The sequence below is a fragment of the Pseudomonas sp. Marseille-Q5299 genome, assembly GCF_943737035.1.
Lineage (GTDB): Bacteria > Pseudomonadota > Gammaproteobacteria > Pseudomonadales > Pseudomonadaceae > Aquipseudomonas > Aquipseudomonas putida_E.
Genome location: NZ_CALSFR010000001.1, coordinates 342931 through 792272, shown reverse-complemented (window position 1 = coordinate 792272; position 449342 = coordinate 342931). Strand labels below are relative to the sequence as shown.

General features: G+C 61.0%; 442 protein-coding genes, 9 tRNA genes and 5 pseudogenes (2 of these 456 only partly in view). 238 read left to right on the top strand and 218 right to left on the bottom strand.

Going from position 1 to position 449342, the window contains the following annotated elements; genetic code table 11:
* From tsaA to rimO, 5 genes are all read right to left on the bottom strand, one after another.
* Nucleotides 1-495 carry the 5' portion of a tRNA (N6-threonylcarbamoyladenosine(37)-N6)-methyltransferase TrmO gene (tsaA, locus tag NGJ21_RS03675; protein WP_046787962.1) on the bottom strand. The gene continues 201 nt to the left of window position 1, outside the view, so only the first 495 of its 696 coding nucleotides appear in the window; the start codon lies at nt 493-495; its stop codon lies off the left edge, out of view.
* A 6-nt stretch (nt 496-501) separates the two neighbouring features.
* Nucleotides 502-963: a YehS family protein gene (locus tag NGJ21_RS03670; RefSeq protein ID WP_115274053.1), complete on the bottom strand. Its 462-nt coding sequence runs from the start codon at nt 961-963 to the stop codon at nt 502-504.
* A gap of 47 nt (nt 964-1010) precedes the next feature.
* Nucleotides 1011-1721 (bottom strand): rRNA pseudouridine synthase, encoded by a 711-nt coding sequence (locus NGJ21_RS03665; RefSeq protein ID WP_046787964.1) that lies wholly within the window; start codon nt 1719-1721, stop codon nt 1011-1013.
* Between the two features lie 121 nt (nt 1722-1842).
* A complete protein-coding gene (locus tag NGJ21_RS03660; RefSeq protein ID WP_115274054.1) occupies nt 1843-2298 on the bottom strand; it encodes a GNAT family N-acetyltransferase in 456 nt (151 codons plus the stop codon).
* 84 nt (nt 2299-2382) lie between these two features.
* Nucleotides 2383-3714 carry a 30S ribosomal protein S12 methylthiotransferase RimO gene (rimO, locus tag NGJ21_RS03655; protein WP_046787966.1) on the bottom strand — a complete coding sequence of 444 codons (1332 nt, stop codon included), beginning with the start codon at nt 3712-3714 and terminating at the stop codon, nt 2383-2385.
* Nucleotides 3715-3950: 236 nt separating this feature from the next.
* On the opposite strand from rimO, the gene NGJ21_RS03650 reads away from it, so the two are divergent.
* Entirely contained in the window at nt 3951-5849 is a 1899-nt protein-coding gene (locus tag NGJ21_RS03650; protein WP_251961858.1) for a potassium transporter Kup, read from the top strand.
* Nucleotides 5850-5887: 38 nt separating this feature from the next.
* Here NGJ21_RS03650 and NGJ21_RS03645 read toward each other — a convergent pair whose 3' ends face one another.
* The 4 genes from NGJ21_RS03645 to NGJ21_RS03630 form a co-directional block, all read right to left on the bottom strand.
* On the bottom strand, nt 5888-7180 hold the full coding sequence (locus NGJ21_RS03645; protein WP_251961857.1) for a virulence factor family protein: 1293 nt from the start codon (nt 7178-7180) through the stop codon (nt 5888-5890).
* The gene (gene mprF, locus NGJ21_RS03640) at nt 7180-9822 is read right to left on the bottom strand and encodes a bifunctional lysylphosphatidylglycerol flippase/synthetase MprF (RefSeq protein ID WP_251961856.1); all 2643 of its coding nucleotides are present in this window, start codon (nt 9820-9822) and stop codon (nt 7180-7182) included. Before mprF ends, NGJ21_RS03645 begins: the two co-directional genes overlap by 1 nt.
* A gap of 246 nt (nt 9823-10068) precedes the next feature.
* Nucleotides 10069-10145, bottom strand: a tRNA-Met gene (locus NGJ21_RS03635).
* A 135-nt stretch (nt 10146-10280) separates the two neighbouring features.
* Nucleotides 10281-10357: transfer RNA gene (locus NGJ21_RS03630), tRNA-Met, on the bottom strand.
* A gap of 219 nt (nt 10358-10576) precedes the next feature.
* Between NGJ21_RS03630 and dinB the strand changes: the two genes are divergently transcribed.
* Nucleotides 10577-11635, top strand: coding sequence for a DNA polymerase IV (gene dinB / locus NGJ21_RS03625; protein ID WP_174142345.1), 1059 nt, complete (start codon nt 10577-10579; stop codon nt 11633-11635).
* Between the two features lie 30 nt (nt 11636-11665).
* Here dinB and NGJ21_RS03620 read toward each other — a convergent pair whose 3' ends face one another.
* The 3 genes from NGJ21_RS03620 to NGJ21_RS03610 form a co-directional block, all read right to left on the bottom strand.
* The gene (locus NGJ21_RS03620) at nt 11666-12619 is read right to left on the bottom strand and encodes a YceB family lipoprotein (protein ID WP_115274059.1); all 954 of its coding nucleotides are present in this window, start codon (nt 12617-12619) and stop codon (nt 11666-11668) included.
* 20 nt (nt 12620-12639) lie between these two features.
* Entirely contained in the window at nt 12640-14355 is a 1716-nt protein-coding gene (locus NGJ21_RS03615; protein WP_237860882.1) for a proline--tRNA ligase, read from the bottom strand.
* A 160-nt stretch (nt 14356-14515) separates the two neighbouring features.
* Nucleotides 14516-15799, bottom strand: coding sequence for an OprD family porin (locus tag NGJ21_RS03610; RefSeq protein ID WP_174142332.1), 1284 nt, complete (start codon nt 15797-15799; stop codon nt 14516-14518).
* 758 nt (nt 15800-16557) lie between these two features.
* Here NGJ21_RS03610 and NGJ21_RS03605 point away from each other — a divergent pair.
* Complete coding sequence (locus NGJ21_RS03605; RefSeq protein WP_046787973.1) at nt 16558-16977, top strand: HIT family protein; 420 nt, start codon at nt 16558-16560, stop codon at nt 16975-16977.
* A 1-nt stretch (nt 16978) separates the two neighbouring features.
* Nucleotides 16979-17185, top strand: a complete 207-nt coding sequence (locus tag NGJ21_RS03600; RefSeq protein ID WP_039602955.1) for a SlyX family protein — start codon at nt 16979-16981, stop codon at nt 17183-17185.
* Nucleotides 17186-17224: 39 nt separating this feature from the next.
* Here NGJ21_RS03600 and NGJ21_RS25865 read toward each other — a convergent pair whose 3' ends face one another.
* Nucleotides 17225-17818: a cold-shock protein gene (locus NGJ21_RS25865; protein WP_286010427.1), complete on the bottom strand. Its 594-nt coding sequence runs from the start codon at nt 17816-17818 to the stop codon at nt 17225-17227.
* 282 nt (nt 17819-18100) lie between these two features.
* On the opposite strand from NGJ21_RS25865, the gene NGJ21_RS03590 reads away from it, so the two are divergent.
* From NGJ21_RS03590 to NGJ21_RS03505, 18 genes are all read left to right on the top strand, one after another.
* Nucleotides 18101-18574 carry a Dps family protein gene (locus NGJ21_RS03590; RefSeq protein WP_012315825.1) on the top strand — a complete coding sequence of 158 codons (474 nt, stop codon included), beginning with the start codon at nt 18101-18103 and terminating at the stop codon, nt 18572-18574.
* A gap of 189 nt (nt 18575-18763) precedes the next feature.
* The gene (locus NGJ21_RS03585) at nt 18764-19093 is read left to right on the top strand and encodes a ribbon-helix-helix domain-containing protein (protein ID WP_251961855.1); all 330 of its coding nucleotides are present in this window, start codon (nt 18764-18766) and stop codon (nt 19091-19093) included.
* Between the two features lie 93 nt (nt 19094-19186).
* Nucleotides 19187-19408, top strand: a complete 222-nt coding sequence (locus NGJ21_RS03580) for an FmdB family zinc ribbon protein (protein WP_046787975.1) — start codon at nt 19187-19189, stop codon at nt 19406-19408.
* A 95-nt stretch (nt 19409-19503) separates the two neighbouring features.
* Nucleotides 19504-21279 carry an aspartate--tRNA ligase gene (aspS, locus tag NGJ21_RS03575; protein ID WP_012315822.1) on the top strand — a complete coding sequence of 592 codons (1776 nt, stop codon included), beginning with the start codon at nt 19504-19506 and terminating at the stop codon, nt 21277-21279.
* 111 nt (nt 21280-21390) lie between these two features.
* Nucleotides 21391-22137, top strand: coding sequence for a YebC/PmpR family DNA-binding transcriptional regulator (locus NGJ21_RS03570; protein WP_012315821.1), 747 nt, complete (start codon nt 21391-21393; stop codon nt 22135-22137).
* A gap of 196 nt (nt 22138-22333) precedes the next feature.
* Nucleotides 22334-22858, top strand: coding sequence for a crossover junction endodeoxyribonuclease RuvC (ruvC, locus tag NGJ21_RS03565; protein WP_012315820.1), 525 nt, complete (start codon nt 22334-22336; stop codon nt 22856-22858).
* Nucleotides 22859-22967: 109 nt separating this feature from the next.
* Nucleotides 22968-23585: a Holliday junction branch migration protein RuvA gene (gene ruvA, locus NGJ21_RS03560; RefSeq protein ID WP_161872650.1), complete on the top strand. Its 618-nt coding sequence runs from the start codon at nt 22968-22970 to the stop codon at nt 23583-23585.
* Nucleotides 23582-24628, top strand: a complete 1047-nt coding sequence (gene ruvB / locus NGJ21_RS03555) for a Holliday junction branch migration DNA helicase RuvB (protein ID WP_012315818.1) — start codon at nt 23582-23584, stop codon at nt 24626-24628. The genes ruvA and ruvB overlap by 4 nt, the downstream gene beginning before the upstream one ends.
* A 125-nt stretch (nt 24629-24753) precedes the next feature.
* The gene (gene ybgC, locus NGJ21_RS03550; RefSeq protein ID WP_012315817.1) at nt 24754-25206 is read left to right on the top strand and encodes a tol-pal system-associated acyl-CoA thioesterase; all 453 of its coding nucleotides are present in this window, start codon (nt 24754-24756) and stop codon (nt 25204-25206) included.
* Nucleotides 25207-25208: 2 nt separating this feature from the next.
* Nucleotides 25209-25904 (top strand): protein TolQ, encoded by a 696-nt coding sequence (gene tolQ / locus NGJ21_RS03545; protein ID WP_010952367.1) that lies wholly within the window; start codon nt 25209-25211, stop codon nt 25902-25904.
* A 14-nt stretch (nt 25905-25918) separates the two neighbouring features.
* Nucleotides 25919-26371 (top strand): protein TolR, encoded by a 453-nt coding sequence (gene tolR / locus NGJ21_RS03540; RefSeq protein WP_039603824.1) that lies wholly within the window; start codon nt 25919-25921, stop codon nt 26369-26371.
* Nucleotides 26371-27447: a cell envelope integrity protein TolA gene (tolA, locus tag NGJ21_RS03535; RefSeq protein ID WP_012315815.1), complete on the top strand. Its 1077-nt coding sequence runs from the start codon at nt 26371-26373 to the stop codon at nt 27445-27447. The genes tolR and tolA overlap by 1 nt, the downstream gene beginning before the upstream one ends.
* A gap of 26 nt (nt 27448-27473) precedes the next feature.
* Nucleotides 27474-28745: a Tol-Pal system beta propeller repeat protein TolB gene (gene tolB / locus NGJ21_RS03530; RefSeq protein ID WP_046787978.1), complete on the top strand. Its 1272-nt coding sequence runs from the start codon at nt 27474-27476 to the stop codon at nt 28743-28745.
* Nucleotides 28746-28799: 54 nt separating this feature from the next.
* Nucleotides 28800-29297 carry a peptidoglycan-associated lipoprotein Pal gene (gene pal / locus NGJ21_RS03525; RefSeq protein ID WP_115274062.1) on the top strand — a complete coding sequence of 166 codons (498 nt, stop codon included), beginning with the start codon at nt 28800-28802 and terminating at the stop codon, nt 29295-29297.
* A 6-nt stretch (nt 29298-29303) separates the two neighbouring features.
* The gene (gene ybgF / locus NGJ21_RS03520; protein ID WP_046787979.1) at nt 29304-30119 is read left to right on the top strand and encodes a tol-pal system protein YbgF; all 816 of its coding nucleotides are present in this window, start codon (nt 29304-29306) and stop codon (nt 30117-30119) included.
* Nucleotides 30120-30278: 159 nt separating this feature from the next.
* Entirely contained in the window at nt 30279-30926 is a 648-nt protein-coding gene (gene queE, locus NGJ21_RS03515; RefSeq protein ID WP_046788079.1) for a 7-carboxy-7-deazaguanine synthase QueE, read from the top strand.
* 16 nt (nt 30927-30942) lie between these two features.
* Complete coding sequence (gene queC / locus NGJ21_RS03510) at nt 30943-31617, top strand: 7-cyano-7-deazaguanine synthase QueC (protein ID WP_251961854.1); 675 nt, start codon at nt 30943-30945, stop codon at nt 31615-31617.
* A gap of 61 nt (nt 31618-31678) precedes the next feature.
* Nucleotides 31679-31754: transfer RNA gene (locus tag NGJ21_RS03505), tRNA-Lys, on the top strand.
* A gap of 322 nt (nt 31755-32076) precedes the next feature.
* On the opposite strand, the gene NGJ21_RS03500 is transcribed toward NGJ21_RS03505, so the two are convergent.
* From NGJ21_RS03500 to NGJ21_RS03480, 5 genes are all read right to left on the bottom strand, one after another.
* On the bottom strand, nt 32077-33420 hold the full coding sequence (locus tag NGJ21_RS03500; protein WP_251961853.1) for a site-specific integrase: 1344 nt from the start codon (nt 33418-33420) through the stop codon (nt 32077-32079).
* Nucleotides 33417-35300: a MobH family relaxase gene (gene mobH / locus NGJ21_RS03495; protein ID WP_251961852.1), complete on the bottom strand. Its 1884-nt coding sequence runs from the start codon at nt 35298-35300 to the stop codon at nt 33417-33419. The genes NGJ21_RS03500 and mobH overlap by 4 nt, the downstream gene beginning before the upstream one ends.
* A gap of 109 nt (nt 35301-35409) precedes the next feature.
* Complete coding sequence (locus tag NGJ21_RS03490) at nt 35410-36030, bottom strand: hypothetical protein (RefSeq protein WP_251961851.1); 621 nt, start codon at nt 36028-36030, stop codon at nt 35410-35412.
* 118 nt (nt 36031-36148) lie between these two features.
* Nucleotides 36149-36502: a type II toxin-antitoxin system RelE/ParE family toxin gene (locus NGJ21_RS03485; RefSeq protein WP_251961850.1), complete on the bottom strand. Its 354-nt coding sequence runs from the start codon at nt 36500-36502 to the stop codon at nt 36149-36151.
* A gap of 8 nt (nt 36503-36510) precedes the next feature.
* The gene (locus NGJ21_RS03480) at nt 36511-36789 is read right to left on the bottom strand and encodes a type II toxin-antitoxin system ParD family antitoxin (RefSeq protein WP_251961849.1); all 279 of its coding nucleotides are present in this window, start codon (nt 36787-36789) and stop codon (nt 36511-36513) included.
* 111 nt (nt 36790-36900) lie between these two features.
* Here NGJ21_RS03480 and NGJ21_RS03475 point away from each other — a divergent pair, with 111 nt between their 5' ends.
* On the top strand, nt 36901-37236 hold the full coding sequence (locus tag NGJ21_RS03475; protein WP_251961848.1) for a hypothetical protein: 336 nt from the start codon (nt 36901-36903) through the stop codon (nt 37234-37236).
* 42 nt (nt 37237-37278) lie between these two features.
* On the opposite strand, the gene NGJ21_RS03470 is transcribed toward NGJ21_RS03475, so the two are convergent.
* The 6 genes from NGJ21_RS03470 to NGJ21_RS03445 all read right to left on the bottom strand — a co-directional run bounded on the left by NGJ21_RS03470 (nt 37279) and on the right by NGJ21_RS03445 (nt 43015).
* Entirely contained in the window at nt 37279-38811 is a 1533-nt protein-coding gene (locus NGJ21_RS03470; protein ID WP_251961847.1) for a conjugal transfer protein TraG N-terminal domain-containing protein, read from the bottom strand.
* Nucleotides 38808-39164 (bottom strand): hypothetical protein, encoded by a 357-nt coding sequence (locus tag NGJ21_RS03465; protein ID WP_251961846.1) that lies wholly within the window; start codon nt 39162-39164, stop codon nt 38808-38810. Before NGJ21_RS03465 ends, NGJ21_RS03470 begins: the two co-directional genes overlap by 4 nt.
* A 2-nt stretch (nt 39165-39166) precedes the next feature.
* Nucleotides 39167-40528, bottom strand: coding sequence for an integrating conjugative element protein (locus NGJ21_RS03460; RefSeq protein ID WP_251961845.1), 1362 nt, complete (start codon nt 40526-40528; stop codon nt 39167-39169).
* Nucleotides 40529-40548: 20 nt separating this feature from the next.
* On the bottom strand, nt 40549-41484 hold the full coding sequence (locus NGJ21_RS03455; protein ID WP_502943487.1) for a TIGR03756 family integrating conjugative element protein: 936 nt from the start codon (nt 41482-41484) through the stop codon (nt 40549-40551).
* Nucleotides 41485-41486: 2 nt separating this feature from the next.
* A complete protein-coding gene (locus NGJ21_RS03450; protein WP_251961844.1) occupies nt 41487-41900 on the bottom strand; it encodes a TIGR03757 family integrating conjugative element protein in 414 nt (137 codons plus the stop codon).
* 623 nt (nt 41901-42523) lie between these two features.
* A complete protein-coding gene (locus tag NGJ21_RS03445; protein WP_251961843.1) occupies nt 42524-43015 on the bottom strand; it encodes a hypothetical protein in 492 nt (163 codons plus the stop codon).
* Nucleotides 43016-43265: 250 nt separating this feature from the next.
* Here NGJ21_RS03445 and NGJ21_RS03440 point away from each other — a divergent pair, with 250 nt between their 5' ends.
* Nucleotides 43266-43445, top strand: coding sequence for a glutathione synthetase (locus NGJ21_RS03440; RefSeq protein WP_251961842.1), 180 nt, complete (start codon nt 43266-43268; stop codon nt 43443-43445).
* A gap of 21 nt (nt 43446-43466) precedes the next feature.
* On the opposite strand, the pseudogene NGJ21_RS03435 reads toward NGJ21_RS03440, so the two are convergent.
* The 13 genes and pseudogenes from NGJ21_RS03435 to NGJ21_RS03375 form a co-directional block, all read right to left on the bottom strand.
* A pseudogene (locus tag NGJ21_RS03435) lies at nt 43467-43666 on the bottom strand (tyrosine-type recombinase/integrase); the annotation flags it as partial.
* A 16-nt stretch (nt 43667-43682) separates the two neighbouring features.
* Entirely contained in the window at nt 43683-44087 is a 405-nt protein-coding gene (locus tag NGJ21_RS03430; protein WP_251961841.1) for a hypothetical protein, read from the bottom strand.
* A gap of 338 nt (nt 44088-44425) precedes the next feature.
* Entirely contained in the window at nt 44426-45082 is a 657-nt protein-coding gene (locus tag NGJ21_RS03425; protein ID WP_251961840.1) for a DsbA family protein, read from the bottom strand.
* Entirely contained in the window at nt 45075-45368 is a 294-nt protein-coding gene (locus NGJ21_RS03420; RefSeq protein WP_251961839.1) for a death domain-containing protein, read from the bottom strand. The genes NGJ21_RS03425 and NGJ21_RS03420 overlap by 8 nt, the downstream gene beginning before the upstream one ends.
* Nucleotides 45365-48355, bottom strand: coding sequence for a conjugative transfer ATPase (locus NGJ21_RS03415; RefSeq protein ID WP_251961838.1), 2991 nt, complete (start codon nt 48353-48355; stop codon nt 45365-45367). The genes NGJ21_RS03420 and NGJ21_RS03415 overlap by 4 nt, the downstream gene beginning before the upstream one ends.
* Nucleotides 48355-48804, bottom strand: a complete 450-nt coding sequence (locus tag NGJ21_RS03410) for a TIGR03751 family conjugal transfer lipoprotein (protein ID WP_251961837.1) — start codon at nt 48802-48804, stop codon at nt 48355-48357. The genes NGJ21_RS03415 and NGJ21_RS03410 overlap by 1 nt, the downstream gene beginning before the upstream one ends.
* Nucleotides 48782-50272 carry a TIGR03752 family integrating conjugative element protein gene (locus tag NGJ21_RS03405; RefSeq protein ID WP_251961836.1) on the bottom strand — a complete coding sequence of 497 codons (1491 nt, stop codon included), beginning with the start codon at nt 50270-50272 and terminating at the stop codon, nt 48782-48784. The genes NGJ21_RS03410 and NGJ21_RS03405 overlap by 23 nt, the downstream gene beginning before the upstream one ends.
* Nucleotides 50253-51143, bottom strand: a complete 891-nt coding sequence (locus NGJ21_RS03400) for a TIGR03749 family integrating conjugative element protein (protein ID WP_251961835.1) — start codon at nt 51141-51143, stop codon at nt 50253-50255. Before NGJ21_RS03400 ends, NGJ21_RS03405 begins: the two co-directional genes overlap by 20 nt.
* On the bottom strand, nt 51140-51790 hold the full coding sequence (locus NGJ21_RS03395) for a PFL_4703 family integrating conjugative element protein (protein ID WP_251961834.1): 651 nt from the start codon (nt 51788-51790) through the stop codon (nt 51140-51142). Before NGJ21_RS03395 ends, NGJ21_RS03400 begins: the two co-directional genes overlap by 4 nt.
* Before the next feature lie 8 nt (nt 51791-51798).
* Nucleotides 51799-52182 (bottom strand): TIGR03750 family conjugal transfer protein, encoded by a 384-nt coding sequence (locus NGJ21_RS03390; protein WP_251961833.1) that lies wholly within the window; start codon nt 52180-52182, stop codon nt 51799-51801.
* Between the two features lie 13 nt (nt 52183-52195).
* Nucleotides 52196-52546 carry a TIGR03745 family integrating conjugative element membrane protein gene (locus NGJ21_RS03385; RefSeq protein WP_251961832.1) on the bottom strand — a complete coding sequence of 117 codons (351 nt, stop codon included), beginning with the start codon at nt 52544-52546 and terminating at the stop codon, nt 52196-52198.
* Nucleotides 52547-52564: 18 nt separating this feature from the next.
* Nucleotides 52565-52804: a TIGR03758 family integrating conjugative element protein gene (locus NGJ21_RS03380; RefSeq protein ID WP_251961831.1), complete on the bottom strand. Its 240-nt coding sequence runs from the start codon at nt 52802-52804 to the stop codon at nt 52565-52567.
* Nucleotides 52801-53118: an integrative conjugative element protein, RAQPRD family gene (locus tag NGJ21_RS03375; RefSeq protein ID WP_251961883.1), complete on the bottom strand. Its 318-nt coding sequence runs from the start codon at nt 53116-53118 to the stop codon at nt 52801-52803. Before NGJ21_RS03375 ends, NGJ21_RS03380 begins: the two co-directional genes overlap by 4 nt.
* Before the next feature lie 277 nt (nt 53119-53395).
* On the opposite strand from NGJ21_RS03375, the gene NGJ21_RS03370 reads away from it, so the two are divergent.
* Both NGJ21_RS03370 and NGJ21_RS03365 read left to right on the top strand, forming a co-directional pair.
* On the top strand, nt 53396-53989 hold the full coding sequence (locus tag NGJ21_RS03370; RefSeq protein WP_251961830.1) for a hypothetical protein: 594 nt from the start codon (nt 53396-53398) through the stop codon (nt 53987-53989).
* A gap of 98 nt (nt 53990-54087) precedes the next feature.
* Nucleotides 54088-54876, top strand: a complete 789-nt coding sequence (locus NGJ21_RS03365; protein WP_251961829.1) for a hypothetical protein — start codon at nt 54088-54090, stop codon at nt 54874-54876.
* Between the two features lie 92 nt (nt 54877-54968).
* On the opposite strand, the gene NGJ21_RS03360 is transcribed toward NGJ21_RS03365, so the two are convergent.
* The 12 genes from NGJ21_RS03360 to NGJ21_RS03305 all read right to left on the bottom strand — a co-directional run bounded on the left by NGJ21_RS03360 (nt 54969) and on the right by NGJ21_RS03305 (nt 65831).
* Complete coding sequence (locus tag NGJ21_RS03360) at nt 54969-55280, bottom strand: DUF4177 domain-containing protein (RefSeq protein ID WP_251961828.1); 312 nt, start codon at nt 55278-55280, stop codon at nt 54969-54971.
* 18 nt (nt 55281-55298) lie between these two features.
* Nucleotides 55299-56768, bottom strand: a complete 1470-nt coding sequence (locus NGJ21_RS03355) for a UvrD-helicase domain-containing protein (protein ID WP_251961827.1) — start codon at nt 56766-56768, stop codon at nt 55299-55301.
* 11 nt (nt 56769-56779) lie between these two features.
* Nucleotides 56780-57529, bottom strand: coding sequence for a TIGR03747 family integrating conjugative element membrane protein (locus NGJ21_RS03350; protein WP_251961826.1), 750 nt, complete (start codon nt 57527-57529; stop codon nt 56780-56782).
* 11 nt (nt 57530-57540) lie between these two features.
* Nucleotides 57541-59757: a type IV conjugative transfer system coupling protein TraD gene (gene traD / locus NGJ21_RS03345; protein ID WP_251961825.1), complete on the bottom strand. Its 2217-nt coding sequence runs from the start codon at nt 59755-59757 to the stop codon at nt 57541-57543.
* A 1-nt stretch (nt 59758) separates the two neighbouring features.
* Nucleotides 59759-60007 (bottom strand): hypothetical protein, encoded by a 249-nt coding sequence (locus tag NGJ21_RS03340; RefSeq protein WP_251961824.1) that lies wholly within the window; start codon nt 60005-60007, stop codon nt 59759-59761.
* An 8-nt stretch (nt 60008-60015) separates the two neighbouring features.
* Entirely contained in the window at nt 60016-60546 is a 531-nt protein-coding gene (locus tag NGJ21_RS03335; protein ID WP_251961823.1) for an integrating conjugative element protein, read from the bottom strand.
* A complete protein-coding gene (locus tag NGJ21_RS03330) occupies nt 60543-61100 on the bottom strand; it encodes a lysozyme family protein (protein ID WP_251961822.1) in 558 nt (185 codons plus the stop codon). Before NGJ21_RS03330 ends, NGJ21_RS03335 begins: the two co-directional genes overlap by 4 nt.
* Nucleotides 61085-61846, bottom strand: a complete 762-nt coding sequence (locus NGJ21_RS03325; RefSeq protein WP_251961821.1) for a TIGR03759 family integrating conjugative element protein — start codon at nt 61844-61846, stop codon at nt 61085-61087. Before NGJ21_RS03325 ends, NGJ21_RS03330 begins: the two co-directional genes overlap by 16 nt.
* 10 nt (nt 61847-61856) lie before the next feature.
* Nucleotides 61857-62555, bottom strand: a complete 699-nt coding sequence (locus NGJ21_RS03320; protein ID WP_251961820.1) for a methyl-accepting chemotaxis protein — start codon at nt 62553-62555, stop codon at nt 61857-61859.
* 1356 nt (nt 62556-63911) lie between these two features.
* Nucleotides 63912-64145, bottom strand: coding sequence for a hypothetical protein (locus tag NGJ21_RS03315; protein WP_251961819.1), 234 nt, complete (start codon nt 64143-64145; stop codon nt 63912-63914).
* Nucleotides 64139-65413 (bottom strand): Y-family DNA polymerase, encoded by a 1275-nt coding sequence (locus tag NGJ21_RS03310; protein ID WP_251961818.1) that lies wholly within the window; start codon nt 65411-65413, stop codon nt 64139-64141. The genes NGJ21_RS03315 and NGJ21_RS03310 overlap by 7 nt, the downstream gene beginning before the upstream one ends.
* Nucleotides 65403-65831 (bottom strand): LexA family protein, encoded by a 429-nt coding sequence (locus tag NGJ21_RS03305; RefSeq protein WP_251961817.1) that lies wholly within the window; start codon nt 65829-65831, stop codon nt 65403-65405. The genes NGJ21_RS03310 and NGJ21_RS03305 overlap by 11 nt, the downstream gene beginning before the upstream one ends.
* A gap of 102 nt (nt 65832-65933) precedes the next feature.
* On the opposite strand from NGJ21_RS03305, the gene NGJ21_RS03300 reads away from it, so the two are divergent.
* Nucleotides 65934-66647: an SOS response-associated peptidase gene (locus tag NGJ21_RS03300; RefSeq protein WP_251961816.1), complete on the top strand. Its 714-nt coding sequence runs from the start codon at nt 65934-65936 to the stop codon at nt 66645-66647.
* A gap of 226 nt (nt 66648-66873) precedes the next feature.
* Entirely contained in the window at nt 66874-68013 is a 1140-nt protein-coding gene (locus tag NGJ21_RS03295; RefSeq protein WP_251961815.1) for an HNH endonuclease, read from the top strand.
* A 149-nt stretch (nt 68014-68162) separates the two neighbouring features.
* On the opposite strand, the gene NGJ21_RS03290 is transcribed toward NGJ21_RS03295, so the two are convergent.
* From NGJ21_RS03290 to pilM, 12 genes are all read right to left on the bottom strand, one after another.
* Nucleotides 68163-70412 (bottom strand): SNF2-related protein, encoded by a 2250-nt coding sequence (locus NGJ21_RS03290; RefSeq protein ID WP_502943486.1) that lies wholly within the window; start codon nt 70410-70412, stop codon nt 68163-68165.
* A 99-nt stretch (nt 70413-70511) separates the two neighbouring features.
* Nucleotides 70512-71948 (bottom strand): DUF6094 domain-containing protein, encoded by a 1437-nt coding sequence (locus NGJ21_RS03285; protein WP_251961814.1) that lies wholly within the window; start codon nt 71946-71948, stop codon nt 70512-70514.
* Between the two features lie 33 nt (nt 71949-71981).
* On the bottom strand, nt 71982-72578 hold the full coding sequence (locus NGJ21_RS03280; RefSeq protein ID WP_251961813.1) for a hypothetical protein: 597 nt from the start codon (nt 72576-72578) through the stop codon (nt 71982-71984).
* 65 nt (nt 72579-72643) lie between these two features.
* Entirely contained in the window at nt 72644-72898 is a 255-nt protein-coding gene (locus NGJ21_RS03275) for a hypothetical protein (RefSeq protein ID WP_251961812.1), read from the bottom strand.
* Nucleotides 72899-72988: 90 nt separating this feature from the next.
* Nucleotides 72989-73591: a DUF3275 family protein gene (locus NGJ21_RS03270; protein WP_251961811.1), complete on the bottom strand. Its 603-nt coding sequence runs from the start codon at nt 73589-73591 to the stop codon at nt 72989-72991.
* Between the two features lie 61 nt (nt 73592-73652).
* Nucleotides 73653-74063 (bottom strand): DUF5983 family protein, encoded by a 411-nt coding sequence (locus NGJ21_RS03265; protein ID WP_251961810.1) that lies wholly within the window; start codon nt 74061-74063, stop codon nt 73653-73655.
* A gap of 69 nt (nt 74064-74132) precedes the next feature.
* Nucleotides 74133-74453 carry a hypothetical protein gene (locus NGJ21_RS03260; RefSeq protein ID WP_182336824.1) on the bottom strand — a complete coding sequence of 107 codons (321 nt, stop codon included), beginning with the start codon at nt 74451-74453 and terminating at the stop codon, nt 74133-74135.
* A gap of 299 nt (nt 74454-74752) precedes the next feature.
* On the bottom strand, nt 74753-75103 hold the full coding sequence (locus NGJ21_RS03255; protein ID WP_251961809.1) for a hypothetical protein: 351 nt from the start codon (nt 75101-75103) through the stop codon (nt 74753-74755).
* Nucleotides 75104-75269: 166 nt separating this feature from the next.
* Nucleotides 75270-75818, bottom strand: a complete 549-nt coding sequence (locus NGJ21_RS03250) for an STY4534 family ICE replication protein (RefSeq protein WP_182336821.1) — start codon at nt 75816-75818, stop codon at nt 75270-75272.
* A gap of 451 nt (nt 75819-76269) precedes the next feature.
* Nucleotides 76270-76446, bottom strand: coding sequence for a hypothetical protein (locus NGJ21_RS03245; RefSeq protein WP_251961808.1), 177 nt, complete (start codon nt 76444-76446; stop codon nt 76270-76272).
* A 72-nt stretch (nt 76447-76518) separates the two neighbouring features.
* Nucleotides 76519-76872, bottom strand: coding sequence for a hypothetical protein (locus NGJ21_RS03240; protein WP_251961807.1), 354 nt, complete (start codon nt 76870-76872; stop codon nt 76519-76521).
* Between the two features lie 883 nt (nt 76873-77755).
* Nucleotides 77756-78196, bottom strand: coding sequence for a type IV pilus biogenesis protein PilM (pilM, locus tag NGJ21_RS03235; RefSeq protein WP_251961806.1), 441 nt, complete (start codon nt 78194-78196; stop codon nt 77756-77758).
* A gap of 170 nt (nt 78197-78366) precedes the next feature.
* On the opposite strand from pilM, the gene NGJ21_RS03230 reads away from it, so the two are divergent.
* A complete protein-coding gene (locus tag NGJ21_RS03230) occupies nt 78367-78639 on the top strand; it encodes a hypothetical protein (RefSeq protein WP_251961805.1) in 273 nt (90 codons plus the stop codon).
* Between the two features lie 54 nt (nt 78640-78693).
* Here NGJ21_RS03230 and pilV read toward each other — a convergent pair whose 3' ends face one another.
* From pilV to pilL2, 9 genes are all read right to left on the bottom strand, one after another.
* A complete protein-coding gene (gene pilV, locus NGJ21_RS03225; RefSeq protein ID WP_237861096.1) occupies nt 78694-80013 on the bottom strand; it encodes a shufflon system plasmid conjugative transfer pilus tip adhesin PilV in 1320 nt (439 codons plus the stop codon).
* Nucleotides 80003-80944 carry an ATPase, T2SS/T4P/T4SS family gene (locus NGJ21_RS03220; RefSeq protein WP_237861098.1) on the bottom strand — a complete coding sequence of 314 codons (942 nt, stop codon included), beginning with the start codon at nt 80942-80944 and terminating at the stop codon, nt 80003-80005. The genes pilV and NGJ21_RS03220 overlap by 11 nt, the downstream gene beginning before the upstream one ends.
* Before the next feature lie 11 nt (nt 80945-80955).
* Entirely contained in the window at nt 80956-81471 is a 516-nt protein-coding gene (locus NGJ21_RS03215) for a type 4 pilus major pilin (protein WP_177010862.1), read from the bottom strand.
* A gap of 23 nt (nt 81472-81494) precedes the next feature.
* Complete coding sequence (locus tag NGJ21_RS03210; protein ID WP_251961804.1) at nt 81495-82661, bottom strand: type II secretion system F family protein; 1167 nt, start codon at nt 82659-82661, stop codon at nt 81495-81497.
* Nucleotides 82654-83997 (bottom strand): GspE/PulE family protein, encoded by a 1344-nt coding sequence (locus tag NGJ21_RS03205; protein ID WP_251961803.1) that lies wholly within the window; start codon nt 83995-83997, stop codon nt 82654-82656. Before NGJ21_RS03205 ends, NGJ21_RS03210 begins: the two co-directional genes overlap by 8 nt.
* A gap of 221 nt (nt 83998-84218) precedes the next feature.
* Nucleotides 84219-84776 carry a type IV pilus biogenesis protein PilP gene (gene pilP / locus NGJ21_RS03200; protein ID WP_251961802.1) on the bottom strand — a complete coding sequence of 186 codons (558 nt, stop codon included), beginning with the start codon at nt 84774-84776 and terminating at the stop codon, nt 84219-84221.
* The gene (gene pilO2, locus NGJ21_RS03195; RefSeq protein WP_251961801.1) at nt 84766-86094 is read right to left on the bottom strand and encodes a type 4b pilus protein PilO2; all 1329 of its coding nucleotides are present in this window, start codon (nt 86092-86094) and stop codon (nt 84766-84768) included. The genes pilP and pilO2 overlap by 11 nt, the downstream gene beginning before the upstream one ends.
* Nucleotides 86095-86104: 10 nt before the next feature.
* Nucleotides 86105-87925: a PilN family type IVB pilus formation outer membrane protein gene (gene pilN / locus NGJ21_RS03190; protein ID WP_251961800.1), complete on the bottom strand. Its 1821-nt coding sequence runs from the start codon at nt 87923-87925 to the stop codon at nt 86105-86107.
* Nucleotides 87922-89055: a PFGI-1 class ICE element type IV pilus protein PilL2 gene (gene pilL2, locus NGJ21_RS03185; protein ID WP_251961799.1), complete on the bottom strand. Its 1134-nt coding sequence runs from the start codon at nt 89053-89055 to the stop codon at nt 87922-87924. The genes pilN and pilL2 overlap by 4 nt, the downstream gene beginning before the upstream one ends.
* Before the next feature lie 223 nt (nt 89056-89278).
* Here pilL2 and NGJ21_RS03180 point away from each other — a divergent pair, with 223 nt between their 5' ends.
* The gene (locus tag NGJ21_RS03180) at nt 89279-89770 is read left to right on the top strand and encodes a DUF6710 family protein (RefSeq protein ID WP_251961798.1); all 492 of its coding nucleotides are present in this window, start codon (nt 89279-89281) and stop codon (nt 89768-89770) included.
* Here NGJ21_RS03180 and NGJ21_RS03175 read toward each other — a convergent pair.
* The 8 genes and pseudogenes from NGJ21_RS03175 to NGJ21_RS03140 all read right to left on the bottom strand — a co-directional run bounded on the left by NGJ21_RS03175 (nt 89760) and on the right by NGJ21_RS03140 (nt 97183).
* Nucleotides 89760-91727: a DEAD/DEAH box helicase gene (locus tag NGJ21_RS03175; RefSeq protein ID WP_251961797.1), complete on the bottom strand. Its 1968-nt coding sequence runs from the start codon at nt 91725-91727 to the stop codon at nt 89760-89762. The two genes, NGJ21_RS03180 and NGJ21_RS03175, sit on opposite strands and share 11 nt — an antisense overlap.
* Nucleotides 91724-92026: a hypothetical protein gene (locus tag NGJ21_RS03170; protein WP_251961796.1), complete on the bottom strand. Its 303-nt coding sequence runs from the start codon at nt 92024-92026 to the stop codon at nt 91724-91726. Before NGJ21_RS03170 ends, NGJ21_RS03175 begins: the two co-directional genes overlap by 4 nt.
* A 137-nt stretch (nt 92027-92163) precedes the next feature.
* Nucleotides 92164-94074 (bottom strand): DNA topoisomerase, encoded by a 1911-nt coding sequence (locus NGJ21_RS03165; protein WP_251961795.1) that lies wholly within the window; start codon nt 94072-94074, stop codon nt 92164-92166.
* Nucleotides 94075-94194: 120 nt separating this feature from the next.
* Nucleotides 94195-94392, bottom strand: a pseudogene (locus NGJ21_RS03160) (CrpP family ICE-associated protein).
* A gap of 418 nt (nt 94393-94810) precedes the next feature.
* Nucleotides 94811-95197: a hypothetical protein gene (locus tag NGJ21_RS03155; RefSeq protein WP_251961794.1), complete on the bottom strand. Its 387-nt coding sequence runs from the start codon at nt 95195-95197 to the stop codon at nt 94811-94813.
* Nucleotides 95198-95394: 197 nt separating this feature from the next.
* Entirely contained in the window at nt 95395-95901 is a 507-nt protein-coding gene (locus NGJ21_RS03150) for a single-stranded DNA-binding protein (protein WP_237860687.1), read from the bottom strand.
* A 14-nt stretch (nt 95902-95915) separates the two neighbouring features.
* Nucleotides 95916-96461, bottom strand: coding sequence for a DUF3158 family protein (locus NGJ21_RS03145; RefSeq protein ID WP_251961793.1), 546 nt, complete (start codon nt 96459-96461; stop codon nt 95916-95918).
* Nucleotides 96458-97183 carry a PFL_4669 family integrating conjugative element protein gene (locus tag NGJ21_RS03140; protein ID WP_251961792.1) on the bottom strand — a complete coding sequence of 242 codons (726 nt, stop codon included), beginning with the start codon at nt 97181-97183 and terminating at the stop codon, nt 96458-96460. Before NGJ21_RS03140 ends, NGJ21_RS03145 begins: the two co-directional genes overlap by 4 nt.
* Nucleotides 97184-97860: 677 nt before the next feature.
* On the opposite strand from NGJ21_RS03140, the gene NGJ21_RS03135 reads away from it, so the two are divergent.
* A complete protein-coding gene (locus NGJ21_RS03135; RefSeq protein WP_150783112.1) occupies nt 97861-98766 on the top strand; it encodes a LysR family transcriptional regulator in 906 nt (301 codons plus the stop codon).
* 7 nt (nt 98767-98773) lie between these two features.
* Here the strand turns inward: NGJ21_RS03135 and NGJ21_RS03130 are convergent, their stop codons facing one another.
* The 7 genes from NGJ21_RS03130 to NGJ21_RS03100 all read right to left on the bottom strand — a co-directional run bounded on the left by NGJ21_RS03130 (nt 98774) and on the right by NGJ21_RS03100 (nt 104860).
* Complete coding sequence (locus NGJ21_RS03130) at nt 98774-99196, bottom strand: VOC family protein (RefSeq protein ID WP_251961791.1); 423 nt, start codon at nt 99194-99196, stop codon at nt 98774-98776.
* Between the two features lie 67 nt (nt 99197-99263).
* Nucleotides 99264-99983 (bottom strand): hypothetical protein, encoded by a 720-nt coding sequence (locus NGJ21_RS03125; RefSeq protein WP_191948562.1) that lies wholly within the window; start codon nt 99981-99983, stop codon nt 99264-99266.
* A 188-nt stretch (nt 99984-100171) separates the two neighbouring features.
* The gene (locus NGJ21_RS03120) at nt 100172-100702 is read right to left on the bottom strand and encodes a DMT family transporter (protein WP_502943488.1); all 531 of its coding nucleotides are present in this window, start codon (nt 100700-100702) and stop codon (nt 100172-100174) included.
* A 170-nt stretch (nt 100703-100872) separates the two neighbouring features.
* Entirely contained in the window at nt 100873-102408 is a 1536-nt protein-coding gene (tnpC, locus tag NGJ21_RS03115) for an IS66 family transposase (protein WP_251961789.1), read from the bottom strand.
* A gap of 61 nt (nt 102409-102469) precedes the next feature.
* On the bottom strand, nt 102470-102805 hold the full coding sequence (gene tnpB / locus NGJ21_RS03110) for an IS66 family insertion sequence element accessory protein TnpB (protein ID WP_251961788.1): 336 nt from the start codon (nt 102803-102805) through the stop codon (nt 102470-102472).
* The gene (gene tnpA, locus NGJ21_RS03105) at nt 102802-103119 is read right to left on the bottom strand and encodes an IS66-like element accessory protein TnpA (RefSeq protein WP_251961787.1); all 318 of its coding nucleotides are present in this window, start codon (nt 103117-103119) and stop codon (nt 102802-102804) included. Before tnpA ends, tnpB begins: the two co-directional genes overlap by 4 nt.
* Before the next feature lie 217 nt (nt 103120-103336).
* A complete protein-coding gene (locus NGJ21_RS03100; RefSeq protein ID WP_251961786.1) occupies nt 103337-104860 on the bottom strand; it encodes an IclR family transcriptional regulator domain-containing protein in 1524 nt (507 codons plus the stop codon).
* A gap of 169 nt (nt 104861-105029) precedes the next feature.
* Between NGJ21_RS03100 and NGJ21_RS03095 the strand changes: the two genes are divergently transcribed.
* From NGJ21_RS03095 to NGJ21_RS03085, 3 genes are read left to right on the top strand one after another with little or no spacing between them, the layout of a single operon-like run.
* Nucleotides 105030-106370: an MFS transporter gene (locus tag NGJ21_RS03095; protein WP_251961785.1), complete on the top strand. Its 1341-nt coding sequence runs from the start codon at nt 105030-105032 to the stop codon at nt 106368-106370.
* Between the two features lie 10 nt (nt 106371-106380).
* Complete coding sequence (locus tag NGJ21_RS03090; protein WP_251961784.1) at nt 106381-107355, top strand: hydroxyacid dehydrogenase; 975 nt, start codon at nt 106381-106383, stop codon at nt 107353-107355.
* 26 nt (nt 107356-107381) lie between these two features.
* The gene (locus tag NGJ21_RS03085; RefSeq protein ID WP_251961783.1) at nt 107382-108020 is read left to right on the top strand and encodes an RraA family protein; all 639 of its coding nucleotides are present in this window, start codon (nt 107382-107384) and stop codon (nt 108018-108020) included.
* Between the two features lie 288 nt (nt 108021-108308).
* Here the strand turns inward: NGJ21_RS03085 and NGJ21_RS03080 are convergent, their stop codons facing one another.
* The gene (locus NGJ21_RS03080) at nt 108309-109292 is read right to left on the bottom strand and encodes a GlxA family transcriptional regulator (RefSeq protein WP_251961782.1); all 984 of its coding nucleotides are present in this window, start codon (nt 109290-109292) and stop codon (nt 108309-108311) included.
* Between the two features lie 219 nt (nt 109293-109511).
* Here NGJ21_RS03080 and NGJ21_RS03075 point away from each other — a divergent pair, with 219 nt between their 5' ends.
* Both NGJ21_RS03075 and NGJ21_RS03070 read left to right on the top strand, forming a co-directional pair.
* Entirely contained in the window at nt 109512-110402 is an 891-nt protein-coding gene (locus tag NGJ21_RS03075; protein WP_251961781.1) for an MBL fold metallo-hydrolase, read from the top strand.
* A gap of 95 nt (nt 110403-110497) precedes the next feature.
* Nucleotides 110498-111040: a cysteine hydrolase family protein gene (locus NGJ21_RS03070; RefSeq protein WP_251961780.1), complete on the top strand. Its 543-nt coding sequence runs from the start codon at nt 110498-110500 to the stop codon at nt 111038-111040.
* A 147-nt stretch (nt 111041-111187) separates the two neighbouring features.
* Here the strand turns inward: NGJ21_RS03070 and NGJ21_RS03065 are convergent, their stop codons facing one another.
* On the bottom strand, nt 111188-112120 hold the full coding sequence (locus NGJ21_RS03065; protein WP_251961779.1) for an IclR family transcriptional regulator: 933 nt from the start codon (nt 112118-112120) through the stop codon (nt 111188-111190).
* Here NGJ21_RS03065 and NGJ21_RS25905 point away from each other — a divergent pair.
* From NGJ21_RS25905 to NGJ21_RS03050, 4 genes are read left to right on the top strand one after another with little or no spacing between them, the layout of a single operon-like run.
* Entirely contained in the window at nt 112059-112268 is a 210-nt protein-coding gene (locus NGJ21_RS25905) for a DUF1656 domain-containing protein (protein ID WP_353506379.1), read from the top strand. The genes NGJ21_RS03065 and NGJ21_RS25905 overlap by 62 nt on opposite strands.
* On the top strand, nt 112265-113146 hold the full coding sequence (locus NGJ21_RS03060) for an efflux RND transporter periplasmic adaptor subunit (RefSeq protein WP_251961778.1): 882 nt from the start codon (nt 112265-112267) through the stop codon (nt 113144-113146). Before NGJ21_RS25905 ends, NGJ21_RS03060 begins: the two co-directional genes overlap by 4 nt.
* 11 nt (nt 113147-113157) lie before the next feature.
* Nucleotides 113158-114921 (top strand): FUSC family protein, encoded by a 1764-nt coding sequence (locus NGJ21_RS03055; protein WP_251961777.1) that lies wholly within the window; start codon nt 113158-113160, stop codon nt 114919-114921.
* Between the two features lie 49 nt (nt 114922-114970).
* Complete coding sequence (locus NGJ21_RS03050) at nt 114971-115300, top strand: carboxymuconolactone decarboxylase family protein (RefSeq protein ID WP_251961776.1); 330 nt, start codon at nt 114971-114973, stop codon at nt 115298-115300.
* Nucleotides 115301-115730: 430 nt separating this feature from the next.
* Here the strand turns inward: NGJ21_RS03050 and NGJ21_RS03045 are convergent, their stop codons facing one another.
* The 17 genes and pseudogenes from NGJ21_RS03045 to NGJ21_RS02970 form a co-directional block, all read right to left on the bottom strand.
* Nucleotides 115731-116321: a prepilin peptidase gene (locus NGJ21_RS03045; protein WP_251961775.1), complete on the bottom strand. Its 591-nt coding sequence runs from the start codon at nt 116319-116321 to the stop codon at nt 115731-115733.
* Nucleotides 116314-117615 carry an STY4528 family pathogenicity island replication protein gene (locus NGJ21_RS03040; RefSeq protein ID WP_251961774.1) on the bottom strand — a complete coding sequence of 434 codons (1302 nt, stop codon included), beginning with the start codon at nt 117613-117615 and terminating at the stop codon, nt 116314-116316. Before NGJ21_RS03040 ends, NGJ21_RS03045 begins: the two co-directional genes overlap by 8 nt.
* On the bottom strand, nt 117612-118307 hold the full coding sequence (locus NGJ21_RS03035; protein ID WP_251961773.1) for a DUF2857 domain-containing protein: 696 nt from the start codon (nt 118305-118307) through the stop codon (nt 117612-117614). The genes NGJ21_RS03040 and NGJ21_RS03035 overlap by 4 nt, the downstream gene beginning before the upstream one ends.
* Nucleotides 118308-118339: 32 nt before the next feature.
* Entirely contained in the window at nt 118340-120046 is a 1707-nt protein-coding gene (locus tag NGJ21_RS03030; RefSeq protein WP_251961772.1) for a ParB family protein, read from the bottom strand.
* Between the two features lies 1 nt (nt 120047).
* A complete protein-coding gene (locus NGJ21_RS03025) occupies nt 120048-120392 on the bottom strand; it encodes an Arc family DNA-binding protein (RefSeq protein WP_225790862.1) in 345 nt (114 codons plus the stop codon).
* A gap of 10 nt (nt 120393-120402) precedes the next feature.
* Complete coding sequence (gene yejK, locus NGJ21_RS03020; RefSeq protein WP_251961771.1) at nt 120403-121407, bottom strand: nucleoid-associated protein YejK; 1005 nt, start codon at nt 121405-121407, stop codon at nt 120403-120405.
* Complete coding sequence (locus tag NGJ21_RS03015; protein ID WP_225790864.1) at nt 121407-121640, bottom strand: hypothetical protein; 234 nt, start codon at nt 121638-121640, stop codon at nt 121407-121409. The genes yejK and NGJ21_RS03015 overlap by 1 nt, the downstream gene beginning before the upstream one ends.
* On the bottom strand, nt 121633-122160 hold the full coding sequence (locus NGJ21_RS03010) for a hypothetical protein (protein WP_251961770.1): 528 nt from the start codon (nt 122158-122160) through the stop codon (nt 121633-121635). The genes NGJ21_RS03015 and NGJ21_RS03010 overlap by 8 nt, the downstream gene beginning before the upstream one ends.
* Complete coding sequence (locus NGJ21_RS03005) at nt 122150-122338, bottom strand: hypothetical protein (protein ID WP_251961769.1); 189 nt, start codon at nt 122336-122338, stop codon at nt 122150-122152. Before NGJ21_RS03005 ends, NGJ21_RS03010 begins: the two co-directional genes overlap by 11 nt.
* Nucleotides 122335-123681, bottom strand: a complete 1347-nt coding sequence (gene dnaB / locus NGJ21_RS03000; protein WP_251961768.1) for a replicative DNA helicase — start codon at nt 123679-123681, stop codon at nt 122335-122337. Before dnaB ends, NGJ21_RS03005 begins: the two co-directional genes overlap by 4 nt.
* Nucleotides 123678-124376, bottom strand: a complete 699-nt coding sequence (locus NGJ21_RS02995; RefSeq protein WP_251961881.1) for a DUF2786 domain-containing protein — start codon at nt 124374-124376, stop codon at nt 123678-123680. Before NGJ21_RS02995 ends, dnaB begins: the two co-directional genes overlap by 4 nt.
* 5 nt (nt 124377-124381) lie before the next feature.
* Nucleotides 124382-125137: a hypothetical protein gene (locus NGJ21_RS02990; RefSeq protein ID WP_251961767.1), complete on the bottom strand. Its 756-nt coding sequence runs from the start codon at nt 125135-125137 to the stop codon at nt 124382-124384.
* Nucleotides 125130-126014: a ParA family protein gene (locus tag NGJ21_RS02985; protein ID WP_251961766.1), complete on the bottom strand. Its 885-nt coding sequence runs from the start codon at nt 126012-126014 to the stop codon at nt 125130-125132. The genes NGJ21_RS02990 and NGJ21_RS02985 overlap by 8 nt, the downstream gene beginning before the upstream one ends.
* A gap of 212 nt (nt 126015-126226) precedes the next feature.
* Complete coding sequence (locus NGJ21_RS02980) at nt 126227-127186, bottom strand: cation diffusion facilitator family transporter (RefSeq protein ID WP_046787981.1); 960 nt, start codon at nt 127184-127186, stop codon at nt 126227-126229.
* 74 nt (nt 127187-127260) lie between these two features.
* A complete protein-coding gene (locus tag NGJ21_RS26005; protein ID WP_371928101.1) occupies nt 127261-128016 on the bottom strand; it encodes a methyl-accepting chemotaxis protein in 756 nt (251 codons plus the stop codon).
* 102 nt (nt 128017-128118) lie between these two features.
* Nucleotides 128119-129108: pseudogene (locus NGJ21_RS26000) on the bottom strand (cache domain-containing protein); the annotation flags it as partial.
* Between the two features lie 285 nt (nt 129109-129393).
* Nucleotides 129394-130746, bottom strand: coding sequence for an APC family permease (locus NGJ21_RS02970; protein ID WP_237860644.1), 1353 nt, complete (start codon nt 130744-130746; stop codon nt 129394-129396).
* Nucleotides 130747-131295: 549 nt separating this feature from the next.
* Between NGJ21_RS02970 and NGJ21_RS02965 the strand changes: the two genes are divergently transcribed.
* Together NGJ21_RS02965 and nadA are read left to right on the top strand one after the other, a co-directional pair.
* The gene (locus NGJ21_RS02965) at nt 131296-132804 is read left to right on the top strand and encodes a YdgA family protein (protein ID WP_115274067.1); all 1509 of its coding nucleotides are present in this window, start codon (nt 131296-131298) and stop codon (nt 132802-132804) included.
* A gap of 298 nt (nt 132805-133102) precedes the next feature.
* Complete coding sequence (gene nadA, locus NGJ21_RS02960; RefSeq protein WP_119687636.1) at nt 133103-134161, top strand: quinolinate synthase NadA; 1059 nt, start codon at nt 133103-133105, stop codon at nt 134159-134161.
* Nucleotides 134162-134257: 96 nt separating this feature from the next.
* On the opposite strand, the gene NGJ21_RS02955 is transcribed toward nadA, so the two are convergent.
* A complete protein-coding gene (locus NGJ21_RS02955) occupies nt 134258-135694 on the bottom strand; it encodes a M48 family metalloprotease (RefSeq protein ID WP_012315802.1) in 1437 nt (478 codons plus the stop codon).
* A 119-nt stretch (nt 135695-135813) separates the two neighbouring features.
* Between NGJ21_RS02955 and NGJ21_RS02950 the strand changes: the two genes are divergently transcribed.
* Nucleotides 135814-136053, top strand: coding sequence for a sulfurtransferase TusA family protein (locus NGJ21_RS02950; protein ID WP_012315801.1), 240 nt, complete (start codon nt 135814-135816; stop codon nt 136051-136053).
* Nucleotides 136054-136073: 20 nt separating this feature from the next.
* Nucleotides 136074-137144 carry an AI-2E family transporter gene (locus NGJ21_RS02945; RefSeq protein WP_046787985.1) on the top strand — a complete coding sequence of 357 codons (1071 nt, stop codon included), beginning with the start codon at nt 136074-136076 and terminating at the stop codon, nt 137142-137144.
* Nucleotides 137145-137258: 114 nt separating this feature from the next.
* On the opposite strand, the gene NGJ21_RS02940 is transcribed toward NGJ21_RS02945, so the two are convergent.
* Nucleotides 137259-137732 (bottom strand): peroxiredoxin, encoded by a 474-nt coding sequence (locus tag NGJ21_RS02940; protein ID WP_039605383.1) that lies wholly within the window; start codon nt 137730-137732, stop codon nt 137259-137261.
* A gap of 11 nt (nt 137733-137743) precedes the next feature.
* Entirely contained in the window at nt 137744-138304 is a 561-nt protein-coding gene (locus NGJ21_RS02935; protein WP_008097509.1) for a glycine cleavage system transcriptional repressor, read from the bottom strand.
* Between the two features lie 260 nt (nt 138305-138564).
* Between NGJ21_RS02935 and dapA the strand changes: the two genes are divergently transcribed.
* The 6 genes from dapA to NGJ21_RS02905 all read left to right on the top strand — a co-directional run bounded on the left by dapA (nt 138565) and on the right by NGJ21_RS02905 (nt 143412).
* Entirely contained in the window at nt 138565-139443 is an 879-nt protein-coding gene (dapA, locus tag NGJ21_RS02930) for a 4-hydroxy-tetrahydrodipicolinate synthase (protein ID WP_012315797.1), read from the top strand.
* 17 nt (nt 139444-139460) lie between these two features.
* On the top strand, nt 139461-140579 hold the full coding sequence (bamC, locus tag NGJ21_RS02925; RefSeq protein WP_046787987.1) for an NlpB/DapX family lipoprotein: 1119 nt from the start codon (nt 139461-139463) through the stop codon (nt 140577-140579).
* Nucleotides 140580-141338: an MBL fold metallo-hydrolase gene (locus NGJ21_RS02920; protein WP_161872647.1), complete on the top strand. Its 759-nt coding sequence runs from the start codon at nt 140580-140582 to the stop codon at nt 141336-141338.
* A gap of 30 nt (nt 141339-141368) precedes the next feature.
* Complete coding sequence (purC, locus tag NGJ21_RS02915) at nt 141369-142079, top strand: phosphoribosylaminoimidazolesuccinocarboxamide synthase (protein WP_012315794.1); 711 nt, start codon at nt 141369-141371, stop codon at nt 142077-142079.
* Nucleotides 142080-142171: 92 nt separating this feature from the next.
* Nucleotides 142172-142261 (top strand) — tRNA-Ser (locus tag NGJ21_RS02910).
* Nucleotides 142262-142515: 254 nt separating this feature from the next.
* On the top strand, nt 142516-143412 hold the full coding sequence (locus NGJ21_RS02905) for an abortive infection family protein (protein WP_251961764.1): 897 nt from the start codon (nt 142516-142518) through the stop codon (nt 143410-143412).
* Between the two features lie 60 nt (nt 143413-143472).
* On the opposite strand, the gene NGJ21_RS02900 is transcribed toward NGJ21_RS02905, so the two are convergent.
* The 8 genes from NGJ21_RS02900 to NGJ21_RS02865 all read right to left on the bottom strand — a co-directional run bounded on the left by NGJ21_RS02900 (nt 143473) and on the right by NGJ21_RS02865 (nt 150982).
* The gene (locus tag NGJ21_RS02900; protein ID WP_251961763.1) at nt 143473-143676 is read right to left on the bottom strand and encodes a hypothetical protein; all 204 of its coding nucleotides are present in this window, start codon (nt 143674-143676) and stop codon (nt 143473-143475) included.
* A gap of 328 nt (nt 143677-144004) precedes the next feature.
* The gene (locus tag NGJ21_RS02895) at nt 144005-144631 is read right to left on the bottom strand and encodes a recombinase family protein (RefSeq protein WP_251961762.1); all 627 of its coding nucleotides are present in this window, start codon (nt 144629-144631) and stop codon (nt 144005-144007) included.
* 747 nt (nt 144632-145378) lie between these two features.
* A complete protein-coding gene (locus NGJ21_RS02890; RefSeq protein ID WP_251961761.1) occupies nt 145379-146809 on the bottom strand; it encodes a DEAD/DEAH box helicase family protein in 1431 nt (476 codons plus the stop codon).
* Nucleotides 146810-147374: 565 nt separating this feature from the next.
* Complete coding sequence (locus NGJ21_RS02885; RefSeq protein WP_251961760.1) at nt 147375-147743, bottom strand: hypothetical protein; 369 nt, start codon at nt 147741-147743, stop codon at nt 147375-147377.
* Nucleotides 147744-147853: 110 nt separating this feature from the next.
* Nucleotides 147854-148141: a hypothetical protein gene (locus NGJ21_RS02880; RefSeq protein ID WP_251961759.1), complete on the bottom strand. Its 288-nt coding sequence runs from the start codon at nt 148139-148141 to the stop codon at nt 147854-147856.
* Entirely contained in the window at nt 148131-148286 is a 156-nt protein-coding gene (locus tag NGJ21_RS02875; RefSeq protein ID WP_251961758.1) for a hypothetical protein, read from the bottom strand. The genes NGJ21_RS02880 and NGJ21_RS02875 overlap by 11 nt, the downstream gene beginning before the upstream one ends.
* A gap of 618 nt (nt 148287-148904) precedes the next feature.
* Nucleotides 148905-150413, bottom strand: coding sequence for a DUF6538 domain-containing protein (locus tag NGJ21_RS02870; RefSeq protein WP_251961757.1), 1509 nt, complete (start codon nt 150411-150413; stop codon nt 148905-148907).
* A gap of 305 nt (nt 150414-150718) precedes the next feature.
* Nucleotides 150719-150982 carry a hypothetical protein gene (locus NGJ21_RS02865; protein WP_115274073.1) on the bottom strand — a complete coding sequence of 88 codons (264 nt, stop codon included), beginning with the start codon at nt 150980-150982 and terminating at the stop codon, nt 150719-150721.
* A 554-nt stretch (nt 150983-151536) separates the two neighbouring features.
* Here NGJ21_RS02865 and NGJ21_RS02860 point away from each other — a divergent pair.
* On the top strand, nt 151537-151743 hold the full coding sequence (locus NGJ21_RS02860) for a hypothetical protein (RefSeq protein ID WP_119687634.1): 207 nt from the start codon (nt 151537-151539) through the stop codon (nt 151741-151743).
* Between the two features lie 467 nt (nt 151744-152210).
* Here NGJ21_RS02860 and NGJ21_RS02855 read toward each other — a convergent pair whose 3' ends face one another.
* The 4 genes from NGJ21_RS02855 to NGJ21_RS02840 all read right to left on the bottom strand — a co-directional run bounded on the left by NGJ21_RS02855 (nt 152211) and on the right by NGJ21_RS02840 (nt 156932).
* The gene (locus tag NGJ21_RS02855; protein ID WP_016391483.1) at nt 152211-153407 is read right to left on the bottom strand and encodes an IS256 family transposase; all 1197 of its coding nucleotides are present in this window, start codon (nt 153405-153407) and stop codon (nt 152211-152213) included.
* A gap of 270 nt (nt 153408-153677) precedes the next feature.
* Nucleotides 153678-153941 carry a hypothetical protein gene (locus tag NGJ21_RS02850; protein ID WP_119687632.1) on the bottom strand — a complete coding sequence of 88 codons (264 nt, stop codon included), beginning with the start codon at nt 153939-153941 and terminating at the stop codon, nt 153678-153680.
* Between the two features lie 423 nt (nt 153942-154364).
* Nucleotides 154365-155324, bottom strand: a complete 960-nt coding sequence (tal, locus tag NGJ21_RS02845) for a transaldolase (RefSeq protein WP_251961756.1) — start codon at nt 155322-155324, stop codon at nt 154365-154367.
* Nucleotides 155325-155348: 24 nt separating this feature from the next.
* Entirely contained in the window at nt 155349-156932 is a 1584-nt protein-coding gene (locus NGJ21_RS02840) for an FGGY-family carbohydrate kinase (protein WP_251961755.1), read from the bottom strand.
* A 235-nt stretch (nt 156933-157167) separates the two neighbouring features.
* On the opposite strand from NGJ21_RS02840, the gene NGJ21_RS02835 reads away from it, so the two are divergent.
* The 4 genes from NGJ21_RS02835 (at nt 157168) to mqo (ending at nt 161438) form a co-directional block, all read left to right on the top strand.
* The gene (locus NGJ21_RS02835; RefSeq protein WP_046787999.1) at nt 157168-158166 is read left to right on the top strand and encodes a LacI family DNA-binding transcriptional regulator; all 999 of its coding nucleotides are present in this window, start codon (nt 157168-157170) and stop codon (nt 158164-158166) included.
* Nucleotides 158167-158332: 166 nt separating this feature from the next.
* Nucleotides 158333-159061: an SDR family oxidoreductase gene (locus NGJ21_RS02830; protein WP_046788000.1), complete on the top strand. Its 729-nt coding sequence runs from the start codon at nt 158333-158335 to the stop codon at nt 159059-159061.
* 219 nt (nt 159062-159280) lie between these two features.
* A complete protein-coding gene (locus tag NGJ21_RS02825) occupies nt 159281-159472 on the top strand; it encodes a DUF4223 family protein (protein WP_008097338.1) in 192 nt (63 codons plus the stop codon).
* A 328-nt stretch (nt 159473-159800) separates the two neighbouring features.
* Nucleotides 159801-161438, top strand: coding sequence for a malate dehydrogenase (quinone) (gene mqo / locus NGJ21_RS02820; protein WP_046788001.1), 1638 nt, complete (start codon nt 159801-159803; stop codon nt 161436-161438).
* Between the two features lie 82 nt (nt 161439-161520).
* Here mqo and NGJ21_RS02815 read toward each other — a convergent pair whose 3' ends face one another.
* Complete coding sequence (locus NGJ21_RS02815; protein WP_012315737.1) at nt 161521-161856, bottom strand: ArsR/SmtB family transcription factor; 336 nt, start codon at nt 161854-161856, stop codon at nt 161521-161523.
* A 49-nt stretch (nt 161857-161905) separates the two neighbouring features.
* Here NGJ21_RS02815 and xenA point away from each other — a divergent pair, with 49 nt between their 5' ends.
* Complete coding sequence (gene xenA / locus NGJ21_RS02810; protein WP_046788002.1) at nt 161906-162997, top strand: xenobiotic reductase XenA; 1092 nt, start codon at nt 161906-161908, stop codon at nt 162995-162997.
* Nucleotides 162998-163027: 30 nt separating this feature from the next.
* On the opposite strand, the gene NGJ21_RS02805 is transcribed toward xenA, so the two are convergent.
* The 5 genes from NGJ21_RS02805 to NGJ21_RS02785 form a co-directional block, all read right to left on the bottom strand.
* Nucleotides 163028-164278: an NAD(P)/FAD-dependent oxidoreductase gene (locus tag NGJ21_RS02805; protein WP_115274076.1), complete on the bottom strand. Its 1251-nt coding sequence runs from the start codon at nt 164276-164278 to the stop codon at nt 163028-163030.
* 3 nt (nt 164279-164281) lie between these two features.
* Entirely contained in the window at nt 164282-165859 is a 1578-nt protein-coding gene (locus NGJ21_RS02800; RefSeq protein WP_251961754.1) for an aldehyde dehydrogenase (NADP(+)), read from the bottom strand.
* Nucleotides 165860-165913: 54 nt separating this feature from the next.
* Nucleotides 165914-166861 carry a dihydrodipicolinate synthase family protein gene (locus NGJ21_RS02795; RefSeq protein ID WP_119687627.1) on the bottom strand — a complete coding sequence of 316 codons (948 nt, stop codon included), beginning with the start codon at nt 166859-166861 and terminating at the stop codon, nt 165914-165916.
* A gap of 55 nt (nt 166862-166916) precedes the next feature.
* Nucleotides 166917-167843, bottom strand: coding sequence for a 4-hydroxyproline epimerase (locus tag NGJ21_RS02790; RefSeq protein ID WP_046788006.1), 927 nt, complete (start codon nt 167841-167843; stop codon nt 166917-166919).
* 66 nt (nt 167844-167909) lie between these two features.
* Nucleotides 167910-169526 (bottom strand): APC family permease, encoded by a 1617-nt coding sequence (locus tag NGJ21_RS02785; protein ID WP_115274079.1) that lies wholly within the window; start codon nt 169524-169526, stop codon nt 167910-167912.
* Between the two features lie 285 nt (nt 169527-169811).
* Here NGJ21_RS02785 and NGJ21_RS02780 point away from each other — a divergent pair, with 285 nt between their 5' ends.
* On the top strand, nt 169812-170594 hold the full coding sequence (locus tag NGJ21_RS02780; RefSeq protein WP_046788008.1) for an AraC family transcriptional regulator: 783 nt from the start codon (nt 169812-169814) through the stop codon (nt 170592-170594).
* On the opposite strand, the gene NGJ21_RS02775 is transcribed toward NGJ21_RS02780, so the two are convergent.
* Nucleotides 170582-171469, bottom strand: a complete 888-nt coding sequence (locus NGJ21_RS02775) for a LysR family transcriptional regulator (protein WP_115274081.1) — start codon at nt 171467-171469, stop codon at nt 170582-170584. The two genes, NGJ21_RS02780 and NGJ21_RS02775, sit on opposite strands and share 13 nt — an antisense overlap.
* Nucleotides 171470-171608: 139 nt before the next feature.
* Between NGJ21_RS02775 and moaB the strand changes: the two genes are divergently transcribed.
* Entirely contained in the window at nt 171609-172148 is a 540-nt protein-coding gene (gene moaB, locus NGJ21_RS02770; protein ID WP_046788010.1) for a molybdenum cofactor biosynthesis protein B, read from the top strand.
* Nucleotides 172149-172190: 42 nt separating this feature from the next.
* Here the strand turns inward: moaB and NGJ21_RS02765 are convergent, their stop codons facing one another.
* Complete coding sequence (locus NGJ21_RS02765) at nt 172191-173090, bottom strand: bestrophin family protein (protein WP_115274083.1); 900 nt, start codon at nt 173088-173090, stop codon at nt 172191-172193.
* Nucleotides 173091-173110: 20 nt separating this feature from the next.
* Nucleotides 173111-174115: a GTP 3',8-cyclase MoaA gene (gene moaA, locus NGJ21_RS02760; RefSeq protein WP_080952203.1), complete on the bottom strand. Its 1005-nt coding sequence runs from the start codon at nt 174113-174115 to the stop codon at nt 173111-173113.
* A 320-nt stretch (nt 174116-174435) separates the two neighbouring features.
* Between moaA and NGJ21_RS02755 the strand changes: the two genes are divergently transcribed.
* The gene (locus NGJ21_RS02755) at nt 174436-176763 is read left to right on the top strand and encodes an FdhF/YdeP family oxidoreductase (protein ID WP_119687625.1); all 2328 of its coding nucleotides are present in this window, start codon (nt 174436-174438) and stop codon (nt 176761-176763) included.
* 23 nt (nt 176764-176786) lie between these two features.
* Here NGJ21_RS02755 and NGJ21_RS02750 read toward each other — a convergent pair whose 3' ends face one another.
* Nucleotides 176787-177248: an Lrp/AsnC family transcriptional regulator gene (locus NGJ21_RS02750; RefSeq protein WP_012315727.1), complete on the bottom strand. Its 462-nt coding sequence runs from the start codon at nt 177246-177248 to the stop codon at nt 176787-176789.
* Nucleotides 177249-177370: 122 nt separating this feature from the next.
* On the opposite strand from NGJ21_RS02750, the gene NGJ21_RS02745 reads away from it, so the two are divergent.
* Nucleotides 177371-178555 carry a trans-sulfuration enzyme family protein gene (locus NGJ21_RS02745; RefSeq protein ID WP_115274086.1) on the top strand — a complete coding sequence of 395 codons (1185 nt, stop codon included), beginning with the start codon at nt 177371-177373 and terminating at the stop codon, nt 178553-178555.
* Between the two features lie 68 nt (nt 178556-178623).
* On the opposite strand, the gene NGJ21_RS02740 is transcribed toward NGJ21_RS02745, so the two are convergent.
* Nucleotides 178624-178860, bottom strand: a complete 237-nt coding sequence (locus tag NGJ21_RS02740; protein ID WP_012315725.1) for an HP1242/YdcH family protein — start codon at nt 178858-178860, stop codon at nt 178624-178626.
* A 115-nt stretch (nt 178861-178975) separates the two neighbouring features.
* Between NGJ21_RS02740 and NGJ21_RS02735 the strand changes: the two genes are divergently transcribed.
* The 6 genes from NGJ21_RS02735 (at nt 178976) to NGJ21_RS02710 (ending at nt 183766) form a co-directional block, all read left to right on the top strand.
* On the top strand, nt 178976-179341 hold the full coding sequence (locus tag NGJ21_RS02735; protein ID WP_046788014.1) for a 5-carboxymethyl-2-hydroxymuconate Delta-isomerase: 366 nt from the start codon (nt 178976-178978) through the stop codon (nt 179339-179341).
* 103 nt (nt 179342-179444) lie between these two features.
* The gene (rnd, locus tag NGJ21_RS02730) at nt 179445-180578 is read left to right on the top strand and encodes a ribonuclease D (RefSeq protein ID WP_115274087.1); all 1134 of its coding nucleotides are present in this window, start codon (nt 179445-179447) and stop codon (nt 180576-180578) included.
* Nucleotides 180575-180868 (top strand): YcgL domain-containing protein, encoded by a 294-nt coding sequence (locus tag NGJ21_RS02725; RefSeq protein WP_012315722.1) that lies wholly within the window; start codon nt 180575-180577, stop codon nt 180866-180868. Before rnd ends, NGJ21_RS02725 begins: the two co-directional genes overlap by 4 nt.
* 78 nt (nt 180869-180946) lie before the next feature.
* Nucleotides 180947-181879 (top strand): D-2-hydroxyacid dehydrogenase, encoded by a 933-nt coding sequence (locus NGJ21_RS02720; RefSeq protein WP_046788016.1) that lies wholly within the window; start codon nt 180947-180949, stop codon nt 181877-181879.
* A 187-nt stretch (nt 181880-182066) separates the two neighbouring features.
* On the top strand, nt 182067-182516 hold the full coding sequence (locus NGJ21_RS02715; RefSeq protein ID WP_042112095.1) for a YcgN family cysteine cluster protein: 450 nt from the start codon (nt 182067-182069) through the stop codon (nt 182514-182516).
* A gap of 41 nt (nt 182517-182557) precedes the next feature.
* Nucleotides 182558-183766: a hypothetical protein gene (locus tag NGJ21_RS02710; protein WP_119687622.1), complete on the top strand. Its 1209-nt coding sequence runs from the start codon at nt 182558-182560 to the stop codon at nt 183764-183766.
* Between the two features lie 46 nt (nt 183767-183812).
* On the opposite strand, the gene NGJ21_RS02705 is transcribed toward NGJ21_RS02710, so the two are convergent.
* From NGJ21_RS02705 to NGJ21_RS02695, 3 genes are all read right to left on the bottom strand, one after another.
* A complete protein-coding gene (locus NGJ21_RS02705) occupies nt 183813-184154 on the bottom strand; it encodes a DUF2892 domain-containing protein (protein ID WP_115274090.1) in 342 nt (113 codons plus the stop codon).
* Nucleotides 184155-184269: 115 nt separating this feature from the next.
* Entirely contained in the window at nt 184270-184740 is a 471-nt protein-coding gene (locus tag NGJ21_RS02700; RefSeq protein ID WP_033699757.1) for an RNA methyltransferase, read from the bottom strand.
* A 72-nt stretch (nt 184741-184812) separates the two neighbouring features.
* On the bottom strand, nt 184813-185184 hold the full coding sequence (locus NGJ21_RS02695; protein ID WP_012315716.1) for a YajD family HNH nuclease: 372 nt from the start codon (nt 185182-185184) through the stop codon (nt 184813-184815).
* A 131-nt stretch (nt 185185-185315) separates the two neighbouring features.
* On the opposite strand from NGJ21_RS02695, the gene NGJ21_RS02690 reads away from it, so the two are divergent.
* Nucleotides 185316-185594, top strand: a complete 279-nt coding sequence (locus tag NGJ21_RS02690) for a hypothetical protein (protein WP_251961753.1) — start codon at nt 185316-185318, stop codon at nt 185592-185594.
* Here NGJ21_RS02690 and NGJ21_RS02685 read toward each other — a convergent pair.
* Both NGJ21_RS02685 and NGJ21_RS02680 read right to left on the bottom strand, forming a co-directional pair.
* Nucleotides 185591-186058, bottom strand: coding sequence for a Crp/Fnr family transcriptional regulator (locus NGJ21_RS02685; protein ID WP_115275498.1), 468 nt, complete (start codon nt 186056-186058; stop codon nt 185591-185593). The genes NGJ21_RS02690 and NGJ21_RS02685 overlap by 4 nt on opposite strands.
* 113 nt (nt 186059-186171) lie before the next feature.
* On the bottom strand, nt 186172-188214 hold the full coding sequence (locus NGJ21_RS02680; RefSeq protein WP_174142313.1) for a S9 family peptidase: 2043 nt from the start codon (nt 188212-188214) through the stop codon (nt 186172-186174).
* A gap of 82 nt (nt 188215-188296) precedes the next feature.
* Between NGJ21_RS02680 and NGJ21_RS02675 the strand changes: the two genes are divergently transcribed.
* Genes NGJ21_RS02675 through NGJ21_RS02665 form a run of 3 tightly spaced genes read left to right on the top strand, consistent with a single transcriptional unit; the run spans nt 188297 to nt 190110 of the window.
* Nucleotides 188297-188791: a hypothetical protein gene (locus tag NGJ21_RS02675; protein ID WP_012315712.1), complete on the top strand. Its 495-nt coding sequence runs from the start codon at nt 188297-188299 to the stop codon at nt 188789-188791.
* A gap of 14 nt (nt 188792-188805) precedes the next feature.
* The gene (locus tag NGJ21_RS02670; protein ID WP_012315711.1) at nt 188806-189579 is read left to right on the top strand and encodes a class II glutamine amidotransferase; all 774 of its coding nucleotides are present in this window, start codon (nt 188806-188808) and stop codon (nt 189577-189579) included.
* A 9-nt stretch (nt 189580-189588) separates the two neighbouring features.
* Entirely contained in the window at nt 189589-190110 is a 522-nt protein-coding gene (locus NGJ21_RS02665; protein WP_196996880.1) for a DUF2937 family protein, read from the top strand.
* Between the two features lie 102 nt (nt 190111-190212).
* On the opposite strand, the gene NGJ21_RS02660 is transcribed toward NGJ21_RS02665, so the two are convergent.
* Entirely contained in the window at nt 190213-191124 is a 912-nt protein-coding gene (locus NGJ21_RS02660) for a LysR family transcriptional regulator (protein WP_046788027.1), read from the bottom strand.
* 129 nt (nt 191125-191253) lie between these two features.
* Between NGJ21_RS02660 and NGJ21_RS02655 the strand changes: the two genes are divergently transcribed.
* The 4 genes from NGJ21_RS02655 to NGJ21_RS02640 are packed head-to-tail and all read left to right on the top strand — an operon-like array spanning nt 191254 to nt 194935.
* Nucleotides 191254-192540 carry an MFS transporter gene (locus NGJ21_RS02655; protein WP_039603254.1) on the top strand — a complete coding sequence of 429 codons (1287 nt, stop codon included), beginning with the start codon at nt 191254-191256 and terminating at the stop codon, nt 192538-192540.
* Nucleotides 192541-192549: 9 nt separating this feature from the next.
* Nucleotides 192550-193329 carry a 5-oxoprolinase subunit PxpA gene (locus NGJ21_RS02650; protein WP_251961752.1) on the top strand — a complete coding sequence of 260 codons (780 nt, stop codon included), beginning with the start codon at nt 192550-192552 and terminating at the stop codon, nt 193327-193329.
* Entirely contained in the window at nt 193326-194021 is a 696-nt protein-coding gene (gene pxpB / locus NGJ21_RS02645; RefSeq protein ID WP_115274095.1) for a 5-oxoprolinase subunit PxpB, read from the top strand. Before NGJ21_RS02650 ends, pxpB begins: the two co-directional genes overlap by 4 nt.
* Nucleotides 194018-194935 (top strand): 5-oxoprolinase subunit C family protein, encoded by a 918-nt coding sequence (locus NGJ21_RS02640; protein WP_119687616.1) that lies wholly within the window; start codon nt 194018-194020, stop codon nt 194933-194935. Before pxpB ends, NGJ21_RS02640 begins: the two co-directional genes overlap by 4 nt.
* A gap of 109 nt (nt 194936-195044) precedes the next feature.
* Here the strand turns inward: NGJ21_RS02640 and NGJ21_RS02635 are convergent, their stop codons facing one another.
* The 3 genes from NGJ21_RS02635 to NGJ21_RS02625 all read right to left on the bottom strand — a co-directional run bounded on the left by NGJ21_RS02635 (nt 195045) and on the right by NGJ21_RS02625 (nt 198286).
* A complete protein-coding gene (locus NGJ21_RS02635; protein WP_012315698.1) occupies nt 195045-196223 on the bottom strand; it encodes a vWA domain-containing protein in 1179 nt (392 codons plus the stop codon).
* A gap of 12 nt (nt 196224-196235) precedes the next feature.
* Nucleotides 196236-197081 carry an AAA family ATPase gene (locus NGJ21_RS02630; protein WP_012315697.1) on the bottom strand — a complete coding sequence of 282 codons (846 nt, stop codon included), beginning with the start codon at nt 197079-197081 and terminating at the stop codon, nt 196236-196238.
* Between the two features lie 131 nt (nt 197082-197212).
* A complete protein-coding gene (locus NGJ21_RS02625; protein WP_115274098.1) occupies nt 197213-198286 on the bottom strand; it encodes a DUF748 domain-containing protein in 1074 nt (357 codons plus the stop codon).
* A gap of 132 nt (nt 198287-198418) precedes the next feature.
* Here NGJ21_RS02625 and cysK point away from each other — a divergent pair, with 132 nt between their 5' ends.
* The 4 genes from cysK to NGJ21_RS02605 all read left to right on the top strand — a co-directional run bounded on the left by cysK (nt 198419) and on the right by NGJ21_RS02605 (nt 201770).
* Entirely contained in the window at nt 198419-199393 is a 975-nt protein-coding gene (gene cysK / locus NGJ21_RS02620) for a cysteine synthase A (RefSeq protein WP_115274099.1), read from the top strand.
* A gap of 157 nt (nt 199394-199550) precedes the next feature.
* On the top strand, nt 199551-200486 hold the full coding sequence (locus tag NGJ21_RS02615) for an aspartyl/asparaginyl beta-hydroxylase domain-containing protein (protein WP_161872381.1): 936 nt from the start codon (nt 199551-199553) through the stop codon (nt 200484-200486).
* Between the two features lie 126 nt (nt 200487-200612).
* A complete protein-coding gene (locus NGJ21_RS02610) occupies nt 200613-200774 on the top strand; it encodes a hypothetical protein (RefSeq protein WP_174142309.1) in 162 nt (53 codons plus the stop codon).
* Nucleotides 200775-200888: 114 nt separating this feature from the next.
* Entirely contained in the window at nt 200889-201770 is an 882-nt protein-coding gene (locus tag NGJ21_RS02605; protein ID WP_115274100.1) for a DMT family transporter, read from the top strand.
* A 4-nt stretch (nt 201771-201774) separates the two neighbouring features.
* On the opposite strand, the gene NGJ21_RS02600 is transcribed toward NGJ21_RS02605, so the two are convergent.
* The 18 genes from NGJ21_RS02600 to NGJ21_RS02515 all read right to left on the bottom strand — a co-directional run bounded on the left by NGJ21_RS02600 (nt 201775) and on the right by NGJ21_RS02515 (nt 218929).
* Nucleotides 201775-202245: a DUF4265 domain-containing protein gene (locus tag NGJ21_RS02600; protein WP_046788035.1), complete on the bottom strand. Its 471-nt coding sequence runs from the start codon at nt 202243-202245 to the stop codon at nt 201775-201777.
* A 162-nt stretch (nt 202246-202407) separates the two neighbouring features.
* Nucleotides 202408-203634 (bottom strand): putative porin, encoded by a 1227-nt coding sequence (locus NGJ21_RS02595; RefSeq protein WP_251961751.1) that lies wholly within the window; start codon nt 203632-203634, stop codon nt 202408-202410.
* Nucleotides 203635-204024: 390 nt separating this feature from the next.
* Nucleotides 204025-204984, bottom strand: a complete 960-nt coding sequence (locus tag NGJ21_RS02590) for a PDR/VanB family oxidoreductase (protein WP_119687613.1) — start codon at nt 204982-204984, stop codon at nt 204025-204027.
* Between the two features lie 8 nt (nt 204985-204992).
* Nucleotides 204993-206027 (bottom strand): Rieske 2Fe-2S domain-containing protein, encoded by a 1035-nt coding sequence (locus tag NGJ21_RS02585; RefSeq protein WP_251961750.1) that lies wholly within the window; start codon nt 206025-206027, stop codon nt 204993-204995.
* A 19-nt stretch (nt 206028-206046) separates the two neighbouring features.
* Nucleotides 206047-206274: a recombinase-like helix-turn-helix domain-containing protein gene (locus NGJ21_RS02580; protein ID WP_115274105.1), complete on the bottom strand. Its 228-nt coding sequence runs from the start codon at nt 206272-206274 to the stop codon at nt 206047-206049.
* A gap of 10 nt (nt 206275-206284) precedes the next feature.
* On the bottom strand, nt 206285-207253 hold the full coding sequence (locus tag NGJ21_RS02575; RefSeq protein WP_115274106.1) for a VOC family protein: 969 nt from the start codon (nt 207251-207253) through the stop codon (nt 206285-206287).
* Nucleotides 207250-208740 carry an aldehyde dehydrogenase gene (locus NGJ21_RS02570; protein ID WP_115274107.1) on the bottom strand — a complete coding sequence of 497 codons (1491 nt, stop codon included), beginning with the start codon at nt 208738-208740 and terminating at the stop codon, nt 207250-207252. Before NGJ21_RS02570 ends, NGJ21_RS02575 begins: the two co-directional genes overlap by 4 nt.
* A 10-nt stretch (nt 208741-208750) precedes the next feature.
* Complete coding sequence (locus NGJ21_RS02565; RefSeq protein WP_115274108.1) at nt 208751-209554, bottom strand: aspartate dehydrogenase; 804 nt, start codon at nt 209552-209554, stop codon at nt 208751-208753.
* A 10-nt stretch (nt 209555-209564) separates the two neighbouring features.
* The gene (locus tag NGJ21_RS02560; RefSeq protein ID WP_115274109.1) at nt 209565-211247 is read right to left on the bottom strand and encodes a thiamine pyrophosphate-binding protein; all 1683 of its coding nucleotides are present in this window, start codon (nt 211245-211247) and stop codon (nt 209565-209567) included.
* On the bottom strand, nt 211240-212037 hold the full coding sequence (locus NGJ21_RS02555) for an SDR family oxidoreductase (protein ID WP_251961749.1): 798 nt from the start codon (nt 212035-212037) through the stop codon (nt 211240-211242). Before NGJ21_RS02555 ends, NGJ21_RS02560 begins: the two co-directional genes overlap by 8 nt.
* A 1-nt stretch (nt 212038) precedes the next feature.
* Nucleotides 212039-212857: an IclR family transcriptional regulator gene (locus tag NGJ21_RS02550; RefSeq protein WP_115275499.1), complete on the bottom strand. Its 819-nt coding sequence runs from the start codon at nt 212855-212857 to the stop codon at nt 212039-212041.
* Nucleotides 212858-212862: 5 nt separating this feature from the next.
* Entirely contained in the window at nt 212863-213720 is an 858-nt protein-coding gene (locus NGJ21_RS02545) for an alpha/beta fold hydrolase (protein ID WP_251961748.1), read from the bottom strand.
* Nucleotides 213721-213724: 4 nt separating this feature from the next.
* A complete protein-coding gene (locus NGJ21_RS02540; RefSeq protein ID WP_174142406.1) occupies nt 213725-214264 on the bottom strand; it encodes a cupin domain-containing protein in 540 nt (179 codons plus the stop codon).
* Between the two features lie 15 nt (nt 214265-214279).
* The gene (locus tag NGJ21_RS02535; RefSeq protein WP_448197161.1) at nt 214280-215044 is read right to left on the bottom strand and encodes an SDR family oxidoreductase; all 765 of its coding nucleotides are present in this window, start codon (nt 215042-215044) and stop codon (nt 214280-214282) included.
* Complete coding sequence (locus tag NGJ21_RS02530; RefSeq protein WP_115274114.1) at nt 215044-215820, bottom strand: ABC transporter permease; 777 nt, start codon at nt 215818-215820, stop codon at nt 215044-215046. Before NGJ21_RS02530 ends, NGJ21_RS02535 begins: the two co-directional genes overlap by 1 nt.
* A 29-nt stretch (nt 215821-215849) precedes the next feature.
* Entirely contained in the window at nt 215850-216827 is a 978-nt protein-coding gene (locus NGJ21_RS02525) for an ABC transporter substrate-binding protein (RefSeq protein ID WP_251961880.1), read from the bottom strand.
* 55 nt (nt 216828-216882) lie between these two features.
* On the bottom strand, nt 216883-217719 hold the full coding sequence (locus tag NGJ21_RS02520; RefSeq protein ID WP_237860781.1) for an ABC transporter ATP-binding protein: 837 nt from the start codon (nt 217717-217719) through the stop codon (nt 216883-216885).
* A gap of 325 nt (nt 217720-218044) precedes the next feature.
* On the bottom strand, nt 218045-218929 hold the full coding sequence (locus tag NGJ21_RS02515; protein WP_046788086.1) for a DMT family transporter: 885 nt from the start codon (nt 218927-218929) through the stop codon (nt 218045-218047).
* 149 nt (nt 218930-219078) lie between these two features.
* Here NGJ21_RS02515 and aceK point away from each other — a divergent pair, with 149 nt between their 5' ends.
* The gene (aceK, locus tag NGJ21_RS02510) at nt 219079-220788 is read left to right on the top strand and encodes a bifunctional isocitrate dehydrogenase kinase/phosphatase (RefSeq protein WP_251961746.1); all 1710 of its coding nucleotides are present in this window, start codon (nt 219079-219081) and stop codon (nt 220786-220788) included.
* Nucleotides 220789-220821: 33 nt separating this feature from the next.
* Here aceK and NGJ21_RS02505 read toward each other — a convergent pair whose 3' ends face one another.
* On the bottom strand, nt 220822-221682 hold the full coding sequence (locus NGJ21_RS02505; protein WP_115274118.1) for a DUF6279 family lipoprotein: 861 nt from the start codon (nt 221680-221682) through the stop codon (nt 220822-220824).
* Between the two features lie 132 nt (nt 221683-221814).
* On the opposite strand from NGJ21_RS02505, the gene NGJ21_RS02500 reads away from it, so the two are divergent.
* Complete coding sequence (locus tag NGJ21_RS02500; RefSeq protein ID WP_012315688.1) at nt 221815-222651, top strand: CvfB family protein; 837 nt, start codon at nt 221815-221817, stop codon at nt 222649-222651.
* Nucleotides 222652-222653: 2 nt separating this feature from the next.
* Here NGJ21_RS02500 and NGJ21_RS02495 read toward each other — a convergent pair whose 3' ends face one another.
* Both NGJ21_RS02495 and NGJ21_RS02490 read right to left on the bottom strand, forming a co-directional pair.
* Nucleotides 222654-223034, bottom strand: coding sequence for a hypothetical protein (locus tag NGJ21_RS02495; RefSeq protein ID WP_012315687.1), 381 nt, complete (start codon nt 223032-223034; stop codon nt 222654-222656).
* Between the two features lie 111 nt (nt 223035-223145).
* The gene (locus NGJ21_RS02490; protein WP_251961745.1) at nt 223146-224615 is read right to left on the bottom strand and encodes a right-handed parallel beta-helix repeat-containing protein; all 1470 of its coding nucleotides are present in this window, start codon (nt 224613-224615) and stop codon (nt 223146-223148) included.
* 244 nt (nt 224616-224859) lie between these two features.
* Here NGJ21_RS02490 and NGJ21_RS02485 point away from each other — a divergent pair, with 244 nt between their 5' ends.
* The 3 genes from NGJ21_RS02485 (at nt 224860) to def (ending at nt 226681) form a co-directional block, all read left to right on the top strand.
* Nucleotides 224860-225039 carry a CsbD family protein gene (locus tag NGJ21_RS02485; RefSeq protein ID WP_046788039.1) on the top strand — a complete coding sequence of 60 codons (180 nt, stop codon included), beginning with the start codon at nt 224860-224862 and terminating at the stop codon, nt 225037-225039.
* A 155-nt stretch (nt 225040-225194) separates the two neighbouring features.
* Nucleotides 225195-226148 (top strand): YihY/virulence factor BrkB family protein, encoded by a 954-nt coding sequence (locus NGJ21_RS02480; RefSeq protein ID WP_046788040.1) that lies wholly within the window; start codon nt 225195-225197, stop codon nt 226146-226148.
* Nucleotides 226145-226681 carry a peptide deformylase gene (def, locus tag NGJ21_RS02475; protein WP_012315683.1) on the top strand — a complete coding sequence of 179 codons (537 nt, stop codon included), beginning with the start codon at nt 226145-226147 and terminating at the stop codon, nt 226679-226681. The genes NGJ21_RS02480 and def overlap by 4 nt, the downstream gene beginning before the upstream one ends.
* Here def and NGJ21_RS02470 read toward each other — a convergent pair.
* Entirely contained in the window at nt 226636-227085 is a 450-nt protein-coding gene (locus tag NGJ21_RS02470) for a GNAT family N-acetyltransferase (protein WP_251961744.1), read from the bottom strand. The two genes, def and NGJ21_RS02470, sit on opposite strands and share 46 nt — an antisense overlap.
* Nucleotides 227086-227361: 276 nt before the next feature.
* Here NGJ21_RS02470 and NGJ21_RS02465 point away from each other — a divergent pair, with 276 nt between their 5' ends.
* The gene (locus NGJ21_RS02465) at nt 227362-227619 is read left to right on the top strand and encodes a DUF2790 domain-containing protein (RefSeq protein WP_003254632.1); all 258 of its coding nucleotides are present in this window, start codon (nt 227362-227364) and stop codon (nt 227617-227619) included.
* A 66-nt stretch (nt 227620-227685) separates the two neighbouring features.
* Here NGJ21_RS02465 and NGJ21_RS02460 read toward each other — a convergent pair whose 3' ends face one another.
* Nucleotides 227686-229047, bottom strand: coding sequence for an aminotransferase-like domain-containing protein (locus NGJ21_RS02460; protein ID WP_251961743.1), 1362 nt, complete (start codon nt 229045-229047; stop codon nt 227686-227688).
* Nucleotides 229048-229123: 76 nt separating this feature from the next.
* Between NGJ21_RS02460 and NGJ21_RS02455 the strand changes: the two genes are divergently transcribed.
* The 8 genes from NGJ21_RS02455 (at nt 229124) to NGJ21_RS02420 (ending at nt 234128) form a co-directional block, all read left to right on the top strand.
* Nucleotides 229124-230089, top strand: coding sequence for a threonine dehydratase (locus NGJ21_RS02455; protein ID WP_251961742.1), 966 nt, complete (start codon nt 229124-229126; stop codon nt 230087-230089).
* A gap of 47 nt (nt 230090-230136) precedes the next feature.
* Nucleotides 230137-230388 carry a type II toxin-antitoxin system HicA family toxin gene (locus NGJ21_RS02450; RefSeq protein WP_251961741.1) on the top strand — a complete coding sequence of 84 codons (252 nt, stop codon included), beginning with the start codon at nt 230137-230139 and terminating at the stop codon, nt 230386-230388.
* Nucleotides 230388-230720, top strand: coding sequence for a type II toxin-antitoxin system HicB family antitoxin (locus NGJ21_RS02445; protein WP_039603657.1), 333 nt, complete (start codon nt 230388-230390; stop codon nt 230718-230720). Before NGJ21_RS02450 ends, NGJ21_RS02445 begins: the two co-directional genes overlap by 1 nt.
* Before the next feature lie 78 nt (nt 230721-230798).
* On the top strand, nt 230799-231443 hold the full coding sequence (locus tag NGJ21_RS02440) for a LysE family translocator (RefSeq protein WP_046788043.1): 645 nt from the start codon (nt 230799-230801) through the stop codon (nt 231441-231443).
* A gap of 125 nt (nt 231444-231568) precedes the next feature.
* Entirely contained in the window at nt 231569-231994 is a 426-nt protein-coding gene (locus tag NGJ21_RS02435) for a YybH family protein (protein ID WP_039603658.1), read from the top strand.
* A gap of 44 nt (nt 231995-232038) precedes the next feature.
* A complete protein-coding gene (locus NGJ21_RS02430) occupies nt 232039-232383 on the top strand; it encodes a YciI family protein (protein ID WP_039603659.1) in 345 nt (114 codons plus the stop codon).
* A gap of 21 nt (nt 232384-232404) precedes the next feature.
* Complete coding sequence (locus NGJ21_RS02425) at nt 232405-232890, top strand: SRPBCC family protein (protein ID WP_115274123.1); 486 nt, start codon at nt 232405-232407, stop codon at nt 232888-232890.
* Entirely contained in the window at nt 232890-234128 is a 1239-nt protein-coding gene (locus NGJ21_RS02420) for an RNA polymerase sigma factor (RefSeq protein WP_119687599.1), read from the top strand. Before NGJ21_RS02425 ends, NGJ21_RS02420 begins: the two co-directional genes overlap by 1 nt.
* A 41-nt stretch (nt 234129-234169) precedes the next feature.
* On the opposite strand, the gene NGJ21_RS02415 is transcribed toward NGJ21_RS02420, so the two are convergent.
* Complete coding sequence (locus NGJ21_RS02415) at nt 234170-234640, bottom strand: MaoC family dehydratase (protein WP_012315672.1); 471 nt, start codon at nt 234638-234640, stop codon at nt 234170-234172.
* Between the two features lie 33 nt (nt 234641-234673).
* A complete protein-coding gene (locus NGJ21_RS02410; RefSeq protein ID WP_115274125.1) occupies nt 234674-235618 on the bottom strand; it encodes an alpha/beta hydrolase in 945 nt (314 codons plus the stop codon).
* 209 nt (nt 235619-235827) lie between these two features.
* On the opposite strand from NGJ21_RS02410, the gene fadD2 reads away from it, so the two are divergent.
* Together fadD2 and fadD1 are read left to right on the top strand one after the other, a co-directional pair.
* On the top strand, nt 235828-237516 hold the full coding sequence (gene fadD2 / locus NGJ21_RS02405) for a long-chain-fatty-acid--CoA ligase FadD2 (RefSeq protein ID WP_046788048.1): 1689 nt from the start codon (nt 235828-235830) through the stop codon (nt 237514-237516).
* A gap of 302 nt (nt 237517-237818) precedes the next feature.
* Nucleotides 237819-239516, top strand: coding sequence for a long-chain-fatty-acid--CoA ligase FadD1 (fadD1, locus tag NGJ21_RS02400; RefSeq protein WP_046788049.1), 1698 nt, complete (start codon nt 237819-237821; stop codon nt 239514-239516).
* A gap of 100 nt (nt 239517-239616) precedes the next feature.
* Here the strand turns inward: fadD1 and NGJ21_RS02395 are convergent, their stop codons facing one another.
* Together NGJ21_RS02395 and NGJ21_RS02390 are read right to left on the bottom strand one after the other, a co-directional pair.
* On the bottom strand, nt 239617-240924 hold the full coding sequence (locus NGJ21_RS02395) for an NAD(P)/FAD-dependent oxidoreductase (protein ID WP_196996866.1): 1308 nt from the start codon (nt 240922-240924) through the stop codon (nt 239617-239619).
* A 30-nt stretch (nt 240925-240954) separates the two neighbouring features.
* Nucleotides 240955-242319: a glutamine synthetase family protein gene (locus tag NGJ21_RS02390; RefSeq protein ID WP_046788051.1), complete on the bottom strand. Its 1365-nt coding sequence runs from the start codon at nt 242317-242319 to the stop codon at nt 240955-240957.
* 432 nt (nt 242320-242751) lie between these two features.
* Here NGJ21_RS02390 and hrpA point away from each other — a divergent pair, with 432 nt between their 5' ends.
* Complete coding sequence (hrpA, locus tag NGJ21_RS02380; RefSeq protein WP_125924534.1) at nt 242752-246657, top strand: ATP-dependent RNA helicase HrpA; 3906 nt, start codon at nt 242752-242754, stop codon at nt 246655-246657.
* A 145-nt stretch (nt 246658-246802) separates the two neighbouring features.
* Entirely contained in the window at nt 246803-247924 is a 1122-nt protein-coding gene (locus NGJ21_RS02375; protein WP_046788054.1) for a beta-ketoacyl-ACP synthase III, read from the top strand.
* Between the two features lie 122 nt (nt 247925-248046).
* Here the strand turns inward: NGJ21_RS02375 and NGJ21_RS02370 are convergent, their stop codons facing one another.
* The gene (locus NGJ21_RS02370) at nt 248047-249291 is read right to left on the bottom strand and encodes a putative porin (protein ID WP_125924532.1); all 1245 of its coding nucleotides are present in this window, start codon (nt 249289-249291) and stop codon (nt 248047-248049) included.
* Nucleotides 249292-249552: 261 nt separating this feature from the next.
* On the opposite strand from NGJ21_RS02370, the gene NGJ21_RS02365 reads away from it, so the two are divergent.
* The gene (locus NGJ21_RS02365; protein WP_046788090.1) at nt 249553-250680 is read left to right on the top strand and encodes a GNAT family N-acetyltransferase; all 1128 of its coding nucleotides are present in this window, start codon (nt 249553-249555) and stop codon (nt 250678-250680) included.
* Between the two features lie 13 nt (nt 250681-250693).
* On the opposite strand, the gene NGJ21_RS02360 is transcribed toward NGJ21_RS02365, so the two are convergent.
* The 4 genes from NGJ21_RS02360 to NGJ21_RS02345 form a co-directional block, all read right to left on the bottom strand.
* Nucleotides 250694-252526, bottom strand: coding sequence for an ABC transporter ATP-binding protein (locus NGJ21_RS02360; protein ID WP_119687596.1), 1833 nt, complete (start codon nt 252524-252526; stop codon nt 250694-250696).
* Between the two features lie 63 nt (nt 252527-252589).
* Nucleotides 252590-253147, bottom strand: coding sequence for a peptidylprolyl isomerase (locus tag NGJ21_RS02355; protein WP_046788057.1), 558 nt, complete (start codon nt 253145-253147; stop codon nt 252590-252592).
* Complete coding sequence (locus NGJ21_RS02350) at nt 253141-253953, bottom strand: alpha/beta fold hydrolase (RefSeq protein ID WP_251961740.1); 813 nt, start codon at nt 253951-253953, stop codon at nt 253141-253143. Before NGJ21_RS02350 ends, NGJ21_RS02355 begins: the two co-directional genes overlap by 7 nt.
* A gap of 13 nt (nt 253954-253966) precedes the next feature.
* Complete coding sequence (locus NGJ21_RS02345; protein WP_012315658.1) at nt 253967-254890, bottom strand: LysR family transcriptional regulator; 924 nt, start codon at nt 254888-254890, stop codon at nt 253967-253969.
* Nucleotides 254891-254938: 48 nt separating this feature from the next.
* Here NGJ21_RS02345 and NGJ21_RS02340 point away from each other — a divergent pair, with 48 nt between their 5' ends.
* From NGJ21_RS02340 to NGJ21_RS02325, 4 genes are all read left to right on the top strand, one after another.
* Nucleotides 254939-255253 (top strand): hypothetical protein, encoded by a 315-nt coding sequence (locus tag NGJ21_RS02340; protein WP_012315657.1) that lies wholly within the window; start codon nt 254939-254941, stop codon nt 255251-255253.
* Nucleotides 255254-255362: 109 nt separating this feature from the next.
* Nucleotides 255363-255962: an FMN-dependent NADH-azoreductase gene (locus NGJ21_RS02335; protein ID WP_046788059.1), complete on the top strand. Its 600-nt coding sequence runs from the start codon at nt 255363-255365 to the stop codon at nt 255960-255962.
* Between the two features lie 190 nt (nt 255963-256152).
* Nucleotides 256153-257028, top strand: a complete 876-nt coding sequence (locus NGJ21_RS02330) for a carboxylate/amino acid/amine transporter (RefSeq protein ID WP_039603958.1) — start codon at nt 256153-256155, stop codon at nt 257026-257028.
* A gap of 1 nt (nt 257029) precedes the next feature.
* Entirely contained in the window at nt 257030-257965 is a 936-nt protein-coding gene (locus tag NGJ21_RS02325; RefSeq protein WP_046788061.1) for an AEC family transporter, read from the top strand.
* A gap of 114 nt (nt 257966-258079) precedes the next feature.
* On the opposite strand, the gene NGJ21_RS02320 is transcribed toward NGJ21_RS02325, so the two are convergent.
* Nucleotides 258080-259381: a mechanosensitive ion channel family protein gene (locus NGJ21_RS02320; protein WP_251961739.1), complete on the bottom strand. Its 1302-nt coding sequence runs from the start codon at nt 259379-259381 to the stop codon at nt 258080-258082.
* A gap of 105 nt (nt 259382-259486) precedes the next feature.
* Between NGJ21_RS02320 and NGJ21_RS02315 the strand changes: the two genes are divergently transcribed.
* A complete protein-coding gene (locus NGJ21_RS02315) occupies nt 259487-260845 on the top strand; it encodes a DEAD/DEAH box helicase (protein ID WP_012315652.1) in 1359 nt (452 codons plus the stop codon).
* 119 nt (nt 260846-260964) lie between these two features.
* On the opposite strand, the gene NGJ21_RS02310 is transcribed toward NGJ21_RS02315, so the two are convergent.
* Complete coding sequence (locus tag NGJ21_RS02310; protein ID WP_046788065.1) at nt 260965-261237, bottom strand: hypothetical protein; 273 nt, start codon at nt 261235-261237, stop codon at nt 260965-260967.
* A gap of 175 nt (nt 261238-261412) precedes the next feature.
* Here NGJ21_RS02310 and NGJ21_RS02305 point away from each other — a divergent pair.
* The 6 genes and pseudogenes from NGJ21_RS02305 to NGJ21_RS02280 all read left to right on the top strand — a co-directional run.
* Nucleotides 261413-261923 (top strand): annotated as a pseudogene (locus NGJ21_RS02305) (SDR family NAD(P)-dependent oxidoreductase); the annotation flags it as partial.
* A 5-nt stretch (nt 261924-261928) separates the two neighbouring features.
* Nucleotides 261929-262732, top strand: a complete 804-nt coding sequence (locus tag NGJ21_RS02300; RefSeq protein ID WP_251961879.1) for a LuxR family transcriptional regulator — start codon at nt 261929-261931, stop codon at nt 262730-262732.
* Nucleotides 262733-262903: 171 nt separating this feature from the next.
* The gene (locus NGJ21_RS02295; protein ID WP_046788068.1) at nt 262904-263182 is read left to right on the top strand and encodes a BrnT family toxin; all 279 of its coding nucleotides are present in this window, start codon (nt 262904-262906) and stop codon (nt 263180-263182) included.
* Nucleotides 263160-263414, top strand: coding sequence for a BrnA antitoxin family protein (locus NGJ21_RS02290; RefSeq protein WP_012315648.1), 255 nt, complete (start codon nt 263160-263162; stop codon nt 263412-263414). The genes NGJ21_RS02295 and NGJ21_RS02290 overlap by 23 nt, the downstream gene beginning before the upstream one ends.
* Before the next feature lie 77 nt (nt 263415-263491).
* Complete coding sequence (locus tag NGJ21_RS02285; protein WP_115274130.1) at nt 263492-263887, top strand: transcriptional regulator; 396 nt, start codon at nt 263492-263494, stop codon at nt 263885-263887.
* 105 nt (nt 263888-263992) lie between these two features.
* Nucleotides 263993-264919, top strand: a complete 927-nt coding sequence (locus tag NGJ21_RS02280; RefSeq protein WP_125924526.1) for a DMT family transporter — start codon at nt 263993-263995, stop codon at nt 264917-264919.
* Nucleotides 264920-265047: 128 nt separating this feature from the next.
* Here NGJ21_RS02280 and NGJ21_RS02275 read toward each other — a convergent pair whose 3' ends face one another.
* On the bottom strand, nt 265048-266217 hold the full coding sequence (locus NGJ21_RS02275) for an MFS transporter (RefSeq protein ID WP_251961738.1): 1170 nt from the start codon (nt 266215-266217) through the stop codon (nt 265048-265050).
* Nucleotides 266218-266323: 106 nt separating this feature from the next.
* Here NGJ21_RS02275 and ptrR point away from each other — a divergent pair, with 106 nt between their 5' ends.
* On the top strand, nt 266324-267217 hold the full coding sequence (gene ptrR, locus NGJ21_RS02270; RefSeq protein ID WP_115274133.1) for a putrescine utilization regulator PtrR: 894 nt from the start codon (nt 266324-266326) through the stop codon (nt 267215-267217).
* A 124-nt stretch (nt 267218-267341) separates the two neighbouring features.
* Nucleotides 267342-267470 (top strand): PA1414 family protein, encoded by a 129-nt coding sequence (locus NGJ21_RS25860; RefSeq protein WP_008090807.1) that lies wholly within the window; start codon nt 267342-267344, stop codon nt 267468-267470.
* 147 nt (nt 267471-267617) lie between these two features.
* Here the strand turns inward: NGJ21_RS25860 and NGJ21_RS02265 are convergent, their stop codons facing one another.
* Together NGJ21_RS02265 and speB are read right to left on the bottom strand one after the other, a co-directional pair.
* Nucleotides 267618-268997, bottom strand: coding sequence for a sodium:solute symporter family protein (locus NGJ21_RS02265; RefSeq protein WP_251961737.1), 1380 nt, complete (start codon nt 268995-268997; stop codon nt 267618-267620).
* Between the two features lie 133 nt (nt 268998-269130).
* Nucleotides 269131-270081 (bottom strand): agmatinase, encoded by a 951-nt coding sequence (gene speB, locus NGJ21_RS02260; RefSeq protein ID WP_012315641.1) that lies wholly within the window; start codon nt 270079-270081, stop codon nt 269131-269133.
* A gap of 224 nt (nt 270082-270305) precedes the next feature.
* On the opposite strand from speB, the gene NGJ21_RS02255 reads away from it, so the two are divergent.
* From NGJ21_RS02255 to NGJ21_RS02245, 3 genes are all read left to right on the top strand, one after another.
* Nucleotides 270306-271199, top strand: coding sequence for a LysR family transcriptional regulator (locus tag NGJ21_RS02255; RefSeq protein ID WP_115274135.1), 894 nt, complete (start codon nt 270306-270308; stop codon nt 271197-271199).
* Nucleotides 271200-271336: 137 nt separating this feature from the next.
* The gene (locus tag NGJ21_RS02250) at nt 271337-272902 is read left to right on the top strand and encodes a methyl-accepting chemotaxis protein (RefSeq protein ID WP_251961736.1); all 1566 of its coding nucleotides are present in this window, start codon (nt 271337-271339) and stop codon (nt 272900-272902) included.
* Nucleotides 272903-272977: 75 nt separating this feature from the next.
* A complete protein-coding gene (locus NGJ21_RS02245; RefSeq protein WP_115274137.1) occupies nt 272978-273577 on the top strand; it encodes a tRNA-uridine aminocarboxypropyltransferase in 600 nt (199 codons plus the stop codon).
* Between the two features lie 255 nt (nt 273578-273832).
* Here NGJ21_RS02245 and NGJ21_RS02240 read toward each other — a convergent pair whose 3' ends face one another.
* Nucleotides 273833-274126, bottom strand: coding sequence for a hypothetical protein (locus tag NGJ21_RS02240; protein ID WP_115274139.1), 294 nt, complete (start codon nt 274124-274126; stop codon nt 273833-273835).
* A 363-nt stretch (nt 274127-274489) separates the two neighbouring features.
* Between NGJ21_RS02240 and NGJ21_RS02235 the strand changes: the two genes are divergently transcribed.
* On the top strand, nt 274490-275401 hold the full coding sequence (locus tag NGJ21_RS02235) for an RHS repeat-associated core domain-containing protein (RefSeq protein WP_115274140.1): 912 nt from the start codon (nt 274490-274492) through the stop codon (nt 275399-275401).
* A 94-nt stretch (nt 275402-275495) separates the two neighbouring features.
* Here the strand turns inward: NGJ21_RS02235 and NGJ21_RS02230 are convergent, their stop codons facing one another.
* The 3 genes from NGJ21_RS02230 to NGJ21_RS02220 all read right to left on the bottom strand — a co-directional run bounded on the left by NGJ21_RS02230 (nt 275496) and on the right by NGJ21_RS02220 (nt 280449).
* Nucleotides 275496-276851, bottom strand: coding sequence for an HlyD family type I secretion periplasmic adaptor subunit (locus tag NGJ21_RS02230; RefSeq protein WP_174142435.1), 1356 nt, complete (start codon nt 276849-276851; stop codon nt 275496-275498).
* A gap of 9 nt (nt 276852-276860) precedes the next feature.
* Nucleotides 276861-278996, bottom strand: coding sequence for a type I secretion system permease/ATPase (locus tag NGJ21_RS02225; protein WP_115274142.1), 2136 nt, complete (start codon nt 278994-278996; stop codon nt 276861-276863).
* Nucleotides 278997-279075: 79 nt separating this feature from the next.
* Complete coding sequence (locus NGJ21_RS02220; protein WP_046788077.1) at nt 279076-280449, bottom strand: TolC family outer membrane protein; 1374 nt, start codon at nt 280447-280449, stop codon at nt 279076-279078.
* A 469-nt stretch (nt 280450-280918) separates the two neighbouring features.
* Here NGJ21_RS02220 and NGJ21_RS02215 point away from each other — a divergent pair, with 469 nt between their 5' ends.
* A complete protein-coding gene (locus NGJ21_RS02215; RefSeq protein ID WP_251961735.1) occupies nt 280919-289252 on the top strand; it encodes a retention module-containing protein in 8334 nt (2777 codons plus the stop codon).
* A gap of 82 nt (nt 289253-289334) precedes the next feature.
* Here NGJ21_RS02215 and NGJ21_RS02210 read toward each other — a convergent pair whose 3' ends face one another.
* Both NGJ21_RS02210 and NGJ21_RS02205 read right to left on the bottom strand, forming a co-directional pair.
* Nucleotides 289335-289700, bottom strand: coding sequence for a YbaN family protein (locus NGJ21_RS02210; protein ID WP_012315633.1), 366 nt, complete (start codon nt 289698-289700; stop codon nt 289335-289337).
* 7 nt (nt 289701-289707) lie between these two features.
* A complete protein-coding gene (locus NGJ21_RS02205; protein WP_039602166.1) occupies nt 289708-290295 on the bottom strand; it encodes a YecA/YgfB family protein in 588 nt (195 codons plus the stop codon).
* 245 nt (nt 290296-290540) lie between these two features.
* On the opposite strand from NGJ21_RS02205, the gene recQ reads away from it, so the two are divergent.
* Nucleotides 290541-292685: a DNA helicase RecQ gene (recQ, locus tag NGJ21_RS02200; protein ID WP_251961734.1), complete on the top strand. Its 2145-nt coding sequence runs from the start codon at nt 290541-290543 to the stop codon at nt 292683-292685.
* Between the two features lie 141 nt (nt 292686-292826).
* Nucleotides 292827-293264 carry a MarR family transcriptional regulator gene (locus tag NGJ21_RS02195; RefSeq protein ID WP_046785416.1) on the top strand — a complete coding sequence of 146 codons (438 nt, stop codon included), beginning with the start codon at nt 292827-292829 and terminating at the stop codon, nt 293262-293264.
* Nucleotides 293265-293285: 21 nt separating this feature from the next.
* Here the strand turns inward: NGJ21_RS02195 and NGJ21_RS02190 are convergent, their stop codons facing one another.
* Nucleotides 293286-295469 carry a patatin-like phospholipase family protein gene (locus NGJ21_RS02190; protein WP_046785415.1) on the bottom strand — a complete coding sequence of 728 codons (2184 nt, stop codon included), beginning with the start codon at nt 295467-295469 and terminating at the stop codon, nt 293286-293288.
* Nucleotides 295470-295535: 66 nt separating this feature from the next.
* Between NGJ21_RS02190 and NGJ21_RS02185 the strand changes: the two genes are divergently transcribed.
* Nucleotides 295536-295817: an Rdx family protein gene (locus NGJ21_RS02185; protein ID WP_125924520.1), complete on the top strand. Its 282-nt coding sequence runs from the start codon at nt 295536-295538 to the stop codon at nt 295815-295817.
* Here the strand turns inward: NGJ21_RS02185 and NGJ21_RS02180 are convergent, their stop codons facing one another.
* Nucleotides 295818-296708, bottom strand: coding sequence for a DMT family transporter (locus NGJ21_RS02180; RefSeq protein ID WP_115274145.1), 891 nt, complete (start codon nt 296706-296708; stop codon nt 295818-295820). It abuts the gene before it with no gap.
* A 56-nt stretch (nt 296709-296764) separates the two neighbouring features.
* A pseudogene (locus tag NGJ21_RS02175) lies at nt 296765-297157 on the bottom strand (cupin domain-containing protein); the annotation flags it as partial.
* Nucleotides 297158-297283: 126 nt separating this feature from the next.
* On the opposite strand from NGJ21_RS02175, the gene NGJ21_RS02170 reads away from it, so the two are divergent.
* Nucleotides 297284-298096 carry a UDP-2,3-diacylglucosamine diphosphatase gene (locus NGJ21_RS02170; protein WP_046785412.1) on the top strand — a complete coding sequence of 271 codons (813 nt, stop codon included), beginning with the start codon at nt 297284-297286 and terminating at the stop codon, nt 298094-298096.
* Nucleotides 298097-298111: 15 nt separating this feature from the next.
* Here NGJ21_RS02170 and NGJ21_RS02165 read toward each other — a convergent pair whose 3' ends face one another.
* Nucleotides 298112-298423, bottom strand: a complete 312-nt coding sequence (locus NGJ21_RS02165; protein ID WP_008091834.1) for an Mpo1-like protein — start codon at nt 298421-298423, stop codon at nt 298112-298114.
* Between the two features lie 155 nt (nt 298424-298578).
* On the opposite strand from NGJ21_RS02165, the gene NGJ21_RS02160 reads away from it, so the two are divergent.
* Entirely contained in the window at nt 298579-299640 is a 1062-nt protein-coding gene (locus NGJ21_RS02160) for an AraC family transcriptional regulator (protein ID WP_012315624.1), read from the top strand.
* Here the strand turns inward: NGJ21_RS02160 and NGJ21_RS02155 are convergent.
* Nucleotides 299597-301051 carry a TrkH family potassium uptake protein gene (locus NGJ21_RS02155; RefSeq protein WP_115274146.1) on the bottom strand — a complete coding sequence of 485 codons (1455 nt, stop codon included), beginning with the start codon at nt 301049-301051 and terminating at the stop codon, nt 299597-299599. The two genes, NGJ21_RS02160 and NGJ21_RS02155, sit on opposite strands and share 44 nt — an antisense overlap.
* 181 nt (nt 301052-301232) lie before the next feature.
* Here NGJ21_RS02155 and NGJ21_RS02150 point away from each other — a divergent pair, with 181 nt between their 5' ends.
* Nucleotides 301233-301790 (top strand): NAD(P)H nitroreductase, encoded by a 558-nt coding sequence (locus tag NGJ21_RS02150; RefSeq protein WP_046785411.1) that lies wholly within the window; start codon nt 301233-301235, stop codon nt 301788-301790.
* A 130-nt stretch (nt 301791-301920) separates the two neighbouring features.
* Here the strand turns inward: NGJ21_RS02150 and NGJ21_RS02145 are convergent, their stop codons facing one another.
* From NGJ21_RS02145 to NGJ21_RS02125, 5 genes are all read right to left on the bottom strand, one after another.
* Nucleotides 301921-303261 carry a sensor histidine kinase gene (locus NGJ21_RS02145; RefSeq protein ID WP_115274147.1) on the bottom strand — a complete coding sequence of 447 codons (1341 nt, stop codon included), beginning with the start codon at nt 303259-303261 and terminating at the stop codon, nt 301921-301923.
* Nucleotides 303262-303319: 58 nt separating this feature from the next.
* The gene (locus tag NGJ21_RS02140) at nt 303320-303736 is read right to left on the bottom strand and encodes a Spy/CpxP family protein refolding chaperone (protein ID WP_115274148.1); all 417 of its coding nucleotides are present in this window, start codon (nt 303734-303736) and stop codon (nt 303320-303322) included.
* Nucleotides 303737-303877: 141 nt separating this feature from the next.
* Nucleotides 303878-304555 (bottom strand): response regulator transcription factor, encoded by a 678-nt coding sequence (locus NGJ21_RS02135; protein WP_046785408.1) that lies wholly within the window; start codon nt 304553-304555, stop codon nt 303878-303880.
* A 78-nt stretch (nt 304556-304633) separates the two neighbouring features.
* Nucleotides 304634-304933 carry a YciI family protein gene (locus NGJ21_RS02130; protein WP_039604111.1) on the bottom strand — a complete coding sequence of 100 codons (300 nt, stop codon included), beginning with the start codon at nt 304931-304933 and terminating at the stop codon, nt 304634-304636.
* A gap of 1 nt (nt 304934) precedes the next feature.
* A complete protein-coding gene (locus NGJ21_RS02125) occupies nt 304935-305528 on the bottom strand; it encodes a septation protein A (RefSeq protein WP_046785407.1) in 594 nt (197 codons plus the stop codon).
* A 67-nt stretch (nt 305529-305595) separates the two neighbouring features.
* Between NGJ21_RS02125 and NGJ21_RS02120 the strand changes: the two genes are divergently transcribed.
* The 6 genes from NGJ21_RS02120 (at nt 305596) to NGJ21_RS02095 (ending at nt 312233) form a co-directional block, all read left to right on the top strand.
* A complete protein-coding gene (locus NGJ21_RS02120) occupies nt 305596-306456 on the top strand; it encodes a PHP domain-containing protein (RefSeq protein WP_115274149.1) in 861 nt (286 codons plus the stop codon).
* 13 nt (nt 306457-306469) lie between these two features.
* The gene (locus NGJ21_RS02115) at nt 306470-307099 is read left to right on the top strand and encodes an L-threonylcarbamoyladenylate synthase (RefSeq protein WP_039604644.1); all 630 of its coding nucleotides are present in this window, start codon (nt 306470-306472) and stop codon (nt 307097-307099) included.
* Entirely contained in the window at nt 307096-307950 is an 855-nt protein-coding gene (locus NGJ21_RS02110) for a segregation and condensation protein A (protein WP_487763492.1), read from the top strand. The genes NGJ21_RS02115 and NGJ21_RS02110 overlap by 4 nt, the downstream gene beginning before the upstream one ends.
* A complete protein-coding gene (scpB, locus tag NGJ21_RS02105; RefSeq protein ID WP_119687585.1) occupies nt 307937-308716 on the top strand; it encodes an SMC-Scp complex subunit ScpB in 780 nt (259 codons plus the stop codon). The genes NGJ21_RS02110 and scpB overlap by 14 nt, the downstream gene beginning before the upstream one ends.
* A gap of 227 nt (nt 308717-308943) precedes the next feature.
* Nucleotides 308944-310008 carry a 23S rRNA pseudouridine(2605) synthase RluB gene (gene rluB / locus NGJ21_RS02100; RefSeq protein WP_046785403.1) on the top strand — a complete coding sequence of 355 codons (1065 nt, stop codon included), beginning with the start codon at nt 308944-308946 and terminating at the stop codon, nt 310006-310008.
* Between the two features lie 803 nt (nt 310009-310811).
* Nucleotides 310812-312233 carry an amino acid permease gene (locus NGJ21_RS02095; RefSeq protein ID WP_161871241.1) on the top strand — a complete coding sequence of 474 codons (1422 nt, stop codon included), beginning with the start codon at nt 310812-310814 and terminating at the stop codon, nt 312231-312233.
* A 100-nt stretch (nt 312234-312333) separates the two neighbouring features.
* On the opposite strand, the gene NGJ21_RS02090 is transcribed toward NGJ21_RS02095, so the two are convergent.
* Nucleotides 312334-313218, bottom strand: a complete 885-nt coding sequence (locus NGJ21_RS02090; protein WP_046785402.1) for a LysR substrate-binding domain-containing protein — start codon at nt 313216-313218, stop codon at nt 312334-312336.
* Nucleotides 313219-313370: 152 nt separating this feature from the next.
* Between NGJ21_RS02090 and ydiJ the strand changes: the two genes are divergently transcribed.
* On the top strand, nt 313371-316388 hold the full coding sequence (gene ydiJ, locus NGJ21_RS02085; RefSeq protein WP_115274153.1) for a D-2-hydroxyglutarate dehydrogenase YdiJ: 3018 nt from the start codon (nt 313371-313373) through the stop codon (nt 316386-316388).
* An 89-nt stretch (nt 316389-316477) separates the two neighbouring features.
* Here ydiJ and NGJ21_RS02080 read toward each other — a convergent pair whose 3' ends face one another.
* From NGJ21_RS02080 to phhA, 4 genes are all read right to left on the bottom strand, one after another.
* Nucleotides 316478-317665: an MFS transporter gene (locus NGJ21_RS02080; protein ID WP_251961733.1), complete on the bottom strand. Its 1188-nt coding sequence runs from the start codon at nt 317663-317665 to the stop codon at nt 316478-316480.
* Between the two features lie 97 nt (nt 317666-317762).
* On the bottom strand, nt 317763-317888 hold the full coding sequence (locus NGJ21_RS25855; RefSeq protein ID WP_256345817.1) for a hypothetical protein: 126 nt from the start codon (nt 317886-317888) through the stop codon (nt 317763-317765).
* Between the two features lie 211 nt (nt 317889-318099).
* Entirely contained in the window at nt 318100-318456 is a 357-nt protein-coding gene (locus NGJ21_RS02075) for a 4a-hydroxytetrahydrobiopterin dehydratase (protein WP_039604830.1), read from the bottom strand.
* A 39-nt stretch (nt 318457-318495) separates the two neighbouring features.
* The gene (gene phhA / locus NGJ21_RS02070; RefSeq protein ID WP_012315607.1) at nt 318496-319284 is read right to left on the bottom strand and encodes a phenylalanine 4-monooxygenase; all 789 of its coding nucleotides are present in this window, start codon (nt 319282-319284) and stop codon (nt 318496-318498) included.
* A gap of 256 nt (nt 319285-319540) precedes the next feature.
* Between phhA and NGJ21_RS02065 the strand changes: the two genes are divergently transcribed.
* Nucleotides 319541-321100 carry a sigma-54-dependent phenylalanine hydroxylase transcriptional regulator PhhR gene (locus NGJ21_RS02065; RefSeq protein WP_046785398.1) on the top strand — a complete coding sequence of 520 codons (1560 nt, stop codon included), beginning with the start codon at nt 319541-319543 and terminating at the stop codon, nt 321098-321100.
* 81 nt (nt 321101-321181) lie between these two features.
* Here NGJ21_RS02065 and NGJ21_RS02060 read toward each other — a convergent pair whose 3' ends face one another.
* Nucleotides 321182-321436, bottom strand: a complete 255-nt coding sequence (locus NGJ21_RS02060) for a DUF2790 domain-containing protein (RefSeq protein WP_012315605.1) — start codon at nt 321434-321436, stop codon at nt 321182-321184.
* 428 nt (nt 321437-321864) lie between these two features.
* Here NGJ21_RS02060 and acs point away from each other — a divergent pair, with 428 nt between their 5' ends.
* From acs to NGJ21_RS01960, 20 genes are all read left to right on the top strand, one after another.
* Entirely contained in the window at nt 321865-323826 is a 1962-nt protein-coding gene (gene acs, locus NGJ21_RS02055) for an acetate--CoA ligase (RefSeq protein WP_174142111.1), read from the top strand.
* Nucleotides 323827-324332: 506 nt separating this feature from the next.
* Nucleotides 324333-325118 (top strand): L-arginine-binding protein AotJ, encoded by a 786-nt coding sequence (gene aotJ, locus NGJ21_RS02050; protein WP_115274155.1) that lies wholly within the window; start codon nt 324333-324335, stop codon nt 325116-325118.
* Nucleotides 325119-325206: 88 nt separating this feature from the next.
* Nucleotides 325207-325896 carry an ABC transporter permease gene (locus tag NGJ21_RS02045; protein ID WP_012315602.1) on the top strand — a complete coding sequence of 230 codons (690 nt, stop codon included), beginning with the start codon at nt 325207-325209 and terminating at the stop codon, nt 325894-325896.
* Complete coding sequence (locus NGJ21_RS02040) at nt 325893-326591, top strand: ABC transporter permease (RefSeq protein WP_046785396.1); 699 nt, start codon at nt 325893-325895, stop codon at nt 326589-326591. The genes NGJ21_RS02045 and NGJ21_RS02040 overlap by 4 nt, the downstream gene beginning before the upstream one ends.
* A gap of 22 nt (nt 326592-326613) precedes the next feature.
* Nucleotides 326614-327378: an ABC transporter ATP-binding protein gene (locus tag NGJ21_RS02035; protein ID WP_046785395.1), complete on the top strand. Its 765-nt coding sequence runs from the start codon at nt 326614-326616 to the stop codon at nt 327376-327378.
* A 100-nt stretch (nt 327379-327478) separates the two neighbouring features.
* Nucleotides 327479-328459 (top strand): transcriptional regulator ArgR, encoded by a 981-nt coding sequence (gene argR, locus NGJ21_RS02030; RefSeq protein WP_251961732.1) that lies wholly within the window; start codon nt 327479-327481, stop codon nt 328457-328459.
* 294 nt (nt 328460-328753) lie between these two features.
* Nucleotides 328754-329974: an aspartate aminotransferase family protein gene (locus NGJ21_RS02025; RefSeq protein ID WP_119687581.1), complete on the top strand. Its 1221-nt coding sequence runs from the start codon at nt 328754-328756 to the stop codon at nt 329972-329974.
* Between the two features lie 140 nt (nt 329975-330114).
* The gene (gene aruF / locus NGJ21_RS02020; protein WP_046785392.1) at nt 330115-331134 is read left to right on the top strand and encodes an arginine/ornithine succinyltransferase subunit alpha; all 1020 of its coding nucleotides are present in this window, start codon (nt 330115-330117) and stop codon (nt 331132-331134) included.
* Nucleotides 331135-331188: 54 nt separating this feature from the next.
* Nucleotides 331189-332217: an arginine N-succinyltransferase gene (gene astA, locus NGJ21_RS02015; protein WP_012315596.1), complete on the top strand. Its 1029-nt coding sequence runs from the start codon at nt 331189-331191 to the stop codon at nt 332215-332217.
* Complete coding sequence (astD, locus tag NGJ21_RS02010; RefSeq protein WP_115274159.1) at nt 332218-333681, top strand: succinylglutamate-semialdehyde dehydrogenase; 1464 nt, start codon at nt 332218-332220, stop codon at nt 333679-333681. It abuts the gene before it with no gap.
* A gap of 23 nt (nt 333682-333704) precedes the next feature.
* Nucleotides 333705-335054: an N-succinylarginine dihydrolase gene (gene astB, locus NGJ21_RS02005; RefSeq protein ID WP_251961731.1), complete on the top strand. Its 1350-nt coding sequence runs from the start codon at nt 333705-333707 to the stop codon at nt 335052-335054.
* 14 nt (nt 335055-335068) lie between these two features.
* Complete coding sequence (locus NGJ21_RS02000) at nt 335069-335359, top strand: hypothetical protein (protein ID WP_039602667.1); 291 nt, start codon at nt 335069-335071, stop codon at nt 335357-335359.
* A gap of 10 nt (nt 335360-335369) precedes the next feature.
* Nucleotides 335370-336377, top strand: a complete 1008-nt coding sequence (gene astE, locus NGJ21_RS01995) for a succinylglutamate desuccinylase (RefSeq protein ID WP_046785389.1) — start codon at nt 335370-335372, stop codon at nt 336375-336377.
* 337 nt (nt 336378-336714) lie between these two features.
* Nucleotides 336715-339339: an alanine--tRNA ligase gene (gene alaS / locus NGJ21_RS01990; protein ID WP_147405221.1), complete on the top strand. Its 2625-nt coding sequence runs from the start codon at nt 336715-336717 to the stop codon at nt 339337-339339.
* 85 nt (nt 339340-339424) lie between these two features.
* Nucleotides 339425-340660, top strand: a complete 1236-nt coding sequence (locus NGJ21_RS01985) for an aspartate kinase (RefSeq protein WP_119687577.1) — start codon at nt 339425-339427, stop codon at nt 340658-340660.
* A gap of 167 nt (nt 340661-340827) precedes the next feature.
* Nucleotides 340828-341016: a carbon storage regulator CsrA gene (gene csrA, locus NGJ21_RS01980; RefSeq protein ID WP_003254503.1), complete on the top strand. Its 189-nt coding sequence runs from the start codon at nt 340828-340830 to the stop codon at nt 341014-341016.
* Nucleotides 341017-341088: 72 nt separating this feature from the next.
* Nucleotides 341089-341179 (top strand) — tRNA-Ser (locus NGJ21_RS01975).
* Between the two features lie 106 nt (nt 341180-341285).
* Nucleotides 341286-341362 (top strand) — tRNA-Arg (locus tag NGJ21_RS01970).
* 72 nt (nt 341363-341434) lie between these two features.
* Nucleotides 341435-341511: transfer RNA gene (locus NGJ21_RS01965), tRNA-Arg, on the top strand.
* Nucleotides 341512-341583: 72 nt separating this feature from the next.
* Nucleotides 341584-341659 (top strand) — tRNA-Arg (locus NGJ21_RS01960).
* A 4-nt stretch (nt 341660-341663) separates the two neighbouring features.
* On the opposite strand, the gene NGJ21_RS01955 is transcribed toward NGJ21_RS01960, so the two are convergent.
* Nucleotides 341664-341828: a hypothetical protein gene (locus NGJ21_RS01955; RefSeq protein WP_161871676.1), complete on the bottom strand. Its 165-nt coding sequence runs from the start codon at nt 341826-341828 to the stop codon at nt 341664-341666.
* A gap of 208 nt (nt 341829-342036) precedes the next feature.
* Here NGJ21_RS01955 and mgtE point away from each other — a divergent pair, with 208 nt between their 5' ends.
* Complete coding sequence (gene mgtE, locus NGJ21_RS01950) at nt 342037-343479, top strand: magnesium transporter (RefSeq protein ID WP_012315589.1); 1443 nt, start codon at nt 342037-342039, stop codon at nt 343477-343479.
* A gap of 118 nt (nt 343480-343597) precedes the next feature.
* Here mgtE and NGJ21_RS01945 read toward each other — a convergent pair whose 3' ends face one another.
* Nucleotides 343598-343924 (bottom strand): Arc family DNA-binding protein, encoded by a 327-nt coding sequence (locus NGJ21_RS01945; RefSeq protein ID WP_003254499.1) that lies wholly within the window; start codon nt 343922-343924, stop codon nt 343598-343600.
* A 344-nt stretch (nt 343925-344268) separates the two neighbouring features.
* On the opposite strand from NGJ21_RS01945, the gene phnN reads away from it, so the two are divergent.
* Entirely contained in the window at nt 344269-344856 is a 588-nt protein-coding gene (gene phnN / locus NGJ21_RS01935) for a phosphonate metabolism protein/1,5-bisphosphokinase (PRPP-forming) PhnN (protein WP_174142109.1), read from the top strand.
* 115 nt (nt 344857-344971) lie between these two features.
* Nucleotides 344972-345048, top strand: a tRNA-Arg gene (locus tag NGJ21_RS01930).
* 22 nt (nt 345049-345070) lie between these two features.
* On the opposite strand, the gene NGJ21_RS01925 is transcribed toward NGJ21_RS01930, so the two are convergent.
* Nucleotides 345071-346042, bottom strand: coding sequence for an endonuclease (locus tag NGJ21_RS01925; RefSeq protein ID WP_174142108.1), 972 nt, complete (start codon nt 346040-346042; stop codon nt 345071-345073).
* Nucleotides 346043-346467: 425 nt separating this feature from the next.
* Here NGJ21_RS01925 and NGJ21_RS01920 point away from each other — a divergent pair, with 425 nt between their 5' ends.
* The 3 genes from NGJ21_RS01920 to NGJ21_RS01910 all read left to right on the top strand — a co-directional run bounded on the left by NGJ21_RS01920 (nt 346468) and on the right by NGJ21_RS01910 (nt 349479).
* Nucleotides 346468-347589 (top strand): glycosyltransferase, encoded by a 1122-nt coding sequence (locus tag NGJ21_RS01920; RefSeq protein ID WP_251961730.1) that lies wholly within the window; start codon nt 346468-346470, stop codon nt 347587-347589.
* 70 nt (nt 347590-347659) lie between these two features.
* Nucleotides 347660-348781, top strand: a complete 1122-nt coding sequence (locus NGJ21_RS01915) for a DegT/DnrJ/EryC1/StrS family aminotransferase (protein WP_119687575.1) — start codon at nt 347660-347662, stop codon at nt 348779-348781.
* 14 nt (nt 348782-348795) lie between these two features.
* The gene (locus tag NGJ21_RS01910) at nt 348796-349479 is read left to right on the top strand and encodes a WbqC family protein (RefSeq protein WP_231386169.1); all 684 of its coding nucleotides are present in this window, start codon (nt 348796-348798) and stop codon (nt 349477-349479) included.
* Between the two features lie 3 nt (nt 349480-349482).
* Here NGJ21_RS01910 and NGJ21_RS01905 read toward each other — a convergent pair whose 3' ends face one another.
* From NGJ21_RS01905 to NGJ21_RS01885, 5 genes are read right to left on the bottom strand one after another with little or no spacing between them, the layout of a single operon-like run.
* Complete coding sequence (locus NGJ21_RS01905; protein ID WP_119687573.1) at nt 349483-350211, bottom strand: class I SAM-dependent methyltransferase; 729 nt, start codon at nt 350209-350211, stop codon at nt 349483-349485.
* A gap of 2 nt (nt 350212-350213) precedes the next feature.
* On the bottom strand, nt 350214-350993 hold the full coding sequence (locus NGJ21_RS01900) for a phytanoyl-CoA dioxygenase family protein (protein WP_125924507.1): 780 nt from the start codon (nt 350991-350993) through the stop codon (nt 350214-350216).
* A gap of 7 nt (nt 350994-351000) precedes the next feature.
* Nucleotides 351001-351780 carry a class I SAM-dependent methyltransferase gene (locus tag NGJ21_RS01895; RefSeq protein ID WP_119687571.1) on the bottom strand — a complete coding sequence of 260 codons (780 nt, stop codon included), beginning with the start codon at nt 351778-351780 and terminating at the stop codon, nt 351001-351003.
* Nucleotides 351773-352696: a glycoside hydrolase family protein gene (locus NGJ21_RS01890; protein ID WP_251961729.1), complete on the bottom strand. Its 924-nt coding sequence runs from the start codon at nt 352694-352696 to the stop codon at nt 351773-351775. Before NGJ21_RS01890 ends, NGJ21_RS01895 begins: the two co-directional genes overlap by 8 nt.
* A gap of 7 nt (nt 352697-352703) precedes the next feature.
* Nucleotides 352704-353360 carry an acetyltransferase gene (locus NGJ21_RS01885; protein ID WP_251961728.1) on the bottom strand — a complete coding sequence of 219 codons (657 nt, stop codon included), beginning with the start codon at nt 353358-353360 and terminating at the stop codon, nt 352704-352706.
* Between the two features lie 116 nt (nt 353361-353476).
* Between NGJ21_RS01885 and NGJ21_RS01880 the strand changes: the two genes are divergently transcribed.
* From NGJ21_RS01880 to NGJ21_RS01870, 3 genes are all read left to right on the top strand, one after another.
* Nucleotides 353477-354325 carry a phytanoyl-CoA dioxygenase family protein gene (locus NGJ21_RS01880; RefSeq protein ID WP_119687568.1) on the top strand — a complete coding sequence of 283 codons (849 nt, stop codon included), beginning with the start codon at nt 353477-353479 and terminating at the stop codon, nt 354323-354325.
* A gap of 224 nt (nt 354326-354549) precedes the next feature.
* The gene (locus NGJ21_RS01875; protein WP_039602838.1) at nt 354550-355416 is read left to right on the top strand and encodes a 2OG-Fe(II) oxygenase family protein; all 867 of its coding nucleotides are present in this window, start codon (nt 354550-354552) and stop codon (nt 355414-355416) included.
* Nucleotides 355413-356135: a TylF/MycF/NovP-related O-methyltransferase gene (locus NGJ21_RS01870; protein ID WP_012315576.1), complete on the top strand. Its 723-nt coding sequence runs from the start codon at nt 355413-355415 to the stop codon at nt 356133-356135. Before NGJ21_RS01875 ends, NGJ21_RS01870 begins: the two co-directional genes overlap by 4 nt.
* 104 nt (nt 356136-356239) lie before the next feature.
* On the opposite strand, the gene lpdA is transcribed toward NGJ21_RS01870, so the two are convergent.
* From lpdA to NGJ21_RS01850, 4 genes are read right to left on the bottom strand one after another with little or no spacing between them, the layout of a single operon-like run.
* Nucleotides 356240-357619, bottom strand: a complete 1380-nt coding sequence (gene lpdA, locus NGJ21_RS01865) for a dihydrolipoyl dehydrogenase (protein WP_251961727.1) — start codon at nt 357617-357619, stop codon at nt 356240-356242.
* 2 nt (nt 357620-357621) lie between these two features.
* Nucleotides 357622-358893, bottom strand: coding sequence for a dihydrolipoamide acetyltransferase family protein (locus NGJ21_RS01860; protein ID WP_251961726.1), 1272 nt, complete (start codon nt 358891-358893; stop codon nt 357622-357624).
* A complete protein-coding gene (locus NGJ21_RS01855; RefSeq protein ID WP_012315573.1) occupies nt 358894-359952 on the bottom strand; it encodes an alpha-ketoacid dehydrogenase subunit beta in 1059 nt (352 codons plus the stop codon).
* Between the two features lies 1 nt (nt 359953).
* Entirely contained in the window at nt 359954-361186 is a 1233-nt protein-coding gene (locus NGJ21_RS01850) for a 3-methyl-2-oxobutanoate dehydrogenase (2-methylpropanoyl-transferring) subunit alpha (RefSeq protein WP_012315572.1), read from the bottom strand.
* Between the two features lie 197 nt (nt 361187-361383).
* Between NGJ21_RS01850 and bkdR the strand changes: the two genes are divergently transcribed.
* From bkdR to NGJ21_RS01835, 3 genes are all read left to right on the top strand, one after another.
* Entirely contained in the window at nt 361384-361869 is a 486-nt protein-coding gene (gene bkdR / locus NGJ21_RS01845) for a Bkd operon transcriptional regulator BkdR (protein WP_012315571.1), read from the top strand.
* A 199-nt stretch (nt 361870-362068) separates the two neighbouring features.
* Nucleotides 362069-363310, top strand: a complete 1242-nt coding sequence (locus NGJ21_RS01840; protein ID WP_251961878.1) for a glutamine synthetase family protein — start codon at nt 362069-362071, stop codon at nt 363308-363310.
* A 130-nt stretch (nt 363311-363440) separates the two neighbouring features.
* Nucleotides 363441-364772 (top strand): MFS transporter, encoded by a 1332-nt coding sequence (locus NGJ21_RS01835; protein ID WP_046785382.1) that lies wholly within the window; start codon nt 363441-363443, stop codon nt 364770-364772.
* 214 nt (nt 364773-364986) lie between these two features.
* Here NGJ21_RS01835 and NGJ21_RS01830 read toward each other — a convergent pair whose 3' ends face one another.
* The 4 genes from NGJ21_RS01830 to flgA all read right to left on the bottom strand — a co-directional run bounded on the left by NGJ21_RS01830 (nt 364987) and on the right by flgA (nt 367542).
* A complete protein-coding gene (locus tag NGJ21_RS01830; RefSeq protein ID WP_125925158.1) occupies nt 364987-365730 on the bottom strand; it encodes a flagellar brake protein in 744 nt (247 codons plus the stop codon).
* 80 nt (nt 365731-365810) lie between these two features.
* A complete protein-coding gene (locus NGJ21_RS01825) occupies nt 365811-366278 on the bottom strand; it encodes a flagella synthesis protein FlgN (RefSeq protein WP_125925159.1) in 468 nt (155 codons plus the stop codon).
* Nucleotides 366279-366327: 49 nt separating this feature from the next.
* Complete coding sequence (flgM, locus tag NGJ21_RS01820) at nt 366328-366639, bottom strand: flagellar biosynthesis anti-sigma factor FlgM (protein ID WP_046785380.1); 312 nt, start codon at nt 366637-366639, stop codon at nt 366328-366330.
* A 150-nt stretch (nt 366640-366789) separates the two neighbouring features.
* Nucleotides 366790-367542: a flagellar basal body P-ring formation chaperone FlgA gene (gene flgA / locus NGJ21_RS01815; RefSeq protein WP_046785379.1), complete on the bottom strand. Its 753-nt coding sequence runs from the start codon at nt 367540-367542 to the stop codon at nt 366790-366792.
* A 78-nt stretch (nt 367543-367620) separates the two neighbouring features.
* On the opposite strand from flgA, the gene NGJ21_RS01810 reads away from it, so the two are divergent.
* Both NGJ21_RS01810 and cheR read left to right on the top strand, forming a co-directional pair.
* The gene (locus NGJ21_RS01810) at nt 367621-368550 is read left to right on the top strand and encodes a chemotaxis protein CheV (protein WP_039601392.1); all 930 of its coding nucleotides are present in this window, start codon (nt 367621-367623) and stop codon (nt 368548-368550) included.
* Between the two features lie 51 nt (nt 368551-368601).
* Nucleotides 368602-369429, top strand: coding sequence for a protein-glutamate O-methyltransferase CheR (gene cheR / locus NGJ21_RS01805; RefSeq protein WP_115274170.1), 828 nt, complete (start codon nt 368602-368604; stop codon nt 369427-369429).
* Here cheR and NGJ21_RS01800 read toward each other — a convergent pair.
* The gene (locus tag NGJ21_RS01800; protein WP_147405220.1) at nt 369410-369652 is read right to left on the bottom strand and encodes a hypothetical protein; all 243 of its coding nucleotides are present in this window, start codon (nt 369650-369652) and stop codon (nt 369410-369412) included. The two genes, cheR and NGJ21_RS01800, sit on opposite strands and share 20 nt — an antisense overlap.
* 102 nt (nt 369653-369754) lie before the next feature.
* Here NGJ21_RS01800 and flgB point away from each other — a divergent pair, with 102 nt between their 5' ends.
* The 69 genes from flgB to NGJ21_RS01455 all read left to right on the top strand — a co-directional run bounded on the left by flgB (nt 369755) and on the right by NGJ21_RS01455 (nt 441046).
* Complete coding sequence (gene flgB / locus NGJ21_RS01795) at nt 369755-370165, top strand: flagellar basal body rod protein FlgB (protein ID WP_012315562.1); 411 nt, start codon at nt 369755-369757, stop codon at nt 370163-370165.
* A 2-nt stretch (nt 370166-370167) separates the two neighbouring features.
* Nucleotides 370168-370611: a flagellar basal body rod protein FlgC gene (flgC, locus tag NGJ21_RS01790; protein ID WP_012315561.1), complete on the top strand. Its 444-nt coding sequence runs from the start codon at nt 370168-370170 to the stop codon at nt 370609-370611.
* A gap of 15 nt (nt 370612-370626) precedes the next feature.
* Nucleotides 370627-371334, top strand: coding sequence for a flagellar hook assembly protein FlgD (gene flgD, locus NGJ21_RS01785; RefSeq protein ID WP_174142103.1), 708 nt, complete (start codon nt 370627-370629; stop codon nt 371332-371334).
* 30 nt (nt 371335-371364) lie between these two features.
* Nucleotides 371365-372720, top strand: coding sequence for a flagellar hook protein FlgE (gene flgE, locus NGJ21_RS01780; RefSeq protein WP_204918584.1), 1356 nt, complete (start codon nt 371365-371367; stop codon nt 372718-372720).
* Nucleotides 372721-372793: 73 nt separating this feature from the next.
* Nucleotides 372794-372979, top strand: a complete 186-nt coding sequence (locus NGJ21_RS01775; protein ID WP_012315558.1) for a hypothetical protein — start codon at nt 372794-372796, stop codon at nt 372977-372979.
* 283 nt (nt 372980-373262) lie between these two features.
* Entirely contained in the window at nt 373263-374003 is a 741-nt protein-coding gene (gene flgF, locus NGJ21_RS01770) for a flagellar basal-body rod protein FlgF (protein ID WP_046785376.1), read from the top strand.
* A gap of 47 nt (nt 374004-374050) precedes the next feature.
* Complete coding sequence (gene flgG / locus NGJ21_RS01765; protein ID WP_012315556.1) at nt 374051-374836, top strand: flagellar basal-body rod protein FlgG; 786 nt, start codon at nt 374051-374053, stop codon at nt 374834-374836.
* A 34-nt stretch (nt 374837-374870) separates the two neighbouring features.
* Complete coding sequence (gene flgH, locus NGJ21_RS01760; protein WP_115274174.1) at nt 374871-375566, top strand: flagellar basal body L-ring protein FlgH; 696 nt, start codon at nt 374871-374873, stop codon at nt 375564-375566.
* A gap of 12 nt (nt 375567-375578) precedes the next feature.
* A complete protein-coding gene (locus NGJ21_RS01755; RefSeq protein ID WP_046785428.1) occupies nt 375579-376688 on the top strand; it encodes a flagellar basal body P-ring protein FlgI in 1110 nt (369 codons plus the stop codon).
* Nucleotides 376689-376699: 11 nt separating this feature from the next.
* Complete coding sequence (gene flgJ, locus NGJ21_RS01750) at nt 376700-377866, top strand: flagellar assembly peptidoglycan hydrolase FlgJ (protein WP_119687562.1); 1167 nt, start codon at nt 376700-376702, stop codon at nt 377864-377866.
* A gap of 12 nt (nt 377867-377878) precedes the next feature.
* Entirely contained in the window at nt 377879-379927 is a 2049-nt protein-coding gene (gene flgK / locus NGJ21_RS01745; protein ID WP_125924749.1) for a flagellar hook-associated protein FlgK, read from the top strand.
* 13 nt (nt 379928-379940) lie between these two features.
* The gene (locus NGJ21_RS01740) at nt 379941-381515 is read left to right on the top strand and encodes a flagellar hook-associated protein 3 (protein WP_119687560.1); all 1575 of its coding nucleotides are present in this window, start codon (nt 379941-379943) and stop codon (nt 381513-381515) included.
* 118 nt (nt 381516-381633) lie between these two features.
* Nucleotides 381634-385215 (top strand): glycosyltransferase, encoded by a 3582-nt coding sequence (locus tag NGJ21_RS01735; protein WP_119687559.1) that lies wholly within the window; start codon nt 381634-381636, stop codon nt 385213-385215.
* Nucleotides 385216-385340: 125 nt separating this feature from the next.
* Nucleotides 385341-386114: a glucose-1-phosphate cytidylyltransferase gene (rfbF, locus tag NGJ21_RS01730; RefSeq protein ID WP_119687558.1), complete on the top strand. Its 774-nt coding sequence runs from the start codon at nt 385341-385343 to the stop codon at nt 386112-386114.
* A complete protein-coding gene (rfbG, locus tag NGJ21_RS01725; protein ID WP_174142101.1) occupies nt 386096-387178 on the top strand; it encodes a CDP-glucose 4,6-dehydratase in 1083 nt (360 codons plus the stop codon). The genes rfbF and rfbG overlap by 19 nt, the downstream gene beginning before the upstream one ends.
* The gene (locus tag NGJ21_RS01720; protein ID WP_119687556.1) at nt 387175-387735 is read left to right on the top strand and encodes a dTDP-4-dehydrorhamnose 3,5-epimerase family protein; all 561 of its coding nucleotides are present in this window, start codon (nt 387175-387177) and stop codon (nt 387733-387735) included. The genes rfbG and NGJ21_RS01720 overlap by 4 nt, the downstream gene beginning before the upstream one ends.
* Nucleotides 387732-388955: a class I SAM-dependent methyltransferase gene (locus tag NGJ21_RS01715; protein ID WP_119687555.1), complete on the top strand. Its 1224-nt coding sequence runs from the start codon at nt 387732-387734 to the stop codon at nt 388953-388955. The genes NGJ21_RS01720 and NGJ21_RS01715 overlap by 4 nt, the downstream gene beginning before the upstream one ends.
* A gap of 5 nt (nt 388956-388960) precedes the next feature.
* Complete coding sequence (locus tag NGJ21_RS01710; RefSeq protein ID WP_119687554.1) at nt 388961-389818, top strand: NAD-dependent epimerase/dehydratase family protein; 858 nt, start codon at nt 388961-388963, stop codon at nt 389816-389818.
* Entirely contained in the window at nt 389808-390893 is a 1086-nt protein-coding gene (locus tag NGJ21_RS01705; RefSeq protein WP_251961725.1) for a class I SAM-dependent methyltransferase, read from the top strand. The genes NGJ21_RS01710 and NGJ21_RS01705 overlap by 11 nt, the downstream gene beginning before the upstream one ends.
* Before the next feature lie 6 nt (nt 390894-390899).
* The gene (locus NGJ21_RS01700) at nt 390900-391634 is read left to right on the top strand and encodes a cephalosporin hydroxylase family protein (RefSeq protein ID WP_119687552.1); all 735 of its coding nucleotides are present in this window, start codon (nt 390900-390902) and stop codon (nt 391632-391634) included.
* 54 nt (nt 391635-391688) lie between these two features.
* A complete protein-coding gene (locus tag NGJ21_RS01695) occupies nt 391689-394586 on the top strand; it encodes a TIGR00180 family glycosyltransferase (RefSeq protein WP_251961724.1) in 2898 nt (965 codons plus the stop codon).
* A gap of 135 nt (nt 394587-394721) precedes the next feature.
* Nucleotides 394722-395723, top strand: coding sequence for a UDP-N-acetylglucosamine 4,6-dehydratase (inverting) (gene pseB, locus NGJ21_RS01690; RefSeq protein ID WP_119687550.1), 1002 nt, complete (start codon nt 394722-394724; stop codon nt 395721-395723).
* The gene (gene pseC / locus NGJ21_RS01685) at nt 395720-396901 is read left to right on the top strand and encodes a UDP-4-amino-4,6-dideoxy-N-acetyl-beta-L-altrosamine transaminase (RefSeq protein WP_251961723.1); all 1182 of its coding nucleotides are present in this window, start codon (nt 395720-395722) and stop codon (nt 396899-396901) included. Before pseB ends, pseC begins: the two co-directional genes overlap by 4 nt.
* Nucleotides 396894-397619, top strand: a complete 726-nt coding sequence (gene pseF, locus NGJ21_RS01680) for a pseudaminic acid cytidylyltransferase (protein ID WP_119687548.1) — start codon at nt 396894-396896, stop codon at nt 397617-397619. Before pseC ends, pseF begins: the two co-directional genes overlap by 8 nt.
* Nucleotides 397616-399091 carry a UDP-2,4-diacetamido-2,4,6-trideoxy-beta-L-altropyranose hydrolase gene (pseG, locus tag NGJ21_RS01675; protein ID WP_251961722.1) on the top strand — a complete coding sequence of 492 codons (1476 nt, stop codon included), beginning with the start codon at nt 397616-397618 and terminating at the stop codon, nt 399089-399091. Before pseF ends, pseG begins: the two co-directional genes overlap by 4 nt.
* Before the next feature lie 3 nt (nt 399092-399094).
* Entirely contained in the window at nt 399095-400147 is a 1053-nt protein-coding gene (gene pseI, locus NGJ21_RS01670) for a pseudaminic acid synthase (protein ID WP_251961721.1), read from the top strand.
* Nucleotides 400148-400427: 280 nt separating this feature from the next.
* Entirely contained in the window at nt 400428-401372 is a 945-nt protein-coding gene (locus NGJ21_RS01665; RefSeq protein WP_119689077.1) for a ketoacyl-ACP synthase III, read from the top strand.
* Between the two features lie 53 nt (nt 401373-401425).
* The gene (locus NGJ21_RS01660) at nt 401426-402718 is read left to right on the top strand and encodes a motility associated factor glycosyltransferase family protein (RefSeq protein ID WP_251961720.1); all 1293 of its coding nucleotides are present in this window, start codon (nt 401426-401428) and stop codon (nt 402716-402718) included.
* The gene (locus NGJ21_RS01655; protein WP_125924739.1) at nt 402715-402963 is read left to right on the top strand and encodes a hypothetical protein; all 249 of its coding nucleotides are present in this window, start codon (nt 402715-402717) and stop codon (nt 402961-402963) included. The genes NGJ21_RS01660 and NGJ21_RS01655 overlap by 4 nt, the downstream gene beginning before the upstream one ends.
* Nucleotides 402964-403181: 218 nt before the next feature.
* Nucleotides 403182-404036, top strand: coding sequence for a flagellin domain-containing protein (locus NGJ21_RS01650; protein WP_012315533.1), 855 nt, complete (start codon nt 403182-403184; stop codon nt 404034-404036).
* A 71-nt stretch (nt 404037-404107) separates the two neighbouring features.
* Nucleotides 404108-404461 carry a flagellar protein FlaG gene (locus NGJ21_RS01645; RefSeq protein ID WP_119687544.1) on the top strand — a complete coding sequence of 118 codons (354 nt, stop codon included), beginning with the start codon at nt 404108-404110 and terminating at the stop codon, nt 404459-404461.
* 82 nt (nt 404462-404543) lie between these two features.
* Entirely contained in the window at nt 404544-405959 is a 1416-nt protein-coding gene (gene fliD, locus NGJ21_RS01640) for a flagellar filament capping protein FliD (protein WP_119687543.1), read from the top strand.
* A 201-nt stretch (nt 405960-406160) separates the two neighbouring features.
* A complete protein-coding gene (gene fliS / locus NGJ21_RS01635) occupies nt 406161-406556 on the top strand; it encodes a flagellar export chaperone FliS (RefSeq protein ID WP_039603508.1) in 396 nt (131 codons plus the stop codon).
* Nucleotides 406557-406569: 13 nt separating this feature from the next.
* On the top strand, nt 406570-406866 hold the full coding sequence (gene fliT, locus NGJ21_RS01630; RefSeq protein ID WP_119687542.1) for a flagellar protein FliT: 297 nt from the start codon (nt 406570-406572) through the stop codon (nt 406864-406866).
* 165 nt (nt 406867-407031) lie between these two features.
* Complete coding sequence (gene fleQ, locus NGJ21_RS01625; RefSeq protein WP_115274180.1) at nt 407032-408507, top strand: transcriptional regulator FleQ; 1476 nt, start codon at nt 407032-407034, stop codon at nt 408505-408507.
* Between the two features lie 234 nt (nt 408508-408741).
* Nucleotides 408742-409959, top strand: a complete 1218-nt coding sequence (locus NGJ21_RS01620) for a sensor histidine kinase (RefSeq protein WP_115274181.1) — start codon at nt 408742-408744, stop codon at nt 409957-409959.
* Nucleotides 409959-411335, top strand: a complete 1377-nt coding sequence (locus NGJ21_RS01615; protein WP_196998245.1) for a sigma-54-dependent transcriptional regulator — start codon at nt 409959-409961, stop codon at nt 411333-411335. Before NGJ21_RS01620 ends, NGJ21_RS01615 begins: the two co-directional genes overlap by 1 nt.
* 140 nt (nt 411336-411475) lie before the next feature.
* Entirely contained in the window at nt 411476-411808 is a 333-nt protein-coding gene (fliE, locus tag NGJ21_RS01610) for a flagellar hook-basal body complex protein FliE (RefSeq protein ID WP_012315525.1), read from the top strand.
* A gap of 15 nt (nt 411809-411823) precedes the next feature.
* Complete coding sequence (gene fliF, locus NGJ21_RS01605) at nt 411824-413602, top strand: flagellar basal-body MS-ring/collar protein FliF (protein ID WP_115274182.1); 1779 nt, start codon at nt 411824-411826, stop codon at nt 413600-413602.
* Nucleotides 413595-414614 (top strand): flagellar motor switch protein FliG, encoded by a 1020-nt coding sequence (gene fliG, locus NGJ21_RS01600; protein ID WP_012315523.1) that lies wholly within the window; start codon nt 413595-413597, stop codon nt 414612-414614. The genes fliF and fliG overlap by 8 nt, the downstream gene beginning before the upstream one ends.
* Before the next feature lie 118 nt (nt 414615-414732).
* Nucleotides 414733-415497 carry a flagellar assembly protein FliH gene (fliH, locus tag NGJ21_RS01595; RefSeq protein WP_251961719.1) on the top strand — a complete coding sequence of 255 codons (765 nt, stop codon included), beginning with the start codon at nt 414733-414735 and terminating at the stop codon, nt 415495-415497.
* On the top strand, nt 415487-416845 hold the full coding sequence (gene fliI, locus NGJ21_RS01590) for a flagellar protein export ATPase FliI (protein WP_046785353.1): 1359 nt from the start codon (nt 415487-415489) through the stop codon (nt 416843-416845). Before fliH ends, fliI begins: the two co-directional genes overlap by 11 nt.
* Before the next feature lie 6 nt (nt 416846-416851).
* On the top strand, nt 416852-417304 hold the full coding sequence (fliJ, locus tag NGJ21_RS01585) for a flagellar export protein FliJ (RefSeq protein ID WP_119687540.1): 453 nt from the start codon (nt 416852-416854) through the stop codon (nt 417302-417304).
* A gap of 77 nt (nt 417305-417381) precedes the next feature.
* Nucleotides 417382-417687 carry an STAS domain-containing protein gene (locus NGJ21_RS01580; RefSeq protein ID WP_012315519.1) on the top strand — a complete coding sequence of 102 codons (306 nt, stop codon included), beginning with the start codon at nt 417382-417384 and terminating at the stop codon, nt 417685-417687.
* Between the two features lie 5 nt (nt 417688-417692).
* The gene (locus tag NGJ21_RS01575; RefSeq protein ID WP_196996820.1) at nt 417693-419387 is read left to right on the top strand and encodes a fused response regulator/phosphatase; all 1695 of its coding nucleotides are present in this window, start codon (nt 417693-417695) and stop codon (nt 419385-419387) included.
* 48 nt (nt 419388-419435) lie between these two features.
* Nucleotides 419436-419783 carry an Hpt domain-containing protein gene (locus NGJ21_RS01570; RefSeq protein WP_177010789.1) on the top strand — a complete coding sequence of 116 codons (348 nt, stop codon included), beginning with the start codon at nt 419436-419438 and terminating at the stop codon, nt 419781-419783.
* Between the two features lie 72 nt (nt 419784-419855).
* Complete coding sequence (locus tag NGJ21_RS01565) at nt 419856-421163, top strand: flagellar hook-length control protein FliK (RefSeq protein WP_115274186.1); 1308 nt, start codon at nt 419856-419858, stop codon at nt 421161-421163.
* A gap of 122 nt (nt 421164-421285) precedes the next feature.
* Nucleotides 421286-421783 (top strand): flagellar basal body-associated protein FliL, encoded by a 498-nt coding sequence (gene fliL, locus NGJ21_RS01560; RefSeq protein ID WP_204918561.1) that lies wholly within the window; start codon nt 421286-421288, stop codon nt 421781-421783.
* 9 nt (nt 421784-421792) lie between these two features.
* Nucleotides 421793-422761: a flagellar motor switch protein FliM gene (fliM, locus tag NGJ21_RS01555; RefSeq protein WP_012315514.1), complete on the top strand. Its 969-nt coding sequence runs from the start codon at nt 421793-421795 to the stop codon at nt 422759-422761.
* Between the two features lie 47 nt (nt 422762-422808).
* On the top strand, nt 422809-423273 hold the full coding sequence (gene fliN / locus NGJ21_RS01550; protein WP_012315513.1) for a flagellar motor switch protein FliN: 465 nt from the start codon (nt 422809-422811) through the stop codon (nt 423271-423273).
* Complete coding sequence (fliO, locus tag NGJ21_RS01545; RefSeq protein WP_046785348.1) at nt 423274-423729, top strand: flagellar biosynthetic protein FliO; 456 nt, start codon at nt 423274-423276, stop codon at nt 423727-423729.
* Nucleotides 423729-424496, top strand: a complete 768-nt coding sequence (fliP, locus tag NGJ21_RS01540; protein ID WP_012315511.1) for a flagellar type III secretion system pore protein FliP — start codon at nt 423729-423731, stop codon at nt 424494-424496. Before fliO ends, fliP begins: the two co-directional genes overlap by 1 nt.
* Nucleotides 424497-424517: 21 nt before the next feature.
* Nucleotides 424518-424787: a flagellar biosynthesis protein FliQ gene (gene fliQ / locus NGJ21_RS01535; RefSeq protein ID WP_012315510.1), complete on the top strand. Its 270-nt coding sequence runs from the start codon at nt 424518-424520 to the stop codon at nt 424785-424787.
* A 7-nt stretch (nt 424788-424794) separates the two neighbouring features.
* The gene (gene fliR / locus NGJ21_RS01530) at nt 424795-425571 is read left to right on the top strand and encodes a flagellar biosynthetic protein FliR (RefSeq protein WP_012315509.1); all 777 of its coding nucleotides are present in this window, start codon (nt 424795-424797) and stop codon (nt 425569-425571) included.
* A 2-nt stretch (nt 425572-425573) separates the two neighbouring features.
* Nucleotides 425574-426716, top strand: a complete 1143-nt coding sequence (gene flhB / locus NGJ21_RS01525; protein WP_046785347.1) for a flagellar biosynthesis protein FlhB — start codon at nt 425574-425576, stop codon at nt 426714-426716.
* A gap of 241 nt (nt 426717-426957) precedes the next feature.
* A complete protein-coding gene (gene flhA, locus NGJ21_RS01520; protein WP_046785346.1) occupies nt 426958-429087 on the top strand; it encodes a flagellar biosynthesis protein FlhA in 2130 nt (709 codons plus the stop codon).
* Between the two features lie 11 nt (nt 429088-429098).
* Nucleotides 429099-430406: a flagellar biosynthesis GTPase FlhF gene (flhF, locus tag NGJ21_RS01515; RefSeq protein WP_046785345.1), complete on the top strand. Its 1308-nt coding sequence runs from the start codon at nt 429099-429101 to the stop codon at nt 430404-430406.
* A gap of 93 nt (nt 430407-430499) precedes the next feature.
* A complete protein-coding gene (fleN, locus tag NGJ21_RS01510) occupies nt 430500-431333 on the top strand; it encodes a flagellar synthesis regulator FleN (protein WP_011534890.1) in 834 nt (277 codons plus the stop codon).
* On the top strand, nt 431330-432070 hold the full coding sequence (gene fliA, locus NGJ21_RS01505) for an RNA polymerase sigma factor FliA (RefSeq protein ID WP_012315498.1): 741 nt from the start codon (nt 431330-431332) through the stop codon (nt 432068-432070). The genes fleN and fliA overlap by 4 nt, the downstream gene beginning before the upstream one ends.
* Before the next feature lie 104 nt (nt 432071-432174).
* Nucleotides 432175-432549, top strand: a complete 375-nt coding sequence (locus NGJ21_RS01500; RefSeq protein ID WP_115274187.1) for a chemotaxis response regulator CheY — start codon at nt 432175-432177, stop codon at nt 432547-432549.
* 18 nt (nt 432550-432567) lie between these two features.
* Nucleotides 432568-433356, top strand: coding sequence for a protein phosphatase CheZ (locus NGJ21_RS01495; RefSeq protein ID WP_039601990.1), 789 nt, complete (start codon nt 432568-432570; stop codon nt 433354-433356).
* A 12-nt stretch (nt 433357-433368) separates the two neighbouring features.
* On the top strand, nt 433369-435594 hold the full coding sequence (locus NGJ21_RS01490) for a chemotaxis protein CheA (RefSeq protein WP_196996817.1): 2226 nt from the start codon (nt 433369-433371) through the stop codon (nt 435592-435594).
* A 46-nt stretch (nt 435595-435640) separates the two neighbouring features.
* Entirely contained in the window at nt 435641-436771 is a 1131-nt protein-coding gene (locus NGJ21_RS01485) for a protein-glutamate methylesterase/protein-glutamine glutaminase (protein WP_046785342.1), read from the top strand.
* Nucleotides 436771-437511 carry a flagellar motor protein gene (locus tag NGJ21_RS01480; protein WP_012315493.1) on the top strand — a complete coding sequence of 247 codons (741 nt, stop codon included), beginning with the start codon at nt 436771-436773 and terminating at the stop codon, nt 437509-437511. The genes NGJ21_RS01485 and NGJ21_RS01480 overlap by 1 nt, the downstream gene beginning before the upstream one ends.
* Before the next feature lie 3 nt (nt 437512-437514).
* The gene (gene motD / locus NGJ21_RS01475) at nt 437515-438372 is read left to right on the top strand and encodes a flagellar motor protein MotD (protein ID WP_046785341.1); all 858 of its coding nucleotides are present in this window, start codon (nt 437515-437517) and stop codon (nt 438370-438372) included.
* A gap of 91 nt (nt 438373-438463) precedes the next feature.
* Nucleotides 438464-439255: a ParA family protein gene (locus NGJ21_RS01470; protein WP_046785340.1), complete on the top strand. Its 792-nt coding sequence runs from the start codon at nt 438464-438466 to the stop codon at nt 439253-439255.
* The gene (locus tag NGJ21_RS01465) at nt 439252-440127 is read left to right on the top strand and encodes a CheW domain-containing protein (protein ID WP_115274189.1); all 876 of its coding nucleotides are present in this window, start codon (nt 439252-439254) and stop codon (nt 440125-440127) included. Before NGJ21_RS01470 ends, NGJ21_RS01465 begins: the two co-directional genes overlap by 4 nt.
* Nucleotides 440128-440169: 42 nt before the next feature.
* Nucleotides 440170-440649: a chemotaxis protein CheW gene (locus NGJ21_RS01460; RefSeq protein WP_003254393.1), complete on the top strand. Its 480-nt coding sequence runs from the start codon at nt 440170-440172 to the stop codon at nt 440647-440649.
* 1 nt (nt 440650) lies between these two features.
* Nucleotides 440651-441046, top strand: a complete 396-nt coding sequence (locus NGJ21_RS01455; RefSeq protein WP_119687533.1) for a DUF2802 domain-containing protein — start codon at nt 440651-440653, stop codon at nt 441044-441046.
* A 107-nt stretch (nt 441047-441153) separates the two neighbouring features.
* Here the strand turns inward: NGJ21_RS01455 and NGJ21_RS01450 are convergent, their stop codons facing one another.
* The 3 genes from NGJ21_RS01450 to fliK all read right to left on the bottom strand — a co-directional run bounded on the left by NGJ21_RS01450 (nt 441154) and on the right by fliK (nt 445957).
* On the bottom strand, nt 441154-443949 hold the full coding sequence (locus tag NGJ21_RS01450; RefSeq protein WP_251961718.1) for a dermonecrotic toxin domain-containing protein: 2796 nt from the start codon (nt 443947-443949) through the stop codon (nt 441154-441156).
* 122 nt (nt 443950-444071) lie between these two features.
* Complete coding sequence (locus tag NGJ21_RS01445) at nt 444072-444404, bottom strand: EscU/YscU/HrcU family type III secretion system export apparatus switch protein (RefSeq protein WP_046785336.1); 333 nt, start codon at nt 444402-444404, stop codon at nt 444072-444074.
* Nucleotides 444401-445957, bottom strand: a complete 1557-nt coding sequence (fliK, locus tag NGJ21_RS01440) for a flagellar hook-length control protein FliK (protein ID WP_251961717.1) — start codon at nt 445955-445957, stop codon at nt 444401-444403. Before fliK ends, NGJ21_RS01445 begins: the two co-directional genes overlap by 4 nt.
* 133 nt (nt 445958-446090) lie before the next feature.
* Here fliK and ccmA point away from each other — a divergent pair, with 133 nt between their 5' ends.
* The 6 genes in view from ccmA to NGJ21_RS01410 are tightly spaced (at most 46 nt apart) and all read left to right on the top strand, a layout consistent with a single transcriptional unit that may run on beyond the window.
* Nucleotides 446091-446723, top strand: coding sequence for a cytochrome c biogenesis heme-transporting ATPase CcmA (gene ccmA / locus NGJ21_RS01435; RefSeq protein WP_046785334.1), 633 nt, complete (start codon nt 446091-446093; stop codon nt 446721-446723).
* Nucleotides 446711-447388, top strand: coding sequence for a heme exporter protein CcmB (gene ccmB, locus NGJ21_RS01430; RefSeq protein ID WP_371316859.1), 678 nt, complete (start codon nt 446711-446713; stop codon nt 447386-447388). Before ccmA ends, ccmB begins: the two co-directional genes overlap by 13 nt.
* Before the next feature lie 46 nt (nt 447389-447434).
* Nucleotides 447435-448199, top strand: coding sequence for a heme ABC transporter permease (locus NGJ21_RS01425; protein ID WP_251961716.1), 765 nt, complete (start codon nt 447435-447437; stop codon nt 448197-448199).
* Entirely contained in the window at nt 448199-448375 is a 177-nt protein-coding gene (gene ccmD, locus NGJ21_RS01420; RefSeq protein ID WP_039601249.1) for a heme exporter protein CcmD, read from the top strand. Before NGJ21_RS01425 ends, ccmD begins: the two co-directional genes overlap by 1 nt.
* Complete coding sequence (gene ccmE, locus NGJ21_RS01415; protein WP_251961715.1) at nt 448372-448827, top strand: cytochrome c maturation protein CcmE; 456 nt, start codon at nt 448372-448374, stop codon at nt 448825-448827. Before ccmD ends, ccmE begins: the two co-directional genes overlap by 4 nt.
* Before the next feature lie 11 nt (nt 448828-448838).
* A protein-coding gene (locus NGJ21_RS01410) for a heme lyase CcmF/NrfE family subunit (RefSeq protein WP_174142120.1) crosses the window boundary here: on the top strand, nt 448839-449342 show its 5' portion. 1470 nt of this gene lie beyond the right edge of the window; only the first 504 of its 1974 coding nucleotides appear in the window; the start codon lies at nt 448839-448841; its stop codon lies beyond the right edge, outside the window.

Here is a 449342-nt window from a genome sequence, read left to right as displayed (position 1 = left end):
GGGCAGGGCGCTATCGCCCCAGTGCACGGCAATCGCGGCAGGCGCATCGCTGGCCATCAGGTTGCTCGCCCCGGCGATGCTGTCGGCATAGGGAACATACGGCTTGATATCCAGCACCGGCGTGCCATCGAGCAGATCGATGCCGGACAGCAGCAGCCGACCCGGCTCCACAGCCTCCAGGCGTACCACCGACTGGCCGATGCCATTGGGCCGATGGGTCGCTCGCGTAGCGAACACGCCCATGCTTTTGTTGCCGCCCAAGCGTGGTGGGCGCACTTTAAGGCGTGGCTTGTCTTCCAGGGCCTGATGGAACAGGAACAACAGCCACACATGGCTGACCTGCTCCAGGCCCGCCACGGCCTCGCCTTGGTCGAACGGCGGCAGCAACTCAAGTACCCCGCGTGCAGCCGGCGCCAGCTGTGGCTGCCGCGGGATTGCGAACTTCTCCTTGAAACAGGAGCGCACGATGCCGACAGGCGAAACCGTATGTTGCATGGCGAGTCAGCCGCGCACGCGCAGGGTCAGGCCCTTGAGGAAGTTGCGCAGCAACTGGTCGCCGCAAGGCCGATAGTTCTCATGGCCCACCTTGCGGAACAGCGCGCTGAGTTCGGGCTTGGAAACCGGGAAATTGACCGACTTGAGGATCACATGCAGGTCGTCTTCCTTGAGCTCAAAGGCTACGCGCAGCTTCTTGAGGATGGTGTTGTTGGTCACCGGCAGCTCTACAGGCTGTGGCGGACGGCTATCGTCCTTGCCGCGGCGGTGGAAGACCAGGCCGTCGAGAAAGTGCGCCATGACCCGCTCGGGGCAGCGCACAAAACCGGGCTCGTCCTCTTTCTTCAGGTAGGTGGCGAGCACCACCGGATTAACCTCCAGGCCCGAGAGCGCGATGATCTCGGCCATCTTGGCGTCGTTCACCTTGAGCATGTAGCGCAGGCTGCGCAGTACATCGTTGTGGTTCATTGCTGCAAAATCCTGTTCAGATGCCACGCCTGGGCGTGGCGCATCGCTTAGAAACGTTCAGTGCCGGCCAGGTAACGCCAGTTGCCCACAGGCAGCTTGCCCATGGATACACCGCCCAGGCGAATACGGCGCATGCTGAGTATTTCCAGGCGCAGGTAGGCGCAGATCTCGGAGATCTGCCCGGGTTGTGGGTTCTTCAGGGCCAGGCGCAGGTGGGTCTCGTTTTGCCAGCTGGCCTTGGCCTTGGGCAGTTCCCGATCATTGCGCGTCGCGCCGCGCGCCAGGCGCTCCAGCGCCTGTGGCGTGGTCTCGCCGCGCACTTCAATGATGTATTCCTGTTCCAGGCGACGCAGGTCGGCCTCGATCTTGCGGGTAACCTTCCAATCCTGGGTGAACACCTGCAGGCCACTGGCACCGCGCTCCAGGGGCGCCGAACAGGTCAGCCGGGTGAAGTGCCCGTGCAGCGGCCGCACGCCTTCGCGATGTGCTTCGCTGAGGCTGGCCATGTTCATGCTGGCGCGGGCCGTATCGATATCGACACCCGCAGGCTGGTTGAGCAGCAGGGTAACCGGGTCAAGCGCCTCGGCATTGGCGCCCGGCAACAGCTCGACAGCCTGGTGTTCGACCTTGAACTGAGGCTGCTCGACTACAACGCCATCGACCGTGACCCAGCCTCCTTCGATATACAGCTCTGCCTCTCGGCGTGAGCAGCCGAGCTGCTCGATGAGGCGTTTGGACAGGCGGACGGGTTCGGACATGGCAGGCAATTCGCAAGGCAGGGAAAGTCTTACATTGTACCTGCCCATTTGCGGTTGATGACGGGAATCTGTGCCGAATGCACCATTTCGGAAGTATTGCACGGCATCCTGCGACAAAGTCCTAGGACGCTGTACGAATCAGCTTCATATGAAGCAATGGATAGGGCTGCCCCAGGCCATCTGTTTCGGAGCGCCCGATCACTTCGAAGCCCTCGTGCAGGTAGAAGCCCAAGGCTTGGGGGTTCTGTTCGTTGACATCCAGGCATTGCGCGTTCAGTTCGCTGATGGCATAGCGCAGCAAGCGCCTGCCCACGCCTCGGCCACGGTATTGGGGTGCGACGAACAGCATGTCCACACGCCCATTGGCGACACCGGCAAAGCCGCAGATGCGCTGACGGTCCTTGCAGCAGACCAGCATGACGGCGTCCAGGTACTTGCGTAGCACATGGTCGCGCAGTAGCAGGATATAAGCGTCAGGCAGAAAGTCGTGGGTTGCGCGCACCGAGTTCTCCCAGACCTGAACCAGTTCCGGGTAATCACACAGGTGGGGTGTTTGCAACGTCAATGCCGAATGCATGCCGGTGTTCCTCGGTGGTCATTGAGGAAACCATAGATGCAAAAAGCCCCGCCAGTGGGCGGGGCTCCTTCTACGTGCGCAGCCTCAAACAGGCTCGGCCCACATGTCGTACTCGTCGGCATCGACCACCCGGCAACGGACCTTGTCGCCCGGCTTGAAGCCATGGTCGCCATCGATGAACACGCTGCCATCGATCTCAGGTGCATCGAAGAAGCTGCGGCCGACCGAGCCTTGCTCTTCGACTTCGTCGATCAGCACTTCGATTTCCTTGCCGATGCGCAATTGCAGGCGTGCGCTGCTGATGGCCTGCTGGTGGGCCATGAAGCGATCCCAGCGCTCCTGCTTGACGTCATCCGGCACTTCTTCCAGGCCCAGGTCGTTGGCAGGCGCACCTTCGACCGGCGAGTACTGGAAGCAGCCGACGCGGTCGAGCTGGGCTTCGGTCAGCCAGTCCAGCAGGTACTGGAAGTCTTCTTCGGTCTCACCCGGGAAACCGACGATGAAGGTCGAGCGGATCACCAGTTCCGGGCACTGTTCGCGCCAGTTCTTGATGCGCGCCAGGGTGCGGTCTTCGAAGGCGGGGCGCTTCATCGACTTGAGCACTTTCGGGCTGGCGTGCTGGAACGGGATGTCCAGGTACGGCAGGATCTTGCCGGCGGCCATCAGCGGGATCACGTCGTCGACGTTCGGGTACGGGTAGACGTAGTGCAGCCGCACCCAGGCGCCCAGGCTGCTCAGCGCTTCGCACAGCTCGAGCATGCGGGTCTTGACCGGGCGGCCGTTCCAGAAATCGGTCTTGTACTTGACGTCCACGCCGTAGGCGCTGGTGTCCTGGGAAATCACCAGGATCTCCTTGACGCCGGCCTTGACCAGGCGTTCGGCTTCGCTCAGCACTTCGCCGACCGGGCGGCTGACCAGCTTGCCGCGCATCGACGGGATGATGCAGAAGCTGCAGCTATGGTTGCAGCCTTCGGAGATCTTCAGGTAAGCGTAGTGGCGCGGGGTCAGCTTGACGCCCTGCGGCGGTACCAGGTCGATCAGCGGGTTGTGGTCCTGGCGTGGCGGTACCACTTCGTGCACGGCATTGACTACCTGCTCGTACTGCTGCGGGCCAGTGACCGACAGCACGCTGGGGTGCACGTCACGGATGCTGCCTTCCTCGACACCCATGCAGCCGGTGACGATGACCTTGCCGTTTTCCTTGATCGCTTCGCCGATCACTTCCAGCGACTCGGCCTTGGCGCTGTCGATGAAGCCGCAGGTGTTGACCACCACTACGTCGGCATCCTCGTAGGTGGGCACGACTTCATAACCTTCCATACGCAACTGGGTCAGAATGCGCTCGGAATCTACCAGGGCTTTTGGGCAACCCAGGCTGACGAACCCTACCTTGGGGGTGGCGGGAGTGGTGGACATGACTAACCTCGGTATTGAATACAGGTCGCCCGGCCGGAAACGGCGGCGATCCTGACGGGCGCTTCTGGGCGCCTCTGATCAAAAAGTGCGCAATTCTAGCGAGCGCAAGGTCGCTTGACCAGCACAAATGCGACGAACGCTGCGCTATGCTTCGCGCCGTTGTGTCGGGGCATGTGCGATCCCCTGGCGCGAGGCAGAATTCTACCGGTCTAGATGGCCGTTTGCGGGAGTGGTCGATGGTTCAGGCAAGCAGTCACGCCGAGGGCGGGCAGGGGGCGACGCGGTCGCTGAGCCTGTTGGTGGCAGCTGTTGGGGTGGTCTACGGCGATATCGGTACCAGCCCGTTGTATACCCTCAAGGAAGTCTTCACCGGCGGTTACGGGGTGCCGGTCAATCATGATGGTGTGCTGGGGATCCTGTCGCTGATCCTCTGGTCGCTGCTGTGGGTGGTGTCGTTCAAGTACGTGATGTTCATCCTGCGCGCCGACAACCAGGGTGAGGGCGGTACCATGGCCCTGACCGCGCTGGCGCGGCGGGCTACGGCGGCCTACCCGCGCCTGCGCACGCTGATGGTCATCTGTGGCCTGATCGGCGCCTCGCTGTTCTACGGCGACAGCATGATCACCCCGGCGGTGTCGGTGCTGTCGGCAGTAGAGGGCATGGGCCTGGCATTCGACGGTATCGACCATTGGGTGGTGCCGATTTCGCTGGTGGTGCTGGTGGCGCTGTTCCTGGTGCAAAAGCATGGTACCGAGAAGATCGGCAAGCTGTTCGGCCCGATCATGGTCACCTGGTTCGTGGTGCTGGCGGCGCTGGGGGTGCATGGCATCTCGCAGAGCCCCGAGGTGCTCAAGGCGTTCAACCCGGGCTGGGCGGTGAACTTCTTCATCGTGCACCCGGGCATGGGTGTGGCCATTCTCGGTGCTGTGGTGCTGGCCCTGACCGGTGCCGAGGCGCTGTACGCCGACATGGGCCATTTCGGTCGCAAGCCGATTGCCCGTGCCTGGTTCGCCCTGGTGCTGCCAGCATTGGTGCTCAACTATTTCGGCCAGGGCGCGATGCTGCTGCAAAACCCTGACGCTGCGCGCAACCCGTTCTACCTGCTGGCGCCGGCGTGGGCGTTGCTGCCGCTGGTGGGGCTGGCGACCATGGCCACGGTAATTGCTTCGCAGGCGGTGATCTCGGGTGCTTTCTCCCTGACCCGCCAGGCTATCCAGCTGGGTTATATCCCGCGTATGCATATCCAGCACACCTCCAGCGACGAGCAGGGGCAGATCTACATCGCAGTGGTGAACTGGACGCTGATGGCAGGCGTTGTGCTGCTGGTGATCGGCTTCGAATCATCCGGTGCGCTGGCGGCCGCTTACGGCGTGGCGGTGACCGGCACGATGCTGATGACCACCATCCTGGTGTCGGCGGTGATGCTGTTGTTGTGGAAGTGGCCGCCGGTGCTGGCGGTACCGATTCTGATTGGTTTCCTGCTGGTCGACGGGCTGTTCTTCGCCGCCAACGTGCCGAAGATTGTCCAGGGCGGCGCCTTCCCGTTACTGGCCGGGGGTGTGCTGTTCCTGCTGATGAGCACCTGGAAGCGCGGCAAGCAGATTCTGGTCGAGCGAATTGATGAGGGTGGGCTGCCGTTGCCGGTATTCATCAGCAGCATTCGCGTACAGCCACCGCACCGCGTCGAAGGTACTGCCGTGTTCCTCACTGCGCGGCCCGATGCCGTCCCGCATGCGCTGTTGCACAACATGTTGCATAACCAGGTGCTGCACAGCCAGGTGGTACTGCTGACGGTTGTGAGTGAAGACCGGCCACGGGTGCCCGAGCAGGAGCGCTTTGAAGTGGAGGCCTATGGTGATGGCTTCTACCGGGTGCTGTTGCACTTCGGTTTCATGGATGAGCCGGATGTGCCGGCGGCACTGAAGCTATGCCACCTGGACGGCCTGGACTTCAGCCCCATGCGTACGACTTATTTCCTAAGCCGCGAAACGGTGATCGCGTCGCGTCTTGAGGGGATGTCGCGCTGGCGGGGCAACCTGTTTGCGTTTCTGCTCAAGAACGCCAACGGTAACCTGCGTTTCTTCAACCTGCCGCTCAACCGGGTGATCGAGTTGGGTACACAGGTCGAGATCTGATCAAGGCGAGGGGCCGCAACGCGGCCCCTCGCTACGCCTCAGTTCTGTTCTGCCACTCTGGACTTGCCCTGGCGTATTTCAATTTCATCGATCAAGCGCTTGGCCAGTGCCGGATAGTTCTCGTCGAAGTGATGCCCACCGGGCAGCTTAATGCGCTCGCCCACTGCAGTCTTGTCGGTGCAACCGCTTTCATCGGCCTCTTCCACACCGTATATGCATACCACTTTGGGCGCCGGCAGTTTGGCCATCTCCGGTCCGGTAGGTGCCTCCTGGCCATCCTTGCCCAACCAGCCCTCGACCTCGATCTCAAAGCTGCCACTGCGGGCGAAGGCCAGCAGCATCACCGCATCGATACGTTGCTGGTCCTCGGCAGGCAGGCGGTTGTAGATCGCCGGCAGCACGTCGGCACCGAACGAATAGCCGGTCAGCACAAAACGCTTGGTACCCCATTTCTGACGATAGTGCTGCATCAGTTCCGACAGGTCGGCAGCGCTTTGCTCGGGTGTCTTGTGCTGCCAGTAGTAACGCAGGGTGTCTATGCCGACCACCGGGTAACCAAGCTTGGCCATTTCACCGGCCACATCGCGGTCCAGGTCGCGCCAGCCACCATCGCCTGAGAGGAACAGGGTAACGGTGTCGGTGGTTTGCCCGGCAGGCACTTCCACGACCGGGATTGCCAGCGCGTTGCCATCGTGGCCGACCAAGGCCTGGGTCAGTTGCGCCTTGAGTAGTTGTGGCAGGTGGATGTCGTAGTCGCTGATGCTGGTGTCGGCATTGCGCTGGTCGCGCACGAAAGCGGCGCTGGCGTCATCCGGGTTGTCGTTCCAGGCGACGCTCCAGTGACCATGAGGGGCGGACTTGGGCAAGGCTGCAGCGCAGCTAGGCTGCTCCATGTTGAAATTCACGGAGATGGCGCGGGCCTTGTCGTCATTCTGTGTGGCCAGCCAACGCCAGGCCTGGCTTGCACCAGGGCCGATACCGGCTACCAGGGTCGGTTTTTCGGCCAGTAGGGTCATGGCCTTATCCATCGATTGCTGCTGGTTACTGCAGGCCCCTGGCGGCAGGATGACTTGCACCAGCTGAGCCTCACCGGCCTGGCTCAAGTCAAGCAACTGTTTATCGGTCAGCGCCTGGTCCTGGGGCACGCCGATGGCCACCCAGGCTTTGGCATGCACGCCCGGGATGACGCGGGTGATGCGGGTGTCATTGACGGTCAGTTGCTCAAGGCGTGCTTCTGGGGCCGGTCGGGCCCCCAACCAGAAGGCAGTGGCCCCAGCCAATGCGGCCAAGAGCAGGGGTATCAGTAGGTACAGCCAGTAGCGTCGGATCATCAACGTTTCACCAATCCAGTCAGGCCGCCCGCAATCAGGGCGGCAGTGTCGGCCAGTGCCACCAGCGGGTCGAGCCCGGCCGGCACGGCCATGTAGCGGGGTTCCCAGTCCGGTTGGAACTTGTCCTTGAAGCGGCGTAGCCCCTGGAAGTTGTAAAGCTGTTCGCCGCGACGGAACACCATCGAGCCCAGGCGCTGGGCCAACGGGGCGCCGCGCCGTGGCTGCAAGCCGGAAAGCGGTACCATGCCCAGGCTGAAACGGCCGTAACCATGGCTTTTGTAGTGCAGGATCAGGCCGATCATCATGAATTCCATGGTCAGCTTCGGCGCCTGGGGGTGGGCACGCATCAGATCGAGGCTGGCCAGTTCGTTGCTGTGAGTTTCAAGCAGGTTGGCAAACGCCACTGGCCGGCCCTGGTAGCGAATCAGGGCGATGCGAAAATGCTGCAGGTACTCAGGGCTGAAGCGCCCGAGCGAGAAGCCTTTTTCGCGCACGTTCTTGCCGCCGAGCCAGGCATCCGAGATCTCTTTGAGTTCAACCATGGGGGCCTGGCCCGGTTCATGGATCTCCAGGCTCAGGCCATCGCGGCCGCCGCGGTTCCAGGTGTAGCGCAGGTCTTTCATTTCCTTGCCTTTGGCTTCGATGTCGAAGCGGCGCAAGTCGACTCGGGCTTCTTCGCCGAGCTTGAGCGCGGTCAGGCCGATGTCCATGTAGAACGGCAGATTCTCGGCACGCACCTGGTAGAACACCGGGCGGGCGTGGTGCAGGTCGCATAGATCGCGGAATTGCCAGATCATCTCGGCACGTTCCTGGGCCGGGCCGATCGGGTCGTACAGGGCCACCAGGCTGCGGCCCCGGCGCGCGTACATCAAGAAAGCGTTGCCATTGGGGTGGAACAGCAGGGCTTTGTCACCGGTCAGCGCCAGGCCGCCGTCAGGTTGGTCGGAAACCTGCAGGATACGGTTGGCGCGCTGTATCTCCTCGTCGTCTGGCAGGTGGATGACTGGCCGGGCAGTGCGCAGCAGCCAGGTCAGGGCCACGACCAGCAACAGTACTGCGCTGCCCATGGCGGCGCGCAGGCCGCGTGGGGCATCGGCGTCAAGGGTGAATTGCCACCACAGCTGATGGCTGTAGGGCACGTCCTGGTAGGCAAACAGCAGTAACCACACTGAAGCACCGACCACGCAGGCACTCGCTGCCAGGTACACCGGGGAAAACGGCAGCTCCAGCAGCCTGCTTGGGCGGTAGAACGAACGGCGGAACAACGCGAGCAGGGCAGCGGTGAAGGTCAGCAGGCAGGCCTCTTCCCAGTCGAAGCCTTTGAGCAGCGACAGCAGCGCGCCAACCAGGAGCAGTACGGTAGTCAGTAGCCAGGCGGCAGACAGGCGTCGGCGCAAGCCCTGGGCCAGCAACAGGCACAGCACGCCAATCAGGCTGGCACCGAAATGCGAGGCATCGATGAGGCGGTGCGGTACCAGAAAGCCCATGTGTTCCAGGCGGGTGTCGATTTCCGGTGTTGCGCCGGAGAACAACAGCACCACACCGGAGAGAAACACGAGTATCGCCAGCACCGGTGCAGCCAGCCCGGAGGCGGCCTTGAGCGCCTGCTGCGCAAACAGCAGGCGCCTGGCTTCATTGGCCAGCAGCAGCCCACAGGCCAGCAGCAATGGCAGTACCACATAGATCAAGCGGTACAGCAGCAGTGCGGCGGCCAGTGGCGCGGCGCCGAGCTGATTGGCGAAGGCTGCGAGCAGAATCGCCTCGAACACCCCGACGCCGCCAGGCACATGGCTAAGTACACCGGCTGCAAGTGCCAGCAGGTAGACCAGGACGAATGTGCCAAACGGAGGGGCTTGCGGGAGCAGCAGGTAAAGGACGGTCGCGGCGGCGGCTATATCCAGCGCGGTGATTGCCAGCTGCAGTGCAGCCAGCCGTGCACCGGGCAGGCGCAGCGTCCGGCGCCCCAGTTGCACCAGCAGGCTGTCTGGTAGCGGCTGCTCTGCCAGGCGTCGGCGATACAGGCCAGTCACCAGGAGGGCGGTCAGTGCAAGCACGCCGATAGCGACTGTGGCCAGTACAGGGGTGGGCAGGTGCAGGGCGGTAGCCGCAGCTGGCAAGTTGCTCAACGTGGCCAGTGCCGCCAGAGGGGGCAGGGCGCAGCCCAAAGAAAGGCTGGCAAACACTGTCATGCGCGCGACTTCGGCAGCGCCCAGGCCTTCTCGAGCATACAGGCGATAGCGTACCGAACCGCCCGAGAGCATCGACAAGCCAATGGCGTTACCAATGGCAAATGCGCTGAAACCGCCTAACAGAAGCGTACGCCCAGGCAACTTCACGGCGGCATAACGGCAGGCCGACCATTCATATCCCAGCAGGATCAAGAACCCGATAACCGCAGCGAGTAGCGCGCCGGCCAACGAGCGGGTGGGCACGCTGAGCATCGCATCGTGCAGAGCATGGATATCCAGTTCACTGAGCAAGTGGCGGCAGGCTATCAGTGCCATTGCGAACAGCGCCAAGGTAACTGCCAGGGTGATGGGCTGGCGATAGCGGCTCACCCGCTCCAGCCACGGCAAGCGCTGGGCAGCTGTGGGCAGGGTTGAGGCTAAGGGTGCCTGGTGTTCCGGGTTACGGTCGGTCATGAGTTACCCCGGGCAAGCAGCGCGAGGTAGGGGGAGGGGGCGGCCAAGTGAAAGTCCCTATGGAAACGTATCCAGATATTACTCCGGGCAACGTGACTTTCAGTCCTTTGGCAGGGTTAAAGATAGTTCATCCAGAAAGCGGCCTTATAAGGCCGGGGCTTGGCTGAATGAATCCAGGTTTTCAGGCGGGGAAAAACAACAAACCCCGCGCTGCTGTTACACAGGCGGGGTTTGTTCTGACGAATATGGTTGCGGGAGCCGGATTTGAACCGACGACCTTCGGGTTATGAGCCCGACGAGCTACCAGACTGCTCCATCCCGCGTCAGAGGTGCGCATTCTACAGCTTTGAAGGGGGTGGTCAAGCATTACTTTTGATTGACCAGTAATTAACGCGTTGCCCGCTTTTCGAGGGCAAAAGAAAAAGGCCACTGCGTTAACAGTGGCCTTTTCTCGAATCTGGTTGCGGGAGCCGGATTTGAACCGACGACCTTCGGGTTATGAGCCCGACGAGCTACCAGGCTGCTCCATCCCGCGCCTGTGAGATCGAATTCTACGGATTTAACCGCCCCTGTCAAGCATTTAGTTAAAAAAACCGTTTTCGTTCAAACCCTTAGCCTTTCAATAAGGCAGGCAGCTCAGGAGCACCGGGGCTTTCAGGCCAATTGTCGCGCGCGCTCCTGCGCTGGCTGTCTCGCTGACAGAGCATGCGGTACTATCTGTATGAATTTACAGTGCTGACGGTCATCCATGTCTTTGCGCAAGATCATTCACATCGACTGCGATTGTTTCTACGCCGCGATCGAGATGCGTGATGACCCGCGCCTGGTCGGCCGCCCCATGGCTGTGGGTGGTTCGCCGGATCATCGAGGGGTGATTGCCACCTGCAATTATGAAGCGCGTGCCTATGGGGTGCGCTCGGCCATGTCCTCCCGCCATGCACTGAAGCTTTGCCCTGACTTGCTGATCGTCAAACCGCGTTTCGAGGCCTACCGCGAAGCATCGCGCGAGATCCACGGCATCTTCCGCGACTACACCGAACTGATCGAGCCATTGTCACTGGATGAGGCCTATCTGGATGTGAGCGACAGCCAATGGTTTGCCGGCAGCGCCACGCGCATCGCCGAAGATATTCGCAGGCGTGTTGCGCGCACCCTGCACATTACTGTCTCGGCTGGGGTGGCGCCCAACAAGTTCCTGGCCAAGATCGCCAGTGACTGGCGCAAGCCCAACGGTCTTTTCGTGATTACGCCTGATCAGGTGGAGGCCTTTGTCGCCGCATTGCCTGTCGCCAGGCTGCATGGTGTCGGAAAGGTTACCGCAGACAAGCTTGCCCGGCTGGGTATCGACACCTGCCTGGACATGCGTGACTGGTCGCGGCTGGCGCTGGTGCGTGAATTCGGCAGTTTCGGTGAACGCCTCTGGGGGTTGGCGCGGGGTATCGATGATCGCGCCGTGCACAACGATAGCCGTAGGCAGTCTGTAAGCGTGGAGAATACGTACGATACGGATCTGCCGGATCTGGCCAGTTGTCTGGAGCGCTTGCCTGAACTGCTGAACAGCCTGAATGAGCGGATCGCTCGTATGGACAGTAGCTATCGGCCGGACAAACCTTTCGTCAAGGTCAAATTCCATGACTTCAGCCAGACCACCCTGGAGCAGGCAGGGGCGGGTAGGGATCTGGACAGCTACCGGCAGTTGCTACGGCAAGCATTCGCCCGGGGTGGCAAGCCGGTGAGATTGCTAGGGGTAGGGGTGAGGTTGCGCGACTTGCGTGGGGCTCACGAGCAATTAGAGTTGTTCGCGGACAAATGAAAGAGGGGCTGCATTGCAGCCCCTCTTTCATTAATGTGCGCCTGGGTCAGCCACCAACCGGCCGGTAGCCTTGGTCAGTGCCTGCAGAAACTCCTGCTGCAGCTCCGGATCGTTGCGGGTCAGCTCGATCAGGCTCTGCTCCATCTCGCTGGCTTCCTCTTCCAGGCCTAGCTCCGATAGGCGCTTGACCCGGTGAACCCACTGGCCGACATCGTCGTCTTCCAGGTCATCGAAAATCAACTCATGGGCTTCACGCAGCTTGTTGCGCAGGGTGGCGCTGACCAGCAGGCTGGCGTCGCCCCGCACTGCGTTGTCTTCATCGACCACTTGCAGGTGCAGGGTGCCGACGTGGTTCAGGTGCTGCTCCGAGAATGGGCTGTCCAGCAGGTTCAGGCGTAGCACGCCGTTTCTGTCGGTGGTCAGCGCGTGGGTCATCTTGCCGGCCTTTACCTCGACCAGGCGTTCGCTCCAGGGCAGGCTGGTGAACTCCTCGCGCTTGTCCTTTTGCAGCTCACTGATCCCAGCCAGGTTCTGCTGGGCGCGACCGTTGGACTGCACGTTCATGAACGGGTTGAGCCCGGCCACGCCATAACTGAGCCAGTCGTGCGTGATGCTCTGCGGCAGGTTGCCCAATGCAAACACGTTGACCACGTTGGCGCCTACGCCGGCCACCACCGCCACCGCGCCCAGCGGGATTTCGTAGACCTCCCGCCAGGGTTGGTAGGGCGTATACCGGTCATAGCGGCGGGTAACTTCGAACTCGGTGACCTCGAAGCGCCTCTGTTCATTGACGCGTACACGTCGCTGCGGAAGCTCCATCACCTTGGGCTCGCCGACATCAATCTGCAGTGTGTGTTCGAGCAGCTTGCGCTCGACGCGCTCTTCGTGCTCGCTGCGCTGGGACATCTGGTTGGCGCAGCCGCTGAGGAGCAGGGCGCCGCACAGTGCGGCGCCCCCCAGGGTAAAGGTACTTCGCTTGGACATGATCACTCGTGCATTGATTATCAGCGGCGAACGCGGGCCTGCAGGAAGGTCAGCACTTCATTGAGTGGCAGCGCTTGAGCATCCTGTTCGGTGCGGTGCTTGTATTCCAGGTTGCCGTCGGCCAGGCCGCGGTCGCTGACGACGATGCGGTGCGGAATACCGATCAGCTCCATATCGGCGAACTTGATGCCTGGGCTGGTCTTCTTGTCACGGTCGTCCAGCAGCACTTCGAAGCCTGCGGCCGTCAGTTCGGCGTAGAGCTTGTCGGTGGCCTCGCGAACCACGTCGGTTTCGTAGCGCAGCGGTACCAGGGCGATCTGGAACGGGGCCAGGGCGTCATTCCAGATGATGCCTTTGTCGTCATAACTCTGCTCGATGGCGGCGGCGACCACGCGGGATACGCCAATGCCGTAGCAACCCATGGACAGCACCACTGGCTTGCCGTTCTCGCCCAGTACCTGGCACTTGAGTGCCTCGCTGTACTTGGTGCCGAGCTGGAAGATGTGGCCGACTTCGATGCCGCGCTTGATCACCAGGGTACCTTGGCCATCCGGGCTCGGGTCGCCCTCGACGACGTTACGCAGGTCGGCAACCTGTGGGACCGGCAGGTCGCGTTCCCAGTTGACGCCGAAGTAGTGCTTGTCATCGATGTTCGCACCGATGCCGAAGTCGCTCATCAGGGCAACCGAGCGGTCGATGATGCACTCCAGCGGCAGGTTCAGCGGGCCGAGGGAGCCGGCGCCGGCACCAATGGCTTCGCGCAGCTCGGCATCGGTGGCCATGACCAGCGGGTCGGCGACCTGTTCCAGCTTGGCGGCCTTGATCTCGTTGAGTTCGTGGTCGCCACGGACGATCAGGGCGACCAGCTTGCCTTCCTCGGCACCGCGCACGATCAGGGTCTTGACGGTCTTTTCGATCGGCAGCCCGTAGTTCTCGACCAACTGGGCGATGGTCTTGGCGTCCGGGGTATCGACCAGTCGCAGTTCTTCGGTTGGGGCCGGGCGCGCGGTTTCGCGCGGGATGGCCTCGGCCTTCTCGATGTTGGCGGCATAATCGGAGCTGTCGCTGAAGATCACGTCGTCTTCGCCTGACTCGGCCAGCACATGGAATTCATGCGAGTAGCTGCCGCCGATGGAGCCGGTATCGGCCTGCACTGGGCGGAAGTCCAGGCCCAGGCGGGTGAAGATGTTGCTGTACGCCTGGTGCATGCGGTCGTAGGTTTCCTGCAGGGAAGCCTGGTCGGCATGGAAGGAATAGGCGTCCTTCATGATGAATTCGCGGCCGCGCATCAGGCCGAAACGTGGGCGGATCTCATCACGGAATTTGGTCTGGATCTGGTACATGTTGAGCGGCAGCTGTTTATAGCTGGACAGCTCATTGCGGGCCAGGTCGGTGATGACCTCTTCGTGGGTCGGGCCGACGCAGAAGTCGCGCTGGTGGCGGTCTTTCAGGCGCAGCAGCTCAGGGCCGTACTGTTCCCAGCGGCCGGACTCCTGCCACAGCTCGGCGGGCTGGATGCTGGGCATCAGCACTTCCAGGGCGCCGGCGGCGTTCATTTCCTCGCGCACCACGGCTTCGACCTTGCGCATTACCCGCAAGCCCATCGGCAGCCAGGTGTACAGGCCGGAAGCCAGCTTGCGGATCATGCCGGCACGCAGCATGAGCTGATGGCTGATGACCACTGCGTCGGCAGGGGTTTCTTTCTGGGTGGCGAGCAAATATTGACTGGTGCGCATGGTTAGCCGTGTCGATTGCCTAAGACATTGAAATGACCCCGCATTGTACGGGGGCGAAACGAAGGCGTACAGGATGCCCCAGGGCGTGGCAAATGTCAGCCAAGAAAAAGCCCGGCAAGCGTGCCGGGCTTTTTCAGGTGCGGGGCACTATAAGCGTGGCTTACAGGATGCTCAGCGGGTACTCGACGATCAGGCGCAGTTCGTCCAGCGACGGGGAGCCGTAGTAGACGCCGTCGGAGGAGCGGTAGGTGGCCTGACGGACGCGGAAGCTGAGGTCCTTGGCGGGGCCTTCCTGCATCACGTACTTGATGTCGATGTCGCGTTCCCATTCCTTGCCGTTGGTGGTGCCTTCGACATTGGCGTCGGTACCGCGCACGTAACGGGTCATGAAGGTCAGGCCGGGTACGCCGAACTCAGCGAAGTTCAGGTCGTAGCGGGCTTGCCAGGACTTCTCGTCTTCGGCGTTGAAGTCGGAACGTGCAACGGAGTTACCCAGGAAGACCGTGCCGCCGCCGTCGACGCCATAACCGTAGTCACCATCACCGTGAACGCGCTGATGCACGATGGTGAAGGTATGAGCGCCGATATTCCACGCAGCCGACAGGCTGAAAGCGGTGTTGTCGAGCTTGTCGCCGTCGTACGCTTTGTACAGGGCGCTGCCTTCGCTCTTGGTGTCATAGATGTTGAAGTCGAACACCAGGCCTTGCTTGTCCGAAATCGGCAGTGCCCAGTTGACATTGCCGTAGTACTTGCGCCAGTAGTCTTCGACCTTGGAGTAGTACAGGCTGGTGCTGAGGCTGTCGGTCAGGGCATAGGTACCACCGACGATGTTGGCTTCAGTCAGGCGCAGGCTGTCGCGGTAGGTCTGGGCCTGGGCGTTCATGCCGGTGAAGTGGCCGGCGTGCAGGGTCAGGCCTTCGATCTCGTCGCTGGTGATCAAGGTGCCTTCGGCAACTTCCGGCAGCAGTCGGCTGTCGTCGGTAGCGAATACCGGCAGGGCGGTGAACTGGTTACCGTACTTCAGCACAGTGTTGGAGAAGCGCATTTTCACAGCGCCGCCGGCTTCGGAGTAGTCGTCTTGCGAGCGGCCGTCGGAGCCTTCCGGGAACAGGCCGGTGCCGGCACGGCCTTTGCCGCTGTCCAGTTTCAGGCCAAGCATGCCGATGGCATCGACGCCGAAGCCTACGGCGCCTTGGGTGAAGCCCGATTCAAAGGTGCCGAGGAAACCGAGGCCGGTTTCTTCCGTGCGGCTCTGGCGATCGCCGGTAATAGGGTCCCGATCATTGTTGCGAGCGTCACGGCTGAAGTACAGCATGCGAGTCTTGACGTTCAGCTGGCTGTCTTCGATGAAACCCTTGGATTCGTCCTGTGCAGAGGCAAAGGCCAGCTGCGAGGTCCCTGCCGAAACGGCCAGGGCGATCATGCTCCACTTCATCACGCGCATCGTGATTTGCTCCTTTGGTTTTTAGGAAGAGTACCGCTGCGCCCAAGTCTTTTAGTTATATGGGGCAGCTCTTTCTTGTTATGTCGGCGGAAATGTATAGCACGCAGACTGTTGTTGGCGATATGGGCATATACAACGTTTCGAGAAGTTTACGGCCATGTCGCTTTCAGGTAGTTCCATGTCGCAAATCACGCCCCGATTAATCGGTCCGTACAACGCCAGCGCTGTTCCTGTCACCGTAACGATTCTGTAACTATCGATTTCGGTTGGGGAAACTCCCTGGTGGATCCAAAGCGGCTGTTGTTATTTGTTGCGTCCATCGCTTTATGCAGATGTCGTGCCGACTTGGTGTGGGGAGAATGCAACAAGCGTGCTCAAAATTAACAACGGTTCATGAAATTTTCACAAATTCCGCCGGCGCAGCTCGAAAGTGCCCGTAAATACAGGCCGGCCCCCATCTGGCGGTGTGCCGGGCCGCAGTCCGGTTGCAAACTAAAAAGCTGCCTTGCAAGTCAAGGTGTTACCGCCCACTGTTCAAGTTGAGTCATTTGTGTGTGTCGATGCGTAGTGGTGTACTCGTTTGCGGCCTCATTTTGGTGCGAAAAGTAGCGATGTGTTACCGCCCCTGTGCAGCCTGATCAATTCCTGAGCTATAAGGGTGCAGCCAGAGGGCGTGCAGCATGCTTGCGCAGACGAAGCAGGGTATCCTTGCGGCATTGACCCGCACGCCGGGGCCCTTTCGTTGGTGGAGGTTTTCAGTGTTTGAGATGGATTCGCGTTTGCAGCAGGACTCTTTGATTCTTGGGGATTTTCCGCTGTGCCGTCTGCTGCTTAGCAAGGATGCCAATTACCCTTGGTTCATCCTGGTGCCCAAGCGTGCCGGCGTGAGCGAACTGTTCGACCTGAGCCAGGACGATCAGGCGCAGCTGTGGAAAGAAACAACCTGCCTGGCCGAAGCGCTCAAGGGCGAGTTCGCGGCGGATAAGATGAACGTTGCCACGCTGGGGAATGTGGTCGGCCAGCTGCACATGCACGTGATTGTCCGTCGCCATGGGGATGCCGCCTGGCCGGCGCCGGTCTGGGGCAAGGTGCCCCCTGTCGAATACGGGCCGGGGCAGGTCGATGCCATTCGCCAGCGCCTGCGCGCCCTGCTCAATGATGCATATGAGGAGGCCTGACATGTCGCCGGAATCGCGCATTGTCGAACTGGAAACCCGTCAGGCGTTTCAGGACGATACCATTCAAGAGTTGAACGACGTGGTGGTCGAGCAGGGGCGGGTGATTCAGCGTCTGCAGTTGCAGATGGCCGAGTTGATCAAGCGTTACGAGGAAATGGTCGGCCAGTATGGCAGTGAGGGTGAGGAAGCGCCGCCACCTCATTACTGATTGGTGCCAGCCCTGGGCTTGCCCCAGGGCTGCAAAGGGTCAGCGGCGGGTTACCGCGACCACATCTTCGGCCTGCAGGCCCTTGTCGCGGTGCATTACCGAAAACTCCACGCGCTGGCCTTCGACCAGGATGCGATGGCCTTCGCCGCGAATGGCGCGAAAGTGGACGAAGATATCGTCACCCGAATCGCGGGAAATGAATCCAAAGCCTTTAGAGGTGTTGAACCACTTCACAGTGCCGGTATCGCGCATGCCGGTCTCCAGCGGCGCGCCCTGGCTTGGTCGGTTTTTTCTGGGGCTGCGGGCCAAGCCTGCGGCCAGGTGCAGAATGACGGCGAGGCCTGCGCAGACCAATGCCGCCAGGTTGCCCATTTCGGGGCGGGCCAGCAAGGTCAGGGTTTGCAGGACCACGGCCACCACCAGCAGGGCGCAGGCCAGGTGCTGCAATTGCTGGCGGGCGCCGCGGTAGTACAGCGGCACGACAGGTGCCAGCAGCAGGTTGAGCAGGCCGAGCAGGGCCAGGTAGACCGCGTCCGGTTGCTGCAGGAAGGGTGTTGCGTCGTATTTCAGGCTGGGTATGGGCGATAGCAGCAAAGCTGCAGCGCCCGTCAACAGATGGACGATCTTGAACATGGGTTGGCTCGCAATTGATAAGGCCGATCACAGGAAGAGCTGGCGACACGGTGCGCATGAGGTGTAGGGCGCGAACACATGTTGGGCCAGCCTATGCACCCGGCAATGACAGCACGCACGGGTGGCACGGTGCCTATTTAACAGCAAACGCGGGGCCTTCTCAAACCGCAGGTGGCTGTCGGCGATGAGTTGCCCTGCGTCATGGGCGCGTGGCGCCAAGTATTGATACAGTGTGTGGGGCCCGCTTGATCATCATCAAGCCATATGAAAAAGGGGAACTTCATGGCAATCGATATCGGTATCAGTGAAGAAGATCGCAAGTCCATCGTCGAAGGGCTGTCCCGCCTGTTGTCGGATACCTATGTGTTGTATCTGAAAACCCACAACTTTCACTGGAACGTCACCGGTCCTTCGTTCCGTACCCTGCACCTGATGTTCGAAGAGCAATACAACGAACTGGCGCTGGCGGTCGATTCCATCGCCGAGCGGATTCGCGCCCTGGGCTTCCCCGCGCCGGGTTCCTATGCTTTTTATGCGCGGCATTCGTCCATCAAGGAAGAGGAAGGGGTGCCCGCAGCGGACGAGATGATCCATCAGCTTGTCCAGGGGCAGGAGGCGGTCGTGCGTACCGCCCGCAGTATTTTTCCGGTAGTGGACAAGGTCAGTGACGAGCCGACTGCAGACCTGCTGACCCAGCGTATGCAGGTACACGAGAAAACTGCCTGGATGCTGCGAGTGCTGCTTGACGGTAAATGATCGGTCGCTTGTATAAATAGCGGCCTGCCAAGCCCGGTCGAGTGACGCTCACCGGGCTTTTCCGTTTGTGCGGGAAGGCTTTGCCGCTGCTTTGCGTCCGGCTGTACGCGCTTCATTGAGCCTCTGGTTCCTGCGCCCGTGCCTGTCTTGCGGTGCAGGGAAAAATACCTGTGGCGAGGATGTGGGCGCATGATGCAAGCGAGCAAGCGTGTAGTAGGCAAAGGGCGCTGCCTGGGCAAGCAGTGCATTGATCCGTTCAAGGCGGATTTCGACATGATGCAGATTCAGCCGGTATCGCGCTCGGTCCGGCTCAACGGTTTTTCCACCTGTTTGCGCCTGGAAGCGGTCTATTGGTGCATCCTCGAGCGCATCGCCGAGGCCAATGAGTGCTCCGTCAGTGCCGTGCTTTCCTATGTGGATCGGGAGGTGCACCTGCGCCAGGGTGGGGTGCGCAACTTCAGCGGCCTGATCCGGGTGATCTGTGTTGCCTGGCTGCAGGAGCCGCCCAGTGTGCGCTGATCGCCAGGCGGGCTGCGCAGTGCCTGTTAACCATATATAATCCCGCTTTTTGCTGCCCCGGGCAGCCTGCGTAATGGTTGACGAGAGACACCCATGCCCCTTTATGACTATCAATGTGCATCCTGCGATCACCGGATGGAAGCGTTGCAGAAGATCAGCGCAGCGCCGCTGACCGACTGTCCGGCCTGCCAGGCGCCGGCATTGAAGAAGCTGTTGTCGGTCCCTGGCTTTCGCCTGAGCGGTAGCGGCTGGTACGAAACCGACTTCAAGACCGGGGCGAAAAAGAATCTGGCAGGCGGCGACAAGGCCGACTGAGTTGAATTGCAGTAGCCGGGTCTTGCAGTATTAGCCCCCTGGGGCGGCCAAGGCCTCCATCGAATACACGAATCACGAGAAGCGAAACCACCATCATGATGCGCAGCCATTATTGCGGCCAACTGAACGAGAGCCTGGACGGCCAGGAAGTCACCCTTTGCGGCTGGGTCCATCGTCGCCGCGACCACGGCGGGGTGATCTTCCTCGACATCCGTGACCGCGAGGGCATGGCCCAGGTCGTCTTCGATCCCGATCGCGCCGAAACCTTCGCAGCGGCCGACCGCGTGCGCAGCGAGTACGTGGTGCAGATCACCGGCAAGGTGCGCAAGCGCCCAGACGGTGCGGTGAACGCCAACATGGCTTCCGGTGCCATCGAAATTCTCGGTTACCAGCTGAACGTGCTCAACGAAGCGGAAACCCCGCCGTTCCCGCTGAACGAGTACTCTGACGTCGGCGAGGAAACCCGCCTGCGCTACCGCTTCATCGACCTGCGTCGCCCGGAAATGGCCGACAAGCTGCGCCTGCGTTCGCGCATCACCAGCAGCATCCGTCGCTTCCTGGACGAGAACGGCTTCCTCGACGTCGAAACGCCGATCCTCACCCGTGCCACGCCAGAAGGCGCGCGCGACTACCTGGTGCCCAGCCGTACCCACGCCGGTAGCTTCTTCGCCCTGCCGCAGTCGCCTCAGCTGTTCAAGCAGCTGCTGATGGTCGCCGGCTTCGACCGCTACTACCAGATCGCCAAATGCTTCCGTGACGAAGACCTGCGTGCTGACCGTCAGCCGGAGTTCACCCAGATCGACATCGAGACCAGCTTCCTCGATGAGTCCGAGATCATGGGCCTGACCGAAAGCATGATCCGCAAGCTGTTCAAGGAAGTCCTGGACCTGGAATTCGGCGAATTCCCGCACATGACCTTCGAAGAAGCCATGCGCCGCTACGGTTCCGACAAGCCAGACCTGCGTAACCCGCTGGAACTGGTAGACGTTGCCGACCAGCTCAAAGATGTCGACTTCAAGGTCTTCGCAGGCCCGGCTAACGATCCGAAGTGCCGCGTTACCGCGCTGCGCCTGCCAGGTGGCGCCAGCATGCCGCGCAGCAAGATCGACGAGTACACCAAGTTCGTCGGCATCTACGGCGCCCGCGGCCTGGCTTACATCAAGGTCAACGAGCGCGCCAAGGGCGTTGAAGGCCTGCAGTCGCCGATCGTCAAGAACATCCCTGAAGCCAACCTCAACGTGATCCTCGATCGCGTAGGTGCGGTAGACGGCGACATCGTGTTCTTCGGTGCTGACAAGTTCAAAGTCGTCAGCGAGGCCCTGGGCGCGCTGCGTATCCGTCTGGGCCACGACTTCGAGCTGCTGACCTGCGAGTGGGCGCCGATGTGGGTCGTCGACTTCCCGATGTTCGAAGAGAACGAAGACGGCAGCTTCACTGCCCTGCACCACCCGTTCACCGCGCCCAAGTGCACCCCCGAAGAGCTCGAGGCCAACCCGGCCACCGCGCTGTCGCGTGCCTACGACATGGTTCTGAACGGCACCGAGCTGGGTGGCGGTTCGATCCGTATCCACCGCAAAGAGATGCAACAGGCGGTGTTCCGCCTGCTGGGTATCGAAGCGGCAGAACAGGAAGAGAAGTTCGGCTTCCTGCTCGACGCCTTGAAGTTCGGCGCACCGCCTCACGGTGGCCTGGCCTTCGGCCTGGACCGCCTGGTCATGCTGATGACCGGCGCCCAGTCGATCCGTGAAGTGATTGCCTTCCCGAAAACCCAGAGCGCCGCGTGCGTCATGACTCAGGCTCCGGGCTTGGTCGATGCCAAGGCCTTGCGCGAGCTGCATATCCGCCTGCGCGAACAGACCAAGGTCGAGTAAGCGGGCCCCGGGCGCATCCAGATGGATGCGCCTTTGCGTTTCGGCGCAGGTATTTGTCGTTTCGCCCCTCTCGGGGCGCAATTGTTTGTGTTTCAAGAGTTTGGAGTCGTTATGGCTGGTCATTCCAAGTGGGCGAACATCAAGCACCGCAAAGAGCGCCAGGATGCCAAGAGAGGCAAGATCTTCACCAAGTGGATCCGTGAGCTGACCGTCGCTGCCAAGCAAGGTGGTGGCGATCCGGCCTCCAATCCGCGCTTGCGCCTGGCGCTGGACAAGGCCCTGGGTGCCAACATGAGCCGCGATATCATCGATCGCGCCGTGGCCCGAGGTGCCGGCACCAACGAAAGCGATAACGTTGAAGAGCTGAGTTACGAGGGCTACGGCCCGGGCGGCGTGGCGATCATGGTCGAGGCCATGACCGACAACCGCAACCGTACCGCAGCCGCCGTGCGGCATGCCTTCACCAAGTGTGGCGGCAACCTCGGTACCGATGGCTCGGTGGCCTACCTGTTCGAGCGCAAGGGGCAGATCAGCTTCGCCCCGGGTGTGGACGAAGATGCCCTGATGGAAGCCGCCATGGAAGCCGACGCCGACGATGTCGTGGCCAACGAAGACGGTTCGTTCGAGGTGTTCACCTCGTTCAACAGCTTCTATGCCGTGCGTAATGCCCTGGAGGAGGCCGGCTTCAAGGCTGCGGATGCGGAAATCGTCATGCAGCCGACCACCAGTGCCGAGCTGGATCAGGAGGGGGCGGAGAAAGTGCTCAAGCTGATCGACATGCTCGAAGACCTGGATGACGTGCAGAACGTCTATTCCAATGCGCAGATTTCCGACGAGATCATGGAAAAACTCGGCTAAGGTGTCGCCAGCAAGGTTGTAATTGGGGCCGCTGCGCGGCCCATCGCCGGCAAGCCGGCTCCCACAGGTAAGCGCACCCGCCGAGAGTTGCGCTGTGCCTGCGGGAGCCGGCTTGCCGGCGATGGGTTGCGCAGCGGCCCCAATAGCCTTGAATTGAGCTCAGGCTTTCAAGCATCCCCCCTACACGACAGGCGTTATGACTCTGATTCTTGGTATCGACCCCGGCTCGCGCATCACCGGTTATGGCGTTGTGCGCCAGACTGCCCGTGGTTGCGAGTACGTGGCGTCGGGTTGTATCCGTACCGGCAGCGGCGAGCTGCACGAGCGCTTGCAGATCGTTTTTCGCGGTGTCAGTGAAATCATTGCCCAGCATGGCCCTGTGACCATGGGCATCGAGCGCGTGTTCATGGCGCGCAACCCCGACTCGGCGCTCAAGCTCGGCCAGGCTCGCGGCGCGGCCATCGTCGCCGCCGCCGAGGCCGGCCTGGAAATCGCCGAATACAGTGCGACTCAGGTCAAGCAGGCCGTGGCCGGCACCGGTGGGGCTAACAAGGAGCAGGTGATGCTGATGGTCATGCACCTGCTCAAGCTGACCCAGAAGCCACAGATCGATGCCTCTGATGCCCTGGCGATTGCCTTGTGCCATGCCCATACCCGTTCCAGCCTGGTGCCGCACGGCCTGGCCACGGCGCGGCGGCGCGGTGGGCGCTTGCGTCTGTAGCTGCTTCATGAGCTGATACACATTTTGTCCGGGTGGCACGTTCACCCGACGTATTTGCTGATAGGGTTGAGCGGTCTTTGATCGGCTCCCCGAGAGGAAGGATCGAAACGTGATTGGACGTTTGCGCGGCACCCTGGCGGAAAAGCAACCGCCGCACCTGATTATCGACGTCAACGGCGTGGGTTATGAGCTTGAAGTGCCCATGACCACCCTGTACCGCCTGCCGAAAGTTGGCGAAACGGTAACCGTGCATACCCATCTGGTGGTTCGCGAAGATGCCCACCTGCTGTATGGCTTCCATGAGAAGCGCGAGCGCGAGCTGTTCCGCGAGCTTATCCGCCTCAATGGCGTGGGCCCGAAGCTGGCGCTGGCCTTGATGTCGAGCCTTGAGGCCGACGAATTGGTGCGTTGCGTACAGGCGCAGGACACATCGGCGCTGGTGCGTGTGCCTGGCGTCGGCAAGAAGACTGCCGAGCGCCTGCTGGTCGAGCTCAAGGACCGCTTCAAGGCCTGGGAAACCTCGCCCGCCATGTTCACGCTTGTATCGGATGGTCCGGTACCGGTCAGCAGCGCCTCCACCGCCGAGGCCGATGCCGTCAGTGCCTTGATTTCCCTGGGCTACAAGCCGCAGGAAGCCAGCAAGGCAGTATCCGCGATCAAGGACAAGGCGGGCCTTGGCAGTGAGGAGCTGATCCGTCGCAGCCTCAAAGGGATGATTACCAAGTGATCGAAGCCGACCGCCTGATTGCCGCCAGTGGCCGCGACCGCGAAGAAGTCCAGGACCGTGCCATCCGCCCGCTGCGCCTGGACGAATACATCGGCCAGCCGGTGGTGCGCGAGCAGATGGCGCTGTTCATCCAGGCTGCGCGGGGGCGCAATGAATCGCTCGACCACACCCTGATCTTCGGCCCGCCAGGGTTGGGTAAAACCACCCTGGCCAATATCATCGCCCAGGAAATGGGCGTATCGGTCAAGAGTACCTCGGGGCCGATTCTCGAGCGCCCGGGCGACCTGGCAGCCATGCTGACCAACCTCGAACCGCATGACGTGCTGTTCATCGACGAGATTCACCGGTTGTCACCGGTTGTCGAGGAGGTGCTGTACCCGGCCATGGAGGACTTCCAGCTCGACATCATGATTGGCGAAGGCCCGGCTGCCCGCTCGATCAAGCTCGACCTGCCGCCCTTCACCCTGGTGGGGGCCACAACCCGCGCCGGTATGCTCACCAACCCGCTGCGCGACCGCTTCGGTATCGTCCAGCGCCTTGAGTTCTACAGCGACAAGGACCTGGCGACCATCGTCAGCCGGTCGGCCAACATTCTGGGGCTGGTCATCGAGGACCAGGGGGCTTACGAAATCGCCCGCCGTGCCCGCGGCACGCCGCGTATCGCCAACCGCTTGCTGCGCCGCGTGCGTGACTACGCCGAGGTGCGCGGCAAAGGGCAGATCACCAAGGCAGTGGCTGATTTGGCGCTCAACCTGCTGGACGTCGATGAGCGTGGTTTCGACCATTCCGACCGCCGCCTGCTGCTGACCATGATCGAGAAGTTCGATGGTGGCCCGGTGGGGGTGGATAACCTGGCGGCAGCGATCAGCGAGGAGCGTCATACCATCGAGGATGTGCTCGAACCCTACCTGATTCAGCAGGGCTATATCATGCGTACGCCCCGTGGTCGTGTGGTCACTCGGCACGCCTACCTGCACTTTGGCCTGAATGTTCCCGGGCGCCTGGGTGAGGGGGCAGATTTTTCCGAAGCAGGCGATGAATGACAGATCGAAACCCGCTTTTCGTGGTCCTACCGCTGGCATGCCTCAGGTGCGCTGGCAATACGACATTAATGAAGAAAAAACAGTTGCCGCAGCGGATTGGCAAGCTGAGGAGTAAGCACTAGAGTATGCGCGCGCAAAATGGCCTGGAACCTTTCGCACACCGTTGTCGCGTCTATTACGAAGATACCGATGCCGGTGGCGTGGTGTATTACGTCAACTACCTGAAATTCATGGAGCGCGCGCGGACCGAGCGCCTGCGGCACCTGGGGTTTTCCCAGCAGCAACTGGCCGGGGAGAACCTGTTGTTCGTGGTCCACTCGAGCGAAGCGCGCTATCACGCGCCGGCGCGCCTGGACGATGAACTTCGGGTGACCGCGCAAGTACTTGAACTCAATCGCGCCAGCCTGCGTTTCGTGCAGCAGGTCTGGCGGGAAAAGGATGAAACGCTGCTCTGCGAAGGGCAGTTCCTGGTGGCCGCCGTACGCGCCGACACTTTCAAACCCCGAGCCATACCCCCCAAGCTGCGCGACGCCTTTGTGGCGGACGGCTCGGGTACTCAATCGAATGCAGGAGAATAAGCGTGGAAGCTAACGTCGTCGACCATACCTCCATGTGGAGTCTGGTCAGCAATGCCAGCGTGGTGGTACAGCTGGTAATGCTGACCCTGGTGGCCGCCTCGGTCACCTCATGGATCATGATCTTCCAGCGCAGCACCATGCTGCGCGCCGGTCGTCGTGCGCTGGATGCCTTCGAGGAACGCTTCTGGTCGGGTATCGACCTGTCCAAGCTGTACCGTCAGGCAGGCAGCAACCCGGACCCGGATTCGGGCGTGGAGCAGGTCTTCCGGGCCGGTTTCAAGGAGTTCTCGCGTCTGCGCCAGCAGCCGGGTGTGGACCCCGACGCGGTCATGGAAGGCGTTGGCCGGGCCATGCGCGTAGCCATCTCGCGTGAGGAAGAAAAACTCGAGCAGAGCCTGCCGTTCCTCGCCACCGTCGGTTCGACCAGCCCGTACATCGGCCTGTTCGGTACCGTGTGGGGCATCATGAACTCCTTCCGCGGCCTGGCCAGCGCCCAGCAGGCGACCCTGGCCACCGTGGCCCCGGGTATCGCCGAAGCGCTGATCGCCACCGCCATCGGCCTGTTCGCGGCAATCCCGGCGGTTATCGCCTACAACCGTTTCGCCGCGCGCAGCGAAGTGCTGATCGGTCGTTACTACACCTTCGCCGACGAGTTCCAGGCGATCCTGCACCGCAAAGTGCACACCAGCGAAGAGTAATCAGGTACAAACCCATGGCCCGAGTTCGCCACAAACGCAAGCCGGTCGCCGAGATGAACGTGGTGCCCTACATCGACGTGATGCTGGTGCTGCTGGTCATCTTCATGGTGACCGCTCCCATGCTCAATCAGGGCGTGAAGGTCGACCTGCCCAAGGTTTCCAGCGAAGCCTTGCCGCAGGACAACAATGTCCAGATCCTCACCATCTCCATCAAGGCCGACAAGACCTATTACTGGAACCTGGGCAGCGAAGTCGACACCGACAAGCAGATGGACAAGGCCATGACCTTGCCCGAAATGACCGGTGCAGTGACCAAGATCATTGCCGCCGGTCGCGACCAGGGCAAGCAGACCCAGGTCTTCATTCGTGGCGACAAGGCTGTCGACTACGGCGCGGTCATGGGTGCCATGGGCGGGTTGCAGAAGGCCGGTGTCGGTAACGTTGGCCTGATTACCGAGGCGCCCTGATGCAACAGCGAGAGCCATCCGCCTCGGAAAGCTACTTCTGGCCCAGTGTCTGGGCCATCGGCCTGCATGTGCTTGTGTTCGCATTGCTGTTCGTCAGTTTTGCCATGACGCCAGAATTGCCGCCTTCCAAGCCGATCGTTCAGGCTACGCTGTATCAGCTCAAGTCCAAGAGTCAGGCGACCACCCAGACCAATCAGAAGATTGCCGGGGAAGCGAAAAAAACCGCGTCGCGTCAGACCGAAGTCGAGCAGCTGGAACAGAAGAAGGTCGAGCAGGAGGCCGTAAAGGCTGCGGAACAAAAGAAAGCCGATGCCGCTCAAAAGGCCGAGGAGGCTCGCGAAGCCGCCGAGGCGAAGAAGGCAGAAGACGCTGCCAAGGCCGCCGAGGCCAAGAAAGCCGCTGAAGCCAAGAAGGCCGACGAGGCGAAGAAAGCCGCTGAAAAGCAGCAGGCCGACATTGCCAAGAAAAAGGCTGAGGAAGAGGCCAAGAAGCAGGCGGCCGAAGAGGCCAAGAAACAAGCCGCCGAGGATGCCAAGAAGAAGGCAGCCGAGGAGGCCAAGAAGAAAGCGGCCGAGGACGCCAAGAAGAAAGCGGCGGCCGAGGACGCGAAAAAGAAGGCAGCTGAAGAGGCCAAGAAAAAGGCCGCTGCAGATGCCCAGAAGAAAAAGGCACAGGAGGCGGCCCGCAAGGCGGCAGAAGACAAGAAAGCCCAGGCCCTGGCCGAGCTGTTGTCCGATACCACCGAGCGGCAGCAGGCGCTGGCCGACGAGCAGGGTGACCAGGTGGCCGGCGACTTCGACGACCTGATCCGCATGCGCGCGGCCGAAGGCTGGGCGCGTCCCCCTTCTGCGCGCAAGGGCATGACGGTAGTCCTGCAGATCAACATGCTGCCCGATGGCACCATCACCAGTGTCAGCGTGTCGCGCTCCAGTGGCGACGGTCCGTTCGACAGTTCTGCGGTGGCAGCAGTGAAGAACATCGGTCGTCTGACCGAAATGCAGGGCTTGAAGCCGAACGAGTTCAATCCGTACCGTTCGTTCAAGATGACATTTACACCTGAGGATCTAGCGTTGTGATTAAACTCCTTCGAGGACTGCTGGTCATGCTGTGCTGCGTGGCAGGCATGGCCATGGCAGAGGAAAAGAACATCCTGGTCACCAGCGGCAGCGATCGGGCCACGCCCATCGCGGTAGTGCCGTTCGGTCTGCAGGGTGGCAGTGTGCTGCCGGAAGACATGGCCGATATCATCGGCAATGACCTGCGCAACTCTGGCTACTACGCGCCCATCCCACGGCAGAACATGATCAGCCAGCCTACCCAGGCCAGCGAAGTGATCTTCCGTGACTGGAAAGCCCTGGGCGCCCAGTACGTGATGGTCGGCAGCATCGTGCCGTCGGGCGCTCGCCTGCAGGTGCAGTACGCACTGTTCAACGTCGCCACCGAGCAGCAAGTGCTGACCGGCAGCGTTGCCGGCAGCGTCGACCAGTTGCGCGACATGTCGCACTACATCGCCGACCAGTCGTTCGAGAAGCTCACCGGCATCAAGGGTGCGTTTTCCACCCGCATGCTGTACGTGACCGCCGAGCGCTTCTCGACCAACAACACCCGCTACACCCTGCAGCGTTCGGACTACGACGGTGCGCGTGCAGTGACCTTGCTGCAGTCGCGTGAGCCTATCCTGTCGCCGCGTTTCGCGCCGGATGGCAAGCGTATCGCCTATGTCTCGTTCGAGCAGAAGCGGCCGCGCATTTTCATCCAGCACATCGACACCGGCCGCCGCGAACAGGTCACCAACTTCGAAGGCCTCAATGGTGCTCCGGCCTGGTCGCCGGATGGTTCGCGCCTGGCATTCGTGCTGTCCAAGGACGGTAACCCGGACATCTACGTGATGAATGTGGCTTCGCGCCAGATCAGCCGTGTCACTGCCGGCCCGGGTATCAATACCGAGCCGTTCTGGGGCAAGGATGGCAACACCCTGTACTTCACCTCCGACCGTGGCGGCAAGCCGCAGATCTACAAACAGTCGGTCAGTGGTGGTAGCGCCGAGCGTGTGACGTTCGTAGGTAACTACAACGCCAACCCGAAACTTTCGGCGGACGAAAAGACGCTGGTAATGATCCATCGTCAGCAGGGTTTCACCAACTTCAAAGTGGCGGCACAGGACTTGCAAAGAGGAAGTGTAAAGATTCTCTCGGAAACAAGTCTTGATGAGTCTCCCACTGTTGCGCCAAACGGCACCATGCTAATCTACGCCACCCGCCAGCAGGGCCGGGGAGTCTTGATGCTCGTGTCGCTTAATGGCCGCGTGAGGCTCCCACTTCCTACCGCTCAAGGCGAAGTCAGAGAACCGTCCTGGTCCCCTTACCTGAACTGATTGCGGCGTAATACGTTTTGCTTAACACACTGGGGTTTCATTAGGAGTTTCACGATGGAAATGCTGAAGTTTGGTAAATTTGCTGCGCTGGCTCTGGCCATGGCTGTAGCTGTAGGTTGCTCCTCGAAGGGCGGTGACAACGCTGGCGAAGGCGCTGTTGACCCTAACGCTGGCTACGGTGCCAACACTGGCGCTGTTGACGGTTCCCTGAGCGAAGAAGCCGCCCTGCGCGCAATCACCACCTTCTACTTCGAATACGACAGCTCGGACCTGAAGCCAGAAGCCATGCGCGCTCTGGACGTTCACGCCAAGGACCTGAAGTCCAACGGCAGCCGTGTTGTTCTGGAAGGCAACACCGACGAGCGCGGTACTCGCGAGTACAACATGGCTCTGGGCGAGCGTCGTGCCAAAGCCGTTCAGCGCTACCTGGTTCTGCAGGGTGTTTCCCCTGCTCAGCTGGAACTGGTCTCCTACGGCGAAGAGCGTCCAGTTGCCACCGGCAACGACGAGCAGTCCTGGGCTCAGAACCGCCGCGTAGAACTGCGTAAGTAAGTTCTTATGCGTATGTGCCGTCGTGCTGTAACCGTCCTCGCACTCAGCCTTCCGCTTTCGGCGTGGGCTGCGGTTCCTGTAGTAGATGACAACGCAGGTGCTTACCCACCTTCGGGTTATGGCACGAGCGGCGCCTATGCCGGGGCAGGGGCTTCGACCCCTGCCTCAGCACAGGGCCAGCTGTTCATGCAGCTGCAACAGATGCAGGACCAGATATCCCGCCAGCAAGGCATCATCGAAGAGCTGCAAAACGATGTCGCCCGCATGAAGCAGGAAAGCCTGGAGCGTTACCAGGATCTGGATCGCCGCATCAACAGTGGTGGCGCGCCTGCCGCGACCCCCGATAATTCCTCCACCGGTGGTGCACCCGATGCCGCCGCCGGTGCAGCAGCAGGCGCCGCTGGCGCTGCTGCACAGCAACCGGCCGCCAACAGCGAGCCGGCTGATCCTGCGAAAGAGAAGCTCTATTACGATGCGGCTTTCGACCTGATCAAGCAGAAGGACTTCGACAAGGCCAGCCAGGCGTTCGGCGCCTTCCTGCGCAAGTACCCGAACAGCCAGTACGCAGGCAATGCCCAGTACTGGCTGGGTGAGGTGAACCTGGCCAAGGGTGACCTGCAAAGTGCCAGCCAGGCTTTTGCCCAGGTCAGCCAGAAGTACCCCAAGCACAGCAAGGTACCGGACTCCCTGTACAAGCTGGCCGACGTCGAGCGCCGCATGGGCCATACCGACAAGGTCAAGGGCATCCTGCAGCAAGTCATCACCCAGTACCCCGGCACATCCGCCGCTCAGCTGGCGCAGCGTGACCTGCAGAAGCTCTAAGTAGCACCGTTCAAAAGAAACCCGCGCCAGGCGCGGGTTTTTTCGTTAGAATCATTGCCCTTTTTCTTAAACACGCTGCTGCGGATAACGCCATGTCGAGTCCGCGACAGTGCCTGACGGAGGCGGACAGCCTGTTTAGCTGTCACGCCCGTGGCGATCATGCAAGACACATTACGTATCACCGAAGTCTTTTACTCTTTGCAGGGTGAAACACGCACGGCTGGGCTGCCCACGGTATTCGTGCGCCTCACCGGTTGCCCCCTGCGCTGCCAATACTGCGACAGTGCCTACGCCTTCAGTGGCGGTACTGTGCGTAGCCTGGATTCGATCATGGAACAGGTGGCCGGCTTCAAGCCACGCTATGTGTGCGTGACTGGCGGCGAGCCACTGGCCCAGCCGAATGCCTTGCCACTGTTGCAGCGCCTGTGCGATGCCGGCTATGAGGTTTCGCTCGAAACCAGTGGTGCCCTGGATATCTCGGCTACCGATATTCGCGTCAGCCGCGTGGTCGACCTCAAGACCCCGGGCTCTGAAGAGTCCCACCGCAACCTCTACGAGAACATTGAGCACTTGACCGGCAATGATCAGGTCAAGTTCGTCATCTGTTCACGCGAGGACTATGACTGGGCGGTTTCCAAGCTGATTCAGTACAACCTTGCCGAGCGCGCCGGTGAAGTGCTGTTTTCGCCAAGCCATCACCAGGTGAAGGCCAGTGACCTGGCCGACTGGATCGTTGCCGACAACTTGCCTGTGCGTTTCCAGCTGCAGCTGCACAAGCTGCTGTGGAACGACGAGCCCGGACGTTGATTAGGAGCAAAAGTACATGACTGAGAAACGAGCAGTAATCCTGCTGTCCGGCGGCCTCGACTCGGCCACTGTCGTCGCCATGGCCAAGGCCGAAGGCTACAGTTGCTACACCATGAGCTTCGACTATGGGCAGCGCCATCGTGCTGAATTGAACGCTGCTGCGCGGGTCGCTCGTGACCTGGGCGTCGTGGAGCACAAGGTCATCGGCTTGAACCTTGATGGCATCGGGGGGTCGGCACTGACCGACAGCAGCATCGATGTGCCGGAAACCTTGGGCGAGGGTATTCCGGTGACCTATGTGCCGGCACGCAATACCGTATTCCTGTCGTTGGCTCTGGGCTGGGCAGAAGTGCTGCAGGCGCGCGACATCTTCATCGGCGTCAATGCCGTGGACTACTCGGGCTACCCCGATTGCCGCCCTGAGTTCGTCGAAGCGTTCGAACGCATGGCCAACCTCGCGACCAAGGCCGGTGTCGAGGGGCAGGGCTTCCGGATCCAAGCGCCACTGCAGAACATGAGCAAGGCGCAGATCGTACAGGCCGGTATGGCCCGTGGCGTGGACTACAGCCTGACGGTCTCCTGCTACCAGGCCGACGATGAGGGCCGCGCCTGTGGCAAGTGCGACAGCTGCCGCCTGCGCGCCGACGGCTTCAAGGCCGCCGGGGTAGACGACCCAACCCGTTATTTTTGAAAAAAGTTTTGATGGGGTGTTGATTTCCCGTTAGAAATCAGTATTATACGCGCCATCCAACGGGTCGTTAGCTCAGTTGGTAGAGCAGTTGGCTTTTAACCAATTGGTCGTAGGTTCGAATCCTACACGACCCACCATATTCACAGCGGTTCGTGAGTGCTAGAGAGGGGGGCTTGCCACAGCCATGTCTAGTCTTGCAGCCGTCTGGAGCGAACCTTAGGCTCGCTTCACCGTGATGTCAATATGAAATAGCCCGCATCCTGCACTGGTTTGCGGGCTTTTTCGTTGGTCCAGCCAGCGGAAGCACCTGCCTTCACTCCTGTCCGACCTGCACCTAGTGCTCAAAGAAAAAAATCTGGAAAAACAGCTTCGTAGCTGAGGCAGATTATCGTTTTTCGGCCACGGCAAGTCCTGCCGATTCCGGCATGCTTTAAATAAACTGCAGTTATAGCTGAGGTGTCAGCTCCACCTATACGACCCGACGGCGTTGACCGATGGCGCTATGTCTATCAGGGCGGCAGGGTCGAAAGCGTCTTCTGAGAGACTGCATGGGGGTATGCCAAGGTCAGCCCATAGAGTGCCAGGTCCATCCCATCCCAGTTCGTGTGAGAGCCCCGTGGTAGGTGCGGAAATTTGCTCCAGCGGGTACTTCTTAGGGCGCTTCTGCTTTGGTAGCGCGGCGAGTAATTCGTAGGCGCTAGGTGACTCCAGTTCCAGTAGGCTGAGAATTTCCGTGGGAGTAGTTTCTCTGGAAGTAGTTTCGATATCCGCAAGGGTGTGCTGCGCTTGAGCCTTTTCTTGTGGAAGTGCTTTTGGCTGGGGGAGTTCAGGCCGAGCAGGATCCTCTCGGCGTTCGAGTCTAATAGCTCCTTGATGAAGGCTTCGCTCGTCTAGTACAGCTCGCATATGTTCGTAATCGACTTCGATATAACTCAACGTCGTCGCAATGTTCGAGTGATTAAGCAGTGCCTTCGTCAGGTGAATATTGCGTTCTGGTTGCCGCATCAAATCGGTAGCCAGCGTGTGTCGAAATCTATGCGGCGTCATCCGAATGCCGAACGCATGGGTGAGCTTTTTGAACATGTCCTCAATTTGATGAATGTTCATCGTTTTGGACCTGTAGTGGATCGAAAAACGATTCACATTAAATAGCTGGTCTTCATCCCTGAATCCCACTTTCTTGGCGGCAGTAACGATTCTTTCTATATGTGGTTCAAGCCCCTTCATGATGGGAATACAGAATCCTCTGTGAGTTTTTTCTGTTTCTGCATTCACATAAATGAGTTTTCTGGTCCAGTCGATATCACGTAGTCTGATACACAGCAGCGCGTTCAAGCGTATGCCTGTGTAGTAAAAGATCTCGAACGTGGCTAGCCAAAACCACGCTGGCGTGATCCTAGCGCGCGCCCCAGTGGTCTCCTCCTCGGCTACGAGGCTGTTGAGCCATAGTCGTGCGCTCTTGATGGCATCGCCTTCAATGATCTTACTCGGCCGCTTTGGTGGAATTACTGTGGTTTTCTTAAATGGGTTAGCAAGGGAGTCTGGGAGTATTCCATACTCCACCCCATAACCCCACATCGTGCGCAGGTGATTTGAGTATGTATTCCAGCTACGCTTTGACAGTCCTCCTTCGATGACTTTGTTTCGCCAGGCGAGAATGGAACGCCTATCAATCGACTCGACCTCTACACTTTTGCCAAAATTTTTTTCCAGTGACTTAATCGCAGCGCCGTATGTCTTCGCGCTAGCCTGTCTTAAATCATGGTCGGCCAAGTACTCCTGAAGCAGATTTTGGGGGGTCATTTAGCAGTCCCTTCCGTCACCCTTCGCAAACTAGGGTTGTTCATGGGCTGCTCTGAAAATACTAATTTCGGATCTTTGAGAACGTAGCCTCTCAATTGGGAGGTTTTTCTCGGGCCTATCACATCGTAGGTCCAGATGTTCAGCTGGTTAGTAGTTTTTTCGTGGATCTTTTCTTTTTCAAAAGCGCGCTGTACATATTGCCATGCTGCTGTGGCAGATTTTCCGATGCCTTTCTCAATCTCTGGATGCTCAAGTACATATCGCTTGAAAATCCCAGGGGTGACTAGCATTGCAGTGTCATCGACAGTGTGTACTAAGGCTTTGGTATCGTTGATGATCAATTTGTGAGAGGCAACACCTGCTTTTACCCAAGCGACGAAAGCCCCTCCTAGCGTATTACTGGTTGGCATTGTGGTGACATCTTTCCTTGCAGCAATCCGTGCTGTGGCTGCTAGAGAATCCTCAGCCGTTTCATCCTCCTCTACTCCTTTGTCGAGAGGTAAATCGGCTGCTGAGCCATAGCTAGCACTTGGCTCGACTGATGGCCCAGTGATATCACTATACAGCGACAGCAGTTCTTCGTGCTCAACTGATTGGAGCTCAGCGGATGGAGCTGGCTGCATCAGCTGTCGGGGTTGGGACAGTGGTCGAGGAGCTTGGTCCAAACCTTCGATTGGCTCATCCGGTACTGCGCAGACGGTTTCTTCACTGATTCCTTTCTGTGGGATTTGTCCCGGCTCCTGATCCAGGGTGAGAGTGCCTGCGTACTGAAGAGGTCGATCATCCGGATTTGGCCATACGAGTGCCGGCGAGACTTTCAGGAAAGTGAAGCTGTTCTTCCAGCCGCGGCCGTTGTCGATGGTGGCTTTCCAGATAGCTTTATCTTGGGCATTGGTTTGGATGATTGCCTGGTCCTGCAGCATGTTGAAGAAAGGGGCGTTTGAGGTTGGTACTCCCTCGATACCCTGGGCCAGCATGTACGCCCGGAGTTGGTCCGCTGCAGGTTTACTTACCAACCAAAGAGCATCCTGTGTCAGCCACCCATCTGCCGGCCCGTCGGGGTGGTTTAGCTTCAGCTTCTCGCGAACCAGGAGGCGCAAGCCATCGGCCAGTTGGCGCTGCAGCGATTGTTTGGGGGCCGCGATCGCGCGCTCAGGGTTTCCACCCAGTTGCTGAGCGACGGACGCTTTATCCGCCTGAACAACAATCTCAGCAAGTATGCCGGCGTGCTCGTTCTGCCCGGCCAGGAGGTAGATGAGTTGCTTCCACAGTTCAGGGAACCCGCTGAGCCAGTCCAGTATTCCGCTGTCCAGGACCTGGGTGTACACGAGGGCTGAGGCAGCTCCATGAAGCTGGTATTCGCGGCGTTTCACATATTGGAACCGGTAAGGCCGAGTGATCGGCCCATGCCACGGATGCCAGAGCTGGCCACCCTCCAGCTCTACTCGCACATCAACAGCAATCTTCCCGAGGTCGTGCAGAAGGGCGCCATAAGCCGCAGCAGCCGTCCAGGCTTCGGCCTGGGCTGACTGTGACTCAGGAGGGGCGCCTACAGGTAGCAGGTGTGTCTGCCGGATCTTTAGGGCGTAAGCCATGATCTCCAGGCCATGGTCCAGCAGCCCACCAAGATGAGCATGGTGGTGGTTTTCAGAGGCAGGGAGCAGCTGCACCAGCTCAGCGTAGCGCTCGAGCGGCTTGAGGTAGAGGGTGTTGAACTGAGCTCGCGAGAGCGAAGCCCGGCGCCAGATGTTCTCCAGCAACTGCTGACGGAGCGGGCTTTGCAATAGAGCTGCGGCGTTCTTCGGCAGGTGGAAGCCTTGCGTTGAGGCTTCTGGCGTTGGTTTGGCCGAGCGCCGGCCTAACCAGGATAGGAGGTGCATACAGTGCTCCATGGGGTGTGCATGGAGCGGGCTTTTCTCTTAATGCCAAGATGGCATCAACGGTAAAGCAGATTTCAGGGGTTACGGATTTCGTGGCAAATTGCCATCTTCAGGATCCTGGTTCTGAGATCGTCCAGCCTGAACTCTTGTTGTTGCTCGGTGCTGGAGGGGCGAGCTTCAGCTCTTGCTTATACTGCTCAAGGCTCAAGCTGCCAATGAGCTTCCCTGTGTTTGAGACCCCCAAGACAGTTAGCATACTCTCGGCGGAAACATGGGTTGCATTCTTTTTCCCACCACTGCCACGTGCATCAGGTTTTCTGTAACTTTGCAGTTTCCTCAGGTAAAGCATGAACTCTGAGTGTGTTACCCCTGTAGACATAATGTCAGTTATGACGGGGTGTTTCTTCTTGGGGTCGAAATACTTTTGGTTCTCAAGGAGTAGCTTCTCATCCTCGGTTACGACTCCGTAAACAATCCAGTGATGATTATAGATGTCCAGCTCTGCAGCTGCTGCATCATAATCTTTGAAAATAGTTTTTTCTGCGTCGATTTCAGAGGCGTCTTTCTTGAATTCAACAAGGACTAGTTTGCTGTCCTTTCCGAAAATCCCATCTCCCGACGATCTTTCGTGTCGGCCTGCGATTGGTGCTGCGAAATCCAGCATTTTATTTTCAGAGAGTTTGATTACAAAAGCGTATTCGACAGTTTTTTCCCACCAAGTTGCTTTCATCTAAAGCTCCTGATTTTTCCTTTTCTCGGACTACGTCCGCCCTTTCGGATAAGGCTTTTACCCTTGTGGTCCATTCCATTATCCATTGAAAGCCATTTGCTTCTGGCCCATTTACCCTTTATTGCTGATGCAGGTAATTCAACTGATGAGCTACCTCCATCGCGTCATGTAGAACTCGAAGGATCTCAACGATCTGGTCTGCACCGGTGCGGTAGAACACGATATGACGGGGCCTGATCATGCGCCCGTCAGTCATCTCCAAGAAGTTAAATGCCAGGTGCAGACTGCGAACACCTGGCGAAAGGTCGTCCCGTGATGTGCTCTCGTTGAGTTCTGGATCATCGACAAGGGATTGGAACGTCGCCTGGAGCAGGTCCTGATACCGACTCCTGACGGCATCTCCGAGCCTCGACTCGGTAAAGCGAAGGGTGTCGGCAATATCGATCTGTGCCTGAGCTGCAATGCGTACCACGGGCCTATTCATACTTGCTTGCCCGCAGGTCTTCCTAGGGTTTGGAGATAGGCAGCAAGATTAACCGGATCGACCTCCTCATATTGACCTGCCTCGACCTGCATCATTGCCACGGATGTTGCGTTCCGTAGTGCTTCAAGCCTGGCTGACTCAGCTGCTTCATGCTCGAGCAGCATCCGAATCCCCGCGCGGATGACCTCGCTGAAATTCTGGTAACGACCAGTGCTGACGAGATCATCAATCAACTGCTCCATAGGCTTAGGAACGACGACGTTATGGGTTGCCATGCTGAGATCCTGATGAATGGGCATGGCGTTTTATGCCATGCCGCTTGCGAAAAGGCCAAAGGTACCGTATATCTGATATCAAGATGCTCTCATGGAGCGAGGAGATAGACCATGCCTAACGCGACTAAAACCTCGATAGCCTTCCGCGTCGGCCAAGCGTTTGGAGGCCTGGCCCGGTTCTGGTTGCACGATCAAAATCCAACGTTGCGTTGGGTGAAGCGTGCAGCTGTTGCAGTGGTCCTCGCATTGCTGGCATACAACTCTTTCAGCTGGATAGTTTCAGTCATGCTTACTGTCCTAGCCCTCGGGCTGGGCGTTGTCATGCTCTCTAAGATGGATATCTCGCAGACATCATCTCAGGACCGAGATGCTCCTTTTGGTCGCGACGCATTCGGTGCGCCTCTCGATTCATGGGGTGAGCGCCGAGATGGGTTTGACAGAGACTAGAAGAGCAATGCCCCAGACCTTCTGATCTGGGGCACAGTTTTTTCAGGACTTGCTTACTGCAGATTTAATTGCGCCCTCAGCCATACCACCTGCTGCTCTGCCTGCTTGTTGAACGCCTTCCGTACCTTTCGTAAGACCGTTCAAGATGTTTCCGGTTTGCACTCCCGACCATGCAAGTGCTGCAACCCAAAATAGTGGAAGCAGGATAAACATAGCTCCCATGACGAAGTTTAAGATTGCATCTTGCGTCGTGGTGTTTAAACCCATCACTGGATTAAATGATAGGTGTGGGGAGCCAGAGCCGTAGAGCACGTCGATTATTGTACTGTCTATCCAGCGTGCAAGCTGGAACCAAAAATCAACGAAAATCAGAGCGAACATTACAACCGACATGGTCATAGCGACCTTTAGTTGATACGCGCCCAGGATCAATACAAAGGGTATGCAGATCACCATGGCCATTTTGAGGAAAGCCATCACCATTGGCAGAGCTTGCCGAACCATGTCCATCGCTGGGAAGTAGGCAAGGGAGCCCACCGCGACACCGAGGGTGCCGCCAGCCCGGGCAAGCCCGTTCCACGCGGTCCCACCGATCTGTCCACCATAGTCGGTGTAGACGTCCCCGGTGACCTGGCTGGACGGCGACACGAGCTGGCGGATCATGGAGTCGGTCACTTCCTCCTGAGACAGCCACTTTGCCCATCCCAGGAACTGGTTCAGAAGGCTTGGATCGACCTGAGCCTTCAGTCTGTCCCGAAGGCCGATGCTCCCGTCCGCCCACCACTGCTTGCAGGTTGGATATCCACCACCCCCGGTTACCTGTGGCATCCCATCATCACGTTTCGTGTCATATGGCCAAGCGGTACGCGGGGTCCTCGAGTAGTCGGTGTCGTAGTAGCCAGATGTATTCAGGAGGTAATGGGACCCGATCCAGTTCAGGTCTTGCAGGGCCTTCTCGTCTTTGGCAATCGAGCTGATGTCGGGCTGACGCATGAACAGGCGAGCGCGAGAAGGACCAAAGCAATCGTGGGTGAAGTCAGCCACTTCCTGGGCGAGGAGAGGGTTGCCAATCCTCATTGCGTCGACCTCCATGCGCATCTGCCGAAGATCGGTTCCACAAGGTATGGCTGCGACGGCGCCGCTGTTCAACCCTTTGGACAGCGCATGTACCAAGGCCCACCAGACCGGCACTTTGGCACTCTTGCCGGCCAACGAGCTGAATGTCGTGTTCCAGCCGGTATCGGCGGGAGCCGGCGTGAGTACCTGGCACTGCTGTCCGCGTTGCTGATCGAACTGGAGGGTGTCAAAGCCCACGGAGATGGCTGGCACCGCGCACAGGGACACCACCACATACCCAATGTACAGCTGGGTTTCGATACGAGCCAAGGACAGGACGCCCTTGTTACCCTCATCCGCCCCCTCGCCACGCACCTTGATCCATTCACGTGCCACGATGATGATGAAAGGCAGGGCGAACAGCCCGGTGTCGGAGATCATGTCCCAGATCCCGTTGTTGATGATCCACCCGACCAGGGTCAGGTAATACTCCAGGTAGTCGTTCGTGTAGAGGGTCATAGCACCTCCGACCAAGCGATTGGCGCCTTCGAGATCTCGATGATTACGAACAGCAGAAGAACCAGGAACTCGATTCGCTGCATGGCCTTGGAGGGTTGACCAGGCTCTGGTTCAGGCAGGCGTGCCTTGAGCTTCACCCACGCGAAGACGATGCTGCAGTAGAGGGCAAGCCGCCATAGCAGCAGCGGCAAGTAGTTACCCTCACGCCATTTCAACCAGGAATCGAACAGGCCCAGATGGTTGACCGCGATGATGCCAAGCAGCACGCTGAGCAACAGCATCACCGTGCTCATGAGCACGCCGCCCAGCAAGATCTTGAAGGGGTTGGTCTTCTTCTCGACTTCTTGGGGCATGGTCAGTCCTTGCCGGCAGGCTTCTGCAGCTGGATCAGGCGATCCTGTTCTGGCGCCGCGTCATAAACCGCCCGTGAGTTCTCGGAGCGGGCCTTGCCGCGCTCGATGATCTTCATCGGGGAGTTGTTCGCCAGTTGCTGACGCATGTCGAGCTCGGTCTTGAGGTTCATGATGAGCTGCTGAAGCGTGTCGACCTGCCCGAGTGTTGCCTCTACGGCCAGCTTGTTGGCGTTCACGTTGGGCTCCTTGCTGCCTGTAATCAGCATGCGCTGCAGCAGGAGACCTTTCTCCAGGACATCAGCCAGGGCGACTTCGGATGCCAGTCGGGAGGCCAGTACGGCCTGGTCCCGCTCGTCTCGCAGGGCTGTTACAACGCCGCGGGTGATGGGGAGCGAATCGCTGCTGGCCTCCCGCAGCTTTTCAGAGGTGATCTGGGTTCCCGGCTTCAGCAACTCCTGGAGCGCGGCGAGCTTCTTGTCGTATGTCTCCTGGATCAACGGGGTCAGCCCAACCCCAGGGGTCGACGTGGTGCTGCAGCCCTCGCAGGTCTGGATTTGCTGCTCGCCGAGTACACGATTGGCAAACTGGGCTGCTTCAGCTGGGGACTCCCAGCTGCCGCACACCAACCCGTTGGAGCAGCTGGCTGCAGGGATGCTCGAGGTTGCCTCGGGCGCACGATTATTGAGCAGGTTGTAACCCGCCTTCGCCACATCACCCACTACTTTGATGGGTTGCTGGCCACTGCCGCCCGCCTGCTTACCACCAACCCAGGCGACACCGTTGGCTCCTGGGGCAGTCTCGACCTGGTCGACCACGGCCACGGCGTCAGTGCTCGAGGCCAGGGCCTGGCCCATCTTCTGGCCTTCGGCAACCTTACCCCAGCCCATCTGTCCTCCGGCCATGTCTGCCATTCGTTCGGCCATGGCCCGGCAGGTTCCCTTGGAGCGATCGTAATCCAGGCGGGCTTGAAGGATGCCGTTCGTAAGCAGGTTGTACAGCGCAGGGTTTGACCGTTGCAAGATCATCGCCGGCAGCGAGGTAACCGCCCCTGTAGCGTTTTGGATGACACTGCTCATGATCTGCTGGAACCCCTGTGTTGCACCGTTCAACTGGTTCTGCAGGGTGTTGCTGAGGTCCATGTTTCCGCAGATCAAATTGTTCTGCCAGCCGGCGCCGACGGTGATGCTTTCCATCTGCCCGGCGCTGCCCATCTGGACAGCACTTCCACCTCCGATGCTGTAGAGCACGTCGTCGCCGATCACACTGCCCTGGGATTCCACCTTGATCGGGTCAGCGGCCTCGGCCGAGCACCAGGTGCTACCGACGCCCACGGAAAGAACGATGGCAGCGGTTAACTTGTTCATAGAGCACTCCAGATCATGTCTTATTGGAAGTCAGTGCTTCCCAGGAAGGTTTGGCCCTTGCGCTCGCAGCAGGAGTAGGGTCGCCACAAAGCCCAGGCATATGCCTCGTCGACTGCGTCTGCGTTAGGGCCGGGGGAGGGGAAAACAGCGCAGGACGGGCTCATGGTTGGCGTGAGTTGTTGCCACTTGCCGGTGGCCGCCTCGCCCTCACGCAGCTCACCGGCGGGCCAGTAACCTGGCTCTGCCATTCCCAGCATTGGCTGGTAGACGTGCGGTTGACCGTTGCGTGTGGTGATGTCCCCGGCTCGCTGTGCGATCACGGCTGCAGCTTTGAAGTCGTCGGTTTGGTGAATGAAGCCGCTGCGGGGGTAGACGCTTCCCCAGAGGTCACCGGAGAGTGTTCCACCGACTTCCCGCATGCCTGGAGTGAGTGCCTCGGGATAAACGGACTCAGGAACGCCGTAGCGCCATGCGAGCGTGTCCAGGGTGCTGAGCATGTAGGGCACCAACGGTGTCGTGGCGCCATGGCAGGAGTATCCAAACGAGCTGGCAAACCTGCCGAACACAACAGCTCCCGGATGGCCTATGACGTCAGCCTCTTTGAACTTCGTGATGTTGTTCTCGGCATTGTGATTGGTTGTGCCATCGTTCCCGGACTGCGCAGTGGCGTTAGGCATCCCCATGGGGCTCACCTCTGACCAAGGGTTTTCGCCGGTGTTGGCGTAGGCCGATACCACGGCATCCGGGATGTAGTGCTTCACCTTGGTCGAGGTCTTCACCGTGCATCCGATCGGGGTACAGAGCAGCCAGTAGCAGATCCCCACCACCTTGTACTCAAGGCAGCTTGGCGAACTGGTGGAGGCCAAGATCGCGGCAGTGTTGACGGTCGCAAATGCCGAGAAGGACAAGGCTGAGGTCAGAACAGCAGCTAGAGTGCGGCGGGGCATGCGCCTCATCGTCACCTCCTCACCGCTTGAATCGATTCGATGGCCGCTGCCACGTTGGGCTGGCCATACACCACGAATTTTCGGTCCACCACGACGGCGGGGATCTTCGAGACGCCGACACTCCAAGCATCAGCGTTTCCCTGCTGGGCGGATGCCAGCTCTAGCACCAATGCTGCCCCGGCAGGAGTGCTCATAAGCTGTCGAGCTTCGAGAGCGGCCTGGTGGGGATTGGGTGGCAATCTCCGAGACAACTGCGCCTCAATGCGCTGTTGGTCATCGAGCTTGATGACTCGCACCTCTGCTGGTACGGAAGTTAATGGGTGCGCCGAGTCGGTTATGGCCCAAGTCTCAGCGTGGGCCGAGACCTGGGTCAACAAGATGACAAGCACAGGGATTGCTCGCCATGATGAGCGGATGTTTGTCATAAAACTGCACCTGAAGGGGGGACCGGTACAGGGAAACGGATCGTCCCTTCAGGTGCAGTAGGAAATAGAAACTCAGTGGGCTTGGATTTCTAACGAGGTGTGGGCTCGTCCCCGGTGCGCTCCAAGCGCGAGCCTCTCAGACTTGGCAAAGCCTGGCTACCCTGTCGATTTTTGTCGAGAACTGTGGCTTGCGCATCTAGCTGTGAGCCGGCCGGCCCAGCAATCTGGCCAATCGCGGGCAGCTAAACGGGGACTACCCGGTCGCACGACGACCGGCGTACAGTGAGTACACCGCAGAGTACTGCACCAGTTGACCGCCCAAGTCGGGATTGTCGGAAATTACCGGATAACTGAGATCACCCCATTGATCAAATTTGATTGACACAGGTGTCACCTTGTATATCCTTGTACATGAGGACTGCAACTGCGCATTCGTCGGGACTGGGTACCAGCAAAGGCCCCCCCGCAATTTTGGCAGCAGAGAAAGCTGGTTTCTCTGAAGTAGTGACGACGGGCCTAGCCTGTCGGATTCTGAACCCAAGGTCGTTAGACTGGGAGCTAAAGGATCGCTGCGACTACTCCTCATAATTTACTGAAAAGGCACCCACTGGGTGCCTTTTTTTTTACTTGGAGTTCGGCGATGGGGTCGCCGGTTGGGGGGCCGGGCGCTGACGTGGAATGTTCCCCACCAAGGTGCCATGGGCGCGACGCTGCGGATACCAGGTGATGACGTGGTAGGCAAAGCCCAGACCCCTCTCATGGCGAGGTTCGAGAATCAAGGTGCCTGTGGACGTTCGCAGTACGGCGATTCGGTGACCGCTACGTTGTTCCTTGAATTCGCAATAGATCTCCGCGCCGGGCACGATCATCTTGGCAATGAGCTCCGCTACCCCGTCAATCGAGGAGCAGCCGTGCTTGAGTAGGTCGGTCTGATGCGCTTCCCATACATGAATCACACCGAACCCGCTGCCGGCACGCCGGTGCACGCCCACGCGAAGATATACCTCACCCCCAGGCAGCCCGAATTTCGGCATCTCAGGAATCGTGCCGAAGCTGTACCCGCCGTTTGGATGAGCCACCAGCGTGTTTTCTTTCAGTTTGAGCAATTCTGACAAGGGGGCGATCCAGAGCCAGGCGGGTGACGGAATGCCAGTATTGTGACACAGGCCTTGGCCAACCCGTATGCCCTGGATACACAGCTGTGCACGCGAGGCATACTCTCGATAGCATGGCCAACCCGGCAGTTAACCAAAGGATCGACCCGTGAGCAAAGCCCCCCCATCCACCGCACTCCCTACCGTGCTATTCCCCCAAAAAATGTCTACCGCTTGGTGCATGGTCGCCTTTGAGGAGCTGGAAGAAGCGATGTCATTCATCGAACCGGGGATTGGTGAGCTGAACGCCAAGCAGCGCTTCCTTTGGGAGCAGTACAAGGCGATGACCCGTCAGTTTGCCCACGACATGCTGTTGGCCGAGGGCAATTCCGAGGAAATCGACCGACGCTTGGGCATTCAGCGCAGTGACTATCTGCCGCCGACTGACTGAAGCCCCCGATCTCGCCGCTCTTCAGTAGCGTACCTCGAAGGTGGGCGAGTCCTCAGCGCGCTGGCCTCGGCGATCGTATAGGCGGGTGATGCTGATGTTGGCATGGCCCAGCCAGGCCTGGACCTTGGCAATGTTGGCATTGTGCTTTAGGGCGTTGGTGGCGGCGGTTGCGCGCAGCCCTACATCCCCAGGCCCTCGACGGTGATACTGGTAGCCTTGGCTCAGTAACCGGCAGGATCAAGGCACTGGTTGCACGGTATGTGGGGTGAGCACCTGGACGAAGGTATTGACCTCGACGTTGACATAGTCGCGGGCACCGATCACCCCCCCGTTATGACCTAAGATGTACAAGTACCAGTTGCTTGCCTTGGCGCCATACTGGTGGGACTTGCTGACGTCGCCGGATGACAGGCCGACGCCGCAGCGGAACACGACATGATCGTTCACGAGCACGTCCTTCGCAAAACGACGCTCGACCGTGTAGGTATTGCCGCCAGGGGCACCCATGAAGACCGTGACTGGTTTTTGACAGGTGTTGCAGGTCCAGTTCTTCATGTTGATCTTACCGATCTGCCCGCGCAGGGTTTGACCGCATGGGCAGGTGTAGTGCCGGTCGTGACTGTTGCCGAGGGTGATGAACATACGAGCCGTCCGTGGTGGGTTAGGGTGATAAGGTATTTTATCGACCTATTCCACCCGCGCCGCAAGCGCTCACCACAGCTCGATCACGGTTCCCGAGTCCGGCGCATACCAGTCAACGATTACAAAACGCCCCTTCCCTGTAGATGCGTCGTAGTCCATGAGGACACAGTCATCATTCCATTTCTGCAGTGCCCTACTGAGCTCATATTCGGAAGGGAACACCTCCTCAGCATGTTCAAGTTGAAACCACCCATGGCCAGAGCCTGCACCTGGGCAGAACCTGCTCGGTAGGTTGCTTTCTTCGTCGTTGTTATTGGTGCTCAGGACCCTCAGCTTTGTCATCGTGGCGCCTCCGCTTTTTCCTTCGTAGGTTGAGCGGCTAGAGCATCTATGACCGATAGCAGGGCGGCACTGTCTACCGGGCCCTCCAGGCGTACTGTGTGTCCGGTCAGGCTGTCGGTGACCTCGAGCGTGGGGGTGCCGGCAATGCCGCGGCTTTGGGCCACAGCCCGTTGGCGATGAACTGCCGCCGCGATGTCCATGTTTGTCCTGGTGCAGCTGGAGAGGGCCTCTGATGAGACCTCGGGCAGTTGCAACTCTGCAGTCAGCCCCTGCCCGTTACCCCGAGTCTGCAGCAGAACCTGATCGATCGCCTGCCAGAACACGGCTGCTCCTCCCAAGTAACCCGCACATTGCACGAGCCGGGCCTCCGAAAGCGCTGCGCTGCCATGGCTATCAAGGGGGAAGTGGTGCCATGCGAGCTTTACATCCTCCTGCTTGCTCACCCACTGCTTCAGTTGAGGCGTATACGCCCTGCAGTAAGGGCATTCGAGGTCCGCGTACTCAGTGATCACCCACCGTGCACTCGGTGGGCCGAAGTACCAGGTTTCGTAGGCGCTTCTGGGGTTATTGCTCTTCGCAATCTGCCAGTAAGCGCCGAGGAGGGCGATCACCACGATACCAACGATGATGGTGATGGACCTGAGGTTACGCATGCTTGCCACCCAGATCACCTGGCTGGCCCAGTTGCTGTAAGGCGGCTTGAAGATCCTGGATGGCCCCCTCCGGTTGGGGATGCTGTTTCAGCCACTCATTCAGGACAGCCTGGATCAGAGGCATAATGTCGCGACGGTCCACCGCGTTATTTTTGATCTGTTGCAGTTCATCAATGAGCACAGGGGCGCATACCGACAGCGACTGGAGGGTGTCGTGGCCGGGGTCTTTAAGCAACTGGGTCAGGTTATCGATGATGCTCTGGGTCAGGGTATTCATGACTCTCATGCCATGCGCTCCACGGCCTTCTTCGTTTCGGGAAAGGTGATGGGGAAAGGGGTGATGCCGCGCTTGCGGTCCAGTTGAGCGGCGACTTCCAGTGCAGCATCCAACTCGTCGCAGCCGAGGGCCTGCATGATTTCGTAGCGCTGCCGCTTTTCCTCAGGCTCAGTCATCGCCAGAGACAGGCACAGGCTTGGTGGAACGACGCGGAACAGCAGCTCGATCCGCTTGGCGAGCACAACCCCTTCGGTGAACTTGCCGTTCTCCTTCCTGGCCGACAGCATCATTGTCTTCTGTGCAGGGGTCAGCTCGCGGAATCGTGCGATCTTCTCCACCTCGTCAGGTGGCATGTTCAGGCAGATCCACCACTCGATCATGTTCAGCAGCGCGGACGCTTCGGGAGGGACGTCATCGACGTTCTGGGTGGCCATCCAGAACCAGGCACCGAGCTTCCGCCACATCTTGGTGATCTTCACGGCGTACGGGGAGAGCAGTGGCACTTTCAACTGGATGTGGCCTTCGTCGGTGAAGAACACCAGTGGCCGCCCCTTGAACTGGTCACGCTCGGCGATGTTGTTCACGGTGTTCAGCAGCGAGATATAGGAGATGGCCATCTGCGCCTGGTAGCCTTCCCGCGCATACGTGGCCAGGTCGACGATCGTGACATCTGCCTCGGGCCAGGCGGTACCGGGTCGGTTGAACATCTCCGCTTCGGCGCCCATGGTGAACATCCCCATGGCCTCCGCCATCTCCATGAAACGGTTGCGCCGGCTTTCCGGGATCCCGTCGTCATTCGCCATCGCCTGGAGCGCTGCGCTGACATCCTCGGTGAGCACAGGACGATCCTCGCTGACGCACAGTTCGGCGGCGTTCAAGATGCATTGACGGATGGCGCTTCGGTCTGCCCGACTCAGCCGGGCATCTTCCTTCGGTTCACCACCGGTAATCATGAGGCGTGCGGTGATCTCCAGCTCGCCCAGGATGTCTCGCTGTTCGTCCTCCATTCCTGCCAGTGCATCAGCCAGGTGCTCGTCGGAGGCGTCGACGTCCGCCGGATCCAGGATCTTGACCTGGTCTTTGTTCTTGATCAGTTGTACGGCGTCGACGAATGGCGCGAGGCTCACCCCAGAGCCCGGGGCCAGACGGACCCGGTTGACACTCAAACCGAGTTTCTTCGCAAATTCGCCCAGCAGACCGAAGCTGTTACCAGCCTCAACGATGAAAAATCGAGGGCGGTAGAGGGCCAGGGTTTGCATGATCAGGTTGTTCGCTGTAGCGGACTTACCCGCGCCTGTGGGGCCGAACAGGAACAGGTGAGCATTCATCTGCCGGTCGAGCTTGTTGAGCGGGTCGAATGTAAGCGGTGCACCTCCGCGGTTGAACAGGGTGAACCCCGAATTTCCTGTGCCAGTCGAGCGGCCCCATACGGGGGCTAGGTTGGCAACGTGCTGGGTGAACATCAGTTGCGTGTACCAGTCCAGTGCCCGGCTTTCACTGGGGTCGAAATTGCATGGCAGCCAACGCAGATAGCTGTTCAGTGGCGCTACTTCGTCTTGAGGCTGGACAGGTTGCATGCCGGCACCGAGCAGCACGTTGCACAAGCTGATGGTGCGCTCCTCAAGCACGGCATTGGACTGACCACGGAGGAAGAAGGCGACGCTGCCGCGATACAGCTTGTGCTTGCGCCCGAGGATCGACCGGGCCTGCTGGACGTCTTCTCGCGTGTGGCTGGACGCCTGGGTGTCCCCGATCGCTTTCCTGGACAGTTGTTCGAGGTGCCCCTCGAGCAGATCCTGAGGCGTAGGCACCATCGTGATACACAGCACGGTATCTTCCGGGAGTCGATCAAACAGCGAGTTCAGCGCATCAGCCTGTTTGATCTCACCAGTCAAATGGCCGGTAGGTGGAGCATTCTTCAAGCGATCGAGCACCACAACGCGGTGCGGCATTCCATCGAACGACCAAAGGCCGTTGGCCAGGTCGGATCGCGGTTCGCGGTAAAACAGGTTCTCAGAAAAGTCGGTACCGCTGGCTACAGGAAGCTGCCCTTGCTCAAGCTCCCGTGGCGGTTGGCAGACTGTCTCGTAAAAGCGGCGGATATCCTGATCGGTAGAGCCCAGGTGGTCGGGATGCGGGTTGAACCAGCCCACGAACCAGCGTTTGATGGCGTGGCCATCCATGCGCTTGGTGGTGACGCCGGCGTTGGCCAGCGAGCCTTTGAGACGGTCGCAGATGGCTTTGAGGTAAGTGCCTGGCTCCTGACCGCGAACTACGAGATCCTGTTTTTTCACGCGGCGATATACGACCAGGCGGACCTTTCGCGTTTGCCCCCGCCATGGCAGGTGGCTCACCGCCGTATCTATGAACAGGCCACCGGGCTTGGAGATGGACTCCAGGTGATGTCGGAACAGCGCGAGGTACAGTTCAGTGAAGCCGGTATTCTCTGCCCGGGGCTGAACATAGGCTCGGAGGTTTTCCAGGTAGTCGCCCCAATCCGTTTCGTCCTGGGCGTAGAGCTGGACGACCCAGTGCGAGCTTTCGAGTTCATCAAAGCTGTCCTGCAGCACCCCTTGCAGTGCATCCCGGGCTTGTTTGAGCCAGTCCTCGGAGCGCCCTTCGGTACCGATCGGGACCAGCTCGAAAAATGCGGCTCGGGACACACCGTCCTCGAGGAGCATGGCCTCTTCCTCGGGCAGGTATTCTGCCCACGGCAGCATGTCCACGAACGACGGGTTGACCTCGTACATCTTCGATACGTCTGCTTTCGTCGCGGGCTGACGCTTGGGGTTTTGCCAGTCGATCGGCGAAGGAATTCCCAGTGACTCCAGGCGCGTGATGTACCGGTCGTTCGCGGCCTGCCGCTCATCATCACTTAAGGTGGTGCTGTCTGTAGCGGGGTTGCCGTCGGCCAGCTCGTCTGCGGCTATCTGGCCGACTACGGGTTCAATAGAGGCTTCCCGTGGTTTACCGAGCCATCTGTTGATGAACTGCATCAGTATTCCTCCGTCCGTTCTCCGGGCATCGCGTACTGCACTCGTTGGTACATTGGGAAGACCGTGGTGTAACCGGGGACTGGGACTGGGTCTGACCCCGCTAGGTGAGGGAACACATACATGACCAGGTCCGGGTTGGGCAGACGCCGGAACTGGCTGTAGATCTCGTTCTGCGGCGTGCGGGTGAAGGTGTCAGCACCGGCTCGCTGGTGAGCGATCTGCGCTTCATCGATCGGTCGGCGGAGTTCCTGCCGAGCATCCAGAAGCATTCTGCTGCTGGAGCTGCCAGAGCCTCCGCCGGAGGTGCCGTGCTGCCAGACGTCCATCATGTTGTCTTCTCCATGGGGGAGGAGCTCGTCTTTATCTGTCGTGCATCCACCGAGCATGAGGGCGAGCACGACCCAGGCCCCTGCCTGCAGGCGGGGCTTAGTCCAGGTTTGCGGATACATGGTTGGCTCCGGCGTTGTAGTCGACCTTGCGGCCCTTGATCTCGTAATCGATGGCGAGCTGCTGATCCAGGTGAACGGCCACCTTCGCCCCAGGCTGGACATATACGGCGGCAAACGCTTCACCGTAGAGCTTGTTCATCCAGGAGCGGATATCGCTCACGCCGCCGGTGAGGATGGCGCCCATGGCAGAGTTCCCCGAGGAGCCCGTTGTCCCGAAAGACGTTCCCCCGCTACTGAAACTCGTCGAGCTGTTCTGCTCATCTGCCTTCAACAGCTTGGCGATGCCGGCACCCGCAGCCGTGACAAGTGATTGGTTGGTCAGGTACTCCTTGGCGTTCGAGCGACGATCGCCGGAAATGCAAGGGATGCCGTAGGCATCGCTGATCCAGCCGAGCCCGCCTTGGATCGCAGGTTGTCCGTTGCTGCTGCTCTGGTTGTTGTTCTGGCTGCCGTTGCCTTCCTCGGCCGGCGCGGGGAACGACCGGATCGTGCCGTCGGCGAATACAAAGGTCAGGCTTCGGACTTGGCCACGTACACAAGACAGCGTCCAGTCACCAGACGCGGTGCCACTGGCGACGGCGCCGACTACGTCAGGGATCTCGATGCCATTGGCGGTCAGGTTGTCCGGACCAATCAGAACCTTAAAGGGGAATGGGTCATTGACTGTTCCATCGATCGGGACTCGGCCAATGAGTGCCGACATCGCCACTGAGCCCATTAGCGTGGAGTTCTGGGGCAGGGTGTAGGCTTTTCGGACTTGCTTGCGCGCATCCTGGGGAGACATTTCTGCACCGACGTTTTGCGCTGTGGCGCTCAGAACGGTTTGGCCTTTGTCCAGGGCGTTGCCAAAACTGGTCGGGTAGTTGAAACCACTAGCCGTTTGGGCAGAACCAGGCTGCAATGGCTTGCCGCTGGCATCCAGGGGCGTTGCATCGGTGGGCTCGATCCAAACCAGGCCACTCGCTTTAGGTGAGCGGTCGAAGCCCGCTCCGTCACCAGGTTGGACGCCAAGCCCTATGGGGAGATCCTGCCTTGCAGCACTGGGGTTCTGTGACAGGTTGTCCAACTGGCGTTGGAACTGGTCCAGCAAACCCGCACTCTGGTTCTTAACCTGCTCCTGCAGCTCTCCTTTCGCATTGCTCAGCTTGGTATCGACGTTCTGATTGATGCGGGACAGCTGAAGCTGGAGTTCAGCGTTCTGATCCGTGAGTTTCTTGTTGTCGGTCAGCACCTTGGCGACCTGGTCCTTAACTTCCCGGCTTTCAGCTACGACTGTGCGTAGGGTGTCGGCAGGAGTGTCACCGTCTACCCCCAGCTTGCGTGCGGTATCACTGCCAATCGTGATCGGCTCATCATCTGGTGCTGCCGACTCTTTCTTGCTCCCACCCTTGAACAAGATGATGAGCGTGACGATCAGCACAGGGACCAGTAGGTACTTGAGGAGCGGGTTACTTTTCAGACTGCCCACGGCGACCTCCTGCTTTCGGATCGACTTGACTGATCGAGGACGGCAGTAGGGCTTCTTTCAGGCCCTTCCCCTGAGTTACCAGGTAAAGCGTTGTGGTATCGGTGGCGTTCCCGCGGGCGCCGAGGTATGGATGCTGGAAGGTGGCAGTGGTGAAGTTGCCCATCAACTCTGTAGGGTTCATCGTCAGTTGCTGAGCGCTCAAATTGCGGAGCTTGACGGCAGTGACGTAGCTGTTGTCGAGGCGCCAAGCGCCCAATACAGAGGCCTCCACTGGAAGTACTGGCAGCAATGTCCCCAGGTCGATGCCTTTATCAACGCGCACCTGGCTGATGCCGGCGACGGGCTCAACGGTCCTCAGGGGGGCGTAGAGCATTTGGGCTGCATAGCGTGTGAGGGCCACTGGCGCTGGTGACTCATGGCGCGGTGCCGGCGCAACATCTTCCTCTTCCGAAGCCGTGGATGGCTTACTGGTTTTCCGAGCGGGGGTGCTGTCCCCGTAGTAGGTTGCAGGGGCTGCACCCGCGACGATCTTCGCCGGCTCCAGCTTGGCCTGGCCCTCTGCTGCCGGTGTCGCGGCAATATCCACCAGCATGATTTCGCCGGTGGTGACGTTCTGCAGCTGCAGGCGCGTTGGTGGAATTTCCTGGCTCGCCAGCAGGTAGACCGCGCCACCAGTGCTCTGGACCCGCAGCAGGCCAGCCAGCTGGGGAGGCATGCCTACGCGCACGTTCTGATCGACGAATACTATGCGCTCCTGCCCGACGATCAGCGGGATGGCCATCGGAATGCGCTCCCACTGCAGTAACTCAACCGCTTTGGCGTCGGCGGCCGCAAGCAAGCCCAGGGCGAGGAACCACGCGCGCAGGTTCATGGCTTCACCCCTGCGCTCTGCAGATCGACCTCAATGCGCTGTGGATTGGAGGCGTAGCAGTTCCACATCAACCCGAAGGGGTTTTTCTCGGGATTGACGTCGGCACGGACAATGGACAGTGGGTAGCGCGTCATGGCTCGCTTGACCCGTTCACCATTCACTGACTCATCAGCGAGCAGGTCCAGGTTGACTGTCCAGTCGTTGATACCAATCTCGACTACGCGCTGCACGCCTGGATCGGTGAGCCCGTGGCCTGGGATTTCTGAGACGTTACGCTCACGGCGCCGCAGCTCACCGGCGTTACGACGTATCTCGTAATCCTTCTGCAGGTATTCCTTGCAGCTTGGTGTCACATAAGAGGCGAGCCGGCCGATGTTGTCCTGGTAGTCATCGTCCCCATTCTTCTCCCAGCGTTGCATCTGCTGGAAAATGTAGAACCCGAATGCATAGACGTTTTCTGGCGGCACCTCCCACCACTTGCGCGTACTGCCAGAGCGAAGGTCCGGTGGTACATGCACAGTCAGGTCCTCGGGGGCTTTGTGCCAGCCATAGAAGGCGAACAAGCTGACCGCTCCGAGTACCAGTACCGCTATTCGCAAGCTGAGTATGTGTGCCTGCTGTGCATCCACTCGTTTTCGAAAACTCATGCAGATCCCTACTTTCCTGTACGACGGCAGGTCCACGCACCTTCCCGGGTGACCAGCTGGGCGGCACCGAGGAAGGGGAGGTGTTGAGCCTTGTAGAACTGGAGCTGGCGGTAAAACCAGGTATCAGGTCGACCGCGTTTCATCTTCCGCAGGATTCGGCTGGCCACGGTCAAACCCAATGCTCCGCCTACGAGTGCACATGCAATGAAGAGCGATGGGTTGCCGAACAAGAACGACACAGGGATGCCCAGGATCACGCCGGCACCCCCGCAAGCACCAACCGTCCCCCACATTTCATCGGCGGTCAGGCCACCCATGACGATGGGTTGCCGGTTCAGGTTGTGGGGGAGGAAGTCGAGCGTTCCATCCTTGAGGTAAGTGGTCTCAGCCATCTCGCATCACCGGTTAAAGAACGCCAGTTGCCTTGGTCACCATGAAGATCCCTACGCCGATCAGGCAGACCCCGACCACGGCGGTGAGCCCCAGGTCTCGCCACTTCTTCTTGCCCTCATGGATCTCGTGGTAAACCCCGTATGCATGGGATGAGACGCCCACCATCATGCCCCCCAGCAGCAACAGGCCGACCAGCATGAATCCGTCGTAGCCATAGTTCTGGATCGTTTGCAGCCAGCTGGTGCCTTCACCCCGAGTGGGTGCCTGGGCACCAGGTAGGGCTGCAGCTGCTAAGCCAGGAAGTAGGGCCACTGCAGCGGAGGCAGCGCAAATGAGGGACTTGGTGGTTTTTCGAAGGGACATCGACTAACTCCTTGTTAGCTAGCTGAGAACGAGTGCAGAAAGAATCATCAGCAGCACGATGACTTTGATGGTCGACGACGCTGCAATGTGTTTGTCGAGGTTCTGGGTCGCCCAGCCTCGGTAGATGCTGTACAGCGCCCAGACTGCCCACAGCGTGGATAGAGTGATGACCGTGCCCACGAACAGAACGGTGCTGGCCTGGGGCGTAACGCCGCTGGCGGCGTTGAAAGCTGCTAGTTGCGCGCCGCTCATGCTCATGGCATCCGCCCGCCGGTGAGGGTGTACTTGCCTGCCAGCTCTGCGGGATCCCGTGGCTGAGCGCGACTTGGGGTCAAGTACTCCTGCAGGCCTTGGCGAACGCGCTGGATGTCGCCGGCCAGGCGCTCGTAATCGAAGTAGTAGCGCTGCCCAGGTTCGCTAGCGATCGTGGCGCTACGCCGTGCCGAGTCCTCCAGGGCATTCAGCTGGCGGATCATCACCTCGATGTTGGCCTGCTCCGATGCACCGGCCGCTTGGGTGCTGGGTGCGAATGAAAAGCCGCCGCTGACGCTGATCAGCACGCCAAGCAGGATTCGGCGAGGAGATGCAAGGAGGAGGGATGGCTTGTTCACGACTGGGCTCGGCAAGGCTGACTGTGAGCGTCAGGATGCCGAGGCCAGGGGAGGGCATGCCGCAAGAAATACTTATTCGGAGTCCGTAGAATTTTTTTTCCAATGCATCCATGCTTTGGAAGCATGCCCGACCGACTTCGGTGGGCGTTCGATTTGAGGCTTACTGATCAGATTTCGGGAGTTAACGGAGCCTGCGCTGGTTGGTGATTTTTAGAACCGTAGGGCAAAGAGGCTTTAAATGAGTTTTGTTGACGTTCGACTGAAAGTCCTTAAGCATGAATTAGGCCATTGGCTGGTGAGTCGACACGTAGGGTTTCGCGCTGGGGACATCCAAATCACTATATTCAAGGGGGAGGTGAAAAAAGGAGTAAATGAATACCAGCAGGACGGTTCCTCTATGGTTTTCACTGCACCTGTACTGAATACAATTGATGACCTTAAGGACTACCTGGACAGACGGTTTCAGGTTCTTTACGCAGGTATCGCTGCGCAAATTCATGGCCAGGCAATGACCCCTGAAGAGTCTGGGCGGATCATGGAGTTAGATGCTGCAGGCGACTTAAGAATTATTAGAGAGCTTGTTCCAATGCTCCGTGGTTCGGTTTATGGTCCTGAAATAAGTCCAGAAGTCAGCGAGAAACAGATTCTGGAATTGTTAGATCCAAACTGGAATAAAACCCAGTCCTTAGTCGCCGATCTCTATCCAAAAATTGAATGGATGGCAAAAACTTTATCTCCTTTCATCAAGACCCACGGTCGCCTCTATAATTTCCCCCTCTCCCTGCTCGAGGGTACTGAACAGCATTACTTGGCAGGTCCGGGCAGGGTATAGAATTGTGGTGCGCAGCTTCCATAAGCTTGCCGCTGGCCATGCCGCCATGATTTCGCTTTACATGTCATTGTCGAGTCACATAATTTAGCGATTGAGTCATGAGTAAAGAAAAATATCAAATCACCGAGAAAGCCACTTGGCTTACCCTTGTGATAATAAAGCACGATCTTGAAGATTATTTTTATAAATTAAATGACTCATCTTCGGATATCTTTGGTTCCATCAATGAGCTACGCCTTGTTCGCGATTCATTCATTACATTGAAAAATCTGGCCGACTGTATAGGTAGGGTCATGCCAATCCTCAGGAGTAGCTCTTCAGTAGAGCTTAGAGAAAATACCAAGCGTATACATAAGCGCGTTGATTTTATCGACCACGTAAGGAATAGGTCGGCGGGGCACTTTGACACCAAAGTCACCGAGCGTGCCGTTCAATGGATACCTGAAATTTTTCATGAAAAAAATTTCGCCCCTATAGATGTATATCTGTGTCACAAGGCACTTCTTGAGTCGTCGATAAATTCTTTTCTAGGGCCTTCGGGAAGCCAAAAGCTCTTTGATCACGAAATCGACATTCTTTATCCGCCAGATAGAGAAGTTTTCTTCAAGTTTCTAATTGAGTTGATTGGTGACTCAATCGAATGGGTTAAAGAAGCAATCAGTCATCTGGATAATCTTATCGCTAAATACGATAGTGCATTGGTTCCAGAGATGAGTGCTGTCGCCGGGCAGACAAATTTCAATCTAGCAGAAGAGTCGACATTCGATTACTGTCCGGAGAAGCTGTTGCAAGTTTTAGAGGGTGCGAAGGCGGAATTTATCAAGCAAGGCAGGCCTGAACTGGTTGGTGTGCTCGATCAATTGGCCAGAAAAGTAATTTTGGAATGATGTGTGGTTGTGCGCTGCAGCGCAATAAATCTATCTCGTTATGGTCTTGCCAAATTGTTTTATGCGTTTTTTGCGATTTTTTCGAATAGAGCCTAGTCATAACTGGACTCGCGTTTAAAGAAAAGTAGGTAGCCGATCGGCATAGCAAACCCGTAGGCCCACGCTTGGGCGTTCTGATTGCCATTCTTGATCTCCCCTCGGTATACGGGTTGTGTGCTAACAAGTTCCCAGCCCTCAGCGCCGAGCTTAAGTATCGTTGATTGAAGGTGTTCATTTTTCGCCAGGAGTGCGTCAACATCGGGCTCCAACGTCTGCTCCGTGGCTTTGAAAATCCAGGTGCCGCTAGTCGCAGCCTTGAAGGGTATCGCGACGTACTCAGCCCTGTGCTCGAATTTTTTGCTCATGCTAGCTCCAATATTCATTTAGCCGCGGATTTGCCGGCCTTCAGGGGCGAGCGCGTCGACGTAACGCCCCATGATGGACAGCACCAGGCTATTGATCGCCAGGATCTTCATCGCTCGGGTGACAGCGACATACAGAAGGTTCAGCTCATCATCTCGTCGACCTGAGTCGATATCAGGTGCAAGCGGGTCTGCCGTGAAATCGTCGAACAGCTCAACGAAGTCCCACTCCAGGCCTTTCGCCTTATGTGCAGAGGTCAGGGTGATCGTTGCATCAAGCTCTTTGTCCACCGTGCAGGAGCGCAGAGCCAGGATCCGTTGAGGCAGATCTGGATACATGTTGATGATCTTGATCGACCGGAGCATCTCGCTGTCCTGGCTCACCTCGGCGATCTCTACGTACTGGGCATAGTCCCGGTAGTCCCGGAGCAGTTTTTTGTTCTGCACCAGGTCGCGCTGCTGCCGGCTGAAATTGAAGAGGTCTTCCAGGTCGCGAACCGAGTAGCTGTCGATGCCGCCTACCCAGTAAAAGTTGGGCTTCTCGGTGACCAGACAAAGAGCGTTTTCGATAACGCCGATGACGGTGCGATGGATGTAGGTACGGTGTGGAAGTCCTGCCGGGAGTGCTTTCTTCACCAGGGTCTTCTCGCCCAGCCCTTGCAACTTCCTGCGCTCCCCCTTGTAGGACAGGATGATATTGGCGACATGGGCAACAGCGGGGCCGAATCTGAAGCTCTGGGTCAGGTAGTGCTTCTCAGCTCCTGCCATCCAGTCAGCGTTGAGGGCATCTTCTGCACCACGAAAGCGGTAGATCTGCTGGTGTTGATCACCTACCGCCACCTTCCGAGTGCGCTGGATACGCACAATGTCGGCGATTACAGGGTTCACATCCTGGGCTTCATCGAGCAGAACACAGTCGAACCTCTGGCTCAGGTCAGGTTTGCTCAACTGGTACAGCTTCAAGTAGCCGTCGTGGGTGATCTGCACTGCGGTGTCCTGCAGGTCGGTCATGCGTTTCCAGATGCCCATCGCCTCAGCTATTCCTTGATTCAGATACCGCTCCTGGGCGGATGTCAGCAATGGCCGATCGCGGAATCGCGGGAAGTGGCAGCGCTCGATCCGGTCATCGGCGCTGGCCATGAAATTGTTGAGGGTAGTGACGACATCCCGGACCAACTCCCAGTCCTGGGTATCGATCGCACGTGCGATGTCGGTCAGCCGCAGGTTGTTGGTCTGTTTGTGGCTGAATTGGGTGCCGTAAACGGCGAAGGCCAGCCCGTGGGCGGTCTTGTTGACCACGTTTCGCGGGAACCGCCCCCGGGCTGCGATTTCCACTGATTTGTTGTAACAAAGGTAGAGAATCCGCAGGCGGGAGTGGTGCTGCGCGTACCCCATCAAGGTTGTGGTTTTTCCACTTCCGGCGCCGGCCTGGATGAGGAGTTTCGGGGCCTCCGACTGGATGATTGGAGACTGTTCGTGGGTCCACTGCATGGTGCTCATCCTCACAAGTACTTCTTGAAGCTCGCGACCGTAATGCTTACGGACACGCCGAGCAGGGCAGCGCAGGGGAGCAGCAGCAACATGGGGCTGATGCTGACCGGGAGCGCCAGGTAGAGGGTCCAAGGGAAAATGGCCAGCGGGATAATCGTGGCGCGCGCCTTGTGGTAGAGGTAGCTGGATTCCCGGCCTGCGCCGAACTTGCGCAGGTCTCGCCGCACCAGTCCGTCCACCAGGCCTGTGAACGCGGCCATGGCGAAGAGTGGGACGGTCATCGTCAACACGACCAAGCGGACACAGAACACCAAGACGGTGAAAAGCGCTGCCAGGGTGTAGTTCTGCACGGTCGTGACGCTTTGCGCGGCCCAGTAGCGCATGTCCAGCTCGTTGCGCGGGCCTGCTTGGGCGATCGACTCCATCCCTTGGACCCAGCTGAGCAACCCGGTCTTGACGACCAGCCAGTCGTACGCTTCGGTGACCAGCCACGTAGCGGTGCGCCCGGGTTCTTGCACAATGGCGCTGTGCACCAGCCCTCTCGAGAGCCAACTCAGCTCGCTGTTGAGCATGTGCAGGCCATGCCGCCATCCTGCCTCAGGCCAGAAGAAATACAGGCAGACCCAGTCGACCAGGATGGCAGCGATGAGCGAGCCGAACATCACACCGAGGAAGTTGAACGGGAACCAGAAAACCTTGCTGAACAGCGATTCCTGGTGTTCCTGTTGCTGTGCAGCCTTCTTTGAAACTTCATCAGCCATGGGCTACCCCCTCACGCCGCTTCATCGGTGGCCACGTGGCGAAAGTCTTCCACCAGGTCCTCTGGGAGGGCGCTCTTCAAATCTTGATAGCCCGGGGCCTCCCACCATTCGCTCGATGACGCCGCCGATCGCCGCATGCCGGCAGCCAGCTCCTGCAGGTTGCCAGGCATGACTTCGTCTGGGTCGTTTGCGGGAAGCGGCATGCGGATCTTCCAAAGGTTGCCACCCTCGATCAGTGCGAAGGCCTGACCTTTGGGCAGCCCAACGACATGGGCCGGCTCAATCATTGGCACGCTCGCCATCTGCACCTGGTCATGTGAGCTCGAGGTGAATGCTGTCTTGCCATTGACCGAGTCGTTCGCACTGCTTGCCGGCGTGCTGTTGTAGATCTGCACTTTTGGCAGTTGGTTTGTGAGCAGTTCTGCAGTCGCTGTCTCGCGGACGCGCAGCATGAACAGGTTGTTGAAGTTACCGATCACCTGGCCGGCTTTGGCCTTCGAGCCAATCTTCGCCTCAATGTCGCTCATCGTCTGGGTATAGGCGGTGACCTGGATGCCGGCACCACCGGCTTTGTTCACCATCGGTATGAACTCGTCACCGATGAGCTCGTTGAACTCGTCAGCGTGGAGATTGATGCGCACTTTGCCCCCGGCCATGTGCCCAGGCAGACCATCGTCGATGCCGTGCTTGTAAATGTGACCTGCTACCGAGACCAGGTCACTGAACATCGAGTTACCCACGGCGGCGCTGACTTCGGTGTCGGACAGTGCGTCGAGGCCGACATAGACGACGGCGCGCTTCCGGATCACCTGCATCCAATCGAAGATGGGGCGTTGATCGTTGAGATCCAGGTAGTCAGGCGCGAGCAACTCAGCGATCCGCCCCGTGGTGAGCTTCTCGAGCAGTGGCAGCAGCGATGCGACGATCTTGTCGAAGTACGTCTTGTCGTAGCGCACCGCACTGCGCAGGCCGTCCATCACCGAATCGTTGATGCGCTTCTGGGTCAGGTACTGATCGATCGCTACGACCCGGAGCGGGCGATCCTTCATCGCGAAGGAGAGGTTCTTGCGGTCAATTTTTCCTTCCAGCTCGACTATGGTCTGCCAGGCCCTCGGATCGTGTTCCGCGAAGTACTTCTGCGCATACTCAATGAACAGCTCATCGATGTTGATGACGTGCCGGCGGATCTGTTCGTAGTCAGGGCGGCGGCCGAGGGCGACCAATGACTGTGCGATGATGTTGACGAATCGCCAAGCGAACTCTCGGAAAGCAGCAGAGTTGCCTTCGCCGGACAGTTGGCCGGCGATGCGGGTGGCGACTTCGCTGATCCGACCGAAGCGGCCGATGGCGTTGTAGCGTGCCGAGATGTCCGGCCAGCCCAAGTGGAACACGTAGAACTCGTCCAGACGGCCAGCCCGCTTGCATTCGACGTACATGCGCTTCAACAAGTCGGCATCGCCCTTCGGGTCGAAAACGATAACCACCTCATGATCAGCCTGCTGCTCGATCTGTCCGCGGCGGCTCCAGCGGTGCGGGGCTTGGTTTCTGCGCCCCATGCGTACACGCGATCTCGGGCGGTGTGTCCTGCGGATATCCTGGGTGATGAAGACCTCGGCCAATCGCGTCTTGCCAACCCGTGTGGTGCCCAGCACCAGGGTGTGGCCCACCCGTTCGCCGAGTGGAAGGCTGACGTTCTGCTCGTTCGGTTCGATACCGTGCAGCCTGGGCAGCCCGCCCACGGGGGGAAGTGGCCTGGCAGGGTTCCAGTTGGAGTCCCAGCCGGTGAGCTTTGTGATCACCCTCAAAGGGAATGGGGCAAACTCCAACCGTTCCTCGAGCCAGCGTGCTTGCAAGTAGAGTTTCGTTGGCTCGACGTAGGTGGCGAACTGGGGAAGGTAGGTGTCGGCCAGGCGCTGGGTGTGTTTCTGCGTCCAACGGAATCCCCGGCCAATGAACAGACGCTCGTTGCTGATCGGCATTTCCGCGCTGGTCATGGTGTAGTGGGGGAGACGCCGCAGGTTCGCCTGGTAGCGCAGCACCCTGCGCGCCTGCAGCAGCCGAACGGTGCCCAGGTAGGTGAAGCCCAGGGCGGCCACAATCCCGAACAACGGCGTAAGGGCAAAAGCCCACGGTGCGCCGATGCAGAAAGCGGCCGCTACGTAGCAGACCGCTGTTGTGAACAGCTCCACGGGAGGCCGCAGCAGAGACTCAAGGGTGTACGTGGCCATCTCAGGTCCTCGGGATGTAGGTCAGGGCGTCGGCTTCCTCGCGTGCGGCCTCAACCTGGTCTGGGGCCAGGCGATCGGCGAGGCGCTGAGCGAATGCGTGCTCATTGATCTGGGAAATGCCCGTCAAGCGCCCCCCGTAGAGTTCGCTCACATGGCGAACCTGCTCGATCATTTGCTCTCTGCCGGGGCGATGCAGGGGGTGGCTGATGATCAGCGTGAACACCGGCGATACAGGTCGTGATGGGCGCATGCGGGGGCTCACTGCTGAAGGGTTGTGGCTGTGATCAGTACTGGGTAGTGCCGCAGCCCCAGGCGACCAGCGAGATCGCTGGCAGGAACGGGCATCACCTGCAGGCCGGGTGCCCAGCGGCGAATCTCCTGCAGTCGGGCAGCGCTACTGACATTTACCGCAAGCCCCACGGCCTGGAGTCCCTGCAGTTGCTGCAGCCTCTGTGTGAGCCAAGCCTGCGATCCTGGATCGTCACCGACGATGAACATCGGCTGCAGGCCTCCGGCGTTGATCACTCGGCCTTGCACCTGGCCGGGGCTAAGCTCAGGTGTGATAACCGGAAATGCTCCGCCAGCCCGAACACCGGCTGTAATCGGTGGAGAGGCAGTCGGTTCGGGTGCGAGGTCCTGGTAGTAGGGCAGTGCGGAGGAGCCGCCACGGTCCTCTATCACGGTGAGGACGGTGTTCTGGGCAGCAATTGCTGCCTGGGCCAGGACTGCCAGCGTTGCCAGGGCCAAGAGTTGTGCGACTTGGGAGCGCCAGATCTGGAAAATCGTCATGGGTTTCGTACCTCGAAATTGATGCCGGTGACCCGACTGAGGTGTTTTGCGAAGTAGGTGCGATATTTGGCTGCCGGCGCGCCACCTGCAGGCCGGTGATACCGCCCCGCGGCATCGATCCAGCTTCCGCCCTTGGCCTTCTGCTCGGCCAGGATCTGAGCAGTCACCGCCAAGTTCTTGTAGGGGTCGAGGCCTTCGCAGAGGGAGCTGTAGCGATGTCCGTTCGAGCGGATGTTCGTCTGTCCCAGGCCTACGTCGACGCGAGCAGGACCCGCCGTGGCGATTGCGACTCCTAGCGCGCGGCAGGCGTCTGCGCGGGTGGAGAACCTGTAGCCAGTGCCGGCGACATTCAACGTCCACGGCCAGGGCACAAGCTGGCCCCGTAGCCGCGTGCCGCTCTCCTGCAGGGCGACCGAGTAAAGCACCACCGGTGGCACTCCGTGCCTGATGGCGATCGCCTTGTACGCCGGAGGCGGATCCTCTACAGCCGATGCGTTGCCCGCGATCAGTATCAGCAGAAGGCACTGCGGCCAGAGCCTCACTGACGGCGCCATGATCCGTTTACCTGTGTAACGGTAGCCGGGAGGGATCCACCGAGGCCCAGTCGAATCCAGCGGCCCTGGTCATGGTTGAGTGTGATGAGTCGGCTCTTCACGTTGGATGGGTCTACCCCTGCCAGAATGGCCCATCGGCGGATTCGCTCATCATCGTTTTGGCTACCCACGAAGTAGAGGTCGAATGGCGTCTGGGCAGCCTGCAGGCGCTTTACTTGGTCGATACAGGGAAGGCAGTCGTCCTGGACGAAGAGCGCTGTGCGACCGCTGCCAGCCAGAACAGGGCCACTTGTGGACGAGCCTGACTGGGCAGTAGGGGAGGAGGAGATCTCGATTGCTTTGATACCTGGGTACAGCCGCTGGTACGCCTCGTCGTAGGCGCGCTGATAAGCAAGTTCCCTCTCCACCCGCTGCCGCTCTGCCTGGACCTGCAGCTCGGCAAACCGGCGCCGTTCGCTTTCCGAACGGGCTTCGACACCTAGCGCTGTGAGAGGGTCCAGTCCCGGGGAGTACACCCCTCGTGGACCCTGCATCACCTCTTGATAGCGTTCATATTCCTTGGCAGTCAGGCCCCACTCCTGCGCTGCTTTGTTCTGGATCTGGTTCAGCGACAGGGCGCTTTCCCCGGTAAGTTGTTGAACACTGGAGGTGGCAGAACCTGCTGCAGCGGTGGATGGTGCAGCCTCAATAGCCGTTGCAGATAGTGCGCAGGCGCAGGCGATGGCACGAATGATCGGTCGATTCATGATGGATGTCTCATGGCTGGATGCTGAGGGTTCGGGTTTTGCCACCGGCGTCGAATGTCGCGGTTCGTTCGTCGACTGCCTTGAGCCGCCAACTGCTGCCACTGACCACCTCACCTGGGCGAATCAGGTAGATCTGGCTTAGGCGGGTGCTGCCTGTGGGAGCAACCGACAGGAAGCGCTCGCCGCCTCGATACTCAAGGCCAATCATCTGGAAGGGTGGAGGCTCCGGAGGGGCTGGCGTGGGCTTAACCGGGGAGGGCCTCGGCCTTGGTTTGGAAGGTGGGGCTTTTGGCATTGGGGAGACTGCCTGTGCCTGAGACCTGGTGAATTTCTGCAATCTGCCATCGAGTGACTCAAAGTCGGCCCGAAGTATCAGGAGATCGCCAGCAGTCGCGGATGATCGTGTGACCTCACTTGCTATGACATGGGCCCGCTTGGCTACGGCTTGCACGGCATCGATGCGACTCGAGAGCGCCAGCTGGCTTACTCGGAAATCCTCCATCGTGACCAGAGGCGTTCCGGAGACAGTGTCTAAGCGATCGTCAATCGCGCTTACTCTGCTCTGCAGTGCGTCGATGGACGTTTTTTCTGCTGCCCTATGCAACACGCTAGACAGTGTCGACAGTTGATACTGCTGGAAGGCAATGATGGCGCCCAGGGAAATCAGCCCCGCAGCGATAGGTAGATTTTTTCGGATGGGCAGTTTCATGGAGGTCCTCTCGAAGCCGAGTACACCCTGTCGCAACCACGAATCTGTTTCAGCAGAAAATCATTAGCCCAACCGCTCGGATTTTTGCTGCCGGGTATCATTCTGAGCGGGAAAGTGGAGGTGCGACATCAAATCGCCTTTCCCCCAGCCGACAGGGGGGGCGGATGGTCCGCAGTGGCCATCCTACTTCTGAGCTGCGCGTTCGCGTCGGCGGTTCTAGGAAACGGCTTATTCCAGTGCACGCCAGATGCTAGGTGGTAAAGACCCCGGACGAGCCAGGGCTCCGGACGACCTGCTGAGAACTGCGGAAGGTGTTCTTTTGTCAATGGGCTGACAACTTGCGCGGACTGGTGATTTGCAGCGTGGTATTCTTTGTCCCCATCACGAGACGCTGAAAACCGCCTGATTTAAGGCATGCGCTCGCCGTCGAGTTGAAACCGGATCTTGCGTTCAGTGGACGCTGAGTCCGAAACGCGCGCAGAGCTGTTAATCGCAGGCACAAAAAAACCGCCTGGGGGGCGGTTCGTTTGTGCGAATCGAATGGACGTTCGTTTCGCGGTCCGCTGATAGCGGTCACAGGCCGATAGTATCCACCATAGTGGTACTACGCAATACGCTTCCAAAAGCGTACATCGTGCGGGGACGACTAGAACAAGTCCGTCGAACGGTCAGAAAATGGTTTACAAAGCCGGTTGGTAAATTTGTTGATGAAGGTAAACACCCACGAACAAGCAAGAACAAGCGGGGAATAATCATTATTTTACGCTAAACCGTAAATTTGGCTTGAACGCCTGAGAGGTGCTGTGTCAAGAGTAAATCCTGACACAGCAAAATAAACCTCCTCTGCACGTAAAAGGACTTTTTTTAGTCATTCGATCAGTGGTATGAAGAAACACGGACAGTTACAGCGTTCGTGAGTACCCCTCAGCCGCGTCTGGACAACGCGCCGGTCACCGAGGGCCAATTGACACCCAGGCTCGCTGATAGTGGTCACACCCTTCGGGGCTTATCAGTGAAACCGTTGCGCAGACCGGCAGGCGCTACGGGCCAGGGACTTCCCTCATGGGAGTTTCTATCTATGAAGGTGCTTAAGCGCTTCATAGAGGTCGTCAACGTGGCTGATTTTTTGGCCAAGTTGGCAAACGTGTACCGGGCTTGGGCCTGGTTCCGTGATCACCTCGATAGCTAAGTTTTACTGCTGTAAGGCCCCGCCGCTAGGCGGGGTTTTTTTTGCCCTGCAGGCGGGCCGGCGGACCTTATACTTTGGTCTGGAATCCACCGCATAACCCTCACGACCTGGGCCGTAATGGTTGTGCCGAAATAGCTGACCGCTACGCCGAGTACATCGAAGTGCAGCTATGGCGTCAGATCGACACCGGGCATGCCGCTTAATGGCTCATGCTCCAATGCCCAAAGACGGGCGGCTTCAGCAAACTCAAGCATATCTGTGAGCTGATCAGCATCGACGTCGAGCCGACGGTGTGCCGACATTGCCATTTCTGCAAGCACCGCGGCACGTCCGTCTGGATCAGCAACCCATGCGGGCTGGTCGTTCAGCTCCGCCAGCCACCCTACCGGCAAGGTCAGCATTTCACGGTCCATAATTGATCGATCCGCGTTGTGTAGGATTGGCTCATCATTTCCCGCCTCATTCCCCAGTCCGGCGTTGCCGGCACACTGGCGGCCCGCATCGTCCCCCTCCCCCAGCGCTCGTTGATATCGTCCATCACCTGCATCAGTCGGTCACACGCCACCGATTGCTTGAGCGCGAACAAGTCCTCAGAGAACTCGCCTGGCTGTCGCAGATCCATCAGCAGCACCTCGGCCTTGCTGTAGCGAAACCCGGGCCGAAAGATCCGTTCCACGGCATCGGTGGCCAGCCGGGTCATCAGCAGCGTGTCGCAGGTTGGGTAGGGTAGCTCCACCAGTGCGCCTTGAGCGTGGTGCGCTTCATCAGGGTTGAACATCCCGGTGCGGATGCTCACTCGCATGCGTTTACAAACCGAGCCTTGAGCCCGAAGTTTCTCGGCCGCCCGGCCAACGTAGGTGGCGACCGCCTGCTTGATCGGCGCAAGCTCAGTCAGCCGCTTGCCAAACATCCGGCTGCAGCAGATTTCCTGTTTCGGCGGCTCAACCTCATCCAGTTCAAGGCAGGGTGTGCCCGCCAGTTCGCGGGCCGTCTTCTCCACGACCACGCTGAACTTCTGGCGAAGCGTCCACGGATCGGCCTTGGCCAGGTCCATGGCCGTGCGAATGTCCATCGCCGCGAGGTGCGCCGTCATTCTGCGCCCGATCCCCCAGACTTCCTTCACCTCAGTGTTGCGCAGGACCCAATCACGCTTGAACGGTTCGCAGATGTCGACCACCCCACCGGTTTGAGCCTGCAATCGCTTGGCGGTGTGATTGGCCAGCTTGGCGAGGGTCTTGGTGGGAGCGATGCCAACTCCCACGGGGATGCCGGTGCATTGGAAGATTCGCGAACGCACCTGTCGACCGAACTGGGTCAAGCTGCCCTGAATGCCACTGAGTTCAGCGAAGCATTCGTCGATGCTGTAGACCTCGGTGGCAGGTACCATCGACTCGATGAGCGTCATCACCCGCTCACTCATGTCGCCGTAGAGGGCGTAATTGCTGCTGAAGGCCATGATGCCGTGGCGGCGCAGCTTGTCTTTCGCCTGGAAGTACGGCTCGCCCATTTTCACGAAGGGTTTGGCGTCGTATGACCGAGCGATCACGCAGCCGTCGTTGTTGCTCAAAACGACAATGGGGGTTTTGACCAGATCCGGTCGGAACACGCGCTCGCAACTCGCATAAAACGAGTTGCAGTCTATCAGCGCAAACACCTGCTCACTGCGCATGGTCACGCACGCTATAACGCACCACGCCCCAGACCACCAGCTCGTCACCTTCCATGATGTACCGGGCGGGGTACGCCGGGTTCTCGGACTTCAGTATCATCACTCCATCCCGGCGATGCAGCCGCTTGCAGACTGGCTCGCTGTTGACCGCTGCAATGACGATATCGCCGTGCTCAGCCTCTCGGCCACGGTCTACGATGACGATGTCACCTGAGTAGATGCCTGCTCCCTGCATGCTGTCGCCTTCAACCTTCACCAGGTACACATGCGGCGCGCGAAGATCGAACAACTCATCCAGGGAAATGTGGCCCTCCAAGTGATCTGCTGCGGGCGAAGGGAAGCCTGCTGGGACGTGAAACGAGTAAAGCGGCAGCGGTTCGGTACCGCCGGTTGGCGTACCCAGAAAAGTGATGGTCATGATGAAGTGTCCGATGCAAGCTGTATGCATATACAGTTAATCTGGCATCGTTCCTCCGGTCAATCCTGGGCAGCGATATTTCTGACAGGCGAGAGGTGAGCTATGTGTGGACGGTATTCGATCTACGAGTCGATGGATCACTACCTACGCCAGCTATCGTTGGACCTGGTGGTGATCAATGGCTATGACCATGAGGCGATCAATCGCTACAACGTAGCGCCGTCGACACGAGTCGAGATCATTCGACAGGTCGGTGATGGGTTGACCGTGGATCGCGTGAAGTGGGGCTGGTCGCCATTCTGGGCGAAGGGGAAGCGCCCCGATCCGATCAATGCACGGGCCGAGACAGTGTTGACGGGCAAGTTTTTCAAAGGACTGTGGCCAGGGGGTAGAGCTTTGGCGCCGGCCAACGGCTGGTTTGAATGGATACCGGATCCTGCCGACCCTAAGCGCAAGCAGCCTTACTACATCACCAGCGCTGACGGAGCGCCGCTCTACTTCGCAGCCCTTGCCGAAGTGCACCAAAACATTGAGCCGGATGAGCGCGATGGATTCGTGATCATCACTGCAGCGGCGGACCAGGGGCTCGTCGATATCCACGATCGAAAGCCTCTGGTGCTTACGCCGGAGACAGCTAAGGAATGGCTGGACCAGGCAACATTGCCGGAGCGTGCAGCTGCGATCATGGAGATGGATTTCCGGCCAGCCGCTGACTTCCGCTGGTACCCGGTCGATAAAGCAATTGGAAACGTGCGTAGCCAAGGAGCCGAATTGCTGAGCCCTTTAGCAGATCATCAGACCCAGTTGGATTTTTAATCAGGATCTCGTATACGATCGAGAGAAGCGATAAGGTTTTGGCATAGTGCCATCAATAAAGGGTTTTGCGCTGTGGCCTGAAGCCTGGCCAACAATGAGAGACATAGGACAGGCTTGCCCCTAAGCCGGCGCCCGCTGCTGGAAATTTGATTTTCAGACGCAAACCCTGGTGTCGAAGGATACAACTGCTTTTTCGATGGCGCCATCATGATAAGGAGATTTTGACGTGTCTAAACAGGCATTCACCGCTGCTCAGCGAGAAGCAATATGGCTTGCTCACTCCCGTAAATGTGCATACACGCGTGAACTTCTGGATATAAGTAATTTCCATATTGATCATGTGGTTCCAGAAACTCTTGCCGACAAGTCTGTATTGTTAGAGGAGACCCTTGCTAGGCTTGGTCTACCTAAAGAGTTTGATTTGTTTGGTTGGGGTAACTTGCTGCCTTGTCGCCCGGGGGCGAACCTTCAAAAGTCTGCAACGGTGTTCGAACCAGCTCAGATTCACTTTTTCTTGGGGGTTGCAGCAAGTAAGAAGCAAGAGGTTGTCGATAACCTTGAAAAGATTGAGCGGAGAAAGAATCGTGGTAGAGCTATTATTTTGTTGCAGCAGTGCTTAGAGCGAGGTGAGTTATCGGCCGAAGAGGTCGGGAGACTGTTGGAGGAATACGCTGAAGCGCCTGAAGCAATCTTCGAACTTCTTGAAGGCCTGCAGTTTACGGACGAGGAAGAAGTCACTGTAGTCTCTAAGTCCGATTTAGAATCGCTCCTCGATCGGCCAGTTCGTTTGGGTGAAAACTCTCACATTGATGGAGTAACGCTTACAAATGATAATGGTGAGCAATGGTTGGTGAGGACATGCAGGGAATATGAAAGTGCTCATGCGGATGGGTTTTACGCATTGACTACGTTTGATATGAAGATGGCTGCATGGTTTGAGCATCAGTGCGGACTTCTTAAAGCACTTCAGGCTGCCAGCATTTCGTCTGCTAGTTACGTGTCGAGCCCAAAAGTAGGTATTGTTGATCTTTCCCTGATGCCGTTTTCATTTTTCCCTAGTATGGGAGAGGTCGAAGAGGAACATGAGCCTTCCGTAAGTTATCAAGATAAGCTGGACGACGGTGTGCTTACGATAAAGCGGGTATCTCAAAACCTAATAGTTGTAGAATCTGACTCTATGGGTCAGAAACTTGTAGAAGTGATGCGGGCGGATTTGAACGGTGATGGTATTGAAGATATTCTTCTTTTTGAGTACTGCTATGCTATAGGTGGTACCTTTGGTTTTGGTGGTATCAAAATGATTACTCGTTCAGCTCCCCAAAGTATGTTTGAGCTGGTTCCTCCATGTGATTCGTGTGCAGGTTGATTTGCTGCAATTTGCTTAGTTTTAATCGGGCGCACTCATCACCACCGCCACACCGAATGGCTCGTTCGGGAAATTATCTCCAACGACTTGAGCGCCGGTGAGTGGGTGAAAGCAGAAATAAGAAAGGCCACCAGTGGTGGCCTTAATTTTCATGCAGCGATTAACTGGCGAGCGAGAGCCACCTCGACTGAGTCTCCATTTTCGTTCAACGCATCGAGTCCTGATTGCGGGGCATCGCCTGAGGTGCTCTGCATCACTGCGATCTTTCTGGCCATCAGCTGTAGGCACGGAATCTGCGAGCTTCCGGCATAGCCGAAGAAGACCACACGCACTGGGTGCTTCTGTCCAATCCTCCACGAGCGCCGCGCGGCCTGCTGCAGGGTGTACACGTTGTACCCCGTCTGTAGGAACGCGATGGTTGGAAAGTCCAGTAGGTCCAGCCCGGTCTTGACCAGCTCCGGGTTAGTCAGCAACACGTCGACGCCGCGGTCGACCTGGTCGAGGATCCAGTCCTCGCGCCGAGCTGTTTCAACCGTGGCTCGCAGTACTGCAACTCGCAGGCCGACGTGCTCGAGGACCCTCTTCAACCTGGACGTTGTATCGCGTGTCCCGCTGTAGACGGTGTAGGCGAGGACCTTGCGGCCTTTCGCTTTCTCATCGAGGCACAGGTTCAACAGCGCCTGCTCCTTTGGCATCAGCTCATCGTCACTGAACAGCGCCGGCACGTAGGCCAGTGTGTCCCGACTGCGTGGATGTTTGACAATCTCCGATCGGAAGCAGCAATCCGGCCATGCCAGCAGCACGTTAAGCACCACACCCAGGAGGGTAGTGTCGCGGCGTGCCAGGGCTTGGCGGAGTGCCGTTGTCAGTGTCCCAGCCAAGCGCTGGTAGGCCGAGGCCTGCTCCAGCGACATCTCCACGTCGACGAACTCTTCCTGGTAGCTGGGCAGCACGTTGCCACCGATGTCCTTGAGCTTCAGGAACACGGTGAAAGGCAACACGAACCGATGGATGCCTTTCGGGCCAAAGCCTGGGGCCTTCACGGTTCGTACCGAGAGCTTTTTGCCCTTGGCCGTCTTGTGCGAATCGCCGTCGCGCTCGGTGTAGATGTCCTTGAGCACACCGTGATCGCGCATGAACGACATAGCTGCAGGAGCCATGCTGCCACGCGCATTGGGCCGGTAGCCGTCCTCGATCATGCGCTGGGTAAGGACGCGGAACAGAAGATAGAACAGGTCGTCAGCGTAGCCGCCCATCAGTGTCCCGGTCAGCAGCAAGGTTTTACGCGCCTTGGCTGCCAGAACGCCCATGGCCTGGCCTTGGGCTGAACCGCTGTTCTTGTACTCATGCCCCTCGTCGACCACGAGTAGATCGAAGAAACCATCGGGTAGGTAGCGCTTGATGAACTCCGTCGGTTGGTAGCCGCCCTCACCGAAGCCGAACTCGATGTTGGCCATTGCACGCTCCATTCGCTTGGCCTGGCGGTCACTGAAGATGAAGTTGCCCTTGGCGTCCATCAAGTTGATGAACTCGGACACGTTGTCTACCAGCATGGAGGCCAGGAAGTCCTCGCCAAAGTCGTTGAGTAGTCGCTCCGCCCGGACCGGGCCGATCGTGGGTATCCGACACATCGACTTCAGGATCGTCGAGCGGCGGTCGCCTGCATCAGCTTTCCCTGGGCGCATAAGCGTCCAGAGGGCAGATTTGCAGGCGGTGCAGTTACGCCGGCGATCACCACGTCCGAATTCAGCCACGGTGACCAGGTTGCCTTCCAGGTCCTCGAGGACTTGGCCGCAATCTGGACAGGTCGCCAGCAACTGGCCGCCGGCGCCGCGCTTCTTCCCGCAGGCGAGCCGCCAGTGGAATCCCATGCGCATGCGCACGCGGCCGAGGATAAAGAACTCCGGGCGGCCATCGTAAACCTGCCCCGACTGGTCGCGCAGCTTGAGCAGCTTGACCAGGGTATCTGGGCCATTGAGCACCCATACGCGGGCTTCTGGCGTGGTCTCCAGGATCTCGCGGCGCCACTTGTAGACCAGATGAGGTGGTGAGATGACGAGCGTCCTACGGTAGCCGGCCGCATGCATCACAGATGCAACTGCGATGGCCATCATGGTCTTCCCGGTACCCATCTCGGCGTTGATGATCGCGGCTTGTTCGTTGCGATCGAGCAGCAGCGCGGCGATGGCTTGGACAACCTCAGCTTGCGCAGCGAAGGGCGTTCGCTTGAGATTGGCCATCACGGCTTGGCGCTGTTCGTTGGTGGTGCCGGTATAGACCGGGGGGTTGGATCGGTTGAGTGACTCCAAGAGCTCGTCTCCGAACTCGTCGATGAAGTCGGTCAGGTTGATGTTCAGAGGGGATCCGACCGAAGCGGCCGGGTGGCTGATTGCGTTCATGTGCATTTCCTGTAATCGAATCCAGGGCATGCACATAACCCGACGGGTATAGGCATACCCTGGGGGTTGGGGGTGAAGGGGGCGCCGTTGCGGCGAAAATCAGTAGTCGTTGGGAAGCAGCAAGGTGGTGGAGCTGCGGTCGGCCTCGGTGATGATCCAGAGCCTGGATTCATCGCCGGCGTCGATGTCGTAGCTTGAGAACAAGCGGTCTCCGTGTGTCAGTGCAAGCTGGTTGGAGGCTCGATCTTCATCGCACAGCTCCCCCCAGTCACCCGCCAGGTGGCGTTTCAGCGCGGGGGTTGGGTTGAGTTGCCCGGTTTCCACCAGGTTGCTGACAGCGGCAGTCATCACGATCTGTCCCGGGTTAAATAATGGCGTTGCAGCTGGTTCCTCAGTTGCAGGTGTGTCGTCGATGTGGGCTGGTGATGAGCTGATGATCAGCACTTGGCCGAGATTCAATGACGCTGGGGTCATTTCCCAGGCGCGGATGATCGGGATGAATCGATCTGTGAGAATCCTGACTTCTGAGACGTTCCCTTCTTCGTCCTCGGTGAATTCGGTCTTGCGTACCTTGTCCTTGTAGGTGTCACCCTTCACGACCAAGATCCGTCCCGACTTTGAACGTACAACGCCGGAGATTGCGCCGGCAGCCAAGGCCAGTGCGAGATGCCATCGAGATAGCTCGCGGACCGGGGCTCGGGGTTGTAGGCCGACTTGCCCGAAGTGCAGGTTGAAATCTGGCCATAGGCCCCGCAACCGCAGGATCTCGGTGGAGAATTGTTCTGGCTCCAGTGTGATGCGGTAGAAGTGCTCCAGCTCGCAGGTTGCCGACGGGACGAGGTACTGTTCCCGCGGCCAGGTGGCCGGGATCTCCTCGGCCTGTTGTCCAGCGCCGATCGCCTGCAGGTGAGTTCTCACTTGGTTGATGTCGGCTCGGGCCAGATCTTGCCGGCGGACACGGATGCCGAGGATCACCACCTGCTTGAAGGTGGGGTCCGCTGCGCTGTAGATGCGTAGCTCGGCGAAGTGATTGCTCAGCCATCCCGTCAGCTCGTCGTCCAGCACGTAGTGCGGGATGATCAGGACCATTGTGCCGCCGTACTGCAGAAGCGGTAGGCAGCGTTGGTAGAAGGCCTTCTCCAGGCGCCGGCGACCGCTCCCCTGGTACTGGGAGGCACCGGAGTGGTCAGCGACCAGGTCACCGTAGGGTGGATTAAGCCAGAGCAGGCCGAATGACTGGCGGCTGATCAAGGTGTCGAAGAGGTCGCTGTGCAGCACCCGGTCGAGCAGCACGCGCGCGTGCTCTGCCCGTTCGCGATCAAACTCGACGGCAAACGCTTGGACCTGGTCACGGCCCAAGATGTGGGCTGCTTCAGCTAAGGCCACGCCCTCTCCGGCACACGGGTCGCAGATCCTCATCCTGCCCGAGGGGGAAGGTGTGAGGGCCTGCAGCGTGCGTTCGAGGGTGACCTCATCCGTAGGGTAGTAGCCGTTGCGGGCGAAGTTACGCGCCAGGCGCGGAAACATGAGAGCCATAAGGGTTCCTTGAGTGAGTAGGTGTGCTCAGGCCTAGGCCTGAGCTTCAGTGGTCAGTACGCCCTGGCGAATCAGCGCGCCAAGAGCAGGCTCGAGCACGTCGAGCTTCATGGCGAGTCGCCAGGCACAGACGCTACCGATCGCCCCGGGGAGGGAGACGAGCATCTGTTGCTGGGTTAGGACGTCCATCACGGGCTCGCGCCAGTGGGGGAGGAGGGGGAGTGGGCAAGTGTCCATCACCAGTGGCCAGAGCCGGTGGTGTGGGGCTTCATTGCGCTCCAGGAGCGCGAAAGCGAAGTGGTTGGCTTGGTCGGGGGCAGAGGCTCGCCGATCGAACAGCCAGAGGTGCAACATGCTGCCGAACAGCGTGCCGCGGAACTGGCGCGTCGTGCGCTTCTCCAGCAGGTCCTGGTTGGGGAAAACGGGGATGCTTCGACCGTCCACGAGGATGTGGAATTGGTCCAGACCATTCTCTTCCCGGCCAAGCGTGAGCCTGGCGAGGAACTCCTGCAGGGCGGTGTCGCGGCCCCAGGCTGAAAGGAACACGAGGTTTCGCTGCTCGTCGCACACACAAGCGTCGACGTACAGGTCACGGCATTCCTCGATCTGGAACAGGTGTGTTGAATACATGATCGCCTCCGGAGTGAAGGCGTACGCTCCAGAGGGCGTGAACGCCCCCTGGGGTGGTTGGACTATCAGTTGAAAGACTGGGTGATTGGATCGAAAACCTGGGCTTGTTGCTGATGCAGTGGGCCGTGACCTTCGAGGAATATCTGCATACGGTACTGGTCGCGAAGGCGTACAGCGGCCTCGGCTTGCTCCAGTGTGAGCTCCAGCGCTTCGATGAAGAAGTCGATGAGCTCGCCGTCGGTCGATACCTCGTTGTTGGACAGTTGGTCTTCAATGTTGGCGAGGGCTTGCTTGCTCAGGCTTTTGAAAATGGCGTTCATGGTGGTGCTCCAAGTAGGAAAACGGAGCCCCCTGAGGAGGCCCCTCAGGGTGTAGTGGATGTGATTACGACGTTGGCCTGGTTGGTCGACTTAAGGTGAAGTCCTGGTCCAGGTTTGGGTCTTGAAGTCCATGGTGTAACCGAGCTGGTCCAGCCGCGTGCATTGAGCGCGCAGACGTTGCCGGTCTACGGTGGTATCGAGCCTTACGGTCTCGTTCAATGGCCATATCGTGCCGAACAGCTCGGCATCGGTGTCGTCAGCGATCGGTGGCGCCGGCGGATCCATCCCGAAAGGCTGATCCGAGGCGGAGTTGCTGATTGGCGGCTGTGGCCGGGGAGCACTAGGACTCCGACGCTGTGGTGGTGCAGTTTGCGCCCCATCTTCCTCAAGGGGATCAGGGACGTTTGTCGGCAGATGTTCTTCGTCTTCTCGACTGAGGCCAGTGACATCCTCCAGGGTCATTCCCTCGAGCTCTGCCCTGATCTCGACTACGAGTCGACCGCCATGGGAATAGTACGACGGTCGAATCTGCCTGATCGCGAAGTCACCTCGGTACTTGCCCTCCTGGTACTGATCCAGGAGCGCATCTTTGATAGTGAATTCACCGATCGATGTGCTCAGACGACCGACATTGAAAAGCCCAAGGCGGCCGGAGATGGTGCGGATGGCCAGCTGGCCAGTGATGGAGATCATTTGTGCTCCCCGAATAATCAGGGAATACCCAGCGGGTACTCCCGCGAGGTTGGGTTATGGTTCAGCAATCGAAGAGGGGAAGACCTTCAAGCGTGTTGCTGTTGGGATCCAGTACCAGGAATCTCAAGCATGCTTGTGCAGCGAGTGTGAGGACCCGGATGGTTTCTTCAGTGAACCCTTCAGCAGCCTGCATCGCGTGCAGAGTCTGCAGGTCATACCCCCAGTACTGTCCAAGGTGATGGTCAGTCCAGGGCGCGCTCAGGATCTTGAAGCCGATCGCATCGCTGTCGGGTAAGGTGAAACACTCGAAGTGGAGTAGGGTAGTGTCGGCAGTCTCGACAATCGCCTGCAGGTCCATCCAGTCCTCCTCTGGCAGGTGCGCAGAGTTGATCTCGAATGCCTGGCAGTAGCAGTTGGTCACATCTGGGCGATCGTCGCCGGCAATTTGGAAGGGGTTAGGGGAATGTGCCATGGGGCTTGCTCCAGTGAAGAGGGAAGCCACCCCAGAGGGTGACCCCTCTGGGTGAGAAAAATGGCTGAGTCAGGCGGCGTCTGCAGCAGGCTGCAGTTGGATCTGGATATAGGAAGGGGCGTCCTCGGGCGTCACGATTCGCAAAGTGAGGGCAACCCAATCGCGATCACGGCCGATGTGGCGCTTCGTGTACACGCCAAAGGAAAGGTCAGTGGCCAGGGGTTGCTGCTTGAGCTCCTGCCACGCCGATTGCACGACGGTCGCAAGGCGTTGGCTCATCTCGGCCACCCTGGCTGGGTTTTCGAGATAGACCGCTCGCATCCACGCAGCGTTGTCCAAGACAACTGGGAGGGTGAGGTATGCCTCGCTCGAGGCAGAGGGAAAGGTCATGTGAGGACTCCAAAAAAGCGAGGCCTCGTCCGCAGGGATGAGTTCCCCGCGGGTTGGTATAAAGGGGCACTCCATCACCGAGTGATGTGATCGCGCTACCGAGTGCTGAGCGATCTTGGGTGGGTTGGCGCAATGCGCTGGAGCCTTAAACCCGGGCTCCCAAAGGCACTGTCAACGACAGTGAACCAAATCCGAATTCGTATCCCTGGTGGAGGTGTTCAGCTACCAACCAGGTGCTATTTGCTTGGGCTTGCACCTCTCCCGAAGGTTTTATCCGTCGGGATTGGGGTGGGAGAGAATCAGCCCCAGTAAAAGGATATGTCCAGGTAGTGGGCTTTCAGTTGTCGGGTCGCTGCTGCTTCGACCACCAGGTACGCCTGGTTATCAAGTGGAACACCCTGCCGTTCCGCTTCACGCTTAAACATCTCGGCGTGGGGAAACTGCAAAGGCCTTACTTGATCTAACAGCAATCTCAGGCAGATCAGCTTGATTTCAGGCGGATATGCGCTGGTTTCCATCGCCTTCAACCGACACTCAGTTACACGTTCAGCAAACTGCTTTTGGAGGACATCGACACGAATGAAAGCTTTCGGGGTCGAGGGGTGGGTGACGAACAGCACGCCATTGAAGACTTGAGTGGCTTGGGACATGGTGATTCTCCGATGAGGGGTCACCAGCCCGCCCGGGTGATGTACCCGATACGGTTAAGTTAATTGCTACAGATCACTTGGATTCATCAGACCCTGAATGACCCGAAGAATGTGCGTCTCTATGCGGCAGGAAATGAAGGCGCTGAAATCAGCGCCTTGGAAGGGGTTATGCGGCCTGGTGGGCCTCCTGGGAAAGGTCACTACCGAGGTCAGGTTGAGGCTGTTCACCGAACTGGTCGGAGGCTGGCTGTTCCTGATTCAACGGTTGATCCATACCAGGTTGTCCCTGATTGTCAGCTGTTGGAGTGGTGTTTTTCGGCTTCGCTTCGTACACCAGATTGCCATCAACTTTGATCCAGCCGATAAAGAGCAGTCTGCCTTTGAGACTTGCGCCGGCTTGACCTTTCTTCTCGCCTTTCTCATAGGTGAATGCATCAGCCCACATGTCGCCGATACGGAAAGAAACGAGCACTTTCTTACCGGCTTCAACAGCCTGTTGGCAGCGCTTGATGAGGGTTTCTGCTTCTGCGCCGACTGCGTTGCAGTCAATGTAGGTGTATTCGGCGTTGTCTGTCGAACCACGAAGGGCTGCAACAGTTACCGCCCAGAAGGGTTTGCCTTTACCACGAGGCTTCACTTCGCGAATGCGGTTGAGATAACCGATGCCAGTGGTGTGCAGGTCGAAGAATTTGGCTTCGTTGGATTGATTGCTCATTGTGGTTCTCCAGTTTCAATAGCGAAAGCGGAGAAACACTTCGCCCAGGTGGGGAAAGTATTCCCCGCATGGGTTAGATGGTATTGCAAGTTGGGAGGGCTTCCATCAATTCGAAAATTGACCAATCGCTCTACCGGAAGCTTGGCGATTTTGGGTTGATCAACGCCTGAAGGGGCGTGGCAGTCTTTCAGATCATGACTACTCGGGTTTGGGGTGCTGACGACGTCAGCAGCTCACAGGCTCAAGGATGGAAACGGCGAAATACTTTGTCAAGCCCTTGAACAAAAAACCCTCCGGGAGGAGGGTTTGTAGGGGAATCGACGTTCAATGCACTCGCAGAAGCTTCTGGCATTGACGTTTGACATTGGGCCAATCTGCCCAGGCTGCCATACCCAAGCAGAGTACGAGCAGGGATGTCAGCACAACGATACCGAATGTGGTCTGGCTCATGTCAGTCCTCCGGTGTGAGGTAAATACCTACTACCCAGATTACAGCACCTACAGCCAGGGCGAAAGCGGTAAGCAGCCGACTGGTGCTCAGAAAAATGCCTACGAGGGCGGCAGCAACAGCTGTGGTGCCGATCTTGCGAAGGTCGTCCGCTACAGCGGCGCGTTTTTTGGATGCCATGGCTTTCCTTAGATCGCCAGGCCCTCACCTTGCCAGGAAGGGTGCCTGGCACAGGATGGGGAGGGAGAAGGGTTAGATCGCAGCGACTGGGGCTATGAGATCGTTCAGCGAGCCCATACGTGGCTCAGGTGCTTTGCGGTGGGCCGGCTTTCGCTGACGGACACGGCGCTTGGTCGGTGGTACCGGTTTGGTGTTGGTATCGAACCACTGGTTCAGATCAACGCCGCGGCGTGCAAGGGTAGGAACGCGGCAAAGCTCATCCCAGTCGTTTCGAATGGGCGATATGCTCGCGAAATGAGCTACAGGCTGGGCTTGGGCTGGGACCGGCGGAGTTGTCCGTTTCATGGAGCGCAGGAACTCTCGGGTGAGGGTGCCGAGCGCATAGCCAAAACGGAAGCCGGTCGTTGTTGCGGACATTGTGGTCATGGTGTTTCTCCTGCGGTTTGAAATGCGGAGAAACACTGACCCAAGGGGAAGTGATTCCCCACTGGGTTTGCGGAAGGAGCTTCTATCGACGGTTAGTCGACCGGTCGTGCTACCAGAAGCTGAACGACCTTGGGAGGATCACACGTAGAACGTGCAGCAGCTTTACGGATCCGGGCTGCATTGGGCATGTTGCTGACGACGTCAGCAGATCACGGCTTAATAATCGGAGCGGGGAGGGGGTGTGTCAAGCGGCGGGGGATGGAAATGGGGCGGGGAAAGAGAGAAGGCCGACTGGACCAGCCTCGAAAGGCGATCCAGCCGTGTTTTGAAAACAAGTAGAAGGAGCCACCTGTGTCGGAATCGTCGATCCCTGGGCATTGATCGTCTCGATTCTCATCACCTGGCCATTCTCGTGGCTTTGGCCAGCAAACGTGAGGCACGCATCCGCGCACAAAAGGAGCCCGTCTTATCGCCGGCGGGCCACCGGCAGGAGTAGGGATACCCATTGGGTAGCCTGATGGACCTCGCTTGAAGTCCATCAGGCTACCCAAAGGGAAAGAAAAGAGTGGGGCCACATCACCAGTGTGGCCCTTGGAGCTAAGAAGCACCGAACCTCTTGGGACTCTGTATACCTTTGGACTCGATCATCACGAGTTAGACGGCTGCGCGACTAGAGAGAGCAGGGAGGCACAGGGAGAATCACAACCAGATCCGCACGCCCTTCCCGGAGCTATAGCGTGCTTAAGGTTTGGCATTGGGGCGAACCACAATACCTGGGCGCTACTGATGACCGTCAGTAGCCAGCGGGGTTGAACTATTATTGATAGCATTATGTTGCGGGCACCGTACAGATGCAAGCCGATACACCAACACAGGTTCAACTCTAGTTGACCGCTACGATAGCATCCTCCGGTATCACTGATGGCAATGTGAGACTAGTGGTTCCCGCCAGCGGAGAAAAAAGCCTTCCAGAGCGCTTCACGCCTACCGTGATGGACTGAGTGCGCTCGGCTAGCGCAGCAGGTAATCCAGGTGGGGGGGCGCCGGTCACGAACGTGTAGCTTTGGCCAGATACCAAATACGCTGCGATCCCGTCAGGTTTGGTAAACCACCGGGGAAGCGACAGCGATGCGTCTGCAGGAATGCCGCTGAATGTTGGATGTGTCTTTGCGTATTGAGCGGCTGCAGATCTGTAGACAAGGAAGTTTCGACTTAGTGAATCCACAGTCGCGTAATCAGACAGCCGCAGCGATTGCTCCAGATGCTGACTTGATACCCCTATGGCAATCAAAAGGACGGTCAATACTATCCAGTTAAACGACATACGAACCTCTCGTTCGGTGGCTGTCAGGCCGATCGTGGCCGGGCGAAGGTACTAAAAATACTCCAAGCGGGGTTCAGGCTTAGCGCGAATCAGGTATGATGGCTATTGAGTGGCCACCCGGAGTGGCTGCGGTTAACGTTCCAGTAGCGTGTTCTATCTATGGAAATTTTATGAAAGATAGCGTTTGGATGGCTGCTTATTTGACAACGAAAGGGTTGAAGGGTGGCATGTATGCATTTTTTCTCGCTGCTGTTCTAAGTTTTCTTCAGGTGCCCTCAATCTTCGACGCTTGGTTTGATGGCGGAGTTCTGATGCCGCTGTTTGTTGCGTTGAGTGCTGGCGCTCTGTCATTTTTCGTAGCGTCATTCCTCAACGATGAAGAAGATGAAGAGAATGTTAGGGAAAGTAAGCCAGTGGCTGAGCAGCAAGGTCACTATCCCTAGGTATTACAATTAATTCAAGATGCGCATAATGGTGCTTTCTGAGAGTTTATGTGGTTATTTGGGGCAGCACATAGCATACATGCTTCCAGCCCAAAGATAGGGCATGCATTGAAACTCGGAAGGATTTATTAATGCACCAATAACTTTACCGTTAGGTAGGTTATTGACGTGCCATTTGACCGCGCCTGCCGTGACCCATATATCGCTTGACATGCCTGTGCGTGGCCACTGCATGGATGTGCTTTCGCCGATACCGCATTGAGAAATATCAAATTTACTCTTTGACTCAGTCCAGACGCCAGCTTGGCAAGACAGTGTGAGTCCTGCAGAGTTTTTGGCGATGAGCTTGCTATCATTACAGGCTGCGCCTGCTGTCGCCAGTCCGCCTATAGAGAGGTATTCATTTGTGGAAAGACGGGCACTGGCGGTGATAGTGCCGTTAGAAACCACCTGCCCTGCGACCACAGCCCCTCCCGTCGCTAGGCCTTTGTTGTTGTAGATACGTACCCAGTCCGGATCCGACTGGTAGATGCCTCCGCCCCACTTTTCGTTGTACCAGCCAGTGTCACCACGTGATCTGAACCAGCCACCCGTATAGGTTTCCCCAGTGATGTTCGCGGTGGCTGCCGTCACGGTATTTGTCGCCGTCACGTTGCGAGCACTAACGTCGGCACTGGTTGTCACATTTCCAGACGCAGTGATGGCAGCTGCGTTGTTGATATTGTGGCCTCCGATGCTGAGGTCGGTGTTCATGCTGTTCAGCTCGGGGTGGCCCGGCACCGCATTGCGATACAGATAGTCATTGGCGAGCTGGCCATCCATTAGAAACAGGGCGCTTGCGGTATGGCCGGCGCCGGGGTTGATGGCGTAGTTGCTCAGGGTCACTTGCCAGCCACCGCGCACCCCCTGAATTAGATTGGTATTGCTTGAAGAAATGAAGCCTCCCGGGCCACCCAGGTTTTCTGCAATTGTTCGAATGCCAAGCTCCGATATGGCCTGGCCACCGGTGGTGAGAACGATTGCTTCCAGCTGGTTGGCATTCGGCTTGCGAGCTAGCCCGACGATCGTCTGGCCAAACCCATTGGTGTCAGTGAACCCGGCCGGCAGGAAGTTCGTGTTGCGAAGCATGGGTACTGTGATCTGCACCGGATTCGTAGCGGTGGCGCTCGCCAGCACAGTACTGAAGTTGTCTTTGAGGTACTTGCTGACTGCGTCTGCGACCGCCCTCTGCTTGTCTGCAGCGATCCTGAAGTCCTGGGCGTCCATCTGCTTGATGATCCACACGGAGCCCAGGGTGATGAGCACAGAGAGCACGAGCAAAGCCATGACGGCATCGACGCTAAGCATCCCCGCCTGATTGCGTTTATTGATCATTCCAGAGGCTCCTGGAGGATTGGTTGGCGATGTCTTGCTCAAGCATCTGCAGTTGGCCGACACGGATCTTTTCGCGGATACCAGGTGCGTCCGGTCCAACCAGAGACAGGCATTCAAGTTTCAGTCGCTTGAAGCCAGATGCGTCGGGGATCAGGGCCTGGTGGATTACGGCGATGAGTCCTTGAGCCAGTAAGTCTTTCGCATTGGGGATCAGTGGCTGTGCCAGCGAGGCCAGTCGCTCAATGCCTTTGGTGGCGCTGCCGGCATGCCCGGTGCAGATGATGAAATGACCATTGATCGAAGCCTGGACAACTTGCGCGGCTGTCGGTGTATCGCGCACTTCACCCACCATTAGAATCTCTGCGCGCGTTCTTAGCGCACGTATCAACGCCTCCTCGTATCCACCTTGGCGACGGGATACAGGAATCTGGATGCAGCGCCCAAGCCCATGCTCGCCATGCAGCAGAGGCTCAGGAGGATCCTCGACGGTTAACCCCATTCCCCCTAGCTCCTGGAGCCTTGCAGCGACCATCGAGGCTGCACTTGAGGTCTTGCCGGAGCCCATTTCACCGCAGATGAAAATCAGCCCCCGGATGCCAGGGTTGAACAGGCTTTTATAAAGTTCATCAGGTAGCCCGATATCGTCCAGCGGGAGAATCTGAACCACAGACCTGCTCAGTACAAAGAGCGATTGAGCGTGGAGATCCTGAAGCTGAGTGACTCGGTAAACCGCACCTTCAAAAATAAGCGAGAACTCGGGCTCTTGCGTTTTGTTGAAGTGCTCTTGGCAACGCTCGCGCAATTGATCAATTTCGACTCCCCATTCGTGAGGCGCAGGAACACGAGTGGGCTGCCCAGGCAGCCCCTTCACGTCCGCGAAACCGTCGCCGAGGTAGAGGTCGACGAAGTTGGCTTCGGAGATGGCGCTCACACGCAGCTCCTTCAATAGGTGGTCCAGGTCATGGTGTTTGTATTGCTCGAGCAGCTGGTGGTTGCTGCAGTCGCCAACACCTCACCCGTGGTTGCTGTTCCCCCATTGATAGTGGTCGTGGTTTGCTTGTCTTTGGCCACTTTGGTTGCCAAGGTGATGCATGCGCTCTTCGGAACGTTGGCTTCGGAGATAGTGAAAGTCATGCCGTTACTGACGACCGTCACGGCACCGTTCCATTGGTTCAACAGGGTGGTGCCGGAAATTCCCATCGATCCGGTACCCTCGATATTGATCAGAGAAGTCACCAGGCTTTGACCAGAAGCCCCGTAGCCAGTGGAACCTTTAAGTTTCTTGGTATTAGCAATCAGAGTGCTGATGTTGCTTTGTTCAATGGCGACATCGGAATTACCGATCATCCTCCAGCTCATCCAGACGATGAAACCGAGCGCTACAGCGATCAGCATTAACCAGAAAACACCGTCAATCGAGAGGAAACCTGCCTGTGTACGTTTGGCACGAGTTACCATGCTTGTTACTCCTTGGTTACTGTTTAAAAGCTGGTTGAGTCCATTACGCTTCCGGCCATCTGGAAGATCCCGACAACCACTAAGATCATCAGGACGCCCATGCAGACCGAGGACATGGCGATCAGGAATGTGGAGGTCGCACCAACGCGGATGAGGGTTTGTTCCAGCCACCGATTGGCAAAACGCTCCATGGACTCGGCAAATCCCCTTCGTGTTGCCAAGACTTCCAGGTAGTGGATGGCCATCGCATCGGGGAATTGATGTCCAGCGAGCTTCAGCGCTTCGCCGAAGTTTTTGCCTGAGCTGACGCCGTAGTGAATGGCGTCGAGCCTTTCACGGAGCCAGGGTGGAGCGCTCCTGTTTAGAATTGCTAAGGCATCCAGCTGATTGATGCCGGTACGCAACATGACCGACATGTTCAGCAGGAAAATCGAGCCGTGCAGAACCTTGTACAGAGACCAGGGAGGGAATGACTCAACGCGCAGGCGCGCGACTTGCAGAGTCCTGCTCACTTGGACTTGCCAGGTTGGGCTATCAGGTTTGATCTTGAGCCCGCAAAAGACGGGGAGTGTTGCTACAGCCATGACGATTACCGCCAGCAGGCTGATCAGGAGTACCAAACCGTATTGGGTGACGAAGTTCGACAGGTGGTAGAGCAGCGCGGGGACACCCGTCCAGCTCTCTGGATCTGATCGCCTTGTCATGGAAGGGACCATCCACAGGGCAATGACATACAAAAGCGCCCACATCAGGCTCCAGGTCAACGATGGGAGTGCAACTACCGATCGGACCAGCCGGCTGATTCGCTGGCGAATCTCAATGATCCGCACGCAATCACGAAACGCCTGCACCAAGTTCCCGGTTTCTTCTCCCGTCTCGATCAGTGACGCTTCATCGTAAGGGACGTGAGCCCTGCAGGAGTGCGCGAGGGACTTACCTCCACGCACCGTCATCGCGATCTCGCCGCAGATGATCGATACCGGATGCAGCTCCTTGCCGTTATTGCTAAAGGCTTTTTCAACCGTCTCCAGAGCGACCTCGATCGGGATGCCATCCTCAAGCACGCCCATGAGGCTCTCATAGAACTGGACGCGCTCCTTCTTACCAAATTGTTTGGCATAGAAGGTTTCGACCCATCCTCGGGACGCCTCTTTCAAGCCAGCGCGAAAGTCTTGGAGGGCATCAAGCATGGGAGAGCTCGACTAACTGGCGGTCAAAATCGAGCGGGCCAATAATGGTCTCAGCGTGCCGAGGATCGATGATTCCCGTTTCGATCTTTGTGATGGCATGAGCAATCTTGGTAATGCCCCCCATCTCCTTTACCCAATGCCTACGCGCAGCGCTGGCACCTCTTTCCGAGAAGACACCCATGAACTGCAGGTCGGTGAGCAACACCTCACCTACCACGGTTCGATCGACGACACCGAGTTGTCTACAGCATGAGCAGCCTTCGCCGCGCAGATTGACCTGATCGACGATCCCCAGTTGTTCCAGGCGAGAAAGTAGACCAGAAGTAATCGAGCTGAGGCTCTCAGACAATGGAACGCGACATGAAGGACAGAGAACTGGAAGAAGTGACTGATTGATGATGCCGGTGGTGAGGGCAGGATCCGTCACCAGGTACTTGGGCACCCCCATGTCAATCAGACGCTGAAGGGAAGCGACAGCGTTGTTCGTGTGCAACGTCGACCAAACCTGGTGCCCCGTCATGCCCCCGCTGTACGCGGCCTGAGCAGACTCAACGTCCCGCAGTTCTCCGTACATTAGGATGTCTGGGTCCAGGCGGACTGAGTTTTTAATTCCGTGGTTCCAAGTCTCACCGCTACTCAAGGGTGATTGATTGGCTTTCAGCGGATACTCAGGGGGATCCTCGAGGGTCAGAATGTGCCTCGTACCCTGCGTCTCGTCGTGGAGCAGATTCAAGTTCACCTGCAGGGATTTTGACTTTCCGGAACCAGTCGGGCCGGTGATCAAGTTCACCCCATATGGCAGACTGCGAAGACGCGCGTACTGGTCGATTTGCGCCGGCAAGAAGCCCAAGTCTTCAAGCGTCATCTTTCTTTGATCGTCGTAAAGAAGACGCATGACCATCAGCGGACCGTCGACGAGCGGACGCGTAGCTACCCTGGCTCCGAATAGCCCAAGCTGTTGCACGAATTCCCGACCAACGCGCGCGTCTTGTGCGATCTGCGGTTGGTAGTGATCTTTGGTGACGTCACACATGCTGTTGTAGAGCGCTGAACATAGCTCCAGACCGACGAGACTTGACTCCTGGCGCGCCTCCCAGAGCAGTCCATGTAGGCGGTAGAAGATCTTCGAGATGTCATGGCCGACGACAATGTGAACGTCACTGGCCCCACGGCGATGGGCATCGCCCAGTATCTGCAAGGCATGAGCCTGACGGTCGGTGTCGACTTGTGCTAGCCCAGCGCCGGTTTGGGCGGAGGTTTGGTAAAGCGCTTTGATGTCCGTCATCGAGCACGTCGAGATCCTATAGTCGAACTCTGCATGGTCGAGTTGATCCATAAAGGCCATCACCCAAGGATCAGTCTGGTGCTGGGTTGACACATGAAGTGTGCCGTCTTCGGTCAGTGCACAGAAAAGGCGTAGTTCGGGCTTGACCTCGAACCTGCCCCCAGGAGCCGTCAAGACGGCGTAGGCTGGGGCGAACAAAGCGGCTGGGGCGGCGTCAGCCGAAAGGCTGTCGATGGGACTTGGAGCTGTAAGTATGGTCACTGGGCGCTACCTCAGGGCTTGGTTTGAAACATGCCCGGCATGACATTTGCCGGCTGAGTGAGGGCAGGGGGCTGGATGGCTACCGATGGGGCCTGCGCAGAAAACCCCAAGGGAAATCGCTTGCCCTGCCGCTCTAGCGTCACTCCGTCCAGCGTGATCTGAGCAACGCGATAGCCTCCAGGCACCACATGGCCGATGAGGGCATCAATCTCGATACCGCTGCTATAGAGCAGGGTCGCCTGCATCTTGCGAGCTGAGCCCGTGACGGCCTTGATCACAGGGAGATCTAAGGTGGCAGCTGCTTTGCTTTCAGTGGGCAGGTATTGAGTAGGCTGAGGCGCAGGAAAGGGATTGCTTACCCCATTGGTTACTGATTGAGCCGATGGCTTTGATTCGCCCTTCATCTCTCGCTCGGCCTTGGCTCGTTCGGCCTTGGCCTTAAACAAAATTGTCTCGCTCTGTACCTTCCCTAGCTCGCCAATGCTGATGCCAGACAATTCCGAAGGGGTCGCGAAGGCATTCGTAGCGAACGCCGCGACGATCAAGAGGCCCACGGCGTTATTTCGCATACAGATCACCTGTCACAGTCCACATCAAATGGTTGGCCTGATACTCAGCCTTGATTTCGCGCAACCTCAGCCCCTGGACGGGTACGTCCGTGAGCGAGTCGTGCGGTAGCACACTTGTGCTGTACTTCAATTCAAACTGCCTCCACTCAGGGGGCGGAGGCGGGGGAGGAGCCGGTTGTCCTGGCAGGGCGGGCTCTTGGGGCACGGCAACGGGCACTTCAGTGAGCGTCGGTTCTTGAGAAAATCGATGAAGCGAAGACGTCAAGTTCGCAGTTGCTTCGGCTACGTTCAGCAGTGGTTCGTCACCTGCTGCAGGCAGAGATATCGCGTAAGGCAGCGTCGCGGAATTACCCTGGTTAAAGAATGCAGGGGGACCCGAGAAGACACCCTTTGTGGCGGAGATGAGATCAGCAGCAGTACTGTTGCCTGTGCGGTTGTAGGTGGTCAAAACCTGGGAGCCGTCGCATACAGAGTCAGCATAAACCCAGCCATCGATGCTGGGGGGCAGCCAGTAGATGACCTTGCTGCAACCGTCCACAAAGTCTCCGACCGAGGGACGTTTTGCCCAAGGGTGCTCCAATGCTTGTGCAGGCTGAGTGCTGCCACTCTCCCGCTCCAGCCTGGCGAGTTCTTCGAGTCGCTTCTGCTCGGCCGCCAACCGTTTCTCCAGCTCAACCTGGTCCTGGTAGGCGCTCCACTGCGACCAACCGATAAGCCCTGCTGTAACAACGATTCCTGCGATTGCTAGCTGGGACAGCTCTGCTCTGGATAGCCCGAACACCAATGGACGTAGTCGATACTCGCGCTTGAGCTTCGACGGCTGGAGCAGCTCATCGACATCGAGTGGTTTGCCCCCCATGTCGAATTCGGTGGGCAAATACCACTCTTCAAACTCAATCCCGCGGCTGCGCTGTTGCGCCACTCGGCGGCGGATTTCGACTTCCGAGCCAATTACGTCACAGCCAGGGATGATGCCGCCCTTATAAACAGCGACGAGCGCGTATCGATCTTCGTCCGGGTTCACTCGCCACGCGGCTATCCAGGACTCACCGAGCTGCCCAGCCAGAGTCGAGGCAAGGGAGTACATCCCTTTGGTCACACCATCGGTACGAGCAACGAAGCCGGCCTGGATAATTCGCGGGTTACGTCGAATCGTGACGATATCGAGCTTGTTGTCCTTACCGAACTGGCGAGCTTCCTTCATGTGGCCAGTCACGCTGCCCAGCGGGTGCCAGCGCAATCCGGTGACGAACGCTCGGCCCCGGTGGTGCAGGATCTGTACCCGTGAGGCGCGTGGCAACTGAGTTTCAGTGCTCATTGTTGGCACCTCAAAGAACCTTGCAGACGCTAATTGGCGGCCTGCAGTGGTTGCGGGAGGCGGGAGCGGCACCATTCAAGCTGAACTGAGGGCTGCTGAGGGGGTAAGGAATGCTCCAGTTGCTGGACAGGCTGTCGGGTAGAACGATCGGCGTTACCAGTACGACCATGGAGCTATGTGTGGTAGCGCGCTTGCGGCCGCCTCCCAGGCCAAAGAAGCTGGCACTTCCTACACCACTCTTGTCGGCGTTCTCACTGTTCTCATCGAACCCGGTGAGGACGAGTGTTTCACCGCTGCGCAGCCGCACCTTGGGGGCAACGTTCTTGGTGTCATAGTCAGTGGTCTGGATCTTCGATTCATTGCTTTCGAAGTCCTTGAAGGTGGGCTTGCTGCTGATGCTTAACGTGATCATCAGCAGCATGTTCTCTTTGTCCAGGAGCTTCGGCAGCAACATCATGTTGAAGCCACTGGTGATGGTTGCCGGCGTCAGGGCAGTGCTTGAACCTACCGAGGCAGTGGTGGTGGTTGAGCTCGAGGCGACGTAGCTTTGAACGTTACCGATCTGGATGGGCGCGGGTTGCAAGTTGAGTGTTGTGACCGAAGGAGAGCGGACCTCCGACACCCGGCCTTGCTCCGACAGGGCTTGGAGGACGGCTTTCGAGCCAGCCCACGGCGAGCTGGACGTGTCGAGAATGCTGCCGGTTGCAGAGATCGCCTCGGAGCTGATGCCGGCAACGGTGTTGCTGAGTCCAAAACCCCATTTGCCGGAGATCGATTTGTAGACGGCGCTCCAGTTGATGGCTGTCTGATCGCTGTCGGTGAAGTTCACTTCATAGACCTTGACGTTAAAGAGCACCTGCCGCGTGATGCTGCGGTTGGTGTCCTTGAGGTAGGCCGCGATACGGTTCAATACGTCAGGACGATCGCTGACGGTGAGCGAACCGGTGGAGCGCGAAAGCGACAAGCGCCCGGGCGGTTGTACGCTGAGCATCGCGCGCACATCGTTCTCGATGTCGGTCATCAACGATGTCTTGTAGGTCGACTTGGTGCTCTGGTTGCTCCCAGATTCCCCTGTGGCGCCCGAGGAGCTGGACGAGCCGGTATCTCCGCTGCCTGTCGAGGTCAGCAGGCCGGACTTCACCGTGCTCTCGATTTCCAGGACATCGCCGAAGGTCCACACATCGAAGGTGCGCGTATCAAAGTAGGTGATCCGCACGCCTCGTAGTTCCTGGTCAAAGTGCCAGGACAGGCCGAGCTGAGAGGTCGCCTGGTTGAGGAGACCGGATACTTTCCCTGAGTACTTGAGGCCCGAGATCAAACTGCTGGAGCTAATGCCGAGGTCGAAGGTGGTCGTACCAACATAGCCACCCATCACCGAACTTGGCATGAGGCCGGCCAAGCTGTCGGGGTTTGCTGCAGGAGGCGTTGGCTGGCCCGCTTTGTCCGACTTCCCAGGCGACAGAATTGCCGGGTTGATTGCATCAGGTGCCACGATTACCGGCAGGCCTGTTTCCTTGGTGATGTACTGGGCCAGCTGAGAAATCGAGACAGCCCCTGCCGGGCGATATGCGATGTCGGCATCGAGCGCGAAGGGAAGCCCACGCTTGCTCACCAGCGGCTGCGTCGACACCCACGGCTTGTTGCTGAAAACCACGGTTTCACGAGTCTGTTGAGGCTGCTGATTCTGCAGGTACTTGGTGTATTGCCCTGCAGTTCGCCCTTCATATTCCGAGCGGTCAAATGACTCGTTCACGCGCTGCAGCGCGCAGCTGGTCAACATTGCCATGGCAATCGGCGTCAGGGCCCAGCGTGCCCAAGCGGACTTGGTCATTTCTTTTTCCTCTCAGCTACGTGCAGGACGCTCTGCGCCCCCTCGCTACCGTCGACCACGAAGGGTCGAGGAGCGTTGTCGTAAAGTGGGAACAGTTGCTTGATGGCTTCCTGGAACGAGCCTTCGAAGTGCAGCGGTGCCTCGATCGGATAGTTGAGGTCTTCCTGGGCCCAGACCACGCGCCACCGGGCTTTCTTGGCCCATTCCTCAACGCTATCGCGCAGGGTTGATCCAACTTCGGCCGTCCATACCTGGGGCAGCGGCCGGGGGGCGGGCTTGACCTCGATGGCCGGGGTCGCCACTGCTGTAGTGGTCACGGCAGCCGCTGGCTTGGATGCTGCAAGTTGGTTGGGCGCTTTCGGTGCTGGGGACGCAGGTGTCGAAGGTTTAGCCGCGGTGGTTACCATCTCAGCCGGGATAGAGCCATCCTTGGCGGGTGCCACTGGGGGGAGCGCGGGAGCCACTGGCGCTGGGGCTGCGACAGCGGGCGTAGTCGTGGAGATGGGGGCGGGAGTAGGCACTGCGGCGACGACTACGCCTGGCGTCGAGGCCGGTGTAGCGGAGCTGATTCCAGGAGCCCGCGCTTTGTCGGCGTAGAGCTGGCCTGCCGGCGTCGACGGGGTTGGCAATTGGTAACCGGGGCGAAGCACGAAGCACACCTGGCGGTTCACTTCATCGATTTTCACCTGCCAGGCTGGGCCGGCGAGGACCTGGAGGGTATTGCGCAGCGTCATCGGGCCAAGTTTGTACTGGGCTGCCGGTAGAGGTCGGGTGTACAGGATGTTGACGTGCTGCGAGCTGGGCGGGCAGAGGGCGTACCCTGATCGGTCGACAACGTAGAGCATGGCATCCCGAACGCTCGGGTTCATGCTGGACGGAATGGTCACGTCGATGATCTGTGCCATCAGGTCGCGCTGGCTCGCATCGGGTTGGGTGCTCACCAAGGTGTAGCGGCCATACCGAACGACTGGTTCCTTCTCCGGACTTGCACCGTTTGGGTAGATGTCCGGAGACAGCCATTCGGGATTACGGCTGCTATCGAACGCCGGCTTCGGCGGCTGCTCAGCCTTCTGAATCGCACAACCAGCAACGAGTGCGGCGAGCGAGAGAGTGGTCAACTGCCTGATCATGAGGCCCCCTGTAGTCATTGAGGGCACGGTGACAGCCAGCAGATTCTCATGCAGCAGGAAATCAATATCACACAGGGTTAGAATTTCCGGCGCGGTTGATGGAACGCAAGTAAGTTGCTACTTGGGGCGCCGAGGTTGGCCTGACCTCGGACTGGAAAAGATCAACCACTTACGAGACGCACTGCTTCGACCTCGGCATGCGGGCCCTCAGTCGCTGCACTGGATGAGCTCACTTGGTGGGCTGTGGGATGGTTACGCCGATAACGGCACTTGGGCCGCATTTCTGCTGAAGAATTGCCGTCGGCCAGTGGATCAGAGCTCACGCATCCGGTTGGCCAGTGACATGGTAATCCCGACTCTGTGGTCGAAAAGCAGCATACTCAACAGCCTCGGCATGATCGGGGAGGGGCGTGAACTCGGCGCGTTCGTGCAGGATCCAAACCATAGCGTGACCCTGATGCAGCCGTTAAACATAGTTTGGGTCAACGGCGGTAACCATTCGATCGCCCAAGGCATTCTGGGCGGGGAAGGGGTGCACGTACCTGATGATGTTTATGACGTTACCGAGATCATCAGGGGAGTGCGTTTTGATGGCGAATGTTGGGTCTGTCGGAAGACCGGCGAGAAGTATGGTTCACCAATCTACGTTGAATTCGGATGGGCCTGGGAGATCGCACGCTTGCTGGTCGACCTCCCACGCGAATCTACTGGCTGATGGTCGCGGCGAGCATAGCCTTGGCCAAGGCGTCCTGCTGCTCTTCCGGCTCAATGAGCTCCAAGCTGACTTGGCGCTTCGCTAGGAGCATCTGCCAGAGCTGCTGATCGATGCTGTTCTCCACAAGGGGGATCTTCACGATCACCGTCCTGAGCTGACCATTCCGGTACGCCCGGTCCTCGGCCTGATCCTGTTGTCCGGGTGTCCAGGGCAGGCCCAGGAAGAAGACGTAGTTGGCGGCCGTGAGGTTGTTGCCGGTACCGGCTGCTTGGGTGGTGCAGATGAAAGCCCTGCAGTCGGGATCGCCCTGGAACTTGTCGATCGCCTTCTGGCGCTTGGTGAGTGAGTCACTGCCGACCAGGGTGACGTTCCCGATACCGGCTGCAACGCACAGCTCCTTGAGGCGCGCGACGGTGGGTTTGAACTCGCAGAACAGGATGACCTTGTCTTCGGGGTCCAGCTCGCCCAGCAGGTCCATAGCGACTCTGACCTTCACCTGTTCCAGGTAATGGCGAAGCGCGCCGAGCCTGGCAAAGATGGGCCTGTCCTCAAGGCGAATGCTGTCGTACTTCTTCCGCTCCTCCAGCCCCATCGCCACGGGCAGCAACTGCCGGTGTTTACCCTTGAGCCCGGGCAGAACGTCTTTACGCCGGCGAAGCATCCAGTCGCCCAGTTCTGCCCGGAGGTTTTGCCGGAACTCTGGGCTGCCGGCGAAGCGTTCGCAGAAATCGCTGAGGGGCAACTGGCCGACTGGGTGCCCCGATAGACGTAGCAGGGTGTGCAGCTCCGTCTCGCGATTGAGGACAGGCGTGCCTGTCAGTAGATAGCGATTCGGCACCTTGGCTGCGATATCGAAGCCATGGCGTGTACGCTCGGCAGTCGGCTCCTTCAACTGGTGCGCCTCGTCGACCACTAGAACGTGGTAATGCTCAGCCAGCAGCACGTAGTCGCCGAGGCGCTCGTAGTTGATCAGCATCCATTGGACCAGCGGGTCGTGCTTCTGCACAGCGACTGTCGCGTCGGGGTAGACCGCCAGGATTTCGCGCTGCCAGTTGATCAGCAAGGAGGAAAGGGTCACCACCAGGATCGGGCGACCGGCTGCACTGATATGCGCCGCGATGATGGCCTGGCGCGTCTTGCCGAGGCCCATATCATCAGCCAGCAGTGCGCTGGTGCGCTGGAGCAGGTGAGCGATGCCAGCAGGCTGGTGATCGAGCAGGGAATAGCCGACCAGGGCCTGGGCGATCGTGGCATCAGAGAACTCGGTGCGTTCGATCGGCGAGACGGCAGCGAGGTAGATGTCGTTGGAGCTCTCCTCATCGCTGGCGGCTGTCGAGGGTTCCTGAGGAGCACCGCCCAGGCTGATGCGAGGAATGTCTGCTGCTGGAGTCACAGAGCCATCGCCCAAGAGCTCCTGTACAACGTCCAAGATCTCGAACTGATCCTCTACAAGGCCGAGCTCCAGGACCAGGTTGCTGCGCAGGATCTCGGCGGTGGCGTTGACTCGCCACGAGCTGGATTTGCCCAGGAACACTCCCCGCATCCGGCGGGCCACTGCAACGACTCCAGGATGATAATCTCCGGACAGCAGCACACCGCCGTCGGCCAACGGGGCAATTCGCAGCAGCATTCCGGAGATGAAAGCGTCTCGGCGTGGGTTGGCCAGTGCGCTCTCGATCTTCTGGCGGAATGCCTGCCATGACTCACTGATCTTGCCACCGGCCAGCTCGATTAGCTGGTGGTACACGAGGTCCAGCTCATCGATGAACTTGGCCTTGGGCACGCGCCAATAGCGGTAGAGCGGGTGGTCGCCACGGCGGATGAAGAATCCGCTACGGGCGAGCATGACCTTGTTCGCTCCTTCGATGTAGGGCATGAGAATGCCCATGTCGTAGCCGTCAAACACAGCGGCTTCGAGCAGCACTGGTTGGGTATTGAGTAGGCGTGGCCGTTTCAATTGGCGTCCGCGCTCTTGGGCTTCATCGGCACTGTTTGGTCGAGGTGGTAGGCCGCGACCCAACGGGTTAAGAGCACCGAGCCGTGGAGTGATCCTCCCTGGCCACTGATTACATATGCAGCTGGTTCTGCGCCCTTCGGCACACGTCTGCGTTCCTGCTTCCAGTACCCGAGGGTCTTGATGTCGTCAGGTTGTAACGGCCAGCATGACTCACCTGGTCGGGACTCATAATGGGGGATCTTCGGATTGTTCGCCTGCTCGGCCTTCAGCCGATCAATGACGTTCTTGGAACGAGCCACAAGCACCTCCGGGAGGATGAGTAGTCAACACGTCATCATTCAAGGTGCACCTGCCCGCACCCGTAAGAGCGAGCAGATTGGCAGCTGGAGGAAAGCGGCTACAGGAGAAATGGATTACCGCCCCCGAAGCATTTCGGCTACATGCCCCTGGGCTTGGATATATCCGGCTTGCCGCTCACCGAGGGGTAGCTCACACGGCAGTTGTTCACCTTGTACCCGGTGCATCCCCAGAAGTCGTAACCCCCATCACCGTGCTTCTGGCGGCGCGCCAGTGGCATTCCGCACTTGCCGCAGGAATGGCCGCCCTGGCTGCCTGATGGAGCTTCAGGCAAACGCGCCTTCATCGCCACTGTGGGCGCCTGGCGGAGGGCTGCGAGCTCCGTCTGGAGATGCTGAAAGAACTTGGCGACCACCGAGCCATACTGCTCCTCCCCCCGTGCGATTCGGTCCAGGTCCTTCTCCAGCGTGCTGGTGAACGCCAGCTCGACGAAGCTGAAGCGGCCCTCCAACTGGTCGATGGTGCTCACCCCCAACGGGCCAGGGACCAATTTGCGCTTCTCCTCAATCACCAGGCCTTTGCCGGTGATGTTCTTGATGATCGATGCAAACGTGCTGGGGCGTCCGATCCCCAGTCGCTCTAGCTCCTTGATCAGGCTGGCCTTGGTGAAGCGTGCAGGCGCCTTCGTCTTCTGGTTCAGCACCTCACCCTGAAGCACGCTGAGGATCTGCTTGGGCTCGAGCACCGGTACCGGATTCTTGGGGATGTCGGTCGACTCTTCATCCGTTTCGTCCTTCTGCAAAAGCTTCATCCAGCCGAGATAGGCGACAGTGCTGCCAGTCGCGGCGAAGCGCAGAGGCCTCTGATCCGGCCCCCTGGCCAGCAGTTTGGCCATGCGCACGTCGTAGATGGCGTCTGCGAGCTGGCTGGCCAGCGCCCTGACCCGGATGAGCTTGTACAGCGCTTGCTCATCAGCAGACTCGCCTGCGACTTCATCCTCCCACGCGGTTGGCGCAATTGCGGGGTGACCTTCCTGGGCGCTATCCGCAGCCTTGAACGTCCGGCGCTCGTCAACAACGTCGAGTCCTTGTCTGCGAGCCACTGCCTGGATATCTGGCATGGCTTCATCGGCCAAGTTGGGGTTATCCGTCCGGTGATAGGTGATCACGCCCTGCTCGTACAGGCGCTGCGCGACCTGCATGGTTTTGTCCGGGTCCCATTTCAGCGCTACGCTGGCCGCCTGCTGCAGCGTGGATGAAATGAATGGTGGGGGTGGCGGGCGCCGCTTTTTGCCGTCTTCACATGACTCGACAATAACCGCGCGCGTTGCGGCAACCCTTGCCGCGAGTGTGCCGTCCTGAATATAGGGGTTTTCTTTGCTCGCGAAGTCGGGGATCGGTTGCCATACGGCAGTCCAGTCCATACCGGTGGTTTCGTCCTTGAAGGTCAGCTCTACCCCGAAGTGGTGGACCACCTTGAAGTTCCTGATCTCTCGCTCGCGCAACACCACCAGGTAGAGGGCAGGTGACTGAACTCGACCAGCGGAGGTAGGTTGGCCCAGGACTCTGCGAAGCTCCTGCGTGACCAGGTAGCCCACCAGGCGGTCCAGCACTCGCCGGCACTCTTGTGAGGCAACGAGTTGCCCATCAATTCTCCGCGCATTGGCCAGGCCCTCTCGTACTCTGGCTTGGGTGATCTCATTGAACGTGACTCGCTTGTACTCGCGGATCCCCAGCGCCTGCTGTATGTGCCAGGCGATACTTTCCCCCTCCCGGTCCGGGTCGGTGGCGATGTACACCTCCGTGGCGTCCTTGAGCGCTTTGCGAATGGTGCTGACGTTGCGGGCACTCTTGGGCAGGATCTCGTAGACCGGACGCAGAGTCTTCAAGACGCCGGTTGTGATCATCGTGTCGTCCTGACCCGATTGGGGGAGATCACGGATGTGGCCACCAGATGCCACCACCACCCAGTGCTCGCCAGGGCGGATCTTCTTCATCATGGGCCCAAGCTTCTTCAGCTTGCCCGGTGCCTCGATGATCATGAGTTTCATAGGGTGCCCCTGCACAGATAAATCAGGGAGCACTCTTGCCGCCGACCGGGGACGGCACAACGCGAAATGGTCAACTGGAAGGGAGGGAATTCGGTAGGGCTCAGGCCCACGGAGGAAGGGTCAAAAATTGAGGGTGAGCTGCTGGGCGCGCTTGTACCCTTTCAACCAGGAGGCAAGCATGGCCGGGTGCTTGTAGGGGCAGGCATATATGGGCAGCCCTTTCTCGGCGGCTTCAACCCCAGCAGCCTACACCGCAGGATGGGGGTTATTGAACTGGCGCCTGTCCGCTTTTCGCTCCTGGGCATCTTCGTTCTGCATCGATTGTTCCTCATCAGCGCCACTGTTCACGCCGGGCGAGTCACGCCTCAAACGACCTGGCCATCAGCAACTCCCCGACAAGGGCGTTTTTTACGACCCTCTGGCTCACTTCGATACAAATTAGCAGCCGTAGAGCGGAGATGCCTTCAGGAAGTGGGAATTTACCAACGCTGGCATTTCAAATGTGCCCCTGACCTGGGCAAGCGCTGCTTGCAGCGCCCCTTGGGCTACGAGTTCGCGTCCTCGTCGTAGGAGCTTCACGAGCTGCGGCCGCAACAGAAGGTCCTTGTCGCCGGTAATGTGAGGCATCAGACGCCAGGTTCTGAGGAAGGGACAGCGACGATCCGTCCTTGTCTCCGGAAACTTCACGAGTGGCGCGCCTGAAAATAGCCCCCACGCCAATGCCCGTGTGCCACAGCTAGTGGGGAATCATGCTTGAGCGATAGAGTGCCGTCCATGCCAGCAGCGTCGTGCTGGGGTTCTCCAGTGCGGCACGAACCATCACCTCAGCGTGTTGACCTATGATGTCGCAAACTGCCTGCCCAAGTCGAAGGAGCTCAGCTTTCACTCCTGCATCCCGGGCCTTGGTCGCAAACTCATACTCCTCGGCCTGCCCACACTCAAAGGTGGCATTGAACCGGAGGCGAAGCATTTCGATGGACTTCACCTCGGCCTCGGGCAGTAGGATGGTTTCGCCGTCGTAAAAGACTTGGCGAACGCCTTCGAGAGCTTGCACGGCTTCCATGTAGCGCGAGGAGTCTACCGTCGCTTTGACGGATGGATATTCCGGGTAGTCGGGGTGCATGGGGCGTTACCTCGAAGCGGAAAGAGGTGGCGGGGCGCTATCCTTGCCCCCAGTGACTTCACGAGAGGCGCCTGAAAAATCGCCTGCCAGACTGTGGCTAGAACGCCGTGGAGATGCCTCATCGAAGGGAGGGGAAACTCGAAGTGACGTCCTTGTCACCAGGAGCTTCGCGATGTGGCGCGCCAACTTAAGGGGGGCTACAGGGGAATGTCATCGTCAAAGCCATCGCTGTAGTGGCGCATGTCTTCGGGGGTCGGCTGAGGAACGTTTTGAGCCTGGCCGCCGACGGCTTGACCGCGTGGCTGACCCTGCGGTTGATTGGTTGGACGCTGACCGCCGCCAGACAGAGATACGTGTTCGACTCGGTGTGGAAGAATCGAGATCCGGCTGGCCTCGACCTTGAGCGCAGACACCTCCTCGCCGCTCTGTTTATCCGTCCAGCTATCCATGATCGCACGACCAATCACCACCACACGCATGCCCTTCTGGAACAGAGCCGCAAACCGCTCGGCATCCTGATGCCACCATTCGACGTTGGCCCAGAAGCCACCCCGATCCTTGTAGCCACCCTGGCCGTCAGGGATCGAGTTGTCGAACATCACATTGAGTCGCAGCATGTGCCGCGGATCTTTGTTGCCGTTGGCAAACGACCGGTGCTCAGCGGCGTTACCAACGTTGCCTTCCCAAACTACTGGTGTACCCATGGTGTATCTCCCGTTCAGAGTTGAGGTGGGTTCATGACCTGCTGCAGTCGAGCCTGATATTCGGCCTCGGCCTGCCCCATCTTTGCTGCGCACTCGGCGGCCTGTTTGCCGATGGAGTGGATGAGGCTGATCTGCATGTTCAGGGTGATTCGGTGTTGCTCCAGGGCAAACAGGTCCTGCAGCAAGTGGATTGGTGTTTTGGGGGCGTGGACCATCTGAGCCCATACGCCGACACCCATGCGCCGCTCTTGCACGCTTTGCCAGCGAAGAAAGGTTGTGCCAGCTGCTGTGTTTTGCTCGATGAGCCTGACGGGCAGCAGAGCGAATGGATGTTGGCGAACCTGGGCCAGCACTTCCTGGGTAAGGGTGCGCAGCCCCGCCTCCAGCGATGCGCAATGCTCCGCCAACTGGACCAGCTCCCCCTTACCTTTAAAGGGCTTTAAAAGGCCTTTTAGTGAGGCACTCTGTTGCAGCCGCTGATAGGCACCCTGTTGCAGCGGTTTGAAGGCACCCTGTTGCAGTGCCTCCGTTGATCGGGTGTCCGATCGCATGAGCGTCATGCCTCGCCTTCGAAATCGTCATCCACATCCTCGACCGGGCCTGCGGAGCCACGGCGGATGGGCGGGGCGAAGTTCGAGCGGCGAGTGCCTTCCAGGATGTCCTGGGGAATATCGCCGTAGCGCTTGTACATTTCGCGCGCGTTTTCCGCCCGGGCATTGTTGGCGGCGAAGTCGTCACGCGATGCGCCGGAGAAGCGATGGAGCTGGGCCAGCCCAAAAAGACTGCGCAGCAGGTGAGCGCCTTCATCGATCCAGATCTCGCCATCGCGGCGACCAATCATGGCGACGTGCTGAGCCAGCAGGATGCGGCGGACGACTTCGTCGTACTGAGTCAGCAGATGGACGCCCTTGAAGCCCAGCGGGTTGGAGATGAAGAGCGGCAGCTTCAGTGGCTGGATGGAGAGGTTCTCGCCGATTTCGAGTGCTTTGGGGAGTTGGGCCATCACTCCATCCAGGCGGTTGTCGATGGCCTTGAGGGCATCATCTACCTCCTGGATTTTCTCCTCGATCCTGATCATCCACCAGTCGGAGTACGGGTCGTCCTGGGCCGCTCCACGGTCGATCTGGTTGATCTTGAGGCAGAAGCCAGCCAGCCCAAGAATGCTGTGTTTGTCGTCGGTCTTCTGGCGACCCAGCCAGATCCGGGCGGCATGGTGAGTATGGAGAGTCAGCTGGACCTGGCTCCTGAGGGAGCCGATGTTGAGCTGATAATTGTCAGCCATGGACATGGTTTCCTTATATAAGGTGGGTGAACGATGTCCATGCTGCTGTCGGGCCATTTGTGGCGCAGTAATAAATGAAGAACCCGGGGTGCTTGATTTGTCATTGGTTAAGCGGTGCCTTGGTGATGTGGCCTGTACCACTGTGAAGTGTTGCCAGTGGCAACAGGCGGTCACCAACTCCCCGGTTAACACCGTGTGTTGGTTGGCTGTGCGCAGTGTTGCCAGTGGCAACATGGGTAAACCGTCGGTGCCGATGAAGGCTACCTAGTGAACGGGGGCAAAGTGTTGCCGCTGGCAACACTTTAAATGGCACTCAGTGGTGACCACCTCTTTGCTAGAGCGTTGGGACTGCTTGGACGTGTTGCCAGTGGCAACAGTGGAGAAGTTTGTCCGGGCCGATGATGAGAAATTGCACCTGACTTGACCAAGCGTTTGCGCCATTTGCATCGAATGTGCCTGTGCACGGTACGTCTTGACCGGCAGGATTCGACCCATAGCCGTAACGGTCCGGCGAAGGCACCTACCACCTTTTCGCCGAATCGTTATCAGGTTCAGAAATATCAGTCATCCCCAATTGGCAATTGTCACGTTCCCCAAAGTGTCGGTTGAGCTGAGCTGTCACCAACCAAGACGGTTTGATACGCTCTCCTGACAAACCATGCAGATCCGAGCCAATGCTGGAAGAGCTACGAAGAATCGACCTGAATCTATTGCTGACCCTCCACGCATTGCTTTTGGAGCGGCACGTAACCCGAGCATCGGTTCGTCTTCATAAAAGTCAGCCAGCGGTCAGTCATGCCCTCGCTCAGCTTCGAGCGCATTTTGACGATCAGTTGCTTATCCGCCGCGACGGGAAAATGGTGCTCACCGCCAGAGCGCAAGGCTTGCTTGCACCGCTTGAGCAGGCACTCAGACACCTCAACGACTTATTAGGGGCTTCTGACTTCGATCCCGGTAAATCTCAAGCACGTTTCCGGTTATCACTGTCGGACTATGCTACTCGCCGAATACTGCCAAGACTGGTGCGTCACGTTCGCAGCGTCGCACCCGGAGTGGATCTTGCTGTGAGTCAAGCGAGCCGTGAAAGCATGATGGCCCAGCTTGCGGACGGTGAACTGGATGTAGCGCTGGGCATTTTTCCGGAATATCCAGAGGGCATCCATGTACAGGGACTATTCCCAGAGCACTTCGTTAGCCTTGCCGACGAAAAGGCCCTGCCGGAGTGTGGCCGCCTGACGTTGGAAGAATGGCTGGAACGTCCACATGTGATGCTCGCGTTGCGGCCCGACGCCAATGACGAGATTGAAAGAGTGCTGGCAAGCATGGGACTGCGCCGAAGAATCGCTGTGGCGTTACCTCATTGGAGTGCGGCAATCGAGCTGATTGCCGGTACGGATCTTATTCTCACCGTTGCCAGCTGGGCGGCTAGTGGGCTGGACAATTATCCGACACTTCGAACATTCGATGCCCCCCTGGATCTACCCGTTCTATCGTATCAGCAAGCTTGGCATACCCGTAAAGACGCGGATCCTGCCAATAGGTGGATCCGCCAAGCGATCTTGGATTGCAGCAAGGACACGTGATTTTGAGTCACAGGGTTTCCGCTTGCGCTGGGCCTTTCAGTTCGACTTGATTACCGTCTGGATCGAAGCAGTAAATCGATGGGCCAACGCCTTCTGCTCCATACCGGGTCACTGCCTTGTCAGCGGCGATGCCATGGTTTTGAAGGTGGGCGAGGATCGCCGTCTCATCGAACGGTTCGACACGAAGGCAAAAGTGATCGACATTGCGTCGCTCTTTCCCTGGTGCCCCGCCGCCCATGGCACCTAGAGGGCCATCGATATCTACCAGATCTATCATTGAGCTTCCTGCTGCAAGTTGGATCATCGCGTATTGATCGTTGCGTTTCTTGACCAAGCACCCGAGAACCTCAATGTAAAACTCCAGACTTCTTTCCATGTCCTTAACGCGCAGGACAACGTGATCGATGTGCTGAACTTTGAAAATAGACATTCGGTTGTCTTCTGAGGCAGAGAACGACCCTTCGCACCGAAAAGCGCGAAGGGTCGCTGAGGACGACTTAGTTGATTTTGTCAAACAAGGTCGGCATGTCGCCGGAGAAGTCCACCCAAGGGTTGGTATTCAACAGTTGCGGATTCGGCGCAGTCGGCTCGTCGTAGTGTATGTCGAACTCTTCAGGGCCATGGGCATACGCCACGACCAATCCCTGTTTGGCATCCATGTACCCAGCGTGGATACCCATGCCTGGGTAGCTCAAGCGGATCGCGGTTTCTTCAGTAGCTGGGCCAACAGTGAGTCGTACCACCACAGCGTCTGGGAGAACAAACATCCAGGTGAAGGGGCCACCCGATACGACGGTCATCACTTCATCGATGCCTACTCCGTTGCGCGCCATGTTGACGTGGAAGCGGCCAAAGGTTTCCAGAACGGTTGCGCGGTAATCGTCCGGAATCGCCAGCATGTCGTAGACCTTGGGATAGGGGGAAACTCCAGGCTGACGGGTTGAAAGAAGGCCGCCACGTGGCGTCTCGGGCACACGGCCAGCCAGTTCGATCTGCTCAAGCAACTCTGCCCGGTTCAGGCTGAAGAGCTTGATCAGTTCTTCTTGCTCGGCCTCGGTGACAGTGCGAGATTGCGATGCTTTCAGAATGGGTTTGGCTGCGTCCGGAATGCTCACGGTGCTTGCACGAACACCTACGCTTCGCAGTACGGCGTTCACGTCTTCAAGGCCAACAGCGTTCGGACGGCCATCACTGAATTGCAGTTTAACGATATTCATAAATTCACCTCAATCAGTTAACGAAAATAGAGTGCTGAACGACCGCTCATATGCACCTCTTGCCACACGAGAACAACTTCTCGGCTTTTCGCACGCAAGCCGCATGCGCTGGTACGACTAAGTGCGTCGACCGGAATAAAAAGGGCTGGCACTTGGGAGCAAAAAACAACCAAAAGGGAGGATTTGGTTTACTTCAGGCTCACGTTCGCGGTGGCGGCTTGAACCACGTTGTCGGAGCTAGCAGGAGCTTTGTTTGAGCCGGCTTGAACCACTATTAGCCCGAAGAGGATGATCAGCACCCCTGCAATCCGAACCAAATTGATTGGCTTCGCAGTTAGGCCCAAGAGGCCAAAGTGGTCGATAAGCATTGCGGCTATGACCTGACCCACCATCACGAACAGGATGTAGTTCGAAGCCCCAAGTTTTGGCGGCAGGAAGGTGGCCATCGCCACATAAATGGCACCACTGACCCCGCCGATCCAAAGCCACCATGGCCCCTGTAAGGCCCCCGCAATGTTGGGCTGCGGTAGACGAAGGACGACGATGGTTGCGATCAATACAGCAGAGCTAACGATCAATGAGGTGAGAGCAGCCCACAGTGGATGTCCAAGCTCACGGCCAAGGGCGCCATTGCTGGAAGCTTGAAGAGGAATCAAGGCACCGGCTAAAAGAGCCAGTCCCATTGGAACACTTGCGAGAATCGATATTTTCCCAAACATGACCGTAACCTCTGGTGTTTCGGTGTCGATGGGGAAATATTGAAGCATCCGGTATATGAATTGAAATCACATATGTGCACATGCTGAATTCGTCAGGCGAATAACAGCCCCTTTGATTGAAAGTCTGATACCAGACTCTTGTCGGTGAGTGGATGCAGCAAAGCTGCGCGTTAGGTAGGCAACCAGTTATGCGGTAGCAGCATCCTGATGCCACTGGCCCTCTGGGTGGGCAGTCGAATCAAAACGTCCTTCAGATAAGCGTACGGATCATGCCCGTTCATGCGAGCGGACTGGATCAAACTCATGATCGCCGCCGCCCGTTTGCCGCTGCGTAGTGAGCCAGCAAACAACCAGTTCGAGCGCCCAAGTGCCCATGGTCGGATTTGGTTCTCAACTTGATTGTTGTCGATGGGCACAGCCCCATCGCCGAGGTAGCGCGTCAACGCTACCCAGCGTTTAAGGCTGTAATCCAGGGCTTTGGCAGTTGCCGATCCTTGAGGTACCCGATCTCGCTGGGCCAACATCCAGCCATGCAGTATTTTCGCCAGCGGCGCCGCTTTTTCTTGCCGTATCCGCCAGCGATCCTCAACGCTCATGTCCCGCGCTTGGCGTTCAACTTCATACAAGCCGCCAATCGAGTGCAGAGCCTGTTCGGCTAACTGGCTTTTATTCGCTATGTGGAGATCAAAAAACTTACGGCGGGCATGAGCCATGTAACCGATTTCGGTCATGCCTCTCTCGAAACCCGCCTTGTAACCCGCAAAGTCGTCGCACACCAACTTGCCGCTCCAAGCGCCGAGGAAGTTGCGCGCATGCTCGCCCGCCCGACTTGGGCTGAAGTCGTAAACAACGGCTTTGAGTGCCGAGAACGGTGTGGTGCTGTAGGCCCAAACATACGCTCGGTGAGTTTTCTTTTTGCCTGGCGCAAGCATTTGAACCGGTGTCTCATCGGCGTGAACTACGCCCTCGGCCAGCACCGCTTCGCGCAGGGTATCGACTAGGGGCTGAAGATGTACGCCGGTTTGACCAACCCACTGTGCCAATGTCGAGCGGGCGATCATCAGCCCTGCTCGGCCAAAGATTTTCTCCTGCCGGTACAGCGGCAAGTGGTCGGCAAACTTTGCCACCATTACATGCGCTAGCAGGCCTGCGGTCGGGATGCCCTTATCGATTACTTGGGCCGGTACTGCCGCCTGGATCAGCGTTTCGCACTGGCGGCAGGCCCATTTCCCACGCACATGCTGTTCAACCGTAAACACACCGGGTGTGTAATCAAGTTTCTCGCTGACGTCTTCGCCGATGCGTTGAAGCTGGCAGCCGCAGGCGCACTGGGTATTTTCTGGCTCGTGACGGATCACGGTGCGAGGGAACTGAGGTGGCAGCGGCGCACGTTTCGGTTTCTGGCGTGGCTCGGCAGGTTCAGGTGGCGGATTGACCGCCTTCAGCTCGGCTTCGATGGCTGCGATGTCGGTGTCGAGTAGGTCGTCGAGCAAGCTGCCTTGATCAGGATTTAGCTGTTCGCTGCGCTTGGCAAACTTGTGTCGCTTGAGGATGGCGATCTCATGAGCGAGTTGCTCGTTGACTGTTTCCAAGCGATGGATTTTCTGACCCATGGAATCGACCTGGGACAGCAGCTCCATGGCCTGCTCAGCCAAGGCGCGCAGCCGTTCTGGTGGGATTTGGTCGAGATTGGGCAAGGAAGTCATGCCGCTGATTGTTCCAGAGCAGGCCGTCAGCGGCGATAAACCGATAGGCTAATAGCCGATGCTAAAGCACTGTGATCGAGCCGCCCAAACCGACCCGCTGCCAAGGTAACCCCAGCACCAAGGCCTGAAGTTGCTCGTTATCAATTTCAACTTCCAATCCACGGTGAATGCCGGGCCAGTGAAACTTGCCTTGGTTAAGGCGTCGCGCTGCCAGCCAGATACCAACGCCATCGTGTACTAGAACCTTCATCCGGTTGGCGCGGCGATTGGCAAAGAGATAAGCACAGTGCGGCTTCGCCGCACCGAATACCGCGATCACTCTAGCCAAAGCCGTCTCGGTACCTGCGCGCATATCCATCGGTTCGGTGGCGAGCCAGATGGCGTCAATGCGGATCACTGGGCAAGCTCACGGATCAAACGGGCGCATCCGACAGGGTCTGAGGAAGGCCAGTGCACAGTTAGTTTTTTCTGCCCGAAAGGGATTTCGATACTTATTGCCATCAGCTGAGCACACCAAGTCGGGGGCTCCAGTGGAACAAACGCAGGCAACGTCGGCGCCTGACGATCTCCATAAGCGGGTATCCATTTTCGAACCAGATTGGCATTGATGCCATGACGCAACGCGACGCTGGCAATGGACACGCCTGATTGCAGGCATTCTTGGACGACTTGGGCTTTAAATGGTTTGGGATAAGAAGTTCTTTGGCGCATGGCAATCCTGACGATAAGGGCAATGGTGTCCACGTATTTTTAGGTGGACACCATCGCCCTTATGGCCGGGATCGAGAAGGTGACTTTGCCGGACGCTTACCCATAGCCGCCGTTGGTAACATGCAGCTATTGACCCAAGGTCACCATTAACCTAGTTCATCTGGAAAGCAGTAGGATGAGCGCTTGGGCCGCCGTTAACGGCATCTCCCTTTGAGGGTTAGGGGACAACGCGACCCATTCTGCCCAGAGAAAGCAGATGGCCGATGCGTCTTGAGGCCTGCTTCATGTTCTCAATCAGGGACGGTACGTCACAATCTTCCTTGCGATACTGCGGTATCGTCGCAGAGATAGATCCCGCGACCTGCCCATCGATGAAAAATGGAACGCCGATACCAAAGGCGCCTATCACCCGCTCGCCGTCACCCATTGACCATCCTCGCTCCCTGATCGACTTAAGATCAGCCCGCAGCTTGGAGTGCGAAGTGATTGTTGCCTCAGTGAGCTTCTCCAGCTTCAACCTATCAGCAAAATCTGCTGGCAAATGGGCTAGCACGGCCTTGCCGGCGCCCCCCGCATACAGAGGAACATCCACTCCAATTTCCAGCTTGTACTGGATAGGCCGCCAACCTTGAATGACCTCTAGGAACTGGGCTTTGGAAGTAGTCCCGTCAAATGAGAGGTACGCGATTGTCTCCCCCGTTTCCTTCACGAGAGAGTCCACGATAGCCTTACAGAGTTTCACCGGGGAGTAGGTTTCATTACTCAGCAATGCAGCCCACTGATAGAGACGGGCACCTGGATAGATCACCTGTCCATCAATGTGTATCACCTGTTCCAAAGTCGCAGAACCAATGATTTTCTTGGCAGTTGCCGCATTGCATTGCAACAGAGCGGCCATGCCCAATTTGCACCTATAGCCATTGGGCTCAGCACAGACCACCTGCAGCAGCCCCTCTAGCCTGGCGACGATAGAACTGTCGCCATCGCTGACGACTTCACAACCGATGCTGTCCGACACCCCAACTGTCTGTGATAGCCGGTCGGCTATCTCATTGAGGGTCGCCCGGGCAGAGTCCCGAACCTTGGTGTCAATACCCCCAAGATCGTGAAGCGACACCAAAATCAGTAACCCCGGTGCCAACTGTCTCACCACCATCGAAACAGCTGGAGGAAACTCGGACTCGGAGATGCCCTGCGGCGCTTCAATCGATGTTTGGTCAGGTGAGATTTCATCCAGCAAGGAATGCTTTCGAAGGTACTCATTGAAAGCCCTACCGATATCTCCGAACCCCAAGGGGAAGGGATTTCCGCTCTTGGGCCTGAAGAACAAGGTGGCTGGAGCTTCGCCACAGTGCAGGACGTAGTAGCCGTTCAAATGCGGCGCGTACACCGACAACAAGACTGCCTGTTTGGCATCCTCCGCCAGACCATCGAGGAGATGCCGAGCCGTATCCAACAGAGCACTGCGATGATTCAAGGCGTGCATCAGCACCTTGAAGCGTGGGCCAACCCGATACTTTCCAACCCCGTCCTCAACCGCAAAATTTCGGTCAACCAAGGCCACCAAGATGCGATTGATGGTGCTCCGACTTTCCCCCAAGTCGTTAGCCAGCTCTCTGACACCCCACGCTTCGCCATCCGCTCGTCTGACCAAAGCATCCAACACCTCAATCAATCGACCGTGGCTGGACGTGGCTGCGGGGGCTTTGGAAGCCGCAATTTCAGAGGACGCGTTAGGCATTTAATCGGCTTGTTGAGCATCGAGAAGGCCCTATTTTGTGCCGGTTTCCAGCTGCAGGGCAATCACCGCCTGTTGACAACACCGCTGAGCGCGAGGATTCTTTAAAAAACAAAACAGGACGCTGTCCCATTTTTTATATGGTTGACGTGATCACAAAGTGGAGTGACCTATGAATAACAACAATACGCTGACGGAGTCCGTCGCCATGCCTGAGCCTGGAACCGAACGCAAAACGAAAGCCAAGAAGGCTACTGCGGCAGCCGTCTTTGGTACGTTCGTTGAATATTACGACTTCAGTATCTACGGATACCTTGCAGCCACCCTTGCCCTGGTCTTCTTCCCGTCGGACGACCCGACAACAGGCCTGCTCAACACATTTCTGGTCTTCGGCTCGGCATTCCTTGTCCGCCCGATTGGCGCAATTGCGTTCGGCTGGCTCGGAGACAAGGTAGGACGCCGCGCAAGCCTGATCGCGAGCATCACCCTGATGGGGATTGCTGCGACACTCATCGGCCTGTTGCCTGGCTACGCGCAAATTGGCGTCTGGGCACCGATCCTTCTCGTCGCACTACGCATGCTGCAGGGCTTTTCTGCCGGTGGCGAGATTGGCGGCGCGGCCAGCTACATCCGTGAGTGGGCTCCAGCCAATCGTCGCTCGCTGTACATCTCTTTCCTGCCTTCGATTGCCCAGTTCGGTAAAGGGCTCGCCGCAGCCATCGCCGGCCTTGCAGCCGCGTGGCTGACCGACCCGCAGATGGCGGATTGGGGTTGGCGTATTCCGTTCCTGCTGGCTCTGCCGCTGGGCATCATCGGCCTGTGGATGCGCCTGGGGATCGAAGACAGCCCGGAATTCGAATCAAAAAAATCCGAAGATAACAAAGAACACAGCGCACCTTTCGCTGAGCTCGTCCGCGACTATATGCGCCCGCTCACCAAAGTCATGATGATCTCCTTGGTGCAGAACATCGGCACCTACATCGGCACCGTCTTCATCGCAGCGTACTTCAGTTCGATCCTCGGCTACTCGAAGGGACAGGCTTCCACCATCGTTTTGGTCGCAGTCAGCTTTGCAGCCCTGATGATTCCGTTGGCAGGTCACCTCGGCTCGATCATTGGCAGTAAAGCTGTGCTTCGCTTGGCCTATCTCGGCTACGCCGTTCTCTCCGTCCCATCGTTCCTGCTGATGCAGCAAGGTCAGGTCAGCATGGCCATGGCCGGGCTGGCCCTGGGAATGATCCCTTACGCGCTGTGCCTGGCCGGCACCTACTCGGTCATGCCTGAGTTCTTCCCTACCCACGTTCGCCACACCGGCGTCGCGTTTGGCCACAGCGTCGGTGCCGTAATTGGCGGCGGTATTGGGCCTTTCATGGCGACCTGGCTGATCGGCGCCACCGGTAACGAAACGGCTCCCGCTTTCATCCTGAGCGGTGCCGGTGTTCTCGGCCTGATCGTGTTGTGGACTGTCCGCAACCAAGCGGCCGCCGACGACAAAAAACATCAATTCGCCTGAGTACAACAATATGTCTCTCATCTACGTCACCAGCCCCATCCACGAAACTATCCTGTCCCGTCTCGCGGATCTCGGCGAGGTGCGTCTCGGCTACGGCCCTAATGCCGTTGGCTATGAAGAAATCCGTAATCAGGTGGATGCCGTGTTCTTGCGTGGTGGCCACATCAGCGCTGAAATGATCGCTGCCTCGCCCAAGCTGCGGATTGTTGCTCGCCATGGCGCCGGCTATGACAACGTCGACTACAAGGCAGCAGCCGACTACGGCGTCTGGGTCACGAACACTCCAGGTGCAAACCAGCGCAGCGTGATTGAGCATGTCTTCGCCTTGCTCTTGTCGCTGTGCCGCAAGCTGCCGCTGGCATCCGAACAAACCCGCAACCGGGTCTGGGCAGAAGATCGCCTCGCGCTGACCGGCATCGAGCTCGAAGGACGTACTTTGGGCTTGGTGGGGTTCGGCAACATTGGCTCCAGCGTTGCACCTGTTGCTGAAGCCTTCGGCATGAAAGTGATCTTTACCGACCCGGCCATCGACCCGAGCTCGGACAGCCGCTGGGTAGAGTTTGACACCCTCCTGTCCACAGCTGATGTGGTGAGCCTGCATGTCCCTCTGCTGGAAACCACTCGCAACCTGATCGGCGCACCTGAGTTCGCCAAGATGAAGGACGGCGCAATGCTGATCAACACCAGCCGTGGTGGTGTTGTGGATGAGCAAGCACTGGTCAATGCACTCAAGAGCGGAAAGCTTGCCGGTGCAGGCGCTGACGTACTCGCCGCCGAGAACATCGACATGATCAAGCCGTTCGACCATGCCACGCCAGACATCGCGAACACGCCCAACCTGATCGTCACTGCCCACGTCGCCGGCCAGACCGATGAGTCGCTGATGCGCGTAGGCATGAGTGCTTTAGAGGCCATCGCCACGGTGCTGAAGGGCGAAGCACCTGCCCACCCGGTCAACCAGCCTGTGCCGAAGTCGTTCAGCTAAGCCTTTTCCCGAGAATGGAGGTTCCAATGTTCATCAACGTGTCCGATGAGTCGATCAGTGTCAACGCCAACTGGGAGCGAGCCGACCTGTCGTTGATCGAAGAAATCTCGCACTACCCAGTGGCACTTATCGGCGACGTATTGCAGCGCATGGGCATGATGGCTTCGGCCATTCGCCACACCGCAGGCAAGGCCACATTCTTCGGCACGATCTTGCCGCTGAACACTCGCGAGGGCGACAACCTCGCTATCCACCGCGCGTTGGACGAGGCGCAGCCGGGGGATGTGCTGGTCATCAACGGAAACAGTGAAGTCAGCCGCTCTGTGTTCGGTGATCTGCTCGGCGAAATCTGCCTGGCAAAGAGAGTTTCAGCAGTCGTCATTGATGGTGCGGTACGTGACATTGAAGAGCTCGACAGCATGGGGTTGCCTATCTATGCACGTGCAGTGAACCCAGCCGGCCCCTCGAAGTGGGGCCCAGGCCAGGTCGGCGTCCCAGTCGCCTGCGGCAACGTCGTTTGCTACCCAGGTGATGCCATCATCGGCGACCGCGACGGCATTATCGTGATTGCTCGCAGCCTGCTGCCAAGCCTGGCCGAGAAGGTGAAGCTCCAGGACGGTTACGAAAACAGCTTCCGCGAGAAAGTACGGGCAAGCGTGCCCTAAACGCACATTGCCTTCGGAGATAGCGGCCTCCCACGCCTCGGCATTTCCGCACCGAGGGGCCGCTATCTACACCCTCGGCCTCTGCTGACTGGATAAGCTTTAACGACAAAAAGTTGCCATCCTGTGATATTTAGCGCTTGGCTAGAGATCACTTTCTACAAGGATCAGCCCTTGGCGATCCAGGCCTGAAGATAGGCTCGACGACCCTTGCGTCAAGGGGTGGATGGCTCCTGAGCGCTGAAGGGTTCAGCAGAGATCACTAGGGATCTGCCCAGAGGCGTGGAGGCCTCAGCCTTTCGCCTTCCGGTTTGGGTTCCAATCGCGAGAAAACGTTCGCCTGTATTCAGATGGCGACGTACCGAGGTGGAGACCAAATTGCTGCCTCATCGATAAAGGCGTTCCGAAGCCTGCCTCGCCCGCAATGCATTCGATAGGCAGATCAGTTGTTTCTAAAAGTGCTTGAGCTCGAACAACGCGTTCTGCACTCACCCATTTTGAAACGGTACTGCCAGTAGCTTCCTTGAATCGCCGGGTGAACGTGCGCCTGCTCATTTTCGCCTTGTCCGCCAGGACATCGAGCGAGAGATCACTGGAAAGGTTCATGCGCGCCCATGCCAGTACCCCAGCCAAGTGAGTCTCACTGGAAAGCTGCGGCACAGCATGCTCAACATACTGGGCTTGGCCACCGTGCCTATGTGGTGGTGTCACCAGCATCTTTGCAGTGCGATTGGCTAAGTCAGCACCGAGTCGCTGGCGTACCAGATGAAGGCAACAATCGATTGCCGCTACGGTTCCAGCAGAGGTGACGATATTGCCATCACTGACATAAAGGACTTCGGGGTTGAATCGAACCTTGGGAAAGCGCCGTGCGAACTCGTCTCGCGCTGCCCAGTGAGTGGTTGCTTCTTTTTCATCAAGTAGTCCGGCATCGCCAAGTACGAATGCTCCCAAGCATAATCCCACGATGAGCTTACCTTGAGCATTAGCGCACTGGAGGGCGCTTACAAGCTGTGCTGATGCCATAACCGAGTGATCACCCCACGCTGGAATGACAATTATGTCAGAGGCCTCCATTAGCTCTAGCCCGTGGGTGATCGCTAAGCCTACCCCCTGGTCGCTTCTGACCGTACCGGGCGTTTCTGCGAAACAACTGACCTCGTAGTGAGGCTCACCAGGTGCCGATTGCGCCGTGCCCAGTACCACCCCGGGCACCGAGAGATGGAACAGGCTTACCCCTTCAAAAGCCAGAACAGCAACACGTATGGATTGCATCACGTAGCCTCACTTTAAATGCCTATCGCACGCTTGCATTCAAGGACGAGCACTCACGTCAGAAATTCGCGCTGGAGAAGGCGTTGCATCCCAGACCCATCTCGCAGCGCACGTTGGTCATCTGGCCCAATTGTATCGGAAATTGTCATTCAGGCCACTATCTAGCCAAAAAGTGTTAGGCAAGAATATTGTCTTTGATGAATCACCAGGATGAATCTTATGAATTTCAAAACACTTCCCTTGGCATTAAGCGTTATTGCTGCTGTAGCCAGCACCCAAGCGTCAGCTGGCGTTGAAGCAGCTAAAGCACCCGTCGCAGTCCATAAAGTGGATTTGCAGCAGGTACGTAACGCTACCGTGAAAATCACCTACGGCGATACGACTTTCCTGATCGATCCAATGCTGGCAAAAAAAGGAACCTATCCTGGTTTTGAAAATACCTACCGTAGCAACCTGCGCAACCCATTGGTTGACCTGACAGAGCCGCCCGCGAAGATTATTTCGGGTGTTGATGCCGTCATCGTCACTCATACACACCTTGACCACTGGGACGATGCTGCACAGAAAGCACTGCCGAAAGGTATCCCGTTATTCACTCAGCACGAGGACGATGCAAAGTTGATTCGCTCCCAGGGCTTCAAGAACGTACGCGTTTTGACTGACGAAGCTGAATTCGGCGGTGTCAAACTCACCAAGGCGGGTGGTCAGCACGGCACAGACGAGATGTATGCCGCTCCCCCACTCGCGAAACTACTGGGCGAGGCCATGGGCGTTGTGTTTCAAGCGCCAGGCTACAAAACGCTCTACCTCGCTGGCGACACTATCTGGCGTAAGGAGGTCGACCAAACCATCGAGAAATATCGGCCTGAAATCATCGTACTCAACGCCGGGAAAGCGAAGGTGAACGGGTTCGAAGGGGCGATCATCATGGGCGAGGACGATGTACTTCGCGCCTCAAAGGCCGCCACAAACGCAAAAATCGTCGCCGTCCACATGGACGCAGTCAACCATATGTCTCTGACCCGAGAGGAATTGCGCACTTATGTCCATGATCACGGTATCGAGAGTCGCGTAGACATACCAGAAGACGGCGCTTCACTGGAGTTTTGATTTAAACATTTTTGAGATCGGAATATAGATAAACTCTGGATCCTGGCCTCAGCCTTCCCACTGTCCCTATTGGATAACGCAACCGGAGATCGCTCATGAAACGTGGCATTGTAGTGGTTGATCTGCAGAACGAATATTTGCCTGGCGGCAAACTGCCTTTGAAAAATATTGTAGAGGCCGTTGGGAATGCCCGAAAGGTAATCAGCCACGCGCGAGAAACAAATATCCCAGTTTTTCACATACGGCATGAGTCCGATGACGGCGCTCAAATATTCGTCAAAGGCTCGAACGGCGCGAAAATTCAGCCCGCTGTTGCACCCGTAGGTAATGAGCCTGTGATTGTAAAAAATCACATCAACGCCTTCCGGGAAACGGATCTCAAGCAGCAGTTGGAAGCCGCTGATATACAGGAACTTGTGGTAATAGGTGCAATGAGCCACATGTGCGTCGACGCCGCAGTACGCGCGGCGGCAGACATGGGCTATCGCGTAATCGTGCTGCATGATGCCTGCGCCACCTTGGATCTCACAGCCGGTGGCGTGAACGTTCCTTCAGCTCACGTGCATGCGACGATGATGGCAGCGTTTGAGTTCGGCTACGCCACCGTCAAATCGGTGGACGAGTACCTGTCGGCCTAACCGCGAAACGACTCAATTTAACAGGGCCCGTTGGGCCCTGGCTTTCACATCAACGCATAAAATCGTTTGATGGCGCCGGCAGCGAATTCAGTTTTCAACGTCGCAGAAGCAGAAAGGCTAACTCCGCAGGACTGCTCCGCCTGAACGTCAGCCATCTATACCAATTTCTTTGATCAAACCGGCCTTGCAGCGCAATAATTCCTCGATGTAGTTGTCGCGTTTCCTCTCGAAACGGAATGTCGGAATAGGCATCGAAATTGCGAAACGTCCCAGCACCGTATCGAGCGCCACGGCGGTCGTCGTGATTCCCTCGATATGCTCGCCGTGGTCACTGGAAATCCCGTTTTTTCGAATAGCTTCTAACTGAACCATCAGACTCTGGGCGGCCGCCTGCTGCTTCGTAGCGCTCCCAGCTGCGAGCAAAGCTCTGACATCCTCATCACTGTCCAAAGCCAGAAGGGCCCGTCCAGCAGATGTTCCATACAGCGGCGTATCCAGTTGGCCAAGACGTGGCATGACCTGCAACTCACGATCCGCCACAACACGATCTTCAACAATCAGCTGGATGCCAGCTGGCCTCGACAAGACAACCGTCTCTTGAATCCCCTCGCTCAGCTTGTGCAGCCAAGGGCGAACGACGGTCAGGCGATCGACATGAGCGTTCGCTACAAGCCTCAACAAACCTGCGCCAAGACTGATGCCGCCAGCGCCTCCACTCCTAATCATTCCCTGCTCTTCGAGCGCGCCTACAATCCGCTGCACGGTTGAACGAGGCAAATCTACTGCCTGGGCTATCTCGCCCAGACTCATACCACCAGCGTTTCTTCCCAGTAAATTCAGAATTTTCGCCGCGCGGGCAATGACCTGGATACCCCCACCACGCTCATCGTTGACCCCAGTTGGAACCCGCTCGTCCATCGTCACCTCCAAAATTTCGGTCACTGTACCATGTTGCGATACAACGCAAAACTGCGGTACATTCACCGCATTGCGGTACAGGTGAATTGTGAGGTAGTCGATGTTGCGTGAATTTTCAGTCGCGGGCCTGTTGATTACCCCAATGGTGATCTGCGTTGGCACAGCGGTCTCTCTGACATGGATTACGCATCTGCTCATTCCGGAATGGGTAATGCAGCAATGGATTTGGAAGCGCTCATGGCTAGGGCTTTCCCTATTCGTTTGCTACATCGCCACCACTCTTGCCTTTTTCGATGGAGGATGGAGATGAATTCGACGATCCGGGTATGCGTGACGTTACTGATCACCAGCTGCGCTGTGCTGGCAGGGTCGTGGACATGGAACCACTATCGACTCTCGCCTTGGACAAGGGACGGGCGAGTTCGGGCCGATGTCGTGGTCATAGCACCCGATGTGGCGGGCTGGGTAACCAAGCTTCAAGTGCGAGACAACCAAGCGGTGAAAAAAGGCGATGTGCTTTTTGAAATTGATCCTGTCCGTTATCGCTCCCTCGTGAACGAGTCCAAAGCGAAGATGGAACACGCAAGGCATGCGTGGGAGCTAGCAGCACTTCTGGAGCGCCGCCGTGTTCCCCTGGCCAGGATCAAGGCCATCAGCGCTGAGGATCTGGATAATGCCCATGCCCAAGTCGCGCTGGCCAAATCCCAATATGAGGTCAACAAGGCGCAGTGGGAAACTGCCAAGATCAACTTGGCCCGTACAACCGTGACGGCCCCGGCGGATGGTACGATTACCAATGTAAGACTGCAGGAAGGCAACTATGTAGCTCAAGGTTCTCCCGCTTTCTCACTTGTCAAAGACGATTCGTTCTACGTGACCGCTTACTTCGAGGAAACCAAACTCCTCGATATCCGTGAAGGTGACTTGGCCGATGTCTCATTCATGGCCGGAGGGCCGTTGGTCTCTGGCCGTGTGCTGAGCATCGCCAAAGGTGTCGCCAACACCAATACACAAGCAGATCCAATGTTGCTGCCTCAGGTACAACAGGCCTTCAACTGGGTGCGACTGGCGCAACGCATACCGGTCGACATAAAGCTGGACGCGAACACTGCGCGCACGCGCTTGGTTGCTGGCATGAGCGCATCGGTGAGGATCTACGAAAACCCTACTGAGATGGGCAACCCATGAGGCTTGCTCTGATGCATTACCTGAAGCCTGATTTGCGCAGCATCGTGTTCGCTTGCAAGGGGCTCTCTGCCGTTACGCTCGCTTTAGCAATCGCAATGAGCCTGGATTTGGACAAGCCGTTCTGGGCGATGGTGGCATCGATGATGCTTCAAGCTCGCCCGGAAGCCGGATTGGTCATCGAAAAAGCGGTATGTCTTATTCTGGGGTCAACTGTTGGCGCTGTGATAGCTATTCTGATCCTGGATAACCTGACCCCTTACCCTGTGTTAGCCATTGGCGCACTCGCGCTGTGCGTTGCAGTCACGTCTGCGATAGCCTCAACAATGCGGCATGTCAATTTTGTTTTCGCAACGGCATTGGTGGGTGTCACAGCGACCCTGATTGTACTTTTTGCCATGGCCGACCCTGCAACCACCAGCAGCGAATCGATCTTTATGGTGGTACGCGCTCGGTTGAGCGAAGTTCTCGTCGGAGCAAGTAGCGCCATCCTGGCCAGCGTCCTCCTCTATCCTTTGAAGCTTAAGACCGTGCTTGAGGCGAGCATGAATCGCCTACTGGACTTAAGCCTGAACCACGTCTCCACGATCCTTCAAAGTCAATCAAATCCAACAGCGGCCCATCAACAGCGCATAGGCATCATCGCCCTGGCCACATCCATAAACGACGACGCCAATGCAGGACGCTACGAACAAGCAAGCACTACCGATGCAGCCCTACTAACCGCCAGCAACGCATTAACCCTCGTTGCCTGGGGACAAACCATCGAGCGCATAGTGGGTGATACATCACTGCAGCTACCGGACGCCCTGACTTGCTTTATCGATCAGTACGCCCAAGGCTGCAACTCGCTGAATCATCTATCTCCCGCTGCTCGCCGGCGAACCCTTGAGGATTGCGCGCCGAACAAAGAGTTACGCGCCTTGGGCCAGACAGACAGGGACGCACGCGCATTAATGGAGAGCCTGGATAAAGTATCCGAGGCACTCTCAGTTATGTTCGCGGCCTCCCTCTCAGTCGTTGACGAGCCGGGCGAGACGCAGCGCCCTGCAAGGTTCAAGCGACACCGTGACTGGCTTGTCGGATTCATATCGGCACTGCGCAGCTCGCTTGTTTTCCTGAGTGCCATCGGGATATGGATCCTGTCAGGTGGGCACGCCGCACTCATCATGATGATCGTGCTACCGGTTCTACTCTCCCAGATATTCTCCACACACCCAGCGCCACGCGTGGCAACTGCCAAGTTGCTGGGAGGAGCGTTGATCGCCATCCCTGTCGCCATCTTGTTCGTGCTCGGTTTGCTTGCTCAGGGCTCGATCGATTTCGAGATGTTGATTTTGGTGCTTTCTGCGCCGCTTTTTCTGGGGTTGATGAGCATGACGTCACCCTCGCTCTCCCCCTACGGCCTCGGTTTCTGCCTCACTTTGGCGGTGCTTGTTCAGCCGAGCAACTACATGACATTTGCAATTGATCAGTGTCTATCCACTGGATTGGGAATCGCAGCAGGTCTCAGCATGCTATATGCGGGGTTCGAGCTATTAGGGCCGCCCAAACACACATGGCTGCAGCGACGAACTCTAACAGCACTTGATTCAGATATTAAGAAAATGCGGGAGAAACGACTGACATCTGGTTGGCTCAACCAACGCGCGGCCGAGCGCTTGGCTTATCTCGCTGCCTATGAGCCGCAAACGCCAGCCGGTAGGGCACTGACAGAGCGGGGGCTCAATGTATTTGAGTCCGGCCACCGCATGAGTTTGGCTTTAGAGGCGCATTGAACAGGCTTCCAATCTAACTCCACCAAAGAAGAACTCAAAGGTATTCAAAATGCACAACCATCAAGCTGACGCAAACTACATGCGCGACCTGCAAGAGGCTGCGCCCGAAATGGTCGCGGCTTTTTTCGGCTTCGATAAAGCTGTCTTCAGCAAGGATGTCGGTAGCCTGAATCTCGCCACGCGGGAGTTGATCGCTGTGGGAGTAGCCGTCACTACGCAGTGCTCCTACTGCATTGCCGACCATGCCAAGCGAGCTGTCCTTGCGGGCGCGTCGAAGCAAGATGTAGCTGAGGCGATCATGGTGGCCACGGCTCTTCGCGCGGGTGGAGGCATCACGCATGGCTGGCAAGCCATGAAGAGCATCGCTGAAACAAAGTAAGGGAGCACAGCCCACCTTGGCCCTGCTGTGAACCCGCCGGAAGGGCCAAGCGGCTGCTTGCAGGTTTAGAAATCCAGCTCAGAAATTCAACTGAACCATTCCCTGCTGCTCGAAGGCATCTTCATTCCAGCGGAACCCCCTTCGTCATTCCAAATTAATGACGACCTGCAGTGGCGGCCGCCATCGCAAGCCAAGGGATTGAAGTTGAGTGGCTGGTTCTGTCTGCTTTCTGTCGCAGACGTCAGCTTTGGGTTGAAAGTTGCCGGTCAAGATAAAGCCGTGCGCTGGTCAAATCCGATGCAATTGGCAGGTCAAGTCGGCATTAAGTGCAATCACCCAGATGAGAGCCGGGCCGTTTTCCCGCAGGGCTGGATTAATGGCACCGCTCAGATGGGGCCATCGGTGGAGGTGTTGCCAGTGGCAACACTCCCTACCATTGATGTGACAGCAGCAGGCCTGCCCAGCCAGTCCATGCCCCAATCAGGGCCAACATCTTGAAGTCGCCAGCGCCCAGGCTTTCTATGCCGGTAATGAATTTCACTAGGTGGAAAACTGACCAAAGGCTCAGATAGCCCATGGCGCAGCCCCAAAGTGCCTCGTGCAGCGTCGTGAAAACTCCAAATGAGTTGAACACGAGACCGATCCATAGCATGGGTATCACTAGCGCATCCGGCAGCATATGGTGCTCACTGTCGATCAAGCTCAAAGCCAGAAGAGACCAAGTGAACAGCAGGGCAAAGAATGCCTGCATGGTTGGCCCAAAATGCACCGTCACCACGAACGACAAGACAGCGCAGCCGATTTGCGCGGCCCAGATTCCACGCACCGTAGATCCGGTCGTTTGAAGCTTGCAAGGCTCATCGAGATCCAACCCGAGTAATTCCCGAGCATCCCGCTGCCATTGTTGGTCGAGGATTGCAGGCAGCCAGCAGGCAACCCAAGTACTCAGGCGACCGGCCAGAATACCCAAAACGATGGAGCCAAGCCCTAGGGTGATCTCACGCCCCATCCAATCACTCATCGGTGGACTCCTCGCGACGACGTGGGTCAAGCAGGGCTTGGAGCGAAGTAAGGGCGGAGTTCGCTGTCTGCATCGCGGTCGCTGTCGGTGCCGGCTTCTGCGCGGGGGGCTGGGCAGCGCGGGCAACCGTCCGTGCCGGTGGAGGCGTTTGCGGCGGAGTTGCAGCGGGCGCTGAGGGGTTCCACTCGGCGTTGAAATCGCCCCGGATGGCCTTGCCAGCAAGGGTCGTCAGGTATGCAAGCGGCTTGGCTACGCTCCCAGTTGTGCATCGATGTTTCCACTGGTTGATCACGGCCTCTCGGACATGCTCCGGAACAGGCCCCATGATCTCTCGTGCCTTCACACGTTCCTCTGGCTTGAGAAGATCCAGGGCAAGCAGCCAATTCACACCTGCACTCTCGCGCGGTTGTACAAAGCTTTTAGATACAGAATTGTCTGTATTTGTATACGTACTAGCAGAGTCCGGATTCCGAACTGAGGGTGTACTCAGTGGTTTTAGGCTGAGTTCGGATTCCGAACTGAGGGGGAGATCCCCCTGTTTCCCTGAGTTCGCACTGAGTTCGGATTCCGAACTCAGTCCTTCCGGGGCGAGATCCTGCTGAGTTCGGATTCCGAACTCAGGTGCGGGCAGCGCGTTTTGCTTCGTCTCTACAGCCCAGGTCTGGGCATTCAGCCGATCGCTAATCGTGTCAATGCGCGAGGGAAGGCGTCGGCCCACGTCGGGATCGCTGGTGAATTCGCGCCAGGTGATAGCTGCGATGTCCTTGATCGCTTTATTCTGATGCTCCATGGATTGCATCAGCAAGGTCATGTAGTCCTTGTCGAACTCCAGGGCCTCTGCCGGTGTTACCGGCTCGTCGTGGAGTAGATAGACATTACCCTGCACTTGTCCGTTAATCTCATTGCGGACGGTCCTACCCAAGCTCAACCATCGCGTTAGACGGAGCACGGTCAGAGCCTTTGCCACGGTCTCTCGAGAGGCATGTTTCCCTGGGTTCATACCCAGGTATGGCCGTAGCTGGTCATAGGTGGGGAAGGCAGTGATGCCATCTTCGTTGACAAGTAATCGGAATACTTGCCAGCAATTGCGTTCCAAGGGGGTGAGCCGATTGTCGAGCAGTAGCTTACGCGGGACCGTTTCATGCGGATTACCGCTGAATATGATCCCGGAGTAGGGGGTAGCAGGTGCAGCAGTAGGGGCGGTGTCCTCAGCTCTCTTCTTCTGTACATGGGCCTCGAGTTGCCCCGAGGCCGAATCTAGGAGCGCGGAAATCGGGAACCGTGCGAGCTTCATTTTCTATATTCGCCTTCTCCAAGGTGGGCAGAGGCGGGGCAGCTCTCTTCGACACGGCGTATGCCACCCTCGTCCAGCAGAGTGAGTTGTCGACGCTCGGATACTCGGGACTTTTCCTTGCTGCTGGGATACAAGCCTTGTTCGATCCACTGAGTGATACGAGACCAGATCTGCGCAAGCGTTAAGCCATCTGTGCTCAGTTCTTCAGCAACCAGCATGGCAACGTCGAGCATGGCCAGGCTGTCCTCGAGCTCCACTCGGTTCTCATCCATCAACTTGGTCCAGCGGTGCCAAATATGATGATCTTGATCCTCGGAAAGCTCGGGCCAGCGTCCGCGCGGGGCTCTAACCCCGATGACGGTACGCTGAAGGGCGATCTCTTGAGGTGTGAGCCCGAAGAACTTGTTGAGCAAGCTGGTAGTAGCCCCCAGCCGGATTGCCCGCTCAATAAGGCGGGTTTCCTCTTCTGAGCGCGCAGCCCCGGTCAGAAGCTTGAGGATCATCGAGCTGTTGATAGACACGTTGACCCAACTAACTGGTGTGTTGCGGAGCAAACTGAGGACTGTTGGATGCTGGATCTGACCCAGCACCTCAGGTTCAACCCCCATCTCCACGCAGCGTTGGAGTTGGCCATTGCGCATCAGGTCAAGAAGCTGCGACAGAACTGCTTCGTTAAGTGTTGACTTGGACATTGAGACTCCCTCCCATTCATCTCATCGAGTGTTCAGTTGCCTTGGGCTTCCGAGGACCGTTTGAACTCTTCGATTTCCAAGTCGATCAACCGGCGAGCCAGTCGAATGATGCGGAACAGTTTGACCAGCGCGCCGTCGCTCAAACGGCCGTCATCTCCTGGAGACTGTTCAGCACTCATGGGCTGGCCCAGCAGCAGTTGGCCTAACCCGGCTGCAAATTCGAATTCAGCTAATGCGTTGGCAGGGTCCGGTTGCTCGTTCAGCATTTTCAGAGCGATAGCCATGGCCCCGCTCAATGCCTGAAGCAGTGTCATGGTATGTTGAGCTGTTGCAGTGATTTCGACATCGGTGTCGGGCTGTTTGTATTTAAAACCGATCCCGCCATCGATTGCCTGGATATCGCCTGGGCCGTTTACGGACTCGAGAATCTCCACAGCCAGCTGGGCTATCTGGTTACGCAATTCTGCAGCTTGATCGATCTGCCGCTCGATGTACCAAAGGTCTGTGATCGGGTGGAGTCCGCCGGCCTGTACGGGGATGGCGATCAGGCAGTTCGCGTTGAAATCGGGCAAGGTTTCCCCACTGAGGGCGGCAACCTTTGCTTTGGTTTCGATCACCCGCTGGCTGAGGTTCGCGGGGGACGCAATATGCCCTGCAATTCGTGCCTGCCGTTCCTCTGGGGTGAGCGAAGCTCCGTGCGCTGGAGCAACTGGCTGCGGTGATGTCTGCAGAGGCTGTTGCGTGCGCCCAGAACCTTCAGGTGGTTGTTGCGATGGCGGAAGGGTGGAGCCTGGCACAGTGCCTGGCGCAGGCGCTGGTGGGGTAGACGTTGAACTGGCGATCGGCAATTCAACCACCGGTGTCGAGCGACGAAGCTTGTCCTGCTGTTGAGTGATTTCCAGCAGAATGTCCTCATAGCCCAACAGCAGCGATTTTTTCATCGTGCCGATGAGCTCGTCTTGAAAACGCTGGAACAGGAACTCTTCTGCCTCACCTTCGAACTGGGCAAGGACGTCCTGGAACAACATTTCGAAGTCGACGCCTTCATTGCGGTAGTGCTTATCCCAGCATGCCAGCGCCGACTTTCTTAGCGACAGAATTTTCTCAATCTGTGGTTTGCCGAGGCCGTTATAGAGGAGAGCTGGGACGGCAGGCAGCAGGTACTGAACCGTGTCTAGCATCCTGCTGATATGAGACGGGGAGATTGGATATCCGTCCTTTGTCAGACGGCGAGAGAGTTCTCGAATCCCAATCACTTCACCACTCTCGGATTCATAAAGCGCTTTTGCGTTCCCCACACCTACAGCGCGCTCGATGAACTTGAGTTCACCTTTGAGATCCTCAGCGAGGTGCCCTGTGAGCATGATGATCTCACCGCGGGATTGGTCCCAGGGGCGGAACAAGAAGTCGATGATCTGGAATTTTGGATCTCCAGTCTCCTGGTAGAGCTCCTTCAGGATCGTGAGACGTGTATTTCCACCATTCCGGATCCGAAACTTCTCTTCACCTGGGCGACGTGTAATTGGCGGAGGAGTATCGAGACCTCGATTACGAATCGATTCCTTTAACTGGTCATACAAGGGGTTGCGTGTGGTTCGAGGGTTATCCTCCCAAGGGAGGACAACGTCGATATTCAGCCTCATTGGCGTATCAGCGATAGGGTCGCTCATGGCGGCGGTGGAACCTGTAGGGCTGAAGCCTGGAGCCAGGAGCTTCGATTTGAGGTCTGTAGCGGCCATATCAAGCTCCTACCGCAGCGATGTGGGACTGAGCCAGTGGGCTTTGCTTACGGACCAGGTACAACACCTCTTGGATGTCCACCTGTGTAGGGTCGGCGTTCTGCAGCAGGCGATCGATGATTTTGTAAGCGCGAGCCAGCTCTGACTTGAGATTGTCGTCTGCTGAGCCGGCCTGGGCCTGAGCACCAATGCGTTGGTCATTGAGCAACGATTGCTCGAGGCGCTCGATGATCTCGCTGTTCATGGAGCGATGGTTGTCGCGGGCGACTTGAGCGACACGTTCACGCATGCCATCAGGCAGGCGAACCACAAATTTGTCAGCGGTGCGGGAGTTGGTTGCGTTCATGGTGTTCTCCTTACTGGCGGCGTTTGAGTTGGTCTGCGAGCTGAGTAGGCAAGTTCTTAATCGTCAGAGAGCCGGTATCGGCGTCGTAGGTGACGTTGGAACCGAGCAGGTGCGCCTCAAAACTGATCGACAGACCTTCGGCGCGGCCGGTGAAGCGGCGGAACTGGTTGAGCGTGCGCTTATCGGCCGGGATCTCCAGGGATAGGCCGTAGTCGCTATTGCAGATATGGTCGTAAAACGCCTGAGGGCGATCTTCATCGAGAGTCTGAGACAGCTCTTGAAGAGAGAGGGGCTGCCCCAGCTTCGTTTGGGTGGTGGCATAGTCGAGCAGCGCGTGGGTTTTCTCCCGGGCGCTTTCTTCTGGGAGATCTTCTTTCTCGACGTAGTCAGTGAATGCCTTGAGAAGCGTGCGGGTTTCGGCTGGGCCGTCGACGCCTTCTTGGCATCCGATGAAGTCGCGGAAGTAGTCCGAACTCTTCCTGCCGTTTTTGCCTTTGAAGAAGGAAATGTATTGCTTCGAGTTTGGGTTGTTGCGCCACTCGCTCAGGTTGATCCGAGCCGCGCAGGAGAAGTTGCTGGTGTCCAGGTAGCGAGAGGCTACAACATTAAGTTCACCGTCCAGTCCGACGGTTTCGACCTGCTGGAGGACAGCGATCATCAGGTACTCAGTCAGGCCTTGTTGGTAGTGGCTGAAGAGCACGTGTCCACCGGTGGATAGGTTGACCTCTTCACTCAGCTGCTGCAGGTGCTCGACGGACACACGGCTGAAGTTGGTGAAGTCTTGCTCCTCCGCCAGGTAATGTTTCAGCCAGCCGCTGAATGGGTACGCCCCCGACTCTCCATGGAAGAAGCCCCACGCTTTGCCTTGCTTGGCGTTGTAGCTGTCGTTCAGGTCGGCCTGGAGGTTCTCGACGGCATCCGTAACAGGGAGCTCTGTGTCACGTGCGTGCAGGACGGCCGGGTTGCCGTCGGGCTGCTTTTCGAGCTGGTGAACGATTGCGTGTCTGATTGGCATTATTGAATCTCCCGGGAGGTGATGTTTTGGGCCTCGGCACGGCGGAGCAGCGCCCGCGTGTTGCGCTCGGTACGGCGGTCGCTGGGCGTGCAGGATGTGAAGATCGGCGTAAAGCCGGACTTGCTGAATTTCAGATGCCCGCTGTTGGAGCGAGAGAGAGTCCAGCCTTCGGAGAGGGCGAATTCGGCAAGCCGGCGAACACTGTCGTGCGCGCCGCGAAGGAGGTTACGCATTGGAGCCGGCCTCCTTCGGGCAAAGGGCATCACCGGCTTGGATGGCCACGATTTCGGGGGTGCAGCCCGGGTAATGGGTGGCCAGGTCAGTGAGGAACTCACGTGCAGTTTCGCGTGTTCCAGGAATGCGGAAGACCACGGTGCAGTGATGAGCCTCGTCCACGGAGCTGGTCAGATGGGGTGTTACTGCAACCTTCAGACCGCAGCTCAGAAGGTGCCTTGGTACCCATACAGACCAGAAGTAATTGGTCAGCAGGGCTGGTTGGCCAAGAAGGGTCGCTGCCAGCGTTCCTCCTTCATTTCTTTCGAGCTCGATGTACTGCAGCTGTGCAAGCTCTTGCAGCGCTTCATTCAGCTCAACAGGCACCGTGGTTTCACCGTACTGGGTGAGCCGTGAGACAACTTGGCCGAGCGCATCCAGCCAAACCGCGTTTACGCCAGACTGGTGCGCGAAGGCCAATACCGATTGGTCGGTGTTTCCGATCGCAGGGATTGAAGGGTAGGTCTGCTCAGTCTGCATTGGGCACCTCCAGAAGAGGAACGAGGTCGTAGCTGCCGCAGACCGGGCATACCAGGATCTCTGCCTCACCTTCAGGGGTGTGCTCAGCAGGATGCACCTGCCGTACTTGATTCAGCGAGAAGTGCCGGTCACAGCTACGGCAGGCATGCGTGATCGGATGGGGTTGCATGGACGTCATGCGGCAGCTCCTTGCCAATGATCGGCAGTGAGGTTTGCGAATCGGGTTTGGTTGGCGATGAAGGCTGCACGGACATAGCCGACGGGGCCGTTGCGGTGTTTACCTATGATCAGTTCGGCGACGCCTTTGAGTTCGGTGTCCTCGTTGTACACCTCGTCTCGATAGACAAAGACGATGAGGTCCGCGTCCTGCTCGATAGCCCCGCTGTCCCGTAGATCAGCATTCACTGGGCGCTTATTGGGCCGGCGCTCAAGGTCCCGATTGAGCTGCGAGAGAGCCATGAAGGGGCAGTTGAACTCCTTCGCGATACCCTTGAGTGATCGGGAGATTTCGCTGATTTCGTTGACCCTGTTTTCCTGGCCTGGGCTCCGCATGAGCTGCAGGTAATCCGCCATGATCAAGCAAGGCTTCCCGAAGCGCCGGCTAGCACGTCGAACCTTGGCCCGCATAGCGGCAGGAGTCAGGTTCGCGCTGTCATCGATGACCAGTCGGTTGCCATAGGCGTTCATGCGATGGACGGCGGCGGATAGCTTCGGCCAGTCTTCATCCTGCAGCTGACCGGATAGCAGCCTGCTCAGATCGATGTGGCCCAGAATGGCCAGCATTCGATAGATCAGGGCCTCGGTAGGCATCTCCATGCTGAAAACCAGCACGATCTCGTCAGGCGCATTGGTCAGTGCGGCATCGACGATGCTCAAACAGAAAGAGGTCTTGCCCATGGAGGGGCGCGCGCCGACGATGATCAGATCCGCTGGCTGCAGGCCGCGTGTCATCTCATCGAGTTCAGTAATACCAGTTGGCACGCCTGTTACGGTCACATGGCCGTTGAAATTGGCGTCGATCTTGTCGACGACAGAGAGCAGCGCCTCGTTCATGTCGGTGAATTCGCTGACCACACGACCTTCACCTAACTTAAACAGCTTCTGCTCGAGCGAGTCCTGTACCTCCGCGGCGTCAGCTGCGGCGTCTGCGGCATCCCGGGTACCTTGGAAGCACAGGGACATAATGCGCCGTAGGTGAGCGCGGTTCCGGACGATTTCGGCATACGATTGGATATTGGCTACAGACGGAGTGTTCTTCGCCAGTTCCACCAGATAGGCCAGACCTCCGACTTCCTGCGGAACAGCCATCGCCTCGGAAATTGTAACGACGTCGAACGGGCTGTTCTTTTCGGACAATTCCTGGATGGCCGTGAAGATAAGCTTGTGTTCGGCCCTAAAAAAATCTTCAGCCTGCAACAGATCGCCGACCAGATCCCAGGCTTCGTTATCCAGCATCAACCCGCCAAGGACGCCTTGCTCGGCCTCAATAGAGTGAGGAGGGGAGAGATCCAGGTCGTTCATCTGGCGCCTCCGTGGGAAATGGCTGGCTGTGAATTACGACCAACCCCACGGTGAAGCTGAGCACGCTGGCCCTGCTGAATGCCCGCGTGCAGCGATCCGCGGTCGTGACCTTTGGCTTCGCTCGGAGTGATGTCGAAGCGTGTCAACTGTGGGTGATGCAAGCTCACGTAGGCAGTGATATCAGCCTGGGTCTCTGGATCCAGTCCATCTGCAAACTCTCGTACTTTGTAGGCCACCGCACCGATCCAACCTTCGGCAAAGAGCTGACCGCGCCGGCGTTTGGTTTTCAGTTGGCAGCGTTTCTGCTGAGCTACATGCTCACGACGTGCCTTCTGCAATTGCAGAATTAGACTGCTATAGGCATAGGCGGCCAGGTCCGGACCGATCCCCTTGCCAAGGAACTTGAAGCAGTAGGCTCTCTCCGAGTGGTAGTAGGAAAGGTGGCTGCAGTCGAAGGCGGCCGCGCATGTTGCGGCTAGGGAGTGCAGCCAATCCGCAGGGGAGCGACGAGTTCCCGTGGGGATGCTTGCTTCAAGCACCTGGCTGGCACGAAGTTCGTCGGACTCGATGTTGTATTTGGCCATGAGCGAGCGGGCCTGGCGTAATGCAGTTGCGGCCTCGTTCGTGTTTGCCCCAGGGCTGTTGGCCAAGGACATCAGTTTGGTGACTTTGTCGAGGACCTTCTGCTTGTCCATCGTGCTCATGTCCGGCCCTCCTGACTATTCGCAGCAGGCAACAGGGCCTCTTGCCAGAGGCGCAGTGTCTCGCGTTCGTCTGTTGTCAGGACTGCCAGGGCAATAGCTTCTGCCACCTTGTCCTGCAGGAGTCGCAGGCGTTCCTCAACCGGTGAACCATCGTCATAAGCAAGGTGGCTGGTCAGGTCGCTGATCATGAAGTAGCGGAGTGATCTGATATTTCCGACTCGGTGTTGCTCCGCAGAAACCCCATACAGCCGATCAGGTATCTTCAGGTCATCTCTGATGTAGAGGTTGAACTCGGAAGGGTTGTATGACGTATGGAACTGCCGTGCACGATTCAGGATGAGCGCAGCTTTGATGGTTTCCAGCAGTTCTTCGTGAGTTTCGGTAGGCAATGGGAATGTGCGGGCGACCAACTGCTTCGAGAGTGCGTCCCGCGCATCTTGTCGGCGTTTCGCGTCCTTCTCGGTCCGAACCCGCTTTTCTTTTGCATGGGTCACGCTCTGCCCAACCGAGTCAACAAGTCGGGAGGCATCCAGCAGCAGTTGGCACTGATCTGGAGTCAGAAGTGCGGCCAAATTTGCTATGAGACCACCGCCACGCTGGGGTCCGTTTGCAAGATTGCGCAACTCAGTCGCTGTCACGGTGAGCTTTGTCTGTACGCTGCGCAGATCTTTGGAACTGAACAGATTTCCGAGCCGCGCAACTTCGTCAGGTGTTACACCTACTGCTTGGTTTTTTAGTGGAGGCTTAGTCATGGCGAGCCTCCTTGACGATTTCGGCTACTCGCTCTTCGGTCATTGCTTCGAAGCGGTCTGCCCATTCAGGGAAGGCCTCGATAGCCAGGCTGCGGATGACGCTCAACGCCGAAGGAGACTTACGGTTCGATGGTTGACGATATTCGAGTCGATGGGCCGGCACACCTTGGCTAGCGGCCTTCTTGAAGATCACTGCATCTGGAATGATCGACTGCAGGACTGTGTAGTCCGGATTCCCATCGAAGATTTCGCGCACGGTTCGATGGATCTCGCGTGCGTCGGCGGTTTCATCCAGGCCGTTGATGATGATGTTGATGTGGGGAATGGTGAGGCCGAGACGTGCGTAACTGCGCAGGCCATCCATCATATGGATGGTCCCACGGCTGAATTCGCGCGCGGCCAACATGTTCGGGGGGAGGGGGGAGAGGACGATATCGGAGGCAAGAACGACCATTTCCAGCATGGCCGAGCGGGCGCCCTGGGTATCGAAGAGGATGAGGTCGTAATCGGCATCGAATGCCGACATCAGGTTCGCTAGTCGCAGTCTTCCGTCGGGCGCCTGCAGTATGAGGTTGTTCAGCTGGTTGTTGGCGTCGTTCGAGATGATGACGTCCAGGTTCTTGATCGACGTGCGGGAGATGATTTTGTCCCGGTCGGTCTCGTTGTAGGACAGCAGTTCGAAAATGCCACCTGGGGCGGTGTACTCAAGGGGGTAATAGGATGACGCGGAGGGTTGGACGGGGTCCAGATCGATGAGAAGGGTGCGCAGCCCAGCGTCCGCAGTGAATGCTCCCAGGTTGGTGGACCCGGTGGATTTGCCGGTGCCGCCTTTGGTGGAAACCTTACCAGCTCGTTTTGCTTTCTTCGGGTATGTCATTGCCATGCCTCTAATGTGGATTTCATTAGAGGCTGCGTGCCTAGGCGCTGGAATGGTGTTTAAAACCCCTCCCTAGGTGGAAATTTCTGCCTAGATCCCAATTGTCTTTTAACCAATTGGTCGTAGGTTCGAATCCTACACGACCCACCATACGCTGTAAGTCAAAGCCCGCTACCGGAAACGGTGGCGGGCTTTGTCGTTCTTGCCCCTCCTTATTCAGCCCACTCAGGGTCTGCGGTAAACACTACCGTCAACCAGCGATCCGGTCCCTCACCGCCAATCGCATCACCGACTTCACAGCGCAGCGCATCCCACTCTTCAATGCTTTTGGCTGGAAGGTGCTTGGGCACGATGAAATACAGCTCGATTTCCCGAGAGCGGCCGACCTTGGCCACGTAAGCCCGATAGGATTCCAGTCCGTGGCGTGCCACGAACGCACCGGCCACCTCATCCACGTGCAGCATCAGGTCGCCAGGTGTCACCAAAAAGATATCCGCCATGGCCTGGCGCACCACCGACAGCGGCAAGGGGATGATGACCAGGCACACCAGCGCCAGCACCGCCGGGTCGATGTACGGCGATACCCACTCCCACTGCGTGCCCTGCACGGCAAAGCCAAAGCAGAAGGCGATGAGCAACGCTGCGGTGATGCTGGCCGACATCACCCAACCCTTGACGTCCATGCGCACGAAATCCGAGTTCAGCTCGCGGTTGGCCCGCGCTTCGACTGCAGCGATGGTCGCGCAGGCGATCACGGTCAGCGCCGCATAAACCATGGCGATGCCGAACTCCAGGTGGCGTCCGCCTTCGAGCAGGCTGCTGACGGCGTTGATCAGGGCGTAGAGCGCCACACCGCTGAGCAGGATGCCATTGAGCGCCAGCACCATCGGCTCCAGGTGCCAGAAGCCCATGGTGAAGCGCTCGCGCAGCTTGCGTGACACGTGCCGGCTGGTGGCGTGCGTAGTGATCAGCTTGACCACCACCAGCGACAGGCCGCTCATGCCGGCGTCGGCCAGCGAGTAGACACCGTCGAAAATGATCGAGAACGAGCCGGACGCCAGGCCGAAGGCAATGCCGATGGTGGCGATGAACAGGGTGACGGCGATCGAAGTGCGTAGCAGGCCCTGTTCGCTGGCAAGGTCGAAGAAGGGGGATTTGTTGGGTGTTTCCATGGGTGAAACTCTTTCAAAAGGTGGGTGCCTGTACGGGCCCAATCGCCGGTAGCCGGTAATTGGGCCCGTACAGGCTAAACGCGAAACTGCTCCATCAAAGCCTGCTGCTGATTGGCCAGGCGGTTCAGCGCTTGGCTGATGCGCGCCGACTCATCAGCCTGGCCCGATAGCGATTCAGTCACATCGCGGATACCGGCCACGTTACGGTTCACTTCCTCGGCCACCGCGCTCTGTTCTTCAGCCGCCGAAGCGATCTGCAGGTTCATGTCGCTGATCACCGCCACCGCTTCACCGATCCGCTGCAGCGTAGGCAGTGCCTGTTCCATCTGCAAGGCGCTGGCCTGCGCCTGTTTCTGGCCATCATGCATGGCGCCGACCACATCCTGGGTGCCTTGCTGCAGCCCTTCGATGACCTGGCGGATTTCTTCCACCGACACCTGGGTGCGCTGCGCCAGGCTGCGTACCTCGTCGGCCACCACGGCAAAACCCCGCCCGGCCTCGCCAGCGCGGGCCGCTTCGATGGCGGCGTTGAGGGCCAAGAGGTTGGTCTGCTCGGCAATGGCGCGGATCACCTCCAGTACCGAGCCGATCTGCTCGCTGCGCTGCTCGAGTGCGCGGGCCTCGTCCATGGCGGCATCCATCCCGACTGCCAGGTTGTCAATCGCCTGGCGGGTGCTGGCGATCAGTTGCAGGCCTTCGCGGCTCGCCTGGTCGGCGCCACGTGCTGCCTGGGCGGCTTGCGCCGCGTTGTGGGCGACATCCTGGGCAGTTGCGCTCATCTCGTTGGCGGCGGTGGCCACCTGCTCGATCTCGCGCTGTTGCTGCTGCATGCCGCTGCTGGTCTGGCTGGCGATGGCAGCGGACTGATCGGCGGTGCCGCGGGCTTCGAGCAGCGAGCCTTTGACCTGGGCAATCACCGGTTGCAGCTTGTCGAGGAAGCGGTTGAACCAGCCGCTCAACTGGCCCAGCTCGTCCTGGCGCGCGTAGTCCAGGCGCCGGGTCAGGTCGCCCTCACCGCTGGCGATATCCTCGAGGCGTGCGGCTACGGCCAGAATCGGCCGGGTCACGCCACGTGCGGTCAGCCAAACCAGCAGCAGGCCGACGATCGCGGCACCCAGGCCGATCAGCAGGCTGGTCAGATTGGCGCTTTGGTTGTGTTCGCTCAGCCTCTGATTGAGAGCGACGGCGGGTGCTTGAAGCACAGCTTCGGGCAGCTCCAGCAGTACCTGCCAGGGAGCGGCGCCGGGGATCGGGGCGAACGGGCGGCCGACGCGCAACAGGCCCTGCGCCACGTCGTTGTCCAGGAGAGTGCCCAGCTTGCTGGCGTCGCGGCTGTGCCCGGCCAGCAAGCCGGTAGTGCTGACGATGCTCACCTGGCCCTGGCCATCGAACAGCTCCTGGCGGCCGTCCAGGCTCAACTGCTGCAGGTTGTCTAGGCCGATGTCCAGGCCCACTACGCCTACTACCTTGCCGCCCTCCAGCAGGGGCAGGGCGATGCTCGTCATCAGTACCTGGCGGCCATTGACCTCGTCGAGGTAGGGCTCGACCACACAGGCCTTGGCCGTTTCCTGAGGGCAGGTCAACCAGCGGTTCTGTGCCGCCCCGTTGGCGCCAACCATGCTGTCGGCCAGCATCGCTTCAGGCATGGCCTCCCGCTCAAGGTTGCCCGGGCTGGGCTGCGACCAGTACAGCGAAAAGCGCCCGCTGTCGTTGCTGCCGACCGCCTCCTGGGCAACGAACTGGCTGTCCTGGTGGTCCAGAGCATTGGGCTGGAACACCACATAAAGCCCGATCAGGTCCGGGTTGCCCGCCAGGGTGGCGCGTGCCTGGCGGGTCAGTTCGGCGCGCAGGTCGCTGCCACCGTGGGCTTTGAGTACCTGAACCAGGCGGGTAAAACCGTTGGCGTACTGGTAGGCGTCCATGAAGTAGCGCTGAATGCGCAGGGTCTGGGTTTCGGCGAGGGCCTGCAGGCGCAGGCGCGCGCTGTGGTCGAGCATTTCACTGTTGGCCTGGCTGACCAAGGCTGCACTGCGCTGTGCCTGGGTCAGCGAGGTGGCCACCAGCAGTGCGACGATGGCCAGCAGGCACAGGCCGGCGAGCAAGGTGATCTTCCACTGGATAGAAAGGCGACGCAGCGGCATGAGAGCTTTCCTTTTCGTGCAAGGACAACGCCCGCGTTCAGGCGCGGGCGGTGTAGAGGGCAAGTGTCATTCGGCAACGTAGTTCGGGGGGGCGGCAGTGAAGGCCTTGGTCAGCCAGGCCAGGTACACCAGGCCAAGTAGCGCCCATACCCCGCCGAACATCAGCGAGTGTTCGTTAAGGTCTAGCCACAGCGACACGATGATGCAGAAACCGATGGTCGGCAGTACCAGGTACATGAGCTTGTTCGCCAGCCCTTGGCGATTGCCTTCACGCACATAGCAGTGGTTGATCACCGACAGGTTGACGAAGCTGAATGCCACCAGTGCTCCGAAGTTGATGATCGAGGTGGCGGTAACCAGATCGAAGAAGATCGCCGACAGCGAAATCAGCCCGACCACTGCGATGTTCAGCACCGGTGTTTTGTAGCGCGGGTGCAGGCGAGCAAAGATGCCGGCCGGGATCACCTTGTCACGCCCCATCACGTACAACAGGCGCGAGACGCTGGTCTGCGAGGCCAGGCCCGAAGCGATGGTGTTGATCACCGTGCAGGCGATGAAGATCGACTGGAACAGCTTGCCACCTACGTACAGGGCAATTTCCGGCAGGGCCGCTTCCTGGTCATGGAAGCGTGCCATGGTCGGGAAGTAGGCCTGGATGAAGTACGACACGGTAATGAACACCAGGCCGCCGATCAGTGCGGTCAGGAAGATCGCCCGTGGGATGGTCTTGGCCGGGTCGCGGGTTTCCTCGGACAGGCACGTCACGGCGTCGAAGCCCAGGAACGAGAAGCACAAGATGGTCGCACCGGCCGCCAGGGCGCTGAACTGGGTCTGGCTGTCGGCGAACGGCAGCAGGCTCCACGCGGTACCCAGGCCTTCACCCTGGCCCAGGCCTCGCACGCACAGGTAGATGAACACAGCGATGATCGCCACCTGCACGGCCACGAACAGCAGGTTGAAGTGTGCCACCAGGTTGACGCTGCGCATGTTGATCAGGCTGATCAGGCTGACGAAGCCCGCTACCCAGATCCACTCCGGCACCTCGGGGAACATGGCCGACAGGTAAAGCTTGGCCAACAAGGCATTGACCATCGGCAGCAGCAGGTAATCGAGCAGCGACGACCAGCCGACCAGAAAGCCCACATGCGGGTTGATGGCGCGTTGTGTGTAGGTGTAGGCCGAACCCGATTGAGGGAAGCGGCGCACCAGGGTGCCGTAGCTCACGGCAGTGAACAGGATGCCGGTCAGCGCCAGGATGTAGGCGCTGGGCACATGCCCTGCGGTAATCCCCGAGACGATGCCGAAAGTGTCGAACACGGTCATCGGCGTCAGGTAAGCCAGGCCGATGATGATCACGTGCCAGAGGCGCAGGGTTTTGCGGAGTTGACCGTTGCCGGTGGCGCTGTGGTCAGGCTGCATGCTGGCGTGGCTCCTGCGGCTGGGCGTGAACGGCTGGCGGGTTGTATTGCGCATGCGGCAATGGCGAGCGGGTGGGCTCCATGTTGTTCACCTTTATTGTTGGAGCAGAGGTAGGCGCAGGCGATGCGCCGGGGGCGAGCTGGCAGAGCCTGGGCTAGGAAGGTGGGGCGTGCGGGCAGGGGCGGTGAGGCATCATGACGGCGCGTCTGTTCTTCTTCGTGGAGTGGCGCTGGGCAAGGTGGTGAAAATAAAAAACGATGGATAGGTGGCTGTCAAGTTAAACATGACAAGATGTTACTAAATTGAAATATTTATCGATTTATTAGCCGAAATGTTCGGTTTTTGCGCGCTTTTTTGCGATTTTGATCGATGCGGATGTTCGTAAAATTTAACGAGTGGGAAGTTTCCCATGCTAGCGTCAGGTAGGTCTCGATTGCCCATTTCGTCCGCGTGTCGACCGTCGTCCAAGGGGTGGGAGTGATACTATTCTGCTCCCCCCGCAGCTCATGGCTGCGAACACGCCCATATGGACATCAATCGGTTCTATTCATGAAGAAATCAGTAGGCATCCTTTCCGGCCTGGCCATCGCCATTGCCGTCGTAACCACCGCTGGCGCCTGGTACACCGGCAAGCAGTTGCCTGCGCAGCTGGAGCAAGCCGTCAATCAGGGCAATGCTCAGTTGAAGAAGGCCCTTGTCGGGGTTGGCGGCAGCATGACCATCGAAGTGGCCTCGCTGGAGCAGCACTTCTTCACCAGTACCGCACGCTATCGCCTCAAGGTCCGTGACATTCACCTGTCTGACGGTGAGCCGATCAGTTTCGATGTGGGTGTGACCGATCAGATCGAGCACGGCCCGTTCCCTTGGTCGCGGGTCAAGGCCTTCAAGCTGATGCCGGTGCTGGCAGCCAGCAACAGTGCGCTGGACAAGGACGACTTCACCGCGCCCTGGTTCGCCGCCGCCGGCGACAAGGTCCCGGTCAGCTCGCAAACCAGCCTGGGCTTTGATGGCAGTGTCGATGGCAGCATCCTCCTGGCGCCGGTCAAGCTGGCCGAAGACAACGGCACGACCCTCGATTTTTCGGGTATGCAGCTGCAGATCAGTGGCGACAGTGAAGGCAAGGCGTCGAAATTCCATGGCGCTGCCGATCGCTTCGAAATGAAGCTGGTCGGGGATGATCACCCGCCGGCCACGTTCGAGCTCAAGGGCCTGAAAATCGGCGGTAATTTGGCCGCTACCCAGCATGACGCAATCTATGTCGGTAACGTCGATGTGCTGCTGGCCGAAGCCAAGGCGACGCTGGGCCCCAAGCAGCAGGTACTGCTGCTCAAAGGCCTGGAGCAGCACGTCCTGCAAACCCTCGATGGCCCCAATACGGTCGGTGGTCGCGTGGATTACAAGGTCGCGGACATCAGCTGGGATGGCCGCGCAGTCGGCAGCGGGCAGATGGCGGTCAGCATCAAGTCGCTCAACGCCCCGGCCTTGCAGTCGCTGTCGCAGTGGTACCAGGCCCATCTGCCGGAGTTCGAGCAGGCCGCCGCGGCAGGCCAGCCGATGCCGCAAATCCAGATGGGTGAACAGGAGAAGGCCAAGTTCCAGGGCGACCTGAAGCAACTGTTGGCATCCAAGCCGCAGGTGGCGGTGGAGAACCTTTCGTTCAAGACGGCCAACGGCGAGAGCCGGTTCAACCTGTCGATGGACTTCGCCAGCCCCACCTCCTTCGACCTGCCGCCTGACCAGTTGAGCAAGCAGCTGATCACTCAGGTGAAGAGCAAGCTGTCGCTGTCCAAACCGATGATGGGTGACCTGGCGACCTTGCAGGCGTTGCTCGAAGGGCAGACCGATGCCCAGGCGATTGCCATGCAATCCAGTCAGGCGGGTGAGATGGTCGGGATGATGGCGCTGCAGAGTGGCATGGCCACCGTGCAGGGCAATGACGTGGTGGCTAGCCTGCACTACGTCGATGGCATGGTCGACTTCAATGGCAAGAAGATGACCGTTGAAGAGTTCGCCATGATCCTCGCGGCGCACTTTGCGGCGATGCAGCCGCAGGGCTGATTGATTGAGCCTGTACCGGCCTCATCGCCGGCAAGCCGGCTTCTGCAGGATGGCTACAGCCTCATGGCCTGTGCACACCTGTGGGGGCAACTGTCTTGCCGGCGATGAGGCCAGTACTGGCCACACAAAAACCGCTTTAGAAATCCCTTGATTGTCTGTAGCCTTCGGCGTCCGATAATAATCCGCGCCCGCAGAGGGCCGTGGCGGCTTGCCTGCCGTCCGGCGCCCTTAGCCGATCTGTCAGGGCCGGGTGATACACTCGATTTGACGCGCATGCGCGCCTGCAGGTCCAGCGATCATGACCCAGATATCCGAACGCCTGTTGGTTCAGGCCCACCTCGACGCCAAGCAGCCCAACCCGCTGACAGCCGAGCAGGAGGCCGAATACCGTGCGGCCATTGCTGCCGAGCTCCAGGCGCAGAATGCCGTGCTGGTTGCCCATTACTACTGTGACCCGGTTATCCAGGCGCTTGCCGAAGAGACCGGCGGTTGCGTGTCCGACTCGCTGGAAATGGCCCGTTTCGGCAAGAACCACCCTGCCCAGACGGTGATCGTCGCCGGTGTGCGCTTCATGGGCGAGACCGCGAAGATCCTCACCCCGGAAAAGCGCGTGCTGATGCCGACCCTGGAGGCTACCTGCTCGCTCGACCTCGGTTGCCCGGTCGAAGAGTTCTCGGCCTTCTGCGACCAGCACCCCGAGCGTACCGTGGTGGTGTATGCCAATACCTCTGCCGCCGTTAAAGCGCGTGCCGACTGGGTCGTGACCTCGAGCTGCGCGCTGGAGATCGTCGAAAGCCTGATGGACAACGGCGAGACCATCATCTGGGGCCCGGACCAGCACCTGGGCCGTTACATCCAGAAGCAGACCGGTGCCGACATGCTGCTGTGGGACGGTGCCTGCATCGTCCACGAAGAGTTCAAGTCGCGCCAGCTGGCGGACATGAAGGCGCTGTATCCGGATGCGGCGATCCTGGTGCACCCGGAGTCGCCAGAGGCAGTGATCGACCTGGCCGATGCGGTGGGTTCCACCAGCCAACTGATCAAGGCCGCGCAGACACTGCCCAACAAAACCTTCATCGTCGCCACAGACCGCGGCATCTTCTACAAGATGCAGCAGCTGTGCCCGGACAAGGAATTCGTTGAAGCACCCACCGCCGGTAACGGCGCGGCCTGCCGCAGCTGCGCGCACTGCCCGTGGATGGCGATGAACACCCTGGAGCGGGTGCTGGATTGCTTGCGCAAAGGCAGCAACGAGATTTTCGTTGACCCGGCGCTGGTGCCGAAGGCGATCAAGCCTTTGAACCGCATGCTGGACTTCACCCAGGCTGCTCGGCTCAAGCTGTCGGGTAACGCCTGAGGGCCAATCGCCGGCAAGCCGGCTCCCACAATATCTGCAGCGCTGCAGAACCTGTGAGAGCCGGCTCGCCGGCGATTGGGCCGCAAAGCAGCCCCCTTAACGCCCCATCATCTCCTGCACCATGCGCCGCTGCTCCATGATCTCGCGCTGGCGCTGGTCGATCTGTGACGCCAGCGGGAAGTTGCTACCGGCACGACGCTTGGCGTAATCCAGCTGCTGGATCGCCTGGTCGAAGTCACCCACCAGGGTAAAGTACTCTGCCCGTGCCCGGTGCAGGCCTATGGTGTTGCCCGACAAACCACGCACTTCGGCCATGTCGTACCACACATCCGGATCATCCGGGCGGTTCTTGAGCAGGTCGTTCAGTACCTTTTCGGCCTCGGCGGGCTTGTTCTGCTTGATCAGCAGGTCGGCACGCACCTGCTTGAGCGGGTAGTTGCCCGGATACAAACCTTGCATGCGCTCCGCCCGCTGCTGCGCATCGGCCAAGCGGTTGTTGGTGATGTCCAGGTCGATCTGCGCCAGGTTGTAGGTGATGTCGTTGGGCGCCTTGGCCAGCAACGGCTTCAGGTTCTCACGCGCTTCGTTGAGCTGGCCGCCTTTGATCTGTGCCAGCGCAAGACCATAGCGGGCGGCGTCCAGCTTGGGGTCTTCGTCCAGCTGCGCACGGAAGCGTTTGGCCGCAAGGCCCGGCGTGCCTTCGTAGATGAGGGCCACGCGGGCGCGGATCAATTGATAACGCTGGCTGTCCTCGACGCCGCCCGGGGGGGCCTGTTCGGCCCGGTTGCGGGTGTCGGCGATACGCGATTCGGTCACCGGGTGAGTCAGCAGGAATTCTGGTGGTTTGGCGTCGTAGCGGTATTGGCGCGCCAGGCGCTCGAACATGGTCGGCATGTTGCGCGGGTCGTAACCGGCCTTTTCCAGGTTCTGGATACCGACGCGGTCGGCTTCCTGCTCGTTCTGCCGCGAGAAGCGCCGCTGCTCCTGGATCGCCGCCGCCTGGGTGCCGGCAATCATGCCGATGCCGGCATCGCCGGCGCCACCTGCCGCCAGTACGATACCGGCCAGCAGCGCCGCCATCATTGGCAGTTGCATGCGTTGCTGGGCCTCGACGCCACGGGCGAAGTGGCGTTGCGACAAGTGCGCCAGTTCGTGGGCCAGTACCGAGGCGTATTCGCCCTCGGTCTGGGCGTTGAGGAACAGACCACCGTTAACCCCGACGATGCCACCGGGGGCGGCGAAGGCGTTCAGCTCACGGCTGTCGATGAGGATGAATTCCAGGCGCCGGTCCTGCAGCTGGCTGGTTTCGGCCAGGCGGTACACGGTGGTTTCGACGTAGTCCTTGAGCTGCGGGTCGTTCAGCTGGTTGACCTGGCCGCGCAGCAGGCTGAGCCAGGCGCGCCCGAGCTGGTGCTCCTGCTGCGGCGAGACGATCGCGGAACTGGCGTCGCCCAGTGAAGGCAGGTCGCTAGCATGGCCGGGAAGGGCCATCAGGCAGGCCAGCGTCAACAGGGTAGGGCGCAGTAGATTCATGCACGAAGCTCGCGTCGGGTCAAAGCCCCTACTGTAGCCCGCTCACACGTTGGCGACCAGTGGCGGTATGCTAGCCAGCCTGTTACCAAAGACGTCTGCCCCACGTTTGGAGACCCCTGATGACTAGCACCCCGACCTGCGACGCCGAACTCGACGCCAGCGGGCTGAACTGCCCCCTGCCTCTGCTCAAGGCGAAGATGGAGCTCAACCGTCTGGCCAGTGGCGCGGTGCTGAAGGTGATTGCGACCGACGCAGGCTCACAGCGCGACTTCCGCACTTTTGCCCAGCTGGCCGGTCATACGCTGCTGCATGAAATGGCCGAGGCCGGCACCTATACCTACTGGCTGCGCAAGGCCTGAGCCCCAATCAAGGATCGTCAATGTTCAAAGTGCTTCGCGACTGGATAGAGCGCTACTTCTCCGATGAGGAAGCGGTGGTGCTGGCGGTCCTGCTGTTTCTGGCCTTTACCGCGGTCCTTACCTTGGGCGGCATGCTCGCGCCGGTGCTGGCGGGCATGGTGCTGGCTTTTCTGATGCAGGGGCTGGTCAATGCCCTGGAGCGCCTTCGGGTGCCGACGCGGCTGGCGGTGATGGTGGTGTTCGCCCTGTTCATGGGCGCGCTGGCGGTGTTCCTGCTGGTGCTGGTGCCGTTGCTGTGGCACCAGTTGATCACCTTGTTCAACGAGTTGCCGGGCATGCTCGGCAAATGGCAGTCGCTGCTGTTGCTGCTGCCCGAGCGCTACCCGCATCTGGTGTCTGATGAGCAGGTGCTGCATGCCATCGAGTCGGTGCGCGGCGAGATCGGCAAGTTCGGCCAATGGGCACTGACCTTCTCGCTGTCGAGCCTGCCGCTGCTGGTCAGTGCCATGATCTATCTGGTGCTGGTGCCGATTCTGGTGTTCTTCTTTCTCAAGGACCGTGAGCAGATCGGCCGCTGGGTCAGTGGCTACCTGCCGCGCCAGCGGACCTTGCTGAACCGGGTAGGCACTGAAATGAACCGGCAGATCGCCAACTACATCCGCGGCAAGGGCATCGAGATCCTGATCTGCGGTATTGCCACTTACATCGCGTTCATCAGCCTGGGGCTCAATTACGCCGCGCTGCTGGCGCTGCTGGTAGGCCTGTCGGTGGTGGTGCCGTATGTAGGGGCGGTGGTGGTGACTGTGCCGGTGACGCTGATCGCGCTGTTCCAATGGGGCTGGGGTGATCAGTTCATCTACCTGATGACGGTGTACGCCATCATTCAGGCGCTCGATGGCAACGTGCTGGTGCCGCTGCTGTTCTCAGAGGCGGTGAGCCTGCACCCGGTGGCGATCATCTGCGCGGTGTTGCTGTTTGGCGGGTTGTGGGGCTTTTGGGGGATCTTCTTCGCGATCCCGCTGGCGACGCTGATCAAGGCAGTGCTCGATGCCTGGCCGCGGCAGGAACCTGCTGTGGCGCCGATGTTGTGATGCATGGGGCCGCTTTGCGGCCCTTTCCCGGCACAAGGCCGCTCCTACAGACGAACGCAACCCCCTGTAGCGGGCTTGTGCCGCGAAAGGGCTGCGCAGCAGCCCCAGTCAATCTCAAGCCTTGTTCAGCGCCTGGGCCGCCGCGAGTACGGCATCCACATGGCCCGGCACCTTCACGCCACGCCATTCCTGGCGCAGCACACCGTCCTTGTCGATCAGGAAGGTGCTGCGGTCTACGCCCATGTACTCCTTGCCATACAGCTTCTTCAGCTTGATCACATCGAACAGCTGGCACAGGGCCTCGTCCTTGTCGCTGATCAGCTCGAACGGAAAGCCCTGCTTGGCCTTGAAGTTCTCATGCGACTTGATGCCGTCGCGCGACACACCGAACACCACGGTGTTGGCCGCTTCGAACGCTGCATGCTGGTCGCGGAAGCCCTGGCCTTCGGTGGTGCAGCCTGGGGTGCTGTCCTTGGGGTAGAAGTACACCACTACCTGACGGCCCTTGAGCTCGGCCAGGCTGACGGTCTGGCCGCCGGTGGCCTGGGCCTGGAAATCGGCGACGGGTTGGTCGAGTGCTACTGCCATGGATGCATTCCTTAAACGGGGTTCTGTGGGCGCCAAGGCTCGATCAGCGCGTCCAGGTTGAGGGCGTCGGCAAAGTCGAGGAACTGGTCGCGCAACCAGCTGATCTGGGTGCCGGCCGGCAGGATCACGGTGAACTGGGCGTTGAGCATGCTGCTGCCAGTCTGCGGCGCCAGGTAGGTGTCGCAGGTCATGGCTTCGAGCTCGACACGGTGGTCGAGGAAGAACTGGCACAGCTCGTTGATGATGTCCGGGCGGTAGGCCGCACTGACATAGGCCACATAAGGCAGGGCCTGCGGGCGCACTTCCTGGTCGGCGCTGCGTACCACGTCGAGGGTCAGGCCGTGCTTCTTGCCCAGGCCGGGGAGGGTGGACTCCAGGCGCGCCAGGGCGTCCCAGCTGCCACCGACCTGCAATACCAGGGCGCTGGTCTCGCCATGGCGGCTCAGGCGCGAGGTGACGACCGCGCAGCGGTTCTCGAAGGCAGCGCGGCTGAGGACGTTGGCCAGCTCCATGGGATTGGGGCCCAGGGCACTGATGACAAGGAATTGTTCGCGGACGGTGGGGGTGGACATGCAGCATTCCTAAAGCGATGAGCGGTCGGCACAGGACGGGCGAAAGCCTCCTGTCGGCAGGGCCCGGGGCTCGCATGCGAGGACGTGGACGCTGGCCGGGGAGCAAGGTCGACGGCCCGGCGGGCCGCGCTGCACCGATCAAAGGATCAAGGGTAGCGAAATAAGGCGCCGAGGGGAATGCTCCACCCGCCTGCTTCGCTTGTGCAAGGCCGATGCCCCCAGTACCATTACCGCTCTCTTTTTCCGGCAGGAGCAGTTACATGATTGCGGGCAGTATGGTGGCATTGGTCACACCCATGGATGCACAAGGGCGTCTTGATTGGGGCAGCCTCGGCAAACTTGTAGACTTCCACCTGGAAAACGGCACCCATGCGATCGTCGCCGTCGGCACCACCGGCGAGTCGGCCACCCTGAGCGTCGAAGAACACATCGAGGTCATCGAATTCGTGGTCAAGCGGGTCGCTGGCCGCATTCCGGTCATCGCCGGCACCGGTGCCAACTCCACGTCCGAAGCCGTGCACCTGACCCAGAACGCCAAGGACGCCGGCGCCGACGCCTGCCTGCTGGTGGTGCCGTACTACAACAAGCCGACCCAGGAAGGCCTGTACCTGCACTTCAAGCACATCGCCGAAGCCGTCGACATCCCGCAGATCCTCTACAACGTACCCGGCCGCACCTCCTGCGACATGCAGGCCGAGACCGTGATCCGCCTGTCGACCGTGCCCAACATCATCGGCATCAAGGAAGCCACCGGCGACCTGGCCCGTGCCAAGGCCATCCTCGATGGCGTCAGCAAGGACTTCATCGTCATGTCCGGCGACGACCCGACTGCCGTCGAGCTGATCCTGCTGGGTGGCAAAGGCAACATTTCGGTCACCGCCAACGTCGCCCCGCGCGAAATGGCCGACCTGTGCGAGGCCGCCCTCGAGGGCAACGCCGAGAAGGCCCGCGCAATCAACGAAAAACTCATGCCGCTGCACAAAGACCTGTTCTGCGAAGCCAACCCGATTCCGGTGAAATACGCGCTCGTCGAAATGGGCCTGATGCAAAAAGGCATTCGCCTGCCACTGACCTGGCTGAGCGAAGGCTGTCACGAAAAAGTCCGTACTGCCTTGCGCCAGTCCGGCGTACTGGTTTAATCGAGGAAGTACACCGCATGAAGCGACTGGCTGGTCTTTCCGCGCTCGCCCTGATCATTTCCAGCACCAGTGGGTGTGGCTGGCTGTGGGGCGAGGATGGCTATTTCCGCGACCGCGGCAGCGATTACCTGCAGGCGCACCCGACTGCACCGATGCAGCTCCCGCAGGACGCCAGCAACGTCAAGCGCCTTGACCCGCTGCTGCCGATCCCGCGCAACGTCGCCGACGATACCGCCAAGGGCGAGTTCGAAGTGCCGCGTCCGCAACCGCTGTCGGCTGGCGCCGACGTCAGCGATTTCAGCCTGCAGCGCAGCGGCAGCAGCCGTTGGGTGCTGGCCCAGCGTTCGCCGGCCGAAGTCTGGCCGGTAGCGCATCAGTTCTTCGAAGACAACGGCTTCCGTATTGCCGAAGAGCGCCCGCAGACGGGCGAGTTCACCACCACCTGGCAGCGTTTTGACGAGCTGTCGGCATCGCTCGGCCAGCGCCTGGCGAGCACCGCCAGCAATGGTGACAGCGAAGTGCGCGTGCGTGTGCGCATGGAGCCTGGCGTACAACGCAACACCTCCGAGGTGTATGTGGTCAGTGTCGAGCGCCCGGCTGGCAGCACCGCCGAGCCTGCATTCCCGTCCGCGTCCAGCAACACCGCCGCCGATGCGCTGCTGGTCGACGAAATGCTCGCCAGCATGAACCGCAGCGCCGAGAAGGGCGGTTCGGTGTCCTTGCTGGCTGCGCGCGACTTCGATGCGCCGAGCCGCGTCAGCCTGAGCGAAGACGGCAGCGGTAACCCCGTGCTGTTCCTCGGCGCCGACCTGGACCGTGCCTGGTCCGGCGTGGGCCGTGCCCTGGAGCAGGGTGGCGAATGGCGTGTGGAAGACATCAACCGCAGCCTGGGCCTGTACTACATCAACCTGTCTGAGAAGCCCGACGACAAGCAGAACCAGCCTGGCTTCTTCAGCCGCATGTTTGGCAGCGAGCCAACCAAGGAAGAGCTTGAAGCCCGCGCCGAGCGTTACCAGGTGCGCCTGAGCAAGGTTGGCGAAAGCGTGCAGGTTACCGTCGAGAAGAACATCAACACCGTGGCCCCGGCCGATGTCGCTCGCCGCGTGCTGAGCGCCATTCAGGACCACCTGGGTTAAGTGCGCTTCGCGGTACTGGGAAGCGGCAGCCAGGGAAATGGCACGCTGATCGCCAGTGGTGACACGTTCATCCTGGTCGATTGCGGTTTTTCCCTGCGTGAAACCGAGCGGCGCCTGGCGCTGCTCGGGGTGCAGGCTGCACAACTGAGCGCCGTGCTGGTGACGCACGAACATGCCGACCATGTGCATGGGGTGGGGTTGCTGTCGCGGCGCTACAATGTACCGGTCTACCTCAGCCAGGGCACATTGCGCGGCATGCGCAAGCCGGTGGAGGCGGCCGGTTTTCTTGCCTGTGGCGACAGCCTGAGTATCGGCTGCCTGCAAGTGAGTGCGGCGCGGGTCGAGCACGACGCCTACGAGCCGCTGCAGTACGTCATCAGCGACGGTCGCCGGCGCTTTGGCATGCTCACTGACCTGGGTTCGTACGACGCGCTGTTGCTTGAGCGCTATCAGGGCCTGGATGCACTGCTGATCGAGGCCAATCATTGCCGTGACATGCTGGCCCGCGGGCACTACCCGTACTTCCTCAAGCAGCGGGTCGGCGGCATGCAAGGACATTTGAACAACCACCAGGCCGCGCGCCTGGTGGACGAGTTGGGGTGGAGCAACCTGCAGCACCTGGTGCTGGCCCACCTCAGCAGCAAGAACAACCTGCCACATCTGGCCCGCCAGTGCTTCGTCGACACCCTTGGGTGCGACCCGGACTGGCTCCAGGTGGCGAATCAGGAACACGGGCTCGACTGGCGCGAAATCGCCTAGCCCAACCACTCAAGCAAGCGGAGCCCAATCATGGAAAAACGCGAAGAACTCTACCGCGGCAAGGCCAAATCGGTTTACAAGACCGACGACGCCGACCGCTTGATCCTGCTGTTCCGCAACGACACCTCGGCGTTCGACGGCAAGCGCATCGAACAGCTGGACCGCAAAGGCATGGTGAACAACAAGTTCAATGCCTTCATCATGCAGAAGCTCGAAGAAGCCGGCGTGCCGACCCAGTTCGACAAGCTGCTGGGCGACAACGAGTGCCTGGTCAAGAAGCTGGACATGATCCCGGTCGAGTGCGTAGTGCGTAACTATGCCGCCGGCAGCCTGGTCAAGCGCCTGGGCGTGGAGGAGGGCATCAAGCTCGAGCCGTCCACCTTCGAACTGTTCCTGAAGAACGACGAGAAGGGCGACCCGTTCATCAACGAATCCCACGTTGTCGCTTTCGGCTGGGGCACCGCCGAGCAGTTGGCAGAGATGAAGAAGCTGTCGCTGAAGGTCAACGAAGTGCTGAACAAGCTGTTCGATGACGCCGGCCTGCTGCTGGTCGACTTCAAGCTGGAGTTCGGTGTATTCCACGGCCAGATCGTCCTGGGTGACGAGTTCAGCCCGGACGGCTGCCGCCTGTGGGACAAAGAAACCCGCAAGAAGATGGACAAGGACCGCTTCCGCCAGGGCCTGGGCGATGTGATCGAAGCCTACGAAGAAGTTGCCAAGCGCCTGGGCGTGCCGCTGTAAGCGGCGCATTCACGCAAGCGCCTGATACCACGCGATTTTTTTGAAAATAAAGGTTTGCGTTTTCAGAATTCGCTGGTATGATGCGCGGCATTGGAGAGATGCCGGAGTGGTCGAACGGGACGGATTCGAAATCCGTTGTACTGGCAACAGTACCTAGGGTTCAAATCCCTATCTCTCCGCCATACATGAAAAAGCCTCGTAAATCGTTGATTTACGGGGTTTTTTTTCGTCTGCTTTTTTTGCATTTGACCACTCACTTTGACCACTCACTATGATTGTCTTTGGCAAAGGGCGCTTGTGTTTGCTTAGGGTCGTCGGTTGAGCGCTTTTGGAGCTTCAGGCTGGCACGCAAACGTTGGTGATTAGGTAGAATCGACCTTTGCCTGATTGTTCGGTGTAACCTGCTTTAAGCCCTTCGATGACTATGGAGAAGACGATGAGTGATGATGGATTCGCTGCGCTAGCGGCTCGATCTGAGAGAGTAAGAAATGAACACCGTCTGCTTCTGGAAGGGTTAAGGTCGTTTGAGCAGAAATTGGTGGATTTGGTAAGTGGTATCAGGTGTTGGGCAGAGAGCGATGTTTTCACTTTTGAGGAGTTCGTGGACTGTGAGGGAGAGGTTACCGGAATCATTCTTGGCTACCTTTGCTTCGATGGCAAAGAGCTTTCAATTGGCTCTAAAGAAGAGCCAGGTCCAAGCTGGGAGCCGACCTATTGGTCCATTTGTTCGCTGGAAAAGGCCGGGGTGGAATGGCAGCGAAAGGTGAGTGGCCAGAAGGTGCTGGAGTCTCTCGTAGCAAACCTTGTGACTAACCTCGATGCTGAATTTGAAAGGACGGCACCAGTCGTTCAATCTCTTACCCAGTTTGTGACGATTGAAAAAGCAGAAATTGACGCAGACCTAGATGCCTTGTTCAAAGAGAATAATAGGCTTTTGGAGTCGTGGATGAAGGCTCGTAAGTCTGTCCAGGCTAATCCTGAGCTGAGCATCACGCTAAGTTGTTCGCACGTTGAAACTGTTCTGAAAGGCTGTCTCGCATCGCTAGGTCAAACCGGCTACAGCAAAGACGCGATTGAGAAACTTGCGAGCAAAGTCCTAGATATATTAAAAAAAGAATCTGTTATAGATGAGGCTACATCTCAGATGCTCAGGGGTGTTGGGACCTTCTTTCATGGTATAGGCACCATACGTAACGCCAAAAGTGTTTCCCATGGAAAAGACGATGGATACATACCTCCCACGGCAGAATTAGCACAGACAGTAAACCATCTGGCCGGCGTTGCGTCGGCTTTCGTGATGAAGCACACCGAGGTATATCTGAAAGATATGTGAGGTGGGGTGTTTGCATTCTCAAAGCTTGTGGGGGTAAATCGCACTCTCAGTCACTCTCAGTCACTCTCGCAACCGCTCAATTGCTGAGTCTATGGCCCCGGCGTTGAGGTCAAGAGTGAGTAGGGTAGCCATCACGTTGTCATGTACATTGACCGAACCGCGTTGTCGAATCCACGTGCTGACTTCTTCAATCGCTGCACGTATGGCTATTTGGTTCAGGTGCAGTAGTTCGAGGGTGTCGGCGGTAGTGGTGGCTTTGTCCATGTGTAGGCTCTGTAGGTTTGATGGTGTAAGCGTAAACCGTTTTTGCACGAAATTTCATTCCCCCGCAATTTCAAATCTGGCTTTCGAGTCAAGCCGGGAACGGTCCACAGTCAGAATCCAACACTGAGATTGATCGAACCTGCCTAACCTGTCCGTAGCTTGCGCATGTGGAATCATTTTTATAAAAATCGAATCCGATGGTGACTACTGGCGAGTACAAACAAGAACGCCCCGCCACAAGCTTACAGGAGGCTCATAGCGAGGCGATTGAATGCATGTCTACCCTACCCCACAAGGTAAGAGCTAGTATTGCTGTATGAGGCTAGTTTTAAATAGCTGCTTTCATGTCTTTCTGTACCCGCTGAACGGTGCTCAATGCACAGTGCACAGTGTTTGCTGTCTTGCGTAGGCTCATGCCGCTTTCCAGTGCTGTGCGGATACGCTCATGCAAGGATTCATCAGTCTTACGACCCTTGTACACACCGTTAGCTTTTGCAGCGGTGATGCCTTCGGCTTGACGACGGCGACGATCTTCGTAGTCCTTACGTGCTACCACTGCAAGCATGTCGAGCAGCATCCCGTTGACGGCCTTAATCATGCCTTTGGTGAAGTCGTCAGTAGCACCGGCTTTAGTCAGCACAGTGTGGCTGGTGGGTAGGTCGAGGCTCACGATGGTAATGCCCTTGTCCTTGATGCGGGTCTTCATTGATTCCCAGTCACCATCTTGCAATCTGGTCAATCTGTCGACTTGCTCAAGGAGGATGCAGTCCCCTTCATGGCTGTCATCAATCAGCCGATTGAGTTCGTCACGCTCCAATTTTGTACCAGACACGTTCTCAACATAGAACGCGGCTACCTTATGACCGTGTGCAGCAGCAAACTCGATCAGAGCATTACGTGCCCGGTTTGCATCAGTGTCGTTTGTGGATGCTCGAAGGTAACCGCGAATAAACATGTTGATTTCACCCTGTATCGTTTTAGATGTACCGATTATAGGTGTACCGCTTGGAGTGGTCAAACACTATTTATCGGTACATGCATCGGTGCATTGCAGGGGAGTTTTTGTGTACTGCCTGATGTATACCCAAATCGGTATTGGCACTCAGCGGTGACTGCACACCTACCTGAACGCCCAGGACAGGAGCGATCATCGTCAGCATGGGATTGGAATGATGAAATTCCCGGCGATCAAATATGAGAATGGAGGAAAATCAAAAGGGGTATGACGACATTGGAAAGGAGGGTGTGACGACATTGGTGAATATTGTTTCTCACCGTTCGACGGTGAGGATGATGGTATTGTGTTTGTGTGTTTTACTCACCCTGTCTTTCGGATGATCTAGGGTAACTCTATTCAGCGTTGACGCTGAGGAATGACTATCGAGGATCAATCCTCAAGAACGTCAACCTCCGGTTTCCTTGTCGAACATCATCACTCTCATTCATCCAGTGATTGCAGGTGAGCCGCAAGGCGAATGCTTTTCGATAGGGAGGCAGACAGCCTACCAAGCTCTTGATCTGTCTTCTGTACTGAGTACAGGAAAGCAATATTCATAGCGAAGCTATAACTAATGCTCTCTTTAGTTTGATGGGTTTTGCACCCATCTCATCTTCCATTTTTCCTAGATAATTCTTTGCGGGGTGTACCCCCTGAACACTATCTCTATAGCCTTATAGGGATAGTGTCCAAGCTGATTTTCCATTATGCAGCTTGCTGCTGAGTTTTCCATTTTCTGATGGTGGTTCTACTAACACCAGTTTCACGGTTGATTCTACTATCAGAGATACCCTGACTAACCAAGTCCAAGACTCGCTGCTTCTGATCTGGATCAGTATATCGACCATCTGCTTTACTAGGAAGGCAATCAGACAACGACCAGTTAACAATCGCATGCTGTAGATATGACTCCGTCAGATACTTAACAACGCGTTCATCCTGAACAAAGAGATTGATGTGCTCAATGTTATCAGGTTTACGAAGTGCAGTACGAGCTACACACTGTAACGATGGTTCAAGGAGTCGGGTGGTAATAAAAGACTCAAAGAAAACGTCATACGATAATTCGTGCTTGCCCGCCAGATCCTTCAAGCACATAATCTCGGCGGGTGAGGGGTTACCACCGAACAGCAATATAGCATCTGTAGCATCACTGTACTGGTTGAGCCCTCGGCTCTCCTTCGACATGAATCGAATGTCTCTCCTGTTTTCCAGATTGCTCCAGTTATTAGCAGATACTAATGGTGTGCTGGCACAATTCGCCAATGCTGTGTCCAACATCAGATCAATTGGCCTTGGTTCTTGTCTTGCATCACCTAATACAACTCGCTTGCTAAATTTAAATCCTTTCCGGATTAACGGATAGATTGTAACTGGACACTTGTAAGTGTTGACACCTGGAGTAAACTCAGACTGCTTAAACTGAAATCCGTTTAATTCGGAATGCAGCTTGAAATCACCAGCAACATTCGCAGCTAACACATCCACTTTATTGGCGGCCGCAAATATATGCCACCAAGCAAGGACTGTTTCTACACACCAAACAAGACGTTTCCTGTTACTATCTAAGCTCTCGATAAACACCTCTTCATTGCTCAGGATCAAACGAAAAATATTCCGCACCCCGTCGCTCCAAGTTGAAGTGATATCACCGTTGACTCCAATAATTCGTTGCAAGTCGTCTTGATGGTCGGCCTTAATAACAAGTTGTCTTTCAGCTTGGTTCAGGTGTGCGAACAAGTTGTTTACTTCGATCTCATCAAAGTAATACGAGAAATAGTTGATAACTTGCGGAAGTTCATCAACAACCAGATCCCAGTCGGCGAGATTTCTTGGGTCAACGTTTTTAATTGATGCATGGGTACACAAGACAATTGAATGATCCTTGCACTGAAGTGCATCATTCAGTTTGCTAACTACCTGCCTGCTATCGATATTGCTGGTACTGTCAATTCGCTTATATGCCAGATGCAACCGCTCAATTCGCGGTGCAATCTCATTGATGAGATTTACGGTAGGAAATGCAATTACAATGTGCTTACCAGCTGCTAGTAACGCTGGTAGTGCTTGTAGCACTGATTCAGTCTTGCCAGAGCCTGGAGCCCCAGTTGCTGCAAAGATTACTTTTTCCTTCATATACTCTCCTTTTTTAGTTCATTCGCATAGGCAATCCTCTCGGGTAGCTGCCATGTGTGTGATTACAGCTAATGCTGTGAGTGTCTGCTCAGGCAGGTGCATATTGTCCTGTTTATCCAGACCACATAAAAGTCTTGACGAGGTATCTAATTCAAATTAGCAAGAAATGCTGAGCCGACGTCCAAAGCCGGTATTAGATTGAAACCAACACCCATTCTCGGCAAGGATTCACTAACGCGACATCAGGCTCATACAGAGGCTTTAGCGGCTACCCATTACTTTCCATGCCCAACGCAAGAAATCCCTCCTAATCGAACCGGAGAGAGTCGTAGGAACATTAATTATATGACATTCTGCAACCTACCTCGATTAATCCGTTATATTCGTTGAAAATGCGAAGTTTTTCGGTGCGAACGTTGGGTGTGTTAAGCACCATCGCCATCATCCCCAATTTTTATCGAAGTGAAATCACTTTTCCTTGCGCAAAGAAAAGCCCGCACCAACCAAAAAGCTGATGCGGGGACTCTGTTAATTTCATTGTTATTGACCTAGGTCATGTGGATAATCAGTCGGGAATGACAAGTGGCTTGTAGCAAGCTTGAACCTCTTTTTCGATGGCTGCCAGCTGCTTTGCCTTAGCTACTTCTGCGGCCTTACGCTCTTTTTCTTCTTGTGCCTGAACCAGTTGTTCACGCAATAAGCTCTGATAGCGTGCATGTTCGCTTTCCAGCCATGCGACGTACTCAGATTTCACTTTGGTCTTGATCGCTTCAATGTCCTGTTCTTGCATCTCCAACGGTTTCACCATGTAGGTCGAATGATGAAGCTCTGCATGTACTAGACGCTTGGTGTGGGTGATCGTGTAACCCTGATTAGCCTTGTCAATCACAGCTTGAAGGAACTCATGTCCCAAGCTGCCACTGACCAATTCCATGGATTTCTCCGTGTGCCGATATGCGTGAACCCACGATTGTACTCGACGGTTATACTCAGATTCATCCCACTGCGGAGGTACACCGTTCACTACAATTTTATCTTTCATTGTTAGATTCCTTTTTGTTGTTTGAGAATAAGCGCAATTGCTTTGGCAATTATGTCTAGGCGGTATGCCTCTAGGTTGAATTCAGGTTTGATAGCTTCCAGTTGAGTAGCTTGCTGTTTAACTGGTTGGACTACTGTGAGCACCGGTTTAGCTAACACCGGCTCGGTTACCGCTGGCTCGATGGTGACTGGCTTGTTGTTCACAGCGTTAGCTTGCTGTTGTTGTACTTGCCGCTGTAACCGATTAGCGTTTGCTCGTTGCATTCCCTTGATGAATGAATCAACGTTCATAACGGGCACCACATGTAATATGTGCAGCGAGTATTTCAAGCACATCACTACACCGTTGGCCTTCTGCACGATTCCCGGTAACTGCCGCCGCTGCTCTCAACGATTTATAATGCTTGATCTGCTGATAGATTTCTTTATTCGTCATGTTGTATTTCCCATTAATGAATGTGAGTCAGATGGTCGCTCACCACCTTAGTAAGATAGGTGTTGATTCCTTGATTGCCTTTATAGGCCGCTAGAAATAGATCAACATGTAAAGAAGTAGGCAAACGAAAGGGAATCAATACTGACTGTTCCTTCAAAGCCCTCCACTTCTTACTCCGGCATTTGCCACTGCAAGTTATAGCGTCAGATCGCTTGTTTGTTAATGGTGTCTGGCAAGCCAGGCACACGCGTGGTGCATTTTCCATATGTAAAACCTCCATATCATTAAGTGTAATGGTGTCTATCGAACGAATAGTTTTAAAGACAAAAGAATACCCCTCGCCACAATGAAGTGAACGAGGGGGCTAAGGAGAAATGTTTACCACTACGGGAGAGAGCATAGTGGTAGGAGCGAACTGTAGCCTTGGAAAGGAATAGCGTAAAAACCGTGGCTACAGTTACTCAACAACGCCGAGGGAAGGCGTTAGAGGATGTTGAGAAGGAGGGTTTATAGCCCTGAAGGCACTAAGCCGATAACCTCTGAACATGTCACCATTATAGCGAATGAGAATCATTCTGTCAAGACGTTACATGTGTTTTGTCAACTTTATTTGAGCCTCTAGGTGAAATTGAACGACAATTTCTCCAATGCTTTCAGCTTCTGTTGGGGGCTTGCACCTTCGTCGTAAATATCGAACGTTACAATTCCAGTCTCGTGGCCAACGATGTTTGCAACCGTAGGGCCGACTACTTCGGCACGGAGTAAAAGTGTAATTACCATCGCCCGCACGCTGTGGAATACATGCTGTTTTCCAAAACCTTCTGCTGTCTTAACTCTGCCGAATGCCTTGCTCAATGAGTCTGATCTGATTCCGTATTTATTACCGCTTGAAGCCGGAAGTAGGAAGCCATCCCCACTGTCTTTGATTAGTCGCTCAACTGTGGTTTTGATCGCGGAATGTACAGGTATTTCCCTGATGCCAGCGGCTGTTTTACTGTCTTCGATCTTGAAACTCAGAACGCCCTCAATTTTTACAACGGACTCCTTGCGAAGCTGAGCAAGTTCCTCAATTCGACAACCGGTGTGAGCACCGAGTGTGATTAGGTCGCACAGTGTCTGGTTGTTCTGTGTCTTAGCTACTTTGTACAGGCTTTCAATCTGTTCAGGTGTAAATGCTTTACGTGCTGCTGCTACCTTGGCCTTACCGCTGAGCTTTGGCAGAGCTTGCTCTTTGAACGGGTTGTCTTGGCCTTGATGAAGCTCTTTCCAGTGTGTGTCATGTTTGATCGCCCATTGCCAGAATGTTGAACCTGCAAGCAGATATTGAGCTTTGGTCTTGCTAGTCATATTCAATGATTCTAACCACGCGGCAACTGTCTCGCTGGTCAACGTTTTACCTTGGTCACGAAGGTAGTCTGATAACTTCCTGAGCTTGCTTTCCTGCTGATCTATCGTTTTGTTTGCGATACTATCTTTGACTCGTTGTGCCCTGAACTTATCCAGGCGTCCGTCAGTGATGGGGGAGACGGGCTTGTAGATTACCGGGTTGTGAATAATAGCCTTTGCTTCTTGGTGTTCAGCATCAGACAGGCCATACTCCTCTGAAATACACACTGCTTCCATGTCAGCCATGATTGTCAGAAGCTCGTTGTGCAGGTCAATACCGGCACCGGCGGTGATACCGTCTTCAAGAGCGGCAACGTACCGCTTCGCGTAGTCTGTGAGTCTGCTGGCGATAGCGTCATGCCCTTCGTTGCGAAGGTTACTGATGATTTCTGGTAGTTGTTCGAACCATGCGAAACTTGGCTTAGGTTCGTCGGGAGAGGAGGGGGTGTAAATACGTGTGATTGCTTTGGTTCGTTGGGTTTGTAAATCCAAACCTGCTTGATGCTGAGCAAGTCTCCACTGGTCGCCTGCGACGTGCTTCTGTTCCCTTGCTGCCGCTATGTCAGCTTTCCACTGGGCGAGAATTGGGTGTCGCCGGTCCATGGCTTCGGCTCGGTTGCTGGTGCCGGTGGTCTTGATCAGCTTGGCACGCCCACCAAAGGCATGACGCACATCGGTAGGTACTGCCATCCTCACGTACCAAGTGCTTTCGCCGGGTTTCTGGACAAGGTGTGTAGCCATACTGATCGGTCTCCATTTTGACCACTCAATTTGACCACTATTGATCATGAAAGCCAATAGGTACGGTATTTAAAGGGCTGTAGGTCTGAAATCGTAGAGTCCCTATCTCTCCGCCATACATGTGGTAGAAAAAGCCCCTGAAAACGATAAGTTTTCAGGGGCTTTTTCGTTGTGCCCGAGTTAAACCTCAACGCATCGCCGTGCGCATGGCCGGGCCCTTTCGCCGCTAGCGACGGGGCCTGCCGGATCGGATCAGAGCGCCAGGCCGACCTTTGCGGCACTCCCGGATTTTTCGTAGCTCGGCCCTAGTGCACGGTCTGTGGCTCCGTGGGCGAATCCGCTTGCCTGTGCAGCTGCATCAGCGCTGATTCCAGCAGCGCATGCGCAACTTCCATTTCATGGATGACCGCCCTCATCACGATCGAGTTGTGCGAGGTCGGTGTCAGTCGCACGGACTGGCGGGCTACGGACAAGGCGCAGATCACGTATTCCGAGGTCTGGACTAGGGTGTCCTGCAGCATGTACGAGGGATCGAGGGGGGAGGGTGGATCGGGGACTATCTTGCGCATACACATCTCCAGGATCAGTGGGGCTACCGCAAGCTTGCTGTCAAACAAGAGGGTGGCAGCTGTACATGGGTTGACAGACCGAGGATCCCGGAGCAACTCGGCGCACACGAATGTGCCCCATGTACAGCCGCCATAGGCTGTAAATGCGCGCGGGATAAGTTATCAGCCTGTCAAAGCCGGTCGCTGAGGTGTCAACGACGAACCGAGACTAGGCCGCAATCCGAGCGCTCGCAATGGGTTAGCAGCGCCGGCAATATAATTCGGAAATGGACTACAGGGAATGGGAAAAATCGGAGTTGAATGTGTAGGACCGTAGGCGTGCCGGGCGTGAATATTCTTCCGTGGTAGAAAAAGCCCCTGAAAACGATAAGTTTTCAGGGGCTTTTTCGTTGTGCCCGATTTAATCCCGATACCAAGGCCGGTGCATGCCGCCGCTAGCGGGAGGGCTGCCGGAACGGATCAGAGCCCTTCTTCAAAGGTACGGGAATCCCTTTTCTGGATGGTGGCTCATTGCTATATTGTGCGCCGCAATTTTCCTAAGGATAGAAGCCCGCATGAAACACCTGATTTTTATGTCAGTCATTGCTGCCAGCGCTGCTTTGAGTGGCTGCGTTGTTCAGAGCTCGTACAGCAAGACTATTGCAGTCACCAAGGACGCTGACGGCAAAGTGCTTCAGACAGTTGAGTCCGAAACTGTCGTACAGCCCGGTCAGGGTTACCCGATGCGTCTTCAGCTGATCAAAGGGGTACAGCCAAACTGACTAGCGCATTGAACATGCCCGCTTCGAGCGGGCTTTTTTTTTTCAGTGCGCCCGGCAGGGCGCGCTCACTCAGGGGTGAAAGTCCCCCGCACACCCGGCAAGGGGAAGTGCTAGCTAGAGGCAAGGGTTTCGCGGGCGACTGCGAGTCTGAAGGAAGCCCGAGGCAAATCGCTGGCCTGACGAACAGGAAGCGGATACGAGGCGGCATGGCGGGGTAAGCAGTCCGAAATCTGCGAAGCCCAATACTTGCACAGAACGCTATGACGTAGATCCGACAGGCATAAGCGTGAAAGTGGGTGCGCAATACCCGGGGAGATCTGCACGGTTGCCCGTCAGGGCTACCGGCACCGCGAGGTGCTGGAATGACTGTGCAGAAGTCAGCAGAGGGCATAGTAGGTCGCGAGACTGAAGATCGTGTCCCAGGAAGTGGTGTAACTCATCATGGCTCTTGCCATTGAGTTCGCCGTTTAGTTGATCACAGCTGACAGCTTGGCTTGTGGATTATCGCTGACCGCTTCGAAGGCCTCCAACTGCATGTAACGTCTTTGCAGGCACCACTCGTCGTTCTGCTCCAGCAGCATCGCGCCTACCAGCCGTGTGATGGCCGGATCGTTGGGGAAAATCCCCACGACATCGGTGCGGCGTTTGATTTCAGCGTTGAGCCGTTCAAGCGGGTTGGTGCTGTGTAACTGCTGCCGGTGTGCCTTGGGAAACGCCATGTGAGCCAGCACTTCATCCTCACAGCCGTCCATGAGCGTCGCGATCTTCGGGTACTTTTCGCGCAGTTGATCGGCGACCAACCGCCATTGCTGATGGCATTCGGCACGGCTGTCCTGGGCGAAGACCGTGCGCAGCAGCGCCGCTACCATGGTGCGCTGACCTTTGCCGACGTGGGCCATGGCATTGCGCATGAAATGCACACGGCAGCGCTGCCAGGTCGCGTTGAATACCTTGGAAACAGCCGCCTTGAGCCCTTCGTGGGCGTCGGAGATGACAAGCTTCACGCCCCGCAAGCCACGTCGCATGAGGCTGCGCAGGAAGTCTGTCCAGAACGGCTCAGCCTCTGACGGCCCAACCCGCATGCCCAGGACTTCGCGGCCACCGTCGGTGTTCACGGCCACGGCGATTATTACGGCGACCGAGACGATGCGCCCGGCCTCCCGCACCTTGACGTAGGTGGCATCGATCCAGAGATAGGGCCAGTCGCCTTCAAGCGGGCGATCAAGGAAAGCGTGAACGCGCTCATCGATCTCACCAGCTAGCCGTGAAACCTGGCTTTTGGAGATACCGGTCATGCCCATGGCCTTGACCAGCTCGTCCACCGAACGCGTTGAAACGCCTTGGATGTAGGCTTCCTGGATCACCGCCGCCATGGCCTTCTCGGCGGTACGTCGGGGTTCGAGGAAGCCAGGAAAGTAGCTGCCTTGGCGCAGCTTCGGGATCTTCAGGTCAACGTCGCCGGCGCGGGTTTGCCAAAGGCGATCACGGTAGCCATTACGGCTATTTGTCCGGTCTGGGCTTTTGACATCGAAGCCCGCGCCGCACAGGCCTTCGACATCGAACTCCATCATGCGCTGGGCAACGAACTGGATCATTTGCTTGAGCAGATCAGCGTCTGCCCCTTTCTCAACCAACTCGGTCAATGCGATAGTGGGCTTGGTCATCGTGGTTTCTCTGGTGAGTGTTTGGTCTTCGCAAACTCAACGTTAGCCAAGAACCACGATGACCATCCTCTTTCGCCCGCAGGGCGCCTTCGGCTGGTTCAGTTACACCACTTCCCGGGACACGATCCCCTCACCCTACTCGATCTTGGAGAACCCTGGCCCAATCCTTGCTGCGGTACGTGGATCGTCTATCAGATTTATCTGTGCTTGGCCGGGCCCCTTGCAGGTTTGTCCGCGAAGAGGTCCGCCCAAGCATCGTCTCGCCTGGCCCTAGTGCATTGTCTGTGGCTCTGTGGGCGAATCCGCTTGCCTGTGCAGCTGCATCAGCGCCGATTCCAGCAGCGCATGCGCAACTTCCATTTCATGGATGACCGCCCTCATCACGATCGAGTTGTGCGAGGTCGGTGTCAGTCGCACGGACTGGCGGGCTACGGACAAGGCGCAGATCACGTATTCCGAGGTCTGGACCAGGGTGTCCTGCAGCATGTACGAGGGATCGAGGGGGGACGGTGGATCGGGGACTATCTTGCGCATGAATGCTCCTTGAGTCAGGTGGAGCTACCTTTAAACGCTGTCAAACGAATGGAGGCAGCTATACACGGGTTGACAGACCGGTGACCCAAGGAACCCGGCGCACACGAAGGTGCCCCATGTACAGCTGCCATGAAGCGCTGCAAAGGACCCTTGAATCGGTCAGCCTGTCAAAGCCGGTCGCTGAGGTGTCAACGACGAACCGAGACTAGGCCGCAATCCGAGCACTCGCAATGGGTTGGCAGCGCCGGCAATATAATTCGGAAATGGACTACAGGGAATGGGAAAAATCGGAGTTAAATCTGTAGGACCTTAGACGCACCAGGCGTGAATATTCTTCCCAGGCACGGATGCAATAAAGCCCCTGAAAGCGATGAGCTGTCAGAGGCCTTATCGTTATGCGTTTCCCCTCCCGATGGGGCGTGCTCAAGCCCACAAGCGTTGTGCGATAAGCGCCTCCAGTTTGCTCTGGTCCGCGGCAAACCCTCGAATCCCTTCGGCCAGCTGCGCGGTTGCCATTGCGTCCTCGTTCATCTGCCAGCGAAAATCGGCCTCGCTCAGTGGCGGTGGCGGCGCCTGATGGTCGGCGGGGGCGGCGAGCGCGGCCTGCAGGCTGCCCTCGGTCACTGCCAGCTCTTCCAGCAGTGCGGGGCTGATCGTCAGCCGATCGCAACCTGCCAAAGCAACGATTTCACCGACGTTGCGAAAGCTAGCCCCCATCACCGAAGTCGCGTAACCGTGGCGTCGCATGAAGCGGTAGCTGGCCGCCACCAATTGAACCCCAGGCTCCGACGCCGGCGCGTACTCCTTGTTCGGGTAAGCGCGGCGATGCCAGTCCAGCACCCGGCCAACAAAAGGCGAGATCAGGAATGCGCCGGCTTCGGCGCAGGCGAGTGCCTGGGCGAGGCTGAAGATCAACGTCAAGTTGCACTGGATGCCCTCACGCTCCAGTTCGCTGGCCGCGCGAATGCCCTCCCAGGTGGCGGCGAGCTTGATGAGGAAGCGCTCACGTGGAACGCCCGCCGCCTCGTACAGTGCGACCAGGCGCCTGGCCTTGGCCAGGCTTGCCTGTTTATCGAAGGACAGCCGCGCATCGACCTCGCTCGATACCCTGCCGGGCACGTGCTGCAACAGGTCGCAGCCCAAAGCAACGATCAGTTGGTCGGACAGTTGATCGATTGCCTGCGCATGCGGCAGGCCGGCAGCTTTCGCCAGGGCGCAGAGGTCATCGAGCAATGTGTCGTAGTGGCCCGACACCACGGCCTTGAGCACCAGGGAGGGGTTGGTGGTTGCATCATGAGGGGCGAAGCGGCGAACGGCCTGAAGGTCGCCGGTGTCGGCGACCACTGTGCTGTACTGCTCCAACTGGCTGAGCAAAGTTGGCATGCTGGAACCCTTTGGTGGTTGATGTCAGACGGCCATGGGCTGTGCGGGGTGCGATGGCTCGGGCAGGGGCGTGGCCTGGTCTGCCAGCCCATGCATGATGGGTTTCAGGGCGTGGTAGGCCGCGCAGTAATGAACGAACATCTGGTCATACAGGGCTTTGTTCGCGGGGTTGGGGTCGGCCCGTCGACGCAGGGTGCGCCAGTTGCGGATAGCTTCGACGTCCTCGATGGCGCCGATTGCCAGTGCCGCGAGCATGGCGCCACCCAGCGGCGCTTCGACCTGCTGCTCGATGGTGAACACGGCGTGGCCGGTGATATCGGCGATGATCTGCATCCACAGGTTCGACGCCGTGCCACCCCCTACCACGATCAAGTGCGGATCGAGCTGCAGCCCTGCCTGGTTGCCCATTTGCATGTTGTGACGCAAGGCAAACGCCAGCCCCTCCAGTACTGCGCGGTACAGATGAGCCTTGTGGTGGAACAGCGACAGCCCTATATAGGCCCCCGATGCCTTGGCATCCCAGATGGGGCTGCGCTCGCCCATCAGGTAGGGCAGGAACAACAGGCCGTCTGCACCGGCGGGCGTTTTGGCAGCGTCCTGCTCCATCAGTTGGTGCACCTCGGCGCCGGGTGACAGGGCAGCGGCCTGCTTTTCCTGTGCACAGAACTGCTCACGGAACCAGCTGATTGCGGCACCGGCGGTAATGGCGCCGCCGAAACTGTAGGTGTTGGCGCCAGCATCGTAGACGTAAGGCATGTTGATCAGCCCTTTGCAGGCAGCGCTGTGCTGCTTGATGAAGCCCCAGCACATGCTGGTGCCCAGCATCGCGACATGGTTGCCTGGCGCAATGACCCCTGCGGCCAGTGTGGCCATCGCTGCATCGACTCCGCCTGCAACTACCTTGGTGCCTGGCTGGAGCCCTAGCCGCTGCGCCGCAGCCGGTAGCAGGCTGCCAATGACCTGCCCGGGCGCAACCAGGCGTTGCGGCATCAGGTGGGCGTCGATGCCCAGGGCATCGAGCATCAGAGGCGACCAGCCACGCGTTGCGAGGTCGTAGATGCCGCCGATATTGCCCGCTGAACTGTGGTCCACGGCCAGCTCGCCGGTCAGGTGGTACTGCACAAAGCTGTTGGGCGGCAGCAGGTAGCGCGCCTTGGCCCAGACCTCTGGCTGGTTGCGCTTGATCCACAGCATCTTGGTATAGCCGTAGTAGCTGTCGACACCGTTGCCCGTTATGCGCTGCAACTGTTCCACATCCACATTTTCGCGCACCCATTCGGCCTCGGCGATGGCCCGGCGGTCCATCCAGATGAGGCAGGGGTGAAGGGGGTTGATGTCGGCGTCCACCGGGATGCCCGAGCCCCCGTAGAGGCTGCTGATGCAGATGGCTTTGATCTGGGCGGCTGGTACTTGGCTGCGGCGGATGCTGGTCGCGACCGTTTCGTACACAGCGTCCAGCCACACCTGGGGCCATTGCTGCGCCCACAACGGTCGAGGTTGCTCGACCTGGTAGCTGACGCAGGCCTGGGCCAGCATTCCACCCTCGGTTGACATCAAGAGAGCCTTGGTACTTTGCGTGCCGATGTCGACACCAATCACGTAGTCCATTGTCGTCCCTTTTATTATTGGCGTGGTGGTTCATGTAGACGTGAACATTTTTTGGCGATTTTATTCAAAGGCAGTTTCGAGTCGCGGCTGACCAATCCATGATTGTAAATGTTAACGTCAACATTTCATGACGCTAGCACAACACGATTGTCACCACAATACGCATGCACGGTTGTGGCCTGGCGTACAATCGCTGAAAATCACGGCGCCCGCAGCCAGCCACCATCGAGCGTTCATGACCAGACCAGGCAAAGCCACCATCACCGACATCGCCAAACGCGTGAACATGACTACCGTCACGGTGTCGCGGGCGCTCAACCAGCCAGAGAAGGTCAAGAAACAGACGCTGGAGCTCATCCTCAAGGTGGCCAAAGAGCTCAACTACGTGCCCAATGCCTTTGCCCGCAACCTCAAGAATCGCGAGAGCCGGCTGTTGGGCCTGGTCACGGCAAGCCTGGAAAACCCGTTCTACGGCGAGATCATCAAGGCGATAACGCGCGAGGCGAAGAAGCGCGACTACACCTTGATGCTGTTCGATACCGATGGCTCGCCAGAGCTGGAGGCGCGGGCGATCGATACGCTGCTCAGCTATCAGGTCGCAGGGGTGATCCTCTCGGTGATCAGCGACGACGACCAATACCAGCCGAGCTATCTGGCCAAGCTGGAGATGGCCGCCATCCCGGTCGTCCAGATCGACCGCCAGCTCACAGGTGCGCCGTTTGCCGGCGTCTACCTGGACAACGAGCAGAGCGGCTATCAGGGCGCGCGCGCGTTGTTGGCACAGGGGCGGCGCCGGCTGCTGGTCGTCGCCGGGCCGCAACGCTCGAAGATTTCCCTGGCGCGGCTGGCAGGCATTCGACGCGCATTGGAGCAGTGGCCAGAGCCTACCGTGCTGGAGGTCGTGCATGGGGACTACACCCAGGCGCCGGCACGTGATGTGGTGCGTAGTTACCTGCAAAGTGGCAAGTGGCCCGATGTCATCTTTGGCCTCAATGCGCTCATGACCTTGGGCGCGCTGCAGGCCATGCGCGAGGTTGGCTTGAGCCGCAATGACATAGCGCTGTTCAGCATCGACCAGGTGCACTATGCCGAGATCTATGGCCAGCCCATCCCTTGCATCAGCCATAGCAGCGTCGAGTTGGGTGTAGGCGCGATCAACCTGTTGCTTGGCCAGATCGACGATCCTTCGCAACCGCTGCGCGACCAAGTCATTGAAGGGCAGCTACTGCTCTGACCTGCCAACCACTGGCGGGTACATATCTGGTTAAAAATGTAGACGTTGACATTTGGCGCTGAGCTGGCGTCAGATTGAGCCCGCAAGCGATTCGAGTGGTATGTAAACGTCTACATAAAAATAATCAAAGTGCCCTTTGTTCGTCAGGGGGCCAGGGAGGTGGCGAATGGCAACGCAACTCGAAGGTAAAGTGGCAGCGGTCACAGGCGCTGCGTCGGGAATAGGCCTGGCATCGGCCGAGGCGATGGTGGCAGCCGGTGCCAGGGTGGTCATGATCGACCGGGATGAAGCCGCCTTGGCCAGCGCGTGTGAACGCCTGGGGGAGGCGGCCATGCCGTTGGTGATCGACCTGCTGGTGCCTGAGCGCTGTGCAACGCTGCTGCCGGGTGTGCTGGCGAAGGCCGGCCAGCTCGACATTCTGTATGCCAACGCCGGTTGCTACGTGGGCGGTGATCTGGTTGATGCGGATGTGGCGGCCATCGACCGCATGCTGAACCTCAACGTCAATGCCGTGATCAAGAATGTGCATGATGTGTTGCCGCACATGATCGAGAGGGGGACGGGCGACATTCTGGTCACAGGCTCGGTGGCCGGGCATTTTCCGGTTCCCTGGGAGCCGGTGTACTCGGCCTCCAAGTGGGCGGTCAACTGCTTCGTGCAGACGGTGCGCCGCCAGGTCAAGGCTCACGGTATCCGTGTCGGCGCCGTGTCGCCTGGCCCGGTCAGCAGTGCACTGCTGGCCGATTGGCCGGAAGAAAACCTGAAAAAGGCCAAGGCGAGCGGAAGCCTGATCGAACCATCCGACATAGCCGATGCGGTCATGTACATGCTCACGCGCCCGCGTAACGTGACGATTCGGGACATGATCGTGCTGCCTTCGGCATTTGATATGTAACGGTTGCACTCAACATCAACCGCTGCAGGCGTGATCTTGTCGAGGCAGCCTGCAGCGTAAGTTGGTCTGCGGTGTGTCTTATTTCAAAGCACTACCGAAACCCGCTGCTGGATTGGATGGCGGCCTATCTTCGAATGCGACTTGGATCCAATACTCCGGTTCTGTATCATCCGGCCGCCATCAGAATGATGGCCGATGATTATTTAAAGGACTGAAGTAATGAAAAAGCTGTTCAAGGCCACCGTAGCCGTTGCTGTCGTTTCGGGCGTTGCCCTGCTGTCCGGTTGCACTGGCCAAGTTTACAACCAGCAGAAAAACTGCTCGTACGACTACCTGTTCCACCCATCGGTTTCCATCTCCAAGGTCATCGGTGGCTGCGGCCCGATCGATAAACTGCCTCAGCCGCAGTAAGCTTGGCGATACCCTGATCGCGTCACCTGTGACCTGATCCAAAGCCCCCAGTCATGCATATGGCTGGGGGCTTTTGTTTGTCTGGCGTGACAACCTGCCGCTGGGACAACCTGCCGCCTTGCTTGTACGCCCGCAATTTGTTTGTGCTGGCATTTCAGATACAATCAGCGAAACGATTCAGCCCTGTCGGTCAATACGACAAAAGCCTGGGTCGTTTTCTGGTTCTTTAAGCCGCTGAACAATGATCACAAAAAGCCTGCGCACAAGAACACGAAGCACCTGGGCCAGCCACAGGCCCGTCCTCCGTTCTACAGACTGGAATTGATCAATGTTCAAGAAAGCTGGCAAGACCTTGCTGGGTCTGGCTGTCGCTGCGAGCTTCATGCAAGCGCACGCCGCAGAAACCAAGAAAGTAGATGTGCTGCTGGTCGGCGGCGGCATCATGAGCTCCACCCTGGCCGTGTGGCTGCACGAGCTGGAGCCAAGCTGGTCGATGGAGATGGTCGAGCGCCTGGATGGCGTCGCCGAAGAAAGCTCCAACGGCTGGAACAACGCCGGCACCGGCCACTCCGCGCTGGCTGAGCTGAACTACACCCCGGAAGACAAAGACGGCAACGTCAACATCACCAAGGCCATCGAAATCAACGAAGCCTTCCAGATCTCCCGCCAGTTCTGGTCGTGGCAGGTCCGTCAGGGCGTGCTGAAGAATCCGCATTCGTTCATCAACACCACCCCGCACATGAGCTTCGTGTGGGGCGATGACAACATCAAGTTCCTCAAGAAGCGTTATGACGCGCTGCAGGCAAGCCCGCTGTTCCGCTCGATGCAGTACTCCGAGGACCACGCGCAGATCGCCAAGTGGGTCCCGCTGATGATGGAAGGCCGCGACCCGAACCAGAAGCTGGCGGTGACCTGGACGCCACTGGGCACTGACGTGAACTTCGGCGAGATCACCCGCCAGTTCGTCGGCCACCTGAAGACCCAGGACAACTTCACCCTGAAGCTGTCCAGCGAAGTCCAGGACATCACCCGCAACGAGGACGGCTCCTGGCACGTCGAGTACAAGAACCTGAAGGACGGGACCGAGTCGGCCACCGACGCCAAGTTCCTGTTCATCGGTGCCGGCGGCGGCGCGCTGAAGCTGCTGCAGAAGTCGGGCATTCCTGAAGCCAAGGAATACGCAGGCTTCCCGGTCGGCGGTTCGTTCCTGGTGACAGAGAACCCGACCATCGCCATGCAGCACATGGCCAAGGCCTATGGCATCGCCTCGACCGGCGCGCCACCCATGTCGGTACCGCACCTGGACACCCGTGTGCTGGACGGCAAGCGCGTGATCCTGTTCGGGCCATTCGCCACCTTCTCGACCAAGTTCCTGAAGAACGGTTCGTACCTGGACCTGCTCAGCAGCACCACCATGCACAACGTGTGGCCAATGACCAAGGTCGGCATCGAGCAGTACCCGCTGGTCGAGTACCTCGCTGGCCAGCTGATGCTGTCGGACGACGACCGCTTCGAAGCGCTGCGCACCTACTTCCCGAACGCCAAGAAGGAAGACTGGAAGCTGTGGCAGGCCGGTCAGCGCGTGCAGATCATCAAGCGTGACGCAGACAAGGGCGGCGTGCTGAAGCTGGGTACCGAAGTGGTGGCCTCGCAAGACCGCACCATCGCCGGCCTGCTGGGCGCATCGCCAGGCGCCTCGACCGCCGCGCCGATCATGCTGAACGTGCTGGAAACCGTGTTCAAGGACAAGGTCGCCACCCCGCAATGGCAAGCCAAGATCAAAGAGATCGTGCCGAGCTACGGCACCAAGCTCAACGATTCGGCAGCGGCCACGCAGAAAGAGTGGAACTACACCGCTGAAGTCCTGCAGCTGGAGAAGCCGCCGGTCATCGACCAGAGCGTCGGTACCAGCACGGGTGCTAGCCAGCCGGTTGAAAGCAAGCCAGAGAACGACATGGCGCTGTAAGCGTCAGCGTTGTGATCGAAAGCCACGGGGGTGACCTCGTGGTTTTTTTTTGCTTGTTCCGGCCCCCACAGCCAACCCTGGCTCACCGCTGACGCAAAATGCACTCCAGCAAACCGGGGAAGCGTGCATCGAGCATTTCGCTGCGCAGTGAGTTCATATGGGTAGTGCCCACATTGCGCGTTTGCACCAGCCCCGCATCGCGCAACACGCGAAAATGATGGGACATGCTGGACTTCGGCCGGCCGCCGTCCAGCTCGCCGCAGCTGGCTTCCGCCACGCCTGCCAGGTGGCGCACGATTTCCATGCGTACAGGGTCGCTCAGCGCATACAGCAGGCGCTCGAGGATCAGGTCTTCAGGGGTGGGATGTTTGTAGGCTCGCATGGGCGTCATGATAACGGGGGTTTCATTAATTGCCATAGTTCGATTATGATCGAACTATCGTATTCAGATGAACCCGGAGTTCTCCATGTCCGCACTGTTCGAACCCTATACCCTCAAAGACGTCACCTTGCGCAACCGCATCGCCATTCCGCCGATGTGCCAGTACATGGCCGAGGACGGCATGATCAACGATTGGCACCAGGTGCATTACGCCGGCCTGGCCCGTGGTGGCGCCGGCCTGCTGGTGGTCGAAGCCACTGCGGTGGCGCCGCAAGGGCGTATCACCCCCGGTTGCGCCGGTATCTGGAGCGACGCCCATGCCCAGGCCTTTGTGCCGGTGGTGCAGGCGATCAAGGCTGCAGGCTCGGTGCCGGGCATCCAGATCGCCCACGCGGGGCGCAAGGCCAGTGCCAACCGCCCGTGGGAAGGTGACGACCATATCGCCGCGGATGACGCGCGAGGCTGGGACACCATCGCCCCGTCGGCCATCGCCTTCGGCGCCCACTTGCCGAAAGTGCCGCGTGAAATGACCCTGGACGACATTGCCCGGGTCAAGCAGGACTTCGTCGATGCCGCACGTCGAGCGCGTGATGCGGGCTTTGAATGGATCGAACTGCACTTCGCTCACGGCTACCTGGGGCAGAGCTTCTTCTCCGAGCACTCCAACCAGCGCACCGATGCCTACGGTGGCAGCTTCGAGAACCGCAGCCGCTTCCTGCTGGAAACCCTGGCAGCCGTGCGCGAGGTGTGGCCGGAAAACCTGCCGCTGACCGCCCGCTTTGGCGTGCTGGAATACGACGGCCGTGATGAGCAGACGCTGGAAGAGTCCATCGAGTTGGCCCGCCTGTTCAAGGCGGGTGGCCTGGACCTGCTCAGTGTCAGCGTCGGCTTCACCATCCCGGACACCAACATTCCATGGGGCCCTGCCTTCATGGGGCCGATCGCTGAGCGTGTGCGTCGTGAGGCAGGTTTGCCAGTGACTTCGGCGTGGGGCTTCGGTACGCCGCAGTTGGCGGAAGGGGCGTTGAAGGCCAATCAGCTCGACCTGGTGTCGGTGGGGCGTGCGCACCTGGCCGACCCGCACTGGGCGTATTTTGCGGCCAAGGAACTGGGCGTCGATAAAGCCTCGTGGACTTTGCCTGCGCCTTACGCGCACTGGCTTGAGCGTTATCGCTGATTCCTGGAGGGGCCGCACAGCGGCCCCGGCTCAAAACCGATCCAACCGGTAACCCTTCAACTCGGCACGAAGCTCCCGTTCAGCCAACCCAGCCACCCACTCCGCTGTCACCGCCGCCTGGGTCAACCCCAGGTGCTGATGCCCAAACGCTAGCAGCACGCGCCCATCACACACCCGGTCGATCACCGGCAGCGAGTCCGGCAGCGAAGGCCGCAAGCCCATCCACGGCGTCGCCCCTTCGGCATTCAGTTCACGCTGGAACAAACCCTTGCTCAACCGGTGCAACTGCCACGCCCGCTGCATGCTTGGCGGTGCATCGAGACCGGCGAACTCCACCGTGCCAGCCAGGCGCAAGCCCTCGGCCATTGGCGTCATGATGAACTTGCGCTCCAGCGATGTGACGGCGAATGGCAAGCGCTGCTGCTCGCCAGGCAGCATCAGGTGATAGCCACGCTCGGTGTCCAGAGGGACTCGTTTGCCGGTCAGAGCCGTGGTCAGTTGCGCTGAGTGCGCGCCGCAACTGATTAGCACCTGGCGCGCATGGAACGTACCTTGGCCGGTGTTGAGCTGCACGCCATTGCCATTCAGTTGTCCGCCATCGACCTGCGCCTGGACGAAGCGCACGCCACAGGCCTTGGCTGCTTCGAACAACTCGATGACCACGCGGTAAGGGTCGATGAAATGCCCGGTACGGGGGAAAAACAAGCCGCCCAAGATCGACGAGGTCAACTCTGGCGCAGCGGCGCGCACCGTGTCGGCCGACCAGAATTCAGCCGGCACCGCCTGCTGTTGCATGCGTGCCTGCAACGCCTCCAGTGCCGGGCGCGACTCGGCGCGCTCGAACACCAGCAACGAGCCGTCCTCCTTGAACAGCTCGCTGCGCCCGATGGAGCCGAGCAAACGCTGCCAGGCGCCCAGGCTGCCTTCGTTCAGTGCACGGATGCCGGCCACGCTGCGCTGGAACGGCTCCGGGCGCAGGTTGAGCAGCAGCCGGGTGAACCAGGGCAACGCCTTGGGCAGGTACTTCCAGTCCAGCCGCAGGGGCCCCATCGGGTCCAGCAGCATGCGCGGCAGGCGCTTGAGGATCGACAGGTCGGCAATCGGGAACACCTGCTCGGTAGCCAGGTGTCCGGCATTGCCGTAGGAGGCGCCGTGGCCCGGCGGTTGGCGGTCGATCAGCAGCACGCGACGGCCCTGGCGGGCCAGTTGCAGGGCGCAGGCGACACCGACAATGCCGGCGCCGACCACAGCGATATCGGTCTGGGAGGGGGCGTGGGCCATGATTCAGTGTTCCCGCTTGCCGTCGAGCAAGCGCCGCACCTGCAGCGGGTTTGCGTGCTTCAGCGCCTGCGGCAGCAAGGCATCGGGGAAGTCCTGATAGCACACCGGCCGCAGAAAACGCAGGATCGCAGCAGTGCCCACCGAGGTGCTGCGCGCATCGGACGTTGCCGGGAACGGCCCGCCGTGGACCATCGCATCGCATACCTCAACCCCGGTCGGCCAGCCATTGACCAGCAGGCGCCCGGCCTTGCGTTCGAGGGTCGGCAGCAGGCTGCGGGCGCTGTCGAGGTCGGCATCGTCCAGGTGCAGGGTCGCGGTCAGTTGGCCCTCCAGGTGCTCGGCCACCTGGCGCACTTGTTCATCGCTGTCGCAGGCCACCACCAACGAAGCGGCGCCAAACACCTCGGCCTGCAAGCCCGGGTCGGCGAGAAACGCGCTGGCCTGGGTGACGAACAGCTGAACCTGGCACTGGTTCGGGCCTTGCGGGGGTTGGCCGCAGGCCGCGACCTTGGCATTGCTGTTTTCGGTCATGGCGCCCACACCCGCTGCGTAGGCATTGAAAATGCCCGGGGTCAGCATGGTCTGCGCCGCTGCATGGCGTACTTGCTCGCTGGCGGCGGCGATAAAACGCTGCAGTGCCGGGCCTTGGCGGGCGACTATCAGGCCGGGGTTGGTGCAGAACTGCCCGGCGCCCTGGGTCAACGAGGCAACGAAACCTTGGGCCAGTACCTCACCACGCGCCTGCAAGGCTGCGTCGAACAGGAACACCGGGTTGATCGAGCTCATCTCGGCATACACCGGGATCGGTTCCGGGCGCGCCTGAGCCGCGTGGCACAGGGCCAAACCGCCGCTGCGCGAACCGGTGAAGCCAACGGCCTTGATCCGCGGGTCGCTGACCAGGGCGATGCCCACTTCACGCCCAGCACCATACAACAGCGAGAAGACGCCCTCTGGCAGGCCACACAGTTGGACGGCGCGAGCGACGGCCTGGCCGACCAGCTCACTGGTGCCCGGGTGCGCGCCGTGTGCCTTGACCACCACCGGGCAGCCGGCGGCCAGGGCCGAGGCGGTGTCGCCACCGGCCACCGAGAAGGCCAGGGGGAAGTTGCTGGCGCCAAACACCGCTACCGGCCCCAAGGCCACCTGGCGCTGGCGCAGGTCGGCGCGCGGCAGGGGCTGGCGCTGTGGTTGGGCGGCATCGACGCGCACATCCAGCCATTCACCACTGCGCACCACGCGGGCGAAGGTGCGCAGTTGGCCACAGGTACGGCCCCGTTCGCCCAGGATACGTGCCTTGGGCAGGCCACTTTCGGCCACGGCACGGCCGATCAAGGCATCGCCCAGCGCTTCTATCTGCTGGGCGATGGTTTCGAGAAAGATTGCGCGTTGCTCCAGTGAGGTTTCGCGGTAGGCGTCGAACGCAGCCCAGGCCAGTTCGCAGGCGTGGGCCACGTGTTCCCCGGTACCGCCGGCATAGGCGGGTTCCAGGGGCTGGTTGGTAGCCGGGTCGATGGCGCGGATCGCTTCGCGGCTGCCGGGTACGGGGCGTTGGCCGATCAGCAGTTTGCCTGTCAGGGGCATGGAGCCTCCTTCATAGTCGGGTTCTGGATCGGGGCTGCCAAGCAGCCCCAGGGTTCAGGCCAGGTTCTGCTCGGCCGACCAGCTGGCATACCACGTGCGGAACAGCGCGTACTGCTGTTCGGCGTAGTTGCGCTGGGCGTCGGTGAGCGCATCGGTTTCGTTGAAGTGCAGGCTGTATTCGCGGTCGCCGTTGAGCACCATCAGGTGTTTGTAATACAGCACCAGGTCGCAGCCCTCATCGAACGACGACAGCACCGCCAATGCCGACTCCAGCTCGCGTGCCAGGCGGCGGGCCCTGGCGTCACCCTTGGCCGCTTGCTTGCTCAGGCTCACCAGTTGCAGCACTTCACGCGGCAGGGCATTGCCGATGCCGGTAATGGCGCCGGTGGCGTTGCAGTTGACGAAACCATGGACTACCTGGGTATCCACGCCGACCATCAGGGTCACATCGTCGTCTTTGGAGGTGATGTGCTCGGCGGCGTAGCGCAGGTCGGCACCACCACCGAACTCCTTGAAACCGATCAGGTTCGGGTAGTCGCGGCGCAGTTCGAAGAACAGGTCGGCACGGGTGGCAAAGCCGTAGTAGGGGCTGTTGTAGATGACTGCAGGCAGCTTCGGCGCCGCTTGCAGGATCGCGGCGAAGTGGTGCTTTTGGGCGATCAGGGAGGCGCCACGCGACAGCACGCGGGGGATGACCATCAGGCCGGCGGCGCCGACCTTGGCGGCATGGGCTGCATGGGCCACGGCTTCACGGGTGTTCACCGCGCCGGTGCCGACGATGGTCGGGATGCCGGCGGCAACCAGGCGCGCCACGCCCTCCTGGCGCTCGGCTTCGGTCAGCAGCGGCCAGTCGCCCATCGAGCCGCAGTAGACCACGGCGCTCATGCCGGCCTCGATCAGCTCGCGCCCTTTGCGCACAAGGGCGTCGAAGTCTGGTTTGCGCTCGGCGGTGCAGGGTGTCATCAGGGCAGGCATGCAGCCGGTGAAAATATTGTCGCTCATGGGTATCACTCCTTGCAGTATTCAGTCTGGGTTGCGAAGAAAATGGCCTGGGCAGTCAGATGCCCCAGGCGAAAGGGTCTTGTTCGTCGATCAGCAGGGTACTGTCGGCGGTCATGTAGGCGCGGCCGGTGATGAACGGGCGAATATGCTCACCTTCGCGCTCGTAGCGGCCGTGGAACTGGCTGCCGGTAATGCTGGCCTGGACCCAGGTCTGGCCTTCGGCGAGCTTGCCGTCGGCGGCCAGGCAGGCCAGCTTGGCGCTGGTGCCGGTGCCGCAGGGCGAGCGGTCATAGGCCTTGCCGGGGCACATGACGAAGTTGCGGCTGTCGGCATCAGGGTCGGCGGCAAACAGCTCGATATGGTCGATGGGGGCGCCGTGCTCGCCGGTGATGCCTTGGGCCTCCAAGGCCTTGAGCATCGCCCAGGTGAACGCGGTGAGAGCTTCGCGGTTGTCCAGCTCGATGCGCTGGCCGTGCTCTGAAACCAGGAAGAACCAGTTGCCGCCCCAGGCGATGTCGCCGTGCACCACGCCATGGCCTGGCACGTCCACCGACACCTGCCGGCGGTAGCGATAGGACGGCACGTTGCCGACGGTGACCGCGCCGTCCTCGTGCAGGGTGGCGCTGACCTGGCCGACCGGCGTGTCGATTTTGTGCACGCCCGGCTGGATCAGCCCCAGGTGCCGTAGCGAGGCGACCAGCCCGATGGTGCCGTGGCCACACATGTTCAGGTACCCGGCATTGTTGAAAAAGATCACCCCACAAGTGGCGTCTTCCGACACCGGGGCGCAGTACAGCGCACCGACCAGCACATCGTTGCCGCGTGGCTCCAGCAGGCAGGCGCGGCGCCAGTGGTCGTGCAGCTCGCGCAACTCATCGCGCTGCTCGGCCATGCTGCGGCCATTGAGTTGCGGGAAGCCATTCATTACCAGGCGGGTCGGTTCGCCGCCGGTGTGCGAGTCGATGACGTGAACGTGTTTCATGGGCATGTCCATTCTCTAGTGAGCCTGCTTTTGTGCTGGTTGTGCCGGCGACAGGGCCAGTAGCCTTCAGGAGGCCAGTGCAGCCGGGCGAGCGGCGGCCTGGGCCTCGTGGCTTGTTTCGCTTTCGTCTTCGCCTTCCAGGCGCACCAGGTGGGCCGGCACGCCGGTGGCAGCACCCCAGTAGTAGATGCCCAGCGCGCAGGCCGCGACGACCACGGTATCGAACGGGTGGCCGATCACGCCCAGGCCGCCGAAACTGCCCAGCCAGGAAAGCAGGATGGTCACCGCGTAAAAGCCGATCAGCCAGGCGCTGGAGCGCACCTGCTGGGCCAGCGACAGGTGCTGGGTCGGCACGAAGCGGCCGCACAGCAGGTACAGCACGAACATCACGATCTGCAGGGCCAGTAGCCACGACACGGTGTTCCAGCCGGACCAGTAGACGATCAGCGCGGCGATGATGAACGACAGCGGGCCCAGCACGCCCATGCCCTTGACCCGGAACGGGCGTGGCATATCTGGCGCATTGCGGCGCAGGGCAGCGACGGTGACCGGCGCTACCGCATAGCTCAGCACCAGGGCTGCAGACACCACGTTGATCAGCGCTTCCCAGGACGGAAAGGGCAGGGTCCAGAACACTGACAGGCCGAAGGTCAGCCACAGCGCCGGGCGTGGGATGCCCGATTGCTCGTCGATGCGGGTGAAATACTTGAAGAAGGTGCCGGTCTGGGCCCAGCCATAGATCACCCGCGGGGTGGCGTTCATGTAGATGTTGCCGCAGCCGCTGGGGGAGATCACCGCATCGGCCACCACCAGGTAGGCCAGCCAGCCTACGCCCAGGGCCAAGGCGATGTCACGGTAGGGCAGGGCCAGTTCCTTTGTCACCGAAGCCCAGCCGTTGGTCAGCATTTCGGTCGGCACGCTGCCAAGGAAGGCCAGTTGCAGCAGGGCATAGATCGCGGTGGACAGCAGTACGGAGAGGATCAGCGCGATGGGTATGGTGCGCTGTGGGTTCTTGACTTCGCTTGCCACCGAGATGATTGGTGTCAGGCCCAGGTAAGCGAAGATGATGCCGCCAGCCGAGACGGCCATTTCCACACCGGACATGCCGAAGGGGGCGAAGCCCTGGACCTCGAAGTTCTCTGGCTTGAAGAAGGTGAACAGCACACCGATCACCAGCAGCGGCACGATGAACTTGAACACGCTGACCAGGTTGTTGGCCTTGGCGAAGGTCTTGACGCTGCGGTAGTTGAGCAGGAAGAACAGCCCCAGCAGCGCAAACTGCACTAACCAGCCGAGCACGGTGGGGTCGCTGGAGCCGGCCTTGGTCAGGCCAGGGAACCAGGCCGCGGCGTACTGGCGTGATGCGACCACTTCGATGGCGATCAGGCTGGAGAAGGCGATCAGGGTGATGAAGCCCATCAGGTAGCCGAGCAGTGGGCCGTGCGAGTACACCGGGTAGCGCACCACACCCCCGGCGCGTGGCAGCGCGGCGCCGAGCTCGCAGTAAACGATGCCCAGTAGCAGTACGGCGAAGCCGCCGAGAAACCAGGAGAGGATGCCGGCCGGCCCGGCAATGGCCGAGACGTGGCTGGCGGCGAACAGCCAGCCGGAGCCGAAGATGGCGCCGAGGCCGATGAAGGTGAGGTCCAGCAATGACAGCTGTTTCTTGAATTTGCCTGACATGGGGTCGCCTTTTTGTAGGTTTTGGATAGGCAGGTCTGATGTCACCAGGTGCGGCTTTTGGGGCCGCGCTCTTGTAGGTCTTGGGCGGCTTGCGTGGGAACTAGAGTGGACCGAACGGGGCCACGGTTCTTGATGGTTTTCTGCAGGGCAGATGACGAAATCGGCACAATTGCAGAAAAGACTGGCGCGCCGGTCGCCAGGCTGGATAGGCTGGAGGCCCTGCTGTACAAGGGTTTGAGAGTTTTGCCGGCGATGGCGCCGGTGCAGACACTAGAGAATTGACTGATGGCCGACGCCACCCTGGCAGCCCTGTACCAGAACTTGGACCAGCACCGCCCCGCCAGCCTTCAGGCACTGCTCGCCGGGGTATCCCTGCTGTTGCCGATCCTCGATGCCATCCCCAACGCCGCGATCTTCATCAAGGATCCGGATGCCCGCTATGTGCTGGCCAACAACACCCTGGTTCAGCGCTGCGGCCTCAAGCGCCTGCAACCACTGTTGGGCAAGACCAGCGCCGAAGTCTTCCCGGCGCAACTGGGCCCCGGTTATACCGAGCAGGACCGTCGTGTGCTCAAGGATGGCCTGGTGCTGGAAGACCAGCTCGAGCTGCACCTGTACGGCAGCCGTGAACCGGGCTGGTGCCTGACGCACAAGCGCCCGCTGCACGACAGTGCTGGCCAGATCATCGGGCTGGTAGGCATTTCGGTCGACCTGCAGTCAGCGGCAGACACGCACCCCGCCTACCAGCGCCTGGCCGCGGTGGACGAGCATATTCGGCGGCACTTTCATCAACCGATCAGCCTGGGTGAACTGACCCGCATTGCCGGCATTTCCGTCGCGCAACTGGAGCGCTACTGCAAGCGGGTATTCCACCTCACACCTCGGCAAATGATTCACAAGGCGCGGCTGGAACATGCCCATCGGCTGCTGCACAGCGACTTGCCGATCACCGAAGTGGCGTTGCAGTGCGGTTACACCGACCACAGTGCTTTCAGCCGGCAGTTCAAGCAACTTACGGGTTTTACACCGCGCCAGTACCGTCAGGCGACTGCCGCTCAGGAGGGCTGAAACAGTGTGCGGGCCTCGTCAAAACACTGTTCGGCAATCGCCGAGCGCGGCTCGCTGCGGCGCAGCAGCAGGCCGACGGGGCTGTGGATGCTGGCGTCGGTGATCGGGATGATGCGCATGTGCTCGCTCAGGTCTTCCAACCCGCAATCGAGCGGCATGATTGCGCAGCACACGCCGGTGTTGATGGCTTGAACCAACTGGAAGCTCGAGTCGCTTTCCAGCACGGCATTGGGTTCCAGGCTGCGGCTGCGAAAGCTCAGGTCGAGCGACTGACGGTAGTGCATCCCCTTGCTCAGCAAGCCCAGAGGGATTTCGCCCAGTTCCTCCCAACGCAGGGTGTCGGCTTCGAACTGGAAGTGCCGGGTATCGTGCAGCAGGCCCATGGTGGTGGTGCCCAGTTCGATCACCTCGAAGAAGTTGGCGTTGACCTGGTCCAGATAGCAGATCCCCAGGTCGAGCTGGTTGCGGCTCAGGCCATCCATGATCTGCTCGGTGCTGTGCGAGCTGAGCTGAAACTGCAGCTCGGGGTATTTTTCGCGCAGCGGCAGCAGCAACTGCATGGGGTTGAAGCTGGCCAGCGGCACGGTGCCCAGGCGCAAGCTACCAACCACTTGGCCGCGGCAGCTGGCTGCCTCGGCCTGCAGGCCATCATGGGCGGCGAGCAGGGTGCGGGCCCAGGCCAGGATGCGCTCGCCGGCTTCGGTGAAGCCCTCGAAGCGCTGGCCGCGTTTGACCAGCACCAGTTCCAGTTCGTCTTCCAGGTTGCGCAGGCGCATGGACAGGGTCGGCTGGGTGATATGGCACAGCGCCGCAGCCTGGCCGAAGTGGCGGGTCTGGTCGAGGGCGATGAGGAACTTGAGCTGCTTGATGTCCATGGGAGTGCCTGGGGTCTGGTTGTGCTGACCTTAACCAAGTCAGCGATAGATGTCATTGATCGGGCGGTACGGCATATCGATTGGACGCGCTCTGGTCATGTCTCTAGCGTAACGACCATGCCATACAAGGAGCTTCACTGTGCGCGTTCAATCCGACGCGGTCTTCGTACCGCTCAATATCGCCGTACTGACGGTCAGCGACACCCGCACCTACGACAACGACACTTCGGGTGAGCTGCTCGCCAGCCGCCCGGTGCAGATTGGCCATCGCCTGGTGGCGCGTGCGCTGCTCAAGGACGACCTGTACAAGATCCGCGCCCAGGTGGCCACCTGGATTGCCGATGAGCAGGTGCAGGTGGTGCTGATCACCGGCGGCACCGGTTTCACCGGGCGGGATAGCACACCGGAAGCGGTGGAGTGCCTGTTCGATCGGCGTATCGACGGTTTCGGCGAGCTGTTCCGGGCGTTGTCCATTCTTGATGTCGGTACCTCGACCGTGCAGAGCCGGGCGTTGGCCGGCATGGCCAATGGCACTCTGGTGTGCTGCCTGCCAGGCTCTACCGGTGCCTGCCGCACGGCGTGGGAAGGCATCCTGGTGGAGCAGCTGGATGCGCGGCACCAGCCTTGTAATTTTGTGAAGCACCTTAAGCCCATCGCGCCCTGCGACACACGCGGTTGATCAGTTCCGGCCCTATCGCCAGCTTGCCGGCGATAGGGCCAGTCAGCTCAACACATGCTCCACCGGCTGCAGCGCCGGTGGCAGCGGCTCCACGCCCAAGGCTCCCAGCACATCCCGTTCAACGGTGCGGACCATGGCATCGGTCGGCAGGTCGTTCTCGTCTCGCCCGAACGGGTCTTCCAGTTCATTGCCGATCGCATCCAGCCCAAAGAAGGTGTACCCCACAATGGTGGTAAACAGCGGTGCCAGCCAGCCCAGGGGCTCGGCCAGCGCGAACGGCAGCAACAGGCAGAAGATGTAGATGGTCCGGTGCAGCAGCAGGGTATAGGGGAAGGGCAGCGGTGTGCCCTTGATCCGCTCGCAGGTGGCCTGTACCTCTGACAACCCGACCAGGCGTTGTTCCAACAGGCTGTAGCGCCAGTCGCTGATCTGCTGCTGCTCGGCCAGGCGTGAGCAGCGGGCGCCAACTTCCTGCAAGATACCGTCGCAGACATTGTGCGGGCGGATCGCAGCGGGGTTGGCCAGCCACGGCCGGGCGGCGGCCACATCATCCTCATTGCGCAACCGGGCATTGAGCGCATGGGCAAAGCCGCACAGGCTGTGCAGCACCTCGGCGCGCAGCTTTTCATCGGCGATCACCACGCTCTCACGTATGAACGAGCGGGTCTCGATGATCATCTTCCCCCAGGCCTTGCGCCCCTCCCACCAACGGTCGTAACAGGCATTGTTGCGAAAACTCATGAAGATCGACAGCGACAGGCCAAGCAGCGTGAAGGGGGTAGCGCTGACGGGGTAGAAAAACGCCGGGAAGTGGCGTTCGACCAGCACGATCAGGGCGGCGAGCAAGGTCACCATCAGGCAGCGCAAGGCAATGCGCTTGACGATCGAACCCTTGAGGGTGAACAGCACGCGCAACACATCGGGGCGAGAGTGAACGATCATGGAAGTCCAGAGACGGCCGGTCAGCCGCCGGTCATGTTCATGAAGCGCAGGATCTGCACATCGCCACCGACCTCGAAATGATGGCGGTAGGGCTTGAGGTGCAGTGAATCGCGGATGGCTTTTTCCAGCCGCTCGGCATCACCCGGGTGGGCACGCAGCACCTGTTTGAGGTCCATCGAATGTTCATTGCCCAGGCACAGCAGCAGCCGGCCTTCGACAGTCAGGCGCACACGGTTGCAGGTGGCGCAGAAGTTGTGGCTGTGCGGCGAGATGAACCCGACACGGGTGCTCGCCGCTTCTGCCAGGCGCCAGTAGCGCGCCGGGCCCTGGGACGACTCGGTCGATTCGATCAGGGTGAATTGCTCGGCCAGCCGCGCGCGCACTTCGTCGCTGGAGCAGAACGACTCGCCGCGTTCATGCTCGTTGATCACGCCCAGCGGCATTTCTTCGATGAAGGTGATGTCCAGTTCGCGGTCGATGGCAAAGCGCACCAGGTCGACCAGCTCATCGTCGTTGCGCCCCTTGAGCACCACGCAGTTGAGTTTGATGCGCTGAAAACCCGCGCGGCGGGCCGCGTCGATGCCGGCGATCACCTGGGCCAGGTCGCCGGTGCGGGTCAGTTGCTTGAAACGTTCTGCATCGAGGCTGTCGAGGCTGATGTTCAGGCGCGACAGGCCGGCGTCGAACAGCGGCTGAGCCAGGCGGGGGAGCTGCGAGCCGTTGCTGGTCATGCACAGTTCACGCAGGCCGGGCAGGGCGGCAATGCGCCCGCACAGGTCGACGATGCCCTGGCGGACCAGCGGCTCGCCGCCGGTAAGGCGAATCTTGCGGGTACCCAAGGCGACGAAGCGTTCGGCCACCTGGAACAATTCCTCAAGGCTGAGGATCTGCTGGCGCGGCAGGAACTGCATGTCTTCAGCCATGCAGTAGACGCAACGGAAGTCGCAGCGGTCCGTGACCGACATCCGCAGGTAGTCGATTTTCCGGTTGAAGCCGTCGATCAGGGCCCGGCTGTTCTGTTCCACGTTCGCGCTCGGCAGGGGAGGAGTACTGGTTCCACGCTATAACCTGCGGTGTTCGCCGTCAAATTGCTTTGCCCGACTGCTTGATCAATCTCATCTATCACGGCTGCAGGGCCAGTACTCCAAGGCCTTGATCGGATGGTCGCGTTTGCGTGATTACCCGCGGAGGGAACGCTGCCAACACCAGCCCATCATCGAAACGGCCTATCACCCCGTAAGACATTTCGATTGGACGGCCCCCTGTCGGCCTCCATAGGCTGGAAAACAAGCACCGGACGACACGATCCGCTGCACTTTTCGATGCCCGCGTGAGGATTGACCGCATGAGCCAGGACGACCATATCAGGGACTACAAGGGGCCGGCCGCCGGCTGGGGCGCGCTCAAGAGCGTGACCAAGAGCTGGCTGGGCAGTGACAACGCCTTCAAGAACCTGCGGGCCATGCTCAAGACCAACCAGAACGGCGGTTTCGACTGCCCCGGCTGCGCCTGGGGCGAGTCGCCGGAAAGCGACATGGTCAAGTTCTGCGAGAACGGCGCCAAGGCGGTCAACTGGGAGGCCACCGGCCGTTCGGTCGACCCCGCGTTTTTTGCCAGGTACAGCGTCAGCGCGCTGGCCGAGCAGACCGACTACTGGCTCGAATACCAGGGCCGCCTGACCCACCCGATGCGCTACGATGCGGCTACCGACCATTACGTCGAAACCTCCTGGGAAGAGGCCTTTGCCCTGATTGCCCGGCACTTGCAGGCGCTCGATTCGCCCGATGAGGCCGAGTTCTACACCTCCGGCCGGGCCAGCAACGAGGCGGCATTCCTCTACCAGCTGTTCGTCCGCGCCTATGGCACCAACAACTTCCCTGACTGTTCGAACATGTGCCATGAGGCCAGTGGCGTGGGCATGTCGGAAACCCTCGGCGTAGGCAAGGGCACCGTGGTGTTTCACGACCTGGAACTGGCCGACGCGATCTTCGTCATCGGCCAGAACCCCGGCACCAATCACCCGCGCATGCTCGAACCGCTGCGTGAAGCGGTCAAGCGCGGCGCCCAGGTGGTGTGCTTCAACCCGCTCAAAGAGCGTGGCCTGGAGCGCTTCCAGCACCCGCAGCACCCGTTCGAAATGCTCAGCAACGGCTCCGAGCCGACCAACACCGCTTACTTCCGCCCAGCCCTGGGCGGCGACATGGCGGCCATGCGCGGCATTGCCAAGTACCTGCTGCAGTGGGAGCGCGAAGCCCAGGCCAAGGGTGAACCAGCGGTATTGGACCATGACTTCATCGCCGCGCACACCAGCGGTGTGGACGCCTACCTGGCGGCAGTGGATGCCACCTCGTGGGACCATATCGTCGAGCAGTCCGGCCTGACCTTGGCCGAGATCGAGCTGGCCGCGCGCATGTACCGCAAGGCCGAGCGGGTGATCATGTGCTGGGCGATGGGCGTCACCCAGCACCGTCACTCGGTGCCGACCGTGCAGGAGATCGTCAACCTGCAACTGTTGCGCGGCAACGTCGGCAAGCCCGGGGCGGGCCTGTCGCCGGTGCGTGGCCACAGCAACGTGCAAGGCGACCGCACCATGGGCATCGACGAGAAACCCAGGGCGGCGTTGCTCGATGCCTTGGAAAAACGCTTCCAGTTCCGCGTACCTCGCGCCCATGGGCACAACGCGGTGCTGGCGATCCAGGCCATGGAGCAACAGCGTGCCAAGGTGTTCATCGCGCTGGGTGGCAACTTCGCCCAGGCGACGCCGGACACCCCCCGCACCCACGCGGCCCTGCGCAACTGTGCGCTGACGGTGCAGATCTCCACCAAGCTTAACCGTTCGCACCTGGTCACTGGCCGCGATGCGCTGATCCTGCCCTGCCTGGGGCGCACCGAGATCGACCTGCAAGCCGGCGGGCCGCAGGGCGTGACCGTGGAAGACACCTTCAGCATGGTGCATATCTCCCATGGCCAACTGCGCCCGCGTTCCCCCCACATGCGGTCGGAACCCTGGATCATTGCCGGCATGGCCAAGGCCACGCTGGGCAACAAGCCCATCGATTGGGAATACGCCGTTGCCGACTATGGCCGTATTCGCAGCATGATCGCCGATGTCATCCCCGGCTTTGCCAACTTCAACCAGCGCCTGCAGCAGCCAGGCGGTTTCCACCTGGGCAACAGTGCCGCCCAGCGCAGTTGGCGCACGGCGACCGGCAAGGCGCGTTTCAGTGCCAGCCCGTTGCCAGAGCATCTGGTCAATGCCCAGGTGCTCGCCCGTGGCGACAAGCCTGACCTGATCTTGCAGACGATGCGCTCGCATGACCAGTACAACACCACGCTTTATGGGCTAGATGATCGTTATCGGGGCGTGTTTGGCCTGCGAGAAGTGGTGTTCGTCAGCGAGGCGGACATCCGCCGCCTGGGCTTTGAGCCGGGTGAGCACGTAGACCTGGTGTCACTGTGGGAGGACGGTGTGGAGCGCCGGGTATCGGGCTTCCGCCTGGTGCCCTACGACATTCCCGATGGGCAGGCAGCGGCCTACTACCCGGAAACCAACCCGCTGGTGCCGTTGGAAAGTTACGGCGAGGGCACCTATACGCCGACGTCGAAATTCGTGGCGATTCGGCTTGAGAAGGCCAAGGCGGGGAACCGGATCGAAGCGGTGGCGGCGCAGTGATGGGGCGCTAAGGCAGGCACCGATCAGGGCCTGTGTACCGGGAAAGCCGTGGTGTATTTCATCTGCTCCATGGCAAAGCTGGACGTGATGTTGGAGAGCCCATCGGTGCTGGTAATCAGCTTTTTGTAGAACCGGTCGTAGGCGGCGATATCCCCCACCACCACCCGCAGCATGTAATCCCAGTCCCCTGACATGCGATAGAACTCCATCACCTCCTCGAAGCCTTTCACTGTCTCGGCAAACTGCTCAAGCCAGGCGCTGTCGTGGCGCTGAGTCTTGAGCTGGACGAATACCGTCAGGCCCAGGCCCAGGCGTTCGGGGTCGAGCAGGGCGACGCGGCCGAGGATGTAGCCATCCTCTTCCAGGCGTTTGACCCGCTTCCAGCAGGGGGTGGTGGAGAGGTTGACGGCTTCGGCCAGGTCCTTGAGCGAGAGCGAGGCGTCGCGCTGGAGCAGGGTGAGGATGTGCTGGTCGAAACTGTCCATGAGGATCCGCTGGCGGTCAGGAAAATATTCCCCAGATTACCCCAACGATAGAAAAAATTCCCGCAACCGCCGGCGTTGTGGCGGCAGGTGTTTGTGCGATAGTTGCGCACTTACATCTGCCAATGGGCCCGACCATGTCCGACAAGCCGCGCAATTTCGCCACCCGTACCATCCACGCCGGTGAGCAGTTCAGTGTCGCCGATAACGCGATCTTCCCGCCTATCTACACCGCCAGCTCGTATATCAAGCGCAGCCTCGATGACAACCCCGAGTACGCCTACAGCCGCGTCGGCAACCCGACCCGGCATGCCTATGAAAGCTGTGTCGCGGCGCTTGAAGAGGGTGTTGGCGCGGTGGCCTGTGCCTCCGGTGTAAACGCCACCGCCACGGTGCTGGAGCTGCTCCCCAAGGACGCTCATGTGGTGGTGATGAACGGTGTCTACGGCGGCACCTTCCGCATTCTTGAAGACTACCGCGCACGCACGTCGGGCCTTACCACCACCTATGTCGACCTCAACGATGTCGCGGCCGTAGCGGCGGCGATCAAACCCGAAACCCAGTTGATCTGGATCGAGTCGCCGACCAACCCGTTGCTGCACCTGGTCGACATCAAGGCGGTCTGCGACCTGGCACGGGCGCGTGGCATCCTCACCTGCATCGACAACACCTTCTGCTCGCCGTGGAACCAGCGGCCGATCACCCTCGGTGTGGACCTGGTGATGCATTCGGCCAGCAAATACATTGGCGGCCACTCCGACCTGACCGGCGGCGTGGTGGTGGCTGCCAATGACGCCTTGCTGGGGCGCCTGCGCAAGATCAGCATGGCCGTGGGGGCAATCCAGGGCCCGTTCGACTGTTACCTGGCCCTGCGTGGCCTGAAAACCCTCGACGTGCGCATGGAGCGCCAGTGTGCCAATGCCCTGCAGGTGGCACGCTTTCTGGAAAGCCATCCGCAGATCGAGCAGGTGTATTACCCGGGCCTGGAGAGCCACCCGCAGCACGCGCTGTGCAAACGCCAGATGCGCGCTGGCGGGGCGGTGGTGGCAATGAAGGTCAAGAACGGTGACCGGGCGGCGCTCAATCGCCTGGTGGAGGCATTGCAGATCTTTGTTCTGGCCGATTCGCTGGGCGGCGTGGAGAGCATGATCAACCACTCCTGGAGCATGTCGCACAACTCACTGAGCCCCGAGCAGAAGGGGGTGATGGGGATCAGTGAAAGCCTGTTGCGGCTGTCGATCGGGATCGAGGATTACCGGGACCTGATCGAAGACCTGGACGGGGCTTTGAACGCATCGGCTGCTGTGTAACGGGTGTTGGGCCTGTCGCCGGCAAGCGGGCTTGCCGGCGACAGGCCGATTGATTCAGCAGAGAGCCATCAGGATTTCGGCGGATGAATGATTCGCTCGATCTTGTCCTTGATCAGCAGGCGCTCCTTGCGCAGGCGGTTGACGGTATCGTCGTTGGTCCCATTGCCTTCGGCGGCCACCACCTCCTTGTCTTTGGCGTTGTATTCCTTGTGCAGGGCATGCAGCGTCTGGTCCTTGTCTATCAGTGCCTGGAATGCATCGGCGGTAACGTGCAAGTCAGCGAGCAGATCATGCGGAACTGGCATTTCTTCACCTCTGTCAGGGTTGTCAGTAAGGTCCTGACCTTTGAGGATAGCCGCCTTTGCGCGGGTAGGGGACTGGGGTAGGCTGTCGCTTCCCCCAACGCCTGGAACCTGTGCCATGCCTCACCTGAACCTGGAATACAGCGACAACTTGCGCGAGCTGAATGTCGAGGTACTGCTGTTGCGCCTGAATCACGCCCTGGTCGGCAGCGGCCAGTTTGCCGATGAGGCGGACATCAAAAGCCGCGCCCAGGCGTTCGCCCATTACCGGGTGGGCACAGCACCGGCCGAGCGGGCATTTGCCCATGTGCGCCTGGCCATCCTCAGCGGGCGCCCGGCGGAGGTAAAGAAGCAATTGTCCGCCAGCTTGCTGGAGGTACTGCGTGAGGCCATACCTGAGCAGGCGGGCGTAGACCTGCAATTGTGCGTGGAAGTGCTGGATATCGACCGCGAGCCTTACGCCAAGCTTCGCTTGCCAGGCTGAGCGGTAGCGCAAGCTTCCCGGTAGTCGGCGCAGATGTTCGTCAGGTTTCACCCGCAGGGCCCGCGCCGTATATACTGCGCGCCAATGTTTGTGGGAGAGCCTCGTGGCCATCGAAATACACTGGATCCGTGACGACCAGACCCTGGCCGAACTCTGCCAGAGGTGGCGCACATTGCCCTTTGTGGCGCTCGACACCGAATTCATGCGGGTCGACACCTTTTACCCGAAAGCCGGCCTGATCCAGATCGGTGACGGCGAGCGGGCTTATCTCATCGACCCGTTGCTGATCGGCGACTGGCAGCCGCTGGGCGAACTGCTAGAGGATGCCGGCGTGGTCAAGGTGCTGCACGCCTGCAGCGAAGACCTCGAAGTGCTGCTGCGCCTGACCGGCAAGCTGCCCCAGCCGCTGTTCGACACGCAGTTGGCCGCGGGCTACCTGAACCTGGGCTTCTCCATGGGCTATTCGCGCCTGGTCCAAGAAGTGCTGGGCCTTGAGCTGCCCAAGGGTGAAACCCGCTCGGACTGGCTGCAGCGCCCGCTGTCGGACACCCAGGTCAGCTACGCCGCCGAGGATGCCGTGCACCTGGCCGAACTGTTTGCGGCCCTGCGCCCCCGGCTGTCCGACGACAAGTACGCGTGGGTGCTGGAAGACGGTGCCGAACTGGTGGCGGCGTTGCGCCGTGAGGTCGAGCCCGAGACCCTGTACCGCGATGTCAAGCTGGCCTGGAAGCTGGGCCGCCAGCAACTGGCGGTGCTCCGCGAGCTGTGCGCCTGGCGCGAGCGTGAAGCACGCAGCCGCGATGTGCCGCGCAACCGTATCCTCAAGGAACACTCGCTGTGGCCAATGGCCAAGAACCAGCCGGACAACTTGTCGGCCCTGGCCAAGATCGATGAAATGCACCCACGCACCATCCGCCAGGATGGCGCCTTCCTGATCGAGCTGATCAAGCGCGCCGCCAGCCTGCCGCCTGAGCAATGGCCGGCCACGTTGCCCGAACCGCTGCCGATCGAAGCGGCCGGCATCCTCAAGCGCCTGCGCGCCATCGGCCAGGCCGAAGGCGAGCGCTTGGGCATTGCCCCGGAGCTGATGCTGCGCAAAAAGGCCCTGGAAGCCCTGCTCAAGAGCGGCTACCCCAATGGCCCCTATCAACTGCCCGATTCGCTGCGCGGCTGGCGCCGTGAGCGGATGGGCCAGGCCCTGCTGGACGACCTGGCGGGCGCCGGAGAAACCCGATGAAACGTATCTGCTCGATCTACAAGAGCCCCCGCAAGAACGAAATGTACCTCTACGTACTCAAGGCCGAGGGCCTGGAGCGCGTGCCCGAGGCGCTGCTGCCGTTCTTCGGCACGCCCGTGCATGCCTTCGACCTGGTGCTGAGCCCCGAGCGCAAGCTGGCCCGCGAGGACATCGTCAAGGTGCTGGACAACCTCGAAAACCAGGGTTACCACCTGCAGATGCCGCCGGCCGAGGACGAGTACATCGAGCATTTGCCGGAAGAACTTCTGCGCCGAAACGACCCGGTCTGACCCGGCCACTCTCCCTTCACACCCCAAGGTGGCCCGCATGCCGGGCCGCCTGCGTTGTCTGCCAAGGTTGTCACTTTGATGCGCGTTCTGATCGCTGAGCAGGATCATGCCAACTACGCCCGCCTGCTGGCTGAAGCGGCCCCGGACCTGGAAATCCTGACCAGCGGCGATTCCGCCGAACTGGCCTTGCAGGCACCCCAGTGCCCGGTCTGGCTGGGCCAGCCAGACCTGCTTGCCAGTCTGCTGCGCCAGGGCCACAAGCCGGCCTGGATGCAATCGACCTGGGCCGGCATCACGCCCTTGCTGGCCGATGGCTTGCCGCGTGATTACCGCCTGACCCGTGCGGTCGGCATCTTTGGCCAGGTGATGGCCGAGTACATGCTCACCTATATGCTGGGGCACGAGCGCGAAGTGCTGTCTCGGCTGGTGAGCCAGGTGGAGCGCCGTTGGGACGACCGCCCGGGGCGTACGCTTGAAGGGCGCAAGGTGCTGATCGTGGGTACCGGCGATATCGGCCAACGCGTGGCCGAATTTCTCTTGCCGTTTGGCGTGACCCTCTATGGCATTGCCAGCACGCCCCGCGAGCAGGCGCCGTTCGTCGAGGTCGCCGGGTTGGCTGATTTGCCACGGATGGTCGGGCAGGCCGATTACGTGCTCAACCTGTTGCCGGATACCCCGGCAACCCATGACCTTTATGATGCCGCGCTGTTCAAGTGCTTCCGGCCCAGTGCGCTGTTCATCAATGCCGGGCGTGGGGTGGCGGTGGTCGATGCTGACCTGGTCGAGGCGCTGAAGCAGGGGGATCTGGCGGGCGCGGTGATCGATGTGTGCCGGCAGGAGCCGTTGCCGCAGCGTCACCCGTTCTGGACGGCGTGGGGGTTGTTGCTGACCGGGCATAGCTCGGCACCGACTTCGCCGGCGGCGATGGTACGGCTGTTTGTCGAGAACGTGCGGCAATACCAGGCAGGGCAAGGGTTGCGTGGCGAAGTGGATTTCGCGCGCGGCTATTGAGCTGCAGCCGGTCGCTACTGACAAGCGGTCTGGCATTGCCGAAGGCCAGGCTCTAGACTGGCGCCGCCATGGCGCCCAGCTACAAACACTCAAGCTGCAAGCCACCAGAAAAAAGCCATACGCGCCGCAATTGCCTGGAGCTTCCAGCATGAAGCCTGGCGCAGGCCCAATGCAGGAAACCCGTGTGATGATCGCTGAAAGCGCGCCGTTCTGGCGGCGCAAGACCCTCGAACAACTCGACCCGCAAGAGTGGGAATCGCTGTGTGACGGCTGTGGCCTGTGCTGCCTGCAAAAGCTCGAGGACGAGGACGACAACAGCGTCTATTACACCCGTATTGCCTGCAAGCTGCTGGACATGAACACCTGCCAGTGCAGCGACTACCCCAACCGTTTCGCCCAGGTGCCCGATTGCATCCAGCTCACCCCTGGCAAGGCTGACCAGTTCAAGTGGCTGCCGAGCACCTGCGGGTATCGTCTGGTCAGCGAGGGCAAGGACCTGCCGGCTTGGCACCACTTGGTTTGCGGCGACCGCAGCCAGGTGCATGAACAGCGCATTTCCCAGTCGGGGCGTATGCTCAGGGAGCAGGATGTAGACGAAGACGACTGGGAAGACCACCTGATTTTTCGCGCCAGCTGAGCGGCATCCTCCGTCGCCTCTGGGAAACAAGGAGTTTCTGTATGCGTTGCCAGCTGTTGCTCCTGCTGGGCCTTGTGGCCAGCTCGCCTGCCTGGGCGAAGAAGGTCGACCTCGACTATCAGGTGCGGCTGTTGCCTGCCAATGGCCAGGCCGAAGTGCGCCTGACCCTGGCAGACGGCAATGCGGTGCGTAGCCTCGACTTTGACCTGGGCAAGCAGGGGGCTTATAGCGGTTTCCAGGCTGACGGCCAGTGGCAGGTGCAGGGGGAGCGCGGTGTGTGGCACCCGGCGGCGGGCAAGACCAGCCTCAGCTACCGGGTCAAGCTGGACGAGAAAGTACGCAGCGGTGCCTATTCCTCGCGCATTACCCCTCACTGGGCGTTGTTCCTGGGTGACCAGCTGGTGCCACCGGCACGCCTTGACCAGCAAGACGGCACCGAATTGGTGGCGCGCTTGTCGGTCGACCTGCCTGAGGGCTGGAAAAGCATCGAAACCTCCTGGCCGCGCATCGGCAAGGACAAGTTCCGTATCGACAATGTATCGCGCCTGTTCGATCGCCCGACGGGCTGGATGCTGGCCGGCGACCTTGGCAGCCGACGTGCGCGTCTGGGCGAGACCGACGTGACGGTGGCGGCCCCGGTGGGGCAGGGCATGCGCCGCATGGACAATCTCACCCTGCTGACCTTCGTCTGGCCGCACCTGCAGGCGGTATTCCCACGCAACCCGGCAAAGCTGCTATTGGTGGGGGCCCGTGATGGCATGTGGCGCGGAGCAATGGCAGCGCGGGGCTCGATATACCTGCACAGTGCCCGGCCCATGGTCAGCGAGAGCGGTAACAGCCCTGTGCTGCGTGAACTGGTGCAGCTGTTTGCGCAGGTTCATGTGAGTGCTGACAGCGACTGGCTTGGCCAGAGCCTCACCGATTATTACGCCAACGAGTTGCTGCGCCGGGCCGGGGGGGTGAGCGATGACCGCTATCAGGTGTGGCAGGCGCGTTTGCAGAAGCAGGGGGCCAAGGTCACCCAGTTGCGCGGCGAGCGGGCAAGCCCGGCCCAGGTTGCCCGCGGGGTTTTGCTGTTGCAGGCGCTGGACAAGGAGATCCGCATCCACACCCAGGCCAAGCGCTCACTGGATGATGTGACCCAGGCGCTGATGCGCTTGCCGAAGGTGAGCACCGAGGAGTTCGTGCAGATCAGTGAGAACGTGCTGGGGCGGCGATCCGAGGTCTTGCAGAGCAAGGCGTTGCGTTAGCTTGCAGGCTGGCCCTGCTGGCGACAGGGCCATTAAAAACAACTGATCAACTACCCGTGAGCGGGTCTTTCCCCGTTACCGTCACCCCGCGCGTCGCCGCCTCGGCACTGCGTTTGAGCGCCTCCAGCTCCGTCGCACTGCGTTCGATGTCCGAGCGCAAACGGTGGTATTCCTGGCGATGTTTCTGCCACCAGGCCTTGGTCGAGCAATGGCCGCTGACTCCGCGAGCCACCGCAAGGCCACCGACCGCCATCTGCAGCAGCCCGACCAGCCCGCCGTGGCGCATACCCTTGGTGAACATCAGCGCACCACCGGCCAGTGAACCGACCCGTTCCAGGCCCTGTACGTTATGGTCCTGTGACGCCGTAGTGGAATGAATATCGAGCATGGCAAGCCCTCCATCTGAAGTGTAAGCAGCTGACCAGCTGCCTGCTGCACACGTTCAGTCGGGTTGCCAAGTGGTCGCAATTGCCAGTGTTGGGAGGGCGCTGCGCGTTGCCCGGCTACTTGAACTTGGGGCCCGAGCGGGTATTGAGCCCCTTGGCCAAACGGTCGTATAGCACCACATTCACCGTCGCGGCGAGGTTCATGCAGCCTTCGGTAGGAATGTAGATGGTTTCTTCACACCATGCGCGCACGCTGGCATCGAGGCTGCCGTCTTCCGGCCCGAAGATATAGATGGCGCGATCAGGGTGGGTGTATTCAGGCAGGGGCCGTGCACCTTCCACCAACTCCACTGCAACAGGTGTGCAACCCAGCGGGATGATGCGCTGCAGGTCGTCGATGCCGATCAGCGGAATATCGTAGTGCACGCGCTTGGTGTCAGTGACGAAGTCGCGGGCGCGCTCGTAGCGCTTGCCGGTGTAGAACACCGAGTTGACGCCGTAGCAACCCGCTGCGCGCATCACCGAACCTACGTTCTCTGCAGATTTTGGGTTGAACAGGCCGATGCAGCTGTACCGTTTGTTTGCCACGTGCCGGGGCCCTTCGCAAAAAAAGCGCGATTATACGGGCTCGCCGGCAGCAGCGGGGGGCTGTGTCGACAGTCAGTCTTTCTTCAGCAAGCCAGCCAGCCCGGCGAACGGGTTGTGCGTGGCCTTGGCGATGCTCGGGGTGCTGGTGGAGCCTTCACTGAAGTACTGCTGGTCGGTATAGCGCGAGTGCTCGTTGTCGTGGCAGTACAGGCACAGCAGCTCCCAGTTGGAGCCGTCCTGGGGGTTGTTGTCGTGGTTGTGGTCACGGTGATGCACGGTCAGCTCGCTCAGGCGCTTGCCGGCGAACTCACGGGCGCAACGGCCGCACACGTGCGGGTACATTCTCAGGGCTTTGTCGCGGTAGCCCATCTCTTTGTCGCGCTTGGCGTCGGCGAGGATGCGGTCGAGGCGGGCGGTGGCGGCGGACGTGGATGCCGAACTCATGGTGTTTCCTTTGTTCTGATCAGGCAGGTAACGGTTATGCCAACGAGTCTAGCGCGCTTGCAGGGCAAGCGGACAGGCGAAAACGTGTATTAAGGCGTAGCCTGTAGGAATGTTCAGACAGGAGGTTGCTGATGTTTCATGCGATCCTCGCCGCGCTGCTGTTAGCCGGCCTGCCCTTGGCGCATGCTGCCGGCACGCCGCCGCGTATCACTACACCGGTGCCCGGGGCACCTGGCACGGCAACGCCCACGCCGTACCCTCAGATTACCCCGAGCACTGCACCCAAGGCCTACGACAGCCAGCCCGGCGCGCCGCTGCTGCCGCCCATGCCGGTGCCCGGGCCGCCGAAGGATCAGCCATTGCCTGGTTTGCGTACGGAGCCGGCCAAACCGCCGGCGAATGATGACTAAAGCGCCAGGCGCTGCCCGTCCTGCATCCGCAGGCGTTTCGACAAGGCTACGGCCAGTGCGCGGATGATCCGCGCGGCGATGCGTGGGGCTTCGTTGAGCATCTTTTCCAGCGAATCCTTGCCCAAGGTCAGCAGTAGGCAGTCGCTGGCGGCCAGGCAGCTGGCCGAGCGGCGCTCGCCGTCGAGCACGGCCATTTCGCCGAAGGCGCGGCCACTGCGCAGCGTGGCGATTTCTACCTGGGCGCCGTGGGCGTCGGTCTTGCGCACTGAAACCACACCGTGGTGCAGGATGCACATGAAGGTGCCGGCGTCGCCTTCGTTGAAGATGGTTTCGCCTTCGACCAGGGTGGCGAGGCTGAAGTAGCCTGCGGCGGTATGGAAGTCAGCGGGCTGCAAGGTATCGAACAGGTCGCAGTCCATGAGCATGTCGCGGATTTCGGCGCTGAGATGGGTCTGGTCGGGCATGTGTCGTTCTTCTTGGCGGGTGTTGTCCGAAAGTTTCTGGGCGGCCCCGATCGTCGGCTTGCCGGCAATCAGGGCCATTGGCCCTGCGAACCTATGACAACGAAAAGCGCGTTTTACACCACGCCCAGCTCATTGAAGACGAACGCATATTCAAGTGCCACGTCTCGCAACCCCTGGTAGCGCCCACTCATACCGCCGTGGCCGGCCCCCATTTCGGTCTTGAGCAGCAGCAGGTTGCTGTCGGTCTTGCGCGTACGCAGGCGCGCCACCCACTTGGCCGCCTCCCAGTACTGCACGCGGCTGTCGTTGTAGCCAGCGACCACCAGCATGGCCGGGTAGGCCTGGGCGCTGACGTTCTCGTAGGGGGCGTAGGCCTTGATCCGCTCATACACCTGCGGCTCTTGCGGGTTGCCCCATTCGTCGTACTCGGTGACGGTCAATGGCAGCTCGGGGTCGAGCATGGTGTTGAGCACATCGACGAACGGCACTTCGGCGATGGCGCAGCGGAACAGATCCGGGCGCAGGTTGAGCACCGCGCCCATCAGCAGGCCACCGGCGCTGCCACCACTGATGGCCAAGCGGTCGGAGGCTGTCACGCCTTTAGCGATCAGGTGCTCGGCGCAGGCGATGAAGTCGCTGAAGCTGTTGTGCTTGTGCTCCTGCTTGCCGGCGCGGTACCAGGCTTCCCCCAGCTCGCCGCCACCGCGCACATGGGCGATGGCAAAGGCCACACCGCGTTGCAGCAGGCTCAGGCGGGCGTGCGAGAACCACGGGTCGAGGCTCTCACCGTAGGCACCGTAACCGTACAGGTAGAGGGGGACCGTCTTGCCCTGGTCTTGTTTGCGGCGCACCAGGCTGATCGGCACCTGGGTGCCGTCGGCGGCGGTGGCCCACAGGCGTTCGCTGACGTAGTCGTCGGCATCGAACTCGCCCAGCACCGGGGTTTGCTTGAGCACTGTCTGCGCGCCCGTGGCCAGGTCCAGCTGACGCACCTGGGCCGGGCGGTTGAGTGCCTCGTAGCGCAGGCGGATGCGCGTGCTGGCGAACTCCAGGCTGTCCTGTACGTACAGGCTATAGGCCGCGTCAGGCAACTCGACGCGGTAGGCCGGCGTGCCTTGCGGGCGCACTTCGATGATCGGCAGGCCGCCTTCACGCAGGCTCAAGGTGAGGGCGCTGGCGTTGAGGCTAAGGCCTTCGAGCATGATGTCGTCGCGGTGCGGCACCAGCACCTGCCATTGCTCGCGGGTGGGCACCTGGTCTGCCGCTGCCTGGTACAGGGCGAAATTGATGCCGTCCTGGTTGCTGCGGATGAACCAGCGCCACTGGCCATCGAGCTGGCCGTGGTCGGGGAAATACTCGTGGCCCTCGGCGCGCGGTGCCAGGCAGGTAAATGCCGCCCGTGGCGTTTCAGCGTCCAGCACCCAGGCTTCGCTGGTGGTCTTGCTGTTGAGCAGCAGGACCAGCTGGCGCTCGGAGCTGGCGCGGTAGCAATGCAGGAAAAAACGCCCGTCCGGCTCTTCGAAAACGGCCTGCGCGCCGGTTTCGCCCAACGTGTGACGGCGCAGCCGCCACGGGCGGTGGGTGTCGTCCAGTTCGGCAAAGAACAGCGTCTGGCTGTCATTGGCCCAGGTCAGGCTGCCGTCGCAGTCGTCGAAGGGCAGGGCGGTCAGGTTGCCGCTGGCCAGGTCCTTGACGTACAGGGTGTAGACCTCGTCGCCGCTGGTGTCGAGGCTGTAGGCCAGCAGGCGGTGATCGGGGCTGACGCTGAAGCCGCCAAGGGCCAGAAAGCCGCCGTTGGCCAAGGCGTTGGGGTCGAGCAGCAGCTGTTCCTGGCTTTCGTCCACCGTGTTGGCGTCATCCGCAGGCCGTGGGCAGCGATAGTGGCGCGGGTATTCATCGCCTGCCGTGGTGCGGGTGTAATAGAGGTACGGGCCCCAGGGGGAGGGCAGCGACAGGTCGGTTTCCAGGATACGGCCCTTGATCTCTTCGAACAGCTGTTCGCGCAGGGGCGCCTGGTCGGCCAGGCAGGCTTGCTGGTAGGCGTTTTCGGCCTGCAGGTACTCGAGCACCTCAGGGGTGTCGCGCTGTTGCAACCAGGCGTAAGGGTCGGTGGCCTGGTCTTGGCGGGCGATGGGGGGCTGGAGCGCGTTGGGCATCGGGGATCTCTTGGCTGGGGGGCGCCTGCGCCCGGAAAAGTGTTTATCATAGGCAACTCTTTGCCTGGCTTGCACGATCACCATGACCGAGAACGACTATACCCTCGCCTGGGGCCTTTACGCTGTTGCTGCCCTGGGTTGTCTCTGGGTGGGTTTCAAACTCACTGGCTGGATGTGGCGCTGGCTGCGTGAGCCGCTGCGGGTGATCCTCGCGGTCCTGTTGTTGACGCCGACCGTCGTCGACCCGGGCAAGGATGCCATGGCCCCGGCCATCGCCATCACTGCCCTGGACGTTGCCTTCAAGGTGGGCAACAACGCCTGGCGCGCGGTATCGGACTTTGCCATGTACGGCCTTATCGCCTTTGGCCTGTACCTGGCCTTCGTGCTGCTGCGCTGGCCGCTGGAAAAGCGTGCCCGCGAGCGTCGCGAGCAGCAGGAGGCCGCCGCCAAACGCCTGGCTGCCGAGGATGATCAAGTGGGCGTCGGGGCGCCGCTGGCCGCCGAACGCGGTGACCGTTACCGCAATGACCCACCGCCTGCCGCACCTTCTGGTGGCCGGGTCGAGCCACGTCTGTAAGCGGAGGCATCACCATGTGCGAACTGCTGGGCATGAGCGCCAACGTCCCCACCGACATCGTCTTCAGCTTCACCGGCCTGATGCAGCGCGGCGGCCGTACCGGCCCGCACCGTGACGGCTGGGGCATCGGTTTCTACGAAGGCCGCGGCCTGCGGCTTTTCCAGGACCCGGCAGCGAGCAGCGAGTCGGAAGTCGCCAACCTGGTGCAGCGTTATCCGATCAAGAGCGAAGTGGTCATTGGCCACATCCGCCAGGCCAATGTCGGCCAGGTGTGCCTGTCCAATACGCACCCGTTCGTGCGCGAAATGTGGGGCCGTAACTGGTGTTTCGCCCACAACGGCCAGCTGGGTGCGTTCAAGGGTGAGGCGACCTTTTACCGGCCGGTGGGCGACACCGACAGCGAAGCAGCCTTTTGCGACTTGCTCAACCGCATCCGCGCGGCTTTCCCTGAGCCGGTCGCGGTGGAACAGCTGCTGCCGGTGCTGGTCGAAGCCTGTGCCGAGTATCGCGGCAAGGGCGTGTTCAACTGCCTGCTCAGCAATGGTGACTGGCTGTTCTGCTTCTGTTCGACCAAGCTGGTACACATTACCCGTCGCGCCCCCTTTGGCGCGGCGCGTTTGAAGGATGTCGACCTGATCGTCGACTTTCACACCCAAACCACCCCCAATGACGTGGTCACGGTGATTGCCACCGAGGCCTTGACCGAGAACGAGACCTGGCGGCGCTACGAACCCGGCCAATGGGGCCTGTGGCGGCACGGAGAGTGCGTTTCGCAAGGCCAGAGCTAAGGACGCTGCATGTTCAGAAGTTACCTGCGGTTGCTGCTGTTCACCTTCGGCCTGCTGGCCGGTATCCAGGTGCCTGGGCTGGTCAAGGATTACAGCCAGCGGGTCGAGGCGCACCTGTTCGAATCGCGCCAGGCACTCGATGGCTTCAAACAGACCGCCGAACGCTTCTTCAAGGGCGATTTGCAGGCGCTGGTGCGGCATTACCGCAGCAGTGACGATGTGGTGTTCAACAGCGATGCCAACAGCATAGAAAGCCTGCTGATCCGCAACCAGGTGCTCGAGAACGAGTGGCAGGCGCTGCAAGGCTCGTGGGTCAGCCGCACCTGGCATGTGCTGGTGCAGCCCGACCCGCAAATGCGTGAAGAGACGCTCAAGGCGTACAGCTATCAGATTCTGCTGGTGCCGGAGGCGATTGGCTGGGGCGTCGGTGCGGGGTTTGTGCTGGCGTTTGTCGTCGAAAGCCTGTTGCTGGGAATTGCCTGGGTCATTCTCGGTGGGCGGCGCAAGGCGGTGAAAGAGAGCTGGCGTTGATCCCTGCTGGGTCAGGCCCGGCTCTACCGCCGGCAAGCCGGCTGCCACAAATAAATCACTGTCCGTGAGAGCTGTGAGAGCCGGTACAGATACTAGCGTTTGTCAAACCAACACAATCCGCTGCCCTCCCACATCCCGCGCATAGCGCTCCAGCACCTGCCGGCACACCCCGACCACCTCATCCACCAGCGCCACCCCGGTCTGCCAGGCCACCACCAGTTCCAGGCTCGGCGGCGGCTGCAAGCCTTCGAGCAGCACCAGTTCGCCCCGGCTCAGTTCGGCGTCCACCAGCGCGGGCGGCAGCGCACCAATGCCGAAGCCGTCGCGCAACAGCCGTGTGATCGCCGCCACCGAGTTCACGCAGTTGAGCCGTGGGGTTTCGGCCCCTGCGGCCTGCAACAGGCTGAGCACTTCCTGGTGCGGCCGTGAGTTCTTCGAGAACGTGACGATCCGCTCACGCCCAAGCTCGGCCAGCGAGGCGTAGTCGCGGTGTTGGGCTGAGCCGGCCGCCACCACCCAGCCCATCGGGTAGCGCGCCAGGTCCAGGCTGCGGATCGACTGTTCGCGCAGCAGGTCGGTTTGCAGGATCACGTCGAGAAAGCCTTTTTGCAGCTGTTCGCGCAAGTTCAGTGCAGTATCGGCCACCAGCTCGATTTCCACCTGGGGGTAGCGTTCGCTCAACTCGGCCACCAGCGCACTCATCCAGGTGTGGATCACGGTGTCCATCACGCCAAGGCGGATGCGCCCGACCTTGGCCCGGTCGCTGTCCAGCGACTGTTTCATGGCCTTGGCGGTGTCGAGCATGCGCTCGGCATACTCCAGCACCTTGCTGCCCTCCGGGGTCAGGCTGACGCCGCGTGAATCGCGCAGCAGCAGCTTGACGCCCAGGTCGGCTTCCAGTGCCGCGATGCGGCTGGAGACCGACGCCTGGGTGGTGAAAAGTTTCTCGGCGGTGAGGCGGAAGCTCTTGAGCCGGGCGACCCAGACGAAAGTTTCGAGGAAGCGTAGGTTCATGATCAGTTTTTCTTGTTCCAGACCGGCGGTTTTTCTCGTTGGACTCGGGCGCTGCGGGCTCTGAACATGACGCACAGGCCGCGACGCCAGACGTCGCCCATAAAACAATACCAACAAGCCGAGGCAAGCATGAACCCAAGCGGCGTGCAGCAACAGGTGCAATCCCCACCTTCGACCGGGCCGTTCGCCTGGTACCGCGACATCGACTCCCAGCAACGGCGCACGTTCTGGAGCTGCAAGATCGGCTATGGCCTGGATGGCATGGACACCCAAATGCTCAGCTTCGTCATCCCTACGCTGATCATGCTGTGGGGCATCACCACGACCGAAGCCGGGCTGATCCACACCAGCACCCTGATTGCCTCGGCCATCGGCGGCTGGGTCGCCGGCATCCTCTCCGACCGCATCGGCCGCGTGCGCACCTTGCAACTGACGGTGCTGTGGTTCGCCTTTTTCACCTTCCTCTGCGGCTTCGCCCAGAACTACGAACAGTTGCTGATCGCCCGGACTCTTATGGGCTTTGGCTTTGGCGGCGAATGGACCGCCGGCGCGGTGCTGATCGGTGAGGTGATCCGCGCCCAGGACCGTGGCAAGGCGGTGGGCATGGTGCAGTCCGGCTGGGCCATCGGCTGGGGCCTGACGGCGATCCTTTATGCGCTGCTGTTCTCCTGGCTACCGGCGGAGCAGGCGTGGCGCGCGCTGTTCCTGCTGGGGCTGGTACCGGCCATTTTCGTGATTTTCGTCCGGCGCCTGGTCAAAGACCCTGAGGTGTATCGCCAGGCCAAGGCAGTGGAGAGCGCCGAGGCGCCCTCGCAGTTCTACGAGATCTTCGCCCCCGGCATGCTCTGGACCACAATACGTGCGTCGCTGCTGACCACCGGTGCGCTGGGGGGCTACTACGCCATCACCTCGTGGCTGCCGACCTTCCTCAAGAACGAGCGCGGCTTGAGCGTGCTGGGTACCGGTGGCTACCTGGCGATGGTGATCGTCGGCTCCTACATCGGCTATGTGGTCAGCGCTTACCTGTCTGACATTCTGGGGCGCAAGAAGAACTTCATCCTGTTCGCCGTGGGCTCGTTCATCATCGTGCTGCTGTACACCCAGATGCCGGTCAGCGATGGCGTGATGCTGTGGCTGGGTTTCCCGCTGGGCTTTTTTGCCTCGGGCATCTTCAGCGGCATGGGGGCCTTCCTCACCGAGCTGTTCCCCACCCGCATTCGTGGCTCGGGGCAGGGCTTCTGCTACAACATCGGCAAGGTCATCGCCGCGATGTTCCCCTTGCTGATCGGCCTGCTTGGCCAGAAGGTGCCGCTCGGGCTGGGCATTGGCGGGTTCGCCGCGGTGTCGTACGGTGTGGTGATTCTGGCGGCCTTGAGCCTGCCGGAAACCCGCGGCAAACACCTCCAGGCGCGTTAAGGTAGGCACATGAACATCGACACGGGAGCACGCCAGGTGAAACGCCTGCTACTCAATTGCGACATGGGTGAAAGCTTCGGCAGCTGGCGCATGGGCCTGGACGCCGAGGTAATGCCCTACATCGACTGCGCCAACATTGCCTGCGGCTACCATGCCGGCGACCCCGGCACCATGCGCCGTACCGTGGCCCTGGCCCTGCAGCATGGCGTGACCATCGGCGCCCACCCGGCGTACCCGGACCTGGTCGGCTTCGGCCGCCGCTCCATGGCCTGCAGTGCCGAGGAAATTCGCGATCTGCTGCACTACCAGATCGGCGCTCTTGACGGTATCTGCAAGGTCCAGGGTGGCCGAGTGGCCTACATCAAGCCCCACGGCGCGCTGTACAACGACATGATGGCCGACCCGCTCAAGCTGCGAGCCGTGCTCGAAGCCGTGGCGGCGTATGACGCTGGCTTGCCCTTGATGCTCATGGCCACTGCCGACGACAGCGTCGCACAAGCCTTGGGTGACGAGGTTGGCGTGCCGCTGTGGTTCGAAGCGTTCGCCGACCGCGCCTATACCGCCAGCGGCCATTTGCTGTCGCGGCGCCTGCCGGGTGCGGTTCATCACGATTCGGCCGTGGTGGTCGAGCAGGCCTTGCGCCTGGCCCGTGGTGAAACGCTGGTGGCCGACGATGGCAGCGCCTTGCGCCTGCACGCCAGTACCCTGTGCGTGCACGGTGACAATGACAGCTCGGTGGCGGCGGTGCGGCAGATCCGCCAGGCCCTCGATGCGCTGGGGCCGGCATGAAGCTGCGAATCGAAGTGGTTGCGATCGACAGCCTGATGGTGCGCCTGTTCGACCGGATCGACGAGGCCAACATGCCGTGGCTGCTCGCCGCGAGCCACCGTTTGAGTGCCGCCTTCGGTGAGCACCTGGTGGACCTGGTGCCGTCCTACACCACGCTGATGGTGCAGTTCGATATGCCGCCAAGGCAGGCGAGTGCGTTGATCGACCAGGCGCTGGAGGGGCTGCAGCCAGACGCGGGCACCAGCGGTCGCCGGCACGAGATTGCTGTGTGGTACGACGCCAGTGTCGGCCCTGAGCTGCCGCTGCTGGCCGCACGCAGCGGCTTGAGCGAGCAAGAGGTGATCCGCCTGCACAGCGAGCGCGAGTACCCGGTGTTCGCCCTTGGCTTCGCTCCGGGGTTCGGTTTCATGGGGCTGGTGGACGAACGCCTGGCATCCCCGCGGCTGAGCACTCCGCGCAAGCGCGTGGCGGCCGGCAGTGTCGGCATTGCCGAGCGCCAGACAGCCGCCTATCCCGCCGTGTCACCTGGCGGCTGGAACCTCATAGGGCGTACCCCGGTTCGCCTGTTCGACCGCGAGCGTGAAGGCTACAGCCTGCTGCAGCCGGGCGATCGGGTGCGCTTCGTGGCGGTGTCCCATGCCGAGTTCCTGGCATTGGGTGGTGACGACAGCCCGTTGGAGGCACAGGCATGACGCAATTGAAGATCGAAGCCAGCACCGCCTTGTGCCAGTTGCAGGATGCCGGGCGCTTTGGTGTGCGGCACCTGGGGGTGACCCAGGGCGGTGCGCTGGATTGGGTGGCGATGAATTGGGCCAACTGGCTGCTGGGCAACCCGTTGGGCGCGCCGGTGGTCGAGGTGGCGCTGGGCGGCTTCACGGTAGTGGCCGAGCAGGATTGCATACTCGCCTTGGCCGGTGCCGACCTGGATGCTCGTGTCGATGACCAGCCGCTGGCCCCCTGGCGCAGCTTTGCCTTGGCCAAGGGCCAACGGCTGACCTTGAAGCAACCGAAGCAGGGCGTGCGTGCTTATCTTGCGGCGCCGGGCGGGTTTGAAGGTGAAGCCGTGCTGGGTAGCTGCGCCACTGTTGTGCGTGAAGAGCTGGGTGGCACCGATGGGCGAGGGGCCGCGCTAGGCAAAGGGCAATTGTTGGCGTTTGCCGGCACGCAGCCGGCCCTGCGCGAAGTGCCAGAGGTGCTGCGCCCCCATTATCGGCAAAAGCCCGTGCTCGATCTGGTCATGGGCGCGCAGATCGGTGATTTCAGCGGTATGAGCCTGTTCGAGGCGTTCAACCGTGACTGGACGCTGGACAGCCGTGGCGACCGCATGGGCATTCGTTTGCTCGGGCCGCAGCTTGTTTATCAGGGCGCGCCGATGATTTCGGAGGGTATTGCGTTAGGGGCGGTGCAGGTGCCCCCGGACGGGCAGCCGATCGTGCTGCTCAATGACCGGCAGACCATCGGTGGCTATCCGCGGCTGGGGGCGTTGACGCCGTTGGCGTTGGCGCAGTTGGCCCAGTGCATGCCGGGGGCGGCGGTGCGGTTCAGGGCGGTGGTGCAGGAAGAGGCCTGGCGGGAGCAGCAGGCTTGCCTGAACGGTTGGCGGTGACGCTACCGGCGCTACCGCCGGTAAGCCGGCTCCCGCGGGTACCCCACAAGGCTCAAATGCTGAGGTGTATCTGTGGGGCCCGCCGGCGATAGGGCCGGTACAGGCGAAACTACTTGGACAGATACCGCATGCCATCCTCCAACCCTTGCAAGGTCAGCGGATACATCTTGTCCTCGATCAGGTCACGCACCAGGTGTGTCGATGCCGTGTAATCCCAGGCCTGTTTCGGATACGGGTTGATCCAGATGATCTTCTTGAATTTCTCCATGAAGCGCTGCATCCACACATACCCGGCCTCTTCGTTCCAGTGCTCCACACTGCCACCGGGCTGGGTGATCTCGTAGGGCGCCATGGCCGCGTCGCCGACGAACACCACCTTGTAGTCATCGCCGTATTTGTGCAGCAGGTCGAAGGTGGAGAAGCGCTCCGAAGTACGCCGCAGGTTGTTCTTCCACACCGATTCATAAACGAAGTTGTGGAAGTAGTAGTACTCCAGGTGCTTGAACTCGGTCTTGCAGGCCGAGAACAGCTCTTCGCAGACTTTGACGTGGGCATCCATCGAGCCGCCGATGTCGAACAGCAACAGCAGCTTGACCGTGTTGCGCCGTTCGGGGCGCATCTGGATGTTCAGCAGCCCGGCGTCACGTGCGGTATGGTCGATGGTGCCGTCGATGTCCAGCTCTTCGGCGGCGCCTTCGCGGGCGAACTTGCGCAGCCGGCGCAGGGCCAGCTTGATGTTGCGCGTGCCCAGCTCGACCTGGTCGTCGAGGTTCTTGTACTCGCGCTGGTCCCAGACCTTCACCGCCTTGCCCTGACGTTTGCCGGCGTCGCCCACGCGGATGCCTTCAGGGTTGAAACCGCCAGAGCCGAACGGGCTGGTGCCGCCGGTGCCGATCCACTTGTTGCCACCGGCGTGGCGTTCCTTCTGCTCTTCCAGGCGTTTCTTGAACTCCTCGATCAGTTTGTCCAGGCCGCCCAGTGACTGGATCTGTGCACGTTCCTCATCCGTCAGCGAGCGCTCGAACTCCTTGCGCAGCCAGTCTTCAGGGATCAGTGCTTCGAGGTGCCGGTCGAGGTTTTCCAGGCCTTTGAAGTAGGCCGAGAAAGCCCGGTCGAACTTGTCGAAATGGCGCTCGTCCTTCACCAGGATGGCCCGTGCCAGGTAGTAGAACTCGTCCATGTCGGCGAACACCACGCGCTGTTGCAAGGCGTTGAGCAGGTCGAGCAGTTCGCGAACCGATACCGGCACCTTGGCCGCACGCATTTCGTTGAACAGGTTGAGCAGCATGGCCGGCTCCTGTCAGCGGTTGCCGCGCCGGCTCATGAAGGCCAGGCGTTCGAGCAGTTGAACGTCCTGCTCATTCTTCACCAGGGCGCCGGCCAGCGGCGGAATGGCCTTGGTCGGGTCGCGTTCGCGCAATACCGCTTCGCCGATGTTGTCGGCCATCAACAGCTTGAGCCAGTCGACCAGCTCGCTGGTGGAGGGCTTTTTCTTCAGACCCGGCACCTTGCGCACGTCGAAGAACACGTCAAGCGCTTCGCTGACCAGCGATTGCTTGATGTTGGGGTAGTGCACATCGACGATCTGCTGCAGGGTGTCGCGGTCCGGGAAGGCGATGTAGTGGAAGAAGCAACGGCGCAGGAACGCGTCGGGCAGTTCTTTTTCATTGTTCGAGGTAATGATGATGATCGGGCGTTGCTTGGCCTTGATGGTCTCGTCGATTTCGTAGACGTAGAACTCCATCTTGTCGAGTTCCTGCAACAGGTCGTTGGGGAACTCGATATCGGCCTTGTCGATTTCGTCGATCAGCAGGATCACCCGCTCCTCGGCCTCGAAGGCTTCCCAGAGCTTGCCCTTTTTCAGGTAGTTGCGCACATCGTGGACTTTTTCAGTGCCCAGCTGGGAGTCGCGCAGGCGGCTGACCGCGTCGTACTCGTAGAGGCCCTGGTGGGCCTTGGTGGTGGATTTGATGTGCCAGGTGATCAGTCGGGCGCCGAAGGAGGCGGCCAGCTGTTCGGCAAGCATGGTCTTGCCGGTGCCTGGCTCGCCCTTGACCAGCAGTGGGCGTTCGAGGGTGATGGCCGCGTTGACCGCCAGTTTCAGGTCGTCTGTGGCGACGTAGTCGCGGGTGCCTTCGAACTTCATCGGGAGTGTCCTCTGCGGGGGCCAGTACAGGTACGGCATGTCTTCATTGGTTGTCAGCGACTATACCCCGGCCCCAGGCGGCTGCAAACGCAGACCGGGTATTCAGTCCCTGAATGGCTCGTCACGCCTGTTCAGTCGGAATCGGGCGCAGGTTGCTCATAGCGTGCATTGAACGCCTGGACAAACCCGTTGCGCAGAATCTGCAAAAACGCCTCGAAGGCGCTGATGTTCTGTTGGTGCACGCTGCCGCTGAGTTCCACACGGGTGGCGAACTGGTTTTTCGGCTGGTTCTTCAGCACCGTTTCGCTGGCCCCTACCAGCGCTTCCCACACCGAGCGGAAAAAACCCTTGTTCTTGTCCTCGATGTCCTGCTGCCAGTTGAACACGTCCACGTCGCGCAGCAACGGCTTGATGTAGCCATTGAGCCGGCCGTTTTCCGCCTGGGCCTCGATCACCACATCGCCGTGCCCGGCATTGAAATCGAACTTGCCATAGGCACTGGCGAAGTCGTTCAGCCTGCGCAGCTCCATGCCGGTTGCGCGCAGCCGGAACTCGAAATCATCGAAGTCGCTGAACGGGTCGAAGGTCGCGCGGCTCTGCACCCTGGCATCGCCCAACAGCAGGGCTTTAGCCTCGAAGCTGGCGTCGCGCCGGCCTTTGTCGTCCCGTACGTTGGTCAGGTTGCGGATATTGGCGTCGAGCCGGGTGGCCTTGAGGTCGACCGGCGGCTTGGAGTTGAAGTTGTGGAAGGTCAGCGTGCCGTCATCGATGCGCACATCGTTGAGGGTGATCGGCAGCAGTTTTTCCAGCTGCTGGCGCCAGTCTGTACCCTGACCGGTCTGCGAGGCCTGTTTGTTGCCGCCGTCGACGAAGTTGAGCACCGGTCGTAAAAAGGTGACTTCGGCCACCACAGCATGGTCATACCACAGCGCTTGCCAGCTCACCGAGAGGTCGATCAGTGGCGCATCGAGCAGCGGCACCGGAACCTTGCCGCTGGTCTTGACGATCTTCAGCCCATCGATCTGGTAGGCCCCGCGCCACCAGGCCAGTTCCACGTCCGTGACCTGGCCACGGTACTCCCCCATGTCCGCCAGCTTGTCGTTGAGGTAGTCGCGCACCAGGTAAGGCAGCGCCAGGTGCAGGGCCACCAACAGCACGACCAGGCTGGCCAGGCCGACCAGTGGCCAGCGATAACGGGCTTTCATCGCAGTGATCTCCAAGGCGGGTTGTGCGGTTGACCGCAGGCCGCCCGGGCGAGTTCGAACGGGCTTTACGGGCCAACGGGGCAGGCTTACCCTTTAAGCCTTTCCCCGCCACTTCATGCCAAGGACCCTGCCATGAGCCGTATCTACGCAGACAACGCCCATTCCATCGGCAATACGCCGCTGGTGCAGATCAACCGCATCGCCCCGCGCGGTGTGACCATCCTGGCCAAGATCGAAGGGCGCAACCCTGGGTACTCGGTCAAGTGCCGTATCGGCGCGAGCATGGTCTGGGACGCCGAGGGCAGCGGCAAGCTCAAGCCCGGCATGACCATCGTCGAGCCGACCTCGGGCAACACCGGCATTGGCCTGGCCTTCGTCGCCGCCGCCCGTGGCTACAAACTGATCCTGACCATGCCGGCCTCGATGAGCCTGGAGCGTCGCAAGGTACTGAAGGCCCTGGGCGCCGAGCTGGTGTTGACCGAGCCGGCCAAGGGCATGAAAGGCGCGATCGAGAAGGCCAACGAGATCGTTGCCTCGGACCCGGCGCAGTACTTCCTGCCAGGCCAGTTCGACAATCCGGCCAACCCGGCCATTCATGAAAAGACCACCGGCCCGGAGATCTGGAACGACACCGACGGTGCAGTCGACGTGCTGGTGGCCGGTGTCGGCACCGGTGGCACCATTACCGGCGTGTCGCGCTATATCAAGCACACCCAGGGCAAGTCGATCCTCTCGGTGGCGGTCGAGCCTGTGGCCTCGCCGCTGATCAGCCAGACCCTGGCCGGTGAGGAGCTCAAGCCCAGCCCGCACAAGATCCAGGGTATCGGCGCCGGCTTTGTGCCGAAGAACCTTGACCTGTCGATCGTCGACCAGGTCGAGACCGTGACCGATGAAGAGGCCAAGGCGATGGCCATCCGCCTGATGCAGGAGGAGGGCATCCTTTGCGGCATTTCCTGCGGCGCGGCGATGGCTGCTGCGGTGCGGCTGGCGGAAAAGCCGGAGATGCAGGGCAAGACCATCGTCGTAATCCTGCCCGACTCCGGCGAGCGCTACCTGTCGAGCATGCTGTTCGCCGACATGTTCAGCGAGCAGGAGAACCAGCAGTAAGCGGCAAGCTGCCCCTGCGCTCGGGTTTATTGCAAAATCTTCATGAGTGAGTTCCCGCCCGGGTTGTTTTTACCTGGGCGTGATGGGTTTATGATGGCAGGATGATTTTTGATGGGGGCAGGCAGCGCTGGCCTGCTCCCTTTCCAAGGAGTGTTGCATGACCTTTTCCTTCGTCGCCAAGGCAGGTGTCCTGCTGGTTTTTTTTGGCAGCGTGCTGTTCGTCCACCTGCGCGGCAAGGCGCGATTGCCAGTCCTGCGCCAGTTCGTCAACCATTCTGCGCTGTTCGCACCCTATAACAGCCTTATGTACTTTTTCTCCGGGGTGCCGTCCAAGCCGTACCTGGACCGCCAGCGTTTCCCTGAGCTGGACGTGCTCAAGGACAACTGGCAGCAGATCCGTGAGGAGGCCATGCGCCTGTTCGATGAGGGCTACATCCGCGCCGCCGAAAAAGACAATGACGCAGGCTTCGGGTCGTTCTTCAAGAAGGGCTGGAAGCGTTTCTACCTGAAGTGGTACGACAAACCGCTGCCGTCGGCCGAGGCGCTGTGCCCGAAGACCGTCGAGCTGGTCAGCGCCATCCCCAACGTCAAGGGCGCGATGTTTGCCCTGCTGCCCGGCGGCAGCCACCTCAACCCGCACCGCGACCCCTTCGCCGGCTCGCTGCGCTATCACTTGGGCTTGTCCACGCCGAACTCCGACCATTGCCGCATCTACGTCGACGGCCAGGCCTACGCCTGGCGTGATGGCGAGGACGTGATGTTCGACGAGACCTACGTGCACTGGGTCAAGAACGAAACCGACGTCACCCGGGTGATCCTGTTCTGCGACATCGAACGCCCGCTCAGCAACCCGCTGATGGCCCGCATCAACCGCAAGGTCAGCGCCTTCCTGGGCCGCGCCACTGCACCGCAGAACACCGATGACGAGCGGGTGGGCGGGATCAACCAGGCGTATGCCTGGAGCAAGCGCTTCAGCAACAGGATCAGCACCCGCGTGAAGCAGTTCAAGCGTGCCAACCCCAAGGCCTACCGCATCCTGCGGCCGGTGCTGGCGGTGGCTGTGGCGTACCTGCTGTATCGCTGGTTGTTCTGAAGTTTCGGTGCCTGCAGGGCCCTATCGCCGGCGACAGGGCCCAACAGGCATCACAGAAGCCAGCTATTGTCCTGGCCCTGATTCACCGCTATATTCCAGAGCATTCACCTCCCCGAAGACCTGCTCATGCCTGCCATCCTGTCCACCGCAAGCTTTGCCATCGCGCCAGTCGCGGGCGGGGCCGTGCGTGGCAGCCAGCAGCCGGCCATGATCAGTCATTACCCACCACCTGTCAGTGGCGTTGTAGGCGGCGTAGCTCCGCCTCGCTGCGTGGTTGTGCCGGGCTGACCGGCCTTTGGCCGCATCCCGTCACACGCGCAACCTACTGAACACGGTCGGCGGCTTCCCTAACTGAAGTTCACGCCCACCGTTCGGCTTATCTGCCCGAATACAGGTGCATGCATGTCTGTCTTTTCCAAAGCATCCGTGGCCTCGGCGGCCACTACCAGCCTGTTCGTCCTGCTGTGGAGCAGTGGCGCCATCGTCTCCAAACTTGGCCTGGCCCATGCCAGCCCGTTTGCTTTCCTGCTGCTGCGCTCAGCGCTGGCACTCGCCGGGTTGCTGCTGATCGGCCCGTTGCTGGGCCTGCGCTGGCCGCGCACACGTGGGGCGATGTTGCGAGCCCTTGGCACCGGCTGCGTGTTGCTCGGTGCCTACCAGATCTTCTACCTGCTGGCGCTCAATACCCACGTGACCCCCGGCGTGATGGCCACGGTGATGGGAGTACAACCGATCCTCACTGTGGTGCTGATGGAGCGCCAGCGCTCCTGGCGCCGGCTGTTCGGTCTGGGCCTGGGGCTCGGCGGGCTGGTGATGGTGGTCTATCAGGGTATCAACCTCGGCGGAGTGTCGCTGGCCGGGATGCTGTTTGCCTTGCTGGCGCTGGGCAGCATGACCTTTGGCTCGATCCTGCAAAAACGCATCACCGACAACCCCATGGGCACGCTGGGCCTGCAGTATCTGGCGGGTTTTGCCATGTGCGCTGTGTTCGCGCCGCTGCAGCCGCTGCACGTTGCGTGGAGCGGTAGTTTCATTGGTGCGCTGCTGTGGATGGGGCTGGTGGTTTCGCTGCTGGCGACCATGCTGCTGTACCGCCTGATCGCCAAAGGTAATCTGGTCAACGTCACCAGCCTGTTCTACCTGGTGCCGGCGGTGACTGCGGTGATGGACTTCCTGATCTTCGGTAATCGCCTGGCACCGCTCAGCCTGCTGGGAATGGGGCTGATTGTGGTCGGTTTGCTGTTCGTGTTCAGCAAGCCTGCCAGTCGCATGGCCCAAGCATAGGCCGTCAGCGAAACTCTTCGGGGATGGCGTGGCGCAGCACGCCTTCCTCGAAGTCCAGGGTGCCGGCTTCGCGCTGCGTCAGCAGGTAGTAGAGCAGGGTGTCGAGTGAGCGCGAAGGCGGGACTTCGACGGCCAGCATCCTGACCGCTTTTTCGACTTCGCTGGGGCAGCCGAAATCTTCGAGTGCCGCACGAACCTGCTCCAGATCACCGCCTGCCTTCACAAGAACGCGAAATACCGAAGCGCCGCCACTGTGCAGCAAGCCTTCGAACCAGGATTGCTCGCCCTCTTCGCTGATGCTGATGGTGTCGCCAGGTGCGATGCCGTAGGCATAGAAGGGGATGCTGTCGACCTGGTAGCCAGCCGCGGTACGTTTTGCCCAGAGGCCTTCGACCGATGCGGGTGGGTAGCCTTGGGCATCCTGCTCCAGGCGCCAGAGCACGATCTTGTAGGCTGGGGTTTGCTCGGGGGGCATGGGGCGTTACGTGTCGTGAGGGCTGCTTATCGTAATGCCCTTTGGCGTTGTTGTCTGTACTGGCCCTATCGCCGGCAAGCCGGCTCCCATCGGTAGTGCGCTGCGCAGCTCCTGTAGGAGCCGGCTTGCCGGCGATAGGGCCGGTGCAGGCCACCCAGGCTGCTAGAAGTAATACCCAATGTTTATATTGGTCCGGTAATACCAGTCATTGCTGCCCACCGAGCTGGTGCTGGTCCAGCCTGTGCCATTTTCCGCCCCCCCAAACGGGTTGGCATTGCGCGCCCAGGTCAGGTCGACCCAGGCCATGATCGGCATGGCCAGGAACTGCGCGCCAACGGTGAACATCTGCGAATCGTCCCAGCCATGTTCATCTTTCATCATCCGGCTGTAGTCGGTATAGAGCTTGATCTTTTTCAGTTGCCCAAGCTTTGGGGTCAGCACGTCATAGCCGACGTTGACTGCAGCGATGGTGGCCTTGGAGGCGATCAGGTATGCAGGGGTTAGGCCGTTGCCGCCCATCAGCACTGCGTCGTTGCTGACGCCCGCCGGGTTCTTCGGATCGTACTCATAGCGGATGGCCTGGCCCGTCACCGTCCAGGGGCCTCTGTTGAGCAGCGCGTGGACTCCGCCTGCCCAGTAATCGCCATCGTCATGGGTGGTGGCGTTGTACAGCTCGGCAGCCGCCAGCGAGGCACCCAGCTCGGTCTTCCAGCCATCGCCGCTGAAGGTACGGGCGACACGGGCGTTGACCTGGTTGTGTTTCTCGTTGTCTTGGCGCGATTGGGTAAACGGCACGGCGTTGTCGTCGAGGTCGGCATAACGCCCGACTTCCGGTGAGTAGCGCAGGCTTGAAGGCAGCATGCGCGGGAAGTAACCCAATTGCAGGTCCCACTGCGCATCCTTGTAGCTGTATTTGAGGCCTTTGCCTGCGCTGACGCCGTAGCCCATGAAGAACGGTATGTGATAGCTCCAGCCAAACTGTGGATACGGCTCCAGGCCGAACGGTTTGAACGGCGCCCCGATTTGCAGGTTGGCTTGGGGGCTGAAGCGGTAGCCAATGTAGCCACGGTCGATCGAGCGCTTGCCGTCGTCCTGGAACCAGTAGCCGACATCGCTGAACAGCTGGCGATGGTTGGCCTGCACGTCGAGGCGGAAGGTATCGAAGAGGAAGCGGCCGTTGTTTTCGGTGGTGTCCCAGTGTTCGTCGCGGTAATTGACGCGCAGGGCGCCGCCGATATCCAGGCTGCTCTGGCCGTCGTCGCTGCGCCAGGCAATATGCGGAAGGCTTTTTCGCGGTGGGTGGCTGGTCGGGGCGGCGGGGCCGGGTTCGGAAGCGAAACTTGCGCAACTGCCGAGAATCAGACCGAGGCTTATCACATATCTTTTCATGCCATGCCCTGCAAGGTTGGGAGGTTTTCCGCAGGCAAAGGGGGAGCGTCGCCCGTACTGCGGGTTTTTTGTTTTATGGGTGAGATGTTGTTTGACAAAGGAAATGGAGCAGGTTTTGTGCCAGGTTCTTTTGTTTAATAAAAACTGATTTAAAACAATTATTTATATTTGAAACGGCTTGGTTTGTACCGTATCTGGAACAGGCTGAAAGTTTGGTTACTGTTATGCCCAGGCATTGTGCGTCGATGCACTACTTTGTCTTGGGTTGTATCGGTACATGCCTTATCGCTGGCAAGTGGGCGATAAGGCAGGAATGAACAGTACAAAACCAGGTCAAAAAAAACCGGCCCATGAGGGCCGGTCAAATTTACGCGTGAGCGAATGTTCAATTCACAGATCAAGCACCAACCGCCGGCTCTTGCACCCGGACACACAGACCATCATCGATTTGTTCGCCGCCCGCTCAGCCTTGGTCAGCACCCCGTCGCGGTGGTCCACATCCCCCTCCAGCACTCGGGTCTCGCAAGAGCCACACACACCCTCACGGCAGCTGTACTCGATATCGCAGCCGGCTTCGAGCAGCACATCCAGCAGGTTCAACCCGGGTTCGACGCTGACCGTCCTGCCTGACCGGCTCAGCTCGACGCTGTAGCTGGCCTGGGCATCGTCCGATGCCGCCACTTCGGCTGCGGTAAACCGCTCGATATGCGCATGGGGGTAACCCAGGCGTTCGCAGGTCTGCTCGAAGGCATCGAGCATCGGCGTCGGCCCGCAGCAGTAGAAGTGCGTGTCCGCAGGCCGCCCGGCCAGGTAGCCGGCCAGGTCCGGCAGGCCGCCTTTCTCGTCGTTGAAGTGGTAGACCACCTTTGCCCCAAGCCCGCTGATCTCCTCCAGCAGTGCGGCTTCGGCACGCGAGCGTGCACAGTAGATCAGCTCGGCCGAGCGCCCCAGCGTCAGCAACTGGCGGAACATGCAGTAGATCGGCGTAATGCCGATGCCGCCCGCCACCAGTACGCTGTGGCTGGCGCGGGTGTCGAGGGCAAAGTTGTTGCGTGGCTGGGAGATCTGCAGTTGCGTGCCCACGCGCAGTTGCTCGTGCACATAGCGCGACCCCCCGCGGCTGGCTCGGTCACGCAGGATGCCGACCACATAACGGCCCTGGTCGCTTGGCGCGTTCAGCAGCGAATAGCTGCGCACCAGGCCATTGGGCAGGTGCAGGTCGATGTGCGAACCGGCGTCGAAGGGCGCGAACACAGTGTCACCCCAGGGGCGCAGCTCAACGCTGATGATGCCTTCGGCTTCATGGCGCAGGGTGTGCACCCGTGCACTGATGGTGGAGGAGTTGGACATCGGTCACCTCAGGCCAGTTGCTTGGTTTCGATCAGGGCCAGCTGTTCCTTGGCCTTGCCCTTGAGGTAGCGGCGCAGGCGCACCACGCCCAGGTCGTGCTGGTAGAGGTTTTCACGTTGGTTGGCGTCGAACTCCATGAATTCCAGCAGCACCCGGTCCTGCTCCAGTACCGCCCAGTGGCGCGCCTCCAGGCGGTTCTTGTAGAGGAAGCGCCAGGTGTCGCGTTGCCAGCCGGTCAGCGGCCGGGCGCGCCAGTGGAACACGGCCGACAACGCTCGGCTGCTGGGGGTGTAGCTGCCGATGATGGTGAAGTTGCCGCCCGGGCCACCGGTCTTGGGGTAGGGAATCTCCAGGCGCAGCCAGTGGCAGCCGTTGTCGAGGAATTCGGTCCAGTCGAAGTTGACCCCGCGCTGGCCTTCTTTCTCGAAGAAGAAGCCTTGTTCGGTATCGCGGGTGACGAACCTGGCGGTGGCTTCGCCCTCGCTCATGGAATGCGACATCTTGTGCAGGTAGGTGCCGTGCATCGGGTCCATGACGTTGTCGAGCACGTAGCGGTAGTCGCCTTTCCATTCGGTGTAGCAAAGGAAGCTGCTCCACTGGGGCGAGGTGAGCTGCTCGGGCAGTATCAGCTCCGGTGGTGTGTCCAGGTGCGGGTCGGTGGCGTTGAACAGAAAGATCGCCCCCGCAGCCTCGCGGGTATGGAACATCCGCGTCGGGCGGCTGCCTTCGAGCTTGCAGCCAGGGCTGCCGGGCACTTTGGTGACTGTGCCGTCGCAGCGTACTTCAACGCCGTGGTACGGGCATTGCAGGCGGTCACCCAGCACCGGCCCTTGGGACAGCGGCGCGCCGCGGTGCGGGCAGTGGTCCTCAAGCGCGTGCACGCTGCCATCGTTGTCGCGCCACAGGGCGATCTTGTAGCCCAGGCGACGGATGGAAACCGGTTTGTCGCTCAACAGTTCCGACGGCAGAACCGGGAACCAGAGGTCTTTCAGGCCATTGGCCAGGTGTTGTCCAACAGGGTCGACGGTTACATGCATGTTCATCTTGTTCTTCTCCGCAGGGTCATTCGCCCAGCCGTGCCATCAGGGTTACAAAGGCGTCTTCAGTCCACGCTCCGCTGGTCAGCGGGCAGGGCGGGCCGGCCAGGTTGAGGTGGGCGAGCAATTCCCCCAATTCGCTCACGCCGTTGCCGTAGGCGCGTTCGATGGAATCGCCGAGCAGGTCCTCGAACGGTGTGTTGGGGCGTTTGCGTGCCTGGTGCGGCTGCAGGTAAACCTCGGGTGTGCTCATGGGATCGACCTCAGTTGTGCTTGGGCTTGTCGGTGAGGAATTTGCCTTGGGGTGCTTCTGCGTGCTGCTGGCGCCGGGTGTTGCCATCGATGCCGCCGGCAATCGCCCATTCGGCGAATACGGTCGGGCCGGGTTCGAACGCGCGTGGCTGCCATTCGGCGGTCAGTTGGTCCTCGTCGGCGTAGTACTCGACCAGCGCGCCGGCCGGGTTCTTGAAGTACCAGAAGAACGCCGATGACACCGGGTGGCGGCCCGGGCCGATTTCGGTGGCCCAGCCGCAGCGGGAGATATGCATGCCGCCGCCGAACACCTCGTGCAGGTCACGTACGGTGAACGCCACGTGATTGAGGCCGGCGCGCGGGGCCGGCAGCTGGAGCATGAACAGGTCGTGGTGGCCGCCTTCCTCGGCGGTGCGCAGGAAGGCGCCGCGGTTGGGGTAACGGTCCGATGCCTGGAAGCCGAAACGTTCGTGGTAGAAGGCCTCGCAGGCGTTCACGTCCTTGACGAAGAACACCACGTGGCCCACTTCGATGGGCGTGGCACGGTCGTAGATCGGCGCCGGCTTGTTGATCCGGCCCTTGGTCTGCCAGGTGTTGTGGCCGCTGCACTCGATGTCCAGCGTGCGTTTGCGGGTGACCTGCAAGCGGATCGCCAGGCCGTTAGGGTCGGTGCAACCGATGCGGCCATTGCCTTCGACAAAGCCCGGGTCGTTGGCGATGCGCTGGCTGTACAGGGCAAGGTCCGCCTGGCTTGCGACACCCCACACCACTTCACGCACGGTCGAACCGGGCTCGATGGCCGGCGGCAGGCCGGGTTTGTCGAGGGCGGCCAGCACCACGCGGCAGCCATTGAGGGTTTCGAAGATCACCTCGTCAGGCTGTTCGCTGACTTTGCTCAAGCCCCAGTCGGTGAAGAAGCGGACGCAGGTGGCGAGGTCTTCCACGCCATAGGTGACTTCGTCGATGCCCAGTACGCTCATTGCCCTGCCTCCACGCCGGCCCAGGCCAGCGGCTGTTGGTTCATGCCCCAGTAGAGGCTTTTCTGCTCCATGTACTGCAGGATCCCCAGGCGGCCTTTTTCACGGCCCAGGCCGCTGTCACGCCAGCCGCCGAACGGCGTCGAGATGGAGAACTGCTTGTAGGTGTTGATCCACACCGTACCGGCCTGAAGCTTGCGGCCAAGCGCCCAGGCACGCTTGTAGTCACGGCTCCAGATACCGGCGGCAAGGGCGTACAGGCTGTCGTTGGCCTGGGCCAGCAGGTCTTCTTCGTTGTCGAACGGTAGGGCCACCAGCACCGGGCCAAAGATCTCTTCCTGACAAACCTGCTGGTGGTTGCCCAGCCCTTCGAGGATGGTCGGCGGGTAAAAGTAACCCTGCTCGTACAGGCCGCCGCTCGGGCGCTCACCGCCCAGGCGCAGGCGGCCACCTTCGGCCAGGCCCAGGGCCACGTAGCGCTCCACCGACGCGCGGTGGCCAGCACTGATCAGCGGGCCCATCTGCGTGCGCTCGTCGGCCGGGTCACCCAGGCGCAGTTGCGCGGCGGCAGCGGTCAGCCGGGCCATGAACGGCTCGTACAGGGCACGGGCGACGAACAGCCGGGAGCCGGCGATGCATGCCTCACCCGAGGAGCTGAAGATGCCGTACAGCACACCGGCCACGGCGTGGTCGAGGTCGGCGTCGTCAAGGACGATGGTCGGCGACTTGCCGCCCAGCTCCAGCGACACCGGCATCATCTTGTCGGCGGCGATATGGGCGATGTGTTTGCCGGTACGGGTGCCGCCGGTGAACGACACACGTTTGACCAGCGGGTGGCGGGTCAAGGCGTCACCCAGCAGTGAACCCTTGCCTGGCAGCACGCTGACCAGGCCTTTGGGCAGCCCGGCGTCCTCACAGATGCGGGCCAGTTGCAGGGCCAGCAGTGGGGTGATTTCCGCCGGTTTGATCACCACCGCATTGCCACCGGCCAGGGCCGGGGCTAGCTTCTGCGCCTCGCTGGCGATGGGCGAGTTCCATGGCGTGATCGCCGCGACCACACCCATCGGCTCGTACACGCTCATGCTGACGAAATCGCCGCGCGACGGGGTGATGGTTTCCTCCAGCGTTTCGCAGGCAGCGGCGAAAAACTGGAACGTCCCTGCCGCGCTGGCGACCAGGGCGCGGGTTTCGTTGATCGGCTTGCCGTTGTCCTGGCGTTGCAGTTGCGCCAGCTCTTCAGCGCGCTCGCGGATCAGCCCGGCGATGCGGTACAGCACAGCGGCACGTTCGTGCGGTTTGCGCTGGGCCCAGCCGCTGTGCAGGAAGGCCTGATGGGCCCCCTGCACGGCGGCTTCGACATCTTCAAGGCTGGCCGCATTGAGCCAGGCGACCGGCTCACCGGTCGCCGGGTAGCACGAGGCGTAACGCTCGCCGCCGCCCAGGCGCCAAGTGCCGGCGATGCACAGCGGTAAGGTCTGTTCCAGAGTCATTGGCAGTCCCCTAGATGGAAATGGCATGGGCGTGGTTGCCAAGGGCGCGAACCACGCTGTAGACGGTCAGTGCCGAGGTCTTCGGGTTGGCCGGCAGCGGTTTGCCGCGCAGGCTCATTTCGAAGCGGCCGAAGGCGCCGCGGGCCTCGACCTGGTGCACGTTTTCTTCGCTGAGCGGGTCAGCGATCAGGGTCACGCGGGTGCGGTCAAGGCCCAGCCCGGCCAGTGACAGCGTGGCCGCGACGTTGGCGTTTTTCGGGTACAGCCGCGCTGCCTCACGGGCGCTGCCGTCGAAGATCACGGTCGCTTCTGTAAGGGCGTCCAGCGTACACACCTGCTCGGCGGGGGTGCTTTGCCAGGCGCGCGCCGGTTTGCGGCCGGTGTAGCTGACCGCGTCCAGGCCACCGACCTTGGCTGCTGACAGTGCGTCGATGCCGCCAATGGCGCCGGGCAGCAGTTCGATACGCGTGTTGCCGTGTGCCGCTGCCGCTTCCAGGCGCTCGACCAGGCCAGGCTCGGACAGCGCACCAACCGAGACGATCAGGCAGGCAACCCCGCGCTCCAGCGCTGGCAGCACGTGCTCTTCGATTGCCTTGTGGCCGGCGCATTCGACCAGCAGGTCGGGGCGCGCGTCGGCCGGCAGGGCGGTGAGTACCTGCGGCGGCCGGCGCAAGCTCGCCAGGCGCTGACGTACCAGCGCTTCAGAGCCGGCCGAGGCAATCACCGCATCGACGCACAGCAGCGGGTCTTTCTCCAGCAGCTCGAGCACGCCGACGCCAATGGCACCGCAGCCGATCATGGTGATATGCAACATGGCGTGGTCCTCAGGCCGTGGCCTTCTGCGCCTTGGTTTCGCTGTTGGGCGGGCCGGCGAACTGGGTAGCGAAGCCGCCAACGCTGAGCATGTCCACTTCCAGCAGGAACGGGCCTTGCGCGCCCAGGGCGCCTTCGAGCACCTCGCCGAAGTGTTTCAGGTCGCTGACCAGGCCATGGCGCAGGCCGAGCGATTCGGCCAGCTTGCTGTAGTTCGGCGTGTGCAGTTCGACGTAAGCGTGGCGGGCGCCGTAGATGGCGTCCTGGATGTTGCGGATAACGCCATAGCGCTGGTCGTTCATCAGCAGGATGACCACGTTGGCGTTCTCCTGCACCAGGGTCGCCAGCTCACCCAGGTTGAGAATGAAGCCACCATCGCCTGCCAGGGCGAACACTTTGCGCTCCGGCGCTGTCTGCGCCGCTGCCACGGCAGCGCCGATGCCCATCGCCAGGCCCTGGCCGATGCCACCGCCGAGTGCGTGCACGCCGGACAGGGGGTGATAGAGATTGAGCAGGCGGTTGCCCCAGATGCTGTTGGACAGCGTCACGTCGCGCACCCAGGTGAAGTTGCGCCCGGTCTGCGTTTGCAACTGCTCGACCAGCGACGCATACGGGCCCAGGTCGGCGACCAGCTGTTTGCGTGCCTGCTCGCGCACATTCTTGAGTTCGGGCAGAAAGTTCGGGTCGATGTTCAGGCGGCCCTGCAGGCGGTCGGCCAGGCCCTCCAGGGCCAGTGCCGCATCGCCACAGATGAACAGGTCGCTGGGGTAACTGCGGCCTTCGATGGCCGGGTTGACGTCGATGCGCAGGGTAGTGCGCGGCAGCTTCAGGGCGTACTTGAAGGTCTCGTTGCTGCGCAGGCGGGAACCGGCCACCACCAGCGCATCGCAGGTCTGCATGAAGCCTTCGACCAGCTTGTTCTGCGAGAAGGCCCCCAGGCAGCGCTCATCGTCTTCGTTGACCACGCCGCGGCCTTGGGTCGAGGTGATCACCCCGACGCCCATGTCCAGCAGGCGCTTGACCTGCGCGCCGGCATGCCGGGCGCCGCCGCCCAGCCATAGCAGTGGGCGGGTGGCGCTGGCCAGGCGTTCGGCAACCAGGTCGAGGGCTTCGGCGGCCGGTGCGGCGACCGGGATAGGCAGTGGCGACAGGTCGGTCGGCATGGCGATGAAGGCCGACTGGATATCGATCGGGATCTCCACGCTGACCGGGCCGGTGGGGGCGGTGAGGGCGGTCTGCACGGCCAGCTTCAAGGTGCTCAGCGCGGTTTCGACGCTGCGCACGCGAAACGCTGCCTTGGACACGGCCTTGAGCATGGTCAGCTGGTCGCGTGCCTCGTGAATGTAGGCCAGCTCCTGGTCCAGGTACGGGGTTTCGATCTGCCCGGTGATGTGCAGCAGGGGGGTGCCGGCGGTCAGCGCTTCGACCATGGCCCCGGCGGCGTTGCCGGCGGCAGTACCGGTGGAGGTCAGGCATACGCCCAGGCCACCGATGCTGCGGGCATAGGCATCGGCCATGTTGGTGGCCCCGGCTTCACCGCGGGCCATGACGAAGCGGATGTTGCCGCGCACAGCGAAGGCATCGAGGATCGGCATGTTGTGGATCGAGATCACGCCGAACGCCGCCCTGACGTCGCATTGCTCGAGGAACGCGGTGATGACGGCACCGACGGTGACAGTGTTTTCGTTACGCATGGCGGGACAGGCCTCCGGATACATCGATATGACTGCCAGTGGTGTAGGCCGACAGAGGCGAAGCCAGGAACAGGATCGCCTGCGCCGCTTCCTTCGGCAGGCCAAGGCGGCCCAAGGGAATGTGTTTGCGTTGCGCCAGCTGTGCGGTCCATTGCGACCAGTCCAGCTCGCGCTCTTCGCGGGCCTCGAAGCGGCGGCGCCATTGCCCCGACTCGACCAGGCCGATGAGGATGCCGTTGACCCGGATGCCGTGTTCGGCGAATTCGAAGGCCATTGAGCGCACCAGGTTCTTCAGCCCGGCACGGGCGGCCGAGGTGGCGACCATATGCGGTTCGGGCTGGCTGGCCAGCAGCGAGTTGACGCACACGATCGAGGCGTTAGGCTGGCCCTGCAGTTGTGCCATGAACGCGCGTACCGGGTGGATGACCGAGAAGAATTTGAGCTGCAGTTCTTCGTTCCAGGCCTGGTCGGTGGTGTCGGCAAACGTCGACACGCGGCCCTGGCCCGCATTGTTGACCAGCGCCTGGGCCGGGCCCAGTGCGGCCAGGCTGGCGGCGGCAAAGGCCCGCACGGAATCGGCGTCGAGCACGTCGCACACCTGGGCCAGCAGGCCCGCCTCTGGGAAGCGTTCGCGCAGCCGGGTTTCGGCACTGCGCAGGCGGTCTTCGTCGCGCCCGCAGAAGGCTACGCGGGCGCCGGCTTCGAGCAGCAGTTCGACACAGGCGTAGCCGATGCCGGACGAGCCGCCGGTGACGATCACCGTGCTGTCTTGAAGTTGGTAGGGGTTCATCTCAGTCCCTCATCAGCGCGGTGACGCGGCCGTGACCGGTGTTGGGCGTGTAGTTGAGCAAGCGCGACAACTCATCGGCACTGCCCCGCACCTGGCCCAGCAGGTTGTCGAAATTGACGTGGCCGATCTGCACGGTCGGGATGGTCAGGCCGAGCGCTGCGACTACTTGGCCGCTGTCATCACGCACGGGTGCAGCCACCGTGGAGATGGTCGACTCGAAGAAGCCTTCGCCGCTGACATAGCCGCGCAGGCGATCGGCCTGGACCAGGTCGAACAGCTCCAGCACGGTCTTGGGCGTGCACGGCGAAAACTGCTCCAGATGCTCTTCGGGATACAGCTCGCGCAACTCGCTCAGGCTCAGGTCGGCCAGCAGGATGCGCCCCAGCACCGTGGCGTGGGCCGGCAGGCGCGTGCCGACGGTAACTGCGCTGGAGAACACCGAGGGTGGTGAAACCTTGGCCACGTAGACGATCGAGCGACCGTCGCGTACCACCAGGTTGCTCGGGTAGTTCAGGCGATCGCACAGCCGTGCCAGCAGTGGCTGGCCCAGTTCGGTCAGCTCCAGCGAGGCCAGGTATTCGAAGCCCAGGCGCAGTACCGACATGCCCAGGCGGTATTCGTTGCCGCTGCGGGTGACGAAGCCCATGGTTTCCAGGGTGGTCAGCAGGCGGAAGATGGTCGAGCGGGGCAGTGACAGGCGCCGGGCCAGTTCGGGGGCGGTCAGGGTACGGTTCTGCCGGCTGAATTCGCACAGCAGCAGCAGGCCGCGTTCCAGGCCCGGGACAATGTACTTGTCCTGGTTTTCCTTCAACGGATCCATTTCGTTCATAGCGCGCTACCTGTGAGAGAGGCGTCCAGGGCGCGGGCCAGCAGGCCCGTCACCGTGTCAGGTTGTTCGATGGCGCAGGCATGGCCAGCGCCGGGTATCAGTTTGAAAGGGGCGCCCAGAGCATCGGCCAAGGCCTGGCAGTCGTCCGCGCGGGTGATGCCGTCGGCGCTGCCGCAGTGCACTTCGCAGGGCACTGCCTGCGGCGCGTGGCGCAACAGGTGGTCGCCGCACAGCAGCTCGATGGCTTGGCGGTAGCCGTGCGGCTGTAGCCGCGCCATGTTCCACTGCACCCAGGCCAGCGCCTGGGCACCGGCGTCTGGCGACAGCAAATGTGCACTGCGCTCGCGGGCCATTTGCCCGATGCCCATGTGGGCCAGGCTGTGCAGGCGTTTGCTGCGCACGGCAAGACCTTGCTCGGGTTGCGCCCCGTAACCGCGTGCCGGGCTGAGCAGTACCAGGCGGTTGACCCGCTGCGGGTGGGCCTGGGCGAACGCGGCGGCAGTCAGCGCCCCCAGGGAATGGCCCACCAGCACACAGCGCTCGATGCCCAATGCGTCGAGTGTCTGCAGCAAGCGCCCGGCATAGTCGCGGGCGCCCGGCACAGGCCTCGGCAGTGGCGCGGACTGGCCGTAGCCGGGGGCATCCCAGGCGATCACCCGTGCCCGCTCGCTCAAGCCCAAGGCCACTTGCAACCAGCTGGCCGCGCCCGAGCCGATGCCATGCAGCAGCACGATGGCCTCGCCGCTACCGGCCTCACGTACCGCCTGCAGCCCTTGGTCAAGGCGTAGCAGGCGTTCGGCAAAGCGCTGTTCGAGCTGGCTTAGCAAGGGGGCGATGAGGGTGATCGGCATCATCGGCTTACCCGCGCTTGATCGATGCCAGCGGGTGCGCTGGTGGGTAGGTCGGGGTCACCGGCTTCTTGGCACCGAGCATCACGCACATCAGTGCGTCCTCGTCACCCACATTGATCTCTTCGCGGTACACCCCTGGCGGCACCGAGATCAGGTCGCGGTCGGTGAGGATGGTTTCGAAGCGCTCGCCGTCTTTTTCGATGACCACCTTGAGCTTGCCGCGCAGCACGAAGAACACTTCCTCGACGTCGGTGTGCAGGTGCGGCGGGCCTTCGTGGCCGGCCGGGATGACCATGGTGGAAAAGGTGAAGTGCTCGGACGCGATGGTGTTCATGTCACTGCCAACCCCCGTGCCGCCGGTGCCCACGTAGCGCATCTGCGCGCGGCGGAACTTGGGGTCGTAGTCGGCCTGGAACTTCAGCGCATCCCAGTCGTAGCGGCGCGTCTGGTAGCGCGCGATGCGCGTCTGCATCCAGCTGGCCAGGTCGGCGTCGGCGGGGCGGTCCCAGGATTTCGGGGCGTCGTGTTGCACAGAGAGGTCAGTCATGGAGGTCTCCTTTGCTCAGGGCATGACGAACCCGCCGTTGACCGGCAGGGTTTGTCCAGTGATGAAGCGCGACAGGTCGGACAGGGCGAACAGCACCGCGCCACTGACGTCGTCGGGCAGTTGCGGGCGCTGGATGGCCCGTTGTTCGGTGTACAGCCGGTGGCGGGCCTCGGGCACATAGGCGGTGGCTTCGACCAGCACCAGGCCGGGGGCGATGGCGTTGACGGTGATGTTGGCGTTGCCCAGCTCGCGGGCCAGGCTGCGGGTCATGGCGATCACCGCGCCTTTGCTGGCGACATAGGCCAGCAGGTTCGGCGCCCCCCACAGCGGGGTGTCGGAGGCCAGGTTGATGACCGCGCCACGGCCGCTTTCGCGCAGCGCCGGCAGGGCGGCGCGGGTCATCAGCCAGGTGCCGCGCACATTCACCTGCATGACCTGGTCCCAGGTCTCGATGTCCAGTTCCTCGCAGCTCTTGCCGCCGGAGTTGGTGATCGAGGCGTTGTTGACCAGGCCGTCCAGGCCGCCCAGGCGCTTGACCGCGCGCTCGATGCAGGCCTCGATGGACTCGGGGCTGGCAAGGTCCAGGCTGACGCCGCTGACATCCAGGCCCATACCGCTCAGCTCACAGGCAGCCTGCTGCACGCGCCCGGCGAGCACATCGGCGATGACCACCCGGGCGCCGGCCTGGGCAATGGCCTGGGCAAAGGCATAGCCCAGCCCGCGGGCGCCACCGGTGACCAGCACGCGGCGGCCCTGGAGAAGGTTGTGGAAGCTGCTCATCATTGGCTACTCAGCATGGCTTTGGGGAGGTAGTGCAGGACGCGCTTTTCGGCCCACACCACGGCGCCGTAGGCGAGCACGCCGATCAGCGTGAGCATGACGATGGCGACGAACACGCCCGCGGTGTTGCCCTGGCCTTCGGCATCCACCAGCAGAAAGCCCAGGCCCTGGTTACCGCCCACCAGCTCGCCGACGGTGACGCCGATGACGGCCAGGGTCGAGGCGATGCGCAGGCCGGAAAACAGCGCGGCCATGGCCGAAGGGAACTCCACCAGGCGGAAGATCTGCCAGCGGCTGGCATTCATGGTGCGCACCAGGTTGATCATGTCCGGGTCGACGGTGCGGATGGCCGAGAGCACGTTGATCATCACCGGGAAGAACACGATCAGGATGGCGATGAGGATCTTCGGGTAGATGGTGTAGCCCAGCCACATCACGAACAGCGGGGCGAAGGCCACCTTGGGTGCGATCTGCAGCGCCAGGATGTAAGGCGAAAGCATCGCTTCGGCCGAGGGCGACAGCCCCAGCGAGACGCCGATGGCCACCCCCAGCAGAGCACCAAGGGCGAAGCCGACGATGATTTCGAAGGCAGTGATCAGGGTATGTTCCAGCAGGCCGCCGGAGTGCCACATCAGCACGCTTTCCTGAGCCACCCGGCTCAGTTGCGGCATGACGAACTCGGGCATGCCGACCAGTCCCGGGCCCCATTGCCAGAGCGCCAGGAACAAGACCAGCAGGGCGATGCTGCCGGCCACAGAGGGATTGATATTTCTCATCGGGTGCTTACCTTGTCATTGCCGGGCCGTCACTGGGCCGCGGTACGGGTTTCGATGAACTGGTTGCTGTAGAGCTCGTCGAGCGTGGGTTCGCGGTTGACGATGCCCTCGCTGACGTAGAACTTGCGCACGGTGTCCAGGCGCTCAGGGTCGATGCGGCCGAGTACCGGCTGGCCGGCGTAGACGTATTCCACGTACAGGCGCAGGGTCTTTTCCAGCGAGGCCTCTTTGCCGGCGTAAGCCGGGACTGCACGGGCGAAGGTGGCGGCGGCCGCCTTGGGGTCATCGATGATGTCCTGCAGGCCGCGCAGGGTGGCCTGAACCACACCGCGGACGATCTGCGGGTGATGTTCGATGGCGTCGTCTGAAGCGAGGATCGCCTGGGCCATGCTTTCAAATACCTGCTCGCGCGGGATCAGCGCGTACTTGAGCCCGGCGTCTTCGGCGTTGACCACCCAGTCCGGCACCCCGGCCATGGCCTGGGCCTTGCTGGCCGAGAACAGTTGCCACACGCCCGAGGGGCCGGCTGCCTGGATATCCACATCGTCCTTGCTCAGGCCAGCCTTGCGCAGCGAAGCGAGCAGGGCGTAGTAGGTGGTGTCGGAGTAGGACATCACTGTCAGGGTCTTGCCCTTGAGCTGGCTGACCGAGTGGATGTTTTCGCTGGCGTTGGTAGCGATCATGGTGACCCCGCCGCCACCGAGCACCGCCACTGCACGTACCGGGATGCCGTTGGGGCGCACGATGATCGGCGTGTCACCGATGGCGCCGCCAACCAGGGCGTTGCCCGCGCCGATCTGCTTGGCCACGTCGACTCCGCCTTTGGCGGCGATGAAGATCAGGTCCAGGTCCTGGGCCTGGTAGTAGCCTTTTTCCTTGGCGATGATCCAGGGCGCGAACGCCGGCAGGCTGGGTGGAGCAGGCAGCAGGTAGGTGACCTTGGTGGGCTCGGCCTGGGCATGGGCTGCCAGGCTCAGGGCCAGGGTTGCCAGGGCGGTATGAGCCATGCGCTTGAGGTGTGTGGTGAACATGCTAACTCCCAAGTGGTGAGTGGGGCGTCGGTCAGTGCAGGTCGAGGTCTTCGCCGACCTTCAGCAGATCCATCAGGCGGCCGGCCAGCGGGCCGATTTCCGGCAGCTTTCGGCGTTCCAGCGGGTTGTTGCGATAGGGCAGGTCGATCTCGATTTCTTCGATGATCGTGCCAGGGCGGGCGCTCATCACCAGCAGGCGGTCGGACAGCGCAATGGCCTCGACCAAGTCGTGGGTGATGAACAAGGCGGTCTTCTTTTCCTCGAACAGCATCTGCGCCAGGTCCTGTTGCAGGATCATCTTGGTCTGCGCATCAAGGGCCGAGAACGGTTCGTCGAGAAACAGCACCTGCGGGTCGATCGCCAGGGTGCGGGCCAGCGCGGCGCGCTGGCGCATGCCGCCGGACAGCTGGAACGGGTAGTGGTCGGCGAAGCCTTGCAGGTGGCAGCGCTTGAGCAGATCCTCGGCGATGACCTTGCGCTGGCTGGCAGGCATTCCCTGGATTTCCAGGCCCAGTTCGACGTTGCGGCGGATGCTGCGCCATGGCATCAGCAGGTCTTTCTGCAGCATGAAGGCAACTTTGGGGACGGGGCCGTTGACGGCTTCACCGCCGACCAGCACTTCGCCTTCCGTGGGCCGGTACAGGCCTGAGCCCATGTTGAGGATGGTGCTTTTGCCACAACCGGAAGGACCGATGATCGACACCACTTCGCCGCGACGGATCTGGAAGTTCACGCCTCGGATGGCGAATGGGGCATCCGTCTTGCCCTTGGCGGGGAAGGCCTTGCCGACATTACGGAATTCGATTTCCGTGGGGGCCGGGTCTTCGTTGCGCTGCGGTACATGCCATTGCGGGGCGATTGCGTACATCTCTTTCACAGCCATGGGCGCGGTCTCTGGTCTGTTTTATAGGTGATACGCCGTTTAGTGCATGAACAATGCCAGGTGGGTAATTTCCAGAATTAAATATGAAAGTGCTTAGTTATTAAGTGTTTGCGAAGTTATGACCTGTTTTGCTTTGTTTTATATATGAAACGTAGTTTTCTATGTGGCACAAAAATGCCCAGCAACCGCGCATGAATTTGGCTTCGTGCGTAGTTGCCGGGCATTTGGGGTAACGTCAAAGTGTGTGGTTTTACTGGTGAAACGGTGTTGGATTGATCGCCGACAAGCCGGCGCCTACAGGGTTGCTGTATCAGGCCTGAGCGCGGCGCGCGGGCTTGAGCACGAGCCACAGCGCGGCAGCGATCAGCAGGCCGCCATACAGGTGGCCCATCGACAGCGATTCGTCCAGCAGCCACGCGCCCCACAGCACACCGAAGACCGGAATCAAGAAGGTCACGGTACTGGCCTTGACCGGGCCAATCTCGGCCAGCAGGCGGAAGTACAGGATGTAGGCGAAGGCCGTGCACACAAGGCCCAGGCCCAGCAGCGACAGCCACACCTGCCAGCCGCCCCAGCTGGCAGGCGGCTGGGTCAGCGCACTCCAGGCGAACAGTGGCGTCATCATCAGCGTGGCGCCGAGCATGCTGCCCAGCGCCGAGAGGCGGCTGTCCAGGCCGCTGATCCAGCGCCGCGCCAGAAAGCCTGCGAAGCCATAGCAGGTGGTTGCCGCCAGGCAGGCCAGGGCGCCTTGCAGCAGTGCCATGTCCAGTGCCACCGGGCCCGCGCCACTGAGAATGCCGACACCGAACAGGCCAAGGAAGATGCCGCACAATTTGGGCAGGGTCATGGCCTCGCGGAAGAACAGTGCGCCGATCAGCACCCCCATCAGTGGCGTGGTGGCGTTGAAGATCGCCGAATACCCCGCCGGCAGTACCTGGGCTGCCACCGAATAGAAGGTGGCGGGGATGCCTGAGTTGATCATGCCCAGGACCAGGCAAGCGCCGAGTTTGCCCTCGAAGTTCCAGCGTACGCGGGCTGCGGCGAGTATGGCGATCAGGCCGAGGCAGGCGATGGACACGCGAAAGAAGGCGGTAGGCACGGTGCCCAGCTCGGGGGCGATGATGCGCATGAACAGAAAGCTCGCCCCCCAGACGGCGGCAAGGGTCAGCAGGCGGGTCAGGGCGATGGGGCTCACGGTGGTCTCCGGGTACAGGGCAGGGCGCGAGTGTACGCGATGGCGCACGGGCGGTTCTTGTCCTTTCTTGCGGTGTAAGCCGGTAGAGGCTCCGCAAAGTTGCACAGGCGACTAAGCTGTCTAACTCACCCCGCACCGAGGTGTCCTGCATGACCCAGCACTGGCCGGCCGGCGAAATCGCCCGGATGATCCTCGATGGCTTCGACGACTACCGCGAACACTTTCGCCGCATCACCCTGGGCGCCCGCGAGCGCTTCGAGCAGGCGCGCTGGCAGGACATCCAGCGGGCAGCGGCGGCGCGGATCAACCTCTATGAGCAGAAGGTCGGTGAGGTCAACGGCTGGCTGCGTGACGGGTTCGATGAGGAGGTGCTGCTGGAGGTCGAACAGTGGCCGTTGGTGAAAAGTGCCTATATACGCCTGATCGACCCGCGGCTGGACGATGAGCTGTCGGAGACCTGGTACAACTCCTTGTTCTGCAGCCTGTTCAGCCATGATCAGATCAACGACGGCTGCATGTTCATCCACACCACCCGGCCCTCGATTCGCAACCATGAGCGTGCTGCACAGACCCGCACTTATACGCCCGATGGCAGCCTCAAGGGCCTGTTGCGGGCTATCTTCTGCGACTATGCATTCGCGTATGGTGACCTTGAGCACGACTTGTCACGCCTTGAAGAGCAACTGCGCGACTGCCTGCCAGACTGGGTATGCAAGGACCCGGCCCTGGCCGTTGAACTGTTCGTGCCGGTGCTGTACCGCAACAAGGGCGCCTATCTGGTGGGCCGGCTGTACAACAGCGATGAACAGTGGCCCCTGGTGATCCCGCTGCTGCACCGCGAAGGCCATGGCATCGAGGCGGATGCGCTGATCACCGACGAGGCCGAGGTCTCGATCATCTTCTCCTTCACCCGTTCGTATTTCATGGTCGACGTGCCGGTGCCGGCCGAGTTCGTCAATTTCCTCAAGCGCATACTGCCAGGCAAGCACATTGCCGAGTTGTACACCTCGATCGGCTTCTACAAGCACGGCAAGTCGGAGTTCTATCGCGCGCTGATCAACCACTTGGCCAGTACCGACGACCGTTTCATCATGGCGCCCGGTGTGCGCGGCATGGTCATGAGTGTGTTCACCCTGCCGGGCTTCAATACCGTATTCAAGATCATCAAGGACCGCTTTTCGCCGTCCAAGACGGTCGACCGTGCCACGGTGATCGACAAGTATCGCCTGGTGAAGAGTGTCGACCGGGTTGGGCGCATGGCCGATACCCAGGAGTTCGCCGACTTTCGTTTCCCCCGAGGCAAGTTCGAGCCTGAGTGCCTGGCCGAGCTGCTGGAGGTGGCGCCGTCCACCGTGGCTGTGGAAGGCGATACGGTGCTGGTCCGCCATTGCTGGACCGAACGGCGCATGATCCCGCTCAATCTGTACCTGGAGCAGGCCAGCGAAGGCCAGGTGCTCGAAGCGCTGGAGGATTATGGCCTGGCCATCAAGCAGTTGGCCGCAGCGAACATCTTTCCAGGCGACATGCTGCTGAAGAACTTCGGGGTTACCCGCCATGGTCGTGTGGTGTTCTACGACTATGACGAGATCAGCTACCTGACCGAGGTGAATTTCCGCCATATCCCACCGCCGCGCTACCCGGAGGACGAGATGTCGGGGGAGCCGTGGTATTCGATCGGGCCGCACGATGTATTCCCGGAGGAGTTCCCGCCGTTTCTGTTTGCCGATATGGGCCAGCGGCGTTTATTCAGCAGGTTGCATGGGGAGCTGTATGACGCGGATTACTGGAAGGGGCTGCAGGCATCTATCCGCGAAGGCAAGGTGATCGATGTGTTCCCGTATCGGCGCAAAGGGCGCTGAGGCGGGTTATTGGGCGGACACCGATTGACCTGCCTATCCCTTAAGGCACTTGAGCTCACTGAAGTCGGTACGCACCTTGGCCAGCCGCCCCTGAAGATACTGCCGCTGGGCCGGGCTGCTCTGTTGCAGCAGGTCGATCAACAGGCTGCGTGTCTGTTGCTCGCTGTTCTCGAAGGCAGCGCGGTATTGCGCAGTCCACAGGCTTTCCTTGCGCTGCAGCAATTGCGCCAGGCGCGGTTCGAAGCTTTCGTCGCTGCGCTGGTTCATGGCCATCATCAGCTGTTGTTGCCAGTGCGCACGGTTGGCGATCCACTGGCGGTTCTGGTCGCCCAGCGCCTGTGCCCAGGTTTGCACGCGCTGGCGTTGTGCTGCGGTGAGTTCGCCGAACCAGGGTGTCAGGCGTTTTTCCATGCGCTCGGCGCGGCGGGCGACCTGTTTGGATAGGGGTGTATCGACGTATTTCTCTTGCCGTTCACTGATGTCTTCACGCAAAGCTTCGCCCAGCTGCGCGACCTGGGCATCGCTCATGCCGCGCAGCAGCTCGGCGGCCGACGGGGTGATGGCTTCTGCAACGCGACCGATCGCCTGCCGGGCTTCGTTCATGCGCTGTTGCAGCGCCTGGTCGGTCACTTGCCCATCGGCGACCATGCTGCGTACGCGGTCGAGCCAGTCGAGGTACCCGGGCAGTTCGGTCGTGCAATGCCATGCCAGGTGCTGCTTGAGCCGTTCGTCGAGCAACGACCTCTGGTCACGGTTCATGGCCAGGTAGTCGTCCAGCGACCACGGGACCAGCCGGTCGAGGTTGCGGTAGGCCAGGTCTATACGGCTGCAGGCCACCAGTGCCAGCGCAAATGCCGTGGCGATGATCAGGGCTTTGGACAGGCGTAGAAACATGTGCTGATCCCTTGCAGATGGCTGGCCACACGGTAGACGCGAGTACTCCACGACGGTTCCGCCGAATCAGCGGTCGGGCGGCGCGCTGGCTTCAGGTGTAGAATAGCCGCCTTGTCTTGAGGAACATCGGAAATGGCTCTGCTTGGGCGTTACAACAGTTTGCAAATCGTGAAACACGTGGACTTCGGCCTCTACCTGGACGGCGGCCCCGACGGCGAGATCCTGCTGCCCGGGCGCTACATCCCGAAGAACGCCGAAACCGAGGTCGATGACTGGCTCAACGTGTTCCTCTATCTGGACAGCGAAGACCAGCTGATCGCCACCACCGAGAAGCCCAAGGTGCAGGTTGGCGAATTCGCCAGCCTCAAGGTCAAGGACATCAACGGTGCGGGCATCTTCCTCGACTGGGGCCTGTCCAAGGACCTGCTGATGCCGTACTCGGAAGAGGCGCGGCCGCTGAAGATCGGCGACTACTGCGTGGTGCATGTCTATCTCGACAAGCGCACCCGGCGCATCACCGCCACTTCACGGCTGGACCGCTATCTGGACCGCACCCCGGCCGATTACCAGGTCGGTCAGCCGGTCGAGCTGCTGGTGGCGGGCGAAACGCCGATGGGCTTCAAGGCCATCATCAACAACCGTCATTGGGGCCTGATCCACAAGAATGAAATCTTCAAGTTCATGCGTTCGGGCATGCATGAGAAGGGTTTCATCAAGGAAGTGCGCCATGACGGCAAGATCGCGTTGAGCCTGCAACCGGTTGGCCAGGCGCTGGCGGACGGCTTGCATGAGCAGATCATGCAGCGCCTGGAGGCCGAAGGGGGCGTGTTGCCGGTGTGCGACAAGAGCGACCCAGAGGTGATCAGCCGCATGTTCAACGTCAGCAAGGGCAACTTCAAGAAGGCCATCGGCGCGTTGTTCAAACAGGGCCGGATCGTCATCCATGACGATCGCATCGAGCGGGCCTGAGGTCAGGCCTGCACGAATGTGCTGAAGTCGAGCTGCTCGCCGCCCGGGCGGGTGTCGCGCAGCAGCGAATCACGGTCGGCGCTCAGCGCCAGGCTGATGGTCGAGCGGCGCTTGCCGGCATTGCGCACTTCCATCTGTTCCTGATGCGCCTTGAGGAAGTTGGTTGGGACCTTCAGGTGCTGCAGTTCGTCGCTTTCAGGGGTGTGCAGCAGCAGGTTGACCCAGTCGGGCTGGCCCTTGCGCAGCAGCGCCACCGGCACTTCGAACCACCACAGGTTGCGTTTGGGGTCGAGGATGGCGAACAGCGTGTTGGCACTGGTGAGCACCGGCTTGGCCAATGCTTCGTTGCGCCGGGCGATGGCGGCGGGTTTGTCGAGTTTCATGCAGGTTCCTGCGGTGTGACGCTATGAAGGGCTGCATTGTGAGGGGTGGCGGGTAGCGGAGCAAGGTTTGATGGCCCCATCGTCGGCGTGCCGGCGATGGGGCCAGCTACCCTAGCGGCGAAGTGGCTGGCTCAACTCGGAGGTCGCGCCATCGGCCGTGGTCACGGTGGCGGTAAAGCTGCGCAGCCCATCGGCATTCTCCAGCCGCTGGGCAAACTGCGCCTGCCCCTTGGCATCGCTGTTCACCAGTACTTCCCCCAGGTATTGCTCAGCCTCCGTGCCTTGTGCCTGGGCATTGCCGAACAGCTCGACCCGCAGCAGGCTCGATGCCGGCCCCTGCACTTCGCCGCGCAGCACATTGTCGTTCAGGGCCAACAGCCGTGGTGCCTGCTGGTTATGGTTGGGCAGCGGCTGGCAGGGCTTGGGCTGGCCCTTGGCATCGCAGATCACGGCCTGGTCCTTTTTCGGCAGGTCGGCACCGACCCCGCGAGAGCCTACGTACAGTGCATGGGCCTGGGCTGGCACGCCAAAAACGATGGCGCCCGTGCGCTGATCCGGTACGCAAGAGCCGCCAGCTTCGCAGCGGCGGATATCCAGGCTGTTGCCCCAGATCCGGTTACCGGTCAGGCGCGTGGTGGTGACCTCCGGCTCCGGGCGCAGCGCCACGCCGATGCGGTTGCCGTGGATCAGGTTGCCGTCGAGGATATTGCCTTGGCCGGTGACGCTGACGCCGATCGAGTTGCCGCTGAAGGTATTGGCGCCCAGGTAGTTGCGCTTGCCCCAGTTGATCTGCAGGCCGTCGGAGTAGTTCTCGAAGCGGTTGCGTACCACGCTGTTGTCGTTGCCCAGCAGAATCTCGATGCCTTGGGACGGCTCCGGGTTGGCTGCAGTCGAACGGAACAGGTTGTCGGCCACCAGGTTGAACGCCGCGCCGCGGGTCAGCTCCAGGCCATCGCCATTGTCGATCAGCTGGTTGCGCAGCACCTTGTTGTTGACCGTGGTGGTGGCCGTGGGGTTACCGGCACCGTCATCGCCGGTCAGCATGATACCGGCACCGCCCTTGTTGGCGACGATGCGGTTGTCTTCGATGACGTTGTGGCTGGCGCGGTTGACCAGGATGCCGATGCAGAAGTTGCGCACTTCCAGGCCACTGAGGTGCACGCCCTGGGTGTCGCGCAGCACCAGCCCGGGGTTGGTCGTGGTGCGCACGTTGGTGCCGAACTGGCCGGGCAGGGCGCCGGGGCAGGTGCGTACTCCCTGGTCCTTGATATAGCCGGCGCCGTCGATGGCGACGTATTGGCCGTCGCGCGCCCAAGGCAGGCCGGTGATCTGCACCGGGCCTTTGATTTCAGGCAGGGCGCGGGTCGGCCGGATGACAAACGGGGCTTGGCCGACTGCGGCGATGTCGATGCGGTAGTGGCCGGGCTTTTGGTTGCTGGTTTCGATCGCCCAGCGCAGGGTGCCTGGCTGGCTGTCGTCGGTGTAGCGGTCGACCCGCAGGGTTTCGGTGGCCGGTGCGCCAGCGATCGCGGGCAGGGGCAGCAGCGGCAGCAAGGCTGCCAGCAGGGGCATCAAACGCATGGGTGCAGGTTCCGTAAGCTGTTGTTTTTATAAGCATGCAACCTCTATAGGGCTGCCGTTTGCCCGCGATTCTAGGGCAGCAGGCCGGCATTGCGCAGACGTAGGTAGCCGATTCAGTGCGGTATTCGCCCGCAGATTTACCGCTCGGCTTGAGATTGCAAAAATGTTTGAAACTCCTGAACTGGCCGCTGGGTCCACCTTTTGTCGACACGGATCACGTGTCTCCATTTGCAGGAGATTTGCCATGAGCGGCACTAAAGACAAAGTCAAAGGTATGGCCAACGAAGCAGTGGGCAACATCAAGCAAGGTGTTGGCAAAGTCACCGACAATGACAAGCTGCGCGCAGAAGGCAAGGCCCAGGAAATCAAGGGCGAAGGGCAGCAGGTCAAGGGCGACGTCAAGGATGCTGTGAAAAAGCCTTGATCACGGTATGACTACAGCCCCGTCGCCAGCAGACGGGGATGGGGCTGTTGATCAAGACGGCGAATTTTTCTTCAAGTCCAGCAGGGAGCAGCACACCAGTCGCGTGGTCTATTAGACTTCCCTGATGTACTGATCAAGCGGCGAAAGGAGACGCTATGATTTTTCCCGACCTGGGTGGCTTGCCCCTTCACCGCATCCTGGTGCGCACCGTCAAGGAATTCCTTGACGACGAGATGTCCACCTACGCCTCTGCGCTTGCTTACCAGATGCTGTTTTCGTTGTTCCCGTTCCTGCTATTCCTGATCGCACTGATCGGTTTTCTGCACCTGCCGGATTTCTTCTCGTGGCTGCGAATGCAATCGGAGCTGGTACTGCCGCCCCAGGCGTTGGAACAGGTCAACCCCGTCATCGATCAGTTGCAGCAGTCCAAAGGTGGCCTGCTGTCGGTGGGTATCGTCATCGCGCTGTGGACCGCCTCTGCAGGCGTACGGCTGATGATGAGTGCCATGAATGCCGCCTATGACGTGCCCGAAGGGCGCCCGGTGTGGAAGCGCATACCATTGTCGATTGTCTATACCGTCGGCATTGCCGGTATGCTGCTGGCGGCGGCAGCGTTGATGGTGCTGGGGCCTCAGGTGATGGAGTGGATCGCGGCTCAGATCGGCATGCAGGAAGTGATCGTCACGGTGTGGACGATCTTGCGGTGGCCGGCGATCATCATCCTGATGATGGTGGCGGTGGCGGTGATCTACTACGTGATGCCCGACGTGAAACAGAAGTTTCGCTTCATCACTCCAGGCTCAGTGCTGGCGGTGGTGGTCTGGATCATCGCTTCGCTGGCATTCGCTTACTATGTGAAGACTTTCGCCGACTACAACGCCATGTATGGCAGTATCGGTGCGATCATTGTATTGCTGTTGTATTTCTACATTTCTGCCGCCGTATTGTTGCTGGGCGCGGAGATGAACGCTGTGATCGAACATATGTCCGCTGAGGGCAAAGACCCTGGCGAAAAGGATTTCGAGGGCGATAAAGCCAAGGAAACCCTGACCGTGCTCGGCCATGAACATCCCGTCGAGCCCCAGCCTACCGAGCAGAACCCGCGATGATCCGTGACATCCTGAAGATGGGCGACGAGCGCTTGCTGCGCGTCGCAGCCCCGGTGCCAGAACACCTGATCGGCAGCGCCGAACTGCAGCAGTTGATCGACGACATGTTCGAAACCATGCGCCATGTCGGCGGCGTGGGGCTGGCCGCACCGCAGGTCGGCATCGACCTGCAACTGGTCATTTTCGGTTTCGAGCGCAGTGAGCGTTATCCCGATGCCGAGGCGGTGCCACAGACCATTCTCCTCAACCCGGTGATCACTCCGCTGTCCACCGAGATCGAGGAGGGGTGGGAAGGCTGCTTGTCTGTGCCTGGCCTGCGCGGGGTGGTGCCTCGCTACAAGCACATCAGCTATGAGGGCATCGACCCGCAGGGCAACCCGGTCAACCGGGTTGCCGACGGGTTTCATGCGCGCGTGGTACAGCATGAATGCGACCACCTGATCGGGCGGCTGTATCCTTCGCGGATTCAGGATTTCGCCAAGTTCGGTTACACCGAGGTACTGTTCCCTGGGCTGGACGCCAGCGACGACTGACCATGCACCATCGCCATCAGGCGTTTGCTGCGTTGGTAGCGTGCCAGGCGTGACCCCAGCGCTTCAGGCAACCTGCTCGCCGGGGAGAAACCCAGACGTTGGTAAAAGGCTTCGAGGTCCGGGTGGCAGAACAGCCACGTTGGGCCGCGACCTTCGGCCAGTGCTGCGTTGACCAGGCGCGCGGCCACACCCTGGTTTCGCCACTCTGGGGCTACCAGCAGGCCGGTGAGCCACCGGCCACCGGCAACAGCGCTCAAGCTCAAGCCCGCAACGATTTCGCCGCTGCGCGCCACCCACAACTCACCCTCGCTGGCTGCACGCATGCGCGAGCCCTGCTGGCGATAGAAGTGGTCTAGCAGCCGCCGCTCAAGGTCGGTCAGTGGGGTGCAGAGGAGTGGCGTCATGGTATTCCGCTGGCAAACAGCTCTAGCCCAATGATTTCGGGCCATCAATCCGTTTCGCTTTGTCGCAGATTGTTGCAAAAGCTGCAAGGGTGAATGTCCGAGTTCGGGGTTCAACTATTCCAGGCCGGGAGTAGAATTTCACGTATCCCCCCTGGCAGTACGACAAAGCGGGATCGGTACTTCGTGTCATCTTCGCAGTTGATGACAACTTCTCCGCGCCATTGACGGCATATGAAGTCAATCGATCAGCTTGATTGATTTAAAGGCCAAACATCCATGAAACCATTACTGATTCTTGCATTGGTCGGTATGTCCTCGTTCGCCCTTGCCGATGAGGCCAAACCCGTCTCCAGCGAGCCTGTGGCCCAGCAGTACGACTATTCCATGAACCTGGACATCAAACGGGTGATCAACCTGTCGACCATCCCCAATGTCTGCGAAGTGGTGCCTGCGACCATGACCTATGAAGACCATCAGGGCCAGGTGCACACCATTCAGTACCGCGCCATGGGCGAAGGTTGCCAGCAGGGTTGATGTTCCTGCGTTAGCGGCCTTTTCGCACTGGGCAGTAGCGAAGAGGCTGCTTTCGTCACGCGGGGCTCATTGAGCAGACAGTACCTGGCGTATTACTTCCAGGCCGCGTTTCAGTTCAGCCCGGCTGCCTGCCGCCGACAGGCTGATGCGTACGGCCTGCACCTCGCTTGCGCCAATGGCGAAGACACTCGCCGGGACGACTTCCACACCTTGCTCCCGACATTGCTTTACCACCGCCTCAGCCCCCTGCGGCGTGCCCAGCCACGCGTGGGGTGAAGGCTGGCCTGTGTTGTGCAGCCTACCAGCCAGCAGCCTGCGTGCCAGGCGCCAGCGTTCGCAAATTTCTGCTTTCTGCCAGGCCAGCCGCCGTGTGGCGGTACCGTCATCGATCCACTGGCAAGCGACATGCAAGCCCAATGGCGACACCGGCCAGTGGCTGGCCTGGGCATGCGGGTCGACCTGTGACAGCAACTTCGCGCTGGCCACGATCCACCCCAACCTCAAGCCTGCAGCTACGGTCTTGGACAGGCTGCTGATGTAGATCCCTTGATCGCCCAATAGCGGGTAGAGCGGCGGCCGGTCGCTGAGTGCGCCATACACATCATCTTCGATCACCAATAACCCCAGGCGTTTGACTACCCCAGCGATTGCCTCGCGGCGAGCATCATCCATGCAGGCGCCCGTGGGGTTGTGCAGGGTAGGTGTGGTCACCAGCACGCGGGCACCGCTGGCGCGCGCCACCCGGTCCAGGTCATCAGGCCGCAGGCCTTGGTTGTCCAGTGCGACGCCATGCACGGGCAGACGCAGTTGCCGGCAGGCGGCCTTGATGCCCGGAGCGGTCAGGGCTTCAAGCATGACGGGCTCACCCGCCTGGCAGAATGACTGCAGCACCAGGGCCAGCGCCTGCTGGGCTCCGCCGCACAGCAACAGGTGGTCCGCCGACAGGGCCAGGCCGCGATTGCCCAGCCAGTGGGCGCCGCGGATGCGCCCCAGCAGCAACTGTTCGGGGCCCAGGTAATGGTCGAGCAAGCCGTGGTCGTGACCTTGCAGCAGCCTGCGCAAGCTGTCGTGCAGATCATGATTGTGCGGATCGGCAACCGGTACATTGGTCGACAGGTCGATCAGCCGCGTTTGCCCTTCGCAGTGTTTGAGGCGAAACAAGGTCGCTTCCTTGCTCCCCGCCAGCACATAGGTACCGCGGCCCACTTCACCCGCCACCAGGTGGCGAGCGGCGGCTTCACGGTAGGCCTGTTGGGTGGTGCTGGGGTTCAGGCCCAGTTTCCAGGCCAGGCGCCGTTGCGGCGGCAGGCGGTCACCGACCTTGAGCACGCCGCGCTCGATGGCGTTGCCTATAGCGTCGACCAGTGCCAGATACCGGGGTTGGTCATCCTCGACGAGCTGCGGGATCCACACGAAATTGCTACCCATGCAATATAAGGTTGTACCCATACAATGCCCGGCGCTTAGGATCGGATCAACCACCTACCGAAAAGGGATGATCGCCATGTTCGACCTTGCCGCCCTGCGCGAAGCCGCCGCTTTCGTTCACCAACATGTACCCGCCACGCCCCAGCACGCCTGGCCGTTGCTGGCTGAGCGGCTGGGCTGCGAGGTGTGGGTGAAGCACGAAAATCACGCACCCACCGGGGCTTTCAAAGTCCGGGGCGGTCTGGTCTATGTGCGCTCGCTGCTGGCGGGCGGCAATCCACCCCGAGGGCTGGTCACCGCAACCCGTGGCAACCACGGCCAAAGCATGGCCCTGGCGGCACGGCAGGCAGGCATTGCGTTGGTCATCGTAGTCCCTGAGGGCAATTCCACAGAGAAGAACGCCGCCATGCGCGCACTGGGGGCCGAGTTGGTCGAGCACGGTGTGGATTTCGATGTGGCCCGTGAAGAAGCCGCGCGGCTGGCCGAGGTGTTGGGGTATGCCATGGTGCCTTCGTTCCACCCGGAGTTGGTGCGGGGCGTGGCCACTTATGCCCTGGAGTTGTTCGAGGCTGTGCGTGACCTGGACTGCGTTTACGTGCCGATCGGCATGGGGTCAGGCATTTGCGGGCTGATCCAGGCGCGTAAACTGCTGGGTTTGAAAACCCAGATCGTCGGTGTGGTGTCCAGCGCCGCCGATGCCTATGCCCAGAGCTTTGAGCAGGGCCATATCGTCACCACTGCCATTGCCGAAACCTTCGCCGATGGCATGGCTTGCCGGGTACCCCATCCGCAAGCCTTTGCCCTGGTGCGCGAGCATGCTGCGCGGATCGTGCGGGTCACCGACAGTGAAGTCGCCGAAGCCATGCGGGTTTACCACGAGGCCACGCACAACACTGCCGAAGGTGCAGGTGCCGCAGCCCTGGCGGCGTTGATGCAAGAGCGCGAACAGCAGGCCGGCAAGCGCGTGGCTGTGGTGTTGAGCGGAGCGAACGTGGACCGGGCGCGGTATGCGCGGATTCTGGCGGGCAATGAAAGATCCTGAATGAATATCTTGGAATAAGTGCTATCTTATTTTGATAGCATTTTTCCATGAATACTCGATACCGAAAAATTCTCGACGCTATCCTGAGGACGCCAACCACGTCGTCACTAGCCTTTTCCGAGATTGAAACGCTGGTGCTGCACCTCGGGGGGCAGGTGCTGGAGCGGCAAGGCTCCCGGGTCAAACTGGTGCTTGGCGGCCAGTGCTGGAGGTGCCATCGTCACCATCCAGGCAAGGAGGCCAGGCGGTATCAGATTGAAGAGGCCCGCGAATTCTTGCTGCGGGCAGGAGTGAAATGATGAGTTGCATGCGCTACAAGGGCTATGCCGCCCGTATTGAATATGATGAGCGTGATGATATTTTCGTCGGCCGCGTGCTGGGGATTCGCGACATCATCAGTTTCCACGCAAGTTCTGTCCCGGAACTGCATGAGGCCTTCCGTCATGCGTTGGAGGACTACCTGGCCGATTGCGCGGAACAGGGCATCACTCCCGAAAAGCCGGCATCGGGGAAGGTCATGCTGCGTATTCGGCCCGAAATCCATGCCGCTGCCAGCGTTGCTGCCCGTGCGGCAGGCAAAAGCCTGAACCAGTGGGCCGACGAGGTGTTTGAACAGGCGGCGCTGGCCTGATCGAACACTTGTTCTTCCAATCCCGCAATCACTCATGGCAGGCTCTACGGCGCTCATTTACCCGTCATCGAGTATTCAATGCCTTTCTCCAACGGTTTTCTCCTCAGCCTGTCCCTGTGTCTTGATATCGGTGTGGCCAATATCGCCATGATCACCCTGGCCATGCAGCGCGGTTTCCTGCAAGGGTTCTGGCTCGGCCTGGGCACGTGTGTCGGTGACCTGGTGTATGCGATCGCAGCGCTGGCCGGCATGACCGTGTTGCTGCAGTTCGAGAGCGTGCGCTGGGCCTTGTGGCTGGGTGGTTCGGCGCTGCTGGTGTGGTTCGCGCTGAAGATGCTGCTGGCGGCCTGGCGCGGCGGGCATATGGAAGCGCGCAGCGAGGTGGTGGCGGAATCGGCCTGGCGCGAATTCATGCGCGGTATCTTCCTGGCCATGTCGTCGCCCACCGCCATTTTGTGGTTCGCCGCTGTCGGTGGCGTGCTGATTTCCCGTTCCGGTGGCGGTAGCCTGCTGGAGGCCGGGTTGTTTCTCGGCGGCTTTTTCGCTGCAGGGCTGGTCTGGTGCCTGAGCCTGTGCGGCATCGCCAGCCATGGTGGGCGTTTGCTCGGTGACCGTCTGCTGACGTGGTCATACCTGCTCTCGGCAGCGATTTTCTGCTATTTCGCGGTGTACGTGATCGTTTCGGGCTATCGCGAATTCATACTGGCCAGCCCGGGCGTGTAGGCAGTTACAGGGGGCCGCCGCGCCTGTCAGCCTTTTTCCTCCCTGTTGTCGATTTCCCGCTCTCTCGTTCGACCAGTGTTGAAGGCGCCGAGTACCGGCGCCACCCGCACTTCGGAGAGCCCCTCATGAATACCCAGGCCGAAAGCGAAATCCGTGAACTGATCGAACGCTGGATGCAAGCGGTGCGCGATCGTGACATCCCAGGTATCACCGCCCCCTATGCCGACGACATCGTCGCCTTCGATGCGATCAAGGAACTGCAGTTCAAGGGCAAGGCCGTGTACCAGGCACATTGGGAAATGTGCATGGGTTTTTGCACCGGCCCGATGACGTTCGAGTTGGCCGAACTCACGGTGTACGCCGATGGCGAGCTGGGCCTGGCCCATTGGCTCAACCGCTGCGGCCCGTCGGATGACGAAAGCCAGTGCGGTTTCATGCGCGTCACCGTGGGCTATCGCAAGACCGCCGGCCAGTGGCGGGTCATCCACGAGCACTGGTCGGCGCCTTTCGATGTGGAAACCCAGAAAGCGCTGTTTGATCTCAAACCCTGATCAGCTATCGCCAAACGCACTTTGCCAATGCCGTGGAGATCACCATGAAATACCTGTGCCTGGTCTATTGTGACGAGGGGCTGCTGCACAGCTTGCCCGACAGCCCCGAAGATGCCGAATGCATGGCTTACGCCGAGTCGCTGCAGCGCTGTGGGCGCATGCTCGCGGCCGAGGCGCTGAAACCGGTGCAGACCGCCACCACGGTACGCATGCGTGGTGGCCACATGAGCCTGACCGATGGCCCGTTCGCCGAGACCAAAGAGCAGCTTGCGGGTTTTTACCTGGTCGATGCCCGCGATCTCAACGAGGCATTGAACATTGCCAAAGGCATCCCGGCCGCACGGGTCGGCAGCGTTGAAGTAAGGCCCGTGCGCGAACTGCAACCCTGACCGCAACGGAGAACAACAAGAATGAGCCTTGCCCAACCTGCGCAAGCGCAACACGAGTTGGCCATCAGCCGCCTGATCGACGCCCCGCCCGCCAAGGTGTTCCGTGCCTGGACCGAACCCCAGTGGCTGATGCAGTGGTGGGGGCCGCATGGCATGACCACGCCTGAATGTGAAATGCAGCTCTGGGTCGGTGGCCTGTTTCGTACCTTGATGCGCGCCCCCGACGGTACCGACTACCCCACCCAGGGTGTGTTCCTGGAGATCGCCGCGCCACGTCGGCTGGTGTTCACCGATGCGTTCGGGCCAGGCTGGGTGCCGTCTGCCAAGGCCTTCATGACCGCAGTGGTGACCTTTGACGAGGAACACGGCAAGACCCGTTATACCGCCCGCGCTTGGCACTGGAGCGCTGCCGACTGCACGGCCCATGAAGAAATGGGTTTTCACCAGGGGTGGGGAGAAAGCCTGGACCGCCTGGTGGAGGTGGTGACCCAGCGGATGCCGGACTGATGGCAACGCTGGTGCAGGTACGCGCCGAGATCGAGGGGGTTTACCGGCGGGACTCGCGGCGTATCCTGGCGACGCTGATCCGCCTGCTGGGGGATTTCGACCTGGCAGAGGAGGCCATGCATGATGCCTTCTTCATTGCCGTCGAGCGCTGGCAGCGTGACGGTATCCCCCAAAACCCACGTGCATGGCTGGTGTCGACCGGCCGTTTCAAGGCCATTGACGCGGTGCGGCGGCGTGCGCGTTTCGACCGTTCGCAGGCTGACCTGATCATGCTCATCGAGGGCCAGGGGCAAGACCCCAGTGATGAGGCATTGCTCGCCGACGATCGCCTGCGGCTGATCTTCACGTGCTGCCACCCGGCTCTGGCTGCCGATGCGCAGGTGCCTTTGACGTTGCGCGAAGTCTGTGACCTGACCACTGAGCAGATCGCCCGTGCCTTCCTGCAGAGCCCAGCGACCATTGCCCAACGCATCGTGCGCGCCAAGGCCAAGATCCGCGACGCACGCATTCCTTACCAGGTGCCGGAGCTGCACGAATTGCCTGAGCGCCTGGAAAGCGTGTTGCGGGTGATTTACCTGGTGTTCAACGAGGGCTATTCGGCGTCTTCGGGTGAGGCGTTGGTGCAACAGGCGTTGAGTGACGAAGCCATTCGCCTCGGTCGCTTGCTGGTGCAGTTGTTACCGGACCCGGAGGCGGTCGGTTTGCTGGCGCTGATGTTGCTGCAGGCGTCACGCCAGCACGCGCGTAGCGATGCCCAAGGCAATCTGGTGCTGCTCGAGCAGCAGGATCGCAGCCTGTGGGACGGTGCGCAAATCAGCGAAGGCTGTGAATTGGTGCAGCTGGCGTTGCGCAGCCGGGCGTTCGGTGCCTACACGGTGCAGGCGGCGATTGCAGCGGTGCATGCGGAGGCTGCGAGCGCAAGTGAAACGGACTGGGCGCAGATTGTCGGCCTTTACGATGTGCTGCAGCGGCATTGGCCGTCCGCAGTGGTGGCGCTCAACCGAGCGGTGGCATTGGCCAAGCGGGATGGGCCGCGGGTGGGGTTGGCGGAGATTGAAACAATTCTGGCGACTGGCGAGTTGCGCGACTATCACCTGGCGCATGCGGCAAGGGCGGAGCTGCATTACCAGTTGGGTGAGGCAGAACAGGCCCGTGCGGCCTGGCGGCAGGCGCTGGAGTTGACGCATCAGGCGCCGGAACGGCGGCATATCGAGGGAAAGCTGCAGGCGTTGGAATGACCCGGCAGCACCGGCCCTGTCGCCGGTACTGCCTGAAGCCATCAGCTGGCGACAAAATTGGGCGGCGATACCAGCTCTACCGTCTGCTGCTTGCGCGGCGCCAGGATCTCTGCCTCGCCCTCTACAACCAGCTCATCGTTCTGGTTGTACACGTTGGTGGCGATGCGCACTTTGAACTTGGGCAGCTTCTCGAGGATTTCCAGGCGCACGGTCAGGGTGTCGCCGATTTTCACCGGCTTCTGGAAGCTCATCTTCTGGCCCAGGTAGATGGTGCCGGGGCCGGGCAGGGTGCAGGCTACTGCCGCGCTGATCAGCGCGCCGCTGAACATGCCATGGGCAATGCGCTCACGGAACATGCTCTTGGCGGCGAATTCGGCATCCAGGTGCACCGGGTTGTGGTCACCGGACATCGCGGCGAACAGCTGGATGTCGCGTTCTTCCACAGACTTTTCGTAACTGGCCTTCTGGCCGACTTCTAGAGCTTCGTAAGGCGTGTTGGTGACCTGGGTCATTGGCGCTTCCTTGATGGGCGGACAAGGCCGTTATCATTCACTGCGGGCAGGGCGGCCAAGGGCCAGCGCCTGCTCCAGCCACGCGAGGATATCGGCGGTGACCTCGTCCCGATTGAGTTCATTGAGCACTTCGTGCCGCGCCTTGGGGTAGACGCGCAGTTGTACATGTCGATTGCCGGTCGCGCGCAGGGCGTCGGCCAGATGGGTGAGACGCTTGCCGGCACTCACCGGATCACATTCACCGCCAATCACCAGCAACGGCAGGTTCGGATCGATCTGCGCGAGGTTCTTCGCCTGGCTGATCTGCGCCAGGCCGTGCAGCAAGTCTAGCCACAACTGGTTGCTGCAGCGAAAACCGCACAGCGGGTCGCTGACGTACCTGTTTACCTCTTCAGGGTCGCGGCTTAGCCAGTCGAAGGCGGTACGGGTGGGTTTAAAGGCTTTGTTGAACGAGCCGAACGACAGCCACTCGATCAGCGCACTCTTGCCTTGCGGGCCTTGGCGCAACGCCTCCAGCCGGGCGATCAGGCGCGCCATGCGGTACAGCGCCGGCGGCTGGAAATTGGAGCCGCTGAGGATCGCCCCGTGCACGCTGCCACTGTGGTGCATCAGGTAAGCCTGGGCGATGTAGCTGCCCATGCTGTGGCCGAACAGGAACAGCGGTGTGCAGGGGAACTGCTGGCCGATGTGCTGTGTGAGCAGGGCCAGGTCGTTGACCACGGCATTCCAGCCATGTTGCCGGGCGAACAGGCCGAGGCTACCCCGTTCGGCGGTACGGCCGTGGCCGCGCAGGTCCGCAGCCAGCAGCGCATAGCCGGCAGCGCTCAGCGCCTGGCCCAGGCGCTGGTAGCGCCCGGCATGTTCGGCCATGCCGTGCGCCAGCAGCACCACGGCCTTGACCGGCGTGGCCGGCAGCCATTGGTGCACGTACAGGCTGCAATGCTCGCTGGCCGGCAGCCAGAAGGCGTCGTAAGGCATGGCGGATCCTTTGCGCTGGGGTACGAGCACAGTGTATGCGCAAGCGGCCGGATTGCAGGAAGGGCACAAATAAGATTCACAATGTTAATGGCGGCACTTGGCATATATGCCACCTCAGGCTTACCTGCTAACGTCGGTTGAACGCCTTTTTGCCATCAGGCAAAGGGATTACAGGCTAAGAGCGGGTTCAGGCAGAGGAACAATAATAAATGCAAGCCGACTTCTGGAATGACAAGCGCCCGGCGGGCGTGCCTTCCACCATCGATATCCATGCGTACACCTCGGTCGTCGAAGTTTTCGAGCGATCCTGCAAGCGCTTCGCCGACCGCCCGGCGTTCAGCAACCTGGGCAAGACCCTGACCTATGGCGAACTCGACCGCCTTTCGGCGGCCTTTGCTGCCTGGCTGCAGCAGCATACCGACCTGGTGCCGGGTGACCGCATCGCCGTACAGATGCCCAACGTGCTGCAGTATCCCATTGCGGTGTTCGGCGCCCTGCGCGCCGGGCTGATCGTGGTCAACACCAACCCGCTGTACACCGAGCGTGAAATGCGCCACCAGTTCAAAGACGCCGGTGCCCGCGCCCTGGTGTACCTGAACATGTTCGGCAAGCGGGTCCAGGAGGTGCTGCCCGATACCGGCATCGAATACCTGATCGAGGCGAAGATGGGCGACCTGTTGCCCATGGCCAAGGGGTGGTTGATCAACACCGTGGTCGACAAGGTCAAGAAAATGGTCCCGGCCTATCATCTGCCCCAGGCCATCTCGTTCAAGCAGGCACTGCGCGAGGGCGCGGCGCTGAGCCACAAGCCGGTAACGCTGAGCTTGGACGACATCGCCGTGCTGCAGTACACCGGCGGCACCACGGGCCTGGCCAAGGGCGCCATGCTCACCCACGGCAACCTGGTGGCCAACATGCTGCAGGTGCTGGCGTGCTTTTCGCAGCATGGCCCGGACGGGCAGAAGCTGATCAAGGAAGGCCAGGAGGTGATGATCGCGCCGCTGCCGCTGTACCACATCTATGCCTTTACCGCGAACTGCATGTGCATGATGGTCACCGGCAACCATAACGTGTTGATCACCAACCCGCGCGATATCCCTGGCTTCATCAAGGAACTGGGCAAGTGGCGGTTCACCGCACTGTTGGGGTTGAACACCCTGTTCGTGGCGCTGATGGATCACCCGGGCTTCCGGCAGCTGGATTTCTCGGCGCTCAAGGTGACCAACTCTGGCGGTACGGCACTGGTCAAGGCCACCGCCGAACGTTGGGAGAGCCTGACCGGCTGCCGCATTGTCGAGGGCTACGGCCTGACAGAGACTTCGCCAGTGGCCAGCACCAACCCTTATGGCGAGCTGGCACGCCTGGGTACCGTGGGCATACCGGTGGCAGACACAGCATTCAAGGTCATCGATGATGAGGGCAATGAACTGCCGCTCGGTGAGCGGGGCGAGTTGTGCATCAAGGGCCCGCAGGTGATGAAGGGGTACTGGCAGCAACCCGAGGCTACGGCGCAGACCCTGGATGCTGATGGCTGGCTGAAAACCGGCGACATTGCAGTGATCGACCCGGACGGCTTTACGCGTATCGTCGACCGCAAGAAGGACATGATCATCGTCTCGGGCTTCAACGTGTACCCCAACGAAATCGAAGACGTGATCATGGGCCACCCGAAGGTGGCCAACTGCGCCGCCATCGGCGTGCCTGACGAGCGTTCGGGCGAGGCCGTCAAACTGTTCGTGGTGGCCCGTGAGGGCGGGCTCAGCGTCGATGAACTCAAGGCCTACTGCAAGGCCAACTTCACAGGTTACAAAGTGCCCAAGCACATCGTGCTGCGCGAGTCGTTGCCGATGACCCCGGTGGGCAAGATCCTGCGTCGCGAGCTGCGCGACATCGCGTAAGGGGGGCGAGCTTCAAACTTCAAGTTTCAAGCTGCAAGAGGGGGCGTGCGCCGCTCTAGCTTGCAGCTTGCCGCTTGAAACTTGGCGCTCTAAGTCAAATACTCTAAAAATGACTTGTATCCTTCATTGAGTCATTTTTGTGACCGTAAGGCCCGTTTTGGCCTCTAGGCGACCCTTTGCAAAGCTGTTACTCTCGGCCCGCTTTCAGATGATTCGGTTTGCAACGAACCGCCATCTCATATCAATAATAAACGCATCGACGCGTAAATCGAACTTCGCTGTTGCTGAAGGAGTGGGCTTCCATGATCGACCATTTTTGGAAGGATAAATACCCAGCCGGGATTACGGCGGAAATCAATCCTGACGAATTCCCCAATATCCAGGCGGTACTCAAGCAATCCTGCCAACGCTTTGCCGACAAACCGGCCTTTAGCAACCTGGGCAAGACCATCACCTACGGCGAGTTGTATGCCCTGTCGGGCGCTTTTGCGGCCTGGCTGCAGCAGCACACCGACCTCAAGCCGGGTGATCGCATTGCCGTACAGCTGCCGAATGTCCTGCAGTACCCGGTAGCGGTGTTCGGTGCCATGCGCGCCGGCCTGATCGTGGTCAACACCAACCCGCTGTATACCGCACGGGAAATGGAACATCAGTTCAACGACTCCGGTGCCAAGGCGCTGGTGTGCCTGGCCAACATGGCGCACCTGGCCGAGAAAGTGGTGCCCAAGACCCAGGTCAGGCACGTCATCGTCACTGAAGTGGCCGACCTGTTGCCACCGCTCAAGCGCCTGCTGATCAACAGCGTGATCAAGTACGTGAAGAAGATGGTGCCGGCCTATAACCTGCCGAACGCCGTGCGCTTCAACGATACCCTGGCGCTGGGCAAGGGCCAGCCGGTGGCCGAGGCCAACCCGCAAGCCAATGATGTTGCCGTGCTGCAGTACACCGGCGGCACCACAGGTGTGGCCAAGGGCGCAATGCTGACGCACCGCAACCTGGTGGCCAACATGCTGCAGTGTCGGGCGCTGATGGGTTCGAACCTGCATGAAGGTTGCGAGATCCTCATCACGCCGCTGCCGCTGTACCACATCTATGCCTTTACCTTCCATTGCATGGCGATGATGCTGATCGGCAACCATAACGTGCTGATCAGCAACCCGCGTGACTTGCCGGCAATGGTCAAGGAGCTGGGCAAGTGGAAATTCAGCGGCTTCGTCGGCCTCAACACCCTGTTCGTTGCCCTGTGCAACAACGAGGCGTTCCGTGCGCTGGACTTCTCGGCGTTGAAGATCACCTTGTCCGGTGGTATGGCGCTGCAACTGAGCGTGGCCGAGCGCTGGAAAGCCGTCACCGGTTGCGCCATTTGCGAAGGCTATGGCATGACCGAGACCAGCCCGGTTGCGGCGGTCAATCCCGCCGAAGCCAACCAGGTCGGCACCATCGGTATCCCGGTGCCCTCGACCCTGTGCAAGGTCATCGATGACAGTGGCACCGAACTGCCGCTGGGCGAGGTGGGCGAGCTGTGCGTCAAGGGGCCGCAGGTGATGAAGGGCTACTGGCAGCGTGAAGATGCCACCGCCGAGATCCTCGACAGTGACGGTTGGCTGAAGACCGGGGACATTGCCCTGATCCAGCCGGATGGCTACATGCGCATCGTTGACCGCAAGAAGGACATGATCCTGGTCTCGGGCTTCAACGTGTATCCCAACGAGCTGGAGGACGTACTGGCAGCCCTGCCGGGTGTGCTGCAGTGCGCTGCGATCGGCGTGCCGGATGAAAAGTCGGGCGAACTGATCAAGGTGTTCATCGTGGTCAAGCCGGGCATGACCGTCACCAAGGAGCAGGTGATGGAGCACATGCGTGCCAACGTCACCGGCTACAAGGTGCCGCGTTACATCGAGTTCCGCGACGCGCTGCCAACGACCAACGTGGGCAAGATCCTGCGCCGCGAGTTGCGTGATGAAGAGCTGAAGAAGCAGGGTTTGAAGAAGATCGCCTGATCGCTGCCCATTGCCCCGCAATATCCGCATCACGCTGAAAATCTGGGGCCGCTTTGCGGCCCTTTCGCGACACGAGGCCGCTCCTACAGGGGGAGAGCAATCAACGCAGTTTTTCCAGCATCTGGTAGTACCACATCCCTGCCGCCAACAGCGGATTGCCCAGCAGGTCCCCCATCGGCACCTTGATGTGCTTGCACCCGGCAAAGGTATCGAACTTCTCCAGCGTTCCAGTCAGCGCCTCGGCCATGATTTCGCCCATGATGTGGCTGGTGGCGATGCCGTGCCCCGAATAGCCCTGGCAATACCAGACGTTGTCCGAAAGCTTGCCCAGCTGCGGTATGCGATTGACCACGATACCCATCGCGCAGCTCCACTGGAACTCGATCGGCACCCCTTTGAGGGCCGGGAAGGTGCGCTCGATGCACGGGCGCAGTTCACCTGCGATATCACGGGAATCCTTGCCCGAATAGTTGGCGCCGCCGCCGAACAGCAGGCGTTTGTCGGCAGTGAGGCGGTAGTAGTCGAGCACGAAACGGCAGTCGTACACCGCCAGGTCCTGGGGGTTGATCTGTTCGGCCAGTTCGCCCAGCGGCACGGTGGTGACGATGCCACCCATGGCGGGGAAGATCTTGCCCTTTAGCTGGCGCTTTTCCAGTTTGTGGTAAACGTCGCCGGCCAGCATCACCTGGCGTGCTTCGATTCGGCCTTGGGCAGTGACCACTGCAGGGCGCGGGCCGTGCACGATGTCCAGTACCTCGGAGTTCTCGAAGATCAGCGCGCCCAGTGCATGGGCGGCACGCGCCTCGCCCAGGCACAGGTTGAGCGGGTGCAGGTGCAGGTTGCGCAGGTTTTTCAGCGCGCCTAGGTACAACGGGCTTTGCAGGTGTTCGGCAACCGAGTTGCGGTCGAGCATGTGCACCTGATCACCCATGCCGCGGCGCTGCGCTTCGGCCTCGAAGGTGCGCAGCTCGTTGAGGTGTGACGGTTTCATCGCTGCATGCAGGTGGCCGCGCTTGAGGTCACAGTCGATGCCATAGCGCTCGACCCGCTGCTCGATGATCTGGTGCCCGCGCCAGCGCAGGTGCCAGATGAAGTCATCCACTTCACTGCCCAGGCGGTCGCGCATCTGCGTGCGCATGGCTTCGTCGCCCGAGAGGCTGCCGGTGACCTGGCCGCCGTTGCGGCCGCTGGCGCCCCAGCCGATGCGGTTGGTTTCCACCACCGCCACTTTCAGGCCGCGCTCGGCCAGCTCCACGGCGGTGGCTACGCCGGTGAAACCGCCGCCGATAATGGCTACGTCGACCTGCACGGTGCCCTTGAGCTGCGGGTACTGCGTGTGGTCGTTGAGGGAGGCACTGTAGTAGGACGGCGCGCGCTGGGCCGGGCCGTTGTTCACTGCTGCGTTCATGGGTGTTCCTTATTCTGAATAGGGTGAGGCTCAGGCCTGGTGCAGGTACCAGCGCCAGTCCTGTTCGCTGACTTCGGCCATGAACTGGCGATACTCGGCGCGCTTGACCTTCAGGTACACCCCGAGGAAGTCCGCGCCGAGTGCTTCGCGTGCCCACGCCGAACGCTCCAGTGCGTCGAGGGCGGTCAGCCAGTCGGTGGGCAGGTGTTCGGTGGCCTGGGCGTAGCCGTTGCCTTCGACCGGTGCGCCCGGGTCGAGTTGTTCGCGGATGCCGCGGTGGCTGGCGGCGAGAATCGCCGCAGCGGCCAGGTACGGGTTGGCGTCGGCGCCACAGATGCGGTGTTCGACATGGCGGCTGTTGGCCGGCCCGCCGGGCACGCGCAAGCTGACCGTGCGGTTGTCGACACCCCAGGTTGGCGCCAGCGGTGCATAGCTGTTGGCCTGGAAGCGACGGAACGAGTTGGCGTTGGGGCAGAACAGCAGCAGCGAGTCGCGCAGGTGGCGTAGCATGCCGGCAACCGCTTGGCGCAGAAGGGGAGTGCCGGCCTTGTCTTCGCTGGCGAACAGGTTGTTGCCGGCGCTGTCGGCCAGGCTCAGGTGCATGTGCATGCCGGTGCCGGCCAGTTGCGCGAAGGGTTTGGCCATGAAGCACGCCTGCATGCCGTGGGCGTGCGCCACGCCTTTGACCAGGCGCTTGTAGCGCACGGCCTGGTCCATCGCTTCCAGGGCATCGCCATGCTCCAGGGTGATTTCCACCTGGCCTGGGGCGTACTCCGAAATCGCCGTGCGGGCCGGGATGCCCTGGGCTTTGCAGGCCGCGTAAAGGTCGGCGAGAAACGGCTCTATCTGCTCCAGTTCACGCAGGCCATAGACCTGGGTGCTGCGCGGGCGGCCGCCATCATTGTCCAGGGCCGGTTGCGGCCGGCCTTGGGCGTCACGCTGCTGGTCGAGCAGGAAAAACTCCAGTTCGCACGCCATCACCGGGTGGTAGCCGTCGGCCTTGAGCGCTTCGATGGTGCGCAACAGCACATGGCGCGGGTCGGCGACGCTGGCCGGTAGGCCTTCGCTGGGGTGCATGCTGACTTGCACGGCGGCGGTCGGCACGCGGCGCCATGGCAGGCGTACCAGGCTGCCCTCCAAGGGGTAGGCGCGGCAGTCGATGTCGCCGACGTCCCAGACCAGCCCGGAGTTTTCCACGTCATCGCCATTGAGGGTCAGGCCCAGGATGGTACTGGGCAGCGGGCGGCCGCTCTGGTAAACCGCCAGCAGCTCGTCGCGGTGCAGCAGCTTGCCGCGCGGCACGCCGTTGGCGTCGAGGATGAACAGTTCGAACAGCTCGATATCGGGGTTTTCGGCAAGGAAACGTCGGGCGTGTTCAACGGGGGCAAAGTGCATGAGGGATTCGCTCGTGTGCATACAGGACCGCCGCTTGGCGGCGGTCCGGCTGAGTCAATCGGCCGAAAGGTGGCCGGGCTTTGTCAGATGCGCGAGTGAAGTGTCCGGTGGGCGGGCGTGGCGGCAATGCCAGAGGGCCCAGAAGGCCAGGATCACATGGACCAGCGGATTTTCACCGGCGCAGGTGCGGGCCTTCGGTAGCGAAGGGCGCGAAAGCGGCGGGGCGATGGGCTGGACGGGGATCATGCATTGGATACTCACATGCGACGTCACGTTGATTAAAGCAGTGAATGGCAACCTTCACTCTGGTAACGGCTAAACATTGGCGGGGGCCGGTACAGACAGCAAAAAGCCGGCAAATCTGCGACAATCGCGCATCCTTCGAATGCCGATCATGCAAAAGCAGGCTCACCTGCATCACTAAAAAGCCCCATGACTGACCACGCCATCGACAAACTGCTGCAAAACCTCGACCACGCCATGATCGCCGACCGCCATCGCCTGCGCCGGCAACTGCATGAGCTGCGCAAGCGCCCCGACGAGGCCAAGCTCGCGCAGTGGGTGGAGAAGGTCCAGGCGTCTTGCGCCCAGGTGACCGCGCGTCAGCACAGTGTGCCGCGCATCCGCTACGACGACAGCTTGCCGATTGCCGCCAAGCGCGACGAGATCAAAAAGGCATTGGCCGAAAACCAGGTCCTGGTGATTGCCGGTGAGACCGGTTCGGGCAAGACCACCCAGCTACCCAAGATCTGCCTGGAGCTGGGCCGCGGCAGCCACGGCCTGATCGCCCACACCCAGCCACGGCGGATTGCCGCGCGCAGCGTTGCTGCCCGTGTGGCTGAAGAGTTGGGTACACCGCTGGGCGCCCTGGTCGGTTACCAGGTGCGGTTCGAGGACCAGAGCGACGCCAACACCTTGGTCAAGCTGATGACCGACGGCATCTTGCTGGCCGAAACCCAGCATGACCGCTTCCTCGAGCGCTACGACACGATCATCGTCGACGAGGCGCACGAGCGCAGCCTGAACATCGATTTCCTGCTCGGCTACCTCAAGACCCTGCTGCATCGCCGCCCGGACCTGAAGCTGATCATCACTTCGGCGACCATCGACCTGGAGCGCTTCTCCAAGCATTTCGATGGTGCGCCGATCATCGAGGTATCCGGCCGTACCTACCCGGTGGACACCTGGTATCGCCCGCTGACCAGTGAACAGGACGAAGAAGGCAACCAGGTCGAGGACGACCTCACCGTCGACCAGGCGATCCTCGCCACCCTCGATGAGATCGCCCACCACGAGCGCAGCGAGGGCAAGGGCCCCGGCGACGTGCTGGTGTTCCTGCCGGGCGAGCGCGAGATTCGCGATGCCGCCGAGATCCTGCGCAAGGCCCAGTTGCGTCATACCGAGATCCTGCCGCTGTATGCGCGCCTGTCTCCGGCCGAGCAGCAGCGTATCTTCCAGTCGCACACTGGCCGCCGTGTGGTGCTGGCCACCAACGTGGCGGAAACCTCGCTGACCGTGCCAGGCATCCGCTATGTGATCGACACCGGTACCGCGCGCATCAGCCGCTACAGCTACCGGGCCAAGGTCCAGCGCTTGCCGATCGAAGCGGTATCCCAGGCCAGCGCCAACCAGCGTAAAGGCCGTTGCGGCCGTGTCGAGCCGGGCATTTGCATACGCCTTTACAGCGAAGAAGACTTCAACGGCCGGCCAGCCTTCACCGACCCCGAGATCCTGCGCACCAACCTGGCGGCGGTGATCCTGCAGATGCTGCACCTGCGTCTGGGCGCCATCGATGCCTTCCCGTTCATCGAGCCGCCGGATGGCAAGGCCATCAGCGACGGTTTCAACCTGCTGCAGGAGCTGTCGGCGGTCAACCGCGAGAACCAGCTGACGCCCCTGGGCCGTCAGCTGGCGCGCTTGCCGATCGACCCCCGGCTGGGCCGGATGCTGCTCGAAGGCGCCCGTCAGGGCAGCCTGCAGGAAGTGCTGATCGTCACCAGTGCATTGTCGGTGCAGGACCCGCGCGAGCGCCCGCCGGAGCGTCAGCAGGCGGCTGACCAGGCGCATGCGCAGTGGAAGGATGTGGATTCCGATTTTGCCGCACTGGTCAACCTGTGGCGAGGCTTTGAGGAGCAGCGCCAGGCGCTGACGGCCAACCCGCTACGCAACTGGTGTCGCAAGAATTTTCTCAACTATTTGCGCCTTCGCGAATGGCGTGACGCCCATCGTCAGTTGGCGCTGATCTGCCGTGACCTGCAACTGACGGTGAACAAGGACCCGTCCGACTACCAGAAGATGCACAAAGCCATCCTCAGCGGGCTGCTCAGCCAGATCGGCCACAAGACCGAAGACGGCGACTACCAGGGCGCGCGTCAGCGGCGTTTCTGGGTGCACCCGTCCTCGGGCATTGGCCGCAAGCGCCCGCAGTGGGTCATGGCCGCCGAGTTGGTGGAGACCACCAAGTTGTATGCGCGCATGGTGGCCAAGATCGAGCCCGACTGGATCGAGCCGCTGGCGACTCACCTGGTCAAGAAAAACCACTTCGAACCGCACTGGGAGAAGAAGCGCGGGCAGGTGGTGGCCTACGAGCAGATCACCCTCTACGGGCTGATCCTGGTCGGCCGCCGCCCAGTGCATTACGGTCCGATCGACCCGGTTACCTCGCGTGAGCTGTTCATACGCGAAGGGCTGGTTGGAGGCGAAATCCAGTCGCGGGCCAAGTGCCTGGCCGCCAACAAGCGCCTGCTTGAAGAGCTCGACGAGCTGGAAGCCAAGGCGCGTCGGCGCGACATTCTTGCCGATGAAGAAACCCTCTACGCCTTCTATGAGGCGCGCCTGCCAGCGGAGATCCACCAGACCGCGACCTTCGACAGCTGGTACCGCATGGGCAGCCAGAAGGATGCCAGCCTGCTGATCATGCGTGAGGAAGACGTGTTGGCCCGTGAGGCCAGCGAAGTCACTGCGGCGCAATACCCGGACAGCCTGCAGGTCGGCGAGCTGCGCCTGCCGCTGAGCTACCACTTCGAACCGGGCCACCCGCGTGACGGCGTGACGGTAAGGGTGCCCGCGCCGCTGTTGCCAAGCCTGCCGGGCGAGCGTCTGGAGTGGCTGGTGCCGGGCTTGCTTGAAGCCAAGTGCGTGGCGTTGGTGCGCAACCTGCCCAAGGCCCTGCGCAAGAACTTCGTGCCGGTACCGGACTTCGTCAAGGCGTCGCTGGCACGCATGACGTTCGGCCAGGGTGCCTTGCCTCAGGCTTTGGGCCAGGAGCTGTTGCGCATGACCGGTGCCCGTGTGTCCGATGAGGCCTGGGCAGAGTCGGTAGGCCTGGTCGAAGGGCATCTGCGTATGAACATCGAGGTGGTCGATGGCCAGGGCAAGTTCCTCGGCGAGGGCCGCGACCTGGCCGAGTTGACCGCACGCTTTGCCGCCGCCAGCCAGGCAGCGCTGGCTGTGCCGCGCGACGACAAGGGCGCGCAGCCGGTGCAGGCCAAGGCCTTCAGTGAAGTGAAGCAGACCGCCCAGCAGAAGATCGCCGGGCTGTCGATGACGGTGTACCCGGCATTGGTGGAAGAGAGCGGCAGCGTGCGCGAGGGGCGTTTCTCGACCCAGGCCGAAGCCGAGTTCCAGCATCGCCGTGCCTTGCAGCGCCTGTTGCTGCAGCAGTTGGCAGAGCCTGCCAAGTTCCTGCGCGGCAAGCTCCCGGGGCTGACCGAACTGGGCTTGCTGTACCGCGAACTGGGCCGTGTCGAGGCGCTGGTGGAGGATATCCTGCTGGCCAGCCTCGACAGTTGCATCCTCGAGGGGGAGGCCACGCTACCGCGCGATGGCGCAGCATTGGCCGGGCTTGCCGAGCGCAAGCGCGGCAGCTGGGCCGAGCATGCCGAGCGCCTGGCCCGCCAGACGCTGGAAGTGCTCAAGCTGTGGCACGGCCTGCAGAAGCGTTTCAAAGGCAAGATCGACCTGAGCCAGGCGGTGGCGCTGAACGACATCAAGCAGCAGTTGGCCAACCTGGTGTATCCGGGCTTCGTGCGCGAGACGCCTTCGGCCTGGTTCAAGGAGCTGCCGCGCTACCTCAGGGCGGTGGAGTTGCGCCTGGAGAAGCTTGGCAGCCAGGTGCAGAAGGACCGGGTGTGGAGTGGCGAGCTGACCAACCTCTGGGCCCAGTACAAGGCCCGTGCCGACAAGCACGCCCAGGAAGGCAAGCGCGACGAGCAACTGACCTTGTACCGCTGGTTGCTGGAAGAATATCGGGTGTCGCTGTTTGCCCAGCAATTGGGCACGAAAGTACCGATTTCTGACAAACGTCTCAGCAAACAGTGGTCTCAGGTGGAAGCCTAAACCCCGCAAGTTGTGGCAATATTGAGGCAATTTGGGGCCGCATTGCGGCCCCTTGCGGGTTCAACCTGCGCCTTGAACTTGGTACTAAAGTGCTATTACTCCAGCCAGCGCCCTGTGGCGATGGCCTTTGACCAGAGGAACGATCGTGCATAACGTCGTGATCAGCGGCACCGGCCTGTATACCCCGGCCCAGAGCATTTCCAACGAAGAACTGGTGGAATCCTTCAACACCTGGTCGCAACAGTTCAACCGCGACAACGCTGCCGCCATCGAGCGCGGCGAGGTCGAAGCTGCGCCGCTCTCCGACGCCGCCTTCATCGAGAAGGCCTCGGGCATCAAGAGCCGCTTCGTCATGGACAAGGCCGGCATTCTCGACCCGCAGCGCATGAAGCCGCGCCTGCCGGAGCGTTCCAACGACGAGCAGTCGATCCTTTGCGAGATGGGCGTGGCCGCTGCCCGTCAGGCACTCGAGCGCGCAGGCCGCACCCCTGCCGATGTCGACGGGGTGATCGTCGCCTGCTCCAACCTGCAGCGCCCGTACCCGGCCATCGCCATCGAAGTGCAACAGGCGCTGGGCATCCAGGGCTTCGCCTTCGACATGAACGTGGCTTGCTCCTCGGCCACCTTCGGCATCCAGACCGCAGCCAACAGCGTGCAACTGGGCCAGGCCCGTGCGTTGCTGGTGGTCAGCCCGGAAATCTGCACCGGGCACCTGAACTTCCGTGACCGCGACAGCCATTTCATTTTTGGTGACGCTGCCACTGCCGTGCTGGTCGAGCGTGCCGACCAGGCCACCTCGGCACACCAGTTCGATATCCTCGGTACCAAGTTGCAGACCTCGTTCTCCAACAATATCCGCAACAATTTCGGCTTCCTCAATCGTGCAGCGGAAGAGGGCGTCGGTACGCGGGACAAGTTGTTCGTGCAGGAAGGCCGCAAGGTATTCAAGGAAGTCTGCCCGATGGTCGCCGAGCTGATCGGCAAGCACCTGGGCGAGAACGATCTGCAGCCCTCCGACGTCAAGCGCTTCTGGCTGCACCAGGCCAACCTGAGCATGAACCAGCTGATCGTAAAGAAGCTGCTGGGGCGTGAAGTGGCCGAGGAAGATGCACCAGTCATTCTCGACCGTTATGCCAACACCAGTTCGGCGGGGTCGGTGATTGCCTTCCACCTGTACCAGGATGACCTGGCCAAGGGTTCGCTGGGCGTGCTGAGCTCGTTTGGTGCGGGCTACTCGATTGGTAGTGTGATTCTGCGTAAACGCTGACAGTCAGCCCTGCGCCGGCTTGCCGGCCGCAGGGCCAGTGCGTTTCTCGAAGGCAAAAAAAGGCAGGAAATGCCGGATGGGGTCGGCATTTCCCGCCTTGAGTGAAGCTCAGGCGTTGCAGCTTAGAACTTGGCTTCCAGGTCCACCTGCAGCGTGTCGACATCGGCATCGCTGTTCGGCAACTGCGACAGGTCGGTCTTGGCCATCAGGTAGGCAGCGCCCAGCGAGAAGTTCTTGTCGATTTCATAACCGACCTTGAACTTGTGGCCGCGCGAGCCGGTGTAACCGTTGCCGAAGTCGGAGTCGGTGAACAGGCTGACCACGGCGTTGCGCTGAACATCGCGGTAGTTGTAATCCAGGCTCCAGGCGCCGACTTTGGTCTTCAGGCCAGCCAGCCAGGCCTGGTCTTCGCCATCGGTGCTTTCGGTGTTCTTCACGTACTGGCCATACGCCGACAGCGGGATGGCCAAGCCGGTGAAGTCCACCTGGCCGAAGCCTTCCACCAGGTTGAACTCGTTGGTGGTATTGCCGAACGACTGCAGGATGGTCGCTTCCTTGTCGTTGTCGTAGCCATAGATGCTCGCGCCGACGGTGAGCTTGAGCACATCGGCCGGGGCGAACTTGGCGCCCAACTGGCCGTGGTAGACCTGGGCGTCGTGCTTGTACTGCACGCCGTCGCCGTCCACGTTGTCCTTGAGCGTGTACTGGCCCGCGCTGGCGAAGACTTCGGCGCCGCCGAGGTCGGCTTTGTAGGTGGCGGCAACGCCTTCCGGGTTGATGTCGCCGTCCCAGATGATGTCACCCATGCTCACCCAAGGCTGTGCCATCTTGCCGCCGATCAGGTGCAGGTTCGGTACTGCGCTCGGGTGCCAGTCGAGGTAGGCCTGGTCGACCCACAGCGATTTCTTGTCGAAGTAGTTATCGAAACTCTGGTTGGTCGAACGGCGGTCTGCGCTGCTGCCGGTGGCGATGCGGATGCCTGCGTCGACTTGCGGGTTGATCTCGCTGTAGAAACCGACGCGGGCGCGAACGCGCTGGCGGTCCTGGTTGCCGCTGCTGCTGTTCGGGTCGTCGACGTTGACGTCCTCGTAGCGCAGGCGGATATCGCCTTTGACCTGGGTCTTGGCGGCCCAAGCCACTTTCTGTTCGAAGGAGCTCATGCGTTCTGACTGAGCTTTCTGGTCGGCCTTTTCCTTGGTTTCTTTTGCCAGGTCACCTTGCAGTTCGTTGTACTGCGCCTGGTTGATCGAGCCGTTGGCGCGGAGCATTTCGAGCAGCTTGGCGTCGACAGCCGCACTGGCCGGAGTACTCAGAGCCAGCATCATGCCGGTGAGGCTCACTCCGGTAAGTGTAGAAACAAGACGCATAAGGTTCTCCCTACTGAAAAATATTGGGGAGGCTCAGCGTCCACCCCCATGTTGGCATGTCTTCGGAAAGGGCCTGAATAGACAGGTTCTAGGGTTCCGGAAAACAGGCGCAAGTATTGCGGGGGCGAATGACAGAATAATGTCTATTTGGTGGCACTGCCGTTAAGTAATTGAGAATGAAAGGATCGGGCCGGCATTCGGCATTTGAGTGAGAGGCCGGTATTCCCTGATACTGATGCCCTCACTCCGCGAGTCGACATCGTGACCAGCCTCTATAGCCTTGCCCATCTGCGTGACCTGCCTGCCGCGACCTGGGACGCCTTGGTACCTGCCGGCCAACCCTTCCTGCGCCATGCGTTCCTGAGCGCCCTGGAGGACAGCGGCAGTGTCGCGCCAGCCACCGGCTGGGCGGCGGAACACCTGGTGCTGGAGCGTGACGGGCAAGTGCGTGCGCTGTTGCCGGCGTACCGCAAGTGGCATTCGTACGGCGAGTACGTGTTCGATCATGGCTGGGCCGACGCCTGCGAGCGTGCTGGTATTGCCTATTACCCCAAACTGCTCGGCGCCGTGCCGTTCAGCCCGGTCAGCGGGCCGCGCCTGCTCAGCGTTGACCCGGCCGATGGCCTGCTCATGCTCCAGGCATTGCCTGAGTATCTGGGCAAAGGCGGGCTATCCGGGGCTCACATCAACTTCACCGACCCTGGCCTGGATGCACAGATGGCCGGCCTGCCGGGCTGGATGGAGCGCCTGGGATGTCAGTTCCACTGGCGCAACCATGGCTACCGCGACTTTCAGGACTTTCTCGACAGCTTGAGTTCGCGCAAGCGCAAACAGATGCGCAAGGAACGTGAGCAGGTTGCAGGGCAGGGCATCGACTTTCGTTGGTACCGTGGCGATGAACTTGAGGAGGCTCAGTGGGATTTCGTCTACCTCTGCTACGCCAATACCTACGCAGTGCGCAGGCGTACGCCCTATCTGACCCGCGAATTCTTTAGCCTGCTGGCGCAGCGCATGCCCGAGGCCCTAAGGGTCGTGATGGCGCGTCAAGGCGGTCGCGATGTCGCCATGGCCCTGAGCCTAGTGGGTGGCGACAGCCTGTTTGGGAGGTACTGGGGCTGCCTGGATGAGTTCGACCGGCTGCACTTCGAAACCTGCTTCTACCAGGGCATGGACTTTGCGATTGCCGAAGGCTTGCAGCGCTTCGATGCCGGCGCGCAGGGCGAGCACAAGCTGATTCGTGGCTTCGAGCCGGTGCTGACCCGCTCCTGGCATTATCTGCTTCACCCAGGCCTGCGCCGGGCGGTGGACGATTTCCTGCAGCAGGAGCGGGCAGGGGTTATGGGCTATGCCGAAGAGGCACGGGGGATGTTGCCTTACCGCCGGGATTGAAACCCGACAGGCCTCAATCCACCCCGACGAACCCGCCCGTCTGGTGATGCCACAGCCTGGCATACAAGCCTTGTTGCGCCAGCAGTTCACTGTGGCTGCCACTTTCGACGATATGCCCCTTGTCCAGCACCACCAAACGGTCCATCCGCGCAATGGTGGAGAGGCGGTGGGCGATGGCGATCACCGTCTTGCCTTGCATGAGGGTTTCCAGGCTTTCCTGGATCGCCGCTTCGACCTCCGAGTCCAGTGCTGACGTGGCCTCGTCCATGATCAGGATGGGCGCGTTCTTGAGCAGCACCCGGGCTATAGCGATGCGCTGGCGCTGGCCACCGGACAGCTTGACCCCGCGCTCGCCCACATGCGCGTCGAAGCCCGTGCGGCCCTGGGCATCCGACAACTGAGGAATGAATTCGTCGGCACGGGCCCGGCGCACCGCCTCGTGCAGCGCTTGCTCGCTGGCATCCGGGCGGCCGTACAACAGGTTGTCGCGGATCGAACGATGCAGCAGTGAGGTGTCCTGGGTGATCATGCCGATCTGCGCCCGCAGGCTGGCCTGGCTCACCTCGGCGATGTCCTGCCCGTCGATCAGGATACGCCCGCCCTGCACGTCGTAAAGGCGCAGCAGCAGGTTGACCAGGGTCGACTTGCCGGCGCCGGAGGGGCCGATCAGGCCGATCTTTTCGCCCGGGCGGATGTCCAGGTTCAGCCCGTCGATGACGTTGCGGGCCTTGCCGTAGTGGAAGTCGACGTTATCGAAACGCACCGCGCCACGGCTCACGTCCAGCGGCGCTGCCTTGGGCTTGTCGGTGACGGTGACCGGCTGGGCGATGGTCTGCAGGCCGTCCTGCACCATGCCGATGTTCTCGAAGATGCCGTTGACCACCCACATGATCCAGCCCGACATGTTGACGATACGGATCACCAGCCCGGTGGCCAGGGCGATGGCGCCGACGGTGATCAGCGACTGGCTCCACAGCCACAGGGCCAGGCCGGTGGTGGCGACCACCAGCAAGCCGTTGAGGCTGGTGATGACCACGTCCATGCTGGTGATCACCCGCGACGCCAGCTGGGTCTTTTCGGTCTGCTCGCGGATCGCTTCGCGGGCGTACTGCTGCTCGTGGTCGGTGTGGGCGAACAGCTTGAGGGTGGCGATGTTGGTGTAGCCGTCGACGATGCGCCCCATCAGCCTGGAGCGGGCATCGGAGGAGATCACCGAGCGCTCTTTGACCCGTGGCACGAAATAAAACAGTGCGGCGACATAGCTGGCAATCCAGACCAGTAACGGCAGCATCAGGCGCCAGTCGGCCTCGGCGAACAGCACCAGCGAGGTGATCGCATAGATCAGCACGTGCCACAACGCATCCACCGCCTGCACGGCCGAGTCGCGCAGGGAGTTGCCAGTCTGCATGATGCGCTGGGCGATACGCCCGGCAAAATCGCTCTGGAAGAAGTTGAGGCTCTGCTTGAGCACATAGGTGTGGTTTTGCCAGCGGATCAGGCTGGTCATGCCCGGGTTGATGGTCTGGTGCACCAGCAGGTCATGCAGGCCAAAGAAGATCGGCCGCAGCAGCAGGACCACCACCAGCATCCAGATCAGCTCGCCGCTGTGCTCGCTGAAGAAATTGGCATTGGGCGTGCCCTGGGCCAGGTCGATGATGCGGCTCAGGTAGCTGAACATCGCCACCTCGATCAGCGAGGCAACCAGGCCGACCACCAGCAGGGCGAGAAAACTCGGCCACACCTGGCGCAGATAATAGAGGTAGAAGGGCCACACCTGGGTGGGCGGCGACTCGCTGGGCGCGTCGCGGAAGATGTCGATCAGTTGCTCGAAACGGCGGTACAGCATGGGTGACAACACTCCTGTTCAACCCGACCCTCAGGCGGTTTCACGTCCTTGTGAAGCCTGCAGTCAGTCGATGCGTTTGGCGGACTTGATGAACACCGGATCGGCCGGCACATCGCGCATGCCTTTCTTGACGGTAGTGCGCGAGTTGACGATCTGGTCGACTACCTCCATGCCCTTGGTCACTTTGCCGAACACCGCATAACCACGGTCACGGCCCGGGTTCAGGAAGTCGTTGTCGGCCACGTTGATGAAGAACTGGCTGGTGGCCGAGTTCGGGTCGGAGGTGCGTGCCATCGACAGGGTGCCGCGGGTGTTCTGCAGACCGTTGCCGGCTTCGTTGCGGATCGGGTCACGCGTCGGCTTTTGCACCATCTGCTCGGTGAACCCACCGCCCTGGACCATGAAGCCCGGGATCACACGGTGAAAAATGGTGTTGTTGTAGAAACCGCTGTCGACGTACTCGAGGAAGTTCTTGGTACTGACCGGCGCCTTCTCGGCATCGAGCTCGATTTCGACCTGGCCGAAGCTGGTGTCGAGCACTACGTGAGGGGTCTTGTCGGAGGCCATGACGGTGGTGGCAAAGGCGACCGAGCAGGCGGTGAGCAGAAGTTTTTTCAGCATGGGCTCAAAGATCCTTGAGAGGTGGAAGCGGCTGCGAGGAACTGCAGCAAAGTCTGGTTGAAGACTTCGGGTTGATCGAGGGGTGTAGCGTGCCGGGAATCATCGATGACTACCAGCCTTGCCTGCGGCATCAGGGCAACGTAGCGCTCTTTGAGTTGTACCGGGGTGTAATCGTGGTCGGCAGCGACCACCAGCGTGGGACAGTGTATCTGGCCGATGCGTTCCTGCACGCCCCAGTCCACGATGGCGTCAAAACTCTTGAGGTAGGCGCGTTTGTAGTTGCGCGCCCAGCGTTGCGCCATCTTCTGGCGCAAGTCGGCTTGCTCCGGTTTGGGGAACAGGCGCTGGGCCAGGCCCTTGCCGACCGTCTCGACACTGAGGATGCGCGCAAGGCCCCAGCGCTTGGCCCACCAGACCCAGTCGTTGCGCGTACGGCGCTTGACCTCGGGGGCGCTGTTGACGATGCACAGGCTGCGCAGCCATTGCGGATGGTCGACGGCGAATTGAAAGCCCACCATGGCGCCCATCGACAGCCCCACGAAGTGCACCGGGCCGGTCTGCAGGTGTTCGAGCAGGGCCAGCAGGTCTTCGCTGAATGTGGCGATCTGGTAGCCATCATTGGGCTTGTCGGAGCGGCCGTGGCCCCGGATGTCCATGAGGATCACCCGGTAATGGCGGCTGAGCGCGGGTACCTGCAGCTCCCAGTCCTGGCTGCTGGAGCCCAGGCCGTGCAGCAGTACCAGGGGTTCACCCTGGCCGTATTCCTGATAATGCAGCGAGCATCCTTCATGTTCGAAATAGGCCATGGGCGCGGTTCTCTCAGGCTTGCGGGGGGGCTGCGAAGGGCACGTCCAGTGGCGCGGTGTCGAAATTGCGCAGCAGGTCGATGAGAATCTGCGTGGCCGGGCCCAAGGTCTTCTCTTTGCTCGAATAAAGGTAGAACAGTGGATGACGGCTGCCACCCTGGTCCAGTGGCAGCGGCTTGAGCACGCCTTCGCGCAGTTCGCGATCGATCATGTGCCGCGGCAGCCAGGCAAAGCCCAGCCCGCTGCTGACGAAGGTCGTGGCGGTCCCCAGGCTGCCGACGGTCCAGCGCTGTTCGGCGCCGAGCCAGCCGACATCGCGGGGTTGGGCGCGGCCGGAGTCGCGGATCACCACTTGCAACTGGCTTTCCAGGTCCTGGAACGTGATCTCCCGGCCCAGGCGGTGCAGGCTGTGCTCGGGGTGGGCGACAGCCACGAACTCCACGGCACTGAGCTCGGTGCCCAGATAGCCGCCAATGCTGTAGCTACTGATGGCAAGGTCGGCGATACCTTCATGCATCACCTCCTCGACGCCGGACAGCACTTCCTCGCGCAGGCGCACCCGGCAACCGCGGCTCTGCGGCATGAACGCGGCCAGGGCACGTACCAGGCGGGCACTGGGGTAGGCGGCATCGACCACCACACGTACCTCGGCTTCCCAGCCTTGCTCCATGTGGTGGGCCAGGTCTTCAAGCTGGCTGGCCTGCTTGACCAGGTGCCGTGAGCGGCGCAGCAGCACGTTGCCCGCCTCGGTCAGCACGGCTTTGCGGCCATCGATGCGCAGCAGTGGTACGCCGAGCTGCTCTTGCATGCGCGCCACCGTGTAACTGACCGATGACTGCGAGCGGTGCAGGGCTTCGGCTGCCTGGGCAAACCCACCGTGATCGACCACTGCCTGCAAGGTTCGCCACTGATCCAGGGTTACGCGCGGCGCTTTCATCTTTGGCTCCTGTTGACCTAAGCTGCGCTCTTTCAAGGAGAGCGCCCCATGAAGAAATGTTGTGCGGCAATACTGATGTGCCTGCCCCTCGGGGCCATGGCTTACCCCATCGACGTGGAGAAGGAACTGGCCGGAGTCAAGCTGGACTACACCGCCTACGACACCGCGTACGACATCGGAGCCATCACCCTGAACAACTATGGGCAAGTGCCGGCGGCCTGCAAGGTGACGTTCCGCAACGGCCCGGAAGCGCCACGGGTACGCCGGGTGAATGTACCGGCGGGAAAAAGTGTGGACGTCACGGCCAAGTTCAACCGGCAGATCATCAAGCTGCGCATCGCAGTGAACTGCAAAGCGGAATAAAACTGATTAATCGATAGATTGCACCCACTTTTTACGCTTTTTTATCGATAGGTCAAGCCTTAATCTCACCTCCATCGAATCGCAACCCATTTTGCCGATGGAGGCACCCATGTCCCGCGTACTGATCGTCGAAAGCAGCGCCCGCCAGCAGGATTCCGTTTCCCGTCAACTGACCCGTGACTTCATCGAACACTGGCAAGCAGCGCACCCGGCCGACGAGATCACCGTTCGCGATCTGGCGGTGACCCCGGTGCCGCACCTGGACGCCAACCTGCTCGGTGGCTGGATGAAGCCTGAAGAGCAGCGCAATGCCGCTGAACTGGAGGCCCTGGCCCGTTCCAACGAGCTGACCGATGAGCTGCTGGCGGCCGACGTGCTGGTGATGGCTGCACCGATGTACAACTTCACCATCCCCAGCACGCTCAAGGCGTGGCTTGACCACGTATTGCGTGCCGGCATCACCTTCAAGTACACCCCGACCGGCCCGCAAGGCCTGCTGACCGGCAAGCGCGCCATTGTCCTGACAGCCCGTGGCGGCATCCACGCCGGCGCCACCAGCGACCATCAGGAGCCGTACCTGCGCCAGGTGATGGCATTCATCGGCATTCACGATGTGAACTTCATCCATGCCGAAGGCCTGAACATGAGCGGTGACTTCCACGAGAAAGGCATCAACCAGGCCAAGGCCAAGTTGGCTGCGGTGGCCTGAGCGTCAACCAATTCCCAACCCTGACACCTTGTTTGCTCCTTTGGGTGTACCTGCCCGGCCTCGATGGCCGGGTTTTTTTTTGTGTGTGAATCACTCACGCCCATGAAATGCGCAGCCCCCACATTGCGCATGGTTGAACACATCGGTCGCAACCCGCTAAGGTCGCGGCCTTGATTTACGAGAGGCAACCATGGGCTACCTGATAATCGTCGCGCTGATCCAGGCGTTTTCCTTCAGCCTGATCGGCGAGTACCTGGCCGGGCACGTCGACAGCTACTTTGCCGTGCTCGCACGCGTGGTGCTGGCGGGCCTGGTTTTCCTGCCGCTGACCCGCTGGCGCCAGGTCGAGCCGCGCTTCATGCGCTCGATGCTGCTGATCGGTGCGCTGCAGTACGGCATCACCTATGTCTGCCTGTACCTGAGTTTCCGCGTGCTGACCGTACCTGAGGTGCTGCTGTTCACGATCCTCACGCCACTGCACGTGACCCTGATCGAGGATGCGCTGAACCGCCGCTTCAACCCATGGGCCTTGCTCGCGGCCTTGGTCGCGGTCGCAGGGGCGGCGGTGATCCGCTTCGACAGCATCAGTGGCGACTTCTTCATCGGCTTTTTGCTGCTGCAGTTGGCCAACTTCACCTACGCTGCTGGCCAGGTGTTGTACCGCCATCTGGTTGCCCGCCACCCCAGCGACCTGCCGCATTACAAGCGTTTCGGCTACTTCTACCTGGGGGCGTTGATCGTCGTGCTGCCGGCTTTCCTGCTGTTTGGCAACACCCAGCATTTGCCGAGCACCGACGTGCAATGGCTGGTGCTGCTGTTCCTCGGGCTGTGCCCGACAGCGCTGGGCTTGTACTGGTGGAACAAGGGGGCCTGCATGGTGTCCGGCGCTACGCTGGCGGTGATGAACAACCTGCACGTGCCGGTGGGGCTGCTGCTCAACCTGCTGATCTGGAACCAGCACGAGCCATTGGGGCGCTTGCTCATCGGTGGCGCGATCATCCTGGCCTCCGTGTGGCTGAGCCGCCTGGGCAGCCGCACGGATGCACCGCTGGTGCGCAGGGCCTGACATGCACACCATCCTGGTCATCGTCGCGCCGATCTTTGCGTTGATCCTGGTCGGTTATCTTTGCCGCCGGACCAACAAGCTTGGCGACAAGGCTGCGGCCGAGATCAACAAGATGGTGGTCTGGCTGTGCCTGCCGGCCCTGCTGTTCAAGGTCACAGCCACCGCAACCTGGAGCGAGGTATGGCACCCAGGGTTCATCGTGGCCTTTGGCGCAGGGGCGCTGGCGATGTTCGTGGCCACGCTGGCCTGGCGGCTGTTCAGCGGCCACGGGCTGGTCGCGGCCAGCATCGACGGGCTCAGCGCGGGGTATGCCAACACCGGCTATATCGGCATCCCGCTGTGTTTGCTGCTGTTCGGTCAGCCCGGGCTGCAGCCTGCGTTGATTTCTTCGTTGATCGTGGTCTGCCTGGTGTTCGCGATATCGCTGACGCTGATCGAAATTGGCCTACAGGAAGAGAAGCGGATCGGCCGCGCCATGTGGGTAGTGGGCAAGGCGCTGGCGAAGAACCCCTTGGTGATTTCGCCCGTGGCTGGGGCCGCTTGGGCAATGTCCGGGTTGGGGTTGGCGGAGCCGGTGATGCATTTTCTCGACATGCTGGCCTTGGCCACCACGCCCTGTGCATTGATTTCGCTGGGGGCGTTTCTGGCAGAGAAACGCAGCGGCGCTCAGGCCAGCCCATGGCCACTGGTTGCGATGAAGCTGGTAGGGCAGCCAGCGCTGACTTGGGTGTTGGCGTTCAAGGTATTCAGCCTGCCGAACATGTGGGCTGCTTCAGCGGTACTGCTGGCGGCGCTGCCGACGGGGACCGGGCCCTTCATGCTGGCGGAGTATTACAACCGGGAAGCGGGGCTGATATCGCGGACGATCTTGTTGTCGACGGTGGCTTCTTTAGTCACCTTGACCGGGTTGTTGTACCTGCTGGGTTATGCGGGGTGATTTGGGGCTGCTGCGCAGCCCTTTCGCGACACAAGGCCGCTCCTACGGAGAACGCAAATCCCCGGTAGGAGCGGCCTTGTGTCGCGAAAGGGCCGCAAAGCGGCCCCAACAATCTCAAGCCTCGCTCATTTCTTCCAGGCGACGCGGCACTGGCTCTACCGAAGCGCGCCCCGCCAGCCCCACGCGCATGTCATTGCCGCTCGGCTGCTGATACAAGCTCAGCCCAAACTCCGGCAACACCGCCAGCAGGTAATCGAAGATATCCCCCTGGATCCGTTCGTACTCGGCCCACACGGTCGTGGTGGTGAAGCAGTAGATCTCCAGCGGCACCCCTTCGGCGCCGGTCTGCATCTGCCGGACCATGCAGGTCATGCCCTGGTGCACGTTGGGGTGGTTCCTCAGGTAAGCCAGGGCAAAGGCGCGGAAGGTGCCGATGTTGGTCAGCTGGCGGCGGTTGGCCGACAGCTCTGCCACCGGCCCCAGGGCTTCGTTCCATTCATGGAGCTCCTGGCGCTTGCCGGCCAGGTAGTCAGCGAGCAGGCGCACTCCGCTCAGGCGCTGTTCTTCTTCTCGGGTGAGAAAACGCACGCCCGCCGCATCGATGAACAGGCTGCGTTTGATCCGCCGGCCGCCCGATTGCTGCATGCCGCGGTAGTTGCGGAACGACTCGCTCATCAGCCGCCAGGTGGGGATCGAGACAATGGTCTTGTCGAAGTTCTGCACCTTCACCGTGTGCAGGGTGATATCGACCACATCGCCATCGGCGCCGACCTGGGGCATTTCGATCCAGTCGCCGACGTGCAGCATGTCGTTACTGGTGAGCTGCACGCTGGCGACGAACGACAACAGGGTGTCCTTGTACACCAACAGCAATACTGCCGACATCGCACCCAGGCCTGACAGCAGCAACAGGGGTGAACGGTCGATCAGGGTGGCGACGATGACGATGGAGGCGAAAATCCACAGCATCATCTTCGCCAGTTGCACATAGCCCTTGATCGAGCGGGTGCGGGCATGTTCGGTGCGGGCATAGATGTCGAGCAGGCCATCGAGCAGGCACGACAGCGCCAGGGTCATGAACAGCAGGGTAAACGCCAGCGCCATATTGCCAAGGAAGTGCTGGGCGGTATCGGACAGCTCCGGTACCAGTTTCAGCCCGAACTGGATGACCAGCGACGGTGTGGTCTGCGCCAGGCGGTGAAACACCTTGTTGTGGCGCAGGTCGTCGAGCCATTTGAGCGCAGGCTGGCGGGCCAGCAGGCGCGTGCCGTGCAGGATCAGAAAGCGCGCCAGGCGGCCGATTACCAGGGAAACCAGCAGCAGCACGGCCAGGCCGATGGCGGCGTGGAGCATCGGGTGTTGGTCGAGGGTGCCCCACAGGTCGAGGCTGTCGCGCCAGAGTTTTTGCATATCCATGAGCTTGAGTACGGTCTTTGCTTGCGAAACGAAGCGCCATTAGAGCGCGGATGGCGACAAAGTTGCCAAAAGAAATTCGGCTCCGGCGGCAGAAAACGTTACCCTATGCAACTGAATTTCCCGCACTTGCCTGAGGTTACCTCCGTGTTCTCCCAATTCGCCCTGCATGAACGCCTGCTTAAAGCCGTGGCCGAGCTTAAATTTGTCGAGCCAACCCCGGTGCAGGCCGCGGCCATCCCCTTGGCCCTGCAAGGGCGTGATCTGCGTGTGACCGCGCAGACCGGCAGCGGCAAGACCGCGGCCTTCGTCCTGCCGCTGCTCAACCGCCTGGTCGACCTGAAAGGCGCGCGCGTCGAGATCCGCGCGCTGATCCTGCTGCCGACCCGCGAGCTGGCCCAGCAGACCCTCAAGCAAGTGCAGCTGTTCTCGCAGTTCACCTACATCAAGGCGGGCCTGGTCACCGGCGGTGAGGACTTCAAGGAACAGGCCGCCATGCTGCGCAAGGTGCCGGACGTGCTGATCGGCACCCCGGGCCGCCTGCTCGAGCAGCTCAATGCCGGCAACCTCGACCTGTCCCACGTGCAGGTGATGATCCTCGACGAAGCCGACCGCATGCTCGACATGGGCTTCGCCGAAGACATGGAGCGCCTGTGCAAGGAGTGTGAGAACCGCGAGCAAACCCTGCTGTTCTCGGCCACCACCGGCGGCGCGGCCCTGCGCGACATCATCGGCAAAGTGCTGAAAGACCCTGAGCACCTGATGCTCAACAGTGTTTCGCAGCTGGCCGAAGGTACCCGCCAGCAGGTCATCACCGCTGACCACGACCAGCACAAAGAGGCGATCGTGCAGTGGCTGCTGGCCAACGAAAAATTCGACAAGGCGATCATCTTCACCAACACCCGCGTGCTTGCCGACCGTATCTACGGCCACTTGGTCGCCAAGGACGTAAAAGCGTTCGTGTTGCACGGTGAAAAGGACCAGAAGGACCGCAAGCTGGCCATCGAGCGCTTCAAGCAGGGCAGCTCCAAGGTGCTGGTAGCCACCGACGTGGCGGCCCGTGGCCTGGACATCGACGGCCTGGACCTGGTGATCAACTTCGACATGCCGCGCAGCGGCGACGAGTATGTGCACCGCATTGGCCGTACCGGCCGTGCCGGCGGCGAAGGTCTGGCGATCTCGTTGATCACCCACAATGACTGGAACCTGATGTCCAGCATCGAACGCTACCTCAAGCAGCAGTTCGAGCGCCGTGTGATCAAGGAAGTGAAAGGCACCTACAACGGGCCCAAGAAGGTCAAGGCGTCGGGCAAGGCTGCCGGCACCAAGAAGAAAAAGACCGAGAAGAAAACTGGCGACAAGAAGGCCGTGAAGCGCAAGCCTACCGCCAAGCCGAAGGCCAATGCACCGCTGACCAGCTCCGATGGCCTGGCACCGCTGAAAAAGCGCAAGCCTGCTGCTGAGTAATCAGTCAATGCTGGCCCTATCGCCGGCAAGCCGGCTCCCACAGGTACTCCATCAGCCTCAAGGGCGATGCGATCACTGTGGGAGCTGGCTTGCCGGCGATTGGGTCTTGATGTAATAGATCAATCCGCCTTCTTCTCCGCCTCCTTCAGCTCCTTGATCCGCTTGTCGATCAGCTGACACTTGTCGGGCAAGTCCTTGCTCGCCGTCCCCAGCTCCATCCCCTGGAGCTCATCGTTAATTTCCTTGGCTTTCTGCGGGTTCTGTTCGGTCAGCTGGCTCACCAGCCCGGCCAGTTCTTCACGTTTCTGGGTGGCCTCTTCCGGCGTGCAGGCCCAGGCGGGCAGGGCGCAGAACAGGGCGGTCGCACAGGCGATGCGCAGCAGCGGTTTCATCCTTTATACCTCCGGCGGTGGGGATGCCCGGTGGAGGCGCCTGCATGCCGGTAAGTTCCGCCTCCACGACCGGCGGAAGCCCCTGTGCACCTGGCCTATACCCCTGGGTATATGAACCCCGACTGCCCTCGGCTCTAGTTTGGAGCCACAACCAGAACAACCGAGGAGCAGACCCATGGATCGATTGAAAGGCAAGGTGGCACTGATTACCGGCGGGGCAGAGGGATGTGGCCTGGCAGCGTCGGAGCTGTTTGCCGCCGAGGGCGCCAAGGTGGCGATCCTCGACTTGCCCAGCAGCCAAGGTGAAGCCGTAGCGGCGCGCATCAATGCAACGGGCGGACAAGCCCTGTTCGTCGCGGCAGACGTTTCCGTGGCCGATCAGGTACACCGCGCCGTCAGCCAGGCCCAGGCGCACTTCGGGCCGATCACGGTGCTGATGAATCACGCAGGCATCATCGCTGCCGGGCCCTTTCTGGAGACCAGCGAAGCCGATTGGGACCGTTTGATGAGCGTCAACGTGAAAAGCATGTTCCTGGTGACCAAGGCAGTGCTGCCGGGCATGCTGGCCGCCGGTGGCGGCAGCGTGATCTGCACGTCGTCGATTTCGGCCGTGGTGGGCACGCCGATGGAAGTGCTCTACTGCACCACCAAGGGCGCCTGCCACATGTTCGCGCGTGCACAGGCCGCAGCCATGAACAGCGACCACGCCAACCGCCTGGCCACGGTGATTCGCAGCATCGGCAGCGACGCACTGGGCCCGGCCATCGACACTGCGCTCAAGGGCGTAGTCGATTTCGACATGAGCTGCGCTTACCTGTTTCGCTTCAACCAGCCGGCGCTGTTGGTGCACGATGGCTACAACCAGCGGGTGACCGAGCGTACGCTCAAGGCGTATCTGCGCGGGGGCTATTTGCTCGACCCGTTCTACGTCGCTTGCACCAACAATCACCCCACGGGGCTGTGGCGCATGAGCGAGCTGGCGCCGGACAGCTTCTTCGCCTCGGGCTTTTCCACCTTGCCCGACATCCACCCCTGTGTCTCGTCGCACCACGGCAGCTTGATCGAAGAAATCGGCTTCATCGTCCCTGTGCGCCCACGCACGGCGCTGGTGTTTTCCTTGATGCGCGGCTTGCACAAGGGGGCGTTCGAAACCGATGAAACCCAACGCCTCGCTGCGCTGACGCCGCTGATCGATGCCATTTTCAGCCAGCACCTACACCTTGCTCATGCCGAAGACCTGGCCGACCCGCAGGACTCGGACAGCCAGTTGGAAGACGCCTTCGTCAATATCCTCCAGGGCCAGTTGACCGAAACCCAGCGGCATGTGGCCAAGCTGATTTTGCAGGGGCACAGCAGCCAGTCGATCTCGCGGGCGCTGGGGATTTCGGAAGGGACGGTCAAGGTGCACTGGCACAACATCTGGCAGCGGTTGGGGATTGCCGGGAATGCGGAGTTGTTTCGGTTGTTTATTGGCTATCTCACGAAGCAGCAATGATCTGAAGGCTATGGCCTGTAATGGATCTGTGCGGCTTTTCTATCTTGGCTGTAATCCCTTTCCGAAACTGGCGTTTAACCTCCTGGCCCCATTGATGCGCGAGTGACCTCGTCCTAGTCTCGCGATGAAAGAGGAGGTATCGTATGTACATCTGTAAATACAGGGCGCCCCATGATATTTGAGTGGGACGCAACGAAAAATCAAACCAATATCCGAAAGCACGGCATCGATTTCGCTGATGTGCCCGACATGTTCAACCATCCCATGTTGACCCGACGGGACGACAGCGCACAATACGCTGAGGAGCGCTGGGTAAGCTTGGGATGGCTCAATGCCTTGCTTGGGGTAGTCGTGTACACGGAGAGGCAGGGTGAGGTAATCCGCATCATTTCCGCACGTAAAGCCACCAGATGGGAGGCCAAACACTATGACCAAAGCATCGAAAACTGATTGGAGCCGCCTGGCTCAAATGGACGATAAAGATATTGATACCTCGGATATCCCCGAGTTGGACCAGGCTTTCTTCCAGCAGGCTGAACTGCGTGTCCCGGCGAAGCAGGCAGTAACCATTCGCCTGGACGCTGATGTCCTCACCTGGTTCAAGGATCAGGGGGCGGGTTATCAGACGCGGATTAATCAGTTGCTGCGCCAGTACATGCAAGCCCAGCAGCGCCAGCGCTGAGATCTTTTGGAACGCACCAGACCCGCGACCGGTCCCAAGCTGTGTACCCCATGCGTCCACAGCAAGAGGCCATAGCCATGAGCATTACCTACGACTGGGACCTGATCGAGCGCTTGCTGCACGAAGTGCAGAACGGCGCCGGTCACAGCTTCACACCACGCCCCTATGCCGAGCAGCACGCTGCGGCTCTGGCCGCCGAGGGCCAGCCGGTGGGGGATGTGGACCATCTGAAAACCCGTGCCTGCGAGTACGAGAAGCTGCTATTCGAGCGCGGCTTCGTCGAGAGCCGGCCGCCAGAGGATGGCGGCAATGGAGAGAACTTCGTGCTCACCGAGCGCGGGTCGCGGCTGTTGAGCCTGATCGACAGCAGCATCCCGGGCTTCGAGCACCCGCGCCAGGTACTGGATGACCAGGAAGATGCGCTGGACGAAACCACCTTCGAGCAGGTGTCGGCGAAGGCGCAGATCGCTTGAGGTCGTATTGAGGCTGGCAAGGCCTGCCCGGAAAAACCGATAATCGGTCTTTTCTGAATACTGCCGAGCCTTGCCCATGCCATCGATCACCCAAGAGGGCCGCCCATGAGTGCGGCCCGCAAGAATCCCGATGCCTTTGCCTTCCAGGTCATGCTGGGGCTGTGCCTGATCTGGGGTTGCCAACAGGTACTGATCAAGTCTGCGGCGGTTGATATTGCGCCGGTGATGCAGGCAGCTCTGCGCAACGGCCTTGCGGCGGTGCTGGTCGGCTTGATGATCTGCTGGCGCGGTGGCTGGGGGCAGGTGGGGAGCACCTGGCGTGGCGGGTTGCTGGCCGGCGGTTTGTTTGGCCTGGAGTTCCTGTTCATCGCCGAGGGGCTGAAGCTGACATCGGCGGCGCACATGTCTGTGTTCCTCTATACCGCGCCGGTGTTCACGGCACTTGGGCTACATTTCATGCTGCCCAGCGAGCGGCTGCGCCTGCTGCAGTGGCTGGGCATTCTGTTGGCGTTCGGCGGAATTGCTACTGCGTTTGCCGGGGGCGTGTCGTTCGAAGAAATGGACGGGCGCATGCTGCTCGGCGATGCCTTCGGTGTGCTGGCCGGGTTAGCTTGGGGGGCGACGACCGTGGTGGTACGGGGTTCGCGCTTGTCCGAGGCGCCTGCGACGTTGACCCTCTTCTACCAACTGGCAGTAGGTTTTGTCGGGTTAGTGCTGATCGCCTTGCTCAGCGGGCAGATCGACAAGGTCTCGTGGACGCCCTTGGCGGTCGGCAGCGTGCTGTTCCAGGGCATTGTGGTGTCGTTTGTCAGCTACCTGACGTGGTTCTGGTTGCTGCGTAAGTACTTGGCCTCGAATTTGGCGGTGTTTTCTTTTATTACCCCATTATTTGGGGTGACGTTTGGCGTGCTCTTGCTGGATGAACCGCTTAGCGTGAATTTTGTGCTCGGGGCCGTAATGGTTTTGCTCGGCGTGGTGCTGGTCAGTGCCGAGCCTTGGGTGAAGCAGCAATTGCGCAGGTTTGTGGGATAGGGGTTGCTGTTACTGGCCCTATCGCCGGCAAGCCGGCCCACAGGTACCCCACTAAACCTGAGGGCAGTGGGGCATCTTTGGGAGCCGGCTTGCCGGCGACAGGGCCGGTATTGATCAAGCTTGATCAATCACGCAACCCGCCCTGCAATTTGGCAGTTCTGGTTGTTGCGTGTGCCGGTAAGAACCAATACCCCCGCCAGCCCCAACCCAGCCGCCGCCATTACCAGCGCCGGCTGCAAGCTCCCGCTGTAATGGTTGCTCAACGCCGCCAGCAACGGCCCGCTCAATTGCCCCAGCGCAAAGCACGCAGTCAACAGCCCGGCATTGCGCTGCGTCGCATGCGGCGCGAGCTCCCGCGAGCGTTGCATCACCAACTGCATGCATGCCAGGAACGGCGTACCGCAGAGCACTACGCCCAAGGCGAGGCCAAGGCCACCGCCCATCAGGCAGGCCAGCACGCCAAGGCCTTGCAGCCACAAGGTCGCGCTCAGCCAGGCCGAAGTGCGGCCTGCGCGTCGCACACTCACCAGCACCACGCCCATCGCCGCCGCCACACCAAACGCTGGCCAGAACAGATCGGCCATCCAGTTGCCCTGGAACTGTTGGTTGGCCATTTGCGAGAGGAACGTGGCCGGCAGGATGTAACCCACGCCATACAAGGCATACACCAGGCCAAGGCGGCCAATGCCAACGCTGCGCGTCGCCCCTTGCTGCACCGTGCTCGGTACCACGGCGGGTTCCAGAGCGCGAGGCAGCCAAGGGTACACCGCCAGCAGCATGACCAGCGCGGCAACGGCATACACCAGCCATAACGCTGCCGAGCTCATACCGAGCAAGTGAGCGAGCAATGCCAGCAGGCCGGTGACGGCGATGCCCAGGCCGGGCCCGGCGAACACCAGGGCGCCCAGGCGCGGACGGTTGTTGGCGTTGGCCAGTTGCTGGCTGAGGCTGGTGATCATCACCAGCACCCAGGCACTGGCAACACCCGTGCCGAAGCGCAGCAGCAGGTGGCTCCAGAACCCGTCCGCAGCCCAGGACGCCAGGGTCAGCACTGCGCAAAGCCACAGGCCGCCATGCAGGCGCAGCCTGACCTGGGCGGGGGTGCGGGCGAACATGGCGTCTGCCGCGCCAATGAAATAACCCAGGTAGTTGGCCGCCGCGACCAGGCCGGCGGCGGTCAGGTCGAACTGGCCTTCGGCGATCAGTTGCGGCAGTTGTGCGGTGAGAGCGAAGCGGCCGATGCCCATGGCCATCATCAGGGCTACGGCGCTGGCCAGCAGTTGTACGAACGGCGACATGAGGACACTCCTGCGCGGGTGTAAACGATGGATGGCAGGTTAGGGCGCTTTTGTTTTCAATAAAATTGAATAATGATGATCAAGTTGTTCTGTTTTGGAGAATGTCATGGAGTTCAGCCAGCTGCGTATCTTCCAGGCGGTCGCAGAGGAAGGTTCCATCACACGCGCCGCCGAGCGCCTGCACCGGGTGCCGTCGAACCTGTCCACGCGCTTGCGCCAGCTTGAAGAGCAACTGGGCGTGGAGCTTTTCTTGCGTGAACGCCAGCGCCTGCAGTTGTCCCCCGCTGGCAAGGTGCTGCTGGATTACGCCAACCGCCTGGCGGCGCTGCGTGACGAAGCCATGGCGGCGGTACAGGGCGGGCAGCCGGCCGGCGACTTCGTCCTGGGCACCATGTACAGCACGGCGGCCATTCACCTGCCCGCGCTGTTGGCGCGCTACCATCAGGCCTATCCGGCCGTTAACTTGCAGGTGCAGGCTGCCCCCAGTGGCGAGTTGCTCGAGGGGTTGCTCAGCCACCGCCTGGACGCCGCACTGGTGGACGGGCCTCCGAGCCTGGCGGGGCTCGATGGCGTGCCCTTGTGCGAAGAAGAACTGGTACTGATCACCAGCCCTGAACACCCAACAGTGCACAGCGCCAGGGATGTGGCGGGCAAGGCGGTGTTCACCTTCCGCCAGGGCTGCTCCTACCGGATGCGCCTGGAGGCGTGGTATGCCCATGCACATACGCCCATGGGGCGGGTAATGGAGATCGAGTCTTACCAGAGCATGCTGGCCTGTGTGATAGCCGGCGCGGGCGTGGCGCTGATGGCGCAATCGATGCTCGACAGCCTGCCGGGGCGTGACCGCGTGCGGGTCCATCGCCTGCAGGCGCCGTTCGATCAGGCGGTGACCTGGCTGATGTGGCGGCAGGGGATGCGAGGGGCGAATTTGCAGGCGTGGGTCGATTTGCAACAAAGCGAAACGATTAACCAGCCGTCGGAATCCACCGTTTCCGCTTGATCCGCGTCAAACTTGCCCCTATCTGTAAGTACAAGGGCATGCGTAATACAGGACATCGGGCTATGATCTGTATGAAACATCGCAGGATTGATTGACCGAGAGGCTGACCCGTCAAGGGGGCACTATGAAAAACCAAATGTTCAACTGGCTCCACGACTTGGCTGTCGCCCTGGGGCTGATACCACCACCCTTGCAGCCGGTGCCTATCCCGACTGATGAAGAGCAGCGCAGGCGCCAGCCGCGTCGTCGTTGAAACCAACAAAAGCCGCGATATCAGAGATGATGCCGTGGCTTTTTTGTTGGTTGTTTTCGGGGCGTTGTGCATGCGGTCGAGCGCATGCCTGGGTTGCGCCGGCACCTTTGGGATCGAGCGCTGCCTGGGCGACGCTCGATCTCACCCTCAAGCCAGCTTCATCGCTCCCACCGGTTTACGCGACAGCAGGCTGACCAGCACGAAGCTCACCAGGCCAACCGCCAGGCTGTAGTAGATCGGCGTATTGGCGTCTAGCCCGTCCTTGAACATGAACAACAGCGCCGTGGCAAAGCCCAGCGACATGCTGGCGATGGCCCCTGCAGTGGTCGCACGTTTCCAGAAGATCGCCCCGATCAGCGGGATCAGCATGCCGCCGACCAGCAGGTTGTAGGCCAGCGTCAGTGCGCTGATCACATCGTTCACCGCCAGGGCGATGCCCAACACCACCAAGCCGGTGAGCAGGGTGAACAGGCGGCTGACACCCAGGCTCGACTGCTTGCCGCCACGCAGTTTTGGCAACAGGTCTTCGGTAATGGTGGTCGAGGCAGCCAGCAGGCCGGCACTGGCGGTCGACATCATCGCTGCCAGGGCAGCGGCCATCAGCAGGCCACGGATACCATCAGGCAACTGGCTCTTGATCATCTCGGCGAATGCGTTGTTCGGGTTGGCCAGGTCCGGCATGAGCACGTGCGCGGCCATGCCGATCAGCGCGCAGGCCAGGCCATATAGCACGCAGTACAGGCCTGCAGTCGTGCCGGCGCGTTGGCAGACCTTCTCGTCACGGGCGGTGAACACCCGCTGCCAGATGTCCTGACCGATCAGGATGCCGAAGAAGTAGATCAGGAAGTAGGTGATGATGGTGTCCCAGCCGATGGTGGTCCAGGCGAAGCTGGCCGCCGGCAGCTTGGCTACCAGGGTGTCCCAGCCACCGGCGTTGTACAGGCACACCGGCAGCAGGATGAACATCAGGCCCACGGTCTTGATCACGAACTGGACGATATCGGTCAGGGTCAACGACCACATGCCGCCGATGGTCGAATAGACCACCACCACGCCGCCGCCGAGCAGCAGCGACATCCAGAACGGCAAGTCCAGCAACACCTGCAGGACAGTCGCCATGGCCAGGGTCGAGGTGACGCCGATCATCAGCGCATAGGCCAGCATGATTGCCGCACTGGCCTGGCGCGCCATGGGGTTGTAGCGACGTTCCAGTACCTGGGTCACGGTGAAGATCTTCAGGCGCAGCAGCGGTTTGGCGAGGAACAGGTTGAGGGCGATGATGCCCAGGCCCAGGGCTGCGCACAGCCAGAAACCGGAGATGCCATGCACATAGCCAAGGCGTACGGTGCCGACGGTGGAGGCGCCGCCGAGCACGGTGGTGGCCATGGTGCCCATGTACAAGGTCGGGCCCAGGTTGCGCCCTGCCACCAAGTAGTCTTCGTGGGTTTTTGCGCGCCGCATGCCATACCAGCCCAGCCCGAGCATGCCGGCGGTATAGATCATTACAACAATGATGTCCAAGGCCATTGGGGGTCTCCCGATTATCTTTATTATGGCGAGATCGACCGCTCAGGCGGCTTCACGGCGCCTGGCGGTCTTGTCTTGTGTTGGCGGGCCTCTGTGGCCCTCCCTCATGGCTCCTGCCGGGGTGCAGCAAGTTTCAGCGGCGCACGACGCCGGGCAGCACGCAGAGCATTTCGAACAGCAGGTTGGCACCGAGCAGCGAGGTGTTGCCGGTGGTGTCGTAAGGCGGGGAGACTTCGACAAGGTCACAGCCGATCAGGTCCAGGCCGTGGCAGCCGCGAATGATCTCCATCGCCTGGATGGTGGTCAAGCCGCCGATTTCCGGGGTGCCGGTGCCCGGGGCCCAGGCCGGGTCGATACCGTCGATGTCGAACGACAGGTACACCGGGCCTCCGCCGACTTTTTCGCGCACTTCGGCCATCAGCGGTTCCAGCGACTTGTGCCAGCACTCTTCGGCCTGTACCACGCGAAAGCCCTGGCGGCGGCTCCAGTTGAAGTCGTCGGCGGTGTAGCCCTGGGCGCGCAGGCCGATCTGGACCACGCGGTCGCAATCGAGCAGGCCCTCTTCCACCGCGCGGCGGAAGGTGGTGCCGTGGGCGATTTTCTCACCGAACATGTGATCGTTGACGTCGGCGTGGGCGTCGATGTGCACCAGGCCGATCTTGCCGTGCTTCTTGTGCAGGGCGCGCAGGATCGGCAGGGTGATGGTGTGGTCGCCACCCAGCGTCATCGGGATGACATTGTGCTCGACAATCTCGTCGTAGGCTTCTTCGATGATGCGCACGGCGTCGAGCAGGTTGAAGGTGTTGATCGCCACGTCACCGATGTCGGCCACCGACAGCGAGTCGAACGGGGCGGCACCGGTGGCCATGTTGTACGGGCGGATCATCACCGATTCGGCGCGGATCTGCCGTGGGCCGAAGCGGGTGCCGGAGCGCAGCGAGGTGCCGATGTCCAGCGGCACGCCGATGAACGCGGCGTCCAGGCCTTCGGCGCTTTGCAGGTGGGGGAGACGGAGCATGGTGGCGATGCCGCCGAAACGCGGCATTTCGTTGCCGCCCAGTGGTTGATGGAGAACTTTGTCCACGGTGGGCCTCATCAGTCGGTCGATTGTTTTGTTTGTTCGAACCTGTGCCGCCGCGCGCCTTGAAATGTGGTTATGCCGGCGGGCAGGGACATTTCGGCCAAGTCTGCTCAAGGTAGTGCGTGGGAAAAATCGCTACCGGCAAATACTTACTTCAGGAATTTCTGAACTAAACGCCATCGCAGCGGTTAGACTGCGCGCAAATGACACAGCGGAACCGTTGCACCATGGCCTCGACCTTGCCCGACCTGAAACTGCTGCGCATCTTTGTCAGCGTGGTGCGCCACCAAGGCTTCGCCAATGCCCAGCGCGATCTCAACCTGTCGACCTCGGCCATCAGTACCTACATGAGCCAGCTCGAAGGCGCCTTGGGCATCGTGCTGTGCCACCGCGGGCGTGGCGGTTTCAGCCTGACCAGCAAGGGCGAGCTGTTCCATCAGGAGACCTTGCGCCTGCTGGCGGAGCTCGATGGCTTCGAGCAATACGCCGCAGCGCTCAAGGGTGAGCTGCGCGGTACGCTCAACCTCGGGGTAATCGACTCAACCGTGGGCGACCGCGCGCTGCCGTTGGCTGAAGCGATCGGAGCCTACAGCCAGGAGCACCCGGCGGTGCACCTGCACCTTTCGGTATCCAGCCCCTATGAGCTGCAGCTTGGCGTGCAGGACAACCGCCTGGACCTGGCTATCGGGGCGTTCTCCTCGCGCATGAGTGGCCTGGTTTACCAGCCGCTGTACCGCGAGCAGCATTGGTTGTACTGCAGCAGCCGCCACCCGTTGTTCGCCGAGCGGCGTATCCCCGAACCGGTGGTGACCCAGCAGCGCATGGTCGGGCGCGGTTACTGGAGCCAGGCGGAGTTGGCCCGGCATGGCTTCAAACACAGCGCGGCGACCGTCGAAAGCATGGAGGCGCAGCTCATTCTGATCCTGTCAGGTGCCTATATCGGCTACCTGCCCGAGCACTATGCCCAGGCTTGGGTCGACAAGGGCGACCTGCGCGTATTGTCTCCGGCCACTTTCGGCTATCAGGCGCCATTTTCGCTGATCGTCCGCCGCGGTCGCAGCCGTGAACCCTTGATTCAGACCTTCCGTGACCTGCTCAAAAGCCAGCTCAATGTTGGCTGATGAACAGGACGTTTTGGTCATTCCGTCGGCATGAATAAATTTCCTACAAACCTGACTACTACGCTGATGGCGTTCTGCTAAACCTCTACTTGCTTTGATGATTTTCCCCTTCATCTACACAAGCAAGGACCGCCCAGATGCGCATGAATTTGCCCGTCACTGAGCATGAAAGAACGTTTTCCAGCGACCAGCGGCTGATCTCTACCACCGACCTGAACAGCCGCATCACCTACTGCAACGACGCGTTCGTGGCCATCAGCGGGTTCACCTACGACGAGCTGGTGGGCCAGACCCACAACCTGGTGCGTCACCCCGACATGCCACCGGCGGTTTTCGGGCATATGTGGGACACCATCAAACAAGGCAAACCCTGGATGGGCGTGGTGAAGAATCGCGCCAAGAACGGTGATTTCTACTGGGTGAGTGCTTATGTCACCGCCATTTATGAAAACGGCCGCATCAGCGGCTACGAGTCGGTGCGTTCGGTGCCCAGCCGTGAGCAGATCCGCCGCGCAGAACGGCTGTATGCGCGTCTGCGCGCCGGTCGCCCGGCTGTAGCCTGGGCCGCGCGGCTGGGGCGTGCCGTTGGCGATGGCTGGCCGCTGATCGGCGCAGGCCTGTTGTCGGCCGCCGGCTACCTTTGGTTACCACCCTATGCAGCGCTGGGCGTGCTGATGGCCAGTATGCTGTTGGCCTGGTACCTGATTGAACAACGGCATAACCAGGCGATCCGCCGCACACTGGCCGAACATCCCAAGGCCTTCACCAGCCCGCTGGTTGCGCTGACGTACAGTGACAATCCGGGCCTGCACGGCCAGCTCGACCTGGCGATCATCAGCGAGGAAGCGAGGCTGCAAACCGCCCTGACACGCCTGGTGGACGCCGGCGTCGGCGTGAAGTCGCGGGCCGCCCAGTCAGCCGACCTGTCCGATGCCCAGGCGCAGATGCTCGACCGCCAACGCAGTGAGACCGATCAGTCGGCCACCGCCATTGCGCAGATGGCGGCGACCATTCAGGAAGTGACGCATAACGTGCAAAGCACCGCGCATGCTGCGGGCGATGCCGATCAGTTGGCGCAGCAGGGCAGCGAACTGGCCCAGCAGAGCCTCAAGGCGATGGGCAGCATGAGTGAGGCGGTCAGCGACATCGGTCAGGCGGTCAATGCCTTGGCTCAGCAGACCCAGTCGATCGGCAGTGTGGTCGACACCATCACCTCGATTGCCGAACAGACCAATTTGCTGGCGCTCAATGCCGCGATCGAGGCGGCGCGGGCGGGTGAGCAGGGCAGGGGCTTTGCCGTGGTGGCCGATGAGGTGCGCTCGCTGGCGCAGCGCACGCGTACCTCGACCGAGGAAATCCACCAGATCATTGCCTCCCTGCGCGTTGGCGCCGAGCGGGCGGTAAGCACGGCCAGCCGCGGTGAGCAGATCTCACGGGACAGCGTGCACAGTGTCGAGGCGGTGCAGTCGGCGCTGGCCGGGATTGCCCAGGCGGTCAGCCGCATCACCGGCATGAGCCAGCAGATGGCGACGGCGTCGGAGCAGCAGAGCCACGTGGCCGAAGACATCAACCAGCAGATCGTGCGCATCGCCCAGCTGTGTGACCAGACGGCAGGGCAGGCCAAGCAGGGGGCTGAAATCAGCCAGGACCTGGAGCGAATGGCCGAGTATCTGCACAGCCTGGCAGAGCGCTTCAACCGCTGATTTACCGCCTTTCCCACATGGATGTGGGGCTTTTCCTCAGGGCTGTGGCACACTGCGCCCGGTAAGGAGAAACCGATGTCCAGACCCCGCTGCGAGCGCTGCCTGCGCCCGCTCGATCACTGCCTTTGCCCACTGATCCCCTCGCTCGACAGCCGCACCCGCGTGGTCCTGCTGCAGCACCCCAGTGAAACCTCGCACGCCCTGAATACCGCACGCCTGGCTGCCCTTGGCCTGGTCAATGCCGAGTTGCGCGTGGGCGAGGTGTTTGAAGACCTGGGTGATTTGCTGGATGCACCTGAGTATCGGCCGGTGCTGTTGTTCCCAGGTGAGCAGGCCCAAGTGCTTGCAGCCTACGGCGATACAGACGACAGGCCGCTCATGCTGATTGTCCCTGATGGCACCTGGCGCAAGGCTCGCAAGCTTTTGTACCTCAATCCGCTGCTCGAAGCGTTGCCCAGGGTGACGCTGGCGCAGGTGGCGCCCTCGCGCTACCGCGTGCGCAAGGCGCCGGAGCCGGGAGCGGTGTCGACCATAGAGGCGGTGGTGCAGGCATTGAATGTGCTGGAGCAGCCGGCCTGTTTCGATGAGTTGCTGCGCCCGTTCGAAGTGTTGATCGAGGGGCAGATCAGGGCAATGGGGCCTGAGACGTTCCAAAGAAATCACGGTGAAGGCTGACACCTGCACTGTCAGTGCCGTTCTCTCCTCACGATTGCAGGCGCTTTGTGTGTGCCCGCAGCTTCGTGCCATTGCGGCTGTGCGTGGGAGGACTTCGGGTCTGCCGGGTTCCAAGTTCCCGGTTCGCCGATCTGCGTACAGCAGTGTCCCGAATGGGGTGGTTCGTTAATCGCTAAGCCGAAGAACCATTGGTGAGACAAATCGAGTGGATAAACGAATCAAGCGTCCGGGACACTAGGCATTTAAAATGGCCGTCTACTTTTTCAAGGCCAGGCTGATGCCTTCATCCCCACTCTCGTAGCGGCAAATCACCGACGTTTTTGTATCTTTCTTGTTCTTCAGTTCAAATGCGCTGAGATCCGACTCCGACGCGTTAGGGGTGAAGCCAGCCCATTGACCGTCGTTATTTTTTACGCTGTAAGCGATGCCTTCCATACCGTCTTGTTCATCGGCAGATTGAGTGATGCTTGTAACTTTCGGGCAATCTGCTGCAAATGCATTACCCATTGCCAGCACTGTTGCGATACCTACTGCGGCGATAATACGCATGTGACCTACTCCTTCAGGTGATTGAGCGTTCAGCATGGTGGCTCTCGTTACATATCGCTACTGGCAAAAATGCCGGGTTGACGTGGCAACAGTCGTTGGCTGTACCGGCCTTCGTCGCCTGCAAGCTTGGCCTTGAGCCGCTTGAAGATGCGCCTACCGGCGAAATTATGGTGGCGCGGTTGCGTCCGTTCGAGGTGTTGATCGAGAGGCAGGTCAGGGCGATGGGGACTGAGGCGTTCCAGAGAAATCATGGTGAGGGCTGACACCGGCACTCGGAATTTAACTGATAATTTTGCTAGTTTGCGCGGCGATCGGGTTCGGTGATGCTGGGAGGCATTCTTACTTGGCATCCGAGCAACCATCATGATCAGAATCTGGTATCAGAATCAGGGTGTAGCCTTTACGGTTAAGGCCGGCAAGCACGTCTACTCCCTGATGCGGGGGCAGGGTTTCGTTGTAGGGCAGGTGAGTGGGAGTTCCACCGGTGTCGCCAACGCGCGCTTGATCGGCACCGATGGCATGGGCTCACCGCTATTGATTCTGGACCCGCTGTGTAAAGAGCGTCACAGCTATACAGCGTATGGGTACGATGCATTGCTGACTGAAAGTACCGTACTGGGATTCAACGGCCAGCTGTCTTGTATGTTGAAGCATGCCTATTTGTTGGGGAATGGTTACAGGGTCTACAGTACCGCGTTGATGAGGTTCTTTTCGGCGGACCGATTGAGTCCCTTTGCGGCGGGCGGTTTGAACGCATACGCCTACGTGCAGGGTGACCCGGTCAATCGAGATGATCCTACCGGCCGAATGTTCAGATGGGTCAAAAAACTTATACCGGGCAAGTCGGTAGCCATTGACGTACAAAACTCTGACGTAGAAAACCCTGCCATCACGCTCCCGGCAATGAGCTCAAATCCACCGGCCTCGGTCAGTTTTGTTAATGAAATCTCGTCTACGCCACCTCGTATGGCGCCTTTACTGGTCATTCTGAAACAAAATAGTCCTGCTACTGACCTGTTGCTGGGGCACGTGGGGAACAAGGGTCTGATGCAACTAGGGCGTGTATCACGCGACGCGTCGAATGCAGTGAGCCTTCATTTGTCCAGAACTCACGCCGGGCCGCAACAGGTTGCCATGGCAAACCAGTTCGCGCTGACCGAGCGGGCACGCATCTTTGCTGGTTTGGCCGCACAAAAGCTGATGAATAGAGAGGTGCCGCTTGCGCCCATGACTCCAGCTCAAGCGATGGAGCACGTCCGACTCAACATTGTGTGAGCGTTTGCGCAAGGCGCCGAAACAAACGCAGCATCGCGATGCGCCGGGGCCTATCAGTTCTTTTTTTGTGTGCGGGCCGGTAACGGCCTGCCTTTCACCGCTCCCGCAACGCCTCGGTCCGTGCCTTGAGCACCGGCTTGAGCAGATAATCCAGCACACTCTTCTGCCCGGTGATGATATCCACCGTGGCCACCATCCCGGGGATGATCAGCAGCGGCTTGTTATCGCCGCCCAAGTGGTTCTTCTCGGTGCGCACCTGAATCAGGTAAAACGCATTGCCCTTGTCATCGGTCACGGTATCGGCACCGATCAACTCAAGCTTGGCCTTCATGCCGCCATAAATGGTGTAGTCATACGCACTGAACTTCACCATCGCCGGCTGCCCCGGGTGCAGGAATGCCACGTCCTGTGGCCGCACCTTGGCTTCGATCAGCAGGTTGTCCTCGATCGGCACGATCTCCACCAGGTCGCTGCCTGGCTGCACCACCCCGCCAATTGTGTTGACTTTGAGCATCTTGACGATGCCATGCACCGGCGAAACCACGGTAGTGCGGTTGACCCGGTCGTCGATGGCGATGCTGGTGGCGGTGATCTTCGATAGCTCCGTGCGTTTGTCGTTGAGCTCCTTGGCGGCCTCGGAGCGGAAGCTGGCGTCCGATTCCTGGATCTTGCTCCTGATCTCGGCCACGGCTGCCTCGGCGCGGGGGATGGCCAGGCTGGTGGCGTTGAGCTGGCCGCGCGCTTCCACGGTACGTTGCTTGAGGCGCAGGATTTCTACCGGTGAAATGGCACCCTTGCTAACCAGAGGCGCGGACATGTCCAGTTCCTGCTGCAGCAGGCCTACCGCCGAACGGTACTGTTCGACCTTGGAACGGAACTCGGCCAATTCCTGGGTCTTTTGTCGCAACTGCTCGTTGAGGGTCTGCTTTTCACTGGCCAGGCGGCGCTGGCGCGAGTCGTACAGCGACAGTTCGTCCTCGGCTACCTGGGGCGCCTTGGCGCGGACCTCCTCGGACAGCACAAAGGGCCGCCCTTCGGCTTCGGCGGACAGCCGCTCGACCTGGGCGGTCAGGGCATAGCGGTCGGCCTCGCTTTCACCTTTGTTGGACTTGAACCGCGTGTCGTCCAGGCGCAGCAGGGTGGCGCCTTTGTCCACCATCTGGCCTTCGCGCACGAAAATCTCAGTGACGATGCCGCCCTCCAGGTTCTGCACCACCTGCACCTTGCTCGAAGGGATCGCCTTGCCTTCGCCGACGGTTACCTCGTCGAGCACTGCCAGGCTCGCCCAGGTCAAGGCCGCGAGCAGTAGCGCCGCTGCCAGCCACACGGTCAGGCGTGACAGGCGCGGGGAATCTTGCAGGGTGGCGCTGGCCAGCTCTGGCATGTAGTCGTGTTCGGTGCGCTTGTCGGCGCTGCTGTGGGAACTGCGCACGCTGTGGCCGATGGGCATGGAAACCTCCTAGAGAGCTGCGCCGATGCGGCCCTTGCGCAGGGCATCGATAACCGCATCCTTTGGCCCGTCGGCGACGATCTTGCCGTTGTCCAGTACCAGCAGCCGGTCCACCAGGCTAAGCATCGAGGTGCGGTGGGTGACCAGCAGCAGGGTCTTGCCGGGCACCCAGTTCAGCAGTCGCTGGCGCAGTTGCTCTTCGCTGCTGTTGTCCATGTGGCTGGTGGGTTCGTCGAGGATCAGGATGGGTGGCTCCAGCAACAGCGCGCGGGCCAGCAGCACGGCCTGGCGCTGCCCGCCGGAAAGCAATTGGCCACGTTCGCCCACCGGGCGGTCGAAACCCTGCGGGTGCTGGCGGGCCAGCTCGCTGACGCCGGTCAGTTCGGCCACTTCGAGCATGCGCGCATCGCTTACGTGGCGGGCACCGAGGGTCAGGTTGTCACGCAGGCTGCCGGCCAGCAGCGGCAGGTCATGGGCGACGTAGCCAAGCTGGCTGCGCAGGTCGGCGATGTCCAGTTGGCGCAGGTCGAGGTTGTCCAGCAATACCTGGCCTTCTTCCGGGTGATGGAAGCCCATCAGCAGGCGGCCCAGGGTGCTTTTGCCCGAGCCGCTGCGGCCGATGATGCCAATCCGCTCACCCGGCTTTATGGCCACGTTCACATCCTGCAGTGCCGGGCTGGTCTGTGCCGGGTAGCGGAAGCTGACATGGCTGAGGGTCAGGCCGCCCTTGAGCGCGGTGTGCTCCAGGGCTTGCTGTTCGGCCTGGCGTTCTTGCGGCAGGGCCATCAGGGCATCGGTGCTGCGCATCGTCAGTTGCGCTTGCTGATAGCGGGTGATCAGCCCTGCAATCTGGCCGAGCGGTGCCAGCACCCGGCTACCGAGCATGTAGCTGGCGACCAGGGCGCCGACACTGAGGTTGCCAGCGATGATGCTGTACACCCCGGCGACGATGGTGGCCATGCCGCAGAACTGCTGGATGAACAGCGTGCCGTTGCTGGCCAGCGACGACAGGTTGCGGGCGTGGGCGTCGAGGCGGGCCATGGCGCCATTGGTGTGTTCCCACTGGTACTGGCGCTCGCTCTCGGCACCGCAGGCCTTGAGGGTTTCCAGGCCGCCGAGGGTTTCGATCAGCAGTGCCTGGCGTACCGCACCGAGGCTGAGGCTTTTTTGCACGGTGTCGCGCAGGCGTGCCTGAATGAACAGGGCAAAGCCCACCGCCAGCGGGAAGGCGATCAGTGGGATCAGTACCAGCCAGCCGCCCAGCAGGCCGATCACCAGTAGCATGAGGGCGACGAAGGGCAGGTCGATGATGCTGGTCAGGGTGACTGCGGTGAGGAATTCGCGCAGGCCCTGGAAGTCATGGATGCTCTGGGCGAAGCCGCCGATGCTGGCAGGTTTGGCTTTCATGGCCATGCCGGTGATGCGTTCGAACAGGGCGGCGGAGAGGATCAGGTCGGTCTTCTTGCCGGCCTGGTCCAGCAGGTGGGCGCGGACCATGCGCAGCACCAGCTCGAAGGCGGTGCCGATGAACAGGCCAGCGACCAGCACCCATAAGGTCGAAAGTGCCTGGTTGGGTACCACGCGATCGTAGGTCTGCATCACGAACAGCGGCACCATCAGGCCCAGCAGGTTGATCAGCAGGCTGGCCAGCAGGGCATCGCCGTACAGCCAGCGGGAATGGCGCAAGGTATCGCGGAACCAGGCCTCCACCCGCGGCAGCAGCGGTGAGCGGACTTCCTCCAGGGTATGACGGGGTCGTGCGAACAAAGCGTGACCTGCGTAGGCCTGTTCCAGCGCCTCGCGCTCTACCCATTGTTCGCCGCCCTCAGCCTCGCAGGGCAGGATCAGCGCCCGGCCATCTTCGCCCCAGCGCTGCAGCACGGCGCTGCGGCCGTCGTTGAGCAACAGCAGCACCGGCAGGTTGAGCGGCGAAATGGCCGCCAGCTCACGCTGCAGCACACGGCCTTGCAAACCGGCACGCGCCGCAGCGCGTGGCAGCAAATCCGCACCCAGGCGTTGCTGGAGCAGTGGCAGCCCACTGCTCAGGCTGGCGCGGCTGGCCGGCCGACCGTGCAGGCGGCACAGAATCAGCAGGCCATCTAGCAGGGGGTCATCGACATCGGGGCGCGGTTGTGCGCTTTGCATACTGGTCACGATGAACTACTCCCGCCACGGTGTAAGGGGGATGAGGCGCGGTGCTGAGTGCCAGTTGCGTGGGGCTGGCTCAACGCATGTCGGGCAACCTGGCCTCGGTGCGTACGTCGTTGTTGGCGATGGCCTCCGGCGGCAGTGAAATACGCTGTTTGCTCAACAGCTCACCCATGGTCGCCAGCACGCGATACATCGAGTACTCCTCGGTGTAACGCACCTCGGTGTAACGGCGGTTGGCGTTGTACAGCTCATTCTCGCTGTCCAGCACATCGAGCAGGGTGCGTTGGCCCAGGCCGAACTGGTCCTGATAGGCGGCGCGCACACGTTGCGTCGTTTCTGCGTACTCGCGGGCGGTAGGGGTCTGTTTACGGGCGTTGTTCATGGCGTTCCAGGCCAGGCTGAGGTTTTCGGTCAGCTCGCGCAGCGCGTTGTTGCGGATGTCCAGTGCCTGGTTGATCTTGTGCGCGTCGGACTGCAGGCGGGCCTTGTCGCTGCCGCCGCGGAACAGGTTGTAGCTGAGTTCGACGCCGGCCTGCCAGTCGTTGTTGCTGTGGCCTTTTTCGCCACCGAGGTTGTTGTTGGCGCCGGTGGCCAGCACCGCGTCCAGCCGTGGGTAGAAAGGCGATTTGGCCACTTCGTACTGCTGCTCGGCGGCATTGACGTCGGCCTGGGCAGATTTCAAGTAGGGGTTGTTCTGGCGCATGCCTTCGCGCGCCTCGTCCAGAGTGCCAGGCATTTCCACCTTGACCGATTGCGGGCCTTCCAGCTCATCCGGCAGGCGGCCGACCACGCTGTAGAAGTTGGCCTCGGCATCGGCCAGGTCGACCTCGGCGGTGTCCAGGTTGTTTTCCGCCAGAGCCCGGCGTGCGCGGGATTGGTCAAGGTCGGCGGTGCTGCCTACGCCCCGCTCGCTACGCAGGCCTATCTGATCGCTGACGCGCAGGTGCGCCTGCAGGTTGTTCTTTGCCAGGGTCACCAACTCTCGGCGCTTCAGCACTTCCAGGTACACCTCGATGGCGCGCAGGGCGACATCTTGTGCGACGGCCTGAGTGTAGTAGGCGCGGGAGGTGGCCACCGCCTCGGTACGGCCCACTTCGTTGGCTGTGTTGAAACCATCGAAGATCATTTGCCGAAGGCGCAACTCCGACTGGGTGTAGTTCAGGGTTTCTTTGTTGTGGTTGCGGGTACCGTCAGCGTTCAGGCCGCGGGTATTGATGTTGTCCGAGCGCTGTCTGCCGTACCCGGCTACCAGGTCCACGGTTGGATAGTACCCACCACGGGCAAATTTCACGTCCTCGTCGGCTGACAACCTGCTGTTGCGGTTGGAGCTTATTTCCGGGTGGTAGTCCACGGCGCTCTGGACAGCCTCGGTGAGCGACATCGCCTGAACGTTGGCGCACGCCATGGCCAACAGAATTGCACTGGTGATGGGGTTGAACCTGCGCATGGGGTACTTCTCCCTGATCTCAAAGTGGCCCTGCTTCTTCTCGCCAAAAAAATGACGATTTTTATCGTTCAAACCGTTTCATGTTTGTAACAACAGAGCTAAGAACATTTAGCGCGCGAGCTAAGAAGATTTTTTCATAAGTGATATGCGAAAAAAAACTTATGCGGTCTATCGAAACCAAGACATTGTTTCATTCAAGTGATTTCGGAAGCCGCTGTAGCCTGCGAGTTTCCTGCATCGCAATGAGTTCCAGATTTTTTATGGCTAAGGACGTGGGGTAGGTAGGTAAAAGCGGAATTTGGCGACAAAAATTTGGCATCCGGTGGTGGCAAATTTACATTATGACTATCGCCAAATCAGTGACCTTCGCGCACGATTCTCACGGTTGAGACATGCGGGCGCGAAGCCGTTGACCTCCATCTGCCATGTTGTTGGCTGTGTAGCCAATAGGTTAGGGAGGCGTGCGCTCATGGCTAAGTCAGTCGGTGTGGTCAGCAAGGTGGTGGGGCAAGTATTTGCCGTTGGCAGCGATGGCAGCCGACGCCCTCTGATCGAGGGCGATCGCCTGTACGCGGGCGAGCAGTTGCAAACGGGTGCCGCAGGTGCCGTGGCTGTGCGCTTGCATAATGGCGCCGAGCTGACACTCGGCCGCGACAGCAGCCTGGCCATGACCGAAAAGCTCCTGGCTAACCAGGCCGCCCCTGTACAGGCTCAGGACGTTGCGCCGAGCGAGGCGCAACTGAGCGATGTCGAGCGTATTCAGCGGGCGATTGCCGCCGGCGATGACCCTAGTGTCAACACCGAAGCCCCTGCCGCTGGAAATGGCGGCAACGGCGCGCCAGGCGCACTGGGCGGTGGCCACAGCTTTGTGTTGCTTACCGAAGTGGCGGATCGGGTTGACCCGGTGGTGGGCTTTCCCACGGCTGGCTTCAATGGCATTCCTGAATTGGCCAACCGCTATGTGGGTGGCCTGGATGGCAGCGGGCGCGACTCCTTGGGGGGGGGCAACGGTGGCAATGGTGGCCTGCCGCCTGGTCCGCCCAATCCGCCGGAGCAGCCCAATCCACCCATCACACCGATCGACGAAAACAGTCCGGTAGAGTTGCGGGGGTTGAATGTCAGCCCTGGCGAGCTGAGTCTGGATGAGGCCAATCTACCCCAGGGGTCGGCCAGCAACCCCGCAACCCTGACCCAGCAAGGCAGTTTTACCGTGCTGGCGCCAGACGGCGTGTACAACCTCAGTGTGGGTGGCATCAACGTGGTGACCGCTGGTGTGGTGACCGGTGTTGGCCAATCGATCACCACGGGCCTGGGCAACACCCTGACCATTACCGGGTACAACCCTGCCACGGGCGTGGTGAGCTACAGCTACACCCTGACCGGTGCCGAGCAGCACGTTGAGGGCGCGGGCAACAACTCACAGGGCGAACAATTGCCGGTACTGGTCAGCGACAGCGACGGCGATGTTGCCCAAGGGTCGCTGGATGTGATCGTCCGTGACGATGCGCCCCAAGCCGTGGATGACAGCAATGCGCTAGCCGCCACCGAACAGCAAACCGAACTGACCGGGAATGTACTGGGCAATGACGTGCAGGGCGCCGACCGCGTGCCCGGTGGCCCGGTAATCGCCGGGACCTTCACCGGTACTTACGGCACCTTGGTCCTGGCCGCAGACGGTTCCTACACCTACACGCTGAACACCAGCGACCCGGACTTCAAGAGCCTGGGCGGCGGCGGCCAGGGCGTGGAGAATTTCACCTACACCATCAAGGACGCCGACGGCGACACCAGCAGCGCGACCCTGACGCTGAACGTGACCAACCTGAACGACCCGGTGACGCTGGATGGGCTCGGCGTGCAGGGCGGCGAACTGACGGTATCTGAAAGCAACCTGCAGGACGGCAGCGCACCCGATGCCGGCGCCCTGACCCAGCAGGGCACCTTCAAGATCACCGCGCCAGACGGTTTGCAGAGCCTGAGCGTGGGCGGCATCAGCGTGGTCAGTGGTGGCGTGGCGGCGGGCTTCCCGCAGTCGATCGTCACGCCTGAAGGCAACACCCTGACCGTGACCGGCTATGACCCGACGACGGGTGTGGTGAGTTACAGCTACACCTTGGTGGACAACGAAAACCACCCCGGCGGGGAGGGCAGCATCAGCGAAGTGTTCCAGGTGGTCGCCACGGATGTCGATGGCAGCACTGCGACTGGCAGCCTAGATGTGACCCTCCGTGACGATGTGCCCCAAGCCGTGGATGACAGCAATGCAGTTGCTGCCACCGAACAGCAAACCGAACTGACCGGGAATGTACTGGGCAATGACGTACAGGGCGCTGACCGTGTGCCCGGTGGCCCGGTAATCGCCGGTACCTTCACCGGTACTTACGGCACTTTGGTACTGGCCGCAGACGGTTCCTACACCTACACGCTGAACACCAGCGACCCGGACTTCAAGAGCCTGGGCGGCGGCGGCCAGGGCGTGGAGAATTTCACCTACACCATCAAGGACGCCGACGGCGACACCAGCAGCGCGACCCTGACGCTGAACGTGACCAACCTGAACGACCCGGTGACGCTGGATGGGCTCGGCGTGCAGGGCGGCGAACTGACGGTATCTGAAAGCAACCTGCAGGACGGCAGCGCACCCGATGCCGGCGCCCTGACCCAGCAGGGCACCTTCAAGATCACCGCGCCAGACGGTTTGCAGAGCCTGAGCGTGGGCGGCATCAGCGTGGTCAGTGGTGGCGTGGCGGCGGGCTTCCCGCAGTCGATCGTCACGCCTGAAGGCAACACCCTGACCGTGACCGGCTATGACCCGACGACGGGTGTGGTGAGTTACAGCTACACCTTGGTGGACAACGAAAACCACCCCGGCGGGGAGGGCAGCATCAGCGAAGTGTTCCAGGTGGTCGCCACGGATGTCGATGGCAGCACTGCGACTGGCAGCCTAGATGTGACCCTCCGTGACGATGTGCCCCAAGCCGTGGATGACAGCAATGCAGTTGCTGCCACCGAACAGCAAACCGAACTGACCGGGAATGTACTGGGCAATGACGTACAGGGCGCTGACCGTGTGCCCGGTGGCCCGGTAATCGCCGGTACCTTCACCGGTACTTACGGCACTTTGGTACTGGCCGCAGACGGTTCCTACACCTACACGCTGAACACCAGCGACCCGGACTTCAAGAGCCTGGGCGGCGGCGGCCAGGGCGTGGAGAATTTCACCTACACCATCAAGGACGCCGACGGCGACACCAGCAGCGCGACCCTGACGCTGAACGTGACCAACCTGAACGACCCGGTGACGCTGGATGGGCTCGGCGTGCAGGGCGGCGAACTGACGGTATCTGAAAGCAACCTGCAGGACGGCAGCGCACCCGATGCCGGCGCCCTGACCCAGCAGGGCACCTTCAAGATCACCGCGCCAGACGGTTTGCAGAGCCTGAGCGTGGGCGGCATCAGCGTGGTCAGTGGTGGCGTGGCGGCGGGCTTCCCGCAGTCGATCGTCACGCCTGAAGGCAACACCCTGACCGTGACCGGCTATGACCCGACGACGGGTGTGGTGAGTTACAGCTACACCTTGGTGGACAACGAAAACCACCCCGTTGGCGAGGGCAGCATCAGCGAAGTGTTCCAGGTGATCGCCACGGATGTCGATGGCAGCACTGCGACCGGCAGCCTGGACGTGACCCTCCGTGACGATGTGCCCCAAGCTGTGGATGACAGCAATGCGGTAGCCGTCACCGAACAGCAAACCGAACTGACCGGCAATGTACTGGGCAATGACGTGCAGGGCGCCGACCGCGTGCCCGGTGGCCCGGTAATCGCCGGGACCTTCACCGGTACTTACGGCACCTTGGTCCTGGCCGCAGACGGTTCCTACACCTACACGCTGAACACCAGCGACCCGGACTTCAAGAGCCTGGGCGGCGGCGGCCAGGGCGTGGAGAATTTCACCTACACCATCAAGGACGCCGACGGCGACACCAGCAGCGCGACCCTGACGCTGAACGTGACCAACCTGAACGACCCGGTGACGCTGGATGGGCTCGGCGTGCAGGGCGGCGAACTGACGGTATCTGAAAGCAACCTGCAGGACGGCAGCGCACCCGATGCCGGCGCCCTGACCCAGCAGGGCACCTTCAAGATCACCGCGCCAGACGGTTTGCAGAGCCTGAGCGTGGGCGGCATCAGCGTGGTCAGTGGTGGCGTGGCGGCGGGCTTCCCGCAGTCGATCGTCACGCCTGAAGGCAACACCCTGACCGTGACCGGCTATGACCCGACGACGGGTGTGGTGAGTTACAGCTACACCTTGGTGGACAACGAAAACCACCCCGGCGGGGAGGGCAGCATCAGCGAAGTGTTCCAGGTGATCGCCACGGATGTCGATGGCAGCACTGCGACTGGCAGCCTGGATGTGAATATCGTCGACGATCTACCTCAGGCTGATGACGATCAGGCCGCCGTGGCTAAAGGCGGTGTGGTGTATGGCAATGTGATGTACAACGACGTGGTGGGCGCTGACGTCCGCGGCGACGGCCAATATGTGGTCGGTGTGCGCGCGGGCAGCGATACCTCCACGTCGGCTATCGGCCAGCTCAACACCCAGGTCAACGGCCAGTACGGCTACCTGACCATCGATGCCCAGGGCAACGCCGAGTATCACTCCAACCCGAACGTCACCTCACCACGGGATGCCGTCGATACCTTCGTCTATACCATTCGCGACGCCGATGGCGACGAAAGCACCACGACCATCACCATCAACGTGCACAATTCGTTGATGGCTTGCGAAGATCGTGACATCACGGTTCACGAGAAAGCCCTGGACCTGCAAAAGGACGGTAACGACCTGGCCGCCGGCAATGTCACGGGGAGCGACCCGGCTTCGAGCCAGGAAACCACATCCGGCACATTGGTCGGCTCAGCCAGTGGCGGGGTCGGTGCGCTCACGTACACACTGGTCGGAAATGCCGTAGGCCAATACGGCCAGATTCAGCTCAATGCTGATGGCTCCTACACCTATACGCTGACCTCGCCAGCGAACTCCCCGACCCATGCCAACGACGGCGCCAATACCGTGACCGAAACCTTCACCTACCAGGTGCAGGACTCGCTGGGCAATTCGACCACCAGCACCATCGTCATAACCATCGTCGACGACGTGCCGACAGCCAGCAGCGATTTCGTCAGCGTGGCCAAGGGCGATGTGGTGTATGGCAACGTGATGTACAACGACGTGGTGGGCGCTGACGTCCGCGGCGACGGCCAATATGTGGTCGGTGTGCGCGCGGGCAGCGATACCTCCACGTCTGCTATCGGCCAGCTCAACACCCAGGTCAACGGCCAGTACGGCTACCTGACCATCGATGCCGAGGGCAACGCCGAGTATCACTCCAACCCGAACGTCACCTCACCACGGGATGCCGTGGACACCTTCGTCTATACCATTCGCGACGCCGATGGCGACGAAAGCACCACGACCATAACGATCAATGTGCATAGTGCGCTGATGACCTGTGCGGACCACGACGTCACGGTCTACGAGAAAGCGCTGGACCTGCATAAGGACGGTGGCGACCTGGCCGCCGGCACCGTGATTGGCAGCGACCCAGCATCGCACCAGGAAACGGCCTCTGGCACCCTGGCCGGCTCGACCAGTGGCGGGGTCGGCGCACTGACCTACACCTTGGTCGGCAATGCTGTCGGCCAGTACGGTCAGATCCTGCTGAACGCTGATGGCTCTTACACCTACACCCTGACCTCACCGGCGAATTCGCCGACCCATGCCAACGACGGCGCCAATACCGTGACTGAAACCTTCACCTACCAGGTGCAGGATTCTCAGGGTAATTCGACCACCAGCACGATCGTCATCAGCATCGTCGACGATGTACCGACGGCCAACGCCGATTTCGTCAGTGTCGCCAAAGGTGATGTGGTCAGCGGCAATGTCATGTACAACGATGTGGTCGGTGCCGACACCTTGAGCGATGGCAAGTACGTGGTAGGCGTGCGCGCTGGCAACGATACCTCTAGCTCTGCGCTCGGCCAGCTCGACAGTCAGGTGCATGGCCAGTACGGCTATCTGATCATCGATGCCCAGGGCAATGCCGAGTACCACTCCAACCCCGATGCCGTCGCGCCGCGTGATGCGCTGGATACTTTCGTCTACACCGTTCGTGATGCCGACGGCGACGAGAGCACCACGACAATCACCATCAACGTGCACAACCCTTCACTGCAGCCATGTGGTGACGGGGGCGTCACGGTGTTCGAAAACGCGCTGGACCTGCACCGCGATGGTCACGACCTGGCTGTTGGAACCGCCACCGGCAGCGACCCAGAGTCGACCCGCGAGACCGCTTCCGGCAGCCTGGTCGGCCAGGTTGCAGGAGGCGTGGGGGCGTTGACCTACACCTTGGTCGGCGATGCCGTTGGCCAATACGGCCAATTGCTCCTCAATGCTGACGGTTCATACACCTACACCCTGACCTCGCCGGCGAACTCGCCGACCCATGCCAACGACGGCGCCAATACCGTCACCGAATCCTTCACCTACCGGGTGCAGGACACGGTGGGCAACTGGACCACCAGCAGCGTCAGCATCACCATCGTCGATGACGTCCCGCAAGCCCATTGCGACTTCGTCAGCGTGGGCAAGGGCGACATCGTGCGCGGCAACGTGATGTACAACGATGTGGTGGGTGCCGATACCTCGAATGACGGCGCCTATGTGATTGGCGTGCGCGCCGGGCATGACACCTCCACCGCTGCCAACGGTCAGCTCGACAGCCATGTGTATGGGCAGTACGGCTACCTGACCCTCGATGCCCAGGGCAACGCCGAGTATCACTCCAACCCCAATGCCGTAGCGCCGCGGGATGCGCTCGACACCTTTGTTTACACCATTCGCGATGCCGACGGCGACGAAAGTACCGCTACCGTGACCATCAACGTGCATGACCAGTCGCTTCAGCCCTGTGGCGACGGTGGGGTCACGGTTTACGAAAAAGCGCTTGACCTGACCAAGGATGGCCAGGACCTGGCGGCCGGAAATGTCAACGGCAGTGAGCCTTGCTCGACTGCCGAAACGGCTGTCGGCAGCCTGGTCGGACAAGTCGGTGGCGGCGTCGGAGCATTGACCTACAGCCTGATAGGCAATGGCATAGGCGAGTACGGTCAGATCCACCTGAACGCAGACGGCTCCTACACCTACACCCTGACTTCACCAGCGAATTCGCCGACCCATGCCAACGATGGTGCCAATACCGTCGGGGAGTCATTCACTTACAGGGTGGAGGATACGCAAGGTAACTGGACCACCAGCAGCGTCACCATCACCATCGTGGATGACGTGCCGCAGGCCCATTGCGATTTTGTAAGTGTCAGCAAAGGCGAGGAGGTGCGTGGCAATGTCCTGTCCAACGATGTGATCGGCGCTGACGTGCCGGGCGATTGCGGCTACGTGGTGGGCGTGCGCGCTGGCGATGACACCTGCACCTCGGCTATCGGTCAGCTCGGCAGCCAGGTGGTTGGCCAGTATGGCTACCTCATACTGGACGCCAGGGGGAATGCGATTTACCACTCCGACCCGAGCGTCGTGGCACCGCGGGATGCTACCGACACCTTCGTCTACACCATTCGTGATGCTGACGGTGACGAAAGCACCGCGACCATCACGATCAACGTGCACGACAATTCGATAGCCGAATGTGGCGCCGGGTACGCCAGGGGGCAGGAGCAACGGGTTGTCGATCGCAGCGCGTTCACGCTCGATGCCAGCAGCATGACCGCGGCGCTGGTGGTGCTCGGCTATCTGGGCGCGTCCGGCATGGTCAACGCCCAAGGCAATGCCGAAGAAGTGATCAATGTCACCCTGCGCAAAGGTGAAGCCTTGCAGCTGAATCACACGCCCGATGGCGGCGACCTGGCAATGCAGTGGAAGGATGCCGGTGGCAGCTATCAGTCCATCGCCTCGGGAGACAGCTTCACGGCCAGCCATGACGGGGTGTACAGCATTCACCTCAGCGACCCGTTGGGTGCAGCCAAAGGCGGCGAAGGCTACAAACTGAACATGGTCCTCGACTACGCCAATGTGCAGGACGCGGCCCCGCTCATGGGCGCAGGCAGTGAGCACTTCACTGCTGGAGTCATCGACATTGCTTCGCTTGAAGCGCATGCCGCCGCTGCCCAGGGGGCGAGCGCTACGGCTGACTATGCTCAAGCCGAGGGCGCGGTCACCGTCGACCTCAGCCTTGAAGGGGCGCAGGACACTGGAGGTGCGGGGGTTGAGTCCTTCAATGGCATTTACAACCTGGTCGGCTCGGACTATGACGATACCTTGATCGGCAACAGTGCCGACAACGTGCTCAACGGCGGTGCAGGCAATGATGTGCTCAAAGGGGGCGGCGGCAATGACATTTTGATCGGTGGCAATGGCAGCGACACTTTCGTCTGGCAGAAGAACGACAGCGGCCATGACACGCTCAACGATTTCACCCCAGGCAGCGACAAGCTCGACCTGTCGCAGCTGCTGACGGGGGAACACGCCACGGCGGCGTCCCTGGATGAATACCTGCACTTCAAGGTCAGTGGCGCCGGGGCGACAGTGGTCTCGACCATTGAAGTCAGCAGCGTGGCGGGGGCGGCGCCGACGCAGACGATCGACCTGGCCGGCGTTGACCTTGCGCAGCACTACGGCGTGACGGCGGGGGCGGGCGGGGTGATATCGGCGGGGCCGGATACGGCGACCATCATCAACGGGATGATCGATGATCATTCGTTGAAGGTGGACACGGTGTGAGCTGCGCGGCCTGCAAGTTTGCTTGAAGCTTGTGGCGCTATCTCCGGATTGCCGGCGATAGCGCCAGAGCTGGCTGCGCTGTTCAGCCTGGCCGGTGCAATGTCTTCTGCTTGAGAATGTACAGGCTCACAAGCACCGCACTGGTCAGCATGAAGGCCCGTGCCCAGAACAGGGGCACCAGGTAGCAGGACAGGCCGATGCTCGCCCACATCAGGCCGATGGCGTATACCTTGCCCTTCAAGGGGATACCTTCACCGCTCAGGTAGTCGCGGATCCACGGCCCTAGCGTGGGGTGGTTGACCAGCCAGTGATGAAAGCGTGGCGAGCTGCGGGCGAAGCAGGCCGCCGCCAGCAGCAGGAAAGGGGTGGTGGGCAACACCGGCAGGAAGATCCCCAGCACCCCCAGCGCGACGCTGAGCCAGCCGATGGCCAGCAGCAGGTAGCGCACAGCCGACTCAGTGGTGGCGTGGTTTGAGCAGCGCAGGCTTCTCGTCAGGTGCGTGCAGCAGCAGGAACAACGCGCTCAGCGCCTCTGGGATCTGCACGATCATGTCGTCCTGCAGGTTGGCGTTGCTGGCGATGTCGGCGAATTCCGGTTGTTCGTCGAACAGGCCCGAACCGACCATGATCGGCAGCAGCATCTCGCTGACTTCTTCTTCGGCGTTCTCGAACCAGGCCTCTTCACGCAGGAAAACGCCTTCCATGAAGCCGATGCACCAGCCGCGCAGGTCGGAGTCGTCCGGCTCGTCGGTCAGGTCCAGCTCGCACGGCAGGTCGAATTCTTCGTCGCTGGCCAGCTGACGGGCGATATGGCCCTTCAGTGCCACCAAGGTAGCTTCGATCTCGGTGCGCTGGGCATCGCTGGCGTAATGGGGCTCTTCGGCGAACAGCGCGTCGATCCATTCACGTTCGGGGACGTCTTCCGAGCAGATCGACAGCGCGGTCAGGTAGCCGTGGGCGGCGACGTAGTCCAGCGCTTCTTCGTGCAGCTCATCGGCGTCGAGGAAGGCTTGCAGGCGGGTCAGTTGCTCGGCGAAGGACATTACAGGGCTACCTTGGGGAATAAACGATAGTGAATTCTAGCACCTTGCGGCGATGGCGGGGCAAAGGGAACGTCTGTCACCGGGCATCCTGCACAGCCTGGCACTGGGGTATACTTCGCGGTTTTTCACCCAAGGGGCGGGTTTCCCCGGCCTCTGGCAAAAGCCGCTTACGCATTTGGCGTGTGCGGAGCGGGTTTTTCGTCCAGCCTGTGTCCAGGATGGTACGGCGATTTGTGGAGTTGCACATGCTCGAACAGGCTCAGCGCGTTCTCAAGGATATCTTCGGCTACGACAGTTTCCGTGGGCGCCAGGCAGCAATCATCGAATGCGTGGCCAATGGCGGCGATGCCCTGGTGCTGATGCCCACCGGTGGCGGCAAGTCGCTGTGTTTCCAGGTACCTGGGCTGTTGCGCCCGGGCCTGACCGTGGTGGTGTCGCCGCTGATCGCGCTGATGGACGACCAGGTCGCCACCCTCGATGAACTCGGGGTCGCGGCGGCTGCCCTGAACTCCACCCTCAGTGCGGAACAGCAGCGTGACCTCGCCGGGCGCCTGCGTCGCGGTGAAGTGAAGATGCTTTACCTGGCGCCTGAGCGCCTGGTACAGCCGCGGATGCTGGATTTCCTTCGCGGCCTGGACGTTTCCCTGTTCGCCATCGACGAGGCCCACTGCGTTTCGCAATGGGGTCACGATTTCCGCCCGGAATACTTGCAACTGGGCCAGCTGGCCGAGCTGTTCCCGCACGTGCCGCGCATCGCCCTGACCGCTACCGCCGACATGCGCACCCGCGAGGAAATCGTCCAGCGCCTGCACCTGCAGGGCGCCGAACGCTTCCTGTCGAGCTTCGATCGGCCAAATATCTTTTACCGCATCGTGCCCAAGGAGTCGCCGCGCAAGCAGTTGATGGCCTTCCTCGGCGAGCGCCGCGGCAACGCCGGCATCGTCTACTGCCTGTCACGCAAGAAGGTCGATGAGACCGCTGCCTACCTGTGCGACCAAGGCTTCCCGGCGTTGCCGTACCACGCCGGCCTGGCTGCTGAAACCCGTTCGGCCAACCAGCACCGCTTCCTCAACGAGGAAGGGCTGATCATGGTCGCCACCATCGCCTTCGGCATGGGCATCGACAAGCCCAACGTGCGCTTCGTCGCCCACCTCGACCTGCCCAAGTCGCTCGAGGCCTATTACCAGGAGACGGGGCGTGCCGGCCGGGATGGCCTGCCGTCCGATGCCTGGATGGCCTACGGCCTGCAGGACATGGTGATGCTCAAGCAGATGCTGCAGAACTCCGACGGTGACGAGCGCCACAAGCGCGTCGAGCAACACAAGCTCGACGCCATGCTGGCGCTGTGCGAGGAAACCCGTTGTCGCCGCCAGGCGTTGCTGGCCTATTTCGATGAAGTACTCGAACAGCCCTGCGGGCATTGCGACAACTGCGTAGACCAGGTCCAGACCTGGGATGCCACCGAGCCTGCGCGCCAGGCGCTGTCGGCGGTGTTCCGTACCGGCCAGCGTTATGGGGTCGGCCACCTGATCGATGTGCTGCTGGGCAAGGATACCGAGAAGGTGCGCAATTTCGGCCACGAAAAACTTTCGGTGTTCGGTGTTGGCAAGGCGATGGCCGAGGTTGAATGGCGTTCGCTGTTCCGCCAGTTGGTGGCCCGCGGGCTGGTCGACATCGACCTGGAAGGCTACGGCGGCCTGCGCCTGTCCGACAGCTGCAGGCCGCTGCTGCGCGGCGAAGTGACCTTGCAGTTGCGTCGCGACCTCAAGCCGCAGACAGTGGCGAAAACTTCTTCCGGCGGCGGCAGCCCGGCCAGCCAGCTGGTGCGCGCCGAAGAGCGCGAGCTGTGGGAAGCGCTGCGCACGTTGCGCCGCAAACTGGCCGAAGAGCACAGCGTGCCGCCTTATGTCATCTTCCCGGACTCCACGCTGCTGGAGATGCTGCGCAGCCAGCCGGCCAGCCTCAGCGACATGGCCCAGGTCAGCGGTGTGGGTGCGCGCAAGCTGGAGCGCTATGGCCAGGCCTTCCTCGAAGTGCTCAATGACGCCGGTGGCACCACCGAGGCGCCCAAGGTGGTACTCGACCTGCGCCACGAACTGGTCAGCCTTGCCCGTGCCGGCATGACCCCGGCACAGATCGCCGGCCAGCTCAATTGCAGCGAAAAGAACGTCTACAGCTTGCTGGCCGAGGCCATTGGGCGCCAGGAACTGAGCTTGGACCAGGCGCTGGACCTGCCTGAAGACTTGCTGATGGAGGTGCAGGATGCCTTCCTCGATGGCGAAGGCGAGCTGCCACCGGTATCGGCCATTGCTCCGCTGTTCGGCGCACGCATACCCGAGGGTGTGCTGTACTGCGTGCGTGCTGCGCTGGCGTCGGAATTCGAGCTCTGACGATGGAAGACATTTCGGACATCCGCTGATCAATGTCATCCTTTTTGACGATTTTCAGGGCTTTGCGGGTGGGGCAGCCTTGCCTGATGGCCCGGGGCATGGTTAGCTGACTAATAATTAGTTCTAGTCAATGAGTTGTTTATGCCCCTGACCGACAACCAACACCGTTTCGGCATGCAGCTGGCCCAGATGTCCCGTGGCTGGCGTGCCGAACTGGATCGCCGCCTGGCCGGGCTCAACCTGTCCCAGGCGCGCTGGCTGGTGTTGCTGCACCTGGCTCGTTTCGAAGAAGCGCCGACCCAGCGCGAGCTGGCGCAAAGTGTAGGCGTGGAAGGCCCGACCCTGGCGCGTCTGCTAGACAGCCTGGAAAACCAGGGCCTGGTTCGACGCCAGGCGGTGCTTGAGGACCGGCGGGCGAAGAAGATCCAGTTGTGTCCACCGGCCAAGCCCCTGATCGAGCAGATCGAAACCATCGCCAATGCCCTGCGCCTGGAATTGTTCACCGGGGTGGATGAGGCTGACCTGGATGTGTGCATGCGGGTGCATGCGAAGATTCTGGCCAACCTGGAAAAATCCTGAGGCCCGGTTCGGGCTTCAGGCTCAGAACGTATTGCCCAGGTTCAAGTAGATTGCCTGCTCATCCGCGCTGTTGGCCCCATAGCTGAGGCTCAACGGCCCCAGTGGCGTGTCCAGCCCCAGGAAGATACTGGCGGCATTGATGTAGCCACTGTCGAACTCATTGTCGTTGTTCCACGCCCGTCCGCGCTCGAGTGACCCGCCTATGTACAGCGGGAAGTCCAGCGGCAGATAGGAACGCGGCGTGAGGCGGCGGTAATAGACCATGCGCAGCAGGCTCACGTTCTGCCCGGATACCGAGTCCTGGCGGAACCCGGACAGTTGCCGCGCCCCGCCAAGCACAAAGCTCGACGTCACGACTTCGGTGTCGTCGAGCGTGCGTCCATACCCACCACCGAGCACCAGCGTGTTCGGCCCGCTGCTCAAAGCCTTGTCCAGATTGAACATCCACTGGCGATAGTCCGCGTCCGAGTCCAGCGATTTGTCGTATTTGCGCAGGGTCAGGCCTATGTTCTCGCCACTGTGCGGGAAGTACACATTGTCGAGCGTGTCGAACGAGTATTTCAGCTCGTAGAAACCTTCGTTGAAACTGACCTTGGGCAGGTCCTGTTCACCAATGCGCACCTCGGCCTCGCCCCAGGCCTTGCCCGCACCCAGGCGCACTTCGCCATAGGTGCCGATCTGGCGGCCGACGTTGAGACCGAAACCGTAGCGCTCGAGGCGGTATTCGGCTACTGGGTCGCTGTCCAGGGTGGCTTCGATGTTCTGCGAGCCGAAGTCCAGATAGGGGGCGATGAAGTAGCGTGAGCCCACGTCAAGCGGCTGGTAGAACTCGCTGTAGAGCTCCTGCTTGTCACCGATCTGCGCGCGCGTCAGCCACTCGGCGCCCAACTGGTTGATACCATTGACCCGATAGCTGGCGCCCAGGTTGAAGGCGCTGTCGCCGCGCAGGTCGTCCGACAGGTTCAGGCCCAGGCGCAGGTAGTCGGTGCCGCCGCGCTTGCCACGGGCGTTGATCACCAGGGTGTTGTCGTCGCCTTTATGGACCACGCGGTATTGCACGCGGTCGAAGTAGTCCAGGCCATACAGGGTGCCCATGTCGGTTTGCAGGCGGTCGAGCTCCAGCGGTTCGCCGATCGGCTGGCGGATGTAATAGCGGATCACGTCATCGCTGACCTTGGAATCGTTCTCCACCTTGATGGCGGTGATCACCGGAGTGCGCTGGCGCGGTGAGCGTGCCATGGCCAGTTCGGCATCGCCTTCAGGCTGGCGCAGGGTGGCCAGGCGAGGGTCGAGCAGGCGGGTTGCACGGTAGCCGGCCTCGATCATGTCGCGCGCGCGGCCGAAGTCGGTGACGCCGAACGCGGCCAGCTGTGGCTGGATGAGGATGTCATCCCTATGCAAACTGGCCAGTTGCTCTTCGGAATTGCGCCGGGTCATCAGGGTGATCGACTGGTTGAGTACATCCACCACCGTGGCCAGTTGCTTGCGGTCACGCAGCGGGGTGCCGATATCGACGACGATGGCCAGATCAACGCCCATGTCCCGGGCCACATCCACGGGTATGTTGTCGACCATGCCGCCGTCCACCAGCAGGCGCCCATCAAGCTCGACAGGGGCGAACACCGCCGGGATCGACATGCTGGCGCGGATCACCTGGGGCAGGTGGCCGCGGCGGAATACCACCTTCTCGCCGCTGGCGATGTCGGTTGCCACGGCGCGGAACGGTATTGGCAACTTGTCGAAATCGCGGGTATCGGCGGTGTGGGCCAGCTTGCTTTCCAGCAGCAGTGCGAGGTTCTGGCCCTGAATCACCCCAAGTGGCAGGCCAAGGCTGCCGTCGTCTCGAAAACTCAGCTTCTGCTTGACCAGAAAGTCGCGGTCATCCTGCTTGCGCCGGAAGGGCACGTCCTTGCGCGGTGGGGCATCGGACAACGCCTGCTGCCAGTCGAGCGTAGTGGCGAGTTTTTCCAGTTCCTCGACGCTGTAGCCGGACGCATACAGGCCGCCAACCACCGCGCCCATGCTGGTGCCGGCGATGGCGTCGATGCGCACGCCCTGTTCCTCCAGGGCCTTGAGCACGCCGATGTGGGCCAGGCCACGGGCAGCGCCCCCGGAGAGTACCAGGCCGACCTTGGGGCGTGCCGCCTCGGCGAGCACGGTGAAAGAGCTGAGCGTCAGCAAAAGGCAGAACAGCAGGCGGCGCATCGTGAGTCTCAAACAGGGGGTTAAAGACCGCTAGTATAAGCGGCCCCTACCTGGAGAAAGCGCACCATGGCCGACAACAAGCCGGAAATCGTCATCACATATTGCACGCAGTGCCAATGGCTGCTGCGCGCCGCCTGGCTGGCCCAGGAACTGCTCAGCACCTTCGCCGACGACCTGGCCCGGGTGGCGCTGGAGCCCGCTACCGGCGGCACCTTCCGCATCACCTGCAATGGCGTGCAGATCTGGGAACGCAAGGCTGACGGTGGTTTCCCAGAGGCCAAGGTGCTCAAGCAGCGCGTGCGTGACCAGATCGACCCGCAGCGCGACCTTGGGCACAACGATCGCTGATCAGGCGCCCTCGGCCACGGTGCGTGGCTTGGGCGGCTGCTCGGCGCCAAGGCGGCTGGAAAGCACAATGGCGAAGATGATCAGTGCACCGCCCAGCAGCATGCGCAGGGTTGGTGTTTCGGCGAACACCATCCAGGCAACAGCGATGCCGTAGACCGGTTCCATGCCGAAAACCACCGCGGCAGTGCGTGCCTTGATCACTGCCAGGCTGGCGACGAACAGGCTGTGGGCGACGCCCGTGCAGAAAACCCCTAGCAGGGCGATCCACAGCCAGTCCATCGGCTTCACCGCGCCCAGGCCATGCACGGCGAACGGCAACAGGCACAGGCCGACCACGAGGTTTTGCCACAGCGCTGCCTGTACGGCGGGCAAGCGCCCCGAGCCTGCCCGGTTGGTCAGCGACAGCAGCGAGAACAGCAAGCCGGAAAGCAGCGCCCACAGCAGTCCGCCCGTGGCTTCGCTGGCCAGGTCGAAAGACGGCGTCACCAGAACCAGGCCGATGCTCACCAGCAATACCAGCAGTGCTTCGTTGCGGCGGATGCGTTCACGGAACAGCACCCCTTCGAGCATCACGGTAAACGCCGGGAAACTGGCGAAGCCGAGGGTGGCGATAGCCACGCCACCGACTTTGACGGCGATGAAGAAGCTGACCCAGTGGCCGGCCAGCAGCACACCACCCAGCAAGAGGCGCTGTACGTCCTGGCTGCGCAGGCGCTGCCAGCCTGGGCCGGCGAGGCTGGCGAACAGCGCAAGGGCGAGCACGGCGAAGGCGGCACGGCCGAAGACGATGATGGCCGGGCTGGCGCTGGCGGCCAGTTTGCCAAACACGCCGGTCAGGCCGAAGAACAGTGCGCCGATGTGCAGGGCGCCCAGGGCTGTACGGTGGTTCATGGTGGTCCTTTGAAATGCGTTTGTTCAGTCGCGGACTTTTTGTGCGTTTACCCGAAGAGGCCTGCCCCTTGGCGGGAGATCAGCGGATCGTCCACCGGGCTTGCCGCCAGCCAGTCCACCAGTTGCTGCTGGCGAGGGTCCAGGCCCAGCGCGGCAGAGCGGTCCAGCAGGCGCCGGCTGGCGTTGGCATGCTCGCCGAGTTGCTCGTCCAGCCAATCATCGCTCGGTACATCGAGGACCAGGCAGTGGCTGCCGGCATCGCTGCCACAGGTGTGATGGGCGCCGGCCGGCACAACGATCAGGCCTTGACGGTCGATCCGTGCCCCATGCCCTTGCACCTCGAAGTCCAGCCGGCCACGCAGGCCGAACACCAACTGTGGGTGGTCGTGGCTGTGGGCGATCACGTCGTCGCGGTAGTGGCGAAGGGAAAGAATCGGGCCGGCGGTCATGGTGGGTCCTCGCAGGGCAGAGCGCCATTGTGCCGTATTCCTGGCTGGCCAGCACCGATCACATCGCTGCCACCAGCCTGTCATGTGCGGATGCGAGTCTCCAGCAAACAGCGCCGGAGCCCGCCCATGACCCATGCCGAACTCTCTCGCCCGTCACGCAAGCAGCGCGTACGCACCCTGTGGATATCTGACGTGCATCTGGGCACCCGCGACTGTCAGGCCGAACACCTGTCGCGCTTTCTCAAGGGCTACCAGGCCGACCGTATCTATCTGGTCGGTGACATCATCGATGGCTGGAAGCTGCGCGGCGGTATCTACTGGCCGCAGGCCCACACCAACGTGATCCGCCGTTTGTTGACCATGAGCAAACGTGGCACCGAGGTGATCTACGTGACGGGCAACCATGATGAGTTCCTGCGGCGCTACTCCAGGCTGGTCCTGGGCAACATCCAGTTGGTGGACGAGGCCGAGCATCTCACCGCTGATGGTCGTCGGCTGTTAGTGATCCATGGTGACCAGTTCGATGTGATTACCCGTTATCACCGCTGGCTGGCTTTTCTCGGTGACCGTGCCTACGAATTCACGCTGGTCCTCAACCGCTGGCTCAACCACTGGCGGGCCCGCTACGGTTATGGTTATTGGTCGCTTTCGGCCTACCTCAAGCACAAGGTCAAAGGCGCGGTGAACTTCATCAGCGATTTCGAGGATGCCATTGCCCATGAGTGCACCCGTCGCGGCTTTCACGGGGTGGTGTGCGGGCATATCCACCATGCCGAAATCCGCAAGGTCGGGGATGTGGATTACCTCAATTGTGGCGATTGGGTGGAATCCTGCACTGCGCTGATCGAGCATTGGGATGGCAGTATCGAGCTGTACCGGCTGGCCGACGCACAGCTACGGCAGGCAGAGGGCGTTGCGGGGTTGCGCGAACCTGCGTGACAGGCGCCCGAGAAACTAGAGGCTGATCCTGCCCAGCAGAATGTCGCGGAACATGGCGAAATCGCCAATCAGGCTGTACAGCGGATGCTTGAAGGTTGCCGGCCGGTTTTTCTCGAAAAAGAAGTGCCCGACCCAGGCAAACCCATAGCCGAACAGCGGCACTGCCAGTAGCAGCAGCCATTTGCCGCTGCCGATGGTGTACGCCAGCAGGGCGATCACCAGGCTGGTACCGACAAAGTGCAGGCGCCGGCAGGTGGGGTTGCTGTGCTCCCCCAGGTAATAGGGGTAGAACTCGGCAAAACTGCGAAACTGCGCTGTGCTGTTCATGAGCAGTGCTCCAGGATTGACACTTTTTGACAGGATACACGGCGTGGAGCCTGAATCGAGTCTAGAGTCATTGGCGGAGCCTACCAGTGACAATAGGCGCCAAATGAGTATCCTTGAGGTTAACCGCATGAAGCGGTCAGGATAAGAAGCCTGTCATGAGTGAGAGAACCACGTCAGCCAGCTGGGCATCAGGGATTGTGAAGGCGCTCGAGCTGGAAGGGCTCGACTGCCCGGCCATGTTCGAGCAACTCGGCCTGGATTTCGCTGCCCTCGACGACCCCGATGCGCGGTTCCCTCAGGATTCCATGACCCGCCTTTGGCAACTGGCTGTAGAACTGTCGGGCAATGAAGCGATCGGCCTGAACATGGCGCGGGTGGTCAGGCCGGCTTCGTTCCATGTGGTGGGCTACGCCTTGATGTCCAGCCGCACCCTGGCCGAAGGTTTCGAGCGCCTGGTGCGCTACCAGCGCATCATCGCCGAAAGCTCCGACCTGAGCTTCCGCCTGGGGCCTGAGGGGTATTCGCTGATCCTCACCGTACACGGTGATCACCTGCCACCGACGCGGCACAGTGCAGAGGCTTCGCTGGCCTGTGCGCTGGCGCTGTGCAAGTGGCTCAGCGGGCGGCCCATCCAGCCGCGGCGGGTGCTGATCCAGGGGCCTCAACCCAAGAACGTCGAGCCCTACAAGGTGGCTTTCCATTCCCCGCTGGTGTTCGGTGCGCCGCACGACGCGCTGGTGTTCGAGCGCGCCGACATGGAAGCTGCGCTACCGACCGCCAATGAGGCCATGGCCATTCTGCACGACCGGTTTGCCGGGGAATATCTGGCACGCTTCTCTGAAAGCCGGGTGACCCACCGGGTGCGCCAGGTGCTTTGCCGCATCCTGCCTCAGGGCGAACCCAAGCGGGAAACCCTGGCCCAGGCGCTGCACCTGTCCCAGCGCACCCTGCAGCGCCGCTTGCAGGAAGAGGGCACCAGCTTCCAGGCATTGCTGGACGACACCCGTCGCGAGCTGGCAGAGCAGTACCTCGCCCAGCCCGGCATGACCTTGCTGGAAACCGCCTACCTGTTGGGGTTCGCTGACCCGAGCAACTTCTACCGGGCCTTCCGCCGCTGGTTCGACGTCACCCCCAGCGAGTATCGCGCCCGTCTGGGCGCGGACCCCGAAGTGGTCAGTGACGCCAGAACGCCGGCATGCACAGCACCAGCACCGTGATGATCTCCAGGCGGCCGAGCAGCATGCCGCCGGCAAGAATCCACTTGGCCGCGTCCGGCAGCATGGCGTAGTTGCCTGCCGGGCCGATCACATCACCCAGGCCCGGGCCAACGCCCGAAACGGTTGCGGCGGCGCCGGTCAGTGCGGTCATCCAGTCCACGCCCAGCAGCGACAGTAGCAACGCCATGACGCAGATGGTGATCGCGAAGAAGAACGAGAAGGTCAGGATCGAACGCACGATCTCTTCGTCCAGGCGATGGCCGTTATATTTCTGTTTGATCACCGCGCGCGGGTGAATCAACTGGTTGAGGCTGGCCTTGAGCAGGATGTAGGCCACCTGGAAGCGGAAGATCTTGATACCGCCGGCGGTCGAACCAGAGCAGCCACCGACGAAGCCCAGGTAGAAGAACAGCATCAGCGAAAAATTGCCCCACAGGCTGTAGTCGCCCAGCGCGAAACCGGTGGTGGTGATCACCGAGGTCACGTTGAACGCCACGTGACGCAAGGCATCGAGCCAGTGCAGGTTGGTGGTGGCCCAGTACCAGGTGCCCAGTACCAGCCAGGTGACCACCAGCAAGCCAAGCAGCCCCTGGACCTGCTGGTCGCGAATCAGCGCCTTGCGGTTGCCTCGCAGGGTGGCTACGTACAAGGCGAATGGCAGGCTGCCAAGAATCATCACAACTACCGCGACCCAGTGCACGGCAGGGATGTCCCATTTGGCGAGGGACTGGTCCGAGGTCGAGAACCCCCCGGTGGAAATGGCTGACATGGCGTGGTTGATGGCGTCGAACGGCTTCATGCCGGCCCACCAGAAGGCCAGGGCGCCCAGCACCGAGAAGCAGACGTACACCCCGACGATCGACTTGGCGACCATGTGCGAGCGCGGCATGACCTTCTCCGAACGGTCGGACGATTCGGTCTGGAACAGGCGCATGCCACCGATGCGCAGCAGCGGCAGGATCGCCACCGCCATGGCGATGAAGCCGATACCGCCGAGCCAGTGCAGCATCGAGCGCCACATCAGGATGCCCGGCGACATGGTGTCCAGCCCGCTGAGCACGGTGGCACCAGTGGCAGTGATGCCGGACATGCTTTCGAAGAAGGCGTCGGTGTAGCTGATGTGTTGGGTCAGCAGGAAGGGCAGGGCGGCGAACACGCCTACCACCAGCCAGCTGCTGACAGTCAGCAGGTACATGTCGCGCGGGCGCAGGTGCACATGCTCCGGGCGGCCCTGGATGATCAGGAGCAAGCCTGCCACGAAGGTGATCAGGCTTGACCAGAGGAACGACGGCATGTCGCCGGTACGTTCGAAGACCACCAGCGTCGCCATGGGGACGACCATGCTGACCGCCAGGGTGATCAGGAAGATGCCGATGATGAAACCAATGATCCTTAAGGTCGGCAACGCCATGTGATCTGCTCTGACTCTGAACGGAAGGGCGCCATTCTACCTGTGGGTCTGGCAGCTGCAAGCTGCAAGCTAGAAGCTGGAAGAAATGGCCGTGTGCACCGGGCGGCTTCTGCTTGCAGCTTGCAGCTTGGCGCTTGCAGCTTGAGAATGGCCGCACATTCAACTGCCAGGAGGGTAGCCGATGGAGGCTCTCGACGCATTGCTCAACCGTGTATCCGTGCCACGCCTCACTGAACCTGCGCCAAATGCCGCTCAGCGCGAGGCGCTGTTCCAGGCTGCGCTGCGCGCGCCCGATCACGGCCAGCTGCGGCCATGGCGCTTTCTGACCATCGAAGGCCAGGGCCGCGAGAAGCTCGGCGAGCTGTTTGCCGAAGCGGTGCAGAACAAGGGCGATGCTACCCAGGCTGCGCTGGACAAGGCCCGCGCCATGCCGTTGCGTGCGCCGCTGCTGATCGTGGTGATCGCCAGGCTGCAGGACCACTACAAGGTGCCGATGTCGGAGCAGCGCCTGGCGGCAGGCTGTGCGGCGCATGGCATCCTGATAGCCGCACATGCCCAAGGTATCGGTGCAGTGTGGCGTACCGGCGACATGGCCTTCGATGCCCATGTGCACAAGGGCTTGGGGCTGGGCGAGAACGAAGAGTTGATCGGTTACCTGTATGTCGGTACGCCGATGGCCGAGCCGCGTACTGCACCGGTTCTGCAAACCGCCGAGTTCGTCAGCGCCTGGGGCGAATGACGCCAGGGGCCACTGTGCGGCCCAATCGCCGCCAAGCCGGCCCACTGGGTTTGCGCTGAGCTGGAGAGCAGCGAGGTACCTGTGGGAGCCGGCTTGCCGGCGATTGGGCTGCAGCGCAGCCCTCTCGGATTCAACTGCCAATCTCCACTTCCAGCGGCAAATCCAGCCGGGCGACAAATCCACCCTGTGGGTGGTTCTCCAGTACCAGACTCCCGCCATGGCGCTCCGCCGCCTTGCGCGTAATCGCCAGCCCCAGGCCATGCCCGGGTGCTTCCTGCCCGGGGGCACGGAAGAACGGCTCACCCAGCTGCGCCAGGTGCTCCGCCGACACCCCCGGCCCATGGTCACGCACACTCACGACGATGCGCCCCTGCTCACGCCCGGCGCGCACCTCGATCGGCTGCCCCTGCGGATTGAAACGCAAGGCATTGCGCAGCAGGTTGTCAACGGCACGCTCGATCAGCGTTGGCCAGCCTTGCAGCGTCAAGCCCGGTTGCGCCTCCAGCCGAACGTCCTGCTCTGGTGCGCTGAGCTGTGCGTCCTTGCGCACGCTGCCCAGCAGGGCGTTGAGGTCGACCGTTTCGGCGTGAGACTGCTCAGCATCGACCCGGGCCAGCGTCAGAATTTCGCTGATCAGGTCTTCCAGCCGGTCACATTCGCGGGTCAGACGCGGCCACAAGGCTTGGCGCTGCTCGGCTTCAGCCCGTTCGGCAAGCGCCAGGGCGATGCGCAGACGCGCCAGCGGTGAGCGCAGTTCGTGGGAAACGTCGCGCAGCAACTGGCGCTGGCTGCCGATCAGGCTCTGCAAGCGGGCACCCATCTTGTTGAAGTCCTTGGCCAGCACGCCGAACTCATCACGCCGTGCAGCCAGGCGCGCCAGGCTGTTTTGCTGGTAGCTGGCCTGGCCAAGGTCGTGCACCGCACTGCGCAGGCGGCTCAGCGGGCGGGTGATGGACAGGGTCACCAGCAGGCTGAACAGGGTCAGCACCACCAGTGCTATGCCCAGGGCGCTCAGGGGCCAGAGCAGGCTCTCGCGGTGCCAGGCGTCCAGTTCCGGGTGCGGAATACGGTAGATCAGCAGGTACGTCTCACCGCTTTCGGGGCTGGTGTATTCCTCGGTCAGACGACGCCAGGGCAGGCGGCGCTCGTCATTGTGCTGGCGCGCCTCGAAGGCTGCGGCGCGGCGCGGGAAGGTACCGGGTACCACGGCCTCGCCACTGTCGTCGAGCACCTGTACATCGATCTTGAAGCGCTGCTTGCGTCGTTCGAGAAAATGCTGAGCCGACGCCAGGCCTTCGTGTTCATAGTGCTTGACCCAACGGCTGGCGAGCGTACTGAGACCGGGGTGGCGGCTGAGTATCCAGGCATCCTGGTTGAGCATATGGCCCAGTAGGATCGACAGGCCTGCGACCAGGGTGATAGCCAGCCAGAAACTGGCCAGGATGCGCCAGAACAGAGAACGCAAGAGCACCTCCTAAACGGGAAAAGCCCGGCGCGCTTGTGGGCGGGCCGGGCATTGGTGGGACAGCTTACTGGGCCTTGTCGGCTTTTTCAGCTTTCCAGGCCTGGAATTCCTTCCATTCAGCCTTGCGTGCTTCACGCGCTTTTTGCAGTTCGTCGAACTTCTTCTGCTGCTCTGGCTTGAGCAGGGCACGGACCTGGCTATCGGTCTTGTCGTGGCTGGCCTTCAGTTCGTCCTTCATGGCCTTCTGGTCCGCTGCCGGCAGTTTGGCCAGGTAGCGTTCGGTGATGTCGCGGCGGTTTTTCATCTGGTCGCCCATCAGCTTGCCAATCTGCTGGCGCTGGTCGCGGCTCAGGTCCAGCTGGGCGAAAGGCGCGTCACCGCGATGATGCGGGCCGTCGTGACGCGGGCCGCCTTCTGGCATGGCCATGGCCACGGTCGGCAAGGCAGCGGCGAACATCAGGGCGATCAAGGTCTTGCGCATGGTGTCTCTCCTGTCATGGGCCGGTGGTTACCGGATGAGCTCAGTCTAGGGAGATCAAGGTCAAGCGCAGTCAGCGAACGGTAAAGGCTGGGTAAAGAAAGCGCTGCGAGCTTCAAGCTGCAAGCTTGCAGCGGCCCCTGCCTACAGGCTGTAGTAGTAGCCGCGGCTACGCAGTGCGACGATGCGCGGGCGGCCGTCGGCGTGCGGGCCGACCTTCTTGCGCAGGTTGCTGACGTGCATGTCCAGGCTGCGATCGTAAAGGGTCAGCTTGCGGCCCAGGCCGATCTGCGCGAGCTCCTGCTTGTCCAGCGGCTCGCCTGGCTGGCGCAGCAGAGCTTCGAGGATACGGCTTTCAGACAGGGTAAGGGTCATCTCGCGGCCATCGATGCTGACCACGCCGCGCACGGGGCTGAAGGCCAGGTCGCCGATCTCCACCTGTGTAGTGGTAGCGGTCGGGTGGCTGCGGCGCAGCACTGCGCGCAAGCGGGCGGTCAGCTCACGCGGGTCGCAGGGCTTGGCCAGGTAATCGTCAGCGCCCAGTTCCAGGCCGAGAATGCGGTCCAGCGGCTCGCCGCGGGCCGACAACATCAGCACCGGCAGCTCTGCATGGTCGCTGCGCAGCTGTTTGAGCAGCTCAAGGCCGCTACCGTCAGGCAGCATCACGTCGAGCACTACCGCTGCCGGTGCATGTTCGGCCAACGCCCGGCGCGCGCTCTGGCCATCATGGCAGGCGCGGACGGCAAAACCTTCCTGGGTCAGCCAGCTGCCGAGCAGCTCGCAGAGTTCCTGGTCATCATCAATCAGTAACAGCTCGCTCATGACTCACTCAATTCAAATCGACGGCGTCTGACGCGCTCGCCAGTGGCAAAGATACCGCAGACGCCGACAATTTATCGATCAGGGCAAGACTTGCTTGAAAGGTTTGACGATGACCTGGTCGTAAACGCCCGCTGCAATGTACGGGTCGGCATCGGCCCAGGCCTGGGCAGCGCTGAGGGAATCGAACTCGGCGACGATCAGGCTGCCGCTGAAACCGGCTTCACCCGGGTCGTTGCTGTCGATGGCCGGGTGCGGGCCCGCCAGTACCACCCGGCCTTCGCTTTGCAGCTGCTTGAGGCGTTCGATGTGCGCCGGGCGTGCGGCCAGGCGTTTTTCCAGGGAATTTGCGACGTCGCTGGCAATGATGGCGTAAAGCATGTCAATCCTTGGGTTTGGAGGTAGACGGAGTGTCGTGCAGGTGGCGCGACAGGTACACGCCCTGCGCCACCAGGAATATCACGGTCATGCCCAGGCTGCCGAAGACTTTGAAGTCGACCCAGAACTCCTGGAAGGTGAAGGCGACGAACAGGTTGGCCGCGCCACAGAACAGGAAAAATGCGATCCAGGCCAGGTTGAGTCGGGTCCAGATGGCATCGGGCAGGGTCAGGGCGTGGCCCATGATGCGCTTGATCAGCACCCGGTCCCCGATGAAGTGGCTGCCGGCAAAGCCCAGGGCGAACAGCCAGTTGACCACCGGCGCCTTCCACTTGAGGAAGGTCTCGCTATGGAAGGTCAGGGTCAGGCCGCCGAATACCAGGCAGGCGACCAGCGTCAGCCATTGGCCTTTCTCCAGCCTGCGCTGGCGCAGGAACAGCGCGCCATACACCACCAGCGAGCTGATGATCAGCATCGCCGTGGCGCTATAGATACCGCCGAATTCGAAGCTGTGCCCTGCCACTTCCATGGGGCGGGGGTCGAGCTTGTAGACGATGAAGAACAGTAGCAGCGGGATGAAATCGATGAATTGTTTCACAATGGCAGCCAGAATCGGGATGTGGCGGCATAATAACAAACATCGAATCCAGCGGTAGCGCTCCTCTATGAATGTTGATCTGCACTGTCACAGCACGGCCTCCGACGGCGCCCTGGCGCCCGCGGTCCTGGTCGCCCGGGCCCAGGAGCATGGGGTGCAGACGTTGGCACTGACCGACCATGACACCCTTGAAGGCCTGCCCGAGGCCCGCCAGGCCTGCGTCGAACGGGGCATGCGCTGGGTCAGCGGGGTGGAGCTTTCGTGCACGTGGGGGGGCGCGACCATCCATGTGCTGGGGTATGACTTCCCGCTTGAAGCCCCGCCGCTGCTCGAAGCGATCGAAGCCCTGCACCGTGGCCGCTGGCTGCGCGCCGAGGAAATCGACAAACGGCTGGCGGCCAAGGGCATGCCAGGTACCCTCGAGGGTGCCCGCGCCGTGCAGCAGGAGTTGGGCGACAGCGGTAACGCACCGGCACGGCCGCATTTTGCCGAGCACCTGGTGCGCGCAGGCCACGTCAAAGACCGTGGTGAAGCGTTTCGCAAGTGGTTGGGGGCCGGCAAGCTGGGTGACGTCAAGCTGCATTGGCCGACGCTCGAGGAAACCGTTGCCACATTGCGCCAGTCCAACGCCTGGGTGAGCCTGGCCCATCCAATGCACTACGATCTGACCCGCAGCAAGCGCAGGCGCCTGATTGCCGACTATATTCAGGCAGGTGGGCAGGCGCTTGAAGTGGTCAATGGGATGATGCCTGCCGAGCAGGTGGGCACGATGTCCATCCTCACTCGTGAGTTCGGCCTGCTGGCAAGCGCTGGCAGCGATTTCCACGGCCCCGGCACCTGGGGCGAGATCGGTGCCTACCGGCCATTGCCTGAGGATCTGCCACCTCTGTGGCGCCGATTCAGCCATGAACAACCTATGGCGATATGAACAGGAAGACTTCGTGAGCCAATTTTTCCAGATTCATCCGGAGAACCCCCAGCCGCGGCTGATTCGCCAGGCGGTGGAAATCATCCGTAAGGGCGGTGTGGTCGTCTATCCGACCGACTCGGCCTACGCACTGGGGTGCCAGATCGGTGACAAGGCAGCGATCGAACGGGTTCGGCGTCTGCGCGGTTTGGACAAGACCCACAATTTCACCCTGATGTGCTGCGACATGTCGCAGTTGGGCCTGTACGCGAAGGTCGACACCGGCACTTTCCGTCTTCTCAAGGCGCATGTGCCCGGCCCCTACACGTTCATCCTCAATGGCACCCGCGAGGTGCCGCGGCTGTTGTTGCACGAGAAGCGTCGCACCATCGGCCTGCGGGTTCCGGACCACGGCATCACCCTGGCACTGCTGGCAGAACTGGGTGAGCCGCTGATGAGCGTGAGCCTGATCCTGCCCGGTGATACCGAGCCGATGACCGACCCCTATGAAATTCGCGAGCGCCTGGAGCATCACGTGGACCTGGTCATCGACGGCGGTTTCGGCGACCTGAAGGCCTCGACCATCATCGACCTGTCTGGCGACGAGCCCGAACTGATCCGTGAAGGCTGCGGCGACCCCACGCCATTTCTGGTCAACGCGTGAGCCAGATGGAGATACCCGAGGCTGCGGCCATCGAAGCCGAACTGCCTCAACAATTGCAGTTGGCCCTGGTTTACGGCGAAGCCCTGACCGAGATGCCGGTGGACCTTTACATTCCACCGGACGCGCTGGAGGTCATCCTCGAGGCCTTCGAAGGCCCGCTCGACCTGCTGCTTTATCTGATCCGCAAGCAGAACATCGACATTCTTGACATCCCCGTGGCGGAGATTACCCGCCAGTACATGGGGTACGTCGAGTTGATGAAAAGCGTGCGCCTGGAGTTGGCCGCCGAATACCTGGTGATGGCAGCAATGCTCGCCGAGATAAAGTCGCGCATGTTGCTGCCACGTTCCGCCGAGGTCGAGGAGGAGGAAGGCGACCCGCGTGCCGAGCTGATCCGCCGCCTGCAGGAGTACGAGCGTTTCAAGGCCGCGGCCGAAGGCATCGACGAACTGCCGCGGGTTGGCCGTGACGTCGTGGTGCCGCGCCTTGAGGCGCCCCAGGCCAAGGTGCGCAAGCTGTTGCCCCAGGTCAGCCTGGAAGAGTTGCTGGTTTCGATGGCGGAGGTCATGCGCCGCAACGACCTGTTCGAAAGCCACCAGATCACCCGTGAGACGCTGTCTACCCGCGAGCGCATGAGCGAAGTGCTCGAACGGCTGAAGGGTGGCGGCTTCGTGCCTTTCGTGGAGCTGTTCACGGCTGAGGAAGGCAAGCTGGGTGTGGTGGTCACCTTCATGGCAATTCTCGAGCTGGTGAAGGAATCGCTGATCGAACTGGTGCAGAATGAGCCTTTCGCCGCGATCCATGTCCGGGTGCGCGCCGAGTCTGTCGAAGAACCTGATGAATCTGAATGAACCCCGCGACCTGGCGTCGCTGATCGAGGCGTTTCTGCTTGCCTCAGGCAAACCGCAATCTCTTGAACGGCTGTACGAGCTGTTCGAGGAGGCCGAGCGCCCTGAGCCGAAGGTATTCAAGAAAGCCTTGGACGTGCTCGGCAAATCCTGCAGTGGTCGGGCCTTCGAGCTCAAGGAAGTGGCCAGCGGCTATCGCCTGCAGATTCGCGACAATTTCGCGCCGTGGGTGGGCCGCCTGTGGGAAGAACGCCCGCAGCGCTATTCCCGTGCGCTGCTCGAAACCATGGCCTTGATCGCTTACCGCCAGCCCATCACCCGTGGCGAGATCGAGGACGTGCGGGGTGTTGCGGTCAACAGCAACATCATCAAGACCCTGATGGAGCGTGAGTGGATTAGGGTCGTTGGCCACCGCGAGGTCCCTGGGCGGCCGGCGATGTTCGCCACCACCAAGGCGTTTCTCGATCATTTCAACCTCAAGAGCCTGGACGAGTTGCCGGCCTTGGCCGAGCTGCGCGAAATGGAGCCGGAGCCGTTGCTAGACCCAGATGATGCACCGGTGCCGGCGCATTTGCAGGCGTTGGCCGATGCCAGCCTGGCCGACGAGGAGGCGGTCGCCGAACCTAAGGAGGAAACGAGCTTCCGTAGCCTGCTGGTGGAACTGGATGCGATGGAGGAGGGGCTCAAGACCGATTTCGATGATTTGCCAGAGGAAGATGCGCCAGAGCCTGAGGTCGCGGTTGAGGATCAAAACAAGGTGCAGCCCTGAGGCTTGGGCGCCGGGATTACAGGTGCTGCGCGGCGTGGTGGGTGCAGGCTGGCCGGCGATGAGGCCGGCCCTTTCATTACAAAACCACTGGGCAGAAAACCACTCCACCCCCTGAAAACCCTCTAAGCTCCAGTGCGTTCCCCTTTGGAACCGCGTATGATGCGCGACCTTTTGGCGCGTTCGTCGCCAGAACCTCTGTTTTCATTCCTACACCGGGAGGTGCCCAGATGAGTGAGCAAGACCTGCAAAATACCGAAATCACCCCGCCAGCCGGCGAAAAGCTGCAGAAAGTGCTGGCGCGCATCGGCGTGGGTTCGCGCCGTGACGTCGAAGCCTGGATCAGCCAGGGCCGCATCAAGGTCAATGGCGTCGCGGCCACCCTCGGCCAGCGCGTCGACCTTCACGATGCCATCGCTGTCGACGGCAAGCTGATCAAGCGCGAAGAGGCCGCTGAGGCCACGCGCCGGGTGATCATGTACAACAAGCCCGATGGTGAGATCTGCACCCGTGACGACCCGGAAGGCCGCCCGACCGTGTTCGACCGCCTGCCGCGGCCGAAGGAAGGCCGCTGGATCAACATTGGCCGACTCGACATCAACACCACCGGTCTGCTGCTGTTCACCACCGACGGTGAACTGGCCAACCGCCTGATGCACCCGTCCTACGAGATGGACCGCGAATACGCGGTGCGTGTGCGTGGCGAGGTCGACGACGAGATGATCGAACGCCTGAAGGCGGGCGTGATGCTTGAAGACGGCCCGGCCAAGTTCACCGACATCCAGAAGGCCCCGGGTGGTGAAGGTTTCAACCACTGGTACCACTGCGTGGTGATGGAAGGCCGCAACCGTGAGGTGCGCCGCCTGTGGGAATCCCAGGGCATGGTGGTCAGCCGCCTCAAGCGCGTGCGTTTTGGCCCGGTGTTCCTCAACTCCGATCTGCCGATGGGCCGCTGGCGTGAAATGACCCAGGGCGAAATCGACATCCTGGCCGCTGAAGTGGGCCTGCAGCCGGTGGCGCTGCCTGCCATGAACCTCAAGGCCAAGGACAAGATGGAGCGCCTGCAGCGCAAGTCGACCCGGCCCATGGGGCGCAGCGAGCGTGTGCGCAGCCTGCGCCCGGCGCAGGAAGCCGCAGCTGCCGAGCGTCCGGCTCGCCAGCCGCGTGAAGAGGCGCCACGCAAAGGCAGCCGCGGCAGTGCGGTGGCTGAGCGTCCAAGCGAGATGCGCAAGCGCCCGGCCAAGCCCGACGGTGACAAGCCGGCAGGGCGTGGTCGCGGCAAACCGCGTGGCTGATCGGCTCAGGCCGTGATCAAAGCGCCAGCTTTCGGGCTAATGCCAGTCAGTTAAGCGATTTGGGGCCGCTGTGCGGCCCATCGCCGGCAAGCCACACAGGTTACAGCGCAAACCAAGAACTGCGCGGTTCCTGTAGGAGCTGGCTTGCCGGCGATGGGCTGCGTAGCAGCCCCAATAACGCTGACTGGCAGGCACTAGCCTTCGGGCTGGCTTTTTTTCGTCTGCAGTATGTGTGGGCCTCACCGCGCGCCAAGATATTGAAGAAAAAGAATTTTTCGGACGACTGGCAAGTTTTCAAACCGCCTTGTAAAGAAAACTGTACGAATTGCCCCGGTTTCTCTTGCTGGGCACCTTCTCTGTAAACAGATCTTGCCGCTCCCGCAGCTCAAGAGCCCCGCCTGCGCCGCCAGCCCTATTGCTCAACCCCCCGTCCCACGCTGATATAGCGACCATTGCCGTGTGCAAAAGCCCGTCCGAAGAGCTGGGCCTATAGAACAACAAATGGAGGCGCCATGTACGCCGATCACTCCGCCTTTCAGGGCTTCCTACCACAGGATCGCTGCGTTTTTTCCGAGGAAACGACGCAACGCGTTGACGCCTGCGCGCTTGCAGGGGTATACAGTGCGCCGCGTTTTACCTGTGACCCTCTTGCGTACCGCGCACTCTTGCTCACACCTGGCTGATCCGCTGCGGCGGCGACTGTGTTCAAGAAACCAAGGTAACCACCTTGCCCATTCCGCTGCGCCACGAGCGCGGTGGGTCCGATTCCGTCACAGATAAAAACAATGCAGGTGACTTCGTTCATGAGTGAACACAACATGCATTCAGGCGAGCTCAAGCGGGGCCTGAAGAACCGCCACATCCAGTTGATCGCCCTTGGCGGCGCGATTGGTACCGGCCTGTTCCTTGGCTCGGCAGGCGTGATGAAATCCGCCGGCCCGTCGATGATTCTGGGCTACGCCATCTGCGGCTTCATCGCCTTCATGATCATGCGCCAGCTTGGCGAGATGATCGTCGAAGAGCCGGTGGCCGGTTCGTTCAGCCACTTTGCCCATAAGTACTGGGGCGGTTTTGCCGGTTTCATGTCGGGCTGGAACTGCTGGGTGCTGTACATCCTGGTGGGCATGTCGGAGCTGACGGCGGTCGGCAAGTACATTCACTACTGGTGGCCGGAGATCCCGACGTGGGTCACGGCAGCGGGCTTCTTCCTGCTGATCAACGTCATCAACCTCATGAACGTGAAGGTGTTCGGCGAAGCCGAGTTCTGGTTCGCCATCATCAAGGTCGCGGCCATCGTCGGCATGATCGGCCTGGGCGCCTACCTACTGACCAGCGGCAGCGGCGGCCCCGAGGCTTCGGTGACCAACCTGTGGGCGCATGGGGGCTTCTTCCCGCATGGTGTCAGCGGCCTGGTCATGGCGCTGGCGTTCATCATGTTCTCCTTCGGGGGCCTGGAAATGCTCGGCTTCACTGCAGCCGAAGCCGACAAGCCGAGAACCGTGATCCCCAAGGCCATCAACCAGGTCATCTACCGCATCCTGATCTTCTACATCGGTGCGCTGGTCGTTCTGCTCTCGCTGACCCCGTGGGACAGCCTGGTCGCCAGCATCGATGCTTCTGGCGGCAGCTACGGCAGCAGCCCGTTCGTTCAGGTGTTCTCGCTGCTGGGCAGCGATGTGGCCGCCCACCTGTTGAACTTCGTGGTCCTGACGGCGGCACTGTCGGTGTACAACAGTGGTACCTACTGCAATGCCCGCATGCTGCTGGGCATGGCCGAGCAAGGTGATGCCCCCGCAGCCCTGGCCAAGGTCGACAAGCGCGGCGTGCCGGTGCGTTCGATCCTGGTGTCGGCAGCCGTTACCCTGATTGCCGTGCTGCTCAACTACTTCATGCCGCATGATGCGCTGGAGCTGCTGATGTCGCTGGTCGTGGCGACCCTGGTGATCAACTGGGCCATGATCAGTTACTCGCACCTGAAGTTCCGCCAGCACTTGGACCGCACCGGCCAGAAGCCGCTGTTCAAGGCCCTGTGGTACCCCTATGGCAACTACATCTGCCTGGCATTCGTGGTACTGATCCTGGGCATCATGCTGCAAATCCCGGGCATCCAGGTTTCGGTGTATGCCATTCCGGTGTGGGTGCTGGTGATGTTCGTCTTCTACATCATCAAGTCCAAGCGTCGTGAGCTGGGCAATGGCGCAGCAGCCGGCACCGCTACCAAGTAAGCGCAGCGGGCGGTGAACGAAACCCGATGTCAGGTGGCTGGCATCGGGTTTTTTATGCGCCGCCTCGCCGGCGACAGGGTCTGTGAACGCAGGAAAGCACTCAGATCTGCTCGAGCAACCAGCCACGAAACGCCCGCAGCGAGGGCAACGCTTCGTTCCTTGGCGGATAGATCAGGTAATAGCTGCGCTGGCTGGCGAACGCCGTACCAGGGCTGAACAGCTCGCCTTTGGCCAGCTCCTCGTCCACCAGTATCCGCGGCACCAAGCCGATGCCGATCCCTGCACGTACCGCCTGGATCAGGTGTGACGTCAGCTCGAAACTCGGCCCCAGGCGCATCGCCCGGTGCGGCAGGCCATGGTGTGAAAACCACTCGCCCCAGGCATGTGGATTGTTGGCAACGTTGAGCAGCACCTCGGCGCTGATACGTGCCGGGTCCCAACCCTGGCCGTCGATGTTGGCTTGCGGTGGCAGGATCACCACCAGTTCCTCGGCATGCAGCCGATGGCAGATCAGCCCCGGCAGGTCATGGCTGGCCACGCCGATGGCGGCATCGATCTCGCTGGTGTCGAAGTTGATCGCTTCGATCCGCGAATGAATATGCACCAGCATGCCCGGGTGGGCGCTGTAGAAGGCATGCAGGCGCGGCAGCAGCCACTTGGAGCCGAAGGTGGGCAAGGTCGCCAGGCGCAGCGTGCCGACCCCGGACTGGTAAGCCAGGGCCTGCAAGGTGGCGCTGCGGATGCGGCCCAAGGCTTCGCTGAGCTCGCGCTGGTACAGCCGGCCCACGTCGGTGAGCTGTACCTGGCGGCCTTCGCGGCGGAACAGGGTCAGCCCGAGTTGCTGTTCCAGCGCCTGCACCTGGCGGCTGACCGCGCTCTGGGTCAGGGACAGTTCGGCAGCCGCGCGGGTGTAGCTTTCATGCCGGGCGGCAGCCTCGAAAGCCAGCAGCAATGACATGGAGGGTGTGAGGTGGCGGTAATTCATTCATAAAAGTCATTGATAGCGGCAGGATTATCCGTTTGCCCCTGGGGCGAAACTACAGGAACATTGCCCTATTCGTCATCCTGGCATGGCTCAACCCATGCCAGGGCGACAGGATTCCCGTGAATTAGCCCATATCAAGAGGCCATCCTTCGATGATCGCCCAGCTGCCGACCACTGCGCCGACCGCCGCCTACCCAGAATTCCTCGAAGCCCTGCGCAGCAGCGGCTTCCGTGGCCAGATCAGCGCCGATTACGGTACCCGTACCGTGCTGGCTACCGACAACTCCATCTACCAGCGCCTGCCCCAGGCGGCGGTGTTCCCGCTGGACGCCGACGATGTGGCGCGGGTGGCCGCGCTGATGGGCGAAGAACGCTTCCAGCAGGTCAAACTGACCCCGCGCGGTGGCGGCACCGGCACCAATGGCCAATCGCTGACCGACGGTATCGTGGTCGACCTGTCGCGGCACATGAACACCATCCTCGAAATCAATGTCCAGGAGCGTTGGGTGCGGGTGCAGGCTGGCGTGGTCAAGGACCAGCTCAATGCCGCGCTCAAGCCGCACGGGCTGTTCTTTGCGCCTGAACTGTCCACCTCCAACCGCGCTACCGTTGGCGGCATGATCAACACCGACGCCAGCGGCCAGGGCAGTTGCACCTACGGCAAGACTCGCGATCACGTGCTGGAACTGCACAGCGTGCTGCTCGGTGGCGAGCGCCTGCACAGCCTGCCGATCGATGACGCTGCACTGGAGCAGGCTTGTGCTGCGCCCGGTCGGGTGGGTGAGGTCTATCGGACTGCCCGCGAAATTCAGGAAACCCAGGCCGAGCTGATCGAAACCACCTTCCCCAAGCTCAACCGCTGCCTGACCGGCTACGACCTGGCGCACCTGCGCGACGAACAGGGCCGCTTCAACCTCAACAGTGTGCTGTGTGGCGCCGAGGGTTCGTTGGGTTATGTGGTCGAAGCCAAGCTCAACGTGCTGCCGATTCCCAAGTATGCGGTGCTGGTCAACGTCCGCTACACCAGCTTCATGGACGCGCTGCGCGATGCCAATGCGCTGATGGCGCACAAGCCGTTGTCGATCGAGACGGTGGACTCCAAGGTGCTGATGCTGGCGATGAAAGACATCGTCTGGCACAGCGTTGCCGAGTACTTCCCGGCCGACCCGGAGCGCCCCACGCTGGGTATCAACCTGGTGGAGTTCTGTGGCGATGAGCCGGCCGAGGTCAATGCTCGGGTTGAAGCCTTCATCGACCACCTGCAGCGCGACACCAGTGTCGAGCGCCTGGGCCACACCTTGGCCGAAGGGGCCGAGGCCGTGACTCGGGTCTACACAATGCGCAAGCGTTCGGTGGGCCTGTTGGGCAACGTCGAGGGCGAGGTGCGCCCGCAACCTTTCGTTGAAGATACCGCAGTGCCGCCGGAGCAACTGGCCGACTACATTGCCGATTTCCGCGCGCTGCTGGACGGCTATGGCCTGGCCTACGGCATGTTTGGCCACGTCGACGCCGGCGTGCTGCACGTACGCCCGGCACTGGACATGAAAGACCCCGCCCAGGCGGCACTGGTCAAGCCGATTTCCGACGCCGTGGCGGCGTTGACCAAACGCTACGGCGGGCTGCTGTGGGGCGAGCATGGCAAAGGGCTGCGTTCGGAATATGTGCCGGAGTACTTCGGTGAGCTGTATCCGGCGTTGCAGCGGCTCAAAGGTGCCTTCGACCCGCGCAACCAGCTCAACCCCGGCAAGATCTGTACCCCGCCAGGCAGCGCCGAAGGGTTGACCAGGGTCGATGGCGTAACCTTGCGTGGCGACCTCGACCGTACCATCGACGAGCGTGTATGGCAGGACTTCGGCAGTGCCGTGCACTGCAACGGCAATGGTGCTTGCTACAACTATGACCCCAATGACGCCATGTGCCCCTCGTGGAAGGCTACCCGTGAGCGCCAGCATTCGCCCAAGGGGCGCGCCTCGTTGATGCGCGAATGGCTGCGCCTGCAGGGTGAGGCGAACATCGATGTGCTGGCTGCGGCGCGCAACAAGGTGTCCTGGCTCAAGGGGCTGCCGGCACGGCTGCGCAACAACCGTGCACGCAACCAGGGCCAGGAAGACTTTTCCCATGAGGTCTACGACGCCATGGCCGGCTGCCTTGCGTGCAAGTCATGTGCAGGCCAGTGCCCGATCAAGGTCAATGTGCCGGACTTCCGCTCGCGTTTCCTCGAGCTGTACCACGGTCGCTACCAGCGCCCGCTGCGTGATTACCTGATCGGTTCGCTGGAATTCAGCATCCCCTACCTGGCCCATGCACCGGGGCTGTACAACGCGGTGATGGGGTCGAAGTGGGTCAGCAGTTTGTTGGCGGACAAGGTCGGCATGGTCGACAGCCCGCTGATCAGCCGCTTCAACTTCCAGTCCACCCTCACGCGCTGCCGGGTTGGCGTGGCCAGTGTGCCGGCGCTGCGTGAACTGACCCCGGCGCAGCGCGAGCGCAGCATCGTGCTGGTGCAGGATGCCTTCACTCGTTACTTCGAGACACCGCTGCTGGCCGCGTTCATCGAGCTGGCCAATCGCCTTGGCCACCGTGTGTTCCTGGCGCCTTACAGTGCCAATGGCAAGCCGCTGCACGTGCAGGGCTTTTTGGGGGCTTTTGCCAAGGCGGCAATCCGTAATGCCACCCAGCTCAAGGCCCTGGCCGACTGTGGTGTACCGCTGGTGGGCCTGGACCCTGCCATGACCCTGGTCTACCGCCAGGAGTACCAGAAGGTGCCGGGCCTGGAGGGCTGCCCGAAGGTGTTGCTGCCCCAGGAATGGCTGATGGATGTGCTGCCCGAGCAGGCGCACGCCGCGCCCGGCAACTTCCGCCTGATGGCGCACTGCACCGAGAAGACCAACGTGCCGGCCAGTACCCGCCAATGGGAGCAGGTGTTCGCGCGCCTGGGCCTGAAGTTGGTGACCGAGGCCACGGGGTGCTGCGGCATGTCCGGTACCTACGGGCATGAGGCACGTAACCAGGAGACGTCGCGGACCATCTTCGAACAGTCCTGGGCGACCAAGCTGGACAAGGAGGGCGAGGCCCTGGCAACCGGTTATTCGTGCCGTAGCCAGGTCAAGCGCATGACCGAGCGGCAGATGCGCCATCCGCTGGAAGTGGTGTTGCAGTACGCCCGCTGAAACAAGACCGCTCCTGCAGAGGTACGCGGTTACCCGTAGGAGCGGCCTCGTGTCGCGAAAGGGGTGCGTAGCGCCCCCCCCCCATGCGCTCAAATATGCCTGAAACGCCGCGCCTGACGGTACAGATACAGGCTCAATACCAGCCCGCAGCACGCCGCCGCTGCCGCAAACAGAAACATCGAAGCAAACCCGAACCCCGACGCCACCGCGCCCACCAGTGGCCCGGTAATGCCCAGCGACAGGTCGATGAACAGCGAGTATGCCCCCACCGCCGCCCCGCGGTTGGCTGCCGAAACCTGATTCACCGCTTCCACGCCCAGCGCCGGGAACACCAGCGAGAAGCCGAAGCCACTGAGCGCCGCTCCGGTCAAGGCGAGCTCTGCGCTGGGTGCCAGCCACAGCATCAGCAGGCCCAGTGTCTCGACCGACAAGCACACGATCGCCACCCTGAACCCGCCAATCCTGTTGATGAGGTTGCCGAACAGCAGCCGCGCACAGATGAAGCTGGCACCGAACAGGCTCAGGGTCAGTGCTGCATTCGCCCAGCCACGGCTGGCGTAGTACAGGGTAATGAAGGTGGCGATGGTGCCAAAGCCGATCGAGCCCAAAGCCAGCCCCGAACCATGCGGGAACACTTTGCCCAGCACCCGCAGAAACGGCATACGCACGCCGCTGACAATCGGCGCAGCGCGTTTTGGCCATGCCAGCAGCAGGCCTGTCGCGCATAGCAGGATGATGCTCACCCCCATGCTCCACAGCCCCAGGTGCTTTACCATCAGCACGCCCAGTGGGGCACCGATGGCCAGCGCACCATAGCTGGCGATCCCGTTCCAGGAGATGACTTTAGCGGTGTTTTCAGCGCCGACCCGGCCAATCCCCCAGCCTATCGAACCCGAGCCCACCAGGCTTTCTGCACTGCCCAGTACCAGGCGGCCGACCAACAGGCAGGCCAGGCTCAGCCAAGGCAGGTGGGTGAGGAAGGCGCAGGCGAGCATGAAAACACCACTCAGGCCGCAACCGGCGAGGCCATACATGACGGCTTTCTTGCTGCCCAGGTTGTCGATGATGCGGCTGGCTGTGGGGCGGCTGAGCAGGGTGGCGAGGTATTGCACACTGATCACCAGGCCGGCGACGACGGTGCTGAAGCCCAGGTCGTTGTGCACGTAGCCAGGCAGCACGGCGAGGGGTATGCCGATGTTCAGGTAGCCGATAAAGGTGAACAGGACGATGGAGACGACTTGCAGGGTGACCGCAAGGGGGCGCGGTGAGTCGGGCATGGGGGCCTACGTGGCAGAAGTTCTGGACGGTGTGAAAACGTGATGACAGCGGTAGTCCGAAAGTCAGCCGTTTTCACACAGTCGTGGGGATGCGCGGTTATTCCTGGTCAGCGCTGGATTGATCGTCGCCATCCTCGACGGCAGGCGCCGGTTCGGAGTGAGCGGCAACGGTTTGCTCTTCGGGGTTCAGGCTTGGGAAGGGAAGATTCGGGATTTCGTGCATCTCGTCGTTCCTCGCAAGTGTGAGTCAAAAGGCTGCGCCAGGCGCGTTTGGAGCTTCGCAAAGCTGAGGCAGGATACACAAGTCTGGATGACAGTTTGTAATTTTTCCCGGTCGCTTGTCGGTTTTGCGGGCGGATACCGGACATTTTCCTGACACAACAAGGCCGCTGCGCGCCCCGCGAACAGGGCGCGCAGCGGCCTTTTGCAACGTGTTACTTGCGCCCTTCAGCGGTATCGGCAACCTTGTCGGTCCGCGCGCACATGATGAAGTCGTTGCGGTGCAGGCCCTTGATGGAGTGGCTCCACCAAGTCACGGTGACCTTGCCCCATTCGGTCAGCAGGCCTGGGTGATGACCTTCGGCTTCAGCGATTTCGCCTACTGCGTTGGTAAATGCCAGGGCGTGCTTGAAGTTCTTGAACAGGAACACACGCTCCAGCTCCATATGACCGTCACGTACTTCGATGTTCCAGTCCGGAATCTCGCGGATGAGTTCGGCCAGTTCCTCGTCGGTGACTTTCGGCGCATCGGCGCGGCAGGCTTCGCAGTGGGCTTGGTTCAAGGCATTCATGAGGTGTTTTCCGATTCGAGTTGTTGTCGGCAAGGTCGCTCAGGCGGCGACCTTGGGTGGAAACTTCGGCGCATGCAGCCCCAGCTGCATGGCTTGCTGGACCATGCCCATGATGTCTTCGTGGGCCAGGTCGAACAGGCGCTTGAGGTTCGGTAGCACGAAATACAGGGGCTGCAGGATGTCGATACGGTAGGGGGTGCGCATGGCCTCGATCGGGTCGAAGGCCTGGTGCTCCGGCTCGCCGGACAGACTGTAGACGGTTTCCTTGGGCGAAGAGAGGATGCCGCCGCCATAGATCTTGCAGCCTTGTGCGGTTTCCATCAGGCCGAACTCAATGGTCATCCAGTACAGGCGCGCCAGGTACACGCGCTGTTCCTTGGTCGCGGCCAGGCCCAGCTTGCCATAGGTGTGGGTGAACTCGGCGAACCAGGGGTTGGTCAGCAGCGGGCAGTGGCCGAAGATCTCGTGAAAGATGTCCGGTTCCTGGAGGTAATCCAGCTCTTGTGGGGTGCGGATGAACGTGGCGACCGGGAAGCGTTTGCTGGCCAGCAGCTCGAAGAAGGTCTGGAAGGGGATCAGTGCCGGCACACGGGCAACCTGCCAACCGGTGGTGGCGCCCAGCACTTTGTTGATCTCGCCCAGTTGCGGAATGCGGTCATGGGGCAGCTTGAGCTGATCGATGCCATCCAGGTACTCCTGGCATGCCCGGCCTTCGATGACTTTCAGCTGGCGGGTGATCAGCGTGTTCCATACCGCATGCTCTTGCTGCGGGTAGTCGATGAAGCCTTGCGCATCGGGCTCGCGCGCCACGTATTGCGTCTGTTTCATGTGGCTCTCCTGGTGAGGGCTTTTATTGTTATGTCCACGACATACCTAAGAAATATCCCTTCATCTGCCCGATTGCACCCGGTGTCAGAACGCCTGAACTGCAGTTTCAAGGCGTTTTTCGTAACGATAATTTTACAAACATGGCGGCATCGCGGAAAATTCGGTGTGTCGAGCTGGCCCTTGCTGTGTTTTTGTCAGCTTTTCTTTACGAATATTATGCGGCCGATTTAAAAACTTCGCCGCTTCGAGAGCTTTCATGCGTATCAAAGTGCATTGCCAGAACCGCATCGGCATCCTTCGCGACATCCTCAACCTGTTGGTGGAGTACGGTATCAACGTGCTCCGTGGTGAGGTCGGTGGCGACCATGGCAATGCCATCTACCTGCATTGCCCGAACCTGATAAACCTGCAGTTCCAGGCTCTACGCCCGAAATTCGAGTCCATCGCCGGGGTCTTCGGGGTCAAGCGTGTCGGCCTGATGCCCAGCGAGCGACGGCACATGGAGCTCAACGCGCTGCTGGGGGCGCTGGATTTCCCGGTGCTGTCGGTCGACATGGGCGGCAGTATCGTCGCCGCCAACCGCACCGCCGCGCAGTTGCTGGGCGTGAGGGTCGACGAGGTGCCGGGCATCCCATTGGCGCGCTATGTCGAGGACTTCGACCTGCCGGAACTGGTGCGGGCCAACAAATCGCGAATCAATGGCCTGCGGGTCAAGGTCAAAGGTGACATTTTTCTGGCCGACATCGCACCTTTGCAGTCCGAGCATGACGACAGCGAGGCATTGGCTGGCGCGGTGTTGACCCTGCACCGTGCCGACCGCATCGGCGAGCGCATCTATAACGTGCGCAAGCAGGAGCTGCGCGGTTTCGACAGCATCTTCCAAAGCTCGCGTGTGATGGCGGCGGTGGTGCGTGAGGCGCGGCGCATGGCGCCGCTGGATGCGCCGTTGCTGATCGAAGGCGAGACAGGTACCGGCAAGGAGCTGCTGGCGCGTGCCTGCCACCTGGCCAGCCCGCGGGGGCAGGCGCCTTTGATGGCCCTCAATTGTGCCGGCCTGCCAGAGTCCATGGCGGAAACCGAGCTGTTCGGTTATGGCCCCGGTGCGTTCGAGGGCGCGCGCGCCGAAGGCAAACTGGGCCTGCTGGAGTTGACCGCTGGTGGGACACTGTTCCTCGATGGGGTGGGGGAGATGAGCCCTCGCCTGCAGGTGAAGCTGCTGCGCTTTCTGCAGGACGGCTGCTTCCGTCGTGTAGGCAGTGATGAGGAGGTGTACCTGGATGTACGGGTGATCTGCGCAACCCAGGTGGACCTTTCCGAATTGTGCGCTCGGGGCGAATTCCGCCAGGACCTGTACCATCGCCTCAATGTGTTGTCGTTGCACATACCGCCGTTGCGCGAGTGCATGGACGGCCTGGAGGGGTTGGTGCAGCACTTTCTCGATCAGGCCAGTCGGCAGATTGGTTGTGCCCTGCCGCGCCTGGCGCCTGCGGCGATGGACAAACTGGCGCACTACCATTGGCCGGGCAATGTCCGGCAACTGGAAAACGTATTGTTCCAGGCGGTATCGCTGTGCGAAGGCGGAATAGTGAAAGGCGAGCATATCCGCCTGCCGGATTACGGCGTGCGGCAACCCTTGGGTGAATTTACCCTTGAAGGTGATCTTTCGCAGATTGTCGGGCGCTTTGAAAAGGCTGTACTGGAAAGTCTGATCGGGGAATATCCAAGTAGCCGGGCGCTGGGCAAGCGACTGGGTGTTTCACATACAACCATTGCCAACAAGTTGCGGGATTATTCGTTGGGCAAGTCGAATGAGTGACGGAGTGGCGGGTGGATTAAACTCAACACTGTTCATCGTGGGGTTGTTGACGAATGGGCCCCGCAGGGCCCAAATCATTCATCAGCCGTTGGAGCAGCCGTTACCCATGACGCGGTATTCGAGAATGTGCTTCTGACCCTTGGAATCCTCGTAGGTCATGCGGGCCGGCACGACTTCGCACACGTTTGGCACTTCGCTCATGGAGATGACGCGGGCGATATCCAGGTGCTGCGAATAACTGTACTGTTCAACCGGAATCTGCTCGGCATCCTTTGCTTCATCGGCCATTGCCGCGCTGCAAAGACTACCAAGTACCAATACCAGTAACGCTTTCATTTTCTATTTACCTGTCTAAGGTCGTGAGGGGGCACGCGGCGCTTGTGGCACCGCGAATACAGCCAAGTTTTCAACTATCGGATTAGCGCGCGATTAACGAGTTGCCTTCGTGGGGGCTGTGACTGTTACCAGTTGTTAATCGCCTTTGCCGTTGCTGGCGTAGTGAATCTTATGCTTCGGTAATTAAGGGAAACAGTGGGCGTTTTGATAAAGTTTTTTCGCCTTTTGACAGAAACTGTAACAATCCCCCCGGGAAAATCTTTTGCTTTCCCCTCTCGCCGGGTTGCCAGCTGCGGCCTAGAGCCTTTCCGGCCGTCCACAAGGTGCGCAACCTGTCGCGTTACTACCATCGTCGTATGGCTTTTGCCGCTCTGGTACAGTTACAAACGGTTCCATACAAAAACAACTATTACACCGAGGTAACACAGATGAGTGCGGCTCCACTGTATCCCGTTCGTCCCGAGGTTGCGGCCACTACCCTGACCGACGAGGCCACCTACAAGGCCATGTACCAGCAATCGGTGATCAACCCGGACGGCTTCTGGCGTGAGCAGGCCCAGCGCATTGACTGGATCAAGCCTTTCACCAAGGTCAAGCAGACTTCCTTCGACGATCACCATGTCGATATCAAGTGGTTTGCCGACGGCACTCTCAACGTCTCCTCCAACTGCCTGGACCGCCACCTCGAAGAGCGCGGCGACCAACTGGCAATCATCTGGGAAGGTGACGACCCTTCCGAGCACCGCAACATTACCTATCGCGAACTGCACGAGCAGGTCTGCAAATTCGCCAACGCCCTGCGCGGGCAGGACGTGCACCGTGGGGATGTAGTGACCATCTACATGCCGATGATCCCTGAGGCCGTGGTTGCCATGCTGGCCTGTGCCCGCATCGGTGCGATTCACTCGGTGGTGTTTGGCGGCTTCTCGCCTGAAGCGCTGGCCGGGCGCATCATCGATTGCAAGTCCAAGGTGGTGATCACCGCCGACGAAGGTTTGCGCGGTGGCCGCCGTACTCCGCTCAAGGCCAACGTGGACCTGGCGCTGACCAACCCTGAAACCAACAGCGTGCAGAAAATCATCGTGTGCAAGCGCACCGGTGGTGACATCGCCTGGCACCAGCACCGAGACATCTGGTACGAAGACCTGATGAAGGTGGCTTCCAGCCATTGCGCGCCAAAGGAAATGGGTGCCGAGGAGGCGCTGTTCATTCTTTATACCTCCGGCTCCACCGGCAAGCCCAAGGGCGTGCTGCACACCACGGGGGGTTACCTGGTGTACGCCGCGCTGACCCACGAGCGCGTGTTCGACTACCGCCCCGGCGAGGTCTACTGGTGCACCGCTGACGTCGGTTGGGTCACCGGCCACAGCTACATCGTCTACGGGCCGCTGGCCAACGGTGCGACCACGCTGCTGTTCGAGGGCGTACCGAACTATCCGGACATTACCCGGGTATCGAAGATCGTCGACAAGCACAAGGTCAACATCCTCTACACCGCACCCACCGCGATTCGCGCCATGATGGCCGAAGGGCAGGCGGCCGTTGAGGGTGCCGACGGCTCGAGCCTGCGCCTGCTGGGGTCGGTCGGTGAGCCGATCAACCCTGAGGCCTGGAACTGGTACTACAAGACCGTCGGCAAGGAGCGTTGCCCGATCGTCGACACCTGGTGGCAGACCGAGACCGGCGGCATCCTGATCAGCCCGCTGCCGGGCGCCACGGGCCTCAAGCCGGGGTCTGCGACCCGCCCGTTCTTCGGTGTGGTGCCGGCGCTGGTGGACAACCTGGGCAACCTGATCGATGGTGCCGCCGAGGGCAACCTGGTGATCCTCGATTCCTGGCCGGGCCAGTCCCGCTCGCTGTATGGCGATCATGACCGCTTCGTCGATACCTACTTCAAGACGTTCCGCGGCATGTACTTCACCGGTGACGGCGCGCGCCGTGACGAGGATGGCTACTACTGGATCACGGGCCGGGTGGATGACGTGCTCAACGTTTCCGGCCACCGTATGGGTACCGCAGAGATCGAAAGCGCCATGGTCGCCCATGCCAAAGTGGCCGAGGCTGCGGTGGTGGGGGTGCCGCACGATATCAAAGGGCAGGGCATCTATGTGTACGTGACCCTCAATGCCGGCGTGGAGCCTACCGAGCAGTTGCGCATGGAGCTGAAGAACTGGGTGCGCAAGGAGATCGGCCCGATTGCCTCGCCGGATGTTATCCAGTGGGCACCAGGGCTGCCGAAGACGCGCTCGGGCAAGATCATGCGACGTATCCTTCGCAAGATCGCCACGGCGGAATACGGCTCGCTAGGTGATATCTCCACCCTGGCCGACCCGGGCGTGGTGCAGCATTTGATTGATACCCACAAGGCAATGAACCTGGCGTCGGCCTGATGAAATGAGCGGGACTGCAGGGCAGTCCTGCTTCGCACGAAAACCCCGCACGGGCAACCGGCGGGGTTTTTGCTTTACTGTTACCCGACATTCATCGGTAACTCTTCTGTCACCGATTACGCACAGCTGCGGGGCGAGCGGGAACACTCATGACCCGTTTCGGTGCGTTCGCGGCGCCATTTCTTGCAGTGCAGCACGCTACACTTGCCGTCGTACAAGGCTTTGCCAATAATAGGCCCAGTAATTGCTAGTTCTATAGGTTATTTTCCTTGCGCTCTTGCATATCTTGCAAAGGCTGTCAACCTCGCCCGCTGCCGTTTCAAGCGCTTCTGTAAGTAGTTGTCGCTTTGAAGAAATATCGACTACCGGGCTGTCGTTAAAATGCCACTCACTCGCTCGTGGTCTGCGACCTTGGTCGAACCCTGCGCGGCTCGCGTTGTACCCATTCGCATATCGGGCAGTTGTTACTCCTGCCTTGTAATGCCCCGTACCGATGGAGTTACCTGATGAAGAAGCTCGCACTGCTTGGCGCCCTGGCGCTTTCCGTGTTTTCCCTGGTGTCGCAGGCTGATGAAAAACCGTTGAAAATCGGTATCGAAGCGGCCTACCCACCCTTCGCCTTCAAGCAGCCCGACGGCAGCATCGCCGGTTTCGACTACGACATCGGCAACGCCCTGTGTGAAGAGATGAAAGCCAAGTGCACCTGGGTCGAGCAGGAGTTCGACGGCCTGATCCCGGCGCTGAAGGTGCGCAAGATCGACGCCATCCTGTCGTCCATGTCGATTACCGATGACCGCAAGAAATCGGTCGATTTCACCAAGCGCTACTACCTGACCCCAGCGCGCCTGGTGATGAAGGACGGCGCTACCGTCAGCGACAGCCTTGATGAACTCAAAGGCAAGAAGATCGGCGTGCAGCGCGGCTCGATCCACGACCGCTTCGCCAAGGAAGTGCTGGGCGCCAAAGGTGCCACCGTGGTTCCGTACGGCACCCAGAACGAAATCTACCTCGACGTGGCCGCTGGCCGCCTCGACGGCACCGTGGCTGATGCCACCCTGCTGGAAGACGGTTTCCTGAAAACCGACGCCGGCAAGGGCTTTGCCTTCGTTGGCCCTTCGTTCACCGACGCGAAATACTTCGGTGACGGCATCGGCATCGCCGTGCGCAAAGGTGACGATGCCAACCGCGAGCGTATCAACAAGGCCATCGACGCGATCCGTGCAAACGGCAAGTACAAGCAGATCCAGGACAAGTACTTCAACTTTGACATCTACGGTCCAGACTCGAAGTAAGACGTCGAGTTTCACCTGTGCAATGGTGCAAACAGCAGAGGCTCTGAGGTTTGCACCATTTTTCATTCTTTAGGTCGAGGACCTCATCATGTTGAAAGGCTACGGGGCAGTCATCCTCGACGGGGCGTGGCTGACGCTGCAGCTCGCCCTGTCGTCGATGGCCCTGGCCATTGTGCTCGGCCTGATTGGCGTGGCGCTGCGCTTGTCGCCGGTGCGCTGGCTGGCCTGGTTGGGCGATATGTATTCCACGGTGATCCGGGGTATTCCGGACCTGGTGCTGATCCTGCTGATCTTCTACGGCGGGCAGGACATCATCAACCGTTTGGGGCCGCTGGTGGGCTATGACGACTACATCGACCTGAACCCGCTGGTCGCAGGCATCGGTACCCTGGGCTTCATCTTTGGCGCCTACCTGTCAGAAACCTTCCGAGGTGCGTTCCTGGGTATTCCCAAGGGCCAAGCCGAAGCCGGCGCGGCCTATGGCATGAGCAACCGGCAGGTATTCTTCCGTATTCAGGTACCGCAGATGATTCGCCTGGCGATCCCGGGCTTCACCAACAACTGGTTGGTACTGACCAAGGCGACGGCACTGATTTCGGTGGTCGGCCTGCAGGACATGATGTTCAAGGCCAAGCAGGCGGCAGACGCCACCCGCGAACCCTTCACCTTCTTCCTGGCGGTGGCGGCGTTGTACCTGGTGCTGACCAGTGTCTCGCTGCTGGCACTGAAGTATCTCGAGAAGCGCTACTCGGTGGGCGTCAAGGTGGCTGAGCTATGATTTTCGATTACAACGTCATCTGGGAGGCCATGCCGCTGTACCTCGGCGGCCTGCTGACCACCCTCAAGCTGCTGGCGATATCGCTGGTCTTCGGCCTGCTGGCGGCTGTACCGCTGGGCTTGATGCGGGTGTCCAAGCAGCCGGTGGTCAACCTCACGGCCTGGCTCTACACCTATGTGATCCGCGGCACGCCGATGCTGGTGCAGCTGTTCCTGATCTACTACGGCCTGGCTCAGTTCGAGGCGGTGCGCGAAAGTATCTTCTGGCCATTGCTATCGAGCGCCACGTTTTGTGCGTGCCTGGCATTTGCCGTCAACACCAGTGCCTACACCGCCGAAATCATCGCCGGCAGCCTCAAGGCCACCCCGCACGGCGAGATCGAGGCGGCCAAGGCCATGGGTATGTCCCGCATGAAGATGTACCGTCGCATCCTGCTGCCGTCGGCCCTGCGCCGGGCGTTGCCGCAGTACAGCAACGAAGTGATCATGATGCTGCAGACCACCAGCCTGGCGTCGATCGTGACCCTGATCGACATCACCGGTGCCGCACGTACGGTCAATGCCCAGTACTACCTGCCTTTCGAGGCCTACATCACGGCGGGCGTGTTCTATCTGTGCCTGACCTTCATCCTGGTGCGCCTGTTCAAGATGGCCGAACGCCGCTGGCTCGGCTACCTGGCGCCGCGCAAGCACTGAACGCTCTGTGAGAACCGACAGCATGTACAAACTAGAAGTCCAAGACCTGCACAAGCGCTACGGCAGCCATGAAGTGCTCAAGGGCGTGTCCCTGGCGGCCAAGGCAGGCGATGTGATCAGCATTATCGGCTCCAGCGGTTCGGGCAAGTCGACCTTCCTGCGCTGCATCAACCTGCTCGAGCAGCCGCACGCCGGCAAGATCCTGCTCAACAACGAAGAGCTGAAGCTGGTCGCCGGCAAGGACGGCGCGCTCAAGGCTGCCGACCCGCGCCAGCTGCAGCGCATGCGCTCACGGCTGTCGATGGTGTTCCAGCATTTCAACCTGTGGTCGCACATGACCGCGCTGGAAAACGTCATCGAGGCGCCGGTGCACGTGCTTGGCGTGAACAGGAAAGAAGCCCTGGAAAAAGCCGAACACTATCTGGCCAAGGTGGGCGTCGCCCATCGCAAGGATGCTTTCCCGGGGCATATGTCCGGCGGTGAGCAGCAGCGTGTGGCGATTGCCCGAGCGTTGGCGATGGAGCCTGAAGTGATGCTGTTCGACGAGCCGACTTCGGCGCTCGACCCCGAACTGGTCGGCGATGTGCTAAAGGTCATGCAGGCCCTGGCCCAGGAAGGCCGGACCATGGTGGTGGTGACCCATGAGATGGGCTTTGCCCGTGAGGTGTCCAACCAGTTGGTGTTCCTGCACAAAGGCCTGGTCGAAGAGACCGGCTGCCCGCGCGAAGTGCTGGCCAACCCGCAATCGGAGCGGCTCAAGCAGTTTCTCTCTGGCAGCCTGAAGTAAAGGCTGCACCTTCGCACCAGAATAGGGCATGCTGCGCAGCAGTGCGCAGTCTGCCCTGGCGCCACAGACTCGAACGACTTCAGGTTTCGGACCTTACCCTATGACCACCCAGCGAATCGGTTTTCTCATCTGGCCAAGCACCAAGCCCTTGACGTTGGCGCTGGCGGAGGAAGTATTGCTGGTGGCCCAGCGGGTACATCCTGACGTGGTCTACGAGCTGGCCTTTCTGCAGGCCGAGCCTGCGCAGGAAGGTGCCTGGCGCCTGCCGGGCGAGCCCTGGAGCGGGCGCCTGGAGGGTTGTCACAAACTGTTCCTGCTCGCTGACGAGCTGCCCCAGGCGCTGGGGCCGGCGCTGTCCTCGGCACTCAAGCAATTGGCCCGTAGCGGCTGCATTATTGGTGGGCTGTCTGCGGGTGTATATCCGTTGGCCATGCTCGGCCTGCTCGATGGTTACCGCGCTGCGGTGCACTGGCGCTGGCAGGACGATTTTGCCGAGCGCTTCCCCAAGGTCATCGCCACCAGCCATCTGTTCGATTGGGACCGTGATCGCCTGACCGCTTGCGGCGGTATGGCGGTGACCGACTTGCTGCTGGCATTGCTGGCGCGTGATCACGGGGCTGAACTGGCTGGTGCGGTTTCCGAGGAGCTGGTGGTCGAGCGCATCCGTGAGGGGGGGGAGCGTCAGCGCATTCCGCTGCAGAACCGCCTCGGCTCCAGCCATCCGAAGCTGACCCAGGCGGTGCTGTTGATGGAAGCCAACATCGAAGAGCCGCTGACCACCGACGAAATCGCTCAGCATGTATGCGTATCGCGCAGGCAACTGGAGCGCATCTTCAAGCAGTACCTCAATCGGGTGCCCAGCCAGTATTACCTGGAGTTGCGGCTGAACAAGGCGCGGCAGATGCTGATGCAGACCAGCAAATCGATCATCCAGATCGGCCTTTCCTGCGGTTTCTCCTCCGGCCCGCATTTCTCCAGCGCCTACCGCAATTTCTTTGGCGCCACGCCACGGGAAGACCGCAACCAGCGGCGTAACAGCAGCCCCTTCGAATTGAGTTCGGCGCCTGCCGAAAAGGGCTGAAAGCTTCCCTGCGCAATGCGCTTCCATCGCCGGCAGGCCGGCTCTCATACTGATCGGGTTGCCGCCGGTACAGCCGGCATGTCTTCTTATGTGAACACCCGTTCACCCAGTCCCGCTCTGCCGTTACACTGCGCGATTGCGACAGTGTTTGTCGCATTGCCGAAAGCCTGGGTAAAACTGGGTTTTGCGCTGTAACAAGTTGTCGCTTGGCCGCAAGGACAGGCGCAGATCAGTCCTTACAATCCCCCCATCGCTCGCCACTTCCAGGCCAGCGTTCCTCTTCAGGAGACTCAGATGTCCGTTGAGCAAGCCCCGGTGCAACGTGCCGATTTCGACCAGGTCATGGTCCCCAACTATTCTCCGGCGGCCTTCATTCCTGTGCGAGGCGAGGGTTCCCGCGTATGGGACCAGTCGGGTCGCGAGCTCATCGACTTTGCCGGTGGCATTGCGGTAAACGCCCTGGGCCACTGCCACCCGGCACTGGTCAAGGCCCTGACCGACCAGGCCAATACCCTCTGGCACGTTTCCAACGTCTTCACCAACGAACCGGCACTGCGCCTGGCACATAAACTGGTCGATGCCACCTTTGCCGACCGTGCTTTTTTCTGCAACTCCGGCGCTGAGTCCAACGAGGCCGCCTTCAAGCTGGCCCGTCGTGTGGCCCATGACCGCTTCGGTCCCGACAAGCACGAAATCATCTCCGCCGTGAACAGCTTCCACGGTCGCACCCTGTTCACCGTCAGTGTCGGCGGCCAGCCGAAGTACTCGGACGGTTTCGGCCCGAAGATCACCGGCATCAGCCATGTGCCCTACAACGACCTGGAAGCGCTGAAGGCACAGATTTCCGACAAGACCTGCGCCGTGGTGATCGAGCCGATCCAGGGCGAGAGTGGTGTGGTCCCGGCCGACAAGGCGTACCTGGAAGGCGCCCGCAAGCTGTGTGACGAACACAACGCCCTGCTGATCTTCGATGAAGTGCAGACCGGTGTGGGCCGTACCGGCTCGCTGTACGCCTATCAGCACTACGGCGTGACGCCGGACATCCTGACCAGCGCCAAGAGCCTGGGTGGTGGTTTCCCGATCGGCGCCATGCTCACCACCAGTGAGCTTGCCAAGCATCTGGCGGTCGGCACCCACGGCACTACCTATGGCGGTAACCCGTTGGGTTGTGCCGTTGCCTGCGCGGTGCTGGATGTGATCAACACCCCAGAAACCCTGGCCGGTATCAAAGCCAAGCACGAGCGCTTCAAGGTGCGTCTGGAGAAGATCGGCCAGCAGGCCGGCCTGTTCTCTCAGGTGCGTGGTGTCGGCCTGTTGATCGGCTGCGTGCTGACCGAAGCCTGGCAGGGCAAGGCCAAGGACATCCTCAATGCCGCCGAGAAGGAAGGCGTGATGGTGCTGCAGGCCGGCCCGGACGTGGTGCGCTTCGCGCCGAGCCTGGTGATCGAAGATGCTGATATCGATGAAGGCCTGGACCGCTTCGAGCGGGCTGTGGCCAAACTGACCCAGGCCTGATTCGCTGGCGGTCCTTTCGCCGGCCCCGAGCGGGCCGGTGATAGCAGAATTCCAGTGCGGGCGCGTGCTTGCAGACTCAACACGCGCCCGCCGTTTTTCCGTGCCGCGAAAGCGGCCAGTTTTTCCAAAGGAGTGACACCATGCTGGTGATGCGCCCCGCGCAAATGGCTGATCTTAACGAAGTGCAGCGCATGGCTGCCGACAGCCCCGTTGGTGTCACTTCGCTGCCGGACGACGCTGCCCGTCTGGGCGACAAGATCGCCGCCTCGGAAACGTCGTTCGCTGCCGAAGTCAGTTTCAATGGCGAAGAAAGCTACTTCTTCGTGCTCGAGGACAGTGTCACCGGCAAGCTGGCCGGTTGCTCGGCAATCGTCGCCTCGGCGGGCTACTCCGAGCCGTTCTACAGCTTTCGCAACGAAACCTTCGTGCACGCCTCCCGCGAACTGAAGATCCACAACAAGATCCACGTCCTGTCGCTGTGCCATGACCTCACCGGCAACAGCCTGCTGACCAGCTTCTATGTACTGCCTGAACTGGTGAACAGTGGCTGGGCCGAGCTGAATTCGCGTGGCCGCTTGCTGTTCATGGCCTCGCACCCGGAGCGCTTTGCCGACTCGGTGGTCACCGAAATCGTCGGTTACAGCGACGAGCAAGGCGAGTCGCCGTTCTGGGATGCCATCGGGCGCAACTTCTTCGACCTCAACTATGCCCACGCCGAGCGCCTGTGCGGCCTGAAAAGCCGTACCTTCCTCGCCGAACTGATGCCGCACTACCCGATCTATGTGCCCCTGCTGCCGGACGCTGCCCAGGAAGCCATGGGCCAGGTGCATCCGCGCGCGCAGATCACTTTCGACATCCTCATGCGTGAGGGCTTCGAGACCGAGCACTATATCGACATCTTCGATGGCGGCCCGACCTTGCATGCGCGTGCCTCGGGCATCCGCTCGATCGCCCAGAGCAGGGTGGTGCCGGTCAAGCTCGAGGAAGGGCCGGTCAAGGGCGGGCGCCCGTACCTGGTGTGCAACGGCCAACTGCAGGATTACCGCGCGGTGCTGGTCGAACTGGACTGGGTGCCGGGCAAGCCGGTCAGCCTCAGTGCAGAGGCTGCCGAGGCGCTGGGTGTGGGCGAGGGTGCCAGCGTGCGCCTGGTCGCGGTCTGAGGTCTGGGAACAGAGAGTTTTGCGGTAGCTACAGTTGCCGCACAAGGAGATAGCATGATCGTTCGTCCTGTACGCAGCAGCGATTTACCTGCGCTGATCGAATTGGCACGCAGCACCGGTACCACCGGGCTGACCACCTTGCCGGCCAACGAGGAGCGCCTCGGGCATCGTGTCGGCTGGGCCGAGAAGAGCTTCCGTGGTGAAGCCGAGCGCGGTGACACCGACTACCTGTTCGTGCTGGAGAACGACGAAGGCCTGGTGGTCGGCATCAGTGCCATCGCCGGGGCCGTCGGCCTGCGCGAGCCCTGGTACAACTACCGGGTGGGCCTGACCGTCAGCGCCTCGCAGGAGCTGAACATCTATCGCGAAATCCCCACCCTGTTCCTGGCCAACGACCTGACCGGCAACTCCGAACTGTGCTCGTTGTTCCTGCGTAGCGACCACCGCTCCGGGCTCAATGGCCGCTTGCTGTCGCGGGCGCGCATGCTGTTCATCGCCGAGTTCCCGGAGCTGTTCGGCAACAAGATCATCGCCGAAATGCGTGGCATGTCTGACGAGCAGGGCCGTTCGCCCTTCTGGGAGAGCCTTGGGCGGCACTTCTTCAAGATGGAGTTCAGCCAGGCCGACTACCTCACTGGTGTGGGCAACAAGTCGTTCATTGCCGAGCTGATGCCCAAGTTCCCGTTGTACACCTGCTTCCTGTCGGAGGCTGCGCGCAGCGTCATCGGCCGTGTGCACACCGATACCGAGCCTGCCCTGGCCATGCTCAAGCAGGAAGGCTTCAGCTACCAGGGGTATGTCGACATCTTCGACGCAGGCCCGGCCATCGAGTGCGAAACCTCGAAGATCCGTGCCGTACGCGAGAGCCAGACCCTGGTGCTGGCCGTCGGTACGCCTGGCGATGACGCAACCCCTTACATCATCCATAACCGCAAGCGCGATGACTGCCGTATCACTGCCGCGCCCGCACGTCTGGCTGCGGGCACCCTGGTGGTCGACCCGCAAACCGCCAAGCGCCTGCGCATGGGCGCTGGCGACAATGTGCGCGCCGTGCCGCTGTCGGCAAGCCGGGAGGCCCAGTAAATGACCACGCATTACATCGCCGGCAGCTGGCAGGCCGGCCAGGGAGAAGCCCTGCAGTCGCTCAACCCGGTCACGCAAGCCGTTGTCTGGCAAGGGCAGGGCGCCGATGCCGGCCAGGTCGACGCTGCCGTGCAGGCCGCGCGTCAGGCTTTTCCGGCCTGGGCGCAACTGAGCCTGGAGGCGCGCATCGACGTGCTGGAAAAGTTCGCCGAACAGCTCAAGCAGCATTCCGAGGCACTGGCCTACTGTATTGGCGAGGAAACCGGCAAGCCGCTGTGGGAGTCGGCTACCGAAGTCACCAGCATGGTCAACAAAGTCGCGATCTCGATACAGAGCTACCGCGAGCGCACGGGTGAGAAAAGCGGCCCGCTGGCCGATGCTACTGCCGTACTGCGGCACAAGCCCCACGGAGTGGTGGCGGTGTTCGGCCCCTACAATTTCCCCGGCCACTTGCCCAATGGCCACATTGTCCCGGCGCTGCTGGCCGGTAACTGTGTGGTGTTCAAGCCCAGCGAGCTGACCCCCAAGGTCGCCGAACTGACTGTCAATTGCTGGGTCGCCGCGGGCCTGCCTGCCGGCGTGCTCAACCTGGTGCAGGGCGCACGTGAAACGGGCGTGGCGCTGGCTGCCAACCCAGGTATCGATGGCTTGTTCTTCACTGGCTCCAGCCGTACCGGCAACCTGCTTCACCAGCAGTTCGCCGGCCGTCCGGACAAGATTCTCGCCCTGGAAATGGGCGGCAACAACCCGTTGGTGGTGGATGAGGTCAAGGACCTCGACGCGGCGGTATACACGATCATCCAGTCGGCGTTCATCTCCGCAGGGCAGCGCTGCACCTGTGCTCGCCGCCTGCTGGTGCCGCAGGGCGCCTGGGGCGATGCGCTGGTCACGCGGTTGGTCGAGGTGTGCAAAGGCATCACGGTCGGCGCTTTTGATCAGCAGCCGGCACCCTTCATGGGTTCGGTGATTTCGCTGCAGGCTGCGCGGGCGCTGGTCGCGGCGCAGGCTGAGCTGCTCGCCAAGGGCGCTACCCAGTTGCTAGAGATGACCCAGCCCCAGGCCGATGCCGCACTGCTGACCCCGGGCATCATCGATGTCACCGCCGTGGCCGACCGGCCCGACGAAGAGTTTTTCGGCCCGCTGCTGCAGGTGATTCGTTACACCGACTTCGATGCCGCCATCGACGAGGCCAACAACACCCAGTACGGCCTGGCCGCCGGGCTGTTGTCAGACTCCCGTGCCCGCTACCAGTACTTCTGGCTGCGCAGCCGCGCCGGCATCGTCAACTGGAACAAGCAACTGACCGGTGCCGCCAGCAGCGCGCCGTTCGGGGGGGTAGGCGCCAGTGGCAACCATCGCGCCAGCGCCTATTACGCCGCCGATTACTGCGCTTACCCCGTGGCTTCGCTGGAGACTGCCAGCCTTGCCCTGCCGGCGACCCTGACGCCGGGCGTCACCCTATAACAACAGGTCACGGAGCCTAGCCGATGAAATCCTATGAAGTGAATTTTGATGGCCTGGTGGGGCCTACCCACAATTACGGCGGCCTGTCCTACGGTAACGTGGCCTCGCAGAGCAACAGCCAGCAGGCCTCGAACCCGCGTGAAGCGGCGCGCCAAGGCCTGGCAAAGATGAAAGCGCTGGCCGACATGGGCTTCAAGCAGGGTGTGCTGGCGCCGCAGGAGCGCCCCGACGTAGCGGCGTTACGTCGCCTGGGCTTCAGCGGCAGCGATGCCGAAGTCATCCAGCGCGCGGCCAAAGAGGCCATGCCGCTGCTGGTCGCCAGTTGTTCGGCATCGAGCATGTGGGTGGCCAACGCGGCCACCGTCAGCCCCAGCGCCGACACCGCTGATGGCCGCGTGCATTTCACCGCGGCCAACCTCAACTGCAAGTACCACCGCAGCATCGAGCATCCGACCACCAGCCGTGTGCTGGCCGCCATGTTCAGCAATGAGCAGCACTTTGCCCATCACCCGGCGCTGCCTGCCGTGGCGCAGTTCGGCGACGAGGGCGCGGCCAACCATACGCGCTTCTGCCGCAGCTACGGCGAGGCGGGCGTTGAGTTTTTCGTCTACGGTCGCAGCGCGTTCGACGGCCGCTATCCCGCGCCGCAGAAGTATCCGGCGCGCCAGACCCTGGAAGCTTCACAGGCCGTAGCACGGCTTCACGGTCTGAGCGATGACGGTGTGGTCTACGCTCAACAGAATCCGTCAGTGATCGATCAGGGTGTATTCCACAACGATGTGATTTCGGTGGGCAATGGCGAGGTGCTGTTCTACCACGAAGATGCTTTCCTCGAGACTGACGCGGTGCTTGGCCAGCTGCAGGCTAAACTGGCCAGCAAGGGTGGCAACTTCCAGGCCATCCGTGTGCCACGGGCAGCGGTGGCGGTAGAGGATGCGGTGCGTTCCTACCTGTTCAACAGCCAGCTGCTCAGCCGCGACGACGGCTCGATGCTGCTGGTGGTGCCTGAGGAGTGCCGCAACAATGAGCGCGTCTGGGCTTACCTGCAGCAACTGACCAGCCAGGGTGGCGCGGTAAAGGAGGTCAAGGTGTTCGACCTCAAGCAAAGCATGCAGAACGGCGGCGGCCCGGCGTGCCTGCGCTTGCGCGTGGCTTTGAAGGAATCGGAACTGGCGGCGGTCAATCCAGGCGTTATCATGACCGCCCCGCTGTACGACACACTGTTGCAGTGGGTCGACAAGCACTACCGCGACCGCCTGGGCGAAGCGGACCTTGCCGACCCGCAGTTGCTGGTCGAATGCCGTACGGCGCTGGATGAGTTGACCCAGATTCTGAAGTTGGGCTCGGTCTATCCGTTCCAACGCCAACCTTGAAGAGAGATTTTGTAATGACCGACGCCCTGCGCCTGATCCTTGAAGATGTAGACGGCACCCAGCTGGAAACCTCCTGCACCCGCTTTGCCGTTGTCTGGCAGGGCAAGGAAGTGTGGATTCAGCAAGACGGCCGTGGCCAATTGCTGATCGGTGTCGACGTCGATGAGAACGACACCGAGTACGCCAACCTGCTGCTGCGCCCGATGGCTACCAACCTGGTCAGCCTGCAGCTGGAGATGGAACCGGCAGAAGTCGGTGAAGACGATGACCATGTCCATGGCCCCGACTGCGGCCACGACCACTAAGGAAGCGCCTATGCTCGCCCTTGGCAAATTGCTTGAGCTGACCCTGACCGATCATGAGCCGGCCGAGAAGACCCAAGTCACACCCAAGGGCGTGCGTTTACGCTGGCTGGGGGAGGGCGCACTTGAGGTGCGTCCGCCCGAAGGCGACGATTGCGGGTTGGACCTGCTGCTGTCGGCCGGTATCCATGGCAATGAAACGGCGCCGATCGAATTGCTCGAACGGCTGCTGCATGGCGTGGCCAATGGCAAGATCAAGCCGCGTTCGCGTGTGATGTTCCTGTTCGGCAACCCTGCGGCCATCCGCAAGGGCGAGCGCTTCATCGAGCAGGACATCAACCGCCTGTTCAATGGTCGTCACGAGCTTTCCAGTGGTTTCGAGGCATTGCGTGCCGCGGAACTTGAGCAGTTCGCCCGGGTGTTCTTCAGCAAGCCCGAGCGTACCCGCCTGCATTACGACCTGCATACCGCCATTCGTGGCTCCAAGATCGAGCAGTTTGCCCTTTACCCCTACAAAGAGGGGCGCAAGCATTCCCGCCGCGAGCTGGCTCGCCTGGCTGCTGCCGGCATGGAGGCGGTGCTGCTGCAGAGCAAGTCATCGATCACCTTCAGTGCTTTCACCTATGAGCAGCTCGATGCAGAGGCGTTCACCCTGGAGCTTGGCAAGGCACGGCCGTTCGGGCAGAACGAGCAGGTCAACCTCGACAAGCTGGAGGAGCGCCTGATCCAGATCATCGAAGGCAATGAGCCTGAGGCCGAAGATTCGCTCGATGGTCTTAAACTGTTCAGTGTGGCTCGCGAGATCATCAAGCACAGTGAGGGCTTCCGCCTGCACCTGCCGGTGGATATCGAGAACTTCTCCGAGCTGAGCAAAGGTTATCTGCTGGCCGAGGACCTGGCCGAAATGCGCTGGGTGGTGGAGGAGGAGGGGGCGCGGATCATCTTTCCCAATCCCAAGGTCAAGAACGGGCTGCGCGCCGGCATTCTCATCGTCCCGGACTCGGGGCAGCGCCTGGGCTGAGATTGCGCATTGCCTTGCAGGAGCGGCCTTTTGTCGCGCAAGGGCGCTTCTACAACGGCCAGTCGTCGCTGAATGCTGCCCATGAAAACCATTTAATTCACCGCCTGTTCCATTTTCCCTTCCCTTGAGCGGTAATTGGCTTGCCAGCGGCAAAAGCCTGCATTTAGCATCCGGTCATGTCATTTTCGTTTGCATGAGCCTTAAAAGCCGTCCAATCGACGCTTTGCATCGCATAAACACACTGCACCGAGATTGCAGGACCGATATAATGCGGCCCTTTGCCGTCGTTTCGTCGACGCGTTTGCCCCCAGGGGCCGCCGTTTCCGTGGAAGAACCTATGAAAAGCGCAGAAATCCGTGAAGCCTTCCTTCGCTTCTTCGAAGAGCAGGGCCATACCCGAGTCGCCTCCAGTTCGCTGATCCCGAACAACGACCCGACCCTGCTGTTCACCAACGCAGGCATGAACCAGTTCAAGGACTGCTTCCTCGGTGCCGAGAAGCGCGCCTACACCCGTGCGGTCAGCAGCCAGAAGTGCGTGCGTGCCGGCGGCAAGCATAACGACCTGGAAAACGTCGGTTACACCGCGCGTCACCATACCTTCTTCGAGATGCTGGGCAACTTCAGCTTCGGCGACTATTTCAAGCGCGATGCGATCACTTTCGCCTGGACCTTCCTGACTTCCGACAAGTGGCTGAACCTGCCCAAGGAAAAGCTCTGGGTCACCGTCTACGCCAGCGACGACGAAGCCTACGACATCTGGACCAAGGAAGTCGGCGTGCCGGCCGAGCGCATGGTGCGCATCGGTGACAACAAAGGCGCCCCTTACGCCTCCGACAACTTCTGGACCATGGGCGATACCGGCCCGTGCGGGCCTTGCACCGAGATCTTCTACGACCACGGTGCCGATATCTGGGGCGGCCCACCCGGTTCCCCTGAAGAAGACGGCGACCGCTACATCGAGATCTGGAACAACGTCTTCATGCAGTTCAACCGCACTGCCGATGGCGTGCTGCACCCGCTGCCAGCGCCGTCGGTGGATACCGGCATGGGCCTGGAGCGCATCAGTGCGGTCATGCAGCACGTGCACTCGAACTACGAGATCGACCTGTTCCAGAACCTGCTGAGCGCTGCGGCCAAGGCCATCGGCTGCAGCAACGACGGTCAGGCTTCGCTGAAAGTCGTGGCAGACCACATCCGCTCTTGCGGCTTCCTGATCGCAGACGGCGTGCTGCCGTCCAACGAAGGCCGTGGCTACGTGCTGCGCCGCATCATTCGTCGTGCCTGCCGTCACGGTAACAAGCTGGGCGCCAAGGGCAGCTTCTTCTACCAGATCGTCGCCGCCCTGGCTGCCGAGATGGGCGAGGCGTTCCCGGAGCTCAAGAGCCAGCAAGCGCACATCGAGCGCGTGCTCAAGGCCGAAGAAGAACAGTTCGCCAAGACCCTCGAGCAGGGCCTGCGCATCCTCGAGCAGGACCTGGCCCAGCTCAAGGGCGACGTAGTGCCGGGTGACGTGGTGTTCAAGCTGTACGACACCTACGGCTTCCCGATGGACCTGACCGCCGACATCGCCCGAGAGCGCGAGCTGACCATCGATGAAGCGGGCTTCGAGCGTGAAATGGATGCCCAGCGTGAGCGCGCCCGTTCCGCCAGCGCCTTCGGCATGGATTACAACAGCCTGGTCAAGGTCGACACCGCTACCGATTTCGTCGGCTACAACGCCACCGAAGGTCAGGGCAAGGTCATTGCGCTGTACAAGGACGGCCAGTCGGTCGACCAGTTGGGCGAGGGCGAGCAGGGCGTCGTGGTGCTGGACCGCACCCCGTTCTATGCCGAGTCCGGTGGCCAGGTTGGTGACACCGGCTACCTGCAGTCGGGCGCCGTACGCTTTGACGTGCAAGACACCACCAAGACCGGCGGCGCTTTCCTGCACCATGGCGTGGTCGCCAGCGGCGCGCTGGTGATCGGTTCTCCGGTCCAAGCCAAGGTCGATGCCGAAGTGCAGCACGCCACCTCGCTGAATCACTCGGCCACTCACCTGCTGCACGAAGCGCTGCGTCAGGTGTTGGGCGAGCACGTGCAGCAGAAGGGCTCGCTGGTCGACAGCCAGCGTCTGCGTTTCGACTTCAGCCACTTCGAGGCGGTGACGCCTGCGCAGATCAAGGCTCTGGAAGACATCGTCAACCGTGAAGTGCGCAAGAACACCCCGGTGGAAACTGAAGTCACTGATATCGAAACCGCCAAGCGCAAAGGCGCGATGGCCCTGTTTGGCGAGAAATACGGCGATACCGTGCGCGTGCTGAGCATGGGTGGCGATTTCTCCGTCGAGCTGTGCGGCGGGATCCACGCCAAGCGCACCGGCGATATCAGCCTGTTCAAGATCATCAGCGAAGGTGGCGTGGCCTCTGGCGTGCGCCGTATCGAAGCGGTTACCGGCGCTGCCGCGCTGGCTTACCTGAACGCTGCCGAAGAGCAGGTCAAGGAAGCCGCGCAGTTGGTCAAGGGCAACCGTGACAACCTGATCGACAAGCTGTCGGCTGTGCTCGAGCGCAACCGTCAGCTGGAGAAGCAGCTGGAACAGCTGCAGGCCAAGGCCGCCAGCGCCGCAGGGGATGATCTCTCCAGTGCGGCTGTTGAGGTCAAGGGTGCCAAGGTCCTCGCCGCCCGCCTGGATGGGCAGGATGGCAAGGCCTTGCTGGCCCTGGTCGATCAGCTGAAGAACAAGCTCGGCCACGCAGTGATCCTGCTGGGCAGCGAGCATGAGGGCAAGGTCGTGCTGGTGGCCGGCGTGACCAAAGACCTCTCCAGCCAACTCAAGGCTGGTGACCTGATGAAACAAGCCGCTGCGGCAGTGGGTGGCAAGGGCGGTGGCCGTCCGGACATGGCTCAGGGCGGTGGCGTCGACGTCGCTGCGCTGGACCAGGCCCTGGCGCTGGCCGTGCCGTTCGCAGAGCAGGGACTTTGAGATGGAGGGGCCGGTGGTCTAGTCACCGGCCCCTCCATGTTGGATGGTTTTTTTGAGGCCCTGTATGGGCTGAGGCACCATTGAAATGGCGTTGATCGTACAGAAATTTGGCGGCACCTCTGTCGGTTCCATCGAGCGGATCGAGCAGGTTGCCGACAAGGTCAAGAAACACCGTGAAGCGGGCGACGACCTGGTTGTTGTGCTGTCGGCCATGAGTGGCGAAACCAATCGCCTGATCGACCTGGCCAAGCAGATCACCGATCAGCCGGTTCCGCGTGAGCTGGACGTGATCGTGTCCACCGGCGAGCAGGTCACCATTGCCCTGCTGGCCATGGCCTTGATCAAGCGTGGCGTGCCGGCGGTGTCCTACACCGGCAACCAGGTGCGCATCCTCACCGACAGCGCGCACAACAAAGCACGCATCCTGCAGATCGACGACCAGAAGATTCGCGCCGACCTCAAGGAAGGGCGTGTGGTGGTTGTAGCCGGTTTCCAGGGGGTCGACGAGCACGGCAGCATCACTACCCTGGGCCGCGGCGGCTCCGATACCACTGGCGTGGCCCTGGCGGCCGCGCTCAAGGCTGACGAGTGCCAGATCTACACCGACGTCGATGGCGTCTACACCACAGACCCGCGCGTCGTGCCGCAGGCGCGCCGCCTGGAGAAGATCACCTTCGAAGAGATGCTGGAAATGGCCAGCCTCGGGTCCAAGGTGCTGCAGATCCGCTCGGTGGAGTTCGCCGGCAAGTACAACGTTCCGCTGCGCGTGCTGCACAGCTTCAAGGAGGGTCCAGGTACCCTCATTACCATTGATGAAGAGGAATCCATGGAACAGCCGATCATTTCCGGTATCGCCTTCAACCGTGATGAAGCCAAGCTGACCATTCGCGGCGTGCCGGACACTCCGGGCGTCGCTTTCAAGATCCTCGGCCCGATCAGCGCCTCGAACATCGAAGTGGACATGATCGTGCAGAACGTCTCGCACGATAACACCACCGACTTCACCTTCACCGTGCACCGCAACGAGTACGAGAAGGCCCACAGCGTGCTGGAGAACACCGCACGTGAAATCGGTGCCCGCGAAGTGATCGGCGATACCAAGATCGCCAAGGTATCGATCGTCGGTGTTGGCATGCGTTCCCACGCAGGTGTTGCCAGCCGCATGTTCGAAGCTCTGGCCAAGGAGAGCATCAACATCCAGATGATCTCCACGTCCGAGATCAAGGTGTCGGTAGTCATCGAAGAGAAGTACCTGGAGCTGGCCGTTCGCGCGCTGCATACCGCGTTCGAGCTTGACGCTCCGGCCCGACAGGGCGAGTAAGGCGTTGCCTTGAGGGGCGCGGCTTGCCGCGCCCTTCGCGTTTCTGCTCGTCACGCAGGCCCTGTCCTGCCAGCGTGACGCGCTATGGGCCCCTGTGTCGTCGTCCACGACCAGGCCCGGTTTTTCCCAGACTGTTATCCCTGAATGTCTTGCGTAAGGAGAAAGCTATGTTGATTCTGACTCGTCGGTGCGCCGAGAGCCTGATCATTGGAGATGGCGAGATCACCGTGACGGTGCTCGGCGTCAAAGGAAACCAGGTGCGCATCGGCGTCAGCGCCCCCAAGGAAGTGGCTGTTCACCGCGAGGAAATCTACCTGCGGATCAAGAAAGAGAAGGATGAGGAGCCAAGCCTTTAATTTTTTTGAAGTTTTTTTCAAAAAAAGGGTTGCAAACGAGGAAGAGCCTGTTTAATATTCGCCTCGTGTTGCGGTGAGGTGGCCGAGTGGCCGAAGGCGCTCCCCTGCTAAGGGAGTATACCTCATAAGGGTATCGGGGGTTCGAATCCCCCCTTCACCGCCATTATTCGCTTAGGGCGCTGTAATCGGTAAGAACGCTAAGTCGTTGAAGTTAAACGAAAAAGTTCTTGCAAAAATGTTTCAGCGACCTATAATGCGCGGCAAGACACGGACTCATAGCTCAGCTGGATAGAGTACTCGGCTACGAACCGAGCGGTCGGAGGTTCGAATCCTCCTGAGTCCGCCACTTTTGAAGTGGCTTTGCTTACAAAGCTGCTTCAAGCAACCAGTGGTAATCTGGTCTAAAACTACCAATTACGGACTCATAGCTCAGCTGGATAGAGTACTCGGCTACGAACCGAGCGGTCGGAGGTTCGAATCCTCCTGAGTCCGCCACTTTTGAAGTGGCTCTGCTTGCAAAGCGACTTCAGTAAGCCAGTGGTAATCTGGCCTAAAACTACCAACTACGGACTCATAGCTCAGCTGGATAGATACTCGGCTACGAACCGAGCGGTCGGAGGTTCGAATCCTCCTGAGTCCGCCACTTATCAAGAAGCCCGCTCAATTGAGCGGGCTTTTTGTTTTCCGCCGTTCACTGATTTATCAGTGATGCCCGCTAGACTGAAAATAAACCCGCCCGACACTTCTTTGCGCGCCGCATGTGTTTTTTCTTTGGCTCGTGCCGTCGCACACATGGCTTCGAGCGTTGTCATAGCTTTATCGCGCAAACGATTGTTCTGGCCAAAATTTTAAGCGATCTGACAGCTTAGGCAGTGTATGATTGCGCCCGTCAGCCCCGCCGGGGCTTGTGGAATACCACCATGGACTTACCCAGTAGTTACTTCTTAACAAGATTCTTACAGCCTGATCTGACCGATTGATTCCCCCGGCGTGCTCCGCTGCTGGGAGTGGAGTTCGCCTATGACTGAAGTAGAAGTAAAGAAAGCACAAGAGAGCCTGCAGGATCGCCTGGCCCAGGTGGTCGAACTGTTGCAGCGCCAACGCGTGGTTGAGGACCTGACCCACCGTCAGGAAGGTCATCACCACGACCTGGTGGAAAACCTCGTCCACCGTCAAAACCTCGTCGAGTTGCAGCGCAAGCTCGACGACCTGCACCCTGCAGATATCGCCTATATCCTCGAAGCATTGCCCCTGGAAGACCGCCTGACGGTCTGGCAGCTGGTGCGCTCGGATCGTGACGGCGACATCTTGCTTGAAGTTTCCGACTCGGTTCGTCAATCGCTGATCGCCGACATGGACGATCACGAGATCCTCGCTGCGGCCAAGGAAATGGACGCCGATGAGCTGGCGGACCTGGCGGCGGAGCTGCCGCGTGATGTCGTTCACGAGCTGATGGAAAGCCTCGATGCGCAGCAGCGCGAGCGTGTGCGCTCGGCGTTGAGCTACGACGAGGAGCAGGTCGGTGCGCTGATGGACTTCGAGATGGTGACCATCCGTGAAGATGTCAGCCTGGAAGTGGTTCTGCGTTACCTGCGTCGCCTTAAAGAGCTGCCCAACCACACTGACAAACTGTTCGTAGTCGACTACGACGGTATCCTCAAGGGTGTGTTGCCGATCAAGCGTCTGTTGGTCAACGATCCGGACAAGAAGGTCGCGGAGGTCATGGCGATTGATCCGGTCTCCTTCCACCCCGACGAAGATGCCTACGATGCGGCGCAGGCTTTCGAGCGCTATGACCTGGTTTCGGCGCCGGTGGTGGACAAGAGTGACCGCCTGATCGGCCGTTTGACCATCGATGAAATGGTCGACCTGATTCGTGAAGAGAGCGAGAGTGAAGTTCTCAACATGGCTGGCCTGCGCGAGGAGGAAGACATCTTCGCCTCGGTCTGGCGTTCATTGCGCAACCGTTGGGCCTGGCTGGCGATCAACCTGATAACCGCGTTTCTGGCCTCGCGTGTGATCGGCCTGTTCGAGGGCTCGATCGAGAAGCTCGTGGCACTGGCGGCGCTGATGCCGATCGTGGCGGGTATTGGCGGCAACTCTGGCAACCAGACCATTACCATGATCGTTCGCGCCATGGCGTTGGACCAAGTTTCGCCGGGCAATACCAGCCGCCTTATGCGCAAGGAGCTGGCGGTGTCGCTGCTCAATGGCCTGATCTGGGGTGGAGTGATCGGTGCTGTGGCGTTCTGGCTGTATGACAGCTGGTCGTTGGGGTTGGTGATGACTGCGGCCATGACCTTGAACCTGCTGCTGGCCGCGCTCATGGGGGTGTTGATCCCGATGACGCTGACGCGCCTGGGGCGCGACCCTGCCATGGGGTCCAGCGTGATGATCACTGCCGTGACCGACAGTGGTGGGTTCTTCATCTTCCTGGGGCTGGCTACGCTGTTCCTGCTTTGATATTGGGAAGTGCACGCCAGAGCGATCAAGGCATGCGCCTGGCCGCACCACCAAGGCCTGTGCGCAGCCCAACAAAAAAGCCAGCTTACGCTGGCTTTTTTTGTTCTCGCTACGCGCCTCAGGAGGCGTCGGCTGCCATTTCCACATCGTGAGCGATGAGGGCGACCAGCGCGTTCTGCTGTCGATGGGACAGCTGACGGAAGCGTTGCAGCAACTCGCGCTCATGCAGGGACAGCTCGGGGCTATCCAGGCGCATGCTCAGCTCGTCGCCCAGCGCACCTTCCTGGATAAGGCTCTGCTCCAGGCGTGCGATGATCTCGGAGTTCATGCTGCGGTGATGGTTGCGCGCTACCTCGGCAATGCGCTCACGCATTCCGTCTGGCAGGCGGACGACGAACTTGTCAGCGGTGCGGCTCGAATAAATAGCCTGTTTCATTGGGCGCATATAAATTAACCGGTTTTTGGTTCAGGGGAAGCGGTTCACAAATTGGCCGCACGGGATGCAGGTACGACCGTGGCGACGACAAAATGTTCAACCGCCTGGAAAATTTGGTGCTCATCTTGCCTCAAGGTCGCCGTTTCCTTGGCGTCAATTCTGTGACAAATAGTGATCCCGGTAAAGGCTTTTTGCCAGTACCAATTATCAGAAATGAGTACTGGTTGGAAAAGTTTTGCATTTCAAGGTTCGCCTTACCGTCAGCCCTTTGCCGTCAAAAACCCGTAAAACGCGGCAAAGGGTAGAGAAAACCCTTAAAATGCGCAGGTTTCCTTCCATAGAGCATAGTGGCTATGCAACATGACGCAAGCTCCCAAGATAAAGCCTCAGGCGTGCTGATATATCTGATGGGACCCTCTGGCTCGGGAAAAGATTCCCTGATCGAGGCCGCTCGCGCGCAACTGGCTGGCGCGGGTGTGGAAATTGCCCGGCGAGTCATCACACGTTCCGCAGAAGCCACAGGTGAAGCGGCGCAAAGCGTCACGCCAGAGCGCTTCGAAGCGATGCGAGCGGCAGGGGAATTTGCCATGCATTGGCAGGCCAACGGTCTGGAGTATGGGATCCCCAAGCAAGTGGACGTTTGGCTCGCGCAAGGGCGGTCGGTGCTGGTCAACGGTTCCCGTAGCTATCTGCCCGAGGCGCGTAGGCGCTATCCCGGTCTGCTGGCAGTACGCCTGGAGGTTGACCCAGAGGTGTTGCGTGCGCGCCTGATTGCCAGAGGCAGGGAGACACCGCAAGAGATCGATCAGCGCCTGGCGCGTAGTGCCAGGCTCCAGGGCTGTCCCGATCCCGGCGTGCATGCGCTGGACAACTCCGGGTCACTGGCCACGGCGGTCAGCGCATTGTTCGACCTGCTGCGTCAACAGGGAGTGTCCGTTTGACACGAGCATCGGAAAAGCCCTACGTGCAAAAAGCCCGATAGATGCATGACAAACGGCTGCCCTCTGGTTAACATGCTCGCCGTCCAGCTGTGCAGCGTTCGCTGCCGGTTCTTGTGTCTCAGTAGCTCAATTGGATAGAGCATCCCCCTCCTAAGGGGAAGGTTGGCAGTTCGAACCTGCCCTGGGACGCCATATTTTCTCTCGCTCCATACGCTTACTTGCAGTTACCCGCCTTGCGGTAACCTGCACTCTGCGCTTCTGCTTCACTGCCAAATGCCACCTGATTTTTCTGAGCGACCTGGCTGTAACCGGGGCAACCGCTGGCCAAGTGGTACACGTGACTGTTGCGGTTGCCAATGATCGCACCGTCAGTCGACGCACTCGCCAGGGTCGGCTTGCCGATATCTCTCGCAGCCGTTTTCGGGGTTGCCGAAGCTACCACGTCCATAGCCCCGGCAGGCTTGTAGCCCAGCGTCCATTTCCGTTCGCCGGTGACGAATGGGTTCGAATGCCCCATGATCGCGGCGATTCGCTGATTGCGCTGCTTTTCCCACGCAGAAACCGGGTGCTGTTTATCCCAGGCCATAAGCACCTGCTGCTGTTGTCTCGACATGCTCAACTTGTACCGGTCGAACATGTAGAACGTGGTGCGCGCAACCAGCCCTTTGACTTCGTCACGCGGCTCGGCGGTTTTCTGCTGGAAGTCGACCTTGGTGGTGCACTGCCCGTACTGGGGCGCAACGCCTGAAACCATGCCGTAGTTGAAATTGCTGCGGTCACCGTTCACTTCACCCACGGACGGATAGAGGTTGAACAGGTCGGCTTCCATGGCGCGGAAGGTAGGGTCTTCATTGACGCAATGCTCGCGACCGCCGTTCTGCCAGCATTTGCGCTGGTGGCCAAAAGTCCAGGCCGGCACGATGTGCTCCCATTCGGTACGTTCGGCGCGGGTCTGTACTTTGCGGGTTTCGTAGCCGCAGGATTTGGCGTCGACCCGGCCACCGGATTTGCCGACCCAGGTCCATTTACAGCCACAGTACAGTTCGCCCATTGGGCTGTTTGCCTGGTCGAGGAAGATTTTCTGCTTGGCGACAACCTTGGCTTCGGTAAACGTTGCGGGGGGATTGGCGAAGGCGGCAGGGATGACAGAGAGGGCGAGGGTAACGACGTACAGCAGTTTCTTCATGAGAAAGCATCATCGGATTTCGGGGGCAGAATTATACGGTGTGCTGACGTCAATTGAAGAAATGTCCTATCGCATCGCCGTAGTGTGCCTATTGCGCGACGCTGATGGGGTTTCTCGATTTGGGTCTACGCCTGTTGCATAATGTCCCGAAACCAACGGTCATGATTTGAAGCGCGCGGCCGATAACGGGGTTGCTGCACTACGCCCTTGTTGACCCCTTCGAAGCGAATACCATGCTCCCCATCTATTTGAACCTAGGTTGCGCCGATCATCCTCGCCAAGGCTTTATCAATATTGATGTGGAGCCCACAGGGGCCGATCTGCAATGGACGCCGGGCCAGGCTTTGCCGTGGGAACAAGGCACGGTGCCAGGAATCTACAGTGCTCATCTTCTGGAGCGACTCGGGCGTAACCAAGGTATTCGCTTGCTGCACGAATGCCGTCGAGTCCTGCAGCCCGGCGGGGTTATCCGTCTCGTCTGCGCCGACCTGGAAGCGTTGGTCGACGATTATCTGAATAACCGCACACGCCCTGAGGCGCCAGGCATCGGTCGCGCCGAATGGCTGAACAAGGCCCTGCGCCAGCATGCCTGGACCTTCGACGCCGAGGAGCTGACGCGAATCTGCAAGATGGTCGGCCTGGAACCGGTAGCTATCACCGCAGAAGGCAACAGCAGCGATCCGCACCTGAGTGGGCTGGACGCTACGGTGCCGGGCCAGTTGGTGCTTGAGTTTTGCAAGCCGCAGCGCCAATTGGCGGCCGATGCCCAGCCGCTGGTCAGCATCGTCATGCCGACCTACAAGACCGAACACCTCTACGACGCCTTGGGCAGCGCGCTGAACCAGACCTACCGCAACCTGGAAATCCTGGTGTGCGACGACTGCCCGACTGATGAGATCGAAAGGATCTGCGCCGACCTGAGCCAGGACGACCCGCGCGTGCGTTATGTGCGCAACCCAGATGCTGGAAAGGACATTGGCCGTCTTAACCATGTCCTTTGCCTGAAAGAGGCGCGCGGCGAATTCATCAAGTTTCTCAACGACGACGACCTGCTGGAACTCGAATGCGTGGAACGGATGCTCGACAGCTTCCGCTGCTATCCAGACGTTACGCTGGTAACCTCTAAGCGCCAGCGCATCGACCAGTACGGCGAGCCGCTGGCCGATATCGCCGCAACCCAAGCCCCCGTGGCAGACGATGCGATGATCGAAGGCCTGTCGCTGGGTACCGCACTCATGCAGTCGCAGATCAATTTCGTTGGCGAGCCGAGCACGGTCATGTTTCGCCGCGCCGATATGCTGGAAATCACTCCGGACTTCATGTCGGTAGACGAACAACCCATCGCCTGGGCCTCCGACGTGGCGATTTTTCTCAACCTCGCACTGCGCGGCAACACCGTTTATCTGGTCCAGCCACTGAGTAGCTTCCGCATTCACGGCGAGCAATGCCAGGTGCTTTACGGCGCCGCCGCACAAGGTGAATCCCGACGCTGCTGGGCAATCATGCGCGACTTCTGGGCGCGGCATGAATTCGACAAGGCGCTCTGACATTGCGCAGTATGCCCACGCCTGAACAACACAAGGCCGGCCAACGCCGCCAGCCGCAGGAACACCGCTCATGAATGGTCGGCCCCCCGTTTTCGTGACCCAGCCCGCATTGCCCGAGCTGGAGGCTTTCTTGCCATACCTGCGGGAAATTTGGGACAGCCGCATGCTGACCAATGGCGCAGCCATGCACCAGCGACTGGAAGCGGCGCTGTGCGCTTACCTGGGCGTGGAACACATTTCGCTATTCTGCAACGGTACCCAGGCGCTGATAACGGCGTTGCAGGCGGCCGGGCTCAGCGGTGAGGTGATCACCACGCCGTACTCCTTTGTTGCCACTGCCCATTCGCTGCTATGGAACAATCTGACGCCGGTGTTCGTCGATATCGACCCGCACACCCTGAACCTAGACCCGGCACGCATCGAGGCGGCCATCACCGACCAGACCACAGGCATCCTGCCGGTACACTGCTATGGCCATCCCTGCGATGTGGAGGCGATACGCGCGATTGCCGAGCGCCATGGCCTGCAGGTGATCTATGACGCGGCACATGCTTTTGGTGTTCAGGATACAAACGGCAGCCTGCTGCGCCACGGCGACCTCGTGACCCTGAGCTTCCACGCTACCAAGGTGTTCAGTACCTTCGAGGGCGGCGCTGTCATCTGTCGCGACGAGGCGACCAAGCGGCGCATCGACCAGTTGAAGAACTTTGGTCTGTCTGCCGACGGAAGCACCGTAGAACTGACCGGCACCAACGGCAAGCTCAGCGAAATTCACGCAGCCTTTGGCCTGTTGCAACTGGAGGGCCTGGATGAAGCGCTGGGGAAGCGGCGGCTGATCGACCAGCGTTATCGCGAAGGGCTTGCGGGGATTGCGGGTATTCGCTGTATCGAGGGCAGGGGCGAGGCAGTCGCCAATCATGCGTACTTCCCGATACTGGTAGGGCCTGAGTTTGCTCTTGGCCGTGATGCGCTGTTCTCGCACCTCGCCGCTCACGACATTCATGGGCGGCGTTATTTCCAGCCCCTGATCAGTGGCCTGCCGATGTACCGTGGGTATCCATCGTCCAGCGCCGACAACCTGCCGGTAGCGCATCAGGCGGTGGAGCAGGTGATCTGCCTACCGATCTATCCTGACCTGGATTTCGGCACCGTGGACTTCATTGTCGGTTTGATCGCCGGGGCCGGTGCATGACCAGGGTGGCGATCATGCAGCCGTACCTGTTTCCCTACATTGGCTACTGGCAACTATTGAAGGCCGCAGACTGCTTCGTAGTCTACGATGACGTCAACTTCATCACGCGGGGGTGGATCAACCGCAATCGCATCCTGATTAACGGGGCGCCAGGGATGATCACGCTGCCGTTGTTGCAGGCCTCGCAAAACCGCAAGATCAACGAAATAGAAATTGCACCTGCTGCTCAGTGGCAACGACGCATGCTACGCAGCGTGGAAATGGCCTATCGCAAGGCACCCTGTTTCGATCAGGTATTTCCAGTGATCGAGCATATTCTGGCGCACGAAGACAACAACCTCGCGGGTTTTCTGAGTCATCAAATTCAGGTGTTGGCCAACTTCATGGGCCAATCGACGCGGCTCGTTACCAGCAGCCAGGTCTACGGCAACGCTCAACTTACGGCGCAGGCGCGGATTCTGGATATCTGCCGCCATGAAGGTGCAACCTGCTATATCAATGCCCAGGGCGGGCGCTCGCTCTATGAGCCGGAGAGGTTCGCCGACGCCAATATAGATCTGCGTTTCATCGGTATGCGGGTACTGGCCTATCGCCAACGCTGCGAGGGTTTCACACCGTACCTGTCGATCATCGATGCCCTGATGGAGGTTGGCGCCGAGGGCATCGGGCCGCACTTGGCGGCCTACGATTACCTCTGAGGTTCAAGCCTGGCAGACTACATAGATACTCGCAGTGAGGTCCGGGTATTTCATGCCCATCTTGTAACAGCCTTCGAAGAACGCCTGGTCGATGATGCCGGCACGCAAGGCTGCATCGAACTGAAAGTTGGCCATCGGCTTGAACAGGATGCCGCCGCGCTGGGTCACTTGGAAGCCGGCCTGTAACGCCTCGTGCTCAAGTGTATCGAGGCTGTAGGTGCAGCGGTGGCCGTGCTTGCGCTCGCCATCGGTAACAGCCGCATTGAAGTCGATCAGCCCCATGCCCACCGCGATCTGCCGTGACGCCGCATTGGCATTGGGCACGACGATGAACAGCCGGCCGCCCGGCGCCAGCCACTCGCGTATCTTCTTGAGTACCGGCTGTGGCTCGGTGAGATGTTCGAGGGTATGGATCAGGAAGATGTTGTCGAACCGACGCTCCAGGGTAGTGTCTTCGAACCGACCCAGGATGAATGTTGCGCGCGCATCGCCAACGTTCTTGCGGGCGACTTCGATCAGGTCGGTGGCCCCTTCAAGCACGGTCACGTCATCGAAGACCTGCAGCAACTTTTTGGTGAACTCGCCGTGATAGCATCCCATTTCCAGCGCATTTCCAGGGCGAAACTGCCCGTTGAGCGCCTTGAGCATGTAGTCGCGGTGGATGTAGTCGAAATCGTAGGCGTACAGGCGGTTTTCCGTGTCCTGGTACTCGGTGTTCAGGTCGCGTGACATGGTTAACCCTGGTTGGAGTGATACATGCGCCTGGCCGGTGGCTGATACCACTCGTCCAGCGTTGCGGGTACCCGCGCGTTATAGCCGATGACCTGGCGCATCATCGGGTCGAGGTTTGGCCCCAGGTCATAACCCAGGGCCCGCGGGTAGTCGAATTGCTGCTTGATGAACGGCTTGGAAAACATCGGCGTGACCGAGCGGCGCACCCGGTCGGTAACGTTGCTGCCGCCGGCGTGCCAGACATTGGAATTGAACATCAGGATGCTGCCGGCCGGGGCGATAGCCTGTTCGGCGTGGGCCATGAAATAGTCGTCAGTCGGCTTGGCTTCGGCCTTGTGCGAACCGGAGAGCATCCAGGTCGCGCCATTGGCGGCGGTGAAGTCGTCGAGCATCACCAGTGTGTTCAGCAGCAACGGCATATCACCGGAAAAAGAACGGATATCCCGGTGAACGCGCTGGGCGTAAGACTGGCTGTCGCGGGTGTTGATGGCCCCGCCATAGGAGTTGAGGATGAACTGCCCACCGAAATAGCGCTCGATGAAGGCATAGATAGGGTAGGCCTTCAGGCAGTCGAGAAAACTGCCAAACTGGCCGATCAGGTGGTGCACGGTGTAACTGGTGTCCTGATCGATGCCGTTCTTGATCTGGTAGTCGCGGCAGATTGCATAGGCCTTGTGGATGTCTTCACGCATCTGCTCGACGATAGCGATCGGGATGGCGCTCTCGAAGATAACCCAGCCTTGCTCCGCCATGCGCCGGTCGAATACCTCGCTGGAAATCATGGGCGCTTCACCTGATCGTGACGATGCATTTGGAGGGGTACAGCTCGCACTTCTCCAGGGTGTATTCGGAAGGGGTGAAGACTTCTTTGAAGGCCAGTGCTTCGCCGGGTGCTTGAGCCCATGTCAGCTCGTCCATCAGTAGCATGCTGCCGGAAACCAGGTGTGGCTTGATCGCCTTGAGCGCTGCCAGTGTCGGCTCGTACAGACCCATGTCGAAGTAGGCGAAGGCGACGATGGCCGAGCCGTTGTTCTTGAAGAATTCGGGCGCGGTCTGACAGACGTCCCCCGCAACCAGTTGATGTACTCCGCGCTTGTGTCCCAGCACGTTGTTGCCTTCGTGCACCTGCAGCAGTTCGCTCAGGTAATCCTTGTAGCTGGCTTTGGTGGAGTAGGAGTTCTCAACCCACACACCGCTTTCCTTGCAGTCTTTTTCACCCGGTGCGCAATAGCCTTCAAAGGTGTCGAAGCCGACGATCTGCCGCTGTTTGTTGAACGGTTCGTACATGGCCCTCAGGTTTTCCAGCAGCACCAGGTTGTGGCCGTACCAGGTGCCAAACTCGCAGATCATCCCCGGGATATGCTTGAAGCGTTTGTACAGGTCGCTCAAGACGATGAACTTCACCAATACTGAGCTGCGGGTATACAGGCCGATATTGAAAAGCACGTCGTCGTCAGAGAGCGGGCTGTTCAGGTACATGTCGCGCAACTTGTCACGAAAGGCGTACTGCAAATCCGATGCGGTGGATTCGAGTTTGTAGACTTCGTTTTGAAGCTGTTCGTTATTCATCATCACTCCACTGGGCCAGGCCGAAGCCGCTGGTCCCGAAACGGTTGCCGTTGTACAGCATGTAGGTGCGCTCGCCGCTCTGGAAGATGAACGGGTAGCAGGTCATCAGCGAGTCCCAGCCTTCGGCTGACGGTGCGATACCCGCATCGTCATGGCGGGTCCAGGTCCTGCCGTCGGGCGACTCTGCGTAGCGGATGCGGTACGAGCCTGCGCCGTTGCGGTAGTCCTGCGATGCGCGGGAGCAGTACCACATCTTGAAAATCCCGTTTTCCTTGATGACGCAGGGGCGGGAAAAGGCTTCGGTCTCAAAGCGCGATTCCAGGCATTGCGGCGCGAAGCGGGTGAACTCGAATCCGTCTTTGGATTCGGCGTACTTGATCACGTACAACGGCTCGTATTTGCCGTCCACCTCCAGCCAGCGTGTACCGGACACGTACCACATCTTCCACAGGCCTTGGTCGAACAGCACGGTGGGCGTCACGGCCAGGTAGGGCTCGGTTGCAGTGCGATCCATGATCGGGCCTTCGAACAGTTTTTCGAAGTGCAGCCCGTCATCGTCAGAAACCGCGACGCCCATGGCATTGTGGTAGGGCACGGTCAGGCGCTGGTTCCACCCGCTGTAGTACAGGTAGGTGCGGCCATCTTTTTTCAGGGCGTAGCTGGGCATCACGCCTTCGTCATCGAAGGTGCCGGGGGCGCCGAAACCCAGGCAAGGTTCTCGGTGGCGGGCCACGACGGTGCGCGGGTCCTGCTTGTCCAGGTCTACCGCGTAGCACAGGCTTTTGCCTGTGCTATTGCGGGTGGAGATGAATACCCGAATCACATCGTCCAGCACCAGCGCGGTGGGCACTTGGGCGTGGGAGCCGACCCAGTCTTTATCAGGGTCGAAGGTTCTACCGAGTTTTTTCCAGGCCATGCTCTACCTAAAAATCCAGTTCCTGACTGCTCTTTACCGCGCGCGCGGGTGCGCCGATGTAGAGCTGCCAGGGTTGAGTGTCTTTTGAAATCAGCGCACCCATGGCGACGCAGGTACCTGCGCCGATGGTGCAATTGTTGGTGATGGTCGCGTTGACGCCGAACCAGGCGTAAGGCTCGACCAGGCAATGCCCGGAGAGGACCACATGGGAAGCAAAGAACACATGGTCGCGGATCTCGCCATGGTGGCCGATGTGGTTGCCGCTCCACATCACCACATTGTTGCCGATGGTGGTGAAAGGTTGCAGCGTGTTGTCTTCGAGAATGAAGCAGTTTTCACCGATGACGTTGTCGTTCACCGTGGCATTGGGGCTGACATAGCTAATGAAGTCGTAGCCCTTTTCCTTGCCCTGAATGTACACCGACTCACGCAGGCGGTTCATCTTGCGCCCGGTCATGGGGGCAAACAGCTTGTAGTGGGTGCTTGGGAAATAGTCCTGCAGGGTTTCGAAAGGCACCACCGGCAGCCCTTCGAACATTCTCGATTCCGGCAGGTAGCGTTCGTGCACGGTAAAGCCGACCACGTCCACTGCAGGGTCTTTTTTCAGGTAGTAGTGCGCCAGTTGGGCGGTGTCCAGCACTCCGAAAATGACAACTTTTGGCATCAGGGTATCCAGGGTGTTCGAGGATGAGTCAGGTCAACCGGAGCTGAGCGTACGCTGTGTATACTGCTGGCCACGATAGCACCTCCGCTTGCGTAACAAAAAAGGGCACCGGGCCGATGGGAAAGATTCTTGATCGAAATCAAATCCGCTTTTATCGCGAGCAGGGTTACTTGGTTGCCGACGGCATTTTCGACCCGCTTCATCTCGATGAAACCCTTGCCCACTTCAATCTGGCATTTGCCCAACAGTTGGACCGCATGGCTCTGCCTGTCGCTGGTGGCCCTACCCTTGAAGCCCTGCACCTGAACATGGCCGCACTGCTGGGGGCGAGCGTTCCTCTCTATCTGGCGACGCTGCGCATGTGCTCCAAGCTGTACGGCGTCTACCGGCTGATGACCGCCGAGCGCCTGCGCGACGCAGCTGCCGACCTGGGCGTCGTCACTCCGTTGTTCCAGACCACCCCTGTGTTGCATCTGATGTCGAAAAAATTGGTGATCCCGGGAGGTTATCAGGGGTTCGACGTGCACCAGGACTGGACTTCAGTCCAGGGCAGCCTGGATACCATCACCACCTGGATCCCGTTCATGGACATCGACCCGCAGTTGTTCACCATGGAGGTGATGCCCGGCAGCCATTTGCTGGGCCTGCTTAGCGGCGACCAGGAACAGCATGTGTTGAGGGTCGACGAAAAGCACTTCAAGGAAGATGACTTCGTTCCTGTCTGTGTCGGCAAGGGCGGCGTTTGCTTGATGTCGAACTTCACCATTCATCGGTCTTCCCGTGAAGGGGATGAACGTTTGCGGATTTCCGTGAGTGGGCGCTATGAAAATGCCAGTGAGCCCACGTTCATCGAGCGTGAGTATCCGTTCACCCAGCACAAGACTATACAGCGCGGGTTGATTACCGAGCACTTTCCGAGCGTGGAACAGGTACGCGGCGTGTATGCCAGCGAAGGCCACCAATAGCCGACATATGGCCTGCATCGGCTGCACGCACGCTTAAAGTTTCCTGCCGGCATGCCGATCACTGAAGCACTGGATACAGGCAATGCACCTGTATCGCCGTGGTTGGAGTTCCCGCCCTCAGCGGCTGGATGCGTCGCCTTGCGTCCGCTTCAATCCATGCACCGCTGCCAGTCGACGTAGTTCGTGGTGGGCATTGGTCTCAATGAGGTCCTGAAGGGGCAAGTATGAATTTTTATGTCAATCAGGTGAAGAACAAGCCGGACTACCGGGGCTCGCTGTTCAGGGGTGATATCTTCCTGGAAACCGGCCTTGGCAATGCACATGAGCTGTGTGCATTGGCCCGGCAGAGCATCACCGCCGCCTTTGATGGCGAAACTGACCACCAGTCGCTGCACAAAATGATGCCGGTGGAGACTTTCGTAGAGCGCGTCACGGCGCTCAAGCGGCAGTTTACCAATGGCCCGCAGGCCAAGGCGTTGATCCGCGATTTCATTCGCGAGATTGGGGCCGACCCCAAGGACTATATCTTCGACGTGCCTCGTGTGCGTGTAGTGCCCAACTACGAATACCTGCATGCAGGTGTGAGTTACGCATACAAGCCCCACCGCGATACCTGGTACGGCAGCGTGGAAAGCCAGGTGAATACCTGGATGCCGGTGTACAGCATCGAGCCCGAACAGACCATGATGATCAACCCGGCCTATTTCGAGCGGCCGGTGCGCAACAGCTCCGCCGATTGGAGCCTCAATGACTGGATCCATGTGCAACGGCACAAGGCTTCGCAGAACATTACCGAAGAAACCCGGGTACACCCGGTGCCGCTGGAAGACATCGATACCAGCGGCGAACTGCGTGTGGCTGCCAACAGTGGCGAAATGCTGATTTTCTCTGGTGCCCATCTACACGGCACCGTAGCCAACTTCACCGACAAGGTACGGTTCAGCGTGGACTTCCGCCTGATCCACCTGCAAGACCTGCTGCATAAGCGCGGTGCACCGAACGTCGACAACGGTTGTTCGGATGCAGAGGCCGGCTTCAAAGACTTTTTCAATGCCAGCGACTTTTCGCAATTCCAGGGAGTTAACCCATGACCAAGCGTCGTCTGACTGCTGCCGAGGTCGAGTACAACGAAAAGCGCGCCAGCGTGCTGAGCCGTGTCGATGCCCAATACGTGGCTGATGCGCCGTTCGTGTTTGCCAACCGTATCGCCGTGACCGCTGCGCTTTCGCGCATCGAACTGTTCAAGATGGTGCAGGACATTCCGGGCGCTATCGTCGAGTGCGGCGTATACAAAGGCAACTCGTTGATGCTGTACATGCAGCTATCGATGATTCTGGAACCCTATGCGATCAACCGTTCGATCATCGGTTTCGATACCTTCGGCGGCTTTGCCAGCATCGATGCCGAGCAGGATCCAGCCGATATCAACGAAAGCATGTTCTCCGACACCGACGAGACCCTGATTCAGGACATGATCGAGGCCAACGATCTGATTCGCCCGGTCAATCGGATCCCGCGCTGCGAGATCGTCAAGGGCGACATTCTGGAAACCGTGCCTGCCTTTGTGAAAACCCGCCCCGATCTGGTAGTGGCCATGCTGATCCTCGACACGGACCTGTATTCGTCCACCAAGGTGGCGCTGGAGACTTTCCTGCCTTACATGCCTAAAGGCGCGATCGTGGTGCTGGACGAAGTCGCCTACCGCAACTTCCCTGGCGAGACTGCCGCGCTGCGTGACGTGCTGGATCTGAACAAGATCGAACTCAAGCGCCTGCCGTTCGATTCGTCGGTGGGCTACTTCCGCGTTTGAACTGATCATCAGCATGTCTGCAGGCCAATGCAGCATCGCCGAATGAAAAAAAGCCCGCAGCGCCGAGGGCGCTGCGGGCCAAATCGGCCGAAGCCGCTTCAGTGTCAGATGTGCAGGGCGTGGCCCAGCGCGCGCAATGCCGCTTCCTGCACCGCTTCGCCCAGGGTCGGATGAGCGTGGATAGTGCCCGCGATATCCTCCAGCCGCGCGCCCATTTCCAATGACTGGGCAAACGCTGTGGACAGCTCTGAAACCGCCACGCCAACCGCCTGCCAACCCAGGATCACGTGATTGTCACGCCGCGCCACCACGCGCACGAAGCCGGTTTTCGACTCCAGGCTCATGGCGCGGCCATTGGCGGCGAAGGGGAACTGCGCGACGATGCAGTCCAGCCCTTGCTGGCTGGCCTGTTCCGGGGTCTTGCCGACCACAACGACTTCCGGGTCTGTAAAACACACCGCTGCAATTGCGCAGGGCTCGAACCGTCGTGCCTTGCCGGCAATGATTTCCGCGACCATTTCACCTTGCGCCATTGCGCGGTGTGCCAGCATCGGTTCGCCGGCCACGTCACCGATGGCCCAGACGTTGCGCATGCTGGTCTGGCAGCGTTCGTCGATGGCGATGGCCGCACCGTTCATCTTCAGTTCGAGGCTTTCCAGATTGAAGCCGTGCGTGCGCGGGCGGCGGCCAACGGCCACCAGCACCCGGTCGGCCTCCAGGCGCAGCTGTGCACCTTGAGCATCGCGGGCCAGCAAGCAACCGCTGTCGTAACCTTCGACGCTGTGCCCAAGGTGCACAGCGATGCCCAGCTTCTTCAGCGATTCGGCCACCGGCGCGGTCAGCTCGCTGTCGTAGGTCGGCAAGATGCGCTCACGCGCCTCCACCACGCTCACCTGCGCGCCCAGCTTGCGGTAGGCGATGCCTAGCTCCAGGCCGATATAGCCGCCGCCAACCACCACCAGATGCTGGGGCAGTGTTCGGGGGGTCAGGGCTTCGGTCGAAGAAATGATCGGCCCGCCCAGCGGCAGCATGGGCAGTTCGACGCTGTTCGAGCCGGTGGCCAGCAGCAGGTGCTCGCACTGGATGCGCTGGCCATCGACGTCGACGTGCTTGCCGTCGAGGATCTTCGCCCAGCCATGGATGACCTTGACCCCGTGTTTTTTCAGGAGTGCAGCGACGCCAGTGGTCAGTCGGTCAACGATGCCGTCCTTCCAGGCCACGCTGCGGCCGATGTCCAGGCGTGGCGTGGAGACGCTGATGCCAAGTTCGGACGGCTCGGTGTAGCGGGATGTCTGATGGAACTGCTCGGCCACATGGATCAGTGCCTTGGACGGGATGCAGCCGATGTTCAGGCAGGTGCCGCCCAGCGCCTGGCCTTCCACCAGCACGGTGGGGATGCCCAGTTGCCCGGCGCGGATGGCGGCCACGTAGCCGCCAGGGCCGCCGCCGATGATCAGCAGGGTGGTGTCGATAGTCTGTTGCATGCTCACTCCACGAACAGGCAGGCGGGTTGTTCAAGCAGGCCACGTACAGCCTGGATGAACAGCGCGGCATCCATGCCATCGACCACACGGTGGTCGAACGAGCTGGACAGGTTCATCATCTTGCGAATAACGATCTGGCCATCGATCACCATCGGCCGCTCGACGATACGGTTGACCCCGACGATCGCCACTTCCGGTGTGTTGACCACCGGTGTGCTGACGATGCCACCCAAGGCGCCCAGGCTGGTCAGGGTGATGGTGGAGCCGGACAGTTCCTCGCGGCTGGCCTTGTTGTTGCGTGCGGCGCTCGCCAGCCGGGAAATCTCGCCGGCGTTGCCCCACAGGCTGCCCGCTTCGGCGTGGCGCAGCACCGGTACCATCAGCCCGTTGTCGCCCTGTGTGGCGACCCCCACATGCACCGCACCATGGCGGGTGATGACCTGGGCTTCGTCGTCGTAGGTCGCGTTGATCTGCGGGAAGTCGCGCAGTGCCACGACCAGGGCGCGGACCAGGAATGGCAGCAGGGTCAGCTTGCCGCGGCTGTCGCCGTACTTGCTGTTGAGCTCTTGGCGCAGGGCTTCGAGTGCGGTGACGTCGATTTCCTCGACATAACTGAAGTGCGCCACACGGCGCTTGGCATCCTGCATGCGCTGGGCGATCTTGCGGCGCAGGCCGATCACTTGCACCTGTTCGCTGTCGGTGCGTTTCGCGTAGCCGCCTGGCGCCTGGCCCGCAGGGCTCTGCGGCTTGCTGATGAATGCATCCAGGTCTTCGTGCAGGATGCGCCCGGCCGGGCCGCTGCCATGCACGTAACGCAGTTCGATGCCGGCATCCAGGGCGCGCTTGCGCACGGCAGGCGAGGCCAGAGGTTTTTCGTCGGCCTGGCGCGCCACGATCGGCGCGGCGGTGTGCGCCGAGACAGCCGGGCTGGCTACCGGTTGCGCTTCGACACGCGGTTCTGCCTTGGCGGCTGCTGGGGCTGCTGGGGCTTCTACCGGCTTGGCCTGCGGCACATCCACATGGTTGCCGCTGCCTTCCACTTCGATGCGGATCAGCTCGCTGCCGACCGCCATCACTTCACCCGGCTGGCCGCCCAGGGCCAGCACCTTGCCGCTGACCGGCGAAGGGATTTCCACGGTGGCCTTGTCAGTCATGACATCGGCCACCACCTGGTCTTCGGCGATCACATCGCCGACCTTGACGAACCATTCGACCAGTTCGACTTGCGCGATGCCTTCGCCAATGTCCGGCATCTTGATGACGTGCGTGCCCATTCAGACCTCCATGACCCGTTTCAATGCCGCGCCTACCCGCGAAGGGCCTGGGAAATACGCCCATTCCTGTGCGTGAGGGTAGGGCGTGTCCCAACCGGTGACGCGCTCGATGGGCGCTTCGAGGTGATGGAAGCAATGCTCCTGCACCAGCGCTACCAGTTCGGCGCCGAAGCCGCAGGTACGGGTGGCTTCATGCACCACCACGCAGCGGCCGGTCTTTTTCACCGACGCGACGATGGTGTCCAGGTCCAGCGGCCAGAGGCTGCGCAGGTCAATCACTTCGGCATCCACACCGGTTTCCTCGGCGGCCACCTGGGCCACGTAGACGGTGGTGCCGTAGGTCAATACGGTGACGTCGTTGCCTGGGCGGGTGATGGCCGCTTTGTCCAGCGGCACGGTGTAGTAACCGTCCGGCACGGCACTTTGCGGGTGCTTGGACCACGGCGTCACCGGGCGGTCGTGGTGGCCGTCGAACGGGCCGTTGTACAAGCGCTTGGGCTCCAGGAAGATCACCGGGTCATCGCATTCGATCGAGGCGATCAGCAGGCCTTTGGCGTCGTACGGGTTGGAGGGCATCACCGTGCGCAGGCCGCACACCTGAGTGAACATCGCTTCGGGGCTCTGGCTGTGGGTCTGGCCACCGTAGATGCCGCCACCGCAAGGCATGCGCAGGGTCAGTGGCGAGATGAATTCGCCGGCCGAGCGATAGCGCAGGCGCGCCATTTCCGAGACGATCTGGTCGGAGGCGGGGTAGAAGTAATCGGCGAACTGGATTTCCACCACCGGCCGCAGGCCATAGGCACCCATGCCCACGGCGGTGCCGACGATACCGCTCTCGGAGATCGGCGCGTCGAACACGCGCGACTTGCCGTACTTGGTCTGCAGGCCCTCGGTGCAGCGGAACACGCCGCCGAAGTAACCCACGTCCTGGCCGTAGATCACCACGTTGTCGTCGCGCTCAAGCATGACGTCCATGGCCGAGCGCAGGGCCTGGATCATGGTCATGGTAGTGGTGGCCATGGCGGTTTCCGGTTTGATGCTGTTGTTGTGGTCGTTCATCTCAAACCCCCAGTTCCTGGCGCTGACGGCGCAGGTGGTCGGGCATTTCCTTGTACACGTCCTCGAACATCGAAGCTGCACTCGGGATGTGGCCGTTGGCCAGGGTGCCGTATTGTTCGGCTTCCTTTTGCGCCGCGATGACGGCCGCTTCGAACTCGGCGGTGACGGCCTGGTGTTCTTCCTCGGACCAGTGGCCGATCTTGATCAGGTGCTGCTTCAGGCGGGCGATCGGGTCGCCCAGCGGGAAGTGGCTCCAGTCGTCGGCAGGGCGGTATTTGGACGGGTCGTCGGAGGTTGAGTGCGGGCCGGCGCGGTAGGTGACCCACTCGATCAGGCACGGGCCCAGGCCACGGCGGGCGCGTTCGGCGGCCCAGCGCGAGGCGGCATATACAGCGACGAAATCGTTGCCGTCCACACGCAGGGAGGCGATACCGCAACCCACGCCACGGCCGGCGAAGGTGGTCGATTCGCCGCCGGCGATGGCCTGGAAGGTGGAGATCGCCCACTGGTTGTTGACCACGTTGAGGATGACCGGGGCGCGGTATACGTGGGCGAAGGTCAGCGCGGTGTGGAAGTCCGACTCGGCCGTGGCGCCGTCGCCGATCCAGGCCGAGGCGATCTTGGTATCGCCCTTGATCGCCGAGGCCATGGCCCAGCCGACCGCCTGTACGAACTGCGTCGCCAGGTTGCCGCTGATGGTGAAGAAGCCGGCTTCGCGCACCGAATACATGATCGGCAACTGGCGGCCTTTGAGCGGGTCGCGTTCGTTGGACAACAGCTGGCAGATCATTTCCACCAGCGACACGTCGCGGGCCATCAGGATGCTTTGCTGGCGGTAGGTGGGGAAGCACATGTCGGTGCGGTTCAGCGCCAGCGCCTGGGCGCTGCCGATAGCTTCTTCGCCCAGGCTCTGCATGTAGAAGGACATCTTCTTCTGGCGCTGGGCGACCACCATGCGGCTGTCGAATATCCGCGTCTTGAGCATGGCGCGCATGCCTTGGCGCAGCAGCTGCGGATCGATGTCTTCGGCCCATGGGCCAAGCGCATCGCCGTGCTCGTCGAGCACGCGGACCAGGCTGTTGGACAGGTCGGCAGTGTCGGCAGCATCGACATCGATGGGCGGTTTACGGACTTGACCCGCGTCGTTCAGGCGCAGGTAGGAAAAATCGGTCTGGCAGCCTGGCCGGCCGGTAGGCTCGGGCACATGCAAACGCAGGGGGGCGTACTCGTTCATGCTTTTTACGCTCGCTCGGATGTTGTTTTTGTGAGCTCTGAAGCGGCCGCCGCTGATCACCGGCTTGTGACTGGCAGGTCAGCGTCAATTACATAGTAGTGACACGCCGGGAGAATTTTTCTCTCAAGTTGATTGCCTTTAGCGAGCGGCGCAGATAAACATTCCGCATAAACACAAAAAACCGGTGATTTTGTCTCATGCGCAAACTCGATCGTACCGATATCGGCATTCTCAACAGCCTTCAGGACAACGCCCGCATCACCAACGCAGAACTTGCGCGGTCGGTGAACCTCTCGCCCACGCCCTGTTTCAACCGGGTCAAGGCCATGGAAGAGCTGGGCGTGATCCGCCAGCAGGTGACCTTGCTGTCGCCAGAGGTGCTGGGGCTGGATGTCAATGTGTTCATCCATGTCAGCCTGGAGAAGCAGGTAGAGCAGGCGCTGCACCGCTTCGAGGAAGAAATAGCCGAGCGGCCGGAGGTGATGGAGTGCTACCTGATGACTGGCGACCCCGATTATTTGCTACGGGTGCTGTTGCCGAGCATCCAGGCGCTGGAGCGGTTTCTCGATTACCTGACGCGGCTGCCGGGGGTGGCGAACATACGGTCGAGCTTTGCCTTGAAGCAGGTGCGGTATAAAACGGCGCTGCCATTGCCGTCCAATGGCATGACCCTGCGCGAGTGAGGGGGCAACAACTGCATCGTTGCGGATGCAGGTGCTTGATATTTTAAACACCCCCAGCCTATGTTGTTGCCAGCCCATAACAACAAGGACAAGCGTCATGACCACCGCAGCCCCGCGCTCGCTCGCCGAGCACCTCCAGGGCATCGACCAGATCGAATGTGTCACTCCCGACCTTAACGGTGTCCCCCGTGGCAAGGTCATGACTGCCGAAGGCTTCCTCGAAGGCAGGCGCCTGCAAATGGCACGTGGCGTCTTGTTGCAATGCATCATGGGGGGCTACCCGCCAGCGAAGTACTACGGCAGCGACGATGGTGATCTGGCCCTGGTGGCGGAGCCTGCGCAGATCCACCGCTTGCCCTGGAGCGAGGAGGGCCTGGCGCTGGCGATCTGCGATGCCAATGAGCTCGATGGCCGGCCGTCAGGGCTGTCCACCCGCGGGCTGCTCAAAGCGGTGATCGCCCGCTACGCCGCTTTGGGCCTGGCGCCGGTCGTTGCAACCGAGCTGGAGTTCTTCGTCTTTGCGCCCAACAGTGACCCTGTACAGCCATTTTTGCCGCCGTTGGGCAAGGATGGCCGCCGCGAGCTCGGCCACTCGGCATTCAGTGTCAGTTCCAACAACGGCCTGCGGCCGTTCTTTCAGGAGGTTTATCAGTGCATGGCGGCGCTGGGCCTGCCGCGCGACACCTTCATGCATGAAATGGGCGTCAGCCAGTTCGAAATCAACCTGCTGCACGGTGACCCCTTGTTGCTGGCCGACCAGACCTTCCTGTTCAAGCACCTGCTCAAGGAAGTCGCGCTCAAGCATGGCCTGACAGTGGTGTGCATGGCCAAGCCCCTGGCGCATACGCCGGGTAGCTCGATGCATATTCATCAGAGCCTGGTGGAGATCGCCACGGGGCGAAACGTGTTCAGCGATGACCAGGGGCGGCCGAGCCAGACCTTCCATCATTTCATAGGCGGCCTGCAGGCGTGCATGGCCGATTTCACTGCGCTGTTCGCGCCCAATGTCAACTCGTACCAGCGGCTGTGCCATCCGTATGCGTCGCCGAACAATGCCTGTTGGTCGGAGGACAACCGCGCTGCGGGGCTACGTATTCCGGCCAGCGCCCCCGTAGCGCGGCGGGTCGAGAACCGCCTGCCGGGTGCAGATGCAAACCCCTACCTGGCCGTTGCCGCCAGCCTGGCAGCCGGCCTGCACGGCATCGAGCAGCGCCTGGAGCCTGCACCGGCCATCCAGGGTGAGTTCGAGGTGCCTGAGCACCTGAGCCTGCCATGCACCCTGCACGCGGCGCTGGAGCGCCTCAAGCGCAGCGCCTTGGCCCGGGAACTGTTCGGGGCTGAGTTCATCGAAGGTTACGCTGCGGCCAAGACGCTCGAGTTGACTGATTTCTACAACGAGATCACGCCGTGGGAGCGGCGAGTGTTGGCGGCACAAGCCTGAGCGCGACACGAACGCTACTGCGCGCGCCCCTGTTCTGCTATTTCGCAGGCAGGGGACTGCGCCGTGGCTGATTTGCTTTTATGCTTGCCAGCAAGCCAACGCCACCTGACCAGGGAGCCCGACGGGACGTATGCGAAACATCTGGAAGCCGTTTCAGTCGTTGTATTTCGCTGCCTTGATGATGCTTATCGGCTCGGGTCTGCTCAGTACTTACCTGGCACTGCGCCTGGCGGCCGATCATGTCGACAGCCTATGGGTCGGTGCCTTGATGGCGGCCAACTATTTCGGCCTGGCTGTTGGTGGCAAGGTTGGCCACCGACTGATCGGCCGGGTAGGGCACATCCGGGCCTATACCACCTGCGCCGGAATCGTCTGCGCGGCAGTGCTGGGCCATGGCATGACCAACTGGCTACCGGCCTGGGTCGGGCTGCGGATGCTCGTTGGCCTGGGCATGATGTGCCAGTACATGGTCATCGAAAGCTGGCTCAACGAGCAGGCCGACGCCAAGCACCGCGGCGCGGTGTTCGGCGGCTACATGATTGCCTCCTACCTGGGGCTGGTGCTCGGTCAGCTGATTCTGGTGGTGCACCCCGAGCTTGGCCCTGAGCTGTTGATGCTGGTCGCGATGTGCTTCGCCCTGTGCCTGGTGCCGGTGGCGATGACCCGGCGCATTCACCCGGCGCCGCTGCGCCCGGCACCGATGGAGCCTAAATTCTTCATCAAGCGCGTGCCGCAGTCGCTGAGCACCGTGCTTGGTTCGGGTTTGATCGTCGGCTCCTTCTACGGCCTGGCGCCGCTGTATGCGTCCAGCCAGGGGCTTTCCACCGAGCAGATCGGCTTGTTCATGGGTAGCTGCATCTTTGCCGGGCTGCTGGTGCAGTGGCCGTTGGGCTGGTTGTCCGACCGTTATGACCGGGCCGTGCTGATCCGCAGCGTGGCTGTGGGCCTGGCGCTGGCGGCGGCGCCGCTGGCGATCCTGCCCAATGTGCCACTGGAGTTGCTGTTCGGTATCGGCTTTCTGATTTCGCTGCTGCAGTTCTGCCTTTATCCCCTGGCTGTCGCTTTTTCCAATGACCACGTGGAAAGCGAGCGGCGTGTCTCCTTGACCGCCATGCTGCTGGTCACCTACGGCGTGGGGGCGTGCATCGGGCCGCTGGCGGCGGGGGTGCTGATGAAGGTGCTGGGCGCGCAGATGCTGTATGCCTTCTTCGTGTTCTTCGCGCTGGTGCTGGTGTGGCGGATTCGTCCGAAGGCGGTCACCGGGCTGCACCAGGTACAGGATGCACCGTTGGGGCACGTGGCTATGCCGGCGGCGGGTTCGCCATTGTCGGCGGCGCTCGACCCGCGGGTGGATGAACAGACCGTGCAGGAGGTGATGCAGGCGCCGGTGGCGGCTGAAGATACCGAGGCGGAAGAGAAGGCCGAACCGGCTGATCCGGGCGAGGTTAGCAAGCCGGTTTGAGGCGGGGCCGGGGTAGGCACAAAAAAATTAGCTTTATTAGGGCTGCTGCGCAGCCCATCGCCGGCAAGCCGGCTCCTACAGGTACAGCGCAGACTTCAAGAGCTGCGCAGACCCTGTGGGAGCCGGCTTGCCGGCGATGGGCCGCAAAGCGGCGCTAAATCGCTTGAAAGACTGGCACTAGTCTTGAGGTGGCGTTTGCGCGTTCGGCAGGCGATCAATAATCGTCTTTATCGAACCGCCGCGCTTCGCGCTGCAACTGGTATACGAAGCTCTCTATCTTGCGCTGCGCCTGGCCATTGAGGTTATGGAAACGCACGCCGGCAAAGGTGGTGTTGATCCGCTCTTCGTGATGCAGGTGGCGCAGCTCGACCATGGTGTCCACCAGCCCCAGCGGGTTGCTGGCCTTGAAGCGCTCGTAAACCTGGCCCAGTTGCAGGCGCTCCTCGACATTGCCTTCAAAGCGCAGTTTGCAGCCCGTGGCGGAGATGTCCAGCAGCTTGCCGCGCAAAGCGCCATTGCCCTTGAGGTGGGTGCCGTCGAGAATCACATCGACCAGCTGCGACAGCTTCAGCGCGGCGCGAAATGCATTGCGGCGCTGGTGGTAGGTCATCTCGTCCGGCAGGGCACCGCGGTATGAGCGGTGGCCATCTACCTCGGTGATCCTCAGTTCGTGGTTGCACTCCCACGCAATGCGTACGCCGTCATGGAAACCTTCGACGCGGAACGGCTCGCCGTTCTCGATGAATTTTTCGCCATCGCGCGGGATCATCTCGTCCAGCGCCAAGGTATTGCTGTCACGGTCCACATGAACCACGTAGCTCTGAAAGCGCTGGCTGCGCTCATGGAAGGTGATGATCAAAGGATCATGGCTCTCCATCAACTGGCGCAGGTTGGCCGCAATCTCCAAAGGAGTGTTCAGCACCTTTGGCGGCTGCGGAGCATCGGTCTCATTGAACACGGGTTATCAATCTCCAGGCAAAAACGACACACGCAAGTAACGGCATTTTGCCAGTATGTTCCGTGCCTTGATAGAACTAATCACACTTGGCTGAGCGCCCGGGGCTTGGCCAATGGCGAGGTGGCGCCACGGCTGTCGTAGAGCGACGGAGAGTCGCCGCCCATGAGGATTCTGATCTGGTTGGCTGTGACGTGCTGTTGTACCTGAACGATCCTGCCATTGGTCTCGTTGACCTTCTGACAGGTTTCCATCAATTCGGTCAGCACGTTGAGTTGTTGCATGATGACTTCACCGTTCGGCGACTGCGCAGCGACGGCCTGCACCCCGGCGCGGTCGGCGCTGAGGCCGAGGCTGGTGAGCAGGTGATTGCGTCGCAGGCCTTGCTGCTCGAGCAGAACGATCAGCGACTGCTTGCGGGCCAGAATGCCCTCCAGCGGCGCCATATCGCGCCCGTGCAGGGCGACTGCCTCCTGCTCAAGCAGGTCGAGCAGCTCCTGGGTAGGGGCGATGTCGTCTTCGATCAGTTGCAGCAATGTGATGTCGTGCATGGCTAACTCTTGGCTTTTCAAGCGTCCGTGAAGTCAGCGCGCCGAACGGTCAGCGCTGGGCTTCGAAATCGAGCAGTTTGCTGGCGACCCGGCCGGCATCGACCTGGTAGCTGCCATCTGCGATCGCCTGTTTCAACTGTGCCACGCGGGCATTGTCGACAACGGGCTGGTCGCGCAGCTTGTCGCTGACCTTTTGCAACTGCTGGGCCTCTTGGCTGAGGTGTACCGCTTCTCCGCTGGCGCTTGCGCTTTTCGGCGCGGTGGTTTCGCCGGACTTGTCGGCGTTGCCGGGCGCGGCATTGCCGCGAACGCCGCCCGTGATGGACGGAGAGTTATTCAAACGACTGAAGTCGATGACCATGATCAGAAACCCCTGGGTATTTGGACGCTTGCCATGTTTTCGGCCATCCCGAAAGAAACTTTAGGCACAAATGCTTAGCCGCCTGTCGGCAAGCCCGCGAACCCGTTCTGACACAGTTTAGGAAAAGCGGTTGCACACCGCCAGCCCAATCTACATGGCGACCTCCACTTGGCCGGGGGCCGTGACCCGGGCCTTCACTACCCGCTGCGAATTCAGGTTGCGCACCCGGATCTGTTCGCCCTGGCCGCCCTTGCTGAGGGCCTCGCCGGGCATACGTACGGCGAGGCTGCCGCTGCGGGCGATGATCACCACATGATCGCCCTTGCGTATCACTTCGGCCTGCTCCAGGTGCTGCGGGGTCAGCACCTGGTCGATCACCGTCGGGCGCAGCATCTTCATGCCGACCGCCTGGTCGAGGTCGGTGAGAAAGCCTTGGGTGAGGGTGCCAACGTCACGTTCGCGCAGGGCCACGTCACCTTCGCCAACGATATTCTGGCGCTTCAGCGGGCGGGTAACCACCACCACATCGCGGAACAGCCGCACTGTTGCCGGTACGAAGACGGTCCACGGCGCGGCGCCGTTGCAGGCTACACGTATCGTTACACGCCCCAGTGGCTGCGCCGGGCTTTCCAGCGAGGCGTCCAGTTGCTGGCTGCACAGGGGCATGCGCAGGCGCGGGTCGAGCGAGTTGACCTGTATTTCGTAGCGGCCTGCTGTCTGGGTCGTGGCCAGGTAATCCTCTACGGTGAATTCAAGAAACCCTTGGGTGACACCGATAAGCTGTTCAGGCAAGGTAACCGCGTCCGCCAGCGTGCGAGCGCCGGGTGCCAGCAGGCACAGCGCAGCCAGCGAGCCGCTCAGCAGGTGCGTCAGTCGTCGGAAAATTGTCGTTTTCGTGTACATGACGCTCAAAAAAGCAAAGCCCGTGCCGACTCGCTGTAGGAGTGGCTACGAAATGGCAGAAAGAAAAAGGAGTCAGGCATGGCGGGGGTTATGGATTCAGTCAACCAGCGCACACAGCTGGTTGGGCAGAATCGCCTGGAGTTGCTGCTGTTCCGCCTCAATGGCGCGCAGCTTTACGGCATCAACGTGTTCAAGGTCCGCGAGGTGCTGCAATGCCCTGAGCTGACCGTGCTGCCCAAGTCCCACCCGGTGGTGCGTGGTGTGGCCAACATTCGTGGGGCGACCATTCCGATTCTCGACCTGTCGATGGCCACCGGTTTGCCCGGGCTGAAGGAAGAGACTCGCAACAGCTTCGTGATCATCACCGAGTACAACACCAAGACCCAGGGTTTTCTGGTGCACTCGGTGGAGCGCATCGTCAACATGAACTGGGAAGAGATCCACCCGCCACCCAAGGGCACCGGCCGCGATCACTACCTGACTGCGGTCACCCGGGTGGACAACCGCATGGTTGAAATCATCGACGTGGAAAAGGTGCTGGCCGAGGTGGCGCCGTCGTCCGAGTCGGTGTCAGCCGGTGTGGTCGATGCCGAGACGCAGGACAAGGCCGTACTGCTGCGTGTGCTGACCGTCGATGATTCGTCGGTGGCGCGCAAGCAGGTCAGCCGCTGCCTGCAGACGGTCGGTGTCGAGGTGGTGGCGCTCAATGATGGGCGCCAGGCTCTGGACTACCTGCGCAAGCTGGTGGACGAGGGCAAGCGGCCGGAAGAAGAGTTCCTGATGATGATTTCGGACATCGAGATGCCAGAGATGGACGGCTATACGCTGACGGCCGAGATCCGCAGTGACCCGCGCATGCAAAAACTGCATATCTGCCTGCATACTTCGTTGTCCGGGGTGTTCAACCAGGCGATGGTCAAGAAGGTCGGTGCCGATGACTTCCTGGCCAAGTTCAAGCCGGACGACCTGGCCCAGCGCGTGGTCGACCGGATCAAGGCAACGCATTGAAGTAGCCGGGAGGCGACTCCCGGTACCTGTGATTGAAAAGAGGCCGCAGTAGTGTCTACGGGTAATTTGGATTTCGAACAGTTCCGGGTATTCCTGGAGAAAGCCTGTGGCATCCTGCTGGGTGAGAACAAGCAGTACCTGGTCTCCAGCCGACTGAACAAGCTGATGGAGCAGCAGGGCATCAAGAGCCTGGGTGAGCTGGTGCAGCGCATCCAGGCCCAGCCACGTGGCGGCTTGCGCGAGCAGGTGGTGGATGCGATGACCACCAACGAAACCTTGTGGTTTCGCGATACCTACCCATTCGAAGTGCTGAAGAACAAGGTCATTCCCGAGTTCATCAAGAACAACCCCGGCCAGCGCCTGCGCATGTGGTCGGCGGCCTGCTCGTCGGGCCAGGAGCCGTACTCCATTTCGATGGCCATCGATGAGTTCGAGCGCGCCAACCTGGGCCAGTTGAAGATGGGTGCGCAGATCGTTGCCACCGACCTGTCCGGTTCGATGCTGAACAACTGCAAGACCGGCGAGTACGACAGCCTGGCGATCGCCCGTGGCCTGTCCCAGGAGCGCTTGCAGCGCTACTTCGACACCAAGGGGCCAGGGCGCTGGGCGGTGAAACCGGCCATTCGCAGCCGGGTCGAGTTCCGCTCGTTCAACCTGCTCGACAGCTATGCCGCGCTGGGCAAGTTCGACATCGTGTTTTGCCGGAATGTGTTGATCTATTTCTCGGCACAGGTGAAGAAAGACATCTTGCTGCGTATTCACAGCACCCTGAAGCCGGGTGGGTATCTTTTCCTGGGGGCGTCCGAGGCGCTCAATGGTTTGCCGGACCATTACCAGATGGTGCAGTGCAGCCCGGGAATCATTTACCAGGCCAAGTGATGGGCTGCGGGCTGTTTTGGGAAGCCTGACATCGAGCGCCGCCAGCGCGGCGTTCGATCTCAAGAAACCCGCACTCTAAAAGCAGGCCTTTTGCACCCCGTCGCCACTCACGCCGCTTGACGTCAATTTTTTGTTTTGCCGCTTTTGCCGCCCGGCAATTGCCGCTTTCCCTTCTCCAGGCGGAAGCCTTTTGCCGCTTTTCTGGCATCGCGCCATCAGCCATCCCTGCTCCAGCCCAATGTTTCCGGCCTTTCAAAACATTGGCACAGCCCTTGCTATAGCTTGGCCAACGATATTCCGGTCAACCTTCGAAGGTTTCCCCGACATGAGCATCAGTTTCGACAAGGCGCTTGGCATCCATGAAAAGGCCCTGGGCTTCCGCGCCCAGCGCGCCGAAGTGCTGGCCAACAACATCGCCAACGCTGACACGCCCAATTACAAGGCGCGTGACATGGACTTCTCTTCGGTGCTCGCCGCCGAAAGCCAGAAGCAGCAGAGCGGTGGCCGCTTTGCCATGGACCGTACCAACAGCCGCCACATCGAGGCCGAAGGCCTGGCAATGGCCGACGACACGCTGCAGTACCGCACGCCGACGCAGCCGTCGATCGACCAGAACACCGTGGACGCCCAGATCGAGCAATCGAACTACACGGAAAACGCCATTGGCTTCCAGGCCAGCTTTACCCTGCTCAACAGTAAATTCAAAGGGCTGGTATCGGCCCTGCGCGGAGAATGACCATGTCCCTGTCCAGTGTCTTCAACATTGCCGGTAGCGGCATGAGTGCGCAGAACACCCGCCTCAACACCGTTGCTTCCAACATCGCCAACGCCGAGACCGTTTCGTCGAGCATCGACCAGACCTACCGCGCGCGGCACCCGGTGTTTGCCACCACCTTCCAGAATGCGCAAGCCGGCGGCAGCCAGTCGCTGTTCGAAGATCAGGGTGAGGCAGGGCAGGGTGTGCAGGTCAAGGGCATCATCGAAGACCAGAGCAACCTCGAAGCACGCTACGAGCCCAACCATCCGGCGGCGAACAAGGACGGTTACGTCTACTACCCGAACGTCAATGTGGTCGAGGAGATGGCTGACATGATCTCCGCCAGCCGCGCGTTCCAGACCAACGCCGAGCTGATGAACACCGCCAAGAACATGATGCAGAAAGTACTGACCCTGGGTCAGTGATAAGGAATCCAGACCATGGCAGTCGATAGCACCAGCGGTGTGAACCTCAATGATGTCCTGACTGCGTCGGGCGTCGGTGGCACCGCCAAGAAAGCCACCGATACCGCGTCCAAGACCGGTACCGACGCGCTTGGCAAGGACGCGTTCCTGCAGTTGCTGGTTACCCAGATGCAGCACCAGAACCCGCTGGACCCGCAGGAGAACGGCGAGTTCGTGGCCCAGTTGGCGCAGTTTAGCAGCCTGGAAGGCATCACCTCCCTGAACGAATCGGTCAGCAGCATCACCAATGCCATGGCTTCGTCCCAGGCCCTTCAGGCCTCGTCACTGGTCGGCCGTTCGGTGGTGGTGCAGAACGACAAGGCGGTGGTCGATACCACCCAGAGCTTCAATGCGCAGTTCGTCGTGCCGCAGGCAATCAGTGAAGCGAAGATCACCATCAAGGACAAGGACGGCAACACCGTCAAGACCATCGAGTTGGGCGAGCAGGCAGCCGGTTATGCCGATTTCATCTGGGACGGCACCAACAACAGTGGCGAGAAGGTCGACCCGGGTACCTACACCTTCACCGCCAGCACCACCGTGGATGGCCAGTCGGTGCAGATGAGCACGCTGCTGCCGGCCAAGGTGACCAGCGTCAGCTTCAATGCCACCGGCGAAATGGTGCTCAACCTTGCGGGCGTCGGCAAGGTCTCCCTCTCTGACGTACAAACCATCGGTATCTAAGGCCCGCTAGCGCGGCACAGGAGCGAATTCATGTCTTTCAATATCGGCCTTAGCGGTCTGTACGCAGCCAACAAGCAGCTGGACGTTACCGGCAACAACATCGCCAACGTCAATACCACCGGCTTCAAATCCTCGCGTGCCGAGTTCGCCGACGTCTATGCCGGCGCCAATCGCCTGGGTGTGGGCAAGAACCAGGTCGGCAACGGCGTGCGTCTGGCGGCGATCTCGCAGCAGTTCTCCCAGGGTGACGTCAATAACACGGGTAACGTGCTGGACATGGGTATCCAGGGTCAGGGCTTTTTCGTCCTCTCCGACAACGGCTCGCGCGTCTACACCCGTGCCGGTGCTTTCCAGGCCGACAAGAACAACTTCGTGGTCACCTCTGATGGCCTGCGCCTGCAAGGCTACGCTGCCGATGCCAATGGCAAGATCCAGAAGGGTGTGCTGTCTGACCTGCAGATCGACACCTCGGCACTGCAGCCCAAGGCCACCACGTTGATCGACCAAGGCATCAACCTGAATTCGTCGGCCACCGACATTCCGTTGGAAATCGATGATGGCACGGGCGCCATGGTGCCGAACCTGCCGTTCGATCCTGCCGACGAGACGACCTATTCCAAGTCGTTCCCGACCAAGGTGTACGACAGCCAGGGTAACGAGCACACCATGGAGCAGTTCTACCGCAAAACCGGTACGAACGAATGGACCATGTACACGTTGGTCGACGGTCGTAACCCGTTCGATCCTGCTTCCACCACGCCGCTGACCGGCACCATCAGTTTCAGTAGCGATGGTTCTGTCAGCAGCATGACTGCCGATAACACAGGGCACCCGGCGGGTGCATCGTTCACCGTGACCAACAACACCTTCACCATGACTGGTTGGGTGCCGGCGGTGGAAGATGCGGCGGGCAACTGGGCGTCCAATGGTGCTGCCGGCAACGCCGACGGCATGAAACTGTCGATGAACAGCACCACGTCCTACAACACCGAGACCGCGCGCATGTCGCAGTCCCAGGATGGCTACGCCACCGGTATCCTGTCGAGCCTGAGCATCGACTCCACTGGTGTGCTGTTCGCCAGCTTCAGCAACCAGCAGTCGCGCGCCATTGGCCAGGTGGCGCTGGCCAGCTTCGCCAACGAGCAGGGGCTGCAGCAGATCGGTGGCACCCGCTGGACCGAAACCTTCTCTTCCGGCATTCCCGGCATCGATGAGCCCAAGACCGGTACGCTGGGTAGCGTCGAGTCCAATGCGCTGGAGGCTTCGAACGTCAACCTGACCCAGGAGCTGGTCGAGCTGATCAAGGCGCAGAGCAATTACCAGGCGAACGCCAAGACCATCTCCACCGAAAGCACCATCATGCAGACCATCATTCAGATGACTTGATGGTCGCGGGTTAATGGTGTGAAGGCGAACCCCTTTGTCGTGAAGGGGTTTGTCGTTTTTGCAGGAGTGTTTCATGAAAAGGTTGCTTGTCGCGTTGCTCGCTGCCTTCTGCCTGTATCAGGCGCAGGCCGGTACTGCGCCCTGGTGGCGCTGGGAAAGCCAGGTGGATGGGCGCCTGGTGTGCTCGCAGTGGTCGCCGGGGGATGGTTGGAAGCGCTTTGCCGGGCCCTACAACAATGGCGGTTGCCGCGATCGGTGATTGCCTGCACCGGCCTCATCGCCGGCAATCCGGCTCCCACAGGGTTCTGAGCTGCGGATATCGCGGGAGCCGGCTTGCCGGCGATGAGGCCGGTGCAAGCACCTGCTTTGCCGCTACCGGCAACCCGGCGCCGGATAACCGGCGTTCTCATGGTCGGCAGCTCCCCTCAAAGCCTGTATTTACGGGCTATTCCACGATTTCAAAAAGTTGGTTCGGAACTTGCTTGAGTGCCTGCACAGCAACGGCGAGCGGCAAGCAATCGCCAGTGCAGCGGAGGATGACTGTGGACAAGATGCTTTACGTGGCCATGACCGGCGCCAGCCAGAACGCGCTGGCGCAGAAGGCCCATGCCAACAACCTGGCGAACATTTCCACCAATGGTTTCCAGCGTGACCTGGAGCAGGCGCGCTCGATGCCGGTGTTTGGTGACAGCTTTCCGTCGCGGGCGTATGCCATGACCGAGCGTCCTGCCACCGACTTCAGTGAAGGGCCCATGGTCGAGACCGGGCGTGACCTGGACGTGGCGGTGGCGGGGCAGGGCTTCATTGCCGTGCAGGCCCCCGATGGCAGCGAAGCCTACGTGCGTACCGGTAGCCTGAACATCGATGCCCTCGGCGTGCTGCGCGCCGGCAATGGCATGCCGGTGATCGGCAACGGCGGCCCGATCGCCATTCCGCCAGAGCAGAAGGTCGAAGTCGGCGCTGACGGCACCATCAGCATCCGCTCCATGGGTGAAGACCCACGGGTGATGGCTGAAGTCGACCGGATCAAGCTGGTCAACCCGGACACCAAAGGCCTGACCAAGGGCCTGGACGGGCTGATCCACACCACCAACGGCCAGCCGGCTGCTGCCGACGTCAACGTCAAGGTCGTGTCGGGCTTCCTGGAGGGCAGCAACGTCAATGCCGTCGAAGAGATGACGTCGGTGCTGGCGCTGTCTCGCCAATTCGAACTGCACGTGAAGATGATGAACGCGGCCAAGGAAGGCGACGAAGCCATGGCGCGTGTTTTGCAACTCGGCTAACCACACTTGAACGGGTGCCGTAAAACAGGCGCACGAGGAGAATACTGATGCTTCCGGCTCTTTGGGTCGCTAAAACCGGCCTGTCCGCCCAGGACACCAACCTGACGGTCATTTCCAACAACCTGGCCAACGTGTCGACCACCGGCTTCAAGCGTGACCGCGCCGAGTTCCAGGACCTGCTGTACCAGATCAAACGCCAGCCAGGCGCGCAGTCCACCCAGGACAGCGAACTGCCGTCGGGCCTGCAGGTCGGTACCGGTGTGCGCATCGTCGGCACTCAGAAAAACTTCCAGACCGGCAGCCTGCAGACCACCGAAAACCCGCTGGACATGGCGGTCAACGGCCGTGGTTTCTTCCAGGTGCTGCAGCCGGACGGAACGGTTTCGTATACCCGTGACGGTACCTTCCACCTGAACTCCGACGGCCAGATCGTCACCGCCAATGGTTTTGCGCTGGAGCCTGCGGTGGTCGTGCCGAACGACGCCCAGACCTTCACCGTCGGTCAGGACGGCACCGTGTCGATCACCACTGCGGGCAACCCGGCAGCGCAGGTGATCGGCAACATCCAGACCGCCGACTTCATCAACCCGGCCGGCCTGCAGGCGATCGGCGACAACCTGTTCCTGGAAACTGCTGCCAGTGGTGCCCCACAGGTCGGTACCCCAGGCCTGAACGGCTTCGGCACCACCCTGCAGCAGACCCTGGAAAACTCCAACGTCAGCACCGTGGAAGAGCTGGTGAACATGATCACCACTCAGCGCGCCTACGAGATGAACTCCAAGGTCATCTCCACCGCCGACCAGATGCTGTCGTTTGTCACCCAGCAGTTGTAAGCCCAAGTCCCTGTTACACCGTGAGGTAAGCGTCATGAATCGTCTGTTGTCCCTGTTCGCCCTGGGGGGGGCGGTGTTGCTGGCTGGTTGCGTCGCGCCGACGGCCAAGCCCAACGACCCGTACTACGCGCCGGTTTTGCCGCGCACCCCGTTGCCGGCAGCGGCCAACAACGGTTCGATCTACCAGGCCGGTTTCGAGCAGAACCTGTACAGCGACCGCAAGGCGTTCCGCGTCGGTGACATCATCACCATCACGCTCAACGAACGCACCTCGGCCAGCAAGAATGCCGGTTCGCAGATCCAGAAGGACAGCAGCGCCAACATCGGCCTGACCTCGCTGTTCGGTGCCACGCCGAGCACCAACAACCCGTTCGGCAGCGGCGATCTGTCGCTGGAAGCGGGCTACAGCGGTGAGCGCGCCACCAAGGGCGACAGCAAGGCTACCCAAGGCAATACGCTGACGGGTTCGGTCACTGTCACCGTCGCTGAAGTGCTGCCCAACGGCATCATCGCCGTGCGTGGTGAGAAGTGGATGACCCTGAACACCGGCGAAGAGCTGGTGCGCATCGCCGGCCTGATCCGCGCCGACGACATCGCCACCGACAACACAGTGCCGTCCACCCGTGTGGCCGATGCGCGCATCACCTATTCGGGTACCGGTTCCTTCGCCGACGCCAGCCAGCCTGGTTGGCTGGACCGTTTCTTCCTCAGCCCGCTTTGGCCCTTCTGAGTACGGATGAACATGTTCAACGTCAGGCAACTGATTGCCGCAACCTTGCTTCTGTCCTGTGCGTTCGGCGCCCATGCCGAGCGCCTGAAGGACATCGCCAGTATCTCGGGCGTGCGTTCCAACCAGTTGATCGGTTACGGCCTGGTGGTGGGGCTCAACGGCACGGGTGACCAGACCACCCAGACGCCATTCACCCTGCAGACGTTCAACAACATGCTGTCGCAGTTCGGCATCAAAGTGCCCGCCGGCTCCGGCAACGTGCAGCTGAAAAACGTCGCTGCGGTGTCGGTGCATGCCGACCTGCCGCCATTCGCCAAGCCGGGCCAGGTGGTGGACATTACCGTGTCCTCGATCGGCAACTCCAAGAGCCTGCGCGGCGGCAGCCTGCTGATGACGCCGCTCAAGGGTATCGACGGCAACGTCTATGCGATCGCCCAGGGCAACCTGGTGGTCGGCGGCTTCGATGCCGAAGGCCGCGATGGCTCGAAGATCACCGTCAACGTTCCGTCAGCTGGCCGTATCCCGGGTGGCGCTTCGGTGGAGCGTGCAGTACCGAGTGGTTTCAACCAGGGCAATAGTCTGACGTTGAACCTCAACCGGCCCGACTTCACCACCGCCAAGCGTATCGTCGACAAGGTCAACGAACTGCTGGGCCCAGGCGTGGCCCAGGCCGTGGATGGCGGCTCGGTGCGCGTCAGCGCGCCGATGGACCCGACTCAGCGTGTGGACTACCTGTCGATCCTTGAAAACCTGGAGATCGACCCGGGCCAGGCTGTTGCCAAGGTCATCATCAATTCGCGTACCGGCACCATCGTGATCGGCCAGAACGTCAAGGTCTCGCCGGCCGCGGTGACCCACGGCAGCCTGACCGTGACCATCACCGAAGACCCGATCGTCAGCCAGCCGGGGCCGTTCTCCAATGGCGAGACGGCCGTGGTGCCGCGCTCGCGGGTCAACGCGCAACAGGAAGCCAAGCCGATGTTCAAGTTCGGTCCGGGCACCACGCTGGATGAAATCGTCCGTGCGGTGAACCAGGTGGGCGCAGCGCCCAGCGACCTGATGGCCATCCTCGAAGCCCTGAAACAGGCCGGCGCCTTGCAGGCCGACCTGATCGTGATCTGAGGACGCCACGCATGAACTCGAAAAGCCTGGTTTCCAGCGCGGCCGACAGCGGCGCCTACACCGACCTCAATCGCCTGAGCTCGCTCAAGCACGGTGATCGCGACAGCGACGCCAATGTGCGCAAGGTGGCCCAGGAGTTCGAGTCGCTGTTCATCAGCGAAATGCTCAAGGCCTCGCGCAAGGCCAGTGATGTACTGGCCGATGACAACCCGATGAACAGCGCGACGGTCAAGCAGTACCGCGACATGTACGACCAGCAGCTGGCTGTGAGCATGTCCCGCGAGGGCGGCGGTATCGGCCTGCAGGACGTGCTGGTGCGCCAGCTGTCGAAGAACAAGAGCGCGCCGGTCAACACCAGCCCGTTCCCGCGTATCGAGGGCAGTGCGCCGGCGCTGTGGGGCAACAAGGTAGCCGAGCCGGTACATGCCGCGCAGTCGGCTGCCAGCCGAAACGACGTTGCCGCGCTCAATTCACGGCGCCTGGCGTTGCCGGGCAAGCTGACCGACCGTTTGCTGGCCGGTATCGTGCCCTCGGCGGACACTCCGGCGGCAGCCACCAATACCGCCGCCGTGCCGGCCCGCGATGGGCAGCAGGTGGCGCAGAGCTTTGCCGTGCCCGAACGCGGCCTGCGCATCACCGGCCGTGCCGTGGCGCAGCCTCCTTTGGCGCCGAAAAAAGCGTTCGCCGACAGCGACGCATTCGTCGCCACCATGCTGCCGATGGCCGAACAGGCCGCCAAGCGTATCGGTGTCGACCCGCGTTACCTGGTGGCCCAGGCCGCCCTGGAAACCGGTTGGGGCAAGTCGGTCATGCGCAACAGCGATGGTAGCAGCAGCCACAACCTGTTCGGCATCAAGGCCACGGGCAATTGGGAAGGCGATTCGGCGCGGGCGATCACCAGCGAGTTCCGTGACGGCCAGTTCGTCAAGGAGACGGCAGCGTTCCGCTCCTACGATTCCTACCAGGACAGCTTCCACGACCTGGTGAGCCTGCTGCAGAACAATTCCCGCTATCAAGAAGCGGTGAAGGCGGCCGATAAGCCAGAACAGTTCGTGCAAGAGTTGCAAAAGGCCGGGTACGCCACCGACCCGAATTACGCCAGCAAGATCTCGCAGATCGCAAGACAGATGAAGTCGTACGAGAGCTATGCATCGCTCGGTACCACAACACCACTTTAAGGGTATGGAAACATGGCGAGTTTGATCAACATTGGCATGTCGGGGTTGTCGGCCTCCCAGTCGGGTCTGCATACCACAGGCAACAACATCGCCAACGCCGATGTCGCCGGGTACTCCCGTCAGCAGAACATCCAGCGTGCCAAGGGTTCGCTTCAGGAAGGCCAGTTGTTCATGGGCACCGGTACGACGCTGGCGGATGTGCGCCGGGTGTACAACGCCTTCCTGGATGCACAGTTGCAGACCGCCACCTCGCTCAACAGTGACAGCACCGCCTACCTGAATCAGGTCACGCCGCTCAACAACTTGTTGTCTGACAGCAACACCGGTATCACTGGCGCGCTGACCAACTTCTTTTCCGCCTTGCAAAGCGCCGCCAACAAGCCGACCGAAGATGCTTCCCGCCAGCTGTTGTTAAGCAATGCCGATGCGTTGGCCAATCGTTTCAACAGCCTGTCTGCCCAGTTCAAGGAGCAGAACACCAACATCAATGGCAACTTGAGCTCGATGACCGCCCGGATCAACGAGCTGACCTCCAGTATCGCGCAGTACAACGAGCAGATTTCCAAGGTTTCGGCAGTCAATGGTCAGCCCAACGACCTGCTCGATCAGCGCAACGAGGCCGTGCGCCAGCTCAATGAGTTGGTGGGCGTGCAAACCGTCGAGCGTGACGGCAATATCGACGTCTACCTGAAGAACGGCCAGTCGCTGGTACTGGGCAAGACCACCAACAAGATGAGCGCTGAACCCAGCGCCACCGACCCTACGCAGTTTGCGATCAAGCTCGATCGTGGCAGCACCACCATGGACATCACCAACAGCATCACCGGTGGTGAAATGGGTGGGCTGTTGCGCTACCGCAGTGAAACCCTGGCGCCGGCCATGAACGAGCTGGGTCGTATCGCGCTGGTGGTGTCGCAGCAGATCAACTCGCAGCTCGGCCAAGGTATCGACAAGAACGGTGAATTCGGCGCTGCTCTGTTTGGCGACATCAATAGCGACAAAGCCATGTCTGCGCGCAGCACTGCCAAGATTGGCAATGCTGGCGACGCCGCCCTGAACGTTGTCATCCGCGATACCGGCAAGCTGAGCACCAGTGACTATCAGGTGACGTTCGTCGGCCCGACCGCGGACAAGTTCCAGGTCAAGAAGCTGCCTGACGGCACGGACATGGGCACCTACAGCACCAACGACGACCCGGCACCGGTGATCGACGGTTTCAGCATCGACCTCAAGAGCGGTACTGCTGCAGTGGGGGACAGCTTCAAGATCACCCCGACCCGCAATGCCTCGGCAGAAATCGATGTGGTGCTCACTGACGCCAAGCGGCTGGCCTTGGCCGCACCGCTGACCGCCACATCCGGCAGCGGCAATTCCGGTACCGGTGTGATCACCCAGCCGGTTCTGACCTCGGTGCTGGACATCGCCGACCCTGCCCAGCGTCTGGAGCTGCAAACCGGCATAAAGTATTCCACCCCGGTGCGCCTGGTGTTCGGTGACGAAACCACCTCACCGCAAACCTACGAAGCCTTCGATGCCAAGGGCAACAGCATTGGCACCGGCACCTTCATTCCGGGGCAAAGCAATACCCTGAAGCTCGATGTGCCAATGATCGATGCCTCGGGCAACCCGATCAATGACGCCAGCGGCGTCCAGAAGTCATTCAGCTTCGAGATGGATGTAGCCGGCTCGCCCAAGAATGGCGACAGCTTTACCGTATCGTTGACCGGCGCAGGCTCCTCGGACAACCGCAATGCACTGTCCCTGCAGGAGCTGCAGACCAAACAGACGATGGACATCGGTTCGACCAAGGGCATCAGCATTACCGATGCCTACGGCAAACTGGTGGAAAGTGTGGGTGCCCAGGCCAAGCAGGGCCAGATGGACACCCAGGCAACCGGCGTCATCCTTACCCAGGCTGCCGGTGCCCGTGATTCGTTGTCCGGCGTGCAGCTGGATGAAGAAGCCAGCAACCTGATCAAGTACCAGCAGTACTACACGGCCTCGTCGCAGATCATCAAGACGGCGCAGGACATCTTCAACACCCTGATCGCTGCGCTTTAAGGAGTATTGATCCATGCGTATTTCCACGGCCCAGTTCTACCAGACCAGCGCGGCGAACTACCAGCGCAACTATTCCAACCTGATCAAGACCAACGAAGAGGCCAGTTCCTTCGTCAGGGTCAATACCGCTGCCGATGATCCGGTGGGGGCTGCACGTCTGCTGCAGCTGGGTAATCAGGCAGACATGCTGGCCCAGTACAAGACCAACGCGACAAACATCACCAACTCGCTGAACCAGACCGAGACCACGCTCAATTCGATCAACACGATCCTGACGCGGGTCAACGAGCTGGCGATCGAGTCGGGTAATGCCGGCTACACCGACACCGAGCGCAAGGCCAAGGCAGCCGAGCTGGGGCAGTTGGAAGACCAGCTGTTGAGCCTCATGAACAGCCGTGATGAGAACGGCCAGTACCTGTTTGCCGGTTCCAGTACCGACACCGCGCCGTTCGTGCGCAATGCCGATGGTACCTATTCTTATCAAGGTGACCAGACCCAGCTGGAGCTGCAGGTTGGTGACATGCTCAAGATGGCCGGCAACAGCTCTGGCTATAGCGTATTCGAGCAAGCCCTCAACACCAGCCGCACCGAAACCAGCCTGAGCGCCCCCGCGGTGGATGATGGCCGCGTGAAGCTGTCCAATGGGCAAGTGTCCGGCAGCGTCACGTACAACGATCGCTTCCGCAGTGGTCAGCCGTACACAGTCACCATGCTCAGCAGTACCGAGTTCAGCATCACCGACAGCTTGGGCAACGATGTGACCGCCGAGGCCACCCAGGGCGGTAAATTCGATCCCGATACCGTAGGCGGATCGATGATCAGCTTCCGTGGTGTGGACATGCGGCTGAACATCAACCTTCAGGACGGCGACGTTCCGGATGCAGCGGTGGCAGGTCATACCTTCACCCTGCAAAGCAAGCCCGATACCATCACTGCGACCCGTAGCCCGGGCAACCCGTCGAGTGCTCAGGTATCGTCGATCAGCATCACTGATCCGGCCCAGTACAAAGCGATGTTTCCCAATGGCGGTGCGGTCATCAAGTTCACCAGCGCCACGGACTTCGAACTCTATGCCCAACCGCTGACCGCTGACAGCCGCCCGGTGGCCAGTGGTGCCATGACTGGCAACGTCGCCTCGGCTGCCGGTGTGGACTTCACCTTCACCAGCACGCCCGCGCAGCAGTCCGGTGACCAGTACGTGGTGAACGTCGACAACCACCAGACCCAAAACGTTCTGGACACCGTCGCCCAGTTGCGTACGGCGTTGAGCAAGCCGATCGACGGCGACAACGCGGCCTACCAGCAACTGCGTGCAGACCTGGATTCGGCCATCGCCAATATCCAGAGCGGTCAGGACGCGCTCAACACGGCAGTCACCGATATCGGTGCCCGTGGCAAGGCGCTGGAAATCCAGCAAAACACCAACGAGAGTCTGAGCATTGCCAACAGCACCACGCAGTCGTCGATCCGTGACTCGGACCCTGCCACCGTGCTGGTCCGCCTTACCCAGCAGCAGACCTTGCTTCAGGCTTCGCAGGCGGCTTTCGCACGCGTCAGCCAGCTGAGCCTGTTCAACGCCATCGGTTAAGTGCGCCCGTCGCCTTCACCGCTTACCCCTAAGGTACGCGGTGAAGGCGCATTGATTTCCCCGTAGTATCGACTGTTCTGAATTCCCTGCGGGCAGTCATCGGTCGAGAGATTTCCTCGTGAACCCAGCCCCTCTAGTCAGCCTCGTCATTCCCGCCTGCAACCCCCGTTACTTCCGTACTGCTCTGGTCAGCGCCCTGGCTCAGGATTACGCAAACCTCGAAGTCATCGTCTGCGACGACAGCCCAGGTACGCAGATCGAGGCGGTGGTCGATGAGCTGCGCAGTCTTGCACGTCATCCACTGATTTACTTGCGTAACCCGCAACCGCTGGGTTTTGCCGGGAATTTGCAACACGGGCTGGAGCAGAGCCAGGGCGACTACATCAAGTTCCTCTGTGACGATGACCGCCTGATGGCCGATTGCGTGTCCAGCCAGGTGCGACTGTTCCAGGCCCATGACGATGTCAGCCTGGTCGCGGCCAGGCGCCACCTGGTCGATGCTGAAGATCACATTTTGCCGCAGCGTCTGGAAACCAGCCCGGTCACGTTTGGCGACACACTGTTCAACGGTGACGACCTGCTGGATTTCTTCGAGACCCGCCAGCTCAACTTCATCGGCGGGCTGAGCAGCGTGCTGGTGCGTACCCGCGATCTGCGTGAATTGCTGCCTGCGCTGGCGCCGGGCTTTGTGGCAATGCTCGATTTCGTGTTGTTCGTGTGCCTGCTGCGTCGCGGCCATCTGGGCGTGACCGCCGGGGTGCACTGTGTCGAGCGGGTTCATCCCGACCAATTGCGTCGCCAGAGCGATGTGAAGGCTGCCGCTACCAGTGAATCACAACACCTGCGCGACATGTTCGCCGCGCGCACTGCAGTACGTGAGCCGTTCTCCGGTTGGGTGCGGGTGCAAATCCTCCAGGGCGACGAGGGCGATACCCAGCGTATCTGGGAGAACCTGTTCCTGATCCATACCCTGCGCTGCTTGCAGGCGATCCAGGAATCTCATGTCGGCAGCGACAGCGACAGTTTTGCCGAGCTGTACAGCAAATGGCTGGCCTGCCGACAGGATCCGCTGGTGCTCGCGCGTCTGATGCGCCTTAGCGAGCACTGGCCAACTCGTCCGCGAATCGTGCCCGTGGTTATCGACAGCGAGGGTGATGCACAAGCTCTGCAGGTTACCCTGGACAGCATTGAGCGCCAGGCCTATGGCGCAGAGATGACGCTGGTATTGTCCAGCGCGCCGCTGCCAGGCGGCCCAGATGTTCGCAGGGTCCACCAGCCATTGCAGGCCGACTGGGCTGAACAACTGAACACGGCGTTTGACCAGTTGGGCGAGGTGGACTGGATCTACCTGCTGCGTGCTGGCGACCGGCTCAATGCCTTCAGCCTGATGCTCCTGGCCGAGCGGGTCGTATCGCGCCCGCAGATCGCCTGCTGCTATGGCGATGAGGGGGGCGTGCGGGATGAGGCGTCCGTAGAGCCGGTGTTCAAGCCCGACTTCAACCTCGATTTGATGCGCGGCTACCCCTATACCGGTCGCATGCTGGCGTTCTCGCTTGACGCCTTGCGGGTACTGGGCGGTTTCACGCCCGGATATCGCGAGCTGGCGCCGCACGATCTGCTCTGGCGTCTTGTGGAAAGCCGCGGCCCCCATGCCATCGAGCACATTCCGGAAGTGCTGGCCGAAAGCGCGTTCAGCTACGCTGCCTGGCTGTCTTCGCAGGCAGTGGTTGAGGAAAATCCGAAACTGCTGGATGCCCACCTCAAGCGCTTGGGCGTGACCTACCGGCTGCAGAACAGTGGCGGGGCAATCAACCAGGTCCGCTACCTGCACGCCACCCAGCCACTGGTAAGCCTGGTGATCAGTGCCCAGGACCAGTTGCCTGCCCTCGAGCGCTGCCTGGAAAGCGTGCTTGAGAAGACCGCCTACGGTCACTACGAAGTGCTGATTGTCGACAATGCCAGTCAAGGTGCCGAGACTCACGCCTGGCTCAGCGCCCTTCAACAGCTGGGCGAAGACAAGTTGCGGGTCCTGATGCTGGGCGAGCAGGCCAGCTTCGCCGCTGTGCAGAACCTTGCCGCGCAACACGCCCGGGGTGAATACCTGCTGATGCTGAGCCCGTTCGCTGTGGTCACCGAGCCAGACTGGCTCGACGCACTGCTCAGCCATGGCCAGCGCCCTGAAGTCGGAGCGGTGGGTGCCAAGCTCTGCAACGCCCACGGTCTGATCGTGCATGCGGGCGGCGTGCTGGGCCTGCGTGGCGCCGTGGGGTCGCCGTTCGTGGGCGAGCCGATGGAGGCGGGCGGTTACATGCAGCGCTTGCAAGTGGCGCAGAATTATTCTGCTGTCGGGGCTGATTGCCTGTTGGTGCGCAAAGAGCTGTTCCTGTCGTTGGGCGGGCTCAATGAAAGCGTCTTCAGCCTGGCCTTCAGCGATATCGACCTGGGCCTGCGCCTGGGCGAAGCCGGGTACCTTGTGGTGTGGGCGCCGGATGCCCGGCTGGTACTGGACCCGCCAGCGCCGGCGGCGATCGATGCGCAGGCTGAAGCCGAGCGCCAGGCCCGGCTGGCGCAGCAGCATGATGCCTTCTTCAAGGCCTGGATGCCGGTGGTAGCGCGTGACCCCGCTTACAATATCAACCTGTCCCTGAACGGCTCCAGCTTCTGCCTGGATCCGGGCCTCAAGGCCGCCTGGACGCCTTTCGTCAGCCGTCCACTGCCCCATGTGCTGGCGTTGCCAATGAACAAGACTGCGGTCGGGCATTACCGGGTGATCCAGCCGCTGGTCGAGCTGGAGAAGGCTGGCTGGGTGACCCAGCAGCAGTACTTCGAGATACCGAGCAACGTCGAGCTGGAACGCAGCTCGCCGGATGTGGCAATTCTGCAGGGGCGTTATACCGAAGGGTTCGTCAAGGAGATCGAGCGCCTCAAGACCTTCTCCAAGGGCTTTTGCATCTACGAGCTGGACGACTACGTGATTGATGTGCCGAAGAAGAACGGGCACCTCAAGCACACGCCAAAAGATCTGGAAAAATCCCTGCGCCGAGGTATCGAACGCTGTGATCGGCTGGTGGTGTCGACCCAGGCGCTGGCGGATGCCCTGCATGACACCCATAGCGATATCCGGGTAATGCCGAACATGCTGGCCGAGCAGCTCTGGACCGGTTTGCGTAGCCAGCGCCGCAGCGCGCGCAAGCCGCGGGTGGGTTGGGGTGGTGGCACCAGCCATACCGGCGACCTGGAAGTGATTGCCGAGGTGGTCAAGACCTTGGCGAACGAAGTCCAATGGGTGTTCTTCGGTATGTGTCCGCCGGCATTGCGGCCCTACATCAGCGAGTTCCATCCGCCGGTGCCGCTGGAGCTGTACCCGGCCAAGCTCGCCAGCCTGAACCTGGACCTGGCCTTGGCGCCACTGGAGTATCACATCTTCAATGACTGCAAGAGCAACTTGCGCTTGCTGGAATACGGCGCGTGCGGGTACCCGGTGATCGTCACCGATACCCGTGCCTATGAAGGCTACTTGCCGTGCACGCGGATCAAGACCAACAGCACCGCCGAGTGGCTGGAGGCGATCCGCATGCACCTGGCGGACCCTGACGAAAGTTTCCGCCAGGGCGACCGTCTGAAGCAGGAAGTGCTGCGTGACTATGTGCTGCGCGAAGAGCACGTTCAGCATTGGTACAGCGGCTGGATGCCGGGCTGACTGCGGGGTGTATGGACGACACCAGTAAAGCGCCTTCTGGCGCGTTTCCTGCAAGCCCCCCGTCATATCGCCATAAATCGTGCAGCCACACGACTTATGGCCGGTGACGAACACGAGGGGACGACATGAAGGCGGTAATTCTGGCGGGTGGACTGGGCACGCGTATCAGCGAAGAGTCTCACCTCAAGCCCAAACCCATGATCGAAATCGGTGGGAAGCCAATTCTCTGGCACATCATGAAGCAGTACTCGGCTCACGGCATCCACGACTTCGTGATCTGCCTGGGCTACAAGGGCTACGCGATCAAGGATTTCTTCGCCAACTACTTCCTGCACACCTCGGACGTCACCTTCGACATGCGCGAAAACCGCATGGACGTGCACCAGAACTACAGCGAGCCATGGCGCGTGACCCTGGTCGACACCGGTGAAGAAACCATGACCGGTGGCCGCCTGCGCCGCGCCGCTCGCTACCTTGAGGGCGAAGATGCCTTCTGTTTCACCTACGGGGACGGTGTTTCGGACCTGAACATCGGCGCCCTGGTGGATTTCCACCTGGCCCACGGCAAACTCGCCACCGTTACTGCGGTACAGCCTCCTGGCCGCTACGGCGCGCTGGCACGCGACGGCGACAGCGTCACCGGTTTCGTCGAAAAGCCCCGTGGTGACGGTGGCTGGATCAACGGTGGCTTCTTCGTGCTTTCGCCCAAGGTGCTCGACTACATCGCCAACGATCAGACTTCCTGGGAGTCGGAGCCGCTTGCCTGCCTGGCCGCTGAGTCGCAACTGAACGCCTTTGAGCATGATGGCTTCTGGCATCCAATGGATACGCTGCGTGACAAGAACCATCTGGAACAACTCTGGCAAAGCGGGGAGGCTCCATGGAAGCAGTGGGCCTGAGTCCAGCGTTCTGGCAGGGCAAGCGTGTTCTGCTCACCGGTCACACGGGTTTCAAAGGCAGTTGGCTGGCGCTCTGGTTGCATGAGCTCGGCGCTCAGGTCACAGGCTTCGCGCTGGACCCTGGCACCGAACCAAGCCTGTTCGAACTTGCCCAGGTCGGCAGCGACATTGCCGACGTGCGCGGCGACCTGCGCGACCTCGGCGCGCTGCTTGAAGCTGTGGCCCAGGCCCAGCCGGAAATCGTCCTGCACCTGGCGGCTCAGCCACTGGTGCGCGAGGCCTACCGTGACCCGCTAGGTACCTATTCCAGCAACGTGATGGGCACCCTTAACCTGCTTGAAGCGGTGCGCCAGGTTGGCGGGGTGCGTGCGTGCGTCCTGGTCACCACCGACAAGGTCTATGCCAACCAGGAATGGCCCTGGCCGTACCGCGAGAACGAGGCCCTGGGCGGGCATGACCCGTACAGCAGCAGCAAGGCCTGCTGCGAGCTGCTGGCGCAGTCCTATGCCGCGTCATTCTTCCCGGCCGCCGAGCACGCAGAACATGGCGTGGCCCTGGCCACCGCGCGCGCCGGCAACGTGCTGGGCGGTGGAGACTTTGCCGCAGAGCGGCTTGTACCCGATGTGCTCAAGGCTTGGTCGGCCGGGTCGCCGGTCACCCTGCGCTACCCGCAGGCCGTGCGCCCCTGGCAGCACGCCCTGGAACCGCTGGCCGGCTACCTGCAGTTGGCCGAGCGCCTGTATACCCAGGGGCCGGCCTGCGCCGGTGCGTGGAACTTCGGCCCGAGCGAAGGCGACATGTGCAGCGTCGGTGAGGTGGTCGACCGCCTGGCCCGGCAATGGCCGCAGGCACCAGGGGTGCGGGTCGAGCCAAGCGAGTTGCATGAAGCCGGGTTGCTACGCCTGGACAGCTCTCGCGCCCGCCAGGTGCTGGGCTGGCGTACACGCTGGTCGTTGCACGAATGCCTGCAGCACACGCTCGACTGGCACCTGGCGTGGCAGCGTGGCGACAACATGCGCGCCGTCACGCTGCACCAGCTGAACCTGTACACGGAGTTGCCGTGACTGATCTGCTGCTGCAAGCCTTGCCACTGGGTGGCCTGTTCAGTGTCCAGCACAAGCGCCATGGCGATGCCCGCGGGCAGTTCGCGCGGCTGTTCTGCGAATCCAGCCTGGGCGCCCTGGGTGCGCCGTTCCATGTGCGCCAGATCAACCACTCGCACACTCAGGGCTCAGGTAGCGTACGTGGCCTGCACTACCAGACCGGCGACACCCCGGAGGCCAAGCTGATCACCTGCCTGCGCGGTGAGGTGTGGGACGTGGCAGTGGACCTTCGCGAAGGCTCGCCAACCTTCCTGCACTGGCACGCCGAGCACTTGCGGGCCGGCGATGGCCGCAGCCTGTTGATACCGGCCGGCTTTGCCCATGGTTTCCAGGTGCTGAGCGAGGATGCCGAGCTGCTTTACCTGCACAGTGCCGACTATGCGCCGGGCCGCGAAGGCGGGCTGTCGGTACTCGATCCGAAATTGGCCATCTGTTGGCCGCTCGCTGTCAAGAATCTGTCGGCCCGGGATGCCGCTCATCCCTGGCTGGACCTGTCGTTTACCGGAGTGCGTCCATGAACTGCCGTGGCTGTGGTACCTGCCTGAGCCTGCCCCTGATCGACCTTGGCACTGCGCCGCCGTCCAACGCCTACCTGCGCGCTGACCAACTGGCCGCGGCCGAGGCCTGGGTGCCGCTTAAAGTGGCGGTGTGTGAGCAGTGCTGGCTGGTGCAGACCGAGGATTACACCCGCGCCGAGACGCTGTTCGATGCCGACTATGCGTATTTCAGCTCCTATTCCAGTTCGTGGCTGGCCCATGCCCGCGACTATGTCGGGCAGATGGTCGAGCGTTTCGGCCTGAACGGCGAGAGCCGGGTGGTGGAAATCGCCGCCAATGACGGTTATCTGTTGCAGTATGTGGCCGAGCGCGGCATTCCGTGCCTAGGTGTCGAACCCACCCGAAGCACTGCGCAGGCGGCCCGGGAGAAAGGGCTGCAGATTCGTGAGGTGTTCTTCGGCGAACAGGCCGCCCGTGACCTGGCGAGTGAAGGTTGGTCGGCTGACCTGATGGCCGCCAACAACGTGCTCGCCCACGTGCCGGACATCAACGATTTTCTGCGCGGTTTCGCGACCCTGCTCAAAGCCGATGGTGTGGCCACTTTCGAGTTTCCGCACCTGCTGCGCCTGATGGCCGAGCAGCAGTTCGATACCCTTTACCATGAGCACTACTCCTACCTGTCGCTTACGGCGGTCAACACGCTCTGTGCTCGCAACGGCCTGGTGATCTTCGATGTCAGCGAATTGCCGACCCATGGCGGATCGTTGCGGGTTTTCGTGCAGCGCGCCGATGGCCCGCGCCCACGCCAGGCCAGTGTCGACGACCTGCTTGGCATCGAGGCGCGGGTCGGTGTCAGCACGGCGGCGTTCTACAGCACCCTTGCACCGGCGGCGCAGCGGATCAAGCACCAGCTGCTGCGCTTCCTGTTGCAGGCCAAGGCCGAAGGCAAGCGAGTGGTTGGCTATGGCGCCGCAGCAAAGGGCAACACCCTGTTCAACTACGCAGGCGTGAAGCCCGACCTGCTGGCCTGGGTGGCCGACGCCAACCCGCACAAGCAGGGCAAGTTCCTGCCGGGCAGCCGAATTCCCGTGGTCGCCCCCGAGCGCCTGGCCATCGAGCGGCCGGACTATGTGCTGGTACTGCCGTGGAACCTGCTCAAGGAAGTCAGCGAGCAGCAGGCGCACATCCGCAAATGGGGCGGGCGCTTTGTGATCGCCGTGCCTGAGCTGACCGTCCTGTGACCGCGATGAAGGTGCTTGTCACCGGTGCCACAGGCTTTGTTGGCCGGCATCTGGTCGCCGCCTTGCTGGCGCGCGGGTACCGGGTGCGTGCGCTGGCACGTCGTCTGGAGCCGGCTCAAGCCATGCCGTGGTTCGGCCAGGTCGATTTCGTCGGCGCCGATCTGCATGACCCGCAGCTGGACGTCAATCAGTTGTGCGACGGCATCGATGCGCTGGTGCACCTGGCCTGGCCAGGCCTGCCGAATTATCAAGGGCTGTTCCACCTGGAGCGCAACTTGATGGCTGACTATGCCTTCATCAAGCGTGCCGTCGCAGCCGGTGTCGGCCAGGTGCAGGTGGCCGGCACCTGTTTCGAATATGGCCTGCGCAATGGCGCGCTGGACGAGGCGCTGGACTGCCAGCCGGCCAACCCTTATGGGCTGGCCAAGCACAGCTTGCGCCTGTTCCTCGAAAGCCTGGCCCGCCAGCAACCGTTCAACCTGCAGTGGGTGCGCTTGTTCTACCTGTTTGGCGAGGGGCAAAACCCAGGCAGCCTGCTGGCAGCCTTGGACCGCGCAATCGACCAGGGGCAGCCGCATTTCGACATGTCAGGTGGCGAGCAACTGCGCGACTACCTTGCCATCGAAAGCGCCAGTACATACCTGGCCGACCTGCTCGGGCAGCGCGATTTCAGCGGCGTGGTCAATTGCTGCAGCGGCCAGCCGATATCGGTACGCAAGCTGGTGGAAGCCCGCATCGCCGAGCGCAACGCCACCCTTGCGCTGAATCTTGGCCATTACCCTTATCCTGCCCACGAACCCATGGCGTTCTGGGGCGATGCCCGCAAGTTGCAGGCTCTGCTGGGAGCACGCCATGAAACATGAGTTGTATCGCGCTACCGGCCTGCCGGTGCTGCAGAACCGCACATTCGCCGATGCCCAGTCGGCCCGTACCTCTGCCTGCGCCGAGATGCGTCTGGTGCAGGACAGCCGCACCGGGTTGGTCTACAACGACGCTTTCGATGCCGACAAGCTCAGCTACGACAGCGACTATCAGAACGAGCAGGCGCATTCGGCGCGCTTCCAGCGCCACCTGGACGATGTCGAAGGTGTCATCGCCCGCCACTTCAGGGGCCAGCGCCTGATCGAAGTGGGCTGTGGCAAAGGCTGGTTCCTCGAACTGTTGCGCGAGCGCGGCTATGCCGTCACCGGCATCGACCCTGCCTACGAGGGCGACAACCCGGACGTGGTCAAAGCGCCCTTCACCCGTGAGTTGAACCGCCAGGCCGAAGCCATCGTGTTGCGCCATGTGCTCGAGCACATTCAGGACCCGGTCACGTTCCTTGCCGCCATCGCCGATGCCAACGGCGGGGCAGGGCAGATATACATCGAAGTGCCCTGCCTGGACTGGATCATCGAGCACAAGGCCTGGTTTGACCTGTTCTACGAGCATGTCAATTACTTCCGCCTGGCCGACCTGCGCCGCTTGTTCGGTACGGTCGCCGAGGCCGGTCACCTGTTCGATGGCCAGTACCTGTACATCGTTGCCGACCTTGCCAGCCTGCGCACCACGCTCGAGCCCGTGCCGCCGCTGTCGTTGCCGGCAGATTTCAGTGCCAGCCTGCAGCATGCCGCACGTCTGGTGCGCCGCGATGCCGGACGTGGTTCGGCGATCTGGGGCGCATCGTCCAAGGGCGTGATCTATTCGCTGTTCCTGCAGCGTGCCGGGGCTCCGGTGGACCAGGTTATCGACATCAATCCTGCCAAGCAGGGTCGCTACCTGCCGTTAAGTGGCGCGCGGGTGTCATCGCCGCAAGAGGCGATGCAAAGCCTGCCGGATGGCGCCCACCTGTTCGTGATGAATTCCAATTACCTCGAGGAAATCCGCCGCATGACCGATGGCCGTTTTGTCTATCACGCCGTCGACAATGCCGATTTCACCGACCAGCCAACCGAGTAAAGAACCATGACCGACACGCCGATCAAAGCCTTCGAAGCCGAGTGCAACGCGCAGATCGCCTCCCAGGGCGAAGACAAGGAGCTGCAGCAACTGTCTCGCGACTTCTTCAACAAGTCCGCCGAGCACAAGTACAGCTACCATTTTTCGTGGATGGGCCGGCCGATCATCCAGTTGCCCCAGGACATGATGGCGATGCAGGAGATCGTCTGGCAGGTCAAGCCTGACCTGATCATCGAGTGCGGCATCGCTCACGGCGGTTCGATCCTCTACTACGCCTCCCTGCTGGAGCTGCAGGGCCATGGCGAAGTGCTTGGCATCGACATCGACATCCGCCCGCACAACCGCCAGGCCATCGAGGCGCACCCGATGAGCAAGCGCGTGCGCATGATCGAAGGCTCGAGCATCGATGCCGAGATCGCCGGGCAGGTCAGGGCGCTCGCCGAAGGCAAGAAGGTCATCCTGGTGCTCGACTCCAACCACACGCATGAGCACGTGCTCAAGGAGCTGGAGCTGTATGCGCCGCTGGTGGCCGTGGGCAGTTACTGCGTGGTGATGGACACCGTGGTCGAGGACATGCCGGCAGACTTCTTCCCCGATCGCCCGTGGGGGCCTGGCGACAACCCCAAGACCGCAGTTTGGGAATACCTCAAGGGTAACGACAGCTTCGAAATCGACTATCAGCTGCAGAACAAGCTGCTGGTCACCGTGGCACCGGACGGCTACCTGCGCCGGGTTCGCTGAGACATTCAACAGAGTTCGATTTCTTCGGCGGCAACGCCAATGGTGGGTAAGACTATGCAAGGCAATTTCTCGGCAGACCAGGCAGCCACACTGCGCGAGCGGTTCACGCTGGTATTGATGACGCACAACCGGCCGGCGTTCCTGCAGCGCACGCTGCAGTATTACAGCGGCTATCGGTGCTCGATCCTCGTGCTGGATTCCTCGGGCGAATCGGCCGAGGTGATGGCCGCGCAGTACCCCGGCGTCGAGTACCTGCACCTGCCACAGTTTTCCTACCAGGGCTTCCAGGCCAAGCTGGCCTATGGCGTGGGCCGGGTGAACACGCCGTTCATGGCCTTCGCCGCTGATGACGATTTCCTGCTGTACGACGGGCTGAACCAGTCGCTGGACTTCCTTGAGGCCAACCCCGATTACGGCCTGTGCCATGGCTACTGTCTGAACTACCTGGCCGAAGCCACCCAGGTGAAGTACTACCGGCGTAACAAGAAGGTCCGTGAGGACTACAACGCTCCGCGCGCTGAACAGCGCCTGCTGGACTACATGGGTGAGTTCATCCCGCCCTTCTTCGCTGTCACCCGCACTGCATTGCTGCGCCAGTGGTTTGAGCTGCTGCCCGAGGGCACGAGCTTCGAGTGGCAGGAAATCGGCCACGCGTACTTCCTGCTGACCAACGCCAAAGCGCGGATCCTGCCAATCCCCTACGCGGTACGTGAAACCAACTACGGTGTCTCCGAGCATCAGACCGAGGTCATTCATGTGCTGGCCTTCACCGACGCCAAGTCGGTGGCCGAGCGCGAACAGTTTGCCGACTTCCTTGCCGGCCTGCCGACCGCCATCGAGGGGCTGGACCATGAGGCGCGGCGCCAGCTGGCCCTGGACAGCTTTGCAGTCACTGCCGAGGGGCTGTTCAAAGGCCGGGCGATGACCCTGGAGCTGATCTGGGAGTCAAGCTGGACCGACCCGCTGAACCCGCCGGTGCGTACCTTCCAGCCGTCCCAGTACGTGGAAATGCCGTTCTACAACCAGGCATTCTTCGATCAGCTTACGGCACTGGAGTTTCTGATCCATGCCATGCCGGCCGGGCGCCTGCAGTTGCAGCAACTGGAGCCGCTGCTATTGCGCCAGGAACAGCTGCTGCTGGCACAGCCCAGCGACACTTCGGGCACCGTACGTACCCGCTTGTGGGAGGCACTGCAGTGCAACGCGTTCAACCGTGAGGTGGTGCGGCACCTGGCCGGACACCTGCGTGACAGTGATGAGGCCGAGGAGAGCGAGGCGCTGTTCGCTTGGCTGGCACGGCTTGAAGGCGTATTGAAGCAAAGCGGTCGCGAACTGCTTGGGAGCATGCATTCGGGTCGCCTGCTCGACTGGCTGGAGGCGCGCAAGCCGGACACCGCCGCGCTAGCGGCGGTCAACGAGCACCTGGCGCTGCATCAGGGTGGTCCGCAGTTCGGCATCCTGCTGTTGGACCTGGACAACAACATGGCCAAGCTCCAGGACACGTTCGACAGCCTGCTGGGCGGCCTGAGCAAGGCGTTCCGGATCATGGTCTTCACCACAGGCGAGCCGCCTGTGGCCACCTCGCTGCAGAACACCCTGCATTTCATCAAGGTCAGCCGAGAAGACTACGTCGAGCGGATCAACCAGATCGCCCGGCAGACGGCCTGCGAATGGCTGTTGCTGGCTGATGCGGGTGACCGTTTCACCGCCACCGGTCTTTTGCGCGCCAGCCTCGAGCTGCTGAACGCTCCCGATTGCCGAGCGGTCGCGGTAGACGAGATCCAGCAACAGGCCGATGGTGCCTGGCGAGAGCTGCTGCGCCCGGGAGTAAACCTGGACCTGCTGCAGGCCAATCCCGCGCTGATGGCACGCCATTGGCTGCTGCGTCGGGAGGTGCTGGTGGAGGCGGGTGGCTTCGATAAGGACTTTGCCGAGGCATTGGAGTTCGACCTGCTGCTGCGCCTGATCGAGCAGGGCGGCCTCAACGGGCTGGCCCATCTCGACGAGCCGATGCTGATCACCCCGGCACCGCAGGCCAAGGACAGCGAGCATGCCCGCCAGGCCTTGATGCGACACTTGGCCGGCCGTGGCTACAAGGCCCAGGTCAGTACGCCGCTGCCTGGCACCTTGCGTATCGACTACAGGCATGTCGAGCGGCCGCTGGTGAGCATCGTGCTGCGCAGCGAGGACAATCTGGACGAACTGCAGCGCTGCCTGAAGAGCATCCTGCAGCGCACTCGCTATGCGCGCTACGAGGTACTGATCGCCGACAACGCCAGTCAGTCACCGCAGTTGCTCGAATGGCTGGCGCAGCAGCAAGTTGGCAAGGTGCGCGTGCTGCAAAGTGCCGAGCGCCTGAGCGCGGCAGCGCTGTGCAACGCTGCCAGTGCCGAGGCCAAGGGGCAATACCTGATATTGCTGGCGGCGGACGCCGAAGTGGTCAATGCCAACTGGATCGAAGCGTTGCTCAACCAGGCGCAGCGTCCAGAAGTAGGCGTGGTCGGTGCCAAGCTGCTCGATATTGACGGCAAGCTTGCCCAGGCGGGCTTGCTGCTGGACGCCGAAGGCGTAGTTGCGCCAGCTTTTGCCGGTGAGGCCGCAAATGCCGTGGGTTACCTGAATCGGCTGGCGGTCGAGCAGAACTGCCCAGCGGTCTCGGCGAGCTGCCTGATGGTCCGTAGCGAAGTCTTCCGTGCTCTGGAGGGGCTCGACGAAACCACGTTCGCCCATGCCCATGGTGATGTCGACCTGTGCCTGAAAGCAGCCGCGGCCGGCCTGCTGACAGTCTGGACGCCACAGGTGCAGGTGATTCACCCCGGCGTGGTCGCCAAGGACGAGGCGGCGCTGGCGGCATTGCGCGCCAAATGGTCGGCGCAGTGGCAAGGTACAGTCCAAAGCCAGGTGCTTGCCCCCGGCAAGGCGGCGCTGGACTGGGCCGGGCTGATCGCCTGACGCAGCACTGGCCTGCATCTTGCTTCGAGCTGGTTCATTGGGGGCGCGAGTCAGAAATCTGTACGCTGTGCGCCCTGCCTTACAGTGCAATCGGGCGCCTTCGTCAGCTGACGGCGCCGCCCCTAGGAACCAGGTATGTTCGACGACAAGTCCATTTTCATCTCCGGGGGGACCGGGTCGTTCGGGCGCCGCTTCATCGAGCGGTTGCTTGAGCGCTACCGCCCGCGGCGCGTCGTGGTGTTCTCCCGCGACGAGTTGAAACAGTATGAGATGCAGCAGCGTTTCAACGCGCCGTGCATGCGCTATTTCCTGGGCGATGTCCGTGATGCCGAGCGCGTGCGCCAGGCCATGCGCGGTATCGACTATGTGGTTCATGCCGCCGCGCTCAAGCATGTGCCCGCGGCCGAATACAACCCCACCGAATGCATCCGCACCAACGTCAATGGTGCCGAAAACATCATCGCCGCGGCGATCGAGAATGGCGTGCAGAAGGTCGTCGCACTGTCCACCGACAAGGCGGCCAGCCCGATCAACCTGTATGGTGCGACCAAGCTGCTGTCCGACAAGCTGTTCGTGGCCGCCAACAATTTTGCCGGCCAACAGGACACCCGCTTTGCGGTTGTGCGCTATGGCAATGTGGCGGGCTCCCGGGGCTCGGTGGTGCCATTCTTCAAGCGCCTGATCGAGGAGGGTGCCCACGAGCTCCCCGTCACTGACCCGCGGATGACGCGCTTCTGGATCACCCTCGACCATGGCGTACAGTTCGTGCTCGACAGCTTTGCCCGCATGCACGGGGGGGAAGTGTTCGTGCCCAAGATCCCATCCATTCGCATCGTCGACCTGGCGCGCGGCATGGCCGGGCACTTGCCGCAGAACGTGGTCGGCATCCGCCCGGGGGAAAAGCTGCACGAACTGATGATCCCGCTGGACGATGCGCGGATGACCCTTGAGTTTGGTGATCATTTCACCATCGTTCCGTCGATCCGCTTCAACCATACGGATGTGGATTTTGCGATCGATTGCGTGGGTGAAACCGGGCGCTGGGTTGCCGAGGACTTCGAGTACCGTTCCGATACCAATCCCGCCTTCCTCACCGTGGACCAGCTGGCAGACCTGCACGCAGGCTTGCCAGCATGATCCCCTATGCTCGGCAGAGCATCGATCAGGCGGATATCGCCGCGGTCGTAGAGGTGCTGCAGTCCGACTGGCTGACTCAGGGGCCACTGATCGAGCACTTCGAGCAGGCTATGGCCCAGCGTTGTGGCGCAACGCACGCGGTAGCTGTGTGCAACGCCACTGCGGGGCTGCACCTTGCCTGCCTCGCCGCTGGCCTGGGGAGCGGGGACTGGCTATGGACCAGCCCCATCAGTTTTGTCGCATCAGCCAACTGTGGGCGCTACTGCGGCGCCGGTGTCGATTTCGTCGATATCGACCCGCACACCTGGACTATCGACGCCCAGGCACTTGCGCTGAAACTCGAGCAGGCCGCCCGGGAGGGGCGCCTGCCCAAGGTAGTAGTCGCCGTGGCCTTTGCCGGGCAAAGCGCCGACATGCGTTCGATCGCGGTGCTGGCCCGGCAGTATGGCTTTACCCTTATCGAGGACGCTGCCCACGCGGTCGGCGCACGTTACGCGGGCAAGCCGGTCGGCTGTGGCGAATATGCCGACATGACGGTGTTCAGCTTTCACCCGGTAAAGATCATCACCACGGCCGAGGGCGGCATGGTGCTTACCGCGCGTGCGGATCTGGCCGCGCGTTTGCGCAGGCTGCGCAGTCACGGGATCAGCCGTGACCCGGGCCAAATGACCGAAGAAAGCCATGGTGCCTGGTACTACCAGCAACTTGAACTGGGCTTCAACTATCGCATCACCGACCTGCAAGCTGCCCTGGGGCTGTCTCAACTGACCCGGCTGGATGCGTTCCTTGCCCGTCGCCGCGAGTTGGCGGCTCGCTATCAGCGCTTGCTGGCGCACCTGCCCGTGAGCGTCCAGGCACCTCAGCAGGATGCCGAGTCCGCCTGGCATCTGTTCGTGGTGCGCCTTGAGTGTGATCGTATCCTGCGTTCACACCGGGAGATTTTCGATGGGATGCGGGCTGCAGGAGTTGGGGTCAACCTTCATTACATTCCCATTCACCTGCAACCCTATTACCGCGACCTGGGCTTCAAACAGGGTGATTTTCCGCAGGCCGAAAGTTACTACGCACAAGCCCTGAGCCTGCCAATGTACCCGCAGCTGACTGACGCTCAGCAGGATCAAGTGATCGCCAGCCTGTGCGGGTTGCTGAAGTTGCCGGTGGGCTGCGTGAATGCCTGAGCGAATGGAAACCAACGTCGCGATCATCCCGGCCCGTGGAGGCAGCAAACGGATCCCTGGCAAGAACCTCAAGATGTTCGCCGGGCTGCCGATCATTGCCCACTCGATCCAAGTGGCACTGGCCAGTGGCTTGTTCGAACAGGTGGTGGTCAGCACCGACGACCCTGAAATAGAGGCGGTGGCACGGGAATACGGTGCGCAGGTGCCGTTCCGTCGGCCGGCGCACCTGGCTGACGATCATGCCACCACCCAGGCTGTGGTCAGCCACGCCCTGCAGGCACTGGCCAGCCAGGGCCATGTCCTGACCCATGCCTGTTGCATCTACGCCACTGCGCCTTTCGTGCAGCAGCGTTACTTGCAGCAGGGGTTGGCGTTGTTGCGGCAACACCCTGAGCGCTCTTTCGCCTTTTCGGTGAGCAGCTTCGGTTTCCCGGTACAGCGGGCGCTGTCGCTCGACGATCAGGGTGCGCTTGTGCCTCTGTACCCACAGTATCGTGAGACCCGGTCTCAGGACCTTGCACCGGCCTATCAGGATGCTGGCCAGTTTTACTGGGGGCGGGTGCAGGCCTGGTTGCAGAACGAGGCCCTTCATTCCGAGCGGAGTTTGCCAGTGATCATCCCCCGGCATCTGGTTCAGGACATCGACAGCGAGGAAGACTGGTTGCGCGCGCAGTACCTGTACGCAGCGCTCAAAGCTGGCGGGGAGCTGGCGCCATGAAGGTGCTGGTACGTGCTGATGCCTCTTCATCGATTGGCGTCGGCCACACGGCGCGCTGCCTGACGCTGGGCAAAGCCCTCCGAGAGCTCGGTGCGCAGGTGAGCTTTGCCTGTTGCCTGCTTGACGGTCATCGCCGCGCCGCCATCGAGCAGGAGGGTTTCAAGGTCTTTGCATGGCCGCAGCGCGAGGAAAAACCGGGCATCGAACCCTGGGCCGCGGATATCGCGGCGCTGCGTGATGTGCTGCCGGCACAGGCCCGATTCGACTGGCTAATCGTCGATCATTACGCCTTGGACGCCCGCTGGGAGCAGGCAGCCCGGGCGTTCGCCCGGCGCATCGCGGTCATCGATGACCTGGCTGATCGTGATCATGCCGCCGACCTGCTGCTGGATCAGAATTTCAGTGCCAGCGAGGCGCTCTACGCGCCGCGGCTGGCAACGGAGTGCCGGCGCTTGCTGGGGCCACGCTATGCGCTGGTGGGGCCGGCGTTTCAGGGGGCGGCGATATCGCCGCCCCTGCAGGCACGAAGGGTGCTGGTGAGTTTCGGTGGCTTCGATGTGGCTGGCATGCTGCCCAGGACCTTGCAGGCGCTGTCCGGGCTGGAAGGGTTGCAGGTCACCTGCATCGCTGGGCTCGGGCATCGGCAGGGTGAGCTGCTGGCCCAGTTGTGCGACGCGCGGGCGGGTTGGGAGCTGCATGACTATGTCGACGATCTGCCAATGCGGATGGTTGCGGCAGACTTGTTCATCGGCGCCGGCGGCGGTACTACCTGGGAGCGCGCCGCGCTGGGCTTGCCGAGCCTGTGCGTGAGCGTGGCAGACAACCAGCGGGCCAATGCCCAGGCCATGGCTCGGGCGGGCATGCACCTTTACCTGGGGGAGGCTGGGCAGGTCCAGGTGCCTGCGCTGCGCCAGGCGATTGCCCTGTTGCTGAGCAATCAGGCACTGCGCCAGAGCTTCGCCGAGCGCAGTCGGGCACTGGTCGATGGCCTGGGGGCGCAGCGGGTGGCGGTGGCCTTGCTGGGGGAAGGGCTTGCGCTACGTCCGGCTCGCAGTGAAGACGCGCGGCTGTTGTTCGACGGGCGCAACGCGCCCGAGGTACGGCGCCGTTCGCAGCAGTCGCGGGAGCTGGACTGGGCGGGGCATCTGGCCTGGCTGGCTGCTACGCTGGCTGATCGGCAGCGTTTGCTGCTGATCGCCGAGACAGGCGACGGGCCGGTGGGCTGTGTTCGCTACGACCGCTTGCCCGGGCAGCGGGCGAAGGTGTCGTTGTATCTCTTCGCGGGGCGTTGCGGGCTGGGTTGGGGCAGAGCGTTGCTCGCCCGTGGCGAGGCCTGCGTGCGTGAGTTCTGGCCGGACCTGCGTGCGATCGAGGCCCAGGTGCTGCCCGACAATCAGGCGTCATTGCAATTATTCGCGGGTGCCGGCTTCGCTCAGTCGCCGTGCTCGTTCGAGCGGGTATTCCAGGAGTAGCCCATGAACAGATTCAACATCGGGCACCGCTGTGTCGGCCCGGACCAGCCACCGCTGGTGATCGCGGAGATGAGTGGCAATCACAACCAGTCGCTGGCCCGGGCACTGGAGATCGTCGAAGCGGCCGCCGCCGCCGGCGCCCATGCGCTGAAGCTGCAGACCTACACTGCCGACACCATGACCCTGGACCTGGCGCATGGTGAGTTTTTCATCGCCGACCCGACCAGCCTCTGGTCTGGCTCATCGCTGTATGCGCTGTATGAAAAGGCCCATACCCCCTGGGAGTGGCACCCAGCGATCTTCGAGCGCGCTCGTGAGCTGGGCATGCTGGTGTTCTCCACGCCGTTCGACGAAACGTCGGTGGATTTCCTCGAAAGCCTGGATGTGCCGGCCTACAAGATCGCCAGCTTCGAGAACACCGATCTGCCGCTGATACGCAAAGTGGCGGCCACTGGTAAACCTATGATCATTTCCACCGGCATGGCCAGCCTCGCGGAACTCGAACGTACCGTGCGGGTGGCGCGCGAAGGAGGGTGTCGCGACCTGGTGCTGCTCAAGTGCACCAGTACCTACCCGGCCAGCCCGCAGAACAGCAACGTACTGACCATCCCGCACATGCGCGAGCTCTTCGGTTGTCAGGTCGGGCTGTCGGATCACTCCATGGGGGTGGGGGTTGCCGTGGCGGCAGTGGCCCTGGGGGCGACGGTGGTGGAAAAGCACTTCACGCTTGACCGTGCCGATGGCGGCGTGGATGCGGCATTTTCCCTGGAACCCCAGGAAATGGCAGCGCTGGTGCTGGAAACCGAGCGTGCCTGGCAGTCGCTGGGGCGGGTGCACTATGGCGCGACCCAGGCCGAGGAGGCCTCGCGGCGTTTCCGCCGCTCGCTGTATGTAGTGCGTGACATGGCTGCTGGCGAGGTCTTCGACCGTAGCAACGTGCGCGCCATCCGCCCAGGTTTGGGGCTGGCGCCAGGCCATCTCGATGCGGTGCTTGGCCGCAAGGCCAGGCAACCACTCAAGCGCGGTACGCCCCTGGACTGGCAACTGCTCGACTGAAAGTTGGCTCCAGCCGGGGCCAGGTTTGCCCTGCATGGCAAACTCGCAAGCGCTATGACGACGTGACGCGGCCAGGCAAAATATGCGATTGTCTTGAAATATTCGTGACCTATCGGTCAGAGCGGGCATCTCCTTCTGTAACCGTTAATGGGGCAGGTGTGCAATTGCCGCCTGCCACCCTGCCTGTCGCCACGCCACCTGGGCGGCAGATCCCGTTCTTCAGGCGCCGCTCGAGTCATCCGGGCGGTGGTATTGAGCTGTTATTTATTGGGAAGCCATGATGATCGGCATTAAAAGCATCGCGAGCTATGTGCCCGCTTCCGGCCTGGACAACTATGTACAAGGCGCGAAATTCGGCAAGGACGAAGAGTTCATGTTCGGCAAGATCGGCGCAAGCTTCCTGCCGCGCAAGGACGATGAGCAGGAGACTTCCGATCTGTGTGTCGAAGCGGTCAACAACCTGTTCGCCGCTAACCCGCAACTCAAGCGCGAGGCGATCGATGCGCTGATCGTCGTCACCCAGAACGGTGACGAGGAAGGCTTGCCTCACACCGCTGCCATCGTCCAGCACAAACTCGGTCTGCCGACCCATGTCGCGGCCTTCGACATTTCCCTGGGCTGCTCCGGCTACGTCTATGGCATTTACGCGCTCAAAGGCTTCATGGAAGCCGCAGGCCTGAAGAATGGCCTGCTGGTGACGGCCGATCCGTACTCCAAGATCGTCAACACAGAAGACCGCAATACCACCATGTTGTTCGGCGACGCGGCCACTGCCACCTGGATGGGTGAGGGCGCTACCTGGCAACTGGGCAAGGCGAAGTTCGGTACCGACGGTGCTGGTGCGCCGCACCTGAAGGTGACTGATGGCGAGTTCTTCATGAACGGTCGTCAGGTCTTCAACTTCGCTCTGATCAAGGTGCCGGCGCATCTGCATGAGCTGCTGCGCGAGTCAGGGCTGGAGAACAAGGATATCGACGCCTTCTGCATCCATCAGGGCAGTGCGGCGATCGTCGATGCCGTGGCGCGACGCTTCGAGGAAGACCCGGAAAAGTCCCAGGCCGACAAGTTCATCAAGGACATGCTGGAGACCGGAAATACCGTGTCATCGAGCGTTCCGCTGCTGTTGCAGAAGCACATGTTCGACAGTGCCTGGAAGCGCGTGGCCATTAGCGGCTTCGGTGTCGGCCTGTCGTGGGGCTCGGCGGTTCTCTACAAGGCTGAATAAGCGCTGCCAGTCGGGTACTCTTCGGTGTTTCGCAGGTAAGGGAAGCTCAACCCATGAGCGAGTTTTTCCAGCGTAACGCTGAAGTGCTGCAGGCCCGCTGGCCGGCACTGTACGAGCGCCTGCAAGGCGAGGCGTGTAGTGCGCTCGAGGTCGAGCTGGTGGAGGGGCTGGGGTCTACCCTGAGCGTGTGTGGCATCCAGCTCACAAGTCGTCACGATCGTCTTGCCGAGGCGCGCCTGCAGGCCGCGAGCCTGCCTGAAGACAGCTCCACTCTTCATCTCTATGGCAGTGGGCTGGGTGACTTGCAGCGCGTGCTGCTGGAGCGGCCTGGGCTCGTGCGGTTGCAGGTGTACCTGCTCAATGGCGCACTGTTCCAGTTGGTGCTGCAACTGCTGGATCAGTCCGACTGGCTGGCCGACCCTCGCGTCGAACTGGCCTATGCCGGCGACAGCGCGGAAATCGCCTTGCCGTTCTTCGCCTTGCCTTCCGAGCGGGTGCTGGCCGATGACTTCAATGCCAAGGTGCGCGACCGTCTGATCAGTGAGGCCCACCTGGCAGACAACAATCGCGCTTTCGATGTGGCCGACCCGCGCTTGCAGAAGCTGCTCGAAGACAGTTTGCCGTTGCTGCGTCACGACCCCGATGTGGCCGCGCTGTTCGGTAGCCAGGCCGGGCGTGACTGCTATGTGATTGCCACCGGGCCAACCTTGGCCGGGCACCTGCCTGCATTGGCAAGGGTGCGCGCTCAGGCCGAGCGGCCACTGTTCATCTGCGTCGACACCGCTTATATCCCCCTGCTGCGCGCCGGAATCCAGCCTGACATCGTGGTCAGTGTCGACCATAAGATCCGCCTCCATCACTTGCCGCCGCAAGACTCGGCTGCGACTACCCTGGTCTACATGCCGATGCTGGACGTCGAGCTGCTCGGTAATTGGCGTGGGCCACGCTACACAGCCTATTCCGGCAGTGCGCTGTATGCACAGGTGCGCCAAGCCATACCGCGCGCCGAGTTGTTCGTTGGGGGAAGCGTGATTCACCCTGCTACGGACCTGGCGGTGAAGATGGGGGCCGTGCGCATTACGTTTTTCGGTGCCGATTTCGCTTTCCCGGGTGGCCGCACCCACACAGGCTGGGATGACGGCGTGCTCGGCCCAACGATTACAGCGGCCCAGCACTGGGTGCTGGATGGTCATGGCCAGCGGGCACGTACCCAGCTTAACTTCCGCAGTTACCTGATCGAGCTTGAGCGGTTCATTGCGCGCCATCCCCAGGTGCGGTTCCTCAACACCAGTCGGGCCGGCGCGCACATCGCCGGCACCACTTTCGATCCGGAGTTCTGTTCATGAACGCTGCCGATCAAGGGCGCGCGGCCCGCGAATGCGCCACGCTGTTGCGCCTTGGGCGGGATGTGGAGGCGGCGTTGCGTATGGTCGAGCTGTTCGATGAGGTATTGCCGCAGGTCGATCCAAAAGCGGGGGCGGTGGTCATGCAGGCCATGCTCGATGCCCAGCAGCGCCAGGACTGGCTGGCGCTGGCCGATTACCTCGAATATGAGCTGCTGCATCTGATCGAGCAGGCGGCCTCGCGCTGAAGTGTGAGCTGTATCACACTTCGTGGTTGGCGAAAGCATCGCGGGGAACGGCTGTAAAGCCCGGTTTGCAAGGGGGTGGCGTGGTGATGGCATTTTTTTTTGGAAAAGCCCTAAAGCAACTTGCAAACCCGACGATAACCATTACGAAGGTTCTCTAGGCCACACCCGGCGGACGCCAGGGCCGGAAGCCGCAGTATCCATCCAACGAGGAATTCGTCATGGCTTTAACCGTAAACACCAACACCACTTCGCTGGGCGTGCAGAAGAACCTGAACAAAGCTTCCGACGCGCTGAGCACTTCGATGACTCGCCTGTCTTCCGGCCTGCGTATCAACAGCGCTAAAGACGATGCTGCTGGTCAGCAGATCGCCAACAAGCTGCAGACCATGGTTACCGGTACCACCGTTGCCATCAAGAACGCCAACGACGGTAACTCGATCACCCAGACCGCCGAAGGCGCGCTGTCGGAAATCACCAACATCCTGCAGCGTATGCGTGAGCTGGCTCTGCAGGCACGTAACGACTCCAACGGCACCACTGAACGCGCTGCTCTGAACAAAGAATTCGCGGCCAAGTCCGACGAGATCACTCGTATCGCGACCTCCACCACCTTCGGTACCAGCAAGCAACTGCTGAACGGCACCGCTGGCACCATGGAGTTCCAGGTTGGCGCGATGACTGGTACCAGCCAGATCCTGAGCGTTTCGATGACTTCCTCGTTCGCTGCTTCGACCCTGGCTGTCGGCACTGGCACCCTGGCGATCTCGGGTACTTCCGACTCCGCCGTTCACACCTCCGTCGACGCCGCCATTACCGCGATCGACGCTGCTCTGCAGACCGTTGACACCAAGAAGTCGGACCTGGGTGCTATCCAGAACCGCTTCCAGTCGACCATCAACAACCTGCAAAGCATGAACGAAAACTCGGCTGCCGCCATGGGCCGAGTTCAGGACACCGACTTCGCCGCAGAAACCGCTCAGCTGACCAAGCAGCAGACCCTGCAGCAAGCTTCGACCTCTGTTCTGGCTCAGGCTAACCAGCTGCCATCCGCCGTACTGAAACTGCTTCAGTAATAGCGCGATGAAGTTCGGCGAGGGAGTGCTCATGCGCTCTCTCGCTTTTTACTTTTTAAAGGTGATGTGCGATGGACATAAGCGTCAAGTCAAGCCCGTCGTATCCGGTGTCGTCGCTGGTTGGCAACACCGAGCACAATACAGCTGCTGACAAGGTTTCAGGTCAGCTGCGCAAGACACTGCAGCAAGACGCTCCCAAGAGCGAGGCCGAGTTACAATCGGCCGTCAAGGAAATTCAAGATTTTGTCCAGTCGTTGCAGCGCAACCTGGAGTTTTCGGTGGATGATTCCACCGGCAGGTGGATCGTCAAGGTCGTTGCCCGCGATAGCGGTGAGGTGATCCGTCAGATCCCGTCGGAAACAGCGCTGGAGCTGGCCCGAAGCCTGCAAGATGTCAATAGTTTGCTCTTCGATGAGAAAGTCTGACAGCCGGCCGGTCATTTGAATTGTTGCACCGGCGCTGATCAGGCAACTCTGCGTTTGGGCGTTAACCAGAAAGGAGGATGTAATGGCAAGTCCAATTCTACCGAGTTTGGGGCTGGGTTCCGGTCTCGATACCTCGGCCATTGTGAAGGCCCTGGTTGATGCCGAAAAGACTCCCAAGCAGAGCCAGCTCGACCGCCGCACGTCGGCGAACACCGCATCGATTTCGGCGGTGGGTAGCCTCAAAAGTGCGTTGACCGCCTACAAGACGGCGCTGGAGAAGCTTAACGACAGTGCCAACCCTGCGTTTCTCGGGTCGACGGCAGCCTCCTCCAACGACAAATACGTCAAGGCCACGGCAGGCAGTGCGGCAGTCAACGGCAGCTATTCGATCCAGGTTACCCAGCTGGCCACGGCGTCGCGCGTAGCCAGTCAGCGTTTCACCGACAGCAGCTCGGTTGTTTCCGCCAGTGGTGGCACGTTGACCATCACCCAGAATAGCGTCGACTTCGATGTGACCATTCCGGCCAACGCTACGCTGCAGCAGGCGCGTGATGCGATCAACGCCCAGGCGAGCGGCAAGGGCTTCACCGCCAACATCGTTAACGACGGTACCGGTTCGCGGTTGGTGTTGAGCTCCGAAACCATGGGCGAAGGTTCGGACATCTCTACTTCGGGGATCGCTGACCTGACCATCGACCCGGCAACGCAGATGGCCGATGCGGGCGGTGCTGGCCGTATCGGCGAACTCGCAAAAGATGCCGAGTTCGATATCGATGGCATGAAGCTCACCAGCAAATCGAACAAGGTCGATAACGCGATCAGTGGCATGACGTTCGAACTGCTGTCCAAGACCGAAACGCTCAGCCCGGTCAGCGTCACCGTGGCTGCCAACACTGAGGGCCTGAAAAAGTCGGTGCAGTCGTTCGTCGATGCCTATAACGCGTTGGTGAATACGATAAACAGTGTGAGTGTGTCGACCAAGGCGGCAGACGGCAGCTGGAACACTCCGGCTCTGTCGGGTGACCCGGCAGTGCGCAGCATGCTGTCGGCCATGCGTAATGAACTGGTGGTCTCCGGTACCGGTGGTTCGGGGCAATTGACGGTACTTTCGCAGTTGGGGATCAATACCGCTCAGAGTAGCGGCCTGCTGGAGTTCGACAGCACCAAGTTCACCAAGGCGATCAATGATCAGAAGCTTGGTGGTGAGGTGCAGAACCTGTTCAATGGTGACGGCGGCCTGCTCGATCGCATGGTCAAGACCATGGAGCCATTCTCTGCGTCCGGTGGTGTGCTGGATGAGCGCAACAAGTCGCTTGAGGTTGCCAAGAAAAGCCTGAGCATGGAGCAGAGCTCTCTGGATGCCCGCATCAAGGACCTGGAAGCGTCGCTGACCAAGAAGTACAACACCATGGACACCCTGGTTGGGCAGCTCAATGCTCAGCGCGACAGCGTCGTTTCCATTTTTGAAGCAATGGCAGCGCAACAGAAGAACTCCTGATCTGCCTGAGGCTTCATGGCAAGGTCGCGGCGTCACACTGTATGGCGCCGCGCGCGTGTTACGATGTAGGCACGGTAAACAAACGCCAAAAGCCCGACGAAGCGTGACGCTTGGTCGGGCTTTTTTGTATTCTCCCTAAAGTTTTTTGACGCCGCGCCGATAGCCCGGTCATACAGCAACCCCGTGGTGACGAGGTACCCCATGAATCCAATGTTAGCCCTTCGGCAGTACCAGAAGATTGGCGCCCAGGCGCAGACCTCTGAAGCGAGCCCGCATCGTTTGGTGCAAATGCTGATGGAGGGTGGCCTGGACCGCATTGCCCAGGCCAGTGGCGCGATGCAGCGCAAGGACATCGCCGGCAAGGGCATCGCGATAGGCAAGGCTATTGGCATCATTGGCGGCCTGCGCGAAGGTCTGGACCGTGACAACATGACTGACGAGCTCAATCGTCTCGACAGCCTCTACCTGTACATGACTCGTCGTCTGAGTGAGGCCAATATCCAGAACGATCCGGCGATCCTGGACGAGGTCAGGGACTTGCTGAGCACTGTCAAGGAAGGCTGGGACGCGATCGGCCCACAGTCGATGGTCCCCTGAGCCGGGAGGTTTTATGAGCAAGGTGATCGAGGGTATCGAGCGGACTCGCAGCGAGTTGCTTGCCGCATTGGCCAGCCGTGACTGGGATGCGGTAGGTGAGCTTGACCTGAAGTGTCGTCTTTGTGTCGAGGACGTTCTGGCTGAGGCGCTCAGCAATGAAGACGCGGTACGCTCGAGCCTTGAGGGCCTGCTAGCGGTCTACGGGAAGTTAATTGAAGTTGCAAGCGGTGAGCGTCAATCGATAGTCGACGAGATGGTGCAAATCCGTCAGGCGAAAAACGCCGCTAAGGTATACCATCTGTTCACTTGACCACAGATGTCCTAAAAGCCATGCGCCATTAATTTGACTGCATGCTTTTTTTTGACTTTACTAGTGGCTGTTTTCGAATTTCAGACGTCCGAACACTGACCATTCAGTCTGAATGATGTCGAGCACGCCCTCGGGCGCCGATATGACTAGGGAAGTTGCTATTGCATGTGGCGTGAAACCAAGATTCTCCTGATCGATGACGACAGCGCCCGCCGCCGCGATCTGGCGGTGGTTCTGAACTTCCTCGGCGAAGAAAACCTGCCCTGCTCCAGCCTGGATTGGCAGCAGGTGGTGGGGGCATTGTCTTCCAGCCGTGAAGTGCTCTGCGTGCTCATCGGAACCGTGAATGCTCCAGGCAATGTGCTTGGGTTGCTTAAGACAGTGGCCGGGTGGGATGAGTTCCTTCCGGTATTGCTGATCGGCGAAATTTCTTCTGCGGATTTCCCCGAAGAGCTTCGCCGTCGCGTGCTGGCCAACCTTGAGATGCCGCCCAGCTACAGCCAGCTGCTCGACTCCCTGCACCGTGCCCAGGTCTATCGCGAGATGTACGACCAGGCCCGTGAGCGTGGCCGTCAGCGCGAGCCCAACCTGTTCCGCAGCCTGGTGGGCACCAGCCGCGCCATCCAGCATGTTCGGCAGATGATGCAGCAGGTCGCCGATACCGACGCCAGCGTGCTCATTCTTGGTGAGTCCGGTACTGGCAAGGAGGTGGTCGCGCGCAACCTGCATTACCACTCCAAGCGCCGCGAAGCGCCGTTCGTGCCGGTCAATTGCGGGGCCATCCCGGCCGAATTGCTGGAAAGCGAACTGTTCGGCCACGAGAAGGGGGCTTTCACCGGCGCCATCACCAGCCGTGCCGGGCGCTTCGAGCTGGCCAATGGCGGTACTCTGTTCCTTGACGAGATCGGCGACATGCCGCTGCCGATGCAGGTCAAGCTGCTGCGTGTGCTGCAGGAACGTACCTTCGAGCGCGTGGGCAGCAACAAGACCCAAAGCATCGATGTGCGCATCATCGCCGCGACCCACAAGAACCTTGAGACCATGATCGAGGGTGGGACCTTCCGCGAAGACCTGTACTACCGCCTCAACGTGTTCCCGATCGAGATGGCGCCGTTGCGTGAGCGTGTGGAAGACATTCCGCTGCTGATGAACGAGCTGATCTCGCGTATGGAGCATGAGAAGCGCGGCTCGATCCGCTTCAACTCTGCTTCGATCATGTCGCTGTGCCGGCATGGCTGGCCTGGCAACGTGCGCGAGCTGGCCAACCTGGTCGAACGCATGGCGATCATGCACCCGTACGGGGTGATTGGTGTGTCGGAGCTGCCGAAGAAATTCCGCTACATCGACGATGAAGACGAGCAGTTGGTCGACAGCCTGCGCAGCGACCTCGAAGAGCGCGTGGCGATCAACGGCCACGCGCCGAGCTTTGCCAACCATGCCATGCTGCCGCCTGAGGGCCTGGACCTGAAGGATTACCTGGGCAGCCTGGAGCAGGGGCTGATCCAGCAGGCGCTGGACGACGCCAACGGTATCGTGGCGCGGGCGGCTGAACGTTTGCGTATTCGGCGTACCACCTTGGTGGAGAAGATGCGCAAGTACGGCATGAGCCGCCAGGGCGGTGAGGAGCAGGCTGAAGATTGACTTCGCCTGTACCGCCACAATCGCCGGCAAGCCCACATGGATTTGCGCCGGCTTTAAGAAATTTTGCTTGCACAGGTAAAGCGCAAACCTGAAGAGCAGCGCGGTCGTGGTGGGAGCCGGCTTGCCGGCGATAGGGCCCGAGCAGGCAGCACAAACCCCCAGCCCCGGCACGGCTATTGCTACACCGCTGGCACCACACCGTTTTTATGACGGTCAGCCACGCGAGAGAGCACGATGCCCCAGGCCGCCCATGTTTCCCGAGCCCCTGATCCGCAGGGGCCTACCCCCGTCGAACAGGAGAGTCGACAGGGGCTTGAGCAGGCGTTCGCCCTGTTCGACCAGGTCTCCACCCAGCTCAACCAGTCCTACAGCATGCTCGAGGCCCGCGTCAGCGAACTCAAAGGCGAGTTGGCGGTGGTCGGCGCCCAGCGCATGGCCGAGCTGAACGAGAAAGAGCGCCTGGCCAATCGCTTGCAGAACCTGCTGGCCCTGCTGCCCGGCGGGGTGATCGTCATCGATGACCAGGGCCTGGTGCGCGAAGCCAATCCGGCGGCCTGTGAACTGTTGGGTGAACCCTTGCTCGGCCAGTTGTGGCGCCAGGTGATCGCCCGCAGCTTCGCCCCGCGCAAGGATGACGGGCATGAGGTGTCACTGCGCGATGGCCGTCGCCTGTCCATTGCCACGCGTTCGCTGGATGCCGAGCCAGGCCAACTGGTGCTGCTCAATGACCTGACCGAAACCCGTCGCCTGCAAGACCAGTTGGCACGCCATGAGCGCCTGTCGTCGCTGGGGCGCATGGTTGCTTCGCTGGCCCATCAGATACGCACGCCGCTGTCGGCAGCCATGCTCTATGCCAGCCACCTGGCGCAAGACGAGCGTGAGCTTGCGCCACAGACCCGCCGGCGTTTCGCCGGAAGCCTCAAGGAACGTCTGCACGAATTGGAGCACCAGGTGCGCGACATGCTGGTGTTCGCCCGCGGCGAGCTGCCACTGGGTGACCGGTTGAGCCCAAAGGGCCTGTTCCAGGCCTTGCAGCAGGCTGCCCAGCCTCATGTCCAGGGCCATGCCGTGCGTTGGCAGTGCGACAGCCACCTGGGTGAGTTGCTGTGCAATCGCGACACCCTGGTCGGTGCCATGCTCAACCTGATCGAGAATGCCCTGCAGGCAAGCGTTGGCGCTGCGCGGCTCAAAGTGCACCTGTATCGGCGCGCGCACACCCTGCACCTGTGCGTCAGCGATGCCGGCAGCGGCATCGATGCCGACCTGTTGGGTCGGCTGGGTGAGCCGTTCCTGACCACCAAAGCTACCGGCACCGGGCTCGGCTTGGCGGTGGTCATGGCCGTGGTGCGGGCGCACCACGGCAAGTTGCAGCTGCGCTCCAGGGTAGGGCGTGGCACCTGCGTCAGGGTGGAGTTGCCGTTGATCGGCGGGCAGCCTGCGGAGGTCGCATGATGCTCATCAAGGTGCTGCTGGTCGAGGATGACCGCGCGTTGCGCCAGGCGCTTGGCGATACCCTGGAGATCGGCGGTTTTGCCTATCGTGCTGTCGGCAGCGCGGAAGAAGCGCTGGAGGCGGTGCAGAGCGACGCGTACAGCCTGGTCATCAGTGACGTGAACATGCCGGGGATGGATGGGCATCAGTTGCTGGCGCACCTGCGTCGCCAGCACCCGCAATTGCCGGTGCTGCTGATGACCGCTCACGCTGCCGTGGAGCGCGCTGTCGAGGCGATGCGCCAGGGCGCTGTGGATTACCTGGTCAAACCCTTCGAGCCCAAGGCGCTGCTGAGCCTGGTCGAGCGCCATGCCGCCGGGCGCCTGAGTGCGGTCGAGGACGAAGGGCCGGTGGCCAGCGAGCCTGCCAGCCGCCAATTGCTGGAGCTTGCTGCACGTGTGGCCCGCAGCGATTCGACCGTACTCATCTCGGGTGAGTCGGGCACCGGCAAGGAAGTGCTTGCGCGGTACATTCACCAACAGTCGCCGCGTGCAGCGCAGCCATTTGTCGCGATCAACTGCGCGGCCATCCCGGACAACATGCTCGAGGCGACCTTGTTCGGTCACGAGAAAGGAGCCTTCACCGGCGCCATTGCGGCGCAGGCCGGCAAATTCGAGCAGGCCGAGGGTGGCACCTTGCTGCTCGACGAGATTTCCGAAATGCCTCTGGGCCTGCAGGCCAAGCTGTTGCGTGTCTTGCAGGAACGTGAGGTCGAGCGGGTAGGGGGGCGCAAGCCGATTGCCCTGGACATCCGCGTGCTGGCAACCAGCAATCGCGACATGGCCGGTGAAGTGGCGGCCGGGCGGTTCCGCGAAGACCTGTTCTATCGCCTGTCGGTGTTCCCGTTGGCCTGGCAGCCGCTGCGTGAGCGTGCCGGTGACATCCTGCCGCTGGCCGAGCGCTTGCTGGCGCGGCATGTGGCGAAGATGAAGCATGCGCCGGTGCGCCTGTCAGCTGCGGCGCAGGCCTGCCTGCAGGCCCATGCCTGGCCAGGCAATGTGCGTGAGCTGGACAACGCCTTGCAGCGGGCGCTGATCCTGCAGCAGGGCGGGGTGATCGAGGCGGCGGATTTTTGTCTGGCCGGCGCCATTCCCTTGTCGGCGGTTGCACCAGCCGCGGCGTTGCCCGTGGCGGTCGAGCCGGCAGGTGAGGCCGGTGGCCTGGGCGATGACATGCGCCGCCATGAGTTCCAGATGATCATCGACACCTTGCGCGCCGAGCGCGGTCGCCGCAAGGAGGCTGCCGAGCGGCTTGGCATCAGCCCCCGCACCCTGCGCTACAAGCTGGCGCAAATGCGCGATGCCGGGCTCGACGTGGAAGCCAGCCTGTACGGGTGAGCTACAAGCTACAAGCAAGCGCAAGAGCACCGCAGCCTGGCTTGAAGCTTGAAGCTTTCAAAGGCTGGCACTGTTGTTGCTTAGAGAGGCTATCCGCCGCATGAGTGTCAAAAAAATGCGGCCGCCGGAGAGAGAAGTTCATGAGCCAAGGTGTTGAATTCAATCGTCTGATGCTGGACATGCGTGCCATGCAGGCCGATGCCATGTCGCTGCCAAAAGCCACTGCTGCCCCCGAATTGGCAGAAGGCCAGAGCAGCTTCGCTGACATGCTTGGCCAGGCCATCGGCAAAGTGCACCAGACCCAGCAGGCGTCGACCCAGCTCGCCAATGCTTTCGAGATCGGCAAGAGTGGTGTCGACCTGACCGACGTGATGATCGCCTCGCAGAAAGCCAGCGTTTCCATGCAAGCGCTGACCCAGGTACGCAACAAGCTGGTCCAGGCGTACCAGGACATCATGCAGATGCCGGTTTGAGGACGGAAGTAAGTCATGGCTGAAGCAGTCGTCGATAACGCCCCCGCCAAAAGTGGCCCGCCAGCGTCCAAACCGCCGCTGTTCGGCATGGCGTTTCTGGAAAACATCTCGCAGATGCCCATGCTGCGTCAGGTCGGCCTGCTGGTCGGGTTGGCGGCGAGCGTGGCGATCGGCTTCGCCGTGGTGCTGTGGTCGCAACAGCCGGACTACCGCCCGCTGTATGGCAGCCTGGCGGGCATGGACACCAAGCAGGTCATGGATACCCTGGCCGCTGCAGACATCCCCTACAATGTCGAGCCCAATTCCGGTGCTCTGCTGGTCAAGGCCGACGACCTCTCCCGTGCGCGCCTGAAACTGGCAGCCGCCGGCGTTGCGCCAAGCGACGGCAATGTTGGCTTCGAACTGCTCGACAAAGAGCAGGGCCTGGGTACCAGCCAGTTCATGGAAGCTACCCGTTACCGTCGCAGCCTGGAAGGCGAGTTGGCCCGTACGGTCTCCAGCCTGAACAACGTCAAGGCGGCGCGCGTGCACCTGGCGATCCCGAAAAGCTCGGTGTTCGTGCGCGATGAGCGCAAGCCAAGCGCCTCGGTCCTGGTCGAACTGTACCCGGGCCGTTCGCTGGAAGCCGGCCAGGTGATGGCGATCGTCAACCTGGTCGCCACCAGCGTGCCCGAGCTGGACAAGTCGCAGGTCACCGTGGTCGACCAGAAGGGCAACCTGCTCTCCGACCAGTTGCAGGACACGGCGTTGACCATGGCTGGCAAGCAGTTCGACTACAGCCGCCGCATGGAAGGCATGCTCACCCAGCGTGTGCACAACATCCTGCAACCCGTCTTGGGTAACGACCGTTACAAGGCCGAGGTGTCGGCCGACCTTGACTTCAGTGCGGTGGAGTCCACTTCCGAGCAGTTCAACCCGGACCAGCCGGCGCTGCGCAGCGAGCAGTCGGTCAACGAGCAGCGCGCCAGCAGTTCGGGGCCGCAAGGTGTGCCGGGCGCGCTGAGCAACCAGCCGCCGGCAGGTGCCGCAGCGCCTGAAAACGCCACCGCCGCAGCCCCTGCTGCCGGTGCCATCCAGCCTGGCCAGCCGCTGGTGGATGCCAATGGCCAGCAGATCATGGACCCGGCCACCGGCCAGCCAATGCTCGCGCCATACCCGGCCGACAAGCGTCTGCAGACCACCAAGAACTTCGAACTGGACCGCTCGATCAGCCACACCCGCCAGCAGCAGGGTCGCCTGACCCGTCTGTCGGTGGCGGTAGTGGTCGATGACCAGGTCAAGGTCGACGCCGCCGGCGAGACCACCCGTGCGCCGTGGGGCGCCGAAGACCTGGCGCGCTTCACCCGCCTGGTACAGGACGCCGTTGGCTTCGATGCCAGCCGTGGCGACAGCGTGACGGTGATCAACGTGCCGTTCGCCGCCGACCGGGGCGAAGAAATCGCCGACATCGCGTTTTACCAGCAGCCTTGGTTCTGGGACATCGTCAAGCAGGTGATGGGCGTGGTGTTCATCCTGGTACTGGTGTTCGGCGTGCTGCGCCCGGTACTCAACAACATCACTGGCGGCGGCAAGCAGGCTGCTGCAACGGACAGCGACATGGAGCTGGGCGGCATGATCGGTCTGGATGGCGAACTGGCCAACGACCGCGTCAGCCTGGGTGGCCCGACAAGCATTCTGTTGCCAAGCCCGAGCGAGGGTTACGAGGCACAGCTCAACGCAATCAAAGGCCTGGTGGCCGAAGACCCGGGCCGTGTCGCCCAGGTCGTGAAAGAGTGGATCAACGCCGATGAGTGATAACCGAGCCGTTACCGCCAAGCTGAGCCGCACCGACAAGGCGGCAATCCTTTTGCTCTCGCTGGGTGAGACCGATGCCGCCCAGGTACTGCGGCACATGGGCCCCAAAGAAGTGCAGCGGGTCGGTGTGGCCATGGCTCAGATGGGCAACGTGCACCGCGAGCAGGTCCAGCAGGTGATGAGCGAGTTCGTCGAGATCGTCGGCGACCAGACCAGCCTGGGCGTAGGTTCCGACGGTTATATCCGCAAGATGCTCAACCAGGCCCTGGGCGAGGACAAGGCCAACGGCCTGATCGACCGCATCCTGCTGGGCGGCAACACCAGCGGCCTGGACAGCCTCAAGTGGATGGAGCCACGGGCGGTGGCGGATGTGATCCGCTTCGAGCACCCGCAGATTCAGGCCATCGTGGTCGCCTACCTCGACCCCGATCAGGCTGGCGAAGTGCTGAGCAACTTCGACCACAAGGTGCGCCTGGACATCATCCTGCGCGTGTCGTCGCTCAACACCGTTCAGCCTGCCGCGCTCAAGGAACTGAACCAGATTCTCGAGAAGCAGTTCTCGGGGAACTCCAATGCCGCACGCACCACCCTGGGTGGCATCAAGCGCGCCGCCGACATCATGAACTTCCTCGACAGCTCTGTGGAAGGTGCGCTGATGGACTCGATCCGCGAGGTCGACAACGACCTGTCGGAGCAGATCGAAGACCTGATGTTCGTCTTCAACAACCTGGCCGATGTCGACGACCGTGGCATCCAGGCGCTGCTGCGCGAAGTGTCCTCCGATGTGCTGGTGGTGTCGCTCAAAGGTGCCGACGAGCGGGTCAAGGACAAGATTTTCAAGAACATGTCCAAGCGTGCTTCGGAACTGCTGCGCGACGACCTCGAGGCCAAGGGCCCGGTGCGCGTCAGCGACGTGGAAACGGCGCAGAAGGAAATCCTCACCATTGCCCGACGCATGGCCGAGGCCGGCGAGATCGTGCTCGGCGGCAAGGGCGCCGAGGAAATGATTTAAGCGGCAAGCCACAAGCTGCAAGCTACAAGGGAAAGCCAGACGCTGCACAGCCTGCTTCTTCTTGCAGCTTGCAGCTAACAGCTTGCAGCTCATCCCGCTTTCAACACCAGGCATGCCAATGTCCAGCAAAGAAACTCACCCCAGCGACCTGATTCGTGCACGTGACCTGGAAGGCGTCGATGTGTGGGCACTGCCCAGCTTCGACCCTGAGCCGGAACCGGAGCCGGAACCGGAACCCGAAATCATCGAGGAAGAGGTCGAGGAAGTGCCGCTGGAGGAAGTCCAGCCCCTGACCCTTGAAGAGCTCGAAGCGATCCGGCAGGAGGCCTACAACGAAGGTTTCGCCACCGGCGAGCGCGAGGGTTTTCACAGCACCCAGTTGAAGGTGCGACAGGAGGCTGAGGAGGCGCTCAATGCCCGGCTGGCTGACCTGGAACAACTGATGGCACACCTGCTCGAGCCTATCGCCGAACAGGACACACAGATCGAGAAGACCCTCGTTCACCTTGTGGCGCACATGGCGCGCCAGGTGATCGGTCGCGAACTGCATAGCGACTCCAGTCAGATCACCCAAGTACTGCGTGAAGCGTTGAAGCTGCTGCCCATGGGTGCGGACAATATCCGCATTCACCTCAATCCCCAGGATTTCGAGCTGGCCAAGGCCCTGCGCGAACGCCATGAGGAGAGCTGGAAGCTGCTTGAGGACGACGCTCTGCTGCCAGGGGGGTGCCGTATCGAGACTGCGCACAGCCGCATTGACGCGACCATGGAAACCCGTATCGAAAAGGTCGTGGCCCAGCTGTTCGACCAGTTGCACGACCAGTCCCTGCACCCGGCGGCGCCGGATGTATCGATCGAGTTGGGCGCCAACGATGCGCCTTGACCGCACCAGCTTCGGCAAACGCCTGGGTGGCTACGCCGAGACGATCAAGCTGCCCGTGCAGCCGGTGGTCGAAGGCCGCCTGCTGCGCATGGTCGGCCTTACCCTGGAGGCCGAGGGGCTGCGCGCCGCAGTGGGCGCACGCTGCCTGGTGATCAATGACGACTCGTACCACCCGGTGCAGGTCGAAGCCGAAGTCATGGGCTTTGCTGGCAGCAAGATCTTCCTCATGCCGGTCGGCAGCATCGCCGGTATCGCGCCCGGGGCGCGGGTGGTGCCACTGGACGACAGCGGCCGTTTGCCTATGGGCATGAGTATGCTCGGCCGGGTGCTCGATGGCGCCGGTCGCGCCCTGGACGGCAAGGGCGGGATGAAGGCCGAGGATTGGGTGCCGATGGACGGCCCGATCATCAACCCGCTCAACCGCGACCCTATCAGCCAGCCACTGGACGTGGGCATTCGCAGCATCAACGGCCTGCTCACCGTCGGCCGGGGCCAGCGCCTGGGACTGTTCGCCGGTACCGGTGTCGGTAAGTCGGTGTTGCTCGGCATGATGACTCGCTTCACCGAAGCCGAAATCATCGTGGTCGGCCTGATTGGCGAGCGGGGCCGCGAGGTGAAGGAGTTCATCGAGCATATTCTGGGTGAAGAGGGGCTCAAGCGATCGGTGGTGGTCGCATCCCCGGCCGACGACGCGCCGTTGATGCGTTTGCGCGCGGCCATGTATTGCACGCGCATTGCCGAGTACTTCCGCGACAAAGGCAAGAACGTCCTGTTGCTGATGGATTCGCTGACCCGTTTTGCCCAGGCCCAGCGTGAAATTGCCTTGGCAATCGGCGAGCCGCCGGCTACCCGTGGTTATCCGCCATCAGTGTTCGCCAAGCTCCCCAAGCTGGTGGAGCGCGCCGGTAACGGTGAGCCGGGTGGTGGCTCGATCACGGCCTTCTATACCGTATTGTCCGAAGGTGACGACCAGCAGGATCCGATCGCCGACTCGGCGCGGGGCGTGCTCGATGGCCACTTCGTCTTGTCCCGGCGGCTGGCCGAAGAAGGCCACTACCCTGCTATCGACATCGAAGCCTCGATCAGCCGGGTGATGCCCCAGGTGGTCGATGCCAATCATCTGCGCCAGGCGCAAAAATTCAAGCAGCTGTGGTCGCGCCTGTCGCAAAGCCGCGACCTGATCAGTGTCGGCGCTTATGTGGCAGGCGGCGATCCTGAAACCGACCTGGCCATTGCCCTGCAGCCAAAACTGGTGGACTTCCTGCGCCAAGGGCTGGACGAAAATGTCGGCATGGACCAGAGCCGACAGCAGTTGGGGGCGATCTTCACGCCTCCGGCGAACGGTTGATAGGCCATGAGTACGCCAAGCCGTGCCGCGCGCCTGGCGCCAGTGGTGCAGATGGCCGAGGAGGCCGAACGCAAGGCAGCCCAGCGGCTGGGGCACTTTCAGCAGTTGGTGGCTCAGGCCCAGGCCAAGCTGGCCGAACTCGAGTCGTTTCGTGAGGGCTACCAGGCGCAATGGATCGACCGCGGTGGCCAAGGCGTCAATGGCAGTTGGCTGGTCAACTACCAGCGCTTTCTGGGGCAGCTTGAAACGGCCATGACCCAGCAGCGCCAGAGCCTGACATGGCACCAGAGCAACCTGAAGAACGCCAGGGGCACCTGGCAGCAAGCCTATGCCCGGGTAGAGGGCCTGCGCAAACTGGTGCAGCGTTACCTGGAAGAGGCGCGGCGCGCCGAGGACAAACGCGAGCAGCGCTTGCTGGATGAATTGTCACAGCGGTTGCCAAGGCAAGGCCACATCTAGCTTGCAGCTTGCAGCTCTGCCCCCCGCCTGCTAAACCTTGAATTGTTGCATTCGCCATCATCGAAGGAATCGCTAGCATGGCAGTCGAGACTGATTTTTCGCAGGACGAGAAAAAGCTGACGATCAAGATCAAAGGCCGCTTCGATTTCGGTAAGCATCAGGAGTTTCGCGATGCCTACGAGCGCCAGCCCAAGCGTCCGGACTCGGTGGTGGTCGACCTCAAAGACACCACTTACCTGGACAGCTCCGCCCTCGGCATGTTGCTGCTGCTGCGTGATCACGCCGGTGGCGATGAATCGGACGTGCGCGTGGTGCATGCCAGTTCAGATGTGCGCAAGATCCTTGCCATCTCCAATTTCGACAAACTGTTCGCTATCAGTTGAGCGTCATGACGCCGGCCGAACAGCCGTTGACTGTGCTGGTGGCCGAAGACGGGGCCACGGATAGGCTGTTGCTGGCCCAGATCGTCCGGCGCCAGGGGCATCACGTGTATACCGCCGAAAACGGCCAGCAGGCCGTTGAGCTGTTTGCCGAAAAGCGCCCGCAGCTGGTTCTGCTCGATGCCCTGATGCCGGTCATGGACGGTTTCGAAGCTGCGCGGCAGATCAAGGCATTGGCCGGCGAGGCCCTGGTACCGATCATCTTTCTTACCTCGCTCAACGAGGAAGAGGCCTTGGTGCGCTGCCTGGAGGCCGGTGGTGACGACTTCATGGCCAAGCCCTACAGTGCGGTGATCCTTGGTGCCAAGATCCGCGCCATGGATCGCCTGCGCAGGTTGCAGGCCACGGTGCTGGAGCAGCGTGACCTGATCACCCGGCATCACCATCACCTGCTCAACGAGCAGCGGGTGGCCAAGGCTGTGTTCGACAAGGTTGCCCATTCTGGCTGCATCACGGCGCCGAACATTCGGTACCTGCAGTCGCCTTACGCGTTATTCAACGGCGACTTGCTGCTGGCCGCGTTCACTCCATCCGGCGACATGCATGTGTTGCTGGGTGACTTTACCGGGCATGGGCTACCCGCCGCAGTCGGTGCCATGCCCCTGGCAGAAGTGTTCTATGGCATGACTGCCAAGGGTTATGGCCTGGCGCAGATGCTGCGCGAGATGAACGCCAAGCTCAAGCGCATCCTGCCGGTAGACATGTTCTGTTGCGCGCAGCTCCTCAGCCTGAGCGTGCAGCGCGGCTCGGTGGAGGTCTGGAACGGTGGCATGCCGGATGGTTACCGGCTGTCGGCCGGCGGCGAGGTGCTTTCCATGCTGGGTTCGCGCCACCTTCCGCTGGGCATCCTGGCGCCGGAGCGCTTCGATGACAGTACCGAGGTGTTGCCGCTGGCGCCGGGGGAGCGGCTGCTACTGCTCTCCGACGGCGTTGTGGATACAGCCGACGAAGCGCAGACGTTGTTCGGTGTCGAGCGCTTGCGCGCGGTGCTGGCGGCCAATCGTGACCCGGCGCGGCTTTTCGACGAGGTGATGGAGGCGCTGGAGCGCTTCGGCGGGCGCCCCAGGGATGACATCAGCCTGTGCGATATCCGCATGTTCACTGCGCAGGAGCGGGTGCCGGCCCCAACCATCTATTCTGATAGTGGGCGCTCCAGCCCGCTGGACTGGTCGCTGGGCTTCGAGTTGCGCGGTGAGAGCCTCAAACGTTTCAACCCGGTGCCGTACCTTGTGCAGTTGCTGCAGGAAATCCACGGTTTGCGGCCCCGCACCGGCGCCCTGCACAGCGTGCTAAGCGAGCTGTATTCCAATGCGCTGGAGCACGGTGTGCTGGGCCTGGATTCGCGGCTCAAGCGCGATGTGCATGGGTTTGCCGACTATTATCAGGAACGCACCCGCAGGCTCGGTGTGTTGACCGAGGGCAGCGTGCGCATCGATCTGAAGGTGGAACCGATGGCTGCAGGCGGTCGTCTGATGATCGAAGTTCGTGACAGTGGTGCTGGGTTCGATGTGCAGCGGGTGCTGGCGCGTCCTTCCCGTGAGCATGGATTGAGTGGTCGAGGGTTGCACCTGGTACGGCGCCTTGGTAGTAGTGCCGGGTGGCGGGACGGTGGCCGTTGCGCATGGGTGCAGTTCGATTGGTGAGCTGTTTGGCGCTTGAGGCATAATTCTGCTTGATCAAGGAGTGAGCAAGTGACTGACATGCATATTGATCACAGGGTGCTCAGTGAGCTGCAGGAGGTCATGGAAGATGGCTACCTGCAACTGCTGGAAACCTTTCTGGAAGATTCCGGGCGGCGTCTTGACGAACTTCATGGCGCCAGGAACGCCGATGAGTTGGGCGTGGCTGCGCACAGTTTCAAGGGCAGCAGCAGCAACATGGGTGCGGTCGGGCTGGCGCAGCTTTGCCATCAGTTGGAGGAGCGGGTCAAGCAGCGCTCGCTGCATGGCATAGAAGAGCTGATCAACCGCATCGACCAGGAGTATCTTGAGGTGCAGCGTTTCTATCAGGGCGAGCGCAAGCGGGTTTCCGCAGGCTGATCGGCCAGTTGGCTCGACTTTTGCCTGTATGTGCCTGAACGATACCTTTGTTTCTGGCGCGGAGACCCTTCAATGCCTGTCGCACCTAATCCTTTGTTGCAAACCAGTACGCTGAGCAAGCCGTCGCGTGCAGGTGCCTCGCAGGTGGACAAGCCGCTGCAGGCCTCGGGCGGGCAGGGCAGCGGCTTCGATCAGGTCATGGCCAAGCAGGGCAATGACAAAGCGCCGGTACGCGATGACAAGGTTGCCCAGGCCAAGCCCAAAGACAAACCCGAGGTCGCCCACGGCGGCAAGAAAGAGGCGGCCGACAAACCGGCGGTTGCCGATGACGGCAATAAGTTGCCAGCTGACGATCAGGCGCAAGCCGGTGCCGATAGTGCGCCTGGCAGTGAATCGACCTCGCTGGACGCCAGCCTGGTGGCGGGCCAGGTGACCGATGCGCAGCCGGGGGCGCAGTTGCTGCAAGCCCAGGCTGAAGCCGTGGCGCCGGTGCTTCAGGCAGCGGTCCAGTTACCGCAAGCCCCGACAACCGAAGAGCTGCCCGAGGACCCGGCAGCGCAGGCCTTCGACCCTGATGCCGACCCATTGGCCAACTTGCCGACCCTGCGCCTGGCGCTGGAGCAAACTGCCCAGGCCAAGGGCACGACCTCGGCCCACGCCGCCGATCCTTCCCAGGCCGGCGCCGAGGATGGTCAGCCAGCCGTCAATCCCTTGGCGACCTTGATGGACAAGGTCGAGGCCGAGGCAGGGCAATCGGAGAGCGGGGACAAGGCGTTTGGTGCGTTGCTCGAAGATGGCCTCAAAGACACCAAGAGCGCCTCCAGCGACACCCGAATCGACGATTTCGCCAACCGCTTGGCGAGCCTGACCCAGGCTGCCACGGCCAAGACGGCCAATGCCGTGCCGGTGACCGGCAATCCGCTGCATCAGCCGTTGCCGATGAACCAGAACGCCTGGGCCGAAGGTTTGGTCAACCGCGTCATGTACCTGTCCAGCCAGAACCTGAAGTCGGCGGACATCCAGTTGGAGCCGGCCGAGCTTGGCCGCCTGGATATCCGCGTCAACGTGGCGGCCGACCAGGCCACCCAGGTGACCTTCATCAGCGGCCACGCGGGCGTGCGTGATGCGCTGGACAGCCAGGTGCATCGCCTGCGTGAACTGTTTGCCCAGCAGGGGCTGGCGCAGCCGGACGTCAACGTGGCTGACCAGTCGCGCGGGCAGCAACAGCAAGCCCAGCAGGACGGTTCACAGCTGTCCGGCGTTGCCGCACGGCGGGCGCAGAATGGCGGTGGTACCGAGCAGGGTGAGCTTGCCGATGCCTCACGGCCGGTGGAGCAGCAGGTGGTCGTTGGCGACAGTGCGGTCGATTTCTACGCGTGAGTTGCTGATGGCCCTTTCGCAGGCGATAGGGCCGGTACAGGCAAAAATTCCCAATCTGGCATAACACTTGCTCAAGCCACGTCATCCTCATTTGAAACCCCGATGGACGACGGATTATTGGCATGGCGAAGAGCGACGCAGTGAAAGACCCCGCCACTAAAGGCAAACTCAAGCTGATCCTGCTGTTGGTGCTGGCCCTTCTGCTGGCGGTCGGCCTGTCGGTAGGCGCGACCTGGTTCTTCATGCACAAGAGCGAGTCGGCGCCCGCGGCCGACCCGGCAGCGGCCAACGTCAAGCATGCGGCGATCTACGAGCCCCTGGCGCCGGCCTTCGTGGTCAACTTCAACCAGAACGGCCGCCAGCGCTACATGCAGGTGAGCATCACCCTGCAGGGCCGCAACCAGGCCGACCTTGATGCCCTCAAGGTGCATATGCCGGTGATCCGCAACAACCTGGTGATGATGTTCTCCGGGCAGGGCTTCGACACCTTGGCCGCCAGCTCCGTGGGCCAGGAGATGCTGCGCCAGAAAGCCACCGCAGTGGTTCAGGAAGTGGCGCAAAAGGAAGTCGGCAAGCCGGTGATAGACCAGCTGCTGTTCACCAATTTCGTATTGCAGTAGGAGTCCGCAATGGCCGTACAGGACCTGCTGTCCCAGGATGAGATCGACGCCCTGTTGCATGGCGTCGATGATGGGCTGGTACAGACCGAGAGCGCTGCCGAGCCTGGCAGCATCAAAAGCTACGACCTGACCAGCCAGGATCGGATCGTGCGGGGGCGCATGCCGACCCTCGAAATGATCAACGAACGTTTCGCCCGTTACACCCGTATCAGCATGTTCAACCTCCTGCGCCGCTCCGCCGACGTGGCGGTTGGGGGTGTGCAGGTGATGAAGTTCGGCGAGTACGTGCATTCGCTGTATGTGCCGACAAGCCTCAACCTGGTCAAGATCAAGCCGCTGCGCGGCACTTCGCTGTTCATTCTGGATGCCAAGCTGGTGTTCAAACTGGTGGACAACTTCTTCGGTGGTGACGGTCGTCACGCCAAGATCGAAGGCCGCGAGTTCACCCCCACTGAGCTGCGGGTTGTGCGCATGGTGCTGGACCAGTGCTTCATCGACCTCAAGGAAGCCTGGCAGGCGATCATGCCGGTCAACTTCGAGTACATGAACTCCGAAGTCAACCCGGCCATGGCCAACATCGTCGGGCCGAGCGAAGCAGTGGTGGTGTCGACCTTCCATATCGAACTGGACGGTGGCGGCGGCGACCTGCACGTGACCATGCCCTACTCGATGATCGAGCCGGTGCGCGAAATGCTCGATGCCGGTTTCCAGTCCGACCTGGACGACCAGGACGAGCGCTGGGTGAAGGCCCTGCGCGAAGACGTGCTGGACGTTTCCGTACCGCTCAGTGCCACGGTTGCCCGCCGCCAACTCAAATTGCGCGATGTGCTGCACATGCAGCCGGGTGACGTGATCCCGGTGGAGCTGCCGGAGCACCTTGTGCTGCGTGCCAATGGCGTACCGTCGTTCAAGGCGCGCCTGGGTTCGCACAAGGGCAACCTGGCGCTGCAGATCATCGACCCGATCGAACGCCGCTGACGGCGTGCCGGTCGCTCACTACGAATTGAATGCCTGTCGAGGACATCATGGCTAACGAAAACGAGATCACCTCCCCGGAAGACCAGGCCCTGGCCGATGAATGGGCGGCGGCGCTGGAAGAAACCGGTGATGCCGGCCAGGCTGACATCGATGCGCTGCTCGGTGGCGACGGCGGTAGCGCCGGTGCCGGCCGGTTGCCGATGGAAGAGTTCGCAAGCTCGCCACGGCCGAAAGAAAACGTCAGCCTGGAAGGCCCGAACCTGGACGTGATCCTGGACATCCCGGTGAACATCTCCATGGAAGTGGGCAGCACCGAAATCAACATCCGCAACCTGCTGCAGCTCAACCAGGGCTCGGTGATCGAGCTCGACCGCCTGGCCGGCGAGCCGCTGGATGTGCTGGTCAACGGCACCCTGATCGCCCACGGCGAAGTGGTTGTGGTCAACGAGAAGTTCGGCATCCGCCTGACTGACGTGATCAGCCCCAGCGAACGTATCAAGAAGCTGCGCTGAGTGAAGGGCACGATACGGGCTGTCACGGCCCTTGCCGCGCTGCTCGCCAGCGAAGTGGTGATCGCCGCTGCCGCGCCGGCCGTGGTGGCCACGCCGCCAGCTGCGGCGCCCGGCAGCCTGGGTGGGCAGCTGGCGCAAATGGTGCTGGGCTTGCTGCTGGTGGTGGGCCTGATCTTCTTCCTGGCCTGGTTGCTGCGCCGTATGCAGGGCGCGGCACCCAAAGGTGGCCAGGTGATCGAAGTGATCGGCAGCCGCGCCATCGGCCCGCGTGACCGGCTGTTGCTGGTGCAGGTCGGCAAGGAGCAGATCCTCATCGGCCATACCCCGGGCAGCATCGAGGCCTTGCATGTGCTGGCCGAGCCCGTGGAAGTACCTGCCAGCGCCCGCCAGGCGACGCCGGAGTTTGCCCAGCGCCTCATGGAGCTGATGGGCAAGGATCATAAGGACAAGAAGTGATGAGCGGCGCGCTACGTACCCTGTCGGGCCTGTTGTTGATGCTGGCGCTGCTGTTGGCCGCGCCGCTGGCCCTGGCCGCCGACCCGCTGTCGATCCCGGCCATTACCTTGTCCAACGGCCCGGACGGGCAGCAGGAATATTCGGTCAGCCTGCAGATCCTGTTGATCATGACGGCGCTGAGTTTCATACCTGCGTTCGTCATCCTGATGACCAGCTTCACCCGAATCATCATCGTCTTCTCGATCCTGCGCCAGGCCTTGGGCTTGCAGCAGACACCGTCGAACCAGGTGCTGACCGGCATGGCGCTGTTCCTGACGATGTTCATCATGGCCCCGGTGTTCGACCGGGTGAACCAGGATGCACTGCAGCCGTACCTTAAGGAGCAGATGACCGCCCAGCAGGCGATTGACAAGGCCCAGGGGCCGCTCAAGGACTTCATGCTGGCGCAGACCCGGCAGAGCGACCTGGACCTGTTCATGCGCCTGTCCAAGCGCACCGATATCGCCGGGCCTGATCAGGTACCGCTGACCATCCTGGTGCCAGCGTTCGTCACCTCGGAGCTCAAGACGGCGTTCCAGATCGGTTTCATGATCTTCATCCCGTTCCTGATCATCGACATGGTGGTCGCCAGCGTGCTGATGGCCATGGGTATGATGATGCTGTCGCCGTTGATCATCTCGCTGCCGTTCAAGATCATGCTGTTCGTTCTGGTCGATGGCTGGGCGCTGATCATGGGCACCCTGGCCGGCAGTTTCGGCGGCGTCTGACGCCGTCAAGGAGAGCCTTGCATGACCCCTGAAGTTGCCGTCGACCTGTTCCGCGACGCCCTGTGGCTGACCACGCTGATGGTGGCCATCCTGGTGGTGCCGAGCCTGCTGGTCGGCCTGGTGGTGGCGATGTTCCAGGCCGCCACGCAGATCAACGAACAGACCCTGAGCTTCCTGCCGCGCCTGCTGGTGATGCTGGTGACACTGATAGTCGCCGGGCCGTGGCTGACGCAGAAGTTCATGGAATACATCACGGGCCTGTACACCAGCATCCCGCAGCTGATCGGTTGAGGCGGCCATGCTGGAGCTGACCGACGCACAGATCGGTACCTGGGTCGCCACCTTCATCCTGCCGCTGTTCCGGGTGACCGCGGTGCTGATGACCATGCCTATCTTCGGTACCCGCATGCTGCCGGCGCGCATACGCCTGTACGCGGCCGTGGCCATTACCGTGGTGATCGTGCCAGCGTTACCGCCGTTGCCTGAATTCGACCCGCTGAGCTTGCGCGGGCTGTTGTTGTGCGGTGAGCAGATCATCGTCGGGGCGTTGTTCGGTTTTTCGTTGCAGTTGCTGTTCCAGGCGTTCGTCATCGCCGGGCAGATCATCGCGATACAGATGGGTATGGCCTTCGCATCGATGGTCGACCCGGCCAACGGCGTAAACGTGGCGGTGGTCAGCCAGTTCATGACCATGCTGGTGAGCGTGCTGTTCCTGGTGATGAACGGCCATCTGGTCGTGTTCGAGGTGCTGACCGAAAGCTTTACCACCTTGCCGGTGGGCAATGCGCTGGTGGTCAACCACTTCTGGGAGATGGCCGGGCGCCTTAGCTGGGTATTTGGTGCCGGTCTGCTACTGATCCTGCCGGCAATCGCTGCGCTACTGGTGGTGAACATCGCCTTTGGCGTGATGACCCGCGCCGCGCCGCAGTTGAACATCTTCTCTATCGGTTTCCCGCTGACACTGGTGCTGGGTATGGGCATCTTCTGGGTGGGCCTGGCCGATGTTCTTTCCCACTACCAGGCATTGGCCAGCGAAGCGCTGCAATGGCTGCGTGAACTGGCGAGGGCGCGCTGAGCATGGCTGAGAGCGAGAGTGGTCAGGACAAGACAGAAGACCCCACCGACAAGCGCAAGCGCGACGCACGCGAAAAAGGTGAGATCGCCCGGTCCAAGGAGCTGAACACGGTGGCGGTGACCCTGGCGGGTGCCGGCGGTTTGCTGGCGTTCGGTGGGCACCTGGCCGAGACGCTGCTGGAAATGATGCGCCTCAACTTCAGCCTGACCCGTGAAGTGATCGTCGACGAGGGTGCCATGGGCGCCTTCTTGCTGGCCTCGGGCAAGATGGCGATCTGGGCAGTGCAGCCGGTGCTTATCTTGCTGTTCGTGGTGGCGTTCATTGCGCCCATCGCGTTGGGCGGCTTTCTGTTCTCCGGCAGCCTGCTGCAGCCAAAATTCAGCCGCATGAACCCGCTGGCGGGGATCAAGCGCATGTTCTCTATGAATGCCCTGACCGAGCTGCTCAAGGCCGTTGCCAAGTTCGTCGTCATCCTGGTGGTGGCGTTGGTGGTGCTGGCCAACGACCGCCAGGCGTTGCTGGCGATCGCCAACGAGCCGCTGGACCAGGCGATCATCCATAGCGTCCAGGTGGTGGGGTGGAGTGCATTGTGGATGTCGGCGGGGCTGTTGCTGATTGCCGCGGCAGACGTGCCGTTCCAGCTTTGGCAGACGCACAAGAAGCTGAAGATGACCAAGCAGGAGGTCAAGGACGAGTACAAGGACAGCGAAGGCAAGCCTGAGGTCAAGCAACGGATTCGCCAGTTGCAGCGCGAGGTGTCGCAGCGGCGCATGATGGCTGCCGTACCCGATGCGGATGTGATCATCACCAACCCGACCCACTATGCCGTGGCGCTGCAGTATGACCCCGAGAAGGGTGGGGTGGCACCGCTACTGCTGGCCAAGGGTACGGATTTCATTGCCTTGAAAATTCGCGAGATCGGGGTCGAGCACAAGGTGCAGATTCTAGAGTCGCCTGCGCTGGCGCGTGCGATCTACTACTCCACCGAAGTCGAGCAGGAGATTCCCGCAGGGTTGTACCTCGCGGTGGCGCAGGTGCTGGCGTATGTGTTCCAGATCCGTCAGTACCGGTCCGGCAAGGGCAAGCGGCCGGAGCCGTTGAAGGAAGATCTGCCGATACCGCCGGATTTGCGGCGTGATGGTTGAGGTATACAGGTAATTGGCCTCTTTTTTGTAGGAGCGGCCTTGCGTCGCGAAGGGGCTGCGATGAGTCCCCTGGTTGTCAGCGGCGCTGCATGAATTGCCGGGGCTGCGATGCAGCCCTTTCGCGACGCAAGGCCGCTCCTACAGGCAAATAAAAGTGACCTGAGCAAAGTTGGAAAGCTTCTTGCAAAGCCACGCCCAAGCGCCCCTTGGGCGTCAAAGTTTTGCTTGAAGAGGGCTCTCGGTGGATCGCAGTCAGTTAATCAACAACGCACGCCACAACCTGGCCGGCCTGGGCCGGGGCAACCTGGGTGTGCCGCTGTTGCTGCTGGTGATGTTGGCAATGATGATGTTGCCGATACCGCCGTTCCTGCTCGACGTGTTCTTCACCTTCAACATCGCGTTGTCGATCGTGGTCCTGCTGGTCTGCGTGTATGCCTTGCGGCCACTTGATTTTGCCGCCTTCCCCACCATTTTGCTGGTCGCGACGCTGCTGCGACTGGCGTTGAACGTCGCCTCCACGCGCGTGGTCATGCTCCATGGCCAGGAGGGCCATGGTGCCGCAGGCCAAGTGATCCAGGCTTTCGGTGATGTGGTGATCGGCGGCAACTATGTGGTCGGTGCGGTGGTGTTCGCCATCCTCATGATCATCAACTTCGTGGTGGTCACCAAGGGTGCCGGGCGCATCTCTGAAGTGAGCGCGCGTTTCACCCTCGACGCCATGCCCGGCAAGCAGATGGCGATCGACGCCGACCTCAATGCCGGCCTCATCGATCAGGCCCAGGCCAAGGCGCGGCGCGCTGAGGTCGCCCAGGAGGCCGAGTTCTACGGTTCGATGGACGGTGCCAGCAAATTCGTGCGCGGTGACGCCATCGCCGGCCTGTTGATCCTGTTCATCAACCTCATCGGCGGCATGCTCATTGGCATGCTCCAGTACAACATGTCCTTCAGCGAGGCCGGCAAGGTCTACGCGCTGCTGACCATCGGTGACGGTTTGGTGGCGCAATTGCCATCACTGCTGCTGTCCACCGCTGCCGCGATCATGGTGACCCGTGCCTCTGGCTCCGAGGACATGGGCAAGCTGATCAACCGGCAGATGTTCGATTCGCCCAAAGCGCTGGCGGTGTCGGCAGGCTTGATGATCGTCATGGGCCTGGTGCCGGGCATGCCGCACTTCGCTTTCATCAGCCTTGGCCTGTTGGCCGGCGGTGGTGCCTATCTGGTGTGGAAGAAGCAGCAGAAGGCCAAGCTCGCCGCGCAGCAAGAGGTGCAACGCCAGCAGGACCTGTTGCCGTCGCCGCAACGGGCGATGGAAACCAAGGAGCTTGGCTGGGATGACGTGACGCCGATCGACATGATCGGCCTGGAGGTCGGCTACCGCCTGATCCCGCTGGTCGATCGCAACCAGGGTGGGCAGTTGCTGGCCCGGATCAAGGGGGTGCGCAAAAAGCTCTCCCAGGACCTGGGCTTCCTCATGCCCACCGTGCACATTCGCGACAACCTCGACCTGCAGCCCAGTGCCTACCGCCTGACGCTGATGGGCGTGATTCTGGCCGAGGCCGAGATCTACCCAGACCGCGAGCTTGCCATCAACCCGGGGCAGGTATTCGGCACCCTCAACGGTATCGCCGCCCGTGACCCGGCCTTCGGCCTGGAAGCGGTCTGGATTGATATTGGCCAGCGCGCCCAGGCGCAGTCGCTGGGCTACACCGTGGTCGATGCCAGTACCGTGGTTGCCACGCACCTCAACCAGATCCTGCAGAAGCATTGCCATGAACTGATCGGCCATGAGGAAGTGCAGCAACTGCTGCAGGTGCTGGCCAAGGCTTCGCCTAAACTTGCCGAAGAGCTGGTGCCTGGTGTCATTTCCTTGTCGGGGCTGCTCAAGGTCCTGCAGGCACTGCTCGCCGAGCAGGTGCCGGTGCGTGACATCCGCAGCATTGCCGAGGCCATCGCCAATAATGCCGGCAAGAGTCAAGATACCGCCGCGCTGGTGGCGGCAGTGCGCGTCGGATTGTGTCGCGCCATCGTGCAAAGCATTGTCGGCGTTGAGTCCGAGCTGCCTGTGATCACTCTTGAGCCAAGGTTGGAACAGATTTTGCTCAATAGTCTGCAAAGGGCCGGGCAAGGTCAGGAAGATGGTGTTCTTCTGGAGCCGAGCATGGCCGAAAAGCTGCAGCGTTCGTTGATCGAAGCGGCCCAGCGTCAGGAGATGCAGGGCCAGCCGGCCATCCTTCTGGTTGCCGGCCCGATCCGAGCCATGCTGTCGCGCTTCGGCCGCCTGGCTGTACCGAATTTGCATGTTCTGGCGTATCAGGAAATACCGGATAACAAGCAAGTCACCATCGTTGCCACCGTGGGCCCCAACGGCTGAGGTAGTGGGTTATGCAAGTTAAGCGTTTTTTCGCCGCCGATATGCGCCAGGCCATGAAGCTGGTCCGTGATGAGCTGGGCTCCGACGCCGCCATCATCGGTAACCGGCGCATCGCTGGCGGTGTCGAACTGACGGCCGCGCTGGACTACAAACTGTCCGCGTTGGCCCCGCGCGTGCCCAATGCCGAGCTCGAGCACGAGCTGCGCAAGACCCAGACGCGCATCGCCACGGCCCAGGCCGAGCTGGACAACCGCAGTGATGCCACCGAAGGCAGCCGCCAATTGTTCGCCGGCCAGTCGCTGACCGCCTCGCAGCCGTTGATCGAACCGCATGTGGATGTACCGGCCCCTGCAGCACCTGCTGCACCGGCACCGGTCGACCCGCGCCTGTTCGATGCCATGCGCTCTGAGCTGTCGGGCCTGCGCGAGCTGCTTGAAGTGCAGCTCGGCTCGCTGGCCTGGAGCCAGCTGCAAGGCAGCAAGCCGGCGCAGGCCAACCTCTGGCGCCGGCTGCAGCGCATCGGCCTGTCCGGGCCGATCGCCCGCGAGTTGCTTGACCTCACCGCCGAAATCGAGGAGCCGCGCCAAGCTTGGCGCATGCTGCTGGCGCACTTGGCACGCATGATCGAAGTGCCTGAGATCGAGCCGATCGAAGAGGGTGGTGTGATCGCCATGGTCGGCCCCGCCGGCATGGGCAAGACCACCACCCTGGCCAAGCTGGCGGCGCGCTATGTGCTCAAGTACGGCCCGCAGAACCTGGCCCTGGTCAGCATGGACAGTTTCCGCATTGGTGCCCAGGAGCAGCTCAAGACCCTGGGGCGCATCCTCAACGTGCCGGTGACCTACGTAGACCCCGGCCAATCGCTGGCCCAGGCGTTGGAGCCGCTGCTGCGCAAGCGCGTGGTGCTGATCGATACCGCCGGCCTGCAGGCCAGCGACCCGGCCCTGCGCATGCAGCTGGAAAGCCTCGCCAGCCGCGGCATCGCCTCGAAGAATTACCTGGTGCTGGCCACCACCAGCCAGAAGCAGGTGCTGACGGCTGCCTATCACAGCTACAAACGCTGTGGGCTGGCCGGCTGCATCCTGACCAAACTCGATGAAACGGCGAGCCTCGGCGATGTGCTGAGCCTGGCCATCAGTCATGAACTGCCCGTTGCCTATCTTACCGATGGCCCGCGCATTCCTGACGACCTGCACTTGCCGCGGGCGCACCAACTGGTTACCCGCGCGGTCAATGTGCAGTTGCAGGACGAGCCCAGCGAAGAGGCCATGGCCGACATGTTCGCTGATCTCTATCACAACCCAAGGAGAGCGGGTTGATGATCAAGCGTATGCAAAATACCTACACCAAGGGGGCCGCAGTCATGCCCCACGTGTGGCTTGGGTCCAAGCGAGACAAGGTGAACAACGAACATGGGTAGCATGCATCCCGTACAGGTGATCGCCGTAACCGGTGGCAAAGGTGGCGTCGGCAAGACTAACGTTTCAGTGAACCTGTCCCTGGCGCTGGCCGAGCTCGGCCGCCGGGTCATGCTGCTGGACGCCGACCTGGGCCTTGCCAACGTCGACGTATTGCTGGGCCTGACCCCCAAACACACCCTGGCCGATGTCATTGAAGGGCGCTGTGAGCTGCGCGACGTGCTGCTGCAAGGGCCGGGCGGCGTGCGCATCGTGCCGGCGGCCTCTGGCACGCAGAGCATGGTGCACCTGGCCCCGGCCCAGCATGCCGGGCTGATCCAGGCCTTCAGCGAGATCGGCGACAACCTCGACGTGTTGGTGATCGACACCGCTGCGGGGATTGGTGACTCAGTAGTCAGCTTCGTCCGTGCAGCCCAGGAAGTGCTGCTGGTGGTGTGCGATGAACCCACCTCGATCACCGATGCCTACGCGCTGATCAAGCTGCTCAATCGCGATTATGGGATGAACCGTTTCCGCGTGCTGGCCAACATGGCGCAGAGCCCGCAGGAAGGGCGCAACCTGTTCGCCAAGTTGACCAAGGTCACCGACCGCTTCCTCGACGTTGCCCTGCAATACGTCGGCGCCGTGCCGTACGACGAGTGTGTGCGCAAGGCGGTGCAGAAGCAGCGGGCAGTCTACGAAGCCTTCCCCCGTTCCAAGTGTGCGCTGGCCTTCAAGGCCATTGCGCAGAAGGTCGACAGCTGGCCGTTGCCGGCCAACCCGCGCGGGCATCTGGAGTTCTTCGTCGAGCGCCTGGTGCAGCCCACCAGCGCAGGGCCGGTCCTATGAGTGCGAGCGGGTTCAAGATGTACAGCAAGGCGTCCAAGGACGCCCAGTACGATCTGGTTGAACGCTACGCGCCGCTGGTCAAGCGCATTGCCTACCACCTGCTGGCGCGCTTGCCTGCCAACGTGCAGGTGGAAGACCTGATCCAGGCCGGCATGATCGGCTTGCTTGAGGTGGCCAACAAATACGACGCCAGCAAGGGCGCCAGCTTTGAAACCTATGCCGGCATCCGCATCCGCGGCGCCATGCTCGATGAGGTACGCAAAGGTGACTGGGCACCGCGCTCTGTGCACCGCAACACCCGCATGGTCAGCGATGCGATGCGCGCTGTGGAAGCAAGAACCGGCCGTGACGCTAAAGATCATGAAGTTGCGGCCGAACTCAAGTTGAGTCTCGATGATTACTACGGGATTTTGAACGATACCCTGGGTAGCCGCCTGTTCAGCTTTGACGACCTGTTACAGGACGGCGAGCACGAAGGGTTGCACGAGGAGGGCGCCAGTGGCCAGGTCGAGCCGTCGCGCGACCTGGAAGACGAGCGCTTCCAGGCCGCACTGACCGATGCCATCGCCAACTTGCCGGAGCGCGAGCGGCTGGTGCTGGCGCTGTACTACGACGAAGAGCTGAACCTCAAGGAAATCGGTGAGGTACTGGGGGTCAGCGAATCGCGTGTCAGCCAGTTGCACAGCCAGTGCGCCGCGCGACTGCGCAGCCGTCTTGGGGAATGGCGGGCGCGTTGAGCCCGGGGTCGTTGCAGTCGTTTTCACGTTGTACCGAATTGATTGAATGCGCGCTCGGGGCCGAGCGCGTTTGAGACTGCTTGGAGGTCTAATTGAACAAAGACATGAAAATCCTCATCGTTGACGACTTTTCGACGATGCGGCGGATCATCAAGAACCTGTTGCGTGATCTGGGCTTCACCAATACTGACGAAGCCGACGACGGCACCACGGCATTGCCGATGCTCGAAAGCGGCCATTACGACTTCCTGGTGACTGACTGGAACATGCCCGGCATGTCCGGCATCGACCTGCTGCGCAAGGTACGTGCCCACGACCGCCTCAAGGCCATGCCGGTACTGATGGTGACGGCCGAAGCCAAGCGCGATCAGATCATCGAAGCGGCTCAGGCCGGCGTGAATGGGTATGTGGTCAAGCCGTTCACCGCCCAGGTGCTCAAAGAAAAGATCGAGAAGATCTTCGAACGCGTCAACGGCTGAACAAAGTCAGGGGGCGCCATGGAATCAACACAAACGTCTTTGGGGGAGTTTGAGTCAACCCTGAAGAAGCATGCCCAGGAACTGGTCGAAAGCCTGGAACGGGGGCGGTTCGGCGAGGCGGTGCAGCTGATTCATCAGCTCAACCAGACCCGCGACCGCGGCTTGTATCAGGAAGTCGGTAAGCTCACCCGCGAGCTGCACAGTGCGATCGTCAGCTTCCAGATCGACCCGCGCATGCCGCAGGCCGAGGAAGTCTCGCAGATCACCGACGCCACCGAACGTTTGTCCTATGTGGTCAAGCTTACCGAAGGCGCCGCCAACCGCACCATGGACCTGGTGGAGGAGAGCACGCCCGTGCTCAACGACCTGGCCGCTGAGGCGCAGAATCTGAGTGTCGACTGGCAGCGCTTCATGCGCCGCGAAGTCGCTGCGCCGGAATTCCGCGAGTTGGTCAAGCGTGTCGACAGTTTCCTGACGCACAGCGCTGAAGGTAACCGCAAGGTATCTGGCCACCTCAATGACATTCTGCTGGCTCAGGACTATCAGGACCTGACCGGCCAAGTGATCAAGCGGGTGACCGCGCTGGTGACCGAAGTCGAAAGCAATCTGCTCAAACTCGTGCTGATGGCCAGTCAGGTCGACCGTTTTGCCGGTATCGAACATGACCACCAACAGCTGCGCGCTGAAAAAGATGAAGAAAAATATCCGGCTCGGGGTGAAGGTCCGCAGATTCATGCCGATAAGCGTGAAGACGTTGTGTCCGGTCAGGACGATGTCGATGATCTGCTGTCCAGCCTGGGTTTTTAAGGAGCACGTTTAATGAGCTTCGGCGCCGATGAAGAAATCCTTCAGGATTTCCTGGTAGAAGCCGGCGAAATTCTTGAGCAACTGTCCGAGCAACTGGTCGAGCTGGAAAGCCGGCCCGATGATGCCGACCTGCTCAATGCGATCTTTCGCGGTTTCCACACTGTAAAAGGGGGCGCCGGCTTCCTCCAGCTCAATGAGCTGGTGGAGTGCTGCCATATCGCCGAGAACGTGTTCGACATCCTGCGCAAAGGTGAGCGCCGGGTCGACGCGGAACTGATGGACGTGGTGCTCGAAGCGCTGGATACGGTCAACAGCATGTTCGGCCAAGTGCGCGAGCGCAGTGAAGTGACCCCGGCCACGCCCGAGTTGCTGGCGGCCTTGGCCCGCCTGGCCGAGCCGGGTAGCGTCGAAGCTGCTGCGCCGGTGGCCGAGGCTGCGCCTGCGCCGGCCGAGCCTGCCGCCGAGGCAGACATCACCGACACCGAATTCGAGCAGTTGCTCGATTCGCTCGATGCGGTCAAAGCCCAAGCAGCGGCTGCCGAACAGCAGCTGCAGGGCGAAACGTTGGCCGGCTCCGGTGACGAGATCACCGACGACGAATTCGAGTCGTTGCTTGACCAGTTGCACGGCAAGGGCCAGTTCTCGGCCGAAGTCGTTGCCACTGAGCCCGTGGCCGCTGCAGCCAGCGCGCCAGCCAGCGACGAAATCACCGACGAAGAGTTCGAGTCGCTGCTGGATCAGCTGCACGGCAAGGGCACGTTCCAGGCGGACGCGCTGCCTGCTGCCGTTGCTCCGGTGGCCGGTGAAGTGCCAGCTGCCGGTAGCGGCGATGAAATCAGCGAGCACGAGTTCGAGGCATTGCTCGATCAGTTGCATGGCAAAGGCAAGTTCACCGGCGATGCCGTGACCGCTGAAGCGCCCGCCGCCGTTGCCACCCCTGTCGCCGCCAAGCCGCAAACCCAGCCTGTGGCCAAGCCGGCACCGGCACCGGCACCTGCTGCTGCGGCCAAGCCTGCCGCGCCGGCCCGCGCGCCCGCACCGGCTGCCGAAAAACACGCAGTCAGCGAAGCGGAAACCACCGTGCGCGTCGACACTGCGCGCCTGGACGAGATCATGAACATGGTCGGCGAGCTGGTGCTGGTGCGTAACCGCCTGGTGCGCCTGGGCCTGAACAGCGGTGACGAGGCCATGTCCAAGGCCGTGTCGAACCTCGATGTGGTCACGGCCGACTTGCAGACTGCGGTGATGAAGACCCGCATGCAGCCGATCAAGAAAGTCTTCGGCCGCTTCCCGCGCCTGGTCCGCGACCTGGCCCGCCAGTTGAAGAAAGAGATCAACCTGGAACTGGTCGGTGAAGAGACCGACCTGGACAAAAACCTGGTCGAGGCATTGGCCGACCCGCTGGTGCACTTGGTGCGCAATGCGGTTGACCACGGTGTCGAGATGCCTGAAGAACGTGAAGCCTCGGGCAAGGCGCGTACCGGCCGCGTGGTGCTGTCGGCCGAGCAGGAAGGCGACCACATCCTGCTGTCGATTTCCGACGACGGCAAAGGCATGGACCCTAACATTCTGCGCGCCAAGGCCGTGGAAAAGGGCTTGATGGACAAGGATGCCGCCGACCGTCTGAGCGAGTCGGACTGCTACAACCTGATCTTCGCTCCGGGCTTCTCGACCAAGACGGAAATCTCCGATGTGTCCGGCCGTGGTGTCGGTATGGATGTGGTCAAGACCAAGATTTCCCAGCTCAACGGCTCGATCAACATCTTCTCGGCCAAAGGCCAGGGTTCGAAGATCGTCATCAAGGTGCCGCTGACGTTGGCGATCATGCCGACCCTGATGGTGATGCTGGGCAACCAGGCGTTCGCCTTCCCGCTGGTCAACGTCAACGAGATTTTCCACCTGGACCTGTCGCGCACCAACGTGGTCGACGGCCAGGAGGTGGTGATCGTACGCGACAAGGCGCTGCCGCTGTTCTACCTCAAGCGCTGGCTGGTTCAGGGCCAGGTGCATGAGGAGCAGCGCGAGGGCCACGTGGTGATTCTCTCTGTGGGCACCCAGCGCATCGGCTTCGTGGTCGACCAACTGGTGGGCCAGGAAGAAGTGGTGATCAAGCCGCTGGGCAAGATGCTGCAGGGCACCCCGGGCATGTCCGGCGCCACCATCACCGGCGACGGTCGCATTGCGCTGATTCTCGACGTACCGAGCATGCTCAAGCGTTACGCGGCGCGGCGTATTTGATTTCGGTGGCGCGCCCTTGCGGGCTGCGCCACCTAATGGAGTGTTTATGGCAGTCAAGGTCCTGGTGGTGGATGATTCGGGTTTCTTCCGCCGCCGCGTCTCGGAAATCCTCTCGGCGGACCCGACGATCCAGGTCGTCGGTACCGCGACCAACGGCAGGGAAGCGATCGACCAGGCGCTGGCGCTCAAGCCCGATGTCATCACCATGGACTATGAAATGCCCATGATGGATGGCATCACCGCAGTGCGGCACATCATGCAGCGCTGCCCGACGCCGGTGTTGATGTTCTCCTCGCTGACCCACGAAGGCGCCCGGGTGACCCTCGACGCGCTGGATGCCGGTGCGGTGGATTACCTGCCGAAGAACTTCGAGGACATCTCCCGCAACCCGGAGAAGGTCAAGCAGATGCTGTGCGAGAAGGTTCACACCCTTTCGCGCAGTAACCGTCGTTTCGGTGGTTACGCAAGCCCCGCTGCGGCGGCTGCGCCGGCACCTGCCAGCGTTGCGCATACCGCCACCAGCAGCCTGGCCAGCCCGGCGCCAACGCGCAGCGTGGCGCCTGCCCGTGCGGCGGCGGCACCGGCGTCAACCCATTCGCCAGCGCCCAAGCGCAAGCCCTACAAACTGGTGGCTATCGGTACGTCGACCGGTGGCCCGGTCGCCCTGCAGCGGGTACTGACGCAACTGCCTGCCGGGTTCCCGGCGCCGATCGTGCTCATCCAGCACATGCCGGCGGCGTTCACCAAGGCTTTTGCCGAGCGCCTGGACAAGCTGTGCAAGATCAGCGTCAAGGAAGCCGAGGACGGCGACTTGCTGCGCCCAGGCCTGGCCCTGTTGGCCCCCGGTGGCAAGCAGATGATGATCGATGGCCGGGGCACGGTGAAGATCCTGCCCGGTGACGAGCGCTTGAACTACAAGCCCTGCGTGGACATCACCTTCGGTTCGGCAGCCAAGTCGTACGGTGACAAGGTGCTGTCGGTGGTGCTTACCGGCATGGGCGCCGACGGCCGTGAGGGCGCGCGCCTGCTCAAGCAGGGTGGTAGCACCGTGTGGGCCCAGGATGAAGCCAGTTGCGTGATCTATGGCATGCCCATGGCCATCGTCAAGGCCAACCTGGCCGATGCGGTGTACAGCCTGGATGAGATCGGCAAGCACTTGGTCGAGGCGTGTGTCTGATGGATGTCCTTAGCCTGATCGGTCTGATCCTGGCCTTCGTCGCCATCGTCGGTGGCAACTTTCTCGAAGGGGGCCATGTCGGGGCGCTGCTCAATGGCCCGGCAGCCCTGATCGTGTTGGGCGGTACCCTGGCGGCGGCGCTTTTGCAGTCACCGTTGTCATCGTTCAAGCGTGCCTTGCAGATCTTGCGCTGGATCATCTTCCCGCCACGGGTTGACCTGGCTGGCGGTATCGACCGGGTGGTGAACTGGAGCCTGACCGCACGCAAGGAAGGCCTGCTGGGCCTGGAGGGTGTGGCCGATGGCGAGCCCGACCCGTATGCCCGCAAGGGCTTGCAGTTGCTGGTCGACGGCGCCGAGCCCGAGGCCATCCGCAGTATCCTCGAAGTCGATTTTCTCACCCAGGAAGGCCGCGATATCCAGGCTGCCAAGGTGTTCGAAAGCATGGGTGGCTATGCGCCGACCATCGGTATCATCGGTGCGGTGATGGGCCTGATCCACGTGATGGGCAACCTGGCCGATCCGTCGCAGCTGGGCAACGGCATCGCTGTGGCGTTCGTTGCCACCATCTATGGCGTGGCCAGTGCCAACCTGATCCTGCTGCCGGTCGCCAGCAAGCTCAAGGCCATTGTCATGCGTCAGTCGCGCTACCGCGAAATGCTGCTCGAAGGCCTGTTGTCGATCGCCGAGGGTGAGAACCCGCGTTCGATCGAGTTGAAGCTGCAAGGCTTCATGGAGTAACCCATGCGTCGCCGTCGCCATACCGAAGAACACGAAAATCACGAGCGCTGGCTGGTGTCGTACGCCGACTTCATTACCTTGCTGTTCGCTTTTTTCGTGGTCATGTACTCGATTTCCTCGATCAACGAGGGCAAGTACAAGGTCATTTCGCAAGCACTGCTCGGGGTGTTCAACGACCCTGAGCGGAGCATGAAGCCAATCCCTATCGGCGATGAGCAACCGCTCAGCATCAAGCCGGCCGAGCCGTTGATCAAGGACAGCGAGCAGACCGACGCAGGCCTTGCGCAGAGCAGCGTCGACCCACTCAAAGCCATCAGTGACGACGTACGCGATGCCTTCGGTGACCTGATCAAGTCCGACCAGATGACCATCCGCGGAAACGAGCTGTGGGTGGAGATCGAGCTGAATTCCTCGCTGCTGTTCGGCAGTGGCGATGCCATGCCCAGCGACAAGGCTTTCGACATCATCGAGAAGGTGGCGAATATTCTCAAACCGTTCGCCAACCCGGTGCATGTCGAAGGCTTTACCGACAATCTGCCGATCCGTACCGCGCAATACCCGACCAACTGGGAGCTGTCTTCGGCGCGGGCGGCGAGCATCGTCCGCCTGCTGGCGATGGAAGGCGTCAACCCGGCGCGCATGGCCTCGGTGGGGTATGGCGAATATCAGCCTGTGGCCGGCAATGACACTGCTGAGGGCCGGGCGCGAAACCGCCGTGTGGTGCTGGTGATCTCCCGCAACCTTGAAGTACGCCGCAGCCTGACCGGCTCCGGCAGTGCCAACGCCACACCGGACGCTGCCTTGCGCCGCGCTGGCACACAAAGTGCACCGGCAACCCCAGCAGCGATGGCGGGGCAGTGACTCGTCAATTCTCTGTCACCGCAAACCCATTGCGGTCCGGAAAACCGGATCGCACAGGGGTCAGCGGCCTCCATGAATCAAGAGTTGTCCTATGAGAGTCTGGGCAGTAGCCAATCAGAAAGGCGGGGTCGGCAAGACCACCACCACTATCGCCCTGGCCGGTTTGCTGGCCGAGGCGGGCAAGCGCGTGGTCGTCGTCGACCTCGACCCGCATGGTTCGATGACCAGCTATTTCGGGCACAACCCCGATGCTCTGGAGCACAGCTGTTACGACCTGTTCCTGCACAAGGGCCAGGTGCCGGATGGCTTGCCCGGGCAACTGCTGCTGCCCACCAGCGACCAGCGTATCTCGCTGCTGCCCTCGAGTACCGCATTGGCGGTGCTGGAGCGTCAGTCGCCGGGGCAGAGTGGCCTGGGCCTGGTGATCGCCAAGAGTCTGGCGCAGCTGTGGCAGGACTTCGACTTCGCCCTGATCGACAGCCCGCCGCTGCTCGGGGTGTTGATGGTCAATGCACTGGCCGCCAGCCAGCAACTGGTGATTCCGGTGCAGACCGAGTTCCTCGCGGTCAAGGGCCTGGAGCGCATGATCGGCACGCTGGCCATGATCAACCGTTCGCGCAAGCAGGCCTTGCCGTACCAGATCGTGCCGACCCTGTTCGACCGCCGTACCCAGGCCTCGCTGGGTACGCTGAAAGTGCTACGTGATGCCTATGAGCATCAGGTATGGCAGGGCTACATTCCGGTCGATACGCGCTTGCGCGATGCCAGCCGCAACGGCGTCACGCCGTCACAGTTCGATGGCAAGAGCCGCGGCGTGATCGCTTACCGGGCATTGCTCAAGCACCTGCTCACCTACAAGACTGCAGTACAGGTGGCTTCATGACGGTGAAGACCGGTACCCGGCCGCAACTGGCCCTGCAATCCTATCTGGATGGTCTGCTGCAGGAAGCCACCGAGGCTGAGGGCATTCTTGACCTGCCGGCTGCGAGCGACGAATTTGCCGCTGCCGTGCGCGAAGAACAGGCCCGAGATGCGCAGCCGCAGGTCCAGAGCCCTGCAGTCAGCATCCCGGCAAGGCCTTTTGCCGAACCGCAGGCCGGGGTGCTTGCGACCGTCTTGCCGGTCGAAGCGCCGGTCGTGGCGGTGGTCGAGACCAAGGTGGTGGCCGAAGCCGCCATTCCTGTACTGACCCAGGTTCAATCGCCCGAGCCCGTCGCGCCGCTGGTTGAAGTCAACCTGCCCGCGCCGAGTGCGCCCGTGCCACCGGCAACGGTCGATGGTCGCCCGGCCTGGGCGGCCGAGCCCTTCGAGTGCCTGCTGTTCGACGTCGCCGGGCTGACGCTGGCGGTGCCGCTGGTGTGCCTGGGCTCTATCTACAGCCTGGAGGGCCAGGAGCTGACGCCGCTGTTCGGCCAGCCGGACTGGTTCCTTGGCATCCTCACCTGTCAGGCGGGCAACCTGAAGGTGCTGGACACGGCGCGCTGGGTCATGCCGGATCGCTACCGGGACGATTTCCGCCAGGGCCTGCACTACGTCATTTCCGTTCAGGGCTACGAATGGGGGCTGGCGGTGCATCAGGTCAGCCGTTCGCTGCGCCTGGACCCGTCCGAGATCAAATGGCGCAGCCAACGTGGCCAGCGACCGTGGCTGGCCGGCACGGTGATCGAACACATGTGTGCGCTGCTGGACGTCGCCGAACTGGCCGAGCTGATCGCCAGTGGCGCGGTCAAGCAGTTGCATGCCAAACACAAATAACTGCGAACACACCGCCATCGGCGGAATTTGAGGGCTAGGGGAATGAAAAAGTCGTCTGCACAAGGTTCGGAAGATCCGATTCTGCAATGGGTAACCTTCCGTCTGGACAACGAGTCCTACGGCATCAATGTCATGCAGGTGCAGGAAGTCCTGCGCTACACCGAGATCGCCCCGGTACCGGGTGCGCCGAGCTACGTGCTGGGTATCATCAACCTGCGTGGCAATGTGGTGACAGTGATCGATACCCGTCAGCGCTTCGGCCTGATGCCTACCGAGGTGACCGACAACACCCGTATCGTCATCATCGAGGCTGACAAGCAAGTGGTCGGCATCCTCGTCGATAGCGTCGCCGAGGTGGTCTACCTGCGTCAGTCGGAGATCGAGACTGCGCCGAACGTGGGTAACGAAGAGTCGGCCAAGTTCATCCAGGGTGTATGCAACAAGAATGGAGAACTGTTGATCCTGGTCGAGCTGGACAAGATGATGACCGAGGAAGAGTGGTCCGAGCTGGAGAACATCTGAGTTGATTTTCGAGGTTGCTGTCATCTTCCTGGCGCTGTTGTGGGCGCTGAGCCTGTGGTTCTTCCTCAACTACAGCAAGCGCCAGCGCGAACTCGCTGCCCAGCAGGCCCTGGGCGATGCGGTGCGTGACCAGCGCATCAAGGACCTGGCCAAGCGCCTGGATGACTACCAGAACGGTACCGTGCGCATGGGTGAAGCCATCCATGAGTTGCGCGCGGTGGTGGCCACCTTGCCAGACCGGTTGGAGCGTCTGGAGCAACGCGACCCGAGCAATGTCACCTTCAGCCAGGCGGCCAAACTGGTAGGGATGGGGGCGAGTGTGTCGGAGTTGACCGAAAGCTGCGGATTGACGCAAGCCGAGGCCGAGCTGATGAGCAAGTTGCATCGCAGCGAGTAGTTGAAGCAGCGAGTAGTTGAAAAGGCGACCCAGGTCGCCTTTTCCTTTTCTGTACCGGCTCGTTCAAGCCAGTCTGCGGCTCACACAAACCCCAATGAATATGCCGCTCAGGGCCTGACCCAGGAATTGAATCCGCCGATCCTGGCAATCCGGTCAAGCGGGAGCATCTGCCTTTGCACCGCCCGCAAGTCAGTAAGGTTCACGAACTGCCATGAGTGGGTTCGGGGGAAGGCGTACAGGTTGATGATCTGGCGCATGACGCCGAGCTCTGGCAGGTGGCGATCGACCATGTCGGTGAGCAGCCTCGGCCCGGTGAGGCGGCAAAGGGTCTGGGCATATTGATAGAAGCCGTGCGGGTCAGTTTGCAGGGTAGGCTTGCTGTCGTAGAAGCCTGGTTCCTCCAGGTAGCGCGCATGCATCTCTTCGAGGATTGCCCTTAGTGTCGGATTACCCGCATGGCTGCCTATCAGGCTGCTGTTATAGAGGGTGTTCATGCCCATTTTTTCATTGGACACAGGGGGGTAGAGCAGCAGGCCGCTTTCGGTGGTGGCGAGTGTCACGTCATCAAGCCGCTCACCCGGCTGCCCCCTGGGTACACCGTCGATGACCGAAGGGTACTCACCCGGTGCCAGCAATGCATCGTCGATGTCCATGTACAAGCCTCCCTCGTGCTCTAGCAGGGCAAAGCGCAAGATGTCTGCGGCGGAGGCAAAGTTGCTGGCCACGCCGCCGTTCCCGTCGATCGCCGCCTGATACTGGGTGTAGTTGTCGCTGCCCCGCAAGCTTGCATAGAACGGCTGGTCTTCAAGTGCCAGTACCTCGACCCCCGGGGCATGCGCTGTCAGGCGAGCCAGGTTTTCCTGGAAGGCAGCAGGCTCGGCCCTGGAAAGATAGAGACGCAGCGCGTACTGCGTATCCTGCACTTTCAGGGCGTTGCTGGCGACGTTGTCGATCAACAAGTCCGGAATGACCTTGTCGCCCACCCACACGTTGAGGATCTGCTTGGGGATCGGGCGCAGGTCTGCGGCGTGTGGCGCGGGCAAATCGATGGGGAGCTCCAAGTCCACGCCCAATGCACGCAGGGTTGCCATGCGCATGGCATTGGTGACCGGACGCGTTCGCACATCTACTTCAACCAGGTTGAGCGAGCCCGGCGTTGCGATGTAATAGGTCGGCTCGACCTCATTCAGATCGCTTTCCAGGCGAAAGGCATCAGCCTCCATGTCATAAATCACTTCTGCGTGGTAACCACCGATCATTGCTGCGAGCACGTCAGGCGTGCCGTCGTAGCGAGGCGTCCTGACAATCGCCCCGGCAACGTCAGTGTTTGCCTCAGCAAGCGGAGCAATAGGGTCCGGTATATGGAAATAATCAGCCACTTCGGCCAGCGGCAGGTGGGGTGGCGTGGTGGGGCTCAGGGGGTAGCCAAGTTTCCCGTTTACTCTGCTGGGTAGCACGAAACCATCGTTTTTGATGCGCAGCAGCGTGGGGGCTTCGGACAAGCCGGCAGTGATCAGCGGCGCGGCATTGAGCAACCCGAAGACCGACGTACTGACGCCTTCGGCTTTCTGTTGTGCGCTCTTGCCTTCAATGGCCTGGTCCAGGCCCAGGCCAAACTGGGCGACGCCGCCCAGGGCGAACAGCGGGGCCAGCTCGGGTACCACCAAAGCCAGAGGGGCCAGCAGGTTGATCGCTGAGTTCAGGTAGCCGCGCCACCTGGCCTTGGTCACCTCACGGTCGCTGGTGATGATGAAACTCGCATCCTGGTAGCTGCGCTGCTTCTGGCGTTTGGCCAAGGTAAGGAACAGGTCGCCCTGGATCAGCGGGCTGTAGTCCTTGGCCTTGTAGTTGATGTAGTCCTTTGGTGGCCAGATGCCTTCTGCCGTGAAACCGGGGCGGTTGCTGTCCAGATGATAGGGTTCTGGATAGCTGCCAAGGCCGCACAGGGCAGTGTGAAGGCCGCTGTAGCTCAAGCCGTCTTCGCGGTCAGCGAGCGTGAAGTGGGCTTGAAGTGCATCGCGTTTGTCGGGTGCGCGGCATTGTTCGGCGAACCAGTCCAGCAGGGCCTGTTTGCCTCTGAACTCATGCAGCGGCGAAGCGTTGCCAGGAATGTAGAGCAGAACCAGGTCGCTGACGGCGTCGTTTATACACAGCAGGTCGGTGGCCGCATAACCGTACACATTCAGCAGCCTGGCCCGCACCCTCGGTTTGCTGCTGGCCGTGCCGTCGCTGCGCAGTACCGGGGCCGCAGCTTCCAGGCCGCATGCCTGCCAGGCCAGTTGCCTGCCAGCGTCAGTGAGGCTGCCTTCGGCCACTTGCTTGTTGCAGGCGGCGATGAAGTTGATTTTTGCACCGATGCGGTAGTGGTCCAGGTGAGCATCCCAGTAGCTGTCGAGCATCGACTTGTAATGCCCGTGCAAGTCCAGTTCCCAGATAAAGGACTCAAAGGCCTCGGCGTCCAGTGGTACATGGGTGCTGGCGTTGTATTGCTGCTTGTCGCTATGCCTGAACAGGCCGTTGTAGACGCCATACGGTGAGTGGTTGCCCAGCAGGCTTTGGTCGCGCAGGCTGTCGACGATGGTCAGCGGGCCATCGGGTAGATGTCCGGCCCAAGGCGCACCGATTGCCGCGCCCAGCCAGTTGTTGGCCGATTCACCTTGCCAGTTCGACAGCACCGCTTGGGTCAGTGTCATTTTCTGCGCAATGACGGCAACCCAGCCGAGCTTGGGGTTGAACTGGCAGTGCAGCGTGACGGCATCGACCCTGTCAGGGTCAAGGTCTATGGCGCGTTCTTTGGCCCACTGGCGTATGGCGTCGGCTGCTGCCCGGTCCGGGCGCGGAAAACCGGCGAGGCTGTCGCGCACATATTGCACACCCTTGGCATTTACGTATTGGTTCTTCATGGTATTCACTTTCGCAGCGGGGAAGGGCTGGCAAAAGTGACTTGTGCAGAGAGGGGGGTGGGGCTAATTAATTGTGGGGTTGTTCACCGGCCTTTACCGATGCGCCCGCGCGCCTGACCGTATCAACCCGAGGGCAGACGCAATGTTTGCGGGGTGATATCACGGCTTGGGGCTGGCTCGTCGTCGAAGCCAACAGGGACTTTGCCGCGCAATTGCCAGGCGAAGGCGATGATCTCGGCGATGGTCAGGTACAGCGCTTCGGGAATCTGCTCGCCCAGCTCCAGGCGAGCCAGCAGGCGCACCAGCTCAGCGTTCTCGTAGATCGGCACTTCATGTTCACGTGCCAGCGCCAGGATGGCCTCGGCCAGTTCATCGTCGCCTTTGGCACTCAGGGTGGGGGCTTGCTGGCCATCGTAGCTCAGGGCGATGGCCTGACGCGGTTGCTTGCTGCTCATGCGGTTTCGTCCACCCAGCGTTGTTCCACACGTGTGCGCGGCCCTTGAGGCGGGATGCCGGGATGACATTCGAGGTCGCCAACGTCCAATCCGCGGGCCAGAAGGCGTTCACGCAGCGCGCCGAGCTGGCTGTCGATCAGCCGGGCGGTTTGTTCACGTTCAGCCCACAACTGGCCGGACAGCCGGCCCTGGCTCAGTTGCGCCTGCACCTGCAGGGGGCCGAGCGGTGCCAGGTCGAAGGCCAGGTCGATGCGCCACAGCGCCTGCAGTGGGTCCTGATGTTCACGCTCCCGGTCAGCTTGTTGCTGTGCGGTTTCCTCGCGCTGCAGCTTGACCTGAAGCGGGATGAAATCCAGGCCATGGCGCACGGGTATCTCGGTTTGCCAGGTGGTCTGCAGGTTGCCGTTTTCCAAGCTGCCGGATTGTTGCAGGCTGCTCAGGGCGTGGCTTTGCAGGCGCGAGATGGCCGCGGCGGCGAGGCGCAGCAGCTGCTGCAGGTCGCCTTCGTGTTCCATGGCCTGCAGCAACCGGGAGGGCAGCGGAAACCCGCCTGGCTGTTGCTTCGGGCTCGCCCGCTCGAGCATGCCCAGGGCGCCGCGTGCCATGGTTGGCAAAGCCTGGGCCAAGGTGGTGGAGGCGACGGCTGGACTTGCCGGTGCGTACGCCGAGGCCTGGGCCACCAGCCTGATCAGATGGGCCTTCAGGTCGGTTGCCACGTGTGTGCTCTGGCCGCCAAGCAGTTTCGCTTCAAGGAATGCCCCGCTGTTGCTCAAGGCCTGGGCAAACGCTTTGCCATCGCCCAGTTGGCGAGCGTCCGGCAGGCTGGCCAGCAGGCGCTCGGCGCTGGTGCGCAGTTCGCCGTTGCCGCTCGGGTCGCTGGCTATTCGCTGCAAAGCGTTGAGCAGGCCGGGCAAGGAGGCCTGGCGGCCCTGTTGGGTGAGCAGCTGCTGGGCGATGTTCAATTGCTCCTGACGGCCGCTGAGCGGCACGAAGCGTAGCAACTGGTCGCCTTGCACCAGCGCGCTGAGCAGGCTGCCGACCGGCAACGGGCGCGGGCTGTCGATGGTCAGGACGGCGCCTGCCTGTGCGCTGTTGAGCAAGCTCACCAGCGCGCGAAAGCTGGTGGCGGCACCAGGGCCAAGGGCAAGTGCCTGGTTGGTCAGGACCTTGCCTTGCAGGAGGGTGCCGACAGGCACCTTGCTGGTATCGAGTTGAGTGAGGAGGGTGACGTTGCTGGCGCTGGCCTGTTGCACCATTACCGCGAGGCGGTTGCTCTCTGGCTGGCTGACGGTGATCTGGCTGCCTTGAGGGATGGGTTGGCTGGTGGTGACCTGCAGCTGGTTCTGCTTGCCGTTGGCCTGGATCAGCTTGAGCACCAGTTGAAACTCGCCACCTGACTGGCGCAGCGTCAGTACCTCGGCATGGGCGGTCTCGCCAGGCTTGAGCAGCCCGGGTTGCGCCTGGGTCAGGTTCAGCAGCTCGCCGGTCAGCGCCGCCTTGATCGCCTGCGGGTTGACGACGTTTTGTGCGCCGAGACTATTGATTTCAGTCATGATTGTATACAACCTGTCGAGCCCGCCCTCTTGGCAGCGGGGCAGCGCATGTAATAATGCCGGCCGTCCGCCACTGCCAGTATAACGGCAGCCAGGGGGGCGACTTGAGCCGTAAACTGGATAAGGCGAAACCGTGACCCTTCACCTCCAAGCCGTGGGCCTGGCCTGCGAGCGCGACTGGCGCCTGCTGTTCGAGCACCTGGATTTCGAGCTGCGGCCAGGCGACATGCTGCAGATCAGCGGCCCCAACGGCAGTGGCAAGACCAGCCTGCTGCGCCTGTTGGCCGGGCTGATGCAGCCGACTGCCGGGCAGATCCTGCTGGGCGGCAAGCCGTTGGCCGAACAACGCCATGCGCTGGCCAGCATCCTGCTTTGGATCGGCCATGCTGCCGGTATCAAGGACTTGCTCAGCGCTGAAGAAAACCTGGCCTGGCTGTGTGCCTTGCACCAGCCTGCCACAGCCGAAGCGATCTGGGCTGCTCTGGAAGCGGTCGGCTTGCGCGGTTTCGAAGATGTTCCCTGCCATACCCTGTCTGCCGGGCAGCAGCGCCGTGTAGCGCTTGCCCGGCTGTACTTGCACAGCCCGCCGTTGTGGATCCTCGATGAACCCTTCACCGCGCTGGACAAGCAAGGGGTCGCGCAGTTGGAGGCCCATCTGGCACGCCATTGCGAGCGCGGCGGCACGGTGGTGCTGACCACCCACCACACGCTTGACCAAAAGCCCTCCGGCTATCGCGAACTGAACCTGGGGCAATGGGCGGCATGAGCGTATTTATTCTGTTATTGCGCCGTGAAGCGCGCCTGTTGTTCCGCCGCCCGGCGGAACTGGCCAACCCTTTGGTGTTCTTCGCTATCGTGGTGGCGCTGTTCCCGCTGGCGGTTGGGCCGGAAAGTCAATTGTTGCAAACCTTGTCGCCCGGTTTGGTCTGGGTGGCGGCCCTGCTGGCAGTGCTGCTGTCGCTCGATGGCCTGTTTCGCAGCGATTTCGAAGACGGCTCGCTGGAGCAGTGGGTGCTGTCGCCGCACCCTCTGGCAGTGCTGGTGCTGGCCAAGGTGCTGGCGCACTGGATCTTTTCCGGGCTGGCGCTGGTATTGTTGGCGCCACTGCTGGCACTGATGCTGGGGCTGCCAAGCCATTGCCTGCCGGTGCTGCTGGGCTCGCTGTTGCTGGGCACGCCGGTGCTGAGCCTGCTGGGTGCGGTAGGTGCGGCGCTGACGGTTGGCCTCAAGCGCGGTGGGTTGCTGCTGGCATTGCTGATTCTGCCGTTGTATATCCCTGTATTGATCCTGGGCAGTGGTGCGTTGCAGGCGGCGTTGCAAAATATGCCGGCGACCGGCCATCTGCTCTGGCTGGCCAGCCTTACGGCCCTGGCGGTGACACTGGCACCCTTTGCGATAGCGGCCGGCCTGAAGATCAGCGTCGGTGAATAACGAGTCCCGGGCTCTCAAGCCCGGCTAATACCCTGGATGTACCCTGATGAAAATTAGCTGGACGTGGTTCCACAAGCTTGGCTCCCCAAAATGGTTCTATGCCATCAGCGGCCGCATGCTGCCGTGGCTGACCGTATCGGCCATCCTGCTGCTGGTGACGGGGGTGATCTGGGGCCTGGCCTTTGCCCCCCAGGACTACCAGCAGGGCAACAGCTTCCGCATCATCTATATCCACGTGCCGGCGGCCATGCTTGCACAATCGTGCTACGTGCTGCTGGCGGTGGCTGGCGTGGTGGGGCTGGTGTGGAAGATGAAGCTGGCGGATGTGGCCCTGCAGTGCGCAGCGCCCATCGGCGCCTGGATGACTGCCGTGGCGCTGGTGACCGGGGCCATCTGGGGCAAGCCGACCTGGGGCAGCTGGTGGGTCTGGGATGCGCGGCTCACGTCGATGCTGATTCTGCTGTTCCTGTACTTCGGCATCATCGCCCTGGGCCAGGCAATCAGTAACCGTGACAGCGCGGCCAAGGCCTGTGCCGTGCTGGCCATCGTTGGGGTGATCAATATCCCGATCATCAAGTATTCGGTGGAGTGGTGGAACACCCTGCACCAGGGCGCCACCTTCACCCTGACCGAAAAACCGGCCATGCCCGCCGAGATGTGGCTGCCGCTGCTGTGCACGGTGCTGGGCTTCTACTGCTTCTTCGGCGCCGTGCTGTTGCTGCGCATGCGCCTTGAAGTACTCAAGCGCGAAGCGCGCGCCAGTTGGGTCAGGGAAGAAGTACTGAACAACCTGGGCCGGAGGGCCGTGTGATGAGCTTTTCTTCATTCGGCGATTTCCTCGCCATGGGCCACCATGGCCTGTATGTCTGGTCGGCCTACGCCATCTGCATGGCAGTGCTGGCGGTCAATGTCGCCGCGCCGTTGCTGGCCCGCCGTCGCTATCTGCAAGATGAGGCGCGCCGTCTGCGCCGGGAGAACAACCAGTGAATCCGCAGCGCAAGAAACGCCTGTTCCTGATACTCGGCCTGCTGGTCGGGGTGGCGGTTGCCGTCGGCTTTGCCCTGAGCGCCCTGCAACAGAACATCAACCTGTTCTACACACCGACGCAGATCGCCAATGGCGATGCGCCGCTGGACACCCGCATCCGCGCAGGCGGCATGGTCGAGAAGGGCTCGCTGCAGCGCTCGGGTGACTCCCTTGATGTGCGTTTCGTGGTCACCGACTTCAACAAGTCGGTGCCAATCACCTACCGCGGCATCCTCCCCGACCTGTTCCGCGAAGGGCAGGGCATCGTCGCCCTGGGCAAGCTCAATGCCGAGGGTGTGGTGGTGGCCGATGAAGTGCTGGCCAAGCACGATGAGAAATACATGCCGCCAGAAGTCACCAAGGCCCTGAAGGAAAGCGGCCAGGCCGCCAGTGGCGCGGAGGCCAAACCATGAATGCGGCGTTGGTGATCCCTGAACTGGGCCAATTGGCGATGATCCTGGCGATCTGTTTCGCCGTTGTGCAGGCGACCGTGCCGTTGCTCGGCGCCTGGCGCGGCGACAGCCTGTGGATGAGCCTGGCACGCCCGGCGGCCTGGGGCCAATTTGCCTTCCTGGCCTTTGCTTTCGTTTGCCTGACCCACGCCTTCATGACCGACAACTTCTCGGTTGCGTACGTGGCCAGCAACTCCAACAGCGCCTTGCCCTGGTACTACAAGTTCAGTGCCGTGTGGGGCGCGCACGAAGGCTCGTTGCTGCTGTGGGCGCTGATTCTCGGTGGCTGGACCTTCGCCGTGTCGGTGTTCTCGCGCCAGCTGCCGCAAGTGATGCTGGCGCGGGTGCTGGCGGTGATGGGCATGATCAGTGTGGGCTTTCTGAGCTTTTTGATCATCACCTCCAACCCGTTCCAGCGCTTGCTGCCGCAAGTGCCGACCGATGGCCGCGACCTCAACCCGCTGCTGCAGGACTTT

Bases quoted from the DNA above. Each gene is read 5' to 3' on its own strand.
- NGJ21_RS02815 (WP_012315737.1), bottom strand. From the start codon at position 161,856: ATGGCAATTAATGAAACCCCCGTTATCATGACGCCCATGCGAGCCTAC.
- NGJ21_RS01915 (WP_119687575.1), top strand. From the start codon at position 347,660: ATGAATGGTCGGCCCCCCGTTTTCGTGACCCAGCCCGCATTGCCCGAG.
- NGJ21_RS03215 (WP_177010862.1), bottom strand. From the start codon at position 81,471: ATGGTAACTCGTGCCAAACGTACACAGGCAGGTTTCCTCTCGATTGAC.
- NGJ21_RS02695 (WP_012315716.1), bottom strand. From the start codon at position 185,184: ATGAGTTCGGCATCCACGTCCGCCGCCACCGCCCGCCTCGACCGCATC.
- NGJ21_RS03470 (WP_251961847.1), bottom strand. From the start codon at position 38,811: ATGACCCTCTACACGAACGACTACCTGGAGTATTACCTGACCCTGGTC.
- ptrR (WP_115274133.1), top strand. From the start codon at position 266,324: ATGGAGTTCAGCCAGCTGCGTATCTTCCAGGCGGTCGCAGAGGAAGGT.
- NGJ21_RS03475 (WP_251961848.1), top strand. From the start codon at position 36,901: ATGCCTAACGCGACTAAAACCTCGATAGCCTTCCGCGTCGGCCAAGCG.
- NGJ21_RS03665 (WP_046787964.1), bottom strand. From the start codon at position 1,721: ATGTCCGAACCCGTCCGCCTGTCCAAACGCCTCATCGAGCAGCTCGGC.
- acs (WP_174142111.1), top strand. From the start codon at position 321,865: ATGAGTGCGGCTCCACTGTATCCCGTTCGTCCCGAGGTTGCGGCCACT.
- NGJ21_RS03075 (WP_251961781.1), top strand. From the start codon at position 109,512: ATGAATTTCAAAACACTTCCCTTGGCATTAAGCGTTATTGCTGCTGTA.
- tnpA (WP_251961787.1), bottom strand. From the start codon at position 103,119: ATGCGCCAAAGAACTTCTTATCCCAAACCATTTAAAGCCCAAGTCGTC.
- NGJ21_RS02415 (WP_012315672.1), bottom strand. From the start codon at position 234,640: ATGACCCAGGTCACCAACACGCCTTACGAAGCTCTAGAAGTCGGCCAG.
- NGJ21_RS02665 (WP_196996880.1), top strand. From the start codon at position 189,589: ATGTTCAGAAGTTACCTGCGGTTGCTGCTGTTCACCTTCGGCCTGCTG.
- NGJ21_RS03060 (WP_251961778.1), top strand. From the start codon at position 112,265: ATGAATTCGACGATCCGGGTATGCGTGACGTTACTGATCACCAGCTGC.
- NGJ21_RS01905 (WP_119687573.1), bottom strand. From the start codon at position 350,211: ATGTCACGCGACCTGAACACCGAGTACCAGGACACGGAAAACCGCCTG.
- NGJ21_RS02315 (WP_012315652.1), top strand. From the start codon at position 259,487: ATGCAACTGAATTTCCCGCACTTGCCTGAGGTTACCTCCGTGTTCTCC.
- NGJ21_RS02545 (WP_251961748.1), bottom strand. From the start codon at position 213,720: ATGATGCCGATCACCCTCATCGCCCCCTTGCTAAGCCAGCTCGAACAG.
- NGJ21_RS02900 (WP_251961763.1), bottom strand. From the start codon at position 143,676: ATGGACAAAGCCACCACTACCGCCGACACCCTCGAACTACTGCACCTG.
- NGJ21_RS03025 (WP_225790862.1), bottom strand. From the start codon at position 120,392: ATGAACGCAACCAACTCCCGCACCGCTGACAAATTTGTGGTTCGCCTG.
- NGJ21_RS02855 (WP_016391483.1), bottom strand. From the start codon at position 153,407: ATGACCAAGCCCACTATCGCATTGACCGAGTTGGTTGAGAAAGGGGCA.
- NGJ21_RS02725 (WP_012315722.1), top strand. From the start codon at position 180,575: ATGAAACGTATCTGCTCGATCTACAAGAGCCCCCGCAAGAACGAAATG.
- NGJ21_RS03085 (WP_251961783.1), top strand. From the start codon at position 107,382: ATGTTCATCAACGTGTCCGATGAGTCGATCAGTGTCAACGCCAACTGG.
- dnaB (WP_251961768.1), bottom strand. From the start codon at position 123,681: ATGAACGACCTGGATCTCTCCCCTCCTCACTCTATTGAGGCCGAGCAA.
- NGJ21_RS02080 (WP_251961733.1), bottom strand. From the start codon at position 317,665: ATGCCCGACTCACCGCGCCCCCTTGCGGTCACCCTGCAAGTCGTCTCC.
- NGJ21_RS02290 (WP_012315648.1), top strand. From the start codon at position 263,160: ATGACCAAAGCATCGAAAACTGATTGGAGCCGCCTGGCTCAAATGGAC.
- NGJ21_RS01660 (WP_251961720.1), top strand. From the start codon at position 401,426: ATGAGCGAGTTTTTCCAGCGTAACGCTGAAGTGCTGCAGGCCCGCTGG.
- NGJ21_RS02555 (WP_251961749.1), bottom strand. From the start codon at position 212,037: ATGAACCCCTACCAACTTCAAGACAGCACGGTGATCGTCACCGGCGGC.
- NGJ21_RS01870 (WP_012315576.1), top strand. From the start codon at position 355,413: ATGACCAAGCGTCGTCTGACTGCTGCCGAGGTCGAGTACAACGAAAAG.
- NGJ21_RS03460 (WP_251961845.1), bottom strand. From the start codon at position 40,528: ATGAACAAGTTAACCGCTGCCATCGTTCTTTCCGTGGGCGTCGGTAGC.
- NGJ21_RS03180 (WP_251961798.1), top strand. From the start codon at position 89,279: ATGAGCTCACTTGGTGGGCTGTGGGATGGTTACGCCGATAACGGCACT.
- NGJ21_RS02135 (WP_046785408.1), bottom strand. From the start codon at position 304,555: ATGAGCGAGCTGTTACTGATTGATGATGACCAGGAACTCTGCGAGCTG.
- NGJ21_RS03425 (WP_251961840.1), bottom strand. From the start codon at position 45,082: ATGCGTAACCTCAGGTCCATCACCATCATCGTTGGTATCGTGGTGATC.
- NGJ21_RS02330 (WP_039603958.1), top strand. From the start codon at position 256,153: ATGGGCTACCTGATAATCGTCGCGCTGATCCAGGCGTTTTCCTTCAGC.
- pilN (WP_251961800.1), bottom strand. From the start codon at position 87,925: ATGACCAAGTCCGCTTGGGCACGCTGGGCCCTGACGCCGATTGCCATG.
- NGJ21_RS02265 (WP_251961737.1), bottom strand. From the start codon at position 268,997: ATGGCCTTGGACATCATTGTTGTAATGATCTATACCGCCGGCATGCTC.
- NGJ21_RS02720 (WP_046788016.1), top strand. From the start codon at position 180,947: ATGCGCGTTCTGATCGCTGAGCAGGATCATGCCAACTACGCCCGCCTG.
- NGJ21_RS03285 (WP_251961814.1), bottom strand. From the start codon at position 71,948: ATGGCTCTCATGTTTCCGCGCCTGGCGCGTAACTTCGCCCGCAACGGC.
- NGJ21_RS02025 (WP_119687581.1), top strand. From the start codon at position 328,754: ATGTCCGTTGAGCAAGCCCCGGTGCAACGTGCCGATTTCGACCAGGTC.
- NGJ21_RS01665 (WP_119689077.1), top strand. From the start codon at position 400,428: ATGATCGGCATTAAAAGCATCGCGAGCTATGTGCCCGCTTCCGGCCTG.
- NGJ21_RS25865 (WP_286010427.1), bottom strand. From the start codon at position 17,818: ATGTTCAAGATCGTCCATCTGTTGACGGGCGCTGCAGCTTTGCTGCTA.
- NGJ21_RS03145 (WP_251961793.1), bottom strand. From the start codon at position 96,461: ATGACGCTCATGCGATCGGACACCCGATCAACGGAGGCACTGCAACAG.
- ruvC (WP_012315820.1), top strand. From the start codon at position 22,334: ATGACTCTGATTCTTGGTATCGACCCCGGCTCGCGCATCACCGGTTAT.
- NGJ21_RS02940 (WP_039605383.1), bottom strand. From the start codon at position 137,732: ATGGCAGTAGCACTCGACCAACCCGTCGCCGATTTCCAGGCCCAGGCC.
- NGJ21_RS01465 (WP_115274189.1), top strand. From the start codon at position 439,252: ATGACGGTGAAGACCGGTACCCGGCCGCAACTGGCCCTGCAATCCTAT.
- ccmD (WP_039601249.1), top strand. From the start codon at position 448,199: ATGAGCTTTTCTTCATTCGGCGATTTCCTCGCCATGGGCCACCATGGC.
- ydiJ (WP_115274153.1), top strand. From the start codon at position 313,371: ATGATCGCCCAGCTGCCGACCACTGCGCCGACCGCCGCCTACCCAGAA.
- NGJ21_RS02340 (WP_012315657.1), top strand. From the start codon at position 254,939: ATGAAGAAATGTTGTGCGGCAATACTGATGTGCCTGCCCCTCGGGGCC.
- NGJ21_RS02630 (WP_012315697.1), bottom strand. From the start codon at position 197,081: ATGAAGTTCGAAGGCACCCGCGACTACGTCGCCACAGACGACCTGAAA.
- NGJ21_RS02590 (WP_119687613.1), bottom strand. From the start codon at position 204,984: ATGTCCAACTCCTCCACCATCAGTGCACGGGTGCACACCCTGCGCCAT.
- NGJ21_RS03120 (WP_502943488.1), bottom strand. From the start codon at position 100,702: ATGTTTGGGAAAATATCGATTCTCGCAAGTGTTCCAATGGGACTGGCT.
- NGJ21_RS02045 (WP_012315602.1), top strand. From the start codon at position 325,207: ATGTTGAAAGGCTACGGGGCAGTCATCCTCGACGGGGCGTGGCTGACG.
- NGJ21_RS02495 (WP_012315687.1), bottom strand. From the start codon at position 223,034: ATGAAACTCGACAAACCCGCCGCCATCGCCCGGCGCAACGAAGCATTG.
- fliK (WP_251961717.1), bottom strand. From the start codon at position 445,957: ATGACTGAAATCAATAGTCTCGGCGCACAAAACGTCGTCAACCCGCAG.
- rimO (WP_046787966.1), bottom strand. From the start codon at position 3,714: ATGTCCACCACTCCCGCCACCCCCAAGGTAGGGTTCGTCAGCCTGGGT.
- NGJ21_RS01620 (WP_115274181.1), top strand. From the start codon at position 408,742: ATGCCCCAGGCCGCCCATGTTTCCCGAGCCCCTGATCCGCAGGGGCCT.
- NGJ21_RS02575 (WP_115274106.1), bottom strand. From the start codon at position 207,253: ATGAGCGTACTGGGCATCGACGAAGTCACCTATGGCGTGGAAGACCTC.
- NGJ21_RS01655 (WP_125924739.1), top strand. From the start codon at position 402,715: ATGAACGCTGCCGATCAAGGGCGCGCGGCCCGCGAATGCGCCACGCTG.
- NGJ21_RS03400 (WP_251961835.1), bottom strand. From the start codon at position 51,143: ATGAACCTGCGCGCGTGGTTCCTCGCCCTGGGCTTGCTTGCGGCCGCC.
- NGJ21_RS03365 (WP_251961829.1), top strand. From the start codon at position 54,088: ATGAGTAAAGAAAAATATCAAATCACCGAGAAAGCCACTTGGCTTACC.
- NGJ21_RS02880 (WP_251961759.1), bottom strand. From the start codon at position 148,141: ATGAACGTTGATTCATTCATCAAGGGAATGCAACGAGCAAACGCTAAT.
- NGJ21_RS03370 (WP_251961830.1), top strand. From the start codon at position 53,396: ATGAGTTTTGTTGACGTTCGACTGAAAGTCCTTAAGCATGAATTAGGC.
- NGJ21_RS03590 (WP_012315825.1), top strand. From the start codon at position 18,101: ATGGCAATCGATATCGGTATCAGTGAAGAAGATCGCAAGTCCATCGTC.
- NGJ21_RS03465 (WP_251961846.1), bottom strand. From the start codon at position 39,164: ATGCCCCAAGAAGTCGAGAAGAAGACCAACCCCTTCAAGATCTTGCTG.
- NGJ21_RS02560 (WP_115274109.1), bottom strand. From the start codon at position 211,247: ATGCGTAACGAAAACACTGTCACCGTCGGTGCCGTCATCACCGCGTTC.
- NGJ21_RS03415 (WP_251961838.1), bottom strand. From the start codon at position 48,355: ATGCAGTTCATCAACAGATGGCTCGGTAAACCACGGGAAGCCTCTATT.
- NGJ21_RS02530 (WP_115274114.1), bottom strand. From the start codon at position 215,820: ATGAGAAATATCAATCCCTCTGTGGCCGGCAGCATCGCCCTGCTGGTC.
- NGJ21_RS03140 (WP_251961792.1), bottom strand. From the start codon at position 97,183: ATGGCTGACAATTATCAGCTCAACATCGGCTCCCTCAGGAGCCAGGTC.
- NGJ21_RS03340 (WP_251961824.1), bottom strand. From the start codon at position 60,007: ATGCGCCCATCACGACCTGTATCGCCGGTGTTCACGCTGATCATCAGC.
- ccmB (WP_371316859.1), top strand. From the start codon at position 446,711: ATGGGCGGCATGAGCGTATTTATTCTGTTATTGCGCCGTGAAGCGCGC.
- bkdR (WP_012315571.1), top strand. From the start codon at position 361,384: ATGCGCAAACTCGATCGTACCGATATCGGCATTCTCAACAGCCTTCAG.
- NGJ21_RS02195 (WP_046785416.1), top strand. From the start codon at position 292,827: ATGCCCCTGACCGACAACCAACACCGTTTCGGCATGCAGCTGGCCCAG.
- NGJ21_RS02325 (WP_046788061.1), top strand. From the start codon at position 257,030: ATGCACACCATCCTGGTCATCGTCGCGCCGATCTTTGCGTTGATCCTG.
- NGJ21_RS01495 (WP_039601990.1), top strand. From the start codon at position 432,568: ATGGAATCAACACAAACGTCTTTGGGGGAGTTTGAGTCAACCCTGAAG.
- NGJ21_RS02595 (WP_251961751.1), bottom strand. From the start codon at position 203,634: ATGAAAAGATATGTGATAAGCCTCGGTCTGATTCTCGGCAGTTGCGCA.
- NGJ21_RS02225 (WP_115274142.1), bottom strand. From the start codon at position 278,996: ATGCAAAGCGCACAACCGCGCCCCGATGTCGATGACCCCCTGCTAGAT.
- pseI (WP_251961721.1), top strand. From the start codon at position 399,095: ATGAACAGATTCAACATCGGGCACCGCTGTGTCGGCCCGGACCAGCCA.
- aspS (WP_012315822.1), top strand. From the start codon at position 19,504: ATGATGCGCAGCCATTATTGCGGCCAACTGAACGAGAGCCTGGACGGC.
- NGJ21_RS03500 (WP_251961853.1), bottom strand. From the start codon at position 33,420: ATGACCCCCCAAAATCTGCTTCAGGAGTACTTGGCCGACCATGATTTA.
- NGJ21_RS03240 (WP_251961807.1), bottom strand. From the start codon at position 76,872: ATGACCACAATGTCCGCAACAACGACCGGCTTCCGTTTTGGCTATGCG.
- NGJ21_RS03360 (WP_251961828.1), bottom strand. From the start codon at position 55,280: ATGAGCAAAAAATTCGAGCACAGGGCTGAGTACGTCGCGATACCCTTC.
- mprF (WP_251961856.1), bottom strand. From the start codon at position 9,822: ATGACCGACCGTAACCCGGAACACCAGGCACCCTTAGCCTCAACCCTG.
- NGJ21_RS03610 (WP_174142332.1), bottom strand. From the start codon at position 15,799: ATGCGCGTGATGAAGTGGAGCATGATCGCCCTGGCCGTTTCGGCAGGG.
- NGJ21_RS02950 (WP_012315801.1), top strand. From the start codon at position 135,814: ATGACTAGCACCCCGACCTGCGACGCCGAACTCGACGCCAGCGGGCTG.
- ybgC (WP_012315817.1), top strand. From the start codon at position 24,754: ATGCGCGCGCAAAATGGCCTGGAACCTTTCGCACACCGTTGTCGCGTC.
- pilL2 (WP_251961799.1), bottom strand. From the start codon at position 89,055: ATGATCAGGCAGTTGACCACTCTCTCGCTCGCCGCACTCGTTGCTGGT.
- pseC (WP_251961723.1), top strand. From the start codon at position 395,720: ATGATCCCCTATGCTCGGCAGAGCATCGATCAGGCGGATATCGCCGCG.
- NGJ21_RS02490 (WP_251961745.1), bottom strand. From the start codon at position 224,615: ATGCGTTTGATGCCCCTGCTGGCAGCCTTGCTGCCGCTGCTGCCCCTG.
- NGJ21_RS03580 (WP_046787975.1), top strand. From the start codon at position 19,187: ATGCCCCTTTATGACTATCAATGTGCATCCTGCGATCACCGGATGGAA.
- NGJ21_RS03070 (WP_251961780.1), top strand. From the start codon at position 110,498: ATGAAACGTGGCATTGTAGTGGTTGATCTGCAGAACGAATATTTGCCT.
- NGJ21_RS01425 (WP_251961716.1), top strand. From the start codon at position 447,435: ATGAAAATTAGCTGGACGTGGTTCCACAAGCTTGGCTCCCCAAAATGG.
- fliA (WP_012315498.1), top strand. From the start codon at position 431,330: ATGAGTGCGAGCGGGTTCAAGATGTACAGCAAGGCGTCCAAGGACGCC.
- NGJ21_RS02540 (WP_174142406.1), bottom strand. From the start codon at position 214,264: ATGACTGACCTCTCTGTGCAACACGACGCCCCGAAATCCTGGGACCGC.
- aruF (WP_046785392.1), top strand. From the start codon at position 330,115: ATGCTGGTGATGCGCCCCGCGCAAATGGCTGATCTTAACGAAGTGCAG.
- pilO2 (WP_251961801.1), bottom strand. From the start codon at position 86,094: ATGAGCACTGAAACTCAGTTGCCACGCGCCTCACGGGTACAGATCCTG.
- NGJ21_RS03255 (WP_251961809.1), bottom strand. From the start codon at position 75,103: ATGTCCCAAGCCACTCAAGTCTTCAATGGCGTGCTGTTCGTCACCCAC.
- NGJ21_RS01575 (WP_196996820.1), top strand. From the start codon at position 417,693: ATGACGCCGGCCGAACAGCCGTTGACTGTGCTGGTGGCCGAAGACGGG.
- NGJ21_RS02440 (WP_046788043.1), top strand. From the start codon at position 230,799: ATGCCTTTCTCCAACGGTTTTCTCCTCAGCCTGTCCCTGTGTCTTGAT.
- NGJ21_RS03035 (WP_251961773.1), bottom strand. From the start codon at position 118,307: ATGTCCAAGTCAACACTTAACGAAGCAGTTCTGTCGCAGCTTCTTGAC.
- NGJ21_RS02605 (WP_115274100.1), top strand. From the start codon at position 200,889: ATGTCTGTCTTTTCCAAAGCATCCGTGGCCTCGGCGGCCACTACCAGC.
- bamC (WP_046787987.1), top strand. From the start codon at position 139,461: ATGAAGCGACTGGCTGGTCTTTCCGCGCTCGCCCTGATCATTTCCAGC.
- NGJ21_RS02470 (WP_251961744.1), bottom strand. From the start codon at position 227,085: ATGACGCCACTCCTCTGCACCCCACTGACCGACCTTGAGCGGCGGCTG.
- NGJ21_RS03230 (WP_251961805.1), top strand. From the start codon at position 78,367: ATGAAAGATAGCGTTTGGATGGCTGCTTATTTGACAACGAAAGGGTTG.
- NGJ21_RS03645 (WP_251961857.1), bottom strand. From the start codon at position 7,180: ATGATCCGACGCTACTGGCTGTACCTACTGATACCCCTGCTCTTGGCC.
- NGJ21_RS03270 (WP_251961811.1), bottom strand. From the start codon at position 73,591: ATGATCTCCATCACTGGCCAGCTGGCCATCCGCACCATCTCCGGCCGC.
- alaS (WP_147405221.1), top strand. From the start codon at position 336,715: ATGAAAAGCGCAGAAATCCGTGAAGCCTTCCTTCGCTTCTTCGAAGAG.
- fliM (WP_012315514.1), top strand. From the start codon at position 421,793: ATGGCCGTACAGGACCTGCTGTCCCAGGATGAGATCGACGCCCTGTTG.
- NGJ21_RS02390 (WP_046788051.1), bottom strand. From the start codon at position 242,319: ATGCACTTTGCCCCCGTTGAACACGCCCGACGTTTCCTTGCCGAAAAC.
- queC (WP_251961854.1), top strand. From the start codon at position 30,943: ATGACTGAGAAACGAGCAGTAATCCTGCTGTCCGGCGGCCTCGACTCG.
- NGJ21_RS02615 (WP_161872381.1), top strand. From the start codon at position 199,551: ATGACCTTTTCCTTCGTCGCCAAGGCAGGTGTCCTGCTGGTTTTTTTT.
- NGJ21_RS01775 (WP_012315558.1), top strand. From the start codon at position 372,794: ATGAAAAGGTTGCTTGTCGCGTTGCTCGCTGCCTTCTGCCTGTATCAG.
- NGJ21_RS02835 (WP_046787999.1), top strand. From the start codon at position 157,168: ATGACCAGACCAGGCAAAGCCACCATCACCGACATCGCCAAACGCGTG.
- NGJ21_RS03150 (WP_237860687.1), bottom strand. From the start codon at position 95,901: ATGGGTACACCAGTAGTTTGGGAAGGCAACGTTGGTAACGCCGCTGAG.
- NGJ21_RS02420 (WP_119687599.1), top strand. From the start codon at position 232,890: ATGGCAACGCTGGTGCAGGTACGCGCCGAGATCGAGGGGGTTTACCGG.
- NGJ21_RS01445 (WP_046785336.1), bottom strand. From the start codon at position 444,404: ATGAGCAGCAAGCAACCGCGTCAGGCCATCGCCCTGAGCTACGATGGC.
- NGJ21_RS01755 (WP_046785428.1), top strand. From the start codon at position 375,579: ATGTTCAACGTCAGGCAACTGATTGCCGCAACCTTGCTTCTGTCCTGT.
- NGJ21_RS02310 (WP_046788065.1), bottom strand. From the start codon at position 261,237: ATGAAACCGCTGCTGCGCATCGCCTGTGCGACCGCCCTGTTCTGCGCC.
- astB (WP_251961731.1), top strand. From the start codon at position 333,705: ATGAAATCCTATGAAGTGAATTTTGATGGCCTGGTGGGGCCTACCCAC.
- NGJ21_RS02060 (WP_012315605.1), bottom strand. From the start codon at position 321,436: ATGAAAGCGTTACTGGTATTGGTACTTGGTAGTCTTTGCAGCGCGGCA.
- NGJ21_RS02565 (WP_115274108.1), bottom strand. From the start codon at position 209,554: ATGTTGCATATCACCATGATCGGCTGCGGTGCCATTGGCGTCGGCGTG.
- NGJ21_RS02245 (WP_115274137.1), top strand. From the start codon at position 272,978: ATGTCCAGACCCCGCTGCGAGCGCTGCCTGCGCCCGCTCGATCACTGC.
- NGJ21_RS03350 (WP_251961826.1), bottom strand. From the start codon at position 57,529: ATGGCTGATGAAGTTTCAAAGAAGGCTGCACAGCAACAGGAACACCAG.
- tolA (WP_012315815.1), top strand. From the start codon at position 26,371: ATGCAACAGCGAGAGCCATCCGCCTCGGAAAGCTACTTCTGGCCCAGT.
- NGJ21_RS03450 (WP_251961844.1), bottom strand. From the start codon at position 41,900: ATGACAAACATCCGCTCATCATGGCGAGCAATCCCTGTGCTTGTCATC.
- NGJ21_RS03015 (WP_225790864.1), bottom strand. From the start codon at position 121,640: ATGCGTAACCTCCTTCGCGGCGCGCACGACAGTGTTCGCCGGCTTGCC.
- NGJ21_RS02300 (WP_251961879.1), top strand. From the start codon at position 261,929: ATGAACAGCGACCACGCCAACCGCCTGGCCACGGTGATTCGCAGCATC.
- NGJ21_RS03040 (WP_251961774.1), bottom strand. From the start codon at position 117,615: ATGAAGCTCGCACGGTTCCCGATTTCCGCGCTCCTAGATTCGGCCTCG.
- NGJ21_RS02430 (WP_039603659.1), top strand. From the start codon at position 232,039: ATGAAATACCTGTGCCTGGTCTATTGTGACGAGGGGCTGCTGCACAGC.
- flgE (WP_204918584.1), top strand. From the start codon at position 371,365: ATGTCTTTCAATATCGGCCTTAGCGGTCTGTACGCAGCCAACAAGCAG.
- fliG (WP_012315523.1), top strand. From the start codon at position 413,595: ATGAGTGATAACCGAGCCGTTACCGCCAAGCTGAGCCGCACCGACAAG.
- motD (WP_046785341.1), top strand. From the start codon at position 437,515: ATGCGTCGCCGTCGCCATACCGAAGAACACGAAAATCACGAGCGCTGG.
- tnpC (WP_251961789.1), bottom strand. From the start codon at position 102,408: ATGACTTCCTTGCCCAATCTCGACCAAATCCCACCAGAACGGCTGCGC.
- pseF (WP_119687548.1), top strand. From the start codon at position 396,894: ATGCCTGAGCGAATGGAAACCAACGTCGCGATCATCCCGGCCCGTGGA.
- aceK (WP_251961746.1), top strand. From the start codon at position 219,079: ATGACCCAGCACTGGCCGGCCGGCGAAATCGCCCGGATGATCCTCGAT.
- NGJ21_RS02320 (WP_251961739.1), bottom strand. From the start codon at position 259,381: ATGGATATGCAAAAACTCTGGCGCGACAGCCTCGACCTGTGGGGCACC.
- NGJ21_RS02185 (WP_125924520.1), top strand. From the start codon at position 295,536: ATGGCCGACAACAAGCCGGAAATCGTCATCACATATTGCACGCAGTGC.
- NGJ21_RS02295 (WP_046788068.1), top strand. From the start codon at position 262,904: ATGATATTTGAGTGGGACGCAACGAAAAATCAAACCAATATCCGAAAG.
- ybgF (WP_046787979.1), top strand. From the start codon at position 29,304: ATGCGTATGTGCCGTCGTGCTGTAACCGTCCTCGCACTCAGCCTTCCG.
- phnN (WP_174142109.1), top strand. From the start codon at position 344,269: ATGCAACATGACGCAAGCTCCCAAGATAAAGCCTCAGGCGTGCTGATA.
- fliI (WP_046785353.1), top strand. From the start codon at position 415,487: ATGCGCCTTGACCGCACCAGCTTCGGCAAACGCCTGGGTGGCTACGCC.
- NGJ21_RS01565 (WP_115274186.1), top strand. From the start codon at position 419,856: ATGCCTGTCGCACCTAATCCTTTGTTGCAAACCAGTACGCTGAGCAAG.
- NGJ21_RS02625 (WP_115274098.1), bottom strand. From the start codon at position 198,286: ATGAAAGCCCGTTATCGCTGGCCACTGGTCGGCCTGGCCAGCCTGGTC.
- NGJ21_RS02955 (WP_012315802.1), bottom strand. From the start codon at position 135,694: ATGAATCTACTGCGCCCTACCCTGTTGACGCTGGCCTGCCTGATGGCC.
- NGJ21_RS02180 (WP_115274145.1), bottom strand. From the start codon at position 296,708: ATGAACCACCGTACAGCCCTGGGCGCCCTGCACATCGGCGCACTGTTC.
- NGJ21_RS02395 (WP_196996866.1), bottom strand. From the start codon at position 240,924: ATGAACGCAGCAGTGAACAACGGCCCGGCCCAGCGCGCGCCGTCCTAC.
- NGJ21_RS02825 (WP_008097338.1), top strand. From the start codon at position 159,281: ATGAAAAAGCTGTTCAAGGCCACCGTAGCCGTTGCTGTCGTTTCGGGC.
- NGJ21_RS01615 (WP_196998245.1), top strand. From the start codon at position 409,959: ATGCTCATCAAGGTGCTGCTGGTCGAGGATGACCGCGCGTTGCGCCAG.
- NGJ21_RS02875 (WP_251961758.1), bottom strand. From the start codon at position 148,286: ATGACGAATAAAGAAATCTATCAGCAGATCAAGCATTATAAATCGTTG.
- flgJ (WP_119687562.1), top strand. From the start codon at position 376,700: ATGAACTCGAAAAGCCTGGTTTCCAGCGCGGCCGACAGCGGCGCCTAC.
- NGJ21_RS02485 (WP_046788039.1), top strand. From the start codon at position 224,860: ATGAGCGGCACTAAAGACAAAGTCAAAGGTATGGCCAACGAAGCAGTG.
- nadA (WP_119687636.1), top strand. From the start codon at position 133,103: ATGACCCAGATATCCGAACGCCTGTTGGTTCAGGCCCACCTCGACGCC.
- NGJ21_RS02465 (WP_003254632.1), top strand. From the start codon at position 227,362: ATGAAACCATTACTGATTCTTGCATTGGTCGGTATGTCCTCGTTCGCC.
- NGJ21_RS03600 (WP_039602955.1), top strand. From the start codon at position 16,979: ATGTCGCCGGAATCGCGCATTGTCGAACTGGAAACCCGTCAGGCGTTT.
- NGJ21_RS01825 (WP_125925159.1), bottom strand. From the start codon at position 366,278: ATGCACGACATCACATTGCTGCAACTGATCGAAGACGACATCGCCCCT.
- NGJ21_RS01800 (WP_147405220.1), bottom strand. From the start codon at position 369,652: ATGGCTGATGGCGCGATGCCAGAAAAGCGGCAAAAGGCTTCCGCCTGG.
- NGJ21_RS02655 (WP_039603254.1), top strand. From the start codon at position 191,254: ATGAACCCAAGCGGCGTGCAGCAACAGGTGCAATCCCCACCTTCGACC.
- NGJ21_RS02150 (WP_046785411.1), top strand. From the start codon at position 301,233: ATGGAGGCTCTCGACGCATTGCTCAACCGTGTATCCGTGCCACGCCTC.
- fliT (WP_119687542.1), top strand. From the start codon at position 406,570: ATGAGCAAGGTGATCGAGGGTATCGAGCGGACTCGCAGCGAGTTGCTT.
- NGJ21_RS03260 (WP_182336824.1), bottom strand. From the start codon at position 74,453: ATGACCTTTCCCTCTGCCTCGAGCGAGGCATACCTCACCCTCCCAGTT.
- NGJ21_RS03250 (WP_182336821.1), bottom strand. From the start codon at position 75,818: ATGAGCAATCAATCCAACGAAGCCAAATTCTTCGACCTGCACACCACT.
- NGJ21_RS02970 (WP_237860644.1), bottom strand. From the start codon at position 130,746: ATGCAGCCTGACCACAGCGCCACCGGCAACGGTCAACTCCGCAAAACC.
- NGJ21_RS03010 (WP_251961770.1), bottom strand. From the start codon at position 122,160: ATGCAGACTGAGCAGACCTACCCTTCAATCCCTGCGATCGGAAACACC.
- NGJ21_RS01880 (WP_119687568.1), top strand. From the start codon at position 353,477: ATGGGAAAGATTCTTGATCGAAATCAAATCCGCTTTTATCGCGAGCAG.
- flgG (WP_012315556.1), top strand. From the start codon at position 374,051: ATGCTTCCGGCTCTTTGGGTCGCTAAAACCGGCCTGTCCGCCCAGGAC.
- NGJ21_RS03130 (WP_251961791.1), bottom strand. From the start codon at position 99,196: ATGTCTATTTTCAAAGTTCAGCACATCGATCACGTTGTCCTGCGCGTT.
- NGJ21_RS26005 (WP_371928101.1), bottom strand. From the start codon at position 128,016: ATGCAGCAGCAACAGCGCGAGATCGAGCAGGTGGCCACCGCCGCCAAC.
- pilP (WP_251961802.1), bottom strand. From the start codon at position 84,776: ATGCGAAATAACGCCGTGGGCCTCTTGATCGTCGCGGCGTTCGCTACG.
- fliJ (WP_119687540.1), top strand. From the start codon at position 416,852: ATGAGTACGCCAAGCCGTGCCGCGCGCCTGGCGCCAGTGGTGCAGATG.
- NGJ21_RS02965 (WP_115274067.1), top strand. From the start codon at position 131,296: ATGAAGAAATCAGTAGGCATCCTTTCCGGCCTGGCCATCGCCATTGCC.
- mgtE (WP_012315589.1), top strand. From the start codon at position 342,037: ATGACTGAAGTAGAAGTAAAGAAAGCACAAGAGAGCCTGCAGGATCGC.
- NGJ21_RS02035 (WP_046785395.1), top strand. From the start codon at position 326,614: ATGTACAAACTAGAAGTCCAAGACCTGCACAAGCGCTACGGCAGCCAT.
- NGJ21_RS02425 (WP_115274123.1), top strand. From the start codon at position 232,405: ATGAGCCTTGCCCAACCTGCGCAAGCGCAACACGAGTTGGCCATCAGC.
- NGJ21_RS03050 (WP_251961776.1), top strand. From the start codon at position 114,971: ATGCACAACCATCAAGCTGACGCAAACTACATGCGCGACCTGCAAGAG.
- NGJ21_RS03380 (WP_251961831.1), bottom strand. From the start codon at position 52,804: ATGAGCATGAGCGGCGCGCAACTAGCAGCTTTCAACGCCGCCAGCGGC.
- NGJ21_RS02160 (WP_012315624.1), top strand. From the start codon at position 298,579: ATGAGTGAGAGAACCACGTCAGCCAGCTGGGCATCAGGGATTGTGAAG.
- NGJ21_RS02350 (WP_251961740.1), bottom strand. From the start codon at position 253,953: ATGGCCTATTTCGAACATGAAGGATGCTCGCTGCATTATCAGGAATAC.
- NGJ21_RS03320 (WP_251961820.1), bottom strand. From the start codon at position 62,555: ATGAAACTGCCCATCCGAAAAAATCTACCTATCGCTGCGGGGCTGATT.
- NGJ21_RS02250 (WP_251961736.1), top strand. From the start codon at position 271,337: ATGCGCATGAATTTGCCCGTCACTGAGCATGAAAGAACGTTTTCCAGC.
- NGJ21_RS03300 (WP_251961816.1), top strand. From the start codon at position 65,934: ATGTGTGGACGGTATTCGATCTACGAGTCGATGGATCACTACCTACGC.
- NGJ21_RS03585 (WP_251961855.1), top strand. From the start codon at position 18,764: ATGATGCAAGCGAGCAAGCGTGTAGTAGGCAAAGGGCGCTGCCTGGGC.
- NGJ21_RS02170 (WP_046785412.1), top strand. From the start codon at position 297,284: ATGACCCATGCCGAACTCTCTCGCCCGTCACGCAAGCAGCGCGTACGC.
- NGJ21_RS02360 (WP_119687596.1), bottom strand. From the start codon at position 252,526: ATGCTGTACCGCCGTTTCGAGCAACTGATCGACATCTTCCGCGACGCG.
- NGJ21_RS03305 (WP_251961817.1), bottom strand. From the start codon at position 65,831: ATGACCATCACTTTTCTGGGTACGCCAACCGGCGGTACCGAACCGCTG.
- NGJ21_RS01875 (WP_039602838.1), top strand. From the start codon at position 354,550: ATGAATTTTTATGTCAATCAGGTGAAGAACAAGCCGGACTACCGGGGC.
- NGJ21_RS03330 (WP_251961822.1), bottom strand. From the start codon at position 61,100: ATGGCGCCGTCAGTGAGGCTCTGGCCGCAGTGCCTTCTGCTGATACTG.
- fleN (WP_011534890.1), top strand. From the start codon at position 430,500: ATGGGTAGCATGCATCCCGTACAGGTGATCGCCGTAACCGGTGGCAAA.
- NGJ21_RS03030 (WP_251961772.1), bottom strand. From the start codon at position 120,046: ATGGCCGCTACAGACCTCAAATCGAAGCTCCTGGCTCCAGGCTTCAGC.
- csrA (WP_003254503.1), top strand. From the start codon at position 340,828: ATGTTGATTCTGACTCGTCGGTGCGCCGAGAGCCTGATCATTGGAGAT.
- NGJ21_RS25855 (WP_256345817.1), bottom strand. From the start codon at position 317,888: ATGCACGAAATCCCGAATCTTCCCTTCCCAAGCCTGAACCCCGAAGAG.
- NGJ21_RS02355 (WP_046788057.1), bottom strand. From the start codon at position 253,147: ATGCTGAAAAAACTTCTGCTCACCGCCTGCTCGGTCGCCTTTGCCACC.
- flgA (WP_046785379.1), bottom strand. From the start codon at position 367,542: ATGTACACGAAAACGACAATTTTCCGACGACTGACGCACCTGCTGAGC.
- NGJ21_RS01835 (WP_046785382.1), top strand. From the start codon at position 363,441: ATGCGAAACATCTGGAAGCCGTTTCAGTCGTTGTATTTCGCTGCCTTG.
- NGJ21_RS01900 (WP_125924507.1), bottom strand. From the start codon at position 350,993: ATGATTTCCAGCGAGGTATTCGACCGGCGCATGGCGGAGCAAGGCTGG.
- NGJ21_RS02480 (WP_046788040.1), top strand. From the start codon at position 225,195: ATGATTTTTCCCGACCTGGGTGGCTTGCCCCTTCACCGCATCCTGGTG.
- NGJ21_RS02710 (WP_119687622.1), top strand. From the start codon at position 182,558: ATGCGTTGCCAGCTGTTGCTCCTGCTGGGCCTTGTGGCCAGCTCGCCT.
- NGJ21_RS01985 (WP_119687577.1), top strand. From the start codon at position 339,425: ATGGCGTTGATCGTACAGAAATTTGGCGGCACCTCTGTCGGTTCCATC.
- NGJ21_RS03090 (WP_251961784.1), top strand. From the start codon at position 106,381: ATGTCTCTCATCTACGTCACCAGCCCCATCCACGAAACTATCCTGTCC.
- NGJ21_RS02280 (WP_125924526.1), top strand. From the start codon at position 263,993: ATGAGTGCGGCCCGCAAGAATCCCGATGCCTTTGCCTTCCAGGTCATG.
- NGJ21_RS02285 (WP_115274130.1), top strand. From the start codon at position 263,492: ATGAGCATTACCTACGACTGGGACCTGATCGAGCGCTTGCTGCACGAA.
- NGJ21_RS03210 (WP_251961804.1), bottom strand. From the start codon at position 82,661: ATGCTTGATGCCCTCCAAGACTTTCGCGCTGGCTTGAAAGAGGCGTCC.
- NGJ21_RS01955 (WP_161871676.1), bottom strand. From the start codon at position 341,828: ATGACAACGCTCGAAGCCATGTGTGCGACGGCACGAGCCAAAGAAAAA.
- pilV (WP_237861096.1), bottom strand. From the start codon at position 80,013: ATGATCAATAAACGCAATCAGGCGGGGATGCTTAGCGTCGATGCCGTC.
- NGJ21_RS03325 (WP_251961821.1), bottom strand. From the start codon at position 61,846: ATGAATCGACCGATCATTCGTGCCATCGCCTGCGCCTGCGCACTATCT.
- NGJ21_RS02090 (WP_046785402.1), bottom strand. From the start codon at position 313,218: ATGAATTACCGCCACCTCACACCCTCCATGTCATTGCTGCTGGCTTTC.
- NGJ21_RS03310 (WP_251961818.1), bottom strand. From the start codon at position 65,413: ATGCGCAGTGAGCAGGTGTTTGCGCTGATAGACTGCAACTCGTTTTAT.
- NGJ21_RS02750 (WP_012315727.1), bottom strand. From the start codon at position 177,248: ATGGACAGTTTCGACCAGCACATCCTCACCCTGCTCCAGCGCGACGCC.
- NGJ21_RS03245 (WP_251961808.1), bottom strand. From the start codon at position 76,446: ATGGCATCCAAAAAACGCGCCGCTGTAGCGGACGACCTTCGCAAGATC.
- NGJ21_RS02715 (WP_042112095.1), top strand. From the start codon at position 182,067: ATGATCGCTGAAAGCGCGCCGTTCTGGCGGCGCAAGACCCTCGAACAA.
- NGJ21_RS02065 (WP_046785398.1), top strand. From the start codon at position 319,541: ATGCGTATCAAAGTGCATTGCCAGAACCGCATCGGCATCCTTCGCGAC.
- mobH (WP_251961852.1), bottom strand. From the start codon at position 35,300: ATGCACCTCCTATCCTGGTTAGGCCGGCGCTCGGCCAAACCAACGCCA.
- NGJ21_RS02215 (WP_251961735.1), top strand. From the start codon at position 280,919: ATGGCTAAGTCAGTCGGTGTGGTCAGCAAGGTGGTGGGGCAAGTATTT.
- astA (WP_012315596.1), top strand. From the start codon at position 331,189: ATGATCGTTCGTCCTGTACGCAGCAGCGATTTACCTGCGCTGATCGAA.
- fliN (WP_012315513.1), top strand. From the start codon at position 422,809: ATGGCTAACGAAAACGAGATCACCTCCCCGGAAGACCAGGCCCTGGCC.
- NGJ21_RS03650 (WP_251961858.1), top strand. From the start codon at position 3,951: ATGGTTCAGGCAAGCAGTCACGCCGAGGGCGGGCAGGGGGCGACGCGG.
- NGJ21_RS01580 (WP_012315519.1), top strand. From the start codon at position 417,382: ATGGCAGTCGAGACTGATTTTTCGCAGGACGAGAAAAAGCTGACGATC.
- NGJ21_RS02130 (WP_039604111.1), bottom strand. From the start codon at position 304,933: ATGCTTTACGCCATCATTGCCAGCGACGTCGCAAATTCCCTGGAAAAA.
- NGJ21_RS02580 (WP_115274105.1), bottom strand. From the start codon at position 206,274: ATGAGCACACCCGAGGTTTACCTGCAGCCGCACCAGGCACGCAAACGC.
- NGJ21_RS03080 (WP_251961782.1), bottom strand. From the start codon at position 109,292: ATGCAATCCATACGTGTTGCTGTTCTGGCTTTTGAAGGGGTAAGCCTG.
- flhB (WP_046785347.1), top strand. From the start codon at position 425,574: ATGGCTGAGAGCGAGAGTGGTCAGGACAAGACAGAAGACCCCACCGAC.
- hrpA (WP_125924534.1), top strand. From the start codon at position 242,752: ATGACTGACCACGCCATCGACAAACTGCTGCAAAACCTCGACCACGCC.
- NGJ21_RS02230 (WP_174142435.1), bottom strand. From the start codon at position 276,851: ATGCCCATCGGCCACAGCGTGCGCAGTTCCCACAGCAGCGCCGACAAG.
- fliH (WP_251961719.1), top strand. From the start codon at position 414,733: ATGTCCAGCAAAGAAACTCACCCCAGCGACCTGATTCGTGCACGTGAC.
- NGJ21_RS03315 (WP_251961819.1), bottom strand. From the start codon at position 64,145: ATGCTGACCTTGCCGGTAGGGTGGCTGGCGGAGCTGAACGACCAGCCC.
- NGJ21_RS02570 (WP_115274107.1), bottom strand. From the start codon at position 208,740: ATGACTCTGGAACAGACCTTACCGCTGTGCATCGCCGGCACTTGGCGC.
- NGJ21_RS02830 (WP_046788000.1), top strand. From the start codon at position 158,333: ATGGCAACGCAACTCGAAGGTAAAGTGGCAGCGGTCACAGGCGCTGCG.
- fadD2 (WP_046788048.1), top strand. From the start codon at position 235,828: ATGCAAGCCGACTTCTGGAATGACAAGCGCCCGGCGGGCGTGCCTTCC.
- flgC (WP_012315561.1), top strand. From the start codon at position 370,168: ATGTCCCTGTCCAGTGTCTTCAACATTGCCGGTAGCGGCATGAGTGCG.
- recQ (WP_251961734.1), top strand. From the start codon at position 290,541: ATGCTCGAACAGGCTCAGCGCGTTCTCAAGGATATCTTCGGCTACGAC.
- fliE (WP_012315525.1), top strand. From the start codon at position 411,476: ATGAGCCAAGGTGTTGAATTCAATCGTCTGATGCTGGACATGCGTGCC.
- NGJ21_RS02520 (WP_237860781.1), bottom strand. From the start codon at position 217,719: ATGTACGCAATCGCCCCGCAATGGCATGTACCGCAGCGCAACGAAGAC.
- NGJ21_RS02870 (WP_251961757.1), bottom strand. From the start codon at position 150,413: ATGGCTACACACCTTGTCCAGAAACCCGGCGAAAGCACTTGGTACGTG.
- NGJ21_RS02550 (WP_115275499.1), bottom strand. From the start codon at position 212,857: ATGGATCCGTTGAAGGAAAACCAGGACAAGTACATTGTCCCGGGCCTG.
- NGJ21_RS01885 (WP_251961728.1), bottom strand. From the start codon at position 353,360: ATGCCAAAAGTTGTCATTTTCGGAGTGCTGGACACCGCCCAACTGGCG.
- pxpB (WP_115274095.1), top strand. From the start codon at position 193,326: ATGAAGCTGCGAATCGAAGTGGTTGCGATCGACAGCCTGATGGTGCGC.
- NGJ21_RS02095 (WP_161871241.1), top strand. From the start codon at position 310,812: ATGAGTGAACACAACATGCATTCAGGCGAGCTCAAGCGGGGCCTGAAG.
- NGJ21_RS02865 (WP_115274073.1), bottom strand. From the start codon at position 150,982: ATGCGCAAGATAGTCCCCGATCCACCCTCCCCCCTCGATCCCTCGTAC.
- NGJ21_RS02780 (WP_046788008.1), top strand. From the start codon at position 169,812: ATGGCCGACGCCACCCTGGCAGCCCTGTACCAGAACTTGGACCAGCAC.
- NGJ21_RS03045 (WP_251961775.1), bottom strand. From the start codon at position 116,321: ATGAGTGATTGGATGGGGCGTGAGATCACCCTAGGGCTTGGCTCCATC.
- NGJ21_RS02075 (WP_039604830.1), bottom strand. From the start codon at position 318,456: ATGAATGCCTTGAACCAAGCCCACTGCGAAGCCTGCCGCGCCGATGCG.
- pseB (WP_119687550.1), top strand. From the start codon at position 394,722: ATGTTCGACGACAAGTCCATTTTCATCTCCGGGGGGACCGGGTCGTTC.
- flgH (WP_115274174.1), top strand. From the start codon at position 374,871: ATGAATCGTCTGTTGTCCCTGTTCGCCCTGGGGGGGGCGGTGTTGCTG.
- NGJ21_RS03100 (WP_251961786.1), bottom strand. From the start codon at position 104,860: ATGCCTAACGCGTCCTCTGAAATTGCGGCTTCCAAAGCCCCCGCAGCC.
- NGJ21_RS02190 (WP_046785415.1), bottom strand. From the start codon at position 295,469: ATGCGCCGCCTGCTGTTCTGCCTTTTGCTGACGCTCAGCTCTTTCACC.
- NGJ21_RS03385 (WP_251961832.1), bottom strand. From the start codon at position 52,546: ATGTCCCTTCGAAAAACCACCAAGTCCCTCATTTGCGCTGCCTCCGCT.
- NGJ21_RS02205 (WP_039602166.1), bottom strand. From the start codon at position 290,295: ATGTCCTTCGCCGAGCAACTGACCCGCCTGCAAGCCTTCCTCGACGCC.
- NGJ21_RS02040 (WP_046785396.1), top strand. From the start codon at position 325,893: ATGATTTTCGATTACAACGTCATCTGGGAGGCCATGCCGCTGTACCTC.
- NGJ21_RS02790 (WP_046788006.1), bottom strand. From the start codon at position 167,843: ATGAAACACGTTCACGTCATCGACTCGCACACCGGCGGCGAACCGACC.
- NGJ21_RS02800 (WP_251961754.1), bottom strand. From the start codon at position 165,859: ATGCCCCTGACAGGCAAACTGCTGATCGGCCAACGCCCCGTACCCGGC.
- NGJ21_RS02335 (WP_046788059.1), top strand. From the start codon at position 255,363: ATGTCCCGCGTACTGATCGTCGAAAGCAGCGCCCGCCAGCAGGATTCC.
- NGJ21_RS02155 (WP_115274146.1), bottom strand. From the start codon at position 301,051: ATGGCGTTGCCGACCTTAAGGATCATTGGTTTCATCATCGGCATCTTC.
- NGJ21_RS01700 (WP_119687552.1), top strand. From the start codon at position 390,900: ATGACCGACACGCCGATCAAAGCCTTCGAAGCCGAGTGCAACGCGCAG.
- fliF (WP_115274182.1), top strand. From the start codon at position 411,824: ATGGCTGAAGCAGTCGTCGATAACGCCCCCGCCAAAAGTGGCCCGCCA.
- NGJ21_RS25860 (WP_008090807.1), top strand. From the start codon at position 267,342: ATGAAAAACCAAATGTTCAACTGGCTCCACGACTTGGCTGTCGCCCTG.
- NGJ21_RS03055 (WP_251961777.1), top strand. From the start codon at position 113,158: ATGCATTACCTGAAGCCTGATTTGCGCAGCATCGTGTTCGCTTGCAAG.
- NGJ21_RS02255 (WP_115274135.1), top strand. From the start codon at position 270,306: ATGGCCTCGACCTTGCCCGACCTGAAACTGCTGCGCATCTTTGTCAGC.
- astE (WP_046785389.1), top strand. From the start codon at position 335,370: ATGCTCGCCCTTGGCAAATTGCTTGAGCTGACCCTGACCGATCATGAG.
- fliS (WP_039603508.1), top strand. From the start codon at position 406,161: ATGAATCCAATGTTAGCCCTTCGGCAGTACCAGAAGATTGGCGCCCAG.
- NGJ21_RS01890 (WP_251961729.1), bottom strand. From the start codon at position 352,696: ATGGCCTGGAAAAAACTCGGTAGAACCTTCGACCCTGATAAAGACTGG.
- NGJ21_RS03410 (WP_251961837.1), bottom strand. From the start codon at position 48,804: ATGTATCCGCAAACCTGGACTAAGCCCCGCCTGCAGGCAGGGGCCTGG.
- NGJ21_RS03660 (WP_115274054.1), bottom strand. From the start codon at position 2,298: ATGCATTCGGCATTGACGTTGCAAACACCCCACCTGTGTGATTACCCG.
- NGJ21_RS02505 (WP_115274118.1), bottom strand. From the start codon at position 221,682: ATGTTTCTACGCCTGTCCAAAGCCCTGATCATCGCCACGGCATTTGCG.
- NGJ21_RS03430 (WP_251961841.1), bottom strand. From the start codon at position 44,087: ATGTTCATCACCCTCGGCAACAGTCACGACCGGCACTACACCTGCCCA.
- lpdA (WP_251961727.1), bottom strand. From the start codon at position 357,619: ATGCAACAGACTATCGACACCACCCTGCTGATCATCGGCGGCGGCCCT.
- NGJ21_RS02455 (WP_251961742.1), top strand. From the start codon at position 229,124: ATGTTCGACCTTGCCGCCCTGCGCGAAGCCGCCGCTTTCGTTCACCAA.
- queE (WP_046788079.1), top strand. From the start codon at position 30,279: ATGCAAGACACATTACGTATCACCGAAGTCTTTTACTCTTTGCAGGGT.
- NGJ21_RS02675 (WP_012315712.1), top strand. From the start codon at position 188,297: ATGACCGAGAACGACTATACCCTCGCCTGGGGCCTTTACGCTGTTGCT.
- NGJ21_RS01485 (WP_046785342.1), top strand. From the start codon at position 435,641: ATGGCAGTCAAGGTCCTGGTGGTGGATGATTCGGGTTTCTTCCGCCGC.
- fadD1 (WP_046788049.1), top strand. From the start codon at position 237,819: ATGATCGACCATTTTTGGAAGGATAAATACCCAGCCGGGATTACGGCG.
- NGJ21_RS02670 (WP_012315711.1), top strand. From the start codon at position 188,806: ATGTGCGAACTGCTGGGCATGAGCGCCAACGTCCCCACCGACATCGTC.
- NGJ21_RS02740 (WP_012315725.1), bottom strand. From the start codon at position 178,860: ATGCCAGTTCCGCATGATCTGCTCGCTGACTTGCACGTTACCGCCGAT.
- NGJ21_RS02895 (WP_251961762.1), bottom strand. From the start codon at position 144,631: ATGTTTATTCGCGGTTACCTTCGAGCATCCACAAACGACACTGATGCA.
- NGJ21_RS01710 (WP_119687554.1), top strand. From the start codon at position 388,961: ATGAAGGTGCTTGTCACCGGTGCCACAGGCTTTGTTGGCCGGCATCTG.
- flgB (WP_012315562.1), top strand. From the start codon at position 369,755: ATGAGCATCAGTTTCGACAAGGCGCTTGGCATCCATGAAAAGGCCCTG.
- NGJ21_RS02450 (WP_251961741.1), top strand. From the start codon at position 230,137: ATGAATACTCGATACCGAAAAATTCTCGACGCTATCCTGAGGACGCCA.
- flhF (WP_046785345.1), top strand. From the start codon at position 429,099: ATGCAAGTTAAGCGTTTTTTCGCCGCCGATATGCGCCAGGCCATGAAG.
- NGJ21_RS02460 (WP_251961743.1), bottom strand. From the start codon at position 229,047: ATGGGTAGCAATTTCGTGTGGATCCCGCAGCTCGTCGAGGATGACCAA.
- NGJ21_RS02905 (WP_251961764.1), top strand. From the start codon at position 142,516: ATGAGTGATGATGGATTCGCTGCGCTAGCGGCTCGATCTGAGAGAGTA.
- tolB (WP_046787978.1), top strand. From the start codon at position 27,474: ATGCTGTGCTGCGTGGCAGGCATGGCCATGGCAGAGGAAAAGAACATC.
- NGJ21_RS01460 (WP_003254393.1), top strand. From the start codon at position 440,170: ATGAAAAAGTCGTCTGCACAAGGTTCGGAAGATCCGATTCTGCAATGG.
- NGJ21_RS01500 (WP_115274187.1), top strand. From the start codon at position 432,175: ATGAAAATCCTCATCGTTGACGACTTTTCGACGATGCGGCGGATCATC.
- NGJ21_RS02785 (WP_115274079.1), bottom strand. From the start codon at position 169,526: ATGTCAGGCAAATTCAAGAAACAGCTGTCATTGCTGGACCTCACCTTC.
- NGJ21_RS02585 (WP_251961750.1), bottom strand. From the start codon at position 206,027: ATGAACATGCATGTAACCGTCGACCCTGTTGGACAACACCTGGCCAAT.
- NGJ21_RS03455 (WP_502943487.1), bottom strand. From the start codon at position 41,484: ATGAGGCGCATGCCCCGCCGCACTCTAGCTGCTGTTCTGACCTCAGCC.
- NGJ21_RS02985 (WP_251961766.1), bottom strand. From the start codon at position 126,014: ATGACATACCCGAAGAAAGCAAAACGAGCTGGTAAGGTTTCCACCAAA.
- NGJ21_RS02745 (WP_115274086.1), top strand. From the start codon at position 177,371: ATGGGCCCGACCATGTCCGACAAGCCGCGCAATTTCGCCACCCGTACC.
- fliL (WP_204918561.1), top strand. From the start codon at position 421,286: ATGGCGAAGAGCGACGCAGTGAAAGACCCCGCCACTAAAGGCAAACTC.
- phhA (WP_012315607.1), bottom strand. From the start codon at position 319,284: ATGAAACAGACGCAATACGTGGCGCGCGAGCCCGATGCGCAAGGCTTC.
- NGJ21_RS02370 (WP_125924532.1), bottom strand. From the start codon at position 249,291: ATGCGTCTTGTTTCTACACTTACCGGAGTGAGCCTCACCGGCATGATG.
- rfbF (WP_119687558.1), top strand. From the start codon at position 385,341: ATGAAGGCGGTAATTCTGGCGGGTGGACTGGGCACGCGTATCAGCGAA.
- NGJ21_RS01895 (WP_119687571.1), bottom strand. From the start codon at position 351,780: ATGAATAACGAACAGCTTCAAAACGAAGTCTACAAACTCGAATCCACC.
- fliR (WP_012315509.1), top strand. From the start codon at position 424,795: ATGCTGGAGCTGACCGACGCACAGATCGGTACCTGGGTCGCCACCTTC.
- NGJ21_RS02705 (WP_115274090.1), bottom strand. From the start codon at position 184,154: ATGCTCGATATTCATTCCACTACGGCGTCACAGGACCATAACGTACAG.
- NGJ21_RS03005 (WP_251961769.1), bottom strand. From the start codon at position 122,338: ATGACGTCCATGCAACCCCATCCGATCACGCATGCCTGCCGTAGCTGT.
- NGJ21_RS03355 (WP_251961827.1), bottom strand. From the start codon at position 56,768: ATGCAGTGGACCCACGAACAGTCTCCAATCATCCAGTCGGAGGCCCCG.
- NGJ21_RS02525 (WP_251961880.1), bottom strand. From the start codon at position 216,827: ATGGCTCATACCGCCCTGGCAACCCTGGCCCTGAGCCTGGCAGCCCAT.
- NGJ21_RS03490 (WP_251961851.1), bottom strand. From the start codon at position 36,030: ATGAAAGCAACTTGGTGGGAAAAAACTGTCGAATACGCTTTTGTAATC.
- NGJ21_RS01470 (WP_046785340.1), top strand. From the start codon at position 438,464: ATGAGAGTCTGGGCAGTAGCCAATCAGAAAGGCGGGGTCGGCAAGACC.
- NGJ21_RS02680 (WP_174142313.1), bottom strand. From the start codon at position 188,214: ATGCCCAACGCGCTCCAGCCCCCCATCGCCCGCCAAGACCAGGCCACC.
- NGJ21_RS02500 (WP_012315688.1), top strand. From the start codon at position 221,815: ATGGCTCTGCTTGGGCGTTACAACAGTTTGCAAATCGTGAAACACGTG.
- NGJ21_RS02885 (WP_251961760.1), bottom strand. From the start codon at position 147,743: ATGGAATTGGTCAGTGGCAGCTTGGGACATGAGTTCCTTCAAGCTGTG.
- NGJ21_RS02635 (WP_012315698.1), bottom strand. From the start codon at position 196,223: ATGCTGCTCAACCTGTTCAACGAAATGCGTGCGGCCAAGGTGCCGGTA.
- NGJ21_RS02805 (WP_115274076.1), bottom strand. From the start codon at position 164,278: ATGGCCCACGCCCCCTCCCAGACCGATATCGCTGTGGTCGGCGCCGGC.
- NGJ21_RS03420 (WP_251961839.1), bottom strand. From the start codon at position 45,368: ATGAGAGTCATGAATACCCTGACCCAGAGCATCATCGATAACCTGACC.
- NGJ21_RS03205 (WP_251961803.1), bottom strand. From the start codon at position 83,997: ATGGATCAACTCGACCATGCAGAGTTCGACTATAGGATCTCGACGTGC.
- NGJ21_RS03290 (WP_502943486.1), bottom strand. From the start codon at position 70,412: ATGAACGCAATCAGCCACCCGGCCGCTTCGGTCGGATCCCCTCTGAAC.
- NGJ21_RS02755 (WP_119687625.1), top strand. From the start codon at position 174,436: ATGAGCCAGGACGACCATATCAGGGACTACAAGGGGCCGGCCGCCGGC.
- scpB (WP_119687585.1), top strand. From the start codon at position 307,937: ATGAATCTGAATGAACCCCGCGACCTGGCGTCGCTGATCGAGGCGTTT.
- NGJ21_RS03265 (WP_251961810.1), bottom strand. From the start codon at position 74,063: ATGGCACATTCCCCTAACCCCTTCCAAATTGCCGGCGACGATCGCCCA.
- NGJ21_RS02345 (WP_012315658.1), bottom strand. From the start codon at position 254,890: ATGAAAGCGCCGCGCGTAACCCTGGATCAGTGGCGAACCTTGCAGGCA.
- NGJ21_RS01695 (WP_251961724.1), top strand. From the start codon at position 391,689: ATGCAAGGCAATTTCTCGGCAGACCAGGCAGCCACACTGCGCGAGCGG.
- NGJ21_RS02990 (WP_251961767.1), bottom strand. From the start codon at position 125,137: ATGACTAAGCCTCCACTAAAAAACCAAGCAGTAGGTGTAACACCTGAC.
- NGJ21_RS03280 (WP_251961813.1), bottom strand. From the start codon at position 72,578: ATGTATTCAACACACCTGTTCCAGATCGAGGAATGCCGTGACCTGTAC.
- NGJ21_RS02775 (WP_115274081.1), bottom strand. From the start codon at position 171,469: ATGGACATCAAGCAGCTCAAGTTCCTCATCGCCCTCGACCAGACCCGC.
- NGJ21_RS03670 (WP_115274053.1), bottom strand. From the start codon at position 963: ATGAACCACAACGATGTACTGCGCAGCCTGCGCTACATGCTCAAGGTG.
- NGJ21_RS02860 (WP_119687634.1), top strand. From the start codon at position 151,537: ATGAAACACCTGATTTTTATGTCAGTCATTGCTGCCAGCGCTGCTTTG.
- NGJ21_RS02795 (WP_119687627.1), bottom strand. From the start codon at position 166,861: ATGAGCGACAATATTTTCACCGGCTGCATGCCTGCCCTGATGACACCC.
- xenA (WP_046788002.1), top strand. From the start codon at position 161,906: ATGTCCGCACTGTTCGAACCCTATACCCTCAAAGACGTCACCTTGCGC.
- aotJ (WP_115274155.1), top strand. From the start codon at position 324,333: ATGAAGAAGCTCGCACTGCTTGGCGCCCTGGCGCTTTCCGTGTTTTCC.
- def (WP_012315683.1), top strand. From the start codon at position 226,145: ATGATCCGTGACATCCTGAAGATGGGCGACGAGCGCTTGCTGCGCGTC.
- yejK (WP_251961771.1), bottom strand. From the start codon at position 121,407: ATGCCAATCAGACACGCAATCGTTCACCAGCTCGAAAAGCAGCCCGAC.
- NGJ21_RS01840 (WP_251961878.1), top strand. From the start codon at position 362,069: ATGACTGCCGAAGGCTTCCTCGAAGGCAGGCGCCTGCAAATGGCACGT.
- pilM (WP_251961806.1), bottom strand. From the start codon at position 78,196: ATGTCGTTTAACTGGATAGTATTGACCGTCCTTTTGATTGCCATAGGG.
- astD (WP_115274159.1), top strand. From the start codon at position 332,218: ATGACCACGCATTACATCGCCGGCAGCTGGCAGGCCGGCCAGGGAGAA.
- NGJ21_RS02120 (WP_115274149.1), top strand. From the start codon at position 305,596: ATGAATGTTGATCTGCACTGTCACAGCACGGCCTCCGACGGCGCCCTG.
- fliP (WP_012315511.1), top strand. From the start codon at position 423,729: ATGAGCGGCGCGCTACGTACCCTGTCGGGCCTGTTGTTGATGCTGGCG.
- pal (WP_115274062.1), top strand. From the start codon at position 28,800: ATGGAAATGCTGAAGTTTGGTAAATTTGCTGCGCTGGCTCTGGCCATG.
- argR (WP_251961732.1), top strand. From the start codon at position 327,479: ATGACCACCCAGCGAATCGGTTTTCTCATCTGGCCAAGCACCAAGCCC.
- NGJ21_RS02600 (WP_046788035.1), bottom strand. From the start codon at position 202,245: ATGCCCCCCGAGCAAACCCCAGCCTACAAGATCGTGCTCTGGCGCCTG.
- NGJ21_RS02685 (WP_115275498.1), bottom strand. From the start codon at position 186,058: ATGCCCGACCAGACCCATCTCAGCGCCGAAATCCGCGACATGCTCATG.
- NGJ21_RS03615 (WP_237860882.1), bottom strand. From the start codon at position 14,355: ATGCGCACCAGTCAATATTTGCTCGCCACCCAGAAAGAAACCCCTGCC.
- NGJ21_RS01490 (WP_196996817.1), top strand. From the start codon at position 433,369: ATGAGCTTCGGCGCCGATGAAGAAATCCTTCAGGATTTCCTGGTAGAA.
- NGJ21_RS02650 (WP_251961752.1), top strand. From the start codon at position 192,550: ATGAACATCGACACGGGAGCACGCCAGGTGAAACGCCTGCTACTCAAT.
- NGJ21_RS02610 (WP_174142309.1), top strand. From the start codon at position 200,613: ATGCCTGCCATCCTGTCCACCGCAAGCTTTGCCATCGCGCCAGTCGCG.
- NGJ21_RS01860 (WP_251961726.1), bottom strand. From the start codon at position 358,893: ATGGGCACGCACGTCATCAAGATGCCGGACATTGGCGAAGGCATCGCG.
- rluB (WP_046785403.1), top strand. From the start codon at position 308,944: ATGAGTGAGCAAGACCTGCAAAATACCGAAATCACCCCGCCAGCCGGC.
- NGJ21_RS02945 (WP_046787985.1), top strand. From the start codon at position 136,074: ATGTTCAAAGTGCTTCGCGACTGGATAGAGCGCTACTTCTCCGATGAG.
- flgD (WP_174142103.1), top strand. From the start codon at position 370,627: ATGGCAGTCGATAGCACCAGCGGTGTGAACCTCAATGATGTCCTGACT.
- NGJ21_RS02735 (WP_046788014.1), top strand. From the start codon at position 178,976: ATGCCTCACCTGAACCTGGAATACAGCGACAACTTGCGCGAGCTGAAT.
- NGJ21_RS01910 (WP_231386169.1), top strand. From the start codon at position 348,796: ATGCAGCCGTACCTGTTTCCCTACATTGGCTACTGGCAACTATTGAAG.
- NGJ21_RS25905 (WP_353506379.1), top strand. From the start codon at position 112,059: ATGTTGCGTGAATTTTCAGTCGCGGGCCTGTTGATTACCCCAATGGTG.
- NGJ21_RS03440 (WP_251961842.1), top strand. From the start codon at position 43,266: ATGTCATTCATCGAACCGGGGATTGGTGAGCTGAACGCCAAGCAGCGC.
- NGJ21_RS01450 (WP_251961718.1), bottom strand. From the start codon at position 443,949: ATGAAGAACCAATACGTAAATGCCAAGGGTGTGCAATATGTGCGCGAC.
- NGJ21_RS03390 (WP_251961833.1), bottom strand. From the start codon at position 52,182: ATGGCTGAGACCACTTACCTCAAGGATGGAACGCTCGACTTCCTCCCC.
- NGJ21_RS02765 (WP_115274083.1), bottom strand. From the start codon at position 173,090: ATGATCGTTCACTCTCGCCCCGATGTGTTGCGCGTGCTGTTCACCCTC.
- NGJ21_RS01855 (WP_012315573.1), bottom strand. From the start codon at position 359,952: ATGAACGACCACAACAACAGCATCAAACCGGAAACCGCCATGGCCACC.
- NGJ21_RS03480 (WP_251961849.1), bottom strand. From the start codon at position 36,789: ATGGCAACCCATAACGTCGTCGTTCCTAAGCCTATGGAGCAGTTGATT.
- NGJ21_RS02850 (WP_119687632.1), bottom strand. From the start codon at position 153,941: ATGCGCAAGATAGTCCCCGATCCACCGTCCCCCCTCGATCCCTCGTAC.
- NGJ21_RS01645 (WP_119687544.1), top strand. From the start codon at position 404,108: ATGGACATAAGCGTCAAGTCAAGCCCGTCGTATCCGGTGTCGTCGCTG.
- NGJ21_RS02165 (WP_008091834.1), bottom strand. From the start codon at position 298,423: ATGAACAGCACAGCGCAGTTTCGCAGTTTTGCCGAGTTCTACCCCTAT.
- NGJ21_RS02660 (WP_046788027.1), bottom strand. From the start codon at position 191,124: ATGAACCTACGCTTCCTCGAAACTTTCGTCTGGGTCGCCCGGCTCAAG.
- NGJ21_RS02000 (WP_039602667.1), top strand. From the start codon at position 335,069: ATGACCGACGCCCTGCGCCTGATCCTTGAAGATGTAGACGGCACCCAG.
- NGJ21_RS01480 (WP_012315493.1), top strand. From the start codon at position 436,771: ATGGATGTCCTTAGCCTGATCGGTCTGATCCTGGCCTTCGTCGCCATC.
- dapA (WP_012315797.1), top strand. From the start codon at position 138,565: ATGATTGCGGGCAGTATGGTGGCATTGGTCACACCCATGGATGCACAA.
- NGJ21_RS02690 (WP_251961753.1), top strand. From the start codon at position 185,316: ATGTTTCATGCGATCCTCGCCGCGCTGCTGTTAGCCGGCCTGCCCTTG.
- NGJ21_RS02980 (WP_046787981.1), bottom strand. From the start codon at position 127,186: ATGGAAACACCCAACAAATCCCCCTTCTTCGACCTTGCCAGCGAACAG.
- NGJ21_RS01650 (WP_012315533.1), top strand. From the start codon at position 403,182: ATGGCTTTAACCGTAAACACCAACACCACTTCGCTGGGCGTGCAGAAG.
- NGJ21_RS03620 (WP_115274059.1), bottom strand. From the start codon at position 12,619: ATGTCCAAGCGAAGTACCTTTACCCTGGGGGGCGCCGCACTGTGCGGC.
- NGJ21_RS02435 (WP_039603658.1), top strand. From the start codon at position 231,569: ATGAATACCCAGGCCGAAAGCGAAATCCGTGAACTGATCGAACGCTGG.
- NGJ21_RS03395 (WP_251961834.1), bottom strand. From the start codon at position 51,790: ATGAGTTTTCGAAAACGAGTGGATGCACAGCAGGCACACATACTCAGC.
- cysK (WP_115274099.1), top strand. From the start codon at position 198,419: ATGAGCCGTATCTACGCAGACAACGCCCATTCCATCGGCAATACGCCG.
- NGJ21_RS01925 (WP_174142108.1), bottom strand. From the start codon at position 346,042: ATGAAGAAACTGCTGTACGTCGTTACCCTCGCCCTCTCTGTCATCCCT.
- NGJ21_RS03275 (WP_251961812.1), bottom strand. From the start codon at position 72,898: ATGAACGCCATTTTCAAAAGCCTGAGCAAGCAAGCCCTCGCCAACATT.
- NGJ21_RS02220 (WP_046788077.1), bottom strand. From the start codon at position 280,449: ATGCGCAGGTTCAACCCCATCACCAGTGCAATTCTGTTGGCCATGGCG.
- NGJ21_RS03165 (WP_251961795.1), bottom strand. From the start codon at position 94,074: ATGAAACTCATGATCATCGAGGCACCGGGCAAGCTGAAGAAGCTTGGG.
- NGJ21_RS02410 (WP_115274125.1), bottom strand. From the start codon at position 235,618: ATGCCTTACGACGCCTTCTGGCTGCCGGCCAGCGAGCATTGCAGCCTG.
- NGJ21_RS02535 (WP_448197161.1), bottom strand. From the start codon at position 215,044: ATGAGCAGCTTCCACAACCTTCTCCAGGGCCGCCGCGTGCTGGTCACC.
- tal (WP_251961756.1), bottom strand. From the start codon at position 155,324: ATGCCAACTTTGCTCAGCCAGTTGGAGCAGTACAGCACAGTGGTCGCC.
- purC (WP_012315794.1), top strand. From the start codon at position 141,369: ATGGAAAAACGCGAAGAACTCTACCGCGGCAAGGCCAAATCGGTTTAC.
- NGJ21_RS01945 (WP_003254499.1), bottom strand. From the start codon at position 343,924: ATGCGCCCAATGAAACAGGCTATTTATTCGAGCCGCACCGCTGACAAG.
- fleQ (WP_115274180.1), top strand. From the start codon at position 407,032: ATGTGGCGTGAAACCAAGATTCTCCTGATCGATGACGACAGCGCCCGC.
- NGJ21_RS01705 (WP_251961725.1), top strand. From the start codon at position 389,808: ATGAAACATGAGTTGTATCGCGCTACCGGCCTGCCGGTGCTGCAGAAC.
- NGJ21_RS01740 (WP_119687560.1), top strand. From the start codon at position 379,941: ATGCGTATTTCCACGGCCCAGTTCTACCAGACCAGCGCGGCGAACTAC.
- NGJ21_RS03095 (WP_251961785.1), top strand. From the start codon at position 105,030: ATGAATAACAACAATACGCTGACGGAGTCCGTCGCCATGCCTGAGCCT.
- NGJ21_RS01715 (WP_119687555.1), top strand. From the start codon at position 387,732: ATGAACTGCCGTGGCTGTGGTACCTGCCTGAGCCTGCCCCTGATCGAC.
- NGJ21_RS01810 (WP_039601392.1), top strand. From the start codon at position 367,621: ATGGCGGGGGTTATGGATTCAGTCAACCAGCGCACACAGCTGGTTGGG.
- NGJ21_RS03570 (WP_012315821.1), top strand. From the start codon at position 21,391: ATGGCTGGTCATTCCAAGTGGGCGAACATCAAGCACCGCAAAGAGCGC.
- NGJ21_RS02445 (WP_039603657.1), top strand. From the start codon at position 230,388: ATGAGTTGCATGCGCTACAAGGGCTATGCCGCCCGTATTGAATATGAT.
- NGJ21_RS02235 (WP_115274140.1), top strand. From the start codon at position 274,490: ATGATCAGAATCTGGTATCAGAATCAGGGTGTAGCCTTTACGGTTAAG.
- NGJ21_RS02995 (WP_251961881.1), bottom strand. From the start codon at position 124,376: ATGGACAAGCAGAAGGTCCTCGACAAAGTCACCAAACTGATGTCCTTG.
- NGJ21_RS02275 (WP_251961738.1), bottom strand. From the start codon at position 266,217: ATGTCGCCGTTCGTACAACTGCTGGCCAGCGCCGTAGCCCTGATGATG.
- pseG (WP_251961722.1), top strand. From the start codon at position 397,616: ATGAAGGTGCTGGTACGTGCTGATGCCTCTTCATCGATTGGCGTCGGC.
- fliQ (WP_012315510.1), top strand. From the start codon at position 424,518: ATGACCCCTGAAGTTGCCGTCGACCTGTTCCGCGACGCCCTGTGGCTG.
- NGJ21_RS02840 (WP_251961755.1), bottom strand. From the start codon at position 156,932: ATGGACTACGTGATTGGTGTCGACATCGGCACGCAAAGTACCAAGGCT.
- NGJ21_RS02935 (WP_008097509.1), bottom strand. From the start codon at position 138,304: ATGTCCACCCCCACCGTCCGCGAACAATTCCTTGTCATCAGTGCCCTG.
- traD (WP_251961825.1), bottom strand. From the start codon at position 59,757: ATGGCCACGTACACCCTTGAGTCTCTGCTGCGGCCTCCCGTGGAGCTG.
- fliD (WP_119687543.1), top strand. From the start codon at position 404,544: ATGGCAAGTCCAATTCTACCGAGTTTGGGGCTGGGTTCCGGTCTCGAT.
- rfbG (WP_174142101.1), top strand. From the start codon at position 386,096: ATGGAAGCAGTGGGCCTGAGTCCAGCGTTCTGGCAGGGCAAGCGTGTT.
- NGJ21_RS02240 (WP_115274139.1), bottom strand. From the start codon at position 274,126: ATGCGTATTATCGCCGCAGTAGGTATCGCAACAGTGCTGGCAATGGGT.
- NGJ21_RS01850 (WP_012315572.1), bottom strand. From the start codon at position 361,186: ATGAACGAGTACGCCCCCCTGCGTTTGCATGTGCCCGAGCCTACCGGC.
- mqo (WP_046788001.1), top strand. From the start codon at position 159,801: ATGTTCAAGAAAGCTGGCAAGACCTTGCTGGGTCTGGCTGTCGCTGCG.
- flgK (WP_125924749.1), top strand. From the start codon at position 377,879: ATGGCGAGTTTGATCAACATTGGCATGTCGGGGTTGTCGGCCTCCCAG.
- NGJ21_RS03125 (WP_191948562.1), bottom strand. From the start codon at position 99,983: ATGAATATCGTTAAACTGCAATTCAGTGATGGCCGTCCGAACGCTGTT.
- NGJ21_RS03155 (WP_251961794.1), bottom strand. From the start codon at position 95,197: ATGCACCCCGACTACCCGGAATATCCATCCGTCAAAGCGACGGTAGAC.
- NGJ21_RS02890 (WP_251961761.1), bottom strand. From the start codon at position 146,809: ATGAAGGAAAAAGTAATCTTTGCAGCAACTGGGGCTCCAGGCTCTGGC.
- flgM (WP_046785380.1), bottom strand. From the start codon at position 366,639: ATGGTCATCGACTTCAGTCGTTTGAATAACTCTCCGTCCATCACGGGC.
- tolR (WP_039603824.1), top strand. From the start codon at position 25,919: ATGGCCCGAGTTCGCCACAAACGCAAGCCGGTCGCCGAGATGAACGTG.
- NGJ21_RS02140 (WP_115274148.1), bottom strand. From the start codon at position 303,736: ATGCGCAAGACCTTGATCGCCCTGATGTTCGCCGCTGCCTTGCCGACC.
- NGJ21_RS03335 (WP_251961823.1), bottom strand. From the start codon at position 60,546: ATGACGATTTTCCAGATCTGGCGCTCCCAAGTCGCACAACTCTTGGCC.
- NGJ21_RS02640 (WP_119687616.1), top strand. From the start codon at position 194,018: ATGACGCAATTGAAGATCGAAGCCAGCACCGCCTTGTGCCAGTTGCAG.